Raw genomic sequence first — 461373 nt, 5'->3', positions numbered from 1 at the left:
GTAGGCCTGGGCGGCGTGATTGAGGTCGAGCAGGTCATCGCGCAATGGCACGCTGAATTCGGTTTGCAAGTCGACCCGCGCTGAATCCGGCGAGGTGATCGGCCGGGTCAGCAAGCCGTCGTCAGGGTTGTGCAGGTGGAACCAGCGACGGATGCCTCGACCGTTTTCGCTCAGGCGCAGGACTCGCCCGCCCCACACTTCGCGCATCACCAGCGGCAGGGCGATCGGTGAGCCGAAGCTGACGAACACTCGGCCATCGATGCGCTTGAGCGCCGCCCCCTTTTTCGCCACCGAACGGCGCAGGGCGTCGTAGCCGATCAGGCTGCCCAGGCCTTGGGCGAAGATGATCTGCGGATTGAACGCGTCAATCTTCGCCAGCAGATGTTGAGTCAACTCCGTGCGCAACTCGGCGTCTTCGATCCATTGCACGATGGCGCCCACCGTGGTGCGCAACATCTGGTTGACCGGCAGGCCCCAACTGCCGAAATTCTCATCGGCCTTGCCCCTGGCGTCGGCCCTCAGCATCGCCAGGCCTCGGGTGATCTGGGCGAAGTCCGGCCCCTCCTTGAGTTGCTCATCGAAGGACAGAAAGTCGATGTCCTGGTCATCGATGGGGCGGCCGTTCTGTGCCAGTTGAGTGCGGATCAAGGTGCGCCATTGTTCCTGCCAGTTCCCATCGATGCCGCCCTGCCCCTGGCTGGCCGGCGTAAACCCCACACCCGGCAGGCACAGGACGCGCAGCCGTGTTCGCGCGACTTCCGCTCCCGGTTCTGCCAAGGCTTTGCTGGCCGGCGCCGCCACCGGAGGCACCGTTTGCCCTTGGGCGGTGACCATCAAATCCTGCAGGCGCCGCAGTTTCGCCTCCAGGCTGTCCGAACTGGGCGCGGCCGGCGTGAGTGCCGCCTGACCCGGATCAGCCAGGGCGCGGCTACGGTTGCCGAGAAAACCGCTGACCCATTGGGCGCTGCGCTTCCAGATCTGCTCTGGATCGAGGCCGTCGAGGTAACCGGTGGCGCTGTCCACCACCTGCCGACTCTGGGTCGCCAGTTCGGACTCGATCAATGGCAACCCGGCGCGACTCGGCACCACGGTGGCCGCCAACTTTGGCGCAGCCGTTACGCCCGGTGCAGTGCGCCAGATGGGCGCATTGCCGAAGTGCTGCGCGGCGACCACCCGCGGGCCGAGGGCACTGCGGGGCAATTTGAAATGATCACAAAGAAACGCCAGCAAACTGGTGTGATCGTAGTGCTGCGCCTGGACATCGCCCGTCCAGGGGATCAAGCCCGGCTTGAGCCACGGCGAAGCCAGGATCGCCGGAACACGCACACCGAGTCGGGTGAAGGGATTTTTCCAGGGGACATCGACCGTTGAACCGGACGCCACGCAAGTCGGCGGCACCACGTGGTCATGGAAACCGCCATGTTCGTCGTACAGCAGCACGAACAGGGTTTTGTTCCAGACAGCGGTGTTGGCCGACAAGGCGTTGAACACCTCACCGACAAACTGATCGCCGAAGCGCAGGTCTTCAGGCGGATGGTGCGACACGTTGGGCCCGAGCTTGCCGTTGAGCAGGCCATAGCTCGGCTCGATCCACGACAGCTCTGGGAGCTTGTTACCGGCGACGTCTGACTTGAAATCGTCGATGCTCAGGTGCTGCAAACCACCCTTGACCAGCGCCGCCAGCGGAACGGCGCCGTCGGAATAAATGCGCGCGTCGTGGCCGTTGTTGCGCAGCAGCGAAAAAATACTCTCGCCGCCAAACTGTGCGATCAGGCTTTTGATGCCGGCCAGCACCGTGCCGGTGGAGGGCATCAGCAGATGACCATTGCAACTGCCGAGCATGGCAAAAAAGCGGTTCGGCCAGGTCGGGCCTGGCACTGAGGAAAACCAGCGATCACACACAGTGAAATTGCGTGCCAATCCATGAATCGCCGGCAACGTATCCTCCGCTGGTGTAGCACCGAACGGGATGTAGTTCATCGCCCGTTGGGCCATGGATTGCGACCAGGTCTTGTAGACCTTCAGGTCGGTGCGGGCCTTGTCGTAGGCATCCTGGGCGAAACCGGCGAGCGTAGGGTTGGCCGGGCTGGTCTTGAAGGAGACACCCAGTTGTTTCTCTACGTTGACGAACTCGTGGCCAAGGTCGAAACCCTCACTGTTGCCCGGCGGTAGCGCCGGAGGTAGAGGGGGTGGCGGCGCCCACAGGCTGTAGTTTTCCGGGAACTCCGATGCCTGGGTGATCACCGTCGAATTACCATTGGCCAGCTTCAGCGCATTGGTGCTCGGTTTATTACGGTCGATGCCGTTACACGCGGGGTTGATGCGGGTGTAATCCCCCAGCAGATGATCGAATGACCGGTTTTCCATCATCAGCACGACAACGTGCTCAATCCCGGCGGGCCAGTTGTTCGGCATGGTTCGCTCCTTGCTGTGAAGTCTCGATTTCAACCTCTCGGGTTTCACGGCAATCAAGGCTTGGATGGCTGGAGAGTCCGTTTGGTCCGGCACTTGCCCATGAGGCATGCGGCGATTCGATCTGCCAGACAACGCTAGTCAGGCGATGGGGGCTTGTCCAATGACGGGAGCACCTATCCTTTCACCCAATCCACCGAATACATCGCAACATAGCTATCCACAGCCGCCCCGACCGTTGGAAAAAACGCCGTTTCACCCAAACGCGCAAACAACCCAAACCGCTTGAGTTTGTCCTTGACCGGGTCCTTCATCTCGGCAATGCATAACTCGATACCCGCCGCGTGCAGGGTGTCGTCCAGTTCGGCCAGCATGTCGGCGGAGGTCACGTCGACGCTGGTGACCGGTTCTGCGGCGACCACCAGCCAGCGCACGGGCGTGGGCGATGCCGCCACGGCGTCCAGCACTCGGTCGCTGAACAGTTCGGCGTTGGCGAAAAACAAGGGCGCATCCCAGCGAAACAGGACCAGGCCGGGGATCAGCCGCGCGTCGGGGTAGCGTTTGATGTCGTGGTAGCCCTTGACCCCATCGGCACGGCCCAATACCGCGGAGTATGGGCGCCAGCCATCCCAGAGGAATTCAATGACGGCAATCACGATGGCCAGGCCGATGCCCTCGATCGCGCCGAACACGGTCACGCCGACCGTACAGACAATCGATAGCCAGCATTCCCAGCGCTGGATGCGATAGATCCGGCGCAGGTCGGTGATCTCGATCAGGCCAATGGCCGAGGCGATCACCACCGCCGCCAGGGCGCTGGACGGTAAATGTTGCAACAGGTCCGGCGCCACCAGCAGCAACAAGGCAACCGTCAGTGCGCCGACGACGCCGGTCATCTGGGTTTTGGCTCCGGCGGCCTCGGCCACGGGCGTACGCGACGAACTGCTGCTGATCGGGAAACCCTGAAAAAATCCGGCCGCCAGGTTGGCGATGCCCAGACCCACCATTTCCTGATTCGGGTTGACGTAGGTGCGGGTCCGCGCCGCATAGACACGGGAGAGCACGCTGGTGTCGGCGAACGAGACGAGTGCGACGGCGCAACCGCCGATCAACACCGGGACCATATCGGCAGTGGTTATCCAGGGGATGGCGAACCCGGGCAAGCCTTGCGGGAGCGAACCGAGCACCGACACACCGGCGCGTGTCGCAAGGTCGAGTACACCCACGGCGACCGTCGCGCCTACCACGGCGATCAGGATGCCCGGCAACCTCGGCCACCTTTTGAGCAGCAGAATCACCGCCAGGGTGAGCCCGCCCACCATCAAGGTGGTCCAGTTGACCTTCCCCTCCATCACCGCTGAGGCAATGGCCCACAGGTCTCTCAATGGACCGTTGGACTCAATCGAAAAACCGAACAGCTTGGGCAATTGGCTGATCAATACGGTCAGGGCGATGCCGTTCATGTAACCGTAGCGGATCGGTTTGGACAACAGCTCGGTGATAAACCCCAGACGCGCCATACCGGCCAGGATACACACCGCTCCCGAGACGATCGCCATCATCCCCGCCAGGGCGACGGCACGCTGCGGGTCGCCGCCGGAGAGTGGAAGGATGACGGCAAGGATGACGGCCACCAGGGAAGAGTCCGGCCCCATCACCAGAATTCGGCTGGGGCCGAACAAGGCATAAAACAGTAGCGGAACGATGGTCGCGTAGAGGCCATAAATGCCCGGCACGCCAGAAGCCACCGCATAGGCGATACCGACGGGCACCAGCATCGTGGTCAGCACCAGGCCGGCCACGATGTCGTAACGCAACCATGCCAATTGGTACTCGCGCAGCATACCCAGCCCCGGCAGCCAGCGGCGCCAACCGCTCTGTTCATCCCGGCGGGCTATCCGGCCCGGCTCCGAAACGGGCGGCGAAGCATCTGAATGGCTCATTAACCGCCCTCGTTGATGTAATGCTGTTCATTTAAAAATTCTGTCTGTCTGTCTGTCTGTCTGTCTGTCTGTCTGTCTGTCTGTCTGTCTGTAGGAGCGAGCTTGCTCGCGATGGACTCAAGAGCGCCGCGTTAAGTCAGTAAACACGCGATATCGTTAACGACCATCGCGAGCAAGCTCGCTCCTACAGTGATCATTTACCTTCTTGATGGACTGTGCAGGCTTGGCGATATCGAAGTGATCTGAGTGTAGCTATTGCTTCGAATGCGCCATCGCTGGAAGCTGGTCACCTAAAGGACCTGGAAGCCGACATGAAATTCGACCTCGCCTACTGCCTCAGCCTCAACGACAAGTTGTCGATCTACGACGTTCGGGACCTGAATTTCGACGAGACGATGGATTTCGATTCCGCCAGGGAACACTTCCAGTGCCCCAACGATGCCTGTCGCCTTGCGTTCGATACGGCCAATGAGCTGGGCACGTTCAACGCGAAGAACGTGAATTACGTGCGCACGCCGCACTTCAAGAACTTGCCAAGTACGCGGCATGTCGAGGGTTGCCCTTATGTCAGCTTGAAGACGCCGGCGTCGGGTGTGGATGAGGCGGAAACGGATGACAGTCGCGAGGAACATTTCCCGTCGGAATTGTTACTGACTCGGCGGGAGTATGTGCGTAAGTCGTCCATCCCGGTGGTGATTGCGGATGGGGCTCGAGATGAGCCGATGGCACCCAAGGTGGCCAGCAACGTCGAGCAACCAAGCAGGGAGTCGGCCCCGGACAAGACCAGCGTCTTCGCCCATCCGGTGGAATGTTTCGTTTCAAACTTTGACGACAAGGATTTGCTCAAGCGCGTGCCGCTGAAGATTGGCGAGCACACCGCGCCTTACGCGTCGTTTTTCAAGAAGATCGAATACCTGCAAGACAACAAGGGGCTGATTTACTGGGGCAAGGTCAAGGAGATCAAGGACTACACCCAAAGCTTTCGCATCGACTTCGAGAAGAAGGTCTGGTTCGAGAAGAAGCCGTACTCGGTCAATGTCTACCTGAGCAAAAAGCTCATCGACAGCTACCGCAAGCGCAAGGCATTCCTGGAAGAGATCAAACACGCCATCGAGAGCGGGCAGGAGTTGTATTGCTTCTTTTATGGGGTGACGCCTGAGCTGAAGCAGGTGCCGAGCAAGAAAAACCCCGAGCAGTCGTTCAGAGTGTTCAGCGCCAATATTGAAAACCTGGATCATTTTATCGTGCGGGAAGCGCCGGGGTTGGCGGGCAAATAAGCACAGCGCCGTTCGTCTGCCTGAAAAGAAAAATCAAAAAATGCGTTTGATCCGGGCTCAAAACAACTGTACAAAAACACAGTATATTTTGACCAACACTCTCGAGCCCGGAGAACACCATGGCCTCTCAAGCGATGAAAATCACCCTGGAACGTATCGCCCTCTTCCAATTCACCCCGGCCCACTGCGCCCAGGCCCGAGCGATGCTGGGCTGGAGTGTGCAAGAGCTGTCGCGGGAGTCCAGCGTCTCGGTGGAGGCCATTCAACGCTTCGAGGCGCGACAGGAGGTGCGGGATGTCACGCGCCTGGCGTTGGCCTATCGGCTTGAAGCCGAAGGGTTGGTGTTCTTCCCCGGGTTTGCGCCGGGTCGGGGGATGAATGTGAAGGGGTCGACGCCGAATCCGGTTGGGCGGGCGGATTTTGCGATGGTGGAGTGAGCCAACTCATTGATTGACGATTATTCCTATATTGGTATATTTCGCATAAATCAAAAGGCGGTGCTGGCATCGTTTTTTGTAGGAGCGAGCTTGCTCGCGATGGTCGTTAACGATAACGCGCAAATCCTGGATAAACGCGGTGTCCTTGAGTGCTTCGCGAGCAAGCTCGCTCCTACAGAAGGGCCCGTTTATGCGAAAGGAATTGACATGATTGAAATCGAAGAAAGCAGTGGCAACGTCTACGAAGACCTCGGGACACCCAACGCCAATGAAATGCGAGTCAAATCCCAGTTGGCCGCAAAAATTGGCGACATCATCAAGGCTCGCCATTTGACCCAGGTTCAGGCATCCGAAATTTTAGGTCTGTCACAGCCCAAGCTATCTGAAATGCTGCGCGGAAAATTTCGTGGGATCAGTGAAGCCAAGATGATGGAATGCCTGTTACTTCTCGGGCGTGATGTACAAATCGTGATCAAGTCGGCCCCGCGCTCACGCAAAGAAGGCCGAATTGACGTGGTTTTTAGCTGAGGTCTACAACTCAGCTAATTTCTCTACGCGTTCTGCACCACCCGCTCACTCTCCCCTTCCACCGCCAGCCACCACGCCCCACCACGCTGCGGATGCATCAGGTTGAACGCCTCGCCCATCTGCGGTGTGGTGATCGATACGTTGCGTTCCCAGGCCAGGGCCAGGATACGGTCGAAGGGTTCGTACCAGGCGTGCATCGACAGGTCGAATGTGCCGTTGTGGATGGGCAGTAGCCAGCGGCCCTTGAGGTCGAGGTGGGCTTGCAGGGTTTGTTCGGGTTGCATGTGCACGTGCGGCCAGTCGACGTTGTAGGCACCGGTTTCCATCAGAGTCAGGTCGAATGGGCCGTACTGTTCGCCGATGCGTTTGAAGCCGTCGAAGTAGCCGCTGTCGCCGCTGAAGAAGATGCGTGAGTCGCCGTCGATCATCACCCACGAGGCCCAGAGGGTGCTGTTGCTGTCGAACAGGCCACGACCGGAAAAGTGCTGCGACGGGGTGGCGATGAACTGGATGCCATCGACTTCCGTGCCTTGCCACCAATCCAGCTGGCGGATTTTGCTGGCGTCGATGCCCCATTTGATCAGGGTGTCGCCTACGCCCAGCGGGGTAAGGAAATATTTGGTCTTGTTCGCGAGCTTGAGCACGGCCGCATGATCCAGGTGGTCATAGTGATCGTGGGACAGGATCACCGCTTCGATCGGTGGCAATTCTTCCAGGCTGATCGGTGGCTGGTGGAAACGCTTGGGGCCGGCCCACTGCACGGGCGAGGCGCGCTCGGCGAAGACCGGGTCGGTGATCCAGAACTTGTCGCGCAGCTTGAGCAACACCGTGGAGTGGCCCAGGCGATAGACGCTGTTGTTGGGCGCTGCGATCAACGCGGCTTGAGTCAGGGCTTGTACCGGGACGGGCGCGCTCGGGCGGGTGTTTTGCGGTTTGTGGAACAGCGCGTTCCACAGGATGCCCATGGTTTTGCCAAAGCTTAAACGTTGCACCGGCGTGAAGTTTTGATACTGCCCTTGAGCCTGTCGGGACGCTTCAGGTGTGGAGGCGTTGTCCGCCGGGGAGTTTGAATTGGCCATGACTGAATGACTCCAGAAAAACCGCGCATGACGCGATTTTCCGCTTTGGGACGATAAATGGCCAAGGCACGCACGCATCAGCCGGACTTTCTATTTTTGCTGGGCAGGGTTAACAAAACATTACACTGCACAGTGTAGTTTCTAGGTTGCATCAAAGTCGATGACAAGTAAACTGCTGAGTGTAATTCCCCCCTTCTTCCTGCCGAAGCGTACTTATGACAGCTCCACAGCGCCTCACCGACCGAAAACGCCAAGCGATCATTCAAGCTGCGATCAACGAATTCCGTGACAACGGTTTCGAGATCACCAGCATGGACAAGATTGCTGCCACTGCCGGCGTGTCGAAGCGCACGGTGTACAACCACTTTCCCAGCAAGGAAGAGTTGTTCGCCGAGATCCTCAATCAGTTATGGATCCGGGTGACGGCGGAACAGGAAACGGCCTACCGTTCCGATCTGCCGCTGCGCGATCAACTGCGCGTGTTGCTGATGGCCAAGCTGCAAATGTTGGGCGATGACAATTTTCTCGACCTGGCACGGGTGGCGATAGCGGCGACGATTCATTCCCCTGAGCGGGCGCAGGACATGGTGGCCCGAATGGGTGAACGCGAAGAGGGGCTGACGGTGTGGATTCGGGCCGCTCAAGCGGATGGCCGATTGAAGGTCGTGGCTCCCGAATTCGCCGCTCAACAGGTCCATGGCCTGCTCAAGTCCTTTGCATTCTGGCCACAGATTTCCATGGGGCAACCCGGCTTGTCAGCCGAAGAACAACACCGGGTGGCCGAGTCCGCGCTGGACATGTTTCTGGCCTGCTATCAGGTGCAATAAATGACAATGTCGACGGCGCCGTCGAACCTTTGATGGCTCTGAGTTGAACGGCGCATGTGTTTCAGAATGAAACCGGCGCTGAGACTATAGTGAGCCTCAGTCCCAGCGCCATACAGAGAGCATCATGACCACCAAACACGAAACCGCCGCCCACGTCGATCACCTGCGTTTTCATCGCCCTCATGCCCACCTCGCGCCAACCTTTGGCAATGACAAGTTTGCCCTGCGCGCCGAAGCCTTTGCGCGGTTCTTCGGCACACCGACTTTTCTCGGCGCACAAACGCTGATCGTGGTGATCTGGGTGTGCCTTAACTTATCCGGGTTCACCCACTTCGATGCGTACCCGTTCATCCTGCTCAACCTGGCATTCAGCCTGCAATCGGCCTATGCCGCGCCATTGATTCTGTTGGCCCAGACGCGTCAGGCCGCGCGGGACAAAGCCAAATCCGATGCCGATGCGCAGCACCGCGAAGCACTGGCGACCGCCAACAGTGAGCGACAGGCAGAGGCCGCGAAAAACTCTGCACAACTGCTGGAGCTGCTTGAGCAGAACACTCGCCTCACGGAGATGACCAAGGCTCTCACCGAGCGCATCGATAGCCTGACCACGGAAATGCATCAGCACCTGGTGCGCAAGGATGAGCCAAGAACCTGAACGGTTTCACGGCAGTTTCAGCGCCCGCCCCAACTCATCGAACAAGGTGACCACCGAGCGCAAGGCGCGGCAGTCGGGACGGGTCAGCAGCCACAGTGCGGTGTCGTATCCGTGCAACGGTTCGCTCAGCGGCTGTAATCCGTCGCCAATCAAAAAGTCCGGCAGTGCCGCTATACCCAGCCCCGCCCTGACCAGCTCGGTCACCGACAGCATGCTGTTGCAACGATAGCCCGGCGTTACGCCCGGCAAGGCCTGGCGACGCCAGGCAACGGTCGGGTGATCGGGCAGGAAGTCATCCGGAGCGATCCAGGTCAATGCGGCCAGGTCGGTGGTGTTGACCGATTGCAGATATCGCTCGCTGGCGCACACCCGGTAGACAATATCCGCCAGCCGCCGTCCTACCAGATGCTCCGGAGGCGTGCGGGTCAGGCGCAGGGCGATATCGGCATCCCGACGGCTGAGATTGGCAAAATCATTGGACGTGCTGAGTTCGAGGGTCAGCGCCGGATAGTTCGGCATGAACTGCGCCAGCGCCGGCAACAGCAAACCTTGCAGGACCGAATCGGTACAGGTCAGGCGCACGATGCCGCTGATCACTTCACCGCCCTGCTCCACACCGATGCGCGCCGCCTCCAGCGCCTGCTCGGCGCGCTCGGCCTGTTCAGCCAGCGACTGCGCCAGGGTGGTGGGCAGGTAACCGGCGCGGCTTTTTTCGAACAATTGCTGACCCAGTGCAGCCTCCAGCCGGCGCACCGCTCGAAACACCGTCGAGACATCCACCTTCAGCAATTGCGCAGCCCGAGCCAGAGAGCCGCCGCGTACCAGCGCGAGAATCAGGCTCAGGTCCGGGTAATCCAGTCGATAGTGCGTCGCTGCATTGATCACTTGGGAAAATGCCAATATTGAGTGCGTGAACGCCAATCTATAGTGGGCACCAGCAATCAACAAGTGCAGAGGCCCCGCATGGAAAACCGCCCGATTCGCATCGCCCTGATCGGCGACTACGACCCACACGTCACCGCCCACCAGGCCATTCCTGTGGCCCTCGAAATGACCGCCGAACACACGGGCCTGAACCTGCAATGGCACTGGCTCGCCACCGATGAAATCCACGCCGAGACACCACTGCACACATTCGACGGTTTCTGGTGTGTGCCGGCTAGCCCTTACCGCAGCACGGATGGCGCATTAACAGCGATCCGTTTTGCCCGCGAACAACGGCGACCTTTCCTCGGCACCTGCGGTGGTTTTCAACACGCGGTGCTGGAATATGCGCGCAACGTACTAGGCTGGTCGGATGCCGAACACGGCGAGACTTCACCCGATGCAATACGGGCGCTGCTGACACCGCTGACGTGCTCACTGGTGGAGGCCGTCGATACCATTCATTTACATGAAGGCTCGTTGATTGCCCAGGCGTACGAAAGCGCCGAGATTCGTGAAGGCTATCGCTGTCGTTATGGTGTGAATCCGCAGTTCGAAGGGGAGCTGCTCAAGCGCGAACTGCACGCCGTCGGCCACGACTCGGAACACGGACTGCGGGCGGTCGAACTCAGCGGCCATCCGTTCTTTGTCGCGACCTTGTTCCAGCCCGAGCGGGCGGCGCTCAAGGGCGTCTTGCCGCCGTTGGTTGGCGCCTTTGTCGCAGCCTGTGCGGGGCGGTCGGTATGCGCGGTGTCATACGCAAGTGCGCAGGGTTGAGCGGGCTTACGGGTTCAATCAGTAACTGATTCAGAGCTCTTCAGGCCGCCATCGCGAGCAGGCTCGCTCCCACAGGGGGCGTGGGTGTACGCAAGACATATTCCCAACACAAAAACCTGTGGGAGCGAGCCTGCTCGCGATGGCGCCAGCCAAATCACCGCAAAAACTCACCCCCGAACCAGACTGCGAACCGCCGAAATCTCCGGTACGTCCCGCCGGTTCATGTACACCCGCAACGGCTCGGTGATGTTGATCCGGTCATCGATGTTCTGGTCCAGCAGCAACTGAATCAACTCACGCTTGAGCGTCATGGTTTGCCCGGGACCAGTGGCCCAGACAAATTCGCTGGTCGGGATAATGCCGTCGTCCGCCACGTCCATGCCGAACGAGTCTTCGCTGAAACGCACGATGTAGTGGCCGGTCTTGCGGTTGAGGCCGACGAAGCCTTTGAGTTGGTCGGCAGCCTGGCAGATGAGCTGGGAAGTGATGCGCATGGTAAACCCCGCAATGGTGATCGTTGGTTTGCACGCAGGGCCTGCGTTTCCCTCTGCCGGGGAAATTGCAGGGCCCCAGCGTACTGCAAGCGGGCGCACAAAAGCGCTGACGAACATCAGCTTTGGACAGGTTTGTGTCGGTCTTGCTATAGCGCCTGCAATGATCAGTTGTTAAAAGGGACGCACCCTCATTGCGAAAGGATCTCGACCATGCCCGCAACCTTTACTAGAAGCGCCCTGTTACTGAGCCTGCTGCTCGGCCTCGGCGTCGGTCACGCACAAGCCGCCAGCGAACCCGGTCCTGCGGCACTGGCGACCCGCTTGGGCATTCCGCATCCTGCGGTGATCGCCCACCGTGGCGCGTCGTTCGATGCACCGGAATCCACCGCCGCCGCCTACAAGACGGCCCGCGACCTGGGCGCCGACTACCTGGAACTGGATCTGCAACGCAGCAAGGATGGCGTGCTGTTTGCCCTGCACGACAACAATCTGCAACGCACCACCGACGTTGCCAGCAAATTCCCCGAGCGCAAGGACAGCCCCGCCAATGCGTTCACCATGGCCGAGCTGAAAACCCTGGATGCGGGCAGTTGGTTCAATGCCGCGTACCCGGACCGCGCACGTCCCGCCTTCGCGGGCCTGAAGATTCTGACCCTCGATGAAATCATCGACATCGCCGAGGGCAACTCCCTGCACAAGCCCGGCCTGTACATCGAGACCAAGGAGCCCAAGCAGTTTCCCGGCATTGAACACGACCTCAAGGAAAAACTTCAGGACCGCGGCTGGCTGAGCCCGACCGGTTCGAAACTGGCGAAAAGCGAGCTGGCGGTCGGCCAGGGCAAAGGCAAGGTGGTCCTGCAGACCTTCGAGAAGAGCAGCCTCGAACTGCTGCAAAAGGAAATGCCGAAGGTGCCGAAGATCCTGCTGTTGTGGGTCGGTGAAGGCAGTATCGAGCCCAAGTCCAAGGTGACATTTGCCGAGTCCGGCACCAAGGACAAGGCCGCGTACTACGCCGCACAGGAACCGAAGGACAAAGCCGAATTCCAGCGTTGGGTCGACTACGCCAAGGCCCAGGGCGCCATCGGCACCGGCCCGTCTGCCGCACTGACCCAGGGTGGCGACCAGAGTTATTCGGATCTGGTGCAACCGTGGATGAACCAGTACACCCACGATCAGGGCCTGCTGGTGCACGTGTACACCATCGACGAAGCGGTGGACTTCCAGAAAGTCATGGAAGCCGGGGTTGACGGTATTTTCACCAATCGCGCCAGCGAGTTGTTGAAGTTCTATAAACGCCCGGCGGCGAGCGTGGCGCAGGTGCTACAGAACAACGGCTATTGACGCGCTATTGCACAAAACCTGTAGGAGCGAGCTTGCTCGCGAAAGGGCCATCAGCCGCAACATCAACGTTGACTGCCCCTCCGCTTTCGCGAGCAGGCTCGCTCCCACAGGGATTGATGCAGGACATGCAGAGGGATTTAAGGGTGGATTAAGTTACACACACTAACCTGATCTCACTTGAACGGATCACCCAAGGAAAGAAGCCCATGAAGACCCTGACTGCTTTGTTGACCGCTGCAACCCTGACCTTTGCCGCGGGCCTGGCCCAGGCCGATGTACGGGTCGATGAGATCCCGCAGCTGGTCAAGGACGGCAAGATCAAGTCGCTGGAAGATCTGAACAGGATCGCGCTGGATCTGCACCCGGGTGCAACGATCACCAAAACCGAACTGGACAACTACTTCAACGGTTACGAGTACGAAGTCGAACTGCGTGATGCCAAGAACGTCGAGTGGGATGTGGACATCGATGCCTCCAACGGCAAGGTCCTGAAGAACAAACAGGACACCTGATCCCGAAACGCACAAAAGCCGCACGATTGAGAAGTCGTGCGGCTTTTGTGCATCCTGGACTCAAGCGCTCAGGCGCGCCGTCACCTCGTTCAACTGCCCCGACAAACCGTGCAGGTTGTTGCTGGCCGCTTCAGTGCGCTGCACGTTGTCCAGGTTGGTGCTGGCGATGCTGGTGATCTCGGTGAGGTTGCGCGAGATGTCTTCGGCCACCGATGTCTGCTCTTCGGCGGCAGTGGCGATCTGGCGGTTCATGTCGCGGATGGCCTCCACGGCCAGGGTGATGCGTTCGAGCATGGCGCCGGCTTCAGTCACTTGCTGCACGCTTTGTTCGCTGCGCGACTGACCGCTTTCAATCGCCTGGGCCGCTTCGATTGCACCGGTCTGCACGGTCTGGATGATCTGATTGATCTCGATGATCGACGCCGCCGTGCGCTGGGCCAGGCTGCGCACTTCATCGGCCACCACCGCGAAACCGCGTCCGGCCTCACCGGCGCGGGCCGCTTCGATGGCCGCGTTGAGCGCCAGCAGGTTGGTCTGTTCGGCGATGCCGCGGATCACTTCCAGAACCTTGCCGATGCGCCCGCTGTCGGTTTCCAGTTGGCGGATGACCGTGGCGGTGTTGGCGATTTCGCCGCGCATCTGGGTGATGGTATGGATGGTGCCCTGCATGACTTTTTCGCCCTGCTGGGCGGACTGGTCGGCATCGTCGGCGGCCCGCGCCGCTTCGGCGGCATGACGGGCCACTTCCTGTGCGGTGGCGGACATTTCATTCATCGCCGTGGCCACCTGATCGGTGCGATTGAACTGCTCGTTGGTACCGCCGGCCATCACGGTGGCGATCGAGTTCAACTCACCGCTGGCGCTATCCAGGTCCGACGCACTGCGCTGCAAACGGCTGAAGGTTTCGGCGAGGAAGTCGCGCAGGGTGTTGGCGGCCATCGCCAGTTTGCCCAACTCGTCCTGACGGTTGCTGGCCACGCGCTCGGCAATACGCCCCCGGCTGAGCTGCGCCACGTATTCGATCAGTTTGCGGATCGGCTCGACCAGATTGCGGTTGACCAGCCACAGGCTCAGCAGGCCGATCAGCAAACTCGAAACCAGCATTACCATGATCCCCAGCATCACCGTGCGATCGGCAGCGGCGCTGATCAGCGTCGATTGTTCGGCGCCCTGTTTGCGCAACTCGCTGACCAGTTCACTCATCTGATCGCTGGCCGCGCGGTCCACGCCCTTGACCGCCGCGTCGCCTGCCGTCGGGTCACCACCGGCGGCCACGAACGCGTCCCGGCCCTTCTGATAAGCCGCGCCCAACTGGCGATGCTCCTCACGCAAGCGCTCGATGCGGCTCTTGAGTGGCGGCTCGATGCCCTTCTGCCCGGCCAGCTCGCCGAGGATGTTTTGCACATCGCGCTGACGGTCTTCGAATTGCCCCCAGTACTTGCTCAGGTCCGCCGGTTGCTTGCCGCGCAACAGGACGTTTTTCCACTCCTGCACCTGCACCTTGAATTGCAGGTTGGCTTCATCGATCAATTGCGAGGTATGCAGCGGGCCCTCGATCAGATTGGCGTAGCTCTGCACACCGCTGGACAGCAAGTGAAAGCATGCCAGGGCGATCAACAGCATCGCCAGCAGGCTGCCGCTCAGTAGGGCGAGAATTTGTGCTCTCAGGGACTTTTGCAAAAGCATCGGATGGTACTCATGACTGGAATGAGGCACGCCCCGTTAAGGCGTGAAAGGTGTCCGGACTTCCCTGTCTGCGATCTCCGCCGAGGCCTGCGGCGCGCAACTCAACCCAAGCGTGATCGGCGAGCCAGAGCGGTTCTTGAGAGAATTCCGACCGCCGGTAGTGCAATCGTTTGCGTTATTTTCCTGTCACAAAAACGTCATCCAGGCTTGCGATGATGCCGCTCAAGTGAACCTGCGAAACCTGCGACAGGCGTCTCCCCTTGCGAGCCCTCATGAACCACAGCATCGATCAAAGCCATCGCGACACGGATCTGTTCGGCCTGCTCTACGGTTTCAGCTTTCGCCCCGGTGAGGCCGGCCGAGAAATCAATTCCGCCGAGGCCTTGCAGTACCTGCAACAACCGCAAAGCGACGAGCAATTTCTCTGGCTGCACCTGAACCTGGCCCACGCCGCGTGCGAACGCTGGATGAAAAGCCATCTGGAGTTGCCTGAGGAATTTTTCGAAGCGCTGCACGAGGGCTCGCGCTCGACGCGCATCGAACATGTCGATTCGGCGTTGCTGGCGGTGGTCAACGACGTGGTGTTCAACCTCAGCAACATGGTCTCGTCGGACGTCTCGACGCTGTGGGTGTGCGCCCGCAGTCGGCTGATCGTCAGCGCCCGCCTGCAACCGCTGCACTCGGTGGACAAACTGCGCTCGTCGGTGAAGGCCCGGGAATGCTTTCGCTCCCCGCTGGAGCTGCTGGTGCATCTGCTGCGCGACCAGGGTGAAGTGCTGACCCAGATCGTGCGCAAGACCAGCCAGAGCGTGGATCAGATCGAAGACGAATTACTGTCCTCGCGGCTGTCGACCAACCGCGCCGAGCTGGGCGCCAATCGCCGGGTGCTGGTGCGTTTGCAACGACTGCTGGCGCTGGAGCCAGGCTCCTTGCTGCGCCTGCTCAACCGGCCACCGCAATGGCTGCAAAAGGAAGACGTCAAGGAGCTGCGTAAATCCACCGAGGAGTTTGCGCTGATCATCAACGACCTCACGGCGCTGGGTGAGCGGATCAAGCTGTTGCAGGAAGAGATCGCCGCCAACATCAACGAACAGACCAACCGCACGCTGTTCACCCTGACGGTGGTAACGGTGCTGGCGCTGCCGATCAACATCATCGCCGGCTTCTTCGGCATGAACGTCGGCGGCATTCCGCTGGCCGGTGATCCGCAGGGTTTCTGGATCCTGGTGGCGCTGGTCGCAAGCTTTACCGTGATCGCCGGGCGCTGGGCGTTTCGTAAGCAGCGGGATTATTGAGCATCCATGAAACCCTGTAGGAGCGAGCCTGCTCGCGAAGAGGGCGGAACATTCAATAGAGATGTTGAATGCCAGTCCGCATTCGCGAGCAGGCTCGCTCCTACATGGATTTCAGCGCTTGACTTCAGATCAGCGGCCCTGCAAAAAACCCAAAACACTGACCCAAAGCAGCCTACCTGTAACAATTGGCAACGATTATCACTGGTACACCTCCCTCCTCAGGAATGTCCGTGATGGCTACGCCCTCCTTCACCGCCTCCCCGGCACCCGCCAGTAGCGCCATACCGCAATTCGACAAGAAACCTGGCCTGATCACCATCGTGGTGTTTTTTGCCGTGCTGGCCATCGGCTTGTTGTTTACCGCCTATAGCCTGATGCACGACATGAACGAACTCGGCACGGTGGTGACCACCTGGACACCGTTCCTGCTGCTCGGCGTGGCGTTGCTGATCGCCCTGGGCTTTGAGTTCGTCAATGGTTTCCATGACACCGCCAACGCGGTGGCCACGGTGATTTACACCCACTCGCTGCCGCCGAACGTGGCGGTGGTCTGGTCCGGATTTTTCAATTTCCTCGGGGTGCTGCTGTCCAGCGGCGCGGTGGCGTTCGGCATCATCGCCCTGCTGCCGGTCGAGCTGATCCTGCAAGTCGGCTCGTCTGCCGGTTTCGCGATGATCTTCGCCCTGTTGATCGCCGCCATCCTGTGGAACCTCGGCACCTGGTGGCTGGGCCTGCCGGCGTCGTCATCGCACACCCTGATCGGTTCGATCATCGGGGTCGGCGTGGCCAACGCCCTGATGCACGGCCGCGACGGCACCAGCGGCGTGGACTGGGCCCAGGCAATCAAAATCGGTTACGCGTTGCTGCTCTCGCCGCTGGTCGGCTTCGGCTGCGCCGCGCTGCTGTTGCTGGCGCTGCGCGCGTTCGTCAAGAATCGTGCGCTGTACAAGGAGCCAAAGGGCGAGACCCCGCCGCCATGGTGGATTCGCGGCCTGTTGATCCTGACCTGCACGGGTGTGTCGTTTGCCCACGGTTCCAACGATGGCCAGAAAGGCATGGGTCTGATCATGCTGATTCTGGTGGGCACGCTGCCAATGGCTTACGCACTGAACCGCACCATGCCGGCCGATCAGGCGCTGCAGTTCGCGGCGGTCGCCGAAGTCACCCAGCAAGCGTTGGTCAAAGCTGCTCCGCTGCCAGCGCCGGCCGACCCGCGCCCGGTGCTGTCCGAATATGTGCGCAGCAAGGTAGCGACCCCGCAACTGGTGCCGGCGCTGGCGGCGCTGACCGGCAGCATCGGCGTCCAGGTCAAGGGTTATGGCTCGTTGTCGAAAGTCCCGGCCGAGGCCGTGGGCAACGTGCGTAACGACATGTATTTGAGCAGCGAAACCATTCGCCTGATGGACAAGAACAAGGTCGGCAATTTCGACGCCGACACCAGCGGCAAGTTGCAACTGTTCAAGCAACAGATCGACAACTCCACGCGCTTCATTCCGCTGTGGGTGAAAATCGCCGTGGCCATCGCCCTGGGCCTGGGCACCATGGTCGGCTGGAAGCGCATCGTGGTGACCGTCGGCCAGAAAATCGGCAAGACCCACCTGACCTACGCCCAGGGCGCCTCGGCAGAAACCGTGGCGATGCTGACCATCGGCGCCGCCGACATGTTCGGCGTGCCGGTGTCGACCACTCACGTGCTGTCATCGGGGGTGGCCGGGACCATGGTCGCCAACGGCGGCGGCTTGCAGATGAAGACCATCCGCAACCTGCTGATGGCCTGGGTGCTGACCTTGCCGGCGGCTATCCTGCTGTCGGGCAGTTTGTACTGGTTGTTCACCCAACTGTTCTGATCATTCCCGCCTCTACCCACATCCCGCCGCGAGCGATCGCTGCGGGATGTTTGCTTTCAGCCCGGTGCAAAGCCGCGCACTTCTTCGCCAAATCAAGGTATTGATCGTTTCGTTCGAGGATGGCGCTTCAGTTTGCCAATGTATTGCCGACTCTTAAGAGAGCCAAAGTATTCCTGGGTGAGAACCGTGAACTTATTCATCAATCAGTTGCACAAGCACGCTGATTTCAGAAGTGCGATCTACGCTGGCGACATCTTCCTCAACACCGAACTGAAAGCGGCAAAGGAACTCTGTGCCTTTGCCCAGCAAAGCATCACGGCCGCCTTCGATGGCGAGACCAACCACCAAGCGCTGCACACGCTGATGCCGGTGGAAGAGTTCGTGGTGCTGGTGACTCGCCTCAAGGGTCAGTTCACCAACAGCCTGCGTGCCAAGGAGCTGATCCGCAGTTTCACCGACGAAATCGGTGCCGCTCCCGAAGAGTTCATTTTCGACGTACCGCGCATCCGTGTCGTGCCCAACTACGACTACCTGCACGCCGGCGTCAGCTACGCCTACAAGCCCCATCGCGATACCTGGTACGGCGGTGTCGACTGCCAGATCAATACCTGGATGCCGGTCTACACGATCCAGCCTGACCAGACCATGATGATCAACCCGGCCTACTTCGACGCCCCGGTGAAAAACACCTCGGCGCAGTGGAGCCTGTCCGACTGGATCGATGTGCAACGCCAGCGCGCCAAGGACAACGTCAAGGAAGAGGCGCGCCAACACCCGGTGCCCACCGAAGCGATCAACAGCGCCTCTGAACTGCGCATCGCCGGCAACACCGCCGAGATGCTGGTGTTCTCGGGTTCGCACTTGCACGGCACCGTGCCCAATTACACGCAACAAACCCGCTTCAGCGTGGACTTTCGCCTGATGCACCTCGACGACCTCAGGCAGCAGCGCGGCGCGATTAACGTCGACAGCGCCTGCCCGGATGTCGGCGCCGGTTTCAAAGACTACTTCCACGTCCACGACTTTTTGAATTTCCGAGGAATCCCGCAATGACCAAGCGTCGCATCACGCCCGCCGAGGCCCAGTACAACGAAACCCGTACCAATGTCCTGAAACGGGTCGATGCCGAATATGTGGCCGACGCGCCGTTCGTCTTCGCCAACCGTATCGGCGTGACGGCTGCATTGTCGCGTATGGAGCTGTTCAAGAAGGTCGCCGAAGTACCGGGCGCGATCATTGAGTGCGGCGTGTACAAGGGCAACTCGCTGATGCTCTACATGCACTTGTCGATGATTCTCGAGCCGTACGCGATCAACCGCTCGATCGTGGGTTTCGACACCTTCGAAGGCTTCCAGAGCATCGACAAGAAAGAAGACCCGGCCGACGTCAACGAGACCATGTTCGCCGACACCGACCAATCGTTGATCCAGGACATGATCGACGCCAACGACCTGTTGCGCCCGGTCAACCGGATTCCGCGCTGCGAGCTGGTCAAGGGCGACATCGTCCAGACCGTGCCGGAGTGGGTCAAGACCCGCCCGGACCTGGTCGTGGCCATGCTGATCCTCGACACCGACCTGTACGAGTCGACCAAAGTCGCGCTGGAAACCTTCCTGCCGTACATGCCCAAAGGCGCGATCGTGGTGCTCGACGAAGTCGCCTACCGCAACTTCCCGGGCGAAACCAAGGCCCTGCGTGAAGTGCTCGACCTGAACAAGATCGAACTCAAACGCCTGCCGTTCGATTCGTGCGTGGGTTACTTCCACGTCTGATCCGAAGACCTGGAAACTGGTGCAAAAACCTGTGGGAGCGAGCTCGCGATAGCGGTGGTTCAGTCAACAGTGATGTTGAATGTTATGGCCTCATCGCGAGCAAGCTCGCTCCCACAGGGGCCAGTCTCCTGTTGGGGCCGGTTTCAGACTTCTGAGCGGATCACCTCCCCCAACCAATCCATGAACGCCCTCACCCGCAACGGCAAATGCCGCTGCCGGGCATACAACAGCGACACCTCCATGGACGGCGCGCTGAGCTGCGGCAACACCTCGACCAACTCACCGCTTTGCAGGTATTGCTGCATGCCCATCCTCGGCGCCTGAATCAGGCCGAAACCACCCAGGCATGCTGCCTCGTAGGCATCGGTGCTGTTGACCGTGACACTGCCGGCCATCGGCAGTCGCTGCACCTGCCCCTTGTCGACGTACACGAACCCTTCCGAACGCCCACCCAGTACGCCGACGTAGTGCACCAGCCGATGCTGCGCCAGATCCGCCAGTCGCTCCGGCACGCCATAGCGCTGCAAATACGCAGGGCTGGCGCAGTTGACCATGGTGAAGTCACACAGGTGTCGCGCCACCACCGATTGATCCGGTTGGGCGCCGATGCGCAGCACGCAATCGAAGCCTTCGGCGAGCAGATCGACCCGGCGGTCGGTGCTGCTGATTTCCAGTTCAAGCAGCGGGTGCTGCGCCATGAACGCCGGCAGGCGCGGCAATACCACGCGGCGGGCGAGAATGTTCGGCAGATCGATGCGAATCCGCCCGACCAGCGACGCCTCGTCCTGGCGAAACAAACCCTCGATCTCGTCCATGTGCGACAGCAGGTCCTTGCTGCGCTCATACAACACCAGGCCATCCTGGGTCGCCTGAACCTTGCGCGTGGTGCGTTGCAACAGACGGGTGCCGAGCAATGCCTCCAGGGCCTGCACATGCTCGGACACCGTTGAGCGAGGCAGGCCCAGGCTTTCTCCGGCCAGGGTGAAACTCGACATCTCGCTGACTCGGACAAAGGTGCGCAACAGTTCCAGTTTGTTCATCGGCCTGCTCATTTATTGTTCGGATAATCCGACCAGTGATTCCGGTTTCACTCTGTTTATCACTCCTTTACGGATAAATAAACTTCCTCGCATCAACCGTCCACTGCACTTGAGGAAGTCCCATGAACCGTAAAATCGCACTGATCACCGGCGCCAGTCGCGGCCTCGGCAAAAACGCAGCCCTGCACCTGGTCGCCCAAGGCATCGACATCATCGGCACCTACAACAGCCGCGCCGATGAGGCGCAGGCCCTGGTGGCCGAGATTGAAAGCCGGGGCGGTCGCGCCGTGATGCTGCAATTGGACGTTGCCCGCAGCGAGCATTTCAGCGCCTTTGGCAGCGAAGTGGCGAAGGTCTTGCAGAGCCACTTCGGCCGCGAGCGCTTCGACTTTCTGGTGAACAACGCCGGGATCGGCCTGCACGCCAACTTCGTCGACACCACAGTCGAGCAGTTCGACCTACTGGTAAACATTCACTTCAAGGGACCGTTTTTCCTGACGCAGACGCTGTTGCCATTGCTCAATGACGGCGGGCGCATCGTCAACATTTCCAGTGGCCTGGCCCGCTTCAGCCTGCCGGGTCACAGCGCCTACGCGGCGATGAAGGGTGCGATGGAAGTGCTGACCCGCTACCAGGCCAAGGAACTCGGCGCACGCAACATCGCGGTGAACATCCTGGCACCGGGTGCGATAGAAACCGATTTCAGCGGTGGCGCCGTGCGCGACAACCCTGAGTTGAACACGCTGGTGGCGAACAACACCGCTCTGGGTCGCGCCGGTTTGCCGGATGACATCGGCGCCGCGATTGCGCTGCTGCTGGCGCCGGGCAGCCAGTGGATCAATGGCCAGCGTATCGAGGCGTCGGGGGGGATGTTTTTGTAAACCGTAGGAGCTGGCTTGCCAGCGAAGGGGTCGGCACATCCAACAATGATGTCGCTGGATTGTCCGCCTTCGCTGGCAAGCCAGCTCCTACAGGCCTCATTGCGGACCATGCATTACGGTTATGAGTGAGTGATGCTCGCACGCACTACTAACCGCTCGCGCAGCACGTCATACACCCAGTGGTAAACGTAGGTGTACGGCAGGAAGAACAGCAACACACCGATATCCAGCAGGAACGCCTGCCACAGGCTGACATTCAGCCACCAGGCGATCAGCGGCACGCCGAGGGCGACCAGACCGCCTTCGAACAACAGCGCATGCACCACGCGGACCCAGGCGTTGTGTGCGATGGCCAGGCGCTTGAGCACCCGGTCGAACATACCGTTGAAGACCACGTTCCAGGCCAGGGCCAGTGCGGCGATGAGGACGGTGACCATGCCCATTTCCAGCATCGGTTTGTTCATGATCCAGGCCAACAACGGGGTACAGATCAGGATGGCCAGCAGTTCGAAACCGATGGCTTGAAAAATACGTTCAGTAATGGACTTGTTGGCGCTCATGGCCGAATTCCCTTGAGTGACTGTGGTTGCCATGATCTGTCATCACACCGATACTTCATAACCAATAACCATCGACCAAGGCGATAGTTCATGGCGTCTCACGAAGTGTTGCTGGCGTTTGTCGAAGCGGCGACCCAGGGCTCATTTTCTGCCGCGGCGCGCAAGCTGGGCCGCAGTCAGTCGACCATCAGCGCCGCAGTGGCCAGCCTGGAAATCGACCTGAACCTGACGCTGTTCGACCGCAGCAGCCGTAAGCCCGGGCTGACCCCGGCCGGGCACGTCATGCTGCAACGGGCCGAAGACATCCTGGCCGCCACCAGTCGTCTGGAAATGGCCGCCAGCCAACTGTCCCAAGGCGTGGAAGCGAAGTTGACGGTGGCGCTGTCCGATACCTATCAGTCGGACCGCTTCGAAGCCGCCCTCAGTGCCTTCGAGCAGCGCTACCCGGACCTGGAGCTCGAATGCCTGATCGCCGAATGCGATGACCTGGTGTCCCTGGTGCAAAGCGGCCGGGCGCAGATTGCCTTTGCCGAAATGCAGGACAGCTACCCGTCGGACCTGGTCAGCTCGACGGTGGACGAGCGCACGGAAATCGCCTTGTTCGTGTCCCCGGCACACCCGTTGGCGATGCTGGAGCACGTCGACCGGGACGTACTGCAGCAACACCGCGAGCTGCGCCTGGCCACCATCATCAATCCCTATGAAAGTCGGGCGAAGGGCCGTGTCTGGTCGGCGCCGAGTTATCTGATGCTGCTGGAAATGGCCCAGGGCGGATTCGGCTGGGCACCGTTGCCCCGCTGGCTGGTCGAGCGCTTCGGGCCTGGCACCTTGCAGGAACTGGTGGTGCGCGGGTGGCCGAAAACGGTGTCGGTGGATGCGTTGTGGTCGCGGCTCAATCCGCCGGGGCCGGCGGGGAGCTGGTTGCTGGGCAAGATGCTGGAGTGAAGGTCCTTCGGCCCTTATCGCGAGCAGGCTCGCTCCTACAGGTATCGAGTACACCATCAATCCCTGTAGGAGCGAGCCTGCTCGCGATGAGGCCAGAACGGCCGCATCAATCCAACGCCCTGAGCCGCTCTTCGATAAACCGCCGCTCCGGCTCTTGCCGAGTCAACGCCAGCGCCCGTTCCCACGCCGCCCGCGCCTCTTGCTTGCGACCCAGTTGCCGGCAGAATTCTGCCCGCGCCGAATGCGCCAGGTGGTAGTCGAGCAGCTCTCCCCGCTCCAGAATGGCGTCAACCAGCGTCAGCCCCGCCAGCGGTCCATCCCGTTTCGAAATCGCCGCCGCCCGATTCAACTCGATCACCGGCGACGGCACCGCCCGCAGCAGCACGTCATACAGACCGACAATCTGTGGCCAATCGGTTTCCCCCGCCGTCGGGGCTTCGGCGTGCACCGCCGCGATGGCCGCTTGCAGGCAATAGGGTCCGAATCGTCCCATGGTCAGCGCTTGCTCGACCAGCGTGCAGCCTTCAGTGATCAACCCGGCGTCCCATAGCGAACGGTCCTGCTCGTCCAGCACAATCAGCTCGCCGCTCGCCGAGGTCCTGGCCGGGCGTCGCGACTCGTGCAACAGCATCAGCGCCAGCAAGCCCATTACCTCCGGCTCAGGCAGCAGTTCCACCAGCAACCGGCCGAGACGGATCGCTTCGCGGGTCAAATCCTCGCGGATCAGTTCGGCTCCGATGGACGCCGAATAACCTTCGTTGAACACTAGATAAATCACCCGTAATACGCTGTCCAGACGCTCAGGCAACTCAGCCCGCGTCGGCACTTGATAAGGGATTTTCGCATCACGGATCTTCGCCTTGGCGCGCACGATGCGCTGGGCGATGGTGGCCGGGGCAGAGAGAAAGGCCCGGGCGATTTCTTCCGTGGTCAGGTCGCAGACCTCCCGCAGCGTCAGCGGCACTTGCGCGTCCGCCGCCAGGGCCGGGTGGCAGCAGGTGAAGATCAGCCGCAGGCGATCGTCTTCCACGTCTTCATCACTCCAGTCGGCCTGTTCCAGCTCCTCCAGTTGCGCGATCAGCAAGGGCTGCGACGCGGCAAAACGCGCGCGCCGACGCAAGGCATCGATGGCCTTGAAACGCCCGGTGGACACCAGCCAGGCCCGTGGATTGTGCGGCACGCCGTCACGCTGCCAGCGTTCGACCGCGACGAAAAACGCCTCGTGCAAGGCCTCTTCGGCGAGGTCGAAATCCCCCAGCAAGCGAATCAGGGTCGCGAGGATCCGCCGCGACTCTTCGCGATAGACCCGCTCGACCTGCGCCTGAACCGGCAGCCCCGGCATCTTAAGGATTCAACTGTCGAACGGGGCGCACTTCGACACTGCCGACCCGGGCCGCCGGAATGTTGCCCGCGACCTGAATGGCCTCGTTGAGGTCCCTGGCGTCGATCAGGTAGAAGCCGGCCAATTGCTCCTTGGTTTCGGCGAACGGGCCGTCGGTGATCGACATCTTGCCGTTGCGCATGCGTACCGTGGTGGCAGTCTGCACCGATTCCAGGGCCTCGGCGGCGACCATCCGGCCACTGCCCTGGATCGACTCGGCATAGGCCATGCACTCTTCGTCCTTCGGGCTTTCCGGTAGCGAATGCAGCAACTGCTCATCGCTGTAGACCAGGCATAGATACTTCATCACGCTCTCCTTATCGAACGATCAACTATGGTCGCTGATTGGCATTCTGGCTCGGCTTCCCGACGATCAGGGTTTGAGATCGAACAGCGTCGCGCCGCTGGTCATGTCGAACGGTGCCGACCAATGTTCGTGGACGATCTGCCACAGCCCGGCTTCTTGCCGATAGCAGGCGGTGACGCGCATCCAGCAGGACTGGGTTTCACCTTTTTCATTGGTGCCGCCGCAGTGGGCGAGCCAGTGAGCGAACGCAATTTCCTGGGACGGCTCGATGGTGATTTCGTCGAATTCGAAGATGTGCGGGCCGGGGCACATTTCCATGCAGGCCTGCCAATGCGCGCGATACGCCGGCTTGCCTTTGAATTGCAGGGCCTTGACCGCGTCGAAGGAGACGATGTCATCGGCATAAAGGGCCATGACTTTTTCAATGTCCTTGGCCATGACCGCCTGACGATAGTTCTCGATGAGGTTATGAATCTGGGTTTGCGAGTTCATGGTGGTTCTCCGTGGTTTTTATAGTGAAGACACCCTTAGTCGTCCGGCGATCCGGCGAATCGACAAGTGAAATAAAAATAATCCATACGGCCGGAATCGCTAGAATCCGAGGCTCTATTCATGCTGGAAAAGGACACACCCGTGACAGCCCGACTCGTACCTTATGAAAGCCTGAATACGCAGCAGCGCCAACAGGTCGAGGCCATCGAAGTGCATCCGCAGCAAATCAGGTTTTCCGGTGATATCCACGGTGCCTTGCACACCTTGTTGTCCAAGCCCGGCCCGGGAGTCAAAGGATTTGCCCTGCTGGCCGAAGATATTCCCGTGGCCTTCCTGCTGCTCAAGCGCCCACCGGTATTGCCGGCCTGGGCCGATGAGCACAGCGCCACCCTGCATGCCCTGCAAGTCGATCAACGCGCCCAGGGCAAAGGCTACGGCAAGGCCTGCCTGCAAGCGCTGCCCGAAGCGGCGCGCCTGGCCTGGCCGGAAATCCGGGGGCTGGAGCTGTCGGTGGATGCCGACAACGAGGCCGCCATCGCCCTGTACGCCAGGTTTGGCTTTGTCGACAGCGGCGAGGCGTACAAGGGGCGGATCGGTTATGAGCGGCGGATGGGGTTGGTGTTCTGACTGCGCGCTAGTTTTTTGCAGACATTACTGACACAACACCGCCCCCTGTAGGAGCGAGCCTGCTCGCGAAGGTGTGTCAGCATAAGTGGTGTCGACTGACACTCCATCGCGAGCAGGCTCGCTCCTACAGGGGATCTTCGTCGGATCAGAGTTCGAGCACCATCTCATGCCACGCCATGCCGCCATGGTCCGAGGCCGACGGCTTGACGTAGGCAAAACCGAATCCGGCATACAACGGAATATGCCGCTCCTTGCACATCAGGTTGATGCTGGCCTTGCCCATCGCGCGCATGCGCTCGATGAACTCGCCCATCAGGCGCTTGGCCAGGCCCTGCCCCTGATAATCCGGGTGCACCACCACCGACATGATCACCACGTGCGGCCCGGCCGGGTCGTGGCCGATCAGTTCCTTGAACGCTTCGTCCGACATTTCCACCTGAAACGCCGCACCGGAGTTGATGAAACCGGCGACTACCCCGTCCACTTGCGCGACGATAAAACCCTCGGGCCAGGTGGCGATACGGGTGGCGATCTTCTCGCGGGTCGCGGCTTCGTCACCTTCATACGCAAGGGTTTCGATGGCAAAGCAGCGATCCAGATCGGCGGGGGTGACGTTGCGAATGACGGTGTTCATGGCAGCTCGGAATCAGCGTGGGAAAGGCAGGGGATGATAAATCAGCCGCCGTGGGACATCGAGAGACGAATCGGCGGATCCGCCTCTCGCTGCAGGTGTCACGCCTTGATCGGCAGCCAGATTTCCAGTTTGCCGGTGTTGAGCTTGGGGTTGAAGTCTTCGCTGTAGCGTTCGAATTCCGGGGCAGCCAGCAACTCATGCCCGGACTGTGGCAACCACGTGCCATGGATGTATTGGAAGGTTTGCGGCAATGTGGCCAGCGGTCCTTGATGTTCGAACACGACGTACTGCTGGGGCTGAATCTCTACCCAACGATACGTGTCCGGCAAATCGTCGAGTTTGCTGATCTCGACGCCAGCGATGTAATCGAAGCCGCCCTTGCCGTCGAAATTGCAGCAGACGCCGTAAGTGACTTCGTCTTTTTGGCCCGGAATCTCGCCCAAATGCGGATTGAGTTTCTCCCAGAGTTCGGTAATGCCTTGAATGGTTTGTTGGGTAAATGTTCCACCAAGCCCTGCAATCAGCAGGAAGTGCCCGTGTTCGAAGCGCGGTTGCGTCAGTTCGACGCGTGCTAACTCATCCATGACTCGACTCCTGACACATAAAATGGGTTCGGCTGGGAGTATAGAAGCCAAACCCGATTCGCCCAATTACAGCGCGTGCAACTGCTCGACGGCAGCGGCACCGACGAACTCGTTATAGCCCGATAGAATCACGTAGACCGCGAAATAGCAGAAGATCGCCGCCGATGCCATGTAGGAATAGCGCAACAGTTTATCCCCCAGCAACTTGCCGCCATGGCTCGCGGCGAAGCACAAACCTGCCGACCAGAGCAGCCCGGCACAGAGAAAACCGCCGAGAAACAGTGCCGAACTGAGCGGGCCACCACCACCGGAGCGGGCGATCAGGGTACCGCCGACTGCCGCGAACCAGAGAATCGCGCTGGGCGAGGACATGGCCAGGAAAATCCCGCGGAAGAATTCCTTGCGATGGGAGTTGTTCCCGACCTCCGCCGTCTCGGCCAGCAGCGCCTCGTGATGGATCGCCGAGTAGATCATCTTCGCCGCGAAGTACACCAGCAACGCCGAGCCACCGATCCACAGCACCCAGCGCACGGTTTCGTATTGCAGCAACACGGTCATGCCGGCCAGCGCCAGCACTGCGTAGATCAGGTCGCCGACGCAGGTCCCCAGGCCCAGGGCAAAGCCCTGGAAATAGCCACGCTGCATGGCCAGGGTGATCATCGCGATGTTGGCCACGCCGATATCCAGGCACAGCGAGAGGCTCAGCAAGAAGCCGCTGGTAAATTCCATCGAACCCTATCCTTCGGAAAAAATTGTTTACATGGAGGCTGGACAGTCTGCCACAGCTGCCCGTACATTCCGCCACAGGCCACCGCAGTGGCCAGCGTCGCTCGGACGGTTCCGGGCGCTTACGTTATCCGAGGCAACAATGGCCGAACAAGGTTCGCCGCGCCGCTTTGCGCGCATAGATCGACTCCCCCCTTACGTTTTCAACATCACCGCCGAGCTGAAGATGGCCGCCCGTCGTCGTGGCGAAGACATCATCGACTTGAGCATGGGCAACCCCGACGGCGCCACGCCGCCGCACATCGTCGAAAAACTCGTGACGGTGGCCCAGCGCGAAGACACCCACGGTTACTCCACCTCCAAGGGCATTCCGCGCCTGCGCCGGGCGATTTCCAACTGGTACAAGGACCGCTACGAGGTCGACATCGACCCGGAAAGCGAAGCCATCGTCACCATTGGTTCCAAGGAAGGCCTGGCGCACCTGATGCTGGCCACCCTGGATCAGGGCGACACCGTACTGGTGCCGAACCCGAGCTACCCGATTCACATCTACGGCGCGGTGATTGCCGGCGCCCAGGTGCGCTCGGTGCCGCTGGTGCCGGGGGTGGATTTCTTCGCTGAACTGGAGCGAGCGATTCGCGGCTCGATTCCGAAGCCGAAGATGATGATTCTCGGTTTCCCGTCCAACCCCACCGCGCAGTGCGTGGAACTGGACTTCTTCGAACGCGTCATCGCCCTCGCCAAGCAGTACGACGTACTGGTGGTGCACGACCTGGCTTACGCCGACATCGTCTACGACGGCTGGAAAGCCCCGTCGATCATGCAGGTGCCGGGGGCCAAGGACATTGCGGTGGAGTTTTTCACCCTGTCCAAGAGCTACAACATGGCCGGCTGGCGTATTGGCTTCATGGTCGGCAACCCGGAACTGGTCAACGCCCTGGCGCGGATCAAGAGCTACCACGACTACGGCACCTTCACCCCGCTGCAAGTGGCGGCGATTGCCGCACTGGAAGGCGATCAGCAATGCGTGCGCGACATCGCCGAGCAATACCGGCAACGGCGCAACGTGCTGGTCAAGGGCCTGCATGAGCTGGGCTGGATGGTGGAAAATCCGAAAGCGTCGATGTACGTCTGGGCGAAGATCCCTGAGGCTTATGCGCACCTGGGCTCGCTGGAGTTTGCCAAGAAACTGCTGTCCGAGGCCAAGGTGTGTGTCTCGCCGGGCGTCGGGTTTGGCGAGTACGGCGATGATCACGTGCGCTTTGCCCTGATCGAAAACCAGGACCGGATTCGCCAAGCCGTACGCGGGATTCGCGGGATGTTCCGGGCGGATGGGCTAGTCGCAAAAACCAACGCCTGACACAAAAACCTGTAGGAGCGAGCCTGCTCGCGAAAAACGCAAGACCACCGCGGAAAATCAGATGCCCCGCGTTTTCGTTAACGACCATCGCGAGCAGGCTCGCTCCTACAGTGGATTTGTGTACAACCTGAACATCACCCACAAAAAAACCGCATCGCTGCGGTTTTTTTGTGTCTGCCGAATCGCTTAGACGAACAGCGACAACAACAGGATAAAGCCCAGGCCAACCACTGACAGGATGGTTTCCATCGCGGTCCAGGTCTTGAGGATCACGTGCGCTTTGCCCTGATCGAAAACCAGGACCGGATTCGCCAGGCCGTACGCGGGATTCGCGGGATGTTCCGGGCGGATGGGCTAGTCGCAAAAACCAACGCCTGACACAAAAGCCTGTAGGAGCGAGCCTGCTCGCGAAAAACGCAAGACCACCGCGGAAAATCAGATGCCCCGCGTTTTCGTTAACGACCATCGCGAGCAGGCTCGCTCCTACAGTGGATTTGTGTACAACCTGAACATCACCCACAAAAAAACCGCATCGCTGCGGTTTTTTTGTGTCTGCCGAATCGCTTAGACGAACAGCGACAACAACAGGATAAAGCCCAGGCCAACCACTGACAGGATGGTTTCCATCGCGGTCCAGGTCTTGAAGGTTTCTGCCACGGTCATGTTGAAGTACTGCTTCACCAGCCAGAAACCGGCGTCGTTGACGTGGGACAGGATCAGGGAACCTGCACCGGTGGCCAGCACCAGCAGTTCGCGGTTCACACCGGGAATCATCCCCACCACCGGCACTACGATACCGGCACCGGTAATGGTCGCCACGGTCGCAGAACCGGTCGCGATACGAATCACCGCCGCCACCAGCCAGGCCAGCAGGATCGGCGAGATCTGTGCCGCCACCGCCATGTGACCGATCACATCACCCACACCGCTGGTCACCAGCATCTGCTTGAAGCCACCACCGGCACCGATGATCAGGATGATCGCAGCGGTCGGCGCAAGGCTCGCGTCCAGCCATTTGAGCATCTGTTGCGAACCGATGCCCTGCTTGTAACCGAAGGTGTACAGCGACAGCAGCAACGCCAGCAGGAGGGCCGAGATCGGGTGACCGATCAGGTCCATGAAGGTGCGGAAGAAGTTGCCGTCTGGCAGCACCACATCGGCAAAGGTCTTGAGCAGCATCAGGAACACGGGCGACAGCACAGTGATCAGGGTAATGCCGAAGCTAGGCAGTTCGCCTGCATTCTCATCGCGCACCAGTTGATCCACCAGTTCCTGATTCGGATGACCAGGAATGTGCTTGGCAATGAAGGTACCGAAGATCGGGCCAGCGATGATGGCGGTTGGCAACGCAACGATCAGACCATAAAGAATGGTCTTGCCGATGTCGGCACCGAACACGCCGATGGCCAGCAGCGGACCCGGGTGCGGCGGCACCAGGCCGTGCACGGCGGACAGACCGGCCAGCAACGGGATACCGATCTTGATGATCGACACGCCGGTACGGCGGGCAACGATGAACACCAGCGGAATCAGCAACACAAAGCCGATTTCGAAGAACAGCGGAATGCCGACCAGGAACGCAGCGAACATCATCGCCCACTGCACCTTGTCCTTGCCGAAGGCGCGGATCAACGTCTGCGCAATCTGATCCGCACCGCCTGATTCGGCCATCATTTTGCCGAGCATGGTACCCAGCGCCAGGATGATGCCGACAAAACCAAGCACCCCACCGAAGCCGTCCTGGAACGCCTTGATGATGGTGCCGATCGGCATGCCGGAGGTCAGCCCGAGGAAGGCTGCGGCGATGATCAGGGCGATGAAGGGGTGAAATTTGAACTTGGTGATCAGGACGATAAGCCCGATCACCGTGACCACTGCATCGAGCAGCAGGAACGTCTCGTGGGACATGCCAAACATTGGGGGTGTCTCCTGGTTGTTGTTGTTATTAAAGCGGGTTGATCAGAAGTCGTGAGGACAGCGCTGTCTTTGCAAACACAGTCATACCGCCTGTTTCAGGCCGTGCGCCTGCCACCAGGCATGAGCCTGCGCCGCCAGTTGCTCGACGCTATGGCTCGAAGCATCCAGCGCCAGGGTCAACGGCTCGCCGACGGGCGATTCGAGGGTGGCGAACTGGCTGTCGATCAGGGTCGACGGCATGAAGTGGCCTGGCCGATGGGAGACGCGGTCGGCGGCCACTTCGGGGGTCAGTTCAAGGAACACGAAGCCCAGGCCCGGCAAGGCACTGCGCAAACGTTCGCGATAGACGTGCTTGAGCGCCGAACAGGTCAGCACCGCGCGCTGGCCCTTGGCGTCGACACGGCGCAGTTCATCGCACAGGCTGTCGAGCCAGCCGGCGCGGTCTTCATCGTTCAGGGGGATCCCCGCGCTCATCTTTTCGATATTGGCGGCAGGGTGGAAAGAGTCGCCTTCAATGGCCGTGGCGCCGCTCAGTTGGCATAGCGCCTCGCTGACGCACGTCTTGCCGCAACCGGCAACGCCCATGATGACCAGGGCGGTGATGGGATGATTCATGTAACACCTCAGCGCGCAGACAGCGCTACCTTTGCCAGTTATGACACCAGACCAAAAGCAGAAGTTGCCGACGCCTTTCTTGTCATTTTATGGGTTGCAGCAGTTAAGTCCTGACGCCAAAAAGCAAGGATCAGGCGAACCCTCGCTCACGCATTTGCAGCTGCATCGAGACAGCGCTACCTTAGTGCCTTGAATTTTGTTTGGCAAGCCGTCGATGAACACAACCAAGAACGATAAAAATACCCGCACCACTGGCCGCCCTACCCTGAATGAAGTTGCCCGACTGGCCGGCGTCAGCCCGATCACCGCCTCCCGCGCCTTGCGGGGCGTCAGCACCGTGGCCACGGAACTGGTGGAAAAGGTGCAAAAAGCGGCGCTGGAACTCAACTACGTCGTCAACCCCGCCGCCCGCGCCCTGGCCTCGGCCCAGAGCCAATCGGTGGTGGTGTTGGTGCCGTCGCTGTCGAACCTTTTGTTCATCGACACCCTGGAAGCCATTCATCGGGTTTTGCGCCCCAAGGGCTTCGAAGTGCTGATCGGCAACTTCCACTATTCGCGCGATGAAGAAGAAAACCTGCTGCGAAATTACATGGCCTATCAACCCCGAGGCCTGCTCCTGACCGGTTTCGACCGCACCGAAAGTTCGCGGCGGATGATCGAAGCCAGCAACATTCCCTGCGTGTACATGATGGAGCTGGACAGCGCGGCCGGGCTCAATTGCGTCGGCTTCTCGCAACTGGCCGCCGGTGAAACGGCTGCCGAACACTTGCTGTCTCGCGGTCGCAAACGCCTGGCCTACATCGGCGCGCAACTGGACCAACGCACCTTGCTGCGCGGCGAAGGCTTCCGCAAAGCCCTGCAAAAGGCCGGCCTGTATGACCCGGCGCTGGAAGTGCTGACACCCCGCTCGTCTTCGGTCGGCCTGGGCGGCGAATTGTTCTTGCAGATGATCGCCAGCCACCCGGATGTCGATGCGATCTTCTTCGGCAACGACGACCTGGCCCAGGGCGCGCTGCTCGAAGCGATGCGACACGGAATCAAGATCCCCGAGCAAGTGGCGATCCTCGGCTTCAACGACCTGCCCATGTCCGAACACATGGTCCCGCGCCTGAGCAGCATCAACACCCCACGCGAAGCCATCGGCCGCCGCGCGGCGGAACAGATGCTGACGCTGATGGCCGGCAACACCGTGGCCAAGCCGGTGCAGGACATGGGGTTTGAGTTGAAGGTGCGCGAAAGCACGTAGGCGCGCCACAGGTTCTGCGATTAATCCTGCGGATCGAGGTTATCCAGCACCCGGTTCACCGCCAGCTCGGCCAGCATGATGATCTGTGCAATCGCCAATGCCGTATTGCGCTGGCTACCTTCCAGGAATGTCGCAAAATCATTGGTCATGACGCTCGCCGAGGCCAACGATTCGCAGGCGTGTGCCAACAGGGTTTCGTTATTGATGCCGGGTGAGATGGAGAACATTGGGCTGGGATTGCGTGGGGGGTTCGGCGTGGGTTTGAACATTGCGATGCTCCTAGAGTGATGGAGCTGCCACGATTCGCTGCTAGACGAAAATAAGGTGGCAGCCATGCGCGGGCTAGCAGACCAGGACTCTAGAACCCGGTAGACCCGAAGATCTTCCCACGCACAGCCGCCATAACATGAACTGGCAGACATAAAAACACCTGCTCACGAATGGTGGACGTCATGCGTCTAAAGTATCCAGGCTGCTAGACCCGATCGCTGAATTTGCAGCGACGCGGAACGATAGAGTCCGGATACCAGGCGCACAAGCCGGCGGATTCTGGCGTAGTTGTAGGCAATGACGCAATAATTCGTAGGCAGCGGAAACCTGTCGAAACGCCTTTCCTACAGACCGCTCCTACAATTACACCTATGCCATTCGCGATGGAGTTGCTCAAATGGAACACACCCTGAAGATTCTCGGCAAAGCCTCGTCCATCAACGTCAGAAAAGTCCTGTGGACCTGCGAAGAATTGGGCATAACCTACGAACGCGAGGACTGGGGCAGTGGCTTCGCGTCCACCCACAGCCCCGAGTTCCTGCGCTTCAATCCCAACGCTCAGGTACCGGTGATCATCGATGAAGCCGGCGCGTTGTGGGAATCCAATACCATCTGCCGCTATCTGGCCGGCAAACACCAACACCACCACGAGCTGTTGCCCGGCGAGCCGGCCGCCCGCGCCCGGGTGGAGCAGTGGATGGATTGGCAAGCCATCGAGCTCAATCCGTCCTGGACCTATGCGTTCATGGCGCTGGTGCGCAAGGACCCGGAGTTCCAGGACGCCCATCGCCTTGACGTCGGCATCCGCGGCTGGAACCAGAAAATGGGCATCCTCGAACATCAACTCGCGACCACCAAGGCCTATGTCGCCGGACCGAGGTTTACCCTGGCCGACATCGTCATCGGCCTGTCCGTCAACCGCTGGCTGATGACCCCGATCGACCGTCCTGACTACCCCGCCGTCGATGAATATTTCAAACGCCTGGCGCAACACCCCGGTTTCCTGAAGCATTGCTGCAACGGCTTGCCTTGAATGGCCGCAGCTTGCCGCCTGGACCGCCACACAGCAAGGTAGCCTTGGGCATGCAAGGCCCACTAAGTCGCTCAGCATTGAGGACAAAATCGGTTCAATTGCTTGCCAGGGGTTACCGTCCGTCGAGCATGTCCAGCAGCGCCTGCACCGCCGCCGACGGTGGTTTGTTCGCCGCGACCACCAAGGCAAACTCGCGCTCGATCCGCGGCAGCACCGGCACCACGCGCAAACCCTGCCGATTACCTGGCAGCGTCATCTCCGGCACCAGGCTCACGCCGATGTTTTCCCGCACCAGGGTGAACGCACTGCTCCATTCACGGACCTCGACGCGCACATCCTGCAGTTGCAGCCCCGCATCGGCAGCCAGGCTTCGCGCATTGGTCGAACAACCGCCCGTGGCCAGTACAAAAGGTTGCTTCGACAATTCGTCGAGGGAGACACCCTCTTCATGAGTTCGCCGCGCCAGTGGATGGCCTCCGGGCAACACCGCCATCCAGGCATCGCGTCCCAATGGACTGGCCTTGCGCTCGGCAGACGGATTGAGCACCACGCCGACATCCACCAGTCCCGCGCCGAGCAGGGTTTCCACTTCGTCATCGCTGACTTCCAGGGCGACCACCTCGATGCCGGGGTAAAGCCGATTGAACTGACGCAGCAACGGTGGCAGAAAGGTCGCCAGGACCATGGGAAAACTGGCCAGGCGAATCGTCCCGCGTTCAACACCTTTTGCCGCCTCGACGGTGCTGCGGATGGCCTGCAGCGCACCGAGCATGGTCCGTGCCTGCTCGATGACCGGCAGGCCGATGGCTGTCGGCAACGTCTGGCGATTTTCCCGGGTGAACAATTGAACGCCCAGGGTTTCCTCGATCAAGGCCAGTGCCTGGCTGGCGCCTGACTGGGTCATGCCGACCCGTTCGGCGGCGCGGGTGATATTGCCGGTATCCGCCACGGCCACCACCATTCGCCAGTGCATCAGGTTCATCATGGCAGTAGCTTTCCTTATGACAGTTTTCTGAAAGATTAATTTTACCGAGGGCGCCGCGCACTATGACACTGGCGTAAATCCACAACCAGAGCCCGCCCCATGAAGCTGTATTACGCCCCCCAAGCCTGCTCGCTGGCGCCGCATATTGTGTTGCGCGAACTGGAACTGCCCTTCGAATTGATCCGCGTCGATAACATCAGCAAAACCACGGCCGACGGCGACGATTTTCTCGCCATCAACCCCAAGGGCTACGTCGCCGCCTTGCAACTGGATAACGGCGAAGTGCTGACCGAAGGGCCAGCGATTCTGCAATACCTGGCTGATCTGCATCCAGACGCGAAACTGGCCGCAGCCCAGGGGACATTCGAGCGGGTGCGATTGCAGGAATGCCTGAACTTCATCTCGACGGAGATTCACGGCGGGCTCGGCTGGCTGTTCAACGCTCGATTTCCCGAAGAGGTGAAAGCGCTGATCAAGGAGAAACTGTTCAAGCGTTTTGCCGTGTTGAACCAGACACTGGAGCGGCAGGAATACTTGATGGCGGGCGGGTTCAGCGTTGCTGATGCGTATTTGTTTACGGTGTTGCGTTGGGCTCGGTTGTTCGACATTCAATTGAATGAATGGCCGGCGCTGGCAAGGTTTCAAGCCAGGGTTGATCAGCGGCCGGCGGTTAAAGCGGCGTTGGCCGCCGAGTTGGCGTAAGACTTCAGATCGCATCGCAAGCAGGCTCGCTCCTACAGGGGATCTTTGTTGACCACGGGTTTTGTGGGCAATACAGACTTAATGTGGGAGCGAGCCTGCTCGCGATGACTGCAGTCCAGACAACACAAAACTACAAGCTGGCACTCACCCTGGTAGCCACCTCCCCCGGCACCCAGCCCTTCCACACCTGCGGCTGTTCACGCAAAAACGCTTCGGCGACTTCACGGGGCTTCTGGCGCTTTTCACTCATCTGGCCCAAGGTCTGGTTCAACAGATCGATCGGCAAATCGACCTTTTCAAAGAACGTCACCAGGTCCGGGTATTGCGCCTTGAACGGTGCCGATACGCCGATGGCCAGGCTGGCCGGCATCGAGCGCGTGCCTTTGGGGTTCGGGTTGTTGGCGTCGGCCAGGGTTTTCCAGGCTTGCGCGTCGAACGGCGGTTCGTCGAGCTTCACCAGTTTGAAACGCCCCAACAGCGGTGTCGGCGACCAGTAGTAGAACAGCACCGGTTTGCCACGGCGGATCGACGACGCCACCTCGGCATCCAGTGCGGCACCGGAGCCGGTGCGGAAGTTGACGTAGCTGGCGGTCAGATCATAGGCCTTGAGTTTCTGGCTGTTGACGATTTCCGAGGTCCAGCCTGTCGGGCTGTTGAGGAAGCGTCCGCGGCTCGGGTCTTCGGGGTCGCGGAATACGTCCTTGTACTTCGCCAGATCAGCAACGGACTTTAGCTCCGGAGCCAAGGGCTTGATGCCGCGCTCGGGATCGCCCTTGATCACGTACTCCGGCACCCACCAGCCTTCAGTGGCGCCCTTGACCGTATCGCCGAGGCCGAACACTTTGCCCTCCGCGGCAGCCTTGACCCAGGCCGGACTGCGCCCGGCCCACTCTTCACCGATGACCTGGATATCGTTTTTCGCCAGCGCCGCTTCAAGGCTGACGGTGCTGCCCGGCAGCGTGTCGGTCGGGTAGCCGTAACCTTTTTCAACGATCAGGCGCAGGATTTCGGTGATGAGGCTGCCGCTTTCCCAAGTGATGTCGCCAAAGTGAATGGGCGCGACTTTCTCCGTGGCCGAGGCCGGGTGGGACAACAGGCTCAGGGCCAGCAACGAACTGCCGAGCAGGGTTTTGATCGATCTCATGCGGACCTCTTGTTCTGGAGTGGACGGCTCAGGGGTTGATTGGCGCTGTGCCGGTCGCACAGGGCCTGGGAACGGGTCATGTAGTCGCTGACCGAACGCAGCGAGATGCCCAGCGCGGCGGCAATTTGCGGATAGGTCAGGCCGTCGATCCGCGACAGCAGGAAGGCCGAGCGGACTTTGCCGGGCAGCCGCTGAAGGCTGCGATCCACCCGGTTCAGGGTCTGGGACAACTGAGTCAGTGCTTCCGGCGATTCCGCGTGGACCGGCTCGGCCTGTTGCAGTTGCTGAAGGTACTGGCGCTCCAGATCACCTCGACGCCAACGCTGATAGAGCAGGCGCCGGGCGATGGTGGTGAGCAAGGCACGGGGTTCACGGATGGCCGTCAGGCCAGGGGCCTGGAGCAATTGCACGAAGGTTTCGCCGGCAATGTCTTCGACAGCGGCGGCATCGTTCAGGGACTGACGCAGGCGCGTGCAGAGCCAGTGGTAGTGGGCGCGGAACAATCCGTCCACGTGTTTGCGATGAAGAATATCGGCGCCGGACATAGGGGCTCCTGGGTGAGGGGTCGCTGAATGTCCGGTGGTCCGGTGAGGCGAATCCTAGCAAGGAGCCTTATTCATTAATAATACTTAAAACTTATTTTTATATTCGCTTATGGAATTAAACAAAAGTGTGCCTGATAGACCGCTTTCGTCGGAACGCCGCCCGGAGCAAGCTCGCTCCTACAGGGTTTCGGTGTACCTGGACCCAACACTCAAACCTTATCGCACTTCCCCGTACCCCAACGTCTCGGCCTCACGTTGATAGTCGAGCACAACCTGATAGTCGCTTTCGTTGGCGGGCAGTACCTCTGGCAAACCGAGGGTTTGGGCAACGTCCGGCAACTCGCGCAACGCCAGGTTCATCACCCGCAGAAGCTCAACGGCCTGCTCATCGCTGACCGTCGCAGCAGTAATGAACGGTAAGGCAGGACTGAGCGCACTGCGGGCAATCACGCCCAAACCGGCCACTTCCTCTGCGGCATGGCGCGCCAGATAGGCAAAGGTCACGCTGTCGATGGCCGCCAGATCGGCAAGGTCTTCGCGCAGCCAGCGCAGGCTTTCGCGATGGCTGCCGCTGATTCCGACCCGGGCAAAAAACTGCCCGTCGCGTTGCAGTGGTGCCAACCGGTGGCGCAGCAGGTTCATGCCACTGTTGGAGTCCAGGCCATTGATCACGCCTCGGCTGCCGCGAAAATCCGCCAGGGTTGGCCGTGCATCATCAAGGCGTCCCATAATCAGGCTGCAATGATTGCCGCCGCTGCTGTCCGGCAGCTCATAACGAGGCCGCCCCAGCACCCGGACCTTGCCGCGCAATGCCGTCATCAGCGGATAGCCGCAGGTTTGTGTCAGCAGCAAGTGCGGCGACAACCACATCTGCATCAGGGACAGGCCTTCGGCATTGAGGCGGGTGTCGCCCAGATGCTCGAGGATTCGCACCAGCCAGCGTTCGTTGGCCTGGTGGATGGGTTCGGGGGCGGTGTACATCAGCAGTTCGGCGATGTGTTGGGTCATCGATATAGTCCCATGCAATGAAAATCCCCTGTGGGAGCGGGCTTGCTCGCGAAGGCGGCGTGTCATTCAACATGGATGTTGGCTGGGACGACGCCTTCGCGAGCAAGCCCGCTCCCACAGGGTTTTGAGGTGATCAGGCATCAGTAAAACGGATGCCTCGGGCTGTCGATGGCCTTCACTCCATGCTCACGCCACAGCTGCCCATAACCCTGCACCAGAAACCCGCCGCTACGCGCCAGCCATTGCTCGCGGCGGGCCCGGTAAGCACGGGGCAAGTCGTACCAGGGCAGCCCCGGCAACTCGTGGTGCACCAGATGAAAATTGAGGTTCAGGAACAGCCAGCGCCACGGCCACGCCGCTTCGTTGAGCACGGTTCGTTGCTCCGGTGCCGCGTGAGGTCGATGTTCATAGTAGGAGCGAATCATGGCGATCGACAGCGCAGGCACACTGATCAAAAACAGGTAATACCAAACCGGCAACACACTGAAGTTTGCGATGAACAGCAGCATCAACCCGGTCATCGAGCCGTGACTCAACCACATCAGCCACGCCTGGCGCTCGCCTGCTCTGAGGCGTTGCAGCTCTTCACGGGCCAGCGTCAGCAAGGCCAGCGGTGCACCCAGGGCAAAGCGGCCGAGCACGGTTTTGTTCAGCCAGTGCAGGCTGCGCCCCAGAGGTGAACTGCCCTGCCACTGCCCGGCGCTCAGGTAACGGCTTTCCGGATCACGACCGGGGATCGTCAGGTCCTCGTCGCGGTGATGCAGCAAATGGCTATCGCGATACAAGGTGTACGGATACCAGACGGCAAACGGCGCGTAGCCCAGGATTTTGTTCAGGGTTGGCCAGCGCGTGGGATGACCGTGCAGCAGTTCGTGTTGCACGGATAACCACAGCACCAGCAACGGAATCAGCAACAGCGTGCTCCACCACAAACCCAACCGATGGCTGTTCAACACGATGCCAAACCAGGCGCCATACACACCGATCAACAGCAACCAGGTCGGCCATTCGATACGCGCGGTGAAACGTCGGCGCAGGGTTTCTATTTCTTCCTGGTGGGCGCTATCAAAGTAATGGGGCATGGCGTTGCTCAGATTGGGGACCAGTCCCCTTCTGTGCATTGGCCTTGGGAAATCTTGCAGATTATTTTCTGGAGGATCGCTCCCATGTTGCATGGGAGCGATCAATCAACGCGGGATCAGTGACCGAACACGCCGACCTTCTTGGCCTTCTTGTCCGCGCGCTTTTCAATGGCGGTTTTCACTGGTTTCTTTTTCGCCGATTTCTTTGAATCCATACCTTTGGACATGATGCGTACTCCACTCATGGGGATGTGAGATCAGGTATACACCTATCCCGACGCGTGCGTTCTTTTATAATAGCCTGCTTTGCACACTGACAGCCCTGGACCATGCCCGACACCCAATACACCCTGCTCGACGAGCCGTTATGGCCGTTGATGAACAAGTTCTATCGCGCTCACCAATCGTCGATGAAAGCCGTGCGCGACGCGCAACTGTGGGTGGCCCGGCGTGAGCAGATCGTTGCCGTGCTGTGTTTGCGTCCGGTGTCCGGCGGGCATTGGCTGACCGGGTTGTTTGTCGATCCGGCCTGCCGCGAACAAGGGCTTGCTGCCGGCTTGATTGCGGCCGCGGTGATGGATTGCGAACAGCCGGTGTGGTTGTTCTGTCATCCGGATTTGCGGGGGTTTTATGAGCGACGCGGGTTTACTTTTGATCCGCCAATGCCTTACGCGATGGTTGAGCGATTGAGCCGTTATGCGCGTAGCAAGCCGATGATTGCGATGGGGTTGGATCCCTAAACCTGTAGGAGCGAGCCTGCTCGCGATGGCGATCTGTCAGTCATCGCATATATGACTGCCAGACCGCTTTCGTCGGATCGCCGCCCGGAGCAAGCTCGCTCCTACAGGGGTTTGCGGTGTTTTTAGTCGTCCGCGTTGGGGTCCAGGTCCGGGAACATCACCTCGGTGAAGCCAAACTTGCTGAAGTCGGTAATGCGCGACGGGTACAGGCGGCCGATCAGGTGATCACACTCATGCTGCACCACCCGCGCGTGGAACCCTGAGGCAAAACGCACGATAGGCTCGCCCTTGGGGTCGACGCCTTCGTAGCGAATCTGCTGGTAACGCTGCACCGCGCCGCGCAGTCCGGGTACCGACAAACAGCCTTCGAAGCCCTCTTCCAGAATCGGGCTCAGCGGTGTGATCAACGGGTTGATCAGGATCGTCTGCGGCACGGCCTCGGCATCCGGATAACGCTCGCTGTGCTCGAAGCCGAAGATCACCAGTTGCAGGTCGACGCCGATCTGTGGAGCAGCGAGGCCAACGCCCCCCACACTTTCCATGGTCTGGAACAAGTCATCGATCAGTTGCCACAACTCGGGGCTGTCGAACATTTCGGCCGGCACCGGCGGGGCAATGCGCAGCAGGCGCTCGTCGCCCATTTTCAGAATTTCACGAATCATGATCAGGTTTCATCGATGGTCGGTTTGTGTGAGTGATCGCGGCCCAGCCCCGACACGTGGTGCTTTTCCTCATGGACGGGACCATGCTCGCCAGCTACTTTTTCGCCAGGGTCCTTGCCCTCTCGCGACATGTGCTCGATCACCGCGTTCATCTCCGCGCCCAGCAGCAGCACCGCTGCGGAAATGTAGAAGTACAGCAACAGCACGATGATCGCCCCGATACTGCCATACATGGCGTTGTAGTTGGCGAACTCCTTGACGTACAAACCGAAGCCCAGGGAAGCGATGATCCACACCACCACCGCCAGCACCGAGCCTGGGGTGATGAAGCGGAATTCCTGTTTGACGTCGGGCATGACGTAGTAGATCAACGCCACTGCGACCATCATCAGAATCACGATCACCGGCCAGCGCGCGATGGTCCAGAGCGTGACGATAAAGTTCTCAAGGCCGACTTGCGCAGCGATCCACTCCATCACCTGCGGCCCGAGCACCATCAGCGCTGCGGCGATCAGCAGCATGCCGGCAATGCCGACGGTGTAGATGATCGACAACGGAAAGCGTTTCCACAGCGGGCGCCCTTCAACCACGTCGTAGGCAGCGTTCATCGCGCTCATCATCAGCCGCACACCGGCGGACGCGGTATACAGCGCAATCACGATACCCACCGAGAGCAAGCCACCCTTGGACTGCTGAAGCTGGTCGATCACCGGGTTGACCTGTTCCAGCGCCTGGGGCGGCAGCACCAGTTCCGATTGCAGGCGCAGCCAGGAGAAGAAATCCGGCAGGTGCAGGAAGCCGATCAGGGCAATCAGGAACAGGATGAACGGAAACAGCGAAAACAGCATTTGATAGGCCAGCGCCGAGGCATAGGTCGACATCTCGTCGGCGATGAACTCGGTGACCGTGCGCATCATCACACGGTGCAGGGGCAAGCCTCTCATGTCCGGGAAAATCATTCGCGTCTCCATTCGCCGCATACGGATTTGGGTGGAAGTCGTGGCGACTCAGGGGCCGTTTTCTTTCATCAAGGTAGCCCAGTTGGCGACTTTGAAACAAATTCAGCGTGCAAGTTCAGGCTGACACAAAAACGGCCATCTGCAGATGGCCGCGTCTTCTTTTCATTAAAGGCATTTCGATGCAGGAAAGTCGTTACACAAGGTTGACCGGGGGCTTTTGCAGGGAGTTTCATTAATTTTCACCACGACATTTCATCGTTCAGTGCAGGTTGCGCTTTATGTTTGCGGGCCAACCCCTGAGAATGCGCAACACATTCAGGCCTTGGCGCTGAAGATCCAATCCCGTAGGAACGTTATGAAACTCGATAAAAAGCAGGCCATTGCCCGCAGAAACCAGGAACTCGGCGGTGCTGTGCTTGGCGTCAACAACTGCCACTTCGCCGAACTGAACCGTAACCGCAACATCTGGTGGTTCGACCTCCCGGTGACGCGCCTGGCCGTGGGTCAGTACGAGTGGATTCACCTGCTGATGCACACACCGGACACCGACGAGCTGCTGCACCTGAAAGTGCCGACCGTGTTCCTGCGCGAGAAGCTCGAAGGCCTGGTGGTGCGTAATGAAGGCAAGCGCAAGGCTGCATTGAGCCTGGAACTGAGCGCCGACAAGGACTCCTTCCTGCAAGACATGCGCCCGACGGGCACCAACGTCAACTTCGCGCCGTTTCGCTTGTAGGAGCGAGCTTGCTCGCGATGATCGTTAACGATAACGCGTGTTTATTGGTTAAACGCAGCGCTCTTGAGTCCATCGTCGGAACGCCGCCCGGAGCAAGCTCGCTCCTACAGATACATACAAAAAGCCCCGCATCTGCGGGGCTTTTTGTTTTACGCGGTAGCTTTCTTCGCGTTGATCTTCTTCAGCTCTTCATCGCGCAGTTCACGACGCAGGATCTTGCCGACGTTGGTGGTCGGCAGTGCATCGCGGAACTCCACGGAGCGCGGGACTTTGTAGCCTGTGACGTTGGCGCGCATGTGCTCCATCACCTGTTCCTTGGTCAGGATCGCCCCCGGCTTGGCGACGATGAAAATCTTGATCGCCTCGCCCGACTTCTCGTCCGGCACACCGATGGCCGCGCATTGCAACACACCCGGCAGGGTAGCCAGCACGTCTTCGAGCTCGTTCGGGTACACGTTGAAACCGGACACCAGGATCATGTCTTTCTTGCGATCGACAATGCGCATGTAGCCATCGGGCTGGATCAGCGCGATGTCACCGGTCTTCAACCAGCCTTCGCTGTCGAGGATTTCATCGGTGGCTTCCTGGCGCTGCCAGTAGCCTTTCATGACCTGTGGGCCTTTCACGCACAGCTCGCCGATTTCGCCCATCGGTTGTTCGACACCGGCATCGTTGATGACTTTGCACAGGGTCGACGGCACCGGAATGCCGATGGTGCCGATCTGGATGTTCTGGATCGGGTTGACCGTGGCCACCGGGCTGGTTTCGGTCATGCCGTAGCCTTCGCAGATGGCGCAACCGGTCACCGCTTTCCAGCGTTCGGCCGCGGCCAATTGCAGGGCCATGCCGCCCGACAAGGTGACTTTCAGCGCGGAGAAGTCCAGTTTGCGGAACCCTTCGTTGTTGCACAGGGCCACGAACAGGGTGTTCAGGCCGACAAAGCCGCTGAACTTCCACTTCGACAGTTCCTTGACCATCGCCGGCAGGTCACGCGGGTTGCTGATCAGGATGTTGTGGTTGCCGATCAGCATCATCGCCATGCAATGAAAGGTGAACGCATAGATGTGGTACAGCGGCAGCGGTGTGATCAGGATCTCGCAACCTTCATTGAGGTTGGAACCCATCAGCGCCTTGCACTGCAGCATGTTCGCCACCAGGTTGCGGTGGGTCAGCATCGCGCCCTTGGCCACGCCGGTGGTGCCGCCGGTGTATTGCAGCACCGCGACATCACCGCTGGCCGGATTGGCTTCCGCCACTGGCTGGCCCAGGCCCTTGCTCAGCACGTCATTGAACTTGACGGCTTTTGGCAAGTGATAGGCCGGCACCATCTTCTTCACGTACTTGATGACGCTGTTGATCAGCAAGCGCTTGAGCGGCGGCAGCAGGTCGGCGACTTCAGTGACGATCACGTGCTTGACGCCGGTTTTCGGCACCACGATTTGGGCCAGGTGCGCCATGTTGGCCAGGCAGACCAGGGCCTTGGCACCGGAGTCGTTGAATTGGTGTTCCATCTCCCGCGCGGTGTACAGCGGGTTGGTGTTGACCACGATCAGCCCGGCGCGAATTGCACCGAAGACGGCTACCGGGTACTGCAACACGTTGGGCAATTGCACGGCGATTCGATCGCCAGGCTGCAAGTCGGTATGCTGTTGCAGGTAAGCGGCAAACGCACCGGACAATTCGTACAGTTCACCGTAGGTGAGTGTCCTGCCCAGGTTGCTGAATGCCGGCTTGTTGGCGAAGCGTTGGCAGGATTGCTTCAACACTGCCTGAATATTCGGATACTCGTCTGGATTGATGTCTGTAGCAATCCCAGCTGGGTACTTATCCTTCCAAAAGTCTTCGATCATGGAAGCCCACTCCTCAGCAACGCGAATTCAGCACCGCATTTGATGCGATTATTATTGGTGTTTGGTCATTGGTGAATCTGGCTGATAGAAGGCCGAGAAGTCACAAAGCGCGCCGAGAGTAGCAGCTTTGCCGAGGGTCGACTAGAGCCAAAATAGGCCTCTACGGTCACAATTGTGACTCAAGACTAGCGATTGGTCATTTTAGAGCAAAAATTCTATTCATCCCCGAAAGCCCCGAAAATCGGGGCTTTCGCGCTAAAACTGTAGGAGCGAGCTTGCTCCGGGCGGCGTTCCGACGAAAAACGTCCGGACAACGCGATCATTCAAACAGGGCGCGTTATCGTTGACGTCCATCGCGAGCAAGCTCGCTCCTACAGGGGATCGGTCATTCACCGGTCAGGCGATATCACGCAATTCCCGCCGCAGGATCTTGCCCACCGGCGTCATCGGCAGCGACTCACGCAGAACAATGTGCTTCGGTACTTTGTACGCCGTGAAGTTTTCTTTGCAGTAAGCCTTCAACTCTTCAAGGCTGACCCCCGCTTCACGGGCCACCACAAACAGCTTCACCGCCTCCCCCGACCGCTCGTCGGGCACACCGATGACCGCGCAGTTGGCGACTTTCGGGTGTGCCATCACCACGTCTTCGATCTCATTCGGGTACACGTTGAAACCCGAAACAATGATCATGTCCTTCTTGCGATCGACGATGCGCACGAATCCGTCCGGGTCGATCACCGCGATATCACCGGACTTGAACCAGCCCTCGGCATCCAGCACTTCGGCCGTGGCATCAGGTTTTTGCCAGTAGCCCTTCATGATCTGCGGGCCTTTGATGCACAACTCGCCGCGTTCTCCCAAAGGTTGTTCGACGCCGTCATCACTGATGACTTTCAGCGCGGTGCCCGGCACCGGCAGGCCGACCGTGCCGATCCGCGATTGGCTGCCGTAGGGGTTGGTGCAGGCCACCGGCGAAGTTTCGGTCAGGCCGTAACCTTCGGTGATACGGCATCCGGTCAGTTGTTCCCAACGCTCGGCGGTTGCCTTGACCAGCGCAGTGCCGCCGGAGTTGGTGAGCTTGAGGCTGGAGAAGTCCAGGGTCTTGAAGTCCGGGTGATCCATCAGCGCGACGAACAGCGTGTTGAGCCCCAGCAACGCCGAGAACCGCCAGTTCTTCAGCTCCTTGATGAAGCCGCCGATGTCACGCGGGTTGGTGATCAGCACGTTGTGGTTGCCTGTCACCATCATGCACATGCAGTTCGCCGTGAAAGCATAGATGTGGTACAGCGGCAGCGGCGCGATCATCACCTCCTGGCCTTCGCGCAGCAGCGGCTGGCCGTCGCTGGCCGACTGGCTGAGACAGGCCCGCGCCTGTTGCATGTTCGCCACCAGGTTGCCGTGGGTCAGCATCGCGCCCTTGGCAAGGCCCGTGGTGCCGCCGGTGTATTGCAGTACGGCGATGTCGTCAAGGCCGACCTTCAGCGGCTTGATACCCAGGCCACGGCCCATGCGCAGCGCACTCTTGAAGGAAACGGCCTGGGGCAAGGAATAGTCCGGGACCATCTTCTTGACCTTGCTCACCACGGTGTTGACCAGCCACCCCTTGGCAGTGGGCATCAGGTCGCCCATCTTCGCTTCGATCAGGTACTGGATATCGGTGTCGGGCAGCACTTCCTGGACTTTCTGGCCGAACATGTTCAGGTACACCAGCGCCCGGGCGCCGGAATCCTTGAACTGGTGGCGCATTTCCCGCGCGGTGTACAACGGGTTGGTGTTGACCACGATCAACCCGGCGCGCAAGGCACCGAACACGGCGATCGGGTAATGCAGGACGTTGGGCATCTGCACCGCGATGCGGTCACCCGGCACCAGATCGGTGTGGGCTTGCAGGTAGCCGGCGAAGGCAGCGCTCTGACGCTCCAGTTCGGCGTAGGTCAGGGTCACGCCCATGTTGCTGAACGCCGGGCGGTCAGCAAACTTCTTGCAGGAACGCTCGAACACCTCGATCACCGACTTGTAGGTTCCCAGATCGATATCCATGGGCACGCCGGCCGGGCGTTTGTCATTCCAGAAATCAGGTTGCATTGTTCTTGTCCTCTTTACCTGAATCTATCCCGGGCCACTTTTCTGTCATTTTTCAAAAAAAAATGCAAAAAGCGGAGCTTCACGGACACTAGCAGTTATGACGTAGCAGGCAAATATGCCCACGGCCGTCATTGACCGTATGAATCTTCTTGCCGTGGCGTAGGCTGATCAGACGCCCAGCCAAGGATGCGCTATAAACTGCAACGAGCTGTTTGCGACCAGGCAGCCTCATGCAAAGGAACCGCCATGATCCATGACACTTTCTGGCTGACCACGAGCGACCACAGCCGCCTCTTCGTCAACCAGTGGCTTCCCGACGGCAGCCTCAAGGCAATGATTCTGCTGGCACACGGCATGGCCGAACACAGCGGTCGCTATGGTCCCCTGGCGGAAAAACTCTGTGAACAGGGCTATGGCGTGTGCGCGCCGGACCTGCGTGGACATGGCAAAACTGCCGAAAACGGGACGCTCGGGCATTTCGCCGATGACGATGGCTGGTGCAAGGTCGTGAGCGACCTGGCCTGCCTCAACCAGCACATCGGCCAGCAGTACCCAGGCGTGCCGATCGTGCTGTTGGGTCACAGCATGGGCAGCTACATCGCCCAAGGCTACCTGCTGCACCACAGTGCCAGCCTGCACGGGGCAATCCTCAGCGGCTCGAACTTCCAGCCCGTGGCGCTTTATCGCGCGGCACGGCAAATCGCCCGTTTCGAACGCCTGCGCCAGGGCGGCAAAGGACGCAGCGCTTTGATCGAATGGCTATCGTTCGGCTCGTTCAACAACAAGTTCAAACCGGCACGCACGCCGTTCGACTGGCTCAGCCGTGATCCGGCGCAGGTCGATCTTTACGTCAACGACCCGCTCTGTGGTTTTCGCTGCACCAATCAACTGTGGATCGATTTGCTCGGCGGCTTGCAGCAAATCAGCAAAGCGTCCAATCTCGCCCAGATCGACCCGGGCCTGCCGCTGCTGGTGATTGGCGGTGAATGTGATCCGGTGAGCGAAGGCAAACGTCTCAAGGATCTGGCCGACGCGCTGCGGGCGGCTGGCAGCCAGCACCTGCAACTGACCGTTTACCCGCAGGCGCGGCACGAACTGTTCAACGAGAGCAACCGCGATGAAATCATCGCCGATGTGCTGAACTGGATCGCACAGGCCTTGAGCACTCCTCGGCCGCACCGATCCGAATAGTTTTTTGTGGATTTTTTAATTCGTTACAGGAATCGAGACAGATGACCCAGGTTACCAACACCCCTTACGAGGCCCTCGAAGTCGGCCAGACCGCCAGTTTCAGCAAGACCGTCGAAGAGCGCGATATCCAGTTGTTCGCCGCGATGTCCGGCGATCACAACCCGGTGCACCTGGATGCCGACTATGCCGCCAGCACCATGTTCAAGGAGCGCATCGCCCACGGCATGTTCAGCGGTGCGTTGATCAGCGCAGCGGTCGCCTGCGAACTGCCTGGGCCGGGGACTATCTATCTCGGCCAGCAAATGAGCTTTCAGAAACCGGTGAAGATCGGCGACACCCTGACCGTGCGCCTGGAAATCCTGGAAAAACTGCCGAAATTTCGCGTACGTATTGCCACCCGCGTGTTCAACCAGCGCGATGAACTGGTGGTGGATGGCGAGGCGGAAATCCTCGCGCCACGCAAGCAACAGAGCGTGACCTTGACCACGCTGCCGGCGATCAGCATCGGCTAACCCTCTGTGGCGAGGGGGCATGTCGGAATGCCTGTATTTTCCAGACTGACTGAATCAAGACGATCGATCGATGAATCCTGAAAAGCTCGAACTGCTGATCACCCGCGAAATGCCCTTCGGCAAGTACAAGGGTCGAATCATTGCCGACCTGCCCGGCCCTTACCTGAACTGGTTTGCCCGGGAGGGTTTCCCCCATGGCGAGTTGGGCGGCCTGCTGGCCCTGATGCAGGAAATCGATCACAACGGTTTGTCGGACCTGCTCGAACCGCTGCGCGCCAAACACGGCAAACCGGCCCCGCGCCACTGAACACCTACCGAGTACCCCATGCCCGACAACACTCGCCGCGCCCGTGATGAAGCCTTCTGGAAAACCTTTGCCGACCGCTACGATGTCGAACCCGGCCCACTCAACCTGGAGAACGGTTACTTCGGGCGCATGTCGCGCACGGTGGTCGAGGAATACCAGCGCAATATCGAGCTGATCAACCGCAGCAATTCGGTCTATGTGCGCCAGCGCTTCGAACAGGGCGACAGCCTGAAGATCCGCGCGCAACTGGCCAGGTTGATCGGCGTGCCCGCCGACAGCATCGCCCTGACCCGCAACGCGTCGGAAGGTTTGCAGTCGCTGATCCGCAACTACAACCGGCTGCAGCCCGGCGATCAGGTACTGGTTTGCGATCTGGAATACGACACGGTCAAAGGCGCCATGCGCTGGCTGGCGCGTCATCGCGGTGTTGAAGTGATCGAGATCGAACACACCCACCCGGCAACCTTCGACAGCCTGCTCAATACCTACCGCGAAACCTTCGCACGACACCCACGGCTGAAGCTGATGGCCCTGACCCACGTCACCCATCGCACGGGCCTGGTGATGCCGGTGCAGGCGATTGCAGTCGCGGCAAAGGAACACGGCATCGACGTCATCCTCGACGGTGCCCATGCCCTCGGTCAGTTCGAATTCGACCTGGCCGAGTTCGGTATCGCCTTCGCCGGCTACAACCTGCACAAGTGGATCGGCGCACCGCTGACGCTCGGCTTTATCTACATCGACCCCGAACGCCTGGCCGATATCGACCCGGACATGGGCGAAATGCATTTTCCACCCACTGACATTCGCGCCCGTACTTCGTACAGCACCCCCAACATCCCGGCGCTGCTGACCCTGCCGCTGGTGCTCGAAGAACATTGGGCGATGGGGGGTGCTGCGGCCAAGGGTTCTCGGCTCAACTACCTGCGCAACCTGTGGGTCCGCCCCGTGCGCGAACTACCGGGCATCGAAGTCCTGACCCCGGACGACCCGCGACTGTACTGCGGCATCACGTCCATGCGTTTCATCGCACAGACCGATCAGCAGGCGATGGTCGAGCGGCTGCTCAAGGACTACAACCTGTTCACCGTGGTACGCACTGGCGCGGCGTGCGGCCCGTGCATCCGCATCACTCCGGGACTGACCACAACCGCCGAGCACATGACGCGGCTGACCACGGCGCTGACGCAATTGTGCTGACCTGTAGGAGCGAGCTCGCTCGCGAAAAACTTCCAGGCACCGCTGGCTATCGGGTTCCCGCGTTATCGTTCACGACCATCGCGAGCGAGCTCGCTCCTACAGGTATTAATTGCCTCAACTTTTCGCGGGCAAAAAAAAACGGTGCGCCGACCAAGCGCACCGTAAAGCCGTAGAACACACAACGAAGTGTAGGGTGAAGCGATCAGTCCAGCAGCGCCAAAGCCTCGGCGGTGCATTCCTGAATGCGGGCCCAGTCGCCGTTCTTGATCCACTCCGGATCGAGCATCCAGCTACCGCCCACGCACATGACGTTTTTCAACGCCATGTAGCTCTTGATATTGGCCGGGCCCACGCCGCCGGTCGGGCAGAATTTCACTTCGCCGAACGGGCCGCCCAAAGCCTTGATAGCCGCAACGCCGCCGCTGACTTCGGCCGGGAACAGCTTGAAGCGGCGATACCCCAGGCCGTAGCCTTCCATGATGCCCGAGGCATTGCTGATGCCCGGCAACAGTGGAATCGGGCTGGCGACGCTGGCTTCCAGCAGGTCACGGGTGATGCCCGGCGTGACGATGAATTGCGAGCCGGCCGCTTCCGCCGCTGCCAGCATGTGGCGATCGAGCACGGTGCCGGCACCGGTCACCAGCTCCGGACGCTGCTCGCGCAGGATCTGGATGGCCTTGAGGCCGAATTGCGAACGCAGGGTCACTTCCAGGGCCGTCAGGCCACCGGCCGCCAGGGCGTCGGCCAACGGCAGAACGTCTTGCTCGCGGGCGATGGTGATCACCGGCAGGATCCGCGCTTTCGCGCAGATGCTGTCGATCAGGGCAACTTTGTCCGCCATGGAAACGGTCGGGGATGGGTTTGTCATAGCGGCTGTTCCTTGGCTCATGGGCACCAGTAAATCTCTAACGTGGGTTGCAGAAATGCGCGCACCGGCATTTCGGTGACATCGTCACCGGCCAGCGCGAAACTCAGGGTGGTCAGCTTGGACGAACCGGAAATCGACAGAATTTTATGTTTGGCCGAGGCCAGTAGCGCCCGGCTCATGGTCAGGCGCTGATGCGGCACGGTCGGCGCCAGCATCGGCCAGCAACGACGAGTGCCGTCGACTTTCAAGGCCTCGTCAAGGTTCGGGCTGTTGGGGAACAGCGATGCGGTGTGGCCGTCATCGCCCATGCCGAGGATCAGCACGTCGATCACCGGCAATTCGGACAACAAACGGTCGGCCTGCTCGGCCGCCTGTTCCAGGTTGGCACTGGCGCTGTACAGGTTCAGGAATTGCGCCTTGGCCGCCGGGCCTTGCAGCAGGTAACGCTTGATCAGGCCGGCATTACTGTCGGCGTGCTCCACCGGCACCCAGCGCTCATCGGCCAGGCTGATCACCACGTTCGACCAGTCCAGCGTCTGTTTGGCCAGGTGCTGGAAAAACGCCACCGGGCTGCGGCCACCGGAAACCACCAGGGTCGCAGTGCCCCGGGCTTCGATCGCGTCGCTCAGTTTTTTCGCCACGTTCAGCGCCAGGCTTTCAGCCAGCAGCACCGGGCTCTTGAACGCATGGGCGCTGACGCCCTGCGGCAGTTTCAAATCAGATATCGCCATACCACGACCTCCCGTCCCGCGTGATCAGAGCAATGGAGCTCATCGGCCCCCAGGACCCGGCCGCGTACGGCTTGGGCGCATCACCGGATTTTTTCCACCCGGCGATCAACTGGTCACACCAATTCCACGCGGCTTCGATTTCATCTTTACGGACAAACAGGTTCTGATTGCCGCGCATCACTTCCAGCAACAACCGCTCGTAGGCATCGGGAATCCGTGCGCTGCTCCAGGTGTCGGAAAAATTCAGCTGCAACGGACCGCTGCGCAGCTGCATGCCTTTGTCCAGGCCTTGATCTTTGGTCATCACGCGCAAGGAAATGCCTTCGTCCGGCTGCAGGCGGATAATCAGCTTGTTGCTGATTTGCAGGCGCTGCTCGGGAGCGAAGATGTAGTGCGACGGTTCCTTGAAGTGGATGACGATCTGCGACAGCTTCTGCGGCATGCGCTTGCCGGTACGCAGGTAAAACGGCACGCCGGCCCAGCGCCAGTTGCGGATGTCAGCGCGCAGGGCAACAAAGGTTTCGGTATTGCTCTGGGTGTTGGAGTTAGGTTCTTCCAGGTACCCCGGCACTGCTTTGCCTTCGCTGTAGCCGGCGATGTACTGGCCGCGCACTACCTGGGTGGTCAGGCCTTCCGGGCTGATCGGCGCCAGGGCCTTGAGCACTTTGACCTTCTCGTCGCGGATGCTGTCGGCGGACAGGTCGGCCGGCGGGTCCATGGCGATCAGGCAGAGCAGTTGCAGCAGGTGGTTCTGGATCATGTCCCGCAGCTGGCCGGCCTTGTCGAAGTAACCCCAGCGGCCCTCGATGCCGACCTGCTCGGCCACGGTGATTTCCACGTGGGAAATGTAATTCTGGTTCCACTGGGTTTCGAACAGGCTGTTGGCGAAACGCAGGGCGATCAGGTTCTGGACGGTTTCCTTGCCAAGATAATGGTCGATGCGGTAGGTGCGGTTCTCCGGGAAGAACTGCGCCACGGCGTCGTTGACCTTGCGCGAGGATTCCAGGTCCGAACCGATGGGCTTTTCCAGCACCACGCGGGTGTTTTCTGCCAGACCGACCTTGGCCAGGTTCTCGCAAATCGCGCCATACACGGCGGCCGGGGTCGCAAAGTAGGCGATGACCCGCTGCGCACTGCCGGCGGACTCGGCCAGGGCCACATAATCTTCGCCGTTGAGGAAGTCGACGTGCAGGTAGCTCAGGCGTGCCAGGAAACGCTCGACCACGGCTTCGTCCAGCTCTTTGGCACCGACATAACGGCGCAGCTCAGAGGTGATGAACGCCAGGTGTTCCTGCTCGCTGCCAGCCTCACGGGCCAGCGCGATGATGCGCGTGTCCTCGTGCAAGAGGCCTGCACCGTCGAGTTGATAAAGGGCAGGAAACAGTTTGCGTAAGGCCAGGTCGCCAAGGGCGCCGAACAAGGCAAAGGTGCACGGTTCAACCGTAATCGAGAGCATGATGTTTGTTCTTTTATCAAGTTAAGCTACAAATACCTTTTTTTAAGGCATCACTCAAGGGAAAATGTAGTAATAACCACAACATTTTCGCAAAATACAGATTGCGAGTGGTGGTCGGTCGGAGCCATCAGTAGGATAGGCCACCGTTACGGGCCTCACCAAAGGCCCTTTTTGCATTAGCCGCGCGCTTATCGGTGCCGGTGAATCAAGGATACTTATATGGACCGCGTGCGAAATTTACTGGAGCAAATCCAGAATCGCCTTGAAGAGCTGAACAAGGCCGAACGCAAAGTCGCCGAGGTGATCCTGCTCAACCCGCAGCAGGCCACCCGCTTCAGCATCGCCGCCCTCGCCCAGGCCGCCTCGGTCAGCGAACCGACGGTCAACCGTTTCTGCCGTTCGTTCGGCGTCAGCGGCTACCCCGAGCTCAAGCTGCAACTGGCCCAGAGCCTGGCCAGTGGTGCCGCGTACGTCAGCCGTGCAGTGGAAGCCGACGACAATCCGGAGGCCTACACCCAGAAGATCTTCGGCAGCGCCATTGCCTCGCTGGACAGCGCCTGCCAGGCACTGGACCCGAACCTGATCAGCCGCGCCGTCGACCTGCTGATCCAGGCGCGGCAAATCCACTTCTTCGGCCTCGGCGCCTCGGCCCCGGTGGCACTGGATGCGCAGCACAAGTTCTTCCGTTTCAACCTGGCCGTCACGGCCCACGCGGATGTGCTGATGCAGCGCATGATTGCCTCGGTGGCCCACACCGGCGAATTGTTCGTGATCATTTCCTACACCGGCCGCACCCGCGAACTGGTGGAAGTGGCGCGCATCGCCCGGGAAAACGGCGCCTCGGTGCTTGGCCTGACCGCCGAGAACTCGCCACTGGCCAAGGCCAGCACCCTGAGCCTGAACATCCCGCTGCCGGAAGACACCGACATCTACATGCCGATGACGTCGCGGATCATCCAGCTGACCGTGCTGGACGTGCTCGCCACGGGCATGACCTTGCGCCGGGGCGTGGATTTCCAGCCGCATCTGCGCAAGATCAAGGAGAGCTTGAATGCGAGCCGGTATCCGGTGGGGGATGAGTTCAATTGAAACCGGCCTGAATCTGCATTGAAAGAACCGGCCTCTTCGCTGGCAAGCCAGCTCCTACAGTGTTTGTGTCGAGTACAAAAAAGGCGATCGACCGCGAACCTGTAGGAGCTGGCTTGACCAGCGAAAGCATCACCCGCAACACCTCGCCTTTTCGCTAAGCCCCCACCCGCGCCTGCAAACTCAAATGCGCCCGCTCCCCAGGTGCAAGGCACAGGCTGTCGGTGCCGCCGCTCGCGGCTTCGACACAGACAAATTCGGATATCTCGTTCCAGGTCACCCCAAGCAATGGCCGCGAGCCGGGGTGCCACACCACCGTGTCGGCCTTATCCCCCGTATCGATGCACAAAGCCCGCTGCCAGGCGTGGTCGTTGAGCTGCAATTCGCCGTCGTGCTGGAACACCCGCTGACATCCGCCGTCCACGCGCAACTCGCCTTCCTGCTGACAGGCCTGCCGGCTCAACTGGTCGTAACCCTGCGCACCTTCGAGCCCAGACAGCGCTATCTCACTCACATCGCCAATACGCCAGTAGGCGTGCAAAGCCTGGCTCAACTGGCACGGCATGTCGTCCTGATGCTCGGTGCTCAGGCGCAGCTCCATGCGCTCACCCAAGTGGGCGTGCAAGTCCACCTGCCAGTCGCACAACTTCAGCTGCCAGTGCAATCGCACGCCAACGTCGTCACTGTTGCTGTCGAGCAGCTTCCAGTCGAGCAAGCGCGCCCAGCCATGGGACGGCCAGGCATTTTCGCTCGGATGCCGGCCATACCACGGCCAACACACCGGCACGCCGCCGCGAATGGCGCCGACCTGCGGCCATTTGGCCGCGCACCACAGCCAGGGTTTCTGGCCCGTGGGCTGGAAGTGCAACAACTGCGCCCCCTGACGGCTGAACACCGCCTGACACAGCGGATGATCGATCACCAGCACATCGCGCACCTGATAGCGCTCCCACGCAAACACCGGACGTTCGCGCAAGGATTTGAAGAAGCGTTGTAGCGGATGCTCAAGCATGTGCCACGGTCCTGAAAATCAACTGTCACCGGGGTGCGCGGCCCACAAAAAAAAGCGGACAGCCATGGCTGTCCGCAAATATGCGCACATTGAGAGAAGCTTATCGCAGACGCGTCAGAACACCGACTGAATTTTCAGGCCGGCCACCAGCGCGTTGTCGACTTCATCCACGCCACCCGGGTGTGTGACGTATTGCAGGTTGGGACGCACGGTCAGCCAGTTGGTCACGTGGAAGCCGTAGTTGATCTCGTAGTTGTATTCGGTTTCACGAATGGGTGAGAACAGCGGATTTTCGTATTCCGAAACACCATTGGCCGCGTTGGTCAGCTCGGCGTTTTTCTTCACGTCATCGTTGACATGGATACGGGCGAAACCGATGCCCATGTCATCCTTCGGACGTGCGTCGAACGGGCCCTTGTACACGAACATCAGCGACTGGTAGTTGTCGACGACGTTAGTGTCCTTGTCGTGGAAGGTGGCGTTGGCCGCGATGTTCAGACCGCGAGAAGCGTCACCGTTGTGACTGGTGAGTTGCTGCTGCGCGACGAACCAGTAGCCGTGCTTGCTATCGTGGACGCGAAAAGGGTTGCCGGTGGTCGCTGCGTCCTGGCCGTTATCGTCTTTGAGAACGTCATCGGCAGGGGCTGTGCTTTTGTAGTAACCGACACGGTATTCACCCGGCAGGCTGTTGACCTTCGGCGACCAGACCAGTTCGACCGGCAGCACGGTGCCCGCAGTACCGCTGCCGCTGAGTTTGAAGCCGTTGCCGTGTTCCAGTTGCGACGGGTTCTGGTTGTACGCACCAATCTGAGCGTAGAGCTCGTCATTGATGTTGTACTTCACGCGGATCGCCGCCTGGCTGACAGGCCAGTTGAACCAGACGTTGGTGGCCCAGTTACCCACTTGGGATCCGCAGAACGCCAGGTTCTGGAATTCGCACGGGAAGGTGTTGAAGTCTTCACCTTCACCGAAGTAACCGGCTTTGACGTCCAGTTTGTTGTCGAAGAACTGATGCTGAATCCACAACTGGGTCAAACGCACCATATGGCCACGACCGAAGACTTCCTGGGAGGAGCTCAAGGTGCCGGCACGCGGATCGCCGATACGGTCGTTGGAGATGTTCTCACCGTTACGGTTGGTGAGCTGGATCTTGGCCTGGGTGTTATCCCAGCCGAACAGCTTCTCCAGGTCCAGCGCCGCGCCCAGGCCGAACTGATCGGCGTAGCGCGCGGTCTTGTCATCGTTGAAACCGCCATGCAGGTTGCCGCCGACTTCTCCGACGTAATCCATCTTGATGTCGATGCCTTGCTCGATCAGCTTGGTACGCTCGCCACCCCAATCGCCCGTCATCCACTTGGAGTCGGAGCTGAATGCTTCATCGGCCATCGCATTGCCGGCCAGAACCAGTGCTGCCGCTGCTGAAACCTGGCAGATCAACCGGGCCTTGTTCTTCATCTTCATCCCTACTTCCTCGTTTTATTGTTATTAACTTTTCTTCTTTAACGCGGTTACATCAGTTGCGACGGACAACAATCCATCCGCCACATGTCCCCCTTGTAGGAGCGAGCCTGCTCGCGAGAAACCTGAGAACACCGTGGGGTATCAGGTTTACAGTGTCATCGTTGACGTCCATCGCGAGCAGGCTCGCTCCTACAGTTTTGATCTTCAGCGGCCTTTGAATCGGGCCACGTTGTCAGTGTGCGCCTCGGCTTGCGGCACGCCGGCCACCCCCAGTCGCTCCCCACTCTTGGCATCGAACAACAGCACTTTCGCCGGATCGAATTGCAACGTCAGGGTCTCGCCCACCGCCGGCGCCACGTCCGGTGCCAGTCGGCAGCAGACCTTGGTGTCGTTGAGGTTGACGAAGACCAGGGTGTCGGGACCGGTCGGTTCGGTGACCTGGACTTCGGCACGAATGGTCGGCAAACCGTTCGCTTCGCCGTTGGCCAGGATGATCTGCTCAGGGCGCATGCCGAGGATCACTTCGCGGTCTTCGAGACCGGCGTCCTGCATGCCCAAAGGCAACTCGCAACGGGCCTGGCCGCTGTCGAGCAGCGCGACCAGACGACCGTCCTTGCGCTGCAGGCGCAGCGGGATGAAGTTCATTGGCGGCGAACCGATGAAGCTCGCCACGAACAGGTTGGCCGGGTTGTTGTAGATGTCCTTCGGCGTACCGAACTGCTGGATGATCCCGTCCTTCATCACCGCCACTTTGTCGCCCAGGGTCATGGCTTCGATCTGGTCGTGGGTCACGTAGACCGTGGTGGTTTTCAGGCGCTGGTGCATCAGTTTCATTTCGGTGCGCATCTCGACCCGCAGCTTGGCGTCGAGGTTGGACAGCGGCTCGTCGAACAGATAAATCTTCGGCCGCCGCGCCAGCGCACGGCCCATCGCCACACGCTGCTGCTGGCCACCGGAGAGTTGGCCGGGTTTGCGGCTGAGCAGGTGTTCGATCTGCAACAGCTTGGAAACCCGAGCGACTTCTTCGTCGATTTCGGCGGTGGGCATCTTGCGGATCTTCAGGCCGAAGGCGATGTTGTCCCGCACGCTCATGGTCGGGTACAGCGCGTAGGACTGGAACACCATGGCGATGTCGCGATCCTTGGGGCTCATGCCGCTGATGTCGGCGTCGTCCACCAGGATTGCGCCGCCGCTGATGGTTTCCAGGCCGGCGATGCAGTTCATCAGCGTGGATTTGCCGCAGCCCGACGGGCCGACCAGGATCAGGAATTCCCCGTCATCGATTTTCAGTTCGATGTTTTTCAGGGTGTCCGGCAAACCGGCGCCGTAGGTCTTGTTGACGTTGCGTAATTCGAGAGTTGCCATGTTCTACCCCTTGACCGCGCCGGACGTCAGCCCACGCAGGAAATACTTGCCAGCGAATATGTAGACCAGCAGTGTCGGCAGCCCGGCGATCATCGCGGCGGCCATATCAACGTTGTATTCCTTGGCCCCGGTACTGGTGTTGACAAGGTTGTTCAGGGCCACGGTAATTGGCTGGGCATCGCCACTGGCGAAGACCACGCCGAACAGGAAGTCATTCCAGATCTGGGTGAACTGCCAGATCAGGCAGACCATCACGATCGGGATCGACATCGGCAGCAGGATTTTCAGGAAGATCGTGAAAAAGCCCGCGCCATCGAGCCGCGCCGCTTTGACCAGCGCATCCGGAATGCTCACGTAGTAGTTGCGGAAGAACAGCGTGGTGAACGCCAGGCCGTAGACCACGTGCACCAGCACCAGACCAGTGGTGGTGTTCGCCAGCCCGAACTTGCCGAGGGTGAACGAGGCTGGCAACAGCACGGTCTGGAACGGCAGGAAGCAGCCGAACAGCAACAGGCCGAAGAACAGTTGCGAACCACGGAAGCGCCACATCGACAGCACGTAGCCGTTCATCGCACCGATGAAGGTCGAGATCAGCACCGCCGGCACGGTGATCTTCACCGAGTTCCAGAAGTAGCCGCCGACCACGTCCCAGGCCTTGATCCAGCCGATGCCGTCGATCACGGTCGGCCAGCTCAACAGGTTGCCGGTACGGATGTCTTCCGGGGATTTGAAACTGGTCAGCAGCATCACCACCAGCGGGATCAGGTACACCGCCGCTGCCAACAGAAGGGTGGCGTAGATCGCAATACGGCTGAAGCTGAGCGATGGTTTGCCGAGTTGATTAGTCATGGCGTTTGCCTCGCAGCTCGGAGTACAGGTACGGCACGAGGATGGTCAGCACGGCGCCGAGCATCAGCATGGCGCTGGCCGAACCGATGCCCATCTGGCCACGGCTGAACGTGAAGGAATACATGAACATCGCCGGCAGGTCGGAGGAGTAACCCGGACCGCCCGCGGTCATCGCCGCGACCAGGTCGAAGCTCTTGATCGCAATGTGCGCCAGGATCATGAAGGCGCTGAAGAACACCGGGCGCAGGCTCGGCAGGACGATCTTCAGGTAGATGGTCGGCAGGCTCGCACCATCGACCTGGGCGGCACGGATAATCGACTGATCGACACCGCGCAGGCCGGCAAGGAACATCGCCATGACAAACCCGGAGGCTTGCCATACGGCGGCGATTACCAGGCAGTAAACCACTCGATCCTGATCCACCAGCCAGTCGAGGCGGAAGCCTTCCCAGCCCCAGTCCCGCAGCATCTTGTCCAGGCCCAGGCCCGGGTTGAGCAGCCATTTCCACGCGGTACCGGTGACGATCATCGACAGCGCCATCGGGTACAGGTAGACGGTGCGGATGAAGCCTTCCTTGCGAATGCGCTGGTCCAGCAGCACGGCGAGGAACACGCCCAGCACCAGGCTGATGCCGATGAACATGCCGCCGAACAGCGCCAGGTTCTTGCTCGCGACCCACCAGCGGTCGTTGTCCATCAGGCGCATGTATTGCTGCAGGCCGACCCACTTGTAGCTCGGCATGAAGCTGGAGTTGGTGAAGGACAGTATGAACGTCCAGATGATGTAACCGTAGAAGCCAACCAATACGATCAGCATGCTCGGCGCGAGTACCAACTTGGGTAGCCAGCGTTGCAGCGCATCGAACGGTGAGGCTTTGCTGAAAACCGCCACAGAGCTCATCGGGATAATCCAGGTTTAGATGTAAGGATCGGAGTGCGATCCCTTGTGTAGGAGCGAGCTTGCTCGCGATGGAGTGTCAGAAACATCTGAGTAGCTGACACACCTTCGCGAGCAAGCTCGCTCCTACATAGGGGGCGCTCGGTGTCAGGGATTACTGGGCCGCTTTGACAGCCGAGGCCAGTTGGGCGCTGGCCTTGGCCGGGTCAGCATCCTTGTCGTTCATGAAGTTGGTGACCACGTCGAAGATCGCACCCTGCACGGCCAGGGAAGTGGCCATGTTGTGCGCCATGCTCGGTTGCAGGCCGCCGGTCTTGTCGTCAGCGATGAAGTCCTTCGCCGACTTCTGCGCGCACTCGTCGAAGCCGAGCTTGTCCATTTCGTTCAGCATGTCGTTACGTACCGGGATCGAACCCTTGTTCATGCTGAAGACTTTCTGGAAGTCGGTGCCCAGCGCCACTTTGGCCAGGTCTTGCTGGGCAGCGATGTCGCCCTTGCGATCGGCTTTGAGCTTGAACACCGCCAGGGAGTCGATGTTGTAGGTGAAGGCTTTTTCGGTGCCCGGGAACGCTACGCACAGGTAGTCCTTGCCGGCGACTTTCTTCGCCGCAGTCCACTCGCTTTTCGCCCAGTCGCCCATCATCTGCATACCGGCCTTGCCATTGATGACGTCGGCGGCGGCGATGTTCCAGTCACGACCGGCGCGGTTCGGGTCCATGTAGCCGGTGATCTTTTTCAGCTCGGCGAACGACTGGGTCATCTGCGGGCCGGACAGGGTTTTCTGGTCCAGGTCGACCAGGGCTTTCTTGTAACCGTCAGCCCCCATGACGGAGAGCACCACGTCTTCGAACACGGTGCTGTCCTGCCAAGGCTGACCGCCGTGGGCGAGCGCGATGAAGCCTGCGGCTTTGAGCTTGTCGCCGGCGGCATAGAACTCTTCGAGGGTCGTCGGGGCCTTTTCGATCCCGGCTTTCTTGAACACTTGCGGGTTGATCCACAGCCAGTTGACGCGGTGGATGTTCACCGGCACGGCGACGTAGTCACCTTCGTACTTCACGGTGTCGGAGACCTTCTTCGACAGCAGGCCATCCCAGTTTTCCGACTTGGAGACTTCTTTCAGCGCGTCGGTGCTGAGCAGGCCAGTGCTGCCCCACTCCTGGATATCCGGACCTTTGATCTGCGCGACGCCCGGCGGGTTGCCGGCTACGGCGCGACTTTTGAGTACGGTCATGGCCGTGGAACCGCCGCCACCGGCGACTGCACCATCCTTCCAGGTGAAGCCGTCTTTTTCGACTTGAGCCTTCAGGACATCGACCGCTGCTTTTTCACCACCGGAGGTCCACCAGTGAACGACTTCAACGGAACCTTTGGATTCGGCGGCAAGCACACTGAGGGGGAGCGCAGACAGGGAAGCGAGAGAAATGACAGTAGCGAGGCGAGAAATCGCATTCATCCAGGAGCACCTTTCTTGTTGTTATGCATGCAAGTCTATTGCTTGCGCTGCATAGGAGTTTAAACAGGGGATATCCCCTCGCAGGTAACGAAGGGATGCGCGAATGTCACCGCATGGTTACATAGAACCGCTCTGGGACAACTGCGCCAGCGCCGTGGCCATGCTCGGTGCCAGCGCCAGGCGCGGAATCAGCACGGCTTGCCAGGCGTGGTAAAGGTCAGGTTTGCCGGGCCAGATATCGGCACTCGGGCGGTTTTGCGGGTTGAGTTCGTGATGCCAGCTGCCGCCTTCGCGGTCGATGAAATGACCGTCACAAAATTCCCAGAACAGTCGGTACCAGTGCTCGTACTGCTCATCGCCAGTACGTTTGAGTAGCGCACTGGCGGCGGCACTGGCCTCGCAATGGGTCCAGTGCAGGCGATGGCGGACCACCGCTTTGTTGTCCCAGTCCAGGGTGTAGACAATCCCCGGCGCGCCATCGATGTTCCAGCCGTGACGGCAGTTGTGCTCGAAAAGTTTTTGCGCGTCGGTGACCAGCCAGCCCGGCGTGAGCATCCCCGCTCTCACCCGCGAAGCTTCGAGATGCAGCAACAATCGCGCCCACTCGAATCCATGGCCCGGGGTGGTGCCGTAGGGGCGGAAGCCGTCGGCCGGATTGTCGCGGTTGTAGTCCCGTAGCGGCTGCCAGTCGCGGTCGAAATGCTCGATCACCAGGTAATCGTTGGCTGCGGCATGACCATGGATCACTCGCTCGACAATCCGTTGGGCACGGCTCAGCCAGCGGTTGTCTTCAGTGACATCGGCCAGGGCGAGGAAGGCTTCGGTGGCGTGCATGTTGCTGTTGGCGCCTCGGTACGCCTCCTCCTCGCTCCAGTCGCGGTTGAAGGACTCGCGCAGCGTGCCCTCCTCCTCACTCCAGAAATATGTGTCGATGATGTCGATCGCATCATCGAGCAAGGCTTGTGCACCGGGACGTTGCGCGACCACCGCAGAACTTGCCGCCAGCGCCACGAAAGCATGCAGGTAGGCATTCTTGCCGGTGTTGCCATCGCGATGTTCGGCGGCCGCGAACCAGCCGCCATGCAGCGCATCACGCAATGGCCCGCGCAGCGCCGCAACGCCGTGATCGACCAGCTCGGCAAAACCCGGCAAGCCCTGAATATGGGCCATGGCGAAGCTGTGGGTCATGCGCGCGGTGTTCATGGTCCGGGCTTGCGCATCAGCCGCGAGACGGCCTTTTTCATCGAGATTGCCGAAGCCTTCAGGCAGCTTCGAAGCCTTGGCGAAGGCCAGCAGGCGCAAGCCTTCGGCAGCGAGCCATTGCTGATGGGCAGGTGCGTTCAGCCAACTGCTGAAGGCCGGTTGGAAGGTGTCCATGGCGTACCTTTTTTTGTTGTTATGACTGTGGGGCAGCATAAACAACGGATGAAGGCGGGCTTGTAACGAAGGGGGTGGGTTATGTCACCGAGTTGTGACAAACCCAAAGCAAGATCAAAAGATCGCAGCCTGCGGCAGCTCCTACACCGATCTCTGCAGGAGCTGCCGCAGGCTGCGATCTTTTGACCTTCTAATCGGCAGAGCGCGGTAACTGCAGGGTCACCCGCAACCCGCCCTCACGCAGGTTTTGCAGAGTCACCTCACCGCCATGGCTATGGGCAATGTTGCGGGCGATCCCCAGCCCCAACCCATAACCCTGCTGTTGCCCGGCCAGACGGAAGTGCGGTTCGAACACCTGCTCCAGCCGCTGCTCCGGCACGCCCGGCCCTTCATCATCGACGTGCAGGACGAACGCGCTTTCGTCGTCATCGATATGCAGGTGCGCGTTCTGCCCGTACTTCAACGCGTTATCGATCAAGTTGCCTATGCAGCGCTTGAGCGCCAGCGGTTTCCCCGGATAGGCCGCCAGCGCCCGCCCCTGCTGGGTCACGCGACCGTTACCGTTCGGCGCGAGATAGGGCTCCACCAGGCAGTCGAGCACATGGTTGAGGTCCACCGGCTCGATGTTCTCGTGGATATCGGTGTCTTTCACGCATTGCAGCGCGCCCTTGACCAACAATTCGAGCTCGTCCAAGTCACGCCCGAACTTGGTTTGCAATGTTTCGTCTTCGAGCAATTCGACCCTCAGGCGTAAACGGGTGATCGGCGTGCGCAAGTCGTGGGAAATGGCGCTGAACAACTGGCTGCGCTCGGTCAGGTAACGACTGATGCGTTCGCGCATGGTGTTGAAGGCGCGCCCGACCTCGACCACTTCGCTGCCCCCGCCTTCGGCCACCGGTTCCACATCGGCCCCCAACGACAGGTCCCGCGCCGCCCGCGCCAGGCGCTTGAGCGGACGACTCTGCCAGTGCACCAGCAGGCCGATGAACAACAGCAAAAAGCTGCTGGTCAGGACGATGAACCACACCTGCTGCGCCGGCAGGCCCTGTTCTTCAAGACTGGTGTAGGGCTCGGGCAACAGCGAGGCGATGTACAGCCATTCGCCCGGCGCCATCTGGATCTGCGTGACCAGCACCGGCGGGTTCACCGGCTCCAGGGTCAGCGCGTAGTGCGCCCAGGAGCGTGGCAACTCATCGAGCTTCAGGCCGCCATTGAAGATGCGCAGGTCTTCCGGACTGACGAAGGTCACCGAGATGACCGTGTCCTGGCCGAGAGACTGGCGCAGTACTTCATCCACCGCTTTGAGCACTGCCTCTTTGCGCGGGGTGATGGGCAGTACTTCCATACCCAGGGGTTTGTCGTTGAGTGTCACCACGAACCGGGTGCCGCCCATGCTGCGCAACTGGTCGAGCACCAGCGGCCGGTACGCCACCGGCAACGAACGAAAATAACTGACGCTGGCCGTCATCGAATGGGCCAGGCTGCGGGCGCTGGTGACCAGGCCCTCGAGCTGCGTGGCGCGCAGTTGCGACACCCAGATCACGCTCGACAACGCTTGGGCGAACAACACCGCCAGCAGGGTCAACAGCAACATCCGCCCGAGCAGCGAACGCGGCATCGGCACCTTGGCGGCGAGCTTGCGCAATAGCTTAGTGGCCATTGCTGGCAACCACATTGGCTGCCAATTGGTAGCCACTGCCGCGCACGGTGCGAATCAGCCGTGGCGGTTTTTCGGTGTCGCGCAGGCGCTGGCGCAACCGGCTGACTGCCATGTCGACGATGCGATCGAGGGGCATCAAATCGCGGCCACGAGTGGCGTTGCCGATGGTATCGCGGTCGAGAATTTCCTGCGGGTGATCGAGGAACAGCTTCAGCAGCGCGAAGTCGGCGCCCGAGAGAATCACCTCTTCGCCATCGATGTGAAACAGCCGATGGCTGACCATGTCCAGCCGCCAGTCATCGAAGGCCAGTACCTCACCGCCACTACGCTCCTGACCGAACTGCGCGCGGCGCAGCAATGCCTTGATCCGCGCCTGCAACTCCCGTGGGCTGAACGGCTTGCCGAGGTAATCGTCGGCACCCAGTTCCAGGCCGATGACGCGGTCGGCTTCGTCGGAACTGGCAGTGAGCATGATGATCGGCACCTGTGCCTGGCGTGGATGTTGGCGAACCCAGCGACACAGGCTGAAGCCGTCTTCGTCGGGCAGCATCACATCAAGGATCACCAGATCGGCCGGCGCGTCGTTCAGCGCCTGGCGAAAACCGGCGCCATCGGCGGTGGCCCGCACCTGGAAACCGGCGCGGGTCAGGTAGGTGTCCAGCAACTCGCGTATCTCTTGATCGTCATCGACCAACAAAATCGACTTGTTGACTGAGCTCACGGGCGGCGTCCTTGTTGTTTGAATTGGGCGGATTATGCCTTATGCGCTGATTTTACAAACACTACAGAACCACTGTAGGAGCGAGCCTGCTCGCGATGGACGTGAAGGCGCCGCGTGCATTCAGAAAGCACGCGTTATCGTTGACGTCCATCGCGAGCAGGCTCGCTCCTACAGGTGATCGGGTTTCAAGTCGGGGTGGATTGTTCGAGCGCTACACCGGCACCAACAAGCCCCGAATACGGCGCCGTCACCAGCCACACCGGAATCCCCTTGAAGTAATCGCTCATACAACCCTTGTCGGCGAAGCACCGGGCGAAGCCGCTTTCAAGGAAGAAGTCGGCAAACCGCGGAATCACCCCACCCACGATGTACACGCCACCACGCCCGCCGGTGGTCAGCACGTTGTTGCCGGCCACGCGCCCGAGCCAGCAGCAGAACTGCTCGAGCACTTCCACGGCAATCGGGTCGCCCGCCAGCCCGGCAGCGGTGATGGCTTCCGGCGTTTCGAGCACTGGTGTGTGCCCGTCCACCGCGCAGATCGCCCGGTAGACACGCGGCAAGCCACCGCCACTCAAGGCTGTTTCGGCGCTGACATGGCCGATTTCGTTGAAGATGTGCTGCCAGAGTTGGGTTTCCCGTGGACTGCTCAGCGGTAAATCAACGTGACCGCCCTCCCCGGGCAAGGCGGCAAAACGCCCTTCGCCGAGATCGAGCAAGGTGCCGACACCCAGGCCGGTGCCCGGACCAATCACCACCGCCGGACGCAACGCCTCCGGCGTGCCTTCGCAGACCACGCGGAATTCGCCGGGCTGCAAACGGGTCATGCCCAGGGCCATGGCCGAGAAGTCGTTGACCAGCAACAGCTGATCCACCTGCAAGGTCTGGCAGAAACCCTTGCGGCTCAGGCGCCAGTGATTGTTGGTGAACTTGAATTCATCGGCACTGACGGGACCGGCCACCGACAGGCACACCGAACCGATCGCCCCCGGCGCCAGCCCCAGGCCACTCAGGTAGAGGCTGATGGCCTCTTCGGGGCTGGGGAAATCTGCTGTCGCCAGTACCTGGACCGATTCCAGTTGCTGGTTTTTCCACAACGCGAAACGTGCGTTGGTCCCACCGATGTCACCGACCAAAGCCAGTTTCAATTAAGCGTCTCCAGGGCAGAAGTGAAGGCGCTGGCGCCCTGCTCCGCCGAGCTGAAGGCCATGCGCATGAAACCAAACAGCTCGCGACCGGTGCCGATGTTGTTGCCCAACAGGCCCTTGGCCGGCGTACGCGCTGCAAATTCTTCGGCGTCCACCTTAAGCTCCAGGGTGCCTTTGACGCCATCGACGCGGATGATATCGCCCTCTTGCACCCGCGCCAAAGCGCCGCCGACATAAGCCTCGGGGCTGACATGAATGGCCGCCGGAATTTTCCCCGACGCGCCAGACATGCGCCCGTCGGTCACCAGCGCGACTTTGAAGCCACGGTCCTGCAACACGCCGAGGAACGGTGTCATCTTGTGCAGTTCCGGCATGCCGTTGGAGCGCGGGCCCTGGAAGCGCATCACCGCGACAAAATCCTTCTCCAGCAAACCGGCCTTGAAGGCATCGGCCAGGTCCTGCTGATCCTGGAACACCATAGCTGGCGCTTCGACGATCTGGTTTTCCACGGCCACGGCGGAGACTTTCATCACACCGCGACCGAGGTTGCCTTCCATCACCCGCAGGCCGCCCTCTGCCGAGAACGCACGGGCGACCGGACGCAGGATGCTTTCATCGAGGCTGTCAGTCACGCCTTCGCGCCAGACCAGCTGGCCATTGTCGAGGAACGGTTCCTGGGTGTAGCGGCTCAGGCCATGGCCCATCACGGTGTTGACGTTTTCGTGGAGCAACCCGGCTTCCAGCAGTTCGCGGATCAGGAACGACATGCCGCCCGCGGCCTGGAAGTGGTTGATGTCGGCTTTGCCGTTCGGGTAGACGTGGCTCAGGGTCGGCACGACTTCGGAGAGGTCGGCCATGTCCTGCCAGGTCAATTGAATGCCCGCTGCCATGGCGATAGCCGGCATGTGCAGGGTGTGGTTGGTCGAGCCGCCCGTGGCGTGCAGCGCGACAATCGAGTTGACCAGCGAACGCTCGTCGACGATTTCGCCGATCGGCATGAAGTCGCCGTTCTGCTTGGTCAGGCGCGTGACCTGGTGCGCGGCTTCGCGGGTCAAGGCATCGCGCAACGGCGTGTTCGGGTTGACGAAGGACGCGCCCGGCAGGTGCAGGCCCATGACTTCCATCAGCAACTGGTTGGTGTTGGCGGTGCCGTAGAAAGTGCAGGTGCCAGGGCTGTGGTAGGACTTCATTTCCGATTCCAGCAGCTCTTCGCGGGTCGCCTTGCCTTCGGCGTACTTCTGGCGCACGTCGGCTTTCTGCTTGTTGGAAATGCCCGAGACCATCGGCCCACCCGGCACGAAAATCATCGGCAGATGGCCAAAGCGCAGCGCGCCCATCATCAGGCCCGGCACGATCTTGTCGCAGATGCCGAGCAGCAGTGCGCCGTCGAACATGTTGTGGGACAGCGCCACGGCCGTGGACAACGCGATCACTTCGCGGCTCGGCAGGCTCAGTTCCATGCCCGGCTCGCCCTGGGTCACGCCATCGCACATGGCCGGGGTGCCACCGGCGAACTGGCCGACGGAGCCGATCTCGCGCAGAGCCTTTTTGATCATCTCCGGAAAGACTTCGTACGGCTGGTGCGCCGAGAGCATGTCGTTATATGACGAAACTATCGCGATGTTGGCGGAGTTCATCATCCGCAGGCTGTGCTTGTCGTCGCTGCCGCAACCGGCCACGCCGTGGGCGAAGTTGGCGCATTGCAGCTTGCCGCGCATCGGACCGTCGCTGGCCGCACCGCGGATCAATGCAAGGTAGGCCTCACGCGTGGCGCGGCTGCGGGCGATAAGCCGTTCAGTGACCTCAAGGACGCGGGGATGCATGTGTAGAACTCCAGGCTAACGGATGTGGCGACCTGATTGTCTATGCTGATCAAAGGCCGGTGTCGATGGGATGACAAACGGTTTGTTTGACCATTCGGACCAGTTGATTCAGGTCACTCGTTGTAGATCGAACAAAATATTGCCATCAAAAAGGCTTGTTTTCTATTTTTTTACGAATAATCTTGTAATTCCAACAACAAAACGACGGTAGCGCCGCAATATGACTCTTCGAATCGCAATCAATGGTTTTGGCCGCATCGGCCGCAATGTCCTTCGCGCACTCTATACCCAAGGCTACCGTCAGGATCTGCAGATCGTCGCTATCAACGACCTGGGCGACAGCGCGATCAATGCTCATCTGCTCAAGTACGACACCGTTCACGGCACGTTCGATGCCGATGTCCAGCACGATCAGGAGAGCCTGACGGTCAACGGCGACCGCATTTCGGTCAGCGCCATCCGCAACCCGGCCGAGCTGCCCTGGGCCGCGGAAAAAATTGATGTCGTGTTCGAATGCACCGGTCTGTTCACCGATCGGGCCAAAGCCGCCGCGCATATTACGGCCGGCGCGCGCAAAGTGATCATCTCGGCCCCGGCCAAAGGCGCCGACGCTACCGTGGTCTACGGGGTGAACCACGACATTCTGCGCCAATCGCACCAGATCATTTCCAACGCGTCGTGCACCACCAACTGCCTGGCCCCGGTGGCCCAGGTGCTGCACCGCGAACTGGGCATCGAAAGCGGCCTGATGACCACTATCCACGCCTACACCAACGATCAGCACCTGACCGACGTCTATCACGTCGACCCGTACCGCGCCCGTTCGGCCACCCAGAACATGATCCCGAGCAAGACCGGTGCTGCCGAAGCGGTGGGCCTGGTGCTGCCGGAGCTGGCGGGCAAATTGACCGGCATGTCGGTGCGCGTACCGGTGATCAATGTGTCGCTGGTGGACCTGACCGTGCAGCTCAAGCGCGAAGCGTCGGCCGATGAGGTCAATGCGCTGCTCAAAGAAGCCAGCCAGCACTCGAAGATCCTTGGCTACAACACCCTGCCGCTGGTCTCCAGCGACTTCAACCACAACCCGCTGTCGTCGATCTTCGACGCCAACCACACCAAGGCCAGCGGCAAGCTGCTCAAGGTACTGGCGTGGTACGACAACGAGTGGGGCTTCTCCAACCGCATGCTCGATAACTGCCTGGCGCTGTGCAACGCTGAATAAGCAGCACGCCCCCCGGTCTTGTAGGAGCAGCCGGTCGACGCTCGATTGCTCGCGATGGATGTAAGGGCCCCGCGCTCATTCAGGCGACCCTTGTCATCGTTAACGACCATCGCGAGCAAGCTCGCTCCTACAAGGTGCGTGTCATTTCTGGAGCCAGCATCGATGATCGGCATCAGCTTTACGCAAAAGACCCTGGCGGCGCGCAAGCGTATCGCCCTGGTTGCCCATGACCACTGCAAGGTGTTCTTGCTGGACTGGGCCGAACGGCAAAAAGACAGACTGGCCCTACATGATCTGGTCGCCACCGGCACCACGGGTTTGTTGTTGCAACAACGCCTCGATCTGCCGGTGCAAAGCATGATCAGCGGGCCACTGGGTGGCGACCAGCAGCTCGGCGCGCAAATCGCTGAGCAGCGGGTCGACATGCTGGTGTTTTTCTGGGACCCGTTCGAACCCCAACCCCACGACCCGGATATCAAGGCATTGCTGCGGGTCGCGGCGGTGTGGAACATCCCGGTGGCGTGCAACGAATGCAGCGCCGACTACCTGATCAGCAGCCCGTTGATGGATCAGGCGCACCTCCATCGGATTCCCGATTACGCCACCTATTTGCAGGGGCGCGCGTAAAACTTCACAAATCAGTGCTTGACCACCCGAGTAGATGATAAGCATTATCATCTACTCGAAATGGATCGGGTTCTCCCGTGAGTCAGTCACGCTTCAACCACGTTTTCCTCACCCAGCGCACCTCCCTGCTGCGCACGCTGGAACGGATGGTCAATAATCACAGCACCGCTGAAGACCTCTTGCAGGAAACCTATCTGCGGGTGACCCGTGCGTTGAACGAACGGGCCATCGCTCATCTTGAGCCCTTTGTTTTCCAGACGGCGCGCAACCTGGCGCTGGACCATTTGCGTGCGCGGCGTATCCAGTCGCGCACCATGGTCGACGACGTGCCGCAGGAGGTGGTGCACAGCATCGCCGCCGCCACCAGCAGCGCCGAAGACGCCGCCCACGCCGAACAATTGCTGGAGCGCCTGAACGTGAGCCTCAGTGAACTCAGCGCCCGCCAACAGCGGATTTTCATCCTCAGCCGCCTGCACGGGCACAGCTACCAGGAAATCGCCGAGGAGCTGAACGTGTCCCTCAGTACCGTGCAGAAAGAACTCAAGCTGATCATGTCGATCTGCATCGGGGTTGCCGATCGCTTGAACGCCAACTGAACGCCAGGACCCTGCGCTTGCCTGGACTGACTGCGCTGATCCTCGGGCTTTGCTAACCTTGGCCCACTTTTTACGTACCGCTTCACTAAAAAACAGCTGTGCACAGACACTGCCGAGGAAACACCGTGACGGACAACCACCGCTCCCCCGAGCCTTCATCGGCGCAGGACCCCGCAAGCGCGATGGACCAGGCCCTGGACTGGCTGATCGTGCTCGGCAGTCCCGACGAGGAGCAGAGCCGCCAGTTCCACGTATGGCTCGACGCCGATCCGTTGAATGCCCAGGCGTTCGCCAAGGCCCAGGCGATCTGGGACGGCCCGCAAGTGGCGCAGTGCGCGCAAAACCTGGCCGCCCGTCCGGCGAAAGTCACTGTCCTCACCCGTCTGCGTCCGCACTGGAAACCCCTGGCCACCGCCGCCGTGCTACTGCTCGGCCTGTTCAATTTCAGCAATTTGCCGATGCGCCTGCAGGCCGATCACCTGACCGTGGTCGGCGAGCGCCAGCGCCTGCAATTGGAGGATGGCTCCAGGGTCCTGCTCAATACCAACTCGGCGTTCTCAAGCACCATCAACAACCGGCAACGTGTTGCCCGCCTGTATCGGGGCGAGGCGTTTTTCGAAGTCCAGGCCAATCGCGGCCAGCCACTGGAAATCGACGCCGGCCCGGTCACGGCCAGCGTTCACGATACCGCATTTGCCGTACGCTACCTCGACGGCGTGGCGCAGGTGCGGGTACAGCGCGGGGATGTCGATTTGCGCGCCACCCGGGATGACGCGCGGGTGCGCTTGTCCGCAGGGGAAAGCATTCGCATCGGCCCCAACGGCTTCGACAAGCCGGCCAAACTCGACGCCGCCACTGACCTGGCGTGGGTCCAGGGGCGGCTTGTGTTTGAAAACTGCCCATTGAACCAGGTGCTGGCAGAACTTCGCCGCTACTACCCGGGCTGGATCATCAACAACAACGAACAACTGGCCGATGTCACCGTAACAGGCAACTACCGCCTCGATCAGCCGCTGGACGTGGTTCGCTCCCTGGCCCAGATCACCTCGGCCCGGCTTCAGGAGTTCCCGGCGCTGGTCATCCTGAACTGAATGAGAATTATTTTTACTCGATAGCCAAACCCCGTACGTCTCGTTATAGCCAATGCAATTGATTCGCATCTCACCCTGCCAATCAGCACCTATAAAGATTCGTGCGACACGGAGCGTTATCGATGTCCCCTCGCCTTACCCGCCAAGCCCCTACACCTTCCCGCGTGCTGTCGCTGCTGACCGCCGCCATCCTGATGGCCGGTACCGCACCGCTCATGGCCGCCACCGCCACCGAGCAGTCGACCCGCAAAACAGGCGACTACTCGTTCGCCATTCCCCAGCAATCACTGGTGTCGGCACTCAATGCCTTTACCGCCGTGACAGGCTGGCAGGTCGGCGTGTCGTCGGAGCTGGCGCAAGGTGTGGCTTCGCCGGGAGTACGCGGCTCGCTGTCACCGGAGAAAGCACTGGATCGTCTGTTGGTGGGGACCAACCTGGACTATCGCAAACTGGGGCACAACAGCATCGTTCTGGAGAAGCGCAGTGGTAGCAGTGCCCTCAGTCTGGATCAGGTCACCATCAGCGCCACCCGTAACGAGCAGGATGTGAACAGCGTGCCGAGCACGGTCTCTGTCTATACGCGCGAAGATCTGGACCGCAACAACGTCAATACCATCAAGGAACTGGTGCGCTACGAACCCGGTGTTTCGGTGGGCGGTTCGGGCCAACGCGCCGGCATCACGGGCTACAACATTCGCGGCATCGATGGCGACCGCGTACTGACCCAGGTCGATGGCGTGCAAGTACCCGACGGTTTCTTCAACGGCCCCTATGCCCAGACCAACCGCAACTATGTCGACCCGGAAATCGTCAAGCGTGTGGAAATCCTCCGGGGCCCGGCGTCGGTGCTGTATGGCAGCAGCGCCATTGGTGGTGCGGTCAGCTACTACACGCTGGACGCGGACGACATCATCAAACCGGGCAAGGATGTCGGCGCACGTCTGAAAACCGGCTACAGCTCTGCCGACGACAGCTGGCTGACTTCCGGCACGGTCGCCGGCCGCACCGGCGAGTTCGATGGCCTGTTGCACCTCAGTCAACGCAACGGTCATGAAACAGAGTCCTTTGGCGAAACCGGCGGCACTGGCCTGAACCGCACTGAAGCCAACCCCCAGGACGTGCTCACCACCAGCGTGTTGGCCAAACTGGGCTGGAATTACGCCGACGACGCGCGTTTTGGCCTGACCTACGAGCATTACAAGGACGACCGCGACACCAATCAATTGAGCGCGGTGGGCGGCCCGTTCAATGCCGGACGCGGTTTCGGCTTCTATAAGTCCCGTACCGGTAACGACACGATCACCCGCGAACGCTTTGGCCTGGAACACAGCTTCGGTCTGGACAGCGCACTGGCTGACAACATCAAGTGGACGCTGAACTACCAGATCGCCAAGACCGACCAGCGCACCGAGGAAATCTACGCGCCGTCGCGGACCGTGTTGCGTAACCGCGATACCAACTTCAAGGATCGCCAATGGGTGTTCGACGCCCAGGCTGACAAGTCGTTTGTCATCGCCGATACCGATCACTTCGTCACCTATGGCACCACCCTCAAGCAGGACAAGGTTACCGGCCTGCGTACCGGTGCCGGCACCTGCCTGTCCGTGGCCGGTGCCTGCCGTGTCATTGGCGCACCGAGCGCCCCCGACACGCTGAAACCCGCCAGTGACTTCCCGGACCCGACCATCAACAGCTACGCCCTGTTCGCCCAGGATCAGATCAGTTGGGGCAACTGGACATTCCTGCCCGGTGCACGCTACGACTACACCCAGCTCAAGCCGCACATCACCGAAGAGTTCCTGGCCACCGCCGACCAGAGTGGCAACGGCACGGTGAGCGACGAGACCAAGACCTGGCATCGCCTGTCGCCGAAGTTCGGCACCACCTACCGCTTCAACGACCACTACACCTGGTTCGGCCAATACGCCGAAGGCTTCCGCACCCCGACCGCCAAGGCATTGTATGGCCGTTTCGAAAACATCGCTGGCGGCTATAAAGTCGCGCCTAATCCGGACCTCGAACCGGAAAAGAGCAAAAGCTACGAAACCGGTTTGCGCGGCAACTTCGAGCAGGGCTCGTTTGACTTAGCCGTGTTCTACAACAAATACCGCGACTTCATCAACGAGAACGCCATCACGCCGGGCTACACCGAGATCACGTTCCAGAGCAACAACATCAAGCACGCCACCATCAAGGGTGCCGAGGTCAAGGGCCGCCTGAACCTCGACGCCTTCGGCGCGCCGCAAGGCCTCTACACCCAGGGCTCGGTGGCCTATGCCTACGGGCGCAACGACGACAACGGCGAGCCGCTCAACAGCGTCAACCCGCTGACCGGCGTATTCGGCCTCGGCTACGACCAGGACACCTACGGCGGTGTGCTCAACTGGACGCTGGCGAAGAAAAAGGACCGCGTCGACAGCACCAGTTTCAAAACCCCGGACGGCACCAGCACCCAGTTCAAGACGCCCGGTTTCGGCATTCTGGACCTGAGCGCGTTCTACAAGGTGACCGACGACGTGACAGTCAGCGGCGGCGTCTACAACCTCACCGACAAGAAATACTGGCTGTGGGATGACGTGCGCGGCTACGACAGCGTCGGCGAAGCATCGGTGACCCAGCCGGCCAACCTCGACCGCCTGACCCAGCCGGGTCGCAATTTTGCGGTCAACCTGATCTGGGATATCTGATCCGGTCATCCCGCCGGGCGGTCACATCAAGCCGCCTGGTGAGGATTTTTTACTGTCAGGCGCCTTCCTGTTCGTCTCGTTACCAAGCGCCTCTGAACTCTCCAAGGAATTTCCATGACTACCCAGGCCATCGAACAACGCCCCAACCTGCGTTCGCAACGTTTGAACCAGATCACCCACGAGCCGCACAGCAAGCTCGATGCCCTGGTCAAGGCCCATGCTCCGTTTGAAACCCCGGCCAATTTCGCCCGCTTCGTGGTGGCGCAGTACCTGTTTCAGTCGGAACTGGTGTCGCTGTACAACGATGCCGAACTGACCGCCATAGTCCCGGACCTGCCGGCCCGCTGCCGTGCCGATGCAGCCAGGGCCGACTTGGAGGACCTGGGCACCGAGGTGCCAGCACCCGTGGCCGGTGCACTGAAGAACCCGACCAAGGCTGAAGCCCTGGGCTGGATCTTTGTTTCGGAAGGCTCGAAGCTCGGCGCAGCGTTCCTGATCAAGCGTGCCGTGGGCCTTGGCCTGAGCGAAACCTTCGGTGCCCGCCACCTCGGCGAACCGGCCGGTGGCCGCGCTGAAGGCTGGAAGCGCTTCGTCCAGACCCTGGACGGCCTGGCGTTCAGCGCCCAGGAAGAAGCCGAAGTTGAAAAAGGCGCCATCGACGCGTTCAACCGGTTTACCGTGTTGCTGGAGCAGGCTTACGCTACCGCGCCAGAAATCGCCTGACACACCATCGCCCTGTTGGAGCGAGCTCGCGATTGCGGTCTGACATTAAAAACATGTCGACTGACACTCCGCCATCGCGAGCAAGCTCGCTCCCACAGAGGCCCGAGCAAGTCTGCGAGATCCGACCAAATCCCTTGAACCCAATGCCTGCCTCTTCAAAACTCTCCCGCCTCCTCTTCGGCCTGCTGGCCTATGTCAGCCTGGGCATCGGCCTGATCGCCATCGTCATACCCGGTCTGCCAACTACCGAGTTCATCCTGCTGGCCGCCTGGGCCGCGACCCGCAGTTCGCCGCGCCTGAGTGCCTGGCTGGAAAACCACCGGCTGTTCGGCCCCATCCTCCATAACTGGCGCAACGGCAAGATCATCGCGCGCCGGGCAAAAATCAGCGCCACGGTCAGCATGTTGTTGTGTGCCGGTCTGATGCTGGTGATGCTCGATCACGGTTGGCCGATCTACCTGGCGATTACCGGGATGGGCTTGGGCAATCTGTGGATCTGGTCGCGGCCGGAACCACTGCCGCAAGTCACCTGAAGTATTTTCAAGCCGCCCTGTAACAGCCGACAACGGCACACTTGAAATTACCTGCTTCCTGTTCGGATTTCTCCTACGTGTTTATCAGGTCACCCATGACCGGGTCTGGCCGTTAAGCACCATGAACCCCCACAACGAGAAGCTGACATGAATGTAAGTGCCGCTGCATCTTTTCAAGTTCCGTATCCGCAAACATTGAAAGCGAACACGGAAAAAGCCCAACCTGAGAAAGACGACATTCCGGTAATGGATGACAAGTTAAGGTTGACCATCGAGAAACTCCGAGCGCCTCGAAGTGAAGCTAGAAATCTCAGCAGCGAAAAACTGAATGAGGTGGAGGAGTTTTTGAATGCGCTCGAATCAATTAGCGGGTTCTATGACCTACCCCCACTGATAAAAAGCTTTAGACATTCAATGATTAGGCATCATGAATTCCAGGCAAATTTGGTGCTCAAAAGAATGGAAGGGGTTTACTCCGACTTCAAAAAAGACCTGCAAAGCAAATGGTCTGGTCTGGCCCATGACGTAATGGGTTTCACCGTGGCCGAAGACGGGCAGTTGAAAGTCACTTCGCCCCCCGACACCCTGACTGCCAGGGATGAGGAAATATTGAATACCCTGTTGAACGAGGCCAAAGGCTTGCAACCCCTGACCCTCAAGCACGCCAAGACCGTAATCGAGTTGATTCGGCTGGATAAGCCACAGTTTGAGGGCAAGGTGAAACTGGACCTGAGCAACTTCCACAAGATGATTGACTATGGATTATTGCTGAACAAAGGTGCGCTGGATCTGAGGAGCTCAGACTCCTGGCTGGATCAATTGCATAAAAAGGCCGAAAAGAATCCGATCGAGAAAAAGCCGGGGCTGCACATCGAGGTCTGATCGATTGAAAAAGCCCGGCAAAGCGAGCGTGCGTAACTGCTTTGCCGGGTGTGTGGCAGACCTAGTTATGCAACATCTGTTGATAGCAGATCTGAGCAAATGAAACATTCGGCACGTTGTAACCTCCCACCCCCGAATCCTCTTTGTCTTGAACCTGAATCGACCAATGCCCCAGGTTGTATTCAACTTCCCACTGATAGCGATACTTGCCACTGCTGGTCCAGAAAGGATCAGACTTCAACTGGCCATAACACCTGCCCAACTCGAGGGCTTGCGCGGCGTTACCAGTGCTGTCCGTTATAAGGTCGTACCTTTTTTCATCCGCCCCCTTGTCCAATATCAAAGTAGCTGTAGCGCCTTCGAGCGGCTGCCCTGTCGAATCCCTCAACCGCACCGACCAATTCAAGACTCTGTAGGCCTGCGTAGTCGCCCAGTAGTGCCGCAGATCACCGGTATCGCCCTGGACGCGACTGTCGGCGTAGTAAGGTGCTGAGCCAAACTCGAGCTTGTAGATATCACCTGCTACGAACGGGGCAGACGGCTTCTTCGAGATGCGAACCTGAACTTCCTCATTCGGCTGTAAGCCAGACACCGTAAAGGGTACGTCCCAAGGGATTACGGCCCATGTGCCATTCCGATTGTATTCCAGTGTCAATGGCCCGCCTTCCGTCTCACCCGCACGGATCCACACATCCTGGCCCCGTACCGCCATGAAGCTGTATTGCTTCACATCCGTTTCGTCAGCCAGACTTTCCTTAAGGGTGTTCAGCTTGTCCGGCAGTACCGTGGCCGCCAAGGGTATTTGAGAGGCGATACCCGAAATAGCTGCCGAGTTCAGAAAAGACATGGCAGGAGCCGCACCTGCCGCCAATAACATTCCCCAAAACAACAACACCGAGCGCAACCCGGCCCTTTTAATGTAAGTAATACACATGATGGTTTTCTCATTATTTATTGTCAGTTGCCAGAAGCCAAAACTTCCGCAAGCGTTCCACCGAGGTGGCATCTGCATTTAAGCGGCCAGCCCTTAATGAGAAGCGGTACATATGTATTTCGTGAATTTCATCTAATGCGCAAAAAGTCCCCTGGACGTCGATGCAAAATTGATCATCGCCCAACCGCGATTTTTCCTCGTTTTAACCATCCTTTCGGCACATTTTCCTGCGCAAACGTTCAACTACTACCGTTCGTCGAGTTACCCCTCATGTAACCTCAGCGCCACGCCGATGTGCATTGATCGGCGCTAAACGGACTTAGCGAGTGAGCCGTCACGGCCCACAGCCAACACTTCATCCATTCGCGAGTTCGCCCTATGTTCGACTCACTGTCCATCCGCCTGAAAATCGTCCTGCTGTCCGGTCTGTGCCTGCTGGGTGTAGTCGCCTTGATAGTGGGCATGAACATTTACCAGACCAATCAGAACGATGACCTGGTCAATGATTCCAGCAGCTCAATGCTCACCGCCAGTGTGCAGGACCTGCTTCAGGCCAAGGCCGCCGAGCAAGCGGTTCGGGTGCAGAAGACATTCGGTGAAACCCTGACGGTGGTGACCGCCCTGGCCGACCAGATCAAGGACATGCGCACCCTGGCCGCCAAACGCTCGCTTGAGCCCGGCGCTTTGCGTGAGGAATTGAACCAGAGCCTGAAAACCGCCTTCGAGCGCAACGGCAAGGTACTGGGTATCTGGCTGGCGTTCGAACCCAACGGCCTGGATGGCAAGGACAGCGAGTTCGTCAATGACGCCGCCCGTCAATCCAACGAGATCGGTCGTTTTGCCGCGTACTGGAGCCGCGCCGGGGGTGAGTCGCTGAACACGATCATGGTCGAAGAGGACATGACCAAAACCACCCTGAACCTCAGCGGCACGCCGTACAACGTCTGGTACACCTGCCCGCGGGACAGCAAGCGCACCTGCCTGCTCGACCCCTACGCCGATACGGTCGGCGGCAAGGAAGTGTTGATGACCACCATTTCCGTACCGCTGCTGGTGGATGGCAAGTCCATCGGTGTGGTCGGTATCGACATCGCCCTCGACGCCCTGCAAGCGGCGGCAGTCAACTCCCAGCGCGACCTGTTCAACAGCGCCGGGCACATGCTGATCGTTTCCGGCACTGGCGTGCTGGCCGCCTACAGTGTCGATGCCGGTAAAGTCGGCAAGAACATCGGCGACACCCTGGGCGCCGATGGCAAGGACATCCTGCAATTGCTCGGTAACGGTGCACCGAAGATTCTCCAGCAAGGCGAGCTGATCCGTGCGGTGTACCCGGTCAGCCCGATTGCCGATGCCAAGGCCTGGGCCGTGGTGATCGACCTGCCCAGACAAGTGCTGCTGGCCGATTCGGTGAAGTTGCAAGCGGTGCTCGACGATGCCCAGCAAAGCGGCACGCTCAAGGCGCTCTCGGTGGCGGTGATTGCCGGCCTGCTCGGGCTGTTGCTGATGTGGCTTACCGCGTCCGGCGTGACCCGCCCGATCAACAGCGTGGCCGATATGCTCAAGGCGATTGCCAGTGGCGATGGCGACCTGACCCAGCGCCTGCGCTACAGCAAGCAGGACGAACTGGGCGAACTGGTGAGCTGGTTCAACCGCTTCCTCGACAAGCTGCAACCGACCATCGCGCAGATCAAGCAAAGCATCACCGACGCCCGCGGCACCGCCGACCAGTCTTCAGAAATCGCCCGCCAGACCAGCGAAGGCATGCAGGTGCAGTTCCGCGAAATCGACCAGGTCGCCACCGCGTCCAACGAGATGAGCGCCACCGCCCACGACGTCGCCAACAGCGCCTCGAACGCCGCCAACGCCGCCAAGGGTGCCGACCAATCGGCTCGCGACGGCCTGTCGATCATCGAGCGCAGCACCCGCGATATCAATCAACTGGCCAACGAGGTCAGCAAGGCCGTGACCGAAGTCGAAGCCCTCGCGGTCAACAGCGAGCAGATCGGTTCGGTGCTGGAGGTGATTCGCAGCATCGCCGAACAAACCAACCTGCTGGCGCTCAACGCGGCGATTGAAGCCGCCCGTGCTGGCGAAAGCGGTCGCGGCTTTGCGGTGGTGGCCGATGAAGTGCGCAACCTGGCCAAGCGTACCCAGGATTCGGTGGAAGAAATTCGCCTGGTGATCGAACGCATCCAGTCCGGCACCCGTGGCGTGGTTGCTACCATGCATTCAAGCCAGACCCAGGCCCACAGCAATGCCGGGCAGATTCAGCAGGCGGTCCAGGCCTTGAGCAAGATCAGTGACGCGGTCACCGTGATCAGCGACATGAACCTGCAAATCGCCAGCGCCGCCGAGCAGCAAAGCGCCGTGGCCGAAGAGGTCAACCGCAACGTCTCGGCGATCCGCACCGTCACCGAAACCCTGACCGGCCAGGCCACCGAATCGGCGCAGATCAGCAGCCAGCTCAACGCCCTGAGCACCCAGCAGATGAAGTTGATGGATCAGTTCCGCGTTTAAACAAGGCAGAAAAACCTTGTAGGAGCGAGCCTGCTCGCGATGGACCCAAGAGCGCCGCGTTTAGCCAGTAAATACGCGTTATCGTTAACGACCATCGCGAGCAGGCTCGCTCCTACAAGGGGATTTCATCTGACCTGGATTTTTTTGAACTATGATCGGGCTCTCACTCCGGAGGGCCCTTCGATGACTGATCTGCTCACGTCCATTCAAGCCGCACTCGGTTTGCCTCACACCCCGATTCCATTCACGTCCAGCGGCGCCCTGCCCTCAACGTTCGCCGTCACTGATCTGGCCTGCGCCAGCATGGCCGCCGCCGGCCAGGCCGTCAGCGAACTGCTGCACCAACAAACCGGACGCCTACCCGATCTTGAAGTTGACCGACGCTTGGCATCCTTCTGGTTCGCGACCTCGATTCGCCCGATCGGCTGGAGCGTTCCGCCACTGTGGGATGCGGTGGCCGGTGACTACGCCACCCGCGATGGCTGGATTCGCCTGCACACCAACGCGCCCCACCACCGCGCCGCCGCCGAAAGCGTGCTCGGTGCCTGTGCCGACCGCGCAGCGATGGCTTGCCAAGTGGCGCAATGGGCGAAAAGCGAGCTGGAGCAGGCGGTGGTCGATGCCGGTGGTTGTGCCGCCGAAATGCGTACCTGGGAACAATGGCAGACCCATCCTCAAGGCCAGGCGGTAAATGCCGAACCCTTGATCCAACTCACCAACCACCCCGGCCAGGGCAGCAAACCGTGGACAGGCTCAGTGGCTCGACCACTGGCCGGCATCAAGGTGCTGGATTTGACCCGGGTGCTCGCCGGCCCTATTGCCAGCCGCTTTCTGGCCGGCCTTGGCGCCGATGTCTTGCGCATCGATCCGCCGACCTGGAACGAGCCGGGGGTGGTGCCGGAAGTCACGTTGGGAAAACGCTGTGCGCGTCTTGATCTGAACCACAGCTCCGACCGCTGCGTATTCGAATGCCTGCTCAAGGATGCCGACATTCTGCTCCACGGCTATCGTGCCGATGCGCTGGAGCGACTTGGCCTGGGCATGAATGAGCGCCGGCAACTGAACCCAGGCCTGATCGATGTTTGCCTCAACGCCTATGGCTGGAGCGGCCCTTGGCAGAACCGGCGGGGCTTCGACAGCCTGGTGCAGATGAGCAGTGGCATTGCCGAAGCGGGCATGCGCTGGAAACAGGCGGACAAGCCGACGCCGTTGCCGGTGCAGGCCCTCGATCACGCCACCGGGTATTTGATGGCGGCCAGTGCGATCAGGTTGTTGGCAGGACATTTGAGCAGCGGGATGGGGGGATCGGCCCGGTTGTCGTTGGCGCGTACGGCGAAGTTGTTGTTCGAGCAAGGAACCGGCCCGGACGAGCCGTTGCGCGCCGAAGACCAACACGATCAGGGGATACAGGTTGAGCAAACGCCCTGGGGGCCGGCGCATCGGTTACACGCTCCGCTGAAGATTACGGGAACGCCTTTGCAATGGGCCTTGCCCGCGACTGAATTGGGTTCCCATCCCGCGCAGTGGTGGTGACGGTGAGATAGCCTTCGCTGGCAAGCCAGCTCCTACAGGTATACGCGGTGCGTGGACGAATACGATCCACTGTAGGAGCTGGCTTGCCAGCGAAGGCGCCAGACCATTCAGCACAGAATTCGGATCAAGCTCAATCCGCCCGACTCAACGAAGTCCACAGCACCTGCGCCGCATACCCTCGATAAGGCCGCCAGCTTTCGGCTCGTGCCAACAGCTGCCGCGCCGTCACCGGCCCACCCTCCAGCGCCGCCAATGCATTGATCAACCCCACGTCGCCATTGGGAAATCCATCCATCTCCCGCAACTGTCGCAACGCAATGTATTGCGCCGTCCAGTCACCAATCCCGTGCAAGGCCAATAACCGCGCTACGCCTCCCTCCCGACCGGGCTCGAACAACCGCGGATCATCGAGTAATGCCTGGGCCACCCCCGACAGCGTCCGGCCGCGGCTTTTCGGCATGCCCAACGCAGCCAGATCTGCGCCAGCCAAAACGCTGACCTCAGGGAACACATGGGTCAACCCCGGCAACCGTGAATGCAATGGCGTGCCGTACTGCGCTACCAGTTTGCCCGCAAGTTTGATCGCCGCCGCCACTGTAATCTGCTGCCCCAGCACCGCGCGGATTGCCAACTCCAGGCCATCCCACGCCCCCGGCACACGCAGCCCGGGGTGCTCGGCAATCAGCCGCGCCAGCAGCGGATCAACTGCCAGGTGCCGGTGAATCGTGGACAGGTCGGCGTCCAGATCAAACATCCGCCGCACGCTTGCGACGATTGCAGGGACGGCGCCCGGATCAGGAAAATCCAGGGTCAACTCAAGGGCATCCGAGGTGCCAGGCTGGATCGAGAACATACCGCAAGCACCGTTCAAACCGATGCTGCGCGAATACACACCGTCGACCACCGTTTCCAACCCGACAATCGCCCGCACCGACAAAAACCCGAGCAGCGCCGGCCAGTCATAGGGTGGCTGGTACGCCAGCAACAGCTTCACAGACCCACCACCAACGCGATCAATGCGCTCAGACGAAGCTTGTTCGGTGATTGCGACATCGCTGCATCTCCATTTTTGGGGGCGGCAACTGCCGCGAAGTCGTCACATAACGGGCGTCAACTAAACTGATGAAGAGTAATAACGTTTATTGGATAACGCCAACAAACCTCTTTTTTACTTGCACAAAATGGCTTTTTTACACCGTTATAATCATTTGTTTTATACGTTTTTTTAATACATCAATTCAGTACAAAAAATGCATGAATAAAATTTGCAGATTTTGAAAAACCAACTAGCGTCATAATTCGAAACAAATGCTAAAAAGTTCTTAAAGAATCTGCAAAAGCCTCTAGGACAGGCGTTACAGGCAGCCGCCTTGTAAATGATGGCACTCCGCCAACAACCCGGGAACGCTTTCATTTAGTGATCTAAGTCAGCTGATTGGATAGCCAACAGAATTAGTCTGTTGCCTCTCTTCTCCTGCATTGGAGTCATGCAATGTCTGAAGCTCCCGGAAAACTGAAACTCGGCGCGCTGGTTGCGTTAGTCGTGGGTTCGATGATTGGTGGCGGGATCTTTTCCTTGCCACAAAACATGGCCGCCAGTGCCGATGTCGGCGCCATTCTGATCGGTTGGGCAATCACCGCCGTCGGCATGCTCACCCTGGCGTTCGTGTTCCAGACCCTGGCCAACCGCAAACCCGATCTTGATGGCGGGGTTTACGCCTACGCCAAGGCCGGTTTCGGCGACTACATGGGCTTCTCGTCCGCCTGGGGGTACTGGATCAGTGCCTGGCTGGGCAACGTCGGTTACTTCGTCTTGCTGTTCAGCACGCTCGGCTACTTCTTTCCGCTATTTGGGGAGGGCAATACCCCTGCTGCCGTGATCGGCGCCTCGGTACTGCTCTGGGCCGTACATTTCCTCGTACTGCGAGGAATAAAGGAAGCAGCGTTCATCAACCTCGTGACCACCGTCGCCAAGATCGTGCCGCTGCTGCTGTTCATGTTGATTGCGTTGTTCGCCTTCAAACTGGACATCTTCACCGCCGACATCTGGGGCCTGAAGAACCCGGACCTGGGCAGCGTGATGGACCAGGTGCGCAAAATGATGCTGGTCACCGTGTGGGTGTTCATCGGCATCGAAGGCGCGAGCATCTTTTCGGCCCGGGCGGAAAAGCGCAGCGATGTGGGTAAGGCCACCGTGATCGGCTTTGTCACCGTGCTGCTGTTTTTAGTGCTGGTGAATGTGCTGTCGCTGGGGATCATGACCCAGCCGGAGCTGGCCAAACTGCAGAACCCGTCGATGGCCGCCGTGCTGGAGCACGTGGTCGGTCACTGGGGCGCGGTGCTGATCAGCGTCGGTTTGATCATCTCGTTGCTGGGGGCGTTGCTGTCGTGGGTGCTGCTGTGCGCGGAGATCATGTTCGCCGCCGCCAGGGACCACACCATGCCGGCGTTTTTGCGCAAGGAAAACGCCAACCATGTACCGGTCAACGCCCTGTGGCTGACCAACGCCATGGTCCAGGTTTTCCTGATCATCACGCTGTTCTCGGCCAGCACTTACCTGTCGCTGATCTACCTCGCCACCTCGATGATCCTGGTGCCGTACCTGTGGTCGGCGGCCTACGCGTTGCTGTTGGCGGTGCGCGGCGAAAGCTACGAAGGCGCGGCGGGCGAACGGCAGAAGGATCTGATCATCGGCGCCGTGGCCCTGATCTACGCGATCTGGCTGCTGTACGCCGGCGGCATCAAGTACCTGCTGCTGTCCGCCCTGCTCTACGCCCCCGGCGTGATCCTGTTCGCCAAGGCCAAGCTGGAAATCGACAAAGCGGTTTTCACCAACGTCGAGAAACTGATTTTCGCTGCGGTGGTCGTGGGCGCCGTGGTGGCGGCCTACGGTCTCTATGACGGTTTCCTGACTCTTTAACTCCCTTGTTTTGTCATCTGGAGGATCACTGTAATGACCACGGAAAAAGTTAAGTACGGCGTCCATTCCGAAGCCGGCAAACTGCGCAAAGTCATGGTTTGCTCCCCAGGCCTGGCCCATCAGCGGCTGACCCCGAACAACTGCGACGAACTGCTGTTCGATGATGTGCTGTGGGTGGCCCAGGCCAAGCGCGACCACTTCGACTTCGTCACCAAGATGCGCGAACGCAACATCGATGTGCTGGAAATGCACAACCTGCTGACGGACATCGTCGCCATCCCCGAAGCCCTGGACTGGATCCTGGAACGCAAGGTCACCGCCAACTCGGTGGGCCTGGGCCTGATCAACGAAACCGCCTCGTGGCTGCGCAGCCTGCAGCCGCGCAAGATCGCCGAGTTCCTGATTGGCGGCGTATCGGGCGACGATTTGCCCACCAGTTTCGGCGGCAAGGCCATCGAGATGTTCCGCGACTTCCTCGGCAACTCCAGCTTCATCCTGCCGCCGCTGCCCAACACCCAGTTCACCCGCGATACCACCTGCTGGATCTACGGTGGCGTCACCCTCAACCCGATGTACTGGCCGGCGCGCCGTCAGGAAACCCTGCTGACCACCGCCATCTACAAATTCCACCCCGAGTTCACCAACGCCGACTTCCAGATCTGGTACGGCGACCCGGACAAGGACCATGGCAACTCCACCCTTGAGGGCGGTGATGTGATGCCGATCGGCAACGGCGTGGTGTTGATCGGCATGGGCGAACGCTCGTCGCGGCAGGCCATTGCGCAACTGGCGGTGAACCTGTTCAAAAACAAGGCCGTCGAGAAAGTCATCGTCGCCGGCCTGCCGAAATCCCGCGCGGCGATGCACCTGGACACCGTGTTCAGCTTCTGCGATCGCGACCTCGTCACGATCTTCCCGGAAGTGGTGAACCAGATTGTCGCCTTCACCCTGCGCCCCGATGAAAGCAAGGCGGGCGGCATCGACATCCGCCGCGAAGAAACCAACTTCCTCGACACCGTGGCTCAGGCCCTCAACCTCAAAGCGTTGCGCGTGGTGGAAACCGGCGGCAACAGCTTCGCCGCCGAACGCGAGCAATGGGACGACGGCAATAACGTGGTGGCCGTGGAGCCAGGCGTGGTCATCGGCTACGACCGCAATACTTACACCAACACCCTGCTGCGCAAGGCCGGGGTGGAAGTCATCACCATCAGCGCCGGCGAACTCGGTCGCGGCCGGGGCGGCGGTCATTGCATGACCTGCCCGATCATCCGCGATCCGATTGACTACTAACCTGTTCACCTTAGGAGATCCAAAATGGCGTTCAATATCCATAACCGCAATCTGCTGAGCCTGGAACACCACACCCCTCGCGAATTGCGCTACCTGCTCGACCTGTCCCGCGACCTCAAGCGTGCCAAGTACACCGGCACCGAACAGCAGCATCTCAAGGGCAACAACATCGCGCTGATCTTCGAAAAGACCTCGACCCGCACCCGCTGTGCGTTCGAAGTTGCAGCCTATGACCAGGGCGCCAACGTTACCTACATCGACCCGAACTCCTCGCAGATCGGCCACAAGGAAAGCATGAAGGACACCGCCCGTGTGCTCGGGCGCATGTACGATGCCATCGAATACCGTGGCTTCAAGCAGGAAATCGTCGAGGAACTGGCCAAGTTCGCCGGTGTGCCGGTGTTCAACGGCCTGACCGACGAATACCACCCAACGCAAATGATCGCCGACGTGCTGACCATGCGTGAGCACGCCGACAAGCCGATCCACGAAATCAGCTACGCCTACCTCGGCGATGCGCGTAACAACATGGGCAACTCGCTGCTGCTGATCGGCGCCAAACTCGGCATGGACGTGCGCATCTGCGCGCCGAAAGCCCTGTGGCCAGCGGACGACCTGGTGGCTCGCTGCAAGCAATACGCAGAAGAAAGCGGCGCGCGCATCACCCTCACCGAAGACCCGAAAGCGGCGGTCAAGGGCGTGGACTTCATCCACACCGACGTCTGGGTGTCGATGGGCGAACCGGTCGAAGCCTGGGCCGAGCGCATCCAGCAATTGCTGCCGTATCAGGTCAACGCCGAACTGATGAAAGCCACCGGCAACCCGCGCACCAAGTTCATGCACTGCCTGCCGGCGTTCCACAACTGCGACACCAAGATCGGCAAGCAGATTGCCGAACAGTACCCGCACCTGAGCAACGGCATCGAAGTGACCGATGACGTGTTCGAGTCGCCGGCCTGCATCGCCTTCGAGCAAGCGGAAAACCGCATGCACACCATCAAGGCGATTCTGGTGTCGACGTTGGCTGACCTATAAGACCGGCACCGGTCAATGTAGGAGCGAGCCTGCTCGCGATAGCGGTCTGACATTCAATATTAATGTCGACTGATGCTGCGCAATCGCGAGCAGGCTCACTCCTACAATTGACCGAGTCGTTTGCCTTTCCTCTGTTTAGAAGGACTGCACCATGCGTATCGTCGTTGCTCTGGGCGGTAATGCCCTGCTCCGCCGGGGTGAACCGATGACCGCTGACAACCAGCGCGCCAACATCCGGATCGCCACCGAACAGATCGCCAGGATCCATCCCGGCAACCAACTGGTCATCGCCCACGGCAATGGCCCGCAGGTCGGCCTGCTGTCATTGCAGGCGGCGGCCTACACCTCGGTTTCACCCTATCCGCTGGACGTGCTCGGTGCCGAGACCGAAGGCATGATCGGCTACATCATCGAACAGGAACTGGGCAACCTGCTGGACTTCGAAGTGCCCTTTGCGACCCTGCTGACCCAGGTCGAAGTCGATGCCAATGACCCGGCCTTCAAGAACCCGAGCAAACCCATCGGCCCGGTCTATACCAAGGATGAGGCTGAAGCACTGGCCGCCGAAAAAGGCTGGGCCATTGCCCCGGACGGCGACAAATACCGCCGCGTGGTCGCCAGCCCGAAACCGAAACGCATCTTCGAAATCCGTCCGATCAAATGGCTGCTGGAAAAAAGCAGCATCGTGATCTGCGCCGGTGGCGGCGGCATTCCGACCATGTATACCTCGCCCGGCAAACTCGAAGGCGTCGAAGCGGTCATCGACAAAGACCTGTGCTCGGCACTGCTGGCCGAACAGCTTGAAGCCGATCTGCTGGTGATCGCCACCGACGTCAACGCCGCGTTCATCGACTTTGGCAAACCCACGCAAAAAGCCATCGCCCAGGCCCACCCCGACGAAATGGAAAAACTCGGCTTCGCCGCCGGTTCCATGGGACCGAAGGTGCAGGCAGCCTGCGAATTCGCGCGCCATACTGGAAAAGTCGCAGTGATCGGTTCGCTCGCGGACATCGAAGCAATTGTCCAGGGCACCGCCGGTACACGCATCAGTACGGCAACACCAGGCATTACCTACTTGTAAGGAGAGACGTCTATGGCACAGTTTGAGCCAGGTCACTTGCACATCGAACGACATGCGCTGACCCCGGATGATGTCAGCTACAACGTGCACCTCGACTATGAAGTCAGCAAGAATGCCAAAGGGGAAAAAGGCATCCAGTTCACTATGCATGGCAGCATTCAGGGCAAGGAGATGTCAGAGCCCTTCTTCCTGCCCAAGGAGGAGGCCTACAACTTCGCCAGCAACGTGACGAAAATCGCCGAGAAGTACGGGATTCCGAAGACGCACAGCCAGATCGGATCGGTCCACAAACATTACGATTTGATGTTTGAAGACATCCGGCAGCAGTTGAATATGAAATCAGGCGACCCGGTAAACCCCGAACACTTCGAATAACCTAGTCTCCCTGTAGGAGCGAGCCTGCTCGCGAAGGCGGAGTGTCAGCCAATATCTTTGTGACTGATACCTCGCTTTCGCGAGCAGGCTCACTCCTACAAAGATCAATGTCGCCCTGAATATCGGCGGCACATTTCACCATTAGCCCGCCCCAAGGCATACTTGCCACCCTTCGCACTGCAGAACCCAAGACCGCCCCATGCGTATCCACGTCAGCTTCATCGACCGCGTCGGTATCACCCAGGAAGTCCTGGCCCTTCTCGGTGGGCGCAATCTGAACCTGGATGCGGTGGAAATGGTCCCGCCCAATGTTTATATCGACGCCCCGACCCTGAGCCCGCAAGTGCTCGAGGAGCTGCGCGATGCCCTGTTCAGCGTGCGTGGCGTGCAAGCGGTGACGGTGGTCGACATCCTGCCCGGCCAGCGCCGGCACTTGCAGCTCGACGCCTTGCTGGCCGCCATGACCGACCCGGTGCTGGCACTGGACAGCGACGGCAAGGTGCTGCTGGCCAACCCGGCCCTGATCGCCCTGTACGGCCGCGAACCGAACGGTGAAAGCGTGGGCGAGCTGTTTTCCGACCCGGCCTTGCTCGACGCCCTGCTTGAACAGGGCTTTCGCCTGCCGCTGCGGGAAATCACCGTCAACGGCCAGACCCTGTTGCTCGACGCCACTCCGATCACCGACGCCGGCGCCCTGCTGACCCTGTATCAACCGAACCGCATCGGCGAACGCCTTTCCGCGCTGCACCATGACCACGCCGAAGGTTTCGACGCACTGCTCGGCGAGTCCCCGGTGATCCGCACCCTCAAGGCACGCGCCCAGCGGGTTGCGGCCCTCGATGCACCGCTGTTGATCCAGGGCGAAACCGGCACCGGCAAGGAACTGGTGGCCCGGGCCTGCCACGCCATCAGCGCCCGGTACAGTTCACCGTTTCTGGCGCTGAACTGCGCGGCATTGCCGGAGAACCTCGCCGAAAGCGAGCTGTTCGGCTACGCCCCCGGCGCCTTCACCGGCGCGCAGCGGGGCGGTAAGCCAGGACTGATGGAACTGGCCAACCAGGGCACGGTGTTTCTCGATGAAATCGGCGAGATGTCGCCGTATTTGCAGGCCAAATTGCTGCGTTTCCTCAACGACGGCAGTTTTCGCCGGGTCGGCGGTGACCGTGAGGTCAAGGTCAACGTACGGATCCTCAGCGCGACCCACCGCGACCTGGAAAAAATGGTCGGCGAAGGTTTGTTCCGCGAAGACCTGTTCTATCGCCTCAACGTCCTCAATGTTGAAGTGCCACCCCTGCGCGAGCGTGGCCAGGACATCCTGCTGCTGGCCCGCTACTTTATGCAGCAGGCCTGTGCACAGATCCAGCGACCGGTCTGTCGCCTGGCACCGGGCACTTACCCGGCACTGCTGGGCAACCGCTGGCCGGGCAACGTGCGGCAATTGCAGAACGTGATCTTCCGTGCCGCGGCGATCTGCGAAAGCAGCCTGGTGGACATCGGCGACCTCGATATCGCCGGCACCTCGGTGGCCCGCCAGGGCGACCATGACGTCGACAGCCTGGAACAGGCCATGGACGAATTCGAGAAAACCCTGCTGGAAAAACTCTACGTCAGCTATCCCTCGACCCGGCAACTGGCGACCCGCCTGCAAACCTCCCACACCGCGATTGCCCATCGGTTGCGCAAGTATGGGATTCCGGGCAAGGCTTGAAGCCTTGAGTCCACAGATGGCGGGCTATGTACACCAACCCATGTAGGAGCTGCCGCAGGCTGCGATCTTTTGACTTTGATCTTATGGTGCCTGCGACAAGATCGCAGCCTGCGGCAGCTCCTACGGAACGGGTTGTCAATTCGAAAACTTCTTTACCTGTTTAAAAACGACCTCCATCTGTACTGAAAGCGCTACAGCGGAACGATATCGCTACACCCCTCTCCGATCACGGCTGCACAAGGCTTTGATCCACCTCGGCTTTTATCCTTGACATACGCCGTATCGATTTCGCTACAACGTGTGAATTTCAGCGCTTGTCGAAACAACCTAAATCATTGATCAATAACAATAAAAGCAACGTTGGCCGCGTTCTTGCTATGTACTCCTCATAACCCGGGCATCGCCCAAGCATTCAATCGCGTCCACCAGACGAGTCTGGCCCCTTAGGAGTTTCCATGAGCGAGTTGCGTTTTACTGAAGATCACGAATGGCTGCGCACCGAAGCTGACGGCAGCGTCACAGTCGGCATCACCGCTTTCGCACAGAACGCCCTGGGCGACGTGGTTTTCGTTCAACTGCCTGAGCTGCAGTCCTACGACAAAGGCGCCGAAGCCGCCACCGTGGAATCGGTAAAGGCTGCCAGCGGCGTGTACATGCCGCTGGACGGTGAAGTGCTGGAAGTGAACCCGGCGCTGGACAGCAGCCCTGAACTGGTCAACGAAGATCCTCTGGGCGAAGGCTGGTTCTTCCGCTTCCAGCCAAGCGACGCCTCGGCTGTCGCCCAACTGCTGGATCAGGACGCCTACGACCGCCTGATCAAAGCCCAAGCCGAAGCCTGAGGAGCGCTGACATGACCCAGATCAATCTGACCACCGCCAACGAATTCATCGCCCGTCACATCGGCCCGCGCGCCGGTGACGAGCAAGCCATGCTCAACAGCCTCGGTTTCGACTCCCTGGAAGCCCTGAGCGCCAGCGTGATTCCCGACAGCATCAAGGGCACCAGCGTCCTCGGTCTGGAAGACGGTCTGAGCGAAGCCGACGCCCTGGCCTTGATCAAGTCCATCGCGACTAAAAACCAGCTATTCAAAACCTACATCGGCCAGGGCTACTACGGCACCCACACGCCGTCGCCGATCCTGCGCAACCTGCTGGAAAATCCGGCCTGGTACACCGCCTACACCCCGTACCAGCCAGAAATCTCCCAGGGCCGTCTCGAAGCGCTGCTGAACTTCCAGACCCTGATCAGCGACCTCACCGGCCTGCCGATCGCCAACGCCTCCCTGCTCGACGAAGCCACCGCCGCTGCCGAAGCCATGACCTTCTGCAAACGCCTGAGCAAGAACAAGGGCAGCCACGCCTTCTTCGCCTCCGTGCATTGCCACCCGCAGACCCTCGACGTGCTGCGCACCCGTGCCGAGCCTTTGGGCATCGACGTGGTGGTTGGCGACGAACGCGAGCTGACTGACGTGACGCCGTTCTTCGGCGCGCTGCTGCAATACCCGGCAAGCAACGGTGACGTATTCGATTACCGCGAGCTGACCGAACGCTTCCACGCCGCCAACGCCCTCGTCGCCGTGGCTGCCGACCTGCTGGCCCTGACCGTGCTGACCGCGCCGGGCGAATTCGGTGCCGACGTAGCCATCGGCAGTGCACAACGCTTCGGCGTGCCGTTGGGCTTCGGTGGCCCGCACGCGGCGTACTTCTCCACCAAGGACGCGTTCAAGCGTGACATGCCGGGCCGTCTGGTCGGTGTTTCCGTAGACCGCTTCGGCAACCCGGCCCTGCGCTTGGCCATGCAGACCCGCGAACAACACATCCGTCGCGAGAAAGCCACCAGCAACATCTGCACCGCGCAAGTACTGCTGGCCAACATCGCCAGCATGTATGCCGTGTACCACGGTCCAAAAGGCCTGACGCAGATCGCCAATCGCATCCATCACCTGACTGCAATCCTGGCCAAAGGCTTGAGCGCATTGGGTCTGAACGTCGAGCAAACGAGCTTCTTCGACACCCTGACCGTGAAGACCGGCGCTCAAACCGCGACCCTGCACGACAAGGCACACGCCCAGCGCATCAACCTGCGCGTGGTCGATGGCGAGCGCCTGGGCCTGTCCCTGGACGAAACCACCACTCAGGCCGATGTTGAAACCCTGTGGAGCCTGCTGTCCGACGGCAAGGCCCTGCCGGACTTCGCCGCCCTCGCCGCGTCGGTCGTCAGCACCATCCCGGCCGCGCTGGTGCGTCAGTCGCCGATCCTCAGCCACCCGGTGTTCAACCGCTATCACTCGGAAACCGAGCTGATGCGCTACCTGCGCAAACTGGCGGACAAGGACCTGGCGCTGGACCGCACCATGATCCCGCTGGGTTCGTGCACCATGAAACTCAACGCCGCCAGCGAAATGATCCCGGTGACCTGGGCCGAGTTCGGCGCCCTGCACCCGTTCGCCCCGGCCGAGCAAAGCGCCGGCTACCAGCAATTGACCGACGAGCTGGAAGCCATGCTTTGCGCGGCCACCGGTTATGACTCGGTTTCGCTGCAACCGAACGCCGGTTCCCAGGGTGAGTACGCAGGTCTCTTGGCGATCCGTGCCTACCACCAGAGCCGTGGCGAAGACCGTCGCGACATCTGCCTGATCCCGTCGTCGGCCCACGGCACCAACCCGGCCACCGCCAACATGGCCGGCATGCGCGTGGTCGTGACCGCGTGCGATGCCCGTGGCAACGTCGATATCGAAGACCTGCGCGCCAAGGCCATCGAGCACCGCGAACACCTCGCCGCGCTGATGATCACCTACCCGTCCACCCACGGTGTGTTCGAAGAAGGCATCCGCGAAATCTGCGGCATCGTTCATGACAACGGCGGCCAGGTGTACATCGACGGCGCCAACATGAACGCCATGGTCGGCCTCTGCGCGCCGGGCAAGTTCGGCGGCGACGTGTCGCACCTGAACCTGCACAAGACCTTCTGCATCCCCCACGGCGGTGGCGGCCCGGGCGTCGGCCCGATCGGCGTGAAATCACACCTGGCGCCATTCCTGCCGGGCCACGCACAGATGGAGCGCAAGGAAGGCGCCGTTTGCGCGGCACCGTTCGGCAGCGCGAGCATTCTGCCGATCACCTGGATGTACATTCGCATGATGGGTGGGGCGGGCCTCAAGCGCGCATCGCAACTGGCGATCCTCAATGCCAACTACATCTCCCGTCGCCTCGAAGAGCACTATCCAGTGCTGTACACCGGCAGCAACGGCCTGGTGGCGCACGAGTGCATCCTTGATCTGCGCCCACTGAAAGACAGCAGCGGCATCAGCGTCGATGACGTCGCCAAGCGCCTGATCGACTTCGGCTTCCACGCGCCGACCATGTCGTTCCCGGTGGCCGGCACACTGATGATCGAGCCGACCGAAAGCGAGTCAAAGGAAGAACTGGACCGCTTCTGCGACGCCATGATCCGCATCCGCGAAGAAATCCGCGCGGTGGAAAACGGCACCCTGGACAAGGACGACAACCCGCTGAAAAACGCGCCGCACACCGCCAAGGAGCTGGTCGGCGAGTGGTCGCACCCGTACAGCCGCGAGCAAGCGGTGTACCCGGTTGCGTCGCTGATCGAAGGCAAGTACTGGCCGCCGGTCGGTCGTGTCGACAACGTGTTTGGCGACCGCAACCTGGTCTGCGCCTGCCCGTCGATCGAAAGCTACGCTTAAACCAATGAGGGGGCGGATTTACTCGCCCCCACTTTCAGAAACACCGCAATACCCTGTAGGAGCTGCCGCAGGCTGCGATCTTTTGATCTTGATCTTGAAAAACAGGATCAAAAGATCGCAGCCTGCGGCAGCTCCTACGCACAGCATCTCCCGTGATACGCCTATAACAAGAAACCGGAGAACCACCATGTCGTTAAGCGTGTTCGACCTGTTCAAGATTGGCATCGGCCCCTCCAGCTCTCACACCGTCGGCCCGATGCGCGCCGCTGCGCGTTTCGTCGAAGGCCTGCGCCGTGAAGGTCTGCTGCCGGCCACCACCTGCGTCAAGGTCGAGCTGTACGGCTCGCTCGGCGCCACTGGCAAAGGCCACGGCAGTGACAAGGCTGTGCTGCTGGGCCTGGAAGGCGAGCACCCGGACACCGTGGATACGGAAACCGTCGCCGCACGCCTGCAAGAAATCCGCAGCAACGGACGCTTGAACCTGCTCGGTGAACACAGCATTGCGTTCAACGAGAAAGAACACCTGGCGATGATTCGCAAACCGTTGGCCTATCACCCCAACGGCATGATTTTCCGCGCCTTCGACGCAGCGGGCCTGCAGATCCGCAGCCGCGAGTACTACTCGGTCGGCGGCGGTTTTGTGGTCGATGAGGACGCCGCCGGTGCCGACCGCATCGTCGAAGACGCCACGCCCCTGACCTTTCCGTTCAAAAGCGCCAAGGATCTTCTCGGTCATTGCGTCAAATACGGGCTGTCGATCAGCCAGGTGATGCTGACCAACGAAAGCGCCTGGCGTCCGGAAGCGGAAACCCGCGCAGGCCTGCTGAAAATCTGGCAAGTGATGCAGGACTGCGTCGCCGCCGGATGCCGCAATGAAGGCATCCTGCCTGGCGGGCTGAAGGTCAAACGCCGGGCCGCCGCGCTGCATCGGCAATTGTGCAAGAACCCGGAATCGTCTTTGCGCGACCCGCTGTCGGTGCTGGACTGGGTCAATCTCTACGCCCTGGCGGTCAACGAGGAGAACGCCAACGGCGGGCGCGTCGTGACCGCGCCCACCAACGGTGCGGCGGGGATCATTCCGGCAGTGCTGCATTACTACATGCGTTTCATCCCGGGCTCGAATGACGACGGCGTCGTGCGTTTTCTGCTCACTGCCGCAGCCATCGGCATTCTGTACAAGGAAAACGCCTCGATCTCCGGCGCCGAAGTCGGCTGCCAGGGCGAAGTCGGCGTCGCCTGCTCGATGGCCGCCGGGGCCTTGTGCGAAGTGCTTGGCGGCACCGTGCAACAAGTGGAGAACGCCGCGGAAATCGGCATGGAACACAACCTCGGGCTGACCTGCGACCCGATTGGCGGGCTGGTGCAAGTGCCTTGCATCGAGCGCAACGCCATGGGCTCGGTCAAGGCCATCAATGCCGTGCGCATGGCCATGCGCGGCGACGGGCAACACTTTGTCTCCCTCGACAAGGTCATCCGTACCATGCGCCAGACCGGCGCCGACATGAAAAGCAAATACAAGGAAACCGCCCGTGGCGGTTTGGCGGTCAACATTATCGAGTGCTGATGCGCGCTCATCTGCACCCATCTTCAGGAGCTGAATATGTCCACCGAACAACTGTTGAAAACCCCGTTGCACGCCCTGCACATCGAACTCGGCGCGCGCATGGTGCCGTTCGCCGGCTACGACATGCCCGTGCAATACCCGCTGGGCGTGATGAAAGAACACCAGCACACCCGCGACCAGGCCGGGCTGTTCGATGTCTCGCACATGGGCCAGATCCGCCTGACCGGCGCCAATGCCGCCAAGGCCCTGGAAACCCTGGTGCCGGTGGACATCATCGACCTGCCGGTGGGCATGCAGCGCTATGCCATGTTCACCAATGCGACCGGCGGCATCCTCGACGACCTGATGGTCGCCAACCTGGGTAACGACGAACTGTTCCTGGTGGTCAACGCCGCGTGCAAGGATCAGGACCTGGCACACCTGCGCCAGCACATTGGCGACCAGTGCACGATCGAACCGCTGTTCGAAGAACGCGCCCTGCTCGCCCTGCAAGGCCCGGCCGCCGTCACCGTACTGGCACGTCTGGCGCCTACAGTTGCGAAGATGACCTTCATGCAGTTCGCCCGCGTGAAGCTGGTGGGCGTGGACTGCTTTGTCAGCCGCTCGGGTTACACCGGTGAAGACGGTTTCGAAATTTCCGTACCCGCCGCCAATGCCGAAGCCCTGGCTCGCGCCCTGCTGGCCGAACCGGAAGTGGCCGCCATCGGTCTTGGCGCCCGCGATTCCCTGCGCCTGGAAGCCGGCCTGTGCCTGTACGGCCACGACATGAACACCGACACCACCCCGATCGAAGCAAGCCTGCTGTGGGCGATCTCCAAGCCACGTCGCGCCGATGGCGCACGGGCCGGCGGCTTCCCTGGCGCCGATACCGTATTCACCCAGCAACAGGCAGGCGTGAACCGTAAACGTGTAGGCCTGCTACCCCAGGAACGCACACCCGTGCGCGAAGGTGCCGAGATCGTCAACGAAGCTGGCGATATCATCGGTAGCGTCTGCAGCGGCGGTTTCGGGCCGACCCTGGGCGGTCCGCTGGCCATGGGCTATGTCGACAGCGCCTACATCGCACTGGACACACCGGTTTGGGCGATCGTTCGTGGGAAAAAGGTGCCTTTGCTTGTAAGCAAAATGCCATTTGTTCCACAACGCTACTATCGTGGCTGATAGAATGTTCCTATAAGTAACGCGGTTGCGTTAACTGCGCACTAATGTGTAACGCAACCGCCATAAAATAGTGCATTGTTTGGCTCTTAGCTTCGATTATGAACTTTGCTTATAACGATCGAAAGCAATTGAACAACGCTAGCGTATAAGGCCCCACTAGTGGACGGACTAAATGCCATCAACCTGAGGAAATACGGGGCCTTCACGGGGCTTGTTTTTTCTCCCGTAGTTGGCGTAGAGTTTGTTCACTGTGTTTGCATGGGTCGCTTGGAATCGTGACCTGGGCAGTAGCCTACAAGTTAGCTACATCCCGTTCGACGTCTTCTTACTCTCCTGCAACCAGCCCCAGTACTCTTTCATAAGAAGGAGACTGTCATTAATTTTTGCGTCAAAGGAAATAAGAAATGTCCCAACGTCAGAGCGGTACCGTCAAGTGGTTTAACGACGAGAAAGGTTTTGGTTTTATCACTCCTGAAAGCGGTCCGGATCTGTTCGTGCATTTCCGCGCCATCCAGGGCAACGGCTTCAAGAGCCTGAAAGAAGGCCAGAAAGTGACCTTCATCGCCGTGCAGGGCCAGAAAGGCATGCAGGCTGACGAAGTACAAGCAGAAGCCTAATCTTCTGTAACGAAAAAGCCCCTGATGCTGACATCAGGGGCTTTTTTGTGCGCGTAAATCCGTAAAATGGCTTCTTTTTTCGCCGAGAGCCTGCCATGTCGAAACACCTGCTTACTCCCCAGGGCGACTTTCCTGCCGCTGGCCTGGGTCGTCGCCTGGCAGCCATGTTCTATGATTTCCTGCTGTGCACCGCCCTGCTGATCGTCACCAGCGGCATCTACAAGATGATCCAGATGGCGATCATCGGCGAAGAGAGGATGCGCTCCCTGACCGAAGCGGGCGCGCTGGACGGTGATCCCCTGCTCTCCACAGTCCTGTTGTTCGTACTGTTCGGCTTCTTCGCCAAATTCTGGACCTGGTCTGGTCAGACGCTGGGCATGCAGGTCTGGTGCATCCGGGTACAGAATGCCGACGGATCGTCCATCAGCCTGTGGCAGGCGCTGCTGCGCTTTGTGGTGTCGTTTGCTTCGTTGCTGTGTGTTGGTCTGGGATTCTTCTGGTCGCTGTTCGACAAACAGGAACGCAGCTGGCATGACATGTACTCCAATACCCAGCTTGTGCGGGTTCCGAAAAAAACCAAATAGTTTCCCGACGCAGAAACCACTGTAGGAGCGAGCCTGCTCGCGATGGCGGCGTATCAGTCAACATTGATATGACTGACAGACCGCCATCGCGAGCAGGCTCACTCCTACAGTTTTTATGCAGCGTTCCTGATAGACCTCAGGCGTTACCGGCCAGCTTCATCCGCGCCGCCTGGGTGAAATCGAGCATGCGCTTGAGCGGGCGAATCGCCTGCGGAATCAGCGCCGGGTCGACAAAGATCTCGTTCGACCCTTCCTTCAACGCCTTGAGCGTGCGCTCAAGGGTGTTCATGGCCATCCACGGGCAATGCGCACAACTGCGGCACGCCGCGCCGTTACCTGCCGTCGGGGCTTCGATAAAGACCTTGTCCGGGCACAACTGCTGCATCTTGTAGAAAATGCCGCGGTCGGTCGCCACGATCAGCGTCTTGTTCGGCAGGCTCTGTGCTGCCGCGATCAACTGACTGGTCGAACCCACGGCATCGGCCAGTTCAATCACCGATGTCGGCGACTCCGGGTGCACCAGGATCGCAGCATCCGGGTACAGCGCCTTCATGTCTTCAAGCTGCTTGGACTTGAACTCTTCGTGAACGATGCAGGCACCGTCCCACAGCAGCATGTCGGCACCGGTCTGGCGCTGGATGTAGGTACCCAGGTGCTTGTCCGGGCCCCAGATGATGGTCTCGCCGTTGTCCATCAGGCTTTCAACGATTTCCAGCGCACAGCTTGAAGTCACGACCCAATCCGCTCGGGCCTTTACCGCAGCGGAGGTGTTGGCGTACACCACCACCGTGCGCTCCGGGTGTTGATCGCAGAACGCGGAAAACTCGTCCACCGGGCAGCCCAGGTCGAGCGAACAGGTCGCTTCGAGTGTCGGCATCAGCACGCGTTTTTCCGGGTTGAGAATCTTGGCGGTCTCGCCCATGAACTTCACGCCGGCGACGACCACGGTCTTCGCTGGATGGGCGTTGCCGAAGCGGGCCATCTCCAGCGAGTCGGAGACACAACCGCCCGTCTCTTCGGCCAGCGCCTGAATCACAGGGTCACAATAGAAATGGGCCACCAGCACCGCGTCCTGAGCCTTGAGCTCGGCAGCGATGGCAGCACGGTAATAAGCCTCTTCATCGGCGGTCAGCGGCTTGGGCTGCTTGGCGTCGAGGTGAGCTTGAACCAGAAGGCGTTCGGAAATTTGCGTCATGTTCGCAAGACCTGCAGGCGCATTCGCGCGAAAGTCGAGTATACACCCGGCTCCGGACCCATCGGGGTACCGCCGGGAAAGTGAGTATTGATCAGGCACGGACAGCGTTGAAGCTGCGCAAGGCTACAGAATATCGGAAGGATGCAAAAGGTGATTCTGACCTGCGTCATGCGCAGCAGCCCGCAGCGAAGCGGACTTGAATCGCGGGCAAAAAAAAACCCGGAAATCCTCACTTGCGTGGGCCTTCCGGATTTTCTAAACCGCCAAAAATGGTGGGTCGTGTGGGATTCGAACCTACGACCAATTGGTTAAAAGCCAACTGCTCTACCAACTGAGCTAACGACCCGCTGTGTGGTGGCGCGTATAATACTGATTTTTAAGGACTATTCAACACCTATTTTGAAATAAATCAAAAATAAGGGGTTGGATCGCTGATTCCGGCTGCCGCAAAGCCTTCTGCGCGCAGTCGGCAGCTGTCGCACTTGCCGCACGCACGACCATTATCGTCGGCCTGATAGCAGGAAACGGTCAGTCCGTAGTTCACGCCAAGCTTCACGCCGGCCTGGACGATCTGCGCCTTGCTGAGGTTTTGCAGCGGTGCCTGAATGCGGAAACCATTGCCTTCCACGCCGGCTTTGGTCGCCAGGTTGGCCGTGCGCTCGAACGACTCGATGAACTCGGGACGGCAGTCCGGGTAACCGGAGTAATCTACCGCATTGACGCCGATGAAGATGTCGCGTGCACCGAGCACTTCAGCCCAGCCCAGGGCCAGAGACAGGAACACGGTGTTACGCGCAGGCACGTAAGTCACCGGAATGCCCTCACCCAACTCTTCCGGAATGTCGATGCTGCTGTCGGTCAACGCCGAGCCGCCTATGCCGTTGAGGTTCAGACCGATCACCTTGTGCTCGACCACACCCAGGTCCTGCGCCACACGCTCGGCGGCGTACAGTTCGGCGTGAGAGCGCTGACCGTAGTCGAAGCTCATGGTGTAGCAGCTGTAGCCTTCGGCGCGCGCCATGGCCACGACGGTCGCCGAGTCCAGGCCACCGGACAGCAGGATGACCGCACGTTTTTTTTCAGGAGTGTTCAGTTGTTCAGTCATTTCAGCGCCCCGGCTCGTCATTCCATAGATATTTATGCAGCTGCAATTGCAAACGCACTGGCAGATTGTCCGCCACCACCCAGTCCGCCAGGTCCCGGGCATTGAGATCATGGTGACTTGGCGAGAACAGGACTTCGCCGGCACGCTGATCCAGACCGTATTGGATCAGCTTGGAAACGGACCAGTCATAGTCGTCCCGCGAGCAGATGACAAACTTCACCTGATCGTTGGGCGTGAGCAGCTCAATGTTTTCGTAGCGGTTACGGTGCGCTTCCTTCGAACCCGGGGTTTTCAGGTCGACAACACGACTGACCCGGGAATCTACTGCCGAGATATCAATAGAACCACTGGTTTCCAGTGACACTTCGTAACCGGCGTCACACAGGCGCTTGAGCAAGGGAATGGCGTTGGGTTGCGCCAGGGGCTCGCCGCCCGTGACACAGACGTATCGCGGACGAAAACCGGCGACCTGCTCGAGGATATCGTCGAGGGTGCGGATGGTCCCACCGGTGAACGCGTAGGCGCTGTCGCAGTATTGGCAACGCAACGGACAACCGGTCAGGCGCACAAAAACAGTGGGCAGCCCGGCAGTCCGAGTTTCACCCTGCAACGAGTAGAAAACTTCGGTGATTCTCAATGTGTCTTGCATAGTCGCCACGGGCGTAACAGCTAAACAGGCTGTCCGCCTCCGTCAGGCACTTCAAGGAACCCCGGCAATGCGCAGATCCCAAAAAGCGTGTTTCAGAAAAAGGGTGTGAATTCTAACGAAAAAACCCGCGACAAGCGCGGGTTTCTTCAAAACAGGTCAAGCCGGCTTACATTTTCTGCAGATCGCGCTGGGCCAGTTGAGCGGCGGAAGTGCCCGGATATTGGGACACAACCTGCTGCAGAATACCTTTGACCCGGTCGGTATGACCCAGGCGGCGTTCCACATCAGCAAGCTTGTATAGCGAATCAGGCACTTTGGCGTGTTTCGGATACAGCTGCGAAACCTTGGCAAATGCCTGACCTGCACCTTGCAGATCGCCTTTGGCCAGATTCACTTCACCCAACCAGTACTGGGCATTGCCCGCGTATTGGCTATTCGGGTATTTGCGCAGGAATGCGGCGAAAGCCTGGCTGGCCTTGTCGAAATCCTTGGCCTTGATCAGGTCGAAGGCAGCATCGTAATAGAGCTTTTCCTTCGCTGGATCTGCCGGTTCGCTACCTGCGGCGGGTGCTTGAGCAGCGGCTGCGCCAGCTGCCGCACCTGCGGCTGCGCCGGGGGCATTCAAATCACCACCGGTGGAAGAATTTTGAGGAGTCGCGGCTGGTGCAACGCCGGTTCCTATGCGCCGATCAAGATCCTGGTATCGCTCCAGGTTTTCCTGCTTCATGCGCGCTACATCATTTTGCAGTTCTTCGATCACACCCTGTTGGCGCGAGATCTGTTCCTGCATTTGTTGCAGTTGGTTGAACAGCTGGCCCTGCGCCGAGACAGGAGTCGAAACCCCTCCCCCGGCATAGGCGCCGTTCGTACCGTAACCTGCAGGCGGATAACTGCTCCCGCTATTGTTATAGCCGGAGTTGTCCTCGACCACAGGAACCGCAGCCCACACCGCAAACGGGGCGAGGCTGAGAGCCAAAACAGTTACAGCACGACGGCACGTTCGCATGACGAATTACTTACGCAGTTCGACGCGACGGTTTTGAGCCCAGGACTGCTCGTCGTTGCCGGTAGCAACTGGACGCTCTTCGCCGTAGGAAACCAGTTCCAGCTGAGCTGGGGAAACGCCTTGCAGTACCAGGTAGCGCTGAACGGCTTTCGCACGACGCTCGCCCAGTGCCATGTTGTACTCACGAGTACCACGTTCGTCGGTGTTGCCTTCCAGAACAACGCGAGCGCCGTTTGCTTTCAGGTCTTTGGCGTGAACGTCCAGAGCGCGCATGGCTTCTGGCTTCAGGTCCGAACTGTCGTATTCGAAGTAGAAAGTGGTGATAGCGCGCAGGGCAGCTTCTTCGCTCAGGGAGCCGTCAACTGCACCAGTGTTTGCGCCGTAACCAGCGTTTGGATCTACCGCGCCTTCACCGGCATTGTCGCCGCCTTTGGACGAGCAACCTACAGCTACAGCCATGGCCAGTGCCAGCGCAGCAAATTTACCAAACTTCAGCATTTCCATCGTGAAACTCCTAATGAACCCCAGTGTGTTAAGTAAAACGTATAGCGCCGCGTCAGTTCAGGAAAGGGGACCAGGAAGGTTCTCTGACTTCGCCTTGTGCGGTAGGAAGCGGGAGCCTTACGCGTCCATTGATGGACACGAGCATCAAGACTCCCCGGCCCTGCTGGCGGGTGGCGTAGATTACCATGGTGCCGTTGGGCGCGACAGTGGGCGACTCGTCCAGAGTGCTATCAGTGAGGATCTTTACACTACCGCGTTGCAAATCCTGGGCCGCCACCTTGAAATTGGTGAAGCCATCCTGACGGTGAATCATGACAAGCGTCTTTTCATCAGCCGACAGTTTAGGGTTGGCGTTGTAATTACCGACGAACGTCACACGTTCGGCACCACCGCCACCCGCGCCGGTCTTGTAGATCTGCGGCTTGCCGCCACGGTCGGAAGTGAAGTAGATGGTCGAACCATCCTTGCCCCAGAACGGTTCGGTGTTGATGCCAGGACCATTGGTGACGCGGGTGATCTGACGCGAACCCAGGTTCATCACATAGATGTCCGGGTTGCCGTCTTTGGACAGCACGAACGCAAGGCGATTGCCGTCCGGCGACCAGGCTGGCGCACCGTTCAGGCCTTCGAAGTTGGTGATCTGCTCACGGCGACCGGTGTCGATGTTCTGCATGAAGATGCGTGGACGCTTCTGCTCGAAGGAGACATAAGCGATGCGCTTGCCATCCGGTGCGAAACGCGGCGACAGGATCGGCTCGCGCGATTGCAGCAGGGTCACGGCGCGGGCACCGTCGTAGTCCGAACGTTGCAGGGTGTAACGAGTGTTGTTCTCGGAGAAACGCTCGGCCGTTACGTACAGCAGGCGAGTCGAGAAGGCACCCTTGATACCCGTGAGTTTTTCGAACGACTGGTCGGAGATGTAGTGCGCCATGTCGCGTAACTGATCGACGCCGCCCGACACGCTGCCGGTCAGCACTTGCTGCTCGGTGGCCACATTGAACAGTGCGTATTGCACCTGCAGGCGACCGCCCGCCGGCACAATGCTGCCGACCATGACGTACTGGGCACCCAGCGCCTTGAAGTCACGGAAGATGATTTCGCTGGCCTGGCTCGGCTGGCTGATCATGTTCTGCTTTGGAAGCGGCGAGTAGTAACCCGAGTTGCGCAGGTCGTTACCGATGATTTCCGCCATGTCGTCCGGCAGCACGCTACCACCCTGGAAGCCGAACGGCACAACGGCGATCGGGGTCGCCCGATCGCTGCCGCTGGTAACCAGAATGTTTTTCTCATCTGCCATCGCCATCCCTGCCATGCAGCAGATAACGACCAGCATTCCTCGTAGAAGGTTTCTCACAAGGCTAGATCCTCAGGTGTGAATGTCATCTTGAATGAACGATACGGAGCGAAATCACTCGGCTTCATTCCCTGCATTTCTGTCAAACGTCCAATATTCTTCACCGCTGCAACAGCCGAGGCGTCAAACGGACCGTCGCCACTGGACCTGGACACGCTGACCGAAGTCACCGTACCGTCCGGCAACATGCCGATTTGCAACACGACCGTCATGCCTTTGCGTGCCGAAGGTGGACGAGCCCAGCCTTCCGCTGCACGCGCACGAATCAGGTCATCGAAACTGCCGGCGACTTCGTCGCCCTGCTCATCGGCCAAGGCCTGCTGACGCTGCGGCGTGTCGGAAAGCAAATCTGCCAGGGCCTGGGCCTTTTTGTCTTCGGCGGATTTACGTGCCGCGTCCTGCGATTTCTTCTTCGCAGCATCGGCAGTAGCTTTCTTCTTCGCTTCCTCGGCGACTTTCTTCTTCGCCTCCTCAGCTTCAGCTTTCTTCTTGGCGTCTTCCGCGGCTTTCTTCTTCGCGTCTTCGACGATCTTCTTCTTGGCTTCTTCAGCGGCCGCTTTCTTGGCCTCTTCTTCCGCAGCTTTCTTGGCTTCTTCTTCGGCTTTCTTCTTGGCTATATCAGCCAATTGTTTCTCTTCTGCCTTCTTGGCTTCCGCGGTTTTCTTCGCAGCGTCGGCTTTCTTGGCTTCATCAGCCTTTTTCGCCTCGTCCGCTTTCTTCGCCTCGTCCGCTTTCTTCGCCTCGTCCGCTTTCTTCGCCTCGTCAGCCTTCTTGGCTTCTTCGGCCTTTTGAGCCGCCTCTTCTTTCTTTTGTTCCGCAGCCTTCACCGCTTCCTGCTCGACCTTTTTCTGTTCCATCTGCTCGACTTCGGTCTGACGCGCAGCAGATTTCTGCGCTTCACCGGCAATCTTCTGATTGGTCTGGGTGGTCGCCCGACTTTTCGATTTCAGTTGGTACAAGGTCGCCTGGACAATCGGCTTGGCCGGCGGCAGTTCCGGGGTAAAGGCAAAACTGACGAACAGCATGCCGAACACCAGCACGTGCAAGCCAATCGCCCAGACACTAGGCCAGAAGTAGCTTTCCGAGGCGGACGGCTCTCGCTGTTGCTGCATCAGGGCGCCTCGGTAATCAAGCCAACATTACCGACCCCGGCTTTCTGCAACCCGCCCATGGCCCCCATGACGGAGCCGTAATCGACACTCTTGTCGCCGCGAATGAAGACCTGGGTACGCTTGCCGCCTTCGTTGCCGACGCGAATGATCTTGGTCACCGCGTCAGTCATCTGCGGCAGGGTCATGGCCCGATCCTGCTGCTTTTCGGTGTCGACTTCGCTGCCAAGGTTCCAGTAGTAGGTCTTGTCGGATTTGATGGAAATGGTCAGGACCTGGGTGTTGTTGTCCTGCGGCAAGGCTTCACTGGAAACCTTGGGCAGATCAACTTTCACGCCCTGATTGAGCATCGGTGCGGTCACCATGAAGATGACCAGCAGCACCAACATCACGTCGATGTAAGGCACCACGTTCATCTCGGCGACCGGCTTGCGCTTTTTGCGAGCTCGAGCGATTAAAGCCATTGGAAATTACCTGCTTATTCTTCGCTGGTGTGCACTTTGCGGTGCAGGATCGCCTGGAACTCGTCGGCGAAGGTGTAGTAACGGCCCAGCAGCGTTTCGCTGCGAGCAGCAAAACGGTTGTAAGCGATAACGGCTGGAATGGCAGCGAACAGACCGATCGCCGTGGCGATCAGTGCTTCGGCGATACCCGGAGCCACAGTGGCCAGGGTCGCTTGCTGGGCAGTCGCCAGACCACGGAAGGAGTTCATGATCCCCCAAACGGTACCGAACAGACCGATGTACGGGCTGACGGAACCGACGGTGGCCAGGAAAGGCAGGCTCTGCTCGAGCTTTTCTTCTTCGCGGGAAATGGCGACGCGCATGGCACGGGCCACGCCTTCCATGACCGCTTCCGGATCAACGCCCGACTGCTGGCGCAGACGGGAGAATTCCTTGAAACCGGCACGGAAGATTTGCTCGACGCCCGAGTCAGGGTCCGGGTTGCTGCCAGCCTGACGGTACAGCTTGGACAGGTCGATACCCGACCAGAAGCGCTCTTCAAAGCTCTCCAGGGCACGTCGACCGGCGCGCAGCAGGTTGCTGCGCTGAAAGATCATGATCCACGAGGTCACCGATGCGGCTACCAGGATCAGCATTACCAGTTGCACCACGATACTGGCATTGCTGACCAGGCTCCACATGGAGGAATGGTCGACGACGTTAGCTTCCACGCTTTATCTCCTGCTTTGAGTGTGTACCCGCGCCGCTCACGTCGGCAAAGGCCGCTCGTAGAGCTTCGGGAATGGCCCGGGGTTTCAAACTTTCAGTGCGCACACAGGCCACCAGAAACTGCCCTTCGCAGAGCAGCACATTATCCGTTGCCCGCCTGACCTGCTGCTTGAAGCGCAGGCTGGCACGGTTCAATTCGATTACTTCAGCGCTTACCAGCAGTTCGTCGTCCAGTCGCGCCGGCGCGTGATAGCGAGCTTCGCTGGAATGCACGACGAACAACAGGTCCTCCCCTGCCAGCTGCGATTGGGCAAAGCCCAGATCTCGTAGCCGCTCGGTTCGAGCCCGTTCCATAAACTTGAGGTAATTGACGTAATACACGATGCCCCCCGCATCGGTGTCCTCGTAATAAACGCGACAGCGATGTGCGAAAGGCTCAAGCCCGTTTTGCGCGCGCATACTCTAGTGCTTACTCCTCAGGTTGCCAATCCGGCATGGCAACTGTTTTTCATTGTTCTGCGGCTTTCACGTGAAAGTACGGTCCTGGGACCCTACATTGCCCGAAAAAATCAGTACGCAATGTTAATTAATCGTCAGCGGCATCGAGAAACTCATCTACCACGGGCATTTCGCCCAATCGTGACGGAATGTTTAAACCGAAATGCAGGTAGGCATGCCGCGTCACCACCCGCCCCCGTGGCGTGCGCATGATGTAGCCCTGCTGGATCAGGTAAGGCTCCAGCACGTCTTCAATGGTGTGACGCTCTTCGCTGATGGCGGCGGCCAGGCTGTCGACCCCGACTGGCCCACCGTCGAATTTCTCGATCATGGTCAGCAACAGACGCCGGTCCTGGTGATCGAAGCCACGTTCGTCGACATCCAGCAGGTTCAGCGCCAGGTCGGCAATCGGCTTGGTGATGTGGCCCTTGGCGCGAACTTCGGCGAAGTCGCGCACCCGGCGCAGCAAACGGTTAGCGATTCGTGGAGTGCCACGGGCACGGCGGGCGATTTCGAAAGCACCTTCCGGATCCAGCGGCAAACCAAGGATGCTTGCCGAGCGACTGACAATTGTCGACAGATCGGCGGTGCTGTAGAACTCCAGGCGCTGGACAATCCCGAAACGGTCTCGCAACGGATTGGTCAGCATCCCCGCCCGCGTCGTTGCGCCGACCAGGGTGAACGGCGGCAGATCCAGCTTGATCGAACGCGCGGCCGGGCCCTCACCGATCATGATGTCGAGCTGGAAATCCTCCATGGCCGGGTACAGTACCTCTTCGACAATCGGCGACAACCGATGGATTTCGTCGATAAACAGTACGTCGTGAGGCTCCAGGTTGGTCAGGAGCGCCGCCAGGTCGCCTGGACGCTCCAGCACGGGCCCTGAAGTGCTCTTGATCGACACGCCCATTTCCTGGGCGATGATGTTGGCGAGGGTGGTCTTTCCCAGGCCGGGAGGCCCGAAGATCAGCGTGTGATCCAGGGACTCGTTCCGACCGCGAGCGGCTTGAATGAACAACTCCATCTGCTCGCGAACGGTCGGCTGGCCAATGTATTCAGCCAGGCTGACCGGGCGAATCGCCCGGTCCTGGACTTCTTCGCGCTCACGCGGACTGTGCGTGGCAGCGATCAGACGATCAGCTTCAATCACTTAGATCATTCCCTTCAAGGCGCGGCGGATCATGTCTTCACTGCTCAAATCTTTCTCCTTGATCGCAGACACCGCCTTGCTCGCTTCCTGGGGCTTGTAGCCCAGGGAAATCAAGGCGCTTACGGCGTCAGTCTCGGCAGTGTTCACCGGAGCCGGTCCATCCGGCTGGTTCGGCACCAGGGCGAACATGGCCGGTACGGTTTCCCAGGCCTTGAAGCGATCCTTGAGTTCCACCAGCAAGCGTTCGGCGGTTTTCTTGCCGACGCCCGGGACCTTGGTCAGCGCCGACGTGTCCTGGGACTGTACGCAACGAACCAGTTCGTCGACCTCCAGGCTCGACATCAAGGCCAGCGCCAGTTTCGGCCCGACGCCGTTGAGGCGGATCAATTCGCGGAAAAAGTCGCGCTCACGCTTGCCGACAAAACCATAGAGCAACTGCGCGTCTTCGCGCACGACCAAATGGGTGTGCAAAGTCAGCGGTTCACCGACCGACGGCAAGCGGTAAAGGGTCGTCATGGGCACTTCAAGTTCATAGCCCAAGCCATTTACATCCAGAATCAGATGCGGAGGCTGCTTCTCAGCCAGGGTGCCGCGCAAACGTCCAATCACGTTACAAATCCTTGAGCGTTGGCCAGCTCTGGGCCAGCGACTGATAGAGCGAGGGAATGCCGCCGACAACCCAGGCGAAACGCCCCCCACTCCATGAAAATGATTGCTGATGCTATCAGAGACGCAGGCGCCCGCCACGACTGCGTGCAGCACCCAGACCATGGGGCAGCAGGCTGGAGCGGGTATGAGCATGGCAGATGGCAATGGCCAGGGCGTCCGAAGCATCGATCTGCGGTTTGCTGGTGAGCTTGAGCATGTGCATCACCATCATTTGCACCTGCTCCTTATTGGCCGCGCCGGTGCCTACGACCGCCTGCTTGACCTGGGTTGCGGTGTATTCGGCAATTTCCAGGCTTTCCTCGGCACCTGCCACGATCGCTGCGCCACGGGCCTGCCCCAGTTTCAGGGCGGAGTCGGCGTTACGGGCCATGAACACCTTTTCGATCCCCATGGTCACCGGATGGTAAGTCTGAATGATCTCTCGCACCCCGCGATAGACAATCTGCAGTCGCTCATGCAGCTCGCCGGCACCGGTGCGGATACAACCGGAGGCGACGTACTCACAGCCACGGCCGGTATCACGAACCACACCGTAACCGGTGATGCGCGAACCGGGGTCGATACCAAGAATCAAAGTCATAACGCCTGCAGGCTTTAAATGTAGGAGCGAGCTTGCTCGCGATGGACGTCAACGATAACGCGGCTGACTTGAATGAACGCCGCTCTCAGGTTTTTCGCGAGCGAGCTCGCTCCTACAAAAGGCAAATCAGCCGAGCTGTGCAGCCACCGACTCCGGGATGTCCGCGTTGGAATAGACGTTTTGCACGTCGTCCAGGTCTTCGAGCATGTCGATCAGCTTGAGGACTTTCTCGGCGCCTTCCAGATCGAGTTCGGCACTGGTGGTCGGCAACATGACGATTTCCGCGTCGTCACCTTTGAAACCAGCCGCTTCCAGTGCGTTACGCACGGAATAGAACCCGGCAAACGAGGTGAAAACGTCGATAGAACCGTCTTCGTTGGTCACCACGTCATCAGCGTCGGCTTCCATGGCCGCTTCCATCAGTGCGTCTTCGTCAACGCCGGCCGCAAAGGAGATCTGTCCCTTGCGTTCGAACAGATAGGCCACCGAACCGTCAGTGCCGAGGTTGCCGCCGCATTTGCTGAACGCGTGACGAACAGCGGCCGCAGTGCGGTTACGGTTATCGGTCATGCACTCGACCATCACCGCGACGCCACCGGGGCCGTAGCCTTCGTAGGTCAGTTCGACCATGTCGTCGGTATCGGCGGCACCGGCACCACGAGCGACCGCCCGATCAATGATGTCGCGGCTCATGTTCGCGCCAAGGGCCTTGTCCAATGCCAGGCGCAGACGCGGGTTGGAACCTGGATCACCGCCGCCCTGACGAGCCGCGACGGTCAGTTCACGAATCCACTTGGTGAAAATCTTGCCTTTTTTGGCATCCTGACGTTCTTTGCGGTGCTTGATGTTCGCCCACTTGGAATGACCTGCCATAACTCGCTCCGAATTCTCTTTGAAACATTGCCCGCTGCGCTGCATTGCGCCGGCCGACAAACAAAAATCTTGAACTGCTCTGCCTATAAAGAAAAGGCGCATCCACAGATGCGCCCTTCAGGTCAGCCTTACTCGGCCTTAGGCGTTTCGCGCAGGCGAATGTGCAGCTCGCGCAATGCCTTGGCATCCACCTGACCCGGCGCCTGAGTCATGACGTCCGCCGCGCTCTGGGTTTTCGGGAAGGCGATCACTTCACGGATCGACTGGGCACCGGTCATCAGCATTACCAGACGGTCCAGACCGAAGGCCAGGCCACCGTGCGGCGGTGCGCCGTATTTCAGGGCGTCGAGCAGGAAGCCGAACTTCTCTTCCTGTTCCGCTTCGTTGATGCCCAACAGGCGGAAAACCGACTGCTGCATCTCTTTGCGGTGGATACGGATCGAACCACCACCCAGCTCAGTACCGTTCAACACCATGTCGTAGGCACGGGACAGAGCGCCAGCCGGGTTGGCTTCCAGCTCTTGCGGGGTGCACTTCGGTGCGGTGAACGGGTGGTGCAAGGCAGTGAAGCTGCCGTCGTCGTTTTCTTCGAACATCGGGAAGTCGACGACCCACATTGGCGCCCACTTGCAGGTCAGCAGGTCCAGGTCGTGGCCCAGCTTGATCCGCAGCGCGCCCAGGGCTTCGCTGACGATCTTCGCCTTGTCGGCGCCGAAGAACACGATATCGCCGTCGACCGCACCGACGCGATCGAGGATCACGTTGAGGTTGGCTTCAGGGATGTTTTTCACGATCGGCGATTGCAGACCTTCAACACCGGCAGCGCGCTCGTTGACCTTGATGTACGCCAGGCCCTTGGCACCGTAGATGCCGACGAACTTGGTGTAATCGTCGATCTGCTTGCGCGGCATGCTTGCCCCGCCAGGTACGCGCAAGGCGGCGATGCGGCATTTCGGGTCGTTGGCCGGACCGCTGAACACCTTGAAATCGACTTCCTTGAGCTGATCGGCCACGTCCACCAGTTCCAGCGGGTTACGCAGGTCTGGCTTGTCGGAACCGTAACGGCGCATGGCTTCTTCGAAGGTCATGTGCGGGAAATCGCCGAACTCCAGATCCAGCACTTCCTTGAACAGATTGCGGATCATTTGCTCGGTCAGGCCCATGATCTCTTTTTCATCGAGGAAACTGGTCTCGATGTCGATCTGGGTGAATTCCGGCTGACGGTCGGCGCGCAGGTCTTCGTCACGGAAGCACTTGGCGATCTGGTAGTAACGGTCGAAGCCGGCCACCATCAGCAGTTGCTTGAACAGCTGCGGCGATTGCGGCAGGGCGAAGAACGAACCGGCGTGAGTACGGCTCGGCACCAGGTAGTCGCGCGCGCCTTCAGGGGTGGCACGGGTCAGGATCGGCGTCTCGACGTCGAGGAAGCCGTTCTCGTCCAGGAAGCGGCGGATGCTGGTGGTCATACGCGAACGCAGGCGCAGCTTCTCGGCCATTTCCGGGCGACGCAGGTCGAGGAAGCGATAGCGCAGGCGGGTTTCTTCGCCGACGTCGGAGAACTCGTTCAACGGGAACGGCGGGGTTTCCGATTCGTTCAGCACTTCCAGCTCATAGCCGAGGACTTCGATCATGCCCGACGCCATGTTCGCGTTGGTTGCACCGGCCGGACGCAGGCGAACCTTGCCGGTGATCTTCACGACGTACTCGCTGCGCACGCGATCGGCTGCGGCGAAGGTTTCAGCGCGGTCCGGATCGAACACGACCTGGGCCAGACCATCACGATCACGGATATCGAGGAAAATCACCCCACCGTGGTCACGGCGACGATGGACCCATCCGCAAAGGGTAATTTCCTGGCCGTCCAGGCTTTCGTTCAGTTGGCCGCAATAATGGCTGCGCATCATGGTCGTGGTTTCACTTCTCGTAATTCGAAATTCGGTGGAGATCCTACAGCAGCCCCGCCTTTAAAAAAGTCGCCGGGTGATGCAAGAGCACGCGTGTCGTTCAACTCAGGTTCCAGACCTTAGTCAGCTTTGTCGCCGCCGGCCAGGTTCTTCTTGGAACCGGTCTTGAAATCGGTTTCGTACCAACCCGTGCCGCTGAGGCGGAAGCCCGGCATGGACAGCAACTTTTTAAGCTCTGGCGCCTGACAGGCAGGGCAGTCGACCAGCGGTGCATCGCTGATCTTTTGAATGGCTTCCAACTGATGACCACAGGAAGCACATTGATAATCGTACATCGGCATGGAGTTGTCTCGGCGATCAGATTGCTACCGCACACGCAGGGTTTTGCGGCAAAGAGCGGGATTATATCCATTAAATGCGGCCTGTGCAGCCGTAAGACTGCACAGACCGACACTCTGCTGCTTTCGCCGCCCAGTCTAGGCCATGACGGTGCAACCCCCTTCCTTGAGGCTGTGCACGACACAGACAACCCGTACCAACCCACTGAAGTTCCTTACCCCGCCGTGACGCAAGTGAACTTCGCGATCCACGTGAGATAACAGACTACTGACCGAGCAACCATTGGCCCGGGCCATCTCCCCCAAAATATCCCAATAAACCTGTTCAAGCCGCAAACAGGTGGCGAAGCCATTCAATCGTACGGAGCGGGACAAGGGCTGGGCCAGCCCCATATCGAACTCGCGAACAAACGGATCAACCCTTACATCCCTGTGCGAACCGTATCGCCCCTCTTCTTGCCGTTCATAAACCATAACGCTGACACTCCTTTGCCATCCTGGTTTCGTTAAGAGCAACTGTCTGTCGACATATAAAAACGCAGGTGCAGAGGTATAGCCAGACGACTTCCTGACCTTCGACGTAGGACAAGCCAACAACTCTTGGCAGATCCTGGAGAACGTCCTACTCCGGACAATTTCCCACGCAGTGAAGTGACTCCCACTTCAGAAACACAGGATCGAATGGCGTAGGAAAGAAGAGCGCGAACACTAAGAAACACCCACTGAAAGATTTAGCCAATCGACTGCATCGACCGGTTGAATCCCCCCCTAAAGGTGGCGGGCTTCATCCAACAGGCGCCCAACCTCTCTAGCAAGCCTGCCGTCGCATCACAGCCTCTGAACTTCGACCAACCCGCGGCAAATTGCCTCAAACGAGCCGCCGGACGCCCTGATTTGAGTAGCCTGCGGCTTTGCTGTTAAATAGGCAGCGTGTCGCCAGTGCCTATTTTTTCCGGGCACGGCGCATAGGCTGATACCGGGTACGTGTCCAACGCCTCTTTATTATCTTGAAGCGAACCGTGCGCCATCAGCTCTTCCTTGTGAACTGTCTTAACGTGAGTTAATCAAAATGTTGAAAATCGTCCATCTACTGATAGGCGCAGCGGCCTTGCTGCTGTCCTTCGTCCCTAGCCTGCAATCCGAAGCCTTACCTTACCTGCAACAACCTGATGCGCTGTACCTGGCCTTTTTCGGCCTGCTCAACCTCACACTTGCACCTGTCATCCCTTACTGGAACAAAGGTCCGCGCCACCAACTGCAAAACCTGGTCAGCGCCCTGCTCTTTCTGGCGGTAGTCCTGCAAACCCTGACGCTAATCGCACCGATGCCTGTCATCGCCGGTCAACCCGCCGTTCTGTTCAGTCTGATTGCAACCTTCATCGCTGTTGTCCTGCACCTGGGCGTCAGCTTCTACAAATCGTCACCGGTAGCCACCTCGCCAAGCTACGACATGAGCAACCGCGATACCGGCACCGTCAAATGGTTCAACACATCCAAAGGCTTCGGCTTCATCTCCCGCGACTCCGGCGACGATATCTTCGTCCACTTCCGGGCCATTCGCGGTGAAGGTCACCGCGTCCTGGTAGAAGGCCAGCGCGTGGAGTTCTCTGTCATGAATCGTGACAAGGGCCTGCAAGCCGAAGATGTGATCGCGGCGCTGCCGCGCCGCTGATTCAAGGCTAAAAAAAACCGCGCACAGCCGAGCTGTCCGCGGTTTTTTTATGCCTGCGATTTATTCAATAGTGGGGCGGCGGCGCTTCTTCTTCGAATGACTCGAACTGGCCGACCATTTCCTCCTGCCGCTTGAGCAGCGCAGCCATTTGCAACTGCAGATGCTCGACCGCCCGCTGCTGCGCCACCAGCACATCGTTCAATGCCTGGATGGTGTCATCCTGAAACGCCAGACGACTTTCAAGCTCGGTAACGCGTTCTTCCAGGCTCATTATTCAGCCCTCCAGAAACGTAAAATCATCGGTCAAAATCAAGCGCAAACGTTCGCGAATCGCGGCGATCTGCTCCGAACCGTAGGGTTTTGCCGGGTGCTTACCCCAAACCGGCGCTGGCCAGGCGGCATCTTCGCGCTTGCGCACAATCACATGCATGTGCAACTGACTCACGACATTGCCCAGCGCCGCCACATTCAACTTGTCCGCATCGAACGAGTCCTTGAGCACTTGCGAAAGCACAGTTGTTTCCTGCCAAAGCCGTTGCTGATCTGCGACATCCAACTGAAATATCTCGCTGATAGCCTCGCGACGAGGTACCAGGATGAACCAGGGATAGTTCGAATCGTTGGACAGCAGCAACCGGCAGAGCGGAAAGTCCCCGATCGGTAACGTATCTTGTTGAAGTCGTGGATCTAAAGCGAACACTGCGCACACTCCCGCCGGATCATCATTTTTCAGCTTAGCGCTCATCCTGACGGGACGGCGCGCCAAACGACCGGACGGCAGCATACCTGCGAACGGCACATGCTTCACGACGAACCTTGCACAGAGGTCACGAGCGCCTGCAAAAAGCTGACACCCTGCCCCCAAATGAGACATTTTTCGCTGCTGCGCACCACTACAGAACCGATCAGCCGGCAAAAAACGCCGAAATAACTGATTAGCAACGAAGAGTTCGCGCCAGACAAGCGGTCAACAGGAGTGAATTCAGTACCAGGCTAAAAAATTTTTTGCACCAAAACCGCACAGTGGGTCTACGCTGAGCGCTTCGACATCCGCCATTTACTCACTGGCGGGGTGAACCGGTAACATTTTTGTTTGCAAGGCAGTCGACCAGAAGGGTGCAACATGATGCCAGGCAAGGCGTCAAGCCCAAACTAAACGCGCTTGTCCCCCCGGTTTTATGAGGTTTTTACAGCGTCAGACAGTCATTTTGAAAAAGCTGCAACAAAATTCGAATTTGTGCACGTTTGTTGCATTCACACCCAACATCGCCTGATGTGACACCCGCGGGAAGCGGAGGCCTTCAGGCAAAATAAACAGTGGCAAGGTAGCCCGATGGAGATTCAAACGTTTCACCAGGACTCTTTTTACCGGCGCCAAGGCTCGGAAAACAGCATTAAAGTTGTCAGCCCGGTTGCGCTGGAGCTGGAAATTTGCGACATCTAGCACGCTATTTGCGACAGGGTCGTAAAGAAGGCGAAAGGTTAGATACGCAAGTATCGCCAACATTGTCGGCGTGATATAAGTTTGCGCCGACACAAAAAGAAAGAGCCGCCCAGATAATAAACCAGGTGGGACGGCAGTACTCTTCTAAAACCAAAGGAGCAAATCACGATGCGCGTGATGAAGTGGAGCATGATCGCACTGGCAGTTGCAGCAGCAGCCAGTACTCAGTTGGCAGTAGCCGCACCTTTCGTAAGCGACCAGGCCGAAGCCAAAGGTTTCGTTGAAGACAGCAAGCTCGACCTGCTGGTTCGCAACTACTACTACAACCGTAACAAGAAAGACGGCGCAGTCGATGACAAAGACTGGACCCAGGGCATTCAGGGCATGTACAGCTCTGGCTACACCCAAGGCCTGATCGGTGTTGGCGTTGAAGCTTGGGGCCAACTGGCCATCAAGCTGGACGGTTCCGACAAATATGCAGGCTCCGGCAACATGTCCGTGGACGGTGATGGCGAAGTCAACAACAGCCAGGGCAAAGCCGGCGCTGCCGCCAAGTTCCGTATCTCCAAGACCGAGCTGAAAGTCGGCGACATGCAGCCAAGCACCTCTCCAGTGTTCGCTGTAGGCGGTTCCCGTATCCTTCACCAAACTGCCAGCGGTATCCAACTGCAGAGCAGCGAAGTTACAGACCTCGACCTCGAAGCCGGTCACTTCTACTCGGCAACCAGCCAGGACAGCAACGCCCGTGACGGCGACCTGTGGGCTACTTACGCTGGCGTGCAAGCCAACTCCATCGACTACTTCGGTGGCAAGTACGGCATTACCCCTGACCTGAGCGTATCGCTCTACGGTGCCAAGCTCGAAGACGTCTGGAACCAGTACTACGCCAACGCGAACTACACCCTCGCACTGGGCGGCGACAACTCGATCAACTTCGACGGTAACATCTACAACACCCAGGATACCGGTAACGCTAAAGCAGGCGAAATCAGCAACACCGCCTACTCCCTGGCTGCTGCTTACTCGTTCCTGAAAGCACACACCGTGACCCTGGGCTTCCAGAAGGTCAACGGCGATACCCCGTTCGACTACATCGGTGTGGGTAAAAACAACCGCGGTGGCGACTCGATCTTCCTCGCCAACTCCATTCAGTACTCTGACTTCAACGCTCCGGGCGAGAAGTCGGTACAAGCCCGTTACGACCTGAAAATGGCCGAGTACGGCGTACCTGGCCTGAGCTTCATGGTCCGTTACGCGAATGGTTGGAACATCGACGGTACCAACACTCCAGCGAACAGCCCCTACGCCGGTCTGTACGGTGCAGACGGCAAACACCACGAAACCAACGTGGAAGCCAAGTACGTCATTCAAACCGGCCCAGCCAAAGATCTGTCGTTCCGCATCCGTCAAGCATGGCACTCTGCCAACACTGACGAAGGCGAAGGCGATATCTCTGAGTTCCGCCTGATCACCGACTACCCACTCAACATTCTGTAATCGCAGAAAGTTAGTTCGCGGTAATCAAAAAAAGGCCCATCTTCGGATGGGCCTTTTTCGTTGTCTGCTGTACAACATTTAACCAAACAGACTCTGCGGTACATGCCTGATCAAGAAGCCAGGCACTAACCGCCCCCCCCCTTACTGCACCGCCGACTCCTGAACCACACGAATAACCCGCTGTGGAAATGGAATATCAATGCCCGCCTCTCTCAGACGATCACGGGACAGTTCGTTGAACATGAACATCACATCCCAATAATCCGCGGTCTTCACCCAAACACGCAGGGAAACAGTGATAGAACTGTCGCCCAATGTCGATATGACTGCCTGAGGCGCCGGGTCAATCAATACACGCGGATCCTTGGCCAGTTCCAGCAACACTTCTCGGGCTTTCTGCAGGTCCGCTTCGTAATCCACGCCTACATCAAACACGACTTTGCGGGTCGGCTGACGATTGGTATTGGTGATAATGCCGTTCGACAGATTACCGTTGGGTACGATGATGGTTTTGTTATCACCGGTACGCAGTACGGTATGGAAAATCTGGATGCTATCGACAGTACCGGCGACACCCTGAGCCTCGATCCAGTCACCGATACGAAATGGACGGAACAACAGAATCAGCACGCCGCCCGCAAAGTTCGCCAGGCTGCCCTGCAACGCTAGACCAATGGCCAGACCTGCCGCACCAATTGCCGCAACGAACGACGTGGTTTCCACCCCGATCATCGAGGCCACGCTGACGATCAGCAAGATCTTGAGGATGATGTTCGCCAGGCTGCTGATAAAGCCCTGAAGCGCCAGGTCGGCATTACGCAATGCAATCAGGCCGCCGAGCTTTTTCGTGACCTTGTTGATCAGCCACCAGCCAATGGCCAGGGTAATGACCGCCAGCAGTACACGGCTGCCGTATTCCATGATCATCGGGATCCAGGTTTGGGATACCTTGACCAGATTGTCTACCTCGGCATTTAAGTCCATCTACTCTCTCCTGTTTTCCGGCTACCCGGCCTGCGTAAAAAAGCGGCAGAAAGATCGAACCACGACGGGCTAAATCGTTTCTGCCGTAGCTTGGATCTGCGACGTCGCAAACGCCAAGAGGTTCCCGCTCTCAGGGTCAGTCGCGGAAGTTGTTGAACTGCAGCGGCATACCGAATTCCTTGGCCCGCAGCACCGCAATGGCTTCTTGCAGGTCATCACGCTTCTTGCCGGTTATACGAACCTGCTCGCCCTGAATGGCCGCCTGGACCTTGAGCTTGGCATCTTTGACGTGAGCGACGATTTTCTTCGCCAGTTCCTTGTCGATGCCTTCCTTGAGGACGGCTTCCTGCTTCATCAGCTTGCCTGACGCGAACGCGTCCTTGACTTCAAGGCACTGAACGTCGATTTTGCGCTTGACCAGAGCCAGCTTGAGGATCTCAATCATCGCTTCAAGCTGGAAATCCGCTTCCGCGGTCAGGTTGACGGTCAGGTCTTTTTCCTTGAACTCGAAGCTGCCTTTGCCTTTCAGGTCATAACGACGATCGAGTTCCTTGACGGCGTTCTCGACCGCGTTGGTGACTTCGTGTTTGTCCAGTTCGGATACCACGTCGAACGACGGCATGTAATCTCTCCAAATTTAAAGGCGCACTGATGGAGCACGCCTGGCTTGCGGTTAAAATCCGCGCTGATTATAACGGGTCTTTCCCATCATTCACTGTGAGCTGCCGATGCACGCCTTAAACAGAGCAAAAAGCTGATGTCTACCACCTGGCATGTTCTGGGCGCCGGCAGCCTCGGCACTTTATGGGCGACACGTCTGGCACGGGCTGGAGTGCCGGTCAGGCTGGTCCTGCGGGACACCGTGAGGCTGCAGGCCTATGAGGCGGCCGGTGGATTGACACTGGTGGAACACGGCGAGGCGCAACACTATGCCGTGCCCGCCGAGACAGCCGACAGCACCCAACCGATCAACCGCCTGCTGGTGGCATGCAAGGCCTACGATACCGAAAGCGCGGTGGCCCGACTGGCGCCACGCCTGGCCCCAGGTGCCGAACTGATCCTGCTGCAAAATGGCCTGGGCAGTCAGGACGCCGTGGCGGCACAGGTGCCCCAGGCACGCTGCATCTATGCGTCGAGCACCGAAGGCGCCTACCGCGAGGGCGATTGGCGCGTAGTGTTTGCCGGGCATGGCTTCACCTGGCTGGGGGATGCGAGCCATCCGATGGCGCCGATCTGGCTCGATGACCTGAGCACTGCCGGCATCCCCCACGAGTGGAGCACCGAAATCCTGACCAGGTTGTGGCGCAAACTCGCTCTTAACTGTGCGATCAATCCGCTGACGGTACTGCACGATTGCCGCAACGGCGGTTTGCAGCAACATCACTGCGAAGTCGCTACTCTGTGCGGCGAACTGGCGGAGTTGCTTGAGCGTTGTGGTCAGCCGGCAGCGGCCGAAAACCTGCAGCAGGAAGTCGAACGGGTGATTCACGCCACCGCAGCCAACTACTCCTCGATGCATCAGGACGTCACAAGCCAGCGCCGCACAGAAATCAGCTACCTGCTGGGCTACGCCTGCAAAGTGGCCGGGCGTCATCAATTGAACCTGCCTCACCTCAATCAGCTTGAGGCAAGGTTGATCGCTCGCCTGCAAAGCCTTGGATTGCCCAGCGACTGAGCAGCGGCTACGCTGGCCACTTGTACTTTTCAGCGATGAACCCAATGCAATTGCGCCAGCGTCTTGAAAACCTGCCTGTCGGCCAGAAACTTCTGGCAGCCCTGCTAGTCCTGTTGACCACTGTCCTGTTGGTCGCCAACCTGACCTTTATCAGTGCCGCGTACTACATCTCCCAGGAAAGCATGGCGCCCCAGGCCCTGCAGACCATCGGCCGGCTGGTATCCAACCCGAGCCTGACCTCCGAAGCCCTCGATTCGCCGCAAAGCGCCGAGCGCCTGCTAAACGAACTCAATAGCTATTCGCCGTTGCGCGCGGCAGTCCTGTATGACGGAAAAGGCGAGCAATTGGCGCAATTGCAGCATGGCGACAAACTGGAGTTGCCGAAACGGTTCCGGCATATCGAAGACTGGCAGGTTACCGAGTTTCGCAGCAACCAGGTCATTACCCTGCCCCGCCCCGGAGCTGCACCGGGGCATTTGCTACTGGTCGCCAGCAGTGAACTGCCAGTGGCGTTCTATACCGGGACCCTGACGGCCAGTCTGGGGATTCTGATTTTCAGTGTGCTGCTCTGGCTGGTCATCGCCCGTCAAATCAAGCGCCTGATTACCCGGCCGATCCACCAACTCGAAGAGCTGTCCCGGCAGGTAACCCGTGAAGAAAATTACGCACTGCGAGCTTCACGAGGAAACCACGATGAAATCGGCAGCCTCGCGGAGGCGTTCAACACCATGCTTTCGCGAATCGAGGCCCGGGAGCAGCAACTCAAGCGGGCCCGGGACGACTCCCAGGCAGCCTACGACCAGGCCCAGGGTCTGGCGGAAGAAACCCGGCACACCAACCGCAAACTGGAGCTTGAAGTCCAGGTGCGCAGCAAGATCGAGAAAAAGCTCACCGGCTTCCAGAACTACCTCAACAGCATCATCGACTCCATGCCATCGGCGCTGATCGCCCTCGACGAACAGCTCTACGTGACGCAGTGGAACCAGGAAGCCAGCGCACTTTCCGGCACACGCCTGGACGAAGCCCTGAACCAGCCCATCTTCCTCGCCTTCGAACCGCTCAAGCCGTTCTTGCCACAACTCAAGCAAACGGTCGAGCAGCATACGGTGGCCAAAATCGAACGCGTCACCTGGCTCAAGGATGACGAGCCCCGCCACTATGCCCTGACCTTTTATCCATTGATGGGCGGCGCCGGGCGTGGCGTGGTGATCCGGATCGACGACATCACCCAGCGCCTGTCCCTGGAAGAGATGATGGTGCAGTCGGAGAAAATGCTTTCTGTGGGTGGTCTTGCCGCCGGCATGGCCCACGAAATCAACAACCCGCTGGGTGCGATCCTGCACAACGTGCAAAACATTCGCCGACGCCTGTCCCCCGATCTGCCGAAGAACCTTGAAGTGGCCGAACAGGCCGGCATCGAACTGACGGCGGTCAATCAGTATCTGCAATTGCGCGAAGTGCCGAAGTTACTCGACGGCATCCAGCAGGCCGGTGCCCGGGCCGCCAAAATCGTCACCCACATGCTCAGCTTCAGCCGTCGCAGCACCCGCCAGATGGCTCCGTGCGATCTACCCGCCCTGATCGACCAAGCGGTGGAGATCGCCAGTAACGACTTCGACCTGGCGATCGGCTTCGATTTCAAGGGCCAGGCCATCATTCGCCAGTTCGATCCGGCGCTGGGCCCGGTCCCCGGCACCGCCAACGAGCTGGAGCAGGTACTGCTCAACCTGTTGAAAAACGCCGCGCAAGCCATTCACCAGCGTGAAGACAGCAGCGAGCCGGGACGGATCATTCTGCGCACCAGACTGAATCCGCCGTGGGCGGAAATTCAGGTCGAGGACAATGGCATCGGCATGAGCGAAAGCGTGCGCAAACGGACCTTCGAACCGTTCTTCACCACCAAGGAGATCGGCCAGGGCACCGGACTTGGGCTGTCGGTGTCGTACTTCATCATCACCAACAACCACAAGGGGCAGATGGAAGTGCAATCGACCCCAGGCCAAGGCACGTGCTTCACCTTGCGCCTGCCCCTGGCGAGCACGCCACCTGTCTCGCAACAACTCAATCTGCTATCGAGGTAACCATGGGCTTTCGTTTGTCGAAGATTTACACCCGCACTGGCGACAAAGGCGAGACCGGACTGGGCGATGGCCGTCGCGTACCCAAGGATCACCCGCGGATCGAGGCCATTGGCGAAGTCGATACGCTGAACAGTCAGGTGGGCGTGCTGCTGGCCGGATTGGCGGCGCAAACGCACACCGTTGCAGGCTTTCAGGAAGTGATCGATGTTTTGGCGCCTTGCCAGCACCGATTGTTCGACCTCGGTGGCGAACTGGCGATGCCGGTGTATCAGGCGTTGAATGCAGCGGAAATCGAACGCCTGGAAGCCGCGATCGATGTGTGGAATGAAGAGTTGGGACCGCTGGAAAATTTCATCTTGCCCGGCGGTTCGGCGCTGATTGCCCAGGCCCATGTCTGCCGCAGCCTGGCGCGCAGCGCAGAGCGGCGGTGTCAGCAACTTAATGCGATTGAGCCGTTGGCCGGGGTTGGCCTGGCGTATATCAATCGGTTGTCGGATCTGTTGTTTGTGATGGCGCGGCTGATTGCCAAGCGTCAGGGAGTGGCCGAAATTCTATGGCAGCCTGCGGCGAAACCTGAAATTTAGTCGGCGGCTGTCAGGCCCTCATCGCGAGCAGGCTCGCTCCCACATTTGATCGCATTTCTTCAGCAACAATGCGGTCACCTGTGGGAGCGAGCCTGCTCGCGATGGCGTCAGAAGCTACAGCACAGAATCAGGCCTCAGGCCAAAACGCCCGAATCCCCGCCACACCCTGTGCCCCCGCAGCCCAGGCTTCCTCGACCTCAGCCGGACCAACGCCACCCAGCAGGAACACCGGCTTGCTGAACCCGTCGATCAGGCTCGACGCCTGCTCCCAACCTAACGGCTCGGCGCCAGGATGAGTCAGGGTAGGTTGAACCGGTGACAGGGTCACGAAATCCACGCCCATCTGTTCGGCCAGCGCCAGCTCTTCAGCGTTATGGCACGAGGCCGCCAGCCAGCGCGACGCCGGTAGCGGTCGGCCAGCCGCTGCGTATTTGCGCAGCTGCGCCGAGGTAATGTGCCAACCCGCAGACGGGAAGTCGCCCAGCCATTCGAACGGCCCCTTGATCATCAATTGCGCCTTGCCGGCACACAGCCCTGCCGCATCCACGGCCAGGTCGCGGTATTTCGGGTCGTAACCGTTTGGTGCACGCAACTGGATCAGTTTGATACCGCCGGCAATAGCCTTCTGAATACCACGCAGCAACGCGGGGGTCTCCAGGTCTTCCGGAGTGATCAGGTACTGAGCGGGCAATTTCGCGGCCGCGACGATCGGCCGGTTGGCTTCAGGAAACTCGTAACCCGACAGGTCGCGGGGTGACACCCAGGCCAGCGGTTGGCCTTCGGCACCGTGAGGCTCGCCGGTAAACACCGAAACTTCCCAGACATCCAGCAACACCTGTTTGTCCGGGTAATCGTGCCGAATCTTGATCAGCGGGCGCGCCGCGCCGACCACGATGCCCAGCTCTTCATGGAGTTCACGGGCCAGTGCGGTTTCGACCGACTCGTCGGCCTCGACCTTGCCGCCTGGAAACTCCCACAGACCGCCCTGATGCTGTGAGTCGGCACGACGGGCGATGAGGATTTGGCCACTGCCATCGCGGATGACGGCGGCGGCGACATGGACTCGTTTCACTTTTGCAACTCCTCCAGTCCGGCCTTCTGCCACGCCTTGAACGCCGGCCATAGGTAGAGGGTTTCGACGTAGGCCTCGTCAATGGCAGACAACTTCACCTGATAGGTGCGCAGGCGCACGGCAATCGGTGCAAAGAACGCGTCAGCCAGACTGATTTGACCAAACAGGTATGGCCCGGTTTCGGTCGCGGCGGCACGGCATTCGGCCCACAGCGCCGACATGCGTTCGATGTCGACCTGAACGTCAGCCGGAACCGGAGACAAAGGGGCGTCATGGCTCAGGTCAAACGGCATATTGCCGCGCATGGCGAAGAACCCGCTGTGCATCTGCGCACACGCCGAGCGCGCCTGAGCGCGGGCGGCAATGTCTTTCGGCCAGAGGCCTGCGGACGGGAACTGTTCTGCCAGGTATTCGGCAATCGCCAGGGAGTCGGCGATGGTACCGTGTTCGGTTTTCAGCAGCGGGACCTTGCCAGTCGGCGAATGCTTGAGCAGACGCTCGCGGGTGTCCGGCTGGTTCAGCTTGATCAGTTCTTCGGTGTAGGTAGCGCCGGTCAGGTCGAGGGCCAAGGCGCCACGCAGGGACCAGGAAGAAAGCAGTTTGTCGCCGATGATCAGGTGCAGGCTCATGTTCAAGCATCCTCAAGCAGGAAAGATCACAACTCTGTAGGAGCTGGCTTGCCAGCGAAGGCGATATCAGCCTCGATAAATCCATCGCGGCGGATGACGCCTTCGCCAGCAAGCTGGCTCCTACAGGACATGCGCTATTACGTGCGGTACTCGGCGTTGATCTTCACGTACTCGTGGGACAGGTCGGTGGTCCAGATGGTTTCGCTGCAATCGCCACGACCCAGCTCGATGCGGATGGTGATTTCTTCCTGCTGCATCACCGCCGCACCCTGGGCTTCGGTGTAGGTCGCCGCGCGCGCGCCACGGCTGGCAATGCACACTTCGCCAAGGAATACGTCGATCTTGCTCACATCCAGGTTCGGAACGCCGGCACGGCCGACAGCGGCCAGGATACGTCCCCAGTTCGGGTCGGACGCAAACAATGCCGTCTTGATCAGCGGCGAGTGGGCCACGGTGTAGCCAACGTCCAGGCACTCCTGGTGATTGCCGCCGCCATTGACTTCAACGGTCACGAACTTGGTTGCGCCTTCTCCATCGCGAACGATGGCCTGGGCCACATCCATGCACACTTCGAACACCGCCTGCTTCAACTTGGCGAACAACTCGCCTTCGGCGCGGGTGATTTCCGGCAGCGCGGCCTGACCAGTGGCAATCAGCATGCAGCAGTCGTTGGTCGACGTATCACCATCGATGGTGATGCGGTTGAACGACTTGTTGGCGCCATCGAGCATCAGGTTTTGCAACACATCGCGGGAAACCTTGGCGTCAGTGGCGATGTAGCCGAGCATGGTCGCCATGTTCGGACGAATCATGCCGGCGCCTTTACTGATGCCGGTAACGGTGATGGTCACACCGTCATGCTGGAACTGACGGCTGGCACCTTTTGGCAGGGTGTCGGTGGTCATGATGCCGGTGGCGGCAGCTTCCCAGTTGTGGATCGACAGATCATCGAGGGCAGCTTGCAGCGCACCTTCGATTTTCTCCACTGGCAACGGCTCGCCGATCACACCGGTGGAATACGGCAGCACCTGGCTGGCATCGACACCGGTCAGTTCCGCCAGCTTGGCGCAAGTGCGCTCGGCGGCGGCCAAGCCAGGTTCGCCGGTGCCGGCGTTGGCATTGCCGGTATTGGTCAGCAGGTAGCGCACAGGGCCTTGTACGCGTTGCTTGGCCAGGATCACCGGTGCGGCGCAAAAGGCGTTCAAGGTGAACACGCCGGCAACCGTGGAGCCTTCAACACAGCGCATGACCACAACATCCTTGCGCCCCGGGCGCTTGATGCCGGCCGAGGCGATACCGAGTTCAAAACCGGCAACCGGGTGCAACGTTGGCAAAGGACCAAGACCAACAGCCATGAATGCGCTCCTTTATAAATGATGTCAGCACCGTTTCAGCAGAACGGTGGTTCGAATGGTAAAACGCCGCGACGGCAAAAGCCGGTCGCGGCGCAGGTATTTCAGCGTTTGAAACGGGTTTTACTGAATCTGCCCGTGGCAATGCTTGAACTTCTTGCCCGAACCGCAATAGCACAGCTCGTTGCGACCCAGCTTCTGCTCGTTGCGAACCGGGGCAGTAGCGAGAGCGACATCGACTTCTTCGCCCAACACTTCCGGGTGCTCAAGGCCTGGAGCTTCTTCATGCAGGAACTGCATGCGAGCGGCCAGTGCCTCGGCTTCCTGACGCAGGCGTTGCTCTTCTTCGATCGGGTCTTCGCGGCGAACCTGAACGTGGGACAACACACGGATCGAATCGCGCTTGATCGAATCGAGCAGCTCGGAGAACAGGGTGAACGACTCGCGCTTGTATTCCTGCTTCGGGTTCTTCTGGGCGTAACCACGCAAGTGAATACCGTGACGCAGGTGGTCCATGGTCGACAGGTGGTCTTTCCACAGGTCGTCCAGAACGCGCAGAACGATTTGTTTCTCGAAGGAGCGCAACGCTTCGGCGCCCGCCTGGTCTTCTTTCTCGTTGTACGCAGCGATCAGTTCCTGCATCAGTTTCTCGCGCAGGGTTTCTTCGTACAGGTGATCGTCTTCGTCGAGCCATTGCTGGATCGGCAGCGTCACACCGAAATCGCTCTGCAGCGCCGCTTCCAGGCCCGACACGTCCCACTGCTCAGGCAGCGATTGTGGAGGAATGTGTGCGCTGACGGTGGCGTCCAGTACGTCCTGACGGAAGTCAGCGATGGTCTCACCGATGTTGTCGGCAGCCAGCAACGTGTTACGCATGTGATAAATCACTTTACGCTGTTCGTTGTTGACGTCGTCGAACTCGAGCAGTTGTTTACGAATGTCGAAGTTACGGCCTTCAACCTTGCGCTGAGCCTTTTCGATGGCGTTGGTCACCATGCGGTGCTCGATCGCTTCGCCAGGCTGCATGCCCAGGGCCTTCATGAAGTTCTTCACCCGGTCAGAGGCGAAGATGCGCATCAGGCTGTCTTCCAGCGACAGGTAGAAACGGCTGGAACCGGCGTCGCCCTGACGACCGGCACGACCACGCAGCTGGTTGTCGATACGGCGCGATTCGTGACGCTCGGACGCAATCACCTGCAAACCGCCCGATTCGAGCACTTGCTGGTGACGCTTCTGCCAGTCGGCCTTGATCTGGGCAATCTGCTCAGGGGTCGGGTTTTCCAGGGAAGCCACTTCCACTTCCCAGTTACCGCCCAAGAGGATGTCGGTACCACGACCGGCCATGTTGGTGGCGATGGTCAGTGCGCCCGGGCGACCGGCCTGGGCAATGATCTCGGCTTCCTTTTCGTGGAACTTGGCGTTCAGGACCTTGTGTTCGATGCCTTCCTTCACGAGCAGGCTGGACATGTGCTCGGAGGTTTCGATGGTGGCTGTACCCACCAGAACCGGACGGCCCGCAGCCATGCTTTCCTTGATATCGGCCACGATTGCCGCGTATTTCTCGTCGGCGGTCAGAAACACCAGGTCGTTGTAGTCTTTACGGGCCAGCGGCTTGTTCGGTGGAATCACCATGACCTGCAGGCCATAGATCTGGTGGAACTCGAACGCTTCGGTGTCGGCCGTACCGGTCATGCCGGACAGCTTGTTGTACAGACGGAAGTAGTTCTGGAAGGTGGTCGACGCCAGCGTCTGGCTTTCGGCCTGGATGTTCAGGTTTTCCTTGGCTTCGATGGCCTGGTGCAGGCCTTCGGACAAGCGGCGACCCGGCATGGTACGGCCGGTGTGCTCGTCGACCAGTACGACCTGACCGTCCTGCACGATGTATTCGACGTTGCGATGGAACAGCTTGTGCGCGCGCAGGCCGGCGTAAACGTGAGTCAGCAGGCTCAGGTTATGCGCCGAGTACAGGCTCTCGCCTTCAGCCAGCAGGCCGATGCGGGTCAGCATTTCTTCGACGTACTGGTGACCGGCTTCGTTGAGTTCGACCTGACGGGACTTCTCGTCGATGGTGTAGTGACCGGCCTGGGTCACTTCGCCTTCGACTTCTTCAACGTGCAGCTTGAGCTGCGGGATCAGCTTGTTGACCTCGATGTACAGCTTGGAGCTGTCCTCGGCCTGACCGGAGATGATCAGCGGCGTACGGGCTTCGTCGATGAGGATGGAGTCGACTTCGTCGATCACGGCAAAATTGAGTTCACGCTGGAATTTTTCTTCCATGCTGAACGCCATGTTGTCGCGCAGGTAATCGAAACCGAATTCGTTGTTGGTGCCGTAGGTGATGTCGGCGGCGTAGGCAGCACGCTTCTCTTCCGGCGGCTGGAACGGCGTGACCACGCCGACCGTCAGGCCGAGGAATTCATACAACGGACGCATCCAGTTGGCGTCACGGCGGGCCAGGTAGTCGTTCACCGTCACAACGTGCACACCATTGCCGGACAGCGCATTGAGGTAGACCGCCAGTGTTGCCACCAGGGTCTTGCCTTCACCGGTACGCATTTCCGCGATCATGCCTTCATGCAAGGTCATGCCGCCGATCAGCTGGACATCGAAGTGGCGCATGCCCATGACACGCTTGCCGGCTTCGCGGGCGACCGCAAAGGCTTCTGGCAGCAGTTGGTCGAGGGTTTCCCCTTTGGCGAGGCGGGCCTTGAACTCGCTGGTCTTGGCACGCAATTGATCGTCCGAAAGGGCCACCATTCGCTCTTCGAAGGCATTGACGAGTTGCACCGTCTTGAGCATGCGTTTGACTTCACGCTCGTTCTTGCTTCCAAAAAGTTTCTTTAACAAAGGCGCAAACATATCGGCAGGATCTTCCACACTAAAGGGATGGAGGGCGGCCCCGTGAGTCGCCCGTGCAGCCCTCATGGCCGCATGCGAACGAGCATTCTACCCGGAAACGATGGAGAGGAAAGTGGCGATATTCCACGATGCTGGCACAGCGCGTTGACGGGGCTCACTTAAAATAAGGGCGTTTTGCTCAACTTCAAGCCGTTCAAGGCAGAAGTTAGTTGTTGATTTAATGGGCAAAGCACCCACAAAAGCAATGGGCGGGTGCATCCGGTGCTTTCTGCTACCATGGCGCCTCTGTTACTTCAGGTATCTGATCATGGCATTTCGCCCACTTACGGCCAAAGTACCTGCCGTTCTACTACGCGAAGCCAAGCCGCTGAAAGCCATTCTCGGCCACGCTCAACGCCTGGGTCATCTGCAGCGTTTACTCGAAAGCCAATTGCAACCCGCCGCTCGCGAGCATTGCCACGTGGCCTCCTGGCGCGAAGGCAGTTTGTTGCTGATTGTCACCGACGGTCATTGGGCAACCCGCCTGCGCTACCAGCAAAAGCGCCTGCAACGACAACTGCAACTGTTCGACGAGTTTGCCAATCTGACCCGGATCCTGTTCAAAGTTCAACCGCCGACCGTTCAGCAAGGTGCGGCCGGGCATACCATGGATTTGTCCAACGACGCGGCAGCGACCATCCAGGCCACGGCCGATGGCATCAGCGACCCGAATTTGCGGGCCGCGCTGGAGCGACTGGCGGCGCACGCCAAAACCAAATCCTCATAGGCACCCCCTGTGGGAGCGAGCCTGCTCGCGAAGGCGGCATAACATTCAACAATGATGTTGCCTGACACACCGATTCGCGAGCAGGCTCGCTCCCACTGTTAGATCGTGTTCACTCAAGCTACCGGCGTTTTTTGCTACCTAGCAACGACCCCATCAAGCCGCGCACCAACTGTCGGCCAATCTGGTTCGCCGCCTGTTGCATCGCCGATTTCAGCGCCTTCCCTGCCGCTGTACCAAGGAACTCTCCCGCCTGTTCGGTGAAACTCGGTTCCTGTTTGCCCTGCTCCGCTTCGGCTTCGGGCGCCAGGCCTTTGCGCCCCATCAGCACCTCATAGGCTGATTCGCGATCGATCGGTTGGTCATAACGCCCTTTGAACGGTGAGCCTGCGATCAATATCGTGCGCTCGGCGTCGGTCAAAGGCCCGATCCGCGATTGCGGTGGTGCCACCAGTACCCGCTGGACCATTTCCGGCGTGCCTTTTTCCTGCAAGGTGCCGACCAGCGCCTCGCCGATCCCGAGTTCGGTCAACACCGACAACGCATCGAACGCCGGATTCGGCCGAAAACCTTCGGCCACCGCGCGCAGGGACTTCTGCTCCTTGGCCGTAAACGCACGCAGACCATGCTGGATGCGCAAGCCCAACTGCGCGAGCACATCATCCGGCAGGTCACCCGGCGACTGGGTGACGAAATACACGCCAACGCCTTTCGAACGAATCAGCCGCACCACCTGCTCCAGACGATCGCGCAACGCCTGGGGCGTACCGTTGAACAACAAGTGGGCCTCGTCGAAGAACAGCGCCAGCAACGGTTTGTCGGCATCGCCACGCTCCGGCAACTGCTCGAACAGTTCGGCCAGCAACCACAGCAGGAACGTCGCGTAGACCTTCGGCGCTTCATGCACCAGACGGCTGGCATCCAGCAAATGAATGCGCCCACGACCGTCCGCAGTGGGCTGGAGGATGTCTTCGAGTTGCAGCGCAGGCTCGCCGAACAGGGCTTCGGCGCCCTGTTGTTCCAGGGTCGCCAGACGCCGCAGCAATGCCTGGCTGGAACCGGTGGTCATCAATGCCGCATCGTCGCCCAGCAACAGGGGGTTGTCCCGCAGGTGATTGAGTAACGCCTTCAGATCCTTGAGATCGAGCAACAACAGGCCTTCGCGATCCGCCACCTTGAACGCGGCGTACAGCGCCGACTGCTGACTGTCGGTCAGTTCCAGCAGGCTGCCCAGCAGCAGCGGCCCCATTTCACTCAAGGTTGTGCGCAAAGGATGACCGGACTGACCGTGTACGTCCCACAACGTCACCGGATAAGCCTGAGGCTTGTGGTTGAGCCAGGGCATCCCGGCAATCCGCTCGGCGATCTTGCCCTGGGGGTTGCCAGCGGCACCGAGGCCACACAGGTCACCCTTGATGTCGGCGGCGAACACCGCCACGCCAGCATCGCTGAAGGCTTCGGCCAATCGTTGCAAAGTGACGGTCTTGCCGGTGCCGGTCGCGCCTGCGATCAAACCGTGGCGGTTCGCCAGACGCATAGCCTGGGCAATCGGCTGCCCATTGAGATCGGCACCGATAACGAGTTGCAGAGAGTCAGGCATTTGGTCACCCATGATTAATCTTTGGTCCTACACGGCCGATAGAGATAACGACAAAGCAGTCAGACACGATCTGGTCGGAAATTTCCCTAAGGAGAGTCGGAAAATTCACTTGCTTTCAACCTTGCCCGTCGTGCGCCCCTTTATAAAAGCACGCACTGGACATTAAGACCTTAGCGGAACCCCAAGCCATGAACAAAAATCTGCGTTTCAGCCATAAAATCCTGCTTGCCGCCGCCCTTATTGTTATTGCCGCCTTCGCCTCATTCACGCTGTACAACGACTATTTGCAGCGCAACGCCATCCGCGAAGACCTTGATAACTATCTGCAGGAAATGGGCGCAGTGACCGCCAACAATATCCAGACCTGGTTGAACGGGCGCAGCCTGCTGATTGAAAACCTGTCACAAACTGTCGCGCTCAATCCCGATGCCGACAACGTTTCCAGGCTGCTTGTACAAAAAGCCGTGACCTCGACCTTCATGGGCGCCTACCTCGGCAACAAGGATGGCTCTTTCATCATTCGCCCGGACAGCAAGATGCCCGATGGCTATGACCCGCGTGCACGCCCTTGGTACAAGAGCGCGCAAGCCAGCAGCGGTTCGGCATTGACCGAGCCTTATATTGATCTGGCCTCCGGACAACTGGTGATTTCCATTGTCGACAGCGTTATCAAGGACGGCCAGAACATCGGCGTGGTCGGTGGCGACCTGAGCTTGCAGGTGATCGCCGACAGCCTTGGCACGCTGGACTTCGACGGCATGGGTTATGCCTTCCTGGTCAGTTCCGACGGCAAGATCCTGGTACATCCCGACAAAGCGCTGGCGATGAAGACGCTCAAGGATGTCTACCCGCAAGACACGCCGGCCATCAGCAGCGCAATGAGCGAGATCCAGGTCGACGGCAAAACCCGCATCGTGACCTTCACCCCGATCAAAGGCTTGTCGTCGGTCAATTGGTACATCGGTCTGTCGGTCGACAAGGAAAAGGCCTTCTCGATGCTCAGCGAGTTCCGCACCTCGGCGGTCGTTGCGACCGTGATTGCCGTGGCCATCATCATCGCCCTGCTCGGCATGCTGATTCGCATCCTGATCCAGCCATTGCACGTCATGACCCGTGCCATGGCTGATATCGCCGACGGCGAAGGCGACCTGACCAAACGCCTCGCCATCCAGAACAATGACGAATTCGGCACCCTCGGCACTGCGTTCAACCGCTTCGTCGAGCGCATTCACGGCTCGATCCGCGAAGTGTCCTCGGCCACCGGGCAAGTCAACGAAGTGGCGTTGCGCGTGGTCGCGGCTTCCAACTCGTCGATGTTCAACTCCGACCAGCAAGCCTCGCGCACCAGCAGCGTCGCAGCCGCCATCAACCAGCTAGGCGCCGCCGCCCAGGAAATTGCCCGCAACGCCGCCCAGGCGTCGAGCCAGGCCAGCGATGCCCGCAGCCTGGCCGAGGATGGTCAACACGTGGTGGACCGCAGCATCGTGGCGATGAATCAACTGTCGAGCATGCTCAGCGCATCGAGTTCCAACATCGAGTCGCTGAACAGCAAAACGGTGAACATCGGGCAGATTCTCGAAGTGATCACCAGCATTTCCCAACAGACCAACTTGCTGGCGCTCAACGCCGCGATTGAAGCCGCCCGTGCCGGTGAAGCCGGTCGTGGTTTTGCCGTGGTGGCGGACGAGGTGCGCAACCTGGCACATCGCACCCAGGAATCGGCGCAACAGGTGCAAACCATGATTGAGGAGCTGCAGGTCGGCGCCCGGGAATCGGTCAGCACCATGAGCGACAGTCAACGCCATAGCCAGGACAGCGTGGAGATCGCCAACCTCGCGGGCGAACGCCTGAACAGCGTGACGCTGCGTATCGGTGAAATCGACGGCATGAACCAGTCGGTGGCCACCGCAACCGAAGAACAGACCGCCGTGGTGGAGTCGATCAACGTCGACATCACCGAGATCAACACGCTGAATCAGGAAGGCGTGGAAAACCTGCAATCTACATTGCGCGCGTGCTCGGACCTTGAGCAGCAGGCGGCGCGGTTGAAGCAGCTGGTAGGCAGTTTCCGTATCTAGTGCCTGGACCGGCCTCTTCGCTGGCAAACCAGCTCCTACAGGGTTTAGCGTGAAGTCTGTAGGAGCTGGCTTGTCGGATCGCCGCACCGCAGCGAACGCCTCGTCTCAACCCTCTCTACCTCCACCCGCACAACCCCAACCGAACATCTATCCTTCATATAGGTCAACCAAGGGAGTACCGGGACTGGAGGACCGTTCATCGTGCATATCGCTGACATCACCATGTTCTACGCCCCTGCCAGCGGTGGCGTACGCACTTATCTGGATGCGAAGCACCGTCGTTTGGGCATCAAACCGGGCATTCGCCACAGTTTGCTGATTCCCGGATCTTCTTTTAGCGAACAGGATGGTATTTACACCGTTCCGGCCCCTGCCCTGCCCTTCGGCAAGGGCTATCGCTTCCCTCTGCGCCTCGCGCCGTGGCGCAATGTCTTGCAGGATTTGCAGCCTGACCTGATCGAAGTCGGCGATCCTTATCTCACGGCCTGGGCGGCGCTGGATGCGCGGCGCCAACTCGATGTGCCGGTCATCGGCTTTTATCACTCGGACCTGCCCCTGCTGGTCAGCAATCGCATGGGCCATTGGGTGACCAACAACGTCGAGGCCTATGTCAGCAAGCTCTACGGCAACTTTGACCGCGTACTGGCGCCCAGTCAGGTCATGGCCGACAAGCTCACCGGGCTTGGAGTCAAGAATGTGTTTGTGCAACCGCTCGGCGTCGACCTGCAGACCTTCAATCCCGATGCCAGAGACCCCGGGCTGCGAGCCGAGTTGGGCCTGGACGAAAACACCCGCCTGCTGATCTTCGCCGGGCGCGGATCCAAGGAAAAAAACCTGCCGGTGCTGCTCGACTGCATGAAACGCCTGGGCCGGCGCTATCACCTGCTGCTGGTTGGTTCGTCAATGCCCACGGCCGTGCCGTCCAACGTGACGGTGATCGACGAGTTCTGCCCGGCGGCGCAGGTGGCCCGCCTGATGGCCAGCGCCGATGCACTGTTGCACGCCGGCGATCAGGAAACCTTCGGCCTGGTCATTCTGGAGGCCATGGCCAGCGGTATTCCGGTGGTGGCCGTGGCGGCCGGGGCCTTCGAGGAAATCGTCAGCGAGGACTGCGGCCGGCTCTGCGCGCCGAACAATCCCGCCGCGATGGCCACCGCCGTTCGAGAATTGTTTGGGTCGGGCAACACAACGCTGGGCAAACACGCGCGGTTGCATGTCGAACGGCATTACGCCTGGGACACCGTGGTCAGCAGCTTGTTGCGCCACTACCACGCCGTGCTCGGCAGCCAATGGCCGCTGACAGCCAATGGTTGAGTCCATGAACAGTCCCGCCTTACTGCTGGTACTGCACGACGTGGCACCGCTAACCTGGGCCGATTACCAGCCGTTCGTCAAAGCCGTCGACGCTTTGGATGGCGTGCCGATCACCTGGCTGGTGGTGCCGGACTTCCACAAACACAACAACCTTGACGCCCATCCGCAATTTCGCCACCAGCTCAGTACCAGGCTCGCCCGGGGCGACGAACTGGCGCTGCATGGCTACTTCCACTGCGACGACGGGCCGATGGCCAGCAATCCCCGAGACTGGTTCATGCGTCGGGTCTACACCCACGAAGGCGAGTTTTACCCTTTGTCGCAGGAAGCCGCCCTTGCCCGCTTGCGTTCGGGCATCGAGATGTTCCACCGCCATGACTGGCCGCTGGAGGGGTTCGTCGCCCCTGCCTGGCTGATGAGCCAAGGCACCCGCCAGGCATTGCGCCAATTGCCGTTGAGTTACACCAGCGACTCGCAGCACTTGTACCGGCTGCCGGATTTCACCGCGTTCGAGGCGCCGGGGCTGGTGTGGAGTGCGCGCAGTGTCTGGCGCCGAGGCGTATCGAAGCTCGTCAGCGACCGCCGTGAACAACGCTGGCAGCAGGCGCCGGTGATTCGCCTGGGCCTGCACCCGGTGGACATGCGCCATGAGTTTTCGCGCCGATACTGGCTACAAACCCTCGAGCGCCTGCTCGACAACGGACGTGTTCCGATGACCAAGGCCCAGTGGCTGGCGCTGCAAAACGACCGTGTGGGTCGTGCGGCATGAGTCGCGGACTGCAGTTGCTCGTTAACCTGCTCGCGGGCGGTGCTGATAACGTTGATGAAACTCAGACAGGCCTGGGTTTGTCCTCGGGCTCTTGCTGCAACTGCTCCCACAACTGCGCGGCATCAGGAAACTCCGTACCCGTTTCAGGCCCCATGTCATCCGGGTCGTAGCGGCTCAGGCAACCCTCGCCCAGCGTGGCGGGAGCCTTGGAGGTGGCTTTGTCCAGTGGATCGGTCATGGTCATGTCCTCGGTGCAGAAACGGCGAAGGGCCTGAAGCGATTGAACGCCCAGGCCCTTCGAATTTCAACTGTGCCGCAGGTCTGTCAGAAGACGACGGTTTTGTTGCCGTGTACCAGCACCCGGTCTTCCAGGTGATAACGCAGGCCACGGGCCAGCACCATCTTCTCGACATCGCGGCCGAAACGCACCATGTCTTCGATGCTGTCACTGTGGCTGACGCGCACCACGTCCTGCTCGATGATCGGGCCGGCATCCAGCTCTTCGGTCACATAGTGGCAGGTCGCGCCGATCAGCTTCACGCCACGCAGGGAGGCCTGGTGATACGGTTTGGCACCGACGAACGACGGCAGGAAGCTGTGGTGAATGTTGATGACCTTGTGCGCGTATTCACGGCACAACTGCGGCGGCAGGATTTGCATGTAACGGGCAAGCACCACCACTTCGGCGTCATGCTGTTTGACCAGGCGCGAAACCTCGGCGAAGGCCGGCTGCTTGTCCTGCGGATTGACCGGGACGTGGTAGTACGGAATGCCGTGCCACTCCACCATGCTGCGCAAGTCATCATGGTTGGAAATCACACAGGAAATTTCGCAGTCCAGTTCATCGCTGTGCCAGCGGTGCAGCAAGTCGGCCAGGCAGTGCGACTCGCGGCTGGCCATCAGGACCACGCGTTTCTTTTGTTCGGTATCGGTGATGCGCCAGTCCATCGAGAACTCTTCGGCGATCGGGGCAAAGGCTTCGCGAAACGCTTCGATACCAAATGGCAGGGAGTCGGCACGGATCTCGTGACGCATGAAGAACCAGCCACTGAGGTTGTCCGAGTGATGGCTCGCTTCAGTGATCCAGCCGTTGTGTGATGCCAGAAAGTTACTGACTTTGGCAACGATGCCAACACGGTCCGGGCAAGAAATCACCAGACGAAAGGTGCGCATGAGGGGGGAACTCCAGAACTTCGCAAAGGCCGCCATTCTAGCGATTGCGCAGCAAAACTGCAGTATTGTTGACGTTTGCCCTCCCCGAAGGTCAGAGCGGCAGGACGGACAGCGCCCGTGGCGGTTCGCCCGAATGCTCTAGCGGTACCGGTCAAATGTTAATTTATGTATATCCGGCAGACCTGGACCACACTAATACATGCATTACCGACGTGCGCCAAAGACACAGCAATTAAATTAAATAAAGTTGGCTTAAATGTTTACTTGATGAAACACCGTGACTATTATTGCCGCACTGTCACCTGCCATCCAGCGCACAACATAAGGTAGTCCACATGTCCTTGATCAACGAATATCGCGCCACCGAAGAAGCTATCAAAGAGCTGCAAGCCCGTTTGAAGAACCTGTCCCAAGACGACAAACTGCAAACCGAGCTGGAATTCGAAGGCAAACTGCGCACCCTGATGGGTGAATACTCGAAATCCCTGCGCGACATCATCGCGCTGTTGGATCCAGAATCCAAAACCAAGGCACCACGCGGCGGCGCAGTGAAAACTACCGGCACCAAGCGTGCTCGCAAAGTTAAACAATACAAAAACCCGCACAACGGTGAAGTCATCGAAACCAAAGGTGGCAACCACAAGACTCTGAAAGAGTGGAAAGCCAAGTGGGGCGGTGACGTGGTGGAAGGCTGGGCTACCCTGCTGGGCTAAGCTTCAGAGCTTGTCGCAGACGGATCCGTGACAAAAAAAACGCCAGCAAATGCTGGCGTTTTTTATGCCCGGTGTTTTAAGCCCTGGCATGTTCGATTTCAAAGACGCAAACGCTGACGCAATCCCTGGACATAATCCTGCCACTCGCTGAGCACCCCCTGCTGAAACGGAGTAGCACTAACGCTCAATTGGGCCGCGGTCTCTACAAAACTTTCAAGGGTATTTGGCGCCCCCCACTCGGGTTCTGACAAACGTTTCTGACAGAATATTCGCCAGCGTTCTTGCTCCTCGGAATTCAACGTGTCGGAAAAGTTACGTGCGCGATATCGAAACAGCAATTCAGGCAAACGTTCGTCATCGAAAGGCCACTGCTGTTGTGCCAATTGTACCGGGTCAACGGTTCTGACTTGCTCGCACAATCGCCGATCCCGATCACCGATAAATCCATCATATAACTGTTGCTCCGGATCCTGGCTCTGGGAAAAATCTTCGCGAGCATAGATCGCCAGGATTTTATCCAGCCAAACTTTCCTGGCGTCATTGAGCTGCAACACTCGCTGCTGATACAGCGCCATATCCAGCCCCAGACGCTGCTGATCTTCCTGGCGAAGTACCGACAACGGTGCCACCACCGGGCACTTGTTGATGTGAATCAGCTTCAACGGCACCGGCAACTCGCCTTCGGCCAGCTCGTCACGGCGGGTATACAAGCGCTGACGCAAGCTTTCGGCATCCAGATCGAGCAAGCCCTGGGGATCGAGGTGCAGGTCACAGACAATCAGGGCGTTCTTGTTGCGCGGGTGCCAGGCCAGCGGCAACACCACACCCACATAGCTGCGCGCGGCCGAAAAACGTCCGGAAACATGCACCAGCGGTTGCAGCAGGCGTATCTGGTCCATGACTTTTTGCTTGCTGCGCAGTTGAAACAGCCAGTCGTACAGTTTTGGCTGTTTTTCCCGTATCAGGCGCGCCAGGGCGATCGTCGCGCGAACGTCCGACAGCGCTTCGTGGGCATTGCCATGGTCGATGCCGTTGGCAGCGGTCAGGCGTTCGAGCTTGAGCGTGACCCGCCCCTCGTCATCGGTCGGCCAGACCAGGCCATCGGGGCGCAAGGCATAGGCGGCGCGCACCACATCGATCAGGTCCCAGCGGCTGTTGCCGCCCTGCCATTCCCGCGCATAAGGGTCGAAAAAGTTTCGGTACAGGCTGTAGCGGGTCATCTCGTCGTCGAAACGCAAGGTGTTATACCCCGCGCCACAGGTACCGGGCGCGGCCAGTTGCGCATGCACCCGGGTCATGAAATCGGCTTCGCTCAAGCCTTGCGCCTGCAGTTGCCCGGGGGTGATTCCGGTGATGGTGCAGGCGGCAGGATGCGGCAGGATGTCGTCACTGGGCTGGCAGTAAAGATTGACCGGCGCGTCGATTTCATTGAGATCGAAGTCGGTGCGCAGGCCGGCCATTTGCAACGGACGGTCGCAACGGGGATTGATGCCAGTGGTTTCGTAGTCGTACCAGAAGATGGAGGTCACGGGCGATTCCTGAACTGAAGATCGGCAAAGTCTAGGCGTTCACCTCCCGCCCCGGCCAGTAGTCTTGTCATTCAAGCACCTTGCGCGACTCGCCATGCACTACATAGTTATGTCGTCTCCCCCGTATAGGCTGCTAGCATCGGATGGACAAAGAATCCCGATCCAGGCCACATCGTCAGGTTGCCCATGCTCGAGACCACAGCACTGCCAGGGAACGCGCCGCTGTCACCGCCACTGGATACGCGGTACCAGGTCGAAACACCGGAGGGCGTCGACCTGCCACTGCGGCCAGCCGGGCTGATGGTCCGCGCGCTGGCATTCTCCATCGATCTTGGTTTGCGCGGCCTGGTCCTGGGCGTGCTGTTCATAGCACTGGCGATGCTCGGCAAACTGGGCGCCGGGCTCGGTTCGATCCTGCTGTTCGTAGTGAATTGGTGGTACATGGTGCTGTTCGAGGTACTGAACCACGGCCGCTCGCCAGGCAAGCAATGGATGGGACTGCAGGTGGTGCACGACGATGGCACCCCGGTTGGCTGGTCCGCTTCGCTGCTGCGCAACCTGCTGCGCGTTGTTGACCTGTTGCCCTTCGGTTACTTCCTCGGGGCCATCAGTTGCCTGCAACATCCCCACTTCAAGCGCCTCGGCGATATCGCCGCCGGGACCCTGGTGATCTACCGCGAACAATCGCACACCCGCCCCGAACCCCCTGAAGCCCAGCCCCGCCGCCCGGCCTTTGCCCTGACACTCACCGAGCAACAGGCGATTCTCGGGTTTACCGAGCGCCAGGGCGAACTCTCCCAGGCGCGGGTCAATGAACTGGCCGCGATCCTCGCCCAACCATTAAAAGTCCAGCCTGCACAGGCGGTGACCGAGCTCAATGGCATCGCCCGCGGCTTGCTGGGGCCGACATGAAGCAAAGCCTGTTTGAAAGCCGGCACAAGGCCGAATGGGACCGCTTCTCCCACCTGCTCGAGCAGTTGGAACGCGACGGCAAAGTCACCGACACCAGCAGTTTCCCAAAGGATTACCGACGTCTCTGCCAACACTTGGCACTCGCACGGGAGCGTGGCTACAGCAGTTTTCTGATCGAAGTCTTACAGCAACAAGTGCTGCGCGGGCATCAACAGCTTTACCGACACCGCAGCCGCCTGGCGGCCGACATGCTGGCATTCATCCTGGCCGACTTTCCGCGACTGGTGCGCGAACAGTGGCGTTTCGTCCTCGCCGCCAGCCTGATGTTCTTTGCCAGCCTGGCCGGTTTCGCGCTGCTGGTGTACCTGTACCCGGATCTGGTCTACAACCTGATCCCCGCCGAACAGGTCAGTGAGATGCAAAGCATGTACGACCCCGTTGCCGGTCACCTCGGGCGCACGGCGGAGCGGGCCGCCAGTGAGGACTGGGCGATGTTCGGCTACTACATCATGCACAACATCGGCATCGCCTTTCAGACCTTCGCCAGTGGTTTGCTGTTCGGCCTGGGCAGCGTGTTTTTCCTGATTTTCAACGGCCTGATGATCGGGGCGGTGGCCGGGCACCTGACCTACGTCGGCTACGGGCAAACCTTTTGGTCATTCGTGATCGGCCATGGCGCTTTCGAACTCAGCGCCATCGCCCTGGCCGGTGCCGCTGGCCTGAAGCTGGGCTGGGCGTTGATCGCCCCGGGGCGCCTGCCACGGGGCGAGGCCTTGCGATTGGCGGCGCGCAAGAGCGTGCTGCTGATCTGCGGGGTCATGCTGTTTCTGTTGATCGCGGCCTTTATCGAAGCCTATTGGTCGTCAATGACCGGCCCTTCGCACCAGACCAAGTACTTGGTCGGCGCCGCGCTCTGGCTGCTGGTGGTGGTTTATCTCGTGTTCGCCGGACGTCGCCGCCATGCGCCTGAGTGACGCCACGGTGGTGATTCGCCCGCGCTCGACCTGGGAAGCCATGGACCTCGGGGTGCTCCTGAGCCAGCGCCACCGACGCCTGTTAATGACCAGTTGGGCCATGGTCACCTTGCCCATTTTCGTGCTGCTCAGTTGGGGATTCCGGGATTCGCCCTCGCTCGCCGTGTTCATTTTCTGGTGGCTGAAGCCGGCGTTCGAACGCTTGCCCTTGTACATCCTGTCCAAAGCCATGTTCGGTGAAACGCCCACGCTCAAGCAGGCCCTGCACCAATGGCCGCGCCTGCTCAAACCGCAATTGCTGGCCAGCCTGACCTGGAGACGCCTGAGTTTGCACCGCAGCTTCGTCATGCCGGTGGTGCAGCTCGAAGGACTCCACGGGCAGCAACGGCAACAGCGCCTACAGGTGCTGTTGCAGCGAGACGCCGGCGCCGCACGCTGGCTGACGATCATCGGTGCGCACCTGGAGGGCGCGTTGTGGATCGGCTTGATGGTGCTGTTCTATCTACTCCTGCCACAGCAGGTCGCGCTCGACTGGAGCTGGCAGTCGCTGATCTCGGCGGCCAACCAGGACTGGCGTTGGCTGGAACACCTGACCAACGGCTTTTATGCACTGGTGCTGGTGGTCTGGGAGCCGATCTATGTCGCCTGCGGCTTCAGCCTTTACCTGAACCGGCGCACCGTGCTGGAGGCCTGGGATATCGAACTGGTGTTCCGCCGAATGCGCCAGCGCCTCACCAGTGCAGGCGCTGTCCTGTTGATGGCCGTGATTTTGCAGGTGCCGACCACCCACAACCTGTGGGCCGCCGAACCGGCCATCTCACCCGACAGCCCGCGCCTGCTGGACCAGCCCCTGACCAGCCAGGCCTCCAGGGACAGCATCAAGTCGATCCTCGAACAGCCGCCCTTCAAGAACCGGGAAACGGTGACGCGCTACCGCTTTGGCGAAGAACAATCGAGTGCTGAAGCCGCGGATAATGGCAAGACACCGCAATGGTTGAAGGCCCTGTTGAAGCTGTTCGAGGGGCAACGCTTCGGGGCATTGGCGACCCTGATTGAAATCGTGCTGTGGGGCATCGTCATAGGTGCCGTCGGCCTGTTGATCTGGCGCTATCGCGACGGGTTGCAGGCGTTCGTCAGCCTTCGACCAATCCCCGTCAACAGAGCCACGGGACCGTTACCGCAGCAGGCATTCGGCATGGACCTCAAGCCCGAATCCCTGCCCGCCGACATCGCCGCCCACGCCGAAAGTCTTTGGCAGACTCATCCACGCGAAGCGCTTGGTCTGCTTTATCGCGCCCTGCTCAGCCACCTGTTGCACGACTTCAACATCGCGCTCAAGTCCGCCGACACTGAAGGCCAGGTGCTCCAGCGTATCGAGCTATTACAGCAACCGGCCTTGCTGGCCTACAGCAAAAACCTGACCGGGCACTGGCAAAACATGGCCTACGGTCATCGCCTGCCGCCCGCTCAGGTGCAGCAGGAACTGTGTAACGGCTGGCGCATTCTGTTCGGCTCGCAGGTTGTCCGTTGAATCGGCGCTGGGGGTCGATAGCCGCTGCGTTGGTCGCCGTGTTGCTGGCGACGCTGGGCTTTTATCTGTACCTCAAGGCAACCCCCTACCAGACCGACATCGACCACGGTCCCTCCCCCGAAGCCAGGGCCAACCCATATCTGGCGGCGGAGCTGTTCCTGCGCAAGCAAGGCCTGAGCGTCGACCACGCCAACGGCCTCGACATCCTGCCCAGCCTCGACCCGCATCAACACAGCCTGCTGTTGCTCGGGGATCGCTACAACATGACCCCACGGCAGATCGACCAGGTGCTGAACTGGACCCGGGCCGGCGGGCGGCTTCTGTTCGTCGCCGAATCGCTGTGGGATGAAAAAATCGGCCATAGCAATGACCTGCTGCTCGATCGGGTGCAACTGCACCAATCTCTGAGCAAAGACCTCAAGGACCCGCCGCCGGATGTCGGTGACGATCCGTACCCGCAACTGACCAAGCTCTATCTGGAAAACGAAGACGCCCCGGCCTATGCCGGTTTCGATACCGCGTTCCATCTCGAAGACCCGAAAAACCTCGCCCAGGCCTGGGCCAACAGCGCCAGGGCCACGCACATGATGCAACTCAAATACGGCCTCGGCTCGATCATCGTGGTCACCGATGCCGACTTGTGGAAAACCCCGGCCATCGACCGGTACGACAACGCCTGGCTGCTTTGGTACCTGACCGCCGACACCCGCGTGACGCTGATCTTCAACACCGATCACGACAGCCTGCCGACCTTGCTGCTGCGTTACTTTCCCCAGGCGCTGGTCGCGTTGTTCGCTTTGATCGGCCTGGGTTTCTGGCACTTCGGTGTGCGTCAGGGGCCATTGCTTGAGCCGGCGCCGAAAGCACGCCGGCAACTGCAGGAGCACCTGCGCGCCAGTGCCGACTTCCTGTTGCGCCGCAACGGTCAGGCCGGCCTGCTGCAAGCCTTGCAGCAGGACATCCTGCGGCGCGTGCGGCGTCGCCATCCCGGTTTTGAACAGCTCGCCGTCGCCGAACAATGGCTGGTGCTCGCGCGCCTGACCGGCCAACCCACACGCGCCATCAGCCAGGCCATGAGCCCGCGACCGAAGCAACGGCTTTCCAGCGTTGAATTCAGCCGTCAGGTCGCCCACCTGCAAACCTTGAGGAACGCCCTATGAGTCATCCGATCGAGCCCGACGCAGCGAGTCATGCCACTCAACAACGTCAGCGTGCCAGCCACCTGGCCCAGGCCGTACGCCATGAATTGCAAAAAGCCTTGATCGGCCAGGACAGTGTGATCGACGACGTCCTGACGGCGCTGATCGCCGGCGGCCATGTGCTGCTCGAAGGCGTACCGGGTTTGGGCAAGACCCTGTTGGTGCGCGCCCTCGCCCGCTGCTTCGGCGGTGAGTTCGCGCGCATCCAGTTCACCCCGGACCTGATGCCGAGCGACGTCACCGGGCATGCGGTGTATGACTTGCAGACCGAGCAATTCAAGCTGCGCAAAGGCCCATTGTTTACCAACCTGTTGCTCGCCGACGAGATCAACCGCGCTCCGGCGAAAACCCAGGCGGCGCTGCTCGAAGCCATGCAGGAGCGGCAAGTCACCCTCGAAGGCCGGCCATTGCCGATTGCGCAGCCGTTCATGGTGCTCGCCACGCAAAACCCGATCGAACAGGAAGGCACTTACCCGTTGCCGGAGGCCGAACTGGATCGCTTCATGCTCAAGGTGCGCATGGATTACCCCGACGCCGAGCAAGAGCTGAACATGGTGCGTCAGGTCAGCCGTTCGACCCGGGCCGACATGCTCGATGTCCAACCGATGCGCACGTTGTTGCAGGCCAAGGATGTACTGGCCCTGCAACGCATCGCCAGCGACCTGGCGCTGGACGATCAGGTGCTCGATTACGCCGTGCGCCTGGCCCGCTCCACCCGCAACTGGCCCGGCCTGACCCTCGGCGCCGGGCCTCGGGCGTCCATTGCCCTGGTGCGATGTGCCAGGGCCCGCGCGCTGCTGCGCGGTGGTGAATTCGTGATTCCGGATGACATCAAGGGCTGCGCCCTGGCGGTGCTGCGCCATCGCGTACGCATCGCGCCGGAGCTGGATATCGAAGGGCTGGAAGTCGATCACGTACTGCGCCAACTACTCGACCAAGTGCCGGCGCCGCGGGTTTGAACGTCGTGGCCCGCTGTGCACCTGTAGGAGCTGCCGCAGGCTGCGATCTTTTGATCTGGCTGCACGGTGTTACACCATGAAACCCTCGCGCCTGCTGTTGATCTGGCTGGCACTGCTGCTGGTTATCGGCATCGTGCTCGGTGCATTGCGGGCGCTGGACGTCGCCGTTCCTTCAAGCCTGTTGTCGATCAACTGGGGATTGCTGCTGGCGCTGCTGGCCCTGGCAATACTCGACGCCATCCGCCTCCAACGCCTGCCCTCCCCCAGCGTACGACGACAAATGCGTGGCAGCCTGGCGCTGGGTCGCTGGAGCGAAGTGCGACTGGAAGTCGTGCATGACTTCCCCCAACCACTGAACATTCAGGTCTTCGACCATGTGCCCAACGGCCTGAGCTTCGAAAACCTTCCCCTTTCGGTCGAACTTCAGCCCGGCCAGCACAGCGAGATTGGCTATCGCCTTCGCCCGCTCAAGCGAGGCCACTTCAGCTTCGAACATTGCGAAATAAACCTGCCGAGCCCATTGAGCCTGTGGTCCGGCAAACGTCTGCTCAGCGTGACCGACCACACCCGCGTCTACCCCGACTTCGCCCGCCTCTACGGCGGACAATTGCTGGCTGTGGACAACTGGCTCAGCCAACTCGGCGTGCGCCAAAAACAACGTCGCGGCCTGGGTCTGGAGTTTCACCAGCTAAGGGAGTTTCGCGAAGGCGACAGCCTGCGCCAGATCGACTGGAAAGCCACTGCCCGCCAACGTACACCGATCGCCCGGGAGTATCAGGATGAGCGTGACCAGCAGATTATCTTCATGCTCGACTGCGGCCGGCATATGCGCAGCCAGGATGATGAGCTGTCGCACTTCGATCACGCCCTCAATGCCTGTCTGTTGCTGAGCTACGTGGCGTTACGGCAGGGCGATGCGGTGGGGCTGAGTACAATTGCCAGCGAACAGCCGCGCTACCTTGCACCGGTAAAAGGCACCAGCCATCTCAACACACTGCTCAACACGGTCTATGACCTGGAAAGCACTCACCACAGTGTTGATTATCAGGCCGCTGCCAGCCTGTTACTGGCTCGGCAGCAGCGCCGGGCGCTGGTGGTCTTGGTGACCAACTTGCGCGTTGAGGACGATGAAGATTTGCTGACCGCCGTCAATCGCATGGGCAAGGCGCACCGGGTGATAGTCGCCAGCCTGAGGGAAGACGTGCTCGACAGTCTGCGCCATACACCGGTGCAAACCTTGCAGGAGGCACTGGCCTATTGCGGCACGGTTGATTACCTGAATGCACGGGCAGAACTCCATGAGCGGTTGAGTGCTCATGGAGTGCAGGTGGTGGATGCCCGACCTGAACAGTTGGGCCCTGCTCTGGTCACACACTACCTGAGTAGAAAAAAAGCAGGATCGATCTAGGGGGCGTTGTTGACGGTCATTCAACTCGACGATAAAACACGCCTGCTCTGCGGTTGGTAAACCCTGTCGTCGAGTTGGATAGTTTTTAGTGCAAGGGGGACTAATTTCACATCCACTTCAACATTTACCATACGCAGTGCGGCCGTACCGGCTTTGCTAGAACCATGCAACTGCACAGTAAAATCGGTATCCCCCGCCTCAAAATCATCCAGCTTATTCAGGTCATAGTAGTTCCAATCGGCAAGCGGCTGATTAGCAATCCTGCCACTCAGATCAATGATGGATTCTTTTCCCTTGCTGGTTATCACCACGACTTTTGAATTCTCGCCGTCGAGATAGTTTTCATACATAAAGGCAATCCGATACGCCACTCCCGTCATCTGAGATTCAGAAAAAGTGGGCGTAGCCATTTTCTGCTCCACCTTTGCACGGCTATTCATTGCCACGTAGTTACCTACACTCTCATCTTTCTGTATCACTGCGTTTCCCACGCCATCATGCGTCCAGGAGTTCTTCCAGTCTGCGGGAAAGTTGCCGCGTAAAATCAAATTGCGCCCTTTGATTTCGTCATCGCTCATGATGCATTCACCTCTATCAATCAACAGTTGCGAAGTCGATGAATTCGACCCGGTTGTCAAACTAATGCCCCAAAGCTCTCAGGGCAGTCCCTCTTCAATCACCCAGTTTGTCCAGAACAGCTTTGGTGTAGGCTGAACCTCCGACCTTCGCCAGGTATCGCACGTGCACTATGATGTCTGTCAGGCTGTCGATCAGTTTGATCTGGTCTGGCGATTTGGGTCGTGGTAATTCGAAGTGCCAATGCGATACCGCTCCTGTTCCCTCAAATGGCAGGTAGCGTTCATCACCAAAACTCAGCTGGAACAAACCGTAGTCATCCAGACCGTGGCTGATTCCCTGTTGTTGATTGGGGCGCGGATTCAGAAAAATCCCCGGCGGTGGCATTTCCTCTCCGTCGCCATACAACCAGTCAAGTGAGTCGATATCGGCTTTGTGTACTGTGGTACTGCCGGTTTGCGTCAAAATGGCGTGAACATCCTGATAAGGACCGAGCACCGCGGGAAGAGACAGCGAGACACTCGTGATCTGCCGGCAGTAATGGCCGGGATAATCACTGTCGAATAATCTTTGGGAAAAGTTAAATTCAAGTTTGCCATTCTTGAGTTCGGCTATCACCGCTGCCCAGTCTTTCCCTGAGATGAACTCTGCTTTCTCGAACAGATCGCGCAAAGAGATGGTTTTGGTCAGCTCCAGCCGGCGTTCGTTACGCTCAAGATACATGCGCTCCAGACGCAACAGGTCAAGCAACATGGATTCGCCCGCACTCAGGCCATGGTGATGATCCATCCAGACATTAGGGCGAATGACCTGCGTGTCGAAATCGCCCATCTCGTATTGAAAGCTGGCTTGCGCACTCAGGCAAATGCCCACCACGGCGTCGTAAGCCTGGAAGTACAACGTGGCCATCTGGCTCAGCAACCAACGATAGAGTTCAACATTGGTGGACCGGGTTTTGTAAAAGGAAAAAATTTCCTGGGCCTGGTCATTGGCTTTTTGTGTTTGCGCCAGGCTGCTTCTCGCTGCGTTGAGAGAGTGTTGTTGTGCCGTCAGCTGTTCCTGAAGGACCAGCAGCTCGCTATTGGCCTGTCTTTCTGCAAAGTCCCACTCTTGTTCTCGACGGGCATAAAAAGCTGATCGATGTAGAATGTCGCCGATTGCAAATTGTAAACTGCTAGCTGCGTACAAATTATGAGATACGGCGTCCAGCGGTGCCCCAATATCCGAGCCACCGAACGCCATACCGAAAATATTTGGTATGGCCCTCGCAACAGCTGCAGCAGTATTTGGCGCTGCGGCTACGGCAGCCGTTAGCCTGCCTCCAATGTTAGCGAGGTCCCCAGCTATTTCCGGCACCAAAAGCGCGCTGGCACTGATATCCCTATAGTGCCGCGCCCGCTCTTCAACCATTTTCTGACTTTGTTTAAGCCCCTGCAGCGATGCCTCCATCTGCTTGATCGTTTCCTCCTGAATGGTCCTGGCATGTGCTCCCAGTGCGATGACATGACTCTGCTGCAGCTCCTCCAACTGCCCACGGTCACTCTGCTCCATCAGCTGACGCACTTCCCGACCAAAGCCGATCAGCGTTTGCACTGCGTTTTGTGCCGTGGACAGCAGGGTACGGAACCGATAATGCGGAATCGTCTTCCACCCGCCCGCATTGCGCGTTGCCCCCGATGAACCGCCAGCCTGGGCGCGAAGCAAATCAAGTGGATTCGTCGGCGGAGCATACAGCGCCAGCATCATCGGTTTGCCATCGATGGTCAGGTTATGCCGCATGTTCCACAAGCACTCGTCAATGTACTTCCAGGTGTCCAGCAACTGCTCGTTGGTGAATGGACGAAAGACACCCAGCTTCAATACTTCAAAATCGGGTGTGCCCTCGACGCGGGCGGGCAGGTTCGCGACGTCGACATCAAGTGTTCCCGCGAACGATTCCAGGGGTGAAACGGTTTCTGCCAGGTCGTCAAGAATGTCTTTGGCTGACTGCGGTTTCCAGTGGCTCATGGCTTTTGCTGTGGGTGCCGCCCCCATCAGTGACAACGCACGCACATATTGCAGTTTTGCTGCCGTCAGACTGTCGCGGGTCAATCGACGATAAAGCGAGTCGGCATGCGCGATGATGCAACGCACGTAGCCCATGAAAATAGCTTTGCGATAGTGAATGCGATTGGAAAAGGCGATGGCATCAGGGTCAACCAACCCTTTGGCCTCGAAGCTGATACTGCCCTCTTCCAGCAATGGGCGACAAAACCAGAACTGCTCACCGGGAACCGCTTCGCGGGTGCTTTCGGTGCGAATATGCGGGTTGAATATGTATTGATACCAGCGTTGCGACTCATGGTAGTTGCGCTGTTCGCAGAGCCGATGGGCAATCAGGAATGGCAGGTGAAAGAACAGTTCCCAATAAAAAGTGCCGTGGGCACTGTTGAAATCGATGGGAGCCCATCTAATTTCGTCATTTATGCCTTCAACCGGCAATGGTTCTTTTGTGTTCTGAGTAACCAGACTCAAGATGTCATCAATGGAGATAGCCGCTTTGGCTACCAGTTCCGGAGCAAAAAGAGAATTGAGGCGAATCCATTTGAGGTCGGTGATATTCAACTTTGAAATATCCAGGAACTGCGCCCCGGATTTCTGCTTGCTGATCTGTGGTGCATCACCGAGGGTGACCGCACCATTTTTCAAATTATGTTGCAAACGGGTGTCAGCGAATGGGTCAGCAATCAGCGACTTAAAGTCTTCGCCGGAACCCAGCACGTCATCGAATATCGAATTTCTCGCCGCGAAAAAATAATCCCATTTTTCATAAGGGTCCTGAGCAGAAAAACATATAACCAACCTGTCATCGCTACTTTTGTCGCCAGCATAATTCACAACTGCCAACTTCGTTGAAGGGTCACCAAACCAATGCTTCAGCTTCTTTTTCCCCAGACTCGTCGGGGTCGACCATACTCCGTTCGCAGCCAGATAGGAAAGTTTTATCTCAAACTCCCACCAACCATTTAATTTAAGATGACCACCTTCATACTCGATCGTAAAATCGACCATTTCCAAACGCTCAACCTGAACCACCATCAAGCGTCCGGCGAAAAATACTGGGCGCATTTCCACCGTATCCTTCGCAGTTGGCAAAGTGATGGGGGCCCACTCGGTCCAAGCCGCAGGGTCAAGAAACTTGCTATTACTGTTTAAATCAACATGGGCTTTGCGCCAGAAATAGCCAAAAGGCTGTACCCTTTGCCGACCAATAAAATAATAATCGGCATTTTTGAAACTCTGGCCCTTTCCAGTTCCCACACCATCGATACTATTGATATAGCCCGAAACCAGATCGAGATTGCACACCTCTTCAAAGTTCTTCAAATGCTCAAACAGCGCCGTTTTTACAGCCGCTTCATTGAGCGTACTTTGACTCAGGTTATTCTCCAACTCCTTGAACGAATCGGACTTTCCAAGACGCAACGTCGGATTCAACCAATTCTCCGGATAATCGAGCAACATCTGATAACCGGCCCAATCACTGATATTGCAATAGCGCCGATGCCAGGCAATTAACTCTTCTTGAGTAAACTCTGTTGCATGACCAGGCTCCAGACCACCGTAGACAGCACCTATATACTGTTGAAGGCAAGCAATGGCTTCAGCCAGCCGCGAAGTATCGGGTTCCTGGCCAACCTGACTGTCCAATAACAAATATTGATATAAGTCATCCAACGACGTCAGGTTAAGCTCCTTGGCATCAGGATCATTGGGCGTCACTTGCCCCAAATAAAAATCCGCCAAGGCCGAGCAGCGCCTTTCTTCCAATGTACCAATGATGGAGTTAATCATTTTTTAATGCTCCTGAATGCAGCATGCACCCGGCAGTTTCAATAAAAACACCCGTTCAATATTCAGCAATAAGTGTTCAGGGATTAATCAATGACTTTTTTCCAACGTGCACGTGAACATCCGGCGCCCATGCTTCGGTTGTGTCGATGTGTCGTTGTTTGACCGAGAACACATGCGGCCCTGTTGAAAGTGGTTCGGCAATCGTTACTTTCCAGTTGCCGTCAGCGCCTACGCTGGTTCTTGCCAGCAGCGCGCCCTGCTTACCTTCAAATACATATATCTGCGCCGAGGAACTACCCGTACCGCTGAGCTCCGGTTGAACGTCCACTTCAGCGTTTTGGGCAGGAATCGCCACCACCGGAGGTGGTGCATCCAGGCGACCCGGCAATATCAGGCGCTGATCAAGTCGATCGCAGTAGAAGGTCAAATCGAAGGCGCCGTTGCGCAGATTCTGGCAACTAATATCCCAACTGAGGGGCGTGCCATTGGCGCCGATCGCTACATAGGCACCGGTTGCCGGGGTAAACAGCATTCCCATCCCCTTCGCCGAGAAATCACTGTCCCACGCCAGCATCGCACGAGCCCCTTCCAGGTCGACGCCATCAGGCAAGTTGATTACGAGCTTGTATTGATGACCTCTGATAAAGGCCAGTGGCACGCTGCTGTCAGGAATACTTGTCGTGGTGTCGGTCAACGTGAACGTCCAGTCAATGGCCGGAACGACTTGAAGATCGAATATGCGCTGGTCCTCCGCGCCAGCCTCACGAACTGCGGTCACGTCATACTTTCCAGCCACATCAACCTCGAAGGGGTAGGTTGAGCGCCCAATTGCGTCGGTAGGGATGCTGACAGATGCCAGCGGTTCTCCACCCGGACCTGCAACGCTCCACAAAATCGGGCAGTTGGCAATGAACCGGGACTGGTTATGCGACTCCTCTCTGACCGTGACCCACAGTAAGGTAGGCGTACCTGAACCTGCCACAGGGAACCGATAGTCCGCAGACTCTCCGTGAATAACCGCCGATTTGGCCACATCGATTTCAAGCTGTTGCTCGTCCATCTCGACCTTGGCGGTAAATGTCTGTTTCCCTGCTTTAACGTCAGGCACGGTGAACTCCGCGATCCCCTCCTCAGTGGTGAGTTTTGTTTCAATCGGCTCCTCTGCAGCATCGAGGTACAAGCCAACCGACACACCAGGGGACGGCAGCCTGCCCAACCCGAACACATGGCAACGAAGCACCAGTGGCTCCCCGTCCACGGCCATCGACACCACTTCCAGGAGAGTGATAGACGGCTTGTCGACAAAGGTGATGTTGTTGATGACCTTCGAATCCTTGGTGCTGTAACTGGCCACCAGACTCGCTTCTTCAACAGGCTCAATACTTCTGACACGGGTGCGGGCGATGCCCTCCGCATCTGTAATTGCCACTAGAGGATCAGCCACCACGCCCTGTCCTGAAAACGTCACGGTACGACCAACCCCTGGGTTGGAGTGCTCGTCGACAAGACGCACCCACACCGGAAAGATCCCTTCGCCGCCCGCCAGAAACGTCTCGTCTGGTTCTGGATCAGTTGTGCCGCCAAGGTCAAAGCCAAGCGAGAACTCATCGCAGTCGACAATGATCTTCGGTGCATAAACCACCTGAGCCAGACCATAAGAGCCTTTGATCTGCACCGCGCCCATCCACGTCCCTTTTTCTGGCCTGAAGCGAATGACCGCACGGCCCTCATGATCGGTAATTGAAATATCCTCCAGCAAACCGGGGCGGTCGGAGGTCCACTGAACCGTGATATTCGGCATTGGTCGGTTGGCAAGATCACGCAAGCACAACTCGACCAGCGCAACCTGATTCTCAGCATTGGCTATCAGGGTGTCATTGATGCAGCGGATTTCGTGAGTCACGCTCTGGCCGATTTCGCCAATTTCCCTGGATTGCCCCTCTACCGTCGACTCGGACAGGCTCTCAAGGACGTGTTCCGCCACGTCACGATAGGCGGGGGTGTCGCTGTCTGGAGTGAGCGATCCCAATCGGATAATGGCTTTCGCATCCAGCCCACTGCGGGTCGCCAGCCCACGAATGCGCAGCAGGGCATCCAGCGTGGTGACGTCACGAACGATCGGCATCGCAGGGCTCAAATAGAGGATGCATTCAAGCACCTCCCTGACGCCCCACTTCAGCACCACCGCCAGTCGAGTCGCGGCGGAATCACGGATCAGCCGCTGATCTTCCGGCGTCAGCATGGCCGGTAAAGCGTTGACCAGTTCCAGGTATTGCAACAGCGTTTGGGCGGGCTGCCCGGTGTGCATGACAGCTCGCTGAAACAGTGTCAGTTGATACAACGTACTCAAGGTAAGTGCTTGCGCATCATTGAGGCCGAACCATTGCCAGTTCCGTCGCGTCGTCAGGGCTACGAGCATCGCGGAACTCAACGACAACTTATTAACGACCTCGGCCCGCTTTACCAGATGCTCCAGCAGGTTAAGCACATCATCACCAACATTGATTTTATCGGCCCCCGAAGTAACCGCTGCGAGTGCCCGTGTGGTTTCCATCACCAACAGGTAAACACCACCCTTGTTGACCCATTTGAGCAGCGGCAACACCACATCTGGTGACACACTCAAATACACAGACAGACTTTCCTGAATCACTGCGCATTGCGCATCCCGGGCCTGCAGCACCAATGCCAAAATGACCGCGCGGGCATTATCCACATCGGCTTCGGGTAATTTCGCGTCCGCCACTGCCGCTTGAATCTCGGCAACGGCCCGTTCGTAATCGTTCTCATCGCTGGGAAGGTTCGACACCAGGCCATCGGCATCTACCAGTTGATCCAGTAGAGAGAGCCAACCTCGCGAAGGGACGGCGTTGTTCTGTGGAACACCCGCTGCCGTGAAGACTTCTTCAGTGAGCCGCACCGGCTGCAATCGCCCGTGGATTTCTTGCAGCAACATGACGTCTGCTTCAGTGGCCATGGGGGGAGCAATCACCTGAGCCACATGCTGTACCAGCCAGGTCACAGTCAGGTCGTTTTCCTGCAACCACTGGACACAGGTTTGTGCCGCATGGATAACACTCAGCACATCACCGACGCCACCGGTGCCGCTGATCAATAGGCGAGGCTCGCCGAGCAGTCGTTGCACCACTTCGCTTGCACCGCGCTCACTCAAGGTTTCCAGCAAGGCTGCCAGTTCTATCGGGTTGATGCGCAAAAAAGAAGCGAGCAGTACCAAGCGATAAAATGAAGACACGACCGACAGACTGCACTGCAGTTCGTCGCGCTGGTTATAACTCTTGGCGACGAAGCGCGCGAGGTATAGCCAGGTTTCCTGGTTGAGGCCCAGGCTGCTGCAAATCTGATCGACGGTGCGCTTGTCGTTGCGGGTTTGAGGCTCGATCGCGAAAAAGCGGTTATCCAGTTTCAGCGGCGCGTCGAACAAGGCCTGGACGTTGAAAATGCGGTCGAACTGAGACAATTCTTCTCCGCGACCGCAAGGGGAAATCTCGTCAATCAATGCAGCGAATTGCTCTGCAGTGCACTTGAACTGCAGACGGAACTCCTGGAACAAGCCGATGACTCGAAGGGTATTGTTGGTAATTCTGGAGGGTCTGTCTGCCAACTCCTTCAATCGGGTTGCAGGGTCAACGAAATCGCCCCGTACTTCGGCATTGAACGCTGCCATGATCAGTCGATCACATTGGTCTGGAGGCAGGTCCAGCCAGCGGCTCAGACGCAGTATGCGGTTCATCCGGTCAAAGCGATTGAGATCGTGCCGGACGAATTGGCGTGTGCCATCTGCCGGATCCGACAGGTCCATCGCCGCTGCCAAGCCATAATTAATGTAGCGCGAACCAAACTCTTTGGGCGTTACCGTCGCCGTCGTGGTTGGCAGGCTGACGTTGCTGGATTGTTTTGGTACAAACTCTTCTATGGACAACAGCGAGGTCAATGCTTTCGCATCAATCGAGGTTTGCGCGCAGAAATGTACCGAGTCCTTAAGTTTGTCAGCAGTAGATCCAAAGTTTTTTGTGTAAAAAACCGCCGCGTTGCCGGGAATAACAAAATTCTCGATCAATAAACGCTGCTGCTGCGGTCCGAGATTGCACGATTGACGCAATGCAATATCCGAAAAATCACCCCGCACGCCAGGCCGTCTGAAGTAGGGAGCAGTGTGATCGATCGATCGCACCACCTCGCCCAGAGAGAGCTTGTTCTTCGCCAGCACCACTTTGTATTGCTCGGCGTACCACTCGAAGGGCATGGAGCGATGCGGAAACCGTGTTTCCAGTAATTTGTCATCGACAACCTGACCTTCCAGCAATTGCGGAGCGAGGTGATTCTTGATAATGCTTTCTAGCACTTCATTGACCAAAGTGATGGTTGGTTTGATCTGAAAGGCGCTGGTCGGATCGATGATGAGCGATGTCAGATCGGGCCGCCGGGCTTCGAAGGTGAACTTCTTTTTTACGGCTCGTTCTTCCAGCGCTCGAGCGAGTTCTACCAGCCGCAGAAAATAGGCCGCTGGGGAAATGCTCGAATCCAGGCTTTGTGCAGGGGCAGCAGCTTCCCAGTCCGGGTTGAACAAATCGTCGAAGCTGGGCGTATCCACCAATGCCCTGATCCCGGTGCGATGCAGCGGATTAGGCGGCCCCTTCCTCACCAGTCGTTGTTCACGATATTCACGGGCACTGTGCACCGCCAGGCTCTTGGCTTTGTCCAGCAACGCTTGCGCTTCATCACTGCTCAACGTGAACGTCTGCACCACCCCCTCACGCCCCATTTTCAACAATTCGAAAACCGAGCCGCCCTCGTTGATAAAGCGCTCGCAGTTGACCTGGACAGAGTGGTCGAGGGTGCCTGGCGCCAACTCGAAAAGTTGTTTGAGGGGTGAGTTGAAGTAGTCCTTGCTCATCATGAATCTCCAGCAGGCCAAGGTGTGCGCTCTAAATACACCTGAAAGCGGAAGAGCGATTGCTTGCGGTTTTTTTACGCGGAACCATGGGGGTATTACATCTGTCATTTGTGACAGTCCCGACGAATGGTCGCGATTTATCAGTCGAGTGAGTTGGGGTTGTTGTTGGTGGAAAACGAGCAAGCGATCAAGACGATGTAACAGCAAGATCAAAAGATCGCAGCCTGCGGCAGCTCCTACACCGACCGTGGTCGCCGCATATTTTGCGTATGGACACCGGTCCTGTAGGAGCTGCCGCAGGCTGCGATCTTTTGCGGTGTCATGCAGAGGCAGGCAATGGCTGAAAACTGAAATACAGCTTCAACGCCTCCACCAATTGCCCATACTCCGGCGGTGCCCGTTGCAGGCTGAAACCGGCGTCATAATGTTGGGGGGCTACGTCTTCGTGACACCACAGGCAACAGGCCTGCAATTCGATGATCTGCTGGCCACCTTCGCTGGCGGGAATTTTCAGGCGCAGGTTGAAGTCGGCGCCGATCATCATCGGCAATTGGCTGATCAGCATCAGCCCGTCTTCAGAAACATTGCCCAGATTGCCGATGGGTTTGCCGGTGATGCCGTTGAACACTTTCAAGAAGTACGGCAGTTGATGCCGCTCGATTCGGCGGTCGGTGAACATGTGCAATTTCGCTATGCCAGGCTCTTAAGCAGAGCCGCACTACTGCTTCGGAACGGGCGTGCATCAAGTCTTTGCCCGCTCTCCCCGCTCCCGGTGCGCCGTCCTGACAGCGCAGAGTCTTGCTTGTGCCGGTCACAGGTGTTGCCCCGGTTCAGAAGCAAAGCTCTAAAACCGGTTCCCTGGACTATAGCTCACCACCGCCAGTGAGCCAGCGTTCACAGGGTTACTGCCATCAGAACTGCGTCGGTTTAACAGCCGCTGCACTGTGCGTCGGGTAGTGGTTAAGGCTCTGCAGGGTTTCAATGCGGGCACGGGCGCGGAAGGCGTATTCACTTTGCGGGTACGACGCGATGATGAACTGATAGGTCTGAACCGCATCGATATACATCTTCTGCCGCTCCAGGCACAGCCCGCGCATCATCGACACTTCCGGCCACACGTAAGGCCGCGCGCGGCTGTCGCGTTCGACCTTGGACAGTTCGAGCATCACCTGCTCGCAATTGCCCCGGTCATAGGCGCTGTAGGCGTTATTCAAATGATGGTTCATCGACCAACGGGTGCAGCCCACAACACTGAGGGTAAGGACGACTATGAGCACGATTCGCATGGGGGTTCTCCTGTCTTGAGCTCTGTATCGACCCGTGAGCGAAAATCTTCAGGCTGCCTGCAACCGAAAGTATTCGGTTAAAGAAACAAGCGAATAAGTAGTGCAAACGAACAATGACTACAACATCGGAGCGTAGTAGCCTCACTCAGCGCTTGAACTCAGGAGTCATTGCATGTCCGTCCGTCGTACCAAAATCGTCGCTACCCTTGGCCCGGCCAGTAACTCGCCGGAAGTTCTCGAACAGCTGATTCTGGCTGGCCTGGACGTCGCCCGCCTGAACTTCTCCCACGGCACCCCCGACGAGCACAAGGCTCGCGCGAAGCTGGTGCGTGACCTCGCCGCCAAGCACGGCCGCTTCGTCGCCCTGCTGGGTGACCTGCAAGGCCCGAAGATCCGTATCGCCAAATTCGCCAACAAGAAGATCGAGCTGAAGATCGGTGATCAATTCACCTTCTCCACCAGCCATCCTCTGACCGAAGGCAACCAGCAAGTGGTCGGCATCGACTACCCGGACCTGGTCAAGGACTGCGGCGTGGGCGACGAGCTGCTGCTCGACGACGGCCGCGTGGTGATGCGCGTCGATACCGCCACCGCCACCGAACTGCACTGCACCGTGACCATCGGCGGCCCGCTGTCCGACCACAAAGGCATCAACCGTCGCGGCGGCGGCCTGACCGCTCCGGCCCTGACTGAAAAAGACAAGGCCGACATCAAGCTCGCTGCGGAAATGGAAGTCGATTACCTCGCGGTGTCCTTCCCGCGTGACGCCGCCGACATGGAATACGCCCGTCAATTGCGCGACGAAGCCGGCGGCACCGCCTGGCTGGTGGCGAAGATCGAACGCGCCGAAGCCGTGGCCGACGACGAAACCCTCGACGGCTTGATCAAGGCGTCCGACGCTGTGATGGTTGCCCGTGGTGACCTGGGCGTGGAAATCGGTGACGCCGAGCTGGTGGGCATCCAGAAGAAGATCATTCTGCACGCACGCCGCCACAACAAGGCGGTGATCGTCGCGACCCAGATGATGGAGTCGATGATCCAGAACCCGATGCCGACCCGCGCTGAAGTGTCCGACGTAGCCAACGCCGTGCTCGACTACACCGATGCCGTGATGCTCTCGGCCGAAAGTGCCGCCGGCCTGTACCCGCTGGAAGCCGTCCAGGCCATGGCGCGTATCTGCATCGGTGCCGAAAAGCACCCGACCAGCAAGACCTCCAGCCACCGCATCGGCAAAGAGTTCGAGCGCTGCGACGAAAGCATCGCACTGGCGACCATGTACACCGCCAACCACTTCCCGGGCGTGAAGGCGATCATCGCCCTGACCGAAAGTGGCTACACCCCGCTGATCATGTCACGCATCCGCTCCTCGGTGCCGATCTACGCGTTCACCCCACACCGCGAAGCCCAGGCTCGCGCGGCAATGTTCCGTGGCGTGTACACCATCCCGTTCGATCCGGCGTCCCTGGCGCCGAACGAAGTCAGCCAGAAGGCGATCGACGAGCTGGTCAAGCGCGGCGTAGTACAGAAAGGCGACTGGGTCATCCTGACCAAGGGCGACAGCTATCACACCACCGGCGGCACCAACGGCATGAAGATCCTGCACGTTGGCGATCCGATGGTCTGAGTGACCGGTTGCTGAAAAACAAAAGCCCCGCCATGTGAATGGCGGGGCTTTTTGTTTTCTGACCCTTTTTTTGTATTGCCTGATCCGGCCCGCGAAGAGGCCAGCCTTGCCCCCAAAAAATCAATGCCGATTGATAAACCCCGTCAACGCCGCCAAAGCCTCCGGCGACCGCAGCCGCTGAGTAAACAAAGCACCCTCTTCCTCTATCACTTTGCGGATCAACTCCCGATCCGGCGCTTTCATCAATTGCTTGCTGATCCGCACCGCTTCCGGTGGCAGCGACTCAAAGCGCAACGCCATCTCCCGCGCCTTGGCCAAGGCTTCCTCGCCACTGCCCAGCGCCTCGGACGCAATGCCCCACGCGGCCGCCTGTTCACCATTGAAACCCTCACCGAGCAGCAACAACTGCGCCGCCCTGGCCTGCCCGAGCAAACGCGGCAGGATCAGGCTGGAACCAAACTCCGGGCACAGGCCAAGGTTGACGAACGGCATGCGCAAACGTGCATCGCGACTGACGTAAACCAGATCGCAGTGCAGCAGCATCGTCGTGCCAATGCCCACCGCCGCTCCGGCCACGGCGGCAATCACCGGTTTGCGGCATTCAAGCAGATTGAGCATAAAGTGAAACACCGGGCTGTCGAGGCCACTCGGTGGTTGCCGGATGAAATCGGCGATGTCGTTGCCGGCGGTAAAACATTCGGCAGAGCCGGTGATCAGCACGGCGTTGATCCCGGGGTCGCTGTCGGCCTGTTTCAGCGCCTCGGCCAAGTGGCTGTACATGGCGCGGGTCAGGGCGTTTTTCTTGTCCGGGCGATTCAGGCGCAGGGTCAACAGGCCGCGTTCGCGTTCAACTTCGATGGCATCGGTCATGGCAGGTCTCGCGTCTGAAAAGTCAGCGCTCAACCACGGGGCAGGAACACATCGGCCAGCAGTTGATTGCGCGGCAATCCCGCCAGATACAGGCGCCGGGCAAAGGCGTCGACACTGTCGGGGGCTCCGCAGAGTAAGGCCAGGGTTTGCCGCGAAACAAGCCGCAGTTGCGCCAAAGCCGCCGGCAACTCGGCCGGGGTCCACAGTTCGACACTCAGGTTCGGACGACTGGCGGCCATGGCTTGCAGGGGTTTGGCCAGGTAGTGCTCATCGGCATCATGGGCCAGGTGGATGACGCGGATGGCGCCTTGGTGATCTTGCCGCAGCGCTTCGCGCAAGACGCCAAACAATGGTCCCAACCCGGTGCCGGCCGCCATCAACCACAATGGCCGGACGTGCCAGTCCGGATCGTAATGCAAGGCACCGCCGCGCAGCTCACCGAGACGGATCGAATCGCCGATGCGCAAATGCCTGGCGGCATCGCTGAATTCCCCGGGCTTGCGGCAATCGAGATGAAACTCCAGAAAACGGTCTTCTTGCGGCAGGCTGGCGAGGGAATACGGCCGCGCCACGTTACCCGCCCACAACACCAGGTGCTGGCCGGCGCCATAGCGCAACGGTCGCTGGGGGATTACGCGTAGACGCAGGACCGTGGCGCTCAACCAATCGACGGCAGCCACTTCGGCCGGTCGGCCATCGGTTTGCGGGTCGAAGGCGTGCACCTGCAAGTCCTCGATCACCTGGCACTGGCACGCCAGGCGCCAGCCCTGTTCACGCTGCTGCGCACTCAAGGCATCCGGACGGCTGTCGCTCGGCAAGCCCTGCACACACTGCACCAGGCACGCATGACAACTGCCGGCGCGGCAACTGTAGGGCACCGGCACGCCGTTCTGGTTCAGCACGTCGAGCAGATTGCTGCCCGTCGCTACCGACCAGCGAAGTTCACCGACCCGCAACTCAGGCATCGACGTTCTCCCACGCCGCCGCACATCGGTTGCGGCCGTCACGCTTGGCGCGATAGAGCGCCTGATCGGCCTGTTGCAAGGCGTCATCGAGATCGTCGCCCAACTCCAGCAGGGTCATGCCGGCGGACAGGCTGAGGTTGCGCACATTCAGACCGATCAACTCGACATCGGTGAACGCGATGCGCAGCCGCTCGCAGCACGAAGTCAAACTGTCGGCATCGCAATCGGGCAGCAGCACCACGAACTCTTCACCGCCGTAACGGGCCAGAACGTCACCGTCGCGCAGGCAAGCGGTGGCAACGCCGGCAAAGGCTTGCAACACCTGATCGCCGGCGGCATGGCCGTGCAGGTCGTTGATGCGCTTGAAATGGTCGAGGTCGATCAGCGCCAGGCCGTGCACCACACCGGCGTCCATAGCGTTCAACTCGCGGGAAGCCAGGCTCAGGAAATGCCGGCGATTGAACAGGCCTGTGAGTTCGTCGGTGGCGACCAGGTCTTCGAGCTGGCGCATCATCCCGCGCAAGGTGTCCTGGTGCGCCTGCAACGCAAATCGTCGCTGGCGCATGCGTTGTCGCGAAGCCTGCACATAGCGGGCATACAGCACCAGCCACACCAGTACGATGAGCAGTACACAGACCTGGAGCACCGCCATGGCCGGGTCAGGCAGCTGGAAGTGGTAGCCCTCCCACAGCGTGATCGCACTGAAACTGAAGAACACCAGCAGCGCGCACCGTACAAGGGACCGGCGTGACAGATGGAACAGGCCGAACAACAGGATCAGCACGTAAAACACCAGAAACGCACCCCGGGCTTCGTCCAGATGGGCGATCAGCCAGGTTTGCCACCCCAGCCCCAGCAACACTTGCGCCTCGGTCAGGCTGGGGTCGGCGAAACGCAGGTTGTAGCCGCTGTAGAACACCGCGAACAGGATGACCTGGCTGCTCACCACCAGTGCGCTGCCGACGGAGACACTGGAAAGCGGCGCGTCGTAGTGACCGGTAAAAAACGCCAGCCACAGCAACAGCAATGCCAGGGCATAGGTGCCGGCCGCGAGGGCGAAACGTTTGAGCAACAGGCGCTGGATGGCGTTATGGGTCAATCGTAGATTCACCGAATGAAAGGAGACTGACAGAGCGTCCTACTCTACAGACCGCATGTCACTTTAGTGGCGTGGCCGATAAATGACCATTCAATTTTCAGGTTGACCCGATTCCCCTGTAGGAGCTGCCGCAGGCTGCGATCTTTTGATCTTGATCTTAAAAACAAAATCAAAAGATCGCAGCCTGCGGCAGCTCCTACTGGGATCGGTCACGACAATGCGACCAAGGTTTGACCACCGGCGGGTGTGCACCGAACCGAGGCGCGGTATACTGCCGCGCCTTTTTAGCGTCGCGCCAGATTGCCCGGCGTGCCTTGAAAGGTGCTTGCAACCGACCGATGCACCCAAGCTGCAAGCACCTTATTGAATGTTCCCGTCTTTTAGAGGAGCGCGACCCATGACCGTGATCAAGCAAGACGACCTGATTCAGAGCGTTGCCGACGCCCTGCAGTTCATTTCCTACTACCACCCCGTGGATTTCATCCAGGCGATGCACGAGGCCTACCTGCGCGAAGAATCGCCAGCGGCCCGCGACTCGATGGCACAGATCCTGATCAACTCGCGTATGTGCGCCACCGGCCACCGCCCGATCTGCCAGGACACCGGTATCGTCACCGTGTTTGTCCGTGTCGGCATGGACGTGCGCTGGGATGGCGCCACCATGGGCCTGGACGACATGATCAACGAAGGCGTACGTCGCGCCTACAACCTGCCGGAAAACGTCCTGCGTGCCTCGATCCTCGCCGACCCGGCGGGCGCTCGCAAGAACACCAAGGACAACACCCCGGCCGTGATCCACTACTCCATCGTTCCGGGTAACACCGTGGAAGTGGACGTGGCGGCCAAGGGCGGCGGTTCCGAGAACAAGTCGAAGATGGCCATGCTCAACCCGTCCGACTCGATCGTCGACTGGGTACTGAAAACCGTTCCGGAAATGGGCGCCGGCTGGTGCCCACCAGGCATGCTCGGCATCGGCATCGGCGGTACCGCCGAGAAAGCCGCGGTCATGGCCAAGGAAGTGTTGATGGAATCCATCGACATTCACGAGCTGAAAGCGCGTGGCCCACAGAACCGCATCGAAGAAATGCGCCTGGAGCTGTTCGAGAAGGTCAACCAGTTGGGCATCGGTGCCCAGGGCCTCGGTGGCCTGACCACCGTGCTCGACGTGAAGATCATGGACTACCCGACCCACGCAGCCTCGCTGCCGGTGTGCATGATCCCGAACTGCGCCGCCACCCGTCACGCGCACTTCGTGCTCGACGGTACAGGTCCAGCCTCGCTGGAAGCGCCACCGCTGGACGCCTACCCGGAAATCGTCTGGGAAGCCGGCCCGTCGGCCCGTCGTGTCAACCTCGACACCCTGACCCCGGAAGAAGTGCAGAGCTGGAAACCGGGCGAAACCGTCCTGCTCAACGGCAAGATGCTCACCGGTCGCGACGCTGCGCACAAGCGCATGGTCGAGATGCTGAACAAGGGTGAAACCCTGCCGGTGGACCTCAAGGGTCGCTTCATCTACTACGTCGGCCCGGTCGATCCGGTCGGTAACGAAGTGGTAGGCCCGGCCGGTCCTACCACCGCGACGCGGATGGACAAGTTCACCCGTCAGATCCTCGAACAGACCGGTTTGCTGGGCATGATCGGCAAATCCGAGCGCGGCCCTACCGCGATCGAAGCGATCAAGGACCACAAGGCCGTTTATCTGATGGCAGTGGGCGGCGCGGCTTACCTGGTGGCGCAAGCGATCAAGAAGTCCCGCGTAGTCGCTTTCGCCGAACTGGGCATGGAAGCGATCTACGAGTTCGACGTCAAGGACATGCCTGTGACCGTTGCGGTCGACAGCAAGGGCGAGTCGGTGCACATCACAGGTCCCGCCATCTGGCAGAAAAAGATCAGTGAAAGCCTGGCGGTGGAAGTGCAGTAAGCACTGACATCGCACAGTAAGAACCGGTCTGTCGGCAACGGCAGACCGGTTTTTTTACGCATGAAAAAAGTAATCAAAGGCCGAAACAAGCGCACCGTTTGTTCTAAAAATACCGGGGTGACCTGTCAGATCTGACAGGTTACAGCCGCCAGCCTCGCTGATAGCTTGAAGGCACTCGATGCATTCTCTGTCACGGCGGACACTTCCATGGCGACTGAACAGCAGGGCACCCTCGACATCAACGCCCCCGCCCTCCCCAAAGGCGGTGGCGCCATCCAGAGCATCGGCAAGGGCTGGGGCGCAGTGGGCACCAGCGGTGCCGCGTCGCTGGAGTTGCCGCTGCCGATCAGCAAGGCGCCCAACCGCGATCTGGTCCCGGCCCTGGGTCTGGGCTACAGCAGCGATGTCGGCAACAGTCCATTCGGCATCGGCTGGCGGCTGACCACCAACGCGATCACGCTGCGCACCACCAAAGGTGTGCCGAAATACGAAGGCAATGATCAGGTGGTCGGCCCCGGCGGTGACGTGTGGATGCCCGAGAAGAGTGACGACGGCAAACTGATCTCCAAAGCGGTATCCGAGTACAACGGCGTTCAGATCGGCACGCACCATGTCGTACGCTACTGGCCCCGGGTCGAAGGCGCTTTCGATCTGATCGAACACTGGACCAAAGAGGACGATGCCGACAATCCGGCGGGCTTCTGGTTGATCCACGGCGCCGATGGCAGCCTGCATTGCTACGGAAAAACCGAGGCATCACGCCGGGCCGATCCACAAGACAAAACCCATGTTGGTGTCTGGCTGATCGATGAAAGCCTGAACCTGCGCGGTGAACATGTGGTGTACCTGTATCAGGCGGAAGTCGAGGAGCCGGCCGCTCCGCAGTTCCGCGACTACCGCAGCCAGCGTTACCTGCGTCGGGTTCTGTACGGTAATGCCCAGGCCAACGCCAATCTTTATGCATGGAAAGCCGATGGCTGGAAAGACGCGATCTGGCATTTCCATTTGCTGTTTGACTACGGCGAACGCAGTGCCGGCCTGACACAAGTGCCGGTTTACGACCTCCCCGGGATAGAACGCGGCGAGTGGGGGGCACCGCGCAAGGATCCTTTCTGGAATTACGCCTACGGGTTTGAATTGGGCTCCCGGCGTCTGTGCCGTCAGGTCCTGATGTTCCATCAGTTCACCGAAGAACTGGGCAGCGACCCGGTGCTGGTCCAGCGCCTGCTGCTCGAACACCGTCAGAGCCCGTTGGGTTACAACCATCTGATTGCGGCGCACATCCAGGCCTATGACAATCAGGGCCAGATGGAAAGTCGCCCGCCCATGGAGTTTTTCTACAACCCGTTTGAACTCGACCCCCAGCGCGAAGGGTACCGCGAGTTCCCGCAGATGCCCGGTCTCAATGACGGCCAGCGTTATCAACTGGTGGACTTGTATGGCGAGGGCATGCCCGGGGTGCTGTTCAGCAGTGACAAGGCCTGGTACTACCGCGAACCGCTGCGCGCCGACACGGGCGGCAATGATGTGAGTTATGGCGACTGGGCGCTATTGCCCGGTATTCCCGTGGCCGACAGCAGCAAACCGATTCGCCAGTCCCTCAGCGACCTGACCGGCGACGGCAAGCTCGACTGGGTGATCGCCCAGCCTGGCCTGTCCGGCTTTTTCACCCTCAATCCCGACCGATCCTGGTCGAACTTCGTGGCCTATGCAGCGTTCCCCACGGAGTTTTTTCATCCCATGGCGCAGTTGGCGGACCTGGTGGGCGACGGTCTGACCGACCTGGCATTGATCGGTCCTCGTAGCGTGCGGCTGTATTCAAGCCGTCGTGCAGTCGGGTTCAGCCATGGGGACAACGTGCCTCATGACGATGACTCGCTGCCCCTGTTGAGCAGTGCCCAGACAGAACTGGTGGCTTTCAGCGATCCACTGGGCAGCGCGACACAACACTTGATCCGCATCCGCCACAACGAAGTCAAATGCTGGCCGAATCTGGGCCATGGAAAATTCGGCAAAGGTTTCGTCCTTTGCGAGCTGAATTTCAAGTATTCAGAGTTCGATTCGTCGCGCGTGCGGCTGGCGGACCTGGACGGCTCGGGCGCGGTTGACCTGATCTACCTGGAGTCCGACGGTTTTCGGATCTACATGAATCACGGCGGCGAAGGCTTCGAAGAGGACTATGTGAAAATGCCATGGCCGCAAGGCGTGCGTTACGACCGCTTCTGCCAGGTGAGCATCGCCGACCTGCAGGGGCTGGGATGTTCCAGCCTGATCCTGACCGTGCCACACATGGAACCCCGGCACTGGCGCTACGATTTTGTCAGCGCCAAGCCGTATCTGGTGAATGCCAGCCACAACAACATGGGTGCCGTGACGGGGGTGAGTTATCGCAGTTCGGCCCAGGAATGGCTGGACGAAAAAGCCGAACTTATTGCAGCAGGCAAAGCCCCAGTGTCTCATCTGCCGTTCGCCATGCACCTGGTCAGCCAGCAGACCCAACTCGATGAAATCACCGGCAATCGGTTGACCCAGCGCTTCTCCTACCGCCAGGGTTTCTACGACAGTTACGAGCGCGAGTTCCGGGGCTTTGGCCTGCTGCTGCAAACCGATACCGAAGCTTCGGCGGCGGAGCGTTCGAACCCGGGTTTCACTGCGCCGATTCTGAGTAAAACCTGGTTCCATACCGGCCGCGCCATCGACATGCGCGACGACGGTTACTACGACGGTGACACGAACGCAGAGCCGCTGCGCACGACGCTGCTGCACGAGTATCACCTCAGCGACGCAGCGGGACGCGTGATCAGCCCTGATGAAGACCTCGCCCGCGAGATGGCCCGCACCCTTAGCGGCTCGGTGTTGCGCGCGGAGGTGTTTGCCGCCGACGATGATCCCGAAACAGCCGTGCCCTATACCGTGCAGGAGACCCGCTTTCTCATTCGCCAATTGCGCCCCAAAGGCAAGAATCACCCCTATGCCGTGTTGCAGTCACTGGCACTGGAAAGCATTGCCTACCAATACGAGCCGCAGCTGGCGGACGACCCATTGGTGCAGCACACCCTCAATCTGGCATGGGACAAATTCGGCAGCCTTACCCACGGTTTTGTCGTGCACTACGCCCGGCGCAAAACGGACAAGGACAGCCCACCCTTCCACGTCGATCAGCCCGGCGATGAGAGCGATGAAGACTACGAAAACAAATGGTGGCTGGACGCCCACGACGAAGCGCAACAATGTTGGTATCTGACCGAGGCCAAAGCCGAGTATCGGCATTTGGAAGCCCCAGACGGCTGGCGTCTGGGCCTGCCCTATCGTCAGCGCGCCAATGCGCTGGTCCTGGAAAAGGATGAACTCGAACCTGTCGACATCAACCACGAAAACTTCCTGGAATGGGCCGATGACGAAGGAACCTGGGCAGCCAAAGCGGTGCTGACCGGTTTGTCGCTGCAACGCTATCAGGATCCGGCCACAGGCGAATTACTGGAGCCGGATAACCTGATCCCCACCGCCCTGCCCGACTATCAGGAAACCGCCGAACTGGATGCCAACGCCCTGAGCGCCTATGACAAGCTCAAGGACGAAAATGGCGACATGCCGTTCAACCTCAAGGAGAAACTCGAATCGCCGCAAGTCGGTTACCACATCATGGATCTGTTCTTGCCGCCGGCGCCTGCGGGTGACCCCGAAGACCCGACCGATGCCAAGAACTACCTGTGGTCCGTGCGCAAAAGCTTCCCCACTTACCACGGCCTGGCAGGTTTCTATAACGTCGAAAAGTTCCAGCAGACCAAGAGCCACGGTATCACCACCGTCGCGTATGACGAGTACTGGTGCCTGAGCACCGCCATCACCCTGCCGGATGGCTGCACTACCAGCATCCTCGATATCGACTACCGATCGTTCCTGCCCGCAGGCATCATCGACCCCAATCAGAACACCCAGGAAGCCCGCTACAACGCGTTCGGCGAAGTGCTGGTGACCAGCTTCTACGGCACGGAACTGGGCGTCGAGGTCGGTTTCGACCCGCTCAGCGGTTACCAGCCACCGGAAGATCGCACCCCGGCCGGCGCTATCGCCGACAAACACAACGCCATCGGCAACTACGCGACGGCGACCTTCTCTGCGCCCTTCAGCTGGATGGGTAAAGTCCCCCCGGCAGCGCCCGCGCCCTGGCTGGCCTGGGCCCGCGCTGAAGGTTTTGTATTGCCCGACGGTCACCTGTGCAGCCGGGCTCGCGTGCACCTCGAAGGCTTGCAAAATCCTTCGGCGAACGAGCGGCAACTCCAGCAATACCTCGACGACGCACATCGCGACCCGGTGCATGTCGTGACCTTGCAGGCTGACCGCTACCCCGGCGATCCGGAGCTGCAAATCCGCGCAGCCATCGCCTGCTGGGATGGCTTCGGCCGTTCCCTGCAAAGCAAGCAGGAAGTCGAACCCGGCCTGGCCTGGGTGGTGAACGACAAAGGCGAACTCGAACCGGACGAAAACGGCCGGCCCAAGGAAGAACAGGCGGCCCGACGCTGGCGGGTCAGCGAACGGGTCGAGTACAACAACAAAGGCGAAACCGTGCGGATCTATCGCCCTTACTTCGCCAGCGCCTATCGCTACATCAATGACGCCTCGATCCGCGAATCGGGTTACCACGACCAGCAGTTCTACGACGCCGCCGGCCGGCCGACACACACCGTGCTGGCGAAAAAAATGCTGCAGGGCAATCCGCCGGAAGAAAAACCGTTGCGCCGGGAACAACGCTATCGCATCTGGTACACCATTGCGTTCGATGAGAACGACTTGTTTGATCCGCCACCCGTGCAGCGGCGCAAGAACACGCTGGTGATTTGAGCCAAGGGGGAAACATTGGCGCAGGCGTTTCGGTGAGTGTGGATCACCGTTCACATGCTATGGTGCTTTCCCCCATTTTCACCTGTTGTTCATTGCATGCTGCCGACATCCCGAACCCTACGCCTGGCGCTCTACACCCTGTTGATCATCGCCGGCGCCGCCATCGCCGCGACCCTGGCCGTGCGCCACGCCGTACGCCAGTCAATGGTCGAAGACGCGGCCCGTGCCAATCAGCAATTGGCGCTGTACGCCACGTCCCTGCATACCCTGATCGAACGTTACCGCGCCCTGCCCGCCGTGCTGGCGCTGGACCCGGAACTGCGCTCGGCGCTCAAGGGGGCGGTGAGCCCAGAGCAGCAGGATGCGTTGAACCGCAAACTGGAAAAGATCAATGGCGCCGCCGAATCCTCGACCCTGGAATTGCTCGACCGCAGCGGCCTCGCCATCGCGGCGAGCAACTGGCGTTTGCCCAGTAGTTATGTCGGTCACAACTACGGTTTCCGTCCCTATTTCAACCAGACCCGCACCCAAGGCACCGGGCGCTTTTATGCCGTGGGCGTGACCAGCGGGATTCCCGGCTACTTCCTCTCCAGCGCGGTCAGCGATGATGGCGGCCAGTTCCTCGGCGCCATGGTGGTGAAACTGGAGTTTCCCGAACTGGAGCGGGAGTGGCGTCAGGGCAGCGACACGCTGCTGGTCAGCGACGCACGCGGGATCATCTTCATCGCCAACCAGCCGGGCTGGCGCTATCGCCTGCTCAAGCCGCTGAGCGACAGCGATCATGCCGAACTCAAGACTACCCGCCAATACGACAAACAGCCGCTGACGCCGCTCGAGTTTCAATCGTTGCGGCGCTTCGACGACAACAGTGACCTGACCCGGGTCGACGGCCCGGACGGCAAGGCGGATTACTTGTGGGAATCCCTGCCGCTGAGCACCGAGGGCTGGACCCTGCACCTGCTGCGGCGCCCGCAGGTCGCCTTCGAAGACAGCCGCAACGCCGCGCTTGCCGCGGCCGGGTTGTGGCTGACCCTGGTGTTCCTGTTGCTGTTTCTCAACCAGCGCTGGCGCCTGGCGAAAATGCGCCAGCGCAGTCGCGAAGAACTCGAACGACTGGTAGAAGAACGCACCCGCGACCTGCGCACCGCCCAGGAAGGCCTTGTGCAATCGGCAAAACTCGCGGCACTGGGGCAGATGTCTGCCGCCCTGGCCCACGAAATCAACCAGCCGCTCACCGCCCAGCGCATGCAGTTGGCAACCTTGCGCCTGCTGCTCGACCACGGCCGCGTCGACGACGCCTACAAGGCACTCAAACCGGTGGATGAGATGCTCACGCGCATGGCCGCCCTCACCGGCCACCTGAAAACCTTCGCCCGCAAAAGCCCCAGCGGTTTGCGCGAACGCCTGGACCTTGCGGCGGTGGTGGACCAGTCGCTGCAACTGCTCGACACAAGGTTGCGCGACGAACAGGTCAGCACTGTGCTGCACCTGACCCGCCCGGCCTGGGTGCGTGGCGATGCGATTCGCCTGGAACAGGTGCTGATCAACCTGCTGCGCAACGCCCTCGATGCGATGCAGGACAAACCCTGCAAACGCCTGGAAATCCGCCTCGAAGCCGACGAGCAATTGTGGCGCCTGAGCGTGATCGACAATGGTGGCGGTATCGCCGAAGAGAACCTGTCCAAGGTCTTCGATCCGTTCTTCACCACCAAACCGGTGGGCGAAGGCCTGGGAATCGGGCTGGCCGTGTCCTTTGCCATCGTTCATGAATCCGGCGGGCGCTTGAGTGCCGGCAATCATGACAAAGGCGCCGTGTTTACCCTGACCTTGCCCATCGACCTGGAGGTGCATGAAGCATGCTGAACTCAGTGATCGTGGTCGACGACGAAAGCAGCATCCGCAGTGCCGTCGAGCAATGGTTGAGCCTGTCGGGTTTCGAGGTGCAGCTGTTCAGCCGCGCCGATGAATGCCTGGCGCAATTGCCCAGGCATTTTGCCGGGGTGATTCTCAGCGACGTGCGCATGCCCGGCATGACCGGCCTGGAACTGCTGGCCGAAGTACAACGCCGGGATGCCGATTTGCCGGTGATCCTGCTGACAGGCCACGGTGATGTACCGATGGCCGTCGAGGCCATGCGCGACGGTGCCTACGATTTCCTGGAGAAACCCTTCAGCCCGCAAACCCTGCTCGGCAGCCTGCGCCGCGCCCTCGACAAGCGTCGGCTGGTGCTGGAAAACCGCGCGCTGCACGAACAGGCGGACAACCGCGCCAAACTGGATGCCACGCTGCTAGGCGTGTCCCGTGGCCTGCAAAACCTGCGTCGGCAGGTTCTCGATCTGGCGGCGCTGCCGGTCAACGTATTGATCCGCGGTGAAACCGGCAGCGGCAAGGAACTGGTCGCCCGCTGCCTGCACGACTTCGGACCACGGGCCGACAAACCCTTTGTCGCACTCAACTGCGCGGCCATCCCCGAGCAATTGTTCGAGGCCGAGCTGTTCGGTCACGAGAGCGGCGCGTTCACCGGGGCGTCCGGCAAGCGCATCGGCAAACTGGAGTACGCCGACGGCGGCACGCTGTTTCTCGATGAAATCGAAAGCATGCCCCTGGCCCAACAAGTGAAATTGCTGCGGGTGTTGCAAGAGCAAAAGCTTGAACGACTGGGTTCGAACCAGAGCATCCGCGTGGATCTGCGCATCATCGCCGCGACCAAACCGGACCTGCTCGACGAAGCGCGGGCCGGACGTTTTCGCGAAGACCTGGCCTATCGTTTGAACGTCGCAGAACTACGCCTGCCGCCCTTGCGCGAACGCCGGGAAGACATTCCGCTGCTGTTCGAATCCTTTGCCCAAAACGCCGCCGAACGGCTGGGACGTAAATTTCCACCGTTGAGCGGCGCACAGTTGAGTCACCTGCTGAGCCACGACTGGCCGGGCAATGTGCGCGAACTGGCGAACGTCGCCGAGCGTCAGGTATTGGGGTTGGGTGAGCCGGAGCCCTTGGGCATCGAGCCCGGCCAGTCACTGGCAGCGCAGCAGGAAGCGTTCGAAGCGCAATGCCTGCGTGCCGCGCTGACCCGGCACAAGGGCGATGTGAAAGCGGTGCTCGAAGAACTGCAACTGCCGCGCCGGACCTTCAATGAAAAGATGCAGCGGCATGGGTTGAGCCGGGAGATGTTTTTGCCCGAGGCCTGATTTTTGTGGCGTCTGCTCTGGCCTCATCGCGAGCAGGCTCACTCCTACAGTGGTTTGATGTACGCCGATCCATTGTAGGAGTGAGCCTGCTCGCGATGAGGCCGGTACAACCACAGCAACACTTGAGCAATTTTCCGCTCACCACCAACTACAGACAAGCGGATTTCCGCTCACCGAAACACCACCACCCCTCTAAACCGCCCCTCTCCCCCTTGGCACAGCTCCTGCTATAGCCCTTGCAGGCTGCGTTTATTCGCGCTCCACAAAAACAATTAAATGAAGGATCCTTCAATGGATAACTCCAACTCCCTGCCGCTTGGGTCGGCTGCCGCACCGGCCAAGGAAAGAACCACCGCCAGTCGCATCAAATCGATTTTCAGCGGTTCCGTCGGCAACATGGTCGAGTGGTACGACTGGTACGTCTACGCCGCCTTCTCCCTGTACTTCGCCAAGACCTTCTTCCCCAAAGGCGACACCACCGCCCAACTGCTCAACACCGCCGCGATTTTCGCCGTGGGCTTCCTGATGCGTCCGATCGGTGGCTGGCTGATGGGGCTGTATGCCGACAAGGTCGGGCGCAAAAAGGCCCTGATGGCTTCGGTGTACCTGATGTGCTTCGGCTCGCTGCTGATCGCCCTGAGCCCGAGTTACGAAGTCATCGGCATCGGTGCGCCGATCCTGCTGGTGTTCGCGCGCTTGCTGCAAGGCCTGTCGGTGGGTGGCGAATACGGCACCTCCGCCACCTACCTCAGCGAGATGGCGACCAAGGAACGTCGTGGCTTCTACTCCAGCTTCCAGTACGTGACCCTGATCTCTGGCCAGCTCATCGCTTTGGCAGTGCTGATTGTCCTGCAGAACTTCCTGACTACCGAAGAGCTGTACGCCTGGGGCTGGCGCATCCCGTTCGCCATCGGCGCGCTGTGTGCCGTGGTTGCGCTCTATCTGCGTCGTGGCATGGAAGAAACCGAGTCCTTCACCAAGAAAGAAAAAGCCAAGGAAAGCGCGATGCGCACCTTGATGCGTCACCCCAAGGAACTGATGACCGTGGTCGGCCTGACCATGGGCGGTACCCTGGCGTTCTACACCTACACCACGTACATGCAGAAATACCTGGTGAACACCGTCGGCATGAGCATTTCCGACTCCACCACCATTTCCGCCGCCACACTGTTCCTGTTCATGTGCCTGCAACCGGTGATCGGCGGGCTTTCGGATAAAATCGGTCGCCGGCCGATCCTGATTGCCTTCGGCATCCTGGGCACCCTGTTCACCGTGCCGATCCTCACCACCCTGCACACCATCCAGACCTGGTGGGGCGCGTTCTTCCTGATCATGGCGGCGCTGATCATCGTCAGTGGCTACACCTCGATCAATGCGGTGGTGAAGGCCGAACTGTTCCCGACCGAAATCCGCGCACTGGGCGTGGGCCTGCCGTACGCACTGACCGTTTCGATCTTCGGTGGCACCGCCGAATACATCGCGCTGTGGTTCAAGAGCATCGGCATGGAGACGGGTTACTACTGGTACGTGACCGCGTGTATTGCCGTGTCGTTGCTGGTGTACGTCACCATGAAAGACACCCGCAAGCATTCACGGATTGTCACGGACTAAATCAAGCCTCAAGGAAAAGGGGCAGATCTCACCGGGGTCTGCCCCTTTTTTATTGAATCAACATAACCCCTTGTGGGAGCGAGCCTGCTCGCGATGGAGTGTCAGTCGACACCAACTTATCTGATACACCATCGCGAGCAAGCTCGCTCCCACAGAGGGTAGAGTCGACTGGAATTCAGCGGTTCATCCTTGCACTATGAACGCCACCCGAACTACGCCCTGGAATTACTCCATGCCCGACGACATCCACTTCTACGAACCCGCCAACGGCCACGGCCTGCCCCACGATCCGTTCAATGCCATCGTCGGCCCGCGCCCCATCGGCTGGATCTCTTCACAGAATGCCGAGGGCCACTTGAACCTCGCGCCCTACAGCTTCTTCAACGCCTTCAACTACATTCCGCCGATCATCGGGTTTTCCAGTATCGGGCGCAAAGACAGCCTGAACAACATCGAACAGACCGGCGAGTTCGCCTGGAACCTGGCCACGCGGCCGCTGGCCGAGCAGATGAACCAGAGCTGCGCCATGGTCGGGCCTGAAGTCAACGAATTCGAACTGGCCGGGCTGACGACCGTTGCCTCGAAGGTCATTCAGGTGCCGCGGGTGGCCGAGAGCCCGGTGTCCTTCGAGTGCAAGGTCACGCAGATCATCCAGTTGCAACGGGCGGACGGCAATGTGGTGCCCAGCTGGCTGATCCTCGGCGAAGTGGTCGCCGTGCATATCGCCAAATGGCTGTTGAAGGATGGGATATACGACACCGCCGCGGCAGAACCGATTCTGCGCGGCGGCGGGCCAGCGGATTATTTCCAGCTGGGGCCCGAGGCGTTGTTCAAGATGTACCGCCCGGGGCGATGAGAATCACCAGAGCAGGTCGGTGTTTTCCTTGACGTCCTTGAGGTGGGTCAGTTCCTTGGCGGCCGCATCATCGGCCTCGTGAGCGGTCTTGAAGATCTGGCCTTCCAGCACTTTGTGAAAACGCGGAGCGCCGGCACCACCCAGGGCTTTGACGGCGATAGCGGCGTGGTAACCACCCTCGCCCGGTACTACAGCGGAAACAGCTTCGAAGTGATCAAAGGCTTTACGTGCCATGTCGCGACATCCTGGCTGGTTGAGAATGCCATCATTAAACCCTCAACCGGCCAGTTTGTGTACCGCCACTGCGGACTGATCGAGGGCCTGCGCCGCCGAGACATCCTTGAAGGTGTGGAAATCCAGGCTGTTGACCACCAGCTCCTGCACCAGCTCGGCAAAAATCTCCATCGCCGGCGTGCTGAAGTACGCAGTCATGGCCTGTTGATTGCTCCAGAAACCGGAGACCAGCCAAAGCTGCGGATCGCACTGCGAATGCTGCAAGGCAAAGCTCAGGCAGCCAGGCGCTGCGCGGGACGGTTCGATCAGGGCGCTGAGGCGTACACCGAGTTCCGCCGAGCGCCCGGTGCGCGCTCGAACGAAGGCCATATGACTGACAGGGATCTGCTTGGACATGTTCAACCCTCCCGGGGAGTCGCGTGGCAGCCCGGGGGACGGGCTGCGACAGGATCAAAGGTTAAGGGCCGCGACGCCTGTCTCGTTAGTCGATTCCTGCCGGCGCGTTGCACAATCCTGCGAAACTGCATCGCCAGCCTGTAACAAGCAGTAAAACCCTGTCACGGTTCTGCCATACGAGCTTTGTGTAGGAGCTGCCGAAGGCTGCGATCTTTTGATTTTGAAAGTGAAGGTCAAAAGATCGCAGCCTTCGGCAGCTCCTACGGGGTTATCGGCGTTAGTTGAAGCGCGCCTGTGCGTTGGCCGTGCTTGGGAACGAAACCAACCCCGAGCAGAATCAGGCAAGCATCGGGCAGGATGTGTCTACCGCTGCGGCTTGCACAAACTTATGCTCTGCCCATTACTCATGCCTTGCCGAGGATGCCTTGCATGTCGTCGCTCGATCACTCTGAAGCGCCGCTGAACCCAGACTTGGAGCACCAGCGCGCGGAACTGGCGGCGATCATTCGCCGTAACACCGCCGAAGATGGCAGTTATGCGACCGCCATTGGCTCACTGTTCATGTCCCGCCACAGCCAGTCCCACGAGTTCGCCCCGGTGCTCGCGCAACCGGCGCTGTGCATCATGGCCCAGGGGCGCAAGGAAGTTCAGCTGGCCAACGAGTACTTCAACTACGACCCGTTGAACTACCTGGTGGTCTCGGTCTCGATGCCGCTCAGTGGACGGGTGGTGGATGTCTCGCCCGAGGAACCGATCCTGGCCTTGCGCCTGGACATCGAACCCACGGAAATCACTGCATTGATCGCCGACGCCGGCCCCCTCGGAGTGCCCTCCCGGCCGACCGGGCGCGGGCTGTATGTCGAAAAACTCGACAGCGCGATGCTCGACGCGGTGCTGCGCCTGGCGCGGTTGCTGGACACGCCAAAAGACATCGCCATGCTGGCGCCGCTGATTCGTCGAGAAATACTCTACCGATTGTTGCGCAGCAAGCAGGGACATCGGCTGTACGAAATCGCCATCGCCAACAGTCAGAGCCATCGCATCAGCCAGGCGATCAAATGGCTCAACGGCAACTTTGAACAGCCGTTGCGTATCGACGATCTGGCCAAGGAAGTGAACCTGAGCGTGTCGACGCTGCATCACCGCTTCAAGGCGATGACGGCGATGAGTCCGTTGCAGTACCAGAAGCAGTTGCGCCTGCAGGAAGCACGGCGGTTGATGCTGGCCGAAGGGCTGGAAGCTTCGGCGGCGGGGTATCGGGTCGGGTATGAAAGCCCGTCGCAGTTCAGCCGGGAGTACAGCCGGTTGTTCGGGGCGCCGCCGTTGCGGGATCTGGCGCGGTTGCGCTTATCGGTTTGATCCAGAATTTGTGTTGGTTGTGCCGGCCCCATCGCGAGCAGGCTCACTCCTACAATGGGCCGGTGTACACAACCCCCATGTAGGAGCGAGCCTGCTCGCGATAGGGCCAGTTCAGGCAATATAAATCCTGGATCAGGCCCCCAGTACCCGACAAGCCTCCACCGGCAAGGTCACCGACACCGGATGCCCAACGCTCAGGCCAAAGCCCTGGCACGGCGTGCTCAGCGCGGTAAACGACACCCCGGAACACTCCACCGTGGTCTCGATGGTCGCACCGATATCCCGCACGAAGGTCACCTTGCCCAGTAGACGGTTGCCCGCGGTCGCCTGCGGAGCCGACAGTTGCAGGTCTTCCGGGCGAATCAGCATCTTCACTTTTTCACCGACCACAATGCTGCTGCAGATCGGCACTTGCAGCGCATCGCCGCCTGGCAAGCTGACCTTGCCGTTGCCCAGCACCGTGGCCGGGAAGATGTTGCCCGAGCCGATGAAGTCCGCGACGAACTCGTTGGCCGGGTGGCGGTAGATTTCAATCGGCGTGCCCACCTGCTGCACCTTGTGCTCACCCAATACGACCACGATATCGGCCATGGTCATGGCCTCGCGCTGGTCGTGGGTCACCATGATGGTGGTGATGTTCAGGCGTTGTTGCAGCTGACGGATTTCCACCTGCATCGACTCGCGCAGTTTGGCGTCCAGCGCCGACAGCGGCTCGTCGAGCAGGAGGATTTTCGGGTGCGAAGCAATTGCCCGGGCAATCGCCACGCGCTGGCGTTGCCCGCCGGACAGCTTGGCCACCGGACGATTGATCATCTGCTGCAACTGGATCAGTTCCAGCAACTCCACCACCCGCGCCTGCTGGTCAGCCTTGCTGACCCCGCGCAGTTTCAGCGGATAGGCGATGTTCTCCCCCACCGTCATGTGCGGGAACAACGCCAGGGACTGGAACACCATGCCGAAATTGCGCAGGTGCGCCGGGGTGTTGCCGATGTCTTCACCGTCCAGGCGGATCTCGCCGCCGGTCAGGGTTTCAAGGCCGGCAATCATGCGCAGCAAGGTGGTTTTGCCGCAGCCCGAAGGGCCGAGGAAACACACCAGTTTGCCCTCGGGCAAATGCAGGTTCACATCCGTTACCGCGCAGGCCGAGCCGTAGTGTTTCTCGACGTTTTCCAGAATCAGACCAGACATGTGAATCACCTCAAGAAATCAGAACGAAACGCCACCTTCACCAACCAGTTTTTCGAGCGCCCAAATGAGGACAAAGTCGATCAACACGATCAGCACGGCAAACGAAAATACGGTTGGGTCGAGCGAAGACACGGTGCGGCTGTACATCCAGATCGGCACGGTCATCACATCGATGGTGTAGAGGAAGTAGGTCACGGTGAACTCGTTGAACGAGACGATGAACGCCAGCAGCATGCCTGCCAGGATCCCCGACTTCATCAACGGCACCACCACATCGACAATCGCCCGCAGCGGTGAAGCACCGAGCATTTGCGCAGCCTCTTCGACTTCACTGCCGATGGAGAGCATCGCCGCCGTGCAGTTCTTCACCACGAACGGCAAGGCGAGGATCACGTGGGCAATCACCAGGCGCGAGGTGGTCATCTGGAACGGCAGGCTGTCGAACACCAGCAGCAACGCCAGCCCCAATACCACCATCGGGAACACCAGTGGCAACGACATCAGTTGCAGCGCCACGGCCTTGCCGCGGAACTCGCAACGGGTCAGCGCGTAGGCCGCCGGCACCGCAATGATCGTGGCGAAAATCATGGTCAGGCACGCCACCATCAGGCTGGTGCTCATGGCTTTGCCCAGGCTCAGCACGTCACTGGCGTCCGGCGACACGAAGGTGTGCCAGGCGGCCTTGTACCATTGCAGGCTGTAGCTGCTCGGCGGGAAGTCGAGGTTCGACGCGCCGCTGAAGGACATGACGATCATGGTCAGGATCGGCAACACCGCCAACAGCAGGATGAAGCCCGAGAGGATGCCGGCAAACTTGCCGGTCTCGCCGGGCAACAGCGACTGGCGCTTCTTGATCAGGGTACTCATTGCGAAGCCTCCAGCATGCGGCGACGACGGCCAGTGATGTATTCGGACAGGGTCATGATCGCGAGGGTGGTGACGATCAGCACCACACCGGCAGCGGATGCGGCGGGCCAGTTCATCAGCGGGGCGATCTGGTCATGCACCATCACCGCCAGCATCGGCACACGCCGGCCACCGAGCAGCAACGGCACCACGAAACTGCTGGCGTTGTAGGCGAACACCAGGGTCGCACCGGTAATGATCCCCGGCAGACTCATCGGCAATACCACCTGGCGAAACACTTGGAAGCGACTGGCGCCGAGGGTCGCGGCGGCTTCTTCGTAACTGCGAGCGACGCCGCGCATGGCGCTGGCAATCGGCAACACGGCCAGCGGGAAGGCGGTTTGCACCAGGCCCATCAACACGCCGTTCTGGTTGTACAACAGCATGATCGGGCGCTTGATCAGGCCCAGGCCCATCAGGGTCTGGTTGAGCATGCCACCGGGACCGAGGATCACCAGCCAGCCGTAGCTTTGCAGCAACAGGTTGACCAGCAAGGGCAGCAACACTGCCGCCAGGAAGATCCGGCGCACGAACGGCGAGCTCAGGCGCGACATGGTGTAGGCCACCGGGATCGCCAGGATCACGGCGATCACCGCGCTGATCAGCGCCAGGCGCAAGGTCAGCATCAGCGACTTGAGGTAATAGGGTTCCAGCAACTGGGCGTAACTGGCCAGGCTGAACCCGGACCATTCCGCGCCTTTGGTGCCCACGCTCATGCGCAGTACCAAGAGGCTTGCGGCAATCAGTACGCCAAGAAACAGCATCGACGGCGAGAGAAAAAACCAGGCGCGCGTCGTTGGCGAAACACCCCGAACAGCGCGCACGGGGGCGGCACTCACCGGATGAGTCAGAGGTTGGTGTTCCATAGCAAAGGGTCTCGTCAATGGAAGATCATTGGCGCAAGAGTGTGGGTATTAACTCGATCCCGTAGGAGCTGCCGAAGGCCGCGATCTTTTGATCTTGATCTTTTCTGGAGCAGATGAAGATCAATATCAAGATCAAAAGATCGCAGCCTTCGGCAGCTCCTACAGGGGGGATCCGGTCAGCCGTCACACCCGTGCCGCGATGAGGCTCGAAGAACCTCCGCGCCATTCAGATCAGGAAGAAAAGATTTCCGTGTAACGACGAATCCATTGGTCATGCACAGTCGCCAGGAAGGCGTTGTCGTGCATGATCGCCTTCTCGGCAATCTGCTCCGGCGTGAGGATGTACGGGCTCTTGCGTGCTTCGGCGGAGATGATCGCCTTGGCGTTGACCGGGCCGTTGTAGATGTCTTCAGCCATCTTGCCCTGCACCAGCGGGTCCAGAGAATGGTTGATGAAGGCGTAGGCCATGTCGGTATCGCCCGGACGATTCTTCGGCATCACCGACAGCATCAGGTCGGTGTAGAAACCTTCCTTCATGCCAAATGTGGCGCCCAGGCCGTAGTTCGGATCGCGGATCTGTTTCGGGAAGAACGCGGGGGCGTACAGACCGCCCATGTCCAGGGAACCGGTACGGAACAGTTCGGCGATCTGGTTCGGGTTTTCGCCCAGGGTCACCACACGATCTTTCAGCTCGGCGAGCTTCTTGAAGCCAGGTTCAATGTTGTGTTCGTCACCACCGGCCAGTTTGGCGGCGATGATGATCAGGTCCATGGCCTCGGTCCAGTTCGGCGGCGGCAGGAAGATGTTCGGTGCCAGGTCGGCGTCCCACAGGGAAGCGTAGCTGTCCGGCGCTTGTTTCTGGGTGCGGGTGCTGTAGACCAGGCTGTTGCACCACAGCAGGTAACCGATACCGTGGCCATTGGCGCCGGTGCGGTACTTCTCCGGTACATCGACGAGGTTGGGAATGCGGTTGAGGTCGGGTTTTTCCAGCAGGTTGGCAGCGGCCAGACCTTCGGCGCCGACGCCTGCCAGGGTGATGACGTCGTATTGCGGACGATCACCACCGGCCTTGAGCTTGGCGACCATTTCCGAGGTACTGCCGGTGCGGTCAGCGATGACCTTGCAGCCGTACTTGTCTTCGAAGGTCGCGGCGATGTTGCGCAGCGCAGCCAGGCCGGTGTCATCGGACCAGGTCAGCAAACGCAGGGTCTTGCCGGCAAAACGTGTGTCGCTGGCATTGGCCTTGATGAACGGCATGCTCATGGCTGCCGCTGCAACCGAGGCTACGCCCACGGTCTTGATGAATTGACGTCTGTTCAGATCATGCTCGCCCATTACGGACTCCCTTTGTTTTTGTAGGTATAAGGCAGGTCGAAACTGTTGCATCCACGCGACCGGACCAGCGTTATCCCCCGTATTTTCGGGGGCTTGGCTGAGCCAGCGGGTTCATCCTGAGGTCGTGTAAAACACCTGACTATCGATAAAAACTCATTGAAGCCATGACGCCAGCGCATGCCTCCTGTAGGAGCGAGCTTGCTCGCGAAAGGTGCAAGGGCGCCGCGTAAATTCAGGCGCCCCACGTCATCGTTGACGTCCATCGCGAGCAAGCTCGCTCCTACACAGTGACAGGCGTCAGACGGCCCGGATCACGTGTTTGATTTCCTGGAAAGCCTGCAAGCCCCACGGCCCCAATTCACGGCCGATGCTGCTCTGCTTGTAGCCGCCCCAGGCGGTCTGCGGGAAGATCACCTGTGGCGCGTTGATCCACACAAGCCCCGCCTGCAAGGCGTTGGCGACGCGGTCAGCGGTCTGTGCATTGCGCGTGACCACACTGGCGACCAGGCCAAACTGGCTGTCGTTGGCCAGTGCAATCGCTTCGGCTTCCGAGGCGAAACTGCGCACGCAGATCACCGGGCCGAAAATTTCTTCATTCCACAGCGCACTGCCCTGGGGCACTTCGGTGAAAACCGTCGGCTGCAAAAAATATCCGCGTGGCAGGTCGGCCGGGCGATTGCCACCGCAAACCAGCTTGGCGCCGGCACTCAAACCGCGATCGATGTGACCGAGCACGCGCTGGTATTGCGCCTGATTGACCAGTGCGCCCATTTCCACGTTCGGGTCGAACGGGTCGGCTACGCGAATCGCTTCGGCACGAGCCTTAACGCGGGTCAGGAACTCATCGGCCAGTTCATCGGCGACCAGCACGCGGCTGGTGGCGGAGCACATCTGCCCGGCGTTGAAGAAACCACCGCTGCAAGCCACTTCCACCGCCAGGTCGAGATCGGCATCGGCCAGCACCAGCAGCGAAGATTTGCCGCCCAGTTCCAGGCTCACGCCTTTGACGGTTTCCGCCGCCCGTTGCATGACCTGCACGCCGACTGCGTTGCTGCCGGTGAAGGACACCTTGGCGATGCGTGGGTCCGCCGACAGCGGAGCACCAACGGCCAGGCCGGTGCCGCACACCAGGTTGAACACACCCGCCGGCACACCGGCCTGGGCGACGATTGCCGCCAGTTCCAGCTCCGGCAGCGGCGTCACTTCCGAAGGCTTGAGCACCACGCAGCAACCGGCGGCCAGGGCCGGGGCGAGCTTCCACGCAGTGGTGACCATCGGGAAGTTCCACGGCACGATCAAGCCGACTACACCGCACGGCTCGCGGCGCAAACGCGCGCTGAAATCGTCGGTCGGCAGCTCAATGGCGCTGTCCTGTTTCGCGTCCAGCCCTTCGGCCAAACCGGCGTAATACTCGAACGTGGCGATCACGTCATCAACGTCGATAGCCGCTTCGAACTGTGGCTTGCCGTTGTTGCTCGACTGCAAGTGCATCAGCTTTTCACGGTTGGCCTGCACGCCGGCGGCGATTTTGCGCAGGATCGCACCGCGTTCGGCGCCCGTGGTTTTTGACCAGTCGGCGAACGCCTGGGTCGCCGCGCTCACGGCTTGATCAACCGCGCGTTCGTCGCCGCCATTGACGGTGGTCAACAGGGCTTCGGTCGCCGGGTTGATCACGCGCAGGTGTTCGTTGCCGGCCGACCATTGGCCGTAGATGTACAGGCCATCCAGCGTTGTAGGGAACATCATTTCGACACCGCCTGCATCCACTCGGCCTGGTCGATTTCAATCAGGGTCGGGCCCTGGCGATCGGTGGCCATACGCAATGCGCCACGCAGTTGCTCGACACTGCTGACCGCTTCGGCCGCACAACCCAATGCCTTGGCCACACCGATGAAGTCCGGGGTGTAGATGTCCACGCCGACCGGTTCGATGTCACGGTTGACCATGTATTTCTTGATCTCTTCGTAGCCCTGGTTATTCCACAGCAGCACGATCACCGGGGTGCGCGCTTCAACGGCGCTGGCCAGTTCCGGCAGGGTGAATTGCAGGCCACCGTCGCCGATCAGGCACACCACCGGAGGACGCGCGCCACCTTCAACGCGGCCACCCAGCCAGGCGCCAATCGCCGCCGGCAAGGCGTAGCCGAGGGTGCCGTAGCCGGTGGACGAGTTAAACCAGCGGCGCGGGCGCTCCGGGTTGAACGTCAGGTTGCCGGTGTACACCGGTTGCGTCGAGTCGCCGACGAATACCGCGTTCGGCAATTCATGCAGAACGGTTTCGAGGAAATGGGTCTGGGCCAGGGTCGGTGCGTCCCAGGTCGCGGCCAGGTCTTCACGCAGACGAGCGGCGCGCACCTGGCCCCAATCGTTGCGGCGCTCGGCCAGGGATTTGTGCGACAGGGCGCTGAGCAAAGCCTGGGCGGCGTTGCGCGAGTCGGCCACCAATGCCACGTGCGGCGGGTAGTTGCGCACGGTCTGGTCCGGGTCGATGTCGACGCGCAGCAACTTGCCGGGGATTTCAAAGCCACCGGCGAAGGTCACATCGTAGTCGGTCTCGGCCAGCTCGGTGCCAATGGCCAGGACCACATCGGCCTCGGCGACCAGCGCACGGGTAGCGACCAGGCTCTGGGTCGAGCCGATCAGCAACGGGTGGCCGGAGGCGAGCATGCCCTTGGCATTGATGGTCAGGGCGACCGGCGCGTCCAGCCGCTCGGCCAGTTCAGTCAGCTCGGACGCCGCGTCGATGGCCCCGCCACCGGCGAGAATCAGTGGACGCTTGGCGTCGGCCAGCAAATCGGTCATGCGTGACACGGCGCTCGGCGAAGCACCGGCGCGGTCGATATTGACCGGCAGGCTGCTGAGCAGGTCATCGGCTTCTTCGACCAATACGTCCAATGGAATTTCGATGTGCACCGGACGCGGACGCCCGGCCTGGAACAGTGCAAAGGCGCGAGCCAACACACCCGGCAACTCCGCCGCCGACATCAGGGTGTGGGAGAACGCCGCGACACCGGCACACAGTGCGCCCTGGTTCGGCAGCTCATGCAGCTTGCCGCGACCGCCACCCAACTGGCTGCGCGATTGCACGCTGGAGATCACCAGCATCGGGATCGAATCGGCGTAGGCCTGGCCCATGGCGGTGGTGATGTTGGTCATGCCCGGGCCGGTGATGATGAAGCACACACCCGGTTTGCCGCTGGTGCGGGCGTAGCCGTCGGCCATGAAGCCAGCGCCCTGTTCATGGCGCGGCGTGACGTGGTTGATGCGCGAACGGGCCAGCCCGCGATACAGCTCCACGGTATGCACCCCCGGAATGCCGAACACCTGCTCGACCCCGTAGTTTTCGAGTAACTTGACCAATACTTCGCCGCACGTCGCCATGTCTTTGCCCTTTTTGTTCGTTTGAGACGCCGGGCGTGCGCTGTGTTTATGATGGATTCGCAGGCCCGGGAATGGCCTCATTGGAACGGGCTAGACGTAGCCGCAACAATGGATAAAAAGTCATACTAGCCATGTCCTCACGTCATACCTTGGATCCCAATGAAACGACTGCCTCCCCTGCCGGCGCTGCACACCTTCCTGATTACCGCGCAGTGCTGCAATTTCACCCGGGCCGCCGAACAGCTGCACATCACCCAGGGTGCGGTGAGTCGGCAGATCGCCGGGCTGGAAGATCATCTGGGTTATGAGCTGTTCATCCGCCTGGCCCGGGGCCTGGACCTGACGGCCGAAGGGCGGGAATGGCTGCCACGGGTACAGCAGATTTTCGGCCTGATCGACGAGGCCGTTGAACAGATCGGCGAGAAGCGCGAAACCCTGCAACTCAAGGCCCCGACCTGCGTCATGCGCTGGTTGCTGCCGCGTCTGTTGCAATGGCAAAGGGAACGCCCGGATGTGCCGGTGGAACTGACCACCACGGTCAAGCACGGCGTGGATTTTCATCGCGAGCAGTTCGATGCGGCGGTGATGTATGGCACACCGCCGGACGATTCATTGATGTCGCAAAAACTCTTCGATGAGCAACTCACGCCTGTGTGCTCCAGACCGATGCTCGAAGGCCCCATGCCCCTGCAAGCACCGGCCGATCTGCAACAACACCTGTTGCTCCACCCGACCCGCGATGAACGGGACTGGAAGGCCTGGTTGAAAGCGGCGGATGTGCATTTGACCAATGTCGGCAAGGGTCAGCATTTCGAAACACTGGACCTGGCGATGTCGATGGCGTCCCAGGGAACGGGGGTGGCGATTGGCGACTGGTCGCTGATCGGCGATGACCTGAACGCCGGGCGGCTGGTCATGCCATTCGATTTGAAGGTCACAACGGGGCTGGCGTATTACCTGGTGTTCCCCGAAAAGCCCGAACCTTCGCCGAAGTTGCGTGAATTGATGGGCTGGTTGGTGGAGCAGGCGCAGTCGCGGTAAAACCGCAAAACCCTGGTGCACCACCCTGTGGGAGCGAGCCTGCTCGCGAAAGCGATCGACCATTCAAAAATGCAGTTGGCTGACCTGACGCCTTCGCGAGCAGGCTCGCTCCCACAGGTAATCAATCTGATCAATACCCGACCGCAAACCGCTGCCGCGAATGCTTTGGCGCTTCCACTTCGTCGAGCATTGCAATCGCGTAGTCGGCGAACGTGATCCAGCTGCGCCCTTCGCTGCTCACCAGCAAACCATCCTGACCGAGACGAAATTTCCCGGTGCGCTCGCCTTCGACAAATTCGGCCGATGGCGACAGGAAGGTCCAGTCCAGTTGCTTTTCCTGACGCAGGTTAGCGAGGAACTCGGCACCGGCACTGGCCTCTGCCTTGTAAGCCTCAGGGAAACCTTCGCTATCGATCACTCGAGTGCCATCGGGCAATAGCAGCGAACCCGCCCCGCCCACCACCAGCAGACGTTTTACCCCAGCTTTTTTCACCGGGTCAACGACTGCGCTGGCAGGTAGCGTGGCGAAATGCGCCGCGCTGATAACCACGTCATGGCCCGCAATTGCAGCTTGTAACGCAGCGGCATCAAGGGCATCGACGGCCTTGCCGACCACACCTTCACGCAGGTCGATTTTCGATGTGTCGCGGGCAATGGCGGTAACACTGTGACCACGACGCAGGGCCTCTTCCAGCAGTTGGCTACCGGCACGACCGGTGGCACCAATGATTGCGATTTTGCTCATGACGTTCTCCAGTGGGTTGAGCTGTTTGGATTTCAGTTGAAGCGGGTTACCACTTCATCTCGCCCTTGGCGACTTTGGCACTCAGCTCCAGCGAACTTTCATCGCCCAGTGCCGGGAAGCGTTTTTTCATTGCCGCAATCAGATCAGCAGAATCCTTGGCCTTGGCGGTTTCCTCGTCGAAGGCCTTGATGTAAGCGGCGGTGAACTGCACTGCCGTCAGGGAGCGATCGCTCTCGCCCAGGTAATGCCCCGGTACCACGGTCTGCGGCTTCAGGGCTTCAATGGAATGCAGCGTAGCCAACCAATCGGCATGGGACTGTGGCGTTTGCGTGTCAGCCATCCACACGTGGATGTTCTGCGCCACCACGACACCGCCGACTACGGCCTTGATCGATGGAATCCATACAAAGCTGCGATCCGGCTGCGAGCCCTCAAGGCCGACTACCTGCAATTTCTTCCCTTCGAGGTTCAGGCTATCGCCCTTGAGCACGTCCGGCACGATGGTTTTGCCCGGCACATCAGCCCCCATTTTCGGGCCCCAGAACGCCAGTTTGCCGTCGACGGTTCGCTTGATGTGGTCGACGGTCGGCTGCGAAGCGAGGACCTTGGCCCTGGGAAACGCGGCCGTCAGGGTGTCGAGGCCGAAGTAGTAGTCCGGGTCACCGTGGCTGATGTAGATGGTGGTCAGTTGCTTGCCGCTGGCGCGGATCTTTTCCACCACTTGCTCGGCCTGGGATTTGCCGAATTGCGCATCTACCAGGATCGCTTCTTTCTCGCCGCTGACCAGCACCGAGGTCACCGGGAAGATGGCTTTTTCGCCGGGATTGTAGACATCCAGCGTCAGGGCCGAGGCAGCTGCATGGGCGGCGAAACCGAGGGTGGCGCTTGCCAGCAAAATGCGCTTTAAAGTGGTGAAAACGATCATCTGTTGCTCCGTTGTCCGAATGCCTTGCATGGCGATGTCTTTTGTAGGAGCGAGCTTGCTCCGGGCGGCGTTCCGACGATGGAATCGAAGACGCCGCGTTTAACCGGTAACCCGCGTTATCGTTAACGACCATCGCGAGCGAGCTCGCTCCTACAGAGGAACAGAGCTTAGTTGCCTGACTCAGTACAAAAAATGCGATGCTTGAACATAGTTTGTTTCTGAAAGCGGGCAAATCATGGATCGTCTTCAAGCAATGCGTGTGTTCGTCACGGTGGTCGACCTCGGCAGCCAGTCGGCCGCCGCCGATCATCTGGAGCTGTCACGACCGGTGGTGTCGCGGTATCTGGCGGAACTGGAAGACTGGGTCGGCGCGCGCCTGATGCATCGCACCACACGCAAGTTGAGCCTGACCGCCGCCGGCACCGAGATCCTGCCCCGCTGTCGGCAGATGCTCGATTTGTCCAGCGACATGCAAGCCGCCGTCAGCGAACCGGACGACGCACCGCGCGGCCTGCTGCGGATCAGCGTCAGCACCTCCTTCGGCCAGGCGCAACTGGCCGATGCCATGGCCGCGTACGTCAAACGCTACCCCGGTGTCAGCATCGACATGCAGATGCTCGACCGCACCGTGAACCTGGTGGATGAGCGCATCGACCTGGCGATCCGCACCAGCAACGACCTGGACCCGAACCTGATCGCCCGCCGCCTGACGGTTTGCCGCTCGGTGATCTGCGCCTCCCCCGCTTACTTGCGCGAGTACCCGGCGCCGCAACGGGTCGAGGACCTGAGCCGGCACAATTGTCTGACCCATTCCTACTTCGGCAAAAGCCTCTGGCATTTCGAGCAGGACGGCGAGCAGGTTTCAGTCCCGGTGCAGGGCAACATCAGTGCCAACGAGGCCAGCACGCTGTTGCGCGCAACGCTCGCCGGTGCCGGGGTGGCGATGCTGCCCACGTATCAGGCCGGTGTGCACATTCACAGCGGCGAATTGATTCGTCTGCTGCCGACGGCCGAACCCCGGCAAATGAACGTGTATGCGGTGTATGCCTCGCGCAAGCACATGCCGGCGGCGTTGCGCAGCTTGCTGGATTTTCTGGTGGTGAGGTTTCCGGAGGAACCGGCGTGGGATGTGGGCCTGTAACCCGATTAAAACTGTAGGAGCGAGCCTGCTCGCGATAGCGTTGGATCAGTCAACATCTTCGTCAATGAACGATTGCTATCGCGAGCAGGCTCGCTCCTACAAGGGCATCAGTGTTCTGAATACCGCGCTATTGCTGATAACTCCCCAGCGCTGACCTATGCTCAAACTAATACCGAAAGGTATTCGTTCAGAGGTCAACGCCATGAACATCAAAACAAGAAGATACCTCGCGATTTTCATCACCTGCGCGGTCACGCTCGGGCTGTATGGCGCTGCCGCCTGGCGCGTAGAGCAACTGCGCAACCTGCCCCGCGAATATGCGAGCTGCAACTTCGAGCGCTGCATTCCCCACAACGCCACCCTCAACGCCCTCCGGTAACGAAGGGGGTCAGGCTTCGTTGTCCTGATCGGCCTTCAAGCGGTCGCGGAAGGCCTTGGGCGAAATCCCCACACGACGCCGGAACAGGCGCGTGAAGTTGGTCGGATCGGAAAACCCCAACACGTCGGACATTTCATAAATGGTCATGCTGGTGTAGGTCAGCAAACGCTTGGCCTCCAGCAATTGCCGTTCGTGCATGATCTGCAATGCCGGCTGCCCCGCCAGCTCACGACAGGTGCCGTTGAGGTGGGACACGGAAATCCCCAGCCGGTGCGCCAGGTCCTCGACCTTGACGTGCTGGCGATAGGTCTCTTCCACCAGTTGAATAAAGCCGTTGAGGTATTCCCGGGCCCGCTGCGGTCGCGCCATGGCGGTGCGACGCTGGATCACCTGGCGGCTGACCCACACCATGATCACACTGACCAGCGAATGCATGAGCATTTCCCGCGCCGGTTGATGGCTGGTGTATTCGTTCTGCAAGGCACTGAACAGGCTGTTGAGGTACTCGGCGTCCTTGCCTGCCGGGTAGCTTTCAGCCTGGGCCAGGGCATTGACCGAGTGTCCCAACTGCATCTGCAGGTGGGCGATCAGCGGCGCGGCCAGGGTCACGACAAAGCCTTCCACGTCTTCGGAAAAGCGAAAACCGTGCACCGACAGCGGTGGCAGGATCTGGATCGCCGGTTCCACCAGTTGCGTACGATTGCCTTCGATTTCAAGCTCTGCCTGACCTTTGAATACGAAGAGTAACTGGCACAAATCAGCGTGGCGGTGGGGTTTGATTTCCCAATGATGTTCGCGACTGCGTTTGGAAATGGTTTCACAGTGCAGCAAGTCCGGGGTCGGCCAATCCAGGCTTTCACCGTAGAGCTTGAACACCGGAATCGAAGGCAGGTCAGGCTTGTTCATCACTTCAATCCAGGCCTCGGAGTAGATGGCGGGCGATAATCGCACCGATTGGCAGAATGTACAGGTATCGGCTCAGTTTTCACCTTCAATTGACAGACTCGCAAGGGAAAAATGCAAACACTCGATCCATAAAAATCATTCACCGGCCCTGGTCGCGTGAAGCTTGCGAGTCATAACAACAATGAAAACGCTGAAAACCCAAGTCGCCATCATTGGTGCCGGCCCTTCAGGCCTGTTGCTCGGCCAATTACTGCACAACGCTGGTATCGATACCGTCATTCTGGAACGCCAGGCCCCGGACTATGTGCTCGGCCGGATCCGCGCCGGCGTGCTTGAACAAGGCATGGTAGAGCTGTTGCGCCAGGCCGGCGTGAGTCAGCGCATGGACGCCGAGGGACTGGTGCATGGCGGCTTCGAGCTGGCCCTCGACGGGCGCCGGGTCCATATCGATCTGCACGCACTGACGGGTGGCAAAACCGTGATGATCTACGGCCAGACCGAAGTCACCCGCGATCTGATGGCCGCTCGTCGGGAGGTCGGCGCACAGACGATTTATCAAGCCGCCAACGTCGTTCCCCACGGCATGAAAACCGATGAAGCGTTTGTCACTTTTGAGAAGGATGGTGAGACCTGGCGACTCGATTGCGACTACATCGCCGGTTGCGACGGCTTCCATGGGGTGGCGCGGCAATCGATTCCCGCCGACAGCCTTAAAGTCTTCGAACGGATCTATCCCTTCGGCTGGCTCGGGATTCTGGCCGATACCCCGCCGGTCCACGAAGAACTGGTCTACGCCCGCCATGAACGCGGCTTTGCCTTGTGCAGCATGCGCTCGCCGACACGCACCCGTTATTACCTGCAAGTGCCCACCAGCGATCATGTCGATAACTGGTCGGATAAACGCTTCTGGGACGAACTCAAGTCGCGATTGCCGCAAGAACTGGCAGACAAACTGGTCACCGGCCCGGCCATCGAAAAAAGCATTGCGCCGCTGCGCAGCTTCGTGGTCGAACCCATGCAATACGGGCGAATGTTCCTGGTCGGCGATGCCGCGCATATCGTCCCGCCCACCGGTGCCAAGGGCCTGAACCTGGCGGCCAGTGATGTGAGTACGCTGTTCAATATCCTGCTAAAGGCCTACCGCGAAAATCGCACCGATTTGCTGGAGAAATACTCTGAGATCTGCCTGCGCCGGGTATGGAAGGCCGAGCGCTTTTCCTGGTGGATGACCTCCATGCTGCACCGCTTTGATGATCACGATGCCTTTAGCCAGCGCATTACCGAGTCGGAACTGGAATATTTCATCGATTCTGAAGCGGGTCGGAAAACCATTGCGGAAAACTACGTTGGGCTTCCTTATGAGGCTATCGAATAGCCTCCTATCGACTTACACTGGCGAGCATCCCCGCTCGCCTTGCTACTTGCGGGTCAATCACTGCCCGCAGGTTTTCCCGTGACCAATCTCCACCAGCCTGAAATGCCTAAATCCGCCATCCGCAGCGTGCTGATCGCGCTGATGCTGGCGATCTTTCTCGGGGCACTGGACCAGACCATCGTCGCTGTTTCGATGCCGGCCATTTCCGCGCAATTCAAGGACGTCAGCCTGCTGGCCTGGGTGATTTCCGGCTACATGGTGGCCATGACCGTGGCGGTGCCGATCTACGGCAAACTGGGCGACCTGTACGGGCGGCGCAAGCTGATGCTGTTCGGCATGGGCCTGTTCACCCTGGCGTCGGTGTTCTGCGGCATGGCCCAGAGCATGGAGCAACTGGTACTGGCGCGGATCTTCCAGGGCATCGGCGCCGGCGGGATGATTTCGGTGAGCCAGGCGATCATCGGTGACATCGTGCCACCACGGGAGCGCGGTCGTTATCAGGGCTATTTCAGCAGCATGTACGCGGTGGCCAGCGTGGCCGGCCCGGTGCTTGGCGGCTATATGACCGAATACCTGTCCTGGCGCTGGGTGTTCCTGATCAACCTGCCGCTGGGCCTGGGTGCTTGGCTGGTGGCTAACCGCACGCTGGTGGGCCTGCCGATTCCGCAACGCAAACCGATCATCGATTACCTGGGCACCGTGCTGATGATCATCGGGCTGACGGCGTTGTTACTGGGCATCACCCAGGTCGGTCAGGGCCATTCGTGGCGCAGTGCCGAAGTGCTGGCGCTGCTGGCCAGTGCAGTGCTGGTGCTGGGGCTGTTCGTCGTCCACGAGCGGCGCGCACGGGAGCCGTTGCTGCCCATGCATCTGTTCGCCAACCGCAACGCGATCCTGTGCTGGTGTACGATTTTCTTTACCAGTTTCCAGGCGATCTCGCTGATTGTGCTGATGCCATTGCGCTTTCAGAGCGTCACCGGTGCCGGTGCCGACAGCGCCGCCCTGCATTTGCTGCCACTGGCCATGGGTTTGCCGATTGGCGCGTATTTCGCCGGCCGCCGTACTTCCGTGACCGGGCGCTACAAACCGATGATCCTAACCGGTGCTGCGCTGATGCCCATCTCGATTCTTGGCATGGCGTTCAGCCCGCCGCAGGCGTTCGTCGTGAGCAGCCTGTTCATGTTGCTCTGCGGGATTTCCTCCGGCATGCAGTTCCCGACCTCCCTGGTCGGCACGCAGAACTCGGTCGAGCAACGGGATATCGGCGTGGCGACCAGCACCACCAATCTGTTCCGTTCGCTGGGGGGTGCCGTGGGTGTGGCGTTGATGTCGGCACTGCTGCTGGCGTTGTTGCAGGATTCAAGTCTTGCGCACCTGGCCGGCTCGTCGCTGATTGCCGAAGGCAGTTCGGGGAATGTGTTGCTGGACGGTTTGAACGCCGCACCGGGTGACGCGCAGAACGCCTTGCGCGCTGAATTGTTGCTGACGTTCCGGCACTTGCTGACGGTCAGCGCGGTGGTGTCGCTGCTGGGGCTGGTGGCAGCGATTGCCATGCCGAACATGTTGTTGCGCGGGCGTGAGGACAAGGTTCGGTAGGCAGGCCGAGTCGCCTTCATCGCGGGCAAGTCAGTTAAGGGATCGACCAGCGCTGATTAGCCTGTGGCGAGGGAGCTTGTCGGAACGCCGCACCGTCCCGCTCGGCGGCGAAGCAGTCGTAAACGAGGCACTGCTGTTCTAACTGAAAAACTGCGGTGAATGGTTTTGGGGCCGCTGCGCGCCCCAACGGGAGCAAGCTCCCTCGCCACAAATACTCACACCACTGACAATCACTGCCGGGTGCGCAGTTGCTGCTGCAGGTTCTGGATCTGCGCCTGAAGGGTATTGATGTTGCGGGTGACCTGGCTGCGGAAGGCATCGAACTCGGCGGTATTGGTCGAGCCCTGTGTGGCGGCCGGACGATTGTCCTGCTGGCTCTTGAGCACGATCATGTCTTGCTCGAGTCGTTCGATGGCTGCGCTCGGGTTGCCTTGCTTCTTCAGTGCGGTGATGTCGGCGCCCAGGCTTTTGAGCTGTGCGTCGAGTTTTTCCGAGTCGGACGGGGCACTTTTCAGGGTGGCCAATTCAGCGCTCAAGGCTTTGACCTGGGCCTGCAACTGCGTATTGGCCGTCTGATGTTCGGTGTCCTGGGCAGTCAACTGCGCCAGGCGTTTGTCCAGTTCGGCGGATTGCGCAGTCATTTGTGCCAGTCGCTTGTCCAGGTCCGAGGCCTGGCCGGCAACACCTTGCTGCTGGGCGCCCTGGTCCTTGAGTTTGCTTTCCAGCTGGCGGATTTGCAGCTTCAAGGCCTCGCTGTCGGTGGTGACACTGGTCTGGCTGGCAACGACCTTGCCGGAAATGTCCTGCAGGCGCCCAGCCGCTTCCTCACTGATCCGCGCGAAACTTTCCTGGGTCGCCACCAATTGCTGTTCCATCAGGGAAATCTGCTGAAAACTCCACCAGGCCAGGCCCGCGAACGCAAAGATCAACGCCCCGACCAACGCCCACAGGGGGCCGGTACTCGCCGCCTTGACCTTCACCGCCGGCGCCGTGCGCGAATGCACGACCGTGCGGGCAGTCGGCGGAAAATCGTCGTCGAGAACGTCTGCACGCAGGCTCGGTACATCGTCGAAGTCGTCGTTGGCATCGTTACGCATGGACATTGAATCAACCTTAGTGAAACAAATGATGGCTTTATGCCGCGCAGTATAAACCCCACAGCCTCAACCATTGACCCCCAAGCCCCGTATCCGGTTCAGTCAGGGGGCGTTGTTCGAGCGTCAACGAATATCCTGGGCCTTCCACCAGCCACAGAACTCATCGAGGGCCGTCCAGAGGCTGACCTTGGGATCGTAATCCAGATAATGCCGGGCGCGGCTGATGTCCAGGGTGAAATTTTTATTCATGACCTGCATGCCCAGGCGCGACAGCGTCGGTTCGGGACGCCCCGGCCACAACTTGCACACACCCTCGTTGAGCGCCGCCATGCTGTAGGCCAGGCCGTAGGAACGGTGGCGGGTTACCTGTGGGACGTCCATGTTGCGCATGACGTAATTGACCACGTCCCACAACGGAATCGGCGTGCCGTTGCTGATGTTGTAAGCCTTGCCCAACGCGGAACCGCTGGCCAGCAAACTGCTGAGCAGCGCCTCGTTGAGGTTTTGCACGCTGGTGAAATCAACTTTGTTCAGACCGTTGCCGATGATCGCCAGGCGCCCCTTGCGCTGCATGTTCAACAAGCGCGGGAAGATGCTCATGTCGCCGGCCCCGGTGACGAAGCGCGGGCGCAGGGCCAGGGTTTCGAGGCCGAACTCCTGGGCGCCGAAGACTTTTTGCTCGGCCAGGTACTTGGTGGCGGCGTAAGGGTGTTTGAAGCGCTTGGGCACCTGTTCTTCGGTCAGGCCCAGGTGATCGCGACCATCGAAGTAGATCGACGGCGACGACAAATGCACCAGCCGCCGTACCCGTTGCTTCAGGCAGGCCTCAACCACGTTCTCGGTAACCTGGACGTTGCCCTGATGGAAATCCTGATAACGCCCCCATAAACCGACGGCACCGGCGCAATGCACCACGGCCTCGACGTCCGAGCACAGCTCGCGCGCCAGTTCCGGGTCGCTCAAGTCACCCGGGATGAACTCGGCTCCGCGGCGTACCAGATGCTCCACGCTCTCGGCCCGGCGACCGTTGACCCGCACGTCCAGGCCCTGCTCCAGGGCAAAACGCGCAAAGCGCCCGCCGATGAAGCCGCTTGCGCCGGTAACCAGAATCTTCATGAATTGCTCCGAATATTTCGTTTTGCGTATTGCGTGAGGTCTTGACGCTGCGCGTCAGTCCAAGGGCACCAGCCATTGTTTCGATGCGCGTACCAATTGATCGGTGAGCAGCCCCAGCAACTGACCGCCATTACGCCAATGATGCCAGTACAGCGGCACATCGATCGGTTTATCTGGCAGCAGCTCCTGCAATACGCCCCTTTGCAGTTGTTCGCGCGCCTGCAGTTCCGGAACCAGCCCCCAGCCCAGCCCGGCTTCCGTCAGACGAATGAAACCTTCGGAGGACGGACATAAATGGTGTTCGAAACCGCCCTCGACGCCGAGGGACGCCAGGTAGCGATGCTGCAGGAAATCGTCCGGGCCAAACACCAGCGCCGGGGTACGGGCCAACTGATCGGCGCGCACGCCTTGCGGAAAATTCCGGGCAATAAAGGCGGGGCTGGCCAGTGCCCGGTAACGCATGGCCCCCAGCAACACGCTGCGCGCACCCGCCACAGGGCGCTCACTGGCGCAGACGCAGGCCGCCACTTCACCGGCGCGCATGCGCTTGAGGCCAACGGTCTGGTCTTCAACCACCAGGTCCATCAACAGATGCTGTTCGGCGCAAAACGCCCCCACGGCCTGCGCCCACCAAGTGGCCAGGCTGTCGGCGTTCAGGGCGATCCGCAGGCGTTCCGGCAGGCCCTCTTCATCCAGCGCCGGCACCAGGCTTTGCAGATCCCGTTCAAGCAAGCGCACCTGCTGCACGTGGTTGAGCAACCGTCGCCCGATTTCCGTCGGCGTTGGCGGCGTGGCCCGCACCAGCACCGGCTGGCCAACCCGCGCTTCCAGCAGCTTGATGCGCTGGGAAATCGCTGATTGCGACAAACCCAGCACCTGGGCCGCCCGTTCAAAACCAGCCTGTTCGACCACGGCGGCCAAGGCAGAAAGCAATTTATAGTCGAACATCAGTTTTCCTAATGAGCGATCAGCAAGATTGGTTTTTCTTATACAACCTTCACAAGGACAATGACCAGCAAGAACTCTTGGAACAAGGAACGCCCACATGGCTGGCGAAACTTCATTGGCAACGCTGCTGCGCAGCATGAGCCCGCAACTCAACACCGGCGAATACGTGTTCTGCACCCTGCGTGACGGCAAGTTGCCCAAGGATCTGGAGATTGTCGGCAGCTTCCGGGAACAGGAAGGCCTGACCGTGATTCTCGAACGTTCCCACGCCGAAAAAGCCGGATTCAGCTTCGACTACATCGCCGCCTGGATCACCTTGAACGTGCATTCGGCCCTCGAAGCGGTCGGCCTGACTGCCGCGTTCGCCACGGCATTGGGCAAGGCCGGAATCAGCTGCAACGTGATTGCCGGCTACTACCACGACCATTTGTTTGTCGGCCAGGCCGACGCCGACCGTGCCCTGCAAGTACTGCGGGATCTGGCAGCCAACGCGGAGTAAAAAATCATGTGGCAAAGTTATGTGAACGGGCTGCTCGTGGCCTTCGGCCTGATCATGGCGATCGGCACCCAGAATGCGTTTGTCCTGGCGCAAAGCCTGCGGCGTGAACATCACCTGCCGGTGGCGGCGCTCTGCGTGGCCTGCGATGCCCTGTTGGTGGCCGCCGGGGTATTTGGCCTGGCGACAGTGCTGGCGCAGAACCCGACGCTGCTGTCCATCGCCCGCTGGGGTGGCGCAGCGTTCCTGCTGTGGTACGGCAGCCAGGCACTGCGCCGGGCCTTTTCGAAGCAGAGTCTTGAGCAGGGCGAAGGCCAGACCGTACGCTCGCTGCGGGCGGTCATGCTCAGCGCGCTGGCGGTGACCTTGCTCAACCCGCACGTCTATCTGGACACCGTTTTGCTGATCGGCTCCCTGGGCGCCCAACAAACCGAGCCCGGCGCCTATGTCGTAGGTGCGGCCAGCGCCTCGCTGCTGTGGTTTTTCACCCTGGCGCTCGGAGCAGCATGGCTGGCACCGTGGCTCGCCCGCCCCAGCACCTGGCGAATTCTCGACCTGTTGGTGGCGGTGATGATGTTTGCCGTAGCGCTGCAACTGATCGCGGCCATCTGATTGGCGGAACCTCTATTCCACACAGTTGTTGCGTGGTTATGCCGCCCCCCCGGTGCTATGATCCGACTCCCTGCGCCGCAAAGAGTACAAACTCCCCGGCGCTTGTCTGGCCGCCCGTGATCGGCCTTGCGCTCACCGCAACTGACCTGATTAGGAGAATCATCATGGCTTTCGAATTGCCGCCGCTGCCGTACCCACACGATGCATTGCAGCCGCACATTTCCAAGGAAACCCTGGAATACCACCACGACAAGCACCACAACACCTATGTCGTGAACCTGAACAACCTGGTGCCAGGCACCGAGTTCGAAGGCAAGACCCTGGAAGAAATCGTCAAGACTTCCTCGGGCGGTATCTTCAACAACGCCGCTCAGGTCTGGAACCACACTTTCTACTGGAACTGCCTGGCGCCAAACGCCGGCGGTCAACCAACCGGCGCTCTGGCTGAAGCCATCAACGCGGCTTTCGGTTCGTTCGACAAGTTCAAGGAAGAGTTCAGCAAGACTTCCATCGGCACCTTCGGTTCCGGTTGGGGCTGGCTGGTGAAGAAGGCTGACGGTTCCCTGGCCCTGGCCAGCACCATCGGTGCCGGCAACCCGCTGACCAACGGCGACACCCCGCTGCTGACCTGCGACGTCTGGGAGCACGCTTACTACATCGACTACCGCAACCTGCGTCCAAAGTATGTCGAAGCGTTCTGGAACCTGGTTAACTGGAAATTCGTGGCTGAGCAGTTCGAAGGCAAAACCTTCACCGCTTAAGCTCGACGCCAGTCAAGAAAACCCGGCTTTTTAGCCGGGTTTTTTATTGCCCGGGATTTTCAGCGTTCGGCCGGGCCCCTTCGTCGGAACGATGACGCGGTCAACCTGACTGAATACCTATCCCTGCGGATCGACATTATCCAACGCACGATTCACCGCCAGTTCCGCCAGCATGATGATCTGCGCAATGGCCAACGCCGTGTTGCGCTGGGGGCCAGTCAGGCAGGTGGCGAAATCACTCGCCATGACGTTGGCCGAAGCCAATGACTCACAAGCGTGGGCCAGCAGGGATTCGGTATCCATGTTCGGGACGATCATGAACATGGTGTTGGGGGTGTAGGGTTTGGTGGTGTTGTAGGGGGGATCGGGGATTAATTTGTCCATAAAACCATTCCTCTAGCGCTGGGGCCACCACTTGCCGTTTCTCACGCGATGAAGAGGTGGCAGCTATGTGCGAGGTGAGAAACCGGTATGGACACCCGGGCCAGACCTAAGTCTGCCCGCACACAGCCGCCATGACGCATTTACAGACAGCGGACTAGCTGGCGGCGATTATGCGTGCACAGGTTCTGGATGACCATAAGTAGCCGGGTTCTCACACCCGATCGCTGAGTATTCAGCGACAGCCAAAGACTATTCAGCCCGCTTCCGACGGACAACCTGAAAACTGCGTGGGAAACTTCTGGCGCTTTCCTACACCGCGTTAACCCGCAAAAACGTAACGCGGAGCGTCTCTGGCAGCATTCCCACGCGGGAGCGTGGGAACGATCAGCTTGGAGGCGTGGGAGATTGGTCGGCTGTCAGGCCGCCATCGCGAGCAAGCTCGCTCCCACAGAGGAGCAACGGCAGAGCGGTGTACACCACGCTCTTCACCGCACATCAGGCCGAGCGTTAGCTCGCCTGCAGCTCTTGATCTTGATCCACCCGCCCCCTCGGCAGGCTGAGCGCAGGTGTTTATCCGGGGATTGGCGCGCAGCGCCGTTCGACGCAGTCGAACTCATTGCATGTAGGTCGAAGCGAAGCCGACCGGAGGGCAATGCCCCCGGATGAATACCGGAGCGAAGGAACGCCGAGCCTTAGCGAGGGGCCGTACGTTCGGGGCGAGACCTTTTGGTTACTTTTGGGGCGTTTGCCAAAAGTGACCCGCCGTCAGGGCGGAACCATAAGCCGCCGTTACCGCAGCAACGGATATGTACTCAATCAACCAAGAACCTGGTCGGCTATCAGGCCGCCTGAGCGAGCAACCCAGGACAATTTCCCATGATGAAACAAGTCTTGCCCCCTTGCCCCAACGCCGCGGACGACTAACATCAAACAAAAGGAAAATATCTCCACCCCGCCCCTCAAGTTGAAGGACTCGACAACCGACACAGTGCTAATAGGCTAACTCGTCAAGACAACTGCAAATCGGCCAAGCTGAAGGCAAAATCCCCCAAGGGTGATAGTCCCTTTGACTGCCATCACGGGATTGCCAATACTCATGGCAACTTGATGCTACCCGCACGGAACAAGGAATAACCCTTTGAAGCTGGAACTCAAGAACAGCTTGTCGGTGAAGTTACTCCGGGTCGTGCTCCTGTCGGCATTGATCGTCGGCGTGGTCTTGAGCTGCGCGCAGATTGTGTTCGATGCCTATAAAACACGCCAGGCCGTCGCCAGCGATGCCCAGCGTATCCTCGACATGTTTCGCGACCCCTCGACCCAGGCTGTCTATAGCCTGGACCGGGAAATGGGCATGCAAGTCATCGAAGGCCTGTTTCAGGACGACGCCGTGCGCCAGGCCTCCATCGGCCATCCCAACGAAGCCATGCTCGCGCAAAAAAACCGCGAGCTGCAGCTCTCCCACAGTCGCTGGCTGACCGACCTGATTCTTGGCAAGGAACGCACCTTCACCACCCAACTGGTCGGTCGCGGGCCTTACAGCGAGTATTACGGCGATCTGAGCATCACCCTCGATACCGCCACTTACGGCCAGGGGTTCATTGTCAGCTCGGTGATCATCTTCATTTCCGGCGTACTACGCGCGCTCGCCATGGGGCTGGTGTTGTATCTGGTCTATCACTGGCTGCTGACCAAGCCGCTGTCGCGGATCATCGAGCACCTCACGGAAATCAATCCGGATCGTCCCAGCGAACACAAGATTCCGCTGCTCAAGGGCCACGAGAAAAACGAACTGGGCATCTGGATCAACACCGCCAACCAGTTGCTCGAATCCATCGAACGCAATACCCATCTGCGTCACGAAGCCGAAAACAGCCTGTTGCGCATGTCCCAGTACGATTTCCTGACGGGACTGCCGAACCGGCAGCAATTGCAGCAGCAACTGGACAAGATCCTCATCGACGCCGGCAAACTGCAGCGCCGGGTCGCGGTGTTGTGTGTCGGCCTCGATGACTTCAAGGGCATCAACGAGCAGTTCAGCTACCAGACCGGCGACCAGTTGTTGCTGGCCCTGGCCGATCGCCTGCGCGGTCATAGCGGTCGCCTGGGTGCCCTCGCCCGTCTCGGTGGCGACCAGTTCGCCCTGGTCCAGGCCGATATCGAGCAACCCTACGAAGCCGCCGAGCTGGCACAAAGCATTCTCGATGATCTGGAAGCGGCGTTCGCTCTCGATCATCAGGAGATCCGCCTGCGCGCCACCATCGGCATCACCCTGTTCCCCGAGGACGGTGACAGCACCGAGAAGTTGCTGCAAAAGGCCGAGCAGACCATGACGCTGGCCAAGACCCGTTCGCGCAACCGCTATCAGTTCTATATCGCCAGCGTCGACACCGAAATGCGCCGTCGCCGCGAGCTGGAAAAAGACCTGCGCGATGCACTGATCCGCAATCAGTTCTACCTCGTCTACCAGCCGCAGATCAGCTATCGCGATAACCGCGTGGTGGGCGTCGAAGCCCTGATTCGCTGGCAACACCCCGAGCACGGTATGGTACCGCCAGACCTGTTCATCCCGCTGGCCGAACAGAACGGCACCATCATTGCCATCGGCGAATGGGTGCTGGACCAGGCCTGCAAACAATTACGCGAGTGGCATGACCAAGGCTTCAGCGACCTGCGCATGGCGGTAAACCTGTCCACGGTTCAATTGCACCACGCCGAACTGCCACGGGTGGTCAACAACCTGCTGCAGATGTATCGCCTGCCACCACGCAGCCTGGAGCTGGAAGTCACCGAAACCGGTCTGATGGAAGACATCAGCACGGCGGCCCAGCACCTGCTCAGCCTGCGCCGCTCCGGCGCGCTGATCGCCATCGATGACTTTGGCACCGGCTATTCATCCTTGAGCTATCTGAAGAGCCTGCCGCTGGACAAGATCAAGATCGACAAGAGCTTCGTTCAGGACCTGCTCGATGACGACGACGATGCGACCATCGTTCGGGCCATCATCCAACTGGGCAAGAGCCTGGGCATGCAGGTGATTGCCGAAGGCGTGGAAACCGCCGAGCAAGAGGCCTACATCATCTCCGAAGGCTGCCACGAAGGTCAGGGCTATCTCTACAGCAAGCCGCTGCCGGCGCGTGAATTGAGCGCGTATCTGAAACAGGCTCAGCGCAGTAATGCGGCTATTTTGTAAAAACACACCCCTCCTGTAGGAGCGAGCTTGCTCGCGATGAACCTGAGAGCATCACGCTCATTCAGAATGAACGCGTCATCGTTCACGTCCATCGCGAGCAAGCTCGCTCCTACAGTGAATAAGAAATATTTACAGGTACAACCCTTTACACATAATGCGAAAGATTTGCATTATGTCGCAGTTTTGCGTGCGCATCGCACCACTCCCCCCTTATCGAAGCAGGATGTTCGCCATGATTCGTATGCCTCTGGCTACCGCCAGTCTGTTGGCCATCGCTATTTCCCTCGCCGGTTGCGGCGAAGGTAAAGACCAGGAAAAAGCTGCCGCGCCTGCGCCAGCTGCCAGCACTGCGGCTGCCCCGGCTACTCCAGCCGCTGCGCCTGCCGCTGCCGGTAAAGTCGACGAAGCCGCCGCCAAAGCCGTTGTCGCCCATTACGCCGACATCGTGTTCGCCGTTTACAGCGATGCCGAATCTACCGCGAAGACCCTGCAAACCGCCGTCGACGCCTTCCTCGCCAAGCCGAATGCCGACACCCTGAAAGCCGCCAAGGCTGCCTGGGTTGCCGCTCGCGTGCCTTACCTGCAGAGCGAAGTGTTCCGCTTCGGCAACACCATCGTTGACGACTGGGAAGGTCAACTGAACTCCTGGCCGCTGGACGAAGGCCTGATCGACTACGTCGACAAATCCTACGAGCACGCTCTGGGCAACCCGGGTGCCACTGCCAACATCATCGCCAACACTCAAGTGCAGATCGGCGAAGACAAGGTCGATGTCAAAGACATCACCCCGGAAAAACTCGCCAGCCTGAACGAGCTGGGCGGTTCCGAGGCCAACGTTGCCACCGGCTACCACGCCATCGAATTCCTGCTCTGGGGCCAGGACCTGAACGGCACCGGCTCTGGCGCCGGCAACCGTCCGGCTTCGGACTACCTGGAAGGCAAAGGCGCCACTGGCGGTCACAACGATCGTCGTCGTACTTACCTGAAGTCCGTGACTCAGTTGCTGGTCAGCGACCTGGAAGAAATGGTCGGTAACTGGAAGCCGAACGTGGCCGACAACTACCGCGCCACCCTGGAAGCAGAACCGGCTGAAACCGGCCTGCGCAAAATGCTGTTCGGCATGGGCAGCCTGTCCCTGGGCGAACTGGCGGGCGAGCGCATGAAGGTTTCCCTGGAAGCCAACTCTCCGGAAGACGAACAGGATTGCTTCAGCGACAACACCCACAACTCGCACTTCTACGATGCCAAGGGCATTCGTAACGTGTACCTGGGCGAATACACCCGTGTCGACGGCACCAAAATGACTGGCGCCAGCCTGTCGTCCCTGGTGGCCAAGGCTGATCCGGCTGCTGACACCGCACTGAAAGACGACCTGGCTGCTACCGAAGCCAAGATCCAGATCATGGTCGACCACGCCAACAAGGGGGAGCACTACGACCAGTTGATCGCCGCGGGCAACACCGCGGGCAACCAGATCGTCCGCGACGCCATCGCATCGCTGGTCAAGCAGACCGGTTCGATCGAAGCCGCTGCAGGCAAACTGGGCATCAACGACCTGAACCCGGACAACGCTGATCACGAATTCTGATCAACGCTGGCTGAGTGAGTAATAAGGCGACCTTCGGGTCGCCTTTTTTGTCGGCCATAACACAAACAACTGTAGGAGCGAGCCTGCTCGCGATGGGGCCATGTCAGTCGACATCAGTTTTGGATGACACATTGCAATCGCGAGCAGGCTCGCTCCTACAGGGGGTTATGGGTAAGCCAAATTACCTGTCCCATATCAAGCAAACGATAATTCCTCTTATTCAAATTCCCATCCCCTGTTAGACTTTGCGCCCTTGTTTTGCTCGTCTTGCAGGATGTCTGATGCCCCCGCTGCCTCTTCGCTTGTCCGCACTGTTTCTGGCCCTGGGCCTGAGTGCCTGCGATGACGCCCCGAAATTCACCCGGGCAGAACCCGGTGAAGCCCGCTCCGGCGGCAGTGCGACGGTGCGCAAGACCGATCAGAACGCGTTTTCCATGCCCTCGGCGAATCTGCCACCGTCACGGCGCGTGGATTTCAGCGTCGGCAACAGTTTCTTCCGCAGCCCCTGGGTGATCGCCCCGTCGACGACGACCGCTCGCGATGGCCTTGGCCCACTGTTCAACACCAATGCCTGCCAGGGCTGCCACATCAAGGACGGCCGCGGCCATCCGCCGACTCCCGACGATGTGAACGCCGTGTCGATGCTGGTACGCCTGTCGATTCCCGACGCCCCGGCGTATGCCAGGGTCATCGAACGGCTCGGCGTGGTGCCGGAGCCCGTCTACGGCGGTCAGCTCCAGGACATGTCGGTACCCGGCGTGGTCCCCGAAGGCAAAGTGCGGGTCGATTACACCGCCGTGCCGGTTCGCTTCAAGGACGGCACCGAAGTCGAACTGCGTAAACCAAGCCTGAACATCACCCAACTAGGCTACGGCCCGATGCACCCCGACACCCGTTTCTCGGCCCGCGTGGCGCCGCCGATGATTGGCCTGGGCCTGCTCGAAGCGATCCCCGAGGAGGCGATCCTGGCCAACGCCGAGGCGCAGGCCAAGGCGAACAACGGCATCAGCGGACGCCCGAACCGGGTCTGGGATGACGCCCGACAACAGACCGTTCTGGGACGATTTGGCTGGAAAGCCGGACAACCGAACCTCAATCAACAAAATGTTCACGCGTTTTCGGGGGATATGGGGCTCACGACCAGCCTGAGACCCGTTGATGACTGCACGGACGCGCAAACGGCCTGCAAACAGGCTCCCAGTGGCAACGGCCCGAATGGCGAGCCGGAAGTCAGTGACAACATCCTGCGCCTGGTGCTGTTCTACAGTCGTAACCTCGCCGTACCGGCCCGTCGTGACGTCAATGCACCTGAAGTGCTGGCCGGCAAGTCCCTGTTTTATCAGGCGGGCTGCCAGTCCTGTCACACACCGAAATACACCACCGCCGCCAACGCCGCCGAACCTGAACTGGCCAATCAAGTGATTCGCCCGTACAGCGATCTGCTGTTGCATGACATGGGCGACGGCCTGGCCGACAACCGTAGCGAATTCCAGGCCAGCGGCCGCCAATGGCGTACCCCGCCATTGTGGGGTATCGGCCTGACACAGGCGGTCAGCGGCCACACCCGGTTCCTGCACGACGGCCGCGCCCGCAACCTGCTCGAAGCCGTGCTCTGGCATGGCGGCGAGGCGACAGCGGCGCAGAAACAGGTTTTGTCTTTCAATGCCGAGCAACGCGCTGCGTTGCTGGCGTTCCTGAATTCCCTTTAACACGCATTCCACTCGCGGGAGCCCGACATGTTCCGTCCCAAATTGTTGTTCACCAGCCTTGTCGCACTCGCCCTCGGCGCCTGCTCCCCCCAGGACCCGCAAGCGGTCACGTCGGCGGCCATCGCCAAGTCGGTGATCCTGCCGACCTACACCCGCTGGGTTGAAGCCGACCGTCAATTGGCGGTCAGCGCCCTCGCCTACTGCGAAGGCAAGGAAACCCTGGAAACCGCTCGTGCCGATTTCCTGCATGCGCAAAAAGCCTGGGCCGAACTGCAACCGCTGCTGATCGGGCCATTGGCCGAAGGCAACCGTTCGTGGCAAGTACAGTTCTGGCCGGACAAGAAAAACCTGGTCGGTCGTCAGGTCGAGCAACTGGTTACCGCCCAGCCGCAGATCGATGCCGCCGCACTGGCCAAGTCCAGCGTCGTGGTACAGGGCCTCTCGGCCTATGAGTACATTCTGTTCGACAGCAAGCCTGACGTGGCCAATGCGCAGCAGAAGGCCAAGTACTGCCCGCTGCTGGTCGCGATTGGCGAACGCCAGAAGCAACTGGCCGAAGAAATTCTGCAATCCTGGAACAACACCGACGGCATGCTCGCGCAAATGAGCAAATTCCCGAACCAGCGTTATGCGGACTCCCATGAAGCGATCGCCGATCTGCTGCGCGTGCAAGTCACCGCCATCGACACCCTGAAGAAAAAACTCGGCACGCCAATGGGCCGTCAGACCAAAGGCGTGCCGCAACCGTTCCAGGCCGATGCATGGCGCAGCCAGTCGTCCCTGGCCAGCCTCGAAGCCAGTCTCGCGGCCGCCAAAACGGTCTGGGAAGGCGTGGATAACAAAGGCCTGCGCAGCCTGTTGCCGAGCGAGCAGAAACCATTGGCCGACAAGATCGATGCCGCCTATGCCGCCTCGCTGAAACTGTTCGCCGGCAACCAGCGCTCGCTGACCGACATGCTCAATGACGAGGCCGGCCGCCAGCAACTCAGCGAGCTGTATGACAGCCTCAACGTTGTCCATCGCCTGCACGAGGCCGATCTGGCAAAGGCACTGGGCATCCAGCTGGGCTTCAACGCCAACGACGGTGACTGATGAGGGCCAGTTCCATGCTGCGACGCCAGGTTCTGACATTAGGTAGTTTGTTGCTCGGTGCAGTGACGCTGGGCGGCTGGAAGCTGTTCAAGCAAAAGGACAAGAGTCCGTTGTTGCTTTCGGCACGGGACGATACCGATGGCCGGCATTACGCCGTCGGTTATCGGCTGGATGGCACCCAGGAGTTCGCCACCCGGGTCGGCCAGCGTTGCCACGACATCATCAACCACCCGACACTGCCGATCGCGCTGTTTGTCGCCCGTCGTCCAGGTACCGAGAGCTATCTGATCGACCTGCGCGACGGTGCGCTCCTGCAAACCGTGGTGTCACAGCCGAACCGGCACTTCTACGGACACGCGGTCATTCACCACAGCGGTGACTGGCTGTACGCCACTGAAAACGACACCAGCGATCCGGGCCGCGGCCTGCTCGGCGTGTATAAATTCGAAGGCGAACGGCTGGTGCACAGCGGTGAGATTTCCACCCACGGCCTCGGTCCCCATCAGGTGTCGTGGATGCCCGATGGCGAAACCCTGGTGGTGGCCAACGGCGGGATTCGCACCGAGGCCGAAAGCCGGGTGGAGATGAACCTCAACGCCATGGAACCGAGCCTGGTCCTGATGCAACGTGACGGCACCCTGCTGAGCAAGGAAACCCTCGCCCAGCAGATGAACAGCGTGCGCCATCTCGCCATCGCCAGCGACGGCACCATCGTCGCCAGCCAGCAGTTCATGGGCGCGGCCCATGAGCCGTCGCAGCTGTTGGCGATCAAGCGTCCCGGTCAGCCTTTCGTCGCGTTCCCGGTGCCCGAGCACCAGTTGCAGGCCATGGGGCACTACACCGCCAGCGTCGCGGTACACAGCGACTTGCGCCTGGTGGCGTTGACCGCACCGCGGGGCAACCGCTTTTTCATCTGGGACCTGGACAGCGGTGAAGTACGCCTGGATGCGCCACTGCCCGATTGTGCCGGGGTCGGCGCCGTGGCCGATGGTTTTGTCGTGACCTCGGGTCAGGGGCGCTGCCGCTACTACGACTGCCGCCAGACAAACCTTGTTGCAAAACCGCTGGAGCTACCCGCCGGGCTCTGGGACAACCATCTGCATCTGATGGCGTAATTCAGAAAAGATCGCCGCCTTGGGCCGCGCCTGCATCGGGATGACGGACACCCCGCAGGCGTGGTCCAAGGCGACGAATCTTTTCAGGCTTTCACCCCTCTAATACCTCACAACCTGTAAAAACGGCAGTTGGATTACCCTCTACACTCCCGGTAACGTGCTCCGCTGTCTCACCTGATTTTCTCCAAGGAACTGGATATGCTGCGTCGCCGCATGCTGATCATGTTGGGTGTCGTACTACTGATTGTGCTGGCCCTGGCCGCGTACAAAGCCTTCTCGATCTACACGATGGTTCAAGGCTACTCTGTGCCCAGACCAGCCATCAGCGTTGCCGTGGCCACCGCCACCGAACGCCCATGGCAAGCCCGCCTGCCTAGCGTTGGCACGCTCAAGGCATTGCAAGGCGTGGACCTGAGCCTGGAGACCGATGGCACCGTCATCGATGTCCAGTTCGAGTCAGGGCAAAAGGTCAAGGCCGGTCAACCCATCGTCCGGCTCGACAGCGCCGTGGAAAGTGCCCTGCTCGAAACCGCCCTGGCCGACCTTGGGCTGGCCCAGCTGGACTACAACCGTGGCAGCCAGCTGGTCGGCAGCCAGGCGATTTCCAAAGGTGAGTTCGACCGACTCTCGGCGGTCCTGAAAAAGAGCAGGGCCACGGTCAATCAGCTCAAGGCTGCTCTCGAGAAAAAACGCATCATCGCGCCGTTCAGCGGCACCATCGGCATTCGTCAGGTGGACGTCGGCGACTATGTGGCCAGCGGCACCATGATCGCCACCCTGCAAGACCTCAGTAGCCTGTATGTCGACTTTTTCGTGCCCGAGCAGTCCGTGCCGAAGATTGCTCTTGGCCAGCCAGTGCAGGTCATTGTCGCGGCGTACCCCGCCCAGGAGTACCCCGGCACCATCAGTGCAATCAACCCCAAAGTCGAGAACAGCACCCGTAACGTGCAGGTCCGCGCCACCCTGGCCAACCCCGATGGCAAGTTGATGCCAGGCATGTTCGCCAGCCTCCAGGTGCTCCTGCCCGACCCGCAACCGCGCATCGTGGTACCGGAAAGCGCGATTACCTACACGCTCTACGGCAACTCGGTGTATGTGGCCGTACCGAAGAAGGCCGAAGATGGCAGCCCGTTAAAGGACGACAAGGGCCAACCGGTGCTGATCGCCGAACGGCGTTTTGTCGAAACCGGCGAACACCGCGATGGGCAAGTGATGATCACCAAAGGCGTGCAGAGTGGCGAGAAAGTAGTGACCGCCGGCCAACTCAAACTGGACAACGGCGCACACATTGCCATCAGCGACGACAAGACCCTGGCCGAGCGGAACAGCCCGCCACGCGCGGACTGATCAAGGAATCCCCATGGCTTTTACCGATCCGTTCATTCGCCGCCCGGTTCTCGCAACCGTGGTCAGCCTGCTGATTGTGCTGCTGGGCTTCCAGGCCTGGGGCAAGCTGCCCCTGCGCCAGTACCCGCAAATGGAAAACGCCCTGATCACGGTGACCACCGCCTACCCCGGGGCCAACGCCGAGACCATCCAGGGCTACATCACCCAACCGATGCAGCAAAGCCTGGCCAGCGCCGAGGGCATCGACTACATGACCTCGGTGAGTCGCCAGAACTTTTCGGTGATCTCGATCTACGCGCGCGTCGGCGCCAACAGCGACCGTCTGTTTACCGAACTGCTGGCCAAGGCCAACGAGGTCAAGAGCCAGCTGCCCCAGGACGCTGAAGACCCGGTGCTGAGCAAACAATCTGCCGATGCGTCAGTGCTGATGTACATGAGCTTTTTCAGCAAGGAATTGAGCAACCCGCAGATTACCGATTACCTGTCGCGGGTGATCCAGCCGAAACTGGCGACCTTGCCCGGCATGGCCGAAGCCGAGATCCTCGGCAACCAGGTCTTTGCCATGCGCCTGTGGCTGGACCCGGTGAAGCTCTCTGGTTTTGGCCTCAGCGCCAGCGATGTGACCAACGCAGTGCGCCAGTACAACTTCCTTTCGGCCGCCGGCGAGGTGAAAGGCGAATACGTGGTCACCAGCATCAACGCCAATACCGAACTCAAGTCCGCCGAAGCCTTCGGGGCGATTGCGCTCAAGGTCGATGGCGACAGCCGTGTGTTGCTGCGCGATGTGGCCCGTGTGGAAATGGGCGCGGAAAACTACGACACCATCAGCTCGTTTGGCGGCACCCCTTCGGTGTACATCGGCATCAAGGCGACACCCGGTGCCAACCCGCTGGAGGTGATCAAGGAAGTGCGCAAGATCATGCCGGACCTTGAGGCCCAGCTACCGCCGAACCTCAAGGGTGAGATCGCCTACGACGCCACTCTGTTCATCCAGGCCTCGATCGACGAAGTGGTGAAAACCCTGTTCGAAGCGGTGCTGATCGTGATCGTGGTGGTGTTCCTGTTCCTCGGCGCCCTGCGTTCGGTGGTGATCCCGGTGGTGACCATCCCGCTGTCGATGATCGGCGTCATGTTCTTCATGCAGATGATGGGGTACTCCATCAACTTGCTCACCCTGCTGGCGATGGTATTGGCCATCGGTTTGGTAGTGGATGACGCCATCGTCGTGGTGGAAAACATTCATCGCCACATCGAGGAAGGCAAGACACCGCTGGACGCCGCCATCGAAGGCGCCCGGGAAATCGCCATGCCGGTGGTCTCGATGACCATCACCCTGGCGGCGGTGTACGCACCGATCGGTTTCCTGACCGGCCTGACCGGTGCGCTGTTCAAGGAGTTCGCCCTGACCCTGGCCGGCGCGGTGGTGATCTCCGGTATCGTCGCCCTGACCCTGTCGCCGATGATGTGTGCGTACCTTCTGCGTCACGACGAGAATCCCAGTGGCCTGGCCCATCGCCTGGACATGATTTTCGAAAACCTCAAGCGCCGCTACCAGAGCCTGCTTCACGGCACCCTCAACACCCGGCCGGTGGTATTGGTGTTCGCTGTAATCGTGTTGTGCCTGATTCCGGTCTTTCTCAAATTCACCAAATCGGAACTGGCGCCGGATGAGGACCAGGGCGTCATTTTCATGATTGCCAACGCCCCGCAACCGACCAACCTCGACTACCTGAACGCCTACACCAACGAGTTCGTCTCGATCTTCAAGGCGTTTCCCGAGTACTACTCGTCATTCCAGATCAACGGTTTCAACGGCGTGCAATCGGGCATCGGCGGTTTCCTGCTCAAGCCATGGGGCGAGCGCAGTCGCACGCAAATGGCGATCCTGCCCAAGGTACAGGCCAAACTGGAAAAGATCCCGGGGCTGCAGATTTTCGGCTTCAACCTGCCATCACTGCCGGGCACCGGCGAAGGCTTGCCGTTCCAGTTCGTCATCAACGCCGCCAACGATTACGAATTGCTGCTGCAGGTGGCCGACCGCGTACAAAAACGTGCGAAGGAATCCGGCAAGTTTGCGTTTGTCCACGTTGACCTGGCTTTCGACAAACCGGAAGTGGTGGTGGATATCGACCGTGCCAAGGCTGCACAGATGGGGGTTTCCATGCAGGATCTGGGGGGAACCCTGGCGACTCTGCTGGGTGAAGCCGAGATCAACCGATTCACCATTGAAGGTCGCAGCTATAAGGTCATTGCCCAGGTCGAGCGGCCGTTCCGCGACAATCCAGACTGGCTGAACAATTACTACGTGAAAAACGCCAAGGGCGAGCTGTTGGCGTTGTCGACCCTGATCACCGTCTCCGACCGTGCTCGACCGCGACAACTGAACCAGTTCCAGCAACTCAACTCGGCCACCCTGTCCGGAGTACCGCTGGTGAGCATGGGGGAAGCCATCGACCTCGTGCGCCAGATCGCCCGGGAAGAGGCGCCCGCCGGCTTTGCCTTCGACTACGCCAGCGCATCGAGGCAGTACGTTCAGGAAGGCAGTGCCCTATGGGTCACCTTTGCCCTGGCACTGGCAATCATTTTCCTGGTACTGGCGGCCCAGTTCGAAAGCTTCCGCGACCCGTTGGTGATCCTGGTCACCGTGCCCCTGTCCATCTGCGGCGCATTGATTCCGCTGTTCCTGGGTTGGTCGAGCATAAACATCTACACCCAGGTCGGGTTGGTGACGTTGATCGGGCTGATCAGCAAGCACGGCATTCTGATCGTCCAGTTCGCCAACCAGCTACGCAAGGACAAGGGCCTGACGGCCAGGGAAGCGGTAGAGGAAGCGGCGGCCATCCGGCTGCGTCCGGTCTTGATGACCACCGCGGCAATGGTGTTCGGCATGGTGCCATTGATCATCGCCACCGGTGCCGGCGCGGTCAGCCGGTTCGACATCGGCACGGTCATCGCAACGGGCATGTCGATCGGCACGTTGTTCACCCTGTTTGTGTTGCCCTGCATCTACACGTTGCTGGCCAAACCGGATAAGCGCTGACACAAATGAACTTGTAGGAGCGAGCTTGCTCGCGATGGACTCAAGAGCGCCGCGTTTGGCCAGTAAATACGCGCTATCGTTAACGACCATCGCGAGCAAGCTCGCTCCTACACTGCACGCAAAAAAAAGGCCTCGCATCAGCGAGGCCTTTTTTTTGGGCTTCAATCGGTTCAATTTTGCGACCTCAATCCTTGAGAAAGTCCGAACATGAACAACAACAGATCATGATCGGGTCGAGTGGCCACGGGCGCCTTCGCAACCCGTGGTAATGGACAATGTTCTTCTGCGTTTATCGAGCTGAGAACCTGGGCGCGCGGTTGCTCCCAGGTTGCCATCGCGATTGATGCAACTGCCAAGGCTCCTACCAAAAACAAACCTCGTGCAATTTCGAGTTTCATCGCTATAAACCCTTGATAGCGCTGCCAAACGCCGTCTCATAAAAATAGACGAGCTTTTTCCAGTCTGCCGCGCTGAACGACGAGTGGCGACGCAACTGCTTCATGTCATGGACAGCTGCGCGATAGGCGGTCAAACGCCGTCGGCATTTCTCCAGATCGATCAGGGCCACTTCGACCTTGGCCGACTCGCCCTCACCGGTCACGCGAACGAATACGTGCTTGTCGTAAAGGCAACCGTGCTGCCAACGGCCCTTGTGCATGCGAGCCAGATTTTCAGCCAGGTCCTTGAGCACTCGCTCATTTATGGCATCACCATGACGCTCGCGACCGCCACCGGCATACCAGCGATCGATTTCCTCGTAGCCGTCCAGCGACCTGGTGATCAGCAAGGCACGCCACTTGTGTACAGGATCGCGTTGTGCGCCACAGAAAACGATTTGCGGAACCCGTACGCCAAGCTCGGTCATTCCGATGAGCGCAGCATGCTCACGCATTACCGTAGGCCGCCCGAAGGGGTGCTGCAGGCTACGATGGATATGCCCGGTCTGACGCTTGACGTAGAGCAGTTGACCATCACTGCCCATCACCCGTTGAACACCGCTTTCCCCGCCGCGACGGACGTTGGGTTCTTCCACCCATTCACCGCGCTGATTCCAAAAGTAATCGAAGCGGTCCTGGGGAGCGACTTCCGTTTCTGCTGCATACTGCACTGCCATCCTGTTACCTCTTGCGTAATACGTAAACTCGCCACATCGCATAGAGCGGCAAAAAGTCCAGTTGTTCCTGGATGCGGAACCCCGCCTGCTCAAATTCCTTTTCTACGGTAGCGACCGGTAACACAAACCGGTTTTGGTAACCTTCCTGCCCACGGGTTTTCTCCGAACGCTTGCGTTTCCAGGCCTTGAAGTTGCCATCGACCCACAGCGAAAGGATCACGCTGTCACGGGAAACTCGCTCGAATTCGCGCAAAATGGCCATGCGATGCTCGGCTTCACCGATGTGGTGGAGCAAGCGCATGCAAAAAATGCTGTCGACGGAGTTGTCCGGCAAAGCGATGTCGAATGCAGACGTGTGCAAGGGTTGTACCCGTTTCACCACGTCGGCAGGTTGCGCCCGGGTTGCGATCTTCAGCATGGACTCCGAGTTATCGGCACCGACGATCACGCGGTTGGATTTTTCCGCCAGCAAGGGCCAGAAACGCCCTGCACCGCACGGCAAATCGAGGACCAGGCCAGGCTCGCCAGCCAGGGCCAGCGCCTTGCGCGCCAGTTGTTCGTCACGCCAATGGGACAGTCGACGGCCGAGACCCTCCTGATGTTTGCGCAAATAGCGTTGCGCGTGCTGAGCGTCGTACTTTTCGGAAAAATCGAGTTTGACCGGGCCGTCCATCATCAGGTCTCCTGAACTTCTGATAGCAACTACCTTAGGTTTTGGGCTGTCGGCGACAGGTGATCCACTTGTGAAAAAATTGTCACGGAAAACCCAAAAATGTTACAGGACTTTACAGAGCAGGTAGCGTTTGCTGAACGCCCGACTCAACTGATCAAATTCAGGACAACTCCACCTGAAAACGGCAGCCACTAGGTTCCATGGTTGTCAGGCTGACGCTCCAGCCCTGGTTTTCACAGATCCGCTGCACCAGTGAAAGCCCCAGGCCCAAGCCTTCCCCGCGTTTTTCGTCGCCCCGAACGAACGGTTCGAACATCGCCTCGCGTTTTTCCTCGGGAATGCCCACGCCACTGTCTTCGACCAGAAAGCCCGTAGCCGTCAGGGTCAGGCGGATGAAGCCCTGCTCGGTGTAATGCAAGGCATTGCGCAGCAAGTTACCCATCACCGCGTGCAAGAACGTCGCGTTGTAGCCCTTGGCCTCGGGGTTGCCCGGTTCGAAGATCAGCTTCAACCCCTTGCTTTCAATGGGCTCGCGCCACAGACCGAGCAGGCCATCGGCCACCTGGCTAAGGGACTGCTGCGGCGACATGCTGGCGTCTTCGCGTTGGGCACGGGCCAGCATCAGGAAGGTTTGCACCAGCTCACGCATTTCTTCGCACGCCCGGGCAATGCGCTCGACCTGAGCGCGGCCGCGCTGATCGATACCGGGATTTTCCAGCAACAACTCGCAGGAACTGGCCAATACCATCAGGGGCGTACGCAATTCGTGGCTAACGTCGCTGGTGAACAACCGCTCGCGGGTCAAGGCCTGACGCAAGCGCCCGAGGGTGGCGTCGAAGGCCACGGCCAGTTCGCCCACTTCGTCAGCGGCATAGTCCGGAGCCAACGGAGGAGCCAAACCGAGCAGTTGATCACGATGGCGTACCTGGCGGGCCAACCGCACCACCGGCGCCATGACCTTGCGGGCCAGGACCCAGCCGAGAAATACCGCCAGCGCCAGGCTCAGGACGAAACCCACCAGCACCACGGCAAACAGCACCCGCTCACGCTCTTCGAAGTCGCTCTGGTCCTGCAACAGCACGTAACGTCGGCCGTCGACGATTTCGACCATGGCGTGGTACGACAGGTTTTCACGGAACACTTCATGGAAACCCGGCTCCAGGTGCCGCAAATCCTTGGGCAATCTGAAATCGCCTGGCCCGCTGCTGAAGTAGAACAATTGGTCCGGTTCGGGACGATGGCGCCAGTCCGTGACATTGTCCATCAGCAACAGGCGCTGCAAGTCGCCACCCAGACCTGCCGAAATCAGTTTTTCTTCCACCAGGTGCACGGTCGCCACAATGCCCATGGCAAAGGCACCCGCCACCAGTGCGCTCATCAGCGCAAAGGCAATGATGATGCGTTGAGAAAGGCTCTGCTTAAACTCCATCACGCCCCTCGGCCAAGCGATACCCCACACCGTGCACGGTTTGCAGCAATGGCTTGGCGAACGGCTTGTCGATCACCTGGCGCAGTTGGTGGACATGGCTGCGCAGGCTGTCGCTGTCCGGGCAGTCGTCGCCCCAGAGCGCTTCTTCAAGAATTTCACGGCGCAATACATGCGGGCTTTTCTGCATCAACACGGCCAGCAGCTTCAGGCCGACCGGGTTGAGTTTCAGCAAGCGGCCTTCGCGAGTGACTTCCAGGGTGTCGAGGTCGTAGCTCAGGTCGCCGACCTGCAAGGTCCGCCGTCCGCCGCCCTGGGTACGGCGCATGACCGCTTCGATACGCGCCGCCAGCTCAGACAGGGCGAACGGTTTGATCAGGTAGTCATCGGCGCCGGACTTGAAGCCTTGCAGACGGTCATCCAGTTGATCGCGGGCCGTGAGCATGATCACCGGCGTATCGCGTCGGGCATCTTCGCGCAGACGCTTGCACAGGGTGTAGCCATCGATGCCGGGTAGCATGATATCGAGCACGATCAAATCGTAATGCTCGGTGGCCGCCAGATGCAGACCCGAAAGACCGTCCTGCGCGCAATCCACGGTATAGCCTTTGAGCCCCAGGTAATCGGCCAGGTTGGCCAGGATATCGCGGTTGTCTTCAACCAATAGAATTCGCATGGGTATCTCTCCGTCCACAGTAACGGCCGTCATGGCCCGCGCAGCTTAAGGCCAAGTGTGGCCCACGGCTAGGGGAAGGCCATGGGTGAATCAATTCGATCAACTGATAGGTATGATTGACAAGTTTTTCACTATCGATTCACGCGCTGACTACAGTGGTCAGCCGAGACTTTCATGCGGTTGATAAAAAGGAATGCAAAAAATGGACTATTTGAAGACGGCACCCATGCGCTTTTTGCTACTGGTGACTGGCTCCTGGCTGGTGATTTTTTTTCTGACTCGAACAGTCCTGCTTCTCACTCATCTGGATGAGGCCGGAAGCGGCTTCCTGTCGGTGTTCGGCATCGGCCTGCTGTACGACATGGGTTTCATTGCCTACGCAGCATTGCCCATGGGCCTCTACCTATTGCTGTGCCCACCGGTCTTGTGGCGCAGTCGTGGGCACCGCTGGTTTCTTCAAGGTCTGCTGACGGTCAGTCTGTTCGCGATGCTGTTCACCTCGGTGGCCGAGTGGCTGTTCTGGGATGAATTCGGCGTTCGCTTCAATTTCATCGCCGTCGACTATCTGGTGTATTCCGACGAAGTATTGAACAACCTGCTGGAGTCATACCCGATCGGCACGCTGCTGAGCATCCTCGCCGTGCTGGCCGTGGTCCTGAGTCTTGCATTACGTAAAGCGTTCACTGTTGCACTCGATGCGCCGTTGCCGCCGCTACGTGGTCGCTTGCTCAATGCACTCGGTTTGTTGATCGTCGCCGGCCTGAGCATGCAACTGCTCAGCCAGGACGCTCCGCGCGCCCAGGGCGGCAACGCTTATCAGAACGAACTGGCGAGCAATGGCCCCTACCAATTCTTCGCCGCGTTCCGTAACAACGAACTGGACTACCCGCAATTCTACAGCACGCTGCCATCGGCCGTGGTTGCCCAACAGATTCACGCCGAACTGGCAGAACCCAATGCCCGCTTCGTGGGTGAGGACCCGCAGGACATTCGCCGGCAGATCGATAACCCGGGCGCACCGCGCAAGCCCAACATTGTACTGGTTACCATTGAAAGCTTCAGCGCCAAGTACATGGGCAGCAACGGCGATACCCGCAACCTGACACCCAACCTTGATGCCCTGCGCAAGCAGAGCCTGTACTTCAATAATTTCTACGCCACCGGCACCCGCACCGATCGCGGCCTGGAAGCCATCACCCTGGCGATTCCGCCGACACCCGGTCGCTCGATCGTCAAGCGCGTGGGGCGCGAAAGCGGCTTTGCCAGCCTTGGCCAGCAACTCAATGCCGTGGGCTACGACAGTGTGTTCGTCTATGGCGGTCGCGGTTACTTCGACAACATGAATGCGTTCTTCAGCGGCAATGGCTACCGCATCGTGGACCAGAGCAGCGTCAAGGAGTCGGAGATTCACTTCAAGAATGCCTGGGGCATGGCAGACGAGGATCTCTACAACCAGACACTGAAACTGGCCGATGCCGACTATGCCAGGCAGCAACCATTCCTGCTGCAACTGATGACGACGTCCAACCACCGCCCTTACACCTATCCGGACAACCGCATCGACATCAAGTCCGGCAACGGCCGTGACGGCGCGGTGAAATACACCGACTACGCCATTGGTCAGTTTCTCGATCAGGCGCGTCAAAAGCCCTGGTTTGACAATACAATCTTCGTCTTTGTCGCCGACCACACCGCAGGCAGCGCCGGTAAGGAAGACCTGCCCATCGCCAACTATCAGATTCCGCTGTTCATCTATGCGCCCAAGTTGATCGAAGCTCGGGAAACTGCGCAATTGGCCAGCCAGATCGATCTGGCGCCGACGTTGCTGGGCTTGCTCAATCTGGATTATGAGTCGACGTTCTTTGGCCGTAACCTGTTGCAGGACAACCCGCTGCCGCCACGAGTGGTGGTCGGTAACTACCAGCACCTGGGGTTGTTCGACGGCAAGGACCTGGCGATTTTGAGCCCTCGCCAGGGATTGCGTCGTCACGATGACGCACTGACCGAAAGCCGCGAGTCCCGGTCCAGCGCCGATGACCCGCTGATTACCCGCGCAATCACCTATTACCAAACCGCCAGTTATGGCTTCAAGCAACAGCTGCTTGGCTGGAAGGCGCCCAAGGAGGGTGCCGGTCAAGTCGGCGAACGTTAACCGAATCGCCCCGGGCTGATGCCCCGGGGCTTGTTCCTTTGTTCAGGATCCACCATGTCATCAACCGCTGTCCGCCCTGCCCCTCGCCCGCTCAACTTCCGGGTGTGCCTGGGGGTTCCCGCCGTTGCGGCGATCGTTCTGGTGTTGCTCGAACTGACCTCACTGGACATGGACCTTGCCAAGCTGTTCTACGACCCGGTCGCGGGAGACTTCATCGGACGGCACAGTTACTTCCTGGAAAACATCCTGCATACCCGCGCCAAGCAGGTCGTCATTGCATTTTCGGTGTTCGCCGTCCTCGGCTATATCGCTTCGTTTTTCATGGCAAAACTCAAGCCGTACAAGCGCGAACTGGGTTGCCTGGTGCTGTCCCTGGGCCTGGCGACTTCCTTTGTCACGCCCATGAAAGCGGTGACCGCGGTGCAATGCCCCTGGAGCCTAGAGCAATTCGGCGGTCACGAGACGTACAGCGAACTGTTGAGCCATCGCCCGCACACCGAAAAACCGGGACGTTGCTGGCCCGGCGGCCATGCGGCCACCGGTTTCACCCTGTTTGCCCTGTTTTTCGTATTGCGTGACCGTCGCCCGCGCATGGCTCGCGCAGCGTTTGTCTTCGCCTTCGCCCTCGGCTCGGTGTTCTCCATCGGACGAATGATGCAGGGTGCGCACTTCTTCTCGCACAACGTGTGGACGGCGGTGTTCTGTTGGCTGATTTGTCTGGGATCGTATTACTACGTTCTGTATCGACCGGCTTTGAGGACTGAACGCGGGACCACTGCAGAATCTGTAGCCGTCTGAAGCACAAATCAAATAATGTGGGAGCGAGCCTGCTCGCGAAGCAGCTCAACATTCAACGATGATGTTGACTGACACATTGCTTTCGCGAGCAGGCTCGCTCCCACAATAGATCGATGTGACCATCGGAATCCGGGCCATAAAAAACCCCGCCTGCTTTCGCAGGCGGGGTTTTTTCGTACAGGGGTAAGGCTGGCTTACATCATGCCGCCCATGCCGCCCATACCGCCCATGTCTGGCATACCGCCGCCAGCACCGCCGTCTTTCTTCGGTGCATCAGCAACAGCAGCTTCGGTGGTCAGGATCAGACCGCCGATCGACGATGCAGCTTGCAGCGCGGAACGGGTGACCTTGGTCGGATCCAGGATACCCATTTCGATCATGTCGCCGTATTCGCCAGTCGCAGCGTTGTAACCGAAGTTACCTTTGCCGTTCTTGACTTCATTGACCACAACGCTTGGCTCGTCACCGCTGTTGGCAGCGATCTGACGCAGCGGTGCTTCGATGGCACGACGCAGAACGGCGATACCCACGTCCTGGTCGGCGTTGTCGCCTTTCAGGTCGAGGATTGCTTCCAGAGCACGGATCAGCGCAACGCCACCGCCAGGTACCACGCCTTCTTCAACGGCTGCACGGGTTGCGTGCAGGGCGTCTTCAACGCGGGCTTTCTTCTCTTTCATTTCTACTTCGGAACCAGCGCCAACCTTGATCACTGCAACGCCGCCGGACAGCTTGGCCAGACGCTCTTGCAGTTTTTCACGGTCGTAGTCCGAGGAAGTTTCGGCAACCTGAGCACGGATCTGAGCAATGCGGGACTCGATGTCGCCTGCTACGCCAGCACCGTCAACGATGATGGTGTTTTCCTTGGAGATGGTCACGCGCTTGGCGCTGCCCAGGTTTTCCAGGGTGGCGCTTTCCAGGCTCAGGCCGATCTCTTCGGAGATAACGGTACCGCCGGTCAGAACAGCGATGTCCTGCAGCATGGCCTTGCGACGGTCGCCGAAGCCTGGAGCCTTGACGGCTGCGACTTTAACGATGCCACGCATGTTGTTCACGACCAGAGTCGCCAGGGCTTCGCCTTCAACGTCTTCGGAAACGATCAGCAGTGGACGGCCAGCTTTGGCAACGGCTTCCAGCACTGGCAGCATTTCGCGGATGTTCGAGATCTTTTTGTCGACCAGCAGAACCAGCGGGTTGTCCAGCTCGGCAACCATGGTTTCCGGCTTGTTGACGAAGTACGGGGACAGGTAGCCACGGTCGAACTGCATGCCTTCTACAACCGACAGTTCGTTTTCCAGGCCAGTGCCTTCTTCAACGGTGATCACGCCTTCTTTACCGACCTTTTCCATGGCTTCGGCAATGATGTCGCCGATGGAGTTGTCGGAGTTGGCGGAGATGGTACCTACCTGAGCGATAGCCTTGGTGTCAGCGCATGGCTTGGACAGGTTTTTCAGCTCTTTGACGATGGCGATGGTCGCCTTGTCGATGCCGCGCTTCAGATCCATCGGGTTCATGCCGGCAGCGACGGCTTTCAGGCCTTCGTTGACGATCGATTGAGCCAGGACGGTAGCGGTGGTAGTACCGTCACCAGCGTCATCGTTGGCACGGGAGGCAACGTCTTTGACCAGCTGCGCGCCCATGTTTTCGAAACGGTCATCCAGTTCGATTTCTTTGGCGACGGAAACGCCGTCCTTGGTGATGGTCGGAGCGCCGAAGCTCTTCTCGATGATCACGTTACGGCCTTTCGGGCCCAGGGTCGCTTTTACCGCGTCAGCCAGGACGTTGACGCCTTTGAGCATTTTCTTGCGGGCGGAATCGCCAAACAGAACTTCTTTAGCAGCCATGATCGATATTCCTTAAATACTTTGTAGTAGCGGAAAATGGACGGGGGTATCAGCCTTCGATAACAGCGAGGATTTCGTTCTCGCTCATTACCAGCAGGTCTTCGCCGTCGACTTTCACAGTGTTGCTGCCGGAGTAAGGACCGAACACAACCTTGTCGCCCACTTTCACGGACAGTGCACGCACTTCACCGTTTTCCAGTACGCGGCCGGTGCCGACAGCGAGGATTTCGCCGCTGTTGGCTTTTTCAGCAGCCGAACCTGGCAGGACGATACCGCCAGCGGTTTTCTTTTCTTCTTCGCTGCGACGGATGACGACGCGGTCATGCAGAGGACGAAGCTTCATTGTCGATCTCTCCTAATTGTGGTTTTCATCGGCCGGTGTAGTCCCGGCGGGTTTAACAAAGTCCGGCGGTGCCGGGTGCGGTTCGTCAACGAACCGCGGAAGTCTGTCTGGCGTGTTCGCCAGAAACCTTGCGGTGACCGTTACATAAGGGCGCATAAGCTTATTACAAGGGCGGGGATCGAAAAAATTTCAGTTCGCTGCCCCCGCAAACGAACACGGCACCCGAAGGTGCCGTGTCGATGTGCGTATTACTTGGTATCGCGGTGTTCGAACTCGCCTTCGATCACGTTGGGTTCACGACCCAGCGGCTCGCGAGGCACCGGGCCGCCACGGGCCTGGAGGTCGTCGGCAAACGCTCGCTGACGCATCGCCTGCTCTTCGGCGCGCTGGCGCATTTTATTGGCCAGCAGGCGACGACTGAACGGCAGCAGCATGAACAGGCCGATCGCATCGCTGATGAAACCGGGAAGAATCAGCAGGCCACCGGCCAATGCCAGCATCAGGCCTTCGAGCATGGTCTGGGCCGGCAGCTCGCCGCGGTTCAGGCTTTCACGGGCACGCAGGGCCGTGGCCAGGCCGGCGACGCGCAGCACGAACACGCCGAACATCGAGCCGAGAATGATCAGCAGCAGGGCCGGGAAAAACCCGATAGACCCTGCCACCTTGACGAATACGAACAGCTCCAACACCGGGAACAGCAGAAAGAGCAACAAAAAAGGGCGCATCAAATGGTTCCTCAACGCAAGAATGCCTTGCCAGTTCACCTTAGATGACGTCGCCGTTTCGTGAATTCAAGCATCGGCCACTTCATTTTTCGGCCAATGCTCGGCGTGAGCCAGAGAAACCAAGGCCTCGCGAACTTGTGTCGGCGTATTACAAGGCGCTTGAAACGGCAACCAGTACAGGCTTTGACCGATACGCAGGTGCATGCCTTCGCTATCGATACCGGCCATTTGCGCCGGTACGTTTTTCGGCAGTCCGGCCAGCTCGACGTAATGGGCGATGGCCTTGGCGTGATCGGCGTTCATGTGCTCGACCATGCTCACTTCGGCCTTGCCGGCGAACGGGTTGGCCAGGGTCAGGTCGTTGACCCAATGAATCGCGCCAAAACCGCCGATGTAACGGTGGCGCACTGGCTTGAGCACCCAGAAGTCGAAATCGTGGGCCTTGTGATACCCCTGCGACTCGGGGAAGTAGCGGTAGTAACGCTCGGAGGCGGCTTCAATGGCGGCTTCGTCTTCGAGCTGCTGTGCCTCAGCCAGGTAAGTCAGCCGACCAACGGCCTGGACATCTTCAGCCCCACGCTCGCCCACGAACAGCGAACATTTCGGGTCTTTCTGCAAATTGTGAGTGTGCTGGGCGATGCGGCTGATCAGGATCAGCGGCCGGCCCTGCTCGTCCAGGCAGTACGGGACCACGGAGCCGAATGGAAAACCGGGCATCGATTTGGAGTGCGTCGAGAGCACCCCACGGTATTCCTTGAGGAGCAATTCTCGTGCATGCTTAGCCGCTTCAACGCTCAATTTATGACTCCTTAAATAGAATCCGTCATAAAAACGGACGAGCTGCTGGTGAAAGTCCCAGCACGCCATCGGGGCAGTTCTCATGTGCAGCCGGGCCACGTCAGGCGCAGATCGAGAGGCTCTCTACAAGGAAACCACTCAGATCTGCTACCGGGGGCGTGCGAATGCAACTCACTGACAAAGTAATCATTATCACGGGCGGTTGCCAGGGTTTGGGCCGTTCCATGGCCGAGTATTTCGCAGGCCTTGGCGCGAAACTCGCGCTGGTCGACCTCAATCAGGAAAAACTCGACGATGCCGTCGCGGCCTGCAAGGCGCAAGGTGTCGAGGCCCGCGCCTACCTGTGCAACGTGGCCAACGAAGAGCAAGTGACCCACATGGTTGCCCAGGTCGCTGAAGACTTCGGCGCGATTCATGGTTTGATCAACAACGCCGGGATCCTGCGCGACGGCCTGTTGCTCAAGGTCAAGGATGGCGAAATGACCAAAATGAGCCTGGCCCAGTGGCAGGCGGTCATCGACGTCAACCTGACCGGCGTGTTCCTGTGCACCCGTGAAGTCGCGGCGAAAATGGTCGAGCTGAACAACAGCGGGGCGATCATCAATATCTCGTCGATTTCCCGCGCAGGCAACGTCGGTCAGACCAACTACTCGGCAGCCAAGGCCGGTGTCGCTGCGGCGACTGTGACCTGGGCCAAGGAACTGGCGCGCTACGGCATTCGCGTCGCCGGGATTGCACCGGGCTTCATCGAAACCGAAATGACTCTGGGCATGAAGCCTGAAGCGCTGGAAAAAATGACCGCCGGGATCCCGCTCAAGCGTATGGGCAAGCCTGAGGAAATCGCCCATTCGGCGGCGTACATCTTCGAGAACGACTATTACACCGGTCGGATTCTGGAGATGGATGGCGGGTTACGGATCTAAGACGCGACAAAGAACAACTGTAGGAGCGAGCCTGCTCGCGAAGGTGTGTCAGGCGTCGCGGTGTCGACTGATACACCATCGCGAGCAGGCTCGCTCCTACAGGGATTCGTATTTCAGCTTATTAGTCGTCGCTGACGCTGATGTTCGGCATCGCCGGCGTCAACGCTTCCTGCAATACGATCCGCGCACCGACATGGCGGGCCAGTTCCTGGTAGACCATGGCGATCTGGCTGTCAGGCTCGGCGATCACCGTTGGCTTGCCGCCATCGGCCTGTTCGCGGATGACCATCGACAGCGGCAACGAGGCCAGCAGTTCGACGCCATACTGGTTGGCCAGTTTCACGCCACCGCCCTCACCGAACAGATGTTCGGCATGTCCGCAATTGGAGCAGATGTGCACGGCCATGTTTTCCACCACGCCCAGCACCGGAATGTTGACCTTGCGGAACATTTCCACGCCCTTGCGCGCGTCCAGCAATGCCAGGTCCTGCGGAGTGGTCACGATGACCGCACCGGCCACAGGCACTTTCTGCGCCAGGGTCAGCTGGATGTCACCGGTGCCTGGCGGCATGTCGATGACCAGGTAGTCCAGGTCGCCCCAGGCAGTCTGGGTCACCAATTGCAACAAGGCGCCGGAGACCATCGGACCACGCCAGACCATCGGTGTGTTGTCATCGGTGAGGAACGCCATGGACATCACTTCGACGCCATGGGACTTGAGCGGCACGAACCACTTCTGATCCTTGACTTCAGGGCGGGTGCGCTCAGGGATGCCGAACATGATGCCTTGGCTCGGTCCGTAGATGTCTGCATCGAGAATCCCGACCTTGGCGCCTTCGCGGGCCAGGGCCAGGGCCAGGTTGGCCGCCGTGGTGGATTTGCCCACGCCGCCCTTGCCAGACGCCACGGCCACCACGTTTTTAACGTTCGCCAGGCCCGGAATCTGTGCCTGGGCCTTGTGTGCAGCAATCACGCTGGTGATGTCGACCTTGGCACTGGCTACGCCATCCAGCCCCTGAATAGCCATTTCCAGCATTTGTGCCCAACCACTCTTGAACAGACCGGCGGCATAACCCAATTCAAGCTGAACGATGACGCGGTCACCCTGAATGTCGATGTTGCGCACGCACCCGGCGCTGACCGGGTCCTGGTTCAGGTATGGGTCGGTGTATTGGCGAAGGACGGCTTCCACCGCTGCGCGATTGACGGCGCTCATGGGCAACTCCGAAAACAGGACTGGAAAAAGATAACGGGTATCGTACCTGTTCTGATCGTTTGGCGGGATGCTCAAAAGATCGCAGCCTGCGGCAGCTCCTACAGATGTACGCCGATTCCCTGTAGGAGCTGCCGCAGGCTGCGATCTTTTCTGTCCGCACATCCAATGAAACAGGCTCACAAGGTGAAAAATATGCGCCGGCGCTTTATAGTGGCCGACCTCCGTTTCATCAAGTAGCCGAGCCCCATGTCCGAGCCACGCAAGATCCTCGTCACCAGCGCCCTGCCCTATGCCAATGGTTCGATTCACCTCGGCCATATGCTGGAATACATCCAGACCGATATGTGGGTGCGCTTCCAGAAGCACCGCGGCAATCAATGCATCTATGTCTGCGCCGACGACGCCCACGGTTCGGCGATCATGCTGCGCGCAGAGAAGGAAGGCATCACCCCGGAACAACTGATCGCCAACGTCCAGGCTGAACACAGCGCCGACTTTGCCGATTTCCTGGTGGATTTCGATAATTTCCACTCCACTCACGCCGAAGAAAACCGTGAGCTGTCGAGCCAGATCTACCTGAAGCTGCGTGACGCCGGGCACATCGCCACGCGTTCGATCACCCAGTATTTCGACCCGGAAAAGAAAATGTTCCTGGCCGACCGCTTCATCAAGGGCACTTGCCCGAAATGCGGCACCGAAGACCAGTACGGCGACAACTGCGAAAAATGCGGCGCGACCTACGCGCCAACCGACCTGAAGGATCCGAAGTCGGCGATCTCCGGCGCCACCCCGGTGCTCAAGGATTCCCAGCACTTCTTCTTCAAGCTGCCAGACTTCCAGGCCATGCTGCAGACCTGGACCCGCAGCGGCACCCTGCAGGATGCCGTAGCCAACAAGATCGCCGAATGGCTGGACGCCGGCCTGCAACAGTGGGACATCTCCCGCGATGCGCCGTACTTCGGTTTTGAAATCCCCGACGAGCCGGGCAAATACTTCTACGTGTGGCTGGATGCACCGATCGGCTACATGGCCAGCTTCAAGAACCTGTGTAACCGCACGCCAGAGCTGGACTTCGACGCGTTCTGGGGCAAGGACTCCACTGCCGAGCTGTACCACTTCATCGGCAAGGACATCGTCAACTTCCACGCCCTGTTCTGGCCAGCCATGCTCGAAGGCGCGGGCTACCGCAAGCCGACCGGGATCAACGTACACGGCTACCTGACCGTCAACGGTCAGAAGATGTCCAAGTCCCGTGGCACCTTCATCAAGGCCCGGACCTACCTGGACCACCTGTCGCCGGAATACCTGCGCTATTACTACGCGGCCAAGCTGGGCCGTGGCGTCGACGACCTCGACCTGAACCTCGAAGACTTCGTGCAGAAGGTCAACTCCGACCTGGTGGGCAAGGTCGTCAACATCGCCAGCCGTTGCGCCGGCTTCATCAACAAGGGCAATGCCGGCGTGATGGTCGACACCAACGCCGCGCCTGAACTGACCGAAGCATTCCTGGCCGCCGCGCCAGGCATTGCCGACGCCTATGAAGCCCGCGACTTCGCCCGCGCCATGCGCGAGATCATGGGCCTGGCCGACCGCGCCAACGCCTGGATCGCCGACAAGGCACCGTGGTCGCTGAACAAACAGGAAGGCAAGCAGGATGAAGTCCAGGCCATCTGCGCCACCGGCGTCAACCTGTTCCGCCAACTGGTGATTTTCCTCAAGCCTGTGCTGCCGCTGCTGGCCGCCGACGCCGAGGCGTTCCTGAACGTCGCGCCGCTGACCTGGAACGACCACGCTACCTTGCTCAGCAACCATCAGTTGAACGAGTTCAAGCCGCTGATGACCCGAATCGACCCGGTCAAGGTGCAAGCCATGACCGACGCCTCGAAAGAAGACCTGACCGCCAGCCAGACCGACACCGGCGACGCCGCACCTGCCGGCAATGGCGAACTGGCCAAGGATCCGCTGTCGCCGGAAATCGAGTTCGACACCTTTGCCGCCGTCGACCTGCGAGTCGCCCTGATCGTCAAGGCAGAACACGTGGAAGGCGCCGACAAGCTGTTGCGCCTGACCCTCGACATCGGTGACGAGCAACGCAACGTGTTCTCCGGGATCAAGAGCGCCTACCCGGACCCGTCCAAGCTCAATGGTCGCCTGACCATGATGATCGCCAACCTCAAGCCACGGAAAATGAAGTTCGGCATTTCCGAAGGCATGGTGATGGCGGCGGGTCCTGGCGGTGAAGAAATCTACCTGCTCAGCCCTGACAGCGGCGCCAAGCCAGGTCAGCGCATCAAGTAAATTTCTGCACTGAACCGATCCCACAGTCGTGCCTGGCGCGACTGTGGGATTTTCATGTCTGGCCCACCCTGCCGCCTTGCCGGATAATGCCTAAGCTTTTCAGACCATCTCCTGTAGGAGCGAGCTCGCTCGCGATGGTCGTTAACGATAATGCGTGCCCACAGGTTGAACGTGGCGCTCTTGAGTCCATCGCGAGCAAGCTCGCTCCTACAAAAACTACCGTTCCTGCCGGCATCAACAATGACCGAGATCCTGCTTACGCTTATCAGCGCCGCCCTGATCAACAACCTCGTGTTGCACTGGCCGCTGGGCGTCGATCCGCTGCTGGGCAGCCAGCGCCGTCAGGTCCATGCCTTGGGCATTGCGACGACGTGCCTGATGCTGGTCGTGGGCATGCTCGGCTACGCGCTCTATCACTGGCTGCTGGTGCCGCTGCAATTGACGCCGCTGCGTCTGTTTGTGTTTCTGCCATTGAGCGTGCTGCTGATCAGCCCGTTGTTGAAGTTGCTGGCCCGGGTGTTTTCGACATTGCCGTTCGAGGACCTCTGGCCGTTGCTGCTGGGCAATGCTGGCGTGCTCGGCGTGGCCTTGCTCAACGTTCAGCAAGACAAGGGCTTCTTTCACGCCACAGCCTTGAGCCTTGGTGCAGGGCTGGGCTTCTGGCTGGTGTTGAGCCTGTTCACTGATTTGCGTGAACATACGGCCGACAACGATGTTCCCCTGCCCTTTCGCGGCCTGCCGATCGACCTGATTGGTGCCGGCCTGATCGCTGTGGCTTTTCTCGGATTCAGCGGACTGATCAAAACATGAGTCTGATTCAACGCATCGACGCACTCTTGCCGCAAACCCAATGCGGCAAATGCGGCCACCCCGGGTGCAAGCCGTACGCCGAAGGCATCGCCAGCGGTGAGCCGATCAACAAGTGTCCACCCGGTGGCAAGGAAACCATCGCGGCCCTGGCCGAGTTGCTGAAGGTGCCGGTGCTGGAACTGGACATCACTCGCGGCTCGGCACCTGCGCAGATCGCCTATATCCGCGAAGCCGAGTGTATTGGTTGCACCAAGTGCATTCAGGCCTGTCCGGTCGATGCCATCGTCGGCGCGGCCAAACTGATGCACACGGTGATCATCGATGAGTGCACCGGTTGCGATCTCTGCGTAGCACCATGCCCGGTGGACTGCATCGAAATGCGCCCGCTGCCACTGGACACTGTATTGCCGGTTGTCGGGGGGCTGGCCCTCACACCGCAAGCGCGGCAGGCCCGCACCCTCAAGCGCGATCACGCACGGCGCCGCTTCGAACAACGCAATGCCCGCTTGCAGCGCGAAGAACAACAGAAAATCGCCGAACGCCAGGCCCGGCAACGCGCCGCGCAACCCGCCGAGGCGTCTGTCGACCCGGTTCAGTCCGCCCTCGAGCGTGTTCGCGCACAGAAAGCCGCCAATGCCGATGCCGCGCTGAAAAAGGCGAAAATCGAGGTGGCGATGAGTCGGGCGCAACTGCACAAATCGCTGAAGGCCTTCGGACATCCGCCAACCTTCGAACAGCAATCGCAGCTGATTGTCCTGCAACATCAGTATGAAGCCGCCGAGCAAAACCTGGCGCAACTGGAAAGCGTCGCACCACCTGCCCCCGCGCCAACGATCACCGCTGTGTCGTCAAATGATGCCGATCTGAAACGGGCCAAGATCCAGTTGGCCATGCGCCGCGCCGAACTGAAAAAGGCTCAGGCCAACGAAGCACCGGCAGAACAAATCGAAGCCCTGGAGCGCGCACTCGGCGAAGCCGAACGCCTGGTGGACGCCCATGCCAGCCCTTGAAGCGGTTGATGATCGCCTGCAACAGGCGATGAAACTGGTGCTGCTGGCCACGCTGCCGGGAATGCTGGCGGCGTTCTGGCTATACGGCTGGGGCGTGTTGATCAACCTGGTTCTGGCGGCCGCTGCTGCGCTGGCCGTCGAGGCCGCCGTTGTGCAATGGCGCAAGCGGCCGCTGCGACCAACCCTGAGTGACGGTAGCGCGCTGGTCAGTGCCACCTTGCTGGCTCTGGCGCTACCACCTTACTGCCCATGGTGGCTGCCCCTCAGTGCTGCCGCTTTTGCCATGGTGTTTGGCAAGCACTTGTATGGCGGTGTCGGCTCGAATCCCTTCAACCCGGCGATGCTCGGCTTTGCTTTGGTGCTGGTGACCTTTCCCCAATCAATGACCCATTGGCCCTCGTCCCATGGCATGGATCTGCTGAGTGGCTTGCAGCAAGTGTTCGGTGTCGGCCAGGCGCCGGATGCATGGGTGCAGGCTACGGCACTGGACAGTCTGCGGATCAATAAAAGCCTGACCATGGATGAACTGTTTGCCGGCAACCCGGCATTCGGCCACTTTGGCGGTCGGGGAGTGGAATGGATGAGCCTGGCGTTTCTGGCAGGTGGATTGTTTCTCCTGCAACGGCGGGTGATCAGTTGGCACGCCCCGGTCGGCATGCTGGCCAGCCTGTTCATCATCAGCTTGCTGTGCTGGAACGGGTCGGGCTCCGACTCCCATGGTTCACCGCTGTTTCATCTGCTTAGCGGCGCGACCATGCTGGGGGCGTTCTTCATCATCACCGAACCGGTATCCGGCGCCAGAAGCCCTGGCGCGCGACTGCTGTTCGGCGCTGGCGTCGGACTGCTGACTTATCTGATTCGTACCTGGGGCGGCTATCCGGACGGCATCGCCTTTGCTGTGTTGTTGATGAACCTGTGCGTGCCAGCGCTGGAACGGTTCGTAGTGGCCAGGCAACTGCCGGAGGCGCCATGAGCCGGTCATCAAGCATCACGCTTCTAGTGCTTCTGGCCGCGACGGGCATTGGCGTGACGTACTTCCTGCAGCTCAGCAGTGCGCCGCGCATTGCTGCCGAACAGCGAACGATCGACAGCCGAAACCTGCTGGACCTGATCGCGTCAGGCAGCTACGACAATCAACCACTCGAACACCCCATCAGGGTCGAATCAACCGCCCTGGCCAATAGCACCTTGCTGGGTGGTTATCTGGCGACCCGGGCCGATCAACCCGTCGCGGTACTGCTGCGCAGTCAAACTCTTGGCTACGCCGGTGCCATCGACCTGATGATTGCTGTCAATGCCAATGGCAGGTTGCTGGGCGTCAAAACCCTCAAACAGTCGGAAACCCCAGGACTGGGTGCGCGGATCGCCGACTGGCCCAATGCCTGGCTTCAGGTTTTTTCCGGCAGGTCTCGAACAGAACCGGGCGACAGTGGCTGGGCATTGAAAAAGGATCAGGGACAGTTCGATCAGATCGCAGGTGCGACTATCACCTCAAGGGCGGTGATCAATGCCATCCACGATGCGTTGCGCTACTTCGATGAACACCGGCAACAACTGCTCGGAAACCCTGCCAATGGATAACTCATCAACCCTGCGCAACGCCTTGATGCTGACGCCGCTGATCGGCGCTACCGAGTCGCTGATGGCCGCACTTGGCCTGTGCCTGATGTTCATGGTGGTGACCCAGTTGTTCAGCCTGGCCATGGGCGCCCTGCGATCCCGACTGGTCCCCGCGACCCGCTTGCTCGCCAGCATCCTGTTGGCGGCCACGCTCACCAGTTGTGCGGAACTCATGGCACAGGCCTGGTCGCTGCAATGGCAGCAGCATTTGGGGTTTTATGGCGCTTTGATCGCCTTGCAATGCGTCGTACTGGAACACACGGGATTCTTTCAAAACAGCTGGCACACACGCCTGCGACTCAATGGACAGTTTGTCGTGCTGATGATCGCACTGGGCCTGCTGCGTGAACTCATTGGCGACGCAACCGTGGGAAACCATCTATCGTGGCTGATCGGCGCAACACAAGCTGACTGGCAAGGCTGGGTACTGATGGCCGATGGCGGTCTGCACCTGGCCACATTGGTCCCTGGCGGGTTCATTCTGCTCGGACTGCTGATCGCCGCCTGGCAGGCCTGGCGACCCAGGCCCACACATTGATCGTCTTCGAGGAAACGCACTGCCCATGAATGCCGCAAAACGTCTGGAAATTTTCCGCAGGCTGCACGAGGACAACCCGGAACCAAAGACCGAACTGGCCTATTCCTCACCGTTCGAATTGCTGATTGCCGTGATTCTCTCGGCGCAGTCGACCGATGTCGGCGTCAACAAGGCCACAGCCAAGCTATTCCCGGTCGCCAATACCCCGGCAGCGATCCATGCCCTGGGTGTCGAAGGACTGTCGGAGTACATCAAGACCATCGGTCTGTACAACAGCAAAGCAAAAAACGTGATCGAAACCTGCCGTCTGCTGATCGAGCGCCACGCCGGTGAAGTGCCACAAACCCGCGAAGAGCTGGAAGCACTGCCCGGCGTCGGCCGCAAGACCGCCAATGTGGTACTCAATACGGCATTCCGTCAGTTGACCATGGCCGTCGACACGCACATTTTCAGGGTCAGCAACCGGACTGGCATTGCGCCTGGCAAGAATGTGATTGAAGTCGAGAAAAAACTGATGAAATTCGTGCCCCGGGAGTACCTGCTCGACTCCCATCACTGGCTGATCCTTCACGGCCGCTATGTTTGCCTGGCCCGCAAGCCCCGATGCGGGAGCTGCCGGATCGAGGACTTGTGCGAATACAAGCACAAAACCTCCGACGATTGAGGCGCTATTAGGTTTTTTGATTTGCCGATTGAAAAAATCTTTTTTACCCGCCGGGAGATTGTCGCTATAAGGAGCGCCAAAGGCCTTCTTAGCCTGGAGCAACTAAATGAGTACTGGCAAAGAGCAATTGGACGTAGAAGACGATTTCACCACCGCCGAAACCGATGACGCTGAGCCGGTGGTTGAAGTAGCGAAAACTAATCTGAGCAAACGCCGCACCATCGACAACCTGCTGGAGGAGCGCCGACTGCAAAAGCAATTGGCCGATTACGATTTTGACTTATGACACCTGAAAGCCTCCCGAAACGGAGGCTTTTTTTAAGTGCCATACTCTGGTAGACGCCCCTTGTCGCACAGTTACGTCATCACACCAGACCATTGCGTTGTGCCAACTCGATCAAATCGACCAGAGACCTCGCATTCAGTTTGAGCAACAGACGGGTCTTGTAAGTACTGACTGTTTTATTGCTGAGAAACATTCCATCGGCAATCTCTTTATTGGTCTTTCCTCGGGCCAACTGTTGCAGGACCATCATTTCCCGCCCTGACAATCGATCAACCATATCGGCCTCACTGGCATTCCCCAAACTGCAACGCACGGTATGCAAGGCTTGATTAGGAAAGTAACTGTAGCCTGACAAAACGGCCTTTATCGCACTGAGCAACTCCGTCAGGTCTTGTTGTTTGCAGACATAACCGGCCGCCCCGGATTGCATGCAACGCATCGAAAAATGCCCCGGCGCCTGGGAAGTCAGAATCAGAACTTTCATCGGCATTGAGGTCGAAGACAAACGCGCGATGACTTCCAATCCGTCCAGTTTCGGAATCCCGATATCCAGAATGACAATATCCGGCATAAGTTCGCGGGCCAGTTGCAGTGCATCCACACCATTATCGGTTTCTGCAATAACTTCGTAGCCATGACGTTCCATTAGCATACGTACCGCAAGACGAATGACGGGGTGATCATCCACGATCAGCACTTTATTCATGGGCAAGTCCAATTTTCGCTGTTCGAATTTTTAGAGCCCGCACAATAGCCTAGTCGTTTCACCCATGGCATGTCGCCCCTTCCGGCCACCCACACCAAGAGACATCCCCTACAAACAACACGGATTTCTCCTACAAAAATCCCTCGAACGGAATGAGTTGAAAACTGTGTCAGCGTCAGTGTGTCGCACTTTCCAGCAGCTGCCGCTATCGATTTACGACCAAAATTTTCCGAGATCCGGCCTGAACAGTCGCGCCCTGACAAACATAAGCCTCTACTCCTTCGTTAAAACGTAACTGATATTTTCGCACTCAACATTCACACCAGAAATATCACACACCAAGCATCCAATTACTCTTACAGCAAATAATATTTTTTGAGCAATCATTAAAGCACCACCAACACTTAAAAAACCGAAGAAAACACAACAACTACTACATCAAACCACTCCCATAAACCATTCGAGAAAAGACAATAGAGCATGAATATAGAACATGATAAAAAACGAATTAACAACCCGATGACAATTATCGCGATATTCGCAGCGCTCTCTGAGACTTCGGCAGCCGTTTCTCTACCCTTCCTTGACCAAGAGGAAAGAGAACTCTATGTCTGGTTTCTGATCAGCTTTCCGTTTTATTTACTTTTGCTTTTTTTCGCGACACTCAACTTCAACTACAGATCACTGTATGCGCCTTCCGACTTTGAAAAGGGCAAACACTTCATGAAAGTCATGGATGATGCCGGGCGGCCGGAAAAAAAGGCGGCCGGGAAGTCCTCTGGGAGTTCCGCTCTGGAAACGTCAACGGATGACCGGCAGTCAGCTCGGACGCCCTGCGGCGCACAGGGCCCGCCAACGGGGATTGGCCTGCAATCCACCGTATTTGTTCAGCATCAACTTCAGTTACCGGAGTTTATAAAAGACCTGTACATCGTGGATGCACGCTGGATGAGCAAGGAGGTCGAGTTTGGAGCGCTGCTGGAAAAAATCCAGAGGCCGCGGGAAAAGACGGCGTACGTGATTCTGTTTGTCACGTGTGCCGTTTCGGAGGCTTTACTGAAAGCCAGTGCGCTTAAATATTCAAAGCAGACCAGGAAGCGCAGTGCCGCCTTTTATGTGGCCTACAATCTGGACTCGCACAGGTTGTCGGTCATTGATCAAGCCGGACAACCAGCAGACAACAACACGTAGAACAGGACAGACCACTGGAAGGAGAAAAACAGGAAATCGTCAGCGCAAACGCAAACACACGACAACGTAGTAACTGGCGTCACACCCCGTTTTCAGATGCCTGATCTCGTCCTGGACGAGATCAGGCATCCATCACGATCTCAAAGGTCTCAGAACAGCTTCCGGCCTTTGTTCGCTGCAATGCGCATGCGCAAGGCGTTGAGCTTGATGAAGCCCGCTGCATCCGCCTGGTTGTACGCGCCACCATCTTCTTCGAAGGTCGCGATGTTGGCGTCGAACAACGATTCGTCAGACTTGCGACCCGTAACGATCACATTGCCCTTGTACAGCTTCAGGCGAACAACACCGTTCACGTGGGCCTGGGACGCATCGATCATTTGTTGCAGCATCAGACGCTCAGGGCTCCACCAGTAACCGGTGTAGATCAGGCTGGCATATTTCGGCATCAGCTCGTCCTTGAGGTGAGCTACTTCGCGGTCCAGGGTGATCGATTCGATCGCACGGTGAGCGCGCAGCATGATGGTGCCGCCAGGGGTTTCGTAGCAGCCACGGGACTTCATGCCCACATAACGGTTCTCGACGATGTCGAGACGACCGATACCGTGTTCACCACCGATACGGTTCAGGGTCGCCAGCACGGTGGCCGGAGTCATTTCGACGCCGTCCAGCGCGACGATGTCGCCGTTGCGGTAGGTCAGTTCCAGGTATTGAGGTTTGTCTGGAGCGTTCTCCGGGGAGACGGTCCATTTCCACATGTCTTCTTCGTGCTCGGTCCAGGTGTCTTCCAGCACGCCGCCTTCATAGGAGATGTGCAGCAGGTTGGCATCCATGGAATACGGGGACTTCTTCTTGCCGTGGCGCTCGATCGGGATCGCGTGCTTATCGGCGTAGTCCATCAGCTTTTCACGGGACAGCAGGTCCCACTCGCGCCAAGGGGCGATCACTTTCACACCTGGCTTCAAGGCGTACGCACCGAGCTCGAAACGAACTTGGTCGTTACCCTTGCCGGTGGCGCCATGGGAAATGGCGTCTGCACCGGTTTCGTTGGCGATTTCGATCAGGCGCTTGGCGATCAGCGGACGAGCGATGGAAGTACCCAGCAGGTACTCGCCTTCGTAAACGGTGTTGGCGCGGAACATCGGGAAAACGAAGTCGCGCACGAACTCTTCGCGCAAGTCGTCGATGTAGATCTCTTTGACGCCCATGGCCTGAGCCTTGGCGCGTGCAGGTTCGACCTCTTCGCCCTGACCCAGGTCAGCGGTGAAGGTCACCACTTCACAGTTATAAGTATCCTGCAGCCACTTGAGGATCACCGAAGTGTCCAGGCCGCCGGAATACGCCAGAACGACCTTGTTTACGTCCGCCATGCCATCACTCCACGGGATTCTACGGAAAGCCGGGAAGTCTACCGCTCATGCAGAATAATTTACAGTGGCGCGACAGCTTATGACGACGAAGCGACAGATTATGTCGAGGGAGCGACGATGACCAAATAGTCAGGAAGTTGCCGAAACGGCCGCTTTCGGCGCTTGCGGGGCGACTTGTTCCGCGGGTGCTCCGCGCTCCAGGCGCACCGCCACTCGACGGTTCTTCGCACGGTTGGTATTGCTGGTGTTAGGCGCCAGCGGATAACGCTCGCCATGGAAACGCACGGTGATTTGCGACTCCAGGATGCCGTTGGCCTTGAAGAACTCCATCACTGCCAGGGCCCGGCGCCGCGACAGATCGCGGTTGGTCAGGCGGTTGCCGCTGTTGTCGGAGTGACCGTCGAGCTCGATGTGATTGACCATCGGATCGGCCTTCATGTACTCCAGCATCACCTGCAGCCTGGCCTTCGCAGCGCTGTCGAGTTCGATTCCGCCGCCAGGGAAGCCGATGTCGGATTGCTTCACCTGCTCGAAGTTCTGCGGCAACAATTTGGCCACGCAGCTTTGATAATCGGTAAACGCCTTGGTGAACCTGACCGGCAGCAAGCGCACTTCCGACACCCGGCCATCCCCCCCGGAATGGCGAACCACCGGACTGCGACCGTCCATCAGTCCGCTGATCAGGCGCCCGGCCTGAACCTGAGAACTGCTGAACAACACGTTACCGCTACCGATTCTCACCGTACCCAGGTTGATATCATCACGCCCCGGTTGCCAGGGTGCCGCAGCGGCCAGCAAAGTCGCTGAACCGCCGCCGATCATCGGATTGTAGGTTTTCAGACGAAAAGTCGCCTGCTCGCCGGCACGACGCACGAACTCGCCCGAACCGAAGTCGGTAATCGGCTGAGCCAGGCGGCATTCGAACTTGTCACCTTCGACCGACCACTCAATGCTCTCCAGACGAGTCTGGAAAGTGAGCGCCATCGCGGGAAGGCTGGCAAACACACTGAGCAAGGCTAAATAACGCTGGCGCACGGGAGGCTCCACTGGCTTCTACAACAAAAAGACCGACACACACATGTTTACGGCATACCTGTTGGATATCGGAAGCTTCCAGCAAAACTTGATAGCGAGTGCCTGCAAGTGTCTTTTCCGGTAGCATTCCCCTCAGTTTGACCCGCCTGGAATCCCCTCATGTCCGACCGCCTGACCCTGCTGCGTCCCGACGACTGGCACATTCATCTTCGCGATGGTGCCGTGTTGACCAATACCGTCGCGGATGTCGCGCGCACCTTTGGCCGCGCCATCATCATGCCCAACCTGGTTCCACCGGTGCGCAACGCGGCCGAAGCCGATGGCTATCGCCAGCGGATTCTCGCTGCCCGCCCGGCCGGCAGCCCGTTCGAGCCGCTGATGGTCCTGTACCTGACCGACCGCACCCAGCCTGAAGAAATTCGCGAGGCCAAGGCCAGTGGATTCGTGCACGCCGCCAAGCTGTACCCGGCAGGCGCGACCACCAACTCGGACTCTGGCGTCACCAGCATCGACAAGATCTTCCCTGCACTCGAGGCCATGGCCGAAGTCGGGATGCCCTTGTTGGTTCATGGCGAAGTCACCCGTGGCGATGTCGACGTTTTCGATCGCGAAAAAATCTTCATCGATGAGCACATGCGTCGTGTGGTCGAGCGTTTCCCGACCCTCAAAGTGGTCTTCGAACACATCACCACCGCCGACGCCGTGCAGTTCGTCAACTCGGCTTCGGCCAACGTTGGCGCAACCATCACCGCGCATCACCTGCTGTACAACCGCAATCACATGCTGGTGGGCGGGATTCGGCCGCACTTCTATTGCCTGCCGATCCTCAAGCGCAATACCCACCAGGAAGCCCTGCTCGACGCCGCCACCAGCGGCAGCGAGAAGTTCTTCCTCGGCACTGACTCGGCGCCCCACGCCCAGCACGCCAAGGAAGCGGCCTGCGGCTGCGCCGGTTGCTACACCGCCTATGCGGCCATCGAGATGTACGCCGAAGCCTTCGAACAGCGCAATGCGCTGGACAAGCTCGAGGCCTTCGCCAGCCTCTACGGCCCTCGGTTCTATGGTCTGCCGGCCAACACCGATCACATCACCCTGGTCCGCGAAGAATGGACCGCCCCGACCAGCCTGCCATTTGGCGAGCTGACCGTTATCCCGCTGCGCGCCGGTGAAAAACTGCGCTGGCGCCTGCTGGAGGAACACGCGTGAGTGAAGACCATTTCGACGACGAACTGGAAGGCAACGGCGGCGGAGGTGGCCCTCGTCATCCAATGGCGGCCAGGTTCCGTGGTTACCTGCCGGTTGTCGTCGACGTAGAAACCGGTGGCTTCAATTCGGCCACCGATGCCCTTCTGGAGATCGCCGCGACCACCATCGCCATGGATGAAAAGGGTTTTGTTTACCCGGATCACACCTACTTCTTCCGTGTCGAGCCGTTCGAAGGCGCGAACATCGAAGCGGCGGCCCTGGAGTTCACCGGGATCAAGCTCGATCACCCGCTGCGCATGGCGGTGAGTGAAGAGTCGGCCCTGAACGATATTTTCCGCGGCGTGCGCAAGGCGCTAAAGGCCAACGGCTGCAAACGGGCGATTTTGGTTGGGCACAACAGCAGCTTCGACCTGGGCTTCCTGAATGCTGCGGTTGCGCGGCTGGACATGAAGCGCAACCCGTTCCATCCGTTCTCCAGTTTCGATACCGCAACGCTCGCTGGCCTGGCCTACGGTCAAACCGTGCTGGCCAAGGCTTGTCAGGCAGCGGACATCGATTTCGATGGCCGCGAGGCTCACTCGGCCCGTTACGACACCGAGAAGACCGCTGAGCTGTTCTGCGGCATCGTCAATCGCTGGAAACAAATGGGCGGTTGGGAAGACTTCGACGATTGATTGTTCTTTGTAGGAGCGAGCTCGCTCGCGATGGACTTGAGAACGCCGCGGGGTGTCAGACTCCCAGCGTTATCGTTCACGTCCATCGCGAGCAAGCTCGCTCCTACACAGTCCCGGCGTTATCCCGCCCATAAAAAAACCGGCCTCGAAGGCCGGTTTTTTTGTACCTGCTTTTTATAGCTGGAGCCTGCGCCTTACAGAGCGGCAGCGTGCTCGGTCAGGTAAGCCGCAACGCCTTCTGGCGAAGCGTTCATGCCTTTGTCGCCTTTTTTCCAGTTGGCAGGGCAGACTTCGCCGTGCTCTTCGTGAAATTGCAGAGCGTCGACCAGACGCAGCAGCTCTTCCATGTTACGGCCCAGCGGCAGGTCGTTGATGATCTGCGAACGGACAACGCCTTTGTCGTCGATCAGGAACGCGCCACGGAAAGCCACGCCGTCAGCGGACTGAACGTCATAGGCTTTCATGATTTCCTGCTTGATGTCGGCAGCCATGGTGTAGCGAACTTCGCCGATACCGCCATTGTTGACCGGGGTGTTGCGCCATGCGTTGTGGGTGAAGTGCGAGTCGATCGACACAGCGACCACTTCAACGTTACGCGCCTTGAACTCGGACATGCGGTTGTCCAGAGCGATCAGCTCGGACGGGCATACGAAGGTGAAGTCCAGTGGGTAGAAGAACACCAGGCCGTATTTGCCTTTGATCGCCGAAGACAGGGTGAAGCTGTCAACGATCTCGCCATTGCCGAGTACGGCCGGTACGGTGAAGTCAGGGGCTTGTTTGCCTACGAGTACGCTCATTGGATATCTCCTGGTGTAATAGCGTGAGAAACAGGGTTCGAATCAGCCTGCCACCCTGAGGCGACAGCCCTGTGACACGATCCCCGGTCGCAAAAGACCGGTCATCATACACCGCGTGTTTGAGCTGGCTTAGCTGTTTTTTCCCGGTACGATGAAATCCTCATCGGTTTTGTATCACCGATTTGCCAGACAGACCGTTCGTCAGCCATCCCCGTTTATGACGGAAAGTGCACTGAAACCACTTTGACAATCATTCTCGTTAACATTAAGATCCATCGCAATTGAGTCACAATCAGCGACGGTCCTTCCTTATGTATGTTTGCCTCTGCACTGGCGTCACCGACGGTCAAATCCGCGATGCGATCTATGAAGGATGCTGCAGCTACAAGGAAGTCCGAGTGGCCACCGGCGTTGCCAGTCAATGCGGCAAATGTGCCTGCCTCGCCAAGGAAGTGGTCCGCGAGACCCTGACCAAACTGCAAACGGCCCAGGCTGCAATTCCTTTTCCTGCGGAATTTACTGCGGCTTAATTATCGAATTTCAAAGAACCGGACATATGTCCGGTTTTTTTATGCCTCAAAATCAACTAGTTATGCTCTAGACGCGGAACACAAACATTCTTATTCCGATTAATTTTCATTTAAGTTTCAATAACTTAGGTTTGACACCCTTAAATACGCGGCTCAAACTCTGCCCTATTGACAGCTAATAAAGGGCAGGACCCCACCATGAAAGGCGACGTTACAGTCATCCAGCATCTCAACAAGATCCTCGCCAATGAGCTGGTCGCGATCAATCAATACTTCCTGCATGCGCGCATGTATGAAGATTGGGGCCTGAACAAGCTCGGCAAGCACGAGTACCACGAATCCATCGACGAGATGAAGCACGCGGACAAGCTGATCAAGCGAATCCTGTTCCTTGAAGGCCTGCCGAACGTCCAGGACCTGGGCAAGCTGCACATCGGTGAGCACACCAAGGAAATGCTGGAGTGCGACCTGCGTATCGAACGCATCGGTCACGCGGATCTCAAGGTGGCTATCGCTCATTGCGAAACAGTCGGCGACTTCGGTAGCCGTGAGCTGCTTGAAGATATCCTCGAGTCCGAAGAAGAACATATCGACTGGTTGGAAACCCAGTTGGGCCTGATCGATAAAATCGGGCTCGAGAACTATCTGCAATCGCAGATGGGCGAAGAGTAGGAGCTGCCGCAGGCTGCGATCCTGGGGGATTGCAGCGGCAACTTTGCAGTAACTATCCAGACACAATAAAAAGCCCCGCCCTCTTTCGAGTGGCGGGGCTTTTTACTGCCTCCTGTAGGAGCGAGCTTGCTCGCGATGGTCGTTAACGATTACGCGGCAAGCCTGACAACCCGCGGCGTTTTTTAGTCCATCGTCGGAACGCCGCCCGGAGCAAGCTCGCTCCTACATACAGCGAATCAGGCTTCGGTCTTTGGAGCAGCGGCTTCGACGGCAGCCTTGATGGTGGCTTGCAGCGAACCGTCAGCCGCCATTTCAGTCATGATGTCGCTGCCGCCGACCAGCTCACCACCGACCCACAGTTGCGGGAAGGTTGGCCAGTTGGCGTATTTTGGCAGGTTGGCGCGGATTTCCGGGTTCTGCAGGATGTCCACGTACGCAAACTTTTCGCCACACGCCATCACGGCCTGCGCGGCTTTCGCGGAGAAGCCGCACTGCGGGGCATTCGGCGAGCCTTTCATGTAAAGCAGAATGGTGTTGTTGGCAATCTGCTCTTTAATCGTTTCGATGATATCCATGGAGCACCTCGGCTGAACTTTCCGACTCATGGGTCGGCACGGTGGCGCATTGTAACGGAAAGCCGAGCGCCCTGCTCGGTCTCTCCGTCAGTATGATTCAAGCCGCCGCCACAGTCACTGGCACGCCATTGAACGCGGCATTTCCCGAGAGTTCGTCAATCTGGCGTTCGTCGGTCAGGTCGTTGGCGCTTGAACCCGGCTGACTGCTGGCAATCGACATTTGCACGCCGGGCCGCGCGTGACCCCAGCCGTGAGGCAGGCTGACCACGCCCTTCATCATGTCCAGACTGCCAAGCACTTCGACTTCGATCTCCCCCACCCGCGAGCTGACCCGCACACGCTGTCCGTCGCTGAGACCACGACTGGCCAGGTCCTCCGGATGCATCAGTAACTGATGACGCGGCTTGCCCTTCACCAACCGATGATAATTATGCATCCATGAGTTGTTGCTGCGCACATGCCGGCGGCCAATCATCAACAACTCGTCGGCGGGCGGTGCCTTCAAGGCTGCAAAGCGCGCCAGGTCAGCGAGAATCGCGGCCGGTGCGGCCTGGATGCGTTGATTGGCAGTCTTCAGGCGTGGCGTCAGGTTAGGCTTGAGCGCGCCCAGATCGACGCCATGGGGATGATCGAACAAGGTCGCCAGCGACAGCTTGTGCTCTGAATTGTCGCCGTACATCCCCATGCGCAAGCCGCGATCGATCATTTGCGCCGGGGCGATGGTGGGCTTCAACTCTTTGCCGGTCCTGGCGGCAAATGCCTTGGCCAACCCGACGAAGATCTCCCAGTCGTGCAATGCACCTTCGGGCTTGGCGAGGATGGCGCGATTGAAACGACTGACGTTGCGCACCGCAAACAAGTTGAATGTGGTGTCGTAATGATCGTTTTCCAGCGCCGATGTGGACGGCAGGATCAAGTCGGCGTAACGCGTGGTTTCATTGATGTACAGGTCGATACTGACCATGAATTCCAGCCCGTCCAGCGCCTGCTCGAGCTTTCGGCCATTAGGCGTGGACAGCACCGGATTGCCCGCCACCGTGATCAGCGCCCGCGCCTGCCCTTCCCCCTCGGTGAGCATCTCCTCGGCCAGCGCCGACACTGGCAGTTCTCCGGCGTATTCCGGGCGCCCGGAAACCCGGCTCTGCCACAGATTGAAATGCCCGCCCGAGGTCGACGCCACCAGGTCCACCGCCGGCTCGGTGCACAAGGCACCACCCACGCGATCGAGATTGCCGGTGACCAGATTGATCAACTGCACCACCCAGTGGCACAGCGTACCGAAGGCCTGGGTCGAAACGCCCATGCGGCCATAGCAGACTGCACTCGGTGCCGCGGCGAAGTCCCGCGCCAATTGGCGGATCTGTTCGGCCGGTACGGCGCACAACGGGCTCATGGCTTCGGCAGTGAACCGCGCGACGGCCTCCCGCACGTCCTCCAGGCCGTCCACCGGCAGATGGCTGTCGCGGGTCAGACCTTCTACGAACAAGGTGTTGAGCAGCCCGAACAACAGCGCGGCATCACTGCCCGGGCGCACGAACAGATGCTGATCGGCAATCGCCGCCGTTTCACTACGACGAGGGTCGACCACCACCACTTTGCCACCCCGGGCCTGTATCGCCTTCAAGCGTTTTTCCACATCCGGCACGGTCATGATGCTGCCGTTCGAAGCCAGTGGGTTGCCGCCCAGGATCAGCATGAAATCGGTGTGATCGATGTCCGGAATAGGCAGCAACAACCCGTGGCCGTACATCAAATGACTGGTCAGGTGATGGGGCAATTGATCGACCGAGGTGGCGGAAAACCGGTTGCGGGTTTTCAGCAGGCCGAGGAAGTAGTTGCTGTGGGTCATCAGCCCGTAATTGTGCACGCTCGGGTTGCCCTGATAGACCGCCACTGCGCTTTGCCCGTGACGCTCCTGAATGGCGGCGAGGCGTTCGGCGACCAGATTGAATGCCGCTTCCCACTCGATGGGCTGCCACTCATTGCCCACCCGCTGCATCGGCTGATGCAGTCGATCCGGATCGTTCTGAATGTCTTGCAACGCCACGGCCTTGGGGCAGATGTGCCCACGACTGAACGTGTCATGGGGGTCGCCCTTGATCGAAGTGATCTGGACGTTTGCGCCATCGACCTCGGTGGTTTCGATGGTCAGGCCACAGATGGCTTCACACAAATGGCAAGCACGGTGATGGAGAGTCTTGGTCATGGCCAGTCTCTGTCTTGTTATGGGCGGGCAACGTTGGCCACGGAAACAAAACTATGGCGCCAGACCCGCCGCCACGCCAGCGACGTTCGTCTTGTGAATCGAGGGTTATCAGGCCAGCCGATGGCCGTCGGGCATCAGTTCGGAGGCAGCCTGAGCGGCGCCTGCAAGTGGATTTCCTGAAGGGTTTCAATCGGCCTGTGAGGGCCATGTACGCCGGTCAGCTCGCCGATCAGGCTACCGTGTTCGTCGAGCCCGGCGCTGATGAATGACAGGTCAGAAACCGACTGTCAGCGTACCGTTGCCGCCCCGTTTGATTGCCAAGCCCCGAGAGGCCGGTGTACAAATGAGCCGCTGCTATAAGGAATCAGGCTTCAAAGCGCTACTTCGGTGAACCCGTAGCACCTCTGAAACTCCCTAAAAACTGTAGCCCTATTGGTAAGACGCGACATTTAATTATAAGATCGCGCCTTCCCCTATTTCGTCGCCCCGTGCGGCTTACGCCGCAGGTCTCGCCCGTTGTTCCGTTAAACAAGGCTTTGAGCATCTGCGGTTTGTAGCAAAAAGGTAGTCAATGATGAGCGCAAGGCACTTTCTCTCCCTGATGGATTGCACGCCCGAAGAGCTGGTCAGCGTGATCCGTCGAGGCGTTGAGCTCAAGGACCTGCGTAACCGCGGCGTACTGTTCGAGCCTCTGAAAAACCGCGTCCTGGGGATGATTTTCGAGAAATCCTCGACCCGTACCCGGATCTCCTTCGAGGCTGGCATGATCCAGCTCGGCGGCCAGGCGATCTTCCTGTCGCCACGTGACACCCAACTGGGCCGTGGCGAGCCGATCGGCGACTGCGCCATCGTCATGTCGAGCATGCTCGACGCAGTGATGATCCGTACTTTTGCCCACAGCAACCTGACCGAATTCGCCGCCAACTCTCGCGTGCCGGTGATCAACGGCCTGTCCGATGACCTGCATCCGTGCCAGTTGCTGGCGGACATGCAGACCTTCCTCGAACACCGCGGCTCCATCCAGGGCAAGACCGTGGCCTGGATCGGCGACGGCAACAACATGTGCAACAGTTATATAGAAGCGGCGATCCAGTTCGACTTCCAGTTGCGCGTGGCCTGCCCGGAAGGCTATGAGCCCAATCCTGAATTCGTGGCCAAGGCCGGCGATCGGGTCACCATCGTTCGCGACCCGAAAGAAGCCGTGCGCGGTGCACACCTGGTGAGCACCGACGTCTGGACCTCCATGGGTCAGGAAGAAGAAACCGCCAAGCGTCTGAAGCTGTTCGCACCGTACCAGGTCAACCGCGCCCTGCTTGACCTGGCCGCTGAAGAGGTATTGTTCATGCATTGCCTGCCGGCGCACCGCGGCGAAGAAATCAGCGTCGACCTGCTCGACGACAAACGTTCGGTGGCCTGGGATCAAGCCGAAAACCGCCTGCACGCGCAAAAGGCCCTGCTCGAGTTTCTCGTCGAACCGGCGTATCACCACGCATGAGCCAGCCTTTACTGCTTAACCTGCGCAACCTCGCCTGCGGCTATCAGGACCAGCGTGTAGTACAGAACCTGAACCTGCATCTGAACGCTGGTGACATTGGTTGCCTGCTCGGCTCTTCAGGCTGCGGCAAGACCACCACGCTACGGGCGATAGCCGGCTTTGAACCGGTACATGAAGGCGAAATCCAGCTGGCGGGCGAAACCATCTCCAGCGCCGGCTTCACCCTCGCGCCGGAGAAACGTCGCATTGGCATGGTGTTCCAGGACTACGCGCTGTTTCCGCATTTGAGCGTGGCCGACAACATCGCCTTCGGCATTCGCAAGCATCCGCAAATGGATCGCGTTACCGAAGAACTGCTGGAACTGGTCAACCTGAAGAACCTCGGCAAGCGCTTCCCCCACGAACTTTCAGGTGGCCAGCAACAACGTGTCGCCCTGGCCCGCGCGCTGGCACCGGATCCGCAATTGCTGTTGCTCGACGAGCCGTTCTCCAACCTCGATGGTGAATTGCGCCGCAAGCTCAGCCACGAAGTACGCGACATCCTCAAGGCCCGAGGCACCAGCGCGATTCTGGTGACTCACGACCAGGAGGAAGCCTTCGCAGTCAGTGACCACGTTGGCGTATTCAAGGAAGGTCGCCTGGAACAGTGGGATACGCCCTACAACCTGTATCACGAACCGCTGACACCCTTCGTGGCGAGTTTCATCGGCCAGGGTTATTTCATTCGCGGTCAGTTGAGCAGCCCGGAGTCGGTGCAAACCGAGCTCGGCGAATTGCGCGGCAACCGGGCCTACACCTGGCCGGTAGGCGGTGCCGTGGACGTGCTGCTGCGCCCGGACGACATCGTCTACGCGCCGGACAGCGCACTGAAGGCGCGAATTGCCGGCAAGACGTTCCTGGGTGCGTCGACCCTCTATCGCTTGCAGCTGCCGACAGGCGCACAACTGGAATCAATCTTCCCGAGCCATGTCGATTGCCTGGTTGGGGCGGATGTGGGTATTCGTGTCGCGGCTGAACACCTGGTGCTGTTCCAGGCGTCCGGCAGCACGGCGGCGCAGATTCCTGCCGTTGAATCCGGTGTCCGGCGGTACAGCACCGCTAGCTGATACACAAAAAACCCTGTAGGAGCGAGCTTGCTCGCGAGAGACGTAAGAGCGCCGCGCTCATCCAGCCAGCACTCGTCATCGTTGACGTCCATCGCGAGCAAGCTCGCTCCTACACTGGATTTGCGTCATCCCAGCATCAGTGTGCCGCTGGCAACCAAGGTCGCATTCCCGCCGATCTTCACCCGATCGCCTTCCAGTCGACAGAACAATTCCCCACCCCGCGCCGAACGCTGAAAAGCCGTCAGGCTCGACTTGCCCAATTGCTTTGACCAGTACGGAATCAGAAGGCAATGGGTCGATCCGGTTACCGGGTCTTCATTGATGCCGATTGCCGGGGCGAAGTAGCGGGAAACGAAATCGTGCTGGCTGCCACGCGCCGTCACGATGGCGCCCAACCATGGCAGTTTCGCCAGGGCCACCATGTCCGGTTTGCAGTCGAGCACGGCTTGCTCCGACTCCAGCACCACGAACAGCTCATTCGAACCCAGTACCTCGACAGGCTTCACGCCCAGTGCACGCTCGATGTCCGGGATCAGGTTCACCGGCGACGCAGTGATCGCCGGGAAATCCAGCCACAGGCGCCCACCCTCACGGGTCACGCTCAACGGGCCGGATTTGCAGGTGAAGTCCAGTCGCTCGACGGGCTCTTTATAGATCTCAAACAACACATAGGCACTGGCCAGTGTCGCGTGACCGCACAATGGCACCTCGGTGGTCGGCGTAAACCAGCGGATGTGCCAGCCCTGCCCTTCGCGCACGACAAATGCCGTTTCGGCGAGGTTGTGCTCGGCGGCAATCTTCTGCATCAATTCATCGGCGAGCCAGGTATCGAGCCGATAGACCATCGCCGGGTTACCACTGAATGGCTGATTGCTGAACGCGTCGACCTGATGAAACTCTAGCTGCATAACCTTCTCCCTTGGTTTGTCCGCTGAGCATGCAGTGCCGGCCGAACCACCGCCAGTGACAGAGCGGGCTGATTTTCACCATACAGCGCTGCACTTGCTTCGATGCTCACGCCCGACCGATATCGGCAAACTTCGCTTGGGTGTGTTCGGCCAGCACCGCCGGTGCCAGCTCAACTTCCAGCCCACGTCGACCCGCACTGACAAAAATGCTGGCGAAGGGCTGGGCCGAATTATCAATGAAGGTACGCAAACGCTTTTTCTGCCCCAGCGGACTGATCCCGCCCAACAAATAGCCAGTAGAGCGCTGCGCTGCCGCCGGGTCGGCCATTTCGACCTTTTTCACGCCCGCGGCGTGGGCCAGTCCCTTCAAGTCCAGGCTGCCGACAACCGGCACCACGGCCACCAGCAACTCGCCCTTTTCGCTGGCCGCCAGCAGGGTCTTGAACACCTGCGCCGGATCGAGCCCGAGCTTTTCCGCCGCTTCCAGCCCGTAGGAGGCAGCCTTCGGGTCATGTTCGTAACTGTGTACGCGATGTTCGGCCCGAACCTTTTTCAACAAATCCAATGCGGGGGTCATGACAGCTCCAGACTGGGCGACAGAAGAAAAATACTGCGCCGGATTCTAGGACATTGATCGCTAAAAGGCTCCAGGGCAGCGCATCCATAACGCCATTGCCTGGCCATCCCATTGCGCAATGACTCGTTCATTCATGCAACGAATAGTTTTTTTGTGACCGATGGTTCACTTTCGACCTTTGACATCAGCGTTTCTTGTCTATATTTTTTCGTTTCTGAAACTGCACGAAACGTCCTACCGCTGCACCCAGCAGAAAACCGCGACCAGGATGGGGATCCTGCCTCGGCGAAAACCGCGCTCCGACCATGATGGGAAAAAGCGCCACACAACAAAAAAAATGAGGTTTCAATGACAACTGCTTTACAACAACCGTCGCTCTCGAGCCAATGCATGGCCGAGTTTCTGGGTACGGCGCTGCTGATCTTTTTTGGTACAGGTTGTGTTGCCGCGCTCAAAGTCGCGGGTGCCAGTTTTGGCTTGTGGGAAATCAGCATTATCTGGGGCGTCGGTGTCAGCATGGCGATCTACCTCACCGCCGGAGTTTCCGGAGCTCATCTGAACCCTGCCGTCAGCATTGCCCTGAGCATTTTCGCGGACTTCGAAAAACGTAAATTGCCTTTCTACGTACTCGCCCAGGTGGCAGGTGCCTTCTGTGGAGCGTTGTTGGTTTACACGCTTTACAGCAATCTATTCTTCGAATTCGAACAAACTCATCATATGGTGCGTGGCACTCAAGCCAGCCTTGAACTCGCATCGGTGTTCTCTACCTTCCCGAATCCTGTACTGACCACTGCCCAGGCGTTTCTGGTCGAGGTGATCATCACGGCCATCCTGATGGGCGTGATCATGTCCCTGACCGATGACAACAACGGCCTGCCCAAAGGCCCGTTGGCACCGCTGCTGATCGGCCTGCTGATTGCGGTAATCGGCAGCTCGATGGGACCGCTGACCGGTTTTGCCATGAACCCTGCGCGGGACTTCGGCCCTAAACTGATGACTTTCTTCGCTGGCTGGGGTGAAATTTCCTTCACCGGCGGACGCGATATTCCGTATTTCCTGATTCCTGTTTTTGCACCGATTGTCGGTGCCTGCCTCGGCGCCGCCGCCTATCGCGGGCTGATTGCCCGCCATCTGCACGGCGCTGTACCTGCTACAAAGGATGCAACAGCTGCCATTGACGGCAAACCCAGAACTTCTTGATACCGTTGGCGCGTGCCCCTGCCCTTTGATCACGCGCCAGACCTCACTCCCTTATTTCGTCCAAGGCAATCGACATGACCGACACACAGAATAAGAACTACATCATTGCCCTCGATCAGGGTACGACCAGCTCCCGCGCGATCATTTTCGACCGCGACGCGAACGTGGTCTGCACCGCCCAACGGGAGTTCGCACAGCACTACCCGCAAGCCGGTTGGGTCGAGCATGACCCGATGGAGATCTTCGCCACCCAAAGCGCCGTGATGGTCGAGGCCCTGGCACAAGCCGGCCTGCACCACGACCAGGTAGCAGCCATCGGCATCACCAACCAGCGCGAAACCACTGTGGTCTGGGACAAGAACACCGGCCGCCCGATCTACAACGCCATCGTCTGGCAATGCCGACGCAGCACCGAGATCTGCCAGCAACTCAAGCGCGATGGCCACGAGCAATACATCAGCGACACCACCGGCCTGGTCACCGACCCGTACTTCTCCGGCACCAAGCTCAAGTGGATCCTCGACAACGTCGAAGGCAGCCGCGAACGCGCGCGCAACGGTGAGCTGCTGTTCGGCACCGTCGACAGCTGGTTGATCTGGAAATTTACCGGCGGCAAGGTGCATGTCACCGACTACACCAACGCTTCGCGCACCATGCTCTTCAACATCCACACCCTGGAGTGGGACGCGAAGATGCTGGAAGTCCTCGACATCCCGCGTGAGATGCTCCCGCAAGTCAAATCGTCGTCCGAGATCTACGGCCACACCAAAAGCGGAATCGCCATCGGCGGCATTGCCGGTGACCAGCAAGCCGCTCTGTTCGGCCAGATGTGTGTCGAGCCAGGCCAGGCGAAAAACACCTACGGCACTGGCTGCTTCCTGTTGATGAACACTGGCGACAAAGCCGTGAAATCCCGACACGGCATGCTGACCACCATCGCCTGCGGCCCGCGTGGCGAAGTGGCCTATGCCCTGGAAGGTGCGGTGTTCAACGGCGGCTCCACCGTGCAATGGCTGCGTGACGAACTGAAGATCATCAACGACGCCCACGACACCGAATACTTCGCCAACAAGGTCAAGGACAGCAACGGCGTGTACCTGGTGCCGGCCTTTACCGGTCTTGGCGCCCCCTACTGGGACCCGTACGCCCGTGGCGCCTTGTTCGGCCTGACCCGCGGCGTACGCGTGGATCACATCATTCGGGCCGCGCTGGAATCGATTGCCTACCAGACCCGCGACGTGCTGGACGCCATGCAGCAAGACTCTGGGGAGCGTCTGAAAGCTCTGCGTGTGGACGGCGGCGCAGTGGCCAACAATTTCCTCATGCAGTTCCAGGCCGACATCCTCGGCACCCAGGTCGAGCGTCCGCAAATGCGCGAAACCACGGCGCTGGGTGCGGCTTACCTGGCAGGCCTGGCCTGTGGCTTCTGGGGCAGCCTGGAAGAGTTGCGTGGCAAGGCCGTGATCGAACGCCAGTTCGAGCCGACACTGGACGAAGCCGCAAAGGAAAAACTCTACGCTGGCTGGAAAAAAGCGGTCAGTCGCACCCGCGATTGGGCGGCTGAGGACGAGGCTGAATAAGCTAACTCCAGTCCCCGTATCTGTATGTAACTGGTAGGGAGCGGATTCCTGCGGCATCATGGGCAAATTTTGCACGGCAGCCCAAAGGACGCCCCATGAATCTGCCTCCCCGTCAGCAGCAAATCCTCGAACTGGTCCGCGAACGTGGCTATGTCAGTATCGAGGAAATGGCCGCTCTGTTCGTAGTTACCCCGCAGACCATCCGCCGCGACATCAATCAGCTCGCTGAAGCCAACTTGTTGCGTCGCTACCACGGTGGCGCCGCCTATGATTCCAGTGTCGAAAACACCGCCTACGCCATGCGCGCCGATCAGATGCGCGACGAAAAACAGCGTATCGGCGAAGCCATTGCCGCACAGATTCCCGACCATGCCTCGTTGTTCATCAACATCGGCACGACCACCGAATCCATTGCCCGGGCACTGCTCAACCACAGTCACCTGAAAATCATCACCAACAACCTGCATGTGGCTTCGATGCTCAGCGCCAAGGACGACTTCGACGTGCTGCTGACCGGTGGCAATGTACGGCGTGACGGCGGCGTGGTCGGTCAGGCCAGTGTCGACTTCATCAACCAGTTCAAGGTCGATTTCGCCCTGGTCGGCATCAGTGGTATCGATGAGGACGGCAGCCTGCTGGACTTCGATTATCAGGAAGTGCGGGTATCCCAGGCGATCATCGCCAATGCCCGACAAGTGATCCTCGCGGCCGACTCCAGCAAATTCGGACGCAACGCCATGATTCGCCTGGGGCCGATCAGCCTCGTCGATTGCCTGGTCACCGATCAGCAGCCTTCCCCGGCGCTGGCGCAACTGCTGAACCAGCACAAGGTTCGGCTGGAAGTCGTTTAAGCCCTTTCCAGTCTTAAAAGATCGCAGCCTTCGGCAGCTCCTACAGGTTTGAGTGCATCCGTAGGGGCTGCCGAAGGCTGCGATCTTTTGCTTTTATGTTCGTATATTTTCCTTTAACGGCCCTTCGATGAGTATTTTCAATCGAAGCTGACTGGCTGTGCGCTTCTTTATGGGCTAGTATTTTCGAAAATGAACATTAATGTTCGAATTCAAATACAGAACTTCAAAGAATTCCGAGGCCGAGCCGATGCCCAATTCCAACTTGTCCATGCCCCCTCTCGCCGAGGTTTACGATATCGCCGTCATCGGTGGCGGGATCAATGGCGTGGGAATTGCCGCGGATGCCGCCGGTCGCGGTCTCTCGGTGTTCCTTTGCGAAAAGGATGACCTGGCCAGCCATACCTCGTCGGCCAGCAGCAAGCTGATTCACGGTGGCCTGCGCTACCTCGAACATTACGAATTCCGCCTGGTGCGTGAAGCCTTGGCCGAACGTGAAGTACTGCTGGCCAAGGCTCCGCACATCGTCAAGCAAATGCGTTTCGTATTGCCGCACCGCCCGCACCTGCGCCCGGCGTGGATGATTCGCGCCGGCCTGTTTCTCTATGACAACCTGGGCAAGCGCGAGCAGCTGGAAGGTTCGAAAAGCCTGAAGTTCGGCCCCGACAGCGCGCTCAAAAGCGAGATCACCAAGGGCTTCGAATACTCCGATTGCTGGGTCGACGACGCGCGCCTGGTGGTGTTGAACGCCATGGCCGCCCGGGAACAAGGCGCCCACGTTCACACCCAGACCCGCTGCGTCAGCGCTCGCCGTACCAAGGGCCTGTGGCACCTGCATCTGGAGCGCGCCAATGGCAGCCTGTTTTCGATCCGCGCCAAAGCATTGGTGAACGCGGCCGGGCCATGGGTCGCCAGGTTCATTCGCGATGACCTGAAGATGGAATCGCCATACGGCATCCGCCTGATCCAGGGCAGCCACCTGATCGTGCCGAAACTGTACGAAGGAGAGCACGCGCACATCCTGCAGAACGAAGATCAGCGCATCGTGTTCACCATTCCGTACCTGAATCACTTCACCCTGATCGGTACCACCGACCGCGAGTACACCGGCGATCCGGCGAAGGTGGCAATTACCGACGGCGAAACCGATTACCTGTTGAACGTGGTCAACGCCCATTTCAAAAAGCAAATCAGTCGCGACGACATCCTGCACAGCTATTCCGGCGTGCGCCCACTGTGCAACGACGAATCCGACAACCCGTCCGCCGTGACCCGTGATTACACCCTGGCGCTGTCTGGCACCGGCGAAGAGGCGCCGTTGCTGTCGGTGTTCGGCGGCAAGCTCACCACCTATCGCAAACTGGCCGAGTCGGCACTGACACAACTGGCACCGTACTTCAAGCACATCAAGCCAAGCTGGACCGCCAGCGCCACGCTGCCGGGCGGTGAAGACATGACCACCCCGCAGGCCTTGAGCTCGCGTATCCGCGACATATTCGACTGGGTACCGAGCGAGATCGCTCGCCGCTGGGCCACCACCTACGGCAGCCGCACCTGGCGCATGCTCGAAGGCGTACAGGACCTCAGCGATATGGGCGAGCACATCGGCGGCGGTCTCTACACCCGTGAAGTCGACTATCTGTGCAGCGAAGAATGGGCCACCAGCGCCCACGACATCCTCTGGCGTCGCAGCAAGCTCGGCTTGTTCACGACGGCGGCCGAACAGGAAAAGCTCAAGGACTACCTGAACAAGGTCGAACAGAACCGCAGCAAGATCGAAGCGGCCTGATCGATCACGGCACAAACAAAAGCCCCTGAATCTCGCGATTCAGGGGCTTTTTCGTATCGATGGATTTCAGTCACGCAAATCCGATTCGTGAATCGGCTGCTCACGGTGAGTCGCCCGCTGATACTGCGCCGGCCACACGGCCTTGTGCCCGCCCAGATCGTCATCTGCATGCAGCGCCCAGTACGGGTCGCGCAACAACTCACGGGCCAGGAAGATGATGTCCGCCTGACAGGTGCGCAGGATGTGCTCGGCCTGTGCCGGCTCGGTGATCATGCCAACCGTGCCGGTGGCCATGCCCGACTCCTTGCGCACACGTTCGGCGAAGCGGGTCTGGTAACCAGGGCCTGTGGGAATTTCGGCATTCACCGCCGTCCCGCCCGACGAGACGTCGATCAGGTCCACTCCCTGGGCCTTGAGGCGACGGGCGAGTTCCACGGTTTCATCGGGGTTCCAGCCGTCCTCCACCCAGTCGGTGGCCGATACCCGGACAAACACCGGAAATTCTTCAGGCCACACCGCACGCACCGCTTCGGTGACCTGCAACACCAGCCGAATGCGATTTTCGAATGAACCGCCATATTGATCGCGCCGCTGATTGCTCAATGGCGACAGGAACTGATGCAGCAGGTAACCATGGGCGGCGTGCACTTCTACCACCTTGAAACCGGCCTTTAGCGAGCGCTTTGCCGCATCGACAAAGGCCTGGATGACCTTGGCGATCTCAGCGTCATCCAACTGCCTGGGTTGTGTGTGTTGTGGATCAAAAGCAATCGGTGAAGGTCCGACCGGCACCCAGCCGCCCTCGCCGGGTTTGACGCTGCCATGTTTGCCGAGCCATGGCCGGTAGGTGCTGGCCTTACGCCCGGCATGGGCCAGTTGAATGCCGGCAACGGCGCCCTGGGCGTTGATGAAGCGGGTGATGCGTTGCAGGGGTTCGATCTGCTCGTCATTCCACAGACCGAGGTCCTGAGCGGTGATACGCCCGTCGGCGGTGACCGCCGTGGCTTCGGTAAACACCAGCCCGGCCCCGCCGACAGCACGGCTGCCGAGGTGGACCAGGTGCCAGTCATTGGCCAGACCGTCGGTGCTGGAGTACTGGCACATCGGCGATACCGCGATGCGGTTGGGCAGGGTCAATTGGCGAAGGGTAAAGGGTTCAAGCAGCAGACTCATGGGGCACCTCTCGAATCAGTGGGCAGGCTCCAGGTTCTGTTTGAATAGTCGACGAGTGACAGGAAAAAGGTACAGCACCCGCCCCCGCGGGCAAAAAATTCGACAAGACGTCACAAGGCTAAAATCAAGCAGTGTTTAGAGCCTAGTCGACATCGAGAGATGTCGCCCCCTTGTAGGAGCGAGCTCGCTCGCGATGGACGACAGGACACCGCGGGGTATCAGGTCCCCAGCGCCATCGTTCACGCCCATCGCGAGCGAGCTCGCTCCTACAGGTGTCGGATCAACGCGGTTCGATGTGGGCAATCATCAGCTGGACCGTCTCGTTGCCACGAAACTCGTTGAGGTCGAGCTTGTAGGCCAGTTCCACCCACTTGATGGTCGGATTCGGCCAGATGTCGCGGTCGATCCCGAAGGCAATGCCGTCGAGTTTCACCGAACCACATTCACTTTTCAGCACGACTTTAAGGTGCCGTTCGCCCACGACCCGCTGCTCGACCAACTGGAACACCCCATGAAACAACGGTTCCGGGAAGTGCTGCCCCCAAGGACCGGCATGCCGCAGGGCACGGGCCAGTTCCAGGTGGAACTCTTCCACCGCCAGGGTGCCGTCCGACAACAGGCGGCCAGTCAGGTCTTCTTCGCGCATCTGCCGGCGCACTTCAGCGTCAAAGGCTTCGGCGAACAAGGGGAAATTCGCTTCCGGCAGCGTCAGGCCGGCCGCCATCGCGTGGCCGCCGTACTTGGTGATCAGATTCGGATGCTGCGCCGCCACCACGCTCAGGGCGTCGCGGATGTGAAAGCCCTGGACCGAACGCCCCGAGCCCTTGAGCAGGCCATCTCCGGCATCGGCAAAGGCGATGGTCGGGCGGAAATAGCGCTCCTTCATCTGTGATGCGAGGATACCGATGACGCCCTGATGCCACTCGGGATCGAACAGGCACAAGCCGAACGGCATCGACTCCACCGGCAGATCCTTGAGCTGCGCCAGCGCTTCGCGCTGCATGCCCTGCTCGATGGATTTGCGATCCTGGTTCATGCCGTCCAATTGAGCAGCCATTTCACGGGCCAGACCGGCGTCGTCGGTCAGCAGGCATTCGATGCCCAGACTCATGTCATCCAGGCGCCCCGCCGCGTTCAGGCGCGGGCCGACGATGAAGCCCAGGTCGGTGGAAGTGATGCGTGTGTGGTCACGCTTGGCCACTTCGAGGATCGCTTTGATCCCCGGTCGGGCACGTCCGGCGCGAATCCGTTCCAGGCCCTGATGCACCAGAATCCGGTTGTTGGCATCCAGCGGCACCACGTCGGCCACGCTGCCCAAGGCCACCAGATCGAGCAGTTCGCCGATATTCGGCTGCGGCTTGCTCGTGTACCAGCCAAGTTCGCGCAACCGCGCACGCAGGGCCATCAGCACATAGAAAATCACCCCGACACCGGCCAGCGCCTTGCTCGGAAACTCGCAACCGGGCTGGTTCGGATTGACGATGGCATCGGCCAGCGGCAGCTCGTCACCGGGCAAGTGGTGGTCGGTGACGAGCACCTTGAGCCCGGCCTTTTTCGCCGCAGCCACGCCTTCGACGCTGGAGATGCCGTTGTCGACGGTGATCAGCAAATGCGGCTGACGCTCAAGCGCCACTTCGACGATCTCCGGTGTCAGGCCGTAGCCGTAGTCGAAACGGTTTGGCACCAGATAATCGACATGCGCCGCGCCCAGCAAACGCAGGCCCAGCGTGCCCACGGTACTGGCCGTCGCGCCGTCGGCATCGAAGTCGCCGACGATCAGAATGCGCTGACGCTGTTCGAGCGCCGCCACCAGCAGATCCACGGCGGCATCGATGCCCTTGAGCTGCTGGAACGGAATCAACCGCGCCAGGCTCTTGTCCAGTTCTGCCTCGGATTGCACACCCCGCGCCGCGTACAGGCGGGTCAGCAGGGGCGGAATATCACCGAGGAATGGCAGGGTGTCGGGCAGCAGGCGAGGTTCGATGCGCATGGGGTGAAAGATGCTTCTCTTCAATACGTAGGATAAAACCGGGTGATGCGCTAAAGCGGCGAAAAATCAGCCGCGCTCACCGGCCAGCCACTGCAACTGGACTTCGTGCTGTCCACGGTCGTCGGTGACGAAGATCGTCCCTTCGCTGATCATCACGTCCCACTTGATAACGCGGGGCATGTCTTTGGCCAGGATTTCCAGGACTTCCTGGGGCACGGCAGCGATGTTGACGTTCTTCAGGTTTTTCACCGCCGGCACCACTTTGCCTTCCCACACGCGCAGGCTGCCATAGGCCAGCAGGCTGGTACGTTCAGTGCGGCGCGAGCACCAGGTCAGGCGCTCGGCATCGGGCTGGCCGACTTCGATCCAGTGCAGGACGCGGTCATCCAGGCTTTTTTCCCACAAGGCAGGTTCATCCACTTCCGACAGACCACGGCCAAACGACAGCTGCTCGTTGTACCAGAGGGCGTAGGCTAGCAGGCGCACGGTCATGCGCTCTTCGGTTTCCGAAGGGTGACGGGCGATGGTCTGCTTCACGCTCTCATAGACGCTGCGGTCAAGGTCGGTGAGGTTCAGTTCAAACTTGTAGGTCGTGGACGGCTGGGCCATGAACGGGCTTCTTGATACGAGGAAAGGCGGCAAGTCTAACCGATGCGCAAGGCAATCCACGAATTGAAGGTAATCAACCTGAAGCGCCTGACAGTCGGCTATGTTAAAACGCTGTACTCGCTCATCCTTTGTCCTGCAGGATCCCGCATGCCGCTCACCGCCAAACCGCTTTCCGGTCTGAAAGTCATCGAATTGGGTACCTTGATTGCCGGCCCGTTTGCTTCGCGTATCTGCGCTGAATTCGGTGCCGATGTGATCAAGGTTGAGTCTCCGGACGGCGGTGACCCATTGCGCAAATGGCGCAAGTTGTATGAAGGCACTTCGTTGTGGTGGTTCGTCCAGGCCCGCAATAAAAAGTCCCTGACCCTCAATCTCAAACACCCCGACGGTCAGGCGATCCTGAAACAGCTGCTGGGTGAAGCAGACATTCTGATCGAAAACTTTCGTCCCGGCGTCCTGGAGAAACTCGGCCTGGGCTGGGACGTCCTGCACGCCTTGAACCCGAAACTGGTCATGGTGCGGCTGTCGGGTTTCGGCCAGACCGGTCCGATGAAAGATCAGCCCGGCTTTGGTGCGGTCGGTGAATCCATGGGCGGTCTGCGCTACATCACCGGCTTCGAAGACCGGCCACCGGTGCGCACCGGCATTTCCATCGGCGACTCGATTGCCGCGCTCTGGGGCGTGATCGGCGCACTGATGGCCCTGCGTCATCGCGAGGTCAACGGTGGCCAGGGGCAAGTGGTGGACGTGGCGCTGTACGAAGCCATCTTCGCGATGATGGAAAGCATGGTCCCTGAGTTCGACGTGTTCGGCTTCATTCGCGAACGCACGGGCAACATCATGCCGGGCATCACCCCGTCCTCGATCCACACCAGCGCCGATGGCAAGCACGTGCAGATCGGCGCCAATGGCGACGCGATTTTCAAACGTTTCATGTTCATCATTGACCGGGAAGACCTGGCCAACGATCCTCTGCTGGCCAGCAACGATGGCCGCGATGCCCGACGCGACGAGATTTATGGCGTCATCGATCGCTGGGTCAACTCGTTGCCGCTGGACACGGTGCTGGCGCGGCTCAATCAGGCCGAGGTGCCGGCCAGCCGGATCTTCAGCGCCGAAGACATGTTCAATGACCCTCAGTACCTGGCGCGGGAAATGTTCCTGCAGGCCAAGCTGCCGGATGGCAAAGACTTCAAGATGCCGGGCATTGTGCCGAAACTCTCGGAGACACCCGGTGAATGTGAATGGGTCGGGCCACAACTGGGTGAGCACAACGCACAGGTACTCCAGGAACTTGGCTATGACGCGGTACAGATCGCAGAGTTGCGCAAAGACGGAGCCATCTGAACTGCAATACCTGTCCGGTTATATCGGCTGCACCGACACGCCAAAGGGCCGGCAGGCCATTGTCGAGATCAACCAGGTGCTGCGCCCCCTTCCCCGTGAACGCCTTGACGAGGCCTACGCCGCCTGGCTGGATCCAGAGAGTCGCAGCGATTACCTGAAAGACACCAAGGCGTTTTTTGACAATCTGGCGCAACCCTGACAAATCCCGGGCAAAAAGAAACCCCGGGAAGTGGGGAGACGACCCGGGGTTAAACGTGGTCTACCTGGAGACCAGTAGCAGCAAGCTACAAGCACCGGAGCACAATGCTTGATCCTGCTGTTATAAAGTCTGACTGACCTGGGCGCGGGAAGGTTCCCACAAAAATCCCTTCAATTGCGGCTGGCCAGAAGCTTGTCCTGCGCCGCATTACGCAATGCCGCGATGACACAAGGCTCAAGGCGTCCTTCAGCGATCAGCACGTCGCGATGCAAACCGTCGACCACATCCGTCAGTAGCCGTTTGTCATCCAACTGGACCTGATTGAACTCGCGCTCGACCACCGTCGCGCCGATAGCATTCTTCAGGGTTACCCGGCATTCGCCACGAATGCCTGACGGGGTCAACGTGACCTGATACGGGCTCAGCGCCTCACCGAGCAACAAACTGATACTTTCCATCCCGATCACCACTCAATAGTCCGAAACAACGTGCCTGGGGCATGCCTGAAAAAGATGACCGCTGGCCCGAGAAGAAAGTTCTGGATACTGACCGCAAGCGAACCTGCAGCCCAGTCAAGAGAGCATGCACGTCGAACATGACAGAGAAAAAACGCAACCATCACGTCTGTCGGGTACGTCGGGCGATGTCGGCCCAGCCCCCCAACAATCCTCGTAGCTGGCCATCGGCTGTGTAAAACGGCACCGTCCACTGGTAGATATCCCTGACGCCTTCCTTGAACATCAATTGACGCTCGAAGAAGCGCGTCCTGCGCGTGCTCAACTGCGCCAGAAACTCGGCGTGCAGCAGTTCCGCGGTTTGCCTGGGCATGACGTCGACCTCGATCAACTGCCGCCCCTGCATCCGGTCAAAACGTGTCGACAAAGCGTCCTCATAACTTTTGTTGCACATGATCAAGCGCCCTTGCAGATCACGGACAAACATCGGGTCAGGCATGGCATCCATCAGGGCATGCTGGAAGGCGAGCTGATCGCGAAGACTGCTTTGGGCCTCGACCCGCTGCCTGACCACCACCGCCAACCGCCGACTCCAGAGCAGGGACAACAGGCCGAACAGGCTGAGCACAAACATCCCCCAGCAGACCCACTGGTCAATCCGCTGCCAGAGGCCTGGCGGCTGTGACACGGTAGCGCCGCCGAACCACTTCAGGCGAAGGTCGCGCAGCTCCTGCGCAGGAAACGCCTCAAGTGCCTTGTTGAGGATACTCAGCAACTGTGGCTGACCTTTGCGCAACGTCAGATAATCCGCATCCCATTTGCCCGGCACCACAGCCCCGATCTGCAGCCGACCCGACGGAAAATGCTGGGCGCCGATTTCGTTTTCGATGGTGACGTAGGCTTCGTCGCTTTCAACCCAGGCACGGGCTTCGGCGTAGGTTTTAACCGAACGCAATTCGATGGACGGATAATCACGACGGATCACCGCTTCCAGTGCATGCCGGGTCGGCAGCACCAGTACCCGCTTCGCCATATCCTCCAGCGACTGCACCGGCGGCGTCCCAGCCTGCCCGACAAAGACCCATCCGGCACCGCCGAACGCATGGCTGAAATCGAGAAATACCTTGCGTTCGTCATTCATCGCCAGGGTCGTACTCAAATTCGCCGCGCCGCTTTCCAGATGGGCCAGCATCTGATCGGTGGAAAAAGACTGTTCGTAAACGAACTGCAACCCCGTCATGTCACTGATGCGCTTGAGCAGGTCACTGTTCAAGCCCGTCCATTGGCCATGTTCATCCTTGAACAGGTACAACGGATATTCCAGTGCCGTGACCACGACCCGTGGATGGCTGGCCATCCATTGCAACTCCTGGTCATTGAGCACGACCTTTGAGCGGGGGGCAGACATCCCGCGTTCCGGAATCGATGCAGGGTTTGCCCCTCCCCACTCGGCGATTCCCAGCATGCCGAATAAAAACAGCCAGCGTGCGGCTGGCTTGAACACACTTGTAAACAGCATTCCCACGTCCTTGGTGATCCATTCGCCTGTCCCTTCGCGGCGATAACACGACAAGTGTGCACGCAGAAATGAAAAAGCCCGTCAGGAGACGGGCTTCAAAATGTTACAGCGCTGACCGGTTACAGCGGCTTGCCGCGATTGCCATGCTGACTGACAAAGGCCTGCACGGCCTTCAGGTCATTTGGCAATACGGTGCAACGTTCGTCTCGTTCAAACAAATCAGAAAGATGTGCAGGCAGCTCGAGCTCTTTTCCTACGCCGGCTTTTTCCACGGCATCCGGGAACTTGACCGGGTGGGCGGTGCCCAGGATCACCATTGGAATGTCCAGGCTGCGACGGCATTCCCGCGCAGCTTTCACGCCGATGGCCGTGTGTGGATCCAGCACTTCGCCAGTCTGCTCGTAGACTTCGGCGATGGTTTCGCAGGTTTGCGCGTCATCCACGGCCAGCGAGTCGAACAACTTGCGGGCTTCGGTCCAGCGCTCTGGCTCGACGCTGAAACCGCCGCCCTGCTTGAACGAATCCATCAGCCCGGCGATGGACGCGCCGTTGCGACCATGCAGGTCGAACAGCAAGCGCTCGAAGTTCGACGACACCATGATGTCCATGGACGGCGACAGCGTGGCGTGCAGGGTTTCCTTGACGTACTGGTTGCCGCTCATGAAGCGGTGCAGGATGTCGTTGCGGTTGGTGGCGACGATCAACTGGTTGATCGGCAGGCCCATGTTGCGCGCCAGGTAACCGGCGAAGATGTCGCCGAAATTGCCAGTCGGCACCGAGAACGACACCGAACGTGCCGGGCCGCCCAGTTGCAGAGATGCGTGGAAGTAGTAAACGATCTGGGCCATGATCCGCGCCCAGTTGATCGAATTCACCGCCACCAGGCGCGTGCCCTTGAGGAAACCCTGGTCGGCGAAGCTCGCCTTGACCATTTCCTGGCAGTCATCGAAGTTGCCTTCGATGGCGATGTTGTGGATGTTCTCACCGAAGATGGTGGTCATCTGCCGACGCTGCACTTCGGACACCCGGTTGTGCGGGTGCAGGATGAAGATGTCGACGTTTTCGCAGTGCTTGCAGCCTTCGATGGCGGCCGAGCCGGTGTCACCGGAGGTGGCGCCGACGATCACCACGCGCTCGCCGCGCTTTTCCAGCACGTAGTCGAGCAAACGACCGAGCAGTTGCAGGGCGAAGTCCTTGAACGCCAGGGTCGGGCCGTGGAAAAGCTCCAGCACCCATTCATTGCCGTTCAGCTGACGCAGCGGCGCAACGGCGCTGTGGGCAAATACGCCGTAGGTTTCTTCAAGGATTTTCTTGAACTCGGCATCCGGAATGCTGCCGGTGACGAACGGGCGCATGACGCGAAAAGCCAGTTCGTGATACGGCAGGCCGGCCCAGGAAGCGATTTCTTCCTGGGTGAATCGTGGCAGGTTTTCCGGGACGTACAGACCGCCGTCGGTGGCAAGACCTGCCAGCAGGACGTCTTCGAAATTCAGGGCCGGTGCCTGGCCGCGGGTACTGATGTAACGCATGACTGACTCCAATGGACAGTGTTCGTAGTGCCGGGCCCGCAAGCGAGCCCGGTCAACGATATCGGCTTAGTTCAGGTGCTCGACACGGATCCGTACAACCGGACCGACCACACCCGCCAAGGCTTCCAAAGCAGCGATGGCATCGTTGATGTGCTGCTCCAGCACACGGTGGGTCAGCAGGATCATCGGCACCAGGCCGTCGTGCTCCTCGGCTTCCTTCTGCATGATCGACTCGATGTTGATGCCGCGCTCCGAGAGGATGCTCGCGACCTGAGCCAGTACGCCCGGATGGTCCTTGGCCTGAATACGCAGGTAGTAGGCGCTTTCGCAGGCTTCGATCGGCAGGATCGGGTGAGCCGACAGCGAATCCGGCTGGAACGCCAGGTGCGGTACGCGGTTTTCCGGGTCGGAAGTCATGGCGCGGACCACGTCCACCAGGTCGGCGATCACCGACGAAGCGGTCGGTTCCATGCCGGCGCCGGCGCCGTAGAACAGGGTCGAACCGGCAGCATCGCCGTTGACCATCACCGCGTTCATCACGCCGTTGACGTTGGCGATCAGGCGATCGGCCGGGATCAGCGTCGGGTGCACGCGCAGTTCGATACCGGCCGCGGTGCTGCGCGCCACGCCCAGGTGCTTGATGCGGTAGCCCAGCGCTTCGGCGTAGTTGACGTCGGCGGTGGTCAGCTTGGTGATGCCTTCGGTGTAGGCCTTGTCGAATTGCAGCGGGATACCGAACGCGATGGACGCCAGGATCGTCAGCTTGTGAGCGGCGTCGATACCCTCGACGTCGAAGGTCGGATCGGCTTCGGCGTAACCCAGTGCCTGGGCTTCGGCCAATACGTCTTCGAAGGTGCGACCCTTCTCGCGCATTTCCGTCAGGATGAAGTTGCCGGTGCCGTTGATGATACCGGCCACCCAGTTGATGCGGTTGGCCGACAGACCTTCGCGGATCGCCTTGATCACTGGAATACCACCGGCTACCGCTGCTTCGAACGCAACGATCACGCCCTTCTCGCGGGCCTTGGCGAAAATTTCATTACCGTGAACGGCGATAAGTGCCTTGTTCGCGGTGACCACATGCTTGCCATTCTCGATGGCCTTGAGTACCAGCTCGCGGGCAACGGTGTAGCCGCCCATCAGCTCTATGACGATGTCGATCTCAGGGTTCGTGGCCACTTCGAAGACATCGTTGGTAATCGCAATACCGGTCGTTTGGAACTGAGGCTTTGGCGTGCGCATGGCAATTTGTGCCACTTCGATCCCACGCCCGGCACGACGAGCAATTTCCTCGGCGTTGCGCTGAAGTACGTTGAAGGTACCGCCACCGACGGTCCCTAACCCACAGATGCCTACTTTGACCGGATTCACTGTGAACTCCCCATAAAACGGCCGACTCGAGGCCGGCCGTGAAAACAACCGCAGACTCGCGGCTCTCTATTGATGGCCCGGCGAATGTCGCTACCGGACCATGATCGTCAAGGCTTGCCGTGACGATGCGAATTACTTCACGCCCAGTGCCAGTTTGGCGACTTGTGGCGCAGGCTGGTAGCCCGGAATGACCTGACCGTCGGCCAAAACGATGGCCGGTGTGCCGTTCACGCCGATCGACTGGCCGAGCGCGAACTGTTTGGAAACCGGGTTATCGCACTTGGCGGCCTTGATTTCCTTGCCGTCGACCATTTTGTCCATGGCCGCTTTCTTGTCTTTCGAGCACCACACCGCTTGCAGCTGTTCGTCACCCGGCGAGCCCAGGCCCTGGCGCGGGAACGCGACGTAACGCACTTCGATGCCGCGCTTGTTCAGCTCAGGCACTTCGGCGTGGAGCTTGTGGCAGTACGGGCAGGTGGTGTCGGTGAATACGGTGATGTGCGACTTGGTTTCACCAATGGCCGGGTAGACAACGGTTTCGGCAACCGGGATGTCGTTGATCAGCTTGGAGATCCCCAGGCGCTCGGTCTTCTCGGTCAGGTTGACCGGCTTGCCGTCCTTGAGATCGAACAGGTAGCCCTGAACCACGTACTGGCCGTCGGCACTGGCATACAGCACGCGGCTGCCTTTGAGCTTGACTTCGTACAGGCCGGGCAACGGGCTGGCGGTGATGCTTTCCACTGGCACTTCGAGCTGGAGGCTTTCCAGGCTTTTACGAATGGCTTTGTCTGCCGCGTCATCGGCGACGGCAAAGGTGCTGACCAACGCAATGGCTGCGGCGGCGAAAATCTGGGTCAGACGCATGAGAACTCCTGAAGGCGAACATATGGGACGATCAGAACGCCCGTGCCGAAACACCGGGTCATAACCGCCCATCGTGCAAACCGGTCCAGCCTATCACATAAGGTCCGCATGGCCGAATGCACCTGATGCAAGACATTTGTCGCGACACAATCCCCTGTGGGAGCGAGCCTGCTCGCGAATGCGGTGTGTCAGGCGTCATTAATATTGGATATGCCGGCCTCTTCGCGAGCAGGCTCGCTCCCACAGGTTTTGCGTTAGCCTCTGGGATGGTGCCTGGCATGCAGATCCTGCAACCGTGCACGGGCAACATGGGTGTAGATCTGGGTCGTCGACAAGTCGCTATGCCCCAACAGCATCTGCACCACTCGCAGGTCTGCACCGTGGTTGAGCAGGTGTGTGGCGAAGGCATGACGCAAGGTGTGCGGCGACAGCGACTTGCCGATCCCGGCCACCTTGGCCTGGTGCTTGATCCGGTGCCAGAAGGTTTGCCTGGTCATCTGTTCGCCACGCTGACTCGGAAACAACACATCGCTGGGACGCCCGCCCAGCAGTTCACCGCGCGCATCACGCATGTAGCGCTCGACCCAGACAATCGCCTCCTCGCCCATTGGCACCAGTCGCTCCTTGCTGCCCTTGCCCATCACTCGCAACACGCCCTGGCGCAAATTGACCTGTTCCAGGGTGAGGCTGATCAGCTCGGTCACCCGCAAGCCGCAAGCGTAAAGCACTTCGAGCATGGCGCGGTCGCGCTGACCGATGGCTTCGCTCAGATCCGGCGCCTTCAGCAGCGCTTCCACGTCTGCTTCCGACAAGGATTTTGGCAACGGCCTGCCAAGTTGCGGCATATCGACGCGTAACGTCGGATCGACTGCAATCAACTTTTCCCGTAGCAAGTAGCGATAAAAGCCACGCACACCCGAGAGAAATCGCGCAGTGGAACGAGGCTTGTAGTTTTGCTCCAGGCGCCAGGCCAGGTGGTCGAGAATCAACTCGCGCCCGGCGCTGATCAACTCCAGCCCATTCTCCTGCAACCAACCGTTGAACAGCGCGAGGTCACTGCGATAGGCATCTCGAGTGTTATCGGAGAGACCTTTCTCCAGCCAAAGAGCATCGAGAAACTGGTCAATCAGGGGATGATCAATGGCAGGCATAAAGGCTCAGGCAAGACCGGCAATACGGCCAGGGAAGATAAATCGCGGGCAACAAAAAAGCAGCCCGCAGGCTGCCTTTTTTTGCATCGGAAGCTGGACTTAAGCCAGTTTTTCCTTGATGCGAGCTGCTTTACCCGACAGGTCGCGCAGGTAGTACAGCTTGGCTTTACGTACGTCACCGCGACGCTTGACAGCCATGCTGTCGATTTGCGGGGAGTAGGTCTGGAAAGTACGCTCTACGCCAACACCGTTGGAGATTTTACGAACGGTGAATGCACTGTTTACGCCGCGGTTACGCTTGGCGATAACAACACCTTCGAACGCTTGCAGACGCGAACGGTCGCCTTCCTTCACTTTCACCTGAACGACAATGGTGTCGCCCGGGGCAAAGGTAGGGATCTCTTTGGTCATCTGCTCTGCTTCGAGTGCAAGGATGATTTTGTTAGTCATGCTGTGCTCCTAAGGTAAATCGTCGGATCTACCATCGATACGTTGTTAACTATCGTCCCGCTCGCGGATGTATTCCTCGAGCAGCTTCTTCTCTTCTCCAGAAAGCGAGCGGCTTTCCAGAAGATCGGCGCGTCGTTCATAGGTCCGACCAAGGGACTGCTGCAAACGCCAACGCCGGATGTGCGCGTGATTGCCACTTAGCAATACGTCGGGAACACGCTGATCCGCATACACCTCCGGTCGGGTGTAGTGCGGGCAATCCAGCAAACCATCCGTAAAGGAATCTTCCTCCGCGGAGTCCGCATGCCCTAAAGCTCCAGGCAGCAGTCGTGTAACCGCATCGATCAGGACCATCGCCGGCAGCTCGCCGCCAGACAGTACATAGTCGCCAATCGACCACTCTTCATCGACATGAGCATCAATAAAACGCTCGTCAATGCCTTCATAGCGGCCGGCAATCAGGATCAATGCATCCAGATTCGCCAACTCGCGTACCGCCGACTGAGTCAGTTGACGGCCTTGGGGGGACAGGTAAATTACCTTCGCCGCCTCCCCGGCTGCTGCCTTGGCCTGAACCAGAGCATCTTCCAGGGGCTTGATCTTCATCACCATGCCCGGACCACCGCCAAACGGGCGATCGTCCACAGTGTGATGTCGATCCGTCGTGTAGTCTCGCGGATTCCAACAGGTGAGCTGCAAGAGCCCCTGTTTCACCGCACGACTGGTGATGCCGTACTCGCTGATGGCAGAGAACATCTCGGGAAACAGACTGATCACTTCTACGCGCAAGTTAGCCACGTTAGAAATCCGCGTCCCAATCCACCTTCATCTCGCCTGCTGCCAGGTCGATGGCCAACACGCATTGCTCGGTATAGGGCAACAGGCGTTCGCGATCATCCAGGCTGCCAGCGCAAGGCTTGACCACCATGACATCGTTCGAGCCGGTCTCCAGCAGGTGATCGATTTTCCCGAACAGTTGTCCGAGAGTGTCGATGACCTTGAGACCTTCCAGCTGGTACCAGTAGTACTCGCCGTCGGTGAGTTCAGGGAACAGGTTGCGCGGCACGCAGATCTCATAACCGGCCAGAAGACGAGCCTCTTCACGATCATCGAGATCCTTGAGCTTTGCGACCAGGAACTTGTCGTTCCCGCGTCCGCTGACCAGCTCTACCTGCTTTACATTGCCGTCACGCTTGAGCGTCCAGGTTTTGTAATCCAGCAGGTTCTTGATCGGATCAGTAAAGGAGTACACCTTCACTTCGCCGCGAACGCCGTGAACAGAATAAATCTTGCCGATAACGATCAAATCATCAGCAATGGCTGGCGTCGCGTTCATATTGCTCAGGCCGCAGCCTTAGCAGTTTCCTTCAACAACTGAGCAACGCGCTCAGAAGGTTGTGCACCAACGCTCAGCCAGTAGGCTACGCGCTCTTGGTTCACGGACAGACGAACTTCCTGACCACGAGCAACAGGGTTGAAGTAGCCAACCTGTTCCTTGTGCGAACCGTCGCGCGGGTTGCGGCTGTCGGTTACGGTCAAGTGGTAAAACGGGCGCTTTTTGGAGCCGCCAAGGGCAAGACGGATTGTTAGCATGTGAACATCGTTCCTGTAGTCGGTGCTGCAAATCTAAAGGCACAGCGGGCATGGGTGCCCGAAAGGCCGCATATTCTAAGGAATATCCGGACTTTTGCAAATGACTTTTTCCGGCGGTCTATCGGCCGCCATGCAGATTTGCTATAGAGCCGTCGTTGAAAACGGCCGATCAGCTCCCGCCAAGCGCGGGTTTGCTGTGTATCCCACGTCCGTGTGGGGCTGCGCCGGTACGACGACCGGCGCGGATTCTTTACATTTTCGGCATGCCGCCGCCGGGCAACATACCGCCCATGCCGCGCATCATCTTGGCCATTCCGCCTTTCGCGGAGAATTTCTTCATCATCTTCTGCATCTGCTTGTGCTGCTTGATCAAGCGGCCGATGTCCTGCACCTGGGTGCCGGAACCCATGGCGATCCGGCGCTTGCGCGAACCGCTGATCATCTCAGGGTCGCGGCGCTCGGCCGGGGTCATGGAGTTGATGATGGCTTCCATCTGCTTGAATTGTTTCTCTGCCGCACCCTGGGCGTTGCCCATCTGCGCCAGATTCACGCCGCCCATGTTCGGCAGCTTGTCCATCAGGCCGCCGAGGCCGCCCATGTTCTTCATTTGTTGCAGCTGATCGCGGAAGTCTTCGAGATCGAAGCCCTTGCCCTTCTTCAACTTTTTAGCAAGCTTGTCGGCTTTGTCCTTGTCGAGCGTCGCTTCCGCCTGCTCGATCAGGCTGAGCACATCGCCCATGCCGAGGATGCGCGAGGCGATACGCTCAGGGTGGAACGGATCGAGCGCTTCGCTCTTCTCGCCCATACCGATGAACTTGATCGGCTTGCCGGTGATCGCACGCACCGACAGAGCGGCACCGCCACGTGCGTCGCCGTCGACCTTGGTCAGGATCACACCGGTCAGCGGCAGAGCATCGCCAAAGGCCTTGGCCGTATTGGCGGCGTCCTGGCCGGTCATGGCGTCGACTACGAACAGGGTTTCGACCGGGTTGATCGCGGCATGCAGTGCCTTGATCTCGCCCATCATCTCTTCATCGATGTGCAGGCGACCGGCGGTATCGACGATGACCACGTCGATGAATTTGAGTTTCGCTTCCTTGATAGCCGCTTGCGCGATCTCGACCGGCTTCTGGCTCAGGTCGGACGGGAAGAAGGTAACGCCGACTTCACCGGCGAGCATTTCCAGCTGCTTGATCGCCGCGGGACGGTAAACGTCGGCGGACACGACCATGACCGACTTTTTCTTGCGCTCTTTAAGGAAGCGCGCGAGTTTGCCGGCGGTGGTGGTTTTACCAGCGCCCTGCAAACCGGCCATCAGGATGACCGCTGGCGGCACGGCGCTCAGGTTCAAGTCTTCGTTGGCCGCGCCCATCAGGCTTTCAAGTTCGGCCTGGACGATCTTCACGAAGGCCTGGCCCGGCGTCAGGCTACGCGACACCTCGGTACCGACGGCACGTTCCTTGACCGAGTTGACGAAGTCCTTGACCACCGGCAGGGCGACGTCGGCTTCGAGCAACGCCATGCGCACTTCGCGCAGGGTGTCTTTGATGTTGTCTTCAGTCAGCTTGGCCTTGCCGGTGACATGGCGCAGCGTCTGCGAGAGACGGTCGGTTAAGTTTTCAAACATTGCGCGATCCTTTCAGGCCCTGTGTAGACCGGGATAATGGCGGCCCGGACCGGACTAAACGTGTGCTCGGCGAGCCTGCGGCGTGGGCAGGTCGCGGATTATAGCGAAGACTGTGGCCGGCGGACACCTCGCTGTCGGGTTGCGCGGACTTTCGTGTGGCGGGGGTTCTATGCCAAACTCAGCGACTTTCGGGCTTGCCTAACAGGATTTATGCTCCCCTTGTCACCCAGCTTGCTAACTACCCTCGCCGCCGCCTGCTTGTACGCCGCTGCGACCATTTACCAGGGCACTCGCCTGGCGTCCGGCGCCAAGGTCAACAAACGCCTGCTGGTCATGCTCGGCGTGCTCGCCGTATTGGCCCACAGCGTCAGCCTGCTCACCCACCTGCTGACCCCGACCGGCCTGGCTCTGGACTTCTTCAGTGCCGCCAGCCTGATTGCCGTAGCGGTCATCGCATTGACCCTGCTGGCCTGCTCGCGGATTCCGGTAGAGAACCTGCTGATCCTGCTGTTCCCGCTTGGGGCCTTGACCGTGTCGCTGGCGCATTTCGCGCCGGCCGGTACTGTGCAGGTCATCGATGAGGAGCCGGGCATCCTCGCCCACATCCTGCTGTCGATTCTGGCCTACGGCATGTTCACTATCGCGGTGTTCCAGGCCTTGCTGCTGCTGGTTCAAGACCATCAGCTCAAGCACAAGCATCCATCCGGGCTGATCAAGAACTTCCCGCCACTGCAAACCATGGAAAGCCTGCTGTTCGGCTTCCTCTGGGCCGGCTGGACGCTGTTGTCGCTGTCGCTGATTTCCGGCTGGCTGTTCGTCGAAAACCTGTTCGCCCAGCATCTGGTACACAAAACCCTGCTGGCCTGCCTGGCCTGGGTCGTTTTCAGCGTGCTGCTGTGGGGACGCAATCGCCTCGGCTGGCGCGGACACAAAGCGATTCGCTGGACCCTGGCCGGTTTTTGCCTGCTGATGCTGGCGTATTTCGGCAGCAAGCTGGTTCGTGAATACATCCTGCATATCTGACGGGCGGCATTAATGGACGACTTGCCCATAGGGCCGATGCTCGCGGTAGTGACCCTGCTGATTTTATGGTCGGGGCTGTTTACCGCCATCGAAGCGGCGCACCAGCACTTACTGGCCCAGCGCATCGCAACGCGTTCCAGCGACAAACCGGTGGCGAAACTCAGCTTCCCCCTGGCCAGCCTGATTTTTTGCAATACCCTCTGCCGTGCACTCGTAGTAGTCATCAGCACCTTGCTGGCCATTTTCACCTGGGCCGAGAACGGCCCGTGGCTCGCTTGCCTCGGGGCGGGTGCCATTTTGCTGGTGTTTTCCGATTACTTGCCACGCGCCCTCGCCGCTCGCTATCCGGATGCGATCCTGACCCAGGGCAACAACCTGCTGCGGGTGCCGCTGAAAATCATCTATCCCGCGGCATGGCTGCTCAATAGCATCAGTCAGTTGCTGGCGCGACCATTCGCCCGTAAAGCCAAAGTAGTGCAACAAAGTGAGGACGAAGCGCTGACGGAGCGGCATGCGCCCTCCGAAACCGTAAGCCGCTCTCACCCGCTGCCAGGCATCCACGCGCTGGACAACATTACCGTCAATGACATCCTGGTACCGCGCAGCGATGTGGACGGCATCAATCTCGATGACCCCATCGAAGAAATCATCGAGCAATTGCGCCACAACAGACGTACTCGCCTGCCGGTGTTCCACAGTGATATCAACCAGGTCGAAGCCATCCTCAACACCCGGCACATCCTGCACTTGCTGCCCGATGCGAGCCTGACCCGGGAAGCGTTGCTGGCGGCCAGTCACGAGCCGTACTTCGTGCCGGAAAGCACCCCGTTGCAGTTGCAACTGCTCAATTTCCATAAGCAGCAGCGGCGCCTGGGCATGGTGGTCGACGAATACGGCGAAGTGCTGGGCATCGTCACTCTGGAAGACATTCTCGAAGAAATCGTCGGTGAGTTCGAAAGCCAGCACAGCGTGGACAATCCGCACATTCATCCGCAAACCGACGGACGCCTGGTGATCGACGGAGCAGCCTCCATTCGCGATCTGAACAAGAGCCTCGGCTGGCACTTGCCCAGCGATGGCCCGAAAACCCTGAACGGTTTGGTCACCGAGGCCTTGGAAACCATTCCCGAAAGCGCGGTGTGCCTGAAGATCGGCCGCTACCGCCTGGAAATTCTCGAGACCGAGGACAACCGTGTCACGCGGGTGCTGATCTGGCAGACCAGCTCGATGCCTGTGGTTATCTAAAACTCGCCACAATGTCCTCGCAAGCCCTCTTGTTCGATCGTTAGCCACCTTCCTATAATCGAACCGCTTACCCAAGCCTCGCCGGCCCCGTGCTTACCCCGCACTTCGCAGCTTCCGGCCCGACCATCGGCAAGAACCGCAGCAAACCGACGACTGTTCCTACCTGAAACAGCGACCGCGCCCTCACCCACATCCCTGGGTTCTCGACCATAATAATTCGCTCCACTGGGGCACATGACTGTCAGGGATAACCGCATGACGACCAGCACGACTTACAGCGACTCCACGCCTGCGCAACCGACGAACTCCGCCACCCGCGTGGCTACCGCGAGCTTTATCGGCACAGCCATCGAGTTCTACGACTTCTACGCTTACGCCACCGCCGCTGCGCTGGTGATCGGCCCGGTGTTCTTTCCACAGACATCCGGCACCGCCCAGATGCTTTCGGCGTTTCTAACGTTCGGCATCGCGTTCCTTGCACGACCACTTGGCTCGGCACTGTTCGGCCACTTTGGCGACCGTATCGGTCGCAAATCGACCCTGGTTGCCTCGCTGCTGCTGATGGGCGTGTGCACCACACTGATCGGCGTACTGCCCGGGTACGACAGCATTGGGGCCTGGGCACCGATCCTGCTGTGTGTCCTGCGCTTCGGCCAAGGCTTGGGGCTGGGCGGCGAATGGGGTGGCGCGGCGTTGCTGGCCACGGAGAACGCACCCAAAGACAAGCGCGCGTGGTTCGGCATGTTCCCGCAACTCGGCCCTTCCATCGGTTTTCTCGCGGCCAACGGTCTGTTCCTGACCTTGGCCGTGCTGTTGGACGATGAACAATTCCGCTCATGGGGTTGGCGTATTCCATTCCTGCTCAGCGCCGCGCTGGTGATGGTCGGCCTGTACGTGCGCCTCAAGCTGCATGAGACCCCGGTGTTCGCCAACGCCATGGCGCGTCAGGAGCGGGTGAAGATCCCCCTGTTCGAATTGTTCGGCCAATACTGGGCTCCCGTCTTGCTGGGAGCCGGCGCGATGGTGGTGTGTTACGCGCTGTTTTACATCTCCACCGTGTTTTCCTTGAGTTACGGCGTGGCAACGCTCGGCTACAGCCGTGAAACCTTCCTCGGGCTGCTGTGCTTCGCCGTGCTGTTCATGGCAGCCGCCACCCCACTGTCGGCCTGGGCCAGTGACCGTTACGGGCGCAAACCGGTGCTGATCATCGGTGGCGTGCTGGTGATCCTGTCAGGGTTCCTCATGGAGCCGCTGCTGACCCAAGGCTCGACATGGGGTGTGGCACTGTTCCTGTGCATCGAGCTGTTTCTGATGGGCGTGACGTTTGCGCCGATGGGTGCGCTGCTGCCGGAGCTGTTCCCCACCCACGTGCGCTACACCGGCGCCTCGGCGGCCTACAACCTGGGCGGCATCGTCGGTGCTTCGGCGGCACCGTTCTTCGCGCAGAAGCTAGTTGCAATGGGTGGTTTGAGTTATGTCGGCGGGTACGTGTCCGGGGCAGCGGTGTTGAGTTTGATTGCCGTGCTGTGTCTGAAAGAAACTCGACATAACGATTTGAATCGTGTCGCCTGACAGATCGCCATCGCGAGCAGGCTCGCTCCCACAGGGAGATGTATCCCTGTGGGTCGATTTGCCACAACTTTCCCTCCACCCATTGTCACCTCGCTCTACGCGCATCGGCTCATCCCCGCTATACTTCCCGGCTTTTCCTGAATAAATGCCAATAGGGTCCCGCCGCGCATGGATAAGACCTACCAGCCGCACGCCATTGAAACTTCCTGGTACAACACCTGGGAGTCAGAGAATTACTTCGCCCCGCAAGGCGCGGGCGAGTCCTACACCATCATGATCCCGCCGCCGAACGTCACCGGCAGCCTGCACATGGGGCACGGTTTCAACAACGCGATCATGGACGCCCTGATCCGTTTCCGCCGCATGCAGGGTCGCAACACCCTGTGGCAGCCGGGTACCGACCACGCCGGTATCGCCACGCAGATGCTGGTAGAGCGTCAGCTCGAAGCCAAGGGCCAGAGCCGCCATGACCTGGGCCGCGAGAAATTCCTCGAGAAAGTCTGGGAGTGGAAGGATGAATCTGGCGGCAACATCAGCCGTCAGATCCGTCGCCTCGGTTCGTCCGTAGATTGGAGCCGCGAGCGCTTCACCATGGACGACGGTCTCTCGGAAGCCGTTAAAGAGGCTTTCGTACGCCTGCACGAAGATGGCCTGATCTACCGCGGCAAGCGCCTGGTCAACTGGGACACCAAGCTGCACACGGCGATTTCCGACCTTGAAGTGGAAAACCACGACGAGAAAGGTTTCCTGTGGAACCTGAAATACCCACTGGCCGACGGCGCCAGGACCGCTGAAGGCAACGATTTCCTGATCGTCGCGACCACTCGCCCGGAAACCATGCTCGGCGACTCCGCCGTGGCCGTTAACCCGAACGATGAACGCTACAAAGCCCTGATCGGCAAATTTGTCGAGCTGCCGCTGGTCGGCCGCCGCATCCCGATCGTTGCCGACGATTACTGCGACCCTGAATTCGGCACCGGCTGCGTGAAAATCACCCCGGCCCACGACTTCAACGACTACGAAGTCGGCAAGCGCCACAACCTGCCGCTGCTGAACATCTTCGACAAGAACGCAGCCGTTCTTCCAGCGTGCCAGGTGTTCAACCTCGACGGCACACTGAACGAAACCATCGACGGCAAGATCCCGGCCGAATACGCCGGCCTCGACCGCTTCGAAGCGCGCAAGCAGATCGTGGCCGCGTTCGACGCTGCCGGCCTGCTGGTCAGCGTTGACGATCACGCCCTGAAAGTACCGAAAGGCGACCGCTCCGGCACCGTCATCGAGCCGTGGCTGACCGACCAGTGGTACGTGTCCACCAAACCTTTGGCCGAGCCTGCGATCGCCGCCGTTGAAGACGGCCGTATCCAGTTCGTGCCGAAACAGTACGAAAACATGTACTTCTCGTGGATGCGCGACATCCAGGATTGGTGCATCAGCCGCCAGCTGTGGTGGGGCCACCGGATTCCGGCCTGGTACGACGAGTCGGGCAAGGTCTATGTCGGTCGCGACGAAGCCGAAGTGCGTGCCAAGCACAACCTCGGCCCGGACGTTGCGCTGCAACAGGACAACGACGTTCTCGACACCTGGTTCAGCTCGGGCCTGTGGACGTTCTCCACCCTCGGCTGGCCGGAAAAAACCGAATTCCTGAAGAAGTTCCACTCCACCGACGTCCTGGTGACTGGCTTCGACATCATTTTCTTCTGGGTTGCCCGGATGATCATGCTCACCATGCATTTGGTGAAAAACGAAGACGGCACGCCGCAGGTTCCATTCAAGACCGTGTACGTTCACGGCCTGGTGCGTGACGGCCAGGGCCAGAAGATGTCCAAGTCCAAGGGCAACGTCCTCGACCCGCTGGACATCATCGACGGCATCGAACTCGAAGCGCTGGTACAGAAACGCACCTCCGGCATGATGCAGCCGAAACTGGCGAAGAAGATCGAGAAGCAGACCCGCGACGAGTTCGCCGAAGGCATCGCCAGCTACGGCACCGACGCCCTGCGCTTCACCTTCTGCTCGCTGGCGTCCACCGGTCGAGACATCAAGTTCGACATGGGCCGCGTCGAAGGCTATCGCAACTTCTGCAACAAGATCTGGAACGCGGCGCGCTACGTGCTGGACAAGGGCGAAGACTGTGGCCAGAACGGCGAAGCCTACGAGCTGTCGCTGGCCGATCGCTGGATCATTTCGCAGCTGCAACGCACCGAAGCCGAAGTGACCCGCCAGCTCGACCAGTTCCGTTTCGACCTGGCTGCGCAAGCCTTGTACGAGTTCATCTGGAACCAGTATTGCGACTGGTACCTGGAACTGTCCAAACCTGTGCTATGGGACGAAAATGCACCGGTCGAACGCCAGCGCGGCACCCGTCGCACCCTGGTGCGTGTACTGGAAGTCGCCCTGCGTCTGGCGCATCCGTTCATGCCGTTCATCACCGAAGAAATCTGGCAGCGCATTGCGCCGCTGGCCGGCATCGATGGCAAGACGATCATGCTGCAACCTTGGCCAGTGGCCAATGAAACACGCATCGATCAGGCGGCCGAAGATGACATCGAATGGCTCAAGGGCCTGATGCTCGGCACCCGCAACATCCGTGGCGAAATGAACATCGGCCCGGGCAAACCCCTGCCGCTGTTCCTGAAGAACGTCAGCGCCGAGGATCAGCGTCGCCTGACCGAGAACGAAGCCTTGCTGAAGAAGCTGGCGCGCCTCGAATCGATCACCGTACTGGCGGCTGGCGAAGAAGCGCCGCTGTCCGCTACCGCGCTGGTCGGCGAGATGGAAGTGCTGGTGCCAATGGCCGGTCTGATCGACAAAGGTGCGGAACTGGCGCGTCTGGACAAGGAAATCCAGCGTTTGCAAGGTGAAGTGCAACGTGTCGGCGGCAAGCTGTCCAATGCAGGCTTCGTTGACAAGGCGCCAGCCGAAGTCATCGACAAAGAACGCGCCAAACTGGCCGAGGCCGAACAGGCCCTGGGCAAGCTGGCCGAGCAGCATGCGCGGATTGCCAGCCTGTAACGGCAGATCGCAATGAAGAAGGGAGACCCAAGTGGTCTCCCTTTTTTTATCCAAAAACACAACAAATCCCCTGTAGGAGCTGCCGCAGGCTGCGATCTTTTGACTTTGCTTAAAAAACAGGATCAAAAGATCGCAGCCTGCGGCAGCTCCTACGGGTTCGGCGCATTCGCCATCAATGTGGGACAATGCCCGCCACTTTCAGCCATACCCGAATCGACCACACCCATGACCGCCCCCCGCCCCCCCAAGCCTGCGCGCAAAAAGCCTGCTCCGAAGACTCCGGCCACGGCCGTCGCCCCAAAGGAAAAGGCCAGCCTGCATCCGCGCAATCGCCATCAGGGCCGCTATGACTTTCCGGCGCTGATCAAAAGCGCCCCGGAACTGAAGAAATTCGTGATCATCAATCCGTACGGCAAGGAAAGCATCGACTTCGCCAGCCCGCAAGCCGTGCGGGTGTTCAACCGGGCACTGCTCAAGTCGTTCTATGGCATCGCTCACTGGGACATTCCGGCCGACTACCTGTGCCCACCAGTGCCAGGCCGTGCCGATTACGTGCACTTCCTCGCCGACCTGCTGGCCAGCAGCAATGACGGTGTAATCCCCCGGGGCGCCGCCGTGAAGGTGCTGGACATCGGCATGGGCGCCAACTGCGTGTATCCGCTGATCGGTTACAGCGACTATCGCTGGCAGTTCCTCGGTTCCGATATCGATGCGACTGCCATCGCCGCCGCAAAGGCCATCATTCAATCCAATGGCCTGAACAAAGCGATCCAGGTACGCCAGCAGAGCAACCCCAAGCAGATCCTCACAGGCCTGCTGGAGAGCGCAGAGCGTTTTGACCTGACGATGTGCAACCCACCGTTCCATTCGTCACTGGACGAGGCCACACGGGGTAGCACACGCAAATGGCGAGCCCTGGGCAAGGCCGATCCGAAACGCAAGCTGCCGGTGTTGAACTTTGGCGGGCAAGCGGCGGAATTGTGGTGTGAGGGCGGAGAAGTGCGTTTCGTCACGCAACTGGTCAACGAGAGCGCGCAGGTGGCGCAACAAGTACTGTGGTTCAGCACGCTGGTGTCGAAGGCGTCGAACTTGCCGGCGATCCAGACCGCCTTGAAAAAGGCCGGCGCCCTGGAGAGTCAGGTAGTGGAAATGTCCCAAGGACAGAAGCAGAGCCGCTTCGTCGCCTGGACCTTCCAGACCAAAGTGCAGCAACAGGCCTGGCGTGAGCGTTGGGCGCTCAAAAACTGAGTTAAATCAATTGTGGGAGCGAGCCTGCTCGCGAAAGCGGTGTGTCAGTCGAATTCGATGGTACTGACACACCATATTCGCGAGCAGGCTCGCTCCCACATTGGTTGCAGGTTGTTTGCGATAAATCGCGCCCACAAAAAAACCGTGCCCGGATCGCTCCGGTGCACGGTTTTTTAACAAGTCTTACTTGTTGACAGCGTCGGTCAGGCCTTTGGCCACAACCAGCTTGATCACTTTCTTGGCAGCGATTTCGATGGCAGCGCCAGTCGAAGGGTTACGGCCAGTACGGGCAGGGCGCTCAGTCACTTTCAGTTTGCCGATGCCAGGCAGAGTGATTTCGCCGCCGTTTTCCAGCTGATCGGCAACGATTTGGCCCAGTTGGTCCAGAGCGTTACGCGCGGTGGTTTTCGGCGCGTCGATAGCTTCAGCGATGTCGGCGATCAGTTGGTCTTTAGTAAGAGCCATTTAGTGTTCCTTCCCTATCAAATTCATATGGATTGCAGAGTGCAATGTCAGCCATCGAGCCCGATCTTCTGGATCTGGCACCCTCGGCCAAATAACCTCGGGATCGGGGTTATAGATACCGAAATCAGGGTTTGGTTCGACCTGACAAATGCTGACTGCAGGCTTAACGCAGTGACTTCGCGCAAGACCGGGCAAAGCTAGCACACAGACGTGGAAATATCCGCCTCTAGCTACCCATTTGGTCAGCTTTATTGCTCTAAATCTGCAAAAAATCGCATAAGCGCCGCCGGTCGGCCCGCAATTACCCTTCGCACCGCGCCAAAACCAATGGTTGCGGTACACTGGGCGCTTTTTCGGGGGAGCACGCCCTCCTCTCTTCATACAGCCGAGAAGCCCATGCCGATCCGTCATTGCATCGTCCACCTGATCGACAAAAAACCCGACGGCACACCTGCGGTTCTCCACGCCCGTGACTCTGAACTGGCTGAGTCCGCGGCCATCGAGAACATGCTCGCCGACCTCAACGAAAGCTATAACGCCAAACAGGGTAAAGCCTGGGGCCTGTTCCATCCGGAATCCGGCGCGTTCCCGTTCAGCGGCTGGCTGAAGGAGTACCTGGAGGGCAGCCAGGATTTCACCGCATTCAGCCGAGTGGCGGTCGAGCACCTGCAAAAACTGATGGAGGAGTCGAACCTGTCGGTCGGCGGCCATGTGCTGTTCGCGCACTATCAGCAAGGCATGACCGACTACCTGGCCATCGCCCTGCTGCACCACAGTGAAGGCGTGGCCGTGACCGACGAACTGGACGTGACCCCGTCCCGTCACCTGGACCTTGGCCAGTTGCACCTGGCCGCGCGGATCAATGTTTCCGAGTGGCAGAACAACAAACAATCCAAGCAGTACATTTCGTTCATCAAAGGCAAGAACGGCAAAAAGGTTTCGGAGTATTTCCGCGACTTCATTGGCTGCCAGGAAGGCGTCGACGGTCCCGGTGAAACCCGCACCCTGCTCAAAGCCTTCAGTGATTTCGTCGAAAGCGAAGACCTGCCGGAAGACGACGCACGCGAGAAGACCAAGACCCTGGTGGATTACGCCAGCAGCCAGGCCAAACTCGGCGAACCAATGGGTCTGGAAGAGTTGTCGGGACTGATCGACGAAGAACGCCCGAAGGCCTTCTACGATCACATCCGCAACAAGGATTACGGCCTGTCGCCGGAAATCCCGGCTGACAAACGCACCCTGAACCAGTTCCGCCGTTTCACCGGCCGCTCCGAAGGCCTGTCGATCAGTTTCGAAGCGCACCTGCTGGGATCGAAGATCGAGTACGACGAAGAAGCCGGCACGTTGATCATCAAGGGCCTGCCCACTTCGCTCACCGATCAGTTGAAGCGTCGCAACTGATGCTCGGCGGCGTGCTGAAAAAATTCCTGCTGATCCTGCTGGTGGTCGTGGCTTACCAGAACTGGGGCAAGATCGAGCGGGTGTTCAACCCTTCGCAAGTGGTACCTGCACAGACGCAGGCCCAGGCCAACGTCGTGCTCTACGCCACCGAATGGTGTGGTTACTGCAAGCTGACCCGGCGCTTTCTCGATCAGAAAGGCATTCCGTACAAGGCATTCGATATCGAGAAAGACGCCGTCGCGCGCGCGGACTATCAGGCACTGGGCGGTGGTGGCATTCCAATCATCGATGTGAACGGGACGCTGATTCGCGGGTATGACCCGGATGCGATTCTGGCGGCGCTGAAATAACTGATCGGCTTCACACAATCCGTGTGGCGAGGGAGCTTGCTCCCGCTGGACTGCGCAGCAGTCCCTCTTCAGAGGGCCGCTTCGCGACCCGACGGGAGCAAGCTCCCTCGCCACAAGTGTGCGTCAGATGGCTTCAATACGAAAACCAAACCGCGGGAAGTGCACATGCACCACACCGCCACGCTCGTCCTTGCGCCGTACGATCAGCTCTTCGCTGCCGGCAAACAACAACTCCCCCGCCACCGGATCAACGCCATAGTCCGTGGCCGCGATCACTACCTGTTGCCCCGCCGTGAACCCGTTGGGATCGACGAACTGCTCATCCGGCAGAGCCGCTGGCGTGGACGTGCGCGCCACTGCCAGAGCCTCCTCGGAGCTCATCTCGCTGGACGCGCCATGACCGAAGCCCAATACCCTTGCATGCCAGGCGGCAACCGCCGGATAAGCATCGACCAAGGGTGCCGTGACCGGCGTCGCCTTGAGAAACCACAGTGAATGAGCCAAGGCGAAGTCGGCAATCGACGGTTCGCCAAACAGGTAATCGCCTTCTTCGCGCTGCAACTGTTGTTCCAGGCGAGACATGATCGTTGGCCACTGGTGTTTGGCCTGCTCGGCGGACAGTTTTGTCGCACTACCACCACTGAACAAACCGGCGCGGTCGGCCAGAAACGCCTTGATCGCTTCCGGCGACAAATTGCCAAAGCGCACCGCTATCGATTCCGGCTGGAACACCAGGCTGACCGCATGCTGGAACACCACTGAGTCGGCCCAGGCTGCAAATGACGCGGCGATCATTTCCTGACCCTCAGGGAAGAACGCCGGCAAGGCTTTTTCCTGTTCCAGTCGCCGGGCAATCAATGCCGTGTCGCAATAGATATCTGCACCGACCTGCAACACCGGTGTCTTGCGGTAGCCACCGGTCAGCGCCGTGAGATCCGGTTTGGGCATCACTGGCGAGATCTTCACCGAGCGCCAGGACAAGCCCTTGAAGCCCAGCAACAGGCGGGCCTTTTCGGCAAAGGGGGACGTCGGGTAATGATGCAGAATCAACTCGGACATGCTCGGCTCCGCCGCAAGGATCAGTAACCTGCAGCTTAGCGCGCAATCAGCTGGCAGCCTACAGATCTGCCTGATGGGAACTGATCAGTCAGAGTGATAAGCCAGAGACGGCGCTCGCTGCGTTCGCCACCAGGCATTCCTTGGCACTCTTTTTGAGTTTTTTGATCAGCCGTTCCTGACGCAACGCATCGCTTTTGTCGCGACAACGTTCGGTGTAGACCAGGGCCATGGCCGGGCTGGAGAGAAAGAATCGTGCGCCCTTGCCGCTTTGATGCTTGGCGAAGCGACGCACGGGATCATCGCTGATCCCACAATAGAGCGAACCGTTGGCCGCGCGAACGAGGTAGACGAACCAGGTTTTGCTCGCGCAGGTGTCGGCGTCGACAGGGCTTTCGCTGAGGGTGGTCACGTAACGATCCGGGCTTGAGGGAAAACAGGCCGCGATCTTATCAGCGACTGGCCTGGAATGCCTTCAGCCCCTTCAATGCCTGGGCGCGAACGGCGTTGCGCACCAGTGGCGTCCAGCCCAGCAGCAGACCTTTGAAACCCAGCGCCTGACGCGACCAGGCCCACAGATCAAAACGGTCATGATGCTCGCAGATCTTGCCATCACGAAAGACGAAACGCGCCTGGATATCGTTGACCACGATGTTGCCGGTCTGGCTGAACAGATAGGTCGCAACCCAATGGGCACCACCGGTGCGCTCATCGGCGTGAACATGATCGAAAGTCAGGGAAAAATCTTTGGCCCGAGTGGTCAGCATGCGCCACATGTCACCGGCATCGCGACCGCTAAGCTCGCCGAACGCCGGGTCGCTGAACACCACATCATCGGTGTAGCAGGCAGCCATGGCTTCGGCATCCAGGCGCTGGAAAGCCTGGTAGAAACGGGTGATCAAGGCGCTATGGGCTTCACTCATTTGCGGGTTCCCCAGAATTTGCATGATGGCTTCGAAAGATTGCCTGCACGATAGTCTGCAAATGCACCGAACACTATCGGCATTCATGACGAAAATAACGCGATGATTATTCCTGCCATTTCAGTACGACATTCCACTGTCCCGGGCGTAGGAAAAAAGATCAACGTCCGTGGAAATACCCAACCGGTGCATGGCCATGTTCTTTTGCTTACTGATGGTCGACACGCTGCGTTTGAAATGAATGGCGATTTCGCTGACGGTCATGCCACTGGCGAGCATTCGGACCACTTCATATTCCTTGGCTGACAGTGGCGATTCGTGCAGCTGATTGCGGGTGTTGGCCAGCAGCGTGCGCAGGGACTCGCTGAGGTAGCGGCGCCCTTCCAGCACCGCATTGATTGCCAGGGGCAGCTCCTTCGCCGATGCGGTTTTGGCGACGACGGCCATTACCCCTTGAGCCAACGCAGCCCTTGCCGTCGCCACACTGGTAAACATCGTCACCAGAATGATCGGCAAGGCCGGGTAATGGCGCTGAATCGTACTCAACATTTTCAAGCCATCGGCCTGCTGCCCCCCCGGCATGGAGAAATCCGTGATCAGCAGGTCGCAGGGCGTGCTTGAAAGCAGATTCATCAGGCTGTCGGCACTGTCGGCCTCACCGACGATCACACATCGTCGACTGGCGTTGATGAGTATGCGCAGCCCGACACGAACGACGGAGTGGTCGTCAGCAATAACGACTCGCATTGTGGGATACCTTCTGTTTGTGGCGCGAAGGCGCGGAAAATAGCGCCGTTCTTACCCATTCCACAACGCCCCGAAAAAACCTCTAACGTCGCACCCTCAATGTATTCAATGGGCTGATTCTTTGCCCACCTATTAAAAAGATGGTTCCTACGACGCAGCACGCGGAGGACTACACAGAAGGACTACAACCAAAGGATTGCTCGTTAGAAACCGCTACGTAGTCCGCAACACTCTTTCATACACGCCCCCCTCTCTTTTCGTATTAGTTGCATTCCTCCCGCTCCGCCTGCCCGCTAAATTGCGGCCTGCCAATTTGCCCCGCCGTACCTGTACAGAACTGCGCTCACTGGCTGACTGACGATCGAACACCCATTACCCAGCGCACTGCATGCTTGCCCACGCAATCCCTGCACTACCTGTGTTCCGAGCCATGCCAACGGTCTTTTATCCGGGAATTTCAATGAGAGACATCAAGACAATATTGTTGAAGCAAGTGCGCCGTTTGACCCATACGGGTATCGGTGCCTGCGCTCTGTTATGGACCGCACAGGTCTACGCCGACGGCATGGTGCCCGATACTTCAGTGGTCATCGTCAATGAAGCCAACGGGGAAACCGCTGTCTCTGTGACCAATACCGATAGCAGCCTGGCGCTGCTGCACGTCACCCTCGAAGACATTCCCGAAGACACCGAGCCTTTGGTGTTCGTGACACCACCTTTGGCACGCGTTGAAGCCTCCAGGACGCAGTTGGTGCGCTTCATCCTGCAATCAGAAAAGCCCCTGCTCACCCAGCGTTTGAAGCGGGTGATTTTTGAAGGCATCCCCCAAGGCAAATCTGCTCCCGAGGCCGGGCATGCCCGTGTGGGCGTGACGGTGCGCCAGAACCTGCCGGTCATCCTTCACCCCGCAGGCCTGGCGCCCAACCGCACGCCGTGGACCGACCTGAAATGGTCGCTGCTGGATGGTCAACTGACCGTACGCAACGAAACACCTTATGTCGTACGTCTGGCTCAGGAAGTACAACTGTTGCCTTCCGGGAGCGGTGCAATGCTACCGCGAACCTACGTACTGCCTGGAGACCACATCAGCGTTCCGGTCCCCGTAAAGGCTGCCACCCAGGTTCGAATTCATCCCGCGACGGTCTATGGCTTTGCCGTGCCTCCCTATGACGCGCTGCTCGCCCCCTAGAACCGACACCACCGATAGCGCCGTGCAGGGAAAAGCAGGCGTCGACATTTCAACGTGATGGCCTGTTTTGCCGTCACCACATGCGTGACGGACGCCGTAGCGGATCAAGCCGGCGCCCAGGCATAACCCAAGTGAGCCTCATGAACACCGTATTGAAATACCGTGATGGCGAAGCCATGCCTGCGATTCGGCAGGCCAGCATGCCCCCACATCTGTCGCGAGTCAGGACCGGCATGGTGTTGCTGCTAAGCAACGTGCTGATAGGGCTTCAAGCCAGTGCCGAAGACCTCAATGATGCTTCGTTGCTGACTTCGTTCGACCAGAAAATGCTGAGTCAACGCGGTATCGACCCCAGTCTCGCTACCCTGCTGCTGGCTGCTCCAAGCTTCACCGCTGGCCGACATCCGATCACCCTTACGGTCAATGGCCTGCGCCGTGGCCGGGTAGACGTCACGTTCAACCAGGAAGGCGCTCCGTGCTTTGACCGTGCCCTGCTCGATGCGGCAAACCTGACCGTGCCACCCACCCCGGCCAACGACAAAGGTTGTTTCGATGTACTCGCCACCTGGCCGCAAGCCCGAATCGAACAGGACCCGGCCAACCTCGGCTTGTCATTGATCGTGCCCACCCAGGCGATACGTCCGGCGGTCCGGGATATCTCTGGTTATCAAACCGGCGGTATCGCCGGGTTGTTCAACTACGACGTCAACAGCCTCCACAGCCAATACGGCAATCAATCGAACCGTTACCTCTCGGCCAATACCGAAGTCGGGTTCAATGCCGGCGACTGGATTGTGCGCAGTCGTCAGGTGCAGACCTGGCAGAACGATGTGTCCAGCACCACTCACCTGGCGGCCTATGCCCAGCGCACCTTTGCCAGCCATGAAACGGTGTTTCAAATGGGTCAGGTCAATCTCTACAACCCGGTACTGGCTGGCGCGCAGATCACTGGCGTCCAGGTGATGACCGAGCAGGCGCTTCAGGTCGAAGGCCAAAGCAATCCCATCGAAGGGATTGCTCGCAGCCAGGCTCAGGTCGAAATTCGCCAGAACGGTTCGCTGATCCACTCGACAGTGGTGCCGGCCGGGCCGTTTTCCCTGAGTAACGTGCGTCGGCTCGACAGTCGCTCCGATGTTGAAGTCACCGTCCAGGAAGTGGATGGCAGCGAGCAGCGCTTCACGGTCCCCGTCGCCATGCTAGGCGTTGGCCTGCCGGCTCCCGGCTTTTCGTTGGCCGCAGGCCAGGTACGCAGTCTCGGCGCGACACAGAGCGGCGACCCATGGGTGATCAGCGGCGGCTGGAGCGGAGCACTCAACCCGTATGCCCTGCTCAGCGCCGGCGCCACGGGGACCGCCGACTACCGTGCAGCGGGCGCAGGTCTTGGCCTGCTGACGGGGCCCGGCACACAGATCCAGACCACCCTGCAAGCGGCCGACACCAGCACCCGCCAAGCCGACAGAGGGCTTCAGGCCGACCTGAATGTTTCGCAACGCCTGGGTGAGCAGTGGTCGATCACTGCCGGAGCTTCGCACCGGACCTTCGGTTATCGCGAGCTGTCGGAGGCCGTGTTCGATACCCAGTCCGAGCGCAGCCAGTCGCGTTACCGTGATCGGCAAAGCCTGTCGCTGGCCTGGTCGACTCCCGGGCTTGGCGCCTTCAGCAGCGGCTTCAGTCGTTCAACGGCATTCGACGGACAAAGCAGCAACCGCGCCCTGGCATCCTGGGGTACACAGGTCGGCGGCGTGTCGGTGTCAGCCACGGCGCAATGGCAAGTCAGCGGCACCCAACGCAGTGACGACAGCGTTTACCTGAGTTTCAGTATTCCGCTGGGTGAAAATCGTCGGGCGCGCACTTGGGTACGCAGTTCCGCAGGCGAATACCGCAGCGGTGTCGGCTTGAACGAACAGGTCAACGACCAGTTGAGTTACCGGGTCGGCGTCGAGCACGACACCCGCGACAAACAAGTGCAGTCCTCAGCGGGCGTCTCCCTGCTGCCGCGCTACAGCCAATTGGACTTGAGCTACACCCGCTCCGATGCCGAACGCTCCAGTTACCAGATTGGCGCGCGTGGCGGCGCGGTGCTGCACGGCGACGGTTTGACGTTATCGCCATATGCCGTGCGGGACACCTTCGCGCTGCTTTCGGTAGGCGATACGAGCGCCATCAAAGTCTCGACCCCCAGTGGTCCGGTCTGGACCGATTGGCAAGGTCACGCCGTGGTCCCTCAAGTGAGCGCCTATGGTCGCAGCCCGGTAGAAGTCGACACCCGCTCGCTGCCACGCAACCTCGACATCAACAACGGACTGGCCATGGTTTCCGCAGGGCGCGGTGCCGTCGACAAGGTTGCATTCGGTGTCACGCTGACCCGCCGAGCCTTGCTCAAAGTCACCACCGACAACGGCACCCCCCTGCCCCGTGGCGCGACGGTCAGCACCGCAAACGGCGAGTTCGTCACGCTCGCTCAAGAAGGGGGGTTGGTGTTTCTGCCCAACGCCCTGGACACCCCTGACCTGTGGATAACCGCACCGGGGCTGGAGCGCTGCGAACTGCGTTTCGAACTGCCGGCCAAGGCCAATACCCAGGTGTATTACGAGACCGCCGCCGCCCAGTGCCGGACTCTTTAAGGATGATCCCATGAAGCTGTCCCACCCTTTGCTGTTAACACTCGGCACGCTGATGTTAAGCGCGCTCACACTACAGGCCCGGGCGCTCGCCGATGAATGCCAGCTCACCCTGAGTCAGTCGGTGCTCGATTACGGCTTGATGAATCGGGCGATCCGCGCCAATGCCCCCGGAGAGCGATCCCTGGGCGAGCGCCGCCTGAGCCTGAACCTGAACTGCGCACAACCCACCGACATGACCCTGTTCTACCGCGCCATGGCGGCGACCGCCGAGCGCTTTCGCTTTGCCGAACACGGCAGCTATGCGGTGCGCATGGGTGACGCGGTGCTCGATGGGCAACCGGTGGACCTGGGCCTGATTTCCGCCGTCGGCCAGGTACCCGAAGCAGCCGCATCGAGTGTGCTTTGGCGACCGCAGCAAGCGATCGTTCCGGTTCGCGGTGGAGTGGCAATACAAGGGCAAAGTCTGTCGGCGCAACTGGAACTGACAGCCTGGGCGCAGGAAAAAGCGTCGCAGGTACGTGACGCCGTTGTCTGGGAAACCACCGGCCTGTTCGATGCGGTCGCCACCGGACGCTCAAGGGAGATAACCCTGCGCGCCAGTTTCGCACCCGCCGCGTGCAACGTGGAACTGTCCAATGGCGGTCTGGTGGATTTCGGCCGGTTATCAAAAAACGACCTGAACCCCGACAGGAACACCCGATTGCCACCCAAGGATTTAACCCTGCGGGTCGGTTGCGATGCTCCGACACAATTTGCCCTGGTCATGCATGACAACCGCTCAGGCACGGCGACGGTCAACAGCGAGATTTACTACGGACTGGGTCTGGATAACCGCAGCAACAAGATCGGCCTGTACTCCTTGAATGTCGATCCGGCCAACGCCAGCGCGGACAGCTTTGCCCGCGTGTATCGAACCGACTCCACCACCCAGGGCGTGGCCTGGAGCACTTCCAGTTCGAACCCCATACCGATCGCCCGGAAAAGCTACCTGGGCTTTACCGACAGCGCCGCCAGTACCGCGGGGCCGGCCTCGATCCAGAACCTCACAACCACGGTGACGGTCGATGCCGTCATTGCCCCCACCGCCAGTCTGGACCTGAGCACCGCCGTTCACCTCGACGGCTCAGCGACGATCGAATTGCTTTACCCGTAACACCCATCCTGCCTTGTTGGACCCCAGGTGCAATCACGCGCTCCGGGCCATTCAAGGTCAACAACAGTAGCAAGGAAGTTTCACCCATGAAAAAGTACTTCGCAGCACTCACCACAACGGCACTGATCAGCGCCGCGCCTTTTGCACTCGCAGCGTCGAGCACTGACCTGACGGTTACAGGCCTCATCACGCCAGTCGCTTGCACGCCGACCTTCACCGGTGGCGGTGTCATTGATATCGGCAAGATCTCGTCAGGAGACCTTAATGAAGACCGCAATACGCTGGTTGGGACACATCCAATTCAACTGGTCGTATCCTGTGATGCTTCAGCCAAGTTCGCATTGAATCCAATTGACAATAAAGACGGCACATCTTCGGGTGATTGGTTTGGCCTCGGTCTGACCCCTGCCGACGAACCGTTGGGCTACTTTTTCCCCAAAGTCCTGCAAGTCAAAGACGGGACAACTTCGCTGGATGCAATCAAATCAAAGGACGGCGGATCGACCTGGGAGAAGGCAACCGATGCTCAAGCGGGATATCTCCTGTCCGTTGCCGCTACTGGCGGCACCGCACCGATTGCAGCTGAAGTTGTCACCTTTGATTTTGAGGTTGAAACCTATATCGCCCGCGCCGACTCGCTGACCTTGACCGACGAAGTCACCATTGATGGCTCCGCGACGTTCGAAGTGAAATACCTCTAACGACCAAGACGCTGAACCGTTCGCTGCCTGAATGAACGGGCGGTTCAGCACCTATGCCTTCTTCTCAAAAAGGAATTTACCGATGAAGCGTATCCCTACAGCCCTGACGGCAGCGCTGTTGCTGAGCACGACTTGCGCCCTGGCCGCCTCTACCGCCGATATGACTGTCAACGGCATCATCACTCCGGTCGCCTGCACGCCGATTTTTTCCAATAACGGTCTTGTCGACTACGGAAAAATATCCCGGCAGGACCTGAACGTCGACAAAAGGACGCAACTGCGTGACCAATTTCTTGACCTCAACATCAGTTGCAACGCTGTGGCCCGTTTCGCGTTGATCATGCGGGACAACCGGGAAGGCTCGGCCATCGTCAACAGTGAGATCTATTACGGGCTGAATTTCGACCGCAGCAACAACAGGATTGGCCTGTTTTCGTTGCACTTCGATCCCGTCAGAACCGTAGTGGACGCTTGGCCTGAAGTCTATCGAACCGACTCCACCACTGGAGGACGGGCGTGGAGTACATCCAGGTCCAGCCCCATACCGATTGGCGCCCAAAGCTATCTGGGCTTCACCGATGTGGCCGGCAGCACCGCAGGCCCTGTCGCGATTCAGAACCTGAGCAGTCGGGTCACGATCGTCACGGTCATAGCCCCCACCTCAACACTGGACCTGAGTGACGATGCAACACTCGACGGCTCCGCGACCCTGGAGGTTCTCTATCTATAGGTGTGCATCGCGATTACATTTTCTCACTGCTGACCTGCACATACAGCGCCCGCCCGGCACCGAGCCCGGCGATGATCGCACCCAGGCCAATGACGCCAAAAATCCAGCCCACGGCCGTCCAGCCGCCGGTCCAGTCATGCACGATACCGACCGCGAACGGCCCCATGGACGCCAGGGTGTAACCGAAGCCCTGGGCCATGCTCGACAGGTTCGCCGCCACATGGGAGTCCCGCGAGCGCAGCACAATCAGGGTCAACGCCAGGCTGAACGTGGCGCCCTGCCCCAACCCGAGTACGATCGCCCAGCCCCACAAGCCATCGATCGGTGCATACAGGCAACCGAACAGACCGCCGAGCGTCAGCACCATCACAATCACGATCGCCAGGCGCTGATCCTTGCCGCGAGTCGCCAGCCATGGCGCGGCGAGGGAGCTGACCAGTTGAACGATCACCGAACCCGACAGCACCAGCCCGGCCTGGGTCGGGGTCAGGCCGCGCCCGATCAGAATCGACGGCAACCAGCCGAACACGATGTAGGCCAGGGACGATTGCAGGCCCATGTACAAGGTCACCTGCCAGGCCAGCGGGTCACGCAATAGTCCCCGAACGCGGTAGGCAACATGGTGCGCTCCGTGTTTCTGGCCGACTTGCGGCAACCAGAACAGTGCCGCCGCAAATGCCGGAATGACCCAGAAGCCGAGACCCAGCGCCCAGCTTTTGTCGAAATGCTCGCTCAGCGGCACCGTCGCACCCGCCGCCATCGCCGCGCCCAGGCATAGGGCCATGGTGTAGACGCCGGTCATGGTTCCGGCCTGTTTCGGGAAATCGCGCTTGACGATGCCCGGCAGCAAAACGCCGATCACGCCGATGCTGGCACCGGCGAGCACGCTACCGGCAAACAGGCCGATTTCACCGAACGAACTGCGCAGGATGATCCCGCCCGCCAGCGTCAGCAGAATCCCCAATACCACCCGCTCGGCGCCGAAGCGTCGGGCCAACACCGGTGCAAGTGGCGCGAACAACCCCAGGCAAAGCACCGGCAGCGTTGTCAGCAGACCGGCCTGGGAGGCTGTAAGGCCAAGGGATTTCGACACCTCACTGAGCATCGGCGCCATGCTCGACAGCGCCGGGCGCAGGTTCAGCGCCACAAGTATCAGACCCATCAGCAACAGCCATGGCCGGCGCAAAACCGGGTGAGTTTGCTGGACCTGTTCGTCATCCGCCTCGGCGTCGATCAGCAGCTCTTCCAGCTCTGCCGAGCGTTTGGCAACTGTGGATAAATCACTGCGGTGCATGGACTTTTCGGTTTCAAGGTTCATTGATCAACTGCCTCGACAGGGCTTTGGCCCGTTCCGGGTCGCGTTGTTCGACGGCATCGAGCAATTCGATGTGCAGGTCGAACACTTCCTGGCGGCGCGGGACGATGCTCAGGGTCTGGCGCAACTGCGCGCCGACGATGCTGGAGAAATAGCGATACAACTCGCTGAGGGTCGGGTTATGCGCGGCGTCCACCAAGCGGCGGTGAAACACCAGATCGCAGGCGATGTAGGTGTCGAGATCACCGTGGTAGTGGCTGCCGCTGACACCCAGCGCCTCGCGCAATGCCACCAGGTCTTCATCGGTTCGGCGCATGGCTGCCAGGCCGACGGCCTCGACTTCAAGGATGTGCCGGGTTTCCCGGGCCTGCTCAAGGGAGCAACGGGACAGCGCCTTCAAGGTATCGAGCGGATCGATCACCGCGCGCAGGTAACTGCCGTCGCCCTGACGGATTTCGATCAACCCGGAAAACGCCAACACGCGCATGGCTTCGCGCACGGTATTGCGGCTGATGCCCAGTTCGGCCGACAACTCAGGCTCGGTGGGCAACCGCTGACCCACGACCCAAACGCCTTGGTTGATACGCAGGCGCAATTGGTCGAGGGCCTGATCGACCAGGGATCGTTTCACTATTGGGGATATTTCAGACATTGAATTCGCCCTCTCATCCAATCATAGGATGAATTTTCTGACATGGTAGTCAGCTTCATCCGAGAGAGCAAGGCGATCCCTGTAGGAGCGAGCCTGCTCGCGATGGGCGTGAACGATGGCGCGTTCTATCTGGACACTGCGTTGCCGTCACATTCATCGCGAGCAGGCTCGCTCCTACAGGGTCCCAAATTCCAGGCAAAAATAAACCCGGAACTCGGTCCGGGTTTATTTCAGTGCCTGGGTTCGATCAATGCAGGATCTGGCTCAGGAACAGCTTGGTGCGATCATTCTGCGGGTTATCGAAGAAGTCGTTCGGCGCCGCCTGCTCGACGATTTCACCCTTGTCCATGAAGATCACGCGGTTGGCCACGGTGCGGGCGAAGCCCATTTCGTGGGTTACGCAGAGCATGGTCATGCCGTCTTCGGCCAGGCCGATCATGGTGTCGAGTACTTCCTTCACCATCTCCGGGTCGAGCGCCGAAGTCGGTTCGTCGAACAGCATGATTTTCGGTTTCATGCACAGCGCGCGGGCAATCGCCACACGCTGCTGCTGACCGCCGGACAGTTGCCCCGGGAATTTATGCGCCTGTTCCGGAATGCGTACGCGTTCCAGGTAGTGCATGGCAATTTCCTCGGCCTTGCGCTTGGGCATCTTGCGCACCCACATCGGCGCCAGGGTGCAGTTCTGCAAAATGGTCAGGTGCGGGAACAGGTTGAAGTGCTGGAACACCATGCCGACTTCACGGCGGATCGCCTCGATCTGCTTGAGGTCGTTGGTCAGCTCTACGCCATCGACCACGATGCGGCCCTGCTGGTGCTCTTCCAGTCGGTTGAGACAGCGGATGGTGGTGGACTTGCCGGAACCCGACGGCCCGCACAGCACGATACGCTCGCCCTGCTTGACGTTGAGGTTGATGTCTTTGAGCACGTGGAACTGGCCGTACCACTTGTTCACGCCCTGCATCTGAATAATGCCTTCAGGGCTCACAGGCTTTTTGATTGCTTCGCTCATTGGAGAACTTCCTAAATTAGGTAGCGACTTAGCGCTTGTGGCCTGTGTCGAGCTTGCGTTCCAGATGCATGGAATAGCGCGACATACCAAAACAGAAAATCCAGAACACCAGGGCGGCGAACACATAGCCTTCGGTGGCCATGCCCAGCCATTTCGGATCGGCAGCGGCTTGCTTGACGCTGTTGAGCAGGTCGAACAGGCCGATGATGATCACCAGGCTAGTGTCCTTGAACAGCGCAATGAAGGTGTTGACGATGCCGGGGATCACCAGCTTCAGGGCTTGCGGCAGAATCACCAGGCCCATGCTGCGCCAGTAGCCCAGGCCCATCGCGGCAGCGGCTTCGTACTGACCTTTTGGAATCGCCTGCAGACCACCGCGCACCACCTCGGCCACGTAGGCCGACTGGAACAGGATCACGCCGATCAGCGCCCGCAGCAGCTTGTCGAAGTTCATGCCTTCGGGCAGGAACAACGGCAGCATCACCGAGGACATGAACAGCACCGTGATCAACGGCACGCCGCGCCAGAACTCGATGAAGGTCACGCAGACCACGCGAATCGCCGGCATGTTCGAACGACGGCCCAGGGCCAGGACAATCCCCAGCGGCAGCGCACCGGCGATGCCGACGGTGGCGATCACCAGGGTCAGCATCAGGCCGCCCCATTGACTGGTCGCCACGCTGGTCAGGCCAAAAATGCCGCCATTCAGCAGGAAGTAGGCAAAGACCGGGTACAGCACCAGGAAGCCCAGCCCGTACACCGCTTTATGATGAAAGCGCGAGATGAACAACGGCGCCACGCCGACGATCGCCAGCCACACCGTCAGGTCCACGCGCCAGCGCAGTTCAGGCGGGTAGTAGCCGTACATGAACTGGCCGAAACGCTGCTGGATGAACACCCAGCAGGCGCCTTCCTTGGTGCAGTCGGCGCGGGTCGTACCCACCCAGTTGGCGTCGAGAATGGCCCAGCTCAGGATCGGCGGAATCACCAGGTAAATCAGATAAAACGCAAACAGGGTCAGCAGGGTGTTGAGCCAGCTGGAGAACATGTTCGCGCGCATCCACGCCACCACGCCTATGCTGCGGCCCGGTGGAGGCATGTCGGGTTTGAAAGTATGAGTGCTCATGCGCTTTTCCTTACCGCTCGATCAGCGCAATGCGCTTGTTGTACCAGTTCATCAGCAGGGAAATGCTGATACTGATCGCCAGGTACACGCTCATGGTGATCGCAATCACCTCGATCGCCTGCCCGGTCTGGTTCAGCACCGTACCGGCAAACAGCGAGACCATTTCCGGATAACCGATACCGGCTGCCAGCGAAGAGTTCTTCGCCAGGTTCAGGTATTGGCTGGTCAGCGGTGGAATGATCACGCGCAGGGCTTGCGGGATGATCACCTTGCGCAGGGTCGGACCGTTACGCAGCCCCAGCGAGTGCGCCGCTTCGGTCTGGCCATGGCTGACCGACTTGATGCCCGAGCGCACGATCTCGGCGATAAACGCCGCGGTGTACACGGTCAGGGCCAGGGTCAGCGCCAGCAGTTCCGGGATCAGCACCCAGCCACCGACGAAGTTGAAGCCTTGCAACTTCGGCATTTCCCAATGCAATGGTGCGCCGAAAATCAGTGCACACAGCGCAGGGATGACCAGGAACATCGCCAGGCCCACCCAGAACTTGTGGAACGGCACACCGGTGGCTTCGAAGCGCTTGGTCGCCCAGCGGCTCATCAGCACGATGGCGACGATTGCCACCACGACGCTGGCTACAAACGGCCAGAATCCATCCGCCATCAGAGCGGCGGGCATGTTCAGGCCGCGGGCGCTGACGAAGAAGGTGTCGCCGAAGTTATGGCTGTTGCGCGGCCCCGGCATGGTCAGGAATACCGCGAAATACCAGAACAGGATTTGCAGCAGTGGCGGAATATTGCGGAAGACTTCCACATACACCGTCGCTACCTTGCTGATGATCCAGTTCTTCGACAGCCGTGACACGCCGACGATGAACCCGAGGATCGTCGCCAGGATCACGCCGATGAAGGTCACCAGCAAGGTGTTGAGCAGGCCGATGACAAACACTCGGGCATAGGTGTCCGATTCGGTGTAGTCGATCAGGTGTTGAGCGATGCCGAAACCGGCACTGCGCTCCAGAAAGTCGAAACCGGAGGTAATGCCCCGGTGCTGAAGGTTGGTCTGCGTGTTATCGAACAGATACCAGCCCATCGAGACCACCGCGACAATGGTGATGATCTGGAATAGCCAAGCACGCACGCGTGGATCGCTGAGGCTGAGCCTTTGCTTTGGTGCGCCGATTGAATTTTGCATGAAGTGCCCCGCAAATAATGGAACAGAACATCACCCGGTGGTTGGCCCACCGGGTGATAGAACCATCAGCGCACTGGTGGTGCGTATTGAATGCCGCCAGCGTTCCACAGAGCGTTCAGCCCGCGGTCGATTTCCAGCGGAGTGCTCTTGCCGAGGTTTTTCTCGAACACTTCGCCGTAGTTACCCACTTGCTTGACGATCTGCACGACCCAGTCTTTCTTCACTTTCAGGTCTTTGCCGTATTCACCGTCGGTACCCAACAGACGGGCAACGTCCGGGTTCTTGGTGCCCTTGGCTTCGGCTTCGACGTTCTTCGAAGTGATGCCGGCTTCTTCAGCGTTGAGCATGGCGAAGCCAGTCCAACGCACGATGGCCAGCCACTCGTCGTCGCCATTACGCACGACCGGGCCCAGAGGTTCCTTGGAAATGGTTTCCGGCAGAACCACGTAGTCCTTCGGCGAGGCCAGCTTGCTGCGCTGGGCGAACAGCTGGGATTTGTCGGAGGTCAGTACGTCGCAACGACCGGATTCCAGCGACTTGGCGCTTTCGTCGGAGGTGTCGAAGGTGATTGGGGTGTACTTCAGGCCGTTGCCGCGGAAGTAGTCGGAGACGTTCAGTTCGGTGGTGGTACCGGCCTGGATGCAGATGGTTGCACCGTCCAGTTCCTTGGCGCTCTTGACGCCCAGCTTGTTGTTTACCAGGAAGCCGATGCCGTCGTAGTAGGTGATGAAGCCTGGGAATTTCAGGCCCATGCCGGCGTCACGGGAGCTGGTCATGGTGGTGTTGCGCGACAGGATGTCGATTTCGCCGGATTGCAGCGCGGTGAAGCGCTCCTTGGCGTTCAACTGGCTGAACTTGACCTTGGTCGCGTCGCCGAAGACCGCCGCCGCTACTGCGCGGCAGTAGTCAGCATCGATACCCACGATCTTGCCGGTGGAATCCGGAACCGAGAAGCCTGGCAGGCCATCGCTGACGCCACACTGCACGAAACCCTTCTTCATCACTGCATCCAGGGTTGCACCCGCCTGGGCAAACCCGCTGACACCGAGCACCGCGGCTGCAGTCACGATAGCCAGGGTGGATTTCAACATCTTCATTCAAACCTCCAGTTTTGCTCTTGTTGTGTCGGAGCGTGAGTCCTGTCGCACCCTTTTGAGGCGTAGTCGACCCGTGTTGGTTTTTTTTGGGGTCAACCGACGTAAGACGTTAGCTATGTGTCTAGTAGGAGAAAATCCACATCATGGAAAACTCACTCTCACCAGTCGGCCGAACGGGGCTGTAGCCCTTTCACGTTCGCGAAGCCCCGTAGCGGCCCTTGGCGAACATCCATCACCGGATTCATTGCTATCCCACAGTCGGCAGTACACTGATAGTGTTACCGCCGGGCGCGAGATGTGTTGCACCGCTTCTCCATAGCAAAGCCCGTACCACACCGCCCGCGGAAGCGCTTCAGCTGCAGGTCAATAGCAAAACTTGTACCCTTGCGACATCTTCTTAACGGATCAACCTGACGCGCACTTGGATCACGCACTTAATGAGCGCGCACGCACAACATTGGAGCAGCCATGACCAACCCCTTGATTCTTGAACCCGTCAAGACCGCAGACGCCTGCGTCATCTGGCTGCATGGCCTGGGCGCCGACCGCTATGACTTCCTGCCGGTGGCCGAAGCGCTACAGGAAAGCCTGCTGAGCACCCGCTTCGTTTTGCCCCAGGCACCGAGCCGCGCCGTGACCATCAATGGCGGTTACGAGATGCCGAGCTGGTACGACATATTGGCCATGAGCCCGGCGCGCGCGATCAATCGCGAACAACTTGAAGAGTCCGCCAACTGGATCATCGAATTGATTGAGGCGCAGCGAGCCTGCGGAATAGACGCCTCGCGGATTTTCCTGGCAGGTTTTTCCCAGGGCGGTGCCGTGGTGTTCCACACCGCGTTTCTGAAGTGGCAGGGACCACTGGGTGGCATCGTTGCCCTTTCTACTTATGCACCGACCTTCGGCGATGAACTGGAGTTGTCCGCCAGCCAGCAGCGCATTCCGGTGCTGACGATGCACGGCCAGTATGACGACGTGGTGCAAAACTCGATGGGACGCAGCGCCTACGAGCATTTGAAGCTGCGTGGTGTCACCGTGACATGGCAGGAATACCCAATGGGTCACGAAGTGTTACCCGAAGAAATTCGCGACATCGGCACCTGGCTCGCCGAGCGCTTGCGCTGAGCGTTCCGGATTAAAAGCGCCCTTTGATCCATCCCCCTACGCCGCGCCCGGTTCTTGCATTACACTGGCCGGCGTACATTCCTTAACCAATTGATGAGATGACCGTGCTCAAAGCACTCAAGAAAATGTTCGGTAAAAGCGAGACTGAGCAACTCGCGCCTGTTCCCAGCGCTGCGTCTCACGCTCCCGGCCACCGCACCGACGGTAATCAGTCTGAACGGGCCGCCCCCACCGCGGCACCCAAGCATGAGCCGAAGACCGCACAAACTGCCCAGCCTGCGGCGATAACCCCCCCGGAAGAACCACGCAGCGAAACGCCGAAACCCGCCAAACCGCGCCGTGAACCCAAGCCGAAGGCGCCGGTCATCCCATGGAAACTCGAAGACTTCGTCGTCGAACCCCAGGAAGGCAAAACCCGCTTCCACGATTTCAAACTCGCCCCTGAGCTGATGCACGCCATCCAGGACCTGGGCTTCCCGTATTGCACGCCGATCCAGGCCCAGGTGCTGGGCTTCACCCTCGCGGGCAAAGACGCCATCGGCCGCGCCCAGACCGGTACCGGCAAAACCGCTGCGTTCCTGATCTCGATCATCACCCAGCTGCTGCAAACCCCGCCGCCGAAAGAGCGCTACATGGGTGAGCCGCGGGCACTGATCATCGCACCGACCCGCGAACTGGTAGTGCAGATCGCCAAGGACGCCGCCGACCTGACCAAGTACACCGGCCTCAACGTCATGACCTTCGTCGGCGGCATGGACTTCGACAAGCAACTCAAGCACCTCGAAGCCCGCCACTGCGACATCCTCGTGGCCACACCGGGCCGTCTGCTGGACTTCAACCAGCGCGGCGACGTGCATCTGGACATGGTCGAAGTGATGGTACTGGACGAAGCCGACCGCATGCTCGACATGGGCTTCATCCCGCAAGTGCGCCAGATCATTCGCCAGACGCCACCGAAGTCCGAGCGTCAGACGCTGCTGTTCTCCGCGACCTTCACCGAAGACGTGATGAACCTGGCCAAGCAATGGACCACCGACCCGTCGATCGTCGAGATCGAAGCGCAGAACGTGGCCAGCGAAAACGTCGAGCAGCACATCTACGCGGTGGCCGGTGCCGACAAATACAAACTGCTCTACAACCTGGTCAACGACAATGGTTGGGAGCGGGTGATCGTGTTCGCCAACCGCAAGGATGAAGTGCGACGCATCGAAGAACGCCTGGTGCGCGACGGCATCAACGCCGCGCAACTGTCCGGCGACGTGCCGCAGCACAAGCGCATCAAGACCCTGGAAGGTTTCCGCGAAGGCAAGATCCGCGTACTGGTGGCCACCGACGTGGCCGGCCGCGGCATCCACATCGACGGCATCAGCCACGTGATCAACTTCACCCTTCCGGAAGTGCCGGACGACTACGTGCACCGCATCGGCCGGACCGGTCGTGCTGGCGCCGACGGTGTATCCATCAGCTTTGCCGGTGAAGACGACTCCTACCAGCTACCGTCCATCGAAGAACTGCTGGGACGCAAGATCAGCTGTGAAACGCCACCGACGCATCTGTTGCGGGCAGTTGAGCGCAAGCGTCCTCATTAAGCGACGCTGAAAAGACAAGCGCAGCCGGAAACGGACTGCGCTTTTTTTTCGCCCGGCTTTTTTTCAACAGGAGCTTGCTGTAGATATCTAAAAGTCCATAATAGACAAATTAGTTTACTTCCAGCTCCGGAGCAGGCCATGTCCAGTACGCCCCAAGTGATCCCCCAAGCCCAGGCTCGCGAGCTACTGGCGCAGATCGATGTACCGCAGATCCTGCGCAAACTGTTCCGCGACCTGGCCGCCGGGCAAGCAGTGCAACCGGCGCAGCAGCTGGTGGAATTTCCCCAGGGCGCCGGCGACTTCATCAATTACCTGGGCGTGTTGGCCGAAGACGGCGTGTACGGGATCAAGACTTCGCCGTACATCGTCCGTGAACAGGGGCCATTGGTGACGGCATGGACACTGCTGATGTCGATGCAAACCGGCCAGCCGCTGTTGCTGTGCGATGCGGGCGAACTGACCACGGCCCGCACCGCCGCGACCACCGCCGTGGCGGTCGACGCCCTCGCGCCGCTCACAGCCAGGCGCCTGGCCATCATCGGCAGCGGCAAAGTGGCCCAGGCGCACCTGCATTACGTGAAAGGCCTGCGCGACTGGCAGAGCATCAGCCTGTATTCGCCGAGCCTGAGCAAAGATGCCGAAACCGTGAGCCTGCTGAAAAACATCGAGCCACGCCTGAACATCGTCGACAGTCGCGAAGCTGCTGTCCAGGACGCCGACGTGATCATGCTCTGCACCTCGTCCGCTGGCCCTGTGATCGACCCGTCTCACTTACGCAAACCGGCGCTGATCACCTCCATCAGTACCAACGCGCCACGCGCCCACGAAGTGCCGCCGCAGAGCCTCAATGACATGCAGGTGTTCTGTGACTATCGCCTGACCACCCCGGGCTCGGCCGGTGAAATGCTGATCGCCGCCGAACGGCACGGCTGGGACAAGGGCGCGATCGTCGGCGACCTGCCCGATCTGGTAAGCGAGAAAGTACAGCGCCCCGGCTACGACCGACATGTTTTCTTCCGCTCGATTGGCCTGGGCCTGGAAGATATTGCGCTGGCCAATGCGATCTATCGCCTGCAGCACTAACCCCCCCTGTAGGAGCGAGCTTGCTCGCGATGGTGTGTCAGTCGACACAGTGGTGCCTGATCCACCATCGCGAGCAAGCTCGCTCCTACAAGGGTACCGAACCATTGGCATCGCGCGTTATCAGGAGACGTTCATGAGCCAGGCAGATTTCATCATCATCGGCGGCGGGATTGCCGGCGCTTCCACCGGTTTCTGGCTGTCGCAGCACGGCCGCGTGATCGTGCTCGAACGCGAATCCCATCCGGCCTATCACTCCACCGGCCGGTCGGCTGCGCTGTACACCGCAGCCTACGGCACCCCGCAAGTTCGCGCATTGACTCTGGCCAGCCGGGACTTTTTCGACAACCCGCCCAGCGGTTTCTGCGAACACCCGCTGCTGACCCCGCGTGGCGAAATGACCGTGGACTTCACCGGTGACCCGGACGAGCTGAACAGGCAATACCAGAGCGCAAAAACCACGGTGCCAGAGATGCAATTGCTCGGCGTCGACGAGGCCTGCGCGTTGGTGCCGATCCTGCGTCGGGAAAAGGTCCACGGCGCCATCTACGACCCGACTGCCAGCGACATCGACACCGATGCCCTGCACCAGGGCTATTTGCGCGGTATCCGCCGCAACCAGGGCGAAGTGCATACCGACAGCGAAGTCGTCAGCCTGAGCCGCGACGGCCAAAGTACATGGCATGTCCAGACCGGCAGCCAGACGTTCAGCGCGCCGATCATCATCAACGCCGCCGGCGCGTGGGCCGACAAGATCGGCGAACTGGCCGGCGCCAAGCCGCTGGGCCTGCAACCCAAACGCCGTGCCGCGTTCATCTTCGCCGGCCCCGAAGGCGTGGACATCCACCATTGGCCGATGCTGGTCAGCCTCGACGAATCCTTCTACATGAAACCCGACGCCGGGATGTTCCTCGGCTCGCCGGCCAACGCCGACCCGGTCGAACCCCACGATGTGCAGCCCGAAGAGCTGGACATTGCCATGGGCATCTACCAGATCGAAGAAGCCACGACCCTGACCATTCGCCGCCCGACCCGCACCTGGGCCGGCCTGCGCAGCTTCGTCAGCGACGGCGACTTGCTGTCCGGTTTCGATCCACAAGTGCCGGGGCTGTTCTGGGTCGCGGCACAGGGCGGTTATGGCATCCAGACCTCGCCTGCCATGGGCCTGGCCAGCGCAGCACTGGTGCGCGGTGCAGCGTTGCCCGAGTCACTTGGCCGTTTCGGCCTGAATGCCGAAATGCTCTCCCCTGCCCGCCTCGGCTGATCCTGATCCTGATCCTCAGGTGACGCGCCCACACGATTACGGCACACTTTCAGAGCCCCTTTGATGGGGCGCTGACGCTGCCTGGAGTTCCACTGTATGAACGCCCCCGAAAAAGACTCGGTCCCGAACACTGCGTCGCTGGATAACTTCCGGGCGATCGCCGATGCCATCGCCACACTGTTCTTTCCCCACGCCGAAGTGGTGCTGCACGACCTGCGTACGCAAAAGGTCGACTACATCGCCAACAACCTGTCCAAACGGGAAATCGGCGACGACTCGGCGCTGGAAGACATGCTCAGCGACGATGTCAGCGAACGAAACATCGGGCCGTACGAAAAGCTCAACTGGGATGGTCAGAAGATTCGCAGCCTCAGCACGGTGCTACGCGACAGCGAGGGTCATCCGCTGGCGGTGCTGTGCATCAACCTGAACATTTCGTTGTTCGAAAATGCCAAGGCCGCTTTGGACCTGTTCCTGTCGCCGACCAAGCTGATCCCGCAACCGGATTCACTGTTCCGCGATGACTGGCAGGAACGGATCAACACTTTCCTCCACGCCTGGCTGCGCGAACGCCAGCTGAGCCTGAATCTGCTGACCCGCGACCACAAGCGTGAACTGGTGCTGGCGTTGCACGCCGAAGGTGCGTTCAAGGGCAAAAGTGCGTCGAACTACGTGGCCAATGTGCTGAACATGGGCCGGGCGACGGTGTACAAGCATTTGAAGGAATTGAAGGGCTAGGCCCTGAGATTTGTATTGTTTGATCTGGCCTCATCGCGAGCAGGCTCGCTCCTACAATGGATCGGCGTACACCGTACCCTGTAGGAGCGAGCCTGCTCGCGATGGCGGACCATCAGTCGCCGTAGATGTCGGACTTGAAATACTTGTCCGAAATCTTCTGGTACTCACCATTGGCACGAATACCATCGATAGCCGTGTTCAGCTCGCTGACCAGTTCGGTATTGCCCTTGCGCACGGCAATCCCGGCACCCTCGCCCACATATTTCGGATCTTTCAGCTCCGGCCCGACAAAGGCGTAACCCTTGCCACGGGGCATCGACAGGAAATCATTGAGCGGAATAGTGTCGGCAAAAATCGCGTCGAGGCGACCGGCGGCCAGGTCCATGTAGATTTCTTCGTTGTTGCTGTAGCGCTTGACGTTGATGCCCTTGGGCTCGAACACCTCGGTGGCGTAACGGTCGGTGGTGGTGGCGCGCTGCACGCCGACGGTCTTGCCCTTGAGGCTGGCGTACTGGTCATCCACCACCGCGCCATCCTTCATCACCAGACGCGACGAAGTGAAATAGTACTTGTGGGTGAAGTCCACCGACTTCTTGCGGTCTTCATTGATGGTCATGGACGACAGCGCCATGTCGATTTTCTTCACCTTCAGGGAAGGAATCAGACCGTCGAACTCACCTTCCACCCACACACACTTGGCCTTCATCTGTGCGCACAGGGCATTGCCGATGTCATAGTCGAAACCGACGATTTCGCCTTTGTCGGTTTTCGAGGCGAACGGCGGGTAAGCGGCTTCAATGCCAATGCGCAGGGTTTTCTCGGCGGCGAATACAGAACTGCACGCCAACAGGCTCAAGGCCAGACCGGTGATGAGGGGGAACTTCTTCATGTTCGTTTTCTCGCGGTTGTTGTTGGTTTGGCAAGACAGAAGAAAAAGCTGAAACGGGTGGAAATCTTTTTTGTACTTATAATTCCATACTGGACTTTTATGTATAAATCGTCAATGAGGCAAATGCAGCCCGTTCCGGCCGGTGGTCGGGTGGTGGTTCATCAAGAATTTTGCTGATGCAGATGACGCCATCGCGAGCAGGCTCGCTCCTACATTTGAACTGTGAACACAGATCTACTGTAGGAGCGAGCCTGCTCGCGATAGCTTAATCAGAGACGCCGCAGAAACTACTGTTTCCAGCGATCCGCCGCCGCATGATCACTGTCACGCCCCTCGACCCAGCGCGGCCCGTCGCTGGTGTTTTCTTTCTTCCAGAACGGCGCACGGGTTTTCAGGTAATCCATGACAAAGGCGCAGGCGTCGAATGCCGCCTGACGATGGGCGCTGGCCGCGCCGACGAAGACAATCGGCTCGCCCGGTTCCAGGGTGCCGACGCGGTGCAGCACTTCCAGCTTGAGCAGCGGCCAGCGCTGCTCGGCCTCGGTGGCGATCTTGCCGAGGGCTTTTTCGGTCATGCCGGGATAATGCTCGAGGAACATCCCGGCCACATCGAGGCCGTCGTTGAAGTCGCGCACATAGCCGACAAAACTCACCACCGCCCCCACGCCGACGTTGGCGTCGTGCATGGCGTTGACCTCGGCACCCGGGTCGAACGGCGTGGACTGCAAGCGAATGGCCATGGTTCAGCCTCCGGTCACAGTCGGGAAGAACGCCACTTCATCGCCCTCGCTGACCGGCTCGTCGAGCTGGCAGAGGTCTTCGTTGCGGGCGCACATCAGGTTTTGCTCGCTCAACACCTCGGCACCGTCACGCTGGGCCAACAGTGCGCGGATATCGTCAACGGTGGCGAAATCGCCTTGAACCTTCACCGAGTCCACACCCAGCGCTTCACGATAACGAGCGAAAAACTTCACGGTAACGTTCATGGCTGCTCCGCCTGGAAATGACCACTCTTGCCACCGACCTTCTCCAGCAGACGCACGCTTTCGATGGTCATGCCGCGGTCCACGGCCTTGCACATGTCGTAGATGGTCAGCGCGGCGACACTGGCAGCGGTCAACGCCTCCATCTCGACACCAGTCTGCCCGGACAGCTTGCAGCGCGCCACGATGCGCACCGAATCGTCGCCTTCGGCACTGAGCTCGACCTTGACGCCGGTCAGCATCAGCGGATGGCACAGGGGAATCAGATCGCTGGTTTTCTTCGCTGCCTGAATGCCGGCAATGCGCGCCACGGCAAACACATCACCCTTGGGGTGGCCGCCACTGACGATCATCTGCAGGGTTTCGGGCAGCATGCGCACCAGCGCTTGGGCGGTCGCCTCACGGAACGTCACGGCTTTTTCAGTGACGTCGACCATGTTGGCGCGACCTTGGGAATCGAGATGAGTCAGCACGGGATTACTCCTGATCAGGAGCGTCGATTGTAAACCTGCAGGTCAAATTTCCGCACGCACGATTGTCGGCTTGCCGCAGTCCCTGTAGGAGCGAGCTTGCTCGCGATGGTGTGTCAGTCTACGCAGCGTTGCCTGATCCACCTTCGCGAGCAAGCTCGCTCCTACAGAGAATTTGTGTCGGGCATAAAAAACCGGGCGGCTGTAGGGCCGCCCGGTTCCGATGGACAGTTACAAATGCGATTCGGCGTATTCGGCCAGGATCGAGCGTGGTACCCCTTGCAGGGTGATGTGCACCCCGTTCGGGAAGTCCTTGAAGCGTTCAGTGAGGTAGGTCAGCCCGGAGCTGGTCGCGGACAGGTAAGGGGTGTCGATCTGCGCCAGGTTGCCCAGGCACACCACTTTGGAACCGGCGCCGGCACGGGTGATGATGGTTTTCATCTGGTGCGGCGTGAGGTTCTGGCATTCGTCGATCAAAATCAGGCTCTGCTGGAAGCTGCGGCCCCGGATGTAGTTGAGGGATTTGAACTGCAACGGCACTTTGCTGAGGATGTAGTCGACGCTGCCATGGGTGCTTTCGTCATCCATGTGCAAGGCTTCGAGGTTGTCGGTGATGGCGCCCAGCCACGGCTCCATTTTTTCCGCCTCGGTGCCGGGCAGAAAGCCGATTTCCTGGTCCAGGCCCTGCACGCTGCGGGTGGCGATGATGCGGCGATAACGTTTGCTGACCATGGTCTGCTCGATCGCAGCGGCCAGCGCCAGGATGGTTTTACCCGAACCCGCGGCACCCGACAGGTTGACCAGGTGGATGTCCGGATCGAGCAAGGCGTACAGCGCCAGGCTCTGATAGATATCACGCGGTTTCAGGCCCCAGGCCTCCTGGTGCAGCAGCGGTTCCTGGTGCAGGTCGAGGATCAGCAGGCGGTCCTCTTCGATCTCCTTGATCCAGCCGACAAAGCCCTGTTCATCAATGATGAATTCATTGATGTGCACCGCCGGCAAGTTGTCGATCAACTGCACCTGATGCCAGGTGCGGCCGTGGTCCTGACGGGTTTCGACCTTGCTCACGCGGTCCCAGAAAGAGCCGGTCATGTTGTGGTAGCCGTTGGGCAGCAAGGACACGTCGTCGACCAGTTGGTCGGTGCTGTAGTCCTCGGCCTCGATCCCGCAGGCGCGCGCCTTGAGGCGCATGTTGATGTCTTTGGTGACCAGCACCACGGGCTTTTTCGGGTCGCGCGCGTGCAGGTCGATCAGTTGGTTGATGATTTTGTTGTCGTTCAGGTGCTCGGGCAGAATCAGATTCGGCTCGGCATTCCTGATCATCAGAATTGACAGCAAACCCTTGGGTCCGCTTTTGCCACGCTGGATCGGCACACCCTGCTCGACGTCCTCGGGTGAGGCATCGCCCAGGGTCTTGTCGATCAGGCGGATGGCCTGGCGGCATTCGGCGGCAACGCTGTGATGCCCGCTCTTGAGCTTGTCGAGCTCTTCAAGCACGGTCATCGGGATCGCGACGTGGTGTTCTTCGAAGTTGAGCAGCGCGTTTGGATCGTGAATCAATACGTTGGTATCGAGTACATAAAGGATTGGCTGGTTGGAAGAAGAGCTACGTCCGTGATCATCCATACTCGGTCACCTTTGTGGGAGCCATTCGACGCAATACCTTGACGGTGCTGCGCCTCGAAGTGACTGCCGAATACACCTGCGGGGACTCAAGTGTTCTGCATACATGCGGGGTCTTGGAAGACGCCACCTGTGTTGCAGGTTTCGGCGGTCTGTCTTCGTAATACTCCAAAACGTATGACAGAAAAAAGTACTTTGACGCTTTTTTGAAGTTTATTTTTCAGAATGACCAATAGCACTTGGCGGACTGCCATCACCCGTTTACAGTCATAAGTCGACCTGCAACGAATCCCCTTCCAAAATCGCCAAAAACCCGATGTTTACGGGGTTTTGCCGTTTTCAGCGAAACGCATCCTGGCAATCTTCCCAGCCGATTCCGACAGGCGCCGTTTGCGTGACCAGCCACGGCAACGCCGTTTTCACCCCCTCCTGTTTCACATTGAAATTGATCACGCCGTGCCGCCACAGCAGCATCAGGGTCAGCACCCGTTGCGCACTCGGGCTGCCCTTGAGTTTGCCGGCGCCGTCCTGGGCGTCGATGTCCCACAGCGCGACCTGCAGACCCTGAGCCTTGAAGAAGCCTTCGGCATCGGAACGGCGCTGGCCATCCGGCGGACGGAACAGTGGCACGTAGTTCTCCGGCAGCTTGCTTTTGACCAGTTCGGCGCTGCGGCGCACCGAGTCCTGCCAGTCCTGCCAGTGGCTGTGGGAGCGGAATTCCCAGCCTTGTACGCCAATGCACTGGGTCGAGTAGGTCGCTTGCAGGTTACTCACCGAATGCTCGGCCAAACGGGCCTGGATGTCCTTGCCGAGGACGAAGAACGTCCCGCTCAGGTTCGACTTGCGCAGGTACTCGGTGACCCAGGCGGTGTTATCCGGCGCGGCATTGGCAGCGCTGTCGAAAGTCAGCAGAAACAGCCGGTCATGCATCCCATCGCCGCTGCGCTCATAGTCGCCAAAACGATCGACTTCGCTGCTGGTTTGCGGGAACAGCGCGGCCTTGCGCAACTGCTCGTCCAGGTATTGGGCGTGAAACACACGGCTCGGCTCGGCCCACTTGATGTAGTAGCTGTCCGCGCTGACGTGGAACCTGGCGGCCTGTTCGTGCAGGGTCGGCATGTCGTCGACCAGAAAACAGAAGGAGGCATCCTGGTCGCAACTCTGTTGGGCGAAGTTGTAGTTGGCCAGCAGTCGTTGCCACAGACGCTGGCGAACCCGGTTGACCGACTCCAGATTGATCGTGCGCAGGCCCAGGCGCTGGGCCAGGGCGGGTTCATCCAGCGCCTCGCTGGCCAACAGCACACTGGAAAACATGAGGATCTCGGCCCTCGACGCCACGTCGAACAGTGTCGGGTTGCCGAGCTTTTCTGGCCAGGTGCTGCGATCGAGCGTCGCCACATCGCCCGGTGCCCCGAGGGCGCCGAAGCTCAACAGCCAGATCGAGATGAGAAAAGCGATACGCAATGGGATGTCTCCGTAACAAAACCCGCGCGGCACTATATCCCGGGAAGATCAAAAGATCGCAGCCTACGGCAGCGCCTACGCGATCCGGTTCCATTTTTGAGCCAACCCGGTCCCGTAGGAGCTGTCGAGCGAAGCGAGGCTGCGATCTTGCCCCATGACACCACCGATCACCTATCACGCTCATAGCTGGAGTCAACACCGACAACCCCCTAGAATCGCCGCCACGATTAAAGGAGACGACTTCATGCTGATGGTGATTTCACCCGCCAAGACCCTCGACTATGAAACACCGCCGGCGACCCAGCGCTTCACCCAGCCGCAGTACCTCGACCACTCTCAGGAGTTGATCCTGCAATTGCGTGAGCTGTCCCCGGCGCAGATCAGCGAGTTGATGCACGTTTCCGACAAGATCGGCGGGCTCAACGCCGCGCGTTTCGGCAGCTGGACGCCCGCGTTCACCCCGGAAAACGCCAAGCAGGCGCTGCTGGCCTTCAAGGGCGATGTGTACACCGGCATGAATGCGCAAACCCTCAGCGAAGCCGATTTCGATTACGCCCAAAAACACCTGCGCATGCTCTCGGGCCTCTACGGCCTGCTGCGTCCGCTGGACCTGATGCAACCCTATCGCCTGGAAATGGGCACCAGGCTGGCCAACGCCCGGGGCAAGGATCTGTATGCCTTCTGGGGCACGCGCATCAGCGAATGGCTGAACGAAGCCCTGGTCGATCAAGGCGATGACGTGCTGCTCAACCTGGCGTCCAACGAGTACTTCTCGGCGGTCAAGCGCAACGACTTGAACGCGCGCATCATCAATACCGAATTCAAAGACCTGAAGAACGGCCAGTACAAGATCATCAGCTTCTACGCAAAAAAGGCCCGCGGTTTGATGAGTCGCTTCGTCATCGATGAACGCATCAATGACCCGGCCACCCTCAAGCAGTTCGACGTTCAAGGCTATCGCTACAGCGCCGAACAATCCAAACCGGACAATCTGGTGTTTCTGCGCGATCACGCACCAGAGTGATGCATCCAGTCGGCGCACGACCTCCACATCCCCTCGTGCGCCGACCCTTGATTCACTTCAACCTTCCCCACCTTTTAGCCATTTTTATGGCGTCAAAAATACATCGACCAATTTTCTAACTTTAGTTTCACTCGACTTCGAACATTTTTTTGCGTAGTGGCACTGACTTTTTTTAACAGTAGTGGCAAAAAAATATCCCGCCCGATGATCCGCCTATATATAAAGGGCGAAACGGCAAGTGCTATCAATTTGAGAGCAGTGCCATCTCTCTCAGTATTTCAAGAAATTTCAGATTTCACGATGAGCGGACTGGAACTATGTCCAAACGCGCCGCTCATACCACCGGTAACGATTCTCGCCGAACGTGTACGAGATAACTTACGCAGATAAGCGATTCATGTAGCGAAGTTGAAACACTAACTTGCGCTGAATAATCACTGATTTGGACAACAGCAATCGGACAGGAGATAACGCGGTATGACTATCCCCTACAAGGCCACGGCAGCGCCCCTATAAACGTGCTCACCCGAGCACCCAACCGCTTGATCCACGGGCTTTCGGCCTGACATCAAGCGTGCAAGGCCGTTGCACCTGCATCCTTCCGACAGGAGGATCGGCTGCATAACAGGGCAAATCATAACAACAAGGCCTAGTTGCGCACACCTTGAGTGCATTTATTTAGACACTCGTAACTTATATGCCAGCACAGGGCATCGTTGTGCCTGTAAGGCACACTTGCGAGTGCACTAAAACACGCTGAACACCATTAACTCCGGCCATCTAATGGCTTGATGTTTACAGGCTTGATAACAGAGAGGTAATTGCGATGCGCATCAGCATTTTTGGTTTGGGTTACGTCGGCGCGGTATGTGCCGGTTGCCTGTCTGCACGGGGCCATGACGTCGTTGGCGTCGATGTGGCCAAAGACAAGATCGATATGATCAATGCCGGCAAATCGCCGATCGTTGAACCAGGCTTGGGCGAACTTCTGGCACAGGGCATCCAGACGGGTCGTCTGCGTGGCACCACCAACTTCGCCGAGGCGATTCGCGACACCGACCTGTCGATGATCTGCGTGGGCACGCCGAGCAAGAAGAACGGCGATCTGGAACTGAACTACATCGAGGCAGTGTGCCGCGAAATCGGTTTTGTCCTGCGTGACAAGACCACCCGCCACACCATCGTCGTGCGCAGCACCGTGCTGCCGGGCACCGTGGCCAACGTGGTCATCCCGATTCTCGAAGACTGCTCCGGCAAGAAGGCCGGCGTTGATTTCGGCGTAGCCGTGAACCCTGAGTTCCTGCGCGAAAGCACCGCCATCGCCGACTACGACCAGCCGCCAATGACCGTCATCGGCGAATTCGACAAGGCTTCCGGCGACGTTCTGCAATCGCTGTACGAAGAGCTCGACGCACCGATCATCCGCAAGGACATCGCCGTCGCCGAGATGATCAAGTACACCTGCAACGTGTGGCACGCCACCAAGGTCACCTTCGCCAACGAGATCGGCAACATCGCCAAGGCGGTCGGCGTCGACGGTCGCGAAGTGATGGACGTGGTCTGTCAGGACAAGACCCTCAACCTGTCCCAGTACTACATGCGCCCGGGCTTCGCCTTCGGTGGCTCGTGCCTGCCAAAAGACGTGCGTGCCCTGACCTACCGCGCCGGTTCCCTGGACGTGGAAGCGCCGCTGCTCAACTCGCTGATGCGCAGCAACGAATCCCAGGTGCAGAACGCTTTCGACATCGTTTCCAGCCACGACAAACGCAAAGTCGCCCTGCTGGGCCTGAGCTTCAAGGCCGGCACCGACGACCTGCGTGAAAGCCCGCTGGTTGACCTGGCGGAAATGCTGATCGGCAAAGGCTATGACCTGAGCATCTACGACAGCAACGTCGAGTACGCCCGCGTTCACGGCGCGAACAAGGACTACATCGAGTCGAAGATCCCTCACGTCTCGTCCTTGCTGAACTCCGATTTCGACGCGGTGATCAACAACTCCGACGTGATCATCCTCGGTAACCGTGACGAGAAGTTCCGCGCCCTGGTGCAGGACGTTCCACACGGCAAGCAAGTGATCGACCTGGTTGGTTTCATGTCCAAGGCCACCAGCACGAATAGCCGGGCTGAAGGTATCTGCTGGTAACGCGGTATCTGTAGGAGCTGCCGCAGGCTGCGATCTTTTGGCGCCGGCGTGATTGCTGAAGATCAAAAGATCGCAGGCTTCGCCAGCTCCTACAGGGATTCTGGCGTCATCCAGAGCGGGTGCCGCCAGTTTTCACAGGCCTGCCTTAACCCCATCGGGCCACCCCAAAGGCTCGCCCGAGATCGAGACGGATGCAGATTATGCACAGGCTAAAACACGGCCTACTCCAGGCCGCCGGTTGGCTGTTCTACCTGAGTTTACTGATGGGCCTCGCCATGGCGTTGCCCGTGTCCACGTTCGACTCCGAGTCGAAGGACTTCATTTTCCTGATTGGCGCCGTGGGTATCTGGCGCTATTCGATGGGTGCCACGCACTTTGTGCGCGGCATGATCTTTCTGTACATCGTCTACCCCTACCTGCGACGCAAAGTGCGCAAGCTGGGCAAGGCGGCTGACCCGTCCCATGTGTTCCTGATGGTCACCAGTTTCCGCATCGACGCCCTGACCACTGCACAGGTCTACAGCTCGGTAATCCGCGAAGCCATCGACTGCGGCCTGCCGACCACCGTGGTCTGCTCCATCGTGGAAATGTCCGATGAGCTGCTGGTGAAAAGCTTGTGGAGCCGGATGAATCCGCCGTCCCGGGTCAAACTCGACTTCGTGCGCATTCCCGGCACCGGCAAACGCGATGGCCTGGCCTACGGCTTCCGCGCCATCTCCCGGCACCTGCCGGATGATCGCGCCGTGGTCGCGGTGATCGATGGCGACACCGTGCTGGCCGAAGGCGTGGTGCTCAAGACCGTGCCGTGGTTCCAGATGTTCGGCAACGTCGGTGGCCTGACCACCAACGAATTCTGCGAAGTGCGTGGCGGCTACATCATGAGCGAATGGCACAAGCTGCGTTTCGCCCAGCGCCACATCAACATGTGCTCCATGGCCTTGTCCAAGCGCGTGCTGACCATGACTGGCCGCATGTCGGTGTTCCGCGCCACCGTGGTCACCAACCCGGAGTTCATCGCCGACGTGGAAAGCGACTCGCTGCAACACTGGCGCCTGGGTCGCTTCAAGTTCCTTACCGGCGATGACAAGTCGAGCTGGTTCAGCCTGATGCGCCTGGGCTACGACACGTTCTACGTGCCGGACGCGGCGATCAACACCGTTGAACACCCGCCGGAAAAGAGCTTCATCAAGGCCAGCCGCAAACTGATGTTCCGCTGGTACGGCAACAACCTGCGGCAGAATTCCCGCGCCCTGGGCCTGGGGATCAAACGCCTCGGCGTGTTCACTTCGGTGGTGCTGTTCGACCAGCGCGTGTCGATGTGGACCTCGCTGCTGGGCCTGACCGTGGCGTTGATCGCCAGCTTCAAGTACGGCACCGCGTTCATCCTGGTGTACCTGCTGTGGATCGGCATCACCCGGTTCATCCTGACCTTGTTGCTGTCGTGCTCCGGACACCGGATCGGCCCGGCCTACCCGGCGATTCTCTATTACAACCAGATCGTCGGCGCGCTGGTGAAGATCTACGTGTTCTTCCGCCTCGATAAACAGTCCTGGACTCGCCAGCCCACTTCTCTGACCCGTGATCTCGCCAGCTTTCAACGTTGGTTCAACACCTGGTCGTCTCGGACCATGACCTTCTCTGCCGGCAGCATTTTTGTCGCCGTGCTGCTGTTGATGGTCTGACCGCCCCCTTATTGAATTAACCAGGAAATCGCCCTTATGAATACCGCCGTCAACGCCAACGTAGTGCATGAATCCGAAGCCCAGCGCCAACACGCCCGCGTGAAAATCCCGGCCAAGCTGCGTTTCTTCGGCCCCGACCGGACACCGGTCGAAGCCCGGGTGATCGACCTGTCCGCCGGTGGCCTGGCGTTCAACGCCGGTCAATTGCCGCTGAAGATCGGTGACGTGTACAAGGCCCGCCTGCAATTCCTCATCGACAACCTCGGCCTGGCCATTGACGTCGAATTGCAGGTCCGCTCCTTCGATCGCGAGACCGGACGCGCCGGCTGCCAGTTCCAGAACCTGGAACCACGGGACATCTCGACCCTGCGCCACCTGATCACTTCGCACCTGGCTGGCGACATCGTCAGCGTGGGTGAAATGCTGGCGACCCTGCAGCGCGACAACTTCACCAAGGCGCGCAAGATGAAGGACGGCGGCCACGGCATGACCGCGTTCGGCCGCCTGAAAGCCGTGACCTTCAGCCTGGGGGTCTTCGTTGTCGGCCTGACTGCATTCGGCTTTGTTTTCAAATCGGTGTACGGCATGTACTTCGTCAGCCACGCCCAGGCCGGTCTGGTCAGCGTGCCGGGCGTGAACATCACCATGCCTCGCGACGGTACCGTGCAGAGCCTGGTGAAAGCCGACGGCGTGGCCGCCAAGGGCGCACCGCTGGCGACCTTCAGCACCAGCATGCTCGACGTGCTCAAGGGCCATCTGGACGAAGACCAACTGGCCCCGGCCAAGGTTGCAGAACTGTTCGGCAAGCAGATGACCGGCACCCTGACCTCGCCGTGCGACTGCACCGTGGCCCAGCAAATGGTTGCCAACGGTCAGTACGCCAGCAAGGGTGACGTGATCTTCCAACTGGTGCCGCGTAACAGCGAAGCCAATGTTGAAGCGCGCTTCTCCTATCGCCAGTTCGGCGACGTGCGCCCGGGTACTTCGGTGCGCTTCCAGATCGCTGGCGAGGACAAGAGCCGCACCGGCAAGATCGTCAGCAGCACCAGCCTGAAAAGCGCCGATCTGTCTTCGGACATCCGCGTGCTGATCCAGCCGGACGAAACCCTGGACAGCTCCCTCGCCGGCCGCCCGGTGGAAGTCAACAGCGACCGTGGCCCGAACCTGAACTGGCTGATCGACAAAGCCATGGCTGTCGGTCTTTAAGTCGAGGACATGCCTGTGACTATCACAAAAATCTCGAACACACCGCCATCCCTGTGGGAGCGAGCCTGCTCGCGATGGGATCAGCGCGGTCTGTCTGATGTACCGAGTTGCCTGCATCGCGAGCAGGCTCACTCCTACATGGGAACACTGTGTGCAGTGGCATTGGCGGTGAGCCTGGCCGGTTGCGCCGGCCTGCCCGACCAGCGCCTGGCCAACGAAGCGCTCAAACGTGGCGATACCGCCACCGCCGCGCAGAACTACCGGCAGCTGGCCGACCTGGGCTACAGCGAAGCGCAGGTCGGCCTGGCCGATATCCAGGTCGACAGCCGTGACCCGGCGCAGATGAAACAGGCCGAGGCGACTTACCGCGCCGCGGCCAGCGTTTCGCCGCGCGCCCAGGCTCGCCTCGGCCGACTGCTGGTGGCCAAGCCCGGTTCCACCGAAGCGGAACAACACGAAGCTGAAACCCTGCTGAAAAAAGCCGCCGCCGCAGGCGAAGGCAACACGCTGATCCCGCTGGCGATGCTGTACCTGCAATACCCGCACAGCTTCCCCAACGTGAATGCGCAACAGCAGATCAGCCAATGGCGTGCCGAGAACAAACCGGAAGCCGGTCTGGCGCAGGTGCTGCTCTATCGCACCCAGGGCACCTACGACCAGCATCTGGATGACGTGGAAAAAATCTGCAAGGCCGCACTCAACACCAGCGACATCTGCTACGTCGAGCTGGCCACGGTCTATCAGAAACAGGCCAAGCCAGAGCAACAGGCCGAGCTGATCAAGCAGATGCAAGCGGCGCACGCCCAAGGCACCGTTTCGGCGCAGCGCGTCGACAGCGTCGCCCGCGTGCTCGCCGATGCGTCCCTGGGCAAGACCGACGAGAAAACCGCACAGTCGCTGCTCGAACCGATCGCACCGGGCTACCCGGCGTCGTGGGTCAGCCTCGCGCAACTGCTCTACGACTTCCCGGAACTGGGCGACGTCGACCAGATGATGAAGTACCTGGACAACGGCCGCGCCGCCGACCAGCCCCGCGCCGAACTGTTGCTGGGCAAGCTCTACTTCGAAGGCAAACTGGTGCCGGCCGACGCCAAGGTCGCCGAAGAGCATTTCCAGAAAGCCGTCGGCCGCGAAGTCGCTGCCGATTACTACCTCGGCCAGATCTATCGCCGTGGCTACCTGGGCAAGGTCTATCCGCAGAAGGCCCTCGACCATCTGTTGACCGCTGCGCGCAACGGCCAGAACAGCGCCGACTTCGCCATCGCCCAACTGTTTTCCCAAGGCAAGGGCACCAAGCCTGATCCGCTGAACGCCTACGTCTTCAGCCAATTGGCCCTGGCCCAGAACACCCCGCAAGCCACCGAGCTTGCGCAAACAATCCAAACGCAATTGCCGCCCGACCGGTTGGCCGAAGCCCAGCGCCTGTTGAAACAAGAACAGGCCGTGCGCGGTGCCCTGAGCCCGAACACGCCGGAACTGCACACCCTGCAAGAAGAAGTCAGCGAGGAATCCCAATGAAGTTGAATCCATTCATGAAGGCCGGCATCGGCCTGACATTCGCGCTGATCTGGTCTTGCCCGACGCTCGCTGCGATGACTGAAACCAAGAACTTCGGCCTGGACGTGAAAATCACCGGCCAGTCCGAAGACGACCGCGACCTCGGCACCGCTCCCGGCGGCGATGTCAATGGTGTCGGCCTGGACCTGCGTCCGTGGGTCTATGGTGAAAGCGGCGCGTGGAGCGCCTACGCCATGGGTCAGGCGGTGACGTCCACCGACATCATCGAGACCGACACCCTGCAACAATCCGATGGCGCCGAGAACACCGACAACGGTGATCGCGAGACCAAGAAAAACTACCTGGCCATGCGCGAATTCTGGGTCGGCTACAGCGGCTTCACGCCCTACCCCGGCGAGATCCTGAAACTCGGTCGCCAGCGCCTGCGCAACGACGACGGTCAATGGCGCGACACCAACATCGAAGCCCTGAACTGGACCTTCGACACCACCTTGCTACGCGCCAACGTCGGTATCGCCGAACGCTTCAGCGAGTACCGCACCGACCTCAAGGAGCTGTCGCCGCAAGACAAGGATCGCCTGCACGCCTACGCCGATGCCGCGTACCAGTGGACCCCGGGCAACTGGGTCGGCATTCGCGGTCATCACACCCACGACAACGGCAAGCTCGACTTCCCGGAGCCGGGTGTGCCGACGGATTCGCTGGACAAAAAACAGAACGGCGACATCAGCTGGCTCGGCCTCACCGCCGACAGCGACGCCTACAACTGGCGCAATACCAACACGGTCAATTACTGGGGCAGCATCACCGGTATGAGCGGCGACATCGACAAGGTCAACCCGCTGAACGCCGATGGCACGCCGCCGGCTGAAGCCAAGCGCGGTGAAAACCTCAATGGCTGGGCTACCGATCTCGGCGTGCGTTTGCGCCTCGATCCGCAATGGCAAGTCGGTGCCGCCTACGCCCGCGCCAGCGCCGAGTACGAACAGAACGGCCTGGAAAGCAACCGCTCGAACTACACCGGCACCCGCTCGCGGGTACACCGTTTCGGCGAGGCCTTCCGTGGCGAAATGAACAACATGCAGAGCGCCACCCTGTTCGGTTCGTGGATGCTCAACGACGAATACGACGCCAGCCTGATCTACCACAAGTTCTGGCGCGTCGACGGCAACAAGCCGGTCGGCAGCAATGGCATCAACGCCGTCCAGAACAACACCGACGACGTCACCGGCGCGATCCTCTCCAGCACTTCGCTGCCGCTGAACGATGGCGAGAAAGACCTCGGTCAGGAAATGGACCTGGTGGTCACCAAGTACTTCAAGCAAGGCTTGTTGCCCGCGTCGATGAGTCAGGCGATCGATGAGCCTTCGGCCCTGGTGCGCTTCCGTGGCGGCGTGTTCAAGCCGGGCGATGCGTACGGCAAGGAAGTCGATTCGTACATGCACCGTGCGTTCGTCGATGTGATCTGGCGCTTCTGATGCGAACCGCGAAGGGAGTGCCCGACATGAACAGTGCCAAGAAAGGTTCCTTGACCTTGCTGGCCGGCGCAATGCTGCTGGCCAGCGCGGCTGCCTTCGCCAATGTGGAGCCGGCGGTGCCTCAACAAGGCAAGCCGGCCACCGTCGCCAAGGGACTGCAACAGGCCAAGACCTACACCGTCAGCAGCGCACCGACCGCGCCGCTGGAACTGGCCAAGCCGAAACTGCCGGACGTTTCCGGCTACACCGCTGAGGCTATCGCCGCGAAAATCGTGCGCAGCAAGGCCGGCAAGATCAGTGTGCGCCGGATGATGCAGGAAGACGCCCTGAAGGACTTCATCGGTGGTGACAACAAGATGGCCGAGTGGGTGGTGCGTCAGCACGGCATCCCCCAGGCGATCTTCGTCGACGACGGCTACATGAACCTCAAGGACCTAGCGAAGAAGCTGCCCAAGCAGTACTTCAGCGAAACCTCGCCGGGTGTGTTCCTCTCCCGGTTGCCGATCGTGGTCGGTCGCCACGGCATCCTGGAAATCGACAAGCAGACCCAGGAACTGCGCCTGTCCCAGGAGGCCGGTACGTTCCTGGTCAACGACGGCCAGCTGTTCGTTCGCGATACCAAAATCACTGGCTGGCGCGAGAAAGACAACGGCCCGGCGACGTTCACTTCGCCCAAGGAATTCCGTCCGTTCCTGCTGGCCTGGGGCGGTACCGAGACCTACATCGCCAACAGCAAGATCGCCAGCTTCGGCTACGCCAACAGTAAGTCCTATGGCGTGAGTATTTCCCAGTACACGCCAAACATGGCCAAGGTGCTCAAGCGCCCTGAGCCGACCGGCTGGATCGTCGGCTCCGAATTCTCGGACATGTGGTACGGCTTCTACTGCTATGAAACCCGCGACTTCGTGGTCAAGGGCAACACCTACAAAGACAACATCGTCTACGGCATCGACCCGCACGACCGTTCCCACGGCCTGATCATTGCCGACAACACGGTGTATGGAACGAAGAAGAAGCACGGGATCATTATTTCCCGTGAGGTCAACGACAGCTTCATCTTCAACAACCGCAGCTACGACAACCACCTCTCGGGGCTGGTGATCGACCGTAACAGCGTCAACAACCTGATTGCCCACAACGAGATCTACCAGAACCACACCGACGGCATCACCCTCTACGAGAGTGCTGACAACCTGCTGTGGGGCAACCGCGTGTTGAGCAACAAGCGCCACGGCATCCGCATTCGTAACAGCGTGAACATTCGCCTCTACGAAAACGTCGCCATGGCCAACGGCCTGACCGGCGTCTACGGGCACATCAAGGACCTGAGCAACACCGACCGTGACATCAAGCTCGACCCGTTCGACGCCCAGGTGTCGCTGATCGTGGTCGGCGGTGAGCTGGCGGCCAACGGCAGTGGCCCGCTGTCCATCGACTCGCCACTGAGTGTCGAGCTGTATCGCGTGTCGATGCTCGCGCCGACCAAATCCAGCGGCATCAGCTTCACCGGCATCCTTGGCGAGCGCCAGGATGAAATTCTCGACCTGCTGGTGCGCCAGCAGAAAGCCGTGCTGATCGACCCCGTCGAACGCCAGACCGAAATGCGGGACTGAGGATAATCTTATGCACCCACACCTGATCAAATTACTCAGCCTGTCGGCCCTGACCGCCGGCATTCTCGCGGCCAGCGGTGGCGCGCGTGCCGATGAAGTTGCCCCACCAAAATTCTCTGCCGAACCGTGCTGCAGCCTGTGCCCGGCTGCTCACGATCCGAAAAACTACACCACCCGTTACCAGCAGAACTTCACCACGCTGGTACAGGCCCAGGGTGACTGGTTGTTCCGTACGCAAGAAGACTTGCGCACCGAATTCGACACCACACCCGCCGGCTACAAACGCATGAAACAACTGCACGATGCGTTCAAGAGCAAAGGCGTGGAACTGGTTGTCGTGTACCAGCCGACCCGTGGCCTGGTGAACCGCAACAAGCTCAACCCGGCGGAGAAAGCCAGCTACGACTTCGACAAGGCACTGAGAAACTACAAGTCCATGCTCGGTCGTTTCGCGCAGATGGGCTACGTCGTTCCGGACCTGTCGCCGCTGACCAACGAGTCATTGCCCGACACCCTGCCCGCCCACGACTTCTACTTCCGTGGCGACCAGCACTGGACCCCGTACGGTGCCCAGCGCACAGCGAAAATCGTCGCCGAGAAGGTCAAGCAATTGCCTGAATTCGCCGACATTCCCAAGCGCGAATTCGAGACCAAAAAGTCAGGTCGCATGGGCAAGACCGGAACATTGCACAACATGGCCGGTCAACTCTGCGGCACCAGCTACGCGATCCAGTACATGGATCAGTTCACCACAGAGCCAAAGGGCGAAGCGGGCGATGGCGATCTGTTCGGCGACTCCGGTAACCCGCAGATCACCCTCGTGGGCACGTCCCATAGCGGCAAGAACTACAACTTCGCCGGATTCCTCGAAGAAGCCATCGGCGCTGACATCCTCAACGTGGCGTTCCCCGGCGGTGGCCTGGAAGGTTCGATGCTGCAGTACCTGGGCAGCGACGAGTTCCAGAAGAACCCGCCGAAGATTCTCATCTGGGAATTCTCGCCGCTGTACCGCCTCGACCAGGAAACCATCTACCGCCAGATGATGGCGCTGCTGGACAACGGTTGCGAAGGCAAGGATGCACAGATGTCCGGCAGCGCCACGCTCAAGCCGGGCAAAAACGAGTTGATGGTCAACAGCAAGAACATGGACCTGCGCAACGGTAGCCACCAGGTCGACATCCGCTTCGCCGACACTTCGGTGAAAACCCTGCAAGCCACCCTCTGGTACATGAACGGTCGCCACGAGGACATCAAGATCGACAAACCGGAAACCTCCGAGACTGACGGGCGTTTCGCCTTCGAGTTGCGCACGGACGAAGACTGGGCCTCGCAGAACCTGCTGGCCGTCGAAGTCCAGGGCCCGGAACAAGCCGGTGCCGCGCCACAGAAAGTCGAAGCGAAAATTTGCAAACGCAACGTGTTCCCGGGCGCCGAGCAGCGTACTGCTTCGGTCGGGCAATGAGGTCTGCCATGCGCAATCCGAAATTTTCAACACTGTTGGCACCGACGCTTTTGAGCCTGGCGATGTTCGCCGGAGCCACACAAGCGGCTGCGCCACTGCGTCCACCCCAGGGCTATTTTGCGCCTGTGGATAAATTCAAGACGGGCGACAAGAGCGAAGGCTGCGATGCAATGCCGACGCCGTACACCGGCTCGTTGCAATTTCGCAGCAAGTACGAAGGTTCGGACAAGGCCCGCGCGACCCTGAATGTGCAGTCGGAAAAAGCCTTTCGCGAGAGCACCGCCGACATCACCAAGATCGAGCGCGGCACCAGCAAGCGCGTGATGCAGTTCATGCGTGACGGTCGCCCGGAACAACTGGAATGCACGTTGAGCTGGCTGACGACCTGGGCCCAGGCCGATGCATTGATGTCCAGGGACTTCAACCACACCGGCAAGTCGATGCGCAAATGGGCATTGGGCAGCATGGCTTCGGCGTATATCCGCCTGAAGTTTTCCGACTCCCACCCGCTGGCCACCCATCAGCAGGAAGCGCAGTTGATCGAAGCCTGGTTCAGCAAGATGGCCGACCAGGTGGTCAGCGACTGGGACAACCTGCCGCTTGACCAGACCAACAACCACTCGTACTGGGCTGCCTGGTCGGTGATGGCCACTTCCGTCGCCACCAACCGTCGCGACCTGTTCGACTGGGCGGTGAAGGAATACAAGGTCGGCGCCAATCAGATCGATGCCGACGGCTATCTGCCCAACGAACTCAAGCGCCAGCAACGGGCGCTGGCCTACCACAACTACGCCCTGCCGCCGCTGACGATGATCGCCAGTTTCGCCCAGGTCAACGGCGTGGACTTGCGCCAGGAAAACAATGGCGCACTCAAACGCCTGGGTGATCGGGTGCTGTCCGGGGTGAAAGACCCGGATGAGTTCGAGGAAAAGAACGGCAAGGAACAGGACATGACCGACCTGAAAGAGGGCATGAAATTCGCCTGGCTCGAACCGTTCTGCTCGCTCTACACCTGTACGCCGGACGTACTGGAGAAGAAGCACAAGATGCAACCGTTCAAGAACTTCCGCCTAGGCGGTGACCTGACCAAGGTCTACGACCCGGCCAATGAAAAGGGCAGCAAGGGTTCTTAGGACAAACACCCCCCTGTAGGAGCTGCCGAAGGCTGCGATCTTTTGATCCTGCTTTTAAAGATCAAGATCAAAAGATCGCAGCCTTCGGCAGCTCCTCCAAGGGCGGTGTCGGGTTTTAGATTTGTGTAATCCCCCCGGATTTTTGTGGGGGGTTTGGGGGGGCCACTGGCCCTTGACTGTTGGTTCAAACAAGGAGAGACCGGGATGGTTTTTTCATCCAACGTGTTCCTGTTTTTGTTCTTGCCGATCTTCCTCGGCTTGTACTACCTGAGCGGGCAACGCTATCGCAATCTGCTGCTGCTGATTGCCAGTTACGTGTTCTACGCCTGGTGGCGTGTGGACTTCCTCGCGCTGTTCGCCGGCGTCACGCTGTGGAACTACTGGATCGGCCTGAAAGTCGGTGCCGCCGGGGTCAGGACCAAACCGGCACAGCGCTGGCTGCTGCTCGGCGTGGCCGTCGACCTGTGCATCCTCGGCTACTTCAAGTACGCCAACTTCGGCGTCGACAGCATCAACGCGATGATGACGTCGGTGGGTCTTTCGCCGTTCATCCTGACCCACGTGCTGCTGCCGATCGGGATCTCGTTCTACGTCTTCGAGTCCATCAGCTACATCATCGACGTCTACCGTGGCGATACCCCGGCGACCCGCAACCTGATCGACTTCGCGGCGTTCGTGGCGATCTTCCCGCACTTGATCGCCGGCCCCGTGTTGCGTTTCCGTGACCTGGCCGACCAGTTCAACAACCGCACCCACACCCTCGACAAGTTCTCCGAGGGCTGCACGCGGTTCATGCAGGGTTTCATCAAGAAAGTCTTCATCGCCGATACCCTGGCGGTGGTGGCCGACCACTGTTTCGCCCTGCAAAACCCGACCACGGGCGATGCCTGGCTCGGCGCGCTGGCGTACACCGCGCAGCTGTATTTCGACTTCTCCGGTTACAGCGACATGGCCATCGGCCTGGGCCTGATGATGGGTTTTCGCTTCATGGAAAACTTCAAGCAGCCTTACGTCAGCCAGTCGATCACCGAGTTCTGGCGGCGCTGGCACATCAGCCTGTCGACCTGGCTGCGTGACTACCTGTACATCACCCTCGGCGGTAACCGCAAAGGCACGCTGATGACCTATCGCAATCTGTTCCTGACCATGCTGCTCGGCGGTCTGTGGCACGGCGCGAACATCACCTACATCGTCTGGGGTGCGTGGCACGGCATGTGGCTGGCGATTGAAAAAGCCATCGGCCTGAATACTTCTCCACGCAGCTTCAATCCGATCCGCTGGGTGATGACCTTCCTGTTGGTGGTGATGGGCTGGGTGATCTTCCGCGCAGAAAACCTGCACGTCGCCGGGCGCATGTACGGCGCGATGTTCAGCTTCGGCGACTGGTCGCTGTCGGAACTCAACCAGGCCAGCCTCACCGGCCTGCAAGTGGCAACGCTGATCGTGGCTTACGTGACCCTGGCGTTCTTCGGCCTGCGCGACTTCTACACCAATCAGCCACCGGCCAAGACCAAGCCTGCAGTGAACGTCGACGCCGACGGCCCGGCCGCTGCGACACCGGGAACGATCAAGGCCGTGCCTGGGGATAACCCGGCAAACATCCACCAGCCTGGCTACACCGTCGGCGTCGAAGCCCAGGTGCAACCGGCCTACTGGACCGCTGACTGGTCGCGCTACGTGATGCGTGCGCTGGTGCTGCTGCTGTTCATCGCCTCGATTCTCAAACTCTCGGCGCAAAGCTTCTCGCCGTTCCTTTACTTCCAGTTCTGAGGGATCTGACCATGACCCGCTCATTACGCATCTTCTACATCGCGCTGTTCCTGGTGACCCTGCTGGTGCTCGGTCTGTGGTCGGTGCGCAGCTTCTTCGGCTTCAGCACCAACGCCGATGCGACGGTGCTCAACGGTCGCTGGACCAAGGCCGTGGAAACCCACTACGACGACGAGTTCCCGATCAAGCGCCTGGGCACCAACCTCTGGGCCGCGCTGGATTTCAAGCTGTTCAACGAAGGTCGTCCGGGCGTGGTGCTCGGTCGCGACCAGTGGTTGTACAGCGATGAAGAATTCCACCCGGTGGTCAACGAAGAGTTGAACCTGCAAGGCAACTACGCGCTGGTCGAAGGCGTGCGCCAGACCCTGAAAGAGAAAGGCGTGCAACTGGTAATGGCGGTGGTGCCGGCCAAAGTGCGCCTGTACCCGGAACACCTCGGTGAGGTGAAGCCGGCGAGCATCCACGCCAACCTCTACAAGGATTTCCACCAACGCCTGGCCGCCGACCGGATTCCAGCCCCTGACCTGCTCGGCCCGCTGCAACAGGCCAAACAGGATGGCCAGCAAGTGTTCCTGCGCACCGACACCCACTGGACGCCGCAAGGTGCCGAGATCGCTGCCAACCGTCTGGCCAAGACCATTGCCGACAAGTACCCGCTGAGCGGCGAGCCGCAGCGTTTCGTTACTGAACCGGCGGAGACCATCACCCACAAGGGTGACCTGCGTCTGTTCCTGCCACTGGACCCGCTGTTCGAAAACCTGATGCCCAAGGAAGAACCCTTGCAGAAGCGCAATACGGTCGCGGCTGAAGATCAGCCCGCTGGCGACGACGCGCTGTTCGCCAACACCGAAGTGCCGGTAGCCCTGATCGGCACCAGCTACAGCGCCAACCCCAACTGGAACTTCGTCGGTGCGCTCAAGCAGGCGCTGCACAGCGACGTGGTCAATTACGCCGAAGACGGCCACGGCCCGATTCTGCCGATGCTCAGCTACTTGAAAAGCGATGCCTTCAAGAACAGCCCGCCACAGGTGCTGATCTGGGAGTTCCCTGAACGATATCTGCCTGTGAACAACGAAATCGGCGACGCCGACCCGCAGTGGGTCGCAGAGCTTAAACAAGCCGGCGCGCGCCAACAAAACGTAGCCATCACCAACAAATCCGAGACGCCCGACCGGGCGCAAAACTGAAAGAGAGGTACACCATGACTTTCACTACAACTCCGCGTCGTCTCGCCAAACGCTTTGCCCTGGTTGCCGGCCTCAGTGTGCTGTCGGTACAGGCTTTCGCCGGTGGCGACGCTGCCCTGTACGGCCCGACCGCACCGAAAGGCTCGACCTTCGTGCGTATCTACAACGCCAGCAACGCCGAAGTCAGCGCCACCGTCGGCAGCACCAACCTGAGCGACGTCGCGCCGCTGTCGAGCAGTGACTTCAGCTTCATGCCGGGCGGCGACTACAGCGCCAAGGTCGGTAGCCAGACCCTGCCGGTGAAACTGGCCGGCGACCACTATTACACCCTGGTCAACAACGCCAGCGGCGCACCACAACTGATCGAGGAACCGCCGTTCAAGAACAAGCAGAAGTCCCTGGTACGCATGCAAAACCTCAGCGACAAGGCGCTGACCCTGAAGACCGCCGATGGCAAGACCGACGTGGTCCCGAACGTGGCAGCCAAAGGCCGTGGCGAGCGTGAAATCAACCCGGTGAAGGTCAGCCTGGCGCTGTATGACGGCACCACCAAAGTCGGCGACGTGAAACCGGTCGCCCTGGAACGCGGTGAAGCCGCGGTGCTGTACGTCACCGGCAGCGGCAGCAGCCTGTCGCCGGTCTGGGTCAAACGCCCGGTGTCGACGCGCTAATACATTTTTCAGGCTGACCAAGACCCTGTAGGAGCGAGCTTGCTCGCGATGAACTCAAGGGCACCGCGTTGCTTCTGGTGCCCAACATCATCGTTAGCCTCCATCGCGAGCAAGCTCGCTCCTACAAAGGCCAGCCGGACACGGAACAAAAACAAGAGTGAAACGACAGAACTTTCGTGGCTCTAACCAATCGATATTCAAGGAGTAACAACATGATTCCGGTGATCTTGTCAGGTGGTAGTGGCTCACGTCTTTGGCCGCTTTCCCGCAAACAATTCCCTAAGCAGTTCCTGGCCCTGACCGGCGAACACACCCTGTTCCAGCAAACCCTGGAACGCCTGGTGTTCGAAGGCATGGATTCGCCAATCGTGGTCTGCAACAAGGACCACCGTTTCATCGTCAACGAGCAGCTGGCCGCCCGCAAGCTGGAATCCCAGCGCATCCTGATGGAACCGTTCGGTCGCAACACTGCGCCGGCCGTGGCCCTGACCGCGATGATGCTGGTCAGTGAAGGTCGCGACGAGCTGATGCTGGTATTGCCGGCCGACCACGTGCTGGAAGACCAGAAAGCCTTGCAACGCGCCCTGGCCCTGGCCACCGTCGCCGCCGAAAACGGTGAAATGGTGCTGTTCGGCGTACCGGCCACCAAACCGGAAACCGGTTATGGCTACATCAAGTCGACCAACGACTCGCTGCTGCCTGAAGGCGTCAGCCGCGTCTCGCACTTCGTCGAAAAACCCGACGTGAAGCGCGCCACCGAGTTCGTCCAGTCCGGCGGTTACTTCTGGAACAGCGGCATGTTCCTGTTCCGCGCCAGCCGTTTCCTCGAAGAGCTGAAAAAGCACGATCCGGACATCTACGACACCTGCCTGCTGACCCTGGAACGCAGCCAGCAGGATGCCGACACCATCACTTTCGACGAAGCTACCTTCGCCTGCTGCCCGGACAACTCCATCGACTACTCGGTGATGGAAAAAACCCAACGCGCCTGCGTCGTGCCGCTGACCGCTGGCTGGAGCGATGTCGGCTGCTGGTCGTCGCTGTGGGAAGTCAATAAAAAAGACGCCAACGGCAACGTCACCAAAGGCGACGTGGTGATCCAGGACAGCAAAAACTGCATGATCCACGGCAACGGCAAACTGGTGTCGGTGATCGGCCTGGAAAACATCGTCGTGGTGGAAACCAAGGACGCCATGATGATCGCCCACAAGGACAAGGTCCAAGGCGTGAAACAGATGGTCAACACCCTCAACGAACAGGGCCGCAGCGAAACCCAGAACCACTGCGAGGTCTACCGTCCGTGGGGCTCCTACGACTCGGTGGACATGGGCGGGCGCTTCCAGGTCAAGCACATCTCGGTCAAACCGGGCGCGTGCCTGTCGCTGCAGATGCACCACCACCGCGCCGAACACTGGATCGTCGTCAGCGGCACCGCCGAGGTGACCTGTGACGAGAACGTGTTCCTGCTGACCGAGAACCAGTCGACCTATATTCCGATCGCTTCGGTGCATCGCCTGCGTAACCCGGGGAAGATTCCACTCGAGATTATCGAAGTGCAATCGGGCAGCTACCTGGGCGAAGACGATATCGAGCGGTTTGAGGATATCTATGGTCGGTCCAACCCGATTGAGCGTGGCGTGGCGGTGAAAACCATCGCGCAGTGATTGATCTGTAATACAGATGCCCCCGTCCAGCCTGCTGCGGTTTCTATCCGCAGTGGGTTGGAGCGAGGGCTTCTTGTTTTCTCAGATCAAAAAAATTAACGTTTTATCAGTAGGTTGAACTTTTTAAGCGTCTCGTCTTTCTTTCTAATGTATGAGTTGATTGTATATTGAGCGATCTCATATGGATGTGCCTCCATATCCACGGGATAGACCTTATTATCTCTTTCAGAATAAAGAAAGTTGTGATCTTGCGGATCCTGGTGATATTGATCATTTTTTTCCATTTTTTTAAATGCATCCAGCAACGCATTTTCGGCTTTAATCGGCAAAGAGCCTTTTGGAATATTATCGAGGGGCATACCATCTAATTTTATCATTCGAAGATAAACCTGACGCTCTTCAATAACTGCCTTTGCAGATCCAGCACCGTAATAAGCGTTAAACATATCCCGTTCATACTGGACAGACCCAGGAACTTCGGTAAGATTATTGAAGCGATAGAATTTCTTGTAAACATATCGTGCATCGCGACTCTCGTAAATCGCTCCTTCACCACCTCCCGCTATCGGATCACGACCCCCAATATCTGCCAAAACAGAAATGGAGCTTCCGCTATTCGCCCCGTTCGCCAGTTGCAGCTGCCCCATTGCATCTGCAAGAGGCTTGACTAGTGCTCCGGCACTCTCAAGTTCACTCACAGATACCTGTGAATGAAGCGACTCCGCAATGAGTGGCTCTACCGTTGATGGAAGCGTGTTTTCCGTTGTTAATGATAGAGGATTATTTAAATATGGCCGTTCGTCGGCGGAATCATTACCTGACTGGCGCCTGAGCATCCGCCCATCAACATCATCATAAGTCACCGGATTATTTTCCACCATTCTAAACAAATTCAATCCATCGACAGTTCCCGCAGGATCAGAATTACACCACCGCTGTAACCACGGCACGTAATACCTGAACCCGTAGTAATAAAGCCCAGTCGCATCCTGCTCTTTCCCCGAATAACGCGCCGTCTTGTAACTGACCTGCACCGCCGCCCCGTTCGACCACGCCGTACCGCCAAACGGGTAATACCGCTCCTGGGTGATGACGTTGGCATCCTGATCCAGTTCCAGCATGCTGGAGCCCAGATGATCCGTCAGGCTGTAGCGCTGCTGGTTGTTGGTAATGTCCGTCGGTGGCGCTGTTTCCCAATGCAATACCCGCACACTGCCGCGCCCGGTCGGGACCACGATGACTTGCAGATGCTCGCCCGTACCGCTATGGGTGCGGATTTCCAGACCTGGTAGGTAACGGGTTTCGATCACATTGGTTTGGGCGTTGGTTTGCAGCGAGCGCACTTTGCGCACGCGCATGCTATCGGCGCCATAGAAATAAAGTTCGCAGTCATCAAGACCTGAGTCGCGTTCTACCGGTCGCACTTCACACAACTGATTACGCACATCCCAGATCAGCGTTTGCCCCGCCTGTAACTTCAACAGGTTGCCGTTGGCGTCGAAGCCGCTTCGGAAATCCTCTTCGTCCGGCTCTATGCCATCGCGCACCGGCAGGTAGCGGTTGCTGTGGGCAGCGGCGACCAACCGGTGGCCCGGATTTTGCGGACCGATATGGGTCAGTTCGAGCAGGTTGTTGCCGGCATCGTAGCGGTAGGTCTGACGGTAAGTGCCCACCGCAGCAGGATCAGTGGTGGATGAAGAGGGCCTTTGACTCACAGCACCAGCCTCCCAGCCGGTGGCTTCGATCAACTGGTAAAGGCTGTCGTAACGGTAACGGTTGATCGACTCGATACGCCGATTGGCGAAGTAGCGGATCGGAAGCGCGGCATCCTCGATGCTCAGCACGTTGCCCACCGGGTCGTAGGCATAGCACAAATCCTGCAACGAATCACGCTGGCCAAGACGGGATGCCAGGCGTTTCAAATGCCCATCCTCGGCTGTGTATTCGAGGGCGGTGACCACACCATTGCCAGCGACTTCTTTCTCGATCTGGCCGTGGGCGTTGTACTGAATGGCACTGACCAGGGTCTTCGGCGTGGTGTCGTTCGCCAGTTGCAAGCGAACCTCAAGTAACTGCCCGCCAATGGTCTGGCTGAAGAACTGCCGGTTGTCTTTGGCATCGGTTTGACGGGAGACCTCGCCCAATGCATTGAAGTGCAAATGGGTGAGAGCACCCTCGCCCGGTTCCAGCAGCAACTCGCGATCCGCTATCAACTCGGGCCAGTCTGGCAGCGACAACGCTTGCAGAAAATGCCTCGTCTGCTCCAGTACCGCGGCGTGCAAGCCGAACTCGGTAAACCGCTGCGTGCCCACCGGATCATCATGGCGAATCAATTGGCCGCATTGGTTGTGCTCGGCAAAAGTCGGTCCGCTCACGCCGTAACTCAAGCGCTCCGCGCAAAGCGCTTCGCCGTCCATCGCCTGTTCGAACACCGACTCTGGGCGCAGCTGAGTGTCGTATTGCAGCCAGCGCTGCGAACCCCGACCATCCCAGTGATGGAGCGGTTGCTGCGCCTCACCCAACAGCACCACATGCCACCCGGCATCGACGCTGTCCGTACTTAACACCGCGCCGGACAGGGCATAATTCGTTTGCAGATTGGCCGGTGCCGAAGCATCCAGAAACAGCCGCGGGTCCCACTGTGCAATCGCTCGCCCCGCCCCATCATGAACTGTGCGGTTGACCCGTGCCTGAGGGGGTACGCCGTCGATGTCACGCCAGTAACCCACAGCGCGGACCGGCAACCCCCGAGGGTCACTTGCCGTCAGGCTCGGGGTGTGGCGATGGATTGCAAGGGTTGCTGGCACGGTAGCCGCTCCGGAATCACTCCCCCTCATCTAAGCCTGTCGAGCAAGTGCCTGGCTACTGTCAGAAATTACAGGCCAGACAGATGGTCATCAGTTCGTCAAATACACATTCTTGTCATCTGTGCACCCGCGGAAAGTTCTACTGGAGATTATTGAGTGCGCATTTCAACTTATATCCATCTACTTATAAATTTTCGGCGCTATTAAATTAGACTTACCAGACCTTATAGATTTCACTCCCCCAGACTCCTCGATTAAAGCCACAGTAGCCGCCGCGAAAGAGTCGGCATTAGCATACGCGACATCGCTAAAATTCAAGCTTCCACCAGCGCTGGTAATTAAATCATTAAGCGCCGGCAACCGACTATCCGCACTGGGGCGCCCGACAGCCAAATCAAAGAGAGGCGCGTGGTTCTTTCCTTCCAAAATCTTCTTGTACACATAGTCTTCAGTACCTAAAGCCACATGTGAAAACTCGTGAATCATCGTTAACACCAGATCAACTACCCCCCTGAGATCCTTTACAACTTTCCAGTTTTTCTCATTCACCCGCAAAAACTTTTTATTTCGCTCAGCCTTATACTGCGTTTTCTTTTCTTTTAATTGTTCGGCGAGCTCTTTTTTATTATCAGCGAAATTTCTTAGCGTGCGGCCAACGCTATCAGTGTAAATTTTGAACTCTGAATACTCTTTTCCATCAACCATTGCGACGGCCTTCTTATACATTCCGCCTTCATAATCATCACCAATCAATTCCAGATTACGATGTATTTTAGTACTTTTCGCAACATCTATGACTTTTAATAAATCAGCAGACCACCGAGCAATACGCTGAGGACTGGCATCATTGAAATATTTAATCATCACATTCTGAATCGCAACAGAGCCACCATTCCTTAGAACCTCAACTGCTGCTTCGGCATAATTTATTGATTCTTTTCGTGCGTTTTCAACCTCATTTTTAACCCCAAACAAAAAAGGTTTCAAACCATCAATATCTATCCTATTAACTGGATTATTAGTCACCATTACATACAGATTAATACCATCAACTTCACCGGCAGGATCTGGATTCAACCACCGCTGCCAGGCCGCCATGTAGTATCTGAACCCATAGTAATAAAGCCCCGTAGCATCCTGCTCCTTCCCTGAATAACGCACTGTTCTGTAACTCGCTTCTGCCTCCCCGCGGCCGCCAAACCACGCGGTGGTGCCATACGGGTGATAACGCTCCTGGCTGATCACTTCACCGTCATCATCGAGTTCCAGGGTGCGGGAACCCAAGTGATCGTTCAGTTGGTAGCGGTATTGATCATTGGCGCTGTCCTTCGGTGGCGCCGATTCCCAATGCAACACCCGCACAGTGCTGCGCCCGGTCTGCACGCTGATCACCTGCAACACTTCGCCCGTGCCGTTATAATTGCGCAGTTCCAGGTTCGGCAAATAACGGGTTTCAGCGATCAGTGTCCGGGCATGGGTGAGCGTTTCGCGGACTTTGCGCAGGCGCATGCCGTCGGCGCCGTAGACGTAGCGTTCGCGGTCATTGAGACCCGAGTCGCGCTCCACTGGCCGTACTTCACTCAACTGGTTGCGCAGATCCCATGCCAAGGCCTGCCCCAGTTGCAGGTTGAGCAGGTTACCGTTGCGGTCGAAGCCATGGCGGAAGTCGTCCTCACCGGGTTCTATCCCTTCCAGCACCGGCAGGCAACGGTTGCTGTGCGCCGCCGCGACCAGTCGATGGCCATGACTTTGCGGACCTTCGTGGGTTAGCTCCAGCAGATTGCTGCCCGTATCGTAGTGATAGGTCTGGCGGTAGTTCGCGCGGGGCGCGGGGTCATCGAAAGCCGAAAACTGTGGGCCTTTATTGGCGCCGCCCGCCTCCCAGCCCGTGGCTTCGATCAGTTGCGAGAGACTGTCGTACCCATAACGATTGACCGGTTCGATACGCTGGTTGGCGAAGTAGCGAATCGGCTGCGCGGCATCCTCGATGCTCAGCACATTGCCCACCGGGTCGTAGGTGTAGCGCAGGTCTTGCAAGGCTTCGTTGCCACGTAGCGCCTGGAGGCGGATCAGGCGCCCATTCTGCGCGTCGTATTCCTGCGTGGTGATCACGCCGTTGCCGACGACTTCCCGTTCGGTCTGGCCAGGGGCATTGTAGGCGATGGCGCTGACCAGCGTTTTCGGAGTGGATGCGCCGTTGAGTTGCAGACGAACCGCGCGCAACTGGCCGTCGAGGGTCTGACTGAATAACTGGCGGTGGCCTTTCGCATCGGTTTGATGGGAGACCTCGCCCATTGCGTTGAAGTGCGAATGGGTGATGGCACTCTCGCCCGGTTCCAGCAGCAACTCACGCTCCGCTACCGGCTCCGGCCAATCAGGCAGCGACAACGCTTGCAGAAAATGCCGCGTCTGCTCCAGTACCGTGCCGTGCAAGCCGAACTCGGTAAACTGCTGCGTGCCCGCCGGGTCATCATGGCGAATCAATTGGCCGCACTGGTTGCGCTCGGCAAAAGTCGGTCCGCTCGCGCCGTAACTCAAACGCTCCGCGCAAAGCGCTTCGCCGTCCATCGCCTGTTCGAACACCGATTCCGGGCGCATCTGAGCGTCGTATCGCAGCCAGCGCTGCGAACCCCGGCCATCCCAGGAGTGAACCGCTTGCCCCGCCTCACCCAACAGCGCCACACGCCACCCGGCATCGACGCTGTCCGTACTCAATGCCGCGCCGGACAGGGCATAATTCGTTTGCAGATTGGCCGGTGCCGAAGCATCCAGAAACAGCCGCGGGTCCCACTGCGTAATCGCTCGCCCCGCCCCATCATGAACCGTGCGGTTGACCCGTGCCTGAGGGGGCACGTCGTCGATGTCACGCCAGTAACCCACCGCGCGCACCGCCAGCCCCCTAGGATCAATCGCGATCAAAGTCGGCGTGTGGCGGTGGATTGAAAGGGTCGCTGGCACAGTAGCCGCTCCTGAAGCACTGGCCTCAACTAAACCCGCCGCTCAGACACCTGCCTACTGTCAGAAATTACAGATCAGACGGACGGCCTAAAAGCCATGACCTCGTCCCGCCCATCGCCAACTCCACCTGCGCTTAGGTAGGATGAGCCTCTCTATTCCCGAGATTTACGTCATGTTCATCGGCGTCCTTCTGGTCATCACCTGGCTAATCCTGTTGCTGCGCTACCCGGCCAAGGCCTTGCCCGTTTCCATGGCTGCCGCCGCGGGGCTGGGCATCGTCGCCACCTGGGTCATCTGGATGGACCACCGCGAACTCAAGCAGCTGCAACGCCTGGAGTTGCGCATCAGCTACGCCCCGCAGCAATGTCCCGCCGATCGGCCACTGCAATTGACCCTGAACAACGGCAATGACGTGCCGCTAACCGAGCTGCGCTGGCGAGTCGCGGCTTATGCACCGGGCGATACGGTGAACCTGGCCGACAACCAATACACCGCCCCACGCTATCGTGGCCCCGGCGAATTGCAGGCCGGTGGCAACTGGGAAGACTGTTTGCCGCTGCCGCCACTGCGCCCTGGCTACCGTCCGGAAACCCTGGAGTTTCGCGCCGAGCGATTGCAGGGTAGTTTTTCCGACTGATCCTTCCCCATTTTTTTTGCACAAGGAATGCGCCATGCCCGTTGCGTTGATTACCGGTTGCTCCAGCGGCATCGGCCGTGCCCTTGCCGATGCGTTCAAGGGCGCCGGCTATGAAGTCTGGGCCAGTGCGCGCAAGGCCGAAGATGTCGCCATGCTGAGCGCTGCCGGATTTACCGCCGTGCAACTTGACGTAAACGACGGTGTTGCCCTTGAGCAGTTGAGCGACCGCATCAACCAGGAGCGCGGTGGTCTCGACGTGCTGATCAACAACGCGGGTTATGGCGCCATGGGACCACTGCTCGATGGCGGCGTACCGGCCATGCAACGCCAGTTCGAAACCAATGTGTTCGCTGTCGTCGGCGTCACCCGCGCGATGTTTCCTGTGCTACGCCGGAGCAAAGGATTGGTCGTGAATATCGGCAGCGTTTCGGGTGTGCTGGTCACGCCATTCGCCGGCGCCTACTGCGCGTCGAAAGCCGCCGTGCATGCCTTGAGCGATGCCTTGCGCATGGAACTGGCGCCGTTCGGCGTGCGGGTGATGGAAGTCCAGCCGGGGGCCATCGCTTCCAGTTTCGCCAAGAATGCCGGGCAAGAAGCCGAGCAACTGATCAGTGAGCAATCGCCATGGTTCCCGCTGCGTGAAGGCATTCGCGCCCGGGCCAGGGCTTCCCAGGACAAACCGACGCCGGCCAGTGAATTCGCTGTCGGGTTGCTCAAGGCTGTGCAACAGGACAAGCCACCGCGACTGATTCGCCTCGGCAATGGCAGTCGTGCGTTGCCGCTGATGGCAAGTCTGTTGCCCAAGGGGTTGCTCGAATCCGGGCTGATGAAGCGGTTCGGGTTGCGTGGGCAGCTCTGAGACCGATTCGGTCGAGCGCGACCCCGACCCATCGCGAGCAGGCTCACTCCTACATTGAAATGCGTTTCCCTGTAGGAGTGAGCCTGCTCGCGAAGGCGTCAGAACAGACACCACAGAATTTCAGGAAACAACATGACCGACTACACCGAATACTTCGACGAAGTGATCCAGGCCCACGTGACCATCGAACAATGGCTGGCCGAAGAGCGGGACGCGTCCGAGCTCGAAAAGCTGCTGGCCCGTTTTTCGCCACAGTTCTCCATGGTCTCGCCGCTCGGTCGGGTGCTGGATTTTGACGCGCTGAACGAATTGTTCACGTTGGCGGGCGGCAAGAAACTCGGGTTCCGCATCGAGCTCAGTGAGTTGCGTGGTATTGCGTTGTACGACGGCGGCGCGACCGTGAGTTACCGCGAACAACAAACCGATGCGACCGGACTGCACTCGGATCGTCGCTCCACGGTGGTGTTCGAGAAGGTAGATGACAGGATTCTTTGGCGGCATTTGCAGGAAACTTTCTGCTGAAACCGAGGGCGATCAACTGTAGGAGCGAGCTCGCTCGCGATGGACGTCAACGATAACGCGGACATTCGGGTAAGCCTGCGTCGCTCTCCGGTTTTTCGCGAGCGAGCTCGCTCCTACAAGGGTTAAGCACCATCACCTTGCTTCACCACCACCGTACACGTAATCCCCGCTGCCAACACCACACCCTCCGGCACTTCATCGATGTGAATGCGCACCGGCACCCGTTGCGCCAGGCGCACCCAGTTGAAGGTCGGATTGACGTCGGCGATCAACTCGCGGCTCTCCGGGTTGTCGCGGTCGTAGATACCGCGCGAGATGCTTTCCACATGGCCCTTGAGCACTTCGCCGCTCATCAGTTGCATGTCGGCCTTATCACCCACGTGCACATGGGGCAGCTTGGTTTCTTCGAAGAAGCCGTAGACCCAGAACGAGTTCATGTCGACCACAGCCATTTTTGCCTCACCGATGCGTGCGTAGTCGCCGCGATGCACGTTGAGGTTGGTGACGTAGCCGTCCACTGCAGCGCGCACTTCAGTGCGTTTGAGATTGAGTTCGGCGGCTTCCAGTTGCGCCTGAGCCTGCTGGTAATCGGCCAGGGCCGAGTCGGCGAGATTACTGGCATCGTCACGGTTTTCCCGGGAGATCACCAGATTGTCCATATCGGCTCGACGGTGGGCGTTGACCTTGCGCATCTCCCAGGTCGCCTTGCGCGATGCCACCAGGCTTTGCGCCTGCTTGACTGCAAGGCGGTAGTGTTCGGGGTCGATCTGCATCAGCAAATCGCCCTTCTTCACCAGTTGGTTGTCACGCACCGGCACGTCTACCACTTCACCGGTGACGTCGGCGGCGACATTGATGATATCGGCGCGCACGCGGCCGTCGCGGGTCCATGGCGTGTTCATGTAGTGCTCCCACAAGGAGTGGCCGACCCACAGCGCGAGGGCCAGCACCAACAGGGTCGCGAGCAGGCTGAAAAACTTTTTCATCGGGGCATTCTTCAGAGATAGAGAGTCAGTGATAGAGAGTCAACGGTAGACAGTCAGCGCCAACGCGCCGAACAAACAGGTAAACAGACTCAGGCGCAGTAACGCCGGGTGCCAGAAAAAACGGTACAGGTCGAACCCGGACAGGAACCGGTCCAGCGCCCAGGCAATCGCCGCCGCGATGAAAAACATCAGGGTCATGGTTGGCATGTACACGCCATGGAAGGCGATTTCACGAGGCATGTTCAAGTCCTTGTCGCTGGCTGCTTGAGAAGGCGGCGAGCGGTGATTGCGGATCGAGTAATGAGGTGCGGATGAAGTGCAGATAGCTCTTCACCCGGCGCAACGCCGAGGTATCGAAGTGCGGGGCGAAGGGTTCGTCAGTGGACTGCACACGACTGATCGCGTGATCGACGGCGACCAACGCGCGCTCGAGGTTGCTGCTGTTCGGTTGCAGGAACAGCCGCACCAACGCACGCCCCATCACCCGGATCGCCTGGCGCCACGGCCGGGATTCGGCATAGGCCGGATGCACCGGCAGAATCGCCTGCTCCTTGCGCAACTCGATGATCGCGTGACCGACTTCCAGCACCACGAACATCCAGCGCAGCAAGTCCCGCTGCACTTGCGGTTGCCCCGCCGCGAAGCCGTAGGCCTGATGCACCAGATCGCGGGTGCGGCTTTCGAAACTCGACGCCAAACCCTTGAGCTTGCCACTGATGGCGTACACCACCTGACCGCGCAAATCCTGCTCCAGCCGACGCCAAAGCCAGCGGCTGTTGGGCGGCAGAATGATCGCCCCGGCCGCTGCGCACACCAGCATGCCCATTACCATGGCGATGTAGTCGTTGATGAAGGTGTAGGGGTTGTAGACCGTGAGGTTGTCCGGCACCGAACCGGTGCTGAAGAAGATCAGCAAGCCCAGGCCGACGCCGACGTATTGCGGCCGCGAAGTCAGGAACGAGCCCAGTACGATCACCGGTGCGAGCATCACGCACAGCAACGCAAATCCGTCGATCCACGGAAAAATGAAAAACATCTCGACGAAGCCGATCAGCGCCCCGAGCAACGTCCCGCACGCCATCTGAAAGGCCATGCGTTTCGGGTTCGGGGTGGCGGCGGACAAGCCCACGGTTGCAGCGGCGATCAGGGTCATGGTCGCGCCGCTCTGCCAGGCGGTTGCCACCCAGTAGCTGCCCAAAACCACCAGGATGAACGCCGCGCGAATCCCCGATGCCGCCGCGGCCATCCAGTTGGTTTGCGGGGTGAACGGCTCGTCCCAGCGCTCCCGTTCGTGAGTGTGATCGGCCAGGGAGGCGTGGGTCTGTGCATAACTGTGCAGGTCGTCGACGAAGCGATAGAGCAGCTCGTACGCGGTGTGGAAGTCCAGCAGTTCGTCGTCGCTCGGTTCGCTCTCCTGAAAGATCGCCCGCAGGCTGCGTACCCGCGCCGGCAACCCTGCCCTGTATGCGCTCAGCGCCGAAACCAGACGCGCCGCATCGGCGCTGGTCAGGGCACGACCACTGAAGCCGTCGAGCAGTTCGGCGAGGTCTTGCAAGCCCGGTTTTATCGCCGCCACGGCATGGTCCGTATTGTTGTTGCGCAAGCGTTCGAGCAACTGATGCAGGGCATTGAAGCGCGTGGTGATGCCCATGAACTCACTGTTCAGGCGACTGAGTCGTCCATTGCGCCGACGCATGTGCGGGTCTTCGAACACGGTGACGCTGCGCAACCCTTCCAGTCCGACTGCCTCGGCAATGAAACGCACGTTGCCGGCCTCGAACGCCTCGCGCTGACTGCGGCCACGCAAGCCGTCGGTGACGAACAGGGCGAACACGCCGAAGCGCTGATACAGGGCATTGCGCATGGCGGCGCTGGCGGTTTGCGGCAGGATTGCAGCGCTGATCAATGTCGAACAGAGAATGCCCAATGAGATTTCCAGCACCCGCCAGACCGCCGCCATGAACGCACCCTCCGGATGGGCCAACGCGGGCAAGCCGACCATCGCGGCGGTGTATCCGGCGAGTACGAAACCGTAGGCGCGGAAGTTGCGGCAGCGGGCGGCACCGGCCGTGCAGATACCGACCCAGATCGCCAGCGAGCCGAGGAACAGTTCAGTGTTCTGCGCAAACAGGGCGATCAGCGCGACCATCACCGCCGACCCGGCCAGGGTGCCGAGAAAACGATAGAAACTCTTGGCGAACACCTGGCCGCTTTGCGGCTGCATGACGATGAACACGGTGATCATCGCCGTGCGCGGTTGCGGCAGTTCCAGGCGCATGGCCAGCCACAGCGCCAGGAATGCCGCGAACAGCACCTTGAAGATGTAAACCCAGGTCACGCCGTCGCTGCGTGCCCAGTCGAAGAACCCCCGGCGCCATTCCAGGGAGTACAGCCAGCGCAAGGGTGCGGGCAAGGGAGTCATTAAATCCTGCTCAGTGAAATTCGATGAAAACCGGCACCTTGTAGGAGTGAGCCTGCTCGCGATAGCGGTGAGTCAGGCAATACAAATTCTGACTGATGCGCCCTCATCGCGAGCAGGCTCGCTCCTACAGGTATTGCATTCACCTCAAAAGGCTCGGAGTTTTCGGCGCCTGGGTCTGGCTGTCGTTCGGTACTTCGTCGCCCGCGCCCAAACCACCACCCAACGCCGTCACCAGCTCTGCATGAGCACTCAATCGCGCCGCCTGAACCTGCTGCTGCACTTGCTGCTGCTTGAACAGCAGAGTCTGGGCGTTGAGCACGTTGAGGTAATCGGTCAAACCGCGTTGGTAGGCGATCATCGCGATGTCGTAGGTCTTCTGCGCGGTGGCCACCGACTCGGCGGCGAAAGCCTGTTGCTTGTCCATGGACTCGCGGCGGATCAACTGGTCGGAGATGTTTTTCAGGGCATTGACCAGGGTCTGGTTGTACTTGGCCACGGCGATGTCATACCCGGCCGAGGCTTCGCCCAGTTCCGAGCGCAAACGCCCGCCGTCGAAGATCGGCAGCGAAATCGCCGGCCCCACGCTGTAGTTGAGTTTCTTGCCGGTCAGGAACTCCAGCGCCCCGCCGCCGGTGGCCATGTAGCCGAGGCTGCCGACCAGGTCGACGTTCGGGTAGAAACCGGCATGGGCGACATCGATGCCCCGCGCCTGTGCCGCCACTTGCCAGCGGCTGGCGACCACGTCCGGGCGCTGCCCGAGCAATTGCGCCGGCAGCGACGACGGCAGTTTCAGCGGTGCACCCAGCGACAGCGTTGGCCGCTGCAACTGCGCGCCCTCCCCCGGGCCCTTGCCAGCGAGGGCGGCGAGCTGGTTGCGGCTCAAGGCGATTTCTTCGTCAAGGGCATCGATCTGGCGATGGGTTTCCGGCAGCGGCGTCTGGGCCTGGCTGACCTCGAGATGAGTGCCGATGCCACCGTTCAGGCGTTTTTGCGCCAGCTCGAGAATCTGCTGTTGCTGCTTCAGGGTCGCTTCGACGATGTCCCGTTGCGCGTAATGCAGCGAGAGCTCGATGTAGACCCGGACGATGTTGTCCTGCAATTCGAGCTGGGCCTGGCGGGCTTCAGCCACGGTCATGTGCGCCAGGTCCACGGCGCGCTCGGTGGCATTGCTTTCGCGGCCCCAAAGGTCGAGGGCATAGCTGAAGCCCAGCGCGGCATTGTTGTCCCAGGTGGTGCTGTTGGCCAGTTCGCCAGGGCCATAGAACTGGTCGGTCGGCCAGTTGTGGCGCTTGAGAGTGGCATCGCCATTGATCTGCAGCGACTCGGCCGCTTCGGCCACGCCGGCCATGGACCGGGCCTGACGCACCCGGGCGGCGGCCATGGCCAGGGTCGGGCTGCCTTGCAGGGCGAGGTCGATCCAGCGATTCAGTTGCGGGTCGCCATAGGCTTGCCACCATTGCGCGGTGGGCCAGTGCGCATCTTGCGCGGCGCTCTGGATCGCTTCGTCGGTGGCCAGTGAATTGGCCTCCAGCGCCTTGCCCTGTGGGGCAATACCTCCGGTTCCGATGCAGCCGCTGACTGCCAGGGTTAAAGCCAAAACACTGAGCGGCTGAAGCGCTCTGCTGATGCGACGCGGCACTGCTGCGATTTCCTGAGGTGGGGAGATATTCTGGGCGTAAGAGGTGAGCGCAATTCTATGGGGCAGCCTGAAGGGCGATAAGCTGGGATTCCTGTGAATCTTTGTTACCGTTAACGAGATAATCCGTTGGTAGATCTTTAGTCGCCTGTAAATAAACAGAAACTTCGTGTCACAATTTGTCATTCGACGAGAGAGCACCCCATGGACACTTTGCAAAACATGCGCGCCTTCAGTTACGTGGCCGAAGCCGGCAGCTTCACCGCCGCCGCCGTGCAACTGGACACCACCACGGCCAACGTCTCGCGCGCGGTCTCCAACCTGGAAGCCCACCTGCAAACCCGCCTGCTCAACCGAACGACCCGCCGTATCGCCCTGACCGAAGCCGGCAAGCGTTACCTGTTGCGCTGCGAACAGATCCTGGCCTACGTCGAAGAAGCCGAAGCCGAGGCCAGCGACGCCCACGCCCGTCCGGCCGGGCAACTGAAAGTGCACACCATGACCGGCATCGGCCAGCACTTCGTGATCGACGCCATCGCCCGCTACCGCAAGACCCACCCGGACGTGACCTTCGACCTGACCATGGCCAACCGCGTGCCGGACCTGCTCGACGAGGGTTACGACGTGTCCATCGTCCTGGCCCGCGAACTGCCGGACTCGGGTTTCGTCTCCCAGCGCCTGGGCATCACCTACAGCATCGTTTGCGCCTCGCCGGCCTACGTCAAAGCCAACGGCTGCGCACAAAAACCCGGCGACCTGCTCAACCACGCCTGCCTGCGCCTGGTCAGCCCGGTGATTCCGCTGGAGAAATGGGCCTTCGACGGTCCTGACGGCCAGGAGATGGTCACCATCAACAGCTCACCGTTCCTGGTGAACTCCGCCGACGCGATGAAATCCGCGATCATCAGCGGCATGGGCGTTGGCGTGCTACCGCTGTACGCCGCGATAGAAGGCCTGCGCAACGGCACGCTGGTACGCATGATGCCCAAATACCGCTCGCAGGAACTGAACCTGTACGCCATCTACCCGTCGCGCCAGTACCTGGATGCGAAGATCAAGACCTGGGTCGAGTATTTGCGTGGATCGTTGCCGGAATTGCTGGCGGCGCACCAGGCGGAACTGGCGGCGTATGAACTGAGCGGGAGTCTGGGTGGGGTTCGGGTGGCGAATTGACAGGTCCCACGTAGGAGCTGTCGAGTGAAACGAGGCTGCGATCTTTTGATCTTGTTTTTAAAAGGCAAGATCAAAAGATCGCAGCCTTCGGCAGCTCCTACCAGGCCGAGTGTCAGCTCGCCTGCAGCTGTTGAACCAAACCGCAAACTGACAGCGCCGTCAGTTAGCCGTCACCCTCCTGACCGGCAAACAGGTTTATAAAGGAAAATACCAACCGAACACCCAGCCCCGGCGCCCCACTCGCATGCGAATCCAGAAAAAATCGGCCCTGCTCGTCGCCCTTCTGATCGTCCTGGCAGCGCTGGGCCTGTGGTATGCCGCCAAACCGGCCAAAGCCAAACTCGCCCCCCCCACCGCCATCCCCGTGCGAGTGGTCGCCGTTGCCGAAAAAGACGTGCCGCGCTATGTCAGCGGCATCGGTTCGGTGTTGTCCCTGCACAGCGTCGTGGTCCGCCCACAAATCGACGGTATTCTCACCAAAATCATGGTCAAGGAAGGCCAACTGGTGAAAAAAGGCGACCTGCTTGCCACCATCGACGACCGGTCGATCCGCGCCAGCCTCGATCAGGCCCGGTCACAACTGGGCGAAAGCCAGGCGCAGCTCCAAGTGGCGCTGGTCAACCTCAAACGCTACAAACTGCTGAGCGTCGACGACGGCGTGTCCAAGCAGACTTACGACCAGCAACAGGCCCTGGTCAACCAGCTCAAGGCCACCGCCCAAGGCAACCAGGCGGCGATTGATTCTGCCGAGGTACAGCTTTCCTACACACAAATCCGCTCACCGGTCAGCGGTCGTGTCGGTATTCGCACGGTGGACGAAGGCAACTTCCTGCGCATGACCGACACCAAGGGCTTGTTCACTGTCACCCAGATCGACCCGATCGCCGTGGAGTTTTCCCTGCCGCAGCAAATGCTGCCGACCTTGCAGGGCCTGATCAACGATCCACAGCACGCACAGGTCAAGGCCTACATCGGTGCCGACACCGACGGCGAAACCGGCAACCTGCTCGGCGAAGGCCACCTGACCCTGATCGACAACCAGATCAATGCCAGCACCGGCACCATCCGCGCCAAGGCCGAGTTCGACAATCCAGGGCAGAAGCTCTGGCCAGGCCTGCTGGTAACGGTAAAGATTCAGACGGCCCTGGAGAAAAATGCGCTGGTGGTGCCGCCGACAGTCGTACAACGCGGCCTCGACCAGCACTTCGTGTACCGGGTCAATGGCGACAAGGTCGAAGCCGTGCAGGTGCAGATGGTCTATCAAGGCAGCGGCCAGGACATCATCAAAGGTGTGAAGCCCGGTGATGTGCTGGTCAGCGATGGTCAGTCGCGGCTCAAGCCCGGCGCTACTGTGCAAGTGCTGACCGAGCCGCCGCAAGTGGTGCGATCGGAGGCGGCGCAATGAAGGGTCATGGTTCGATTTCAGCCTGGTGCATCGACCACCCGGTGGCCACGGTCCTGCTGACGTTCGCCCTGGTGCTGCTGGGTGTCATCGCGTTTCCGCGCCTGCCGGTAGCGCCGTTGCCGGAGGCAGAATTCCCGACCATCCAGGTGGCCGCGCAACTGCCCGGCGCCAACCCGGAAACCATGGCTTCGTCGGTGGCCACGCCTCTTGAAGTGCAATTCAGCGCCATTCCCGGCGTGACCCAGATGACCTCGAGCAGTGCACTGGGCTCGACCAACCTGACCCTGCAATTCACCCTCGACAAGAGTATCGACACCGCCGCCCAGGAAGTGCAGGCGGCGATCAATACTGCCGCGGGCAAACTGCCCAAGGACATGCCGAACCTGCCGACCTGGCGCAAGGTCAACCCGGCCGACAGCCCGGTGCTGATCCTCAGCGTCAACTCCTCGCTGATGCCCGGCCCGCAGCTCAGCGACCTGACGGAAACCCTGTTGTCCCGTCAGCTCAGTCAGGTCGACGGTGTAGGCCAGGTCGTCATCACCGGTCAGCAGCGTCCGGCGATCCGCGTTCAGGTTTCGGCGGACAAGCTCGCGGCCATTGGCCTGACCCTCGCCGACATCCGCCTGGCGATCCAGCAGACCAGCCTCAACCTTGCCAAGGGTGCGCTGTACGGGGAGTCGAGCATCTCGACCCTGTCCACCAACGACCAGTTGTTCCACCCTGAGGACTACAGCCAGCTGATTGTTTCCTACAAAGACGGTGCGCCGGTTCATCTGCGCGATGTCGCCAAAGTCGTCAACGGCTCGGAAGATGCCTACATCCAGGCTTGGGCAGGCTCGCAACCGGGGGTAAACCTGGTGATCTTCCGCCAGCCGGGGGCCAACATCGTCGAAACCGTGGACCGCATCCAGGCCGCCTTGCCGGCGCTGGAAGCGATGCTCCCCGCCTCGGTGCAGGTCAAGACGCTGATCGACCGCACCCAGACCATCCGTGCCTCGTTGCATGAAGTGGAAATCACCCTGCTGATCGCCATCATGCTGGTGGTGGCGGTGATGGCGCTGTTCCTGCGTCAGTTGTCGGCGACCTTGATCGTCTCGGCGGTGCTGGGGGTTTCGCTGATCGCCAGCTTTGCCCTGATGTATGTGATGGGCTTCAGCCTGAACAACCTGACGCTGGTGGCGATCGTGGTGGCCGTGGGCTTTGTGGTCGATGATGCGATCGTGGTGGTGGAAAACATTCACCGGCACCTGGAGGCCGGCGAAGGCATGCGCGAAGCGGCGATCAAGGGCGCCGGGGAGATCGGCTTCACCGTGGTGTCGATCAGTTTCTCGCTGGTGGCAGCGTTCATTCCGCTGCTGTTCATGGGCGGCGTGGTCGGGCGGTTGTTCAAGGAGTTCGCCCTGACTGCCACCTCGACCATCATGATTTCGGTGGTGGTATCCCTGACTCTGGCGCCGATGCTGGCCGCGTTGTTCATGCGCGCGCCGGTGCATCACGCCCACGACAAACCGGGCTTCGGTGAACGCCTGTTGGCCTGGTACGAAAAAGGCCTGCACCATGCCCTCGCCCACCAGAAAACGATGATCGGTGTGTTTGCTTTGTCGCTGGGTCTGGCCGTCGCCGGTTACATTTTCATTCCCAAGGGTTTCTTCCCGATCCAGGACACCGGTTTCGTCTTCGGCACCACCGAAGCTGCTGCCGATATTTCCTATGGCGACATGGTGAAAAAACACCTGACGATGGCCGAAATCGTCGCTGCCGATCCCGCAGTCGAAACGTTTTCACATTCCGTCGGTGTCTCGGGCAGCAACCAGACCATCGCCAATGGCCGCTTCTGGATCACCCTGAAAAAACGTGGCGACCGCGACGTCTCCGCCAGCCAGTTCATCGACCGGATTCGTCCGCAACTGATGAAAGTACCGGGTATCGTCCTGTACCTGCGCGCCGGCCAGGACATCAACCTCAGCTCCGGCCCAAGCCGTGCCCAGTACCAATATGTACTCAAGAGCAACGACGGCGGCACACTCAGCACCTGGACCCAGCGCCTGACGGAAAAACTGCGCGCCAACCCGGCTTTCCGCGACATTTCCAATGACTTGCAACTGGGCGGCAGCATCACCCATATCAGCATCGACCGTAGCGCCGCAGCCCGTTTCGGCCTGACCGCCAGCGACGTCGACGAAGCGCTGTACGATGCCTTCGGCCAGCGCCAGATCAATGAATTCCAGACCCAGGTCAACCAGTACAACGTGATCCTGGAGCTGGACACCAGGCAGCGCGGCAAGGCCGAAAGCCTCAATTACTTCTACCTGCGCTCGCCCCTGAGCGGGGAGATGGTGCCGCTGTCGGCCCTGGCCAGGTTCGATGCGCCGACCATCGGCCCGCTGTCCATCGCCCATGACGGCATGTTCCCGGCGGCCAACCTGTCATTCAACCTGGCCCCCGGCGTAGCGTTGGGCGATGCGGTGATCATGCTCAACCAGGCCAAAGTCGACATCGGCATGCCGACCGCCATCAGCGGCAATTTCCAGGGCGCGGCCCAGGCGTTCCAGAGTTCGCTGGCCAGCCAGCCGTGGCTGATCCTGGCAGCGCTGGTGGCGGTGTACATCATTCTCGGCGTGCTCTACGAGAGTTTCGTGCACCCGCTGACGATCATTTCGACCTTGCCTTCAGCGGGCCTCGGCGCGGTGATCATGCTGTGGATCTGCGGCCAGGACTTTTCGATCATGGCCTTGATCGGCCTGGTGCTGTTGATCGGTATCGTCAAGAAAAACGGCATCCTGATGATCGACTTCGCCCTCGAAGCGCAGCGCAATGGCGGACTGTCACCTGAAGAAGCGATCTTCAAGGCCTGCATCACGCGGTTCCGGCCGATCATCATGACCACCCTCGCCGCCCTGCTCGGCGCCCTGCCGCTGATGCTCGGCTATGGCACCGGCGCCGAATTGCGCCAGCCCCTGGGGATCGCGGTGGTCGGCGGCTTGCTGGTGAGCCAGGCGCTGACCCTGTTCACTACGCCGGTCATATACTTGTGGCTGGAGCGTCTGTTCCATCGACCTAAACCTGCGCCAGTCCCGGCGCTGGCGAGCACAGACTGAGGCGGGTCATGCGCGTTCTGATTATCGAAGACGAAGAAAAAACCGCGGACTATCTGCATCGCGGCCTGACGGAACAGGGTTTCACCGTGGATCTGGCCCGCGATGGTGTGGAAGGCCTGCACCTGGCGCTGGAGAGCGACTACGCGGTGATCGTCCTCGACGTGATGCTGCCGGGCCTCGACGGCTTCGGTGTGTTGCGCGCCCTGCGTGCGCGCAAGCAAACCCCGGTGATCATGCTCACCGCCCGCGAGCGTGTGGAAGACCGCATCAAGGGCCTGCGTGAAGGTGCCGATGACTATCTGGGCAAACCGTTTTCCTTCCTTGAACTGGTGGCACGCCTGCAAGCGCTGACCCGACGCAGCGGTGGGCACGAACCGGTGCAAGTGAGCATCGCCGACCTGTGGATAGATTTGATCAGCCGCAAGGCGACTCGAGGTGGCGCACGGCTGGACCTGACCGCCAAGGAGTTCTCGCTGCTCAGCGTGCTGGCCCGGCGTCAGGGTGAAATCCTGTCGAAAACCGCCATTGCCGAAATGGTCTGGGACATCAATTTCGACAGCGATGCCAACGTCGTCGAAGTCGCGATCAAACGCCTGCGAGCCAAGCTCGACGGGCCGTTCGAAGAGAAACTGCTGCACACCATTCGCGGCATGGGTTATGTGCTGGAGAGCCGTGGTGTCCAGTAACTCGATCGCGCTGCGTTTAAGCGGGATGTTCACGCTGGTGGCGCTGTTAGTCTTTCTGTTGATCGGTTGGGCGCTGTACCAGCAGGTCGACAAGGGCCTGGGCCTGTTGCCCGAAGCCGAGCTGGACGCGCGCTACAGCGTGCTCGAATCCACGGTCGGCCGTTACGGCACGCCCGAGCACTGGGTGAAGATCAACAACAAGCTCAATCTGCTGAGCGAAGAAGACAAGCGCATCCGTTTCTGGATCATCAGCGGCGATCCACACTACGAATACGGCAGCCTGACACCGCAAATCCGCGCCTTTGCCCAAGGGCCGCTGGGCACCCGCGACATGCATCTGCCGGATCACCCCTATCCGCTGAAAGTGCTGGTCAGCGAATTCCCGGCCAAGGATCAGCGTCCACCGCTGCGTTTCATGATCGCCATCGACACCGAGACGTTTTTCCAGACCCAGCATCAACTGCTGACCGCGCTGATCAGCCTGGCGATTGTCGGCGTGCTGCTGGCCTCGGCACTGGGATACTGGGTGGCGCGGATCGGGCTCAAGCCGCTGATCAAACTGTCCCAGGAAGCCCAGCGCCTGGCCCCGCCGTTGCGCTCGGGGCGCTTGCGACTCTCACCGTTGCCGCCGGAACTCGATCAATTCGTCAGTTCGTTCAACTCGACCCTGGAACGGGTTGAACAAGCGTACTCGCGCCTTGAATCGTTCAACGCCGACGTCGCCCACGAACTGCGCTCGCCACTGACCAACCTGATCGGCCAGACCCAGGTCGCATTGACCCGCGGACGCTCCGCCGAGCATTACTTCGAAGTGCTGCAATCGAACCTCGAAGAGCTTGAGCGACTGCGTTCGATCATCAACGACATGCTGTTCCTCGCCAGCGCCGATCAGGGCAGCAAGGCGACCAAACTCACCTCAACCTCACTGGCCGATGAAGTGGCGACGACCCTGGAGTACCTGGATTTCATTCTCGAAGACGCTCAGGTCCGGGTTGAGGTCAGTGGTGACGCGCAAGTGCGGATCGAGATCGCTCATCTGCGCCGGGCGTTGATCAATCTGCTGAACAACGCGGTGCAGCACACCGCGCCCGGGCAGGTGATTCAGGTGCGCATTGAAGCCGCAGAACACCAGGTCAGCATCGGCGTTGCCAACCCCGGTTCGCCGATTGCCCGTGAACACCTGCCACGGCTGTTCGAGCGCTTCTATCGGGTCGATGCTTCGCGCAGCAACAGCGGTCAAAACCATGGATTGGGACTGGCCATCGTCAAGGCCATTGCGCTGATGCATGGCGGCGATGTGTTTGTGCGCAGTGACCATGGCATGAATACCTTCGGTATCCATCTCCCGGTCTGATACACCTGGAAAGTCAAAAGATCGCAGCCTGCGGCAGCTCCTACTGCTGGACTGTTTTTCTGTAGGAGCTGCCGCAGGCTGCGATCTTTGCTTTTGCTGTAACAGTCCTTTCATGAATCCGCTCTTTTTCCCCTCACCCCATATCCTTATCTTTGCCCGCACCAAACAGCACTTGCCAAGCAAGAAGGTTTTAAAGATGTCCAACAGTATGGGTATTGCCAGCGCTTTCGTTTTGTCCTCTTTGTTCCTGTCACCCTTGGCGATGGCGGAAGAGTCGCAAACTTTCGTCGCGCATAACACCGCACGCGCTGCGGCGTTCAAAGAGCATCGGATCGAGATGTCCGCCAAGGCTGCGCAAGACGCCCAGGCCCCGCAAGCATCCAGCACTCAGGCCCAGCCACGGGTCGAGAAAGACAGCTGATCTGCACTGTTCACTCACGTTTCCCTCGACACTTTTCATCGGCTCTTCCCTTTGCAAAGTTGTCTTCAAAGCCGCTGCTGTCAGCGGCTTTTTTTATAGCGGCGACTCAACCTTCATTGCAACTTTTGCAACGAAAGTCACTGACGCCCACCCCATCGATCAATCGTTCGAGCAACAGAAACGATTCACTCGGCTGCTACGTTTATGCAACTACGCTTACAACGTCCCTCTAGCAGACGCCAGCCCTATGACCGCAAGCCGCACCCCACACTTTCAAGGCCCGCCCGGGCGACCCGAGATCATGGTGATCCTCGGCAGCACCCTGACTGTCATCTCGATCCTGTGCATTGTCACTTACCTGCTGATCCGCGAGCACGCCAATGCCCAGCAGACCGCCACACGCAGCGCGACCACCATTGCGCAACTGATCGATGCCGATGTCCTGCGTACGGTCGAGCTCTATGACTTGACCTTGCAGGGCCTGATCGCCGCCGCCCAACGGGACGACCTGAAACAGGTTTCGCCGCAGATCCGGCACCTGGTGCTGTTCGACCGCTCCACCACCGCGCGCTACAAGGGCGACATCCTGCTGCTGGACAAGCACGGCGACGTGCTGGCCGACTCATCGTTGATCGAACCGAAACCGGGCAACTTCGCTGACCGCGATTATTTCCTGGCCCATGTCTTCAATCGCGACGCTGGAATGTTTGTCAGCCGACCGTTCAAGACACGTTGTGACTGCGATGACAGCGACGAATGGCGCATCAGTTTCAGCCGGCGCATTTCCTCGCCCACAGGTGAATTTCTGGGGGTCGCGGTGGCGTCGATGCGCATGAGCTACTTCGACCAGCTGTTCAACAGCCTCGAAATCGGCTCCGGCAGTACGCTGGGCATCATCAACGACGACGGGATTCTCCTGGCGCAGAAGCCGTACCGGGAACAAAACGCCGTCGGCAAAAACTTCTCCAGCCGCCCCAACGTCGCACGCATGCTGCAGGAGCGCAGTGGGACCTTCGAAAGCGTGTCGAGTGTCGACCATCAGCGGCGCCTGTACACCTTTTCCCGGGTCGGCAATCTGCCGCTGACCGTCATCGTGGCCCTTTCTATCGATGAAGTGTTCGCCACCTGGAACCGCACGGCCTATGTGATCAACGGTGCGACGGGGGTTTTGTGCATCGGTCTGTTGTGGCTGACCTGGCTGCTCTGCCGCGAGCTGCGACTGCGCCAATATGCCGAGCTGGAATTGTCGCAATTGGCGGCCACCGATGCCTTGACCGGCGTGGCCAACCGTCGATCCCTTGATCAGACCCTGCGCCATGAATGGTTTCGTGCGCAGCGCAGCGGCAAGCCGTTGTCGTTGCTGATGATCGATGCCGATCACTTCAAGGCCTTCAATGACCGGCACGGGCATCAGGCCGGCGACGACGCCTTGCGGGCATTGGCCGAGGTCATCCGCGCCAGTGTCCATCGCCCGGCAGACCTGGTGGCTCGCTATGGCGGTGAAGAGTTTTCGGTGGTCCTGGCCGAAACTGACAGCGAAGGCGCGCGGCAGATCGCCGAGCATATCCGTGAGGCGGTGCAAAAACTGCTGCTGGCGGATGCCGGTGAACCGCCGATGAGCGTGAGTATCGGTATTGCCACCTGGACTGAAGCCAGCGATATCAACCTGGAGCAATTGCTGTTCAGTGCCGACAAGGCGTTGTATCAGGCCAAGGAAGGGGGGCGTAATCGGGTGGTGTGCGCGGATTGAAGCAAAGATCTTTTGCTTCATAAAAAAAGGCCACCCGAAGGCAGCCTTTAAAAACTAGAGAGGTTTTTACTTACACGGCCGCAACCGGACGCATGTAAGAGATCGGTGCAGTGCTGGCGTCTTCGAACGTCACGACTTCCCAGGCATCTGTCTGCTCAATCAACTTGCGCAGCAGCTGGTTGTTCAGTGCGTGGCCGGACTTGAAGCCCTTGAACTCACCGATCAGGCTATTGCCCAGCAGGTAGAGGTCACCAATTGCATCGAGAATCTTGTGCTTCACGAATTCGTCTTCATAGCGAAGGCCGTCTTCGTTCAGTACGCCATCGGCGTCGACCACAATAGCGTTTTCAACACTGCCGCCGAGTGCGAGGTTGTGCTTGCGCAGGTACTCGATGTCACTCATGAAACCAAAGGTACGGGCGCGGCTGACTTCTTTTACGAACGAAGTGCTGGAAAAATCCACGCTTGCACTTTGTGTGCGGTCACGGAAAACCGGGTGATCGAAATCGATCTCGAAGCTCACCTTGAACCCTTCGAAAGGGACGAAAGTGGCGCGCTTGTCGCCGTCTTCCACAGTCACTTCACGCAGGATGCGGATGAACTTCTTGGCGGCGTCCTGTTCTTCCAGTCCAGCCGATTGAATCAGGAATACGAAAGGTCCAGCGCTACCATCCATGATCGGGACTTCGGACGCGGAGAGCTCGACGTAGGCGTTATCGATGCCCAGGCCTGCCATGGCCGAGAGCAGGTGCTCTACCGTGTCCACTTTGACGTCACCATTAACGAGCGTGGTCGACATAGTGGTTTCACCAACGTTTTCCGCGCGGGCAGGAATCTGCACGACGGGGTCGAGGTCGGCGCGACAAAACACAATGCCGGTGTCGACAGGCGCTGGCTTGAGGGTCAGGTAGACCTTCTCCCCGGAGTGCAGGCCGACACCTGTGGCACGGATAATATTCTTCAGGGTGCGTTGTTTAATCATGGCATGGGCCGCTTCAGCGCAAATTGCGAACTGGTATCAACAAAGGCTGGCGATGATAGCAGACCAGACCTTTGCTGAACACCAATCACCCTAATACCCCTGATACATTTCATCAATCGGCCTGACGACGCAGAAATGCCGGGATGTCCAGGTAGTCCAGGTCATCTTGCGGATTCATCTTCGCGGCAGCCGCAGCACCGGCCTGGGCCTGGTTGCGCATGACGGTCGGACGGTCCAGGTCACGGTAGTTCACCGCTGGAGCTTCATGACGAACAGGGGCCTGTTGTTGTGGCTGTGCAGCCATCGAAGTATGGACAGTGTTGTCGATGACCTTCACAGGCTTCTCGATTTTGGCGCCCAGACCCGTGGCAACGACCGTCACGTGCAGCTCGTCGCGCATGTCCGGATCGATAACGGTACCGACCTTGACCATCGCGTGCTCGGAAGCGAACGCCTCGATGATGCTACCCACGTCGGAGTATTCGCCCAGGGACAGATCGGGACCCGCGGTGATGTTCACCAGGATGCCGCGAGCGCCTTGCAGGTTCACGTCTTCCAGCAGCGGGTTACGAATGGCCGCTTCGGTGGCTTCGCGTGCACGGTTCGGACCGCTGGCGCAGCCAGTGCCCATCATCGCCATGCCCATTTCGCTCATCACGGTACGCACGTCGGCGAAGTCGACGTTGATCATGCCCGGACGCTTGATGATGTCGGAGATACCGCGAACGGCACCGGCCAGTACATCGTCGGCCTTGGCGAAAGCCGACAAGAGGCTTGCGTCTTTACCGAGGATGGTCAGCAGCTTCTCGTTGGGAATGGTGATCAACGAGTCGACGCTTTCAGACAGCAGACGAATACCTTCGTCGGCAATCTGCATGCGCTTGCGGCCTTCGAACGGGAACGGACGAGTCACCACCGCGACGGTGAGAATGCCCATTTCCTTGGCCACTTCAGCAATGATTGGCGCAGCACCGGTACCGGTGCCACCGCCCATGCCCGTGGTGATGAACACCATATTGGTGCCCTGCAGGACTTCGGCAATGCGCTCACGATCTTCGAGAGCGGCCTGACGACCTACTTCAGGGTTGGCGCCAGCGCCGAGACCTTTGGTCACGCCGGTGCCCAGTTGCAGGATGGTCCGCGCGCCGATGCTTTTCAGCGCTTGAGCATCGGTGTTGGCGCAGATGAACTCGACGCCTTCGATGTTGCTCTTGACCATGTGGTTGACAGCGTTGCCGCCGCCACCGCCGACACCGATAACTTTGATTACCGGGCTTGCGGGGATGTTGTCTACGAGTTCGAACATTTTCCCTCTCCTTTACATTCTCTAGTTTTTTCGCCTACTGCGTGCTTCGGTGTAACGGTGTAACGGTGTAACGGTGTAACGGTAAATCTTCAGAAATTGCCCTGGACCCACTTCTTCAGGCGGTCCAGCAGCGGAGCCTGTGGCTCTTCGTTGCTGTAGCTGTCGCGGCTGCCGATGCCCGAGAACGAGATGCCGTCGGACTGCTTCTGCAGGCCGTACATCAACAGGCCGACGCCGGTGGAATAGATCGGGTTGCGCACCACGTCATCCAGACCTTTCACGCCGTGAGGCACGCCCAGACGCACCGGCATGTGGAAGATTTCCTCGGCCAGTTCGGTAGCGCCTTCCATCTTCGACGTACCGCCGGTCAGCACGATGCCGGCCGGGATCAGGTCTTCGTAGCCGCTGCGGCGCAGTTCGGCCTGGATCAGCGTGAACAGTTCGTCGTAGCGCGGCTCGACCACTTCGGCCAGGGCCTGGCGGGACAGCTCGCGTGGTGGACGGTCGCCAACGCTTGGCACCTTGATGGTTTCACCGGCACCGGCCAGTTTGGCCAGGGCGCAGGCGTAGCGAATCTTGATTTCCTCGGCGTACTGGGTCGGAGTGCGCAACGCCATGGCGATGTCGTTGGTCACCTGGTCGCCGGCAATCGGGATTACCGCGGTGTGACGGATCGCACCTTCGGTGAAGATCGCGATGTCGGTGGTGCCACCGCCGATGTCCACCAGGCACACACCCAGCTCTTTCTCGTCATCGGTCAGTACCGAGTACGCGGAAGCCAGTTGCTCGAGAATGATGTCGTCGATTTCCAGGCCACAACGACGCACGCATTTTTCAATGTTCTGTGCGGCATTGACGGCGCAGGTGACCACGTGGACCTTGGCTTCCAGACGCACACCGGACATGCCCAGTGGCTCGCGGACGCCTTCCTGGTTATCGATTACGTAATCCTGCGGCAGGGTGTGCAGCACGCGCTGGTCAGCCGGGATCGCCACGGCCTGGGCGGCGTCGAGTACACGCTCAAGGTCCGCCGAGCTGACTTCGCGATCACGAATCGCCACGATGCCGTGGGAGTTCAGGCTGCGGATGTGATTGCCGGCCACGCCGACGAACGCCGAGTGAATGCGGCAACCCGCCATCAGCTGCGCTTCTTCGATGGCGCGCTGGATCGATTGCACGGTGGATTCGATGTTCACCACCACGCCTTTTTTCAGGCCACGGGACGGATGGGTACCGATCCCGACGATTTCCAGCGTGCCGTCGTCCGCGACCTCGCCCACCAGCGCCACCACCTTGGAGGTGCCGATATCGAGACCGACGATCATTTTGCCGCTTTGCACGTTTGCCATGGGTCCTGCCTCTTCTTAATTCTTCGCGACAGCGGGTTGGGCTGCCGTGGGCGCTACAGGTTCCCGCCAGCCAACAGCGAGGCCGTTGGCGTAGCGCAGATCGATGCGCGCAATGTTCGTAATCTGTTCTTTGAGCGTCTTGTCATAGATGGCGATGAAACGGCGCATCTTTTCCACCTGGTTGCCGCGTCCCAGCAGCAGTTCGATCCCGGGACCCGCGCTGCCGGGGCCGGTGGTCAGGAACCAGCTGCCGCGATCACGCAGTTCCAGGCGTGCAATCGAGAAACCCAGCGGCCTGAGCATCTGGCTCAGCACCTGGTATTGCTGCATCACTTGCTGTTGAGCCCGCTGCGGGCCAAACAGCTGAGGCAAGTGTTCGTAGTTCGCCAGCTCGCGTGGAGTGAACGCCTGGCCCTGGTTGTTCAATAGCGACTCGTCACCCCATCGGGCCACCGGCAGTTGTTCTTCCAGGCGGATCACCACTTGATCCGGCCACACCCTGCGCACTTCGGCGTGGGCAATCCATGGCATCGTTTCCAGCTCGGTGCGCATGCTCGCCAGGTCGATGGTGAAGAAGCTCGACACCACGTACGGGGCGATCCGCTGCTGCACCGCTTGCTGGCTGATGTAACTCAAGTCGCCCTGCACATTGATTTTGGTGATCGGCCGGTCGGCATACGGCAACAGCCGTGTCGCGCCTTCGTAAGTACCGAACCCCAAAGCCACCAGCACTACCGGCCAGAACAACGCTTTGAGAAAACCGAAGTTGGCTTTCGGCAGGCGCGCGGACATCGGCTCTTTGGCCACCATTCGGCTGGCACCCCGCGGCACCGGCTTGCGGCCGGGCGATGCGGAGGGCTGATGTCTGAGCTGAGCGCCTTGCATGGCCTTAACCTCTCGTCGACTCTTGGTTACCGGCAGTGTTGCCGGCAACGCTCTCGGCCAGAATGGCCAGAACCAGTTGCTGGAAATCCAGACCGGCGGCACGGGCCGCCATCGGCACCAGGCTGTGATCGGTCATGCCCGGTGCGGTGTTGACTTCCAGGAACCAGAACTGCCCGTCGGCGTCCTGCATCACGTCCGCCCTGCCCCAACCGGCGATACCCAGCGCTTCACAGGCTTTCGCCGTGAGGTCCATGAGTTCCTTTTCCTTGGCGCTGTCCAGACCGCACGGAATGCGGTACTGGGTATCGTTGGCGATGTACTTGGCGTCGTAGTCGTAGAAGCTGTGCGTCGTGCCCAGGGCAATCGGTGGCAACACCTGGTCACGCAGGGTGGCGATGGTGAACTCCGGACCGTGAATCCATTGCTCGACCAGCACTTGCGAATCGTAGGTACTGGCCGCTTTCCATGCGTCGATCAATTCGGACGCGGAGCTCACTTTGGCCATACCGATACTTGAACCTTCATGGGCCGGTTTGACGATCAAAGGGAAGCCCAGTTCCGTCGCCGCCGAAATACAATCGGCTTCGCTGCTCAGTACCGCGTGACGTGGGGTCGGAATGCCCAGGCTGTGCCAGACCTGCTTGGTGCGCAGTTTGTCCATGGCCAGGGCCGAAGCCAGGATGCCGCTGCCGGTGTACGGAATGCCCAGGCATTCGAGCAGGCCCTGCATGCTGCCGTCTTCACCGCCACGGCCGTGGAGGATAATGAAGGCGCGGTCGATCTTTTCGTCGAGCAGGCGCTGCAGCAGGTCATCGCCCACGTCGAGGCCGAATGCGTCCACACCGGCGCTTAGCAATGCGTCCAGAACGGCGTTACCCGATTTCAGGGAGACCTCACGCTCGGCACTCTTGCCGCCGAACAGCACGGCGACGCGGCCGAAGTCTTTCGGTGCGATCGTGGAGACCAGGTTGGCGTAGACAGCAGTCATTTCAACTTCCCCTTCTCCGGCGCGGCAACGGCACCTGCGAACAACTCGCTTTTCAACAGTTTTGGTGCGAGACCGCCGATATCGCCGGCGCCCTGGCACAGCAGGATGTCGCCGGCGCGCAGCAGCGGCTTGACCACTGGCGCAAGGTCGACACCACGCTCGATGTAGATCGGGTCGAGCTGGCCACGCTGACGGATGCTGTTGCACAGCTTGCGGCTGTCGGCGCCCGGAATCGGCTCTTCGCCGGCCGGGTAGACTTCCATCAGCAGCAGTACGTTGGCGTCGGCCAGCACATTGACGAAATCGTCGTACAGGTCACGGGTGCGGCTGTAACGGTGCGGCTGGTAGACCATCACCAGGCGGCGCTCCGGCCAGCCACCGCGCACGGCCTTGATCACGGCCGCGACTTCGGTCGGGTGGTGACCATAGTCGTCGACCAGCATCACATTGCCGCCGTCTACCGGCAGTTCGCCGTAGACCTGGAAGCGTCGGCCGACACCCTGGAACCCGGACAGGCCCTGGACGATGGCTTCATCGCTGACGCCTTCGTCGGTGGCAATGCAGATGGTCGCAAGGGCGTTCAATACGTTGTGGTTGCCCGGCATGTTCACCGAAACATCCAGTGGCTCGCGGTCGGGACGCAGTACGGTGAAGAAGGTCTGCATGCCTTGCTGGCGCACATTGATGGCACGCACGTCGCAGTCTTCGCCGAAGCCGTAGGTAACGGTCGGACGCTTGACCTGCGGGAGGATTTCACGCACCACCGGATCGTCCAGGCACACCACAGCCAGACCGTAAAACGGCAGGTTATGGAGGAATTCGACGAAGGTTTTCTTCAGTTTGTTGAAGTCACCGTCGTAGGTCGCCATGTGATCGGCGTCGATGTTGGTGACCACGGCCACCAGCGGCTGCAAGTGCAGGAAGCTCGCATCGCTTTCGTCGGCCTCGGCGATCAGGTAGCGGCTGGTGCCGAGCTGGGCATTGGTGCCCGCGGCATTCAGGCGGCCACCGATCACGAACGTCGGGTCCAGGCCACCGGCGGCGAACACCGAAGCGATCAGGCTGGTGGTCGTGGTTTTGCCGTGGGTACCGGCAACGGCGATGCCGTGGCGATAACGCATCAGCTCAGCCAGCATCTCTGCGCGTGGCACCACCGGAATACGGCGCTCCAGTGCGGTCGCGACTTCCGGGTTGGACGTGTTCACGGCGCTCGACACCACCAGCACATCGGCAGCAGCGGCGTTCTCGGCGCGGTGGCCGATGAAGATCTGCGCCCCAAAGGACTCCAGACGCTCGGTCACCGGCGAAGCCTTCAGGTCGGAACCGGACACTTCATAGCCCAGGTTCAACAACACTTCGGCAATCCCGCACATGCCCACGCCGCCGATCCCGACGAAGTGGATGCGACGGATACGGCGCATTTCCGGTTGCGGCATGGCTTTCTGACTCTCAACCATGGGCCACCTCCAGGCAGCTGTCGACCACGTTACGGGTGGCATCGGGTTTGGCCAGGCGGCGCGCCGCGGTAGCCATTTCATTGAGTCGTTGTGGTTGCATCAGGACCTCTGTCAGGCGAGCGGCAAGATCCGCTGCGCCAGTCGTTCTTTGCGGCATCAGGAAGGCTGCGCCTTCACGGGCCAAATATTCGGCGTTGCGGGTCTGGTGATCGTCGATGGCATGAGGCAAAGGCACCAGCATCGAGGGCAGACCGGCGGCGGCCAGTTCACTGATGGTCAGCGCGCCTGCGCGACATACCACCAGGTCGGCCCAGCTGTAGGCTTGGGCCATGTCTTTGATGAAGGGCTGCACCTGCGCCTCGACGCCAGCCGCGCGATAGCGCTCTGCAGTCACTTCATCGTGGTTTTTGCCGGCCTGATGGAACACTTCCGGACGCAAATCGGCAGCGACTTGCGACAGGGCTTCAGGCAGCAACTTGTTCAACGGTTCTGCGCCCAGGCTTCCGCCCAGGATCAGCAAACGCGCCTTGCGACCAGCCAGGGCAGGTCGCGATGTCTCGAGGAACAGCTCGGTGCGCACCGGATTACCGGTGGTCCGGCGGCTGCTCGACAGGGTAAAGGTGTCGGGGAACGCTTCACAGACCCGGGCGGCCAACGGCACCAGCAACCGATTGGCGGTACCGGCCACGGCGTTCTGTTCGTGAACAATCACCGGCACGCCGGCCAGTTTGGCTGCAACGCCACCAGGACCGGTCACATAACCTCCAAAGCCGACCACGCAGACCGGCCGCAGCCGACGAATGATCGCCCGCGCCTGCCAGACCGACTTGAGCAACATGAACGGTGCCTTGAGCAGGGACAGCTTGCCCTTGCCGCGCAGCCCGCTGGCATTGATCCGGTGCAACTCGATACCGGCCGCCGGCACCAGATCGTTCTCGATGCCACGCGGGGTGCCGAGCCAGTGCACGGTATAGCCGCGCGCCTGGAATTCGCGGGCACAGGCCAGCGCCGGGAACACGTGGCCACCGGTGCCGCCGGCCATGATCATGACGTTAGCGCCCATGGTGCGGCTCCTCGGCGAAGTCGCTCTCATGGAACTCCATCTCTTCACTGCCCAGGTGGGTTCGACTTTCCCACTCAATGCGCAGCAACAAGCCGAGACAGGCACAGCAGATCACCAACGAACTACCGCCATAACTGAGGAACGGCAGGGTCAGTCCCTTGGTCGGAAGCAGGCCCACGTTCACGCCGATATTGATCAGGAATTGACCAATCCACAGGAACGACAGACCGTAGGCGACATAAGCAGCAAAAAACTGCTTGGCCTTTTCAGCCCATAGTCCGATGTACATGCCACGAATACACACGAAGACGAACAATGCCACTGTGCACAGTGAACCCACCGCGCCCAGTTCTTCGGCCAGGACCGAGAATACGAAGTCAGTGTGGGCTTCCGGCAGGTAAAACTGTTTCTGCACGCTGTTGCCCAAGCCAACGCCCAGCCATTCACCGCGACCGAAAGCGATCAATGCCTGGGACAACTGATAGCCGGCGCCGAACTGGTCGGCCCACGGGTCGGCAAAGTTGGTCAGACGCGCCATTCGATAGGGCTGCATTTGAATCAACAGCACCACTGCACCGACGGCCAAGACCACCATCAGGGAAAAACGGAACAGGCCGACGCCGCCGAGGAACAGCATCGCCGCGGCAGCGCCCATCATCACCACGGTGGCACCGAAGTCCGGCTCCATCAGCAGCAGGCCCGCCATCGGCAGCAGCACGATGAACGGTTTGAAGAAGCCCATCCAGCTTTCGCGCACTTCTTTCTGGCGACGCACCAGATAACCGGCGAGGTAGATCACCACGAACACCTTGGCGATCTCGGAAGGCTGGACGTTGAAGAAACTGAAGCCGATCCAGCGCATCGAGCCGTTAACCTCACGACCGATTCCCGGGACGATCACCATCACCAGCAAGCCGAACGCCCCCAGTAGCATCAACCAGCCCAGGCGTTGCCAGGTGGCAATCGGGATCATCATGGTGACGATGCAGGCACCCAGGCCCAGCACCACGTAAATAAGGTGGCGAATCATGTAGTACAGGGCGCTGCCTGACTGCACGGCCGCCACTTCAGTCGATGCCGAGGCGATCATGATCAGCCCAAGGCCGAGCAGCGTCAGGCAACCGGCGAGCATCGGGAAGTCGAGGTCGATACCGCGCCCGGTGATGATCGGCGAAGGGTATGGCTTGATGATGTCTTTCAGGCTCATGCCAGATCCTCCACGGCTTGGACGAACTGGTGACCGCGGTCTTCGTAGTTCTTGAACATGTCGAAACTGGCGCAGGCTGGCGACAGCAGCACCACGTCGCCCGGTTGGGCGGCGGCGCGGCATTGCTCGACGGCTTCGACCAGGGAGCCGGCGCGGATCAGCGGTACGGCATCGCCGATGGCCTCACCGATCTTGTCGGAGTCACGCCCCATCAGCACCACGGCGCGGCAGTTGGCCGCCACCGGATCGCGCAGGTCCTTGAACTCGGCACCCTTGCCGTCGCCGCCGGCGATCAGCACGATCTTGCCTTCGATGTCCGCGCCCAGGCCTTCGATGGCCGCCAGTGCGGCACCGACGTTGGTAGCCTTGGAATCGTTGTAGTAGCCCACGCCGTCAAGATCGCGGACCCATTGGCAGCGATGTTCGAGACCGGCGAAGGTGCGCAGGCTCGACAGCATGGCATCGAATGGCAGGCCGACCGCATGGCCCAGGGCCAGGGCTGCCAGGGCGTTGGACTGGTTATGGGCACCGCGAATCTTCAGTTCGCGCACCGGCATCAGGTTCTGGAACTCGAAAGCCAGGTATTTTTCGCCGTCTTCTTCACGGATACCGAAGGATTTGAAGTCGGGTTTGCTCAGGCCGAAGGTCCAGCATGGCTGCCCTTCGCCCATCAACGGACGACTCAGGGCATCCTGACGATTGACCACGAACTGTCTGGCGCCACGGAAAATCCGGTGCTTGGCCAGGTGATAGGCCGGCAGACCGCTGTAACGGTCCATGTGGTCTTCGCTGATGTTGAGCACGGTCGCCACTTCGGCGTTGAGTTGGTCGGTGGTTTCCAGCTGGAAACTCGACAACTCCATCACGTACAGCTCGACGTCGTCGCGCAGCAGATCCAGCGCCGGCGTACCGAGGTTGCCGCCAACGGCAACACGCTTGCCCGCCGCAGCGGCCATCTCGCCGACCAGGGTGGTCACGGTGCTTTTCGCGTTGGAACCGCTGATGGCCACGATCGGCGCCTTCGCGTTACGCGCGAACAGTTCGATGTCGCCGGACAACTTCACGCCACGGGCGGCGGCGGCCTGCAGGGCCGGGGTCGCCAGCGCCAGGCCGGGGCTCACGTAAAGCTCGTCGGCACGGCACAGGAACTCGACGTCCAGCTCGCCACAACGCACTTCCACGTGCGGATAGTCACGCTTGAGCGTGGCCAGTTCCGGTGGATTTTCCCGCGTATCGGCCACGGCAAACGCCACGCCCTGGTTCGCCAGGAAGCGAACCAGGGACATGCCGCTCTTGCCGAGGCCGACAACGATGCGGAAGTGGTCAGAAGCGATCAGAGACACGAGTTTCTACCTCAGCTTCAGGGTGGCAAGGCCGACCAGCACGAGAATCACGGTGATGATCCAGAAACGGACGATCACGCGCGGCTCGGGCCAGCCCTTGAGTTCAAAGTGGTGGTGAATCGGTGCCATGCGGAATACGCGGCGACCGGTCAGTTTAAAAGAGGCGACCTGAATGACCACTGACAGGGTTTCCATCACGAACACGCCGCCCATGATGAACAGGACGATTTCCTGACGGACGATCACCGCGATGGTGCCCAGGGCCGCGCCCAGCGCCAGTGCGCCGACGTCGCCCATGAAGACTTGTGCCGGATAGGTGTTGAACCACAGAAAGCCCAGGCCGGCTCCGATCAGTGCGCCACAGAACACGATCAGCTCGCCTGCGCCCGGTACGTAAGGGATCAGCAGGTATTCGGCGAATTTCACGTTACCCGACAGGTAGCAGAAAATGCCCAGGCCACCGCCCACCATCACCGTCGGCATGATCGCCAGGCCGTCGAGGCCATCGGTCAGGTTGACCGCGTTGCTCGAACCGACAATCACGAAATAGGTCAGGACGATGAAGCCGGCGCCCAATGGAATGCTGTAGTCCTTGAGCATCGGCAGGATCAGCGTGGTTTCCACCGGCGTGGCGGCGGTCACATACAGAAAGATCGCTGCGCCCAGACCGAATACCGACTGCCAGAAATACTTCCAGCGGCTTGGCAGGCCGCGGGAGTTTTTCTCGATGACCTTGCGGTAGTCGTCGACCCAGCCGATGGCGCCGAACAGCAGGGTCACCAACAGTACGACCCAGACGTAACGGTTGCTCAGGTCAGCCCAAAGCAGGGTGCTGACCCCGATGGACGACAGAATCAGTGCGCCGCCCATGGTCGGGGTACCCGACTTGGACAGGTGCGACTGCGGGCCGTCATTGCGAACGGACTGACCGATCTGACGGTTCTGCAGGGTGCGGATCATCCACGGGCCATAGCACAGCGACAAGACCAGCGCGGTCAGTACACCGAGAATCCCGCGCAGGGTCAGGTACTGGAAGACCGCGAAGCCTTTGTAGAACTGTTGCAGATACTCCGCTAGCAGCAGCAGCATTAATGTTTCTCCAGACTGGACCCGCACAAGGCGGCGACGACGTTTTCCATCGCAGCGCTGCGCGACCCCTTGATCAAAATGGTGGTGTTTGTGTCTTGTTCGGCGCCCAGGGCCTTGATCAGCTCAGCCTGCGTGCTGAAGTGAAAAGCCTGTGGACCGAATGCGTTCACGGCGTGAGCCATCATTGGCCCGACGGCGTACAGCGCAGAAACCTTGCCACGGGCGTACTCGCCCACGTCGCGGTGCCCCTGCTCCGCCCATTCGCCCAACTCGCCGATATCCCCGAGCACCAGGACGGTGCGACCGGAAAAGCCGGCCAGTATATCAACGGCAGCGCACATGGAGGTGGGATTGGCGTTGTAAGTGTCATCGATCACGCGCATGCCATTGCTGGCCAATTGCGCAACGGTGCGACCCTTGACCGGTTGCACCGCGCCAAGGCCAGCGGCGATACCGGACAGCGACACACCCAGGGCATGGGCGGCAGCGGCGGCGGCCATGGCATTGGTGACGTTGTGGGTGCCGAGCAGGTTCAGTTGAACGCGCGCCACACCTTCAGGGCTGTGCAGGTTGAACGCCGGGCAGCCGCGAGCATCGGTGGCCAGGTCACTGGCATGGAAATCGGCGCTGGCGTTGCTCAACGCAAACGTCAGCACTTTGCGGTCACCGGCGCGCGCTTTCCAGATACCGAACGCCTTGTCGTCAAGATTGAGAACGGCGACGCCATCGGCATCCAGCCCTTCGATAATCTCGCCTTTGGCTTCGACGATTTTTTCCGGACCGCCGAACTCGCCGACGTGGGCGGTCCCGGCGTTATTGAGAACGGCCACATGGGGTTTGGTCATGCTCACGGTGTAGGCAATTTCGCCCAGGCGCGAGGCACCCAACTCGATCACCGCAGCGGTATGTTCCGGCGCCAGTTCGAGCAGGGTCAGCGGAACGCCAAGGTCGTTGTTCAGGTTCCCACGGGTGGCCAGCACCGGACCATGGGTGCGCAGGATGCTCGCAAGCATCTCCTTGACCGTGGTCTTGCCGCTGGAACCGGTAATGGCCGCGACCGGACGGGTGTAGGCGGCGCGATTCAGCGCGCCTAACTGGCCAAGGGCCTGGCGAGTGTCGCTGACCAGCAATTGCGGCAACGTGCTGTCGGCGACTTCACGCTCGACCAGCGCAGCCACGGCGCCCTTGGCGGCGACTTCATTGAGATAGTCATGACCGTCAAAACGCGGACCGGCCAGGGCAATAAACAGCTGACCCGGCTTGATTGCACGGCTGTCGATACTGACGCCGTCGAAGCTGGCATCGGCAGACACCAGGCGAGCATTCAGCGCGCCGGTCAGTTCACTCAGCCTCAAGGCCTTAAGCATGGGCCACCTCCCACGCGGTCAAGGCACGATCGGCCTCGACCAGATCGGAAAAGGCATGGCGTTCGCCGTTGATTTCCTGATAGTCCTCGTGACCTTTACCGGCCAGGACTATCACGTCATCCACCGAGGCGCTGGCGATCAACCGGGCAATCGCCTGACCGCGACCGGCAACGAACTCCACTTTATCCACAGCCGTGAAACCGGCGCGGATGTCATCGAAAATCACCGATGGATCTTCAGTGCGCGGATTGTCATCGGTCACCAGCACGCCATCGGCCAGGCGCTCGACCACTTCGGCCATCAATGGACGCTTGCCGCGATCGCGGTCGCCGCCACAGCCGAACAGGCACAGCAACCGGCCCTTGGCGTGTGGACGCAGGGCCAGCAGTACTTTTTCCAGCGCATCCGGGGTGTGGGCGTAGTCGACCACCACCAATGGCTGCGAGCCACCGCCCAGACGCTGCATGCGCCCGGCAGGGCCTTCGAGCTCTGGCAGCACCTTGAGGATTTCGTCCAGGGCGTAATCCAGTCCGAGCAACGCGCCGACCGCCGCCAGGACATTGCTCAGGTTGAAGCGACCGAGCAAGGTGCTGCGCAAGAGGTGCTCGCCCTGTGGCGTGACCAGCGTGGCGCGCACACCTTCGTCGTCGAATTGCGCCTGGCGGCAATACAGGTAGGCGCTGGAATCTTCCAGGCTATAGGTAATCAGCCGCGACTCGCGCTTGTCGGCTGCCAGTTGCCGACCAAATTCGTCGTCGAGGTTGACCACGCGGCATTTCAAATCATTCCAGGCAAACAGCTTGGCCTTGGCATCGCCGTAGACCTGCATGGTGCCGTGGTAATCCAGATGATCGCGGGACAGGTTAGTCATCACCGCCACATCGAAGGCCAATGCCGTCACGCGCCCCTGGTCCAGGCCATGGGAAGACACTTCCATCGCCACGGCTTTGGCCCCGGCCTTCTTCAGGTCCGCCAGGGTCGCTTGCACGGCAATCGGATTCGGCGTGGTGTGCAGGCCGCTTTCCAGCGCGCCGTAGAAACCGGTACCGAGTGTGCCGACCAGGCCGCAGTGCTGGCCGAGCAGGTCCAGTGCCTGGGCGACCAATTGCGTCACGCTGGTCTTGCCGTTGGTGCCGGTAACGCCCACCAGGTTCAGGTGATGGCTCGGCTCGCCATAAAAACGCCCGGCGATGTCCGACAGTTGAGCCGCCAGGCCCTTGACCGGAATCAGCGGCACTTCAGTGATCGGCAGGATCGTGGCGCCTTCTACTTCATAGGCCACCGCAGCCGCGCCGCGTTGCAAGGCGTCGGCAATATGAGCGCGCCCATCGAACTTCCCGCCCGGGACGGCCAGGAACAAATCACCTGCGCGCACATTACGGCTGTCCAGGGCGAGTTCGCGAATCAGCAGATCGTGGCCGGCGTGAGGGAAAATCTTGTTCAGGCTCAGAGACATCAGCCGCGCCCTCCATTGGCTTTCAGCGGAACGACCGGTGTTGCGTTCGCTTGTTGAGTAGGTGGCAGGTTGTCCGGCGTAATGTTCATCAGGCGCAGGGTGCCCGACATCACGCGGCTGAACACCGGCGCGGAAACCAGGCCACCGAAGTAACCGGCCTTGGTCGGCTCGTCGATCACCACCACGATGGCGTAACGCGGATCGCTCATCGGGCCGAAGCCGGCGAACAGCGAACGGTAGGAGTTCTCGGCGTAGCCCTTGGTGCCAACCGAGGTTTTACGCGCAGTACCCGACTTGCCGCCCACGTGATACGCCGGCACCTGCGCACGGAATACGCCGCGCGGGGCTTCGATCACTTGTTGCAGCATGCCTTGCATGGTTTTCGCGACGGCCTCCGGCAACACCTGGGTGGTTTGCGGCGCCTTGTCGGTCTTGATCAAAGTCAGTGGTGCGAGGCGACCGTTGTTGGCCAGGGCCGAGAAGGCGTGGACCAGCTGGATTGCGGTCACGGAGATACCGTAGCCGTAGGATAGCGTGGCGGTTTCTGCCTTGCGCCACTCGCGGTAGTTCGGCAGGTTGCCGACGCGCTCGCCCGGGAAGCCCAGGCCGGTGTCCTGGCCGAGGCCGACTTTCTGCGCGAGACGGAAAATGGTTTCGCCGCCAATGTCGAAGGCAACCTTGCTCATGCCGACGTTACTGGAGTTGATCAGAATGCCGGTCAGGTCGAGTACCGGGCCCTCAGTCTTGGATACGTCCTTGATGGTGTACTTGCCAATCTGCAAGGAGCCCGGATACACCTCGACGGTGTCGCTCGGTTTCCAGCGGCCGGTTTCGATGGCGGCGCTCATCGAGATCGCTTTCATGGTCGAACCCGGCTCGAACACGTCGATCATCGCGCGGTTACGCATCATCGCCGGTTGCAGGTTGCGACGGTTGTTCGGGTTGTAGGTCGGCTGGTTGACCATTGCGAGAATCTCACCGGTCTTCACGTCCATGATCACCAGACTGCCGGCCTTGGCGCCGTTCTCGATGATCGCGTTGCGCAATTCGCGGTTGGCCAGGTATTGCAGGCGCAGGTCAATGGACAACGCCAAGGGCTTGCCGGCCTTGGCGTTTTTGGTGACCTGGACATCCTTGATCAGCCGGCCGCGCCGGTCCTTGATCACCTGACGCTTGCCAGGGACCCCGGCCAGCCATTCGTCGTAGGCCAGTTCGACGCCTTCACGACCATGATCGTCGATGTCGGTAAACCCGACCATATGGGCGGTGACTTCGCCGGCAGGATAAAACCGCCGGAACTCTTCGATGCCGTAGACACCTGGCACCTTCAGGTCGAGCACGGCCTGGCCCTGCTCAGGCGTCAGCCCGCGCACCAGGTAAATGAATTCCTTGTTGGCCTGGGCTTCGAGACGTTCGGCCAGGGCTTTCGGGTCCTGCCCCAAGGCAGCCGCCAGTGCTGGCCACTTCTCTTTGGCCGTTTGCATTTCCTTGGCATTGGCCCAAAGGGTGGTGACCGGAGTACTCACGGCCAAGGGCTCGCCGTTACGGTCGGTGATCAGACCACGGTGGGCCGGAATCGGAATATGACGAACACTGCGGGCATCGCCCTGACCTTTGAGGAAGGCACGGTCGACTACTTGCAAATCGATGATGCGCCAGGCAATCGCGACCACCATGATGCCGAGCAAACCCAGCACCACGCGGAACCGCCAAGGAAAGAGTGCACCTTCGAGCTTCATCATGGCGCCACCATCTTCACGTCAGCGGCACCGGGAATGTGCATTTTCAGTTGTTCGGTGGCCAGCACTTCGATACGGCTGTGGGCGGTCCAGGTGCTCTGCTCCAGAATCAACCGGCCCCACTCGGCTTGCGCCTTGTCGCGCACGCTCAATTCGTTGTACAGCGAATTCAATAGCTGACGGTTCCAGTGGGCGCTGTAGGACACGCCAATGGCCGAAATGAGCACGCCGACAAACAGCAGCAGCATGAAGAAGCTTCCGCCGGGCAATGGCTTGGCGAAAAGCTTGCTCACCGCAGCTTCTCCGCCACACGCATGACAGCACTACGGGAACGTGGGTTGGCTTTGAGTTCGGCGTCGGAGGCCGTCTGCGCTTTGCCATGGACTTTGATTTTCGGTTCGAAGGCGACATGCCGAACCGGGAGGTTGCGCGGCAGGTTGTCGGCTTCGCCTTTCACCAGCTTGCGCATGAACAGTTTGACGATGCGGTCTTCCAGCGAATGGAAGCTGATGACGACCAGACGACCGCCCACTTCCAGGCACTCCAGGGCGGCTTCGAGGCCGGTTTCCAGATCACCCAGTTCGTTGTTGACGTGAATACGCAAGCCCTGGAACGCACGGGTTGCAGGGTTCTTGCCCTTTTCCCACGCCGGATTGGCGACCTTCAGGACTTCTGCCAGGTCACCGGTGCGCTCGAATGGCTTGATGTCGCGGCGCTCGGCCACTGCTCGGGCCATGCGACCGGAGAAACGCTCCTCGCCGTATTCCTTGAACACCCGGGCAATTTCTTCCACGGGCGCGGTGTTGACGAACTCGGCAGCGCTGATTCCGCGGGACGGATCCATGCGCATGTCCAGCGGGCCGTCGTTGAGGAAGCTGAAACCGCGCTCAGGATCGTCGAGCTGTGGCGAAGACACGCCCAGATCCAGCAGCACGCCGCTGACCTTGCCGGCCAGACCGCGTTCGGCGACTTCCGAACCGAGCTCGGCAAAGCTGCGCTGCACAACGACAAAGCGGCCGTCTTCGGCCGCTAGCGTTTGCCCGGTGGCAATCGCTTGTGGATCTTTATCGAATCCGAGCAACCGACCATCGGGACCGAGCTGACTGAGGATCAACCGGCTGTGTCCGCCGCGTCCGAACGTGCCGTCCAGATAGCAGCCATCAGGACGTACGGCGAGAGCCTCGACGGCTTCGTCAAGCAGTACGGTGATGTGGTTAAAGCCGCTATCAATAGTCACAGGATCAAATCACGCAGTTCATCAGGCATAGCGCCCGGTTGTTGAATGGCAGCCAGGTCAGCGGCAGAAACCGCGTTCCAGGCATCCTCGTCCCACAATTGGAACTTGTTCAGTTGGCCTACCAACATCGCGCGCTTATCCAACCTGGCATATTCACGAAGACGCGGCGGAACCAGAAAACGACCACTGCCATCGAGCTCGAGGTCGACGGCATTACCAATCAGTAAACGTTGCAGGCGACGGTTCTCTTCGCGAAGCGAAGGCAGTGCGCGCAGTTTGGTTTCAATAATTTCCCACTCATCGAGGGGGTAAACACACAAACATGGATCAACGGCATCAATCGTGACGATCAACTGCCCGGAACTCCGCGAATCGAGCTCGTCACGGTACCGGCTCGGCATTGCGAGACGGCCCTTTGCATCGAGACTGATAGCGTTGGCTCCGCGAAACACGTCAGCGTCTCTCCAAATTCTAGCGTTTTGAGTTCAAAAAACCCACTTCATGCCACTTTCCGCCACTTACGCACACTATAGGAATGCCCCCACCACACCGTCAAGGCGCGGATTAAAGGAAAATCCTTACAGAACTGAGATTTAGGAGCATTAACGGAGAGGCAACGAAAATCCGACAGATGAATCCACCCGATAACTTGAATCAGCACAGAAGGCTGCGTTCGGAAGTTAAAGTGTTTTATTAAGAGTAAGATTTTTTTGGTATTACAAAAGAGGTTCTGCTGACGATTGTGTAAGGAGGGAAACCGGTGCTTCGTGGAGTTTATGCGATCACTACAAGCGCGGGCTAATCGATATCACAAAACCGCTTCTCCTGACGTTTGTGCCTGGAGAAAATTGCTATCACCAACACTCTGCCCAATGATTTAAGCAGAGGAGAAAAAAGGTGGAGAGTCGATCTGTAAGCCGGGTTCTGTCTTGAACAGTCATTCGTCTACGATGGCCATCACTGGACATCTTTAGCAACCTACCCGGTCCCAGCGCGGGCCACGCCTTGGGACCCTATTTGGTCTTGCTCCAAGTGGGGTTTACCTAGCCACGAACTGTTGCCAGACGTGCGGTGCGCTCTTACCGCACCTTTTCACCCTTACCGGCGCCGAAGCGCTTAGGCGGTTATTTTCTGTGGCACTTTCCGTAGGCTCGCGCCTCCCAGGCGTTACCTGGCACTTCGCCCTATGGAGCCCGGACTTTCCTCCCCCCCCTAATTTTCATAGGGGGCAGCGACTGTCCGATCGACTCTCCGCCGCGAAGGTTACCGGCAGAGCGCCCGAAGAACAAGCACCAAGCGCCATAGAGCACGCCTGCGCGTCGGGTTTTACTCGCCCTTCTGCTGATCCAGCGCGATCTGGTACAGCACATTCTTTCGTTCGCCGGTGATTTGTGCCGCCAAAGCCGCCGCTCGCTTGAGCGGCATTTCTTCGAGCAACAGGTTGAGGATGCGCATCGCCTCGCTGCTGACGGCGCCCTCCTCCTCGGGCGCAGACCAGCCCGCCACCAACACCACGCACTCGCCGCGCTGCTGATTGCTGTCCGACTCGACAAACTCGCGTAGCTCAGCCAGTGGCAGGCCCTTGAGGGTTTCAAACGTCTTGGTCAACTCACGGGCAAGCAGCGCCGGACGCTCGGGACCGAACACCAGCTCCATGTCTTGCAGGCATTCAAGGATGCGATGCGGAGCCTCGTAGAAGATCAAGGTGCGCGGCTCTTCCTTTACCTGTTCGAGACGCGCCCGCCGCCCCACCGCCTTGGCCGGGAGGAAACCTTCGAAAATGAATCGGTCGGATGGCAGACCCGCCGCCGACAACGCTGCAATCAACGCGCAGGCACCCGGAACCGGCACCACATTGATGCCTGCAGCCCGAGCCTGCCGGACCAGGTGATAACCCGGATCGGAAATCAGCGGCGTCCCGGCGTCGGAGATCAACGCCACGTCGTCACCGGCAAGCAGGCGAGTGATAAAGCGGCTACCTTCATCCCGCTCGTTGTGCTCATGGCAGGCCGCCAATGGCGTCGCAATGCCGAAGTGCTGCATCAGGCGCTGGGAATGGCGGGTGTCTTCCGCGGCAATCAAGGCCACTTCACGCAGGATCTTCAGCGCCCGCGCACTGATGTCATCCAGGTTGCCGATGGGCGTCGCCACCACATAAAGCGAGCCAGCAGCGGAATTCAAAGCACCTGGAGCAGTCAAAGCGCACACCTCATGATCGGTAAAAGTCGCCATTGTAGCGCGTAGCGAGGCTCACGATACGCGCAACCAAAGGAGGCCTCGGCGTCTGTTTGTGCGCTGGTGCAACATTTACACCAGCTAAATTGATCGATTCACACCAGTAACATCGCGCCCCGGCCAGTGCTTGGGTACAATTCCACGCTAATTTGATCGAGTATCAGGAACGCTTACATGATCGCTTGCCTGCGGCTGTTATCTGCCCTCTGCCTCGCTGCCTTGCTGGCGGCTTGCGCCAGCTCGCCCTCCTCCAGCCTTGGCGAACTTCCACGGACACCGGATGCCAGTATCGAGCAACTGCTTGAGAAGGCCTCCCAAAGCAAATCGCCGGAAGACGCCGCCTTGCTGCGCTTGAGTGCTGCCGACCTGGCCTATCACCAGGGCAATGCCGGCCAGTCCGCGCAAATCCTGCAACAGGTTCCGACCGAGCAGCTCAAGCCGGGCCAACAGATTTTCGCCAACACCCTGGCGGCTGAACTGGCCATGACCCGCAACCAGCCCAAGGCCGCGCTGACGGCCTTGAGCCATCCGAGCATGCAACGCTTGAGCGAGCTGCCCGAAGAGCAGCAGGTCCGCACCGGCACCGTTCACGCCCGTGCCCTTGAAGCCGACGGCCAGACCCTCGCTGCTGCTCGGGAGCGCATTTTCATCGCACCGATGCTCAAAGGTGAAGCAGCCAGCAAAAATCACGAAGCCATCTGGACCCTGATCGCTTCGCTGCCGACCGAGCAATTGCAACCGAACACCACCGACGATCTCGGCGGCTGGATGGCCCTCGCGCTGGCCGTGAAATCCGCCGGCACCCTGGAGCAGCAACAAGCCGCCATCGACAACTGGCGCACGCGGAATCCGAAACACCCGGCAGCCATTCAATTGCCGCAGCCACTGACCCAACTCAAGGAACTGGCCAGCCAGCCCCTGAACAAGATCGCCTTGCTGCTGCCTCAGGACGGTCCTTTGGCCTCGGTCGGCAAAGCACTGCGCGACGGCTTCATGGCTGCTCACTACCAGGCACAACAGGCCGGGCAGAAACCACCCGCCATCGAGTTCTATGACAGCTCGCGCCTGACCTCCATGGACGAGTTCTACCGCAAGGCCCAGGCCGATGGCGTGCAACTGGTCGTCGGCCCACTGGAGAAGCCGCTGGTCAAACAGCTGAGCGCTCGCCCGCAATTGCCGATCACCACACTCGCGCTGAACTACAGCGAAGGCGATCAGGGTCCGGCGCAATTGTTCCAGTTCGGTCTTGCCGCTGAAGATGAAGCCCGTGAAGTGTCGCGCCGCGCTCGCGCCGATGGCCTGCACCGCGCAGCCATCATGGTGCCGAAAGGTGAATGGGGCGACCGCGTACTCAAGGCATTCAGCCAGGACTGGCAAGCCAATGGCGGCACCATCGTCGCCACCGAACGCGTCGATCAGCCGGTCCAGTTGGCCCAGCAGATTGCCGACATGTTCCAGCTGCGTCAGAGCGAAGGTCGCGCCAAGAGCCTGCAAAGCACCGTTGGCTCGCAAGTCGCTGCCCAGCCATCGCGCCGCCAGGACATCGAGTTCATCTTCCTCGCGGCAACACCACAACAGGCCCAGCAGATCAAACCGACCCTGAACTTCCAGTACGCAGGCGATGTGCCGGTCTACGCCACCTCTCACGTGTTCAGCGCCAGCGGCGACGTCAACCAGTACAACGACATGAATGGCATCCGCTTCTGCGAGACGCCATGGTTGCTGGACGCCAACGACCCGCTGCGCCGCCAGGTCACCGCCCAGTGGCCTCAAGCCGCTGGCAGCCTGGGGCGCCTGTATGCCATGGGTGTGGACGCTTATCGCCTGGCACCGCGCCTGGGCCAACTCAAGTCTCTGCCGGACAGCCGCATCAACGGTGAATCGGGCAGCCTTGGCATGTCTCAGAGCCAGCGGGTCGTACGCCAGTTGCCATGGGCCGAGTTCGCCAATGGCCAGGTCCAGCGCCTGCCGGATACCACTCGCTGATGCCTGACAGGTCACGCCAGCAAAGCGGCATGGATGCCGAGCGCCATGCGCTCGAGCATCTTCAACAACAGGGTCTGCGCCTGCTGGCGCAGAACTGGTCGTGCAAACGCGGCGAGCTTGATCTGGTCATGCTAGATGGCGATACAGTAGTATTCGTTGAAGTCCGCTACAGAAAAAACACTCAATGGGGTGGCGCGCTCGACAGCATCGATGAGCGCAAACGGCAAAAACTGATTTTCGCCGCGCAATATTTTCTTCAGCGCGAGTCGCGCTGGGCCAATTCCCCTTGCCGCTTCGACGTGATTGCCATCGACAGCCACCTCGATCAGTTGAACTGGCTACAGAATGCCTTCGACGGTTGATCGCCGGCAGTGCGAACCGGACACTATCACCGAACACTTTTGCTCTTTGCTTTGCGGGCTGCACATTCATGTGCCGAACAGCCGCGCCACTTAAGGTCACACAGATGGACATGCAATCCCGAATTCGCCAGCTTTTTCAGGCCAGTATCGACACCAAGCAACAGGCGATGGAAGTACTTGCACCGCACATCGAGCAAGCCAGCCAGGTCATGGTCAACGCCCTGCTCAACGAAGGAAAAATGCTTTCCTGTGGTAACGGCGGCTCTGCCGGCGACGCCCAGCACTTCTCATCCGAGCTGCTCAATCGCTTTGAGCGCGAGCGCCCGAGCCTGCCGGCCATCGCCCTGACGACCGACAGCTCGACGATCACCTCGATCGCCAACGACTACAGCTACAACGAAATCTTCTCCAAGCAGATCCGCGCACTCGGCCAACCGGGCGATGTGTTGCTGGCTATCTCCACCAGCGGCAACTCGGCCAACATAATTCAAGCGATCCAGGCCGCACATGATCGCGAAATGATTGTCGTAGCATTGACGGGACGTGATGGCGGCGGCATGGCGTCGCTGCTGTTGCCCGAGGACGTCGAGATTCGCGTACCGGCCAACGTCACCGCTCGTATTCAAGAAGTCCACCTGCTGGCGATCCATTGCCTTTGCGACTTGATCGACAGCCAATTGTTCGGGAGTGAAGAATGACCCCTAATCGCCTTGGCCTACTGGCCTTGACCCTGTGCCTCGGCATCAGTGGCTGCACCTCGGTGGTGACTGCCAGCCGTGAAGCACCGATTGAAGATGACCGCGGCACCCGCACACTGGGCAGCAAGATCGACGACTCCCTGATCGACACCAAGGTTGGCGTGAACATCGCCAAGGCCGACCCGGCCCTTGATAAGGACTCGCACATCGTCGTCACCAGCTTCAACGGCGTCGTGCTGCTCGCCGGGCAAACGCCACGCGCAGACCTCAAGGCCAAGGCCGAACAGGCCGCTGCCGCGGTCCAGCGCGTGAAGCAGGTGCACAACGAACTGCAGATCCTGCCACCCTCCAGTTTCCTAGCCCGTCAGAACGACACCTGGTTGACCTCCAAGATCAAGGCCCAGATGCTCGCCGATGCCAACATCCCCGGTTCGCGCATCAAGATCGTCACTGAAAACGGCATTGTCTACATGCTGGGCCTACTGACCAAACAGGAAGCTGCGCAGGCGACCAACCTGGTGCAAGGTGTTTCCGGCGTGCAGAAGATTGTGAAGTTGTTTGAGTACATCGACTGAACCTCATCCTGTAGGAGCGAGCCTGCTCGCGAAAAACGTCCGGTGAATGCGCTCCAGCCCGCGTCATCGTTCACGACCATCGCGAGCAAGCTCGCTCCTACATCGTTTGAAGGTGGTGAAGTAATAAAAAAGGCGATCCTCTCGGATCGCCTTTTTTATTACTTCACCACCTTCAAACTGGGTCGACCGCTTGGACGCGGTGGCTCACTGTCGGGTGGTGGAAGATCGTCATCCGGCTCGATCTCTTCGTCCTCGCCCATCGGCGATTCCAGATCAAACACCATGCCCTGACCATTCTCCCGGGCGTAGATACCCAGGATCGATGCTATAGGCACGTACAAGGTGTGCGGCACTCCACCAAAGCGCCCCTCGAAACTGACCGCCTCGTTATCCATGTGCAAGTGGCGCACGGCCTGCGGCGATACGTTCAGGACGATTTGTCCGTCACTGGCAAAACCCTGAGGCACCTGTACCGACGGATACTCGGAATTGACCAGCATGTGCGGGGTGCAATCGTTGTCCACAATCCACTCATAGAGCGCGCGGACCAGATAAGGTCGACTGGAGTTCATAGCGGCTCCTTAAGCCTTAGCGCATATCGCGTTCGACACCAGACAGACTCGCCTGGAAAGCCTCACGCGCAAACTGGCGCTCCATATAATCAAGCAGCGGCTTGGCCGGCCGCGGCAGTTCTATACCCAGAATCGGCAATCGCCAGAGTATTGGTAGTAGGCAGCAGTCCACCAGACTTTGTTCCTCGCTGAGGAAAAACGGTTTGTCGGCGAACAGTGGCGACACACCCGTCAGGCTTTCGCGTAACTCTTTACGAGCCACGGCACGGGCCGCTTCCTTGGTCCGCGAATCCAGAATCAGGTCCACCAGACCACACCAATCTCGCTGAATACGGTGTATCAGCAGGCGACTGTTGGCACGCGCCACGGGATAAACCGGCAGTAGCGGCGGGTGCGGGTAACGCTCATCCAGATATTCCATCACCACAGTCGACTCCCACAACGCCAGGTCGCGATCGACCAGGGTGGGCAAGCTGCCGTAAGGGTTCACCTCAATCAGTTTAGGTGGCTGACGTCCAGCTTCCACGTAAATGATCTCGGCGCTGACACCCTTCTCTGCCAGTACGATGCGCACTCGGTGGGAATAGTGGTCGGCGGGGTCGGAGTAACAGGCCAACCGATTGGTCACGCCCATGGCGATCCTCCTCGCTTGTAGAAATTATCGAACGCGGAAAAACGAGCGCGCCCAGAGGGCGCCTCCCGTAACGACTGGATAACCAGGCTCGCTACATCTTCAGAGGCGCCCTTGGGCGCGCGCGATTAACAGCAATAGCTTGAAGCTTTATCAGTGCACGTCTTTCCAGTATTCGCGCTTGAGCAGGTAAGCGAAGACGAAGAAGAACGCCAGGTACAACAATACGTACGTACCGATGCGCTGATGTTGCAGCTTAACCGGGTTAGCCGAGTAAGCCAGGAAGGTTACCAGATTCTTGACCTTCTCATCGAACTGCTCTTCAGTCAGAGCACCGCTTTTCGGCACGATGGTCAGTTGATCGCACGCTTCATGAGTCAATGGCGTACCGGTCAGCGGATCAAATTGCTTTTTGCCGCCTTCGACGATCTGAACCTGTTTGCAACCAACCACCTGGCGACCTTGCAGGCCGGCCAGGACGTTTGGCATGCCCACGTTCGGGAAGACCTTGTTGTTCACACCCCATGGACGCGACGGATCTTCGTAGAACGACTTCAGGTAACCGTAGAGCCAATCGGTACCGCGAACACGGGCAACCAGGGTCAGATCCGGCGGCGCAGCGCCAAACCAGGCCTTGGCGTCCGCCGGCTGCATGCCGATGCTCATGTGGTCACCGATCTTGGCACCAGTGAACATCAGCTTCTCCATCATCAACTCATGGGGAATGCCCAGGTCGTCGGCAACTCGCTCATAGCGTTGGAACTTGGCACTGTGGCAACCCATGCAGTAGTTGGCGAACGTACGTGCACCATCCTGCATGGCTGCTTTATCGGAAACGTCGATGTCGACTTTTTCCAGCTCAGGGCCACCGTGCTCGGCTGCGAAAGCGAACACTGGCAGCGCAGCGAGCATCAATACAGCAAATAGTTTTTTCATCAGCCAGTCACCCTTTCCGGAACCGGTTTGGTCTTCTCGAGCCGGGTGTAGAACGGCATCAGAATGAAGTAGGCGAAGTACAGGAAGGTACATACCTGCGACAGCAACGTACGTTCAGGGGTTGGAGCCAATACGCCCAGCACACCCAGGATCACGAACGCGATGCAGAACAACCAGAGCCAGATCTTGCTCAGCCAGCCTTTGTAGCGCATCGACTTGACCGGACTACGGTCCAGCCATGGCAGGACGAACAGCACAGCAATGGCCGCGCCCATGGCGATCACACCAAGGAGTTTGTCCGGAATCGCACGCAAGATGGCGTAGAACGGGGTGAAGTACCAGACCGGAGCGATGTGCTCTGGGGTCTTGAAGGCGTTCGCCACTTCAAAGTTCGGCTTCTCGAGGAAATAGCCGCCCATTTCCGGGAAGAAGAACACGATCGAGCAGAAGATGAACAGGAACACCACCACGCCGACGATATCTTTCACGGTGTAGTACGGATGGAAGGCAATGCCGTCCAGCGGTATGCCGTTTTCGTCCTTGTGCTTCTTGATGTCCACGCCGTCCGGGTTGTTCGAGCCGACTTCGTGCAACGCCAGGATGTGCAGCACCACCAGACCCAGGATAACGATCGGCAGGGCAACCACGTGCAAGGCGAAGAAACGGTTCAGGGTAATACCGGAAATCAGGTAGTCACCACGAATCCACTGGGTCAGGTCGTTGCCGATGACCGGGATCGCACCGAACAGCGAGATGATTACCTGGGCACCCCAGTACGACATCTGCCCCCACGGCAGCAGGTACCCCATGAAGGCTTCGGCCATCAGCGCCAGGTAGATCAGCATGCCGAAGACCCACACCAGTTCACGCGGCTTCTGGTACGAACCGTAGAGCAGGCCACGGAACATGTGCAGATAGACCACGATGAAGAACGCCGAAGCGCCGGTGGAGTGCAGCAGACGCAGGATCGAGCCGTACTCGACGTCGCGCATGATGTATTCGACGGAGGCAAACGCCTCTTCCGCCGACGGGTTATAGCTCATGGTCAGCCAGACGCCGGTAACGATCTGGTTGACCAGAACGAGCAGCGCCAGGGAGCCAAAGAAATAGAAGAAGTTGAAGTTCTTCGGAGCGTAATACTTGCTGAGATGGTCTTCCCACATCTTGGTGGCGGGAAAGCGTGCATCAACCCAATCCATGAATTTGCTCATCACGCCTTCTCCGTATCGACGCCAATGACAATGATGTCGTCGGTCTCATAGGAATGCGGGGGAACTGGCAGGTTCAAAGGCGCAGGTTGCGACTTGTAGACGCGACCAGCCAGATCGTAGTGGGAACCGTGGCAAGGGCAGAAATAACCGCCTACCCAGTCTTTCCCCAGATCCGCAGGTGCCACTTCGGGACGGAAGGTCGGCGAGCAACCCAGGTGCGTGCAGATACCGACCAGCAGCAGAACCTCAGGTTTGATCGAACGGGTTTCCGGATCAACGTAAGTCGGTTGTATCGAGTTCTTGGAGGTCGGGTCAACGAGCTGGCCCTCGATCTTCTTCAGATTCCCCAGGATTTCCGGCGTACGGCGGACGATGAACACCGGCTGGCCGCGCCACTCAGCAATCATCTGCTGACCTGGCTCGACTTTGCTGACATTCACTTTCACCGGTGCACCTGCGGCTTTCGCCTTGGCACTGGGAAACCATGACCCCACGAACGGGACCGCAGCCCCCACCGCTCCTGCAGCACCCACCACGGATGTGGCTGCTACCAAGAAGCGACGCCGGCCTGCATTCACGCCGTCATTGCTCATTCAGTCCTCTCCCATCAGCTTTGTGGCCTGTTAAATCAGGCGTCTACTAAGTAAATCTATGTACTTATAAAAATTTTGCCGAATGGTAATGAAAAGCCCCAATTCTGACAAGGTAATTACCGGAGCCCAGCACCCCCAAGCCTTGTAGTATAGGGCGTCTGCGGATGTGGCAAGTTGTCACAGCGCAATTCTTCGATAAATCGCAGACACAAAAAAAACGCCCAGCTCCGTGAGGAAACTGGGCGTTCTTTTTTGAACGTGAAAGCGAATTAACGCTTCGAGTACTGCGGACGCTTACGCGCTTTACGCAGACCGACTTTCTTACGTTCAACTTCACGAGCATCGCGGGTTACGAAGCCGGCTTTACGCAGGGCGCCGCGCAGAGTCTCGTCGTAGTCCATCAGAGCGCGAGTGATGCCGTGGCGGATTGCGCCAGCCTGACCACTTACACCACCGCCGATCACGGTGACGTAGATGTCGAACTTCTCGACAGTCTCAGTCAATTCCAGCGGCTGACGAACTACCATGCGGGCAGTTTCGCGGCCGAAGAAATTATCCAGCGAACGGTTGTTGATGGAGATGTTACCAGTACCCGGACGCAGGAAAACGCGTGCGGTTGCGGTCTTGCGACGGCCAGTGCCGTAATTTTGAGTCGCCGACATAATGTACTATTCCGTTAAAACTTCAGTTCTTGGGGCTGCTGAGCAGTATGTGGGTGTGCAGCGCCCGCATAGACTTTCAGCTTACGGTACATGTCGCGACCCAGCGGGTTCTTAGGCAGCATGCCTTTAACCGCGGTCTCGATCACGCGCTCAGGGGCCTTGGCGATCAGCTTTTCAAAGTTGATCGACTTGATGCCGCCCGGGAAACCGGAGTGGGAGTAGTACATTTTGTCAGTGGTTTTAGCACCGGTAACACGGATCTGCTCAGCGTTGATTACGACGATGTAGTCGCCGGTGTCAACGTGAGGAGTGTACTCAGGCTTGTGCTTGCCACGCAGACGGCTCGCGATTTCGGTGGCCAGACGACCCAGGGTCTGACCAGCAGCGTCGACGACAAACCAGTCGCGCTTTACTGTTTCCGGTTTAGCAGTAAAAGTTTTCATTCTTTATAGCCTCAGGGGCCGCCCTGTAAATTAGACGGCGGATCTTACTGAATAGTGCGTACTTTGACAAGTCAAAGGCAGCCGGATACAGACGCTTTCGGGGGCTCGGGTCGGCGCGTCCGTTCAACGGCAAGATTCTTCGGCGGCGGCGCATCACTTCCACTGCAGAAAGAGGTGCGCAATTATGCAGATTGCGAAAAATAATTCAACCTGCTTTTATGATTGTTTTGCCCAAGGAGCACCCGATGGACTATCGCCAGCTAGGCCGAACCAATCTGAACGTGAGTGCCCTCTGCCTCGGAACCATGACCTGGGGCGAGCAAAACAGCGAGGCAGACGCCTTCGCCCAGATCGAGCGGGCCAAGGGCGCCGGGATCAACTTCATCGACACCGCCGAGATGTACCCGGTACCACCCAAGGCCGAAACCTACGCCACCACCGAACGCTATATCGGCAATTATTTCAAAAGCCGCGGCGACCGCGCCGACTGGATCCTGGCCAGCAAGATCGCCGGCCCCGGCAACACCATCGACTACATCCGCGATAAAAGCCTGCGCCACAACCGCCGGCACATCAGCGAAGCGGTGGACGCCAGCCTTCAGCGCCTGCAGACCGATTACATCGACCTGTATCAATTGCACTGGCCGGAGCGCAGCACCAATTTCTTCGGGCAACTCGGCTACAAGCACAAGATCGAAGCCAACCTGACCCCGCTGGAAGACACCCTCGAAGCACTGGACGAGCAGGTCCGCGCCGGCAAGATCCGCCACATCGGCCTGTCCAACGAGACGCCGTGGGGCACCATGCGCTTCCTGGCCCTGGCCGAAGCCCGAGGCTGGCCGCGCGCGGTGTCGATCCAGAACCCGTACAACCTGCTCAACCGCAGCTTTGAAGTCGGCCTGGCGGAAATCGCCATCCGCGAGCAATGCGGCTTGCTCGCCTATTCGCCGCTGGCGTTCGGCTTCCTTTCAGGCAAATACGAAGGTGGTGCCCGCCCGCCAAAAGGTCGCCTGAGCCTCTACAGCCGCTTCAGCCGCTATTTCAACCCGCAGTCGGAAGCGGCCTGTAGCCGTTACGTGGCCCTGGCTCGCGAGCACGGCCTGGACCCGGCGCAAATGGCCCTGGCGTTCGTGACGCAGCAGCCGTTCGTGACCAGCAACATCATTGGCGCGACCACGATGGAGCAACTGGAGAGCAACATCGCCAGTTTTGATCTGAAATTGTCGGAGGAGGTACTGGAAGGGATCGAGGCGATTCACAAGGATCATCCGAACCCTGCTCCATAACCCCCACTTGTAGGAGCGAGCTTGCTCGCGAAAAACCTGAGCACTCCGTTGGGTGTCAGGTTTTCAACGTTATCGTTGACGACCATCGCGAGCGAGCTCGCTCCTACAATGATCTGGCGATGATTTCCTTCATGATTTCATTGGTCCCGGCATAAATCCGCTGCACCCGCGCATCCGCCCATGCCCGCGCGATCGGGTACTCCCACATGAACCCGTAACCGCCGTGCAACTGCACACACTCGTCGAGTACCTTGCATTGCAGATCGGTGCCCCAGTACTTGGCCATCGCCGCCGTCGGCACGTCGAGCTTGCCTTGCAGGTGCAGTTCCAGGCAACGGTCGACGAAGACCCGGCCGATCTGGATTTCCGTGGCCATCTCCGCCAGCTTGAACCGGGTATTCTGGAAGTCCGCGATCGACTTGCCGAACGCCTTGCGCTCGCGGGTGTAGTCCAGCGTCCATTGCAGCGCCGCTTCCGCTGAAGCCAGCCCGCCTATGGCCACCGTCAGGCGCTCCTGGGGCAACTCCTGCATCAGATAGGCAAAGCCCATCCCGGCCTGGCCCAGCAGGTTTTCCCTGGGCACACGCACGTCCTGGAAGAACAGCTCCGAGGTGTCCTGGGCTTTCATCCCGACCTTCTCCAGGCGCTTGCCCTTGTCGAAGCCCGGCGTATTGGCCTCCACCAGAAACAGACTGGTGCCCTTCGCACCGGCCTTCGGATCGGTCTTGGCGACGACGATCACCAGATCGGCCAGGTAGCCGTTGGTGATAAAGGTCTTGGAACCGTTGATCACGTACTCATCGCCATCGAGCACGGCCGTGGTTTTCACCCCTTGCAGATCGGAACCGGCGCCCGGCTCGGTCATGGCGATCGCGGTGACCATCTCGCCGGACACCAGTTTCGGCAAGTATTTGTGTTTCAGCGCTTCACTGCCGTAATGCAGGATGTACGGCGCCACGATGTCCGAATGCAGGGAAAAGCCGATGCCGGTCAGACCCAGACGCCCCACCTCTTCGATCACCACCGCACTGTAGAGAAAGTCCGCCCCCAGGCCGCCGTACTCTTCCGGCAGGTGCGAGCAAAGCATCCCCGCCTCCCCCGCCTTGTTCCACAGTTTGCGGTCGATATAGCCTTGTTTTTCCCATTGCCCATGGAACGGCACCGCCTCTTTTTCGAGGAACGTTCTTACGCTGTCGCGGAAAAGCTCGTGCTCGGAACTGAACAGGGTTCTGGGGATCATGCGACACCTTTTCTTTGTAATTAGAGGGAATTGATCTTCAGAGCCTAAGCCTCGCCTCCGATACAGGACACTGGACACATCCGACAAAAAATAAGACGATCCAGCCGTCTGGTGACCACTTCCCCCTATAAAAATAAAGTTGAATTATGTCTAACCAAGCCTCCACGCCATTGCGGCGCGTCAGCATCCTGGCCATCGACCGGGTTTTCGCTTCCACCCTCATGCAAGCCAAGGATTTCTTCCACCTCGCCAGCCTGCGCTACGGCAAACAGCTGGGCCAGGGCCTGACACCGGCGTTCGAAACCCGCCTGGTCAGCCCCGATGGCAAACCGGTCAACACCTTCAGCGATGTGCTGATTCCGGTGGATGGCGGGCTGGAAAACGCCGACATCATCGTTCTTCCCGCGTTCTGGGACGATTTCGAAAGCCTTTGCAAACGTTACCCGCAAGTCCTGCCCTGGTTGCGCCAGCAACATGCGCGCGGTGCCGTACTGTGCGGCGAAGCCACCGGCGTGTTCTGGCTCGCTGAAGCCGGATTGCTCAATGGCAAGGAAGCGACTACCTACTGGCGCTTCTTCAATGCCTTCGCCGAACGCTTCCCCCAGGTTCAACTCAATCAGGACAAGCACCTGACCGACGCCGACAACCTGTACTGTGCTGGCGGTACCACCTCGGCATGCGATCTGTACATTTACCTGATCGAGCGCTTCTGCGGTGCCAATGTGTCCCAGGCCGTTGCGCGGGACATTCTGTATGAGGTGCAACGCAGCTACGCGCCTGGACGCATCGGGTTTGGTGGCCAGAAGCTGCACCAGGACGTGATCATCCTGCAGATCCAGCACTGGCTCGAAGAACACTTCGCCGACAAGTTCCGCTTCGAAGACGTCGCCCGCGAACACGGCATGAGCATCCGCAACTTCATGCGCCGCTTCCAGACCGCCACGGGCGACAAGCCACTGCATTATCTGCAGCGCCTACGCATCGAAACCGCCAAGGGCTTGCTGTCCGCCAGCCGCAAGAGCATCAAGACCATCAGTTACGAAGTCGGCTACGACGATGCGAGCTTCTTTGCGCGGCTGTTCCGCCAGCACACCGAACTGTCGCCGAATCAGTATCGGCAGCAGTTTCAGCAGGCAGCTTAAAAGATCGCAGCCTACGGCAGCGCCTACAGAATGGTGTGTACCTGTAGGAGCTGGCGAAGCCTGCGATCTTTTGATCTTCGGCGCACAAAAAAGGCCTGCATGCGCAGGCCTTTTTTTATTTTCCGAATCGTCCTACGGCTTGTGCGCCCGGGCGAGGAATTCGTGGGATTGCATTTCCAGCAGACGACTCAGGGTTCGCTGGAATTCGAAGTTCAGGCGACCGCCGGTGTACAGATCCTTGAGCTCGACTTCGGCGGAAATGATCAGCTTCACGTTACGGTCGTAGAACTCGTCGACCATGTTGATGAAGCGTCGGGCGATGTCGTCGGTGGTGACGCTCATCTGCTCGACATCGCTGAGCAACACAGCGTGGAAGATCTTGCCCAGCTCGATGTAGTCGTTCTGGCTGCGCGGGCCGTCGCACAGTTCGCGGAAGTTGAACCAGGCCACGTCATCGCAGGTGCGCAGGGCGCGAATTTCACGATTTTCGATCATCAGCACGTCATTTTCGACCGCTGCCGTGCATTCCGGTGTCAGCGCACGGAAGCTCTTGCGCAGGCTTTCGTTGGCGGCTTCGTCGAGCGGATAGTGGAACAGCTCGGCTTGTTCCAGGTGACGCAGTCGATAGTCGACGCCGCTGTCGACGTTGACGATCTCGGTGTTCTGCTTGATCAGCGCAATGGCCGGCAAGAAGCGCGCGCGCTGCAGGCCGTCCTTGTACAGGCCGTCCGGCACGATGTTCGAAGTCGCGACCAGGGTCACGCCGTTCTTGAACAGTTCTTCCATCAGGGTGCCAAGGATCATGGCGTCGGTGATGTCGGAAACGAAGAACTCATCGAAGCAGATGACCCGGGCTTCGGTGGCGAAGCGCTTGGCAATGATGGTCAGCGGGTTTTTCTCGCCGCCCAGGGTTTTCATCTCTTCGTGCACGCGCTTCATGAAGCGGTGGAAGTGCGTACGGGTCTTTTCCTTGAAGGGCAGCGCTTCGAAGAAGGTATCCACCAGGTAAGTCTTGCCGCGACCTACGCCGCCCCAGAAATACAGGCCCTTGACCGGGGTCTGATCCTTCTTGCCAAACAACTTGCCCAGCAGGCTCGGTTTGTTTTGCTCGGCCGCGACCAGGTCGTCGTACAGGCGCTGCAAATGACGCACGGCGGTTTCCTGTGCGGCATCATGGAAGAATTCCGGGCGTTTCAGATCAGCTTGATATCGTTCTAGGGGCGTCATAATTCGTTAGCAAGGCAACAAAAACGGGCCGACACTGTAGCGACGGCCCGGAGGAATGGCAATCGGCCCTTGGTCGGGCCGAGCCGTTGATTATTCCTGAATCGGTGTCAGGGCAATGCGCAAGGCCTCGATGGCCGCGTCGCGTGCGGTGCTGTCGGCGAAGGTCGGGCTGTCGGCTACGCACTCGCCTTCCAGCCATACACTGAAGCTCAGCGCTTCACTGCGCACGTCCAATGCCTGACCTGATTGCAACTGCTTGGTCACTTGACCTGCGGTCTTGCCGTCGGCGAAGTTGCGCGATAGCAGCAGTTGCTCGCCATCGGCGGCCAGCAGACGGAAGCGAAAACTGCCGTCGTCTTCGCGGAAGCTGACAAAACGTGCAGCTTTTGCAGCTTTCTTCCTGGTGGTTGCCGCCACTTGCGTCTGAGCAACGAAGGAGCGCAGGCCCACCGCTTCACGCAGTTCGTTGAGGAAGGGTGTCGCTACCGCACGGGCCTTTTTCGCGCCGTGTTGCAGGATGTCTTCCAGATCCGCCGGGCGCTCGATCAACAGGTTATAACGCTCGCGGGACTCGCCCAATTCGTTGTCCAGTAGCTGGAACAGACGATTCTTCGCCTCGCCCCAACCCAGACCCTGCAACAGTTCGCTGCGGAACTCATCGGACTGCGCCGGGGTGGCGAACGCTTGAAACAGAGTGAACAGGTGCGAATTGTCCGGATCCTTGGCTTCGCCCGGCGCGCGGGAGTCGGTGACGATCCGTGAAATCGCGTCCTTCATTTCTTTGGCGCTTGAGAACAGCGGAATGGTGTTGTCGTAGCTCTTCGACATCTTGCGGCCATCCAGGCCCGGCAACGTGGCGACGCTCTCTTCGATCAACGCCTCGGGCATGGTGAAGAACTCTTTGCCCTGGCCAAACAGGTGGTTGAAGCGCTGACCGATGTCCCGCGCCATTTCCACGTGCTGGATCTGGTCACGACCGACCGGCACCTTGTGCGCGTTGAACATCAGGATGTCCGCGGCCATCAGCACCGGGTAGCTGTACAGGCCCATGGTGATACCGGCATCCGGGTCTTCGCCGGTCTCGACGTTCTTGTCCACCGAAGCCTTGTAGGCGTGGGCGCGATTGAGCAAGCCCTTGGCCGCAACGCAAGTCAGCAGCCAGGTCAGTTCGGGGATTTCCGGGATGTCGGACTGACGGTAGAAGGTCACGCGGTCGACATCCAGGCCACCGGCCAGCCAGGTCGCGGCGATTTCCAGACGCGAGCGCTGGATGCGCAGCGGGTCATCGCACTTGATCAGGGCGTGATAGTCGGCCAGGAAGTAGAACGAATCGGCATTGCTGTCACGGCTGGCGACGATCGCCGGGCGGATGGCGCCAGCATAGTTGCCCAGGTGCGGCGTGCCGGTGGTGGTGATGCCGGTGAGGATACGGGTACGAGTCGTCATGGGTAATCGCTTGTCAGACTGCAATCAATTCGAGAGACGCGGCAGGATCAGATCCTTGAGATCGGTCAGCTTGCCATGAAAAAAGTGTCCGCATTCTGCCACTTTCAGCAGCTCATGGGGACGTTCGAGCTTGTCGGACCATTGGTAAACGACTTGTGGATCGATCACTTCGTCGGTTTCCGGTTGAATCAGGGTCAGTTCGCCGTGCTGTGGCAGTTGATCCTGGTCGCCGAGGCGCATGACTGCCGGCGCAACCATGAACAGGTGCTTGAGCTGCTCGCCCCTGGCCTCGAGGCGTCCGCCGAGACTTGCGGCAACAAAACCGCCGAAGGAGAAACCGAACAGGGTCAGCGGCAATGCCGGGTGTCTGGCGCGAAACCATTCGGCGACAGCCTGGGCATCATCGACTTCACCGGTGCCCATGTCGTGGGTGCCTTCGCTGGCACCGACACCACGATAGTTGAAACGCAGGGTGATCAAACCGGCATCACGCGCGGTGCGCTGCAGGGTCGAGACCACTTTGTTGAGCATGGTGCCGCCCTGCACCGGGTTTGGATGGCAGATCAGCGCCAGGCCGCGCGGATCTTCATTATCAAGATACAGGGCTTCCAGTTGCCCGACCGGGCCGTCAATCAATACAGGGGTTTCACGCATAAGCAAGGAAGGAACTCCGTGACCTCGAATAAGGTCGACTCGTCTAGCAAATTGTCTGTGGCTGTCTATCGCGAGTGAATCGCGGTATACAGCGCAGGTTCGAGCCGTTAACGTAAAGCAAAGCCGTTTATAGAGGAAGGACTCGTGGAACACTCGCTCTTAGTTTGGTTGTTACCGACTCTTGCCCTGGTTGTGGGTGTCGCCATTGGGTTTCTGATCGCTCGCCTTGCGCCGAATGCCGCGCCTAACCGCACGCAGCGTCAGCTGGACGATATTCAGGAACGTTTCGACAGTTATCAGAACGAGGTGGTGACCCACTTCAACAGCACAGCGACACTGGTCAAGAAGCTGACTCAGAGCTATCAGGAAGTGCAGGACCATCTCGCCGAGGGTGCCAACCGCCTGGCCCTGGACGAACAGACTCGCCAACGCCTGCTGGCCTCCCTGCATGCCGATGCAGCGCAGGCTCCACGGGAACGCCTGACGCCGCCACGCAATCAGGAACCGCCACGCGACTACGCACCGAAAGCCCCGAACTCGCCGGGCATGCTCGATGAGCATTATGGCCTGAAGAAGTAAGCGGGCCCGCAGGCAAAAGCCCCCGGACAAGTGATTGTCCGGGGGCTTTTTTTATTTCTGATCCTGTATCTCTGGTGCCCACACTGGCCTCTTCGCGGGCAAGCCCGCTCCTACAGGGTCATGCTTTGAATACAGATTTTGTGTACGGCATCGATCCTTGTGGGAGCGGGCTTGCCCGCGAAGGGGCCAGAACTGACGATACAAAAAAGCCCGCTTGATCTGTTTAGAATCGGGCGGGCCTTTTTACGCCTGGGGTTCAATCAGACGATCAAGGATACTGCTGAACCTGACCTTGCTGCTGAGCACCATACTGCTGGCCAGGAATCGCCTTGAGGTTGACCTCTACACGGCGGTTCTGCGCACGGCCATTGACGTCGGCGTTGCTGGCAACCGGGCTATCCGGGCCGGCGCCACGGGCGCTCAGGTTGGCACCGCTGACACCTTGCGAGGTCAGGTAGGTTGCCACGCTTTGGGCGCGACGCTGGGACAGGTCCATGTTGTGCTGGCGACTGCCGGTGCTGTCGGTATAGCCGACGATCTCGATCTGGTTCTGGTTGAACTCTTTCAGCGAGCCCGCCAGGTTGTTCAGCGGCTGATAGAAACCTGAGGCAATATTCGCCGAATCGGTCGCGAACGTGATGTTGCCCGGCATGATCAGTTTGATCTGGTCGCCCTGGCGCTGCACTTCAACACCGGTGTTGGCCATGCTGGCGCGCAGCTTTTTCTCTTGTTGATCGGCGTAGTAGCCGTAGCCGGCGGCAGAAGCACCGACCACCGCAGCACCGATCAGGGCGCCCTTGCCACGGTTATCGTGGTTGATGGCAGCACCGGCCAGCGCACCGGCCAGAGCGCCTAGGCCACCGTATTTCGCGGTCTTGCTCATGCCTTCGGAGCCGCTATCCGTCTGACCCTGGGCTTGGCCCTGACCGCCGTATGGGTTAGGCGAGGCACAACCGGACAAAACGGCCACAGCCGTAGCGAGAATAATCAAACGACGCGTGGTGAACATGTAAAGCTCCTACTTTTTTGCATTCTGTGGTGCAACGGACCAAGGCATCAGTCTTTGCGGGCGTTGGATCATGTTAACGGGTAAAAATTCCGAATGTTACAAATCAGCCCCGAACAAAGGGGTTCTCGCGCATTTCGTCGCCCAGACGGGTGTCCGGACCATGTCCGGTCACCACGGTCGCTTCTTCGTCGAGGGTGTACAGCCGCTGCTTGATCGAGCGCACGATGGTCGCCTGGTCGCCACCCCACAAATCCGTTCGCCCGACGCCGCGACGAAACAGCGTATCACCGGCAATCAGCAGCTTGGCCTCGGAAAACCAGAAGCTCATGGAGCCCGGCGTATGACCTGGCGTGTGCAGCGCCACGCCACATCCGCAAGCCAGTTCTTCATCATCGGCCAGCCAGCGGTCCGGAGACGGCACCGGGGTATAAGGAACGCCGAACATCTGGCACTGCATTTCCAGGTTGTCCCACAGAAACTGGTCTTCCTTGTGCAGATGCAGGGTCGCGCCGGTTTTCTCCTTGAGTTGACCGGAAGCCAGGAAATGATCGAGGTGGGCGTGGGTGTGAATGATGCTGACCACTTTCAGCCCCAAGGCATCGAGACGCGCCAGGATCAGTTCATGATTGCCACCCGGATCGACAACGATGGCCTTTTTCGTCACCGGATCGCCGATGATCGTGCAGTTGCACTGCAAAGGGCCGACGGGGAAGGTTTCGCGGATGAGGGTGGGTTGCTGGGACATCAGGGCCTGCTCGATAAACGGGGACGAGGGATTTTCGCACACTTGAGTATCCAGCCAATGGCCACGATGGGTATCGTGAAGAATCCTTAACCCAAAACCCCCAGCTCCTTGGCCCGCGCCACCGCCTGTGTACGCCGCTCGACCCCAAGCTTGCTGTTGATGTGGCTGGCGTGGGTCTTGACCGTGTGCAGGGAGATAAACAGCTGATCGCTGATTTCCTGGTTCGAACAGCCCTGGGCGATCAATCGCAGAACCGCCATTTCCCGCGTGCTGAGCTGCTCCGCGGCCGCGCAGGACTCCAGTCCGGGACGGGCTGCCAATGCCGGCAGTTTTTCACTGAGGTTCAGGGAAACGGGGGTTGGCGGACAGCTTTGAAGCTGTCCACGCAGCCAGTCCGGGTGCTCGGCCAGCAGGCCCTCAAAGGGTTGCAACACTCCTCCGCCAGCGGCATCCAGCGCCTGAGCCAGTGCCTTGCGTGCTTCCGGCTCCCGCCCGCTACCCAGCAATAATGCCACTTTCTGGGTCAACGCCATGACACTGAGCAGCTGCCGACCGCTTTGCTGGCCATGTTCAAGCAGTGCATTCAAACGCCCTTCGGCCAGCATCGGTTGGCCCTGGATGACGTCGAGCAAGGCTTGTTGCAATTCGATATGCAGCGGCAATTGCGGATGGAATTCCGGTGGTGCCGCCCCGTTTTCGCCGTTATAGGTCTGCCCCAGGCGCGACAGCCAGGCTTCGGCCAGATCGATGCGCCCCTGGGCCAGCCAGAGTTCACATTTGACCAGGGTGATCATGGCCAGGTAGTAGATCGGTGGCACATCCCAGATGTGCATCAGCCGTTCGGCTTCGGCCAGTTCGGCAAAGGCTTTGGCGAACTCGCCGCTGCTGCCTTCCAGCCTGGCAATCACACAATGGCCGATCAGTACGCTGATGTCACGACAGGCTCGCGCCTCGCTCAAACCGATCTGCAATCGCAGCCGCGCCGCCTGCGGCTGCATGCGCAGGGCCAGCAGAAAGCCTTCATACAAGGTCAGCCGGGCTCGAACTGCATACAGCCGCTGCGCAGACAAGCTCTGCAGGCGTTGCATCCCCTGACGGACCTCCTCCAGCGCCCGACAGATTTCTCCGCGCGCTTGCAGCACCCGAGCGCGGTCGTAGTGCGCCAGCGCTTCGAACAACGGGTTGCCGACCCGTTGCGCCAGCTCCAGCGATTCGCGGTTCAGCCCCCGCGCCCGCCACAAATCACCGTCGGCAATGGCCAGGTTGGACAGGGTCGAGAGGCACATCAGGCGCTGGCCGTAACGCTTGCACGGAAGACTTTCCAACGCTTCGCGGCAGTACCGCAGCGTCAGTTCGCGGTTGCCGCGCCCACGGGCAATGATGCCACTCAACGCCAGCCATTGAGCCAGCATGGACTTCTGGGCGGTGGCCGACGGAGCGGGCAGGAAGCGACTCAAATGGCTGGCCAGCTCCTCGGCGGCATCCAGTTGGCAAGCCATCCCCAGCGCCCAGCTATAGAGCACAATCAGTCGCGGCGTGCTGATCAGCAAGCTGTCAGGCAAGTCCATTTTCCAGCGCAGCAACATGCCGACGTTCTGCTCGGCCAGCAGTTGCTCTTCGGAGAGGTTCTGCACCAGGTTCGCCGCGACGTCCAGGTGACCGGCACGCAAGGCCTGCTCCACGGCCTCATCGAGCAGTCCCTGGGCATTGAACCAGCGGCAGGCACGCAGGTGCAGACTGGCGGCCGGCACCATCGACTGGGAAGCAGGCCGTGTGCGCAACAGATCGGAAAACAGGTGGTGGTAACGATACCAATGGCCATGCTCGTCCAGTGGCACCAGGAACACCTGGTGGGCAAGCAGGAAGCGCAGGATCTCCCCGCTGTCATGGGCGTCGCGAACGGCGTCGCACAGTTCGCTGCAAAAGCGTTCCTGGGGTGCCGTGTCGTAGAGGAACGACTGGACCTCGGCAGGCAGGCAATCGATGACTTCTTCGAGCAGATAATCGCGGATCAGCCCTTCCCCGCCGTGCAACGCTTGCGGCAGCGCGCCATCGGTGCCTGCCTCCGAGGCGGCCAGCAGCCAGAAGCGCAACCCCGCGACCCAGCCTTCGCTGCGCTGGATCAGGTTTTCCAGTGCCTCACCGCGCAAGGAGCTGCTGTGCCGGTCGAGCAGGCTCAAGGCTTCGTCGTGGGTCAGGCGCAGATCCTGTTCATGCAACTCAAGTAGTTGCCGTGACAGCCGCAGCCGCGCCAGGTGCCAGTCGGGGCGTTGGCGACTGGTGACCATCACCAGCAAGCCATCGGGAAGATGATTGAGGAAAAACTGCAGGCAGCGGTCCAGCACCGGCCCTTGGGCCAGATGGTAATCATCCAGCACCAGCAGTAATGGCGTCGCTGTAGACAAGTGCACGGCCAGTTCGTCAAGCAGGCCGTCCAGCCATTCTTCGAACGCGAACGGCTGATGGCGCTGGCGCATTTTCAACAGCCCGAGCGATTGCCTGCCCAGATGCGGGAAATAGTCCTGAAGACCTTCCAGCAGTCGTTCGAGAAAACGCCCCGGGTCACTGTCTCGCGGGCTCAACCCCAGCCAGAGACTTTGCCAATGCGCCGGCAACCCCTGGCAAAACTCCACCGCCAACGAACTCTTGCCGAACCCTGCCGGTGCGCTGACCAGCAACAGCCTGCCGCCGAGCCCGGCACTCAGGCGCTCGCACAAACGTGGACGCAGCACATGGCCGTCGGGCAACGGCGGGCGGAAGAAGCGCCCGTCGAGTGTCGCGACAGCAACGTGTGCAGAACCCGGGGATGTAGACAAATCAGTCATGGCCGGCTCTTGTTTGAATTGCGGGTGGCGGCGTTGCAGATGTCCGCAGACTAGCCGTAAACGGATAGGGAATGAAGGTAGTTGCTACAAATGGCTACAAAAAGTCTACAAACAAAAAAACGCCCCGAACCAGTCGGGGCGTTTTCAGAGGGTGCGGCCTCTACTCAGTTCACCTTAGCGAACACCGTCCTGGCGCAAGGCGGCCGGGGTGAAGTCGCTGGTGGTGGCAGTGAAGCCGAAGTCATAGGCCGACTTCTCTTCGTTCTTCATGCCCAGCGCCAGGTAACGACCCGATTGCAGGTCATACAGGGCTTCGAGGGCATACCACGGCACTTGCTTGTCGTAGTAGTTCTCGGCATGGGCCTCGGCGACGCGCCACAGTTGACCGCGACCGTCGTAGTGATCGATGACCGCTGCTTGCCAGGTGTCTTCGTCGATGTAGAAGTCCCGCTTGGCGTAGATGTGACGCTGGCCTTCCTTCAGGGTTGCAACCACATGCCACACACGACGCAACTCGTAACGCGCCAGGTCCTGGTTGATGTGGCCGGCCTTGATGATGTCGTCGTACTTGAGCGTTGGCGAGTCGAGTTTGTAGCTGTCGGAGGCGATGTACATCTCTTTCTTGCCTTCGAGCTTCCAGTCGTAACGATCCGGTGCACCGTTGTACATGTCCAGGTTATCGGAGGTACGCAGGCCATCGGCAGCCGTACCCGGACCGTCATACGACACTTGCGGGGCACGACGCACACGACGCTGACCGGCGTTGTAGACCCACGCCGAACGCGGTTCCTTCACCTGGTCGAGGGTTTCGTGCACCAGCAGTACACCACCGGCCAGACGTGCCGGCGCGGTCACTTTCTGCTTGAAGTAGAACAGGATATTGCCCGGGTTTTTCGGGTCGTAATCCTTCATTTTGTCGCGGAACACGAACTGGTCCTGGAAGTACACCATGCTATACGAGCCATTCGGTTGCGGTGTGGCCTGGGTCACCAGACGGGTCACGCTGCCACCACGATAGCGGGTGATATGGTTCCAGATGACTTCAACGCCGCTTTTCGGAATCGGGAACGGAATGGCGGTTTCAAAGTTCTCCAGGCCGTTGCCGCCGGACACCAGATTGGTGTTGGTGGCGTTGCGCTTGATAGCGGCGAACACATCATCCGGCACGGTGGCACCGCGGTGGGACGGGTACACCGGCATCTTGAAGGTTTCCGGGTAGCGCTTGAACATCGCGTACTGGCCAGGGGCAAGCTTGGCCTTGTACTGGTCGACGTTCTGCGCCGTGATAGTGAACAGCGGTTTTTCACCCGGGTACGGATCGGACAGGAAGCCTTTGCTGTCGACGGTGCCGGCGTTCTTCGGCAGCGGTTTCCAGGCCGGGATCGAACCGTCGGCGTTACCCGCCATTTCGGCGCCCATCGGGGTCAGGCTCTTGCCCAGCTTGTCGGCCTCAGCCTGGGGAACCGCTGCGATGACACTGGTCGCCAGCAGCGAAAGACCCAGAACACTGGCGTGGAACAGACTCTTTGTTATTTTCATATGTGCGTTCGTCCAGAAAATGCAGTGCTTAGAAGTTCACGCCGACGCTGAGCGCAACGAAGTCGCGGTCATCCACGGTGGTGTACTTGCCGTCGAAGAAATTGGTGTACGCCAGGCTCGCGGTGTAGGTGTTCTGGTACTCGGCATCGACACCCAGGCTCACCGCTTTGCGGCCTTCCTCGAAGTTGCCGCCAGGGCCAGGGGAGTAACCGCTCACGTCATGGGACCAGGCAACGTTCGGCTTGAGGTTCACACCGGCAAACACGTCGTTGTATTCCCAGATGGCACGACCGCGGTAGCCCCACGAAGTCGGGGTGGTGAAGCCTTCGTTGGTGCAGTTGCGGCTGCGGTTGTTGGTCGGCGTACCCGGGCCCGCACCGTTGATGGTGCTGGTGTTGAGCGCCACGCAGGTATCGAGCGCACCAGAGGCTGGCAACTCACCCGGGCCGTAGACCGGATCGCGGCCATAACGAACGTCGGAAGTGCTTTCCAGGCCGCCAACGTGGGTCACGCCCACTTCACCCACCAGGGTCAGACGGCTGGCGCCCATGACCTGGTCGAAGAAGTGCGTCAGGGTAGTCTGGAACTGGGTGACTTCCTTGCGACGATACCCGTGCAGGTCCTGACCCGGTACGCCGGTAAGCAGCGATGCATTGGTCAACGGATTGTTCGGGTTGTTATTGCCCAAGGGACGTATACCGGAGAACAGGATGTCGGTGGAGTTGAGCTGCACTGGCGCGTTCGGACGGTAGCTGATCTCACCGCTCCACGCCGTACCGGTAGGCAGGGTGGTGGAGAAGCTCAAGCCATACAGGCGAATGTCCTCGGGGTATTCGATGAAGTATTGCGAATTACCTGCCACCAGCAGTGGCCCGAGTGCCGCGAACGGGCCGGGCAACCCACTGGCCGTGTTGAAGACCGACTGCGGCGCACCGGTAGCGCTGAAGATCGGCGCACGGCTGTGGTAGTTCATGAAGTAGGCGCCGAACTCGGTGTCCAGCGGGTCGAACATGTACTTGAAGGACGCGCCCCACTGGCCGCTGTCGCGGGCATCACGATCGGGGCCACGACGCACAAGAACACCCTCTTCGTTGACGTCGACGCCATTGGCGGCCAAAGGCCCCAGGGCAATGGCCGGAATTTGCGAACGCTTGTTAAGCACACGCAGGTTGTCGTTGCAGCCGTCGGCAACGATGTCTGGCTGGGAGAAGAATGTGCCGCAGTTGTCGACGACCGTCTGATCCCATTCAATTTGATAGAACGCTTCGGCCGAGAGGTTTTCGGTCAGGCTCTGGGACACATAGAACATGTTGACCGGGATCAGGCCTTCCTTGATCTCGGCACCCGGACGGCGGAATGCCGACACGTCGATCGGGTTGATCGAGTTGATGCCGCCGCCAATGAAGGTACTTTCACCCCAGCTCACGACCTGCTTGCCCAGGCGCACGGAACCTGGTTGATCGGCAATGGAGTAGTTGTGGTAGACGAAGGCGTCGAGGAGTTGAGTGCCTGCGGACTTGGCGCCCTCCTTGCGACCGTCGTCGCTGATGTCCTTGAACGGACGGCTTTCGTCCTTCAATTCAAAGTCGTACCAGTATTTGCCTCGGACGAAAACACCGGTATCGCCGTATTTCAGTTCAAGGTCATGGATGCCCTTGAAGATCTTCGAGAAGGTTTCCCCGCTCTTGAAGTTCAGGTGACCGTCATCAGAGGTCTGGGACAAACCCTTGCCGCCGTTGTTGACACCGATGAGGTTCTTGTTCGGCTGCTGAGTAGACCAGCTGGCACCAATCGACAGGGATGAGTCGAACTGACCTTCGATTTCACCGACGTTGAAACTGACGCCGAATGCTGGCCCGGCGAGCGTAGAGGCAAGACTGACAGCCAGGGGCAGTTTCGCCCGGCGCCAGAACTGGTTTACTGATGTCATCGACGCTACTCCATGTGCATTTTATTTTTATGGCAATGAGCACTTCTAAAAACGCTGTGGATAACCGGGAGCCATGGCGTCCCAAAGTCATTCCAAAGATGCATCGCCCCGGTTCGTGCGGTTGCTCCGTTCTTAAAAATCCTTGAACGGACTATAGCCAGCAGGTAGTTGTGCTTGATCCCTCTAAAGTGTGATTTGCAGCTGCCAGCCACTCTGGAACAGTCCTTTCGCCAGTCCGACACCCGTCGGCACGGCAAGGATGGCTGAAAAAATCGATTTGACAAGCCAAGCGCTTGCTTGGTGGGGCTGGCGTGCCCTTTCGGGCACGCCGGGAGGCGCTTAAAGCGTCGAGAGGAAGGTACTGTTGGTGGCCTGCCATTCGGTGATGTCGACACGAATACGCTTCTTGTCGAGTTTGCCAACGCTGGTCTTGGGAATTTCAGTAACAAGGGCGATCTGGCTCGGAATCGCCCACTTGCTCAGGTGCCCCAGCTCCACAAACGGTTTGAGGTGTTCCTTGAGTTCCCGGGCTCCGATTACGTACCCCTCACGAACCACCAGCAGGGCAAACGGTCGCTCCCCCCACTGCGGATCGGGGATCCCCACCACTGCTACTTCACGTACCGCTTCATGACGGCTGATCAGGTCTTCGAGGTCCAGGGAGGAAATCCACTCGCCACCGGTCTTGATCACGTCCTTGATCCGGTCACGAATGTCGATCACGCCCATGCTGTCCAGGGTCGCCACGTCGCCGGTGTGCAGCCAGCCGCCGGCCCAGAGCTCCGCGCCCTTCTGGGGTTCATTGAAGTAGCCCTCGGTGAGCCACGGTGCACGCAGCACCAGTTCACCCTGAGTCTCGCCGTCGGCGGGCAGGAAGTTGCCCTCGGTGTCGACGATCGCCGCCTCCACCAGTGGCCCCGGCACACCGGCCTTGATCCGGTAAGTGGTGCGTTCGTCTTCGGTACCGGCCATCAATTCGTCGTTGAGGTGCGCGCACGACACCAGCGGCCCGGTTTCCGACATACCGTAGGCGGCGGTCAACTGAATGCCCTTGGCCTTGGCCGCCTCATACAAGGTGCGGTTCAGGGCGCTGCCGCCGATGACGATTTTCCAGCCGCCGAAGTCGACATTCTGCGCAGCCTTGGCATTGAGGACCATCTGCAGGATGGTCGGCACGCAATGGGAGAACGTGACCTTCTCCTTGCGCCACAATTCCACCAGGTACTCCGGGTCATAGCGGCCGGGATACACCTGCTTGAGCCCGAGCATGGTCGCCACATACGGCAAGCCCCAGGCGTGGACGTGGAACATCGGGGTGATCGGCATGTACACGTCGTTGGTGCCCAGCAGGCGCACGCTATCGATCGCGCCCATGATGGTCGACACGCCCATGGTGTGCAGCACCAGTTGCCGATGGGTGAAGTACACGCCCTTGGGGTTACCGGTGGTGCCGGTTGTATAGAACGTGGTCGCGACCGAGTTTTCGTCGAAATCCTCGAAGTCGTACTGCGGGCTCGCCGTGGCCAGCAGTTGTTCGTATTCGCCGACGAGGTTCGGCAGGTCCGCGGTTTTTTCCGGCAGGTCAGTCAGCAACAGGGTTTTGTCGACCGTCGTCAGATGCCCTTCGATGGCCTTGTAGAGACCGACGAACTCGCTGTTGACCAGCACGAAGCGGTCCTCGGCGTGGTTCATGGTGTAGAGGATCTGTTCCGGCGACAGGCGCACGTTGATGGTATGGATCACCGCACCGATCATCGGGATGGCGAACATGCATTCCAGGTAACGATGGCTGTCCCAGTCCATCACACCCACGGCATCCCCGGGCTTGACCCCGGCCGCTGTCAGCACGTTGGCCAGACGGGCCACCCGTTCGATCAGGGTCGGGTAGCTGTAGCGCAACTTGTCGCGGTAGATGATCTCGCGGGTTTTCTCATAACGGGCACCAGACATCAGCAGCCGCTTGATCAACAACGGGTACTGGTAAGCGCCTTCGGCCGGGGGGATAACGCGAGTCTGCAACATAAGAATCCCTTTTTCTGACTGCACGGTCGTGACTGAAAGTACGCACTGTAGTGCCCTTGTTCGTCAGCCAAATCAGCCAAAGGAATGATTTGCAGAGCTGCGCAAATGCTAGCGTTGCGCCAGCATTCGTAGGCTTTCATGACAGAAACTGTAGGAGCTGCCGCAGGCTGCGGCAGCTCCTACAGGATGTGTGATTGATCAATGCATCTCGGTAAAAGCCAGCTTCACGCCAATCGCAATCAGTACCGCGCCCATGGTCCGGTCGAACCAGTGACCCATGCGCGCAAACCCGGCGCGTACGCGCTGCTGGCTGAACAACATCGCCACCAGGCAGAACCAGACCGCTGTCGCCGCTGCCAGGTAAACCCCGTAACCGGCCTGTACGGCCAGTGGTGTTTGCGGGTTGATCACCACGGTGAACAGCGAGAGGAAGAACAGCGTGGCTTTCGGATTGAGACCGTTGGTGACGAAACCTGAGGTGAAGGCACCACGGGCCGTGCGCTCGCCGGCTTCCTTGTGCAGACCGTCCGCCACAGGCTTGGCCGGTTGCGCGCGCAGTGCCTTGTAACCGATGTACAGCAGGTAAGCGGCGGCGGCCCATTTCAAGGCATTGAACAGCACTATCGACTGGGACACGATCAGGCCGATACCCAGCAACGAATAACCTACGTGCAGGAAAATCGCCGTCCCCACACCCAGCGCGGTCCAGGTGCCCGCGCGGCGACCGTGGGTAACACTCTCACGCACCACCACGGCAAAGTCCGGGCCGGGGCTGGCCACGGCCAGCAGGTGAATCAGGGCAACGGTCAAGAACTCTGTCCAGTACATGGGGGCTCCTTCAGGCCAAGCGTAACTATTTATTCCATCTGGTAGGCTCGGCAGATTACGCCTTCAGTTCACTGCACAAAAGGTACAGTTGATGACGAACACTCGCCGCGCCGTTTTCCTCGACCATCCGTCCCTGGACCTCGGCGACCTTGACCTCAACCCGTTGCGCAATTGTTTCAGCGATTTGCAGCTGTTCGCCCAGACCCTGCCCGATCAGGTCATCGAACACCTCAAGGGCGCCACCGTCGCCATTAGCAACAAAATTGTCATCGATGCCGCCGCCATGGCCGCCAGCCCTGATCTCAAGCTGATCCTGATCACCGCCACTGGCACCAACAATGTCGACCTCGCCGCCGCCCGCGCCCACGGGATTACCGTGTGCAACTGCCAGGGCTACGGTACGCCATCGGTGGCGCAGCACACGATCATGCTGCTGCTCAACCTGGCCACACGCCTGGCCGATTATCAAAAAGCCGTCGGCGAAGGTCGCTGGCAGCAGGCCAAACAGTTCTGTTTGCTGGATTACCCGATTGTCGAACTCGAAGGCAAAACCCTTGGCCTATTGGGCCACGGCGAATTGGGCGGCGCAGTCGCACGGCTGGCCGAAGCCTTCGGCATGCGCGTTCTGCTGGGGCAAATTCCCGGACGCCCCGCCCGGCCGGACCGCTTGCCGCTGAATGAACTGTTGCCACAGGTCGATGCCCTGACCTTGCACTGCCCACTCAACGAATATACCCGCCACTTCATCGGTGCCCCTGAACTGGCCTCGATGAAGCCCGGTGCATTTGTGGTCAACACCGCACGCGGTGGTCTGATCGACGAACAGGCGCTGGCCGACGCCTTGCGCAACGGCCATCTGGGCGGCGCCGCCACGGACGTGCTGAGCGTCGAGCCTCCCGTCAACGGCAATCCGCTGCTGGCCCACGATATTCCGCGCCTGATCGTCACCCCGCACAACGCCTGGGGCAGCCGCGAAGCGCGCCAGCGAATCGTTGGCCAAGTGACCGAAAACGCACAGGGATACTTCAGCGGTAAGGCGCTGCGGGTCGTCAGTTGATAAACTGCGGCACTTTTTTTCAAGGGAGCAGTTATGGATCCGCGCAGTGAAGTACTGCTTCGTCAGGCCGAGTTATTCCAGGGTTCGGTGTTGTTGGCCGGTTTGCCCGCCGACGACTTGCTAGGCCGTCTGCCCGACGCTCACGGCTGGTGCTGGCACGCCGGCGATCAAGCGGCGCTGGACGCCCGTTTCGCCGAGCGCAGCCATTTTGGCGTGAATGCGCCCGAGCGTGCGTTCGATACCGCCGTGGTGTTTCTGCCCAAGGCCAAGGACCTGACCGACTACATCCTCAACGCCCTCGCCTCGCGGCTGGCCGGCCGTGAGTTGTATCTGGTCGGCGAGAAAAAAAGCGGCATCGAAGGTGCCGCCAAACAACTCAACCCGTTCGGCAAGCCACGCAAGCTCGACAGCGCGCGCCACTGCCAGCTCTGGCTGGTCACCGTGGCCAATGCACCTGAAGCCAAACCGCTGGAAAGCCTGGCGCAGACCTACGAACTGCCACTGGCCGAAGGCCCGCTGAAGGTCATCAGCCTGCCGGGGGTGTTCAGCCATGGTCGCCTGGATCGAGGCAGCGCGCTGCTGCTGGAACATCTGGACAAACTGCCCAGCGGTCACTTGCTCGATTTCGGTTGCGGTGCAGGAGTCTTGGGCGCGGCGGTGAAACGTCGTTACCCACACAACCAGGTCACTTTGCTGGATGTGGATGCCTTTGCCGCCGCCAGCAGTCGCCTGACCCTGGCGGCCAATGGTCTGGAAGCCGAGGTGATTACCGGTGACGGAATCGATGCCGCGCCCATGGGGTTGAGTGCGATCCTGAGCAATCCGCCGTTCCATGTCGGGGTGCACACCGACTATTTCGCAACGGAGAACTTGCTGCGAAAAGCGGCCAAACATCTGAAAAACGGTGGCGAACTTCGCTTGGTTGCGAATAGCTTCCTGAAGTATCAACCGCTGATCGAAGAGCATCTGGGTGTATGTGCGATCAAGGCCGAAGGACAGGGTTTCCGAATCTACCGGGCCAAACGCGGATAGTACTTCTTTTGAAAAAGAAGGCTTGCCGAATGGGTTTTGCAAAGGCAGAATCCGCTCCGTCCTAGGGGAGTAGTCTCCCACGAGCGCCACGCTCGTCCGGCATGCGTCAACATACTTGGTCAAAAGACCATGGCGCATGCGACCCAAGCATCCACATCAGATGGATCGCAGGGTTTGACAAGACCTATGACACGAACACCTTACCCGGGGCGGGAAGGCTGTACGTGTCATAGCCGTGTCGACCCGCCCCTTAGGAAAACCCCTGATGCTGGATTCACTACTCGTACCTACCGCAATCGTTGCCTTGGCCGAAATCGGCGACAAGACTCAACTGCTCGCGCTCATCCTCGCTGCCCGTTTCCGCAAGCCTTGGCCGATCATCGCCGGTATCGTCGCCGCGACCCTGGCCAACCACGCTGCAGCCGGTGCGATAGGCGCCTGGGTCGGCAGTTTCTTCTCGGATACGATGCTGCACTGGATCCTCGCCGCGAGCTTCGCCGCGACGGCCTTGTGGACCCTGGTGCCGGACAAGATGGATGACGACGAAGCCAGCACCGCCCGCAAGTTCGGGCCGTTCCTGACCACGCTGATCGCGTTCTTCCTGGCAGAAATCGGCGACAAGACGCAGATCGCGACCGTGATGCTGGCTGCGCAATATCCGGAGTTGTGGCTGGTGATCATCGGCACCACCCTCGGTATGTTGATTGCCAACGTACCGGTGGTTCTGGCGGGTAACTTTGCCGCGGACAAGTTGCCATTGACCCTGATCCGTCGACTGGCGGCGTCGGCGTTCTTCGTCCTGGCGATTGTCGCGGTGTACAAGGCGATGCAGAGCAGCGGGTGGGTTTGACGCGATAGCGTCGATAGACCGCGTTATCGTTCATCGTCGGAACGCCGCCCGGAGCAGGCTCGCTCCCACAGGGTTATCTGTTGAGCACAAAGTTTGTGTGCGACATCAATCACTGTGGGAGCGAGCCTGCTCGCGAAGAGGCCAGCAGCCTCACCACATGACTATCAAGACTTCTTGGCCTGCTCATACAAAGGCATGACCTTCGGAATCGCCGCCTGCAGCGCCGCAATACGACTCGACGACGCCGGGTGAGTGCTCATGAACTCCGGTGGCGCACCTTCCGAAACCTTGCTCATTTTATTCCACAGGGTGATCGCGGCATTCGGGTTGTAGCCGGCGCGGGCCGCCAGTTCCAGACCGATCAGGTCCGCTTCGTTTTCATTGGCGCGACTGTTGGGCAAGGTCATGCCGTAGTTGGCCACGGTATCAGCCAGGGCCATGGTGTCCTGCCCCAATCCCAACAAAGCACCGGCGCCCTGCTTGGCCATTTCGATGCCATAAGCCTTGGACATCGCTTCACGACCGTGCTCACGCAGGGCGTGGGCGATTTCATGGCCCATGATCGCGGCGATTTCATCGTCGGTCAGTTTCAGCTTGTCGATCAGGCCGGTGTAAAAGATGATTTTGCCGCCAGGGCCGCAGTTGGCGTTGAGCTCATCGCTCTTGATCAGGTTGACTTCCCACTTCCACTGAGCCGCGTCCGGACGAAACGTCGGCGCCTGGGCAATCAGCCGGTCGGCAATCGCCTGAACCCGCCGGGCTTCATTGCTGGTCTTGTCCAGCACACCTTTGCCGGACGCTTCGCCCACTGTCTTCTGATAGGACTGGGCGTACATCTGGTCGACCTCTTGCGAGGACAACATGCTGAACATGTACTGCTTGCGCTCAACGCCCACGGCACCGCCGCTGGTGGTATTGACCGACTGACAACCGGTGAGCAGCAGCGCTGCGCCCAGTGCACTGACAACCAAAATCTTGTTCATCAAAAAATTCCCTGAAAACATGCCGCGTATCCTAGGCGTGGAAATGTAACGATGCTAGATACAACGGACGTAAGACGCACAATTCGGACAAAGCTCTCATCGCCGTAGAAAAAATTCACATACGGCGAAAACCCGCAGCCGATCACGTCGCGCATTGATGCAATTACGACATCCGGCACGTAAGAACAGTCCTTTCAACTGCCGCGCTCATACCCACCCAAGCAGATCGCCGAGATCGACCAGGTGGCCAATGAAGTGGCCGGCGGCGCCGATGAGTCGAGTGCGGCCAACACATCAACCCGGCGTCAGACACTCCGGCCCATTAAGCTTCGGATCGTTCACCATGTTGGCCAGGACCCGTTCGCGCAACGCGGCGGGCTCACTGGCCAGTAATCCTTGCAAGACATGCAACGGCGTCTCGGGATCGAGCCACGCAGCCTGCCCCGCCTCATCCAGAATCAACGGCCGCCGCTGGCTCGCCGCCGGCTGGGTAATCACGGCGGTACTCAGCCAAACCTGCTCTTGCACCGGATACGCCTCCCAGATCGCCGCAAAAAATAATGACGAGCCCTCTCCCGGCGTCAGCCAGTACGGGCGCTTGCGCGTCGTGCCGCGCCATTCGTAGAAACCATTGGCCGGCAACAGGCAGCGGCGCTCGCGCAAGGCCTGGCGAAACATTGGCTGTTCGGCCACGGTTTCGGCGCGGGCGTGGGCCGGGGTGCGGGACAGATCGGTCAGCCAGGGCGGCGTCAGGCCCCAGCGGGCACGGGCCAGCGTGCGCTGGCCGTCAGGCCCGGCCCGCAGCATCAACACCGAATCATTGGGGGAAATGTTCCACTGCGCCTGCTGGTCGGCGGGAAAACCGGGCAGCGCCGCGAAGGCGGGATTCCAGCGAAACAGGGCATAACGTCCACACATGGGGCAACACGGCTCTTGATCAAACGAACGCCAGCCTAACAGACCAGCGTGCCGGGAAAGCTCTCCGGTTCATCGCCGGACAGCGGCAGCGCGGCATTGTACGCGGTGATCAGCTCGCGGGCGTATGCAGCCTGATCGTTCTCGACCGACAGCCCGAGCAAGCCATAGATCGGCAACTCCCCGCTGCCCCCGAGCAAATCCCGGCCCACCAGATGCGCCTCGATACCCTCGCTGGCGAGCATGCCTTGCAGCAACTCGCCTTCCATCAGGTTCTCCGGATCATAGATGCGCTGCATACATGCCCCTCACTCGTTTTCACTGAACACTTCGAGATGCCATTCCTCTTCATGAACCTGCAGCACGAAGGTTATCGGCCGGCAGCACACCTGACAGTCTTCAATATACGTCTGATCCCCGCCGGACAGATCCACGGTGGTCTCGACTTCTTCACCACAATACGGACATTCATATTGCGCAGTTTCCAGCATCGCGGTCTCCCAGGTGACTTGTGCGTATAATCGCCGGTCTATTTGCAGGGCTATTTTTGTCTGGCTACTTTTTCAGACCGTGCCCCGCCGGTTTTCGATCAGAACCTTTACTTACCCTAGCCGTTTCCAACAAGAGAGCATGATGGGCGAATTCGATGCCATCCGACCTTACGACGACAGTGAAGTCCCGGCAGTGCTGGCACGGCTGCTCGGCGACAAGGCGTTTCTAGATATCCTCACCCACTTCCGCTTCCCGCGTTTCGCCGGCGCTTTAGGCTGGGCACTCAAACCTCTTATAGCCCATCGGTTGCGCCGTGAGTTTGCCGGCATTACCTCCGTGGCCACGTTACAGGACAAAGTCGAGGTTTACGTCGACCACACCATCGAGCGCGCCACCGACGGTGTCACTTATACCGGGGTGGAGCAATTCAAGTCCGGCAATGCCTACCTGTTTATCGCCAACCACCGCGATATCGTGATGGATCCGGCCTTCGTCAACTATGCCGTATACCACGCCGGCCTGCCGACCCCGCGCATCGCCATTGGCGACAACCTGTTGCAAAAGCCTTTCGTCAGCGACCTGATGCGCCTGAACAAGAGCTTCATCGTGCACCGTTCGATCAGCGGACGCCGGGAGAAAATGGCGGCCTATCAATTGCTGTCGGCGTACATCAACCATTCGATCCGCAACGATTGCGCCTCGATCTGGATTGCCCAGGCCGAGGGTCGCGCCAAGGACGGTGACGACCGTACCGAGTCGGCGATCCTCAAGATGTTCCACATGAGCCGCAAGGACGAGCCGTTCGGCGAGGTCATCCAGTCGCTGAACCTGACCCCGGTGTCGATCAGCTACGAATACGACCCGTGCGATCAGGCCAAAGCCCGCGAGCTTTACATCCGCGCCACCAGCGGCAGCTACACCAAGGTGCCCGGCGAGGACGACGTAAGCATCGCCAAGGGCATCACCGGCTACAAGGGTCGGGTGCATGTGAACTTTGCCGCACCGATCACCGAACGGTTCGAAGACACCAAGCAGTTGGCGGTCGAGATGGACAGGCAAATCCTCAGCGGCTATCGCTTGTTCCCGGTGCACTACCTGGCGTACGCACAGTGGAAAGACGCCGATACGCAGTTGCAGGTGCCAAAAGCCGCCGAAGTGTTCCCGGCCGAGGAATTGGCCAAGGCCCAGGAAGAATGGCAACGCCGCCTGGACGCCTGCCCTGAAGAGCATCGTCCGTTCCTGGTGCTGCAATATGCGACGCCGGTACGCAATCAGTACCGGGTGAAGGCCGGGTTGCCGCTGTAAGCGGTTTCGACTGGATACGAGAACGGCGCCTTCGGGCGCCGTTCTTTTTAGATCAAGATCTTTTACTTTGAAAAGGCTCAGACCTGAGTGCTGATCCAGGAAACCAGCAGCGCCATCCCCATGCAGGCAAAACCGAAGATGTAGAAAAACCGGTTCTTGCGCAAGGTCGCCCAGTCCAGCGTGGGCTCTACGTTGGGGCTGCTCTGGCGCTGTGACTGAAGGCTGGCCATCGCGCGCATTTCACGACGACGGGTGGCGTGCAGCAGCCAGCCGCCCGGGAAGGCAAAGAGCAAGGCCAGCAGATTGATCAATTTGGCGGGATGGGCGGTAAACAGCGTCATCAAGTGCAGCGACATCACAAACCTCAAGTCAAACAGGTGGCAGGTGCCGGACCGGCGACCGCGGCGCGAATTCTACCGAAAGCCTGCCCGCCTGCCCTCTGTTTCCGACAAATAACAAAGCAATTGATCAATGGCTGTCCTGCGTCACGGCTTCGTCATCTGTATCGGCGACCATGCGCGCCTCGAAACCGACACGGACTACGTCATGCTCCACGCCGAAAACCAGGATCGTCTTTACCTCATCACCCCCAGCGACGAACAGCAAGCCCTCGTCGGCAGCCTCGCTTTCAACGTTCAAGACCGCCATTGGCTGGTGTATTGCGCCCTGGGCGGGCATCAACATGCGGATTTGCCGGAGATGGATTTGCTGACGGGCGTGAGTGTGCTGGATTTTTACTCACAAGCGGCCTGACACCCCCGCCCCCCCTGTGGGAGCGAGCCTGCTCGCGATGGACTTGAAGACGCCGCGGGGTATCAGATTCCCCGCGTAATCGTTAACGACCATCGCGAGCAGGCTCGCTCCTACAGGGGCTCGCATTACTCGCCGAGAATCTGACCCACGGTCGGGTCCTTGAACAGGCGGGTCAATGCATCACTGAGCACATCGCTGACCAGCTTGGTGTTGGTTTCCTGGTTCGGCGCCATACCGAAGCGCTGGTCCAGGGACGAACCATAACGGCCGCTGTAGCGACGGTTGGCGTTCTGTACATCGGAGCGGAACGTGGCGCCGATGGTGGCTTCGGTCACGTACATGCCTTCCTTGGGCGACTGGTACTTCAACTCTGCCAGGGTCACGGTCAATTGCGGTGCATTCATGGCATTGTTCGTCGGGGTAAAGCCCAACAGACGCACGGCGGCTTCAGCCTGGGCTTGCAGCTTCGGCAAAATCTGCGCGCCCTGCACGGTGATCGCGCTGGTCTCCGGGTAAAGGCCACCACGGGTGCCCAGCGTCGGTGACGGACGACCGTCCACTACACGTACCACGACAGGCTGGCCATGGCCGACCGGGGCCAACTGGGCGGTCAGCTTGGGTTCCGGGTTCAGTTGTTGCGGGCTGTGGGCGCAGCCAACCAGGGTCAAGCTGGTCACAGTGATCAAACCGAACAACAGGCGTTGCAACATGCTCTTCTCTCCAGAATCAGGCACAAACAGGCCGGCAGTATAGCGGTGCGCCACTGCGGGGAACCAGCACCTCACAATGTTTGATGAAATCTCTGACACCCCCTGAGGGATGCGGTTCCTGTCACACAGGTGTCACCACTCATACACTTGCACGTAACGACCTGAAGGCAACCTTATCGGCAGTCATCCACACGGTACTTCACCATGCGCCATCTGATCTCTCTGTTCGCGCCACGCCCACTGCATCGCTGCTTCGCCCTGCTCGACCGCAATGGCCACTGCCAGGCCTTCAAGCAGTGCAGCCTCCAGCCCATGGGCGATGGCTGGGTTGAAATCGAAGAAGTCCGTCTGAACTGGCTGAATCAGCCGCTGCCGGCCGGCGCCCGCGTCGTTTCGCAACAGCAACAGCCACGCTCACGTGCGCAGCATCTGATGACGACCTGACCAAACACCTAATAAAAGTCATTAAACACGACCATTTCCCTGCGTTTCTTAGATACAATCTCCCCCCGATTATAAGGACGTCTCCTGATCGGGCCTCGCAGCATCGTCAATGCGCTTGTATTGACACCCCGCACCGCCCACAGAGAGCCGCCCACACAGATCGAGTGAAGCTGGCGCGCTTGCTGTTTTGTTGAGCAAAACCTCCACTTTTCGCGAATCTGCAGAGCTGTCATTACGCTCGGTCACTGAGCTGTCTGCCCGTTTTGCCTGCCTTGTATCCCATGGCGGCAAATTCATCCGGGCACGGTGCCAGGCTGGGACAGCCCTTTTTGAGGTTCACGTCTTCAAAAGAGCGTGAAAAAAACGGGTTTTCACAACTTCACAAGAGTGTGGCGAGCAAATGAATAGTTTTGCGTCTGAACATGCACCATTAGCGTCTACAACAGCCCAACGACACAGGACCGAGTATTCCTCGAACACCGGAGCCTGAAGCCTGTCCGCTACGGATTTGGTTGCACAAACGGATGTATCGACCATAAGTCGAATTGCCTCCCGCGCGCTGAAATGAGTTCATATGGCTCATAGGCCCGGCAGGTAGCGTCCGTCGAAGTTGCGATAAATTGCGAAGATTCGGACATGGCGACACTGCCAAGAGAACCAGGGGCATCACTGACACGCCCCGGAACGCCTGGCAGCCATGCCGACAATTTGGTGCTGCAGATTTTGGAGACGCGTTAAATGGCGCATAACGAAGCAGTCGACGTAGTACTGGTTGGGGCCGGCATCATGAGTGCCACCCTGGCGGTACTGCTCAAAGAGCTCGACCCCGCAATCAAGCTGGAAGTCGTCGAGCTGATGGATTCCGGTGCCGCGGAGAGTTCCAATCCGTGGAACAACGCCGGTACCGGCCACGCCGGGCTGTGTGAGCTCAACTACACGCCGCAGGCCGCCGATGGCACCGTCGACATCAAGAAAGCCGTGCACATCAACACCCAGTTCGAGGTGTCGAAGCAGTTCTGGTCGTATTTGACCAGGAAAGGCACGTTCGGCTCGTGCAAATCGTTTATCAGCCCGGTGCCACACCTGAGTTTCGTGCAAGGCGAAAGTGGCGTGTCCTTCCTCAAGGAACGCTTCAAGGTGCTGAGCAAGCACCACGCCTTCGCGGACATGGAATACACCGAAGACAAGGCCAAGATGGCCGAGTGGATGCCGCTGATGATGCCTGGCCGCGATCCTGGGGAAACCCTCGCCGCGACCCGCGTGATCAATGGCACCGACGTCAACTTCGGCGCCCTGACCAACCAGTTGCTCAAGCACCTGACCAGCGCACCCGATGCCCAGGTCAAGTACTGCAAGCGCGTGACCGGCCTCAAGCGCAGCAACGGTGGCTGGACCGTCAGCATCAAGGACGTCAACAGCGGCAACACCCGTGAAGTCGATGCCAAATTCGTCTTCCTCGGCGCGGGCGGCGCGGCACTGCCGCTGCTGCAAGCCTCTGGTATCGAAGAGAGCAAAGGCTTCGGCGGCTTCCCGATCAGCGGCCAGTGGCTGCGTTGCGACAACCCGGAAGTGGTCAAGCACCACCAGGCCAAGGTCTACAGCCAGGCTGCCGTGGGTTCGCCGCCAATGTCCGTGCCGCACCTGGACACCCGCGTGGTCGAAGGCAAGAAGTCCCTGCTGTTCGGACCATACGCCGGCTTCACCACCAAGTTCCTCAAGCACGGTTCCTTCATGGACCTGCCGATGTCGGTTCGTGCCGGCAACATCGGTCCGATGCTGTCCGTGGCGAAAAACAACATGGACCTGACCAAGTACCTGGTCAGCGAAGTGATGCAGTCGATGGAGCAGCGCCTGGAATCCCTGCGTCGCTTCTACCCGCAAGCGAAAGCCGAAGACTGGCGCCTGGAAGTGGCCGGCCAACGGGTGCAAATCATCAAGAAAGACCCGAAAAAAGGCGGCGTCCTGCAATTCGGTACCGAACTGGTCGCGGCCAAGGACGGTTCCCTGGCGGCACTGCTCGGCGCTTCGCCAGGTGCCTCGGTGACCGTTTCGATCATGCTTGAGCTGATCGAAAAATGCTTCCCGGGCAAAGCCAAGGGCGAATGGGCCACCAAACTGGCCGAAATCTTCCCGGCCCGGGAAAAGGTTCTGGAAACCGACGCTGCGCTGTATCGCAAGATCAATGCGCACAACAACGTCGCGCTGGAACTGGTTGAAGCCAGTAACGAGACCGAAAGCTACGCTTGATTCGGCCGCATGAAAAACGCCCCGTCCTCATTGAGGGCGGGGCGTTTTTTTGTGCCTTTAAAAGATCTTAACCGCGAGCCTTGTTGATCAGCTCGATGTACTCGGCGGCGTTGCGCTGATCCTTGATCAGGGCGACTAAGTCATTGCCGTGCTCATCCTTGCCATTCACGTCGTAACCCGCATCGACGAAGAACGTCAGGAAACGCTCGAAATCGTCGATGCGCAGGCCACGGTAGGCCTTGACCAGTTTGTGCAGGGACGGAGAAGTCGCGTCGACCGGTTCGAAATCGAGGAACAACTTGATCTGCTCATCGCCGATCTCGTCACCAATCACTTGTTTTTTATCTTTACGCATTGCCGACTCCAGCTCGCAGACATTACACGGGGCGGGCAGTTTACCCCTGCGCAGGCACAAGGCTCAACGCGGACGAGTGCTACCGGTGTGCAGATCGGCCCAGACATGGCCATTGGCATAGCTGAGAAACTGACAATACACCGTGTCATTGCGCAGCAAATCGATCACCACGCGGTATTGAGCGAGCGGGTAATAGAGGGTCAGGGTTTTGCTCTTATCGTCGTAGACCGGCTTCTTCAGGCTTTTGCTTTCACCATCGAAGTTGACCAGCACCTGACTGATGGTGGCGCCCTTGTTCAGGGATTTACCCTTGAGACGAATCATTAAAGGCGACGTGACCGGAATCGGCTGTTGATTGGATTGACGCTGGGCACCGACCACCACCGAATAATCGGTGACTTGCATCAGTTGCTGCTGTTCGGGATCGGCATCGCGCAGAGTGAGATCGTCCGGCGGCAGAAATTGACTGTGCATGGGCGCAGGTGCGGCAGCCAAAGGCAGGCTGAGGGTCAGCAACAAGGCGGCGCAGCAGCGGATCGAACGGCTCATGACAAGCTCCGGAGGGCGGGGCCGGGCACTTTATCACGCCCCTGTAGGAGCGAGCTTGCTCCGGGCGGCGTTCCGACGATGAACTTGAAGGCGACGCATGCTTCCAGACAGCACGCGTTATCGTTCACGCCCATCGCGAGCAAGCTCGCTCCTACAGAAGGCATGTATCAATCGAACTGCGCGCGCATCCAGGCCTGATACTCGGCAACGCCGGGCTCGCCTTCGCGCGGCGCCCAGTGAGCCAGCTCACCTTCGCCGACCGGACGATAGGGACCGGCCTTGCACTCGAACATCAGGCTGTCGGCTTCCAGCACCACCAAACCATGGAACACACCGGTCGGCAGGTCCACGCCAACACAGTCGCCACCGGCCTGAAGCACAGTCTTGTTCAGCACCGTACCGGTCTCATCGAAGATCAACACGCCCAGCCGGCCCTTGAGGACCAACAGGGTTTCGGCCTTGTTGTCACCCAAATGCCGGTGAGGCGGGATATACGTGGACGGCTGCAACCCCACCGCCATGCGATGGCATGCGTCTTCCATCTGATGGAAGTTGTGATGCTGACGCCCACGAGGATTGGCCGCGGCTTTCCCGGCCAGCTCGGCGAACAAGGTCTGATCCAGAAAGCGAGGCGTATCCATGTCTTACATTCCTTTAACGGCGAAAATCCCGTTGGCGTTACGCCAGTAGCCTTTGTAGTCCATACCATAACCGAAGATGTAGCGATCGATGCACGGCAGACCGACGAAATCGGCCTTGAGGTCCGGACGGGCCTTGCGGTCGTGGTCTTTGTCGATCAGCACAGCGGTGTGCACTTTACGTGCGCCAGCGTGTTTGCAGAAGTCGATGATCGCGCCCAGGGTGTGACCTTCGTCGAGGATGTCGTCGATGATCAGCACATCACGGTCGATGAAGGACACTTCCGGCTTGGCTTTCCAGAACAGGTCACCGCCGCTGGTTTCGTTGCGATAGCGGGTGGCGTGCAGGTAGGACGCTTCCAGCGGGAAGTGCAGATAGGTCAGCAGCTTGCCGGAGAAAATCAGCCCGCCGTTCATCACGCAGAACACCACCGGATTGCTGTCCGCCAGTTGATCGTTGATTTGTGCACCGACGCGAGCGATGGCCGCCTCGACTTCAGCTTCGGTGTACAGGCAGTCAGCCTCTCGCATGATTTGACGGATATGCTCGAGATCAGCGGACATGGCGCTCTCCAGGGGGGTTGAGGGGAGGTACGGATTCGGAAAAGCGGGCAAAGGTACGCATCAAGCGAGGTCAGATCAAGCCTTTGTGGACTAACGTACTGTATGTCTATAGGACAACACCCTCGGATAGATTAATCTAGACCGGTTTTTTTGCCCGCCGCCGGAGCCTTTCCCCATGCCCATTCATGAGATCCGCCACCCGCTGATCCGTCATAAACTTGGCCTTATGCGCCGCGCAGACATCAGCACGAAGAATTTCCGTGAGCTCGCTCAGGAAGTCGGCGCCCTGCTGACCTATGAAGCTACCAAAGACCTGCCGCTGGAATCCTACGATATCGAAGGCTGGTGCGGCACCGTATCGGTCGAGAAAATCGCCGGCAAAAAAATCACCGTAGTGCCAATCCTGCGTGCCGGCATCGGCATGCTCGAAGGCGTACTCAGCCTGATCCCGGGCGCCAAAGTCAGCGCCGTCGGCGTGGCCCGTAACGAGGAAACCCTCGAAGCCCACACCTATCTGGAAAAACTGGTACCGGAAATCGACGAACGCCTGGCCATGATCATCGACCCGATGCTCGCCACCGGCGGCTCGATGGTAGCCACCATCGACCTGCTGAAAAAAGCCGGCTGCAAGGACATCCGCGCCATGGTGCTGGTCGCCGCGCCAGAAGGCATCGCCGCCGTAGAGAAAGCTCACCCGGACGTGATCATCTACACCGCTTCCATTGATCAAAAACTGAACGAGCACGGCTACATCATCCCAGGGCTTGGCGATGCCGGTGACAAGATCTTCGGCACCAAGCAGAAGGACGCGTGAGCATGCAGCAAGAGTTCAACGATCCGCTCTGGCGCACGGTGCTATCCGGCGCACAGATGCTGTTCGTGGCCTTCGGTGCCCTGGTGTTGATGCCGCTGATCACCGGCCTTGACCCGAACGTGGCGCTGTTCACGGCCGGCCTGGGGACGATCCTGTTCCAGATCGTCACCGGGCGTCAGGTGCCGGTGTTCCTGGCATCGAGCTTTGCCTTCATCACCCCGATCATTCTCGCCAAGGGCCAGTTCGGCCTCGCCGCGACCATGGGTGGTGTGATGGCGGCGGGTTTCGTCTACACCTTCCTCGGCCTCGCGGTGAAGATCAAAGGCACCGGTTTCATCGATCGCCTGCTGCCGCCGGTAGTGATCGGACCGGTGATCATCGCGATCGGCCTGGCCATGGCGCCGATTGCCGCCAACATGGCCATGGGCAAGGCCGGCGACGGCAGTGAATTGATTCATTACCAGACGGCGATGATGATCTCGATGCCCGCACTGCTGACCACGTTGATCGTCGCGGTTTTCGGCAAGGGCATCTTCCGTCTGGTACCGATCATCTCCGGCGTGCTGGTGGGCTTTGGCATGGCGTTCTACTTCGGCGTGGTCGATACCGCGAAGATTGCCGCGGCACCATGGTTCGCCATCCCGAACTTCACCGCGCCGGAATTCAACTGGCAGGCGATCCTGTTCATCGTTCCGGTAGCCCTGGCTCCGGCCATCGAACACATCGGCGGCGTGATTGCCGTGGGTAGCGTGACCGGTCGCGATTACCTGAAGAAACCTGGCCTGCACCGCACCCTGCTCGGCGACGGCATTGCCACCACGGCGGCCGGTCTGTTCGGTGGCCCGCCCAACACCACCTACGCCGAAGTGACCGGCGCAGTCATGCTGACCAAGAACTACAACCCGAAAATCATGACCTGGGCGGCGATCTTCGCCATCAGCCTGGCGTTCATCGGCAAGTTCGGCGCACTGCTGCAAAGCATTCCGGTACCGGTGATGGGCGGGATTCTCTGCCTGTTGTTCGGTTCGATCGCGGCGGTGGGGATGAACACGCTGATCCGCCACAAGATCGATCTGGCCGAGGCACGCAATCTGGTGATTGTTTCGGTGACCCTGGTGTTCGGGATCGGCGGCGTGCTGATCGGCACCGGCACCGGGCCGGACGATTTCGGCCTCAAGGGCATCGCGCTGTGCGCAGTGGTGGCGATTGGCTTGAACCTGATCCTGCCGGGCAATGACAGCTGGAAACACAAGAAGGCGCAGGAGCCGCTGATCTGATTGGATGAAGACCTGAGATCTTTGTTGCCAGTCAGATAGCATTCGCGGGCAAGCCCGCTCCTACAAGTTCTATGCAAAACCTGTAGGAGCCGGCTTGCCGGCGAAGCTTTTAAAGCACCAACGGCGCACGCTCGCACAACGCACTCAACGCCCGCGCCCAATGCGGGTCATCGTTGAGGCACGGCACCAGCACCAGGTCCTCCCCTCCCGCTGCGCGGAATTGCTCCTTGCCGCGATCACCGATCTCTTCCAGTGTCTCGATGCAATCGGCAACGAACGCCGGGCACATCACCAGAATCTTTTTCACGCCGCTTTTGGCCAACTCATCGAGACGCGCTTCGGTGTAGGGTTCGATCCATTTGGCCCGCCCCAGACGCGACTGGAACGACACCGACCACTTGCCGTCCGGCAGCCCCAAACGCTTGGCGACCTCTGCCGCCGTGCGCAGGCATTGGCCGCGATAACAGGTGGCGACCACCTCCGGCGGCGCCCCGGCGCAGCAATCACCGCCACCCTCGAAGCTGTGACCGGGGTTGAGCTTCTTCAGATGCCGTTCCGGCAGGCCGTGAAAGCTCATCAGCAAATGATCGAAATCCTGCTCCAGATAGGACCTGGTCGTGGCCACCAGTGCATCGAGGTATTCCGGTTGGTCGTAGAACGGTTGCAGCACCGACAGCTGTACGTCGAGGTTTTTCTCGCGTACCACGCGTTTGGCTTCCTCGATGACCGTGGTGGTGGTGCTGTCGGCGAACTGTGGATATAGCGGCGCCAGCGTGATTCGCTTGTGCCCCGCCCCAGCCATGCGAACCAGTGTCGATTCGATCGAAGGCTCGCCGTAACGCATGGCCAGTTCGACCGGGCCGTGGTGCCACTGGGCGGTCATGGCTTGTTGCAAACGACGGCTGAGCACCACCAGCGGCGAGCCTTCGTCCCACCAGATCGAGGCATAAGCATGGGCCGACTGCTCCGGCCGCTTGATCAGGATCAGCGAGACCAGCAAGCGTCGAACCGGCCATGGCAGGTCGATCACGTACGGGTCCATCAGAAATTGGTTGAGGTAGCTGCGCACATCCGCCACCGAGGTGGAGGCAGGTGAACCCAGGTTAACCAGAAGCAACGCGTGATCGGTCATGCAACGTCCTATTTCAAAGGCGACTGGACAGATCGTCCAGAGCCGCGCGCAAATCCATGAACTTAAAAGTGAAACCAGCCTGTAACAAACGCACCGGGGTGGCGCGCTGGCCGCCCAGCAACAGCAAGGACAACTCGCCCAGCCCCACCTTCAATGCAAAGGCCGGCATCGGCATGAACGCCGGGCGATGCAACACGTCGCCCAACGCCTTGGCAAACTCGCGGTTGCGCACCGGTTTGGGCGCGCACGCATTATAGGGACCGCTGGCCTCGTTGCGATGCAGAAGAAAATCAATCAGGGCGATTTGATCGTCGACATGAATCCACGGCATCCACTGCCGGCCGTTGCCGATCGGCCCTCCCAGACCCAGTTTGAACGGCAGTAACAGCCGCGACAAAAAGCCACCCTCCGCCGACAGCACCAACCCGGTACGGATGTGAATGACGCGAATGCCCATCGCTTCGGCCCGCTGCGCAGTCTCCTCCCAGGCGATGCATAACTGGCTGGCGAAGTCTTCACTGATCGGCCCCGAATCCTCGGTCAGTTCACGCTCGCCGCCGTCGCCATACCAGCCGACAGCCGAACCGGAAATCAGGACCCGGGGTTTCTGCTCGCGACTTTCGAGCCACGCCAGCAGGGTTTCGGTGAGCGTGATGCGACTGCTCCACAACAAGGCTTTTCGCTTGTGCGTCCAGGGTCGGTCGGCAATCGGCGCTCCGGCAAGATTGACGATCGCATCCACCGGCTCCTGCCCCAGATCCTCCAGCCGGGCAATTCCACGCACTTGGGCACCACATATTTTCGCGACTTTTTCAGGCTGACGACTCCAGACTGTCAGGCGATATCCCTGAGCCAACCAGTGCCGGCAAAGCTGACGTCCTATCAAACCAGTACCGCCGGTCAGCAATATGTGCATGACTTCTTCCTCGCGTGGCGTTTTACCCTGTCCATTAGTCTATTTTTATAAGCAGGGATCTTTGGTATCGAGCAGGCTCTATGTTTAACAATAGGCCAAGCTGTCAGAACAAGAACGCTAAAAGTTATACCAAAAAACAATATTGTACAGGTTTGAACCCCGGCGTAGTCTGTACAGAAAGGTAAACGAGGCACCTATGACTGTACCTATCGCAATCATTGGCACCGGCATTGCCGGACTCTCCGCCGCCCAGGCTCTGACTGACCTCGGGCATGTGGTTCAATTATTCGATAAAAGCCGCGGTAGTGGCGGGCGCATGTCGAGCAAGCGCAGCGATGCGGGGGCGCTGGACATGGGCGCGCAATATTTCACCGCCCGTGACCGGCGCTTTGTCACCGAAGTCCAGCGCTGGCAAGCCGAGGGTTGGGTCGCCGAGTGGACGCCGCAGCTGTACACCTATCATGGCGGCCAGCTTAACCTGTCGCCGGACGAGCAGACCCGCTGGGTCGGCACGCCGCGTATGAGCGCCATCACCCGCGCCCTGATCGGTGAGCTTGAAGTGCATTTCGCCTGCCGTATCACCGAGGTCTATCGCGGTGAAGAGCACTGGCACCTGCAGGACGCCGAGGGCTTCACCCACGGACCGTTCAGCCACGTGGTCATCGCCACGCCGGCCCCACAGGCCACCGCTCTGCTGGCAACAGCGCCGAAACTCGCGGGTGCCGCCGCCGGGGTGAAAATGGACCCGACCTGGGCCATCGCCCTGGCCTTCGAAACGCCGCTGGAAACGCCCATGGAAGGCTGCTTCGTCCAGGACAGCCCACTCGACTGGCTGGCCCGTAACCGCAGCAAGCCCGGGCGCGACAACACCCTCGACACCTGGGTGCTACACGCCACCAGCGCCTGGAGTCGCCAGCACATTGACCTGCCCAAGGAAGCCGTGATCGAACAACTGCATGGCGCCTTCGCCGAACTGCTGCACGATTCCATGCCCGCACCGACCTTCAGCCTCGCCCACCGCTGGCTCTACGCCCGCCCCGCCAGCAGTCACGAATGGGGCACCCTGGCCGATGCCGATCTGGGGCTGTACGCCTGTGGCGACTGGTGCCTGTCCGGACGCGTCGAAGGGGCCTGGCTCAGCGGTCAGGAAGCCGCGCGCCGTTTGCATGCGCACCTGCAATGATCGTAGAAGCCGCCGAAGGCTCGGGCCGCGTTCGGACGATCTTTTGATCAGTCCTTCGACATAAAGATCACAGCCTTCGGCAACTCCTACAGGGGCATCGCACCACCAAAAAAAACCTATACAAAAAAATTGACTTGTACAACTTCGAATCTATGATGAAGTTATGTTGTACAGACCCGAATGTTTGTACAGGTTCAGATTCGAGGTGCTCCGATGCTCCACGCCCCCGCCAAACCGAAAATCGCCATCAGTGCCTGCCTGATGGGTCTCGACGTGCGCTACAACGGCGGGCACAAGGCATCGCGGCTGTGCAGCCGCACCCTCACTGATTACTTCGATTTCATCCCGGTCTGTCCGGAAGTGGCCATCGGCCTGGGCGTACCCCGCCAGCCGATTCGGCTGGTGGGCAGTGCAGATCACCCCGAAGCCGTGGGTACCCTCGATCACAACCTTAACGTGACACAACCGCTGGCCACCTACGGCCAGGACATGGCAGCGCAGCTGGGGGACATCTGCGGCTACATCTTCATGCAAAACTCCCCGTCCTGTGGCCTGGAGCCGGTCAAGGTCTACCACGCCAACGGCGCACGGATGGACGGTGGTGCTCGCGGGATCTACGCCCGGGCGTTCTGCCTGCGGCACCCGGACTTGCCGGTGGAGGAAGACGGCCGGCTCAACGATCCGGTGCTGCGGGAAAACTTCCTCACCCGGGTGTTCGCCTACAGCGCCTGGCAACAGCTACGCCAGGAGGGCATGACCCGGCGCGGTCTCACGGACTTTCACTCGCGCTACAAATACCTGTTGATGGCCCACAACCCGGTGCAATACAAAACCCTGGGCCACCTGCTGGGCAACATGAGCAAAACCGAACCACAGGAACTGGGCCCCCGCTATTTCAGCGAACTGATGACGGCGCTGAAAAAATGCGCCACCCGCCGCACTCACACTAACGTCCTGCAACACCTCAGTGGCTACCTGAAACAGGCCATCAGCGGCGAAGACAAGCAGGAAATGCACCACGTGATCACTCAGTACCGCCAGGGCATCGTGCCGCTGGTGGTACCGCTGACACTGCTCAAGCATCACTTTCGCCAGCACCCCGATCCGTACATCGCACGGCAGGTTTACCTGCAGCCGCACCCGGAAAACCTCAGCCTGCGAAACGCCATCTGATGAAAAAAGCACTCGACACCAGCGCCTGCATAGACCTCGGCGATGACTTTAAAAAGGCGCTGGACGAAGGTTGGCTGCCGATCCGAGAAGTGGCGCGGCAAACCGGGGTCAATGCCGTGACCTTGCGCGCCTGGGAGCGGCGCTACGGTCTGATCGTGCCGCTGCGCACGCCCAAGGGCCATCGATTGTTCTCGGCCGACCACGTACAACGCATCCAGACCATCCTCACCTGGCTCAACCGTGGCGTTGCCGTCAGCCAGGTCAAGCCATTGCTCGACACCCCGCAAACCTTCAGCGAGACCGCCGACAACGATTGGCACATCCTGCTGCAAACATTGATGCAGGCGGTCAGCCGATTGCAGGAACGTGCCCTGGATGACAGCGTCAATCAGGCGATGGCGCTGTATCCGCCGCGAACCCTGTGCGAGCAATTGCTGATGCCCTTGCTGTCCGCTCTGGAGCAACGCTGGCAAGGCCAGTTCGGGGCACAGATGGAGCGGGGCTTTTTTTGTGCCTGGCTGCGCAGCAAGTTCGGTGCGCGCATCTACCACAACAATCGTCAGTTGCGCACTGCGCCGCTACTGCTGGTCAACCACTCGGACCTGCCCATGGAGCCGCACCTTTGGCTGACAGCCTGGCTGATCAGCAGCGCGGATTGCCCGGTGGAGGTCTTCGATTGGCCGCTGCCTGTCGGAGAACTGGCATTGGCGGTCGAACTTCTACAACCCCGCGGGGTTCTGCTCTACTCAAGCAAAGCCCAGAATCCGGCCCAGTTACTGAAACTTTTCAAAGGCATCAGTTGCCCAAAAATGATTGCCGGACCAACGGTATGCATCCACCACACCGAGTTGTCCGTCAGTACTGCCCAGATCGCTGATTTGTACCTGGCCGAAGACCCGTTGTCGGCACATCAGGCACTCGTTCAGCGCGGGCTGATTTAAATGGATCGAGTGGACACCCGCATGCAATTGATCTGGCTGCGCAGCGACTTGCGCCTGCATGACAACACCGCCCTCTCGGCTGCCGCGGCTCGCGGCCCGTGCGTGGCGGTGTTTCTGCTGAGCCCGGAACAATGGCTGGAACACGACGATGCGCCCTGCAAAGTGGACTTCTGGCTGCGTAACCTGCGCGAGTTGAGCCGCGAACTGGATCAACTGAACATTCCCCTGCTGGTCCGCCTGGCACCTCGTTGGGATGACGCACCCCGCGCATTGCTGAACCTGTGCCGACAGTTGCAGATCGACGCTGTGTACCTCAACGAAGAGTACGGCATCCACGAATCCCGTCGCGATGCAGCCGTCACCCAGACGCTAAAGGCCGAAGGCATCGAAGTTCGCCGCTACCTCGATCAATTGCTGTTCAAGCCCGGGAGCGTGCTGACCCGCACCGGCACTTACTTTCAGGTCTTCAGCCAGTTCCGCAAAGTCTGCTACGAACGACTGCACCACTCGCTGCCCAGCCTGATCTGCGCGCCGCACAAACAAGCGCCGCTGAACATTGCCAGCGATGCGATCCCCGCGAGTGTCGACGGCTTCGCAACGGCCGATGAGAGCCTGCACAACCTGTGGCCGGCGGGCGAAACCGAAGCCCGGCATCGCCTCGACAGCTTTAGCGATGTGCAGATCGAGCGCTATCGAAGCGAACGGGATTTCCCGGCGAAGCCCGGCACCAGTCAGCTCTCGGCCTATCTGGTCGCCGGGGTGATTTCTGTGCGCCAATGCCTGCACGCGGCCTTGAACAGCAATCAAGGTGAATTCGAAAGTGGCAAGACTGGCGCCGTCACCTGGATCAACGAACTGCTGTGGCGCGAGTTCTACAAACACATCCTGGTGGGCTACCCTCGGGTTTCCCGACACCGCGCGTTTCGTCCGCAAACCGAAGCATTGGCCTGGCGAAACGCCCCCGAAGAACTGGCCGCCTGGCAACAGGCGCGTACCGGTTTGCCGATTATCGACGCCGCCATGCGCCAACTGCTGGCAACCGGCTGGATGCACAACCGCCTGCGCATGGTGGTGGCGATGTTCCTGACCAAGAACCTGTTGATCGACTGGCGCGAAGGCGAACGCTTTTTCATGCGTCACCTGATCGATGGCGACCTGGCGGCGAACAACGGTGGCTGGCAGTGGAGCTCCTCCACCGGCACCGACTCGGCACCTTACTTCCGGATTTTCAACCCGCTGAGCCAGTCGGAAAAATTCGACCCCGAAGGCGTGTTCATCAAGCAATGGCTGCCGGAACTGGCCGGGCTGAATAAAAGAGAAGTGCACAACCCCGCCAATCTCGGCGGTCTTTTCGGTGTTGTGGATTACCCCTCACCGATCGTCGACCTGAGTGCTTCCCGTACACGTGCGTTGACGGCATTCAAAACCTGCCCTCGCGGCAATACGCCGCCGTTGGGTCATGAATTACCGCCACCGGGATGACTTCGATGCCGGGGCTTTGCTTTATGAACATTTACCCGTATTGGGCCGGGCAATTGCCTGGCTGAAAAGGAGATTGGGATGAGTCGGACACTCGCACGACGATACTGGCTGACGGGTGCAAGCAGCGGCATTGGTGCCGCCCTTGCCGAAGAAATCCTCAAAACCGGTGCGCACCTGGCCGTGAGTTCTCGCACGCCGGGACCGCTCAAAGTCTTGTCGCAACGTTATCCGGGACAAGTGCTGGTGGTCGCCGGAGACCTGACCAACAGCCAGACCGTCCGCGAGATCGGCGAGCAGATTGCCGAGGACTGGGGCTCGCTGGACACCGTGATACTCAATGCCGGCACCTGCGAGTACGTGGACGCCAAACAGTTCGACGCGTCGATAGTCGAGCATGTAGTGCGCACCAACCTGCTGGCCAGCTGCTATTGCATCGACGCCGCCCTGCCATTGCTGCGGGCCGGCACCGCACCGCACATGGTAGCCATGGCCAGTACGGTGACCTACCTGCCGCTGCCCATGGCAGAAGCCTGCGGCACTTCGAAGGCCGGGCTGCGTTATCTGTTCGAGTCCCTGCGCATCGACCTGGCCCCGGAAGGTATAGAGCTCACAGTGATCAGCCCCGGGTTTGTCGAAACGACGCTGACCACGAAAAATGACTTCTCCATGCCCTTGAGCTGGCCGGTGGAGAAAGCCGCACGGCACATCTTCGACAAACTCAAGGATCGCCCGCTGGAAATCGCTTTCCCGGCAGCGTTCATGGCCACCCTCTGGCCGCTCTCCCAACGGCCGGACCGAGAGAAACTGGAGATCGGCAAACCCATGGTGCGCAGCCAGCCGCCGATCAAGGATCAACCGTAAAAAGCGCCATCTTCGGCAGCGGTATCGCGGACGTTCCGATACTTGAGCGTCCGTCCGACCTTTCACACAGCACCCGGCGACTGCCTTACACTGCGCGCCATGAAAAACATCCCCCTTACGCAAATCGTGGAACCTGCGGTTACTTGCTCGACCTGCGCAGCCTGCTGCTGTCAGCTCGAAGTCATGCTGATCACCAATACGGGTGTGCCTGAACGGTTCATCGATACCGATGACTGGGGCGGGGAAGTCATGCTGCGCCTGGACGACGGCTGGTGTGCCGCACTGGATCGCAACACGATGATGTGCACCATCTACGAAAAACGCCCGCTGATCTGCCGGGAGTTCGAGATGGGCGCACCGGAGTGCATCGACGAACGCCAGGGGATTTCGACGGCGTATCGCTGAACAGGAAAACAACACAGCTCCTGTAGGAGCGAGCCTGCTCGCGATTGCGGATTATCAGCCAACTAAGCTGGCAACTGACACACCGTCATCGCGAGCAGGCTCGCTCCTACAGGGGGATGCCATTACAACGGCAACGTGTAATGCAGCGAGTAGCTTTCTACACCGTCGTTGGAACTGGCGAGCCCGGCGTTGGAATAGTGCGTCGCGCGGACCCCGACTTCGTGGCCGCCATTGAAGCGCAGGCCAAAACCGAACCGGTCTTCAAACTGGAAAGCACTGCCAAGGTTGTTGTCTTCGACTCGCGTATTGGAGAACGCCGCCACGCCAATGCCTGCTTCAACGTAGGGCTTGATGTTCTGGCCGGCAAATTCGTAAACGAACACCGGGGAGAACGACAGGCTGTTATTGCTGGACGTCTTGTCGCCTTCCCAGTAGGTGTAGGCGCCGCTCCAGTAACCGGTCACACGACCGACGTCACTCTGCCACCAGCTCTGGTCCCAATCGAACTGCATGCCCAGTCGATACGTCATGGTCGAATTGCTGGTCTGACCAACCGCGAACTCCACACCTGCCGCCTGCGCGGTAAAGGTGTGCCCCATTAATGCGGCCGCAATCGCGGCCAAACAGAATAGTCGCTTCATTAGAAACTTCCCTTTCCGAACAATTTCATTTGGTTTTTTTTGTTGCTCAACCCTGCAAAGCTATGGAAATCGGCGATTTATCAGAAGTTCACCCCAATTTTTCGTTTGATTCCTTTGGACTTTCTTACCTGTTGAAGCTTCGCACAATGCCAGCCGTATTCCACAGTATCGGCAAGATATTTCTGAAATGAACCGGGTCGGCGCTGGTCCAGAACTGCGCTTCACGGGCAGGCCCCTCGGCGAGCAGTTCGCCTTCGGCCAAAAGCCGCTGGAGTTGCCGCGCGACGGCGGCACCGGTATCGATCAGGCTGATGTCCTCGGGGATCATCTGCCGGAGCATCGGCTTGAGAAAAGGGTAATGGGTGCAGCCGAGAATCAGGGTGTCCGCGCCGGCGGCCAGCAGTGGTTCGACATACCCGGCCAACAGCTGACGCAGCTCGGAGCTGCGCAGATCGCCGTTTTCAATCAGTTCAACCAGCCCGGGGCACGGCTGGGTAATCACTTTCACATCCGTGGCGAAGCGGTCGAGCAATGCGGCGAACTTGGCGCTCTGCAAGGTGCCGGTGGTGGCCAGCACCCCCACCACGCCAGAGCGGGTTGCGGCGGCGGCCGGTTTGACTGCCGGCTCCATGCCGACAATGGGCCATTCGGGATAGTCACGGCGCAAGTCGGCGACGCCAGCCACCGTCGCCGTGTTGCAAGCCAGCACCAGGGCCTTGGCACCCTGCTGCTGAAAGAAGTCGGCCATCACGCTGCAACGCTGCCGGATAAATTCCGGGGTTTTCTCGCCATAGGGAATATTCCCGCAATCGGCGACGTACATCACCGTCTCGTTGGGCAACAAACGCTGGACCTCGGCCAGTACCGAGAGCCCGCCGACACCGGAGTCGAACACGCCAATCGGCGCTTCACGCATGTTTCGACCCACAGACACTGCAACCCGGATCGCGCTTGACCCGCAACTCACGGAAGCGCGTGCCCAAGGCATCGATCAACAGCAGGCGCCCCACCATCGGCTCGCCGAATCCGGCCAGCAACTTCAGTGCTTCGAGCGCTTGCAGACTGCCGACCAGCCCCACCAACGGACCGACCACGCCGGCCTCGCTACAGGTCAATTCGGCTTCGCTGCCGTGCCCGTATAAACAGTGGTAGCACGGACTCTCCGGTCGACGCGGATCGAACACCGACAGCTGCCCTTCGAGGCGAATCGCTGCGCCGCTGACCAGCGGTTTGCCGGCCGCCACACATGCGGCATTGACCGCTTCACGGGTGGAAAAATTGTCAGAGCAATCGAGGACCAGATCCACGCCTGCCACCACGGCAGCCAGGGAGTCTTCATCCAGTGCCGCGCGATGGGCGATCAGTTGAATTTCAGGATTGATCGCGCTCAGGCGCTTGAGCGCCGAATCGACCTTGGTCATGCCGACACTGTCGATGTCGTGAATGATCTGGCGTTGCAGGTTGGTCAGATCGACCGTGTCGAAGTCCGCCAGGTGCAACTCGCCAACGCCGGCCGCCGCCAGATACAGCGCCACTGGCGCGCCAAGGCCACCAAGACCGACGATCAATACGCGGCTTTCCTTGAGCCGCAACTGACCGTCAATATCGATGTGTTGCAGCAGAATCTGCCGGCTGTAACGCAGCAATTCCTGATCATTCAGCATGGCAGGCGCCCCAGACTGATGCGTTGGTGACCGCCCAGATCGGTGCGGCTGTGGACTTCTTCAAATCCGCGGGTCAGCAGCAAATCGCGGACCGCCCCGGCCTGATCATAGCCATGTTCGAGCATCAGCCAGCCGCCAGCATCGAGATGGTCCGGCGCCTGGGCGACGATCAGACGCAGATCGTCGAGCCCGTCGACACCGGCCACCAGGGCGCTGGCTGGTTCAAAGCGCACATCGCCCTCGACCAGATGCGGATCGGCCGCTGCGATGTAGGGCGGATTGCTGATGATCAGTTGAAAACGCAGACCTTCCAGGGCACTGAACCAATGGCTGCTCAGCACGGTGGCGTTGTTCAGGTGCAGGCGCTGGCGATTGCGTTCGGCCAAGGCCACGGCTTCCAGAACCCGGTCCACGGCAGTGACGCTCCAGGCCGGACGTTCACTGGCCAGGGCCAGGGCAATCGCGCCGCTGCCGGTGCCGAGGTCGAGCACTTTAGCCGGTGTGGCCGGCAACAGCTCCAACGCGGCTTCCACCAGCAATTCGGTGTCCGGGCGCGGGATCAATGTGTGCGGTGCCACTTCCAGATCCAGCTTCCAGAAACCCTGCTGGCCGAGGATATAGGCCACCGGCTCACCGTTGCGACGGCGCTGCAAATACTCGGCGAACGTCAGCGCCGCTTCGCTCGGTACGATGCGCTCCGGCCAGGTGTGCAGGAAACTGCGAGACTTGCCCAACGCCGCCGCCAGCAGCAATTCGGCATCCAGACGCGCCGTGGGCGAGTCGGGTAAATCGGCGGCGCGCAACAAACTGGCAATGATCGTCATTTACTCACCTATCGCTGCCAGTTGATCGGCCTGGTACTCGGCCAGCAACGGCTCGATCACCGCCTCCACACCGCCGGCGAGGATCTCGTCGAGGGAATACAGGGTCAGGTTGACGCGGTGGTCGGTGACCCGGCCCTGGGCAAAGTTGTAGGTGCGGATGCGCTCGGAGCGATCACCGGAACCGACCAGCAACTTGCGCTCACTGGCGATGGCGTTGGCCGCGGCGCAGGTCTGCTGATCGTTCAGCTTGGCCGACAACCAGGACATCGCCCGGGCGCGGTTCTTGTGCTGTGAACGTTCTTCCTGGCACTCGACCACGATGCCGGATGGCAAGTGGGTGATGCGGATAGCGGAATCGGTCTTGTTGACGTGCTGGCCACCGGCGCCGGAGGAGCGATAGGTATCGATGCGCAGGTCGGCCGGGTTGATCTCGATCGCTTCCTGCTCGTCCGGCTCGGGCAATACCGCCACGGTGCAGGCCGACGTGTGGATGCGGCCCTGGGATTCGGTCGCCGGAACCCGTTGCACGCGGTGCGCACCGGACTCGAATTTGAGCTTGCCGTAGACGTTGTCGCCCTCGACCCGGGCAATCACCTCTTTGTAGCCGCCGTGTTCACCCTCGTTTTCCGAGAGGATTTCCACACGCCAGCCACGGCGCTCGGCGTAGCGCGAATACATGCGGAACAGGTCGCCAGAGAAAATCGCTGCCTCGTCGCCGCCGGTGCCGGCACGGATTTCGAGAAACACGTTGCGCCCGTCGTTCGGGTCCTTGGGCAGCAGCATGCGCTGCAGGTCGGCTTCGAGCGTGACCAGGCGCTCCTTGGCCTCGCGAACTTCTTCCACGGCCATTTCACGCATGTCCGGGTCGCTGTCCTTGAGCAGTGCCTGGGCACCTTCGAGGTCATCCTGCACTTTCAGCAGTTCTTTATAGACGCCCACGATCGGTTCGACTTCCGCGTACTCCTTGGAATAGGTGCGGAACTTGTTCTGATCGGAAATGACCTCGCCGTCGCCCAGCAGGGCAGTCAATTCCTCGAAACGGTCCTGGAGGATATCCAGCTTATTGAGCAGTGACGCTTTCATTGCGGTTTTTTATCCGAAAAGCTATCCGATGGGCCCTCACCGAGGGCAAAGAGTTCCTGGGCCATCGCCAGCGCATCCAGGCGACCTTCGGCAGAGAGCTTTTTCAACTGCACGCTCGGTGCGTGCAACAGTTTGTTGGTCAGGCCGCGCGCCAACTGCACCAGCACCTCTTCGGCGCTGGTGCCGTTGGCCAACAGGCGCTGGGCCTTTTGCAGCTCTTCGTCGCGCAGGCGCTCGCTTTGTTGACGATAGGCCTTGAGTACGTCCACCGCCGCCAATTCACGCAGGCGGACCATGAAGTCTTCGGCGCCGACCGAGACCATCTCTTCGGCGGCCTGGGCTGCGCCCTGACGGCTCTTGAGGTTCTCGGCGACCACTTCGTGGAGATCGTCGACGCTGTAGAGGTAAACGTCGTCCAACTCGCCGACTTCTGGCTCGATGTCACGCGGAACGGCGATATCGACCATGAAGATCGGTTTGTGCTTGCGCAGTTTCAAGGCGCTTTCCACTGCACCCTTGCCCAGGATCGGCAATTGGCTGGCAGTGGAACTGATGACGATATCGCTGCGCACCAGCTCCGCCGGAATATCCGACAGCAACACCGCATGCGCACCGAACTGTTCGGCCAGGATACTGGCGCGCTCCAGGGTACGGTTGGCCACCACGATACGCTTTACACCCAGCTCATGCAGATGGCGGGCGACCAGGGTGATGGTCTCTCCGGCGCCAATCAGCAAGGCCTGGCTGCGTTGCAGGTCGCTGAAAATCTGCTTGGCCAGGCTCACCGCGGCAAACGCCACCGACACCGGGTTCTCGCCGATGGCTGTGTCGGTGCGCACCTGCTTGGCCGCATTGAACGTGGCCTGGAACAACCGCCCGAGCAACGGCCCGATGGTGCCGGCCTCGCGGGCCACGGCATAGGCCGACTTCATCTGGCCAAGAATCTGCGGTTCGCCCAACACCAGTGAATCGAGCCCGGAAGCGACCCGCATCATGTGACGAACTGCCGCATCATCTTCATGCACATAGGCGCTTTCGCGCAGCTCGTCATAACTCAAATGATGATATTCGGCCAGCCAGCGCAGCACGACGTCCGCCGACAGGTGATCCTGTTCTATATAGAGTTCACTGCGATTGCAGGTGGAGAGGATCGCAGCTTCGCGGCTGTCGGTGAGTCGGCAGAGCTGCTGCAAGGCCTCAACCAGCTGCTCAGGGGTAAAAGCCACGCGCTCGCGGACGTCTACTGAAGCAGTCTTGTGGTTAATACCGAGTGCAAGGAAGGCCATTCAAAGTCGCTGATGGTGACGTGAAGCCGGTAATTGTCCTACTTCGACGGAATCAGAACAACCACTCGATATCTATCGCGCCGGTAGACAACGTCGACGTTGCGAGCGATTCTCGTTTACACGCAGTCAATGTGCACGCATCGATCCCTGTAGGAGCTGGCTTGCCAGCGAAAACGACAGGACAGACAACCAATCTGTCGACTGGACCATCGCCTTCCCTGGCAAGCCAGCTCCTACAGGGACCGTGTGCATGCGAAAATGGCGGGCCGGTTATGTTTGGCCGAACGCTTGTGTCATGATGATCCGACCGCAGGTTAGTCGTCCTCTTCCTATATGAATAGATCCTCCGCGTTGCTCCTCGCCTTTGTCTTCCTCAGCGGCTGCCAGGTTTTGGCACCCGTACCGTCGGACCATACGCCGCCGGTTGAAGACAGCACCCCGGCCCCTGAAAAGCCCAAGGTCTACAGCTCATTCAGCGAGGAAACCATCTTCAGCCTGTTGAGCGCCGAACTGGCAGGCCAGCGCAATCGTTACGACATTGCCCTGGACAACTATGTGACCCAGGCCATCAACACCCAGGATCCGGGCATTTCCGAGCGGGCATTCCGTATCGCCGAATATCTGGGCGCCGATCAGGCAGCCCTGGACACTGCGCTGATCTGGGCCAAAAACGCCCCCAACGACCTCGAAGCGCAACGCGCCGCCGCCGTGCAGCTGGCACGCGCCGGGCGTTATGACGACTCCATGGTCTATATGGAGAAAGTCCTGCAAGGCAAGGGCGACACGCATTTCGACTTCCTCGCGCTGTCCGCGGCCGACACCGACCAGGACACCCGCAACGGCTTGATGAAAAGCTTCGACCGTTTGTTGCAGCGTCATCCGGACAACAGCCAGCTGATTTTCGGCAAGGCGCTGCTGATGCAGCAGGATGGCGATACCAAAGGCGCGTTGAAGCTGCTGGAAAACAATCCGCCGGACGACGGCGAAATTGCCCCGATTCTGCTGCGCGCACGCCTGCTGCAAACCCTCAATCGCGGTGACGAGGCCTTGCCGCTGCTGCAAAAAAGCATCAAGAAATACCCGGACGACAAGCGCTTGCGCCTGACTTATGCGCGGATGCTGGTTGAGCAGAACCGTATGGACGACGCCAAGGCCGAGTTCTCGAGCCTGGTTCAGCAATACCCGGAGGACGACGAACTGCGTTACTCCCTGGCACTGGTCTGCCTGGAAGCCAAGGCCTGGAGTGAGGCCAAGGGTTACCTGGAAGACCTGATCGCCCGGGAAAGCCACGTCGACTCGGCGCACCTGAATCTCGGTCGCATTGCCGAAGAACAAAACGACCCGCAAGGCGCGCTGATCGAATACGCCAGGGTTGGCCCGGGCAGTGACTTCCTGCCGGCGCAATTGCGCCAGGCCGACATCCTGATGGACAACGGCAGGACCGCCGAAGCGCAAAGAAAGCTGGCGGCAGAGCGCGATGAGCAGCCCGATTATGCGATTCAGCTGTACCTGATCGAAGCCGAAACCTTGTCCGCCAACAACCAGGGCGACAAGGCCTGGAAAATTCTGCAACAAGCCTTGCAGCAATACCCGGACGATTTGAACCTGCTCTACACCCGGGCCATGCAGGCGGAAAAACGCAATGACCTGGCGCAGATGGAAAAAGACCTGCGCGCGATCATCAAGCGCGACCCGGACAATGCCATGGCATTGAACGCCCTCGGCTACACCTTGTCTGACCGCACCACACGCTACGCCGAAGCCAAGGCCCTGATCGAACAGGCGCACCAGATCAGTCCGGAAGACCCGGCGGTACTCGACAGCCTTGGCTGGGTGAATTACCGCATGGGCAATCTCGATGAAGCCGAGCGCCTGTTGCGTCAAGCCCTGGATCGCTTCCCCGATCAGGAAGTCGCCGCTCACCTGGGCGAAGTCCTGTGGGCCAACGGCAAACAGCGCGAAGCCAAACAGGTCTGGGGCAAGTTCCTCAAGGAACAACCCGACAGCCCGGCCCTGCGCGGCACCATCAAACGCCTGACCGGATCAGAGACTCTTTAAGATTATGTTTTTGCGCCATTTCATCGTTTTCAGTTTTATCGCCCTGCTCGCCGGTTGCGCGGGCCTGGGTCCCCGCGAATCAGTCGAGGGTCACGGCAACCCCGCCCAATGGCGAGAGCACAAACAGCAGCTTGCGGGCCTTGATGGCTGGCAGATCGACGGCAAGATCGGCATTCGCGCACCGAAAGATTCGGGCAGCGGCACGCTGTTCTGGTTGCAGCGTCAGGATTACTACGACATTCGCCTGTCCGGACCACTGGGCCGTGGCGCAGCTCGCCTGACCGGACGTCCGGGCAAGGTGTCGCTGGAAGTCGCCAATCAGGGACGGTACGACGCACCGAATCCGGAAGTGCTGCTCGAAGAACAGCTGGGCTGGAAATTGCCGGTGTCCAACCTGGCCTGGTGGGTGCGCGGGCTCCCGGCTCCGGACAGCAAAAGCCGTCTGACGCTGGACGGCGACAGTCGCTTGGCCAGTCTCGAACAGGACGGTTGGCAAGTCGAGTACACCGAATATACCCAACTGAACGGTTACTGGCTGCCCGAACGGATCAAACTGCATGGCACCGACCTGGATGTCACGCTGGTGATCAAGGCTTGGCAACCGCGCAAATTGGGGCAGTGAAATGCCAGACAATCGCCTGACACTGCCTTCGCCAGCCAAACTCAATTTGATGCTGCACATCCTGGGGCGCCGCGAAGACGGCTACCACGAACTGCAGACGATGTTTCAGTTTCTCGATTACGGCGACGAAATTACCTATGCCCTGCGCGATGACGGTGTCATCCGGCTGCACACCGAATTCCCGGGCGTCCCCCACGACAGCAACCTGATCGTCAAGGCCGCGAAAAAACTTCAGGAGCAATCCGCTTGCTCGCTGGGCGTCGATATCTGGATCGACAAGATCCTGCCCATGGGCGGTGGTATCGGTGGTGGCAGTTCGAATGCCGCAACGACTCTGCTCGGCCTCAATCACCTGTGGCAATTGGGCTGGGATGAAGATCGCCTGGCTGGCCTGGGGTTGACGCTCGGCGCCGATGTCCCGGTTTTCGTACGTGGCCACGCGGCTTTCGCCGAAGGCGTGGGGGAAAAACTGACCCCTGTCGACCCGGAAGAACCGTGGTATCTCGTGCTGGTGCCGCAAGTATCTGTAAGTACGGCAGAAATTTTTTCAGATCCGTTGTTGACACGTAACACTCCTCCCATTAAAGTGCGCCCCGTTCCCAAGGGAAACAGTCGAAATGACTGCTTGCCGGTGGTAACAAGGCGTTATCCAGAGGTACGTAACGCTTTGAATTTGCTAGGTAAATTTACCGAAGCAAAACTCACCGGAACTGGAAGTTGTGTGTTTGGGGGCTTCCCAAGCAAAGCTGAAGCTGATAAAGTCTCGGCCCTTCTGACAGAGACCCTTACAGGTTTTGTAGCAAAAGGAAGCAACGTTTCGATGTTGCATCGCAAGCTGCGAAGTCTGCTCTAAAGGAACCGATTACTGGGTAATCGTTGCAACAGATACAGGGGCGTCGCCAAGCGGTAAGGCAGCAGGTTTTGATCCTGCCATGCGTTGGTTCGAATCCAGCCGCCCCTGCCATTTTCCTATACTCATCCAGGTTACCCTCAGCCTTCAGGTACTGCGCGTGTCCAAGATGATGGTCTTTACGGGGAACGCTAACCCCGATCTGGCTCGGCGTGTCGTACGTCAGCTGCATATCCCTCTCGGTGACATCTCTGTCGGTAAATTCTCCGACGGCGAAATTACAGCCGAGATCAATGAAAACGTCCGCGGTAAAGACGTCTTCATTATTCAGCCGACTTGCGCTCCGACCAACGATAACCTGATGGAACTGGTTGTGATGGCTGATGCCTTCCGCCGCTCCTCGGCTACTCGTATCACTGCTGTTATTCCTTACTTTGGTTATGCCCGTCAGGATCGCCGTCCGCGTTCCGCACGTGTGGCTATCAGCGCGAAAGTCGTGGCTGACATGCTTACCGTAGTCGGCATCGACCGTGTTCTCACGGTTGATCTGCATGCTGACCAAATCCAGGGTTTCTTCGATATTCCGGTAGATAACATCTACGGCTCCCCGGTTCTGGTGGATGACATCGAAGATCAGCGCTTCGAAAACCTGATGATCGTGTCCCCGGACATTGGTGGCGTCGTGCGTGCACGTGCCGTTGCCAAATCCCTGGGCGTGGATCTCGGGATCATCGACAAACGCCGTGAGAAAGCCAATCACTCTGAAGTGATGCATATCATCGGTGATGTCGAAGGGCGTACCTGTATTCTGGTCGATGACATGGTCGATACCGCCGGCACTCTGTGCCATGCGGCCAAGGCCTTGAAAGAGCATGGCGCTGCCAAGGTTTTCGCCTACTGCACACACCCTGTGCTGTCCGGTCGGGCGATCGAAAACATCGAAAATTCCATGCTGGACGAACTGGTGGTGACTAACACCATTCCGTTGTCCGCTGCTGCACAAGCCTGCTCGCGTATCCGTCAACTGGATATCGCGCCGGTAGTTGCCGAGGCGGTTCGCCGCATCAGCAATGAAGAATCGATCAGCGCGATGTTCCGCTAAGGGCCCTGCCCTTCTCGAAATGTCTCGTTGACGAAAAGCGCCCCGCCCCGGCATTCCTGTCGGGGCGGGGCTTTTTTGCCCATATCGCCTTTAGCGCTGGTCGCAAACGCTGGGGCGAATGTGGTTATTTTGGAGATACAACATGAACGATTTTACCCTGAATGCTGAAGTGCGTTCCGACCTGGGGAAAGGTGCGAGCCGCCGCCTGCGTCGTCTCGCAAGCCTGGTTCCAGCTGTAGTTTACGGTGGCGAAAAAGCCCCTGAATCCATCAGCATGCTGGCCAAAGAAGTTGCCAAACTGCTCGAAAACGAAGCGGCTTACAGCCACATCATCGAGCTGAACGTTGGTGGCACCAAGCAGAACGTCGTGATCAAAGCCCTGCAGCGTCACCCGGCCAAAGGCCACGTGATGCACGCTGACTTCGTACGCGTAGTCGCTGGCCAGAAACTGACCGCTGTCGTTCCAGTGCACTTCATCAACGAAGAAGCACCGACCAAGAAAGGCGGCGAAATCTCGCACGTTGTTGCCGAGATCGAAGTTTCCTGCCTGCCGAAAGATCTGCCTGAGTTCATCGAAGTCGACCTGGCTAACGCTGAAATCGGTTCGATCATTCACCTGTCGGACCTCAAGGCGCCTAAAGGCGTTGAGTTCGTGGCCCTGGCACACGGCGATGACAAGGCTGTTGCCAACGTCCACGCTCCACGTGTTGCTCCAGAAGCTGCAGAAGGCGCTGCAGAGTAATTTTACTCTGTACGCCGGAGTGACCGGAAACATCGCGGACTAGAGCATAGCGAGAAAGCGGGCGAGAACGCGGAGTTTACATCATGGTAAATGAGCTATTTTCGTCCACTTTCGCCGCTCTCCCTGATTGCGGCGATGTTATCCACCACTCCAATGAAGGGCCCCTATCGTGACTGCCATCAAACTGATCGTTGGCCTGGGAAATCCAGGCGCTGAATACGAACAGACCCGGCATAACGCAGGGGCCCTTTTTGTTGAGCGCATCGCGAACGCACAAGGCGTCAACCTTGTGGCGGACCGCAAGTATTTCGGCCTGACCGGGCGCTATTCGCATCAGGGTCAGGATGTTCGTCTGCTGATTCCCACCACGTACATGAACCGTAGCGGCCAGGCCGTAGCAGCTCTGGCAGGTTTCTTCCGCATCACGCCTGAAGAAATCCTCGTGGCGCACGACGAACTCGACCTGCCACCCGGCGTCGCCAAGCTCAAACAGGGCGGCGGCCATGGCGGTCACAACGGGTTGCGCGACATCATCGCGCAACTGGGCAATCAGAATACCTTTCATCGCTTGCGGCTTGGCATTGGCCACCCGGGCGTTGCCAGTATGGTTTCAAACTTCGTCCTGAGTCGTGCGCCACGCGCCGAACAGGAAAAACTCGATGCCAGCATCGACTTTGCCCTCGGCGTGTTGCCGGATATCCTCGCCGGGGAATGGAACCGCGCGATGAAAACCCTGCACAGCCAGAAGGCCTGACTCTAACTCCTCGGGGAAACACCATGGGATTCAATTGCGGCATCGTCGGCCTGCCTAACGTCGGCAAGTCCACCCTGTTCAACGCCCTGACCAAGTCCGGGATCGCGGCCGAGAACTTCCCCTTCTGCACCATCGAGCCTAACAGCGGTATCGTGCCGATGCCGGATCCGCGCCTGGATGCCCTGGCTGCCATCGTCAATCCAAAACGCATCCTGCCGACCACCATGGAATTCGTCGACATCGCAGGCCTGGTTGCCGGCGCGTCGAAAGGTGAAGGCCTGGGCAACAAGTTTTTGGCCAACATCCGTGAAACCGATGCCATCGCCCACGTGGTCCGCTGCTTCGAAGACGAAAACGTGATTCACGTCTCCAACAGCGTCGACCCGAAACGCGACATCGAGATCATCGACCTGGAACTGATCTTCGCCGACCTCGACAGCTGCGAAAAGCAACTGCAGAAAGTCGCGCGTAACGCCAAAGGCGGTGACAAGGACGCCGTAGTCCAGAAAGGCCTGCTGGAGCAACTGATCGCCCACTTCACCGAAGGCAAGCCAGCGCGCAGCCTGATGAAGAACATGGGTGCCGACGAAAAAGCGGTGATCAAGGGCTTCCATCTGCTGACCACCAAGCCGGTCATGTACATCGCCAACGTCGCTGAAGACGGTTTCGAGAACAACCCGCACCTGGACGTTGTACGCGCCATCGCCGAAGAAGAAGGCGCCGTGGTCGTACCGGTGTGCAACAAGATCGAAGCGGAAATCGCCGAGCTCGATGACGGCGAAGAAAAAGACATGTTCCTCGAAGCCCTGGGCCTCGAAGAGCCTGGCCTGAACCGCGTGATCCGCGCCGGCTATGAAATGCTGCACCTGCAGACCTACTTCACCGCCGGTGTCGAAGAAGTCCGCGCCTGGACCGTCCGCGTCGGAGCCACCGCACCGCAAGCCGCTGGCGTGATCCACACCGACTTCGAAAAAGGCTTCATCCGCGCCGAAGTGATCGCCTACAACGACTTCATCCAGTACAAGGGCGAAGCCGGTACCAAGGAAGCCGGTAAATGGCGCCTGGAAGGCAAGGATTACATCGTCAAAGACGGCGACGTGATGCACTTCCGCTTCAACGTGTAAGCCACACCGCCCAAGAAAAAGCCGCGTTTGATACGCGGCTTTTTTGTGCCTGAAACAACCATCCGCCACACCACCGATCTACTGTAGGAGCGAGCTTGCTCGCGATGGTCTATCAGACAATCACGCGCTGACTGACACACCATCGCGAGCAAGCTCGCTCCTACAGAGGATTTGCCGGATCAGGCTTTTTTGGTACGCGGCAGGAAGATCGCCAACACCCCAAACAACGGCAGGAACGAACACAGGTAGTACACGTATTCGATACCCTGTATGTCCGCCAGATGCCCCAGTAACGCCGCGCCAATCCCGCCGAAACCGAACATCAGGCCGAAGAACACTCCGGCGATCATCCCGACATTACCCGGCACCAGTTCCTGGGCGTATACCACGATGGCCGAGAACGCCGAGGCGAGGATGAAGCCGATGACCACGCTGAGAATGCTGGTCCAGAACAGGTCGACATGGGGCAGCAGCAATGTGAAGGGTGCAACGCCGAGGATCGAGAACCAGATCACTGCCTTGCGCCCGATCCTGTCGCCAATCGGACCGCCAAAGAATGTCCCCGCGGCGACCGCGCCCAGAAACAGGAACAGGTGCAACTGCGAACTGGCCACCGACAGGTCGAACTTCTCGATCAGATAGAAGGTGAAGTAGCTGGTGAGGCTCGACATGTAGAAATACTTGGAGAACACCAGCAACCCAAGCACGACCAACGCGCTGGTCACCCGGCCCTTCGACAGCCCGTGAGTCGCCGCCTGGCCTTGCTTGAGCTTGAACAGGTTCAAGTGGTTGGCGTACCAGCGGCTGATCCGGTAGAGCACGAACAGCGCAAACACCGCGAACAGGCCGAACCACGCTACCTGCCCTTGACCGTAGGGAATGATGATCGCCGCCGCCAGCAACGGGCCGAACGCCGAGCCTGCGTTACCGCCGACCTGGAAGGTCGATTGCGCCAGCCCGAAGCGCCCGCCTGAAGCCAGGCGCGCCACGCGGGACGCTTCCGGGTGGAAGGTCGAAGACCCGATGCCGATCAACCCCGCCGCCAGCAGAATCAACGGGAAGCTGCCGACCACCGACATCATCAGAATACCGACCAGGGTGCAGACCGTCCCCGCCGGCAACAACCAGGGTTTGGGATGGCGGTCGGTGTAATAACCGACCCACGGCTGCAGCAGCGAGGCTGTCAACTGGAACGTCAGGGTGATCAGGCCGACCTGGGTGAAGGTCAGGCCATAGTTGGCCTTGAGCATCGGGTAGATCGACGGCAGCACCGACTGGATCAGGTCGTTGATCAAATGCGCCAGCGCTACCGCGCCGATGATGCGCATCACAAGGGGACTGCTTTGGGGCGTAGCGGACGCCGGCACTGAGCCGGACTGGGCGTTGCTGATAGCCATGGGAGTTTCCAGACAACAGGAGGTACAAACGAGCAGGTGCGTCAATGTGCCATTTTTCAGTGCAGCAACGCCATCCCCTTAGCCTGCTAACGACCTTCGTTTTTCATCACCACATCCTTGATGGCGCAAAGCCATGGTCTGAATCTTGCCTTCCTTCTCGGCTTGAACGCGGCCTCCTTACAAAGGAGACCGACAATGGGAAGTTTCGCCACAGAGTCGGCCTACAGAGCGGACAAGGGTGAACTTTCGAGGCCTTTTTAGAGGGCACGAGTCGGAGGTTCGACAACCTCCGACGCACGCCAATGGTGCGTGGTGTCCAGAGGAGTCATGGGGCATGCAGGCTTTTTTATCACCGGGGATCGGGCTGTTGGGGCGTTTTGGCTTTGCACGCAAATTCCAGCTGTTGTTTCTGCTGTTTATCCTGCCGCTGGCCGGCAGCCTGTGGATGATCGGCCAGGACTATCGCGACAAACTCAGCCTGATCTCCGGCGAACGCGCCGGGGTACGGCAACTGCTTGCGCTCGATGCGCTGGATGACCTGCTCGCCGCCCAGCGTGATCGCGCCGCCCGGTGGCGCGCCACGGAAACCAATCGCCAGCCAACGCCGGCTACCCTCGCCGCGATGGCTGCGTTCGATGCGGTTCAACCCGCCGTCAGCCAGGCCACTGCCGAGTTGGGCAACGCCCTGCAAAAAGAAGGTGCCGAGGGTGAAACGCTATCGCGTTATCAGGCTCTGCAAACCGCCCTCGATGGCCTCGACTCAAAAAGCCTGAGCAATGTCGGCTGGTGGCCCGATGGCTATGATCGTTTCACCAATGCCTTGAGCGCCTTGCAAGCCTTGCGCGAGCAGATCGCCATGGACAATCGCCTGACGCTGGCGCCGTGGCTGGAGACTTATTTGCTGACGCAGATTTCCACCCAACATGCGCCGGACCTGATCGAACGGGTCGGCCGTCTGGCGGCGGTGGGTCAGGCCTCGGTGGTGTCAGGGCAGTTCACCTTGCAAAGCCGCCTGCAACTGCGCGACCTGCGCAGCCGCATCGGCGATGCGCGAGAGCAGCTGGTGAAAACCGCAGGTCTGCTCGAAGCGCGCTTGCCCAGCGCCTTGCAAACCTGGGCCGGGCAATATCACGACAGCCTCAAGCGCCTCGATGCGGGCCTGAAGGTGCTGGACGACGGCGTGTTCGGCGGCAGCATCAACCTCAAGCCGGAGGACTTCGAACGCAGTCTGGATGCCCTGCTCTCTGACCTCGCCTCGTTGCGCCAGCAGTCGCTGGTGTCGCTGGATCAACGCCTGGATTACTACCACGGCTCGGCGATCCGCCAGTTCATTGTGGTGGCCGCCGTGTTGGGCTGCCTGCTATTGGCGGCGCTGTATCTGTTCATCTGCTTGCAGGCCTCGATCCGCCGCAGCGCCAGCGGCATCACGGTACTGGCCGAGGCCTTGCGCGATGGCAATCTGAGTCTGCAAGTGCCGGTTCAGGGCCGGGACGAGCTGGCAGTCATCAGTACCGCGCTGAACGTCGCCGTGGTGCAACTGCGCAGCAGCCTGCAAGGGGTGGATCACGAAACCCTGCAACTGAGCAAAGCGGTGCAAACCCTCAATCATCACTCCAGCGACGCCCTGGGCGAAGTCGAAGCCCAGCAGTTGCAGATCAGCCAGATTGCCGCTGCGGCGACGCAATTGGCCGCGACCTCACAAGGGGTGGCCCACAGTTGCGAACAGGCGTCCGGCAGCGCCCAGCACACCCGGCGCATTGCCGCCGACAGCAGCCGTGACAGCCAGCGCACCACCGCGAGCATCCAGCAACTCAATCAACGCCTGAACGAGACCGCTGCGGCACTGGGCCGGGTCAGTGAACAAGGACAGCAGATTCAACTGGTGGTCGACACCATTCGCGGCGTTGCCGAGCAGACCAACCTGTTGGCGCTCAACGCCGCCATCGAGGCGGCTCGGGCGGGCGAGCAAGGGCGTGGCTTCGCGGTGGTGGCCGATGAAGTGCGCAGCCTGTCCCAGCGCACCCAATCGTCGACCGCACAGATTGCCGGCACGGTCGACAGCCTGCGCAACACGGTGAATGAGGCGGTCAGCCTGATGCAAGCCGCCTGCAGTCAGGCAGAGAGCGATGCACAAGCGGTCACCGGCCTCGGTGAACGGCTTGGGGAAATCGCCAGTGCGGTGCAGAGCGTCACCGATACCCTGGCGCAAATCGCCACGGCTGTGGAAGAACAGGCCAGTACCGCCGACGAAGTCAGCGGCAATATCCAGCAGGTCGATCAAGCGGCGGTGCGTTTGCTCGAAGGGGCCCGCGCGGTGAACCAGGCTGCGGATACCCTGAGCCACGGCAGCAAGGCCTTAAGTGACAATACCGGGCGCTTCCGCTTGAGTTGAGTCCGCCAGGACTTCTCAGGCGCGGATCACCGCCTCCGGGAAGTCCTGCTCCAGTTCGCTCTTGAGCCAGTCGATAAACCACGCCACATCCGCCGAGAGCTCGGCGGACGGCGTCAGCACCCGATAGCTTTCCAGCTTCACTTGCGCGTCCACCACTCGCACCAGCTTGCCGCTATGGAGTTCTTCGCGCACCAGCACTTCGTTGGCCAGCGCAATGCCCTGCCCGCTCTCGGCCACCGACAATGCGTGGTCGTTGTTGACGTAGAGCATGTCCGAATTGAGATGAATGTCGAGGTCGTTGGCGACGAACCACAGGTTCCACCACTCGCCATCGTCGACGTGGATCAGGTTGTGTTTGACCAGATCCGCGGGGCTGTCGATGGGCTCGACGCTGGCCAGATAATCGGGGGAACAGATCGGAAACACCCGAGGACAAATCAGGCTGGTGCGCGAGTGAGCATATTGGCCGTCCACCCCGTAGACGATACCCAGGTCAGCGCTTTTGCCATCCACTTCGGTAAAGGTCGAATTGGGTTCGATGGCGAATTTCAAGCCCGGGCGCAGATGACGCATGGCCTCGATGCGCGGCATCAACCAGCGCTTGGCGAACCCCGGCACCACCATGATGCGCAGCCAGCGTTCGGCGTGCTTGGGCTGCGCCTCTTTTCCGGCCTCGATGATCAACTGCAAGGCGGCGGTGATCTTGCGGTGGTACTTCTCCCCCGCCGCCGTCAGGTTGACCCCGCGAGAGGTGCGCTCGAACAGTTGGATGCCCAGCCAGTCTTCCAGCAACTTCACGTGGCGGCCGATGGCCGGCTGGGTCACGTGCAGGGCCTTGGAGGCTTCGACATAGCTGCCCAGCCGGGCCGCGGCATCAAAGGCACGCACCGCGTTGAGCGGCGGCAAACGGTGGTCAGGCATGGTTTCCGGGCGCCTTCTGCTGTTAAATTTTTTAACAGCCCCTATGTTAAAATTGAAGTTTCGCCCCCGCAACCCCTCGCTGATAATCGATCCACAGCAGAACAAAAAAAGCTGGTTACAACACCCGAACGCAATCTCGATCCTGCCCAGAAAAATAATATCCATGGCCCGACGGCACAGCTGTTTTCAGCACGTGCGCAGGCGATGGGGGAATCGGAGGTAACGCATGAATGCCCTGCATTCGCTGCAAACGCTGGCGGTGTCCATCCGCTCAGTGCGCAAAGTCTACGGTGATCCAAAGACTGGTCCGGTGGCGCTGAAAAGCATCGACCTGGACATTCGCGACAACGAATTCTTCACCCTGCTCGGCCCTTCGGGCTGCGGCAAAACCACGCTCCTGCGGATGATCGCCGGGTTCGAATTCCCTACCGAAGGCGAGATTCTGCTCTACGGCGAAAACATCGCCGACCGCCCGCCCTTCCAGCGCCCGGTCAACACGGTGTTCCAGCATTACGCGTTGTTCCCGCACATGACCATCGCCGAGAACCTGGCTTTCGGTCTTGAGTCCCACCCGATGGGCAAAGTCCTGAACAAAACGCAAATGGCCGAACGGGTGCGCGAGATGCTCGCCCTGGTGCAGATGGAACGCTTCGCCAACCGCAAGCCGGCGCAACTGTCCGGTGGTCAGCAACAACGCGTCGCCCTCGCTCGTGCATTGGCGCCGCATCCCAAAGTCCTGCTGCTCGACGAACCGCTCTCGGCGCTGGACCTCAAGCTGCGCCAGGCCATGCGTGAAGAGCTGAAAACCATTCAAGCTCGCACCGGCATCACCTTCATCTTCGTCACCCATGACCAGGAAGAAGCGCTGACCATGTCCGACCGCATCGCCGTGTTGTCCGAAGGCGAAGTGCAGCAGGTCGGCCGCCCGGAGGACATCTACGAACGTCCGCGCAATCGCTTCGTCGCGGACTTCATCGGCGAAACCAACTTCATCGAAGGTACGGTCACCCGTGTCGAAGACGGCCTGGCCTGGTTCGCCGGCCCGGCCGGTCATCCGCTGCCTGCACAGCCATGCAGCGATGTGCGGGTCGGGGCCAACGTCACACTGTCCGTGCGCCCGGAGCGTCTGCATTTGGTACCGGGCAATACCGAAGGTGCCTTGCCGTGCCGGATCGAGGCGCAGATCTACCTTGGCACCGACCTGCAATACCAGGTCAGCCTGAACGACGGCTCGCGCCTCACCGTGCGCACCCCCAACTGCGTCGACCAGAGCAGACGTTTCGTAGCAGGAAGCCAGGCCGGTCTGTTGTTCGACCAGGGCAGCGCCAGCGTCCTGCACGATTGAGCACGAGGAATTGCCATGCACGCACTACCGATTGCCAACACGCTGGAACGTCGGCGGGCCTTCCAGAGTTTCCTCGGGGTCAGCCCGGCGCTGATCGCCATCGGCCTGTTTCTGATCGTGCCGATCCTGATCGTCATCGGCTATTCGTTGATGGAGGCCAACCCCTACGGCGGGGTGAACAAGGTATTGAGCAGTGACGCCTACACCTCGCTGCTGTTCGAGCGGCAACTGGACGACAGCCTGGCCTTCGCCGACTCCTACCTGATCATTGCCCTGCGCTCCATCGGCATCGCCGGGCTGACCACGCTCATCACCCTGTTGATCGGCTTTCCGGTGGCAGTGTGGCTGGCCATGCAACCGGCGCACCGCCGTGGCTTGTTGATCTTCCTGATCACCGTGCCGTTCTGGGCCAACCTGCTGATCCGCACCTACGCGTGGATTCTGCTGCTGCGCAACACCGGAGTGATCAACAACAGCCTGATGGGCCTGGGAGTCATCGATCAGCCGCTGCAACTGCTCTACACCGACGGCGCAGTGCTGCTGGGACTGGTTTACACCTATGCGCCCTTCGTCGTACTTCCGATCTACGCCACCCTGGAAAAAATGGACATCCGCCTGCTCGAGGCCGCTCAGGACCTCTATGCCGGACGCGTTCGAACCCTGCGCAAGGTGGTGCTACCGATTGCCAAGCCGGGAATTCTCGCCGGCGCCATCCTCACCTTCGTGCCTTGCCTGGGCGCGATGATCGCCCCGGAATTGCTCGGCGGCGGGACGCGGATGATGCTCGGCAACCTGATCTTCCGCCAGTTCAGCGATGCGCGTAACTGGCCGTTTGGTGCGGCGCTGTCGCTGGTGTTGATGGCGGCGGTGATGTTGGTACTGACTGTCTATGCCTTGCGTGCCGAGCGTCAGCGCATCGCCAAAGGAGGTGCGTGATGATCGGCCTGTTCAAACGCAACACGCCGGGCGTGCAGGACTTCCCGGGTTTCGGCGGATTCAGTTTCCTGTTCTATCTGTACCTCTACGCGCCGATCGTGGTGCTGGTGGTGTTCTCGTTCAACGCCAACCAGTCGGCCACGGTGTGGACCGGCTTCAGCCTCGACTGGTATCGCGCGGCCTTCGCCAACCAGGCCCTGCGCCAGGCGGCCGGCAACAGCCTGTTGATCGCGGTCTGCGCCAGCATGGTCGCCACGGCCATCGCCACCCTCGCCGCCCTCGGCACTTCACGGGGAGCGAAGTTCAAGGGCCTGCAACTGTCCATGGGCGCGATCATGTTGCCCCTGGTGCTGCCGGAAATCGTGGTCGGCGTCGCCACCCTCGCGCTGTTCTCCACCATCGGTCTGTCCCTGGGCTACGGCAACCTGATCATCGCGCACACGGTGTTCTGTATTCCGTTTGCCTTTCTGCCGATACGGGCACGCCTGAACGACATGGACCTGTCCCTGGAACAAGCCTCGGCCGACCTGTATGCCGGCCCGTGGCGGACTTTCCGCAAGGTCACCCTGCCGCTGCTGATGCCGGGGATTTTCTCCGGGCTGATGCTGGCCTTCATCGTCTCGCTGGATAACTTCGTGATCTCGATGATGGTCTCCCAGGCCGGCACCACGACCTTGCCGATCTTCATCTTCGGCCTGTTGCGCATGGGCGTGACACCCGACGTCAACGCCGTGTCGACCCTGATCCTGGGCGTCTCGGTGCTGTTCGTCACGCTCTCTTATCTGCTGGGCAAAAAGAAATCCTGAACCTTCAACGTACTGTGGGGAAATAGCATGAGCAAGTTGATTGCAAGCATCGGCACTTCGTTGTTCCTGACTTTACCGCTGACCATGGTCGGCAGCGTTCAGGCCGCGGAAAAACTCAATGTGGTGAGCTGGAGTGGCTACTTTTCGCCGGAGATTCTCGCCAAATTCCAGAAACAGACCGGCATCGAAGTCACGGTCGACTCCTACGATTCCAACGAAACCCTGCTGGCCAAATTGAAACAGGGCGGTGCCGGTTACGACGTGGCAATCCCGTCGCACCAGTTCGTGCCGATCCTGATCAAGGAAAAACTGCTGGAGCGTTTCGACCCGGTCAACCAGCCCTACTATGCCGGCGTCGTCGACAACCTGAAAAAACCCACCTGGGACCCGGAAGGCGCTTACTCGGTGCCGTTCATCTGGGGCACCACCAGTGCGGTGCTCAACACCGAGCGCTACAAGGGCCCTGCCGACAGCCTCAAGGTGCTTTACGAGCCGCCGGCCGAGTTGCAAGGGCGAATCAACATGTTCGACTCAGTCAGCGACGTGGTGGACATGGCCAGCCTGTACCTGAACATCCCGCTGTGCAGCGAAGATCCGAAGCAGATGCAGCAGATCCTGACCCTGCTCAAGGCGCAGAAACCGTTCGTCAAGACCTACAGTTCCAAGGCCGGTTCGATCCGCGAAAACCTCGCCTCGGGTGAAATCGACATGTCGACCTTCTGGGGCGGCTCGTCGATGCGCGCCCGGGAGATGAATCCGAGCCTGAAATACCTGTACCCGAAAGAAGGCGTACTGGCCTGGGTCGACAACATGGTCATCCCGACCGGCAGCAAGCACCCGGCGAATGCCAAGGCCTTCATCGCGTTCCTCAGCCAACCTGAAAACGCGGCGATGACCCAGAACTTCCTCAAGCACCAGAGCCCGATCAAGGGCGTGGAGCCGTTTCTCGACGCGGGCCTGAAAGACGCTCCGGAACTGCACATTCCCGAAGGCACCCAGGTGGTGTTCAGCAAGACCTGCGGCGAAGGCGCGATCCGCCTGGCCGACCGTCTCTGGACCAACCTGATGCGTTGATCGCTACCGCCCCGACGCGATGGCGGGGCGTTTTTCCAGCCGTCTGAAAGGCCGCTTGCAATGAACTCTAATAACATCAGCGAACTGGTCCTGTTGCAGGCCCACGAGCTCGCCGAACGCATCCGCCTGCGCCAGGTTTCCTGCCGGGAAGTGATGCAGACATATCTTGCCCATATCGAACGCTTCAACCCGCTGGTCAATGCGCTGGTGAGCCTGCAAGCACCAGAAGACCTGCTGGCCCAGGCGGATATCCGCGACGCCGAGCTGGCCCGTGGTCAATACCGTGGCTGGATGCATGGCTTGCCCCATGCCATCAAGGACCTGTCCCTGACCCGCGGCATCCGCACCACGCTGGGTTCGCCGCTGTACAAGGACTTCATCCCCGAGCGCGACGGCATCATGGTCGAGCGGATCAAGGCTGCCGGCGCGATTATCATCGGCAAGAGCAACACCCCGGAATTCGGACTCGGCTCGCAAAGCTATAACCCGCTGTTCGGCGCGACCGGTTGCGCCTACGACCCGAGCAAGACCGCAGGCGGCAGCAGCGGTGGCGCGGCGGCGGCGCTGGCCATGCACCTGGTGCCGGTGGCCGACGGCAGCGACATGATGGGCTCGCTGCGTAACCCGGCCGCCTTCAACAACATTTTCGGTTTCCGTCCGTCCCAGGGCCGCGTGCCCTTCGATGACAGTGCCGACCTGTTTATCGACCAACTCGGCTACGAAGGCCCCATGGCTCGCAGCGTGCGCGATGCCGCGTTGCTGCTGTCGGTACAGGCCGGGGCAGATGCGCGGGCGCCACTGTCCATTGCCGAACCCGGCAGCGCCTTTGCGGCACCGCTGGATCGGGATTTCAAAGGTACGCGTCTGGGCTGGCTCGGCGACTTCAACGGCTACCTGCCGATGGAAAAAGGCATCCTCTCATTGTGCGAAAAGGCCTTCGGCGACTTCGAAAGCCTGGGTTGCCATATCGAACCCGTACAGCCCGAATTCGCGCCAGAGAAGCTGTGGAGCAGTTGGCGGACGTTGCGCCACTGGATGGTCGCCGGCTCGTTGGGCGCGACCTATGCCGACCCGCAAAAACGTGCGCTGTTGAAACCGGAAGCCTGCTGGGAAGTGGAGAACGGCCTGAAACTCTCGGCCACCGACGTGTTTGCCGCCTCGGTGACGCGCAGCGACTGGTATCGTGCGATCTCCAGGCTGTTCGAGAAGTACGACTACCTGTTATTGCCCAGCGCCCAGGTATTCCCGTTCGATAAAACCCAAGCCTGGCCCGCCTCCATCGAAGGCGTGACCATGGACACCTATCACCGCTGGATGGAGGTAGTGATTCCCGGCACTTTGTCCGGCTGCCCGGTGGCTAACGTACAGGTCGGCTTCAACGCCAGCGGCCTGCCCATGGGACTGCAAATCATCGGCAAACACCAGGCCGACTTCGCCGTGCTGCAATTGGCGCACGCTTATGAACAGGCCAGCCGCTGGTTTCAGCGCTGCCCTTCGCCACTGCTCAGATGAGCGATTTTGATAAACGGTTGAAAGCGCAGAGAAATATTTTAGATTTATGCTTGACGCATCCCCGTTACCGGTGAATAATGCGCGCCACTTGGCTACATAGCTCAGTTGGTTAGAGCATAGCATTCATAATGCTGGGGTCCGGGGTTCAAGTCCCTGTGTAGCCACCAAGTACTAAAAACGGCTTACCGCAAGGTAGGCCGTTTTTTTATGCCTGTAGGAGCGAGCTTGCTCCGGGCGGCGTTCCGACGATGGACATTAACGATAACGCGTGTTTACTGGTTAAACGCGGCGCTCTTGAGTCCATCGCGAGCAAGCTCGCTCCTACACCTACACCGTCGGCAATGCCGACAACGCCCGCTCCCAGATCTGCCACGTCCGCAACCAGACCATTGCCTGCCAATCACTATCCGCCGGATAGAACTGCTCCAGCAGATTCAACTTGATCTCGCGCCCTGTTGCATCACTCGGGTTGCCATGCAGATGCAGCCAATGGTCATCACGCAGATGCCGGTGAACATCCGGCCCCGGATAAGTCCCGCACTCGATGACAAACGGCATCAGCCGCACCTGCGGCAGCGCATCGATCAATGCCTGCGAGGTGTAGCCGGTGGCCGTTGCCGCCACGCCGGTTTCACTCAGGGTATCGGCACCGGTTTGCAGACTGTAGAGCCACGGGCCGTAAATCGCCTGCGCATCCGCCAGCGCCGGATAGGCGGATTCGGTGATGGTCAACAACATCGGATGACCGTACTCGCCAGCGCCGGTATGCAAGTCGAAACACATGGCGACCTCGGCATGGGCCACGTGCTTTTGCACAATCCGGTGCAGCGTGCGGTTCGACCAGCTCGGTGCCAGCCCGCCGAAAAACAGGCCGTCGGGATGAGCATGCTGACCGCCCTCGACAATCGACATGACTGCCGGCCAGCCGTGCAAGCGGATCTGCTCGCCGAGCAAGGCATCGGCACGCTCACGCTGCGGACCGTGCAACTGTGGGCAGGCATAGATTTCGTGCAGGCCGTTGTAGGCCTGGTTGTCTGGCAGCGGTCGCTGGAAATCCAGGTGATTGCGGTTCAGGTCGATGTTGTCTTCGTTGACCCGGCGCAACCACGCCATGCCCCAGGGGTTGATGGCATGGATCATGACCACGGCGACATCCGCTGGCAGGGAACGCTTGCCCAACTCCTGCAGCCATTTGATCTGGCAGCCCGAACCATAGAAGCCTTCGACCCCGTGAGTGCCGCTCAACGCGATCAGCAGCCGCTTGGCGCCCGGATCACCCAGCACCGCCACATCGGTACTCAGCGGCTCGCCGAACGGTCCTTTGAGCGGGTGTGGATACTCCGTCAGCGTTGCGCCTGCCGTGGTCGCGGCGGCCAGGAATTGTTCACGCTGGGTGCGATAGCTGGGCTGGGTGGGAAACTCGGTCTGCATGTCTGCCTCTTGTTGATCTTCTGGCCTGTTTGTTGGCAACGACCCTACAGAAAATCCCGCCATTGATGAAGGACAAAAACGCCGGTGCCGTGGGGCCGGGTTTGCGTCCCTCCCGGTCGGCCGATAAAGTCCACCGATCGTAGATCCAACGGACGGAGTACCCCACACGTGTTCTCAACCTTCCCTTTGCGCCGCTATCGCCTGCCAGCTCTGGTTCTGCTCGCCAGCGCTTTGACCCTGACCGCGTGCAACAACGCTTCAGTCCCGACCCTGCCGCTCGCACCGGAAAGCGCTTCCGGTTTCCGCACCGACCTGAAAACTCAACACGCCGAGAAATACATGGCCGCGGCGGCCAACCCGCTGGCGGCCGAAGCCGGGCGAGACATGCTGCGCCGGGGCGGCTCGGCCATCGACGCGGCGATTGCGATGCAAGCGGTGTTGACGCTGGTCGAGCCACAGTCTTCGGGCATCGGTGGCGGCGCATTGATCGTACTCTGGGATGGCAAGGCCGTGCGCACCTACGACGGACGTGAAACCGCCCCGGCCGGCGCCACCGAGAAACTTTTCCTGCAAGCCAATGGGCAACCGATGGGGTTCACCCAGGCGCAGATTGGCGGTCGCTCGGTGGGCACGCCCGGCGTCTTGCGCGCCCTGGAACTGGCCCATCAAAAACACGGACGCCTGCCTTGGGCGCAGCTGTTTGAACCGGCCATCCGGCTCGCCGAGCAAGGCTTCGCCATTTCGCCACGCTTGCATCAGTTGATCGCCGCGGATTCGTCCATGCCGCGCTCAGCGGAAATGATGGCTTACTTGCGCAATGCCGATGGCAGCCCGAAAGCCGTCGGCACAAACTTGAAGAACCCGGCCCTGGCCGCCGTGTTCAAACGTATCGCCCATGAAGGCCCGGATGCCCTGTACAAAGGCCCGGTCGCCGAGGAAATCGCGGCCAAGGTACAGGGACACGCCAACCCCGGCAGCCTGTCCCTGACCGATCTCGCCAACTACCAGGCCAAGGAACGCGCACCGCTGTGCACCGACTACAAGCGCTGGCAAGTCTGCGGCATGCCGCCGCCGTCGTCGGGCGGGATCGCCGTGGCGCAGATCCTCGGCACGCTGCAAGCCCTGGAGACTCGCGATAAACGCCTGGCGCTGGCACCGTTGAAGCCGGTCAAGACCACGGCCCCCGCCGGCATCGAACCCGATCCGCAAGCGGTGCACCTGATCTCAGAAGCCGAACGTCTGGCCTACGCCGACCGCGCTCAGTACGTCGCCGACACAGACTTCGTACCCGTGCCGGTCAAGGGCCTGGTCGACCCGGCTTACCTGGCCAGCCGCGCCGCCCTGATCGGTGAACGCAGCATGGGCACGGCCAAACCCGGCACTCCGCCGGGCATCCGGGTGGCCTATGCGCCGGACCGTTCGCCCCTGCGGATTTCCACCTCGCAAGTGGTGGCCGTCGATGACGCAGGCGGTGCCGTGTCGATGACCACCACCATCGAGTCAGCGTTTGGCTCGCACATCATGGTTCAGGGTTTCATGCTCAACAACGAGATGACCGACTTCTCGTTCATCCCCGAGGAAAACGGGCAAAAAGTCGCCAACCGCGTCGAACCCGGCAAACGCCCGCGCTCCTCCATGGCCCCGACCCTGATCTTCGACCGCCAGAGCGGCGAATTCCTCGCCACCGTCGGCTCCCCCGGCGGCTCGCAAATCATCGAATACGTGGCCAAATCCACCATCGGCCTGCTCGACTGGAACCTCGATGCCCAAGCCGCCATCAACCTGCCCAACTTCGGCAGCCGCAACGGCCCGACCGAACTGGAACAGGGGCAGTTCAGCCCGAAGCTGATTCAGGCGCTGAAAGACAAAGGGCACAGCGTGAGCGAGATCGACATGACCAGCGGGACCCAGGCGATCGTTCGGGTCAAGGACGCCCAAGGCAAAGCGTCGCTGACAGGCGGGGCCGATCCGCGGCGTGAAGGGCAAGCGCTGGGGGATTGAGTCGTACGCGGGGATGAGAAAGGGCTTACCGGTGGGTAGGCCCTTTTTATTGGTAATGTCCAGGTCGCCTCTCTCCCGCTGCTTTTTCCTACCCGCAATCCATTGCGCCCTGGTTAGAGTTTCCGCGTCGCGCACCTAAAATTTATCAGCACTCACAAGCAGTACGACACGGTCGACGCTGATAACGTCGAAATGGAGTAACCCATGAACATTCACCCGATTCACACCGGAGAGGATTACCGTGCTGCTCTCAAGAGCGTGTCTGCACTGTTTAAGAATGAACCAGAAATTGGCACTCCTGAGGGAGATTACTTTGACATCATGATTACGCTGATCGAGTCGTATGAGTCGAAGCACTTCCCGGTCGACTTACCCAACCCTATCGATGCGATCAAGTTCAGAATGGAGCAGTCCGGGTTGTCCGCTGCCGATCTTGCGCCTGCCATCGGCCGCACAAATCGTGTTTATGAAGTACTCAATGGCAAGCGAGCGTTGACGCTTCCGATGATCTGGAAACTGCACGAGCTGTTCGGGATACCCGCCCAGAGCCTGATCAAACCGGTCAAGCACGCTTGATCAGGGTCGGCTCTTGCAAGCATACCTACCGATAATACGGACGATACAGAACTCTGCTTATCGACTGATCTTCAACCCCTGCCGAACATGGTGCTTTTCCAGCGCCAGCTCGATCAGTCGCGTCACCAGTTCGCTGTAGGTCATGCCGGTGGCCTGCCACAGTTTCGGGTACATGCTGATGCGAGTGAAGCCGGGCAGCGAGTTGATTTCGTTGATCAACACTTCACCGCTGTCGGTCAGGAACACATCGACGCGGGCCAGTCCGGAGCAGCCCAGTATCTGGAACGCTTCGACGGCCAAGGCGCGAATGCGCTCGCTGGCCTCGACGCTGATATTGGCCGGCACCACCACTTCAGCCGCCGTGTCGTCGATGTACTTGCTGTCGTAGGAATAGAACCCGCTGCGCACCACGATCTCGCCGCAGCCGCTGGCGATGGCGTCTTCATTGCCGAGCACCGCGCATTCAATCTCACGGCCGCTGACGGCAGACTCGATCAGCACCTTGGTATCGAAACTCAAGGCCAGCTCCACCGCTGCGGTGTATTCGGCCTCGTCGGCGACCTTGCTAACGCCCACGGAAGAGCCCTGGTTTGCCGGTTTGACGAACAGCGGCAAACCCAACTTGCCCTGCACCTCGGCAAACCCGGTACGTGCGGCCGTGGCACGGGTCAATGTCACGAACGGCGTCACGGCCAGGCCGGCATCGCGCAGCAGGCGCTTGCTGATGTCCTTGTCCATGCACACGGCCGAGCCGAGTACATCGGAGCCGACAAACGGCAGATCGGCCATGCGCAGCAAGCCTTGCAGGCAACCGTCTTCCCCGAGGGTGCCGTGGACAATCGGGAAGATCACATCAACATGGCCGAGCATTTCCTGACTGGAGGTTTCCACCAGTTGCTGGCTGGCTTTACCCGGCACCACCGCCAGTTCACGATTGGATTGATTGAGGGCGATCAGCGCCGGGTTTTCCTGGTTCAGCAAAAAATTCGAAGGGTCGTTGAGGTGCCAGTGGCCTTGTTTGTCGATGCCGATCAGCACCGGCTCGAAGCGTGAACGATCCAGCGCATCGACGATGTTTTTCGCCGACTGCAACGACACTTCATGCTCGGCCGAACGGCCTCCGAAAATGATCCCCACGCGCAACTTGCTCATGACCCGGCCTCATCCTGACAAATAAAAAACAACCTGTAGCGAATGCGCCCCACATTGCAGTATTTACCCTTGGTTTTCTAGCGGCCAAGCCGCCTTCCGATCAGAAGACAGGGAACCGCCGGCTGGGTTACCGTGTTGCGCATCAAGCTCAAGACGATCATCACCATGGCCAAGCGCACGCCTCGCAATGACTGGTTCCTTCGCGCGCCCGATGTCGGCGGGTTGCAGCGTTTCGAGGCGTTTTTTGCCGGCCATGGCTACGACCTTCACCGCCACGACACCTATGCCATCGGCCACACCCTGGCCGGGGTGCAGAGCTTTCAGTATCGTGGCGGCTGGCGTCACAGCCTGCCGGGCGCAACGATCGTGCTGCACCCGGACGAAGCCCACGATGGCGAGGCCGGCACCGAGTCCGGGTTCCAGTACCGGATGATGTACATCGAACCGTCGCTGATCCAGCAGATGCTCGGCGGGCAAGCGCTGCCATTCATCAAGACCGGGCTGTCGAACGATCCCCGCCTGTTCGCCGCCACGGGCGCGCTGCTGCGCAGCCTGGATTGCCCGCTCGATCCACTGGAAGAACAGGATGCGCTGTTCGATCTGGCGCAAGCCATGAGCACGGTTTGCGGTGCGTCGGGCAAACGCTCGGGTTTCGATTACGTGGCCGCGCAGCGTGCGCGGGAATACATCCACGGCGCCCTGGATCGCACCGTGACCCTGGATGAGCTGGCGCAGCACAGTGGCCGTGATCGCTGGAGCCTGTCCCGGGATTTTCGCCTGTTGTTCGGCACCAGCCCCTACCGCTACCTGACCATGCGCCGCCTGGACTTGGTCCGTGCGCTGCTGATTCAGGGTCAGAGCCTGGTCAGCGCCGCGCTGATCGCAGGCTTCACCGACCAGAGCCACATGACCCGGCAATTCGGCAAAACCTACGGTCTGTCACCGGCCCGCTGGATGAACATGCAGCGTCGTTGAGCCACGCACAATCGTACAAGAAGCGCGCCGGGGCGCTGGCTATCGTGGGTTCACCAACCACCGCGAGAGCTGTTTCATGAACGCTTACGAAAGCCTTAACTTCGCTGAAAAAATCAGCCAGATCGATTCCCACTGGTCGCCCCGGGTCATCGCCGAAATGAACGACTACCAGTTCAAGGTGGTGAAGCTGCTGGGGGACTTTATCTGGCACGACCACCTCGATACCGACGAAACCTTCATCGTGCTCGAAGGCCGGCTGCGCATCGATTTTCGCGATGGCCACGTGCTGGTGAATGCAGGGGAAATGTATGTAGTGCCCAAAGGCATCGAGCACAAGCCCTGTGCCGAGCAGGAGGTAAAACTCCTGCTGATCGAACCCAAGGGTGTCCTCAACACCGGTAGCGAAGGTGGCGAGCGCATGGCCGAGAATGATGTGTGGATATGAGCGCTGACCGGCTTACACCTGCAAGGTCTTGCCGTCCACCGGCTCGCCAATGGTCAGGAAGTGCCCGCCCGCCACGTGGTGCAAGGTGCGCAAGGCATCTTGCCCTTCGAAGTGCCAGCGCCCTTCGCTGAACACGCGTTCGTCAGCCTGGGCGGCAATCACTTCGGCCAGGAACAGATCGTACTGCTGGTGATTGTTCGGCTCCGGTAACAGGCGACATTCCAGCCAGGCCACGCAGCCTTCGAGCATCGGCGCATCGACTGACTCGCCAATGAAGGTCTGCAAGTCGTAGGTCTCGAACTTGTCGCGGCCCGGGCCCTGGGTCAACTCCAGGCCGGAGGTCGAACCGACGGTTTGCACAATGTCGGCCTGAGCGGCGCATGGCACGCTCAGTACAAAAGTGCCCGAGGCTTCCAGCAACTGGCGAGTCCAGGTGGACTTGTCCAGCACCACGGCAATTTTCGGCGGTTCGAAGTCCAGCGGCATGGCCCAGGCTGCCGCCATGATATTGCGCTGGCCACCGTGGGCTGCGCTGACCAGCACGGTCGGGCCATGATTGAGCAGACGATAGGCCTTGGACAAGGGAACCGGACGGCGGTGGGAAGCGCTCATTGAAGTCTGCTCCTGGGGGAAAAGAGCCGATTGTAGCGCCCACGTAACCCTGTGGGAGCGGGCTTGCTCCCACCAAGAGCTGATCGCAGGTCAGTTGGTGAGTTGATTGGCAAACTGCCCCACCGCATTGACCACTTTCTGCGCGCCGTCCTGGATCTCGACAATCACCGTACCCGCTTCCGCCGCCAGCGCCAGGCCCTGTTCGGCCTGGAGCTTGCCGTCGGTCATCAGCGCCACGGCATTGCGCGCCATGTCCTGATTCTGCCGTACCACGAGGACGATTTCGTCGGTGGCCTGGCTGGTGCGCGACGCCAGTTGCCGGACTTCATCGGCCACCACGGCGAAGCCCCTACCCTGCTCGCCTGCACGCGCCGCTTCGATAGCCGCGTTGAGCGCCAGCAAGTTGGTCTGTTCGGCAATGCCGCTGATGGTTTTGACGATGGTACCGATCACCAGCGACTGCTCGTTCAGGGCTTCGATGCCATCGCCAGCGGTTTGCATATGCTTGGCCAGGTCACGCATCACGTCCACGGCCTGGGTCACCACGGCGTTACCGCGCTGGGCGCTTTGGTCGGTTTGCTGCGAGGTGCTGTAGGCAATGTTGGCGGCCTCGGCGACGGCTTGTTCCTGATTGACCTGATCGGTAATCACCGTGGCGAACTTCACCACCTTGTAGAGCCTGTTGTTGGAATCGGCCACCGGATTGTAGGACGCCTCCAGCCAGACCGTACGACCGTGGCTGTCGACACGCTTGAAACGGTCGGCCACGTACTCGCCCGCGTTCAGGCGACGCCAGAAGCCCTGGTACTCGGCACTGTTGTACTCCTCCGGCAGGCAGAAGGTGCGGTGATGTTTACCTTTGATCTGCGCCAGGCTGTAACCCATGCCACTGAGGAAGCGGTCGTTGGCAGTCAGCACGTTGCCGTTGAGGTCGAATTCGATCACCGCCGTGGAGCGCACCAGTGCGCCGATCAGGTTCTCGTGCTCGCGGGAGGCCTCGATGGTGCGGGTCAGGTCGCTGGAGAAGATCGAAAAATACTTGATCCGCCCATCGGCCGAGCGCACCGGTTGCAGGATCGAACGCAACCAGGCTTCCTGGCCCGTACCGCGCAACAGGCGCACTGCGCCGGCGAAGTGCTCGCCACGGGTCAGCGCGTGCTTGAAACGCTGCTGGAATTCGTCGAACTTCACGTGGTCCGGGACGAAGTCGTCGATATGTCGGCCGATCAGGTCACCGCTCTTGTAGTGCATCTCGCCAAGGAAGTTCTGATTGACCGACTGAACCCGTCCATCGCTGTCGAGAGTCAGTACCAACATCTCGCTTTCCAGACTTTCCTTCACTTGCTGGAGGCTGGAGAGTTCTTCACGAAGAGCCGACAGCTCCTGCTTCAAGCGTTTATTGAACATGGGAAAGCACCGATGGACAGGGGTAGTAAGCGATACACAACCTAACCATCGGCCTTGGAAACTTTTACTTAAGCGTGTTTCAGGCTTGTCCTGTAAAAATAGTTACGACGTGCACAATCAATGCGCGCCAGCAGTGGAACAGCCTGCGATTCTCGGCATCCGTGCACCAAAGTACGCGGCACTGCCCACGCCCACCGCGCCCATCACCGCACTGAACATCACGCAGATCCATGGACTCCATGGCATCAGACCGATCAACAACAGCGGTGTGACACTCGCCCACGCGGCGTAGGCAATGTTGTAGGTGAACGAGATGCCCGAGACGCGAATCCGCGCCGGGAACAGGCTGACCATCACCGATGGCACCGCGCCGACCACCCCGCAGGACAGGCCTGCCACGGCGTAGGCCAGGCCGAGCCAGTCGCCGCCCATGATCAGGCAGGCATACAGCACGCCGATGCCCAACGGCAGCAGCAGGCTATAGAGCATCACCGTGCGCCAGGCGCCGATGCGGTCGACCAGCAGCCCGGCGAGCACGCAGCCGATGTTCAAGAACACGATGCCCAGCGCGCTCAAGGCAAAGGTATGGCTGGCGGTCATGCCAAAGGTTTTCTGCATCATGGTCGGGGTGATGACCACGAACACCACCACGGCCGAGGTCAGCACACAGGTGAGGATCATCGCCGGCAAAATGGCCAGGCGATGCTCGCGCAGGACCGTGCGCAGCGGCAGTTCGCCAGCCGCCTCCCGTTGCGCCTGCATGGCCATGAACACCGGGGTTTCGCTGAGCCAGCGACGCAGCCACACGCCAATCACCCCGAACACGCCGCCGAGCAGGAACGGGTAACGCCAGGCGTAATCGAGGATTTCCCCCGGGGTGAATGCCTGCGCCAGGAAGGTCGCAGTCAATGCGCCGATCAAATAGCCGAAGGTCAGTCCCGCCTGCAGGAAACCCAGGGCATAACCGCGATGGGCGACGGGTGCGTGCTCGGCGACGAATACCCAGGCACTCGGCACTTCGCCACCCACCGCCGCCCCCTGGAGAATGCGCAGGGCCAACAGCAGCAACGGTGCGAAATAGCCGATTTGCGCGTAGGTCGGCATGATCCCGATCAGCAGGCAGGGCAGCGCCATCATCAGGATGCTCAGGCTGAAGACTTTCTTGCGCCCCAATCGGTCGGCGAAGTGCGCCATCAGGATGCCGCCCAATGGTCGCGCCAGGTAACCAGTGACGAAGATCCCGAAGCTTTGCAGCAGGCGCAGCCACTCGGGCATTTCCGGCGGGAAGAACAGCTGGCTGAGGGTCAGGGCGAAAAACACGAAGATGATGAAATCGTATATTTCCAGCGCCCCGCCGAGGGCGGCAAGCCCCAGGGTCTTGTAGTCCGAGCGGCTGAACGGCGCCGCGCGCGAATCGGTGTTGGCAGTCATGTAAAGAACTCTGGCACAGGCAAAAACCAAGGTGCCCATGGTCTACGCAAACGTGCTGGCGGACAACCCGTTAGACCAAAGTCCCATAGCCACGAAACAGCGCCGCAAAAATCCTCGGCTTGAATTAATGTTGGCGTCTGTCCAGACGGGCGGTTACTGCCCCGAGGACCACAACAAACATAAAAATCCGAGGTACTCCCGTGGCCGCTGATATCGAAGATAGCCGCTCCGCCCGTTTTGCCCTGCGCTGCTCAAGTTTTGCCGAACGCTGGTTTCCCGACTCCTGGGTGTTTGCTGCCCTGGCGGTGATTATCGTGGCCCTGGCCACCATGGCGATGGGTGCCAAACCCACCGACGCCGCCATGGCCTTTGGTGATGGCTTCTGGAGCCTGATCCCCTTCACCATGCAGATGGCCTTCGTGGTGATCGGCGGTTATGTGGTCGCCAGTTCGCCGCCAGCGGTGAAACTGATCGACCGACTGGCAAAGCTCCCGAAAAACGGCCGCTCTGCCGTGGCCTGGGTCGCGCTGATCTCGATGGTCGCATCGCTGCTGAACTGGGGCTTGTCCCTGGTGTTCGGCGGTTTGCTGGTGCGCGCCCTCGCCCGTCGTACCGATCTGAAAATGGACTATCGCGCTGCCGGTGCCGCCGCCTATCTGGGGCTTGGCGCGGTATGGGCCTTGGGCCTGTCGTCGTCCGCTGCGCAATTGCAGGCCAACCCGGCGAGCCTGCCGCCGTCGATTCTGTCGATCACCGGGATGATTCCATTCACGCAGACGATCTTTCTCTGGCAGTCCGGCGTGATGCTGCTGGCCTTGATCGTCATCTCGCTGATCATTGCCTACGCCACCGCCCCCGGCCCGAACTCGGCACGTGATGCCAAGGCCTGCGGTGTCGATCCGAGTTTCAACCTGCCACCGCTGCAACCACGCACCCGCCCCGGCGAATGGCTGGAACACAGCCCGCTGCTGACGATTCTGCTGGCGTTGCTGGCTGCTGGGTGGCTGCTCCATGAGTTTTCGACCAAACCGGCTATCAGCGCGATTTCCGGGCTGAACACCTACAACTTCCTGTTCATCATGCTCGGTGCCCTGTTGCACTGGCGTCCGCGCAGCTTTCTGGACGCCGTGACCCGTGCGGTGCCGACCACTACCGGCGTGCTGATCCAGTTCCCGCTCTACGGTTCGATCGCGGCGCTGATGACCACGGTCAAGGGCGCCGATGCGCAGACCCTGGCCCATCACATCTCGACCTTTTTCGTCAGCATTGCCTCCCACGACACCTACGCGCTGCTGATGGGCGTGTATTCGGCGATTCTCGGCTTCTTCATCCCGTCCGGTGGCGGCAAGTGGATCATCGAAGCGCCGTACGTGATGCAAGTGGCCAATGACCTGAACTACCATCTGGGCTGGGCGGTGCAGATCTACAACGCCGCCGAAGCCCTGCCAAACCTGATCAACCCGTTCTTCATGTTGCCGCTGCTGGGCGTGCTGGGGTTGAAAGCGCGGGACTTGATCGGCTTCTCGTTCGTGCAATTGCTGGTACACACGCCATTGGTGCTAGTGTTGTTATGGGCACTGGGGACGACGCTGGCGTATTTGCCGCCGGTAATGCCGTAACCAAAAAAAGGGCCGATATTGATATCGGCCCTTTTTGTTCCGCCCTGTCTGTTTCAGTATCTGCTGGACTTATACGCTGAAAAGGATCTGAGCATGTTCAAACTCGCGGCACTCACTCTCGCAGCCCTCACCCTGAGCACCACCGCCCACGCCGATGCCAACTTGAAGCTGGGCACTACCGAACGCGTTACCCGCCTCTTCGCCTACCCCAACAATTGCAACGTGATCTGCTTTCGCAACTGGACGCTTGAGCAAACCGTCGAGCACTACCTGACCCAGAGCGTGCAGCGCGATGGCTACGGTGACGCGAAGGTTCTGGTCAAAACCGATAACGGTCAGCTCCACGCAGAAATCATCGGCGTGCCCAACGGCTATGAAAAACCCTTGGCAGCGCTACTCGATGCCGGTGACCTGGCCTATAACGGCGCCAGCAAACTGAATGCCGATGGCAAGTGGGCGTACAGCTGGTATCTGTTCCTGCCGCTGGGCATGGCCCTGGAAAACCGCAAAAGCGTCGAACTGCTGCACTTCCCGCCCGACTATTCGCTGACCCAGGCCCAGGATTACCTGAAGTCCGCCACCACGGATCGCTGGGCCACGCTGCTCACCGCCAATGGCATCCCGGCCGAACAGACGCCAGGCTTTCAGACCATTGTCGACATCGCCCCTATCGCCGCCCCATCCAACGCCGGCAAGGACCTGGAGGGCGTCTACAGCTACTTCAACGACTACCAGACCACCATGGTCAGGAACGTCAGCCTGCACGCCAACGGTGAAGCATTGCCAATGGTCGCCTTCGGCGCGCCGGTGCGTAACTGGATCAAGCAACAATACGGGCCGACCGTGAACGTGCTGGGCCTGGCGACGATCAGCCCGAGTGACGGGGTGAAGGTGCGGGTGCTGGGTTCCAACCACCCGAGCTACATCTGGTACGCCGCCGATCCGGCGAACTATTCCGGCAATGATGCCAAGGCCAAGGCCGATGCGGCGGGCCTGAAAGTCATGGGCCAGGATTTGAGCGCCGCGTGCTGGCAGGCCGTCATGGGTAGCCAACCGGACAGTAATGCCGATGTCGAGCTGAAAACCTGCACGCAAACCTGGCAAGTGGCCGAGAAGGAAAAAACCTGCACGCTGTTCTACACCTCGATTCGCAACCTGACGCCGGGACAGGCGGCGGCCAAATGCTCGACTGCACCGGTCCAACTGCAGCTCAAACAGCTCAAGGCGCCAGCTCCAGCCACGGCCCTGCCCGCTCCACCGCTATAAACCGATGGCTGGCAGTCGACCTGTCAGTTATGACAGTAGACCGCCCGCGATATCTGCGAGAGGCTTGGGCCGTACCCATGTGCTGCGGCGCTGACAGGATCGTCAGCCAATGGAAGTCGCAGCACCCAGCCGACAAGGAACGTTATGAAAGCCAATGCACTGCGCAAGTCTCTCGCACCGCCGCAGGGTGTTTACCCTTTTGTGGCGTTGCCCCTTCACCTCGGATTTCCATCCCTGGCCGATTTCGAGATTCTCTCGAACGACAAAGGCACGCCGATGGCGGTAGCAGCGCTGCGCGAGTTTCCCCGCATCAGTCGAATCTGCCGGGTGTCGGGGCATTTGCTGCCCTATCGCAGCCGACATACCCGCCAGCTGGCGCCCGATGTTCACGTCTATGACCCGCGCTTCTGCGGGCTGCTGCGCCACTCTTGCGACCCGAACGTGTTTCTGGACATGAGTGAGCTGTGGTTATGGGCGCTGAAGGACATTCAGAAAGGCGACTGGCTGTCGATGGATTACGCGGCCACGGAAGACAAGCTGCTGCGCCAGTTCGCCTGCCACTGCGGTTCGTACAACTGCCGGGGCTGGATCACCGGATACGATGAAGCGCCGAACGCCGACGGCCAGCCGTTTTTGCAACAGTGGCGTCGGCAGAGTCTGCGCTGAGGGACTTTACAGGGGCTCGAACGGACGCAGGCGGTACTGCGCTGGCAGTTGCTCGAAACCGCTAATGGTCGCATTCAGGCTCTTCCAGCGGCCATCCTTGATGCCATAAATGCAGCCGTGGACCGACAGGCTCTGCCCGCGGTGCCAGGCGTTTTGCACAATGCTGGTGTGACCGACGTTGGCCACCTGCTGGATTACGTTGAGCTCGCAAAGACGGTCGACCCGTTCTTCCTCGGTGGCAAGTTTGGCCAGTTCTTCGCGCTTTTCGTAATACAGGTCGCGAATCGAGCGCAGCCAACCGTCGATCAGGCCGAACTGACGATCCTGCATCGAGGCGCGCACACCACCGCAGCCATAATGACCGGTGACGAGGATGTGTTTGACCTTGAGCACATCGACCGCGTACTGAATCACCGACAGGCAGTTGAGGTCGGTGTGCAGCACCACGTTGGCCACATTACGGTGTACGAACAGATCACCCGGTAGCATGCCGACGATCTCGTTGGCCGGCACCCGGGCATCGGAACAACCGATCCACAGGAACTCAGGAGTCTGTTGGCGAGCCAGCTTGGCGAAGAAGTCAGGATCTTGCTCCTTGATCGCAGCGGCCCAACGCTCGTTGTTATCAATCAGATCTTGTAATTCGTTCATGCTTTGAAGCCTCAAGAATGATGCGCAGCTTTGACTGACAACCGTCCGTCGGGGTCACGCGCGAAATGCAAATGCTCTCCTGATCCGGAACACAGGGCTCCATGCCGGTGGAATTCTCGGTAGCCAAGTAGGTCAACCGTAGTAAGGCCTACAGTATGAGGAATTACCATGAATGATTCACGACGTCCGTACGATGCGGTGCAACCGGAACCCGTCGATGACGACGAAGACCGCATGGGCTCGGTGCGTGAGCTGGATTTCGATGAAGAAGAGCCCGGTGCCAGAATCGGTGACGAATTGCCGGACGAGGAGCGCAAGCAACTGATGCCTCGTCGGCGCGTACGTGAAGCGGGCCTGACCGGTGCCTCGACCGGAAATCATCAACCTACCGACGATGACTTGAGCCCGGAAACCCTGATCCGTGAAGACGGCGCCAGGGATGCCCATGAGGCCGGTGAGGACAGTCGGGCCGACTGGGACCTGAGCATTGTCGATGGCCATGACATCGGCGGTGGCAGCGGGCTGGATGAGGCAGAACAGGCGCTACGCGATCCTCTCGACAAAAAACGTTGATCCTGTGGCGAGGGAGCTTGTCGGATCGCCGCACCGTCCCGCTCGGCTGCGAAGCAGTCGCAAAACACATCCCCAAATGCTCTCGGGGGCCGCTTTGCGACCCAGCGGGAGCAAGCTCCCTCGCCACAGACGGGTATGAATCAATCCACCAAAGTACAGGCCATGACCACCGCATCTTCGCGCCCACCCACCGCCGGGTAGTAATCCCGGCGCCGGCCGATCTCGTTGAAACCATAACGCTCGTACAGCTTGAACGCCGCGGTATTGCTGTCGCGCACTTCCAGGAAACACTCCCGGGCGTCGGCCTTGTAGGCAATCGACATCAAATGCTCAAGCAATGTCAGCCCCAGGCCACGGCCCTGGTTTTCCGGCTTGACCGTAATGTTCAGCAGATGAGCCTCGTCGAGGATGATCTGCACCACACCGTGGCCCACCTGTTGCTGACCTTCGAACATCAGCCAGATCTGATACTTGCCCAGGCCATCGAGGAAAATCCCGCGAGTCCAGGGATGGCTGTAGGCTGCGTATTCGATTTTCAGTACAGTTTCCAGGTCCGCCTCGTTCATCGGGCGAAACGATACAGCGTCACTCATTCGATTCTTTCCAGCGCGCCATCAGCCGGCGCATGGCTTGCCAGACATCAGCCTTACGCTGTGGCTCTTCCATTAATAATTCCAGGCCCGGCACCGCCCAGGCCGAGCCCAGGCCTTCGATCTGCAACTCGCGATTGAACGCCTCGGCATCCGCCTCGCCGGCAAATCGCACCGCGGGTAAGCCGATCAGCCACAAGCAGGCGCAGGGCGTTTCTTCCATGCGCACCGAGAGGAAACCTTGCACGAAGTCGCGGGCCGCTTCCGGGCCTTGATCCATCGTGCCACGCACCAGCAACGGCCAGCGTACCGGCTCACCGACGATCTGCGGGCTGTCCGGCAGACCGGCGGCGCGCAGCATGTCCTTGAGCAGCAGATAAGCAGGATCGCGGCTCTGGAAGGATTCGCCTGTGGGTAACTCCACCAGCAGCAGGCAACGCCCGGCCCGCAACAATTGCAGGGCGAAACGCGGGGGCGGCACGATCGGGGCCTTGACTACGACCGGCGCCTCTTCAGCCTCTTCCACCGGTTTGGCACCGGTGCGCGTGCTTGCCAGCGATGGTCGCGGCACCTCGATCTTCGCCCGCTCGGCCGGCTTGGCCACAGGCGCCACGGGCGTCTGGGCCACAACAGCGGGCACGACAGGCGCGACCACAACCGGCTCTGGCATGTCCAGCAGCTCGGGCCGCGACGGCGCGGCAAAGGGCAATTCGGTACGCGGCAGCCAGTTGACCACCTGCATGGCGGCCAGATAAGCGCGACGACGGGACTCGATAAGCAAAGGTCGGCCACTTGTGGATAACTAAAGTGCGCTGATTCTACCGCCGTTCGCTAAAGATCGCCCGCGCTGTTGATCGATAGACTTCACCGATAGTCTTTGCACCTATGAAAAATGGCGACAGCCCGTCCCGAGAGTGAATCGCATCGCGCCCGATGCAGTACAATCGCGACTTTTAATCGCCAACCAGCCGGCCATTCCGATGATCGAACCCAAGCGCGTCTTGCGCGCCCTCGCTGAACACTGGGCACTTCTGGAGCCACTGTGCGAGCACTTCGACCAAGGCACACTGAGCCTGAACGAACTGCGCACGCAACTGGCCGCCCAGCAACTCGACAGTACGCCGCAGGACATCACCAGCCTGCTGGACGTGTGGATTCGCCTCGACATCCTGGTTCCCGTGGCCAAAAGCCCGAACCGTTTCGAGCTCAATGCGCAGATTCACGACTTCCTCGCCTATCTGCGCCGTGAACACCGCCTGGGCCTGTGCCTGGAGATCGAAGCCTACCTGCGCCACCTGGAGCGTCTGGCCGGTTATATCCAGGACGCATTCGATATCCGCGATGGCAATGACCTCGCCCGCCAATTGCGTCTGCTCGACATGCGCGTGCGTGACGTACTGAAAAAACTCGATAACGACGAACAGGCACTGGTGGCCGTCGCCGAACGGGCAAAAACCAGCGACCGGCAGATTCCGTTGCGCCAGCGTTACGCTGAAGTGCTGGCGACCTGGGACGAATACGTCGAGCCGATGATTGATCTGGTTAACGCCGACGGCGCCTTCGAACAAGGCGTGCGCAAGGTCGAAACCGTCCTGCTGAAGATGCTCAGCGAACAGCAGCGCCTCGGCCACCTGGTCGACGACGACATGCTGCTGCGTACCCACGCACGCATCCTCGAAATGCAGACCAGCGCTCAACTGACCCTGCGTCATGCCCGCGAACTGCTCTTGCCGCTGCGTGAAGAAGCCCGCCGGCACAACGCCGTGACCCGTGGCGCGGCGCTGGCCCTGTCGATGATCCGCCGCAAGGGCATCGACGCCGTGCCGCAAGCGGCGATGCCGATGTTCACCCGCCCGCAAAGTACCTTCCTCGGCAGCGCCAGTCAGGTCGAAGCCTACGTTTACGCCCTGGCGCGTTTCGAACCGAAACCGGCGCGCTTCCCCAAGGCCCACAAGACCCAGAAAGGCGAAGCCCCGCGTGCGCCACGCACGGTTCGGGAAATGCTCGAACGTTGCGAGGACGCCCTGCCGATGCCGGACCTGATGACCTGGCTGCTGGAGCAGGAACCGGACGGCGCCACCGACGAATTGCTGTACTGGTTCTCGCGTCTGTCGCGGGAAAAACGCTTCACGCGCGAGCGTCTGGAGCGTCGCGAATACCATACCCACGAGCATCAGGTCAGCCTGCGCTCCTTCGCCCTGCTCTCGGTCAGCGATACCGCCGCCGAGGATTCTGCGAGCACTCCTTATGCATCTTGATCTATCCGAACTGTCCCATCTGGCACCGATCTTTCGCGAGCTGTTCAAGGGTTACCACGTCAGCCGCCGCGATCCGGAGCTGTACGCACAGTTGTCGAACTTTCAGGACCAATACCGCACGCTGTTCAAGGCCCTGGGCTTTGAACTGGTCTGCGACACCCGCGGCTTCTACTACTTCGTGCCGGACCTCGCGGCGGCGGCGGTGAACAAGACCGCCCAGCGTCTGGCGCTGTTCACCTTCATCCTCGTCGAGCACCTGGCCGACCAGGGCCGCGACCCGATCGCCGTGCTCGACGGCGGCAGCCTCGGTCGCGATGAGCTCCCATCGTTGCTGGAAAAGTACCGCGACCTGTTCATCCAGGCCGAAGTGCAGACCCAGGACGAGCTGGAAGAAAAGATCATGCGCCGCATGACCCAACTCGGTTTTGCCAGCGAAGAAAACGGCATCTACCGTTTCCTGCCGCCGATGCACCGTTTCCTCGATGTGTGCCTGTCGGTGCAGCAGGACCGCGATCTGGCCGCCAGCCTGCACAGCGTCCTGCCGTTGCCGGTGCCGGTGCCGGTGCTGATCGACGACGACAGCGACGAAAAACTGCTGCAGACCGATGACCCGCTCGACCTCGCAGAATTTGAAGATGAAAGCGAAGAAGACGCCCTGGCCCGCGCCATCGCCGAAGAACAGGAGCTCGACGCATGAGCAAGGAACGTTACGGCATCCGCCGCTTTGCCCTTTTGAACACCGCCGGCTATAGCCTTGGCCTGTTCCCGCTGGAAGAGCCGCTGTCGGTGTACGGCGCGAACAACCTCGGTAAATCCGCCTCGATCAACGCCTTGCAGTTCCCGATCCTGGCGCGCATGTCGGACATGAGCTTCGGCAAGTACAGCCTGGAGCAGTCCCGGCGCTTCTACTTCGCCTCGGACACCAGCTACATCCTGGTCGAAGTGAACCTGCCCCACGGTCCCCACGTGATAGGCGTGGTCGGTCGCGGCCCGGGCGGCGGTTTCGGTCACCAGTTCTTTGCCTACGCCGGCAAACTGGACCTGGCCCACTACCAGAAAAACGACACCTGCCTGCGTCAGAAAGAACTGTTCACCAACCTTGAGCGCGAAGGCCTGAAAGCCTACGAACTCAAGCCGGACGAACTGCGCCGTTTGTTGGTCGGTGGCCACACCTCGATCCCGCTGGACCTGACGCTGATTCCACTGCGCTCCACCAGCGAGCAGAGCCTGAAAACCTTCCGCGCGCTGTTCATCAACCTGCTGCACATGCGTGAAATCACTGCGGCCAAGCTCAAGCAACTGTTCCTCGATGCCTTCGAACACAGCCTGCGCTCCGGCAGCGTCGATTACATCGCCGCGTGCGAAGAAGCGTTCCGCGATGTACGCCGCATGGAGCAGGACTACAACTCGCTGGTCGCCGCCGGCCCGCTGGTCGAAGCCTTGGCCAACGGTGTGAAACAACGCGACATTCTGCGCGGCAAACTGCACCGGATCTCGCCCCTGCTCGACTCGCTGCTGGGCACCTGGTCGGACTACGCCAGTGCGCGCAAGGAGGAGCTGACCATTCAGGCCGAGCACTACCGCAATGAGCAGGACGCCCTGCAAAACGACCAGCGCGGCGGCACTCAGGAACTGATGCGTCTGGAGCGGGAAATCACCGGCATCCAGCGCTGGCTCGGCGAATTGTCGGTGCTCAAGCATCGCTTTGCCCTGATCGATGACGTGAAGGTGCTGGAACAGCAACTGCTGGCCGCCAAGGACGCCCACGACGAACTCGCCGGTGCATTGGCGCAATCCCGCCAGTTCAGCGCCGAAGATCTCGAAGAGCGTCTGCGCGATCTGGAAAAACGCCTGAAGTCGGTCAAACAGCAACTCGATCACGCCGACAACAACAGCTACGCCCGCCTGCGCGAAGAGTTCTCGCAGCAGGACGTCGAACGACTGATGCGCTTGTTCAACAGCGCGCTGTTCAGCCTGCCATTGGGCGAACACGGCATCACCCTCGACGACGACGGCGAGTGGGTCAAATCCGTGGAGCTGATCCTCGACGGCTTCAAAGGCGAACGCTTCGAAGTGCCGGGCCTGTCCATCGACATCTCGCACATCGAACCTCCGGCATTGCAGGCCCTGGCTGACCGCGCGGCGTTGCGCGATCAGAAAGAGCGCCTGGAAAAAGAACTCAAGCAACTGAAAACCCAGCAAGCCGTGGCCGCCGACCGCGCCGCGAGCAAGACCCAGACCGAAGCGCTGTACCAGCAAGTGCTGGATGCACAGAAAGCCCTGGAAGACTTCCGTCGTGCGCAAACCCTGAGCGCCGAGGAAGGCGACAAGCTTGAGCAGCTGGCACAAATGGAAGCGGCGCAGGATGAGCTGAAGCGCTCCAGCGACGCCTTCACCGAGCGCGTCCAGCAACTGTCGGCCAAGCTGCAACTGGTCGGCCGGCAGATCGGTGACATGGAAGCCAAGCAACGCACCCTCGACGACGCCCTGCGCCGCCGTCAGTTGCTGCCAGCGGACCTGCCGTTCGGCACACCGTTCATGGACCCGATCGACGATTCGATGGACAACCTGCTGCCGTTGCTCAATGACTATCAGGACAGCTGGCAAGGTCTGCTGCGCGCCGATGGTCAGATCGAAGCGCTGTACGCTCAGGTGCGCCTCAAGGGCGTGGCCAAGTTCGACAGCGAAGACGATATGGAGCGTCGCCTGCAACTGTTGATCAACGCCTATGCGCACCGTACCGATGAAGCCCTGACCCTGGGCAAGGCGCGTCGCGCGGCGGTCACCGACATCGCCCGGACCCTGCGCAACATCCGCAGCGACTACGACAGCCTCGAACACCAACTGGCACTGTTCAACCGCGAGATCAACAAACGTCAGGTCTCCAACCTGCAGAGCTTCCGTATCGTGCTTGCGCCGAACAAGGAAGCGCTCAAGCACATCGACCAGATCATTCACAGCGCCGGTCAGTACGAAGAAGGCGAAACCCTGTCGGTGTTCGATCTGAGCCAGAGTGCGGAACAGGACAACAAGAACGAAGAGGCCAAGGAATACCTGGCGCGGCTGGTGGCGGCAAACCACAACCAGCTCGGCCTCAAGGACTTGTTCGAACTGGCGTTCGAGATCACCAAGGTCAACGGCCAACCAGTGATCCACACCGACATCGACGGCGCCGCCTCCAATGGCACCACCATGACCATCAAGGCGCTGACCAACATGTACTTGTTGCTGCACTTGATGGACCGCGACCAGGCCGGTCGCGTGCGCCTGCCGTACTACCTCGACGAGGCGGCGGACATCGATGAGAAGAACCAGGCCGCCTTGCTGGAAACCAGCCTGCAGCTGGGCTTCGTGCCGATTCTGGCGAGCGTGAAGCCGCAGGTCTGCGCCAGCGTCGCCATCGACCTGGAAGGCGGCAGCGGCCCGGCCGGCATCTACATCGACGAGGCGGACTGGAAGTACATCCGTCGTCACGATCAGGTGAAGGCGACAGTCAACGAACAAGCGGATGAACCGGAGCTGGATGCAGTTTGAGGCTTGAATCGAAGGCAATGAAAAAGGCGGCTATCCAATGGATCGCCGCCTTTTTTCATCAACCTGTTTTTAGTCTTTCAGTGCGTTTGAGGGCCTCTTCGCGAGCAGGCTCGCTCCCACTTTAGATCGGCGTAAACGCAATCCATTGTGGGAGCGAGCCTGCTCGCGAAGACGGCAGCACAAGCACCATCAGACTACTTGCCGATGGAAATCTTCGGCGCCCAACCCAGCCATTCCTCCTCAAACTTGTCAAACAGCGCGAACGTCTGCTCCGGTTGCGCCGGGCCGCCCATGCGCTCACCGTCCGGTGTGGCAAAGGCAACACCGCCCTGAATCATCGTCTCCAGGGATTCAGTGCGCACCGTTGCGCCTTTGAACAGGCCGACATCGAAGTCGAAACCGCTGGTGTTCCAGAACCGCGTGCCGCTGCGTACCAGTGGAGCGTATTTCGGCTCGATCAGGATGTGGATCAGGACACGATCAGCAGTCTGGCCCAGTTCATAACCCGTCACCTTGCCCACGGTGATTTCGCGATACGTCACCGGCACGCCGGCCTTCAGCGATCCGCGACGAGCGGCGCTGAGCACCAGACTCAATCCCGCTTCCTGCTTGGCGGTTTCCGGCGCAGCGACCAAAGCGACAAAGTTCTTCTGCGGCCCCAGATTTTTCGCTGCCGGTTGCACCTCGATGTATTGCCCGGTCACCAGGGTTTCGAGATTGGACGTCTTGATCAGGCCCAGCTCAGGCTTGACCACCCAGAACTGACTGCCAACCCGGGCGATGCGTTCCGGCACTTCGGTAATCCGCGCGGTCAGCAGCACCGATTGCAGGTCGTCACTCAGGTCAACGTCCTCGATCTTGCCGACATCCAGGCCCTTGAAGCGAATCGGCGTGCCCGTACGCAAACCATCGGCGCGGTCTACCTTGATGCTGATCACCTCACCCTTTTGCGTGGCGTCGTCACGGCTGGCAAACAAGCGGAAACGTGGAATGCGCTTGCGTAGCGGCGCCTTGGCTTCCGGGGTTTCAAACGCAATACCACCGGCCATCAAACTTTGCAGAGACTCACTTTTGACTTGAATCCCACCGGTCAGTCCACCCGTGAGCGTGATGCCGCTGGCATTCCAGAAGCGTGTCGAGGCGTTGACCAGATCCTCGTATTCCTTCTCGATGTGCACGCCGATGATCAACTGCTTTTTGGTGCGCGAGAACTGATAGCTCTGTACGGAGCCGACTTTAACCTGCTTGTAGAGAACCGGGCTGCCGACTTCCAGCGAACCAAGGTTTTCCGTGAATAACACCAAATGCAGTCCAGGTGCACGCAGATCCAGCGGCGGCGCCTTGGCCCGTGCCACAAACTCCCGTTGTGGAGCCGAACCCTTGTCGCCAGGTCGCACAGCGATGTAGTTACCTTTGACCAGCGCTTCCAGGCCGGTAATCCCTGCCAGGGAAATCGACGGTTTGACCACCCAGAATTGCGTACCGTCCACCAGGTAATCTTCGGCCAATGGATCCATCGTCAATTCGGCAGTGGCCCCGGACAGATCAGGATCGACCTTCAGCGCCTTGAGATTGCCGACCTGGATGCCTTTGTACATCACCGGCGTACGACCGGCCTGCAAGCCTTCGAAGTCGCTGAGCTTGACCTTGACCCGGATACCGGCCGCCGCTGCATCGAAGTCTTCGTAGAGTCTGAACGGCAGGCTTGGGTCGGTAGGCGGGCTGTCCTTGCGGTTTTCAGGCGTAGCGAATGCAATACCACCGGCGACGATGCTGGCCAACGACTCGCTGCGCACTTTCACACCGGACAGATTGGCGTCGATGCTGATGCCGCTGGCGTTCCAGAAACGTGTGTGTTTGCGTACCAGTTTGGCGTAAGTCGGCTCGATGAAGACCTTGAGCTCGACAGTGCTCTGGTCCTCGGACAGCACGTAGCTCTTGATCTGACCTACCTTGATCTGTTTGTAGAACACCGGGCTGCCGCGGTTCAACGAACCCAGGCGATCAGCTTTGATGGTCAGGTGCAGACCCGGCTGGGCATCGGAGAGCGGCGGCTCCTGGGCCAGGGCCTTGAATTTGCGGACGGGCTCGCCTTCCCCCGGACTGATGGCAACATAGTTACCTGAAACCAGCGTCTCAAGACCGGTAATCCCTGCCAGCGTCACGCTCGGCTTGACCAGCCAGAAACGCGTGCTGGTTCGCAGGTATTGCTCTACGTCCTTGTTCATTTCGATACTGGCGATCACACCTTTGGAACTGCCCTCATCATCGAGCTTGAGGCTTTTGACCTTACCGACTGGCATGCCTTTATAGACCACTTCGGTCTTGTTGGCCTGAATGCCTTCGCCACTCTCAAAACGCACCTGAATCTCGATGCCGGTCTCGCTATAGGCACGCCAGCCGAGCCAGCCGCCAATGATCAAGGCGATCAGGGGCAGCACCCAAATGGCAGACCAGTTCGAGGCCGGTCGGGTTTTCGCTACAGGCAAATCAGTCATGGTCGTCGTCCGACTCCGTGTTATCCCAAATCAGTCGGGGATCGAAAGTTACTGCGGCAAGCATCGTCAGAATCACTACAGTGGCGAAGGCGATGGCGCCAAGATTGGCTTCGATGCTGGCAAGCCGGCCAAAATTCACGACCGCCACGAGGATGGCGATCACAAAGATATCGAGCATCGACCAGCGGCCGATGAATTCAATGAAACGGTACATCCAGATACGCTGGCGAGCCGAAAGGGGCTGACGGCGCTGCACGGAAAACAGCAGCAGAGCGATGCCTACCAGCTTGAAGGTGGGCACCAGGATACTGGCGATAAACACCACCGCCGCAATGGGGATCATTCCGTAGTGCACCAACTCGATCACACCCGCCATGATCGTGCTGGGCGCACCCTTGCCCAGAGAGTTCACGGTCATGATCGGCAGCAAATTGGCCGGTATGTAAAGAATGGCGGCGGTAATCAGCAATGCCCAGGTGCGCACCAGGCTATTCGGGCTGCGGGCATGCACCAGTGCTCCGCAGCGTGTACAGACTTGCTCATCGCTATCAGCTTCCTGCCTGTTCAATTCATGACATTCCTTGCAAATCAGAATGCCTGCATCAATCGCCCGCATGGGCATCTTCTCCTGATAATGCTTGCCAGATCTGGTGAGGCGACATTACGACCTCCAGCCAGACTTGAATCAGCAACAAACCGATGAAGCACGCCAGGCCGAGGCCTACGGTGATGGCTGCCATATCTGCCAGCTTGACGATCGCCACGAGTACGCCCATGAAGTAAACCTCGAGCATCCCCCATTCGCGTATATGGTGATAAATGCGATAGAGCAACAAGCCGTAGCTGCGGCCGACATTGAAACGGATACTCAACAATACGGCCAGTTGGCACAGTAGCTTGAGCAGCGGGATCCCCATGCTGCACAGGAACACAATCACTGAGACGCTTTGCATGCCCGTATCAAAAAGGGCTACAACACCGCTCCAGACAGTGTCTTGCGAAGATTGCCCGAGCAGATTGAGTTGCATGATGGGTAAAAAGTTCGCCGGAATAAACAACAACAAGGCGGCGGCGACCAAGGCAAGACTGCGCTGTACGACGTTGTAGCGATGGGCATAAAGCTCGTAGCCACAGCGCGGGCACAAGGCTTTTTCGCCATGGGCGAGTTCGGGCTTACGCATCAGCAGGTCGCACTCATGGCAGGCAACCAGATTTTCTAGTGGTAATTCTGACAGCTCTTTGGCGTCAACCGAATCCGGCATAAGCGCTCTGACTCTGAAAAAGTTGGTCCTATTCTAGTGTCCCGGGACAAAAATAACTGCGCCAATTTGTGCTTGATTGCTTGAGCTTTTGAAGGCGACTTGCTGTAGGAGCGAGCTTGCTCCGGGCGCCGTTCCGACGATGGTTGTCAACGCTGACGCTAACTTGCTGATGCCCCGCGCCGTCCTGAAGCCCATCGTCGGAACGCCGCCCGGAGCAAGCTCGCTCCTACACGGCGGCCAAAAACAAAACCCCTACCTGCGTGCGCAGATAGGGGTTTCGGAATTTAATCTTGACGATGACCTACTCTCACATGGGGAAACCCCACACTACCATCGGCGATGCATCGTTTCACTGCTGAGTTCGGGATGGGATCAGGTGGTTCCAATGCTCTATGGTCGTCAAGAAATTCGGGTACCGAGTCGTGGCCGGCTGGCCGCGCTTCAGCAAATTGGGTAGGTGATAGATTTGTGTGGTTGCGAACTTTCGGTTCATTGCGTCTTCACACACCGCAATCTGGTCTCTTTCGCCTTTTCAGCTAGGAGCATCAAATTGCTTGGGTGTTATATGGTCAAGCCTCACGGGCAATTAGTATTGGTTAGCTCAACGCCTCACAGCGCTTACACACCCAACCTATCAACGTCGT

At 59.8% G+C, this 461373-nt stretch carries 411 protein-coding genes, 3 tRNA genes, 2 rRNA genes, 1 other RNA gene, 8 pseudogenes and 1 riboswitch (1 of these 426 only partly in view); of the genes and pseudogenes, 202 read left to right on the top strand and 223 right to left on the bottom strand.

The annotated features are described in order from the left end of the window. Window positions 1–2415: the 5' portion of an alkaline phosphatase family protein gene (locus tag C8K63_RS02160; RefSeq protein ID WP_108215185.1), read on the bottom strand. 1089 nt of this gene lie to the left of the window's left edge; the window shows 2415 of its 3504 coding nt (coding positions 1–2415); its start codon is at window positions 2413–2415; its stop codon lies off the left edge, out of view. Window positions 2416–2588: 173 nt separating this feature from the next. Next, the gene (locus tag C8K63_RS02155; protein WP_108215184.1) at window positions 2589–4355 is read right to left on the bottom strand and encodes a SulP family inorganic anion transporter; all 1767 of its coding nucleotides are present in this window, start codon (window positions 4353–4355) and stop codon (window positions 2589–2591) included. Between the two features lie 311 nt (window positions 4356–4666). Here C8K63_RS02155 and C8K63_RS02150 point away from each other — a divergent pair, with 311 nt between their 5' ends. The 3 genes from C8K63_RS02150 (at window position 4667) to C8K63_RS02135 (ending at window position 6597) form a co-directional block, all read left to right on the top strand. Beyond that, entirely contained in the window at window positions 4667–5632 is a 966-nt protein-coding gene (locus C8K63_RS02150) for a hypothetical protein (RefSeq protein ID WP_108215183.1), read from the top strand. A 119-nt stretch (window positions 5633–5751) separates the two neighbouring features. Further along, complete coding sequence (locus C8K63_RS02145) at window positions 5752–6069, top strand: hypothetical protein (RefSeq protein ID WP_108215182.1); 318 nt, start codon at window positions 5752–5754, stop codon at window positions 6067–6069. Window positions 6070–6276: 207 nt separating this feature from the next. Continuing rightward, on the top strand, window positions 6277–6597 hold the full coding sequence (locus C8K63_RS02135; RefSeq protein WP_108215181.1) for a helix-turn-helix domain-containing protein: 321 nt from the start codon (window positions 6277–6279) through the stop codon (window positions 6595–6597). 23 nt (window positions 6598–6620) lie between these two features. On the opposite strand, the gene C8K63_RS02130 is transcribed toward C8K63_RS02135, so the two are convergent. Continuing rightward, window positions 6621–7676, bottom strand: coding sequence for an MBL fold metallo-hydrolase (locus C8K63_RS02130; RefSeq protein WP_108215180.1), 1056 nt, complete (start codon window positions 7674–7676; stop codon window positions 6621–6623). 215 nt (window positions 7677–7891) lie between these two features. On the opposite strand from C8K63_RS02130, the gene C8K63_RS02125 reads away from it, so the two are divergent. Further along, the gene (locus C8K63_RS02125; protein WP_108215179.1) at window positions 7892–8503 is read left to right on the top strand and encodes a TetR/AcrR family transcriptional regulator; all 612 of its coding nucleotides are present in this window, start codon (window positions 7892–7894) and stop codon (window positions 8501–8503) included. 124 nt (window positions 8504–8627) lie between these two features. After that, window positions 8628–9158: a DUF1003 domain-containing protein gene (locus C8K63_RS02120; protein WP_108215178.1), complete on the top strand. Its 531-nt coding sequence runs from the start codon at window positions 8628–8630 to the stop codon at window positions 9156–9158. Window positions 9159–9164: 6 nt separating this feature from the next. Here C8K63_RS02120 and C8K63_RS02115 read toward each other — a convergent pair whose 3' ends face one another. Further along, entirely contained in the window at window positions 9165–10106 is a 942-nt protein-coding gene (locus tag C8K63_RS02115; protein ID WP_108215177.1) for a LysR family transcriptional regulator, read from the bottom strand. Between the two features lie 15 nt (window positions 10107–10121). Between C8K63_RS02115 and C8K63_RS02110 the strand changes: the two genes are divergently transcribed. Continuing rightward, complete coding sequence (locus C8K63_RS02110; protein WP_108215176.1) at window positions 10122–10859, top strand: CTP synthase; 738 nt, start codon at window positions 10122–10124, stop codon at window positions 10857–10859. Between the two features lie 167 nt (window positions 10860–11026). Here C8K63_RS02110 and C8K63_RS02105 read toward each other — a convergent pair whose 3' ends face one another. Next, complete coding sequence (locus C8K63_RS02105) at window positions 11027–11353, bottom strand: DUF2025 family protein (protein WP_108215175.1); 327 nt, start codon at window positions 11351–11353, stop codon at window positions 11027–11029. A gap of 210 nt (window positions 11354–11563) precedes the next feature. On the opposite strand from C8K63_RS02105, the gene C8K63_RS02100 reads away from it, so the two are divergent. Both C8K63_RS02100 and C8K63_RS02095 read left to right on the top strand, forming a co-directional pair. Then, window positions 11564–12694, top strand: a complete 1131-nt coding sequence (locus tag C8K63_RS02100; RefSeq protein WP_108215174.1) for a glycerophosphodiester phosphodiesterase — start codon at window positions 11564–11566, stop codon at window positions 12692–12694. Between the two features lie 206 nt (window positions 12695–12900). Continuing rightward, window positions 12901–13206, top strand: a complete 306-nt coding sequence (locus C8K63_RS02095; protein ID WP_108215173.1) for a PepSY domain-containing protein — start codon at window positions 12901–12903, stop codon at window positions 13204–13206. 60 nt (window positions 13207–13266) lie between these two features. Here C8K63_RS02095 and C8K63_RS02090 read toward each other — a convergent pair whose 3' ends face one another. Next, window positions 13267–14892: a methyl-accepting chemotaxis protein gene (locus tag C8K63_RS02090; RefSeq protein ID WP_108215172.1), complete on the bottom strand. Its 1626-nt coding sequence runs from the start codon at window positions 14890–14892 to the stop codon at window positions 13267–13269. Window positions 14893–15164: 272 nt separating this feature from the next. On the opposite strand from C8K63_RS02090, the gene C8K63_RS02085 reads away from it, so the two are divergent. The 4 genes from C8K63_RS02085 to C8K63_RS02065 all read left to right on the top strand — a co-directional run bounded on the left by C8K63_RS02085 (window position 15165) and on the right by C8K63_RS02065 (window position 19806). After that, the gene (locus C8K63_RS02085; protein ID WP_108215171.1) at window positions 15165–16187 is read left to right on the top strand and encodes a transporter; all 1023 of its coding nucleotides are present in this window, start codon (window positions 15165–15167) and stop codon (window positions 16185–16187) included. 233 nt (window positions 16188–16420) lie between these two features. After that, window positions 16421–18034 carry an inorganic phosphate transporter gene (locus C8K63_RS02075; RefSeq protein WP_108215169.1) on the top strand — a complete coding sequence of 538 codons (1614 nt, stop codon included), beginning with the start codon at window positions 16421–16423 and terminating at the stop codon, window positions 18032–18034. 186 nt (window positions 18035–18220) lie between these two features. After that, a complete protein-coding gene (locus C8K63_RS02070) occupies window positions 18221–19087 on the top strand; it encodes a hypothetical protein (RefSeq protein ID WP_108215168.1) in 867 nt (288 codons plus the stop codon). Continuing rightward, window positions 19084–19806: a TylF/MycF/NovP-related O-methyltransferase gene (locus C8K63_RS02065; RefSeq protein ID WP_108215167.1), complete on the top strand. Its 723-nt coding sequence runs from the start codon at window positions 19084–19086 to the stop codon at window positions 19804–19806. The genes C8K63_RS02070 and C8K63_RS02065 overlap by 4 nt, the downstream gene beginning before the upstream one ends. Before the next feature lie 143 nt (window positions 19807–19949). Here the strand turns inward: C8K63_RS02065 and C8K63_RS02055 are convergent, their stop codons facing one another. Further along, window positions 19950–20846 carry a LysR family transcriptional regulator gene (locus C8K63_RS02055; RefSeq protein ID WP_108215166.1) on the bottom strand — a complete coding sequence of 299 codons (897 nt, stop codon included), beginning with the start codon at window positions 20844–20846 and terminating at the stop codon, window positions 19950–19952. Window positions 20847–20968: 122 nt separating this feature from the next. Between C8K63_RS02055 and C8K63_RS02050 the strand changes: the two genes are divergently transcribed. Further along, entirely contained in the window at window positions 20969–21727 is a 759-nt protein-coding gene (locus C8K63_RS02050; protein WP_108215165.1) for an SDR family NAD(P)-dependent oxidoreductase, read from the top strand. Window positions 21728–21846: 119 nt separating this feature from the next. Here C8K63_RS02050 and C8K63_RS02045 read toward each other — a convergent pair whose 3' ends face one another. Next, window positions 21847–22287 (bottom strand): multidrug/biocide efflux PACE transporter, encoded by a 441-nt coding sequence (locus C8K63_RS02045; protein ID WP_108215164.1) that lies wholly within the window; start codon window positions 22285–22287, stop codon window positions 21847–21849. Between the two features lie 90 nt (window positions 22288–22377). Here C8K63_RS02045 and C8K63_RS02040 point away from each other — a divergent pair, with 90 nt between their 5' ends. Beyond that, window positions 22378–23232 (top strand): LysR family transcriptional regulator, encoded by an 855-nt coding sequence (locus C8K63_RS02040; RefSeq protein WP_108215163.1) that lies wholly within the window; start codon window positions 22378–22380, stop codon window positions 23230–23232. Between the two features lie 106 nt (window positions 23233–23338). On the opposite strand, the gene C8K63_RS02035 is transcribed toward C8K63_RS02040, so the two are convergent. The 3 genes from C8K63_RS02035 to C8K63_RS02025 form a co-directional block, all read right to left on the bottom strand. Next, window positions 23339–24574: an RNA polymerase sigma factor gene (locus C8K63_RS02035; RefSeq protein WP_108215162.1), complete on the bottom strand. Its 1236-nt coding sequence runs from the start codon at window positions 24572–24574 to the stop codon at window positions 23339–23341. A gap of 1 nt (window position 24575) precedes the next feature. Next, the gene (locus C8K63_RS02030) at window positions 24576–24920 is read right to left on the bottom strand and encodes a YciI family protein (RefSeq protein WP_108215161.1); all 345 of its coding nucleotides are present in this window, start codon (window positions 24918–24920) and stop codon (window positions 24576–24578) included. 66 nt (window positions 24921–24986) lie between these two features. Further along, window positions 24987–25412: a nuclear transport factor 2 family protein gene (locus tag C8K63_RS02025; protein ID WP_108215160.1), complete on the bottom strand. Its 426-nt coding sequence runs from the start codon at window positions 25410–25412 to the stop codon at window positions 24987–24989. Between the two features lie 141 nt (window positions 25413–25553). Here C8K63_RS02025 and C8K63_RS02020 point away from each other — a divergent pair, with 141 nt between their 5' ends. After that, entirely contained in the window at window positions 25554–26039 is a 486-nt protein-coding gene (locus C8K63_RS02020; RefSeq protein ID WP_108215470.1) for an N-acetyltransferase, read from the top strand. Window positions 26040–26184: 145 nt separating this feature from the next. Here the strand turns inward: C8K63_RS02020 and C8K63_RS02015 are convergent, their stop codons facing one another. From C8K63_RS02015 to C8K63_RS02005, 3 genes are all read right to left on the bottom strand, one after another. Then, window positions 26185–26673 carry a GNAT family N-acetyltransferase gene (locus tag C8K63_RS02015; protein WP_108215159.1) on the bottom strand — a complete coding sequence of 163 codons (489 nt, stop codon included), beginning with the start codon at window positions 26671–26673 and terminating at the stop codon, window positions 26185–26187. 98 nt (window positions 26674–26771) lie between these two features. Then, window positions 26772–27257 (bottom strand): GyrI-like domain-containing protein, encoded by a 486-nt coding sequence (locus C8K63_RS02010; protein ID WP_108215158.1) that lies wholly within the window; start codon window positions 27255–27257, stop codon window positions 26772–26774. A 66-nt stretch (window positions 27258–27323) separates the two neighbouring features. Next, window positions 27324–27986, bottom strand: coding sequence for a LysE family translocator (locus C8K63_RS02005; protein WP_056725914.1), 663 nt, complete (start codon window positions 27984–27986; stop codon window positions 27324–27326). A 139-nt stretch (window positions 27987–28125) separates the two neighbouring features. Between C8K63_RS02005 and alaC the strand changes: the two genes are divergently transcribed. Further along, window positions 28126–29343, top strand: a complete 1218-nt coding sequence (gene alaC, locus C8K63_RS02000; RefSeq protein WP_108215157.1) for an alanine transaminase — start codon at window positions 28126–28128, stop codon at window positions 29341–29343. A 186-nt stretch (window positions 29344–29529) separates the two neighbouring features. Here alaC and C8K63_RS31165 read toward each other — a convergent pair. Then, a pseudogene (locus C8K63_RS31165) lies at window positions 29530–29607 on the bottom strand (hypothetical protein); the annotation flags it as partial. On the opposite strand from C8K63_RS31165, the pseudogene C8K63_RS31160 reads away from it, so the two are divergent. After that, window positions 29608–29721 (top strand): annotated as a pseudogene (locus C8K63_RS31160) (hypothetical protein); the annotation flags it as partial. A 186-nt stretch (window positions 29722–29907) separates the two neighbouring features. Here C8K63_RS31160 and C8K63_RS01995 read toward each other — a convergent pair. Together C8K63_RS01995 and C8K63_RS01990 are read right to left on the bottom strand one after the other, a co-directional pair. Continuing rightward, window positions 29908–31260 carry a GntP family permease gene (locus tag C8K63_RS01995; protein WP_108215156.1) on the bottom strand — a complete coding sequence of 451 codons (1353 nt, stop codon included), beginning with the start codon at window positions 31258–31260 and terminating at the stop codon, window positions 29908–29910. Between the two features lie 81 nt (window positions 31261–31341). Further along, on the bottom strand, window positions 31342–31875 hold the full coding sequence (locus C8K63_RS01990) for a gluconokinase (protein WP_108215155.1): 534 nt from the start codon (window positions 31873–31875) through the stop codon (window positions 31342–31344). A 214-nt stretch (window positions 31876–32089) separates the two neighbouring features. On the opposite strand from C8K63_RS01990, the gene C8K63_RS01985 reads away from it, so the two are divergent. Continuing rightward, window positions 32090–33121 carry a LacI family DNA-binding transcriptional regulator gene (locus C8K63_RS01985; protein ID WP_108215154.1) on the top strand — a complete coding sequence of 344 codons (1032 nt, stop codon included), beginning with the start codon at window positions 32090–32092 and terminating at the stop codon, window positions 33119–33121. 20 nt (window positions 33122–33141) lie between these two features. Here C8K63_RS01985 and C8K63_RS01980 read toward each other — a convergent pair whose 3' ends face one another. Then, window positions 33142–33390, bottom strand: coding sequence for a DUF6124 family protein (locus tag C8K63_RS01980; RefSeq protein WP_007974480.1), 249 nt, complete (start codon window positions 33388–33390; stop codon window positions 33142–33144). A gap of 398 nt (window positions 33391–33788) precedes the next feature. Here C8K63_RS01980 and C8K63_RS01975 point away from each other — a divergent pair, with 398 nt between their 5' ends. After that, window positions 33789–34424 (top strand): glutathione S-transferase family protein, encoded by a 636-nt coding sequence (locus C8K63_RS01975; protein WP_108215153.1) that lies wholly within the window; start codon window positions 33789–33791, stop codon window positions 34422–34424. 112 nt (window positions 34425–34536) lie between these two features. Here the strand turns inward: C8K63_RS01975 and C8K63_RS01970 are convergent, their stop codons facing one another. Next, complete coding sequence (locus tag C8K63_RS01970; protein WP_108215152.1) at window positions 34537–35409, bottom strand: LysR family transcriptional regulator; 873 nt, start codon at window positions 35407–35409, stop codon at window positions 34537–34539. Window positions 35410–35508: 99 nt separating this feature from the next. On the opposite strand from C8K63_RS01970, the gene gstA reads away from it, so the two are divergent. Further along, window positions 35509–36111: a glutathione transferase GstA gene (gene gstA / locus C8K63_RS01965; protein ID WP_108215151.1), complete on the top strand. Its 603-nt coding sequence runs from the start codon at window positions 35509–35511 to the stop codon at window positions 36109–36111. A 130-nt stretch (window positions 36112–36241) separates the two neighbouring features. On the opposite strand, the gene C8K63_RS01960 is transcribed toward gstA, so the two are convergent. From C8K63_RS01960 to C8K63_RS01940, 5 genes and pseudogenes are all read right to left on the bottom strand, one after another. Continuing rightward, window positions 36242–37255: an ABC transporter substrate-binding protein gene (locus tag C8K63_RS01960; RefSeq protein WP_108215150.1), complete on the bottom strand. Its 1014-nt coding sequence runs from the start codon at window positions 37253–37255 to the stop codon at window positions 36242–36244. Next, a complete protein-coding gene (locus C8K63_RS01955) occupies window positions 37252–37800 on the bottom strand; it encodes a sigma-70 family RNA polymerase sigma factor (RefSeq protein ID WP_108215149.1) in 549 nt (182 codons plus the stop codon). Before C8K63_RS01955 ends, C8K63_RS01960 begins: the two co-directional genes overlap by 4 nt. A gap of 216 nt (window positions 37801–38016) precedes the next feature. After that, window positions 38017–38808 (bottom strand): phosphate/phosphite/phosphonate ABC transporter substrate-binding protein, encoded by a 792-nt coding sequence (locus tag C8K63_RS01950; RefSeq protein ID WP_108215148.1) that lies wholly within the window; start codon window positions 38806–38808, stop codon window positions 38017–38019. Between the two features lie 28 nt (window positions 38809–38836). Further along, window positions 38837–38926: pseudogene (locus tag C8K63_RS31155) on the bottom strand (metal ABC transporter ATP-binding protein); the annotation flags it as partial. A 22-nt stretch (window positions 38927–38948) separates the two neighbouring features. After that, the gene (locus C8K63_RS01940; protein WP_108215147.1) at window positions 38949–39890 is read right to left on the bottom strand and encodes a fatty acid desaturase; all 942 of its coding nucleotides are present in this window, start codon (window positions 39888–39890) and stop codon (window positions 38949–38951) included. Window positions 39891–40219: 329 nt separating this feature from the next. Here C8K63_RS01940 and C8K63_RS01935 point away from each other — a divergent pair, with 329 nt between their 5' ends. Next, a complete protein-coding gene (locus C8K63_RS01935; protein ID WP_108215146.1) occupies window positions 40220–40630 on the top strand; it encodes a GNAT family N-acetyltransferase in 411 nt (136 codons plus the stop codon). A gap of 122 nt (window positions 40631–40752) precedes the next feature. Here C8K63_RS01935 and def read toward each other — a convergent pair whose 3' ends face one another. Together def and C8K63_RS01925 are read right to left on the bottom strand one after the other, a co-directional pair. Continuing rightward, on the bottom strand, window positions 40753–41292 hold the full coding sequence (gene def / locus C8K63_RS01930; protein ID WP_108215145.1) for a peptide deformylase: 540 nt from the start codon (window positions 41290–41292) through the stop codon (window positions 40753–40755). Window positions 41293–41294: 2 nt separating this feature from the next. Further along, window positions 41295–42251, bottom strand: a complete 957-nt coding sequence (locus C8K63_RS01925) for a YihY/virulence factor BrkB family protein (protein WP_108215144.1) — start codon at window positions 42249–42251, stop codon at window positions 41295–41297. Window positions 42252–42606: 355 nt separating this feature from the next. Here C8K63_RS01925 and C8K63_RS01920 point away from each other — a divergent pair, with 355 nt between their 5' ends. Continuing rightward, entirely contained in the window at window positions 42607–42984 is a 378-nt protein-coding gene (locus tag C8K63_RS01920) for a hypothetical protein (protein ID WP_108215143.1), read from the top strand. 149 nt (window positions 42985–43133) lie between these two features. Here C8K63_RS01920 and fadD1 read toward each other — a convergent pair whose 3' ends face one another. Both fadD1 and fadD2 read right to left on the bottom strand, forming a co-directional pair. Continuing rightward, on the bottom strand, window positions 43134–44834 hold the full coding sequence (gene fadD1, locus C8K63_RS01915) for a long-chain-fatty-acid--CoA ligase FadD1 (protein WP_108215142.1): 1701 nt from the start codon (window positions 44832–44834) through the stop codon (window positions 43134–43136). 396 nt (window positions 44835–45230) lie between these two features. Then, window positions 45231–46919 carry a long-chain-fatty-acid--CoA ligase FadD2 gene (fadD2, locus tag C8K63_RS01910; protein WP_108215141.1) on the bottom strand — a complete coding sequence of 563 codons (1689 nt, stop codon included), beginning with the start codon at window positions 46917–46919 and terminating at the stop codon, window positions 45231–45233. Window positions 46920–47165: 246 nt separating this feature from the next. Between fadD2 and C8K63_RS01905 the strand changes: the two genes are divergently transcribed. From C8K63_RS01905 to C8K63_RS01890, 4 genes are all read left to right on the top strand, one after another. After that, complete coding sequence (locus C8K63_RS01905) at window positions 47166–48110, top strand: alpha/beta hydrolase (protein WP_108215140.1); 945 nt, start codon at window positions 47166–47168, stop codon at window positions 48108–48110. Window positions 48111–48151: 41 nt separating this feature from the next. Continuing rightward, complete coding sequence (locus tag C8K63_RS01900) at window positions 48152–48622, top strand: MaoC family dehydratase (RefSeq protein ID WP_108215139.1); 471 nt, start codon at window positions 48152–48154, stop codon at window positions 48620–48622. Window positions 48623–48692: 70 nt separating this feature from the next. Further along, entirely contained in the window at window positions 48693–48929 is a 237-nt protein-coding gene (locus C8K63_RS01895; RefSeq protein WP_003227425.1) for a DUF3820 family protein, read from the top strand. 18 nt (window positions 48930–48947) lie between these two features. Then, a complete protein-coding gene (locus C8K63_RS01890; protein WP_108215138.1) occupies window positions 48948–50129 on the top strand; it encodes an aminotransferase class V-fold PLP-dependent enzyme in 1182 nt (393 codons plus the stop codon). Between the two features lie 202 nt (window positions 50130–50331). Here C8K63_RS01890 and C8K63_RS01885 read toward each other — a convergent pair whose 3' ends face one another. Genes C8K63_RS01885 through zwf form a run of 3 tightly spaced genes read right to left on the bottom strand, consistent with a single transcriptional unit; the run spans window position 50332 to window position 53184 of the window. Continuing rightward, the gene (locus C8K63_RS01885) at window positions 50332–50997 is read right to left on the bottom strand and encodes a bifunctional 4-hydroxy-2-oxoglutarate aldolase/2-dehydro-3-deoxy-phosphogluconate aldolase (RefSeq protein ID WP_008050561.1); all 666 of its coding nucleotides are present in this window, start codon (window positions 50995–50997) and stop codon (window positions 50332–50334) included. Window positions 50998–51014: 17 nt separating this feature from the next. Beyond that, window positions 51015–51728 (bottom strand): 6-phosphogluconolactonase, encoded by a 714-nt coding sequence (pgl, locus tag C8K63_RS01880; RefSeq protein WP_108215137.1) that lies wholly within the window; start codon window positions 51726–51728, stop codon window positions 51015–51017. Then, window positions 51715–53184, bottom strand: coding sequence for a glucose-6-phosphate dehydrogenase (gene zwf / locus C8K63_RS01875; protein ID WP_108215136.1), 1470 nt, complete (start codon window positions 53182–53184; stop codon window positions 51715–51717). The genes pgl and zwf overlap by 14 nt, the downstream gene beginning before the upstream one ends. A gap of 228 nt (window positions 53185–53412) precedes the next feature. Here zwf and C8K63_RS01870 point away from each other — a divergent pair, with 228 nt between their 5' ends. Beyond that, a complete protein-coding gene (locus C8K63_RS01870; RefSeq protein ID WP_170948639.1) occupies window positions 53413–54273 on the top strand; it encodes a MurR/RpiR family transcriptional regulator in 861 nt (286 codons plus the stop codon). Between the two features lie 154 nt (window positions 54274–54427). Here the strand turns inward: C8K63_RS01870 and C8K63_RS01865 are convergent, their stop codons facing one another. The 11 genes from C8K63_RS01865 to edd all read right to left on the bottom strand — a co-directional run bounded on the left by C8K63_RS01865 (window position 54428) and on the right by edd (window position 68034). Beyond that, complete coding sequence (locus C8K63_RS01865) at window positions 54428–55282, bottom strand: D-hexose-6-phosphate mutarotase (RefSeq protein WP_108215135.1); 855 nt, start codon at window positions 55280–55282, stop codon at window positions 54428–54430. Between the two features lie 114 nt (window positions 55283–55396). Further along, window positions 55397–56743 carry a carbohydrate porin gene (locus tag C8K63_RS01860; protein WP_108215134.1) on the bottom strand — a complete coding sequence of 449 codons (1347 nt, stop codon included), beginning with the start codon at window positions 56741–56743 and terminating at the stop codon, window positions 55397–55399. Between the two features lie 204 nt (window positions 56744–56947). After that, window positions 56948–58108: an ABC transporter ATP-binding protein gene (locus C8K63_RS01855; protein ID WP_108215133.1), complete on the bottom strand. Its 1161-nt coding sequence runs from the start codon at window positions 58106–58108 to the stop codon at window positions 56948–56950. A 3-nt stretch (window positions 58109–58111) separates the two neighbouring features. After that, window positions 58112–58957 (bottom strand): carbohydrate ABC transporter permease, encoded by an 846-nt coding sequence (locus C8K63_RS01850; protein WP_108215132.1) that lies wholly within the window; start codon window positions 58955–58957, stop codon window positions 58112–58114. Then, window positions 58950–59858 (bottom strand): carbohydrate ABC transporter permease, encoded by a 909-nt coding sequence (locus C8K63_RS01845; protein ID WP_008032969.1) that lies wholly within the window; start codon window positions 59856–59858, stop codon window positions 58950–58952. The genes C8K63_RS01850 and C8K63_RS01845 overlap by 8 nt, the downstream gene beginning before the upstream one ends. Window positions 59859–60009: 151 nt before the next feature. Next, a complete protein-coding gene (locus tag C8K63_RS01840; protein ID WP_108215131.1) occupies window positions 60010–61308 on the bottom strand; it encodes an ABC transporter substrate-binding protein in 1299 nt (432 codons plus the stop codon). Window positions 61309–61425: 117 nt separating this feature from the next. Then, window positions 61426–62685 carry an AGE family epimerase/isomerase gene (locus tag C8K63_RS01835; RefSeq protein ID WP_108215130.1) on the bottom strand — a complete coding sequence of 420 codons (1260 nt, stop codon included), beginning with the start codon at window positions 62683–62685 and terminating at the stop codon, window positions 61426–61428. A gap of 190 nt (window positions 62686–62875) precedes the next feature. Further along, on the bottom strand, window positions 62876–64303 hold the full coding sequence (locus tag C8K63_RS01830; RefSeq protein ID WP_177413216.1) for an ATP-binding protein: 1428 nt from the start codon (window positions 64301–64303) through the stop codon (window positions 62876–62878). Between the two features lie 31 nt (window positions 64304–64334). Beyond that, window positions 64335–65066, bottom strand: coding sequence for a response regulator (locus C8K63_RS01825; RefSeq protein ID WP_108215128.1), 732 nt, complete (start codon window positions 65064–65066; stop codon window positions 64335–64337). A 185-nt stretch (window positions 65067–65251) separates the two neighbouring features. After that, entirely contained in the window at window positions 65252–66211 is a 960-nt protein-coding gene (locus C8K63_RS01820; protein WP_108215127.1) for a glucokinase, read from the bottom strand. Continuing rightward, entirely contained in the window at window positions 66208–68034 is a 1827-nt protein-coding gene (edd, locus tag C8K63_RS01815) for a phosphogluconate dehydratase (protein WP_108215126.1), read from the bottom strand. Before edd ends, C8K63_RS01820 begins: the two co-directional genes overlap by 4 nt. A gap of 220 nt (window positions 68035–68254) precedes the next feature. On the opposite strand from edd, the gene gap reads away from it, so the two are divergent. The 8 genes from gap to C8K63_RS30005 all read left to right on the top strand — a co-directional run bounded on the left by gap (window position 68255) and on the right by C8K63_RS30005 (window position 76395). After that, window positions 68255–69256 carry a type I glyceraldehyde-3-phosphate dehydrogenase gene (gene gap, locus C8K63_RS01810; RefSeq protein WP_108215125.1) on the top strand — a complete coding sequence of 334 codons (1002 nt, stop codon included), beginning with the start codon at window positions 68255–68257 and terminating at the stop codon, window positions 69254–69256. Window positions 69257–69418: 162 nt separating this feature from the next. Beyond that, the gene (locus tag C8K63_RS01805; RefSeq protein WP_108215124.1) at window positions 69419–69883 is read left to right on the top strand and encodes a methylglyoxal synthase; all 465 of its coding nucleotides are present in this window, start codon (window positions 69419–69421) and stop codon (window positions 69881–69883) included. A 77-nt stretch (window positions 69884–69960) separates the two neighbouring features. Further along, window positions 69961–70479, top strand: coding sequence for an RNA polymerase sigma factor (locus C8K63_RS01800; protein WP_108215123.1), 519 nt, complete (start codon window positions 69961–69963; stop codon window positions 70477–70479). Between the two features lie 125 nt (window positions 70480–70604). Next, on the top strand, window positions 70605–71570 hold the full coding sequence (locus C8K63_RS01795) for a FecR domain-containing protein (RefSeq protein ID WP_108215122.1): 966 nt from the start codon (window positions 70605–70607) through the stop codon (window positions 71568–71570). 122 nt (window positions 71571–71692) lie between these two features. Next, the gene (locus C8K63_RS01790) at window positions 71693–74257 is read left to right on the top strand and encodes a TonB-dependent receptor (protein ID WP_108215121.1); all 2565 of its coding nucleotides are present in this window, start codon (window positions 71693–71695) and stop codon (window positions 74255–74257) included. Window positions 74258–74371: 114 nt separating this feature from the next. Then, window positions 74372–74980 carry a biliverdin-producing heme oxygenase gene (locus C8K63_RS01785; protein ID WP_108215120.1) on the top strand — a complete coding sequence of 203 codons (609 nt, stop codon included), beginning with the start codon at window positions 74372–74374 and terminating at the stop codon, window positions 74978–74980. 143 nt (window positions 74981–75123) lie between these two features. After that, window positions 75124–75513 (top strand): YbaN family protein, encoded by a 390-nt coding sequence (locus C8K63_RS01780; protein WP_108215119.1) that lies wholly within the window; start codon window positions 75124–75126, stop codon window positions 75511–75513. Between the two features lie 147 nt (window positions 75514–75660). Next, window positions 75661–76395 carry a hypothetical protein gene (locus C8K63_RS30005; RefSeq protein ID WP_146176360.1) on the top strand — a complete coding sequence of 245 codons (735 nt, stop codon included), beginning with the start codon at window positions 75661–75663 and terminating at the stop codon, window positions 76393–76395. Window positions 76396–76456: 61 nt separating this feature from the next. Here C8K63_RS30005 and C8K63_RS01770 read toward each other — a convergent pair whose 3' ends face one another. Next, complete coding sequence (locus tag C8K63_RS01770) at window positions 76457–77407, bottom strand: hypothetical protein (protein WP_146176359.1); 951 nt, start codon at window positions 77405–77407, stop codon at window positions 76457–76459. Window positions 77408–77707: 300 nt separating this feature from the next. Between C8K63_RS01770 and C8K63_RS31150 the strand changes: the two are divergent. From C8K63_RS31150 to C8K63_RS01760, 3 genes and pseudogenes are all read left to right on the top strand, one after another. Then, a pseudogene (locus C8K63_RS31150) lies at window positions 77708–78988 on the top strand (HAMP domain-containing protein); the annotation flags it as partial. 102 nt (window positions 78989–79090) lie between these two features. Beyond that, a complete protein-coding gene (locus tag C8K63_RS31145; protein ID WP_371920725.1) occupies window positions 79091–79846 on the top strand; it encodes a methyl-accepting chemotaxis protein in 756 nt (251 codons plus the stop codon). A 183-nt stretch (window positions 79847–80029) separates the two neighbouring features. Continuing rightward, window positions 80030–81379 carry a CoA transferase gene (locus tag C8K63_RS01760; protein ID WP_108215115.1) on the top strand — a complete coding sequence of 450 codons (1350 nt, stop codon included), beginning with the start codon at window positions 80030–80032 and terminating at the stop codon, window positions 81377–81379. A 130-nt stretch (window positions 81380–81509) separates the two neighbouring features. On the opposite strand, the gene C8K63_RS01755 is transcribed toward C8K63_RS01760, so the two are convergent. Then, window positions 81510–82373 carry a DNA-3-methyladenine glycosylase gene (locus C8K63_RS01755; RefSeq protein WP_108215114.1) on the bottom strand — a complete coding sequence of 288 codons (864 nt, stop codon included), beginning with the start codon at window positions 82371–82373 and terminating at the stop codon, window positions 81510–81512. A 498-nt stretch (window positions 82374–82871) separates the two neighbouring features. Here C8K63_RS01755 and arcD point away from each other — a divergent pair, with 498 nt between their 5' ends. From arcD to C8K63_RS01690, 12 genes are all read left to right on the top strand, one after another. Next, window positions 82872–84299 (top strand): arginine-ornithine antiporter, encoded by a 1428-nt coding sequence (gene arcD, locus C8K63_RS01750; protein WP_108215113.1) that lies wholly within the window; start codon window positions 82872–82874, stop codon window positions 84297–84299. Between the two features lie 33 nt (window positions 84300–84332). Next, complete coding sequence (gene arcA / locus C8K63_RS01745; protein WP_108215112.1) at window positions 84333–85589, top strand: arginine deiminase; 1257 nt, start codon at window positions 84333–84335, stop codon at window positions 85587–85589. A gap of 24 nt (window positions 85590–85613) precedes the next feature. Next, complete coding sequence (locus tag C8K63_RS01740) at window positions 85614–86624, top strand: ornithine carbamoyltransferase (RefSeq protein WP_108215111.1); 1011 nt, start codon at window positions 85614–85616, stop codon at window positions 86622–86624. Between the two features lie 151 nt (window positions 86625–86775). Beyond that, window positions 86776–87705, top strand: coding sequence for a carbamate kinase (gene arcC, locus C8K63_RS01735; RefSeq protein ID WP_108215110.1), 930 nt, complete (start codon window positions 86776–86778; stop codon window positions 87703–87705). 12 nt (window positions 87706–87717) lie between these two features. Further along, on the top strand, window positions 87718–88080 hold the full coding sequence (locus C8K63_RS01730) for a DUF5064 family protein (protein ID WP_108215109.1): 363 nt from the start codon (window positions 87718–87720) through the stop codon (window positions 88078–88080). A 199-nt stretch (window positions 88081–88279) separates the two neighbouring features. After that, window positions 88280–89788: a sigma-54-dependent transcriptional regulator gene (locus C8K63_RS01725; protein WP_108215108.1), complete on the top strand. Its 1509-nt coding sequence runs from the start codon at window positions 88280–88282 to the stop codon at window positions 89786–89788. Between the two features lie 455 nt (window positions 89789–90243). Then, window positions 90244–90627: a glycine cleavage system protein GcvH gene (gene gcvH, locus C8K63_RS01720; RefSeq protein ID WP_008047373.1), complete on the top strand. Its 384-nt coding sequence runs from the start codon at window positions 90244–90246 to the stop codon at window positions 90625–90627. Window positions 90628–90638: 11 nt separating this feature from the next. Continuing rightward, complete coding sequence (gcvP, locus tag C8K63_RS01715) at window positions 90639–93491, top strand: aminomethyl-transferring glycine dehydrogenase (RefSeq protein ID WP_108215107.1); 2853 nt, start codon at window positions 90639–90641, stop codon at window positions 93489–93491. A 187-nt stretch (window positions 93492–93678) separates the two neighbouring features. Beyond that, the gene (locus tag C8K63_RS01705; RefSeq protein ID WP_108215106.1) at window positions 93679–95055 is read left to right on the top strand and encodes an L-serine ammonia-lyase; all 1377 of its coding nucleotides are present in this window, start codon (window positions 93679–93681) and stop codon (window positions 95053–95055) included. A gap of 36 nt (window positions 95056–95091) precedes the next feature. Then, window positions 95092–96216, top strand: coding sequence for a glycine cleavage system aminomethyltransferase GcvT (gcvT, locus tag C8K63_RS01700; protein ID WP_108215105.1), 1125 nt, complete (start codon window positions 95092–95094; stop codon window positions 96214–96216). Window positions 96217–96620: 404 nt separating this feature from the next. Next, window positions 96621–96833, top strand: a complete 213-nt coding sequence (locus C8K63_RS01695) for a cold-shock protein (protein ID WP_007977299.1) — start codon at window positions 96621–96623, stop codon at window positions 96831–96833. Between the two features lie 95 nt (window positions 96834–96928). Continuing rightward, window positions 96929–97417 carry an RDD family protein gene (locus C8K63_RS01690; RefSeq protein ID WP_108215104.1) on the top strand — a complete coding sequence of 163 codons (489 nt, stop codon included), beginning with the start codon at window positions 96929–96931 and terminating at the stop codon, window positions 97415–97417. A gap of 136 nt (window positions 97418–97553) precedes the next feature. Here the strand turns inward: C8K63_RS01690 and nadA are convergent, their stop codons facing one another. The 18 genes from nadA to C8K63_RS01600 form a co-directional block, all read right to left on the bottom strand. Then, the gene (gene nadA, locus C8K63_RS01685; protein WP_095942772.1) at window positions 97554–98612 is read right to left on the bottom strand and encodes a quinolinate synthase NadA; all 1059 of its coding nucleotides are present in this window, start codon (window positions 98610–98612) and stop codon (window positions 97554–97556) included. Window positions 98613–98882: 270 nt separating this feature from the next. Next, window positions 98883–98958 (bottom strand) — tRNA-Lys (locus C8K63_RS01680). 63 nt (window positions 98959–99021) lie between these two features. Next, on the bottom strand, window positions 99022–99717 hold the full coding sequence (gene queC / locus C8K63_RS01675) for a 7-cyano-7-deazaguanine synthase QueC (RefSeq protein WP_108215103.1): 696 nt from the start codon (window positions 99715–99717) through the stop codon (window positions 99022–99024). Between the two features lies 1 nt (window position 99718). After that, the gene (gene queE, locus C8K63_RS01670; protein WP_108215102.1) at window positions 99719–100366 is read right to left on the bottom strand and encodes a 7-carboxy-7-deazaguanine synthase QueE; all 648 of its coding nucleotides are present in this window, start codon (window positions 100364–100366) and stop codon (window positions 99719–99721) included. A 166-nt stretch (window positions 100367–100532) separates the two neighbouring features. Further along, a complete protein-coding gene (ybgF, locus tag C8K63_RS01665; RefSeq protein ID WP_108215101.1) occupies window positions 100533–101372 on the bottom strand; it encodes a tol-pal system protein YbgF in 840 nt (279 codons plus the stop codon). 6 nt (window positions 101373–101378) lie between these two features. Next, on the bottom strand, window positions 101379–101876 hold the full coding sequence (pal, locus tag C8K63_RS01660; protein ID WP_003178634.1) for a peptidoglycan-associated lipoprotein Pal: 498 nt from the start codon (window positions 101874–101876) through the stop codon (window positions 101379–101381). 52 nt (window positions 101877–101928) lie between these two features. Beyond that, window positions 101929–103209, bottom strand: a complete 1281-nt coding sequence (tolB, locus tag C8K63_RS01655) for a Tol-Pal system beta propeller repeat protein TolB (RefSeq protein ID WP_177413217.1) — start codon at window positions 103207–103209, stop codon at window positions 101929–101931. Between the two features lie 17 nt (window positions 103210–103226). Continuing rightward, window positions 103227–104342, bottom strand: coding sequence for a cell envelope integrity protein TolA (gene tolA / locus C8K63_RS01650; RefSeq protein ID WP_108215099.1), 1116 nt, complete (start codon window positions 104340–104342; stop codon window positions 103227–103229). Beyond that, window positions 104342–104794: a protein TolR gene (gene tolR, locus C8K63_RS01645; protein ID WP_162135951.1), complete on the bottom strand. Its 453-nt coding sequence runs from the start codon at window positions 104792–104794 to the stop codon at window positions 104342–104344. Before tolR ends, tolA begins: the two co-directional genes overlap by 1 nt. A 23-nt stretch (window positions 104795–104817) precedes the next feature. Continuing rightward, a complete protein-coding gene (gene tolQ / locus C8K63_RS01640) occupies window positions 104818–105513 on the bottom strand; it encodes a protein TolQ (protein ID WP_007897030.1) in 696 nt (231 codons plus the stop codon). Further along, the gene (gene ybgC / locus C8K63_RS01635; protein ID WP_007990726.1) at window positions 105503–105970 is read right to left on the bottom strand and encodes a tol-pal system-associated acyl-CoA thioesterase; all 468 of its coding nucleotides are present in this window, start codon (window positions 105968–105970) and stop codon (window positions 105503–105505) included. Before ybgC ends, tolQ begins: the two co-directional genes overlap by 11 nt. Before the next feature lie 127 nt (window positions 105971–106097). Then, window positions 106098–107159: a Holliday junction branch migration DNA helicase RuvB gene (ruvB, locus tag C8K63_RS01630; protein ID WP_108215098.1), complete on the bottom strand. Its 1062-nt coding sequence runs from the start codon at window positions 107157–107159 to the stop codon at window positions 106098–106100. Beyond that, window positions 107160–107768, bottom strand: coding sequence for a Holliday junction branch migration protein RuvA (gene ruvA / locus C8K63_RS01625; RefSeq protein WP_008052450.1), 609 nt, complete (start codon window positions 107766–107768; stop codon window positions 107160–107162). Between the two features lie 115 nt (window positions 107769–107883). Beyond that, entirely contained in the window at window positions 107884–108408 is a 525-nt protein-coding gene (gene ruvC / locus C8K63_RS01620) for a crossover junction endodeoxyribonuclease RuvC (RefSeq protein WP_008015799.1), read from the bottom strand. A gap of 126 nt (window positions 108409–108534) precedes the next feature. Then, window positions 108535–109281, bottom strand: a complete 747-nt coding sequence (locus tag C8K63_RS01615) for a YebC/PmpR family DNA-binding transcriptional regulator (RefSeq protein WP_046042206.1) — start codon at window positions 109279–109281, stop codon at window positions 108535–108537. Window positions 109282–109409: 128 nt separating this feature from the next. After that, window positions 109410–111185: an aspartate--tRNA ligase gene (aspS, locus tag C8K63_RS01610; RefSeq protein WP_108215097.1), complete on the bottom strand. Its 1776-nt coding sequence runs from the start codon at window positions 111183–111185 to the stop codon at window positions 109410–109412. Window positions 111186–111304: 119 nt separating this feature from the next. Further along, complete coding sequence (locus C8K63_RS01605) at window positions 111305–111526, bottom strand: FmdB family zinc ribbon protein (protein ID WP_032829812.1); 222 nt, start codon at window positions 111524–111526, stop codon at window positions 111305–111307. A gap of 135 nt (window positions 111527–111661) precedes the next feature. Beyond that, the gene (locus C8K63_RS01600) at window positions 111662–111997 is read right to left on the bottom strand and encodes a ribbon-helix-helix domain-containing protein (protein ID WP_108215096.1); all 336 of its coding nucleotides are present in this window, start codon (window positions 111995–111997) and stop codon (window positions 111662–111664) included. A 595-nt stretch (window positions 111998–112592) separates the two neighbouring features. On the opposite strand from C8K63_RS01600, the gene C8K63_RS31095 reads away from it, so the two are divergent. Continuing rightward, a complete protein-coding gene (locus tag C8K63_RS31095) occupies window positions 112593–113195 on the top strand; it encodes a cold-shock protein (RefSeq protein WP_108215095.1) in 603 nt (200 codons plus the stop codon). 64 nt (window positions 113196–113259) lie between these two features. Here the strand turns inward: C8K63_RS31095 and C8K63_RS01590 are convergent, their stop codons facing one another. Both C8K63_RS01590 and C8K63_RS01585 read right to left on the bottom strand, forming a co-directional pair. Beyond that, a complete protein-coding gene (locus C8K63_RS01590; protein ID WP_108215094.1) occupies window positions 113260–113466 on the bottom strand; it encodes a SlyX family protein in 207 nt (68 codons plus the stop codon). A 3-nt stretch (window positions 113467–113469) separates the two neighbouring features. Beyond that, window positions 113470–113895 carry an HIT domain-containing protein gene (locus tag C8K63_RS01585; RefSeq protein WP_108215093.1) on the bottom strand — a complete coding sequence of 142 codons (426 nt, stop codon included), beginning with the start codon at window positions 113893–113895 and terminating at the stop codon, window positions 113470–113472. A gap of 912 nt (window positions 113896–114807) precedes the next feature. On the opposite strand from C8K63_RS01585, the gene C8K63_RS01580 reads away from it, so the two are divergent. Continuing rightward, window positions 114808–116136, top strand: coding sequence for an OprD family porin (locus C8K63_RS01580; RefSeq protein ID WP_108215092.1), 1329 nt, complete (start codon window positions 114808–114810; stop codon window positions 116134–116136). A 141-nt stretch (window positions 116137–116277) separates the two neighbouring features. Here C8K63_RS01580 and C8K63_RS01575 read toward each other — a convergent pair whose 3' ends face one another. Together C8K63_RS01575 and C8K63_RS01570 are read right to left on the bottom strand one after the other, a co-directional pair. Next, window positions 116278–117120 (bottom strand): mechanosensitive ion channel family protein, encoded by an 843-nt coding sequence (locus C8K63_RS01575; protein WP_108215091.1) that lies wholly within the window; start codon window positions 117118–117120, stop codon window positions 116278–116280. Between the two features lie 136 nt (window positions 117121–117256). Then, on the bottom strand, window positions 117257–117742 hold the full coding sequence (locus C8K63_RS01570; protein ID WP_007977344.1) for a YajQ family cyclic di-GMP-binding protein: 486 nt from the start codon (window positions 117740–117742) through the stop codon (window positions 117257–117259). 135 nt (window positions 117743–117877) lie between these two features. Here C8K63_RS01570 and C8K63_RS01565 point away from each other — a divergent pair, with 135 nt between their 5' ends. Genes C8K63_RS01565 through C8K63_RS01555 form a run of 3 tightly spaced genes read left to right on the top strand, consistent with a single transcriptional unit; the run spans window position 117878 to window position 121460 of the window. Beyond that, window positions 117878–118795, top strand: coding sequence for a putative 2-dehydropantoate 2-reductase (locus C8K63_RS01565; protein ID WP_108215090.1), 918 nt, complete (start codon window positions 117878–117880; stop codon window positions 118793–118795). Between the two features lie 44 nt (window positions 118796–118839). Further along, a complete protein-coding gene (locus C8K63_RS01560; protein WP_108215089.1) occupies window positions 118840–120876 on the top strand; it encodes a PAS domain-containing sensor histidine kinase in 2037 nt (678 codons plus the stop codon). A 2-nt stretch (window positions 120877–120878) separates the two neighbouring features. Continuing rightward, window positions 120879–121460 carry a cob(I)yrinic acid a,c-diamide adenosyltransferase gene (locus C8K63_RS01555; protein WP_108215088.1) on the top strand — a complete coding sequence of 194 codons (582 nt, stop codon included), beginning with the start codon at window positions 120879–120881 and terminating at the stop codon, window positions 121458–121460. Between the two features lie 127 nt (window positions 121461–121587). Here C8K63_RS01555 and C8K63_RS01550 read toward each other — a convergent pair whose 3' ends face one another. The 4 genes from C8K63_RS01550 to secA form a co-directional block, all read right to left on the bottom strand. After that, on the bottom strand, window positions 121588–122532 hold the full coding sequence (locus C8K63_RS01550) for a Nudix family hydrolase (protein WP_108215087.1): 945 nt from the start codon (window positions 122530–122532) through the stop codon (window positions 121588–121590). After that, window positions 122529–123161 (bottom strand): glutathione S-transferase family protein, encoded by a 633-nt coding sequence (locus tag C8K63_RS01545; protein WP_108215086.1) that lies wholly within the window; start codon window positions 123159–123161, stop codon window positions 122529–122531. The genes C8K63_RS01550 and C8K63_RS01545 overlap by 4 nt, the downstream gene beginning before the upstream one ends. Before the next feature lie 137 nt (window positions 123162–123298). Beyond that, window positions 123299–124516, bottom strand: a complete 1218-nt coding sequence (gene argJ / locus C8K63_RS01540) for a bifunctional glutamate N-acetyltransferase/amino-acid acetyltransferase ArgJ (protein ID WP_108215085.1) — start codon at window positions 124514–124516, stop codon at window positions 123299–123301. Between the two features lie 120 nt (window positions 124517–124636). After that, window positions 124637–127372: a preprotein translocase subunit SecA gene (gene secA, locus C8K63_RS01535; protein ID WP_108215084.1), complete on the bottom strand. Its 2736-nt coding sequence runs from the start codon at window positions 127370–127372 to the stop codon at window positions 124637–124639. 307 nt (window positions 127373–127679) lie between these two features. Here secA and C8K63_RS01530 point away from each other — a divergent pair, with 307 nt between their 5' ends. Beyond that, entirely contained in the window at window positions 127680–128138 is a 459-nt protein-coding gene (locus C8K63_RS01530; RefSeq protein WP_108215083.1) for a DUF721 domain-containing protein, read from the top strand. 118 nt (window positions 128139–128256) lie between these two features. On the opposite strand, the gene C8K63_RS01525 is transcribed toward C8K63_RS01530, so the two are convergent. Continuing rightward, window positions 128257–129735: a helicase HerA-like domain-containing protein gene (locus C8K63_RS01525; RefSeq protein ID WP_108215469.1), complete on the bottom strand. Its 1479-nt coding sequence runs from the start codon at window positions 129733–129735 to the stop codon at window positions 128257–128259. Between the two features lie 188 nt (window positions 129736–129923). On the opposite strand from C8K63_RS01525, the gene C8K63_RS01520 reads away from it, so the two are divergent. The 3 genes from C8K63_RS01520 (at window position 129924) to C8K63_RS01510 (ending at window position 133896) form a co-directional block, all read left to right on the top strand. Continuing rightward, window positions 129924–131813 (top strand): methyl-accepting chemotaxis protein, encoded by a 1890-nt coding sequence (locus C8K63_RS01520; RefSeq protein WP_108215082.1) that lies wholly within the window; start codon window positions 129924–129926, stop codon window positions 131811–131813. 201 nt (window positions 131814–132014) lie between these two features. Next, the gene (locus C8K63_RS01515) at window positions 132015–133127 is read left to right on the top strand and encodes a glycosyltransferase family 1 protein (protein WP_108215081.1); all 1113 of its coding nucleotides are present in this window, start codon (window positions 132015–132017) and stop codon (window positions 133125–133127) included. Next, window positions 133120–133896, top strand: coding sequence for a DUF2334 domain-containing protein (locus C8K63_RS01510; protein WP_108215080.1), 777 nt, complete (start codon window positions 133120–133122; stop codon window positions 133894–133896). Before C8K63_RS01515 ends, C8K63_RS01510 begins: the two co-directional genes overlap by 8 nt. A gap of 61 nt (window positions 133897–133957) precedes the next feature. Here the strand turns inward: C8K63_RS01510 and C8K63_RS30440 are convergent, their stop codons facing one another. Together C8K63_RS30440 and purU are read right to left on the bottom strand one after the other, a co-directional pair. Continuing rightward, complete coding sequence (locus C8K63_RS30440) at window positions 133958–134134, bottom strand: hypothetical protein (protein WP_178086775.1); 177 nt, start codon at window positions 134132–134134, stop codon at window positions 133958–133960. Between the two features lie 86 nt (window positions 134135–134220). Next, a complete protein-coding gene (purU, locus tag C8K63_RS01505) occupies window positions 134221–135069 on the bottom strand; it encodes a formyltetrahydrofolate deformylase (RefSeq protein ID WP_108215079.1) in 849 nt (282 codons plus the stop codon). Window positions 135070–135404: 335 nt separating this feature from the next. On the opposite strand from purU, the gene mvaT reads away from it, so the two are divergent. Next, window positions 135405–135782 (top strand): histone-like nucleoid-structuring protein MvaT, encoded by a 378-nt coding sequence (mvaT, locus tag C8K63_RS01500; RefSeq protein WP_007933316.1) that lies wholly within the window; start codon window positions 135405–135407, stop codon window positions 135780–135782. A 98-nt stretch (window positions 135783–135880) separates the two neighbouring features. Here mvaT and sbcB read toward each other — a convergent pair whose 3' ends face one another. Beyond that, window positions 135881–137311 carry an exodeoxyribonuclease I gene (sbcB, locus tag C8K63_RS01495; RefSeq protein ID WP_108215078.1) on the bottom strand — a complete coding sequence of 477 codons (1431 nt, stop codon included), beginning with the start codon at window positions 137309–137311 and terminating at the stop codon, window positions 135881–135883. A 186-nt stretch (window positions 137312–137497) separates the two neighbouring features. Here sbcB and C8K63_RS01490 point away from each other — a divergent pair, with 186 nt between their 5' ends. The 6 genes from C8K63_RS01490 to C8K63_RS01465 all read left to right on the top strand — a co-directional run bounded on the left by C8K63_RS01490 (window position 137498) and on the right by C8K63_RS01465 (window position 144294). After that, window positions 137498–138223: an RDD family protein gene (locus C8K63_RS01490; protein WP_108215077.1), complete on the top strand. Its 726-nt coding sequence runs from the start codon at window positions 137498–137500 to the stop codon at window positions 138221–138223. After that, on the top strand, window positions 138220–139197 hold the full coding sequence (locus C8K63_RS01485; RefSeq protein ID WP_108215076.1) for a stage II sporulation protein M: 978 nt from the start codon (window positions 138220–138222) through the stop codon (window positions 139195–139197). The genes C8K63_RS01490 and C8K63_RS01485 overlap by 4 nt, the downstream gene beginning before the upstream one ends. Further along, window positions 139184–140728 carry a DUF4129 domain-containing protein gene (locus C8K63_RS01480; protein ID WP_108215075.1) on the top strand — a complete coding sequence of 515 codons (1545 nt, stop codon included), beginning with the start codon at window positions 139184–139186 and terminating at the stop codon, window positions 140726–140728. Before C8K63_RS01485 ends, C8K63_RS01480 begins: the two co-directional genes overlap by 14 nt. Beyond that, complete coding sequence (locus C8K63_RS01475) at window positions 140725–141888, top strand: DUF4350 domain-containing protein (RefSeq protein WP_108215074.1); 1164 nt, start codon at window positions 140725–140727, stop codon at window positions 141886–141888. The genes C8K63_RS01480 and C8K63_RS01475 overlap by 4 nt, the downstream gene beginning before the upstream one ends. Continuing rightward, window positions 141885–142886, top strand: a complete 1002-nt coding sequence (locus C8K63_RS01470) for a MoxR family ATPase (protein WP_108215073.1) — start codon at window positions 141885–141887, stop codon at window positions 142884–142886. The genes C8K63_RS01475 and C8K63_RS01470 overlap by 4 nt, the downstream gene beginning before the upstream one ends. A 76-nt stretch (window positions 142887–142962) precedes the next feature. Next, window positions 142963–144294: a DUF58 domain-containing protein gene (locus C8K63_RS01465; RefSeq protein ID WP_108215072.1), complete on the top strand. Its 1332-nt coding sequence runs from the start codon at window positions 142963–142965 to the stop codon at window positions 144292–144294. Window positions 144295–144314: 20 nt separating this feature from the next. On the opposite strand, the gene C8K63_RS01460 is transcribed toward C8K63_RS01465, so the two are convergent. From C8K63_RS01460 to C8K63_RS01440, 5 genes are all read right to left on the bottom strand, one after another. Then, window positions 144315–144872 carry a hypothetical protein gene (locus C8K63_RS01460; protein WP_108215071.1) on the bottom strand — a complete coding sequence of 186 codons (558 nt, stop codon included), beginning with the start codon at window positions 144870–144872 and terminating at the stop codon, window positions 144315–144317. 94 nt (window positions 144873–144966) lie between these two features. Next, window positions 144967–148704 (bottom strand): neuraminidase-like domain-containing protein, encoded by a 3738-nt coding sequence (locus tag C8K63_RS01455; protein WP_108215070.1) that lies wholly within the window; start codon window positions 148702–148704, stop codon window positions 144967–144969. Window positions 148705–148780: 76 nt separating this feature from the next. Continuing rightward, complete coding sequence (locus tag C8K63_RS01450; RefSeq protein WP_158273918.1) at window positions 148781–153619, bottom strand: Tc toxin subunit A; 4839 nt, start codon at window positions 153617–153619, stop codon at window positions 148781–148783. A gap of 319 nt (window positions 153620–153938) precedes the next feature. Further along, the gene (locus C8K63_RS01445) at window positions 153939–154298 is read right to left on the bottom strand and encodes a PilZ domain-containing protein (protein ID WP_108215068.1); all 360 of its coding nucleotides are present in this window, start codon (window positions 154296–154298) and stop codon (window positions 153939–153941) included. A gap of 232 nt (window positions 154299–154530) precedes the next feature. After that, window positions 154531–154905, bottom strand: coding sequence for a tol-pal system YbgF family protein (locus C8K63_RS01440; protein ID WP_108215067.1), 375 nt, complete (start codon window positions 154903–154905; stop codon window positions 154531–154533). A gap of 172 nt (window positions 154906–155077) precedes the next feature. Here C8K63_RS01440 and pyk point away from each other — a divergent pair, with 172 nt between their 5' ends. After that, entirely contained in the window at window positions 155078–156529 is a 1452-nt protein-coding gene (pyk, locus tag C8K63_RS01435) for a pyruvate kinase (protein WP_108215066.1), read from the top strand. 120 nt (window positions 156530–156649) lie between these two features. On the opposite strand, the gene C8K63_RS01430 is transcribed toward pyk, so the two are convergent. From C8K63_RS01430 to C8K63_RS01420, 3 genes are read right to left on the bottom strand one after another with little or no spacing between them, the layout of a single operon-like run. Beyond that, window positions 156650–157399, bottom strand: a complete 750-nt coding sequence (locus C8K63_RS01430) for an enoyl-CoA hydratase-related protein (RefSeq protein ID WP_108215065.1) — start codon at window positions 157397–157399, stop codon at window positions 156650–156652. A 29-nt stretch (window positions 157400–157428) separates the two neighbouring features. Then, window positions 157429–158364 carry an iron-sulfur-binding ferredoxin reductase gene (locus C8K63_RS01425; protein ID WP_108215064.1) on the bottom strand — a complete coding sequence of 312 codons (936 nt, stop codon included), beginning with the start codon at window positions 158362–158364 and terminating at the stop codon, window positions 157429–157431. After that, on the bottom strand, window positions 158357–159463 hold the full coding sequence (locus tag C8K63_RS01420; protein WP_108215063.1) for a GGDEF domain-containing protein: 1107 nt from the start codon (window positions 159461–159463) through the stop codon (window positions 158357–158359). Before C8K63_RS01420 ends, C8K63_RS01425 begins: the two co-directional genes overlap by 8 nt. A gap of 397 nt (window positions 159464–159860) precedes the next feature. Between C8K63_RS01420 and C8K63_RS01415 the strand changes: the two genes are divergently transcribed. From C8K63_RS01415 to C8K63_RS01385, 6 genes are all read left to right on the top strand, one after another. Then, window positions 159861–161384, top strand: coding sequence for a fumarate hydratase (locus tag C8K63_RS01415; protein ID WP_108215062.1), 1524 nt, complete (start codon window positions 159861–159863; stop codon window positions 161382–161384). Window positions 161385–161591: 207 nt separating this feature from the next. Then, window positions 161592–166226: a SpvB/TcaC N-terminal domain-containing protein gene (locus C8K63_RS01410; RefSeq protein WP_108215061.1), complete on the top strand. Its 4635-nt coding sequence runs from the start codon at window positions 161592–161594 to the stop codon at window positions 166224–166226. A gap of 96 nt (window positions 166227–166322) precedes the next feature. Next, window positions 166323–168089 (top strand): ATP-binding protein, encoded by a 1767-nt coding sequence (locus C8K63_RS01405; protein ID WP_108215060.1) that lies wholly within the window; start codon window positions 166323–166325, stop codon window positions 168087–168089. Continuing rightward, window positions 168083–169417 carry a sigma-54 dependent transcriptional regulator gene (locus tag C8K63_RS01400; RefSeq protein ID WP_108215059.1) on the top strand — a complete coding sequence of 445 codons (1335 nt, stop codon included), beginning with the start codon at window positions 168083–168085 and terminating at the stop codon, window positions 169415–169417. Before C8K63_RS01405 ends, C8K63_RS01400 begins: the two co-directional genes overlap by 7 nt. Before the next feature lie 291 nt (window positions 169418–169708). Next, window positions 169709–171028, top strand: a complete 1320-nt coding sequence (locus tag C8K63_RS01390; protein WP_108215057.1) for an MFS transporter — start codon at window positions 169709–169711, stop codon at window positions 171026–171028. A 232-nt stretch (window positions 171029–171260) separates the two neighbouring features. Next, window positions 171261–171884 (top strand): flavin reductase family protein, encoded by a 624-nt coding sequence (locus C8K63_RS01385; protein ID WP_108215056.1) that lies wholly within the window; start codon window positions 171261–171263, stop codon window positions 171882–171884. 3 nt (window positions 171885–171887) lie between these two features. Here C8K63_RS01385 and C8K63_RS01380 read toward each other — a convergent pair whose 3' ends face one another. Both C8K63_RS01380 and C8K63_RS01375 read right to left on the bottom strand, forming a co-directional pair. Then, a complete protein-coding gene (locus tag C8K63_RS01380; protein ID WP_108215055.1) occupies window positions 171888–172118 on the bottom strand; it encodes a hypothetical protein in 231 nt (76 codons plus the stop codon). A 42-nt stretch (window positions 172119–172160) separates the two neighbouring features. Further along, window positions 172161–172514, bottom strand: coding sequence for a putative quinol monooxygenase (locus tag C8K63_RS01375; protein ID WP_108215054.1), 354 nt, complete (start codon window positions 172512–172514; stop codon window positions 172161–172163). A 429-nt stretch (window positions 172515–172943) separates the two neighbouring features. On the opposite strand from C8K63_RS01375, the gene C8K63_RS01370 reads away from it, so the two are divergent. Continuing rightward, entirely contained in the window at window positions 172944–173873 is a 930-nt protein-coding gene (locus C8K63_RS01370) for an AraC family transcriptional regulator (RefSeq protein ID WP_108215053.1), read from the top strand. Between the two features lie 132 nt (window positions 173874–174005). On the opposite strand, the gene C8K63_RS01360 is transcribed toward C8K63_RS01370, so the two are convergent. The 6 genes from C8K63_RS01360 to C8K63_RS01325 all read right to left on the bottom strand — a co-directional run bounded on the left by C8K63_RS01360 (window position 174006) and on the right by C8K63_RS01325 (window position 181548). Further along, window positions 174006–175061, bottom strand: a complete 1056-nt coding sequence (locus C8K63_RS01360; RefSeq protein WP_108215051.1) for an ABC transporter ATP-binding protein — start codon at window positions 175059–175061, stop codon at window positions 174006–174008. Between the two features lie 18 nt (window positions 175062–175079). Next, on the bottom strand, window positions 175080–175928 hold the full coding sequence (locus C8K63_RS01355; protein ID WP_108215050.1) for an ABC transporter permease: 849 nt from the start codon (window positions 175926–175928) through the stop codon (window positions 175080–175082). Continuing rightward, the gene (locus tag C8K63_RS01350; RefSeq protein ID WP_108215049.1) at window positions 175925–176833 is read right to left on the bottom strand and encodes an ABC transporter permease; all 909 of its coding nucleotides are present in this window, start codon (window positions 176831–176833) and stop codon (window positions 175925–175927) included. Before C8K63_RS01350 ends, C8K63_RS01355 begins: the two co-directional genes overlap by 4 nt. A gap of 231 nt (window positions 176834–177064) precedes the next feature. Then, window positions 177065–178168: an extracellular solute-binding protein gene (locus C8K63_RS01340; protein WP_108215047.1), complete on the bottom strand. Its 1104-nt coding sequence runs from the start codon at window positions 178166–178168 to the stop codon at window positions 177065–177067. A gap of 297 nt (window positions 178169–178465) precedes the next feature. Further along, window positions 178466–179914 carry an aldehyde dehydrogenase family protein gene (locus C8K63_RS01330; protein ID WP_108215045.1) on the bottom strand — a complete coding sequence of 483 codons (1449 nt, stop codon included), beginning with the start codon at window positions 179912–179914 and terminating at the stop codon, window positions 178466–178468. Then, on the bottom strand, window positions 179911–181548 hold the full coding sequence (locus C8K63_RS01325; protein ID WP_108215044.1) for a 5-guanidino-2-oxopentanoate decarboxylase: 1638 nt from the start codon (window positions 181546–181548) through the stop codon (window positions 179911–179913). Before C8K63_RS01325 ends, C8K63_RS01330 begins: the two co-directional genes overlap by 4 nt. Window positions 181549–181707: 159 nt before the next feature. Here C8K63_RS01325 and C8K63_RS01320 point away from each other — a divergent pair, with 159 nt between their 5' ends. After that, window positions 181708–182589 carry a LysR substrate-binding domain-containing protein gene (locus tag C8K63_RS01320; RefSeq protein WP_108215043.1) on the top strand — a complete coding sequence of 294 codons (882 nt, stop codon included), beginning with the start codon at window positions 181708–181710 and terminating at the stop codon, window positions 182587–182589. Window positions 182590–182719: 130 nt separating this feature from the next. Here the strand turns inward: C8K63_RS01320 and C8K63_RS01310 are convergent, their stop codons facing one another. Both C8K63_RS01310 and C8K63_RS01305 read right to left on the bottom strand, forming a co-directional pair. Next, the gene (locus C8K63_RS01310; protein ID WP_108215041.1) at window positions 182720–183334 is read right to left on the bottom strand and encodes an NAD(P)-dependent oxidoreductase; all 615 of its coding nucleotides are present in this window, start codon (window positions 183332–183334) and stop codon (window positions 182720–182722) included. Window positions 183335–183380: 46 nt separating this feature from the next. Beyond that, complete coding sequence (locus tag C8K63_RS01305; protein WP_108215040.1) at window positions 183381–184259, bottom strand: MBL fold metallo-hydrolase; 879 nt, start codon at window positions 184257–184259, stop codon at window positions 183381–183383. A 235-nt stretch (window positions 184260–184494) separates the two neighbouring features. Between C8K63_RS01305 and C8K63_RS01300 the strand changes: the two genes are divergently transcribed. Continuing rightward, window positions 184495–185400 carry a LysR family transcriptional regulator gene (locus tag C8K63_RS01300; protein WP_218279784.1) on the top strand — a complete coding sequence of 302 codons (906 nt, stop codon included), beginning with the start codon at window positions 184495–184497 and terminating at the stop codon, window positions 185398–185400. Between the two features lie 202 nt (window positions 185401–185602). Further along, window positions 185603–185779, top strand: a complete 177-nt coding sequence (locus C8K63_RS30435; RefSeq protein WP_162837843.1) for a hypothetical protein — start codon at window positions 185603–185605, stop codon at window positions 185777–185779. A 9-nt stretch (window positions 185780–185788) separates the two neighbouring features. Here C8K63_RS30435 and C8K63_RS01295 read toward each other — a convergent pair whose 3' ends face one another. After that, window positions 185789–186685, bottom strand: coding sequence for a helix-turn-helix domain-containing protein (locus C8K63_RS01295; RefSeq protein ID WP_108215038.1), 897 nt, complete (start codon window positions 186683–186685; stop codon window positions 185789–185791). Window positions 186686–186875: 190 nt separating this feature from the next. On the opposite strand from C8K63_RS01295, the gene pobA reads away from it, so the two are divergent. Both pobA and C8K63_RS01285 read left to right on the top strand, forming a co-directional pair. After that, window positions 186876–188060: a 4-hydroxybenzoate 3-monooxygenase gene (gene pobA, locus C8K63_RS01290; RefSeq protein ID WP_177413218.1), complete on the top strand. Its 1185-nt coding sequence runs from the start codon at window positions 186876–186878 to the stop codon at window positions 188058–188060. A gap of 78 nt (window positions 188061–188138) precedes the next feature. Further along, window positions 188139–189656: an MDR family MFS transporter gene (locus C8K63_RS01285; RefSeq protein ID WP_108215036.1), complete on the top strand. Its 1518-nt coding sequence runs from the start codon at window positions 188139–188141 to the stop codon at window positions 189654–189656. Window positions 189657–189886: 230 nt separating this feature from the next. Here C8K63_RS01285 and C8K63_RS01280 read toward each other — a convergent pair whose 3' ends face one another. From C8K63_RS01280 to C8K63_RS01270, 3 genes are all read right to left on the bottom strand, one after another. Further along, on the bottom strand, window positions 189887–190759 hold the full coding sequence (locus C8K63_RS01280) for an ATPase (protein WP_108215035.1): 873 nt from the start codon (window positions 190757–190759) through the stop codon (window positions 189887–189889). Between the two features lie 117 nt (window positions 190760–190876). Continuing rightward, window positions 190877–191869 carry an NAD(P)-dependent oxidoreductase gene (locus tag C8K63_RS01275; RefSeq protein WP_108215034.1) on the bottom strand — a complete coding sequence of 331 codons (993 nt, stop codon included), beginning with the start codon at window positions 191867–191869 and terminating at the stop codon, window positions 190877–190879. Window positions 191870–191923: 54 nt separating this feature from the next. Beyond that, on the bottom strand, window positions 191924–192817 hold the full coding sequence (locus tag C8K63_RS01270) for a LysR family transcriptional regulator ArgP (protein ID WP_108215033.1): 894 nt from the start codon (window positions 192815–192817) through the stop codon (window positions 191924–191926). Window positions 192818–192914: 97 nt separating this feature from the next. On the opposite strand from C8K63_RS01270, the gene C8K63_RS01265 reads away from it, so the two are divergent. From C8K63_RS01265 to C8K63_RS01255, 3 genes are all read left to right on the top strand, one after another. After that, complete coding sequence (locus C8K63_RS01265) at window positions 192915–193316, top strand: ACT domain-containing protein (protein WP_108215032.1); 402 nt, start codon at window positions 192915–192917, stop codon at window positions 193314–193316. A 6-nt stretch (window positions 193317–193322) separates the two neighbouring features. Beyond that, window positions 193323–193925: a LysE/ArgO family amino acid transporter gene (locus tag C8K63_RS01260; protein WP_108215031.1), complete on the top strand. Its 603-nt coding sequence runs from the start codon at window positions 193323–193325 to the stop codon at window positions 193923–193925. A 164-nt stretch (window positions 193926–194089) separates the two neighbouring features. Further along, the gene (locus C8K63_RS01255) at window positions 194090–194686 is read left to right on the top strand and encodes a superoxide dismutase (RefSeq protein ID WP_108215030.1); all 597 of its coding nucleotides are present in this window, start codon (window positions 194090–194092) and stop codon (window positions 194684–194686) included. Window positions 194687–194803: 117 nt separating this feature from the next. Here C8K63_RS01255 and C8K63_RS01250 read toward each other — a convergent pair whose 3' ends face one another. Further along, window positions 194804–195070 carry a DUF6124 family protein gene (locus C8K63_RS01250; RefSeq protein WP_108215029.1) on the bottom strand — a complete coding sequence of 89 codons (267 nt, stop codon included), beginning with the start codon at window positions 195068–195070 and terminating at the stop codon, window positions 194804–194806. Between the two features lie 1138 nt (window positions 195071–196208). On the opposite strand from C8K63_RS01250, the gene C8K63_RS01235 reads away from it, so the two are divergent. The 7 genes from C8K63_RS01235 (at window position 196209) to C8K63_RS01205 (ending at window position 208151) form a co-directional block, all read left to right on the top strand. Then, on the top strand, window positions 196209–198260 hold the full coding sequence (locus tag C8K63_RS01235) for a bifunctional diguanylate cyclase/phosphodiesterase (RefSeq protein WP_108215027.1): 2052 nt from the start codon (window positions 196209–196211) through the stop codon (window positions 198258–198260). Window positions 198261–198492: 232 nt separating this feature from the next. Then, window positions 198493–199848: an imelysin family protein gene (locus tag C8K63_RS01230; protein ID WP_108215468.1), complete on the top strand. Its 1356-nt coding sequence runs from the start codon at window positions 198493–198495 to the stop codon at window positions 199846–199848. A gap of 281 nt (window positions 199849–200129) precedes the next feature. Continuing rightward, window positions 200130–201557, top strand: a complete 1428-nt coding sequence (locus C8K63_RS01225; protein WP_108215026.1) for a di-heme oxidoredictase family protein — start codon at window positions 200130–200132, stop codon at window positions 201555–201557. A 27-nt stretch (window positions 201558–201584) separates the two neighbouring features. Continuing rightward, entirely contained in the window at window positions 201585–202649 is a 1065-nt protein-coding gene (locus C8K63_RS01220) for an imelysin family protein (RefSeq protein ID WP_108215025.1), read from the top strand. Window positions 202650–202663: 14 nt separating this feature from the next. Then, window positions 202664–203764: a DUF1513 domain-containing protein gene (locus tag C8K63_RS01215; RefSeq protein WP_108215024.1), complete on the top strand. Its 1101-nt coding sequence runs from the start codon at window positions 202664–202666 to the stop codon at window positions 203762–203764. Between the two features lie 198 nt (window positions 203765–203962). After that, on the top strand, window positions 203963–205111 hold the full coding sequence (locus tag C8K63_RS01210) for an efflux RND transporter periplasmic adaptor subunit (protein WP_108215023.1): 1149 nt from the start codon (window positions 203963–203965) through the stop codon (window positions 205109–205111). Between the two features lie 13 nt (window positions 205112–205124). Further along, the gene (locus tag C8K63_RS01205; RefSeq protein ID WP_108215022.1) at window positions 205125–208151 is read left to right on the top strand and encodes a multidrug efflux RND transporter permease subunit; all 3027 of its coding nucleotides are present in this window, start codon (window positions 205125–205127) and stop codon (window positions 208149–208151) included. 170 nt (window positions 208152–208321) lie between these two features. Here C8K63_RS01205 and C8K63_RS30665 read toward each other — a convergent pair whose 3' ends face one another. From C8K63_RS30665 to colR, 5 genes are all read right to left on the bottom strand, one after another. After that, window positions 208322–208549 carry a hypothetical protein gene (locus C8K63_RS30665; RefSeq protein ID WP_108215021.1) on the bottom strand — a complete coding sequence of 76 codons (228 nt, stop codon included), beginning with the start codon at window positions 208547–208549 and terminating at the stop codon, window positions 208322–208324. 2 nt (window positions 208550–208551) lie between these two features. Continuing rightward, window positions 208552–209265 carry a lipopolysaccharide kinase InaA family protein gene (locus C8K63_RS01195; protein ID WP_108215020.1) on the bottom strand — a complete coding sequence of 238 codons (714 nt, stop codon included), beginning with the start codon at window positions 209263–209265 and terminating at the stop codon, window positions 208552–208554. Between the two features lie 4 nt (window positions 209266–209269). Next, the gene (locus C8K63_RS01190) at window positions 209270–209938 is read right to left on the bottom strand and encodes a class I SAM-dependent methyltransferase (protein WP_108215467.1); all 669 of its coding nucleotides are present in this window, start codon (window positions 209936–209938) and stop codon (window positions 209270–209272) included. Between the two features lie 160 nt (window positions 209939–210098). Next, window positions 210099–211367: a HAMP domain-containing sensor histidine kinase gene (locus C8K63_RS01185; RefSeq protein ID WP_108215019.1), complete on the bottom strand. Its 1269-nt coding sequence runs from the start codon at window positions 211365–211367 to the stop codon at window positions 210099–210101. Then, window positions 211357–212040, bottom strand: coding sequence for a two-component system response regulator ColR (gene colR / locus C8K63_RS01180; RefSeq protein ID WP_020799911.1), 684 nt, complete (start codon window positions 212038–212040; stop codon window positions 211357–211359). The genes C8K63_RS01185 and colR overlap by 11 nt, the downstream gene beginning before the upstream one ends. A 202-nt stretch (window positions 212041–212242) precedes the next feature. Between colR and C8K63_RS01175 the strand changes: the two genes are divergently transcribed. Then, window positions 212243–214192: an LTA synthase family protein gene (locus C8K63_RS01175; protein WP_108215018.1), complete on the top strand. Its 1950-nt coding sequence runs from the start codon at window positions 212243–212245 to the stop codon at window positions 214190–214192. 54 nt (window positions 214193–214246) lie between these two features. After that, complete coding sequence (locus C8K63_RS01170; protein WP_108215017.1) at window positions 214247–214990, top strand: phosphatase PAP2 family protein; 744 nt, start codon at window positions 214247–214249, stop codon at window positions 214988–214990. A gap of 194 nt (window positions 214991–215184) precedes the next feature. On the opposite strand, the gene groL is transcribed toward C8K63_RS01170, so the two are convergent. The 4 genes from groL to C8K63_RS01150 form a co-directional block, all read right to left on the bottom strand. Next, window positions 215185–216831, bottom strand: coding sequence for a chaperonin GroEL (gene groL, locus C8K63_RS01165; RefSeq protein WP_108215016.1), 1647 nt, complete (start codon window positions 216829–216831; stop codon window positions 215185–215187). 49 nt (window positions 216832–216880) lie between these two features. Beyond that, entirely contained in the window at window positions 216881–217174 is a 294-nt protein-coding gene (locus C8K63_RS01160; protein ID WP_007985847.1) for a co-chaperone GroES, read from the bottom strand. A 248-nt stretch (window positions 217175–217422) separates the two neighbouring features. Continuing rightward, on the bottom strand, window positions 217423–217899 hold the full coding sequence (locus tag C8K63_RS01155; protein WP_108215015.1) for an FxsA family protein: 477 nt from the start codon (window positions 217897–217899) through the stop codon (window positions 217423–217425). Window positions 217900–217965: 66 nt separating this feature from the next. Continuing rightward, entirely contained in the window at window positions 217966–218697 is a 732-nt protein-coding gene (locus C8K63_RS01150; protein WP_108215014.1) for a HugZ family protein, read from the bottom strand. Window positions 218698–218861: 164 nt separating this feature from the next. On the opposite strand from C8K63_RS01150, the gene C8K63_RS01145 reads away from it, so the two are divergent. Continuing rightward, window positions 218862–219620 (top strand): SDR family oxidoreductase, encoded by a 759-nt coding sequence (locus C8K63_RS01145; RefSeq protein WP_102671225.1) that lies wholly within the window; start codon window positions 218862–218864, stop codon window positions 219618–219620. Window positions 219621–219741: 121 nt separating this feature from the next. Here the strand turns inward: C8K63_RS01145 and apbC are convergent, their stop codons facing one another. Further along, window positions 219742–220836 (bottom strand): iron-sulfur cluster carrier protein ApbC, encoded by a 1095-nt coding sequence (gene apbC / locus C8K63_RS01140; protein WP_108215013.1) that lies wholly within the window; start codon window positions 220834–220836, stop codon window positions 219742–219744. 246 nt (window positions 220837–221082) lie between these two features. Here apbC and metG point away from each other — a divergent pair, with 246 nt between their 5' ends. The 8 genes from metG to C8K63_RS01100 all read left to right on the top strand — a co-directional run bounded on the left by metG (window position 221083) and on the right by C8K63_RS01100 (window position 228062). Then, window positions 221083–223134, top strand: a complete 2052-nt coding sequence (gene metG, locus C8K63_RS01135; RefSeq protein WP_108215012.1) for a methionine--tRNA ligase — start codon at window positions 221083–221085, stop codon at window positions 223132–223134. Between the two features lie 240 nt (window positions 223135–223374). Then, window positions 223375–223944 carry an electron transport complex protein RnfA gene (locus tag C8K63_RS01130; RefSeq protein WP_108215011.1) on the top strand — a complete coding sequence of 190 codons (570 nt, stop codon included), beginning with the start codon at window positions 223375–223377 and terminating at the stop codon, window positions 223942–223944. Then, the gene (rsxB, locus tag C8K63_RS01125; RefSeq protein WP_108215010.1) at window positions 223941–224954 is read left to right on the top strand and encodes an electron transport complex subunit RsxB; all 1014 of its coding nucleotides are present in this window, start codon (window positions 223941–223943) and stop codon (window positions 224952–224954) included. The genes C8K63_RS01130 and rsxB overlap by 4 nt, the downstream gene beginning before the upstream one ends. Continuing rightward, complete coding sequence (locus C8K63_RS01120) at window positions 224941–225927, top strand: RnfABCDGE type electron transport complex subunit D (protein WP_108215009.1); 987 nt, start codon at window positions 224941–224943, stop codon at window positions 225925–225927. The genes rsxB and C8K63_RS01120 overlap by 14 nt, the downstream gene beginning before the upstream one ends. Next, the gene (locus tag C8K63_RS01115; protein ID WP_108215008.1) at window positions 225924–226535 is read left to right on the top strand and encodes an RnfABCDGE type electron transport complex subunit G; all 612 of its coding nucleotides are present in this window, start codon (window positions 225924–225926) and stop codon (window positions 226533–226535) included. The genes C8K63_RS01120 and C8K63_RS01115 overlap by 4 nt, the downstream gene beginning before the upstream one ends. After that, the gene (locus tag C8K63_RS01110; RefSeq protein WP_108215007.1) at window positions 226528–227112 is read left to right on the top strand and encodes an Rnf-Nqr domain containing protein; all 585 of its coding nucleotides are present in this window, start codon (window positions 226528–226530) and stop codon (window positions 227110–227112) included. Before C8K63_RS01115 ends, C8K63_RS01110 begins: the two co-directional genes overlap by 8 nt. Window positions 227113–227137: 25 nt before the next feature. After that, window positions 227138–227776, top strand: coding sequence for an endonuclease III (nth, locus tag C8K63_RS01105; RefSeq protein WP_108215006.1), 639 nt, complete (start codon window positions 227138–227140; stop codon window positions 227774–227776). 106 nt (window positions 227777–227882) lie between these two features. After that, window positions 227883–228062, top strand: coding sequence for a PA3496 family putative envelope integrity protein (locus tag C8K63_RS01100; protein ID WP_007972325.1), 180 nt, complete (start codon window positions 227883–227885; stop codon window positions 228060–228062). A gap of 79 nt (window positions 228063–228141) precedes the next feature. On the opposite strand, the gene C8K63_RS01095 is transcribed toward C8K63_RS01100, so the two are convergent. Beyond that, the gene (locus C8K63_RS01095; RefSeq protein ID WP_008053528.1) at window positions 228142–228768 is read right to left on the bottom strand and encodes a response regulator transcription factor; all 627 of its coding nucleotides are present in this window, start codon (window positions 228766–228768) and stop codon (window positions 228142–228144) included. A gap of 480 nt (window positions 228769–229248) precedes the next feature. On the opposite strand from C8K63_RS01095, the gene C8K63_RS01090 reads away from it, so the two are divergent. After that, complete coding sequence (locus C8K63_RS01090) at window positions 229249–229959, top strand: hypothetical protein (RefSeq protein WP_108215005.1); 711 nt, start codon at window positions 229249–229251, stop codon at window positions 229957–229959. Window positions 229960–230108: 149 nt separating this feature from the next. Here C8K63_RS01090 and C8K63_RS01085 read toward each other — a convergent pair whose 3' ends face one another. Together C8K63_RS01085 and C8K63_RS01080 are read right to left on the bottom strand one after the other, a co-directional pair. After that, window positions 230109–231326, bottom strand: a complete 1218-nt coding sequence (locus C8K63_RS01085) for an argininosuccinate synthase (RefSeq protein ID WP_108215004.1) — start codon at window positions 231324–231326, stop codon at window positions 230109–230111. A 129-nt stretch (window positions 231327–231455) separates the two neighbouring features. Next, complete coding sequence (locus tag C8K63_RS01080; RefSeq protein WP_108215003.1) at window positions 231456–232361, bottom strand: OmpA family protein; 906 nt, start codon at window positions 232359–232361, stop codon at window positions 231456–231458. Between the two features lie 159 nt (window positions 232362–232520). On the opposite strand from C8K63_RS01080, the gene pyrC reads away from it, so the two are divergent. Next, on the top strand, window positions 232521–233567 hold the full coding sequence (gene pyrC, locus C8K63_RS01075) for a dihydroorotase (RefSeq protein WP_108215002.1): 1047 nt from the start codon (window positions 232521–232523) through the stop codon (window positions 233565–233567). Beyond that, window positions 233564–234241, top strand: a complete 678-nt coding sequence (gene rnt / locus C8K63_RS01070) for a ribonuclease T (protein WP_046043606.1) — start codon at window positions 233564–233566, stop codon at window positions 234239–234241. Before pyrC ends, rnt begins: the two co-directional genes overlap by 4 nt. A gap of 194 nt (window positions 234242–234435) precedes the next feature. On the opposite strand, the gene C8K63_RS01065 is transcribed toward rnt, so the two are convergent. Beyond that, window positions 234436–235038, bottom strand: a complete 603-nt coding sequence (locus C8K63_RS01065) for a peroxiredoxin (protein WP_007971324.1) — start codon at window positions 235036–235038, stop codon at window positions 234436–234438. Window positions 235039–235349: 311 nt separating this feature from the next. Here C8K63_RS01065 and C8K63_RS01060 point away from each other — a divergent pair, with 311 nt between their 5' ends. Both C8K63_RS01060 and bfr read left to right on the top strand, forming a co-directional pair. Further along, the gene (locus C8K63_RS01060; RefSeq protein WP_008053520.1) at window positions 235350–235568 is read left to right on the top strand and encodes a bacterioferritin-associated ferredoxin; all 219 of its coding nucleotides are present in this window, start codon (window positions 235350–235352) and stop codon (window positions 235566–235568) included. A 198-nt stretch (window positions 235569–235766) separates the two neighbouring features. Further along, the gene (gene bfr, locus C8K63_RS01055) at window positions 235767–236240 is read left to right on the top strand and encodes a bacterioferritin (protein ID WP_108215001.1); all 474 of its coding nucleotides are present in this window, start codon (window positions 235767–235769) and stop codon (window positions 236238–236240) included. Between the two features lie 236 nt (window positions 236241–236476). Here bfr and grxD read toward each other — a convergent pair whose 3' ends face one another. Together grxD and C8K63_RS01045 are read right to left on the bottom strand one after the other, a co-directional pair. Continuing rightward, window positions 236477–236815: a Grx4 family monothiol glutaredoxin gene (gene grxD, locus C8K63_RS01050; RefSeq protein ID WP_108215000.1), complete on the bottom strand. Its 339-nt coding sequence runs from the start codon at window positions 236813–236815 to the stop codon at window positions 236477–236479. 97 nt (window positions 236816–236912) lie between these two features. Then, window positions 236913–239021: a molybdopterin oxidoreductase family protein gene (locus C8K63_RS01045; RefSeq protein WP_108214999.1), complete on the bottom strand. Its 2109-nt coding sequence runs from the start codon at window positions 239019–239021 to the stop codon at window positions 236913–236915. 574 nt (window positions 239022–239595) lie between these two features. On the opposite strand from C8K63_RS01045, the gene argF reads away from it, so the two are divergent. Continuing rightward, the gene (gene argF / locus C8K63_RS01040; protein WP_108214998.1) at window positions 239596–240516 is read left to right on the top strand and encodes an ornithine carbamoyltransferase; all 921 of its coding nucleotides are present in this window, start codon (window positions 239596–239598) and stop codon (window positions 240514–240516) included. After that, complete coding sequence (locus C8K63_RS01035) at window positions 240513–241622, top strand: ABC transporter ATP-binding protein (RefSeq protein ID WP_108214997.1); 1110 nt, start codon at window positions 240513–240515, stop codon at window positions 241620–241622. The genes argF and C8K63_RS01035 overlap by 4 nt, the downstream gene beginning before the upstream one ends. A 125-nt stretch (window positions 241623–241747) precedes the next feature. On the opposite strand, the gene C8K63_RS01030 is transcribed toward C8K63_RS01035, so the two are convergent. The 3 genes from C8K63_RS01030 to C8K63_RS30660 form a co-directional block, all read right to left on the bottom strand. After that, window positions 241748–242530, bottom strand: coding sequence for a PhzF family phenazine biosynthesis protein (locus C8K63_RS01030; protein ID WP_108214996.1), 783 nt, complete (start codon window positions 242528–242530; stop codon window positions 241748–241750). A 106-nt stretch (window positions 242531–242636) separates the two neighbouring features. Next, window positions 242637–243107: a Cys-tRNA(Pro) deacylase gene (gene ybaK, locus C8K63_RS01025; protein WP_007971306.1), complete on the bottom strand. Its 471-nt coding sequence runs from the start codon at window positions 243105–243107 to the stop codon at window positions 242637–242639. Between the two features lie 131 nt (window positions 243108–243238). Then, window positions 243239–243625 (bottom strand): hypothetical protein, encoded by a 387-nt coding sequence (locus tag C8K63_RS30660; RefSeq protein WP_256594891.1) that lies wholly within the window; start codon window positions 243623–243625, stop codon window positions 243239–243241. Between C8K63_RS30660 and C8K63_RS01020 the strand changes: the two genes are divergently transcribed. The 4 genes from C8K63_RS01020 to glpD all read left to right on the top strand — a co-directional run bounded on the left by C8K63_RS01020 (window position 243510) and on the right by glpD (window position 248524). Next, a complete protein-coding gene (locus C8K63_RS01020; RefSeq protein ID WP_256594888.1) occupies window positions 243510–244307 on the top strand; it encodes an MIP/aquaporin family protein in 798 nt (265 codons plus the stop codon). The genes C8K63_RS30660 and C8K63_RS01020 overlap by 116 nt on opposite strands. Before the next feature lie 74 nt (window positions 244308–244381). Beyond that, on the top strand, window positions 244382–245887 hold the full coding sequence (gene glpK / locus C8K63_RS01015; protein ID WP_108214994.1) for a glycerol kinase GlpK: 1506 nt from the start codon (window positions 244382–244384) through the stop codon (window positions 245885–245887). A gap of 95 nt (window positions 245888–245982) precedes the next feature. Beyond that, the gene (locus tag C8K63_RS01010) at window positions 245983–246738 is read left to right on the top strand and encodes a DeoR/GlpR family transcriptional regulator (protein ID WP_108214993.1); all 756 of its coding nucleotides are present in this window, start codon (window positions 245983–245985) and stop codon (window positions 246736–246738) included. Window positions 246739–246985: 247 nt separating this feature from the next. Next, window positions 246986–248524: a glycerol-3-phosphate dehydrogenase gene (gene glpD / locus C8K63_RS01005; protein WP_108215466.1), complete on the top strand. Its 1539-nt coding sequence runs from the start codon at window positions 246986–246988 to the stop codon at window positions 248522–248524. Between the two features lie 66 nt (window positions 248525–248590). Here the strand turns inward: glpD and C8K63_RS01000 are convergent, their stop codons facing one another. The 3 genes from C8K63_RS01000 to C8K63_RS00990 form a co-directional block, all read right to left on the bottom strand. Then, a complete protein-coding gene (locus tag C8K63_RS01000; RefSeq protein WP_108214992.1) occupies window positions 248591–249697 on the bottom strand; it encodes an NADH:flavin oxidoreductase/NADH oxidase in 1107 nt (368 codons plus the stop codon). A 280-nt stretch (window positions 249698–249977) separates the two neighbouring features. Next, window positions 249978–251687 (bottom strand): single-stranded-DNA-specific exonuclease RecJ, encoded by a 1710-nt coding sequence (gene recJ, locus C8K63_RS00995; RefSeq protein WP_108214991.1) that lies wholly within the window; start codon window positions 251685–251687, stop codon window positions 249978–249980. Window positions 251688–251753: 66 nt separating this feature from the next. Further along, a complete protein-coding gene (locus C8K63_RS00990) occupies window positions 251754–252296 on the bottom strand; it encodes a YaeQ family protein (RefSeq protein WP_108214990.1) in 543 nt (180 codons plus the stop codon). 147 nt (window positions 252297–252443) lie between these two features. On the opposite strand from C8K63_RS00990, the gene C8K63_RS00985 reads away from it, so the two are divergent. After that, window positions 252444–253643 (top strand): CaiB/BaiF CoA-transferase family protein, encoded by a 1200-nt coding sequence (locus C8K63_RS00985; protein WP_108215465.1) that lies wholly within the window; start codon window positions 252444–252446, stop codon window positions 253641–253643. Window positions 253644–253647: 4 nt separating this feature from the next. Next, window positions 253648–253842: pseudogene (locus tag C8K63_RS00980) on the top strand (hypothetical protein); the annotation flags it as partial. Window positions 253843–254012: 170 nt separating this feature from the next. On the opposite strand, the gene C8K63_RS00975 reads toward C8K63_RS00980, so the two are convergent. The 11 genes from C8K63_RS00975 to ffh form a co-directional block, all read right to left on the bottom strand. Then, window positions 254013–254300, bottom strand: coding sequence for a DUF3509 domain-containing protein (locus tag C8K63_RS00975; RefSeq protein WP_108214989.1), 288 nt, complete (start codon window positions 254298–254300; stop codon window positions 254013–254015). Window positions 254301–254460: 160 nt separating this feature from the next. Continuing rightward, on the bottom strand, window positions 254461–255816 hold the full coding sequence (locus tag C8K63_RS00970; protein WP_108214988.1) for a transporter substrate-binding domain-containing protein: 1356 nt from the start codon (window positions 255814–255816) through the stop codon (window positions 254461–254463). Between the two features lie 119 nt (window positions 255817–255935). Further along, window positions 255936–257345 (bottom strand): threonine synthase, encoded by a 1410-nt coding sequence (gene thrC, locus C8K63_RS00965; RefSeq protein WP_108214987.1) that lies wholly within the window; start codon window positions 257343–257345, stop codon window positions 255936–255938. A 66-nt stretch (window positions 257346–257411) separates the two neighbouring features. Further along, on the bottom strand, window positions 257412–258716 hold the full coding sequence (locus C8K63_RS00960) for a homoserine dehydrogenase (RefSeq protein WP_108214986.1): 1305 nt from the start codon (window positions 258714–258716) through the stop codon (window positions 257412–257414). A gap of 132 nt (window positions 258717–258848) precedes the next feature. After that, a complete protein-coding gene (dsbC, locus tag C8K63_RS00955; RefSeq protein ID WP_108214985.1) occupies window positions 258849–259580 on the bottom strand; it encodes a bifunctional protein-disulfide isomerase/oxidoreductase DsbC in 732 nt (243 codons plus the stop codon). A gap of 254 nt (window positions 259581–259834) precedes the next feature. Further along, a complete protein-coding gene (gene xerD, locus C8K63_RS00945) occupies window positions 259835–260731 on the bottom strand; it encodes a site-specific tyrosine recombinase XerD (RefSeq protein WP_108214984.1) in 897 nt (298 codons plus the stop codon). 99 nt (window positions 260732–260830) lie between these two features. Next, window positions 260831–261181, bottom strand: coding sequence for a 50S ribosomal protein L19 (gene rplS / locus C8K63_RS00940; RefSeq protein ID WP_003175895.1), 351 nt, complete (start codon window positions 261179–261181; stop codon window positions 260831–260833). Between the two features lie 45 nt (window positions 261182–261226). Then, window positions 261227–261979 (bottom strand): tRNA (guanosine(37)-N1)-methyltransferase TrmD, encoded by a 753-nt coding sequence (gene trmD / locus C8K63_RS00935; RefSeq protein ID WP_007941398.1) that lies wholly within the window; start codon window positions 261977–261979, stop codon window positions 261227–261229. A gap of 1 nt (window position 261980) precedes the next feature. Beyond that, window positions 261981–262517 carry a ribosome maturation factor RimM gene (rimM, locus tag C8K63_RS00930; protein WP_046041991.1) on the bottom strand — a complete coding sequence of 179 codons (537 nt, stop codon included), beginning with the start codon at window positions 262515–262517 and terminating at the stop codon, window positions 261981–261983. Window positions 262518–262522: 5 nt separating this feature from the next. Then, window positions 262523–262774 carry a 30S ribosomal protein S16 gene (gene rpsP / locus C8K63_RS00925; protein ID WP_108214983.1) on the bottom strand — a complete coding sequence of 84 codons (252 nt, stop codon included), beginning with the start codon at window positions 262772–262774 and terminating at the stop codon, window positions 262523–262525. A 250-nt stretch (window positions 262775–263024) separates the two neighbouring features. Beyond that, a complete protein-coding gene (gene ffh, locus C8K63_RS00920) occupies window positions 263025–264401 on the bottom strand; it encodes a signal recognition particle protein (protein ID WP_056726162.1) in 1377 nt (458 codons plus the stop codon). 210 nt (window positions 264402–264611) lie between these two features. Between ffh and C8K63_RS00915 the strand changes: the two genes are divergently transcribed. The 5 genes from C8K63_RS00915 (at window position 264612) to rlmF (ending at window position 272504) form a co-directional block, all read left to right on the top strand. Continuing rightward, the gene (locus tag C8K63_RS00915) at window positions 264612–265424 is read left to right on the top strand and encodes an inner membrane protein YpjD (RefSeq protein ID WP_108214982.1); all 813 of its coding nucleotides are present in this window, start codon (window positions 264612–264614) and stop codon (window positions 265422–265424) included. 12 nt (window positions 265425–265436) lie between these two features. Further along, complete coding sequence (locus C8K63_RS00910; RefSeq protein WP_108214981.1) at window positions 265437–266669, top strand: transporter associated domain-containing protein; 1233 nt, start codon at window positions 265437–265439, stop codon at window positions 266667–266669. 255 nt (window positions 266670–266924) lie between these two features. Beyond that, entirely contained in the window at window positions 266925–268241 is a 1317-nt protein-coding gene (locus tag C8K63_RS00905; RefSeq protein ID WP_108214980.1) for an MFS transporter, read from the top strand. 168 nt (window positions 268242–268409) lie between these two features. Further along, the gene (locus C8K63_RS00900) at window positions 268410–271256 is read left to right on the top strand and encodes a valine--tRNA ligase (RefSeq protein ID WP_108214979.1); all 2847 of its coding nucleotides are present in this window, start codon (window positions 268410–268412) and stop codon (window positions 271254–271256) included. Window positions 271257–271481: 225 nt separating this feature from the next. Next, window positions 271482–272504, top strand: coding sequence for a 23S rRNA (adenine(1618)-N(6))-methyltransferase RlmF (rlmF, locus tag C8K63_RS00895; protein ID WP_108214978.1), 1023 nt, complete (start codon window positions 271482–271484; stop codon window positions 272502–272504). Between the two features lie 183 nt (window positions 272505–272687). Here rlmF and C8K63_RS00890 read toward each other — a convergent pair whose 3' ends face one another. Then, entirely contained in the window at window positions 272688–272969 is a 282-nt protein-coding gene (locus C8K63_RS00890; protein WP_007905514.1) for an HU family DNA-binding protein, read from the bottom strand. Window positions 272970–273365: 396 nt separating this feature from the next. On the opposite strand from C8K63_RS00890, the gene yejK reads away from it, so the two are divergent. After that, window positions 273366–274370 carry a nucleoid-associated protein YejK gene (yejK, locus tag C8K63_RS00885; protein ID WP_108214977.1) on the top strand — a complete coding sequence of 335 codons (1005 nt, stop codon included), beginning with the start codon at window positions 273366–273368 and terminating at the stop codon, window positions 274368–274370. Next, on the top strand, window positions 274370–274720 hold the full coding sequence (locus C8K63_RS00880) for a glutaredoxin family protein (protein ID WP_108214976.1): 351 nt from the start codon (window positions 274370–274372) through the stop codon (window positions 274718–274720). The genes yejK and C8K63_RS00880 overlap by 1 nt, the downstream gene beginning before the upstream one ends. Before the next feature lie 123 nt (window positions 274721–274843). On the opposite strand, the gene C8K63_RS00875 is transcribed toward C8K63_RS00880, so the two are convergent. From C8K63_RS00875 to C8K63_RS00860, 4 genes are all read right to left on the bottom strand, one after another. Then, complete coding sequence (locus C8K63_RS00875) at window positions 274844–275779, bottom strand: glutathione S-transferase family protein (RefSeq protein ID WP_108214975.1); 936 nt, start codon at window positions 275777–275779, stop codon at window positions 274844–274846. Between the two features lie 88 nt (window positions 275780–275867). After that, on the bottom strand, window positions 275868–276188 hold the full coding sequence (locus tag C8K63_RS00870) for a GIY-YIG nuclease family protein (protein WP_108214974.1): 321 nt from the start codon (window positions 276186–276188) through the stop codon (window positions 275868–275870). A 40-nt stretch (window positions 276189–276228) separates the two neighbouring features. Next, the gene (locus tag C8K63_RS00865; RefSeq protein ID WP_108215464.1) at window positions 276229–276699 is read right to left on the bottom strand and encodes a nuclear transport factor 2 family protein; all 471 of its coding nucleotides are present in this window, start codon (window positions 276697–276699) and stop codon (window positions 276229–276231) included. Between the two features lie 120 nt (window positions 276700–276819). Next, the gene (locus C8K63_RS00860) at window positions 276820–277446 is read right to left on the bottom strand and encodes a response regulator transcription factor (RefSeq protein WP_108214973.1); all 627 of its coding nucleotides are present in this window, start codon (window positions 277444–277446) and stop codon (window positions 276820–276822) included. A 460-nt stretch (window positions 277447–277906) separates the two neighbouring features. Between C8K63_RS00860 and C8K63_RS00855 the strand changes: the two genes are divergently transcribed. The 5 genes from C8K63_RS00855 (at window position 277907) to C8K63_RS00835 (ending at window position 283843) form a co-directional block, all read left to right on the top strand. Continuing rightward, a complete protein-coding gene (locus C8K63_RS00855) occupies window positions 277907–278635 on the top strand; it encodes a fimbria/pilus chaperone family protein (RefSeq protein WP_108214972.1) in 729 nt (242 codons plus the stop codon). 140 nt (window positions 278636–278775) lie between these two features. Next, window positions 278776–281259 carry a fimbria/pilus outer membrane usher protein gene (locus C8K63_RS00850; RefSeq protein ID WP_108214971.1) on the top strand — a complete coding sequence of 828 codons (2484 nt, stop codon included), beginning with the start codon at window positions 278776–278778 and terminating at the stop codon, window positions 281257–281259. 10 nt (window positions 281260–281269) lie between these two features. Then, window positions 281270–282412 (top strand): DUF1120 domain-containing protein, encoded by a 1143-nt coding sequence (locus C8K63_RS00845; protein ID WP_108214970.1) that lies wholly within the window; start codon window positions 281270–281272, stop codon window positions 282410–282412. A gap of 86 nt (window positions 282413–282498) precedes the next feature. Then, window positions 282499–283113, top strand: coding sequence for a DUF1120 domain-containing protein (locus tag C8K63_RS00840; protein WP_108214969.1), 615 nt, complete (start codon window positions 282499–282501; stop codon window positions 283111–283113). Between the two features lie 82 nt (window positions 283114–283195). Then, window positions 283196–283843, top strand: coding sequence for a DUF1120 domain-containing protein (locus C8K63_RS00835; RefSeq protein WP_108214968.1), 648 nt, complete (start codon window positions 283196–283198; stop codon window positions 283841–283843). Window positions 283844–283856: 13 nt separating this feature from the next. Here the strand turns inward: C8K63_RS00835 and C8K63_RS00830 are convergent, their stop codons facing one another. The 6 genes from C8K63_RS00830 to C8K63_RS00805 all read right to left on the bottom strand — a co-directional run bounded on the left by C8K63_RS00830 (window position 283857) and on the right by C8K63_RS00805 (window position 290237). Further along, window positions 283857–285161: a CynX/NimT family MFS transporter gene (locus C8K63_RS00830; protein ID WP_108214967.1), complete on the bottom strand. Its 1305-nt coding sequence runs from the start codon at window positions 285159–285161 to the stop codon at window positions 283857–283859. After that, on the bottom strand, window positions 285151–285810 hold the full coding sequence (locus C8K63_RS00825; RefSeq protein WP_108214966.1) for a FadR/GntR family transcriptional regulator: 660 nt from the start codon (window positions 285808–285810) through the stop codon (window positions 285151–285153). Before C8K63_RS00825 ends, C8K63_RS00830 begins: the two co-directional genes overlap by 11 nt. A gap of 247 nt (window positions 285811–286057) precedes the next feature. Further along, on the bottom strand, window positions 286058–286822 hold the full coding sequence (locus C8K63_RS00820; RefSeq protein ID WP_108214965.1) for an amino acid ABC transporter ATP-binding protein: 765 nt from the start codon (window positions 286820–286822) through the stop codon (window positions 286058–286060). Between the two features lie 28 nt (window positions 286823–286850). Then, window positions 286851–287948: an amino acid ABC transporter permease gene (locus tag C8K63_RS00815; protein ID WP_108214964.1), complete on the bottom strand. Its 1098-nt coding sequence runs from the start codon at window positions 287946–287948 to the stop codon at window positions 286851–286853. A gap of 10 nt (window positions 287949–287958) precedes the next feature. After that, a complete protein-coding gene (locus tag C8K63_RS00810) occupies window positions 287959–289140 on the bottom strand; it encodes an amino acid ABC transporter permease (RefSeq protein WP_108214963.1) in 1182 nt (393 codons plus the stop codon). A gap of 65 nt (window positions 289141–289205) precedes the next feature. Continuing rightward, a complete protein-coding gene (locus C8K63_RS00805; RefSeq protein ID WP_108214962.1) occupies window positions 289206–290237 on the bottom strand; it encodes an amino acid ABC transporter substrate-binding protein in 1032 nt (343 codons plus the stop codon). Window positions 290238–290705: 468 nt separating this feature from the next. Here C8K63_RS00805 and C8K63_RS00800 point away from each other — a divergent pair, with 468 nt between their 5' ends. From C8K63_RS00800 to C8K63_RS00780, 5 genes are all read left to right on the top strand, one after another. After that, window positions 290706–291362, top strand: coding sequence for an alpha/beta hydrolase (locus C8K63_RS00800; RefSeq protein WP_108214961.1), 657 nt, complete (start codon window positions 290706–290708; stop codon window positions 291360–291362). 98 nt (window positions 291363–291460) lie between these two features. Next, window positions 291461–292951, top strand: a complete 1491-nt coding sequence (gene rhlB / locus C8K63_RS00795) for an ATP-dependent RNA helicase RhlB (RefSeq protein WP_108214960.1) — start codon at window positions 291461–291463, stop codon at window positions 292949–292951. 138 nt (window positions 292952–293089) lie between these two features. Further along, window positions 293090–294034: an ornithine cyclodeaminase family protein gene (locus tag C8K63_RS00790; protein ID WP_108214959.1), complete on the top strand. Its 945-nt coding sequence runs from the start codon at window positions 293090–293092 to the stop codon at window positions 294032–294034. Between the two features lie 133 nt (window positions 294035–294167). Further along, window positions 294168–295295 carry an FAD-binding oxidoreductase gene (locus tag C8K63_RS00785; RefSeq protein WP_108214958.1) on the top strand — a complete coding sequence of 376 codons (1128 nt, stop codon included), beginning with the start codon at window positions 294168–294170 and terminating at the stop codon, window positions 295293–295295. Window positions 295296–295391: 96 nt separating this feature from the next. Next, window positions 295392–296033 carry a transcriptional regulator gene (locus C8K63_RS00780; RefSeq protein ID WP_108214957.1) on the top strand — a complete coding sequence of 214 codons (642 nt, stop codon included), beginning with the start codon at window positions 295392–295394 and terminating at the stop codon, window positions 296031–296033. Window positions 296034–296145: 112 nt separating this feature from the next. On the opposite strand, the gene C8K63_RS00775 is transcribed toward C8K63_RS00780, so the two are convergent. The 6 genes from C8K63_RS00775 to C8K63_RS00745 all read right to left on the bottom strand — a co-directional run bounded on the left by C8K63_RS00775 (window position 296146) and on the right by C8K63_RS00745 (window position 301462). Then, the gene (locus tag C8K63_RS00775; RefSeq protein ID WP_108214956.1) at window positions 296146–296922 is read right to left on the bottom strand and encodes an ABC transporter substrate-binding protein; all 777 of its coding nucleotides are present in this window, start codon (window positions 296920–296922) and stop codon (window positions 296146–296148) included. A gap of 287 nt (window positions 296923–297209) precedes the next feature. After that, window positions 297210–297662, bottom strand: a complete 453-nt coding sequence (gene moaE / locus C8K63_RS00770; RefSeq protein ID WP_108214955.1) for a molybdopterin synthase catalytic subunit MoaE — start codon at window positions 297660–297662, stop codon at window positions 297210–297212. 3 nt (window positions 297663–297665) lie between these two features. After that, on the bottom strand, window positions 297666–297908 hold the full coding sequence (gene moaD, locus C8K63_RS00765) for a molybdopterin converting factor subunit 1 (protein WP_108214954.1): 243 nt from the start codon (window positions 297906–297908) through the stop codon (window positions 297666–297668). After that, window positions 297905–298378: a cyclic pyranopterin monophosphate synthase MoaC gene (moaC, locus tag C8K63_RS00760; RefSeq protein WP_007972660.1), complete on the bottom strand. Its 474-nt coding sequence runs from the start codon at window positions 298376–298378 to the stop codon at window positions 297905–297907. Before moaC ends, moaD begins: the two co-directional genes overlap by 4 nt. Window positions 298379–298606: 228 nt before the next feature. Next, on the bottom strand, window positions 298607–300001 hold the full coding sequence (locus C8K63_RS00750; protein ID WP_108214952.1) for a PhoH family protein: 1395 nt from the start codon (window positions 299999–300001) through the stop codon (window positions 298607–298609). Window positions 300002–300337: 336 nt separating this feature from the next. After that, complete coding sequence (locus C8K63_RS00745) at window positions 300338–301462, bottom strand: polysaccharide deacetylase family protein (RefSeq protein WP_108214951.1); 1125 nt, start codon at window positions 301460–301462, stop codon at window positions 300338–300340. Window positions 301463–301706: 244 nt separating this feature from the next. On the opposite strand from C8K63_RS00745, the gene yaaA reads away from it, so the two are divergent. From yaaA to C8K63_RS00675, 13 genes are all read left to right on the top strand, one after another. Then, the gene (gene yaaA / locus C8K63_RS00740) at window positions 301707–302486 is read left to right on the top strand and encodes a peroxide stress protein YaaA (RefSeq protein ID WP_108214950.1); all 780 of its coding nucleotides are present in this window, start codon (window positions 301707–301709) and stop codon (window positions 302484–302486) included. Between the two features lie 826 nt (window positions 302487–303312). After that, window positions 303313–304629: a nucleotide sugar dehydrogenase gene (locus C8K63_RS00735; RefSeq protein ID WP_046041959.1), complete on the top strand. Its 1317-nt coding sequence runs from the start codon at window positions 303313–303315 to the stop codon at window positions 304627–304629. 200 nt (window positions 304630–304829) lie between these two features. Continuing rightward, window positions 304830–306311, top strand: coding sequence for a mannuronan synthase (gene alg8 / locus C8K63_RS00730; RefSeq protein WP_371319101.1), 1482 nt, complete (start codon window positions 304830–304832; stop codon window positions 306309–306311). A 36-nt stretch (window positions 306312–306347) separates the two neighbouring features. Further along, window positions 306348–307517 carry an alginate biosynthesis protein Alg44 gene (locus C8K63_RS00725; protein WP_108214948.1) on the top strand — a complete coding sequence of 390 codons (1170 nt, stop codon included), beginning with the start codon at window positions 306348–306350 and terminating at the stop codon, window positions 307515–307517. Window positions 307518–307526: 9 nt separating this feature from the next. Continuing rightward, window positions 307527–309035 (top strand): alginate biosynthesis TPR repeat lipoprotein AlgK, encoded by a 1509-nt coding sequence (gene algK / locus C8K63_RS00720; RefSeq protein WP_108214947.1) that lies wholly within the window; start codon window positions 307527–307529, stop codon window positions 309033–309035. Next, window positions 309032–310513 carry an alginate export family protein gene (locus C8K63_RS00715; protein WP_108214946.1) on the top strand — a complete coding sequence of 494 codons (1482 nt, stop codon included), beginning with the start codon at window positions 309032–309034 and terminating at the stop codon, window positions 310511–310513. The genes algK and C8K63_RS00715 overlap by 4 nt, the downstream gene beginning before the upstream one ends. Before the next feature lie 26 nt (window positions 310514–310539). Then, window positions 310540–312126, top strand: coding sequence for a mannuronan 5-epimerase AlgG (gene algG / locus C8K63_RS00710; RefSeq protein ID WP_108214945.1), 1587 nt, complete (start codon window positions 310540–310542; stop codon window positions 312124–312126). Between the two features lie 10 nt (window positions 312127–312136). Beyond that, the gene (locus tag C8K63_RS00705; protein WP_108214944.1) at window positions 312137–313588 is read left to right on the top strand and encodes an alginate O-acetyltransferase; all 1452 of its coding nucleotides are present in this window, start codon (window positions 312137–312139) and stop codon (window positions 313586–313588) included. 8 nt (window positions 313589–313596) lie between these two features. Then, window positions 313597–314721, top strand: a complete 1125-nt coding sequence (locus tag C8K63_RS00700; protein WP_108214943.1) for a mannuronate-specific alginate lyase — start codon at window positions 313597–313599, stop codon at window positions 314719–314721. 204 nt (window positions 314722–314925) lie between these two features. Then, window positions 314926–316491, top strand: coding sequence for an MBOAT family protein (locus C8K63_RS00690; RefSeq protein WP_108214942.1), 1566 nt, complete (start codon window positions 314926–314928; stop codon window positions 316489–316491). 11 nt (window positions 316492–316502) lie between these two features. Continuing rightward, window positions 316503–317678, top strand: a complete 1176-nt coding sequence (locus C8K63_RS00685; protein WP_108214941.1) for an alginate O-acetyltransferase — start codon at window positions 316503–316505, stop codon at window positions 317676–317678. A gap of 14 nt (window positions 317679–317692) precedes the next feature. Beyond that, window positions 317693–318349 carry an alginate O-acetyltransferase AlgF gene (locus C8K63_RS00680; RefSeq protein WP_108214940.1) on the top strand — a complete coding sequence of 219 codons (657 nt, stop codon included), beginning with the start codon at window positions 317693–317695 and terminating at the stop codon, window positions 318347–318349. Between the two features lie 212 nt (window positions 318350–318561). Next, entirely contained in the window at window positions 318562–320013 is a 1452-nt protein-coding gene (locus tag C8K63_RS00675) for a mannose-1-phosphate guanylyltransferase/mannose-6-phosphate isomerase (RefSeq protein ID WP_108214939.1), read from the top strand. Between the two features lie 95 nt (window positions 320014–320108). Here the strand turns inward: C8K63_RS00675 and C8K63_RS00670 are convergent, their stop codons facing one another. Both C8K63_RS00670 and C8K63_RS00665 read right to left on the bottom strand, forming a co-directional pair. Then, complete coding sequence (locus C8K63_RS00670) at window positions 320109–322820, bottom strand: RHS repeat domain-containing protein (RefSeq protein WP_256594874.1); 2712 nt, start codon at window positions 322818–322820, stop codon at window positions 320109–320111. Between the two features lie 180 nt (window positions 322821–323000). Next, on the bottom strand, window positions 323001–325778 hold the full coding sequence (locus C8K63_RS00665) for an RHS repeat domain-containing protein (RefSeq protein ID WP_256594873.1): 2778 nt from the start codon (window positions 325776–325778) through the stop codon (window positions 323001–323003). A 172-nt stretch (window positions 325779–325950) separates the two neighbouring features. Between C8K63_RS00665 and C8K63_RS00660 the strand changes: the two genes are divergently transcribed. From C8K63_RS00660 to C8K63_RS00650, 3 genes are all read left to right on the top strand, one after another. Then, entirely contained in the window at window positions 325951–326415 is a 465-nt protein-coding gene (locus tag C8K63_RS00660; protein WP_108214937.1) for a multidrug transporter, read from the top strand. A gap of 34 nt (window positions 326416–326449) precedes the next feature. After that, entirely contained in the window at window positions 326450–327274 is an 825-nt protein-coding gene (locus tag C8K63_RS00655; RefSeq protein WP_108214936.1) for an SDR family oxidoreductase, read from the top strand. A gap of 132 nt (window positions 327275–327406) precedes the next feature. Then, entirely contained in the window at window positions 327407–327796 is a 390-nt protein-coding gene (locus C8K63_RS00650) for a DUF4440 domain-containing protein (RefSeq protein ID WP_108214935.1), read from the top strand. Window positions 327797–327918: 122 nt separating this feature from the next. On the opposite strand, the gene C8K63_RS00645 is transcribed toward C8K63_RS00650, so the two are convergent. The 4 genes from C8K63_RS00645 to C8K63_RS00630 form a co-directional block, all read right to left on the bottom strand. After that, window positions 327919–328782 (bottom strand): HlyD family secretion protein, encoded by an 864-nt coding sequence (locus C8K63_RS00645; protein ID WP_108214934.1) that lies wholly within the window; start codon window positions 328780–328782, stop codon window positions 327919–327921. A 39-nt stretch (window positions 328783–328821) separates the two neighbouring features. Further along, a complete protein-coding gene (locus C8K63_RS00640) occupies window positions 328822–329022 on the bottom strand; it encodes a DUF1656 domain-containing protein (protein ID WP_108214933.1) in 201 nt (66 codons plus the stop codon). Next, a complete protein-coding gene (locus tag C8K63_RS00635; protein WP_108214932.1) occupies window positions 329012–331204 on the bottom strand; it encodes an FUSC family protein in 2193 nt (730 codons plus the stop codon). Before C8K63_RS00635 ends, C8K63_RS00640 begins: the two co-directional genes overlap by 11 nt. Before the next feature lie 139 nt (window positions 331205–331343). Further along, entirely contained in the window at window positions 331344–332843 is a 1500-nt protein-coding gene (locus C8K63_RS00630; protein WP_108214931.1) for an efflux transporter outer membrane subunit, read from the bottom strand. 201 nt (window positions 332844–333044) lie between these two features. Between C8K63_RS00630 and C8K63_RS00625 the strand changes: the two genes are divergently transcribed. The 7 genes from C8K63_RS00625 to C8K63_RS00595 all read left to right on the top strand — a co-directional run bounded on the left by C8K63_RS00625 (window position 333045) and on the right by C8K63_RS00595 (window position 342727). Then, the gene (locus C8K63_RS00625; protein ID WP_108214930.1) at window positions 333045–334013 is read left to right on the top strand and encodes a LysR family transcriptional regulator; all 969 of its coding nucleotides are present in this window, start codon (window positions 333045–333047) and stop codon (window positions 334011–334013) included. A gap of 244 nt (window positions 334014–334257) precedes the next feature. After that, window positions 334258–335418, top strand: coding sequence for an efflux RND transporter periplasmic adaptor subunit (locus tag C8K63_RS00620; RefSeq protein WP_108214929.1), 1161 nt, complete (start codon window positions 334258–334260; stop codon window positions 335416–335418). Continuing rightward, complete coding sequence (locus C8K63_RS00615; protein WP_108214928.1) at window positions 335415–338516, top strand: multidrug efflux RND transporter permease subunit; 3102 nt, start codon at window positions 335415–335417, stop codon at window positions 338514–338516. Before C8K63_RS00620 ends, C8K63_RS00615 begins: the two co-directional genes overlap by 4 nt. Window positions 338517–338524: 8 nt before the next feature. Continuing rightward, a complete protein-coding gene (locus C8K63_RS00610) occupies window positions 338525–339202 on the top strand; it encodes a heavy metal response regulator transcription factor (protein ID WP_108214927.1) in 678 nt (225 codons plus the stop codon). Beyond that, window positions 339192–340556 carry a heavy metal sensor histidine kinase gene (locus tag C8K63_RS00605; protein WP_108214926.1) on the top strand — a complete coding sequence of 455 codons (1365 nt, stop codon included), beginning with the start codon at window positions 339192–339194 and terminating at the stop codon, window positions 340554–340556. The genes C8K63_RS00610 and C8K63_RS00605 overlap by 11 nt, the downstream gene beginning before the upstream one ends. 196 nt (window positions 340557–340752) lie before the next feature. After that, window positions 340753–340977, top strand: coding sequence for a hypothetical protein (locus C8K63_RS00600; protein WP_108214925.1), 225 nt, complete (start codon window positions 340753–340755; stop codon window positions 340975–340977). A gap of 247 nt (window positions 340978–341224) precedes the next feature. Beyond that, complete coding sequence (locus C8K63_RS00595) at window positions 341225–342727, top strand: sensor domain-containing diguanylate cyclase (RefSeq protein WP_108214924.1); 1503 nt, start codon at window positions 341225–341227, stop codon at window positions 342725–342727. Between the two features lie 70 nt (window positions 342728–342797). On the opposite strand, the gene lpxC is transcribed toward C8K63_RS00595, so the two are convergent. The 18 genes from lpxC to rsmI form a co-directional block, all read right to left on the bottom strand. Next, entirely contained in the window at window positions 342798–343709 is a 912-nt protein-coding gene (lpxC, locus tag C8K63_RS00590; RefSeq protein ID WP_007939852.1) for a UDP-3-O-acyl-N-acetylglucosamine deacetylase, read from the bottom strand. Between the two features lie 112 nt (window positions 343710–343821). Next, window positions 343822–345015, bottom strand: coding sequence for a cell division protein FtsZ (ftsZ, locus tag C8K63_RS00585; protein WP_108214923.1), 1194 nt, complete (start codon window positions 345013–345015; stop codon window positions 343822–343824). A gap of 89 nt (window positions 345016–345104) precedes the next feature. After that, complete coding sequence (gene ftsA / locus C8K63_RS00580) at window positions 345105–346364, bottom strand: cell division protein FtsA (protein ID WP_007989901.1); 1260 nt, start codon at window positions 346362–346364, stop codon at window positions 345105–345107. 15 nt (window positions 346365–346379) lie between these two features. Continuing rightward, on the bottom strand, window positions 346380–347249 hold the full coding sequence (locus C8K63_RS00575) for a cell division protein FtsQ/DivIB (RefSeq protein WP_108214922.1): 870 nt from the start codon (window positions 347247–347249) through the stop codon (window positions 346380–346382). A gap of 4 nt (window positions 347250–347253) precedes the next feature. Further along, window positions 347254–348237, bottom strand: a complete 984-nt coding sequence (locus C8K63_RS00570) for a D-alanine--D-alanine ligase (RefSeq protein WP_108214921.1) — start codon at window positions 348235–348237, stop codon at window positions 347254–347256. Next, window positions 348234–349694, bottom strand: a complete 1461-nt coding sequence (gene murC / locus C8K63_RS00565; protein ID WP_108214920.1) for a UDP-N-acetylmuramate--L-alanine ligase — start codon at window positions 349692–349694, stop codon at window positions 348234–348236. The genes C8K63_RS00570 and murC overlap by 4 nt, the downstream gene beginning before the upstream one ends. Continuing rightward, window positions 349687–350757: an undecaprenyldiphospho-muramoylpentapeptide beta-N-acetylglucosaminyltransferase gene (murG, locus tag C8K63_RS00560; protein WP_108214919.1), complete on the bottom strand. Its 1071-nt coding sequence runs from the start codon at window positions 350755–350757 to the stop codon at window positions 349687–349689. Before murG ends, murC begins: the two co-directional genes overlap by 8 nt. Then, on the bottom strand, window positions 350747–351964 hold the full coding sequence (gene ftsW, locus C8K63_RS00555; RefSeq protein WP_108214918.1) for a putative lipid II flippase FtsW: 1218 nt from the start codon (window positions 351962–351964) through the stop codon (window positions 350747–350749). The genes murG and ftsW overlap by 11 nt, the downstream gene beginning before the upstream one ends. Beyond that, entirely contained in the window at window positions 351961–353307 is a 1347-nt protein-coding gene (gene murD / locus C8K63_RS00550) for a UDP-N-acetylmuramoyl-L-alanine--D-glutamate ligase (RefSeq protein ID WP_108214917.1), read from the bottom strand. Before murD ends, ftsW begins: the two co-directional genes overlap by 4 nt. 6 nt (window positions 353308–353313) lie before the next feature. After that, the gene (gene mraY / locus C8K63_RS00545) at window positions 353314–354396 is read right to left on the bottom strand and encodes a phospho-N-acetylmuramoyl-pentapeptide-transferase (RefSeq protein ID WP_108214916.1); all 1083 of its coding nucleotides are present in this window, start codon (window positions 354394–354396) and stop codon (window positions 353314–353316) included. Continuing rightward, window positions 354396–355763, bottom strand: a complete 1368-nt coding sequence (gene murF / locus C8K63_RS00540; RefSeq protein ID WP_108214915.1) for a UDP-N-acetylmuramoyl-tripeptide--D-alanyl-D-alanine ligase — start codon at window positions 355761–355763, stop codon at window positions 354396–354398. Before murF ends, mraY begins: the two co-directional genes overlap by 1 nt. Next, complete coding sequence (locus C8K63_RS00535) at window positions 355756–357219, bottom strand: UDP-N-acetylmuramoyl-L-alanyl-D-glutamate--2,6-diaminopimelate ligase (RefSeq protein ID WP_108214914.1); 1464 nt, start codon at window positions 357217–357219, stop codon at window positions 355756–355758. Before C8K63_RS00535 ends, murF begins: the two co-directional genes overlap by 8 nt. After that, window positions 357219–358958 (bottom strand): penicillin-binding protein 2, encoded by a 1740-nt coding sequence (locus tag C8K63_RS00530; RefSeq protein ID WP_177413221.1) that lies wholly within the window; start codon window positions 358956–358958, stop codon window positions 357219–357221. The genes C8K63_RS00535 and C8K63_RS00530 overlap by 1 nt, the downstream gene beginning before the upstream one ends. Next, window positions 358958–359251: a cell division protein FtsL gene (gene ftsL, locus C8K63_RS00525; RefSeq protein WP_057398001.1), complete on the bottom strand. Its 294-nt coding sequence runs from the start codon at window positions 359249–359251 to the stop codon at window positions 358958–358960. Before ftsL ends, C8K63_RS00530 begins: the two co-directional genes overlap by 1 nt. Further along, the gene (gene rsmH / locus C8K63_RS00520) at window positions 359248–360195 is read right to left on the bottom strand and encodes a 16S rRNA (cytosine(1402)-N(4))-methyltransferase RsmH (RefSeq protein WP_007972589.1); all 948 of its coding nucleotides are present in this window, start codon (window positions 360193–360195) and stop codon (window positions 359248–359250) included. The genes ftsL and rsmH overlap by 4 nt, the downstream gene beginning before the upstream one ends. Further along, window positions 360192–360647 (bottom strand): division/cell wall cluster transcriptional repressor MraZ, encoded by a 456-nt coding sequence (mraZ, locus tag C8K63_RS00515; protein WP_090286131.1) that lies wholly within the window; start codon window positions 360645–360647, stop codon window positions 360192–360194. The genes rsmH and mraZ overlap by 4 nt, the downstream gene beginning before the upstream one ends. Window positions 360648–361092: 445 nt before the next feature. After that, an RNA gene (gene rnpB, locus C8K63_RS00510) (RNase P RNA component class A) lies at window positions 361093–361446 on the bottom strand. Between the two features lie 75 nt (window positions 361447–361521). Next, window positions 361522–362427, bottom strand: coding sequence for a 16S rRNA (cytidine(1402)-2'-O)-methyltransferase (rsmI, locus tag C8K63_RS00505; protein ID WP_177413212.1), 906 nt, complete (start codon window positions 362425–362427; stop codon window positions 361522–361524). Between the two features lie 177 nt (window positions 362428–362604). On the opposite strand from rsmI, the gene C8K63_RS00500 reads away from it, so the two are divergent. From C8K63_RS00500 to C8K63_RS00485, 4 genes are all read left to right on the top strand, one after another. After that, window positions 362605–364416 (top strand): penicillin-binding protein activator, encoded by a 1812-nt coding sequence (locus tag C8K63_RS00500; protein ID WP_108214911.1) that lies wholly within the window; start codon window positions 362605–362607, stop codon window positions 364414–364416. Next, entirely contained in the window at window positions 364416–364778 is a 363-nt protein-coding gene (locus C8K63_RS00495; RefSeq protein WP_108214910.1) for a YraN family protein, read from the top strand. Before C8K63_RS00500 ends, C8K63_RS00495 begins: the two co-directional genes overlap by 1 nt. A 104-nt stretch (window positions 364779–364882) precedes the next feature. Then, window positions 364883–365476, top strand: a complete 594-nt coding sequence (locus tag C8K63_RS00490; RefSeq protein ID WP_007972584.1) for a phosphoheptose isomerase — start codon at window positions 364883–364885, stop codon at window positions 365474–365476. Further along, on the top strand, window positions 365473–366051 hold the full coding sequence (locus C8K63_RS00485) for a BON domain-containing protein (RefSeq protein WP_108214909.1): 579 nt from the start codon (window positions 365473–365475) through the stop codon (window positions 366049–366051). The genes C8K63_RS00490 and C8K63_RS00485 overlap by 4 nt, the downstream gene beginning before the upstream one ends. A 158-nt stretch (window positions 366052–366209) precedes the next feature. Here the strand turns inward: C8K63_RS00485 and C8K63_RS00480 are convergent, their stop codons facing one another. The 7 genes from C8K63_RS00480 to rplM form a co-directional block, all read right to left on the bottom strand. Then, on the bottom strand, window positions 366210–366623 hold the full coding sequence (locus C8K63_RS00480; protein ID WP_085715923.1) for a ClpXP protease specificity-enhancing factor: 414 nt from the start codon (window positions 366621–366623) through the stop codon (window positions 366210–366212). A 16-nt stretch (window positions 366624–366639) separates the two neighbouring features. Next, window positions 366640–367257, bottom strand: a complete 618-nt coding sequence (locus tag C8K63_RS00475) for a glutathione S-transferase N-terminal domain-containing protein (RefSeq protein ID WP_007972581.1) — start codon at window positions 367255–367257, stop codon at window positions 366640–366642. 150 nt (window positions 367258–367407) lie between these two features. Continuing rightward, a complete protein-coding gene (locus C8K63_RS00470) occupies window positions 367408–368190 on the bottom strand; it encodes a cytochrome c1 (RefSeq protein ID WP_108214908.1) in 783 nt (260 codons plus the stop codon). Continuing rightward, complete coding sequence (locus C8K63_RS00465; protein ID WP_108214907.1) at window positions 368190–369401, bottom strand: cytochrome bc complex cytochrome b subunit; 1212 nt, start codon at window positions 369399–369401, stop codon at window positions 368190–368192. The genes C8K63_RS00470 and C8K63_RS00465 overlap by 1 nt, the downstream gene beginning before the upstream one ends. Next, on the bottom strand, window positions 369401–369994 hold the full coding sequence (petA, locus tag C8K63_RS00460; RefSeq protein WP_108214906.1) for a ubiquinol-cytochrome c reductase iron-sulfur subunit: 594 nt from the start codon (window positions 369992–369994) through the stop codon (window positions 369401–369403). Before petA ends, C8K63_RS00465 begins: the two co-directional genes overlap by 1 nt. 269 nt (window positions 369995–370263) lie before the next feature. Further along, window positions 370264–370656 (bottom strand): 30S ribosomal protein S9, encoded by a 393-nt coding sequence (rpsI, locus tag C8K63_RS00455; RefSeq protein ID WP_003205364.1) that lies wholly within the window; start codon window positions 370654–370656, stop codon window positions 370264–370266. A gap of 14 nt (window positions 370657–370670) precedes the next feature. After that, on the bottom strand, window positions 370671–371099 hold the full coding sequence (gene rplM / locus C8K63_RS00450) for a 50S ribosomal protein L13 (RefSeq protein WP_007917032.1): 429 nt from the start codon (window positions 371097–371099) through the stop codon (window positions 370671–370673). A gap of 245 nt (window positions 371100–371344) precedes the next feature. On the opposite strand from rplM, the gene C8K63_RS00445 reads away from it, so the two are divergent. After that, window positions 371345–372385, top strand: a complete 1041-nt coding sequence (locus C8K63_RS00445; protein ID WP_108214905.1) for an NADP(H)-dependent aldo-keto reductase — start codon at window positions 371345–371347, stop codon at window positions 372383–372385. A 103-nt stretch (window positions 372386–372488) separates the two neighbouring features. On the opposite strand, the gene C8K63_RS00440 is transcribed toward C8K63_RS00445, so the two are convergent. Further along, window positions 372489–373625: an acyl-CoA dehydrogenase family protein gene (locus tag C8K63_RS00440; RefSeq protein WP_108214904.1), complete on the bottom strand. Its 1137-nt coding sequence runs from the start codon at window positions 373623–373625 to the stop codon at window positions 372489–372491. A gap of 221 nt (window positions 373626–373846) precedes the next feature. Here C8K63_RS00440 and C8K63_RS00435 point away from each other — a divergent pair, with 221 nt between their 5' ends. Then, a complete protein-coding gene (locus C8K63_RS00435; protein ID WP_177413320.1) occupies window positions 373847–374767 on the top strand; it encodes a GlxA family transcriptional regulator in 921 nt (306 codons plus the stop codon). A gap of 132 nt (window positions 374768–374899) precedes the next feature. Here C8K63_RS00435 and zapE read toward each other — a convergent pair whose 3' ends face one another. From zapE to C8K63_RS00420, 3 genes are all read right to left on the bottom strand, one after another. Continuing rightward, a complete protein-coding gene (gene zapE / locus C8K63_RS00430; protein ID WP_108214902.1) occupies window positions 374900–375994 on the bottom strand; it encodes a cell division protein ZapE in 1095 nt (364 codons plus the stop codon). Between the two features lie 90 nt (window positions 375995–376084). Continuing rightward, window positions 376085–377440 carry a tryptophan--tRNA ligase gene (locus tag C8K63_RS00425; RefSeq protein ID WP_108214901.1) on the bottom strand — a complete coding sequence of 452 codons (1356 nt, stop codon included), beginning with the start codon at window positions 377438–377440 and terminating at the stop codon, window positions 376085–376087. Between the two features lie 24 nt (window positions 377441–377464). Then, a complete protein-coding gene (locus C8K63_RS00420; protein ID WP_108214900.1) occupies window positions 377465–378094 on the bottom strand; it encodes an alpha/beta hydrolase in 630 nt (209 codons plus the stop codon). 144 nt (window positions 378095–378238) lie between these two features. Between C8K63_RS00420 and C8K63_RS00415 the strand changes: the two genes are divergently transcribed. Then, window positions 378239–378673: a YhcB family protein gene (locus tag C8K63_RS00415; protein ID WP_108214899.1), complete on the top strand. Its 435-nt coding sequence runs from the start codon at window positions 378239–378241 to the stop codon at window positions 378671–378673. Between the two features lie 268 nt (window positions 378674–378941). On the opposite strand, the gene C8K63_RS00410 is transcribed toward C8K63_RS00415, so the two are convergent. The 7 genes from C8K63_RS00410 to C8K63_RS00380 all read right to left on the bottom strand — a co-directional run bounded on the left by C8K63_RS00410 (window position 378942) and on the right by C8K63_RS00380 (window position 389571). After that, entirely contained in the window at window positions 378942–379682 is a 741-nt protein-coding gene (locus C8K63_RS00410) for an OmpA family protein (protein ID WP_108214898.1), read from the bottom strand. Window positions 379683–379785: 103 nt separating this feature from the next. Next, on the bottom strand, window positions 379786–380427 hold the full coding sequence (locus tag C8K63_RS00405; RefSeq protein ID WP_108215462.1) for an MBL fold metallo-hydrolase: 642 nt from the start codon (window positions 380425–380427) through the stop codon (window positions 379786–379788). Between the two features lie 86 nt (window positions 380428–380513). Further along, window positions 380514–383252: a LuxR C-terminal-related transcriptional regulator gene (locus tag C8K63_RS00400; RefSeq protein WP_108214897.1), complete on the bottom strand. Its 2739-nt coding sequence runs from the start codon at window positions 383250–383252 to the stop codon at window positions 380514–380516. A 174-nt stretch (window positions 383253–383426) separates the two neighbouring features. Continuing rightward, the gene (locus tag C8K63_RS00395; protein ID WP_108214896.1) at window positions 383427–384791 is read right to left on the bottom strand and encodes a DUF1329 domain-containing protein; all 1365 of its coding nucleotides are present in this window, start codon (window positions 384789–384791) and stop codon (window positions 383427–383429) included. Window positions 384792–384819: 28 nt separating this feature from the next. After that, window positions 384820–386721, bottom strand: coding sequence for a DUF1302 domain-containing protein (locus C8K63_RS00390; protein WP_108214895.1), 1902 nt, complete (start codon window positions 386719–386721; stop codon window positions 384820–384822). A 339-nt stretch (window positions 386722–387060) separates the two neighbouring features. Then, window positions 387061–388743: a fatty acid--CoA ligase gene (locus C8K63_RS00385; RefSeq protein WP_108214894.1), complete on the bottom strand. Its 1683-nt coding sequence runs from the start codon at window positions 388741–388743 to the stop codon at window positions 387061–387063. 198 nt (window positions 388744–388941) lie between these two features. Beyond that, window positions 388942–389571: a LysE family translocator gene (locus C8K63_RS00380; protein ID WP_108214893.1), complete on the bottom strand. Its 630-nt coding sequence runs from the start codon at window positions 389569–389571 to the stop codon at window positions 388942–388944. Between the two features lie 91 nt (window positions 389572–389662). On the opposite strand from C8K63_RS00380, the gene C8K63_RS00375 reads away from it, so the two are divergent. From C8K63_RS00375 to C8K63_RS00365, 3 genes are all read left to right on the top strand, one after another. Then, entirely contained in the window at window positions 389663–390628 is a 966-nt protein-coding gene (locus C8K63_RS00375) for a 2-hydroxyacid dehydrogenase (protein WP_108214892.1), read from the top strand. Between the two features lie 33 nt (window positions 390629–390661). Then, entirely contained in the window at window positions 390662–391660 is a 999-nt protein-coding gene (locus C8K63_RS00370; RefSeq protein WP_108214891.1) for a class I SAM-dependent methyltransferase, read from the top strand. Window positions 391661–391712: 52 nt separating this feature from the next. Further along, window positions 391713–391835: riboswitch (yybP-ykoY riboswitch) on the top strand. A 90-nt stretch (window positions 391836–391925) separates the two neighbouring features. Continuing rightward, window positions 391926–392510, top strand: a complete 585-nt coding sequence (locus tag C8K63_RS00365) for a TMEM165/GDT1 family protein (protein ID WP_108214890.1) — start codon at window positions 391926–391928, stop codon at window positions 392508–392510. 164 nt (window positions 392511–392674) lie between these two features. Here C8K63_RS00365 and C8K63_RS00360 read toward each other — a convergent pair whose 3' ends face one another. The 4 genes from C8K63_RS00360 to C8K63_RS00345 form a co-directional block, all read right to left on the bottom strand. Next, complete coding sequence (locus tag C8K63_RS00360; protein WP_108214889.1) at window positions 392675–393493, bottom strand: M48 family metallopeptidase; 819 nt, start codon at window positions 393491–393493, stop codon at window positions 392675–392677. 294 nt (window positions 393494–393787) lie between these two features. Continuing rightward, on the bottom strand, window positions 393788–394411 hold the full coding sequence (locus tag C8K63_RS00355) for an SOS response-associated peptidase (protein ID WP_108214888.1): 624 nt from the start codon (window positions 394409–394411) through the stop codon (window positions 393788–393790). Between the two features lie 35 nt (window positions 394412–394446). Next, on the bottom strand, window positions 394447–394707 hold the full coding sequence (locus C8K63_RS00350; RefSeq protein ID WP_108214887.1) for a putative signal transducing protein: 261 nt from the start codon (window positions 394705–394707) through the stop codon (window positions 394447–394449). 9 nt (window positions 394708–394716) lie between these two features. Continuing rightward, window positions 394717–394899: a CPXCG motif-containing cysteine-rich protein gene (locus C8K63_RS00345; RefSeq protein ID WP_108214886.1), complete on the bottom strand. Its 183-nt coding sequence runs from the start codon at window positions 394897–394899 to the stop codon at window positions 394717–394719. Between the two features lie 139 nt (window positions 394900–395038). Here C8K63_RS00345 and C8K63_RS00340 point away from each other — a divergent pair, with 139 nt between their 5' ends. Then, entirely contained in the window at window positions 395039–396205 is a 1167-nt protein-coding gene (locus tag C8K63_RS00340; protein WP_108214885.1) for a 1-acyl-sn-glycerol-3-phosphate acyltransferase, read from the top strand. A 77-nt stretch (window positions 396206–396282) separates the two neighbouring features. On the opposite strand, the gene C8K63_RS00335 is transcribed toward C8K63_RS00340, so the two are convergent. Beyond that, on the bottom strand, window positions 396283–396561 hold the full coding sequence (locus C8K63_RS00335) for a hypothetical protein (RefSeq protein WP_108214884.1): 279 nt from the start codon (window positions 396559–396561) through the stop codon (window positions 396283–396285). A 190-nt stretch (window positions 396562–396751) separates the two neighbouring features. Here C8K63_RS00335 and C8K63_RS00330 point away from each other — a divergent pair, with 190 nt between their 5' ends. Further along, complete coding sequence (locus tag C8K63_RS00330; RefSeq protein WP_108215461.1) at window positions 396752–396958, top strand: hypothetical protein; 207 nt, start codon at window positions 396752–396754, stop codon at window positions 396956–396958. Between the two features lie 125 nt (window positions 396959–397083). On the opposite strand, the gene C8K63_RS00325 is transcribed toward C8K63_RS00330, so the two are convergent. Beyond that, window positions 397084–397668, bottom strand: a complete 585-nt coding sequence (locus C8K63_RS00325; RefSeq protein ID WP_108214883.1) for a YajG family lipoprotein — start codon at window positions 397666–397668, stop codon at window positions 397084–397086. Window positions 397669–397872: 204 nt separating this feature from the next. Between C8K63_RS00325 and C8K63_RS00320 the strand changes: the two genes are divergently transcribed. Both C8K63_RS00320 and mqo read left to right on the top strand, forming a co-directional pair. Continuing rightward, a complete protein-coding gene (locus C8K63_RS00320; RefSeq protein ID WP_108214882.1) occupies window positions 397873–398112 on the top strand; it encodes a hypothetical protein in 240 nt (79 codons plus the stop codon). A 738-nt stretch (window positions 398113–398850) separates the two neighbouring features. Continuing rightward, on the top strand, window positions 398851–400359 hold the full coding sequence (mqo, locus tag C8K63_RS00315) for a malate dehydrogenase (quinone) (RefSeq protein ID WP_108214881.1): 1509 nt from the start codon (window positions 398851–398853) through the stop codon (window positions 400357–400359). 67 nt (window positions 400360–400426) lie between these two features. On the opposite strand, the gene C8K63_RS00310 is transcribed toward mqo, so the two are convergent. From C8K63_RS00310 to C8K63_RS00295, 4 genes are all read right to left on the bottom strand, one after another. Then, window positions 400427–400714 carry a PA4642 family protein gene (locus tag C8K63_RS00310; protein WP_108214880.1) on the bottom strand — a complete coding sequence of 96 codons (288 nt, stop codon included), beginning with the start codon at window positions 400712–400714 and terminating at the stop codon, window positions 400427–400429. A gap of 63 nt (window positions 400715–400777) precedes the next feature. Further along, on the bottom strand, window positions 400778–401263 hold the full coding sequence (locus tag C8K63_RS00305) for a hypothetical protein (RefSeq protein ID WP_108214879.1): 486 nt from the start codon (window positions 401261–401263) through the stop codon (window positions 400778–400780). A gap of 167 nt (window positions 401264–401430) precedes the next feature. After that, complete coding sequence (locus tag C8K63_RS00300) at window positions 401431–401904, bottom strand: WbuC family cupin fold metalloprotein (protein ID WP_108214878.1); 474 nt, start codon at window positions 401902–401904, stop codon at window positions 401431–401433. A 3-nt stretch (window positions 401905–401907) separates the two neighbouring features. After that, window positions 401908–402465: a hypoxanthine-guanine phosphoribosyltransferase gene (locus C8K63_RS00295; protein WP_008045996.1), complete on the bottom strand. Its 558-nt coding sequence runs from the start codon at window positions 402463–402465 to the stop codon at window positions 401908–401910. 175 nt (window positions 402466–402640) lie between these two features. On the opposite strand from C8K63_RS00295, the gene upp reads away from it, so the two are divergent. Then, on the top strand, window positions 402641–403279 hold the full coding sequence (gene upp / locus C8K63_RS00290) for a uracil phosphoribosyltransferase (protein WP_108214877.1): 639 nt from the start codon (window positions 402641–402643) through the stop codon (window positions 403277–403279). A gap of 2 nt (window positions 403280–403281) precedes the next feature. Continuing rightward, a complete protein-coding gene (locus C8K63_RS00285) occupies window positions 403282–404556 on the top strand; it encodes a uracil-xanthine permease family protein (RefSeq protein WP_108214876.1) in 1275 nt (424 codons plus the stop codon). Window positions 404557–404665: 109 nt separating this feature from the next. Here the strand turns inward: C8K63_RS00285 and hemH are convergent, their stop codons facing one another. Continuing rightward, on the bottom strand, window positions 404666–405688 hold the full coding sequence (gene hemH / locus C8K63_RS00280; protein WP_108214875.1) for a ferrochelatase: 1023 nt from the start codon (window positions 405686–405688) through the stop codon (window positions 404666–404668). Window positions 405689–405701: 13 nt separating this feature from the next. Beyond that, a complete protein-coding gene (locus tag C8K63_RS00275) occupies window positions 405702–406604 on the bottom strand; it encodes a TIGR01777 family oxidoreductase (protein WP_108214874.1) in 903 nt (300 codons plus the stop codon). Between the two features lie 196 nt (window positions 406605–406800). On the opposite strand from C8K63_RS00275, the gene C8K63_RS00270 reads away from it, so the two are divergent. The 7 genes and pseudogenes from C8K63_RS00270 (at window position 406801) to C8K63_RS00240 (ending at window position 412649) form a co-directional block, all read left to right on the top strand. After that, window positions 406801–407787 carry an NAD(P)/FAD-dependent oxidoreductase gene (locus C8K63_RS00270; protein WP_108214873.1) on the top strand — a complete coding sequence of 329 codons (987 nt, stop codon included), beginning with the start codon at window positions 406801–406803 and terminating at the stop codon, window positions 407785–407787. Between the two features lie 213 nt (window positions 407788–408000). Continuing rightward, a complete protein-coding gene (locus C8K63_RS00265; protein ID WP_108214872.1) occupies window positions 408001–408960 on the top strand; it encodes a DUF523 and DUF1722 domain-containing protein in 960 nt (319 codons plus the stop codon). Continuing rightward, on the top strand, window positions 408960–409901 hold the full coding sequence (locus C8K63_RS00260) for a MerR family transcriptional regulator (protein ID WP_108214871.1): 942 nt from the start codon (window positions 408960–408962) through the stop codon (window positions 409899–409901). The genes C8K63_RS00265 and C8K63_RS00260 overlap by 1 nt, the downstream gene beginning before the upstream one ends. Before the next feature lie 21 nt (window positions 409902–409922). Continuing rightward, the gene (gene phrB, locus C8K63_RS00255; RefSeq protein ID WP_177413317.1) at window positions 409923–411383 is read left to right on the top strand and encodes a deoxyribodipyrimidine photo-lyase; all 1461 of its coding nucleotides are present in this window, start codon (window positions 409923–409925) and stop codon (window positions 411381–411383) included. Continuing rightward, window positions 411367–411465, top strand: a pseudogene (locus C8K63_RS00250) (nuclear transport factor 2 family protein); the annotation flags it as partial. The gene phrB and the pseudogene C8K63_RS00250, both read left to right, overlap by 17 nt. After that, complete coding sequence (locus C8K63_RS00245; RefSeq protein ID WP_108214868.1) at window positions 411462–412244, top strand: SDR family oxidoreductase; 783 nt, start codon at window positions 411462–411464, stop codon at window positions 412242–412244. The pseudogene C8K63_RS00250 and the gene C8K63_RS00245, both read left to right, overlap by 4 nt. A 99-nt stretch (window positions 412245–412343) precedes the next feature. Beyond that, window positions 412344–412649 carry a YkgJ family cysteine cluster protein gene (locus C8K63_RS00240; protein ID WP_108214867.1) on the top strand — a complete coding sequence of 102 codons (306 nt, stop codon included), beginning with the start codon at window positions 412344–412346 and terminating at the stop codon, window positions 412647–412649. Between the two features lie 122 nt (window positions 412650–412771). Here C8K63_RS00240 and C8K63_RS00235 read toward each other — a convergent pair whose 3' ends face one another. The 6 genes from C8K63_RS00235 to hemA form a co-directional block, all read right to left on the bottom strand. Continuing rightward, window positions 412772–413290: an acyloxyacyl hydrolase gene (locus C8K63_RS00235; RefSeq protein ID WP_108214866.1), complete on the bottom strand. Its 519-nt coding sequence runs from the start codon at window positions 413288–413290 to the stop codon at window positions 412772–412774. Window positions 413291–413414: 124 nt separating this feature from the next. Further along, entirely contained in the window at window positions 413415–414206 is a 792-nt protein-coding gene (gene murI, locus C8K63_RS00230; protein WP_108214865.1) for a glutamate racemase, read from the bottom strand. Continuing rightward, window positions 414199–414954, bottom strand: a complete 756-nt coding sequence (locus tag C8K63_RS00225) for a molybdopterin-synthase adenylyltransferase MoeB (RefSeq protein ID WP_108214864.1) — start codon at window positions 414952–414954, stop codon at window positions 414199–414201. Before C8K63_RS00225 ends, murI begins: the two co-directional genes overlap by 8 nt. After that, window positions 414948–415778, bottom strand: coding sequence for a peptide chain release factor N(5)-glutamine methyltransferase (prmC, locus tag C8K63_RS00220; RefSeq protein ID WP_108214863.1), 831 nt, complete (start codon window positions 415776–415778; stop codon window positions 414948–414950). Before prmC ends, C8K63_RS00225 begins: the two co-directional genes overlap by 7 nt. Further along, a complete protein-coding gene (prfA, locus tag C8K63_RS00215) occupies window positions 415779–416861 on the bottom strand; it encodes a peptide chain release factor 1 (protein WP_108214862.1) in 1083 nt (360 codons plus the stop codon). Then, window positions 416858–418147 (bottom strand): glutamyl-tRNA reductase, encoded by a 1290-nt coding sequence (hemA, locus tag C8K63_RS00210; RefSeq protein ID WP_108214861.1) that lies wholly within the window; start codon window positions 418145–418147, stop codon window positions 416858–416860. The genes prfA and hemA overlap by 4 nt, the downstream gene beginning before the upstream one ends. Before the next feature lie 333 nt (window positions 418148–418480). On the opposite strand from hemA, the gene C8K63_RS00205 reads away from it, so the two are divergent. The 8 genes from C8K63_RS00205 (at window position 418481) to ychF (ending at window position 425399) form a co-directional block, all read left to right on the top strand. Next, the gene (locus C8K63_RS00205; RefSeq protein WP_108214860.1) at window positions 418481–420205 is read left to right on the top strand and encodes a tetratricopeptide repeat protein; all 1725 of its coding nucleotides are present in this window, start codon (window positions 418481–418483) and stop codon (window positions 420203–420205) included. A 4-nt stretch (window positions 420206–420209) separates the two neighbouring features. Continuing rightward, window positions 420210–420827 carry a lipoprotein insertase outer membrane protein LolB gene (gene lolB / locus C8K63_RS00200; RefSeq protein ID WP_108214859.1) on the top strand — a complete coding sequence of 206 codons (618 nt, stop codon included), beginning with the start codon at window positions 420210–420212 and terminating at the stop codon, window positions 420825–420827. 1 nt (window position 420828) lies between these two features. Then, window positions 420829–421680, top strand: a complete 852-nt coding sequence (ispE, locus tag C8K63_RS00195; RefSeq protein ID WP_108214858.1) for a 4-(cytidine 5'-diphospho)-2-C-methyl-D-erythritol kinase — start codon at window positions 420829–420831, stop codon at window positions 421678–421680. Between the two features lie 36 nt (window positions 421681–421716). Next, window positions 421717–421791: transfer RNA gene (locus C8K63_RS00190), tRNA-Gln, on the top strand. 46 nt (window positions 421792–421837) lie between these two features. Then, window positions 421838–422779, top strand: a complete 942-nt coding sequence (locus C8K63_RS00185; RefSeq protein WP_003208392.1) for a ribose-phosphate pyrophosphokinase — start codon at window positions 421838–421840, stop codon at window positions 422777–422779. 142 nt (window positions 422780–422921) lie between these two features. Then, window positions 422922–423521 (top strand): 50S ribosomal protein L25/general stress protein Ctc, encoded by a 600-nt coding sequence (locus tag C8K63_RS00180; protein ID WP_108214857.1) that lies wholly within the window; start codon window positions 422922–422924, stop codon window positions 423519–423521. Window positions 423522–423690: 169 nt separating this feature from the next. Then, window positions 423691–424275: an aminoacyl-tRNA hydrolase gene (gene pth / locus C8K63_RS00175; protein ID WP_108214856.1), complete on the top strand. Its 585-nt coding sequence runs from the start codon at window positions 423691–423693 to the stop codon at window positions 424273–424275. A 23-nt stretch (window positions 424276–424298) separates the two neighbouring features. Continuing rightward, the gene (ychF, locus tag C8K63_RS00170; RefSeq protein ID WP_108214855.1) at window positions 424299–425399 is read left to right on the top strand and encodes a redox-regulated ATPase YchF; all 1101 of its coding nucleotides are present in this window, start codon (window positions 424299–424301) and stop codon (window positions 425397–425399) included. A 179-nt stretch (window positions 425400–425578) separates the two neighbouring features. On the opposite strand, the gene C8K63_RS00165 is transcribed toward ychF, so the two are convergent. Then, entirely contained in the window at window positions 425579–426796 is a 1218-nt protein-coding gene (locus C8K63_RS00165; RefSeq protein WP_108214854.1) for an MFS transporter, read from the bottom strand. 334 nt (window positions 426797–427130) lie between these two features. On the opposite strand from C8K63_RS00165, the gene C8K63_RS00160 reads away from it, so the two are divergent. Continuing rightward, window positions 427131–429188, top strand: a complete 2058-nt coding sequence (locus C8K63_RS00160; protein ID WP_108214853.1) for a methyl-accepting chemotaxis protein — start codon at window positions 427131–427133, stop codon at window positions 429186–429188. Between the two features lie 15 nt (window positions 429189–429203). Here the strand turns inward: C8K63_RS00160 and C8K63_RS00155 are convergent, their stop codons facing one another. Then, window positions 429204–430109, bottom strand: coding sequence for a LysR substrate-binding domain-containing protein (locus C8K63_RS00155; RefSeq protein ID WP_108214852.1), 906 nt, complete (start codon window positions 430107–430109; stop codon window positions 429204–429206). A gap of 226 nt (window positions 430110–430335) precedes the next feature. Between C8K63_RS00155 and C8K63_RS00150 the strand changes: the two genes are divergently transcribed. The 6 genes from C8K63_RS00150 (at window position 430336) to C8K63_RS00125 (ending at window position 435949) form a co-directional block, all read left to right on the top strand. Beyond that, a complete protein-coding gene (locus C8K63_RS00150) occupies window positions 430336–431454 on the top strand; it encodes an ABC transporter ATP-binding protein (RefSeq protein ID WP_108214851.1) in 1119 nt (372 codons plus the stop codon). 15 nt (window positions 431455–431469) lie between these two features. Beyond that, on the top strand, window positions 431470–432390 hold the full coding sequence (locus C8K63_RS00145; RefSeq protein ID WP_108214850.1) for an ABC transporter permease: 921 nt from the start codon (window positions 431470–431472) through the stop codon (window positions 432388–432390). Further along, the gene (locus tag C8K63_RS00140; RefSeq protein ID WP_108214849.1) at window positions 432390–433196 is read left to right on the top strand and encodes an ABC transporter permease; all 807 of its coding nucleotides are present in this window, start codon (window positions 432390–432392) and stop codon (window positions 433194–433196) included. The genes C8K63_RS00145 and C8K63_RS00140 overlap by 1 nt, the downstream gene beginning before the upstream one ends. 27 nt (window positions 433197–433223) lie before the next feature. Then, window positions 433224–434270 carry an extracellular solute-binding protein gene (locus C8K63_RS00135; RefSeq protein WP_108214848.1) on the top strand — a complete coding sequence of 349 codons (1047 nt, stop codon included), beginning with the start codon at window positions 433224–433226 and terminating at the stop codon, window positions 434268–434270. A gap of 60 nt (window positions 434271–434330) precedes the next feature. Next, window positions 434331–435782, top strand: a complete 1452-nt coding sequence (locus tag C8K63_RS00130) for an amidase (RefSeq protein WP_108214847.1) — start codon at window positions 434331–434333, stop codon at window positions 435780–435782. A gap of 90 nt (window positions 435783–435872) precedes the next feature. After that, window positions 435873–435949 (top strand) — tRNA-Met (locus C8K63_RS00125). Window positions 435950–436109: 160 nt separating this feature from the next. On the opposite strand, the gene C8K63_RS00120 is transcribed toward C8K63_RS00125, so the two are convergent. Next, a complete protein-coding gene (locus tag C8K63_RS00120) occupies window positions 436110–437213 on the bottom strand; it encodes a DUF2817 domain-containing protein (protein ID WP_108214846.1) in 1104 nt (367 codons plus the stop codon). A 168-nt stretch (window positions 437214–437381) separates the two neighbouring features. On the opposite strand from C8K63_RS00120, the gene ggt reads away from it, so the two are divergent. Continuing rightward, entirely contained in the window at window positions 437382–439214 is a 1833-nt protein-coding gene (ggt, locus tag C8K63_RS00115; protein WP_108214845.1) for a gamma-glutamyltransferase, read from the top strand. A 204-nt stretch (window positions 439215–439418) separates the two neighbouring features. Then, window positions 439419–439790: a type II toxin-antitoxin system HigA family antitoxin gene (locus tag C8K63_RS00110; RefSeq protein WP_108214844.1), complete on the top strand. Its 372-nt coding sequence runs from the start codon at window positions 439419–439421 to the stop codon at window positions 439788–439790. Window positions 439791–439847: 57 nt separating this feature from the next. Here the strand turns inward: C8K63_RS00110 and ddlA are convergent, their stop codons facing one another. Then, a complete protein-coding gene (gene ddlA / locus C8K63_RS00105) occupies window positions 439848–440942 on the bottom strand; it encodes a D-alanine--D-alanine ligase (protein ID WP_108214843.1) in 1095 nt (364 codons plus the stop codon). A gap of 165 nt (window positions 440943–441107) precedes the next feature. Here ddlA and C8K63_RS00100 point away from each other — a divergent pair, with 165 nt between their 5' ends. Continuing rightward, a complete protein-coding gene (locus C8K63_RS00100) occupies window positions 441108–441917 on the top strand; it encodes an AraC family transcriptional regulator (protein WP_108215460.1) in 810 nt (269 codons plus the stop codon). Window positions 441918–441993: 76 nt separating this feature from the next. After that, window positions 441994–442362, top strand: coding sequence for a cupin domain-containing protein (locus tag C8K63_RS00095; RefSeq protein WP_108214842.1), 369 nt, complete (start codon window positions 441994–441996; stop codon window positions 442360–442362). 12 nt (window positions 442363–442374) lie between these two features. Here the strand turns inward: C8K63_RS00095 and C8K63_RS00090 are convergent, their stop codons facing one another. From C8K63_RS00090 to C8K63_RS00080, 4 genes and pseudogenes are all read right to left on the bottom strand, one after another. After that, a complete protein-coding gene (locus C8K63_RS00090) occupies window positions 442375–442974 on the bottom strand; it encodes a flavin reductase family protein (RefSeq protein WP_108214841.1) in 600 nt (199 codons plus the stop codon). A 90-nt stretch (window positions 442975–443064) separates the two neighbouring features. Continuing rightward, window positions 443065–443502 (bottom strand): annotated as a pseudogene (locus C8K63_RS31140) (methyl-accepting chemotaxis protein); the annotation flags it as partial. A 150-nt stretch (window positions 443503–443652) separates the two neighbouring features. Continuing rightward, window positions 443653–444291: pseudogene (locus C8K63_RS31135) on the bottom strand (PAS domain-containing protein); the annotation flags it as partial. Between the two features lie 207 nt (window positions 444292–444498). After that, window positions 444499–445812 carry an MFS transporter gene (locus C8K63_RS00080; RefSeq protein ID WP_108214839.1) on the bottom strand — a complete coding sequence of 438 codons (1314 nt, stop codon included), beginning with the start codon at window positions 445810–445812 and terminating at the stop codon, window positions 444499–444501. 200 nt (window positions 445813–446012) lie between these two features. Between C8K63_RS00080 and C8K63_RS00075 the strand changes: the two genes are divergently transcribed. The 3 genes from C8K63_RS00075 (at window position 446013) to C8K63_RS00065 (ending at window position 449363) form a co-directional block, all read left to right on the top strand. Beyond that, complete coding sequence (locus C8K63_RS00075; protein ID WP_108214838.1) at window positions 446013–447431, top strand: short-chain fatty acid transporter; 1419 nt, start codon at window positions 446013–446015, stop codon at window positions 447429–447431. A 93-nt stretch (window positions 447432–447524) separates the two neighbouring features. Then, complete coding sequence (locus C8K63_RS00070) at window positions 447525–448697, top strand: hypothetical protein (protein ID WP_108214837.1); 1173 nt, start codon at window positions 447525–447527, stop codon at window positions 448695–448697. Between the two features lie 144 nt (window positions 448698–448841). Beyond that, window positions 448842–449363 (top strand): SET domain-containing protein-lysine N-methyltransferase, encoded by a 522-nt coding sequence (locus tag C8K63_RS00065; protein WP_108214836.1) that lies wholly within the window; start codon window positions 448842–448844, stop codon window positions 449361–449363. A gap of 6 nt (window positions 449364–449369) precedes the next feature. On the opposite strand, the gene can is transcribed toward C8K63_RS00065, so the two are convergent. Continuing rightward, window positions 449370–450014: a carbonate dehydratase gene (can, locus tag C8K63_RS00060; protein WP_108214835.1), complete on the bottom strand. Its 645-nt coding sequence runs from the start codon at window positions 450012–450014 to the stop codon at window positions 449370–449372. A 168-nt stretch (window positions 450015–450182) separates the two neighbouring features. On the opposite strand from can, the gene C8K63_RS00055 reads away from it, so the two are divergent. Next, complete coding sequence (locus tag C8K63_RS00055) at window positions 450183–450587, top strand: serine kinase/phosphatase (RefSeq protein ID WP_108214834.1); 405 nt, start codon at window positions 450183–450185, stop codon at window positions 450585–450587. Between the two features lie 140 nt (window positions 450588–450727). Here C8K63_RS00055 and rimI read toward each other — a convergent pair whose 3' ends face one another. After that, entirely contained in the window at window positions 450728–451180 is a 453-nt protein-coding gene (gene rimI, locus C8K63_RS00050) for a ribosomal protein S18-alanine N-acetyltransferase (RefSeq protein ID WP_108214833.1), read from the bottom strand. Then, a complete protein-coding gene (locus tag C8K63_RS00045; protein WP_108214832.1) occupies window positions 451173–451919 on the bottom strand; it encodes an energy transducer TonB in 747 nt (248 codons plus the stop codon). The genes rimI and C8K63_RS00045 overlap by 8 nt, the downstream gene beginning before the upstream one ends. 238 nt (window positions 451920–452157) lie before the next feature. Between C8K63_RS00045 and mksB the strand changes: the two genes are divergently transcribed. Genes mksB through mksF form a run of 3 tightly spaced genes read left to right on the top strand, consistent with a single transcriptional unit; the run spans window position 452158 to window position 456969 of the window. After that, window positions 452158–453435, top strand: a complete 1278-nt coding sequence (gene mksB / locus C8K63_RS00040; RefSeq protein WP_177413319.1) for an Mks condensin complex protein MksB — start codon at window positions 452158–452160, stop codon at window positions 453433–453435. After that, a complete protein-coding gene (gene mksE, locus C8K63_RS00035) occupies window positions 453425–454132 on the top strand; it encodes an Mks condensin complex protein MksE (RefSeq protein WP_108214830.1) in 708 nt (235 codons plus the stop codon). Before mksB ends, mksE begins: the two co-directional genes overlap by 11 nt. Further along, window positions 454129–456969 carry an Mks condensin complex protein MksF gene (mksF, locus tag C8K63_RS00030; protein ID WP_108214829.1) on the top strand — a complete coding sequence of 947 codons (2841 nt, stop codon included), beginning with the start codon at window positions 454129–454131 and terminating at the stop codon, window positions 456967–456969. The genes mksE and mksF overlap by 4 nt, the downstream gene beginning before the upstream one ends. Window positions 456970–457163: 194 nt before the next feature. Here the strand turns inward: mksF and C8K63_RS00025 are convergent, their stop codons facing one another. The 5 genes from C8K63_RS00025 to C8K63_RS00005 form a co-directional block, all read right to left on the bottom strand. Continuing rightward, the gene (locus C8K63_RS00025; RefSeq protein ID WP_108214828.1) at window positions 457164–459467 is read right to left on the bottom strand and encodes an intermembrane transport protein PqiB; all 2304 of its coding nucleotides are present in this window, start codon (window positions 459465–459467) and stop codon (window positions 457164–457166) included. Further along, entirely contained in the window at window positions 459460–460083 is a 624-nt protein-coding gene (locus tag C8K63_RS00020) for a paraquat-inducible protein A (protein WP_108214827.1), read from the bottom strand. Before C8K63_RS00020 ends, C8K63_RS00025 begins: the two co-directional genes overlap by 8 nt. After that, window positions 460070–460729, bottom strand: a complete 660-nt coding sequence (locus C8K63_RS00015) for a paraquat-inducible protein A (protein ID WP_108214826.1) — start codon at window positions 460727–460729, stop codon at window positions 460070–460072. Before C8K63_RS00015 ends, C8K63_RS00020 begins: the two co-directional genes overlap by 14 nt. A gap of 288 nt (window positions 460730–461017) precedes the next feature. Continuing rightward, window positions 461018–461133 (bottom strand): 5S ribosomal RNA (gene rrf, locus C8K63_RS00010). A 161-nt stretch (window positions 461134–461294) separates the two neighbouring features. Next, a 23S ribosomal RNA gene (locus tag C8K63_RS00005) occupies window positions 461295–461373 on the bottom strand; the annotation flags it as partial.

The sequence above is a fragment of the Pseudomonas sp. GV085 genome, from assembly GCF_003050925.1.
GTDB lineage: Bacteria > Pseudomonadota > Gammaproteobacteria > Pseudomonadales > Pseudomonadaceae > Aquipseudomonas.
This window is presented reverse-complemented; position numbering and strand designations above follow the sequence as displayed.

What these genes read in the sequence shown, in the direction of transcription:
- C8K63_RS02155 (WP_108215184.1), bottom strand. Translation starts at nt 4,355, where the DNA reads ATGAGCCATTCAGATGCTTCGCCGCCCGTTTCGGAGCCGGGCCGGATA.
- C8K63_RS02150 (WP_108215183.1), top strand. Translation starts at nt 4,667, where the DNA reads ATGAAATTCGACCTCGCCTACTGCCTCAGCCTCAACGACAAGTTGTCG.
- C8K63_RS02145 (WP_108215182.1), top strand. Translation starts at nt 5,752, where the DNA reads ATGGCCTCTCAAGCGATGAAAATCACCCTGGAACGTATCGCCCTCTTC.
- C8K63_RS02135 (WP_108215181.1), top strand. Translation starts at nt 6,277, where the DNA reads ATGATTGAAATCGAAGAAAGCAGTGGCAACGTCTACGAAGACCTCGGG.
- C8K63_RS02130 (WP_108215180.1), bottom strand. Translation starts at nt 7,676, where the DNA reads ATGGCCAATTCAAACTCCCCGGCGGACAACGCCTCCACACCTGAAGCG.
- C8K63_RS02125 (WP_108215179.1), top strand. Translation starts at nt 7,892, where the DNA reads ATGACAGCTCCACAGCGCCTCACCGACCGAAAACGCCAAGCGATCATT.
- C8K63_RS02120 (WP_108215178.1), top strand. Translation starts at nt 8,628, where the DNA reads ATGACCACCAAACACGAAACCGCCGCCCACGTCGATCACCTGCGTTTT.
- C8K63_RS02110 (WP_108215176.1), top strand. Translation starts at nt 10,122, where the DNA reads ATGGAAAACCGCCCGATTCGCATCGCCCTGATCGGCGACTACGACCCA.
- C8K63_RS02105 (WP_108215175.1), bottom strand. Translation starts at nt 11,353, where the DNA reads ATGCGCATCACTTCCCAGCTCATCTGCCAGGCTGCCGACCAACTCAAA.
- C8K63_RS02100 (WP_108215174.1), top strand. Translation starts at nt 11,564, where the DNA reads ATGCCCGCAACCTTTACTAGAAGCGCCCTGTTACTGAGCCTGCTGCTC.
- C8K63_RS02095 (WP_108215173.1), top strand. Translation starts at nt 12,901, where the DNA reads ATGAAGACCCTGACTGCTTTGTTGACCGCTGCAACCCTGACCTTTGCC.
- C8K63_RS02090 (WP_108215172.1), bottom strand. Translation starts at nt 14,892, where the DNA reads ATGCTTTTGCAAAAGTCCCTGAGAGCACAAATTCTCGCCCTACTGAGC.
- C8K63_RS02085 (WP_108215171.1), top strand. Translation starts at nt 15,165, where the DNA reads ATGAACCACAGCATCGATCAAAGCCATCGCGACACGGATCTGTTCGGC.
- C8K63_RS02075 (WP_108215169.1), top strand. Translation starts at nt 16,421, where the DNA reads ATGGCTACGCCCTCCTTCACCGCCTCCCCGGCACCCGCCAGTAGCGCC.
- C8K63_RS02065 (WP_108215167.1), top strand. Translation starts at nt 19,084, where the DNA reads ATGACCAAGCGTCGCATCACGCCCGCCGAGGCCCAGTACAACGAAACC.
- C8K63_RS02055 (WP_108215166.1), bottom strand. Translation starts at nt 20,846, where the DNA reads ATGAACAAACTGGAACTGTTGCGCACCTTTGTCCGAGTCAGCGAGATG.
- C8K63_RS02050 (WP_108215165.1), top strand. Translation starts at nt 20,969, where the DNA reads ATGAACCGTAAAATCGCACTGATCACCGGCGCCAGTCGCGGCCTCGGC.
- C8K63_RS02045 (WP_108215164.1), bottom strand. Translation starts at nt 22,287, where the DNA reads ATGAGCGCCAACAAGTCCATTACTGAACGTATTTTTCAAGCCATCGGT.
- C8K63_RS02040 (WP_108215163.1), top strand. Translation starts at nt 22,378, where the DNA reads ATGGCGTCTCACGAAGTGTTGCTGGCGTTTGTCGAAGCGGCGACCCAG.
- C8K63_RS02035 (WP_108215162.1), bottom strand. Translation starts at nt 24,574, where the DNA reads ATGCCGGGGCTGCCGGTTCAGGCGCAGGTCGAGCGGGTCTATCGCGAA.
- C8K63_RS02030 (WP_108215161.1), bottom strand. Translation starts at nt 24,920, where the DNA reads ATGAAGTATCTATGCCTGGTCTACAGCGATGAGCAGTTGCTGCATTCG.
- C8K63_RS02025 (WP_108215160.1), bottom strand. Translation starts at nt 25,412, where the DNA reads ATGAACTCGCAAACCCAGATTCATAACCTCATCGAGAACTATCGTCAG.
- C8K63_RS02015 (WP_108215159.1), bottom strand. Translation starts at nt 26,673, where the DNA reads ATGAACACCGTCATTCGCAACGTCACCCCCGCCGATCTGGATCGCTGC.
- C8K63_RS02010 (WP_108215158.1), bottom strand. Translation starts at nt 27,257, where the DNA reads ATGGATGAGTTAGCACGCGTCGAACTGACGCAACCGCGCTTCGAACAC.
- C8K63_RS02005 (WP_056725914.1), bottom strand. Translation starts at nt 27,986, where the DNA reads ATGGAATTTACCAGCGGCTTCTTGCTGAGCCTCTCGCTGTGCCTGGAT.
- alaC (WP_108215157.1), top strand. Translation starts at nt 28,126, where the DNA reads ATGGCCGAACAAGGTTCGCCGCGCCGCTTTGCGCGCATAGATCGACTC.
- C8K63_RS01995 (WP_108215156.1), bottom strand. Translation starts at nt 31,260, where the DNA reads ATGTTTGGCATGTCCCACGAGACGTTCCTGCTGCTCGATGCAGTGGTC.
- C8K63_RS01990 (WP_108215155.1), bottom strand. Translation starts at nt 31,875, where the DNA reads ATGAATCATCCCATCACCGCCCTGGTCATCATGGGCGTTGCCGGTTGC.
- C8K63_RS01985 (WP_108215154.1), top strand. Translation starts at nt 32,090, where the DNA reads ATGAACACAACCAAGAACGATAAAAATACCCGCACCACTGGCCGCCCT.
- C8K63_RS01980 (WP_007974480.1), bottom strand. Translation starts at nt 33,390, where the DNA reads ATGTTCAAACCCACGCCGAACCCCCCACGCAATCCCAGCCCAATGTTC.
- C8K63_RS01975 (WP_108215153.1), top strand. Translation starts at nt 33,789, where the DNA reads ATGGAACACACCCTGAAGATTCTCGGCAAAGCCTCGTCCATCAACGTC.
- C8K63_RS01970 (WP_108215152.1), bottom strand. Translation starts at nt 35,409, where the DNA reads ATGATGAACCTGATGCACTGGCGAATGGTGGTGGCCGTGGCGGATACC.
- gstA (WP_108215151.1), top strand. Translation starts at nt 35,509, where the DNA reads ATGAAGCTGTATTACGCCCCCCAAGCCTGCTCGCTGGCGCCGCATATT.
- C8K63_RS01960 (WP_108215150.1), bottom strand. Translation starts at nt 37,255, where the DNA reads ATGAGATCGATCAAAACCCTGCTCGGCAGTTCGTTGCTGGCCCTGAGC.
- C8K63_RS01955 (WP_108215149.1), bottom strand. Translation starts at nt 37,800, where the DNA reads ATGTCCGGCGCCGATATTCTTCATCGCAAACACGTGGACGGATTGTTC.
- C8K63_RS01950 (WP_108215148.1), bottom strand. Translation starts at nt 38,808, where the DNA reads ATGACCCAACACATCGCCGAACTGCTGATGTACACCGCCCCCGAACCC.
- C8K63_RS01940 (WP_108215147.1), bottom strand. Translation starts at nt 39,890, where the DNA reads ATGCCCCATTACTTTGATAGCGCCCACCAGGAAGAAATAGAAACCCTG.
- C8K63_RS01935 (WP_108215146.1), top strand. Translation starts at nt 40,220, where the DNA reads ATGCCCGACACCCAATACACCCTGCTCGACGAGCCGTTATGGCCGTTG.
- def (WP_108215145.1), bottom strand. Translation starts at nt 41,292, where the DNA reads ATGATTCGTGAAATTCTGAAAATGGGCGACGAGCGCCTGCTGCGCATT.
- C8K63_RS01925 (WP_108215144.1), bottom strand. Translation starts at nt 42,251, where the DNA reads ATGATTTTCCCGGACATGAGAGGCTTGCCCCTGCACCGTGTGATGATG.
- C8K63_RS01920 (WP_108215143.1), top strand. Translation starts at nt 42,607, where the DNA reads ATGAAACTCGATAAAAAGCAGGCCATTGCCCGCAGAAACCAGGAACTC.
- fadD1 (WP_108215142.1), bottom strand. Translation starts at nt 44,834, where the DNA reads ATGATCGAAGACTTTTGGAAGGATAAGTACCCAGCTGGGATTGCTACA.
- fadD2 (WP_108215141.1), bottom strand. Translation starts at nt 46,919, where the DNA reads ATGCAACCTGATTTCTGGAATGACAAACGCCCGGCCGGCGTGCCCATG.
- C8K63_RS01905 (WP_108215140.1), top strand. Translation starts at nt 47,166, where the DNA reads ATGATCCATGACACTTTCTGGCTGACCACGAGCGACCACAGCCGCCTC.
- C8K63_RS01900 (WP_108215139.1), top strand. Translation starts at nt 48,152, where the DNA reads ATGACCCAGGTTACCAACACCCCTTACGAGGCCCTCGAAGTCGGCCAG.
- C8K63_RS01895 (WP_003227425.1), top strand. Translation starts at nt 48,693, where the DNA reads ATGAATCCTGAAAAGCTCGAACTGCTGATCACCCGCGAAATGCCCTTC.
- C8K63_RS01890 (WP_108215138.1), top strand. Translation starts at nt 48,948, where the DNA reads ATGCCCGACAACACTCGCCGCGCCCGTGATGAAGCCTTCTGGAAAACC.
- C8K63_RS01885 (WP_008050561.1), bottom strand. Translation starts at nt 50,997, where the DNA reads ATGACAAACCCATCCCCGACCGTTTCCATGGCGGACAAAGTTGCCCTG.
- pgl (WP_108215137.1), bottom strand. Translation starts at nt 51,728, where the DNA reads ATGGCGATATCTGATTTGAAACTGCCGCAGGGCGTCAGCGCCCATGCG.
- zwf (WP_108215136.1), bottom strand. Translation starts at nt 53,184, where the DNA reads ATGCTCTCGATTACGGTTGAACCGTGCACCTTTGCCTTGTTCGGCGCC.
- C8K63_RS01865 (WP_108215135.1), bottom strand. Translation starts at nt 55,282, where the DNA reads ATGCTTGAGCATCCGCTACAACGCTTCTTCAAATCCTTGCGCGAACGT.
- C8K63_RS01860 (WP_108215134.1), bottom strand. Translation starts at nt 56,743, where the DNA reads ATGAAGATGAAGAACAAGGCCCGGTTGATCTGCCAGGTTTCAGCAGCG.
- C8K63_RS01855 (WP_108215133.1), bottom strand. Translation starts at nt 58,108, where the DNA reads ATGGCAACTCTCGAATTACGCAACGTCAACAAGACCTACGGCGCCGGT.
- C8K63_RS01850 (WP_108215132.1), bottom strand. Translation starts at nt 58,957, where the DNA reads ATGACTAATCAACTCGGCAAACCATCGCTCAGCTTCAGCCGTATTGCG.
- C8K63_RS01845 (WP_008032969.1), bottom strand. Translation starts at nt 59,858, where the DNA reads ATGAGCTCTGTGGCGGTTTTCAGCAAAGCCTCACCGTTCGATGCGCTG.
- C8K63_RS01840 (WP_108215131.1), bottom strand. Translation starts at nt 61,308, where the DNA reads ATGAATGCGATTTCTCGCCTCGCTACTGTCATTTCTCTCGCTTCCCTG.
- C8K63_RS01835 (WP_108215130.1), bottom strand. Translation starts at nt 62,685, where the DNA reads ATGGACACCTTCCAACCGGCCTTCAGCAGTTGGCTGAACGCACCTGCC.
- C8K63_RS01830 (WP_177413216.1), bottom strand. Translation starts at nt 64,303, where the DNA reads ATGCCGCGTTCGCTGCTCGGGCGGATGTTGCTGTTGACCCTGCTGGCG.
- edd (WP_108215126.1), bottom strand. Translation starts at nt 68,034, where the DNA reads ATGCATCCCCGCGTCCTTGAGGTCACTGAACGGCTTATCGCCCGCAGC.
- gap (WP_108215125.1), top strand. Translation starts at nt 68,255, where the DNA reads ATGACTCTTCGAATCGCAATCAATGGTTTTGGCCGCATCGGCCGCAAT.
- C8K63_RS01805 (WP_108215124.1), top strand. Translation starts at nt 69,419, where the DNA reads ATGATCGGCATCAGCTTTACGCAAAAGACCCTGGCGGCGCGCAAGCGT.
- C8K63_RS01790 (WP_108215121.1), top strand. Translation starts at nt 71,693, where the DNA reads ATGTCCCCTCGCCTTACCCGCCAAGCCCCTACACCTTCCCGCGTGCTG.
- C8K63_RS01785 (WP_108215120.1), top strand. Translation starts at nt 74,372, where the DNA reads ATGACTACCCAGGCCATCGAACAACGCCCCAACCTGCGTTCGCAACGT.
- C8K63_RS01780 (WP_108215119.1), top strand. Translation starts at nt 75,124, where the DNA reads ATGCCTGCCTCTTCAAAACTCTCCCGCCTCCTCTTCGGCCTGCTGGCC.
- C8K63_RS30005 (WP_146176360.1), top strand. Translation starts at nt 75,661, where the DNA reads ATGAATGTAAGTGCCGCTGCATCTTTTCAAGTTCCGTATCCGCAAACA.
- C8K63_RS01770 (WP_146176359.1), bottom strand. Translation starts at nt 77,407, where the DNA reads ATGCAGATGCCACCTCGGTGGAACGCTTGCGGAAGTTTTGGCTTCTGG.
- C8K63_RS31145 (WP_371920725.1), top strand. Translation starts at nt 79,091, where the DNA reads ATGCAGGTGCAGTTCCGCGAAATCGACCAGGTCGCCACCGCGTCCAAC.
- C8K63_RS01760 (WP_108215115.1), top strand. Translation starts at nt 80,030, where the DNA reads ATGACTGATCTGCTCACGTCCATTCAAGCCGCACTCGGTTTGCCTCAC.
- arcD (WP_108215113.1), top strand. Translation starts at nt 82,872, where the DNA reads ATGTCTGAAGCTCCCGGAAAACTGAAACTCGGCGCGCTGGTTGCGTTA.
- arcA (WP_108215112.1), top strand. Translation starts at nt 84,333, where the DNA reads ATGACCACGGAAAAAGTTAAGTACGGCGTCCATTCCGAAGCCGGCAAA.
- C8K63_RS01740 (WP_108215111.1), top strand. Translation starts at nt 85,614, where the DNA reads ATGGCGTTCAATATCCATAACCGCAATCTGCTGAGCCTGGAACACCAC.
- arcC (WP_108215110.1), top strand. Translation starts at nt 86,776, where the DNA reads ATGCGTATCGTCGTTGCTCTGGGCGGTAATGCCCTGCTCCGCCGGGGT.
- C8K63_RS01730 (WP_108215109.1), top strand. Translation starts at nt 87,718, where the DNA reads ATGGCACAGTTTGAGCCAGGTCACTTGCACATCGAACGACATGCGCTG.
- C8K63_RS01725 (WP_108215108.1), top strand. Translation starts at nt 88,280, where the DNA reads ATGCGTATCCACGTCAGCTTCATCGACCGCGTCGGTATCACCCAGGAA.
- gcvH (WP_008047373.1), top strand. Translation starts at nt 90,244, where the DNA reads ATGAGCGAGTTGCGTTTTACTGAAGATCACGAATGGCTGCGCACCGAA.
- gcvP (WP_108215107.1), top strand. Translation starts at nt 90,639, where the DNA reads ATGACCCAGATCAATCTGACCACCGCCAACGAATTCATCGCCCGTCAC.
- C8K63_RS01705 (WP_108215106.1), top strand. Translation starts at nt 93,679, where the DNA reads ATGTCGTTAAGCGTGTTCGACCTGTTCAAGATTGGCATCGGCCCCTCC.
- gcvT (WP_108215105.1), top strand. Translation starts at nt 95,092, where the DNA reads ATGTCCACCGAACAACTGTTGAAAACCCCGTTGCACGCCCTGCACATC.
- C8K63_RS01695 (WP_007977299.1), top strand. Translation starts at nt 96,621, where the DNA reads ATGTCCCAACGTCAGAGCGGTACCGTCAAGTGGTTTAACGACGAGAAA.
- C8K63_RS01690 (WP_108215104.1), top strand. Translation starts at nt 96,929, where the DNA reads ATGTCGAAACACCTGCTTACTCCCCAGGGCGACTTTCCTGCCGCTGGC.
- nadA (WP_095942772.1), bottom strand. Translation starts at nt 98,612, where the DNA reads ATGACGCAAATTTCCGAACGCCTTCTGGTTCAAGCTCACCTCGACGCC.
- queC (WP_108215103.1), bottom strand. Translation starts at nt 99,717, where the DNA reads ATGACTGAACAACTGAACACTCCTGAAAAAAAACGTGCGGTCATCCTG.
- queE (WP_108215102.1), bottom strand. Translation starts at nt 100,366, where the DNA reads ATGCAAGACACATTGAGAATCACCGAAGTTTTCTACTCGTTGCAGGGT.
- ybgF (WP_108215101.1), bottom strand. Translation starts at nt 101,372, where the DNA reads ATGCGAACGTGCCGTCGTGCTGTAACTGTTTTGGCTCTCAGCCTCGCC.
- pal (WP_003178634.1), bottom strand. Translation starts at nt 101,876, where the DNA reads ATGGAAATGCTGAAGTTTGGTAAATTTGCTGCGCTGGCACTGGCCATG.
- tolB (WP_177413217.1), bottom strand. Translation starts at nt 103,209, where the DNA reads ATGCTGGTCGTTATCTGCTGCATGGCAGGGATGGCGATGGCAGATGAG.
- tolA (WP_108215099.1), bottom strand. Translation starts at nt 104,342, where the DNA reads ATGCAGCAACAGCGAGAGCCGTCCGCCTCGGAAAGCTACTTCTGGCCT.
- ybgC (WP_007990726.1), bottom strand. Translation starts at nt 105,970, where the DNA reads ATGCGCGCGCAAAACGGGCTTGAGCCTTTCGCACATCGCTGTCGCGTT.
- ruvC (WP_008015799.1), bottom strand. Translation starts at nt 108,408, where the DNA reads ATGACTTTGATTCTTGGTATCGACCCCGGTTCGCGCATCACCGGTTAC.
- C8K63_RS01615 (WP_046042206.1), bottom strand. Translation starts at nt 109,281, where the DNA reads ATGGCAGGTCATTCCAAGTGGGCGAACATCAAGCACCGCAAAGAACGT.
- aspS (WP_108215097.1), bottom strand. Translation starts at nt 111,185, where the DNA reads ATGATGCGCAGCCATTATTGCGGCCAACTGAACGAAAGCCTGGACGGC.
- C8K63_RS01605 (WP_032829812.1), bottom strand. Translation starts at nt 111,526, where the DNA reads ATGCCGATGTACGATTATCAATGTGCTTCCTGTGGTCATCAGTTGGAA.
- C8K63_RS01600 (WP_108215096.1), bottom strand. Translation starts at nt 111,997, where the DNA reads ATGGTTTATGAACGGCAAGAAGAGGGGCGATACGGTTCGCACAGGGAT.
- C8K63_RS31095 (WP_108215095.1), top strand. Translation starts at nt 112,593, where the DNA reads ATGTTGAAAATCGTCCATCTACTGATAGGCGCAGCGGCCTTGCTGCTG.
- C8K63_RS01590 (WP_108215094.1), bottom strand. Translation starts at nt 113,466, where the DNA reads ATGAGCCTGGAAGAACGCGTTACCGAGCTTGAAAGTCGTCTGGCGTTT.
- C8K63_RS01580 (WP_108215092.1), top strand. Translation starts at nt 114,808, where the DNA reads ATGCGCGTGATGAAGTGGAGCATGATCGCACTGGCAGTTGCAGCAGCA.
- C8K63_RS01575 (WP_108215091.1), bottom strand. Translation starts at nt 117,120, where the DNA reads ATGGACTTAAATGCCGAGGTAGACAATCTGGTCAAGGTATCCCAAACC.
- C8K63_RS01570 (WP_007977344.1), bottom strand. Translation starts at nt 117,742, where the DNA reads ATGCCGTCGTTCGACGTGGTATCCGAACTGGACAAACACGAAGTCACC.
- C8K63_RS01565 (WP_108215090.1), top strand. Translation starts at nt 117,878, where the DNA reads ATGTCTACCACCTGGCATGTTCTGGGCGCCGGCAGCCTCGGCACTTTA.
- C8K63_RS01560 (WP_108215089.1), top strand. Translation starts at nt 118,840, where the DNA reads ATGCAATTGCGCCAGCGTCTTGAAAACCTGCCTGTCGGCCAGAAACTT.
- C8K63_RS01555 (WP_108215088.1), top strand. Translation starts at nt 120,879, where the DNA reads ATGGGCTTTCGTTTGTCGAAGATTTACACCCGCACTGGCGACAAAGGC.
- C8K63_RS01545 (WP_108215086.1), bottom strand. Translation starts at nt 123,161, where the DNA reads ATGAGCCTGCACCTGATCATCGGCGACAAACTGCTTTCTTCCTGGTCC.
- argJ (WP_108215085.1), bottom strand. Translation starts at nt 124,516, where the DNA reads ATGGCTGTTGGTCTTGGTCCTTTGCCAACGTTGCACCCGGTTGCCGGT.
- secA (WP_108215084.1), bottom strand. Translation starts at nt 127,372, where the DNA reads ATGTTTGCGCCTTTGTTAAAGAAACTTTTTGGAAGCAAGAACGAGCGT.
- C8K63_RS01530 (WP_108215083.1), top strand. Translation starts at nt 127,680, where the DNA reads ATGGCATTTCGCCCACTTACGGCCAAAGTACCTGCCGTTCTACTACGC.
- C8K63_RS01525 (WP_108215469.1), bottom strand. Translation starts at nt 129,735, where the DNA reads ATGCCTGACTCTCTGCAACTCGTTATCGGTGCCGATCTCAATGGGCAG.
- C8K63_RS01520 (WP_108215082.1), top strand. Translation starts at nt 129,924, where the DNA reads ATGAACAAAAATCTGCGTTTCAGCCATAAAATCCTGCTTGCCGCCGCC.
- C8K63_RS01510 (WP_108215080.1), top strand. Translation starts at nt 133,120, where the DNA reads ATGGTTGAGTCCATGAACAGTCCCGCCTTACTGCTGGTACTGCACGAC.
- C8K63_RS30440 (WP_178086775.1), bottom strand. Translation starts at nt 134,134, where the DNA reads ATGACCGATCCACTGGACAAAGCCACCTCCAAGGCTCCCGCCACGCTG.
- purU (WP_108215079.1), bottom strand. Translation starts at nt 135,069, where the DNA reads ATGCGCACCTTTCGTCTGGTGATTTCTTGCCCGGACCGTGTTGGCATC.
- mvaT (WP_007933316.1), top strand. Translation starts at nt 135,405, where the DNA reads ATGTCCTTGATCAACGAATATCGCGCCACCGAAGAAGCTATCAAAGAG.
- C8K63_RS01490 (WP_108215077.1), top strand. Translation starts at nt 137,498, where the DNA reads ATGCTCGAGACCACAGCACTGCCAGGGAACGCGCCGCTGTCACCGCCA.
- C8K63_RS01485 (WP_108215076.1), top strand. Translation starts at nt 138,220, where the DNA reads ATGAAGCAAAGCCTGTTTGAAAGCCGGCACAAGGCCGAATGGGACCGC.
- C8K63_RS01480 (WP_108215075.1), top strand. Translation starts at nt 139,184, where the DNA reads ATGCGCCTGAGTGACGCCACGGTGGTGATTCGCCCGCGCTCGACCTGG.
- C8K63_RS01470 (WP_108215073.1), top strand. Translation starts at nt 141,885, where the DNA reads ATGAGTCATCCGATCGAGCCCGACGCAGCGAGTCATGCCACTCAACAA.
- C8K63_RS01465 (WP_108215072.1), top strand. Translation starts at nt 142,963, where the DNA reads ATGAAACCCTCGCGCCTGCTGTTGATCTGGCTGGCACTGCTGCTGGTT.
- C8K63_RS01460 (WP_108215071.1), bottom strand. Translation starts at nt 144,872, where the DNA reads ATGAGCGATGACGAAATCAAAGGGCGCAATTTGATTTTACGCGGCAAC.
- C8K63_RS01455 (WP_108215070.1), bottom strand. Translation starts at nt 148,704, where the DNA reads ATGATTAACTCCATCATTGGTACATTGGAAGAAAGGCGCTGCTCGGCC.
- C8K63_RS01450 (WP_158273918.1), bottom strand. Translation starts at nt 153,619, where the DNA reads ATGAGCAAGGACTACTTCAACTCACCCCTCAAACAACTTTTCGAGTTG.
- C8K63_RS01445 (WP_108215068.1), bottom strand. Translation starts at nt 154,298, where the DNA reads ATGTTCACCGACCGCCGAATCGAGCGGCATCAACTGCCGTACTTCTTG.
- C8K63_RS01440 (WP_108215067.1), bottom strand. Translation starts at nt 154,905, where the DNA reads ATGCGAATCGTGCTCATAGTCGTCCTTACCCTCAGTGTTGTGGGCTGC.
- pyk (WP_108215066.1), top strand. Translation starts at nt 155,078, where the DNA reads ATGTCCGTCCGTCGTACCAAAATCGTCGCTACCCTTGGCCCGGCCAGT.
- C8K63_RS01430 (WP_108215065.1), bottom strand. Translation starts at nt 157,399, where the DNA reads ATGACCGATGCCATCGAAGTTGAACGCGAACGCGGCCTGTTGACCCTG.
- C8K63_RS01425 (WP_108215064.1), bottom strand. Translation starts at nt 158,364, where the DNA reads ATGCCTGAGTTGCGGGTCGGTGAACTTCGCTGGTCGGTAGCGACGGGC.
- C8K63_RS01415 (WP_108215062.1), top strand. Translation starts at nt 159,861, where the DNA reads ATGACCGTGATCAAGCAAGACGACCTGATTCAGAGCGTTGCCGACGCC.
- C8K63_RS01410 (WP_108215061.1), top strand. Translation starts at nt 161,592, where the DNA reads ATGGCGACTGAACAGCAGGGCACCCTCGACATCAACGCCCCCGCCCTC.
- C8K63_RS01405 (WP_108215060.1), top strand. Translation starts at nt 166,323, where the DNA reads ATGCTGCCGACATCCCGAACCCTACGCCTGGCGCTCTACACCCTGTTG.
- C8K63_RS01400 (WP_108215059.1), top strand. Translation starts at nt 168,083, where the DNA reads ATGCTGAACTCAGTGATCGTGGTCGACGACGAAAGCAGCATCCGCAGT.
- C8K63_RS01390 (WP_108215057.1), top strand. Translation starts at nt 169,709, where the DNA reads ATGGATAACTCCAACTCCCTGCCGCTTGGGTCGGCTGCCGCACCGGCC.
- C8K63_RS01385 (WP_108215056.1), top strand. Translation starts at nt 171,261, where the DNA reads ATGCCCGACGACATCCACTTCTACGAACCCGCCAACGGCCACGGCCTG.
- C8K63_RS01380 (WP_108215055.1), bottom strand. Translation starts at nt 172,118, where the DNA reads ATGGCACGTAAAGCCTTTGATCACTTCGAAGCTGTTTCCGCTGTAGTA.
- C8K63_RS01375 (WP_108215054.1), bottom strand. Translation starts at nt 172,514, where the DNA reads ATGTCCAAGCAGATCCCTGTCAGTCATATGGCCTTCGTTCGAGCGCGC.
- C8K63_RS01370 (WP_108215053.1), top strand. Translation starts at nt 172,944, where the DNA reads ATGTCGTCGCTCGATCACTCTGAAGCGCCGCTGAACCCAGACTTGGAG.
- C8K63_RS01360 (WP_108215051.1), bottom strand. Translation starts at nt 175,061, where the DNA reads ATGTCTGGTCTGATTCTGGAAAACGTCGAGAAACACTACGGCTCGGCC.
- C8K63_RS01355 (WP_108215050.1), bottom strand. Translation starts at nt 175,928, where the DNA reads ATGAGTACCCTGATCAAGAAGCGCCAGTCGCTGTTGCCCGGCGAGACC.
- C8K63_RS01350 (WP_108215049.1), bottom strand. Translation starts at nt 176,833, where the DNA reads ATGGAACACCAACCTCTGACTCATCCGGTGAGTGCCGCCCCCGTGCGC.
- C8K63_RS01340 (WP_108215047.1), bottom strand. Translation starts at nt 178,168, where the DNA reads ATGGGCGAGCATGATCTGAACAGACGTCAATTCATCAAGACCGTGGGC.
- C8K63_RS01330 (WP_108215045.1), bottom strand. Translation starts at nt 179,914, where the DNA reads ATGATGTTCCCTACAACGCTGGATGGCCTGTACATCTACGGCCAATGG.
- C8K63_RS01325 (WP_108215044.1), bottom strand. Translation starts at nt 181,548, where the DNA reads ATGGCGACGTGCGGCGAAGTATTGGTCAAGTTACTCGAAAACTACGGG.
- C8K63_RS01320 (WP_108215043.1), top strand. Translation starts at nt 181,708, where the DNA reads ATGAAACGACTGCCTCCCCTGCCGGCGCTGCACACCTTCCTGATTACC.
- C8K63_RS01310 (WP_108215041.1), bottom strand. Translation starts at nt 183,334, where the DNA reads ATGAGCAAAATCGCAATCATTGGTGCCACCGGTCGTGCCGGTAGCCAA.
- C8K63_RS01305 (WP_108215040.1), bottom strand. Translation starts at nt 184,259, where the DNA reads ATGATCGTTTTCACCACTTTAAAGCGCATTTTGCTGGCAAGCGCCACC.
- C8K63_RS01300 (WP_218279784.1), top strand. Translation starts at nt 184,495, where the DNA reads ATGGATCGTCTTCAAGCAATGCGTGTGTTCGTCACGGTGGTCGACCTC.
- C8K63_RS30435 (WP_162837843.1), top strand. Translation starts at nt 185,603, where the DNA reads ATGAACATCAAAACAAGAAGATACCTCGCGATTTTCATCACCTGCGCG.
- C8K63_RS01295 (WP_108215038.1), bottom strand. Translation starts at nt 186,685, where the DNA reads ATGAACAAGCCTGACCTGCCTTCGATTCCGGTGTTCAAGCTCTACGGT.
- C8K63_RS01280 (WP_108215035.1), bottom strand. Translation starts at nt 190,759, where the DNA reads ATGTCCATGCGTAACGATGCCAACGACGACTTCGACGATGTACCGAGC.
- C8K63_RS01275 (WP_108215034.1), bottom strand. Translation starts at nt 191,869, where the DNA reads ATGAAGATTCTGGTTACCGGCGCAAGCGGCTTCATCGGCGGGCGCTTT.
- C8K63_RS01270 (WP_108215033.1), bottom strand. Translation starts at nt 192,817, where the DNA reads ATGTTCGACTATAAATTGCTTTCTGCCTTGGCCGCCGTGGTCGAACAG.
- C8K63_RS01265 (WP_108215032.1), top strand. Translation starts at nt 192,915, where the DNA reads ATGGCTGGCGAAACTTCATTGGCAACGCTGCTGCGCAGCATGAGCCCG.
- C8K63_RS01260 (WP_108215031.1), top strand. Translation starts at nt 193,323, where the DNA reads ATGTGGCAAAGTTATGTGAACGGGCTGCTCGTGGCCTTCGGCCTGATC.
- C8K63_RS01255 (WP_108215030.1), top strand. Translation starts at nt 194,090, where the DNA reads ATGGCTTTCGAATTGCCGCCGCTGCCGTACCCACACGATGCATTGCAG.
- C8K63_RS01250 (WP_108215029.1), bottom strand. Translation starts at nt 195,070, where the DNA reads ATGGACAAATTAATCCCCGATCCCCCCTACAACACCACCAAACCCTAC.
- C8K63_RS01230 (WP_108215468.1), top strand. Translation starts at nt 198,493, where the DNA reads ATGATTCGTATGCCTCTGGCTACCGCCAGTCTGTTGGCCATCGCTATT.
- C8K63_RS01225 (WP_108215026.1), top strand. Translation starts at nt 200,130, where the DNA reads ATGCCCCCGCTGCCTCTTCGCTTGTCCGCACTGTTTCTGGCCCTGGGC.
- C8K63_RS01220 (WP_108215025.1), top strand. Translation starts at nt 201,585, where the DNA reads ATGTTCCGTCCCAAATTGTTGTTCACCAGCCTTGTCGCACTCGCCCTC.
- C8K63_RS01215 (WP_108215024.1), top strand. Translation starts at nt 202,664, where the DNA reads ATGCTGCGACGCCAGGTTCTGACATTAGGTAGTTTGTTGCTCGGTGCA.
- C8K63_RS01210 (WP_108215023.1), top strand. Translation starts at nt 203,963, where the DNA reads ATGCTGCGTCGCCGCATGCTGATCATGTTGGGTGTCGTACTACTGATT.
- C8K63_RS01205 (WP_108215022.1), top strand. Translation starts at nt 205,125, where the DNA reads ATGGCTTTTACCGATCCGTTCATTCGCCGCCCGGTTCTCGCAACCGTG.
- C8K63_RS30665 (WP_108215021.1), bottom strand. Translation starts at nt 208,549, where the DNA reads ATGAAACTCGAAATTGCACGAGGTTTGTTTTTGGTAGGAGCCTTGGCA.
- C8K63_RS01195 (WP_108215020.1), bottom strand. Translation starts at nt 209,265, where the DNA reads ATGGCAGTGCAGTATGCAGCAGAAACGGAAGTCGCTCCCCAGGACCGC.
- C8K63_RS01190 (WP_108215467.1), bottom strand. Translation starts at nt 209,938, where the DNA reads ATGGACGGCCCGGTCAAACTCGATTTTTCCGAAAAGTACGACGCTCAG.
- C8K63_RS01185 (WP_108215019.1), bottom strand. Translation starts at nt 211,367, where the DNA reads ATGGAGTTTAAGCAGAGCCTTTCTCAACGCATCATCATTGCCTTTGCG.
- colR (WP_020799911.1), bottom strand. Translation starts at nt 212,040, where the DNA reads ATGCGAATTCTATTGGTTGAAGACAACCGCGATATCCTGGCCAACCTG.
- C8K63_RS01175 (WP_108215018.1), top strand. Translation starts at nt 212,243, where the DNA reads ATGGACTATTTGAAGACGGCACCCATGCGCTTTTTGCTACTGGTGACT.
- C8K63_RS01170 (WP_108215017.1), top strand. Translation starts at nt 214,247, where the DNA reads ATGTCATCAACCGCTGTCCGCCCTGCCCCTCGCCCGCTCAACTTCCGG.
- groL (WP_108215016.1), bottom strand. Translation starts at nt 216,831, where the DNA reads ATGGCTGCTAAAGAAGTTCTGTTTGGCGATTCCGCCCGCAAGAAAATG.
- C8K63_RS01160 (WP_007985847.1), bottom strand. Translation starts at nt 217,174, where the DNA reads ATGAAGCTTCGTCCTCTGCATGACCGCGTCGTCATCCGTCGCAGCGAA.
- C8K63_RS01155 (WP_108215015.1), bottom strand. Translation starts at nt 217,899, where the DNA reads ATGCGCCCTTTTTTGTTGCTCTTTCTGCTGTTCCCGGTGTTGGAGCTG.
- C8K63_RS01145 (WP_102671225.1), top strand. Translation starts at nt 218,862, where the DNA reads ATGCAACTCACTGACAAAGTAATCATTATCACGGGCGGTTGCCAGGGT.
- apbC (WP_108215013.1), bottom strand. Translation starts at nt 220,836, where the DNA reads ATGAGCGCCGTCAATCGCGCAGCGGTGGAAGCCGTCCTTCGCCAATAC.
- metG (WP_108215012.1), top strand. Translation starts at nt 221,083, where the DNA reads ATGTCCGAGCCACGCAAGATCCTCGTCACCAGCGCCCTGCCCTATGCC.
- C8K63_RS01130 (WP_108215011.1), top strand. Translation starts at nt 223,375, where the DNA reads ATGACCGAGATCCTGCTTACGCTTATCAGCGCCGCCCTGATCAACAAC.
- rsxB (WP_108215010.1), top strand. Translation starts at nt 223,941, where the DNA reads ATGAGTCTGATTCAACGCATCGACGCACTCTTGCCGCAAACCCAATGC.
- C8K63_RS01120 (WP_108215009.1), top strand. Translation starts at nt 224,941, where the DNA reads ATGCCAGCCCTTGAAGCGGTTGATGATCGCCTGCAACAGGCGATGAAA.
- C8K63_RS01115 (WP_108215008.1), top strand. Translation starts at nt 225,924, where the DNA reads ATGAGCCGGTCATCAAGCATCACGCTTCTAGTGCTTCTGGCCGCGACG.
- C8K63_RS01110 (WP_108215007.1), top strand. Translation starts at nt 226,528, where the DNA reads ATGGATAACTCATCAACCCTGCGCAACGCCTTGATGCTGACGCCGCTG.
- nth (WP_108215006.1), top strand. Translation starts at nt 227,138, where the DNA reads ATGAATGCCGCAAAACGTCTGGAAATTTTCCGCAGGCTGCACGAGGAC.
- C8K63_RS01100 (WP_007972325.1), top strand. Translation starts at nt 227,883, where the DNA reads ATGAGTACTGGCAAAGAGCAATTGGACGTAGAAGACGATTTCACCACC.
- C8K63_RS01095 (WP_008053528.1), bottom strand. Translation starts at nt 228,768, where the DNA reads ATGAATAAAGTGCTGATCGTGGATGATCACCCCGTCATTCGTCTTGCG.
- C8K63_RS01090 (WP_108215005.1), top strand. Translation starts at nt 229,249, where the DNA reads ATGAATATAGAACATGATAAAAAACGAATTAACAACCCGATGACAATT.
- C8K63_RS01085 (WP_108215004.1), bottom strand. Translation starts at nt 231,326, where the DNA reads ATGGCGGACGTAAACAAGGTCGTTCTGGCGTATTCCGGCGGCCTGGAC.
- pyrC (WP_108215002.1), top strand. Translation starts at nt 232,521, where the DNA reads ATGTCCGACCGCCTGACCCTGCTGCGTCCCGACGACTGGCACATTCAT.
- C8K63_RS01065 (WP_007971324.1), bottom strand. Translation starts at nt 235,038, where the DNA reads ATGAGCGTACTCGTAGGCAAACAAGCCCCTGACTTCACCGTACCGGCC.
- C8K63_RS01060 (WP_008053520.1), top strand. Translation starts at nt 235,350, where the DNA reads ATGTATGTTTGCCTCTGCACTGGCGTCACCGACGGTCAAATCCGCGAT.
- bfr (WP_108215001.1), top strand. Translation starts at nt 235,767, where the DNA reads ATGAAAGGCGACGTTACAGTCATCCAGCATCTCAACAAGATCCTCGCC.
- grxD (WP_108215000.1), bottom strand. Translation starts at nt 236,815, where the DNA reads ATGGATATCATCGAAACGATTAAAGAGCAGATTGCCAACAACACCATT.
- C8K63_RS01045 (WP_108214999.1), bottom strand. Translation starts at nt 239,021, where the DNA reads ATGACCAAGACTCTCCATCACCGTGCTTGCCATTTGTGTGAAGCCATC.
- argF (WP_108214998.1), top strand. Translation starts at nt 239,596, where the DNA reads ATGAGCGCAAGGCACTTTCTCTCCCTGATGGATTGCACGCCCGAAGAG.
- C8K63_RS01035 (WP_108214997.1), top strand. Translation starts at nt 240,513, where the DNA reads ATGAGCCAGCCTTTACTGCTTAACCTGCGCAACCTCGCCTGCGGCTAT.
- C8K63_RS01030 (WP_108214996.1), bottom strand. Translation starts at nt 242,530, where the DNA reads ATGCAGCTAGAGTTTCATCAGGTCGACGCGTTCAGCAATCAGCCATTC.
- ybaK (WP_007971306.1), bottom strand. Translation starts at nt 243,107, where the DNA reads ATGACCCCCGCATTGGATTTGTTGAAAAAGGTTCGGGCCGAACATCGC.
- C8K63_RS30660 (WP_256594891.1), bottom strand. Translation starts at nt 243,625, where the DNA reads ATGCTGACACCGACGCCCCAGATAATGCTGATTTCCCACAAGCCAAAA.
- glpK (WP_108214994.1), top strand. Translation starts at nt 244,382, where the DNA reads ATGACCGACACACAGAATAAGAACTACATCATTGCCCTCGATCAGGGT.
- C8K63_RS01010 (WP_108214993.1), top strand. Translation starts at nt 245,983, where the DNA reads ATGAATCTGCCTCCCCGTCAGCAGCAAATCCTCGAACTGGTCCGCGAA.
- glpD (WP_108215466.1), top strand. Translation starts at nt 246,986, where the DNA reads ATGCCCAATTCCAACTTGTCCATGCCCCCTCTCGCCGAGGTTTACGAT.
- C8K63_RS01000 (WP_108214992.1), bottom strand. Translation starts at nt 249,697, where the DNA reads ATGAGTCTGCTGCTTGAACCCTTTACCCTTCGCCAATTGACCCTGCCC.
- recJ (WP_108214991.1), bottom strand. Translation starts at nt 251,687, where the DNA reads ATGCGCATCGAACCTCGCCTGCTGCCCGACACCCTGCCATTCCTCGGT.
- C8K63_RS00990 (WP_108214990.1), bottom strand. Translation starts at nt 252,296, where the DNA reads ATGGCCCAGCCGTCCACGACCTACAAGTTTGAACTGAACCTCACCGAC.
- C8K63_RS00985 (WP_108215465.1), top strand. Translation starts at nt 252,444, where the DNA reads ATGCCGCTCACCGCCAAACCGCTTTCCGGTCTGAAAGTCATCGAATTG.
- C8K63_RS00975 (WP_108214989.1), bottom strand. Translation starts at nt 254,300, where the DNA reads ATGGAAAGTATCAGTTTGTTGCTCGGTGAGGCGCTGAGCCCGTATCAG.
- C8K63_RS00970 (WP_108214988.1), bottom strand. Translation starts at nt 255,816, where the DNA reads ATGCTGTTTACAAGTGTGTTCAAGCCAGCCGCACGCTGGCTGTTTTTA.
- thrC (WP_108214987.1), bottom strand. Translation starts at nt 257,345, where the DNA reads ATGCGTTACATCAGTACCCGCGGCCAGGCACCGGCCCTGAATTTCGAA.
- dsbC (WP_108214985.1), bottom strand. Translation starts at nt 259,580, where the DNA reads ATGCGTCTGACCCAGATTTTCGCCGCCGCAGCCATTGCGTTGGTCAGC.
- xerD (WP_108214984.1), bottom strand. Translation starts at nt 260,731, where the DNA reads ATGCCTGCCATTGATCATCCCCTGATTGACCAGTTTCTCGATGCTCTT.
- rplS (WP_003175895.1), bottom strand. Translation starts at nt 261,181, where the DNA reads ATGACTAACAAAATCATCCTTGCACTCGAAGCAGAGCAGATGACCAAA.
- rimM (WP_046041991.1), bottom strand. Translation starts at nt 262,517, where the DNA reads ATGAACGCGACGCCAGCCATTGCTGATGATTTGATCGTTATCGGCAAG.
- rpsP (WP_108214983.1), bottom strand. Translation starts at nt 262,774, where the DNA reads ATGCTAACAATCCGTCTTGCCCTTGGCGGCTCCAAAAAGCGCCCGTTT.
- ffh (WP_056726162.1), bottom strand. Translation starts at nt 264,401, where the DNA reads ATGTTTGAAAACTTAACCGACCGTCTCTCGCAGACGCTGCGCCATGTC.
- C8K63_RS00915 (WP_108214982.1), top strand. Translation starts at nt 264,612, where the DNA reads ATGCTCCCCTTGTCACCCAGCTTGCTAACTACCCTCGCCGCCGCCTGC.
- C8K63_RS00910 (WP_108214981.1), top strand. Translation starts at nt 265,437, where the DNA reads ATGGACGACTTGCCCATAGGGCCGATGCTCGCGGTAGTGACCCTGCTG.
- C8K63_RS00905 (WP_108214980.1), top strand. Translation starts at nt 266,925, where the DNA reads ATGACGACCAGCACGACTTACAGCGACTCCACGCCTGCGCAACCGACG.
- C8K63_RS00900 (WP_108214979.1), top strand. Translation starts at nt 268,410, where the DNA reads ATGGATAAGACCTACCAGCCGCACGCCATTGAAACTTCCTGGTACAAC.
- rlmF (WP_108214978.1), top strand. Translation starts at nt 271,482, where the DNA reads ATGACCGCCCCCCGCCCCCCCAAGCCTGCGCGCAAAAAGCCTGCTCCG.
- C8K63_RS00890 (WP_007905514.1), bottom strand. Translation starts at nt 272,969, where the DNA reads ATGGCTCTTACTAAAGACCAACTGATCGCCGACATCGCTGAAGCTATC.
- yejK (WP_108214977.1), top strand. Translation starts at nt 273,366, where the DNA reads ATGCCGATCCGTCATTGCATCGTCCACCTGATCGACAAAAAACCCGAC.
- C8K63_RS00880 (WP_108214976.1), top strand. Translation starts at nt 274,370, where the DNA reads ATGCTCGGCGGCGTGCTGAAAAAATTCCTGCTGATCCTGCTGGTGGTC.
- C8K63_RS00875 (WP_108214975.1), bottom strand. Translation starts at nt 275,779, where the DNA reads ATGTCCGAGTTGATTCTGCATCATTACCCGACGTCCCCCTTTGCCGAA.
- C8K63_RS00865 (WP_108215464.1), bottom strand. Translation starts at nt 276,699, where the DNA reads ATGAGTGAAGCCCATAGCGCCTTGATCACCCGTTTCTACCAGGCTTTC.
- C8K63_RS00860 (WP_108214973.1), bottom strand. Translation starts at nt 277,446, where the DNA reads ATGCGAGTCGTTATTGCTGACGACCACTCCGTCGTTCGTGTCGGGCTG.
- C8K63_RS00855 (WP_108214972.1), top strand. Translation starts at nt 277,907, where the DNA reads ATGAGAGACATCAAGACAATATTGTTGAAGCAAGTGCGCCGTTTGACC.
- C8K63_RS00850 (WP_108214971.1), top strand. Translation starts at nt 278,776, where the DNA reads ATGAACACCGTATTGAAATACCGTGATGGCGAAGCCATGCCTGCGATT.
- C8K63_RS00845 (WP_108214970.1), top strand. Translation starts at nt 281,270, where the DNA reads ATGAAGCTGTCCCACCCTTTGCTGTTAACACTCGGCACGCTGATGTTA.
- C8K63_RS00840 (WP_108214969.1), top strand. Translation starts at nt 282,499, where the DNA reads ATGAAAAAGTACTTCGCAGCACTCACCACAACGGCACTGATCAGCGCC.
- C8K63_RS00835 (WP_108214968.1), top strand. Translation starts at nt 283,196, where the DNA reads ATGAAGCGTATCCCTACAGCCCTGACGGCAGCGCTGTTGCTGAGCACG.
- C8K63_RS00830 (WP_108214967.1), bottom strand. Translation starts at nt 285,161, where the DNA reads ATGAACCTTGAAACCGAAAAGTCCATGCACCGCAGTGATTTATCCACA.
- C8K63_RS00825 (WP_108214966.1), bottom strand. Translation starts at nt 285,810, where the DNA reads ATGTCTGAAATATCCCCAATAGTGAAACGATCCCTGGTCGATCAGGCC.
- C8K63_RS00820 (WP_108214965.1), bottom strand. Translation starts at nt 286,822, where the DNA reads ATGAGCGAAGCAATCAAAAAGCCTGTGAGCCCTGAAGGCATTATTCAG.
- C8K63_RS00815 (WP_108214964.1), bottom strand. Translation starts at nt 287,948, where the DNA reads ATGAGCACTCATACTTTCAAACCCGACATGCCTCCACCGGGCCGCAGC.
- C8K63_RS00810 (WP_108214963.1), bottom strand. Translation starts at nt 289,140, where the DNA reads ATGCAAAATTCAATCGGCGCACCAAAGCAAAGGCTCAGCCTCAGCGAT.
- C8K63_RS00805 (WP_108214962.1), bottom strand. Translation starts at nt 290,237, where the DNA reads ATGAAGATGTTGAAATCCACCCTGGCTATCGTGACTGCAGCCGCGGTG.
- C8K63_RS00800 (WP_108214961.1), top strand. Translation starts at nt 290,706, where the DNA reads ATGACCAACCCCTTGATTCTTGAACCCGTCAAGACCGCAGACGCCTGC.
- rhlB (WP_108214960.1), top strand. Translation starts at nt 291,461, where the DNA reads ATGACCGTGCTCAAAGCACTCAAGAAAATGTTCGGTAAAAGCGAGACT.
- C8K63_RS00790 (WP_108214959.1), top strand. Translation starts at nt 293,090, where the DNA reads ATGTCCAGTACGCCCCAAGTGATCCCCCAAGCCCAGGCTCGCGAGCTA.
- C8K63_RS00785 (WP_108214958.1), top strand. Translation starts at nt 294,168, where the DNA reads ATGAGCCAGGCAGATTTCATCATCATCGGCGGCGGGATTGCCGGCGCT.
- C8K63_RS00780 (WP_108214957.1), top strand. Translation starts at nt 295,392, where the DNA reads ATGAACGCCCCCGAAAAAGACTCGGTCCCGAACACTGCGTCGCTGGAT.
- C8K63_RS00775 (WP_108214956.1), bottom strand. Translation starts at nt 296,922, where the DNA reads ATGAAGAAGTTCCCCCTCATCACCGGTCTGGCCTTGAGCCTGTTGGCG.
- moaE (WP_108214955.1), bottom strand. Translation starts at nt 297,662, where the DNA reads ATGGCCATTCGCTTGCAGTCCACGCCGTTCGACCCGGGTGCCGAGGTC.
- moaD (WP_108214954.1), bottom strand. Translation starts at nt 297,908, where the DNA reads ATGAACGTTACCGTGAAGTTTTTCGCTCGTTATCGTGAAGCGCTGGGT.
- C8K63_RS00750 (WP_108214952.1), bottom strand. Translation starts at nt 300,001, where the DNA reads ATGGATGATCACGGACGTAGCTCTTCTTCCAACCAGCCAATCCTTTAT.
- yaaA (WP_108214950.1), top strand. Translation starts at nt 301,707, where the DNA reads ATGCTGATGGTGATTTCACCCGCCAAGACCCTCGACTATGAAACACCG.
- C8K63_RS00735 (WP_046041959.1), top strand. Translation starts at nt 303,313, where the DNA reads ATGCGCATCAGCATTTTTGGTTTGGGTTACGTCGGCGCGGTATGTGCC.
- alg8 (WP_371319101.1), top strand. Translation starts at nt 304,830, where the DNA reads ATGCACAGGCTAAAACACGGCCTACTCCAGGCCGCCGGTTGGCTGTTC.
- C8K63_RS00725 (WP_108214948.1), top strand. Translation starts at nt 306,348, where the DNA reads ATGAATACCGCCGTCAACGCCAACGTAGTGCATGAATCCGAAGCCCAG.
- algK (WP_108214947.1), top strand. Translation starts at nt 307,527, where the DNA reads ATGCCTGTGACTATCACAAAAATCTCGAACACACCGCCATCCCTGTGG.
- C8K63_RS00715 (WP_108214946.1), top strand. Translation starts at nt 309,032, where the DNA reads ATGAAGTTGAATCCATTCATGAAGGCCGGCATCGGCCTGACATTCGCG.
- algG (WP_108214945.1), top strand. Translation starts at nt 310,540, where the DNA reads ATGAACAGTGCCAAGAAAGGTTCCTTGACCTTGCTGGCCGGCGCAATG.
- C8K63_RS00705 (WP_108214944.1), top strand. Translation starts at nt 312,137, where the DNA reads ATGCACCCACACCTGATCAAATTACTCAGCCTGTCGGCCCTGACCGCC.
- C8K63_RS00700 (WP_108214943.1), top strand. Translation starts at nt 313,597, where the DNA reads ATGCGCAATCCGAAATTTTCAACACTGTTGGCACCGACGCTTTTGAGC.
- C8K63_RS00690 (WP_108214942.1), top strand. Translation starts at nt 314,926, where the DNA reads ATGGTTTTTTCATCCAACGTGTTCCTGTTTTTGTTCTTGCCGATCTTC.
- C8K63_RS00685 (WP_108214941.1), top strand. Translation starts at nt 316,503, where the DNA reads ATGACCCGCTCATTACGCATCTTCTACATCGCGCTGTTCCTGGTGACC.
- C8K63_RS00680 (WP_108214940.1), top strand. Translation starts at nt 317,693, where the DNA reads ATGACTTTCACTACAACTCCGCGTCGTCTCGCCAAACGCTTTGCCCTG.
- C8K63_RS00675 (WP_108214939.1), top strand. Translation starts at nt 318,562, where the DNA reads ATGATTCCGGTGATCTTGTCAGGTGGTAGTGGCTCACGTCTTTGGCCG.
- C8K63_RS00660 (WP_108214937.1), top strand. Translation starts at nt 325,951, where the DNA reads ATGTTCATCGGCGTCCTTCTGGTCATCACCTGGCTAATCCTGTTGCTG.
- C8K63_RS00655 (WP_108214936.1), top strand. Translation starts at nt 326,450, where the DNA reads ATGCCCGTTGCGTTGATTACCGGTTGCTCCAGCGGCATCGGCCGTGCC.
- C8K63_RS00650 (WP_108214935.1), top strand. Translation starts at nt 327,407, where the DNA reads ATGACCGACTACACCGAATACTTCGACGAAGTGATCCAGGCCCACGTG.
- C8K63_RS00645 (WP_108214934.1), bottom strand. Translation starts at nt 328,782, where the DNA reads ATGAAAAAGTTTTTCAGCCTGCTCGCGACCCTGTTGGTGCTGGCCCTC.
- C8K63_RS00640 (WP_108214933.1), bottom strand. Translation starts at nt 329,022, where the DNA reads ATGCCTCGTGAAATCGCCTTCCATGGCGTGTACATGCCAACCATGACC.
- C8K63_RS00635 (WP_108214932.1), bottom strand. Translation starts at nt 331,204, where the DNA reads ATGACTCCCTTGCCCGCACCCTTGCGCTGGCTGTACTCCCTGGAATGG.
- C8K63_RS00625 (WP_108214930.1), top strand. Translation starts at nt 333,045, where the DNA reads ATGGACACTTTGCAAAACATGCGCGCCTTCAGTTACGTGGCCGAAGCC.
- C8K63_RS00620 (WP_108214929.1), top strand. Translation starts at nt 334,258, where the DNA reads ATGCGAATCCAGAAAAAATCGGCCCTGCTCGTCGCCCTTCTGATCGTC.
- C8K63_RS00615 (WP_108214928.1), top strand. Translation starts at nt 335,415, where the DNA reads ATGAAGGGTCATGGTTCGATTTCAGCCTGGTGCATCGACCACCCGGTG.
- C8K63_RS00610 (WP_108214927.1), top strand. Translation starts at nt 338,525, where the DNA reads ATGCGCGTTCTGATTATCGAAGACGAAGAAAAAACCGCGGACTATCTG.
- C8K63_RS00600 (WP_108214925.1), top strand. Translation starts at nt 340,753, where the DNA reads ATGTCCAACAGTATGGGTATTGCCAGCGCTTTCGTTTTGTCCTCTTTG.
- C8K63_RS00595 (WP_108214924.1), top strand. Translation starts at nt 341,225, where the DNA reads ATGACCGCAAGCCGCACCCCACACTTTCAAGGCCCGCCCGGGCGACCC.
- lpxC (WP_007939852.1), bottom strand. Translation starts at nt 343,709, where the DNA reads ATGATTAAACAACGCACCCTGAAGAATATTATCCGTGCCACAGGTGTC.
- ftsZ (WP_108214923.1), bottom strand. Translation starts at nt 345,015, where the DNA reads ATGTTCGAACTCGTAGACAACATCCCCGCAAGCCCGGTAATCAAAGTT.
- ftsA (WP_007989901.1), bottom strand. Translation starts at nt 346,364, where the DNA reads ATGGCAAACGTGCAAAGCGGCAAAATGATCGTCGGTCTCGATATCGGC.
- C8K63_RS00575 (WP_108214922.1), bottom strand. Translation starts at nt 347,249, where the DNA reads ATGCAAGGCGCTCAGCTCAGACATCAGCCCTCCGCATCGCCCGGCCGC.
- C8K63_RS00570 (WP_108214921.1), bottom strand. Translation starts at nt 348,237, where the DNA reads ATGACTGCTGTCTACGCCAACCTGGTCTCCACGATCGCACCGAAAGAC.
- murC (WP_108214920.1), bottom strand. Translation starts at nt 349,694, where the DNA reads ATGGTTGAGAGTCAGAAAGCCATGCCGCAACCGGAAATGCGCCGTATC.
- murG (WP_108214919.1), bottom strand. Translation starts at nt 350,757, where the DNA reads ATGGGCGCTAACGTCATGATCATGGCCGGCGGCACCGGTGGCCACGTG.
- ftsW (WP_108214918.1), bottom strand. Translation starts at nt 351,964, where the DNA reads ATGAGCCTGAAAGACATCATCAAGCCATACCCTTCGCCGATCATCACC.
- mraY (WP_108214916.1), bottom strand. Translation starts at nt 354,396, where the DNA reads ATGCTGCTGCTGCTAGCGGAGTATCTGCAACAGTTCTACAAAGGCTTC.
- murF (WP_108214915.1), bottom strand. Translation starts at nt 355,763, where the DNA reads ATGCTTAAGGCCTTGAGGCTGAGTGAACTGACCGGCGCGCTGAATGCT.
- C8K63_RS00535 (WP_108214914.1), bottom strand. Translation starts at nt 357,219, where the DNA reads ATGTCTCTGAGCCTGAACAAGATTTTCCCTCACGCCGGCCACGATCTG.
- C8K63_RS00530 (WP_177413221.1), bottom strand. Translation starts at nt 358,958, where the DNA reads ATGAAGCTCGAAGGTGCACTCTTTCCTTGGCGGTTCCGCGTGGTGCTG.
- rsmI (WP_177413212.1), bottom strand. Translation starts at nt 362,427, where the DNA reads ATGGCGACTTTTACCGATCATGAGGTGTGCGCTTTGACTGCTCCAGGT.
- C8K63_RS00500 (WP_108214911.1), top strand. Translation starts at nt 362,605, where the DNA reads ATGATCGCTTGCCTGCGGCTGTTATCTGCCCTCTGCCTCGCTGCCTTG.
- C8K63_RS00495 (WP_108214910.1), top strand. Translation starts at nt 364,416, where the DNA reads ATGCCTGACAGGTCACGCCAGCAAAGCGGCATGGATGCCGAGCGCCAT.
- C8K63_RS00490 (WP_007972584.1), top strand. Translation starts at nt 364,883, where the DNA reads ATGGACATGCAATCCCGAATTCGCCAGCTTTTTCAGGCCAGTATCGAC.
- C8K63_RS00485 (WP_108214909.1), top strand. Translation starts at nt 365,473, where the DNA reads ATGACCCCTAATCGCCTTGGCCTACTGGCCTTGACCCTGTGCCTCGGC.
- C8K63_RS00480 (WP_085715923.1), bottom strand. Translation starts at nt 366,623, where the DNA reads ATGAACTCCAGTCGACCTTATCTGGTCCGCGCGCTCTATGAGTGGATT.
- C8K63_RS00475 (WP_007972581.1), bottom strand. Translation starts at nt 367,257, where the DNA reads ATGGGCGTGACCAATCGGTTGGCCTGTTACTCCGACCCCGCCGACCAC.
- C8K63_RS00470 (WP_108214908.1), bottom strand. Translation starts at nt 368,190, where the DNA reads ATGAAAAAACTATTTGCTGTATTGATGCTCGCTGCGCTGCCAGTGTTC.
- C8K63_RS00465 (WP_108214907.1), bottom strand. Translation starts at nt 369,401, where the DNA reads ATGAGCAAATTCATGGATTGGGTTGATGCACGCTTTCCCGCCACCAAG.
- petA (WP_108214906.1), bottom strand. Translation starts at nt 369,994, where the DNA reads ATGAGCAATGACGGCGTGAATGCAGGCCGGCGTCGCTTCTTGGTAGCA.
- rpsI (WP_003205364.1), bottom strand. Translation starts at nt 370,656, where the DNA reads ATGTCGGCGACTCAAAATTACGGCACTGGCCGTCGCAAGACCGCAACC.
- rplM (WP_007917032.1), bottom strand. Translation starts at nt 371,099, where the DNA reads ATGAAAACTTTTACTGCTAAACCGGAAACAGTAAAGCGCGACTGGTTT.
- C8K63_RS00445 (WP_108214905.1), top strand. Translation starts at nt 371,345, where the DNA reads ATGGACTATCGCCAGCTAGGCCGAACCAATCTGAACGTGAGTGCCCTC.
- C8K63_RS00440 (WP_108214904.1), bottom strand. Translation starts at nt 373,625, where the DNA reads ATGATCCCCAGAACCCTGTTCAGTTCCGAGCACGAGCTTTTCCGCGAC.
- C8K63_RS00435 (WP_177413320.1), top strand. Translation starts at nt 373,847, where the DNA reads ATGCAAGCCAAGGATTTCTTCCACCTCGCCAGCCTGCGCTACGGCAAA.
- zapE (WP_108214902.1), bottom strand. Translation starts at nt 375,994, where the DNA reads ATGACGCCCCTAGAACGATATCAAGCTGATCTGAAACGCCCGGAATTC.
- C8K63_RS00425 (WP_108214901.1), bottom strand. Translation starts at nt 377,440, where the DNA reads ATGACGACTCGTACCCGTATCCTCACCGGCATCACCACCACCGGCACG.
- C8K63_RS00420 (WP_108214900.1), bottom strand. Translation starts at nt 378,094, where the DNA reads ATGCGTGAAACCCCTGTATTGATTGACGGCCCGGTCGGGCAACTGGAA.
- C8K63_RS00410 (WP_108214898.1), bottom strand. Translation starts at nt 379,682, where the DNA reads ATGTTCACCACGCGTCGTTTGATTATTCTCGCTACGGCTGTGGCCGTT.
- C8K63_RS00405 (WP_108215462.1), bottom strand. Translation starts at nt 380,427, where the DNA reads ATGTCCCAGCAACCCACCCTCATCCGCGAAACCTTCCCCGTCGGCCCT.
- C8K63_RS00400 (WP_108214897.1), bottom strand. Translation starts at nt 383,252, where the DNA reads ATGACTGATTTGTCTACATCCCCGGGTTCTGCACACGTTGCTGTCGCG.
- C8K63_RS00395 (WP_108214896.1), bottom strand. Translation starts at nt 384,791, where the DNA reads ATGAAAATAACAAAGAGTCTGTTCCACGCCAGTGTTCTGGGTCTTTCG.
- C8K63_RS00390 (WP_108214895.1), bottom strand. Translation starts at nt 386,721, where the DNA reads ATGACATCAGTAAACCAGTTCTGGCGCCGGGCGAAACTGCCCCTGGCT.
- C8K63_RS00385 (WP_108214894.1), bottom strand. Translation starts at nt 388,743, where the DNA reads ATGTTGCAGACTCGCGTTATCCCCCCGGCCGAAGGCGCTTACCAGTAC.
- C8K63_RS00380 (WP_108214893.1), bottom strand. Translation starts at nt 389,571, where the DNA reads ATGTACTGGACAGAGTTCTTGACCGTTGCCCTGATTCACCTGCTGGCC.
- C8K63_RS00375 (WP_108214892.1), top strand. Translation starts at nt 389,663, where the DNA reads ATGACGAACACTCGCCGCGCCGTTTTCCTCGACCATCCGTCCCTGGAC.
- C8K63_RS00370 (WP_108214891.1), top strand. Translation starts at nt 390,662, where the DNA reads ATGGATCCGCGCAGTGAAGTACTGCTTCGTCAGGCCGAGTTATTCCAG.
- C8K63_RS00365 (WP_108214890.1), top strand. Translation starts at nt 391,926, where the DNA reads ATGCTGGATTCACTACTCGTACCTACCGCAATCGTTGCCTTGGCCGAA.
- C8K63_RS00360 (WP_108214889.1), bottom strand. Translation starts at nt 393,493, where the DNA reads ATGAACAAGATTTTGGTTGTCAGTGCACTGGGCGCAGCGCTGCTGCTC.
- C8K63_RS00355 (WP_108214888.1), bottom strand. Translation starts at nt 394,411, where the DNA reads ATGTGTGGACGTTATGCCCTGTTTCGCTGGAATCCCGCCTTCGCGGCG.
- C8K63_RS00350 (WP_108214887.1), bottom strand. Translation starts at nt 394,707, where the DNA reads ATGCAGCGCATCTATGATCCGGAGAACCTGATGGAAGGCGAGTTGCTG.
- C8K63_RS00345 (WP_108214886.1), bottom strand. Translation starts at nt 394,899, where the DNA reads ATGCTGGAAACTGCGCAATATGAATGTCCGTATTGTGGTGAAGAAGTC.
- C8K63_RS00340 (WP_108214885.1), top strand. Translation starts at nt 395,039, where the DNA reads ATGATGGGCGAATTCGATGCCATCCGACCTTACGACGACAGTGAAGTC.
- C8K63_RS00335 (WP_108214884.1), bottom strand. Translation starts at nt 396,561, where the DNA reads ATGTCGCTGCACTTGATGACGCTGTTTACCGCCCATCCCGCCAAATTG.
- C8K63_RS00330 (WP_108215461.1), top strand. Translation starts at nt 396,752, where the DNA reads ATGCTCCACGCCGAAAACCAGGATCGTCTTTACCTCATCACCCCCAGC.
- C8K63_RS00325 (WP_108214883.1), bottom strand. Translation starts at nt 397,668, where the DNA reads ATGTTGCAACGCCTGTTGTTCGGTTTGATCACTGTGACCAGCTTGACC.
- C8K63_RS00320 (WP_108214882.1), top strand. Translation starts at nt 397,873, where the DNA reads ATGCGCCATCTGATCTCTCTGTTCGCGCCACGCCCACTGCATCGCTGC.
- mqo (WP_108214881.1), top strand. Translation starts at nt 398,851, where the DNA reads ATGGCGCATAACGAAGCAGTCGACGTAGTACTGGTTGGGGCCGGCATC.
- C8K63_RS00310 (WP_108214880.1), bottom strand. Translation starts at nt 400,714, where the DNA reads ATGCGTAAAGATAAAAAACAAGTGATTGGTGACGAGATCGGCGATGAG.
- C8K63_RS00305 (WP_108214879.1), bottom strand. Translation starts at nt 401,263, where the DNA reads ATGAGCCGTTCGATCCGCTGCTGCGCCGCCTTGTTGCTGACCCTCAGC.
- C8K63_RS00300 (WP_108214878.1), bottom strand. Translation starts at nt 401,904, where the DNA reads ATGGATACGCCTCGCTTTCTGGATCAGACCTTGTTCGCCGAGCTGGCC.
- C8K63_RS00295 (WP_008045996.1), bottom strand. Translation starts at nt 402,465, where the DNA reads ATGTCCGCTGATCTCGAGCATATCCGTCAAATCATGCGAGAGGCTGAC.
- upp (WP_108214877.1), top strand. Translation starts at nt 402,641, where the DNA reads ATGCCCATTCATGAGATCCGCCACCCGCTGATCCGTCATAAACTTGGC.
- C8K63_RS00285 (WP_108214876.1), top strand. Translation starts at nt 403,282, where the DNA reads ATGCAGCAAGAGTTCAACGATCCGCTCTGGCGCACGGTGCTATCCGGC.
- hemH (WP_108214875.1), bottom strand. Translation starts at nt 405,688, where the DNA reads ATGACCGATCACGCGTTGCTTCTGGTTAACCTGGGTTCACCTGCCTCC.
- C8K63_RS00275 (WP_108214874.1), bottom strand. Translation starts at nt 406,604, where the DNA reads ATGCACATATTGCTGACCGGCGGTACTGGTTTGATAGGACGTCAGCTT.
- C8K63_RS00270 (WP_108214873.1), top strand. Translation starts at nt 406,801, where the DNA reads ATGACTGTACCTATCGCAATCATTGGCACCGGCATTGCCGGACTCTCC.
- C8K63_RS00265 (WP_108214872.1), top strand. Translation starts at nt 408,001, where the DNA reads ATGCTCCACGCCCCCGCCAAACCGAAAATCGCCATCAGTGCCTGCCTG.
- C8K63_RS00260 (WP_108214871.1), top strand. Translation starts at nt 408,960, where the DNA reads ATGAAAAAAGCACTCGACACCAGCGCCTGCATAGACCTCGGCGATGAC.
- phrB (WP_177413317.1), top strand. Translation starts at nt 409,923, where the DNA reads ATGCAATTGATCTGGCTGCGCAGCGACTTGCGCCTGCATGACAACACC.
- C8K63_RS00245 (WP_108214868.1), top strand. Translation starts at nt 411,462, where the DNA reads ATGAGTCGGACACTCGCACGACGATACTGGCTGACGGGTGCAAGCAGC.
- C8K63_RS00240 (WP_108214867.1), top strand. Translation starts at nt 412,344, where the DNA reads ATGAAAAACATCCCCCTTACGCAAATCGTGGAACCTGCGGTTACTTGC.
- C8K63_RS00235 (WP_108214866.1), bottom strand. Translation starts at nt 413,290, where the DNA reads ATGAAGCGACTATTCTGTTTGGCCGCGATTGCGGCCGCATTAATGGGG.
- murI (WP_108214865.1), bottom strand. Translation starts at nt 414,206, where the DNA reads ATGCGTGAAGCGCCGATTGGCGTGTTCGACTCCGGTGTCGGCGGGCTC.
- C8K63_RS00225 (WP_108214864.1), bottom strand. Translation starts at nt 414,954, where the DNA reads ATGCTGAATGATCAGGAATTGCTGCGTTACAGCCGGCAGATTCTGCTG.
- prmC (WP_108214863.1), bottom strand. Translation starts at nt 415,778, where the DNA reads ATGACGATCATTGCCAGTTTGTTGCGCGCCGCCGATTTACCCGACTCG.
- prfA (WP_108214862.1), bottom strand. Translation starts at nt 416,861, where the DNA reads ATGAAAGCGTCACTGCTCAATAAGCTGGATATCCTCCAGGACCGTTTC.
- hemA (WP_108214861.1), bottom strand. Translation starts at nt 418,147, where the DNA reads ATGGCCTTCCTTGCACTCGGTATTAACCACAAGACTGCTTCAGTAGAC.
- C8K63_RS00205 (WP_108214860.1), top strand. Translation starts at nt 418,481, where the DNA reads ATGAATAGATCCTCCGCGTTGCTCCTCGCCTTTGTCTTCCTCAGCGGC.
- lolB (WP_108214859.1), top strand. Translation starts at nt 420,210, where the DNA reads ATGTTTTTGCGCCATTTCATCGTTTTCAGTTTTATCGCCCTGCTCGCC.
- ispE (WP_108214858.1), top strand. Translation starts at nt 420,829, where the DNA reads ATGCCAGACAATCGCCTGACACTGCCTTCGCCAGCCAAACTCAATTTG.
- C8K63_RS00180 (WP_108214857.1), top strand. Translation starts at nt 422,922, where the DNA reads ATGAACGATTTTACCCTGAATGCTGAAGTGCGTTCCGACCTGGGGAAA.
- ychF (WP_108214855.1), top strand. Translation starts at nt 424,299, where the DNA reads ATGGGATTCAATTGCGGCATCGTCGGCCTGCCTAACGTCGGCAAGTCC.
- C8K63_RS00165 (WP_108214854.1), bottom strand. Translation starts at nt 426,796, where the DNA reads ATGGCTATCAGCAACGCCCAGTCCGGCTCAGTGCCGGCGTCCGCTACG.
- C8K63_RS00160 (WP_108214853.1), top strand. Translation starts at nt 427,131, where the DNA reads ATGCAGGCTTTTTTATCACCGGGGATCGGGCTGTTGGGGCGTTTTGGC.
- C8K63_RS00155 (WP_108214852.1), bottom strand. Translation starts at nt 430,109, where the DNA reads ATGCCTGACCACCGTTTGCCGCCGCTCAACGCGGTGCGTGCCTTTGAT.
- C8K63_RS00150 (WP_108214851.1), top strand. Translation starts at nt 430,336, where the DNA reads ATGAATGCCCTGCATTCGCTGCAAACGCTGGCGGTGTCCATCCGCTCA.
- C8K63_RS00145 (WP_108214850.1), top strand. Translation starts at nt 431,470, where the DNA reads ATGCACGCACTACCGATTGCCAACACGCTGGAACGTCGGCGGGCCTTC.
- C8K63_RS00140 (WP_108214849.1), top strand. Translation starts at nt 432,390, where the DNA reads ATGATCGGCCTGTTCAAACGCAACACGCCGGGCGTGCAGGACTTCCCG.
- C8K63_RS00135 (WP_108214848.1), top strand. Translation starts at nt 433,224, where the DNA reads ATGAGCAAGTTGATTGCAAGCATCGGCACTTCGTTGTTCCTGACTTTA.
- C8K63_RS00130 (WP_108214847.1), top strand. Translation starts at nt 434,331, where the DNA reads ATGAACTCTAATAACATCAGCGAACTGGTCCTGTTGCAGGCCCACGAG.
- C8K63_RS00120 (WP_108214846.1), bottom strand. Translation starts at nt 437,213, where the DNA reads ATGCAGACCGAGTTTCCCACCCAGCCCAGCTATCGCACCCAGCGTGAA.
- C8K63_RS00110 (WP_108214844.1), top strand. Translation starts at nt 439,419, where the DNA reads ATGAACATTCACCCGATTCACACCGGAGAGGATTACCGTGCTGCTCTC.
- ddlA (WP_108214843.1), bottom strand. Translation starts at nt 440,942, where the DNA reads ATGAGCAAGTTGCGCGTGGGGATCATTTTCGGAGGCCGTTCGGCCGAG.
- C8K63_RS00100 (WP_108215460.1), top strand. Translation starts at nt 441,108, where the DNA reads ATGGCCAAGCGCACGCCTCGCAATGACTGGTTCCTTCGCGCGCCCGAT.
- C8K63_RS00095 (WP_108214842.1), top strand. Translation starts at nt 441,994, where the DNA reads ATGAACGCTTACGAAAGCCTTAACTTCGCTGAAAAAATCAGCCAGATC.
- C8K63_RS00090 (WP_108214841.1), bottom strand. Translation starts at nt 442,974, where the DNA reads ATGAGCGCTTCCCACCGCCGTCCGGTTCCCTTGTCCAAGGCCTATCGT.
- C8K63_RS00080 (WP_108214839.1), bottom strand. Translation starts at nt 445,812, where the DNA reads ATGACTGCCAACACCGATTCGCGCGCGGCGCCGTTCAGCCGCTCGGAC.
- C8K63_RS00070 (WP_108214837.1), top strand. Translation starts at nt 447,525, where the DNA reads ATGTTCAAACTCGCGGCACTCACTCTCGCAGCCCTCACCCTGAGCACC.
- C8K63_RS00065 (WP_108214836.1), top strand. Translation starts at nt 448,842, where the DNA reads ATGAAAGCCAATGCACTGCGCAAGTCTCTCGCACCGCCGCAGGGTGTT.
- can (WP_108214835.1), bottom strand. Translation starts at nt 450,014, where the DNA reads ATGAACGAATTACAAGATCTGATTGATAACAACGAGCGTTGGGCCGCT.
- C8K63_RS00055 (WP_108214834.1), top strand. Translation starts at nt 450,183, where the DNA reads ATGAATGATTCACGACGTCCGTACGATGCGGTGCAACCGGAACCCGTC.
- rimI (WP_108214833.1), bottom strand. Translation starts at nt 451,180, where the DNA reads ATGAGTGACGCTGTATCGTTTCGCCCGATGAACGAGGCGGACCTGGAA.
- C8K63_RS00045 (WP_108214832.1), bottom strand. Translation starts at nt 451,919, where the DNA reads ATGCAGGTGGTCAACTGGCTGCCGCGTACCGAATTGCCCTTTGCCGCG.
- mksB (WP_177413319.1), top strand. Translation starts at nt 452,158, where the DNA reads ATGATCGAACCCAAGCGCGTCTTGCGCGCCCTCGCTGAACACTGGGCA.
- mksE (WP_108214830.1), top strand. Translation starts at nt 453,425, where the DNA reads ATGCATCTTGATCTATCCGAACTGTCCCATCTGGCACCGATCTTTCGC.
- mksF (WP_108214829.1), top strand. Translation starts at nt 454,129, where the DNA reads ATGAGCAAGGAACGTTACGGCATCCGCCGCTTTGCCCTTTTGAACACC.
- C8K63_RS00025 (WP_108214828.1), bottom strand. Translation starts at nt 459,467, where the DNA reads ATGACTGATTTGCCTGTAGCGAAAACCCGACCGGCCTCGAACTGGTCT.
- C8K63_RS00020 (WP_108214827.1), bottom strand. Translation starts at nt 460,083, where the DNA reads ATGCGGGCGATTGATGCAGGCATTCTGATTTGCAAGGAATGTCATGAA.
- C8K63_RS00015 (WP_108214826.1), bottom strand. Translation starts at nt 460,729, where the DNA reads ATGCCGGATTCGGTTGACGCCAAAGAGCTGTCAGAATTACCACTAGAA.